The sequence below is a fragment of the Variovorax sp. RA8 genome (assembly GCF_901827175.1).
In the GTDB taxonomy this organism is placed as follows: Bacteria; Pseudomonadota; Gammaproteobacteria; order Burkholderiales; family Burkholderiaceae_C; genus Variovorax.
Map to the genome: position 1 here is coordinate 3,978,655 of NZ_LR594662.1, position 445,030 is coordinate 4,423,684.

General features: G+C 67.4%; 417 protein-coding genes, 3 tRNA genes, 1 other RNA gene and 5 pseudogenes (2 of these 426 running past the window's edge). 174 read left to right on the top strand and 252 right to left on the bottom strand.

Annotated elements, in window-relative coordinates; translation table 11 throughout:
- The 4 genes in view from E5P3_RS18605 to E5P3_RS18620 are tightly spaced (at most 59 nt apart) and all read right to left on the bottom strand, a layout consistent with a single transcriptional unit that may run on beyond the window.
- Positions 1-214, bottom strand: partial view of a hypothetical protein gene (locus E5P3_RS18605; RefSeq protein WP_162587320.1) — the 5' end (the start) only. Its footprint begins 1,772 nt before the window's first position; 214 of the gene's 1,986 nt are visible here — the first part of the coding sequence; it begins with the start codon at positions 212-214; the stop codon falls past the left edge of the window.
- Positions 215-273: 59 nt separating this feature from the next.
- Entirely contained in the window at positions 274-942 is a 669-nt protein-coding gene (locus tag E5P3_RS18610; protein WP_162587321.1) for an ATP-dependent DNA ligase, read from the bottom strand.
- 26 nt (positions 943-968) lie between these two features.
- Positions 969-1,166: an aminoglycoside phosphotransferase gene (locus tag E5P3_RS18615; RefSeq protein WP_162587322.1), complete on the bottom strand. Its 198-nt coding sequence runs from the start codon at positions 1,164-1,166 to the stop codon at positions 969-971.
- 16 nt (positions 1,167-1,182) lie between these two features.
- Positions 1,183-1,383 carry a hypothetical protein gene (locus E5P3_RS18620; protein ID WP_162587323.1) on the bottom strand — a complete coding sequence of 67 codons (201 nt, stop codon included), beginning with the start codon at positions 1,381-1,383 and terminating at the stop codon, positions 1,183-1,185.
- Positions 1,384-1,683: 300 nt separating this feature from the next.
- Between E5P3_RS18620 and E5P3_RS18625 the strand changes: the two genes are divergently transcribed.
- The 6 genes and pseudogenes from E5P3_RS18625 to E5P3_RS18650 all read left to right on the top strand — a co-directional run bounded on the left by E5P3_RS18625 (position 1,684) and on the right by E5P3_RS18650 (position 4,201).
- Positions 1,684-2,031 (top strand): PRC-barrel domain-containing protein, encoded by a 348-nt coding sequence (locus E5P3_RS18625; protein ID WP_162587324.1) that lies wholly within the window; start codon positions 1,684-1,686, stop codon positions 2,029-2,031.
- 150 nt (positions 2,032-2,181) lie between these two features.
- Complete coding sequence (locus tag E5P3_RS18630; RefSeq protein ID WP_162587325.1) at positions 2,182-2,358, top strand: DUF3606 domain-containing protein; 177 nt, start codon at positions 2,182-2,184, stop codon at positions 2,356-2,358.
- A 28-nt stretch (positions 2,359-2,386) separates the two neighbouring features.
- On the top strand, positions 2,387-2,623 hold the full coding sequence (locus E5P3_RS18635) for a hypothetical protein (protein WP_162587326.1): 237 nt from the start codon (positions 2,387-2,389) through the stop codon (positions 2,621-2,623).
- A 112-nt stretch (positions 2,624-2,735) separates the two neighbouring features.
- The gene (locus E5P3_RS18640) at positions 2,736-2,975 is read left to right on the top strand and encodes a hypothetical protein (RefSeq protein WP_162587327.1); all 240 of its coding nucleotides are present in this window, start codon (positions 2,736-2,738) and stop codon (positions 2,973-2,975) included.
- A 58-nt stretch (positions 2,976-3,033) separates the two neighbouring features.
- Positions 3,034-3,207: pseudogene (locus E5P3_RS18645) on the top strand (sugar ABC transporter substrate-binding protein); the annotation flags it as partial.
- A gap of 61 nt (positions 3,208-3,268) precedes the next feature.
- Positions 3,269-4,201 (top strand): carbohydrate kinase family protein, encoded by a 933-nt coding sequence (locus E5P3_RS18650; RefSeq protein ID WP_162587328.1) that lies wholly within the window; start codon positions 3,269-3,271, stop codon positions 4,199-4,201.
- A 28-nt stretch (positions 4,202-4,229) separates the two neighbouring features.
- Here the strand turns inward: E5P3_RS18650 and E5P3_RS18655 are convergent, their stop codons facing one another.
- From E5P3_RS18655 to E5P3_RS18675, 5 genes are all read right to left on the bottom strand, one after another.
- The gene (locus tag E5P3_RS18655; protein ID WP_162587329.1) at positions 4,230-4,574 is read right to left on the bottom strand and encodes a hypothetical protein; all 345 of its coding nucleotides are present in this window, start codon (positions 4,572-4,574) and stop codon (positions 4,230-4,232) included.
- A 143-nt stretch (positions 4,575-4,717) separates the two neighbouring features.
- Complete coding sequence (locus E5P3_RS18660; protein WP_162587330.1) at positions 4,718-6,175, bottom strand: DegQ family serine endoprotease; 1,458 nt, start codon at positions 6,173-6,175, stop codon at positions 4,718-4,720.
- Positions 6,176-6,246: 71 nt separating this feature from the next.
- The gene (locus E5P3_RS18665; RefSeq protein WP_162587331.1) at positions 6,247-7,560 is read right to left on the bottom strand and encodes an ATP-binding protein; all 1,314 of its coding nucleotides are present in this window, start codon (positions 7,558-7,560) and stop codon (positions 6,247-6,249) included.
- Between the two features lie 85 nt (positions 7,561-7,645).
- On the bottom strand, positions 7,646-8,305 hold the full coding sequence (locus E5P3_RS18670) for a response regulator (protein WP_162587332.1): 660 nt from the start codon (positions 8,303-8,305) through the stop codon (positions 7,646-7,648).
- A gap of 49 nt (positions 8,306-8,354) precedes the next feature.
- Positions 8,355-9,125 (bottom strand): IclR family transcriptional regulator domain-containing protein, encoded by a 771-nt coding sequence (locus E5P3_RS18675; RefSeq protein ID WP_162587333.1) that lies wholly within the window; start codon positions 9,123-9,125, stop codon positions 8,355-8,357.
- A gap of 132 nt (positions 9,126-9,257) precedes the next feature.
- On the opposite strand from E5P3_RS18675, the gene pobA reads away from it, so the two are divergent.
- Positions 9,258-10,439: a 4-hydroxybenzoate 3-monooxygenase gene (pobA, locus tag E5P3_RS18680; RefSeq protein WP_162587334.1), complete on the top strand. Its 1,182-nt coding sequence runs from the start codon at positions 9,258-9,260 to the stop codon at positions 10,437-10,439.
- A 3-nt stretch (positions 10,440-10,442) separates the two neighbouring features.
- Here the strand turns inward: pobA and E5P3_RS18685 are convergent, their stop codons facing one another.
- Positions 10,443-12,773, bottom strand: coding sequence for a xanthine dehydrogenase family protein molybdopterin-binding subunit (locus tag E5P3_RS18685; protein ID WP_162587335.1), 2,331 nt, complete (start codon positions 12,771-12,773; stop codon positions 10,443-10,445).
- A 117-nt stretch (positions 12,774-12,890) separates the two neighbouring features.
- Between E5P3_RS18685 and aat the strand changes: the two genes are divergently transcribed.
- The 3 genes from aat to E5P3_RS18700 are packed head-to-tail and all read left to right on the top strand — an operon-like array spanning position 12,891 to position 15,217.
- Positions 12,891-13,643: a leucyl/phenylalanyl-tRNA--protein transferase gene (aat, locus tag E5P3_RS18690; protein WP_162587336.1), complete on the top strand. Its 753-nt coding sequence runs from the start codon at positions 12,891-12,893 to the stop codon at positions 13,641-13,643.
- A complete protein-coding gene (locus E5P3_RS18695) occupies positions 13,640-14,389 on the top strand; it encodes an arginyltransferase (RefSeq protein ID WP_162587337.1) in 750 nt (249 codons plus the stop codon). Before aat ends, E5P3_RS18695 begins: the two co-directional genes overlap by 4 nt.
- A gap of 33 nt (positions 14,390-14,422) precedes the next feature.
- Positions 14,423-15,217, top strand: a complete 795-nt coding sequence (locus tag E5P3_RS18700) for an IclR family transcriptional regulator (protein ID WP_162587338.1) — start codon at positions 14,423-14,425, stop codon at positions 15,215-15,217.
- Positions 15,218-15,259: 42 nt separating this feature from the next.
- On the opposite strand, the gene E5P3_RS18705 is transcribed toward E5P3_RS18700, so the two are convergent.
- From E5P3_RS18705 to E5P3_RS18735, 7 genes are all read right to left on the bottom strand, one after another.
- The gene (locus E5P3_RS18705; protein ID WP_162587339.1) at positions 15,260-16,441 is read right to left on the bottom strand and encodes a serine hydrolase; all 1,182 of its coding nucleotides are present in this window, start codon (positions 16,439-16,441) and stop codon (positions 15,260-15,262) included.
- A gap of 115 nt (positions 16,442-16,556) precedes the next feature.
- Positions 16,557-18,095, bottom strand: coding sequence for a 2-isopropylmalate synthase (locus E5P3_RS18710; RefSeq protein WP_162587340.1), 1,539 nt, complete (start codon positions 18,093-18,095; stop codon positions 16,557-16,559).
- 17 nt (positions 18,096-18,112) lie between these two features.
- Positions 18,113-19,816 (bottom strand): 2-isopropylmalate synthase, encoded by a 1,704-nt coding sequence (leuA, locus tag E5P3_RS18715; protein ID WP_162587341.1) that lies wholly within the window; start codon positions 19,814-19,816, stop codon positions 18,113-18,115.
- 182 nt (positions 19,817-19,998) lie between these two features.
- Positions 19,999-20,823 (bottom strand): CDP-diacylglycerol--serine O-phosphatidyltransferase, encoded by an 825-nt coding sequence (gene pssA / locus E5P3_RS18720; protein ID WP_162587342.1) that lies wholly within the window; start codon positions 20,821-20,823, stop codon positions 19,999-20,001.
- A gap of 91 nt (positions 20,824-20,914) precedes the next feature.
- The gene (gene ilvC / locus E5P3_RS18725) at positions 20,915-21,931 is read right to left on the bottom strand and encodes a ketol-acid reductoisomerase (RefSeq protein ID WP_162587343.1); all 1,017 of its coding nucleotides are present in this window, start codon (positions 21,929-21,931) and stop codon (positions 20,915-20,917) included.
- 44 nt (positions 21,932-21,975) lie between these two features.
- Positions 21,976-22,467 (bottom strand): acetolactate synthase small subunit, encoded by a 492-nt coding sequence (gene ilvN, locus E5P3_RS18730; RefSeq protein WP_068683703.1) that lies wholly within the window; start codon positions 22,465-22,467, stop codon positions 21,976-21,978.
- Between the two features lie 132 nt (positions 22,468-22,599).
- Positions 22,600-24,375, bottom strand: coding sequence for an acetolactate synthase 3 catalytic subunit (locus E5P3_RS18735; protein ID WP_162587344.1), 1,776 nt, complete (start codon positions 24,373-24,375; stop codon positions 22,600-22,602).
- Between the two features lie 281 nt (positions 24,376-24,656).
- Here E5P3_RS18735 and E5P3_RS18740 point away from each other — a divergent pair, with 281 nt between their 5' ends.
- Genes E5P3_RS18740 through E5P3_RS18765 form a run of 6 tightly spaced genes read left to right on the top strand, consistent with a single transcriptional unit; the run spans position 24,657 to position 28,174 of the window.
- The gene (locus E5P3_RS18740; RefSeq protein ID WP_162587345.1) at positions 24,657-25,223 is read left to right on the top strand and encodes an RNA polymerase sigma factor; all 567 of its coding nucleotides are present in this window, start codon (positions 24,657-24,659) and stop codon (positions 25,221-25,223) included.
- Positions 25,220-25,645: a DUF3619 family protein gene (locus tag E5P3_RS18745; RefSeq protein WP_162587346.1), complete on the top strand. Its 426-nt coding sequence runs from the start codon at positions 25,220-25,222 to the stop codon at positions 25,643-25,645. Before E5P3_RS18740 ends, E5P3_RS18745 begins: the two co-directional genes overlap by 4 nt.
- Positions 25,646-25,661: 16 nt before the next feature.
- Positions 25,662-26,489 carry a DUF3106 domain-containing protein gene (locus E5P3_RS18750; protein WP_162587347.1) on the top strand — a complete coding sequence of 276 codons (828 nt, stop codon included), beginning with the start codon at positions 25,662-25,664 and terminating at the stop codon, positions 26,487-26,489.
- 12 nt (positions 26,490-26,501) lie between these two features.
- Positions 26,502-27,071: an RDD family protein gene (locus E5P3_RS18755; protein WP_162587348.1), complete on the top strand. Its 570-nt coding sequence runs from the start codon at positions 26,502-26,504 to the stop codon at positions 27,069-27,071.
- Entirely contained in the window at positions 27,068-27,526 is a 459-nt protein-coding gene (locus E5P3_RS18760; RefSeq protein ID WP_162587349.1) for a diacylglycerol kinase, read from the top strand. The genes E5P3_RS18755 and E5P3_RS18760 overlap by 4 nt, the downstream gene beginning before the upstream one ends.
- Positions 27,527-27,583: 57 nt before the next feature.
- On the top strand, positions 27,584-28,174 hold the full coding sequence (locus E5P3_RS18765) for a TIGR00730 family Rossman fold protein (protein ID WP_162587350.1): 591 nt from the start codon (positions 27,584-27,586) through the stop codon (positions 28,172-28,174).
- Positions 28,175-28,211: 37 nt separating this feature from the next.
- Here E5P3_RS18765 and E5P3_RS18770 read toward each other — a convergent pair whose 3' ends face one another.
- Positions 28,212-28,550: a P-II family nitrogen regulator gene (locus E5P3_RS18770; RefSeq protein WP_162587351.1), complete on the bottom strand. Its 339-nt coding sequence runs from the start codon at positions 28,548-28,550 to the stop codon at positions 28,212-28,214.
- Between the two features lie 233 nt (positions 28,551-28,783).
- Between E5P3_RS18770 and E5P3_RS18775 the strand changes: the two genes are divergently transcribed.
- The 4 genes from E5P3_RS18775 (at position 28,784) to E5P3_RS18790 (ending at position 32,775) form a co-directional block, all read left to right on the top strand.
- Positions 28,784-29,722, top strand: coding sequence for a DMT family transporter (locus E5P3_RS18775; protein ID WP_162587352.1), 939 nt, complete (start codon positions 28,784-28,786; stop codon positions 29,720-29,722).
- 10 nt (positions 29,723-29,732) lie between these two features.
- Positions 29,733-30,881 carry a GNAT family N-acetyltransferase gene (locus tag E5P3_RS18780; protein ID WP_162587353.1) on the top strand — a complete coding sequence of 383 codons (1,149 nt, stop codon included), beginning with the start codon at positions 29,733-29,735 and terminating at the stop codon, positions 30,879-30,881.
- Positions 30,882-30,945: 64 nt separating this feature from the next.
- Positions 30,946-31,719: a glucose 1-dehydrogenase gene (locus E5P3_RS18785; protein ID WP_162587354.1), complete on the top strand. Its 774-nt coding sequence runs from the start codon at positions 30,946-30,948 to the stop codon at positions 31,717-31,719.
- Positions 31,720-31,740: 21 nt separating this feature from the next.
- Positions 31,741-32,775 carry an L-idonate 5-dehydrogenase gene (locus tag E5P3_RS18790; protein ID WP_174263083.1) on the top strand — a complete coding sequence of 345 codons (1,035 nt, stop codon included), beginning with the start codon at positions 31,741-31,743 and terminating at the stop codon, positions 32,773-32,775.
- A 16-nt stretch (positions 32,776-32,791) separates the two neighbouring features.
- Here E5P3_RS18790 and ppa read toward each other — a convergent pair whose 3' ends face one another.
- On the bottom strand, positions 32,792-33,322 hold the full coding sequence (gene ppa, locus E5P3_RS18795; RefSeq protein WP_068683730.1) for an inorganic diphosphatase: 531 nt from the start codon (positions 33,320-33,322) through the stop codon (positions 32,792-32,794).
- Positions 33,323-33,575: 253 nt separating this feature from the next.
- Here ppa and E5P3_RS18800 point away from each other — a divergent pair, with 253 nt between their 5' ends.
- Positions 33,576-36,071, top strand: a complete 2,496-nt coding sequence (locus tag E5P3_RS18800) for a sodium-translocating pyrophosphatase (RefSeq protein WP_162587355.1) — start codon at positions 33,576-33,578, stop codon at positions 36,069-36,071.
- Positions 36,072-36,184: 113 nt separating this feature from the next.
- On the opposite strand, the gene E5P3_RS18805 is transcribed toward E5P3_RS18800, so the two are convergent.
- The 7 genes from E5P3_RS18805 to E5P3_RS18835 form a co-directional block, all read right to left on the bottom strand.
- On the bottom strand, positions 36,185-36,748 hold the full coding sequence (locus E5P3_RS18805; RefSeq protein ID WP_162587356.1) for a hypothetical protein: 564 nt from the start codon (positions 36,746-36,748) through the stop codon (positions 36,185-36,187).
- Positions 36,749-37,016: 268 nt separating this feature from the next.
- A complete protein-coding gene (locus E5P3_RS18810) occupies positions 37,017-37,256 on the bottom strand; it encodes a hypothetical protein (RefSeq protein ID WP_162587357.1) in 240 nt (79 codons plus the stop codon).
- A complete protein-coding gene (locus E5P3_RS18815; protein ID WP_174263084.1) occupies positions 37,243-37,596 on the bottom strand; it encodes a hypothetical protein in 354 nt (117 codons plus the stop codon). Before E5P3_RS18815 ends, E5P3_RS18810 begins: the two co-directional genes overlap by 14 nt.
- A 28-nt stretch (positions 37,597-37,624) precedes the next feature.
- Complete coding sequence (locus tag E5P3_RS18820) at positions 37,625-38,518, bottom strand: DUF6999 family protein (RefSeq protein ID WP_162587359.1); 894 nt, start codon at positions 38,516-38,518, stop codon at positions 37,625-37,627.
- Positions 38,515-40,443, bottom strand: coding sequence for an iron-containing redox enzyme family protein (locus E5P3_RS18825; protein ID WP_162587360.1), 1,929 nt, complete (start codon positions 40,441-40,443; stop codon positions 38,515-38,517). The genes E5P3_RS18820 and E5P3_RS18825 overlap by 4 nt, the downstream gene beginning before the upstream one ends.
- A gap of 3 nt (positions 40,444-40,446) precedes the next feature.
- The gene (locus E5P3_RS18830) at positions 40,447-41,292 is read right to left on the bottom strand and encodes a fatty acid desaturase (protein WP_174263145.1); all 846 of its coding nucleotides are present in this window, start codon (positions 41,290-41,292) and stop codon (positions 40,447-40,449) included.
- Between the two features lie 93 nt (positions 41,293-41,385).
- Positions 41,386-42,960, bottom strand: coding sequence for a phospholipase D family protein (locus tag E5P3_RS18835; RefSeq protein WP_162587361.1), 1,575 nt, complete (start codon positions 42,958-42,960; stop codon positions 41,386-41,388).
- A gap of 117 nt (positions 42,961-43,077) precedes the next feature.
- Between E5P3_RS18835 and E5P3_RS18840 the strand changes: the two genes are divergently transcribed.
- The gene (locus E5P3_RS18840; RefSeq protein ID WP_162587362.1) at positions 43,078-43,632 is read left to right on the top strand and encodes a peroxiredoxin; all 555 of its coding nucleotides are present in this window, start codon (positions 43,078-43,080) and stop codon (positions 43,630-43,632) included.
- Positions 43,633-43,683: 51 nt separating this feature from the next.
- Positions 43,684-45,117, top strand: a complete 1,434-nt coding sequence (locus tag E5P3_RS18845) for an aldehyde dehydrogenase family protein (protein ID WP_162587363.1) — start codon at positions 43,684-43,686, stop codon at positions 45,115-45,117.
- Positions 45,118-45,120: 3 nt separating this feature from the next.
- Here E5P3_RS18845 and E5P3_RS18850 read toward each other — a convergent pair whose 3' ends face one another.
- The 8 genes and pseudogenes from E5P3_RS18850 to E5P3_RS36470 form a co-directional block, all read right to left on the bottom strand.
- Positions 45,121-46,026 (bottom strand): ZIP family metal transporter, encoded by a 906-nt coding sequence (locus tag E5P3_RS18850; protein ID WP_162587364.1) that lies wholly within the window; start codon positions 46,024-46,026, stop codon positions 45,121-45,123.
- Between the two features lie 499 nt (positions 46,027-46,525).
- Positions 46,526-47,458 carry an NAD(P)-dependent oxidoreductase gene (locus tag E5P3_RS18855; RefSeq protein ID WP_162587365.1) on the bottom strand — a complete coding sequence of 311 codons (933 nt, stop codon included), beginning with the start codon at positions 47,456-47,458 and terminating at the stop codon, positions 46,526-46,528.
- 20 nt (positions 47,459-47,478) lie between these two features.
- A complete protein-coding gene (locus tag E5P3_RS18860) occupies positions 47,479-48,288 on the bottom strand; it encodes an alpha/beta fold hydrolase (protein ID WP_162587366.1) in 810 nt (269 codons plus the stop codon).
- Positions 48,289-48,370: 82 nt separating this feature from the next.
- Positions 48,371-49,123 carry a hypothetical protein gene (locus tag E5P3_RS18865; protein ID WP_162587367.1) on the bottom strand — a complete coding sequence of 251 codons (753 nt, stop codon included), beginning with the start codon at positions 49,121-49,123 and terminating at the stop codon, positions 48,371-48,373.
- Complete coding sequence (locus tag E5P3_RS18870; protein WP_162587368.1) at positions 49,124-50,353, bottom strand: CaiB/BaiF CoA transferase family protein; 1,230 nt, start codon at positions 50,351-50,353, stop codon at positions 49,124-49,126.
- A gap of 29 nt (positions 50,354-50,382) precedes the next feature.
- Positions 50,383-51,531 (bottom strand): thiolase family protein, encoded by a 1,149-nt coding sequence (locus tag E5P3_RS18875; RefSeq protein WP_162587369.1) that lies wholly within the window; start codon positions 51,529-51,531, stop codon positions 50,383-50,385.
- Positions 51,528-51,794 carry an OB-fold domain-containing protein gene (locus E5P3_RS18880; protein WP_232073202.1) on the bottom strand — a complete coding sequence of 89 codons (267 nt, stop codon included), beginning with the start codon at positions 51,792-51,794 and terminating at the stop codon, positions 51,528-51,530. The genes E5P3_RS18875 and E5P3_RS18880 overlap by 4 nt, the downstream gene beginning before the upstream one ends.
- A gap of 6 nt (positions 51,795-51,800) precedes the next feature.
- Positions 51,801-51,947, bottom strand: a pseudogene (locus tag E5P3_RS36470) (zinc ribbon domain-containing protein); the annotation flags it as partial.
- A gap of 74 nt (positions 51,948-52,021) precedes the next feature.
- Here E5P3_RS36470 and E5P3_RS18885 point away from each other — a divergent pair.
- Entirely contained in the window at positions 52,022-52,906 is an 885-nt protein-coding gene (locus tag E5P3_RS18885) for an IclR family transcriptional regulator (RefSeq protein ID WP_162587371.1), read from the top strand.
- 44 nt (positions 52,907-52,950) lie between these two features.
- Here the strand turns inward: E5P3_RS18885 and E5P3_RS18890 are convergent, their stop codons facing one another.
- The 41 genes from E5P3_RS18890 to E5P3_RS19090 all read right to left on the bottom strand — a co-directional run bounded on the left by E5P3_RS18890 (position 52,951) and on the right by E5P3_RS19090 (position 98,850).
- Complete coding sequence (locus E5P3_RS18890) at positions 52,951-53,784, bottom strand: IclR family transcriptional regulator (RefSeq protein ID WP_162587372.1); 834 nt, start codon at positions 53,782-53,784, stop codon at positions 52,951-52,953.
- A 50-nt stretch (positions 53,785-53,834) separates the two neighbouring features.
- Complete coding sequence (locus E5P3_RS18895; RefSeq protein ID WP_162587373.1) at positions 53,835-54,596, bottom strand: class II aldolase/adducin family protein; 762 nt, start codon at positions 54,594-54,596, stop codon at positions 53,835-53,837.
- Between the two features lie 95 nt (positions 54,597-54,691).
- Positions 54,692-56,473: a thiamine pyrophosphate-binding protein gene (locus tag E5P3_RS18900; protein WP_162587374.1), complete on the bottom strand. Its 1,782-nt coding sequence runs from the start codon at positions 56,471-56,473 to the stop codon at positions 54,692-54,694.
- Between the two features lie 15 nt (positions 56,474-56,488).
- On the bottom strand, positions 56,489-57,979 hold the full coding sequence (locus tag E5P3_RS18905) for an aldehyde dehydrogenase (protein ID WP_162587375.1): 1,491 nt from the start codon (positions 57,977-57,979) through the stop codon (positions 56,489-56,491).
- A 65-nt stretch (positions 57,980-58,044) separates the two neighbouring features.
- A complete protein-coding gene (locus E5P3_RS18910) occupies positions 58,045-58,950 on the bottom strand; it encodes a Bug family tripartite tricarboxylate transporter substrate binding protein (RefSeq protein ID WP_162587376.1) in 906 nt (301 codons plus the stop codon).
- 98 nt (positions 58,951-59,048) lie between these two features.
- Entirely contained in the window at positions 59,049-59,357 is a 309-nt protein-coding gene (locus tag E5P3_RS18915; protein ID WP_162587377.1) for a non-heme iron oxygenase ferredoxin subunit, read from the bottom strand.
- A 13-nt stretch (positions 59,358-59,370) separates the two neighbouring features.
- Positions 59,371-60,372 (bottom strand): 2Fe-2S iron-sulfur cluster binding domain-containing protein, encoded by a 1,002-nt coding sequence (locus E5P3_RS18920; protein WP_162587378.1) that lies wholly within the window; start codon positions 60,370-60,372, stop codon positions 59,371-59,373.
- Positions 60,372-60,866 (bottom strand): aromatic-ring-hydroxylating dioxygenase subunit beta, encoded by a 495-nt coding sequence (locus tag E5P3_RS18925; RefSeq protein WP_197893973.1) that lies wholly within the window; start codon positions 60,864-60,866, stop codon positions 60,372-60,374. Before E5P3_RS18925 ends, E5P3_RS18920 begins: the two co-directional genes overlap by 1 nt.
- Positions 60,863-62,221, bottom strand: coding sequence for an aromatic ring-hydroxylating oxygenase subunit alpha (locus tag E5P3_RS18930; protein ID WP_162587379.1), 1,359 nt, complete (start codon positions 62,219-62,221; stop codon positions 60,863-60,865). Before E5P3_RS18930 ends, E5P3_RS18925 begins: the two co-directional genes overlap by 4 nt.
- 20 nt (positions 62,222-62,241) lie before the next feature.
- On the bottom strand, positions 62,242-62,991 hold the full coding sequence (locus E5P3_RS18935; RefSeq protein WP_162587380.1) for an enoyl-CoA hydratase/isomerase family protein: 750 nt from the start codon (positions 62,989-62,991) through the stop codon (positions 62,242-62,244).
- Entirely contained in the window at positions 62,988-65,369 is a 2,382-nt protein-coding gene (locus E5P3_RS18940; protein ID WP_162587381.1) for a xanthine dehydrogenase family protein molybdopterin-binding subunit, read from the bottom strand. The genes E5P3_RS18935 and E5P3_RS18940 overlap by 4 nt, the downstream gene beginning before the upstream one ends.
- Entirely contained in the window at positions 65,366-65,875 is a 510-nt protein-coding gene (locus E5P3_RS18945; RefSeq protein ID WP_162587382.1) for a (2Fe-2S)-binding protein, read from the bottom strand. The genes E5P3_RS18940 and E5P3_RS18945 overlap by 4 nt, the downstream gene beginning before the upstream one ends.
- A complete protein-coding gene (locus E5P3_RS18950; RefSeq protein WP_162587383.1) occupies positions 65,872-66,750 on the bottom strand; it encodes an FAD binding domain-containing protein in 879 nt (292 codons plus the stop codon). Before E5P3_RS18950 ends, E5P3_RS18945 begins: the two co-directional genes overlap by 4 nt.
- Positions 66,747-67,376, bottom strand: coding sequence for an SRPBCC family protein (locus tag E5P3_RS18955; protein ID WP_162587384.1), 630 nt, complete (start codon positions 67,374-67,376; stop codon positions 66,747-66,749). Before E5P3_RS18955 ends, E5P3_RS18950 begins: the two co-directional genes overlap by 4 nt.
- Before the next feature lie 476 nt (positions 67,377-67,852).
- On the bottom strand, positions 67,853-68,119 hold the full coding sequence (locus tag E5P3_RS18960; RefSeq protein WP_162587385.1) for a hypothetical protein: 267 nt from the start codon (positions 68,117-68,119) through the stop codon (positions 67,853-67,855).
- A 46-nt stretch (positions 68,120-68,165) separates the two neighbouring features.
- A complete protein-coding gene (locus tag E5P3_RS18965) occupies positions 68,166-68,495 on the bottom strand; it encodes a hypothetical protein (RefSeq protein WP_162587386.1) in 330 nt (109 codons plus the stop codon).
- Positions 68,488-69,642 carry a prolipoprotein diacylglyceryl transferase family protein gene (locus tag E5P3_RS18970; protein WP_162587387.1) on the bottom strand — a complete coding sequence of 385 codons (1,155 nt, stop codon included), beginning with the start codon at positions 69,640-69,642 and terminating at the stop codon, positions 68,488-68,490. The genes E5P3_RS18965 and E5P3_RS18970 overlap by 8 nt, the downstream gene beginning before the upstream one ends.
- 10 nt (positions 69,643-69,652) lie before the next feature.
- On the bottom strand, positions 69,653-71,764 hold the full coding sequence (locus E5P3_RS18975; RefSeq protein ID WP_162587388.1) for an eCIS core domain-containing protein: 2,112 nt from the start codon (positions 71,762-71,764) through the stop codon (positions 69,653-69,655).
- 125 nt (positions 71,765-71,889) lie between these two features.
- Positions 71,890-72,342 (bottom strand): hypothetical protein, encoded by a 453-nt coding sequence (locus E5P3_RS18980; RefSeq protein ID WP_162587389.1) that lies wholly within the window; start codon positions 72,340-72,342, stop codon positions 71,890-71,892.
- A 38-nt stretch (positions 72,343-72,380) separates the two neighbouring features.
- Positions 72,381-74,144, bottom strand: a complete 1,764-nt coding sequence (locus tag E5P3_RS18985) for an eCIS core domain-containing protein (RefSeq protein ID WP_162587390.1) — start codon at positions 74,142-74,144, stop codon at positions 72,381-72,383.
- Between the two features lie 30 nt (positions 74,145-74,174).
- Complete coding sequence (locus E5P3_RS18990) at positions 74,175-76,196, bottom strand: eCIS core domain-containing protein (protein WP_162587391.1); 2,022 nt, start codon at positions 76,194-76,196, stop codon at positions 74,175-74,177.
- Positions 76,197-76,223: 27 nt separating this feature from the next.
- Entirely contained in the window at positions 76,224-77,054 is an 831-nt protein-coding gene (locus E5P3_RS18995; RefSeq protein ID WP_197893974.1) for a hypothetical protein, read from the bottom strand.
- Between the two features lie 11 nt (positions 77,055-77,065).
- Complete coding sequence (locus tag E5P3_RS19000) at positions 77,066-77,839, bottom strand: hypothetical protein (RefSeq protein WP_162587392.1); 774 nt, start codon at positions 77,837-77,839, stop codon at positions 77,066-77,068.
- Between the two features lie 22 nt (positions 77,840-77,861).
- Positions 77,862-80,006 (bottom strand): phage tail protein, encoded by a 2,145-nt coding sequence (locus E5P3_RS19005; RefSeq protein WP_162587393.1) that lies wholly within the window; start codon positions 80,004-80,006, stop codon positions 77,862-77,864.
- A 6-nt stretch (positions 80,007-80,012) separates the two neighbouring features.
- On the bottom strand, positions 80,013-81,002 hold the full coding sequence (locus tag E5P3_RS19010) for a hypothetical protein (protein WP_162587394.1): 990 nt from the start codon (positions 81,000-81,002) through the stop codon (positions 80,013-80,015).
- Positions 81,003-81,006: 4 nt separating this feature from the next.
- Positions 81,007-83,829, bottom strand: a complete 2,823-nt coding sequence (locus E5P3_RS19015) for a hypothetical protein (protein WP_162587395.1) — start codon at positions 83,827-83,829, stop codon at positions 81,007-81,009.
- 2 nt (positions 83,830-83,831) lie between these two features.
- Positions 83,832-85,967, bottom strand: a complete 2,136-nt coding sequence (locus E5P3_RS19020; protein WP_162587396.1) for a putative baseplate assembly protein — start codon at positions 85,965-85,967, stop codon at positions 83,832-83,834.
- Between the two features lie 4 nt (positions 85,968-85,971).
- Positions 85,972-89,442, bottom strand: coding sequence for a putative baseplate assembly protein (locus tag E5P3_RS19025; RefSeq protein WP_197893975.1), 3,471 nt, complete (start codon positions 89,440-89,442; stop codon positions 85,972-85,974).
- A complete protein-coding gene (locus tag E5P3_RS19030) occupies positions 89,439-89,852 on the bottom strand; it encodes a GPW/gp25 family protein (protein ID WP_162587397.1) in 414 nt (137 codons plus the stop codon). Before E5P3_RS19030 ends, E5P3_RS19025 begins: the two co-directional genes overlap by 4 nt.
- Positions 89,853-89,856: 4 nt before the next feature.
- On the bottom strand, positions 89,857-90,138 hold the full coding sequence (locus tag E5P3_RS19035; RefSeq protein WP_162587398.1) for a PAAR domain-containing protein: 282 nt from the start codon (positions 90,136-90,138) through the stop codon (positions 89,857-89,859).
- Positions 90,139-90,153: 15 nt separating this feature from the next.
- A complete protein-coding gene (locus E5P3_RS19040; RefSeq protein ID WP_162587399.1) occupies positions 90,154-90,819 on the bottom strand; it encodes a phage baseplate assembly protein V in 666 nt (221 codons plus the stop codon).
- Between the two features lie 15 nt (positions 90,820-90,834).
- Positions 90,835-92,028, bottom strand: coding sequence for a phage late control D family protein (locus E5P3_RS19045; protein WP_162587400.1), 1,194 nt, complete (start codon positions 92,026-92,028; stop codon positions 90,835-90,837).
- Entirely contained in the window at positions 92,028-92,681 is a 654-nt protein-coding gene (locus E5P3_RS19050) for a CIS tube protein (RefSeq protein ID WP_162587401.1), read from the bottom strand. Before E5P3_RS19050 ends, E5P3_RS19045 begins: the two co-directional genes overlap by 1 nt.
- A 3-nt stretch (positions 92,682-92,684) precedes the next feature.
- On the bottom strand, positions 92,685-93,422 hold the full coding sequence (locus E5P3_RS19055) for a hypothetical protein (RefSeq protein ID WP_162587402.1): 738 nt from the start codon (positions 93,420-93,422) through the stop codon (positions 92,685-92,687).
- Between the two features lie 29 nt (positions 93,423-93,451).
- Positions 93,452-93,670, bottom strand: a complete 219-nt coding sequence (locus tag E5P3_RS36330) for a DUF6760 family protein (protein WP_332107385.1) — start codon at positions 93,668-93,670, stop codon at positions 93,452-93,454.
- Entirely contained in the window at positions 93,613-93,978 is a 366-nt protein-coding gene (locus tag E5P3_RS19065; protein ID WP_162587403.1) for a phage tail assembly protein, read from the bottom strand. Before E5P3_RS19065 ends, E5P3_RS36330 begins: the two co-directional genes overlap by 58 nt.
- 16 nt (positions 93,979-93,994) lie before the next feature.
- Positions 93,995-94,420 (bottom strand): phage tail protein, encoded by a 426-nt coding sequence (locus E5P3_RS19070; protein ID WP_162587404.1) that lies wholly within the window; start codon positions 94,418-94,420, stop codon positions 93,995-93,997.
- A gap of 11 nt (positions 94,421-94,431) precedes the next feature.
- Positions 94,432-95,613 carry a phage tail sheath family protein gene (locus tag E5P3_RS19075; RefSeq protein ID WP_162587405.1) on the bottom strand — a complete coding sequence of 394 codons (1,182 nt, stop codon included), beginning with the start codon at positions 95,611-95,613 and terminating at the stop codon, positions 94,432-94,434.
- 18 nt (positions 95,614-95,631) lie between these two features.
- Complete coding sequence (locus E5P3_RS19080) at positions 95,632-96,462, bottom strand: Pvc16 family protein (protein WP_162587406.1); 831 nt, start codon at positions 96,460-96,462, stop codon at positions 95,632-95,634.
- Positions 96,452-98,578 carry an ATP-binding protein gene (locus E5P3_RS19085; RefSeq protein ID WP_197893976.1) on the bottom strand — a complete coding sequence of 709 codons (2,127 nt, stop codon included), beginning with the start codon at positions 98,576-98,578 and terminating at the stop codon, positions 96,452-96,454. Before E5P3_RS19085 ends, E5P3_RS19080 begins: the two co-directional genes overlap by 11 nt.
- Positions 98,575-98,850: a hypothetical protein gene (locus E5P3_RS19090; RefSeq protein WP_162587407.1), complete on the bottom strand. Its 276-nt coding sequence runs from the start codon at positions 98,848-98,850 to the stop codon at positions 98,575-98,577. The genes E5P3_RS19085 and E5P3_RS19090 overlap by 4 nt, the downstream gene beginning before the upstream one ends.
- A 328-nt stretch (positions 98,851-99,178) precedes the next feature.
- On the opposite strand from E5P3_RS19090, the gene E5P3_RS19095 reads away from it, so the two are divergent.
- From E5P3_RS19095 to E5P3_RS19115, 5 genes are all read left to right on the top strand, one after another.
- Complete coding sequence (locus E5P3_RS19095) at positions 99,179-100,228, top strand: sigma 54-interacting transcriptional regulator (protein ID WP_162587408.1); 1,050 nt, start codon at positions 99,179-99,181, stop codon at positions 100,226-100,228.
- Between the two features lie 269 nt (positions 100,229-100,497).
- The gene (gene moaA / locus E5P3_RS19100; RefSeq protein ID WP_162587409.1) at positions 100,498-101,622 is read left to right on the top strand and encodes a GTP 3',8-cyclase MoaA; all 1,125 of its coding nucleotides are present in this window, start codon (positions 100,498-100,500) and stop codon (positions 101,620-101,622) included.
- Between the two features lie 10 nt (positions 101,623-101,632).
- Positions 101,633-102,283, top strand: coding sequence for a molybdenum cofactor guanylyltransferase MobA (gene mobA, locus E5P3_RS19105; RefSeq protein ID WP_162587410.1), 651 nt, complete (start codon positions 101,633-101,635; stop codon positions 102,281-102,283).
- Positions 102,284-102,358: 75 nt separating this feature from the next.
- A complete protein-coding gene (gene moeA / locus E5P3_RS19110; protein ID WP_162587411.1) occupies positions 102,359-103,672 on the top strand; it encodes a molybdopterin molybdotransferase MoeA in 1,314 nt (437 codons plus the stop codon).
- A gap of 34 nt (positions 103,673-103,706) precedes the next feature.
- Positions 103,707-104,210, top strand: a complete 504-nt coding sequence (locus E5P3_RS19115; protein WP_162587412.1) for a Crp/Fnr family transcriptional regulator — start codon at positions 103,707-103,709, stop codon at positions 104,208-104,210.
- Between the two features lie 3 nt (positions 104,211-104,213).
- On the opposite strand, the gene rnhA is transcribed toward E5P3_RS19115, so the two are convergent.
- Both rnhA and E5P3_RS19125 read right to left on the bottom strand, forming a co-directional pair.
- Positions 104,214-104,663, bottom strand: coding sequence for a ribonuclease HI (gene rnhA, locus E5P3_RS19120; RefSeq protein WP_162587413.1), 450 nt, complete (start codon positions 104,661-104,663; stop codon positions 104,214-104,216).
- Positions 104,660-105,445: a class I SAM-dependent methyltransferase gene (locus E5P3_RS19125; protein ID WP_162589754.1), complete on the bottom strand. Its 786-nt coding sequence runs from the start codon at positions 105,443-105,445 to the stop codon at positions 104,660-104,662. The genes rnhA and E5P3_RS19125 overlap by 4 nt, the downstream gene beginning before the upstream one ends.
- A 19-nt stretch (positions 105,446-105,464) precedes the next feature.
- On the opposite strand from E5P3_RS19125, the gene gloB reads away from it, so the two are divergent.
- Both gloB and E5P3_RS19135 read left to right on the top strand, forming a co-directional pair.
- Positions 105,465-106,262: a hydroxyacylglutathione hydrolase gene (gene gloB / locus E5P3_RS19130; protein ID WP_162587414.1), complete on the top strand. Its 798-nt coding sequence runs from the start codon at positions 105,465-105,467 to the stop codon at positions 106,260-106,262.
- The gene (locus E5P3_RS19135) at positions 106,259-107,869 is read left to right on the top strand and encodes a transglycosylase SLT domain-containing protein (protein WP_162587415.1); all 1,611 of its coding nucleotides are present in this window, start codon (positions 106,259-106,261) and stop codon (positions 107,867-107,869) included. The genes gloB and E5P3_RS19135 overlap by 4 nt, the downstream gene beginning before the upstream one ends.
- 36 nt (positions 107,870-107,905) lie before the next feature.
- On the opposite strand, the gene E5P3_RS19140 is transcribed toward E5P3_RS19135, so the two are convergent.
- The 7 genes from E5P3_RS19140 to dnaX form a co-directional block, all read right to left on the bottom strand.
- Positions 107,906-108,739 (bottom strand): ABC transporter permease, encoded by an 834-nt coding sequence (locus tag E5P3_RS19140; protein WP_162587416.1) that lies wholly within the window; start codon positions 108,737-108,739, stop codon positions 107,906-107,908.
- On the bottom strand, positions 108,739-109,563 hold the full coding sequence (locus E5P3_RS19145; protein ID WP_162587417.1) for an ABC transporter ATP-binding protein: 825 nt from the start codon (positions 109,561-109,563) through the stop codon (positions 108,739-108,741). The genes E5P3_RS19140 and E5P3_RS19145 overlap by 1 nt, the downstream gene beginning before the upstream one ends.
- Before the next feature lie 47 nt (positions 109,564-109,610).
- Complete coding sequence (locus E5P3_RS19150; protein ID WP_162587418.1) at positions 109,611-110,648, bottom strand: ABC transporter substrate-binding protein; 1,038 nt, start codon at positions 110,646-110,648, stop codon at positions 109,611-109,613.
- Between the two features lie 247 nt (positions 110,649-110,895).
- Positions 110,896-111,291, bottom strand: a complete 396-nt coding sequence (locus E5P3_RS19155) for an MAPEG family protein (RefSeq protein ID WP_162589755.1) — start codon at positions 111,289-111,291, stop codon at positions 110,896-110,898.
- 2 nt (positions 111,292-111,293) lie between these two features.
- Positions 111,294-111,884 (bottom strand): recombination mediator RecR, encoded by a 591-nt coding sequence (gene recR, locus E5P3_RS19160; RefSeq protein WP_162575475.1) that lies wholly within the window; start codon positions 111,882-111,884, stop codon positions 111,294-111,296.
- 8 nt (positions 111,885-111,892) lie between these two features.
- Positions 111,893-112,225, bottom strand: coding sequence for a YbaB/EbfC family nucleoid-associated protein (locus E5P3_RS19165; RefSeq protein ID WP_012747441.1), 333 nt, complete (start codon positions 112,223-112,225; stop codon positions 111,893-111,895).
- Positions 112,226-112,262: 37 nt separating this feature from the next.
- Positions 112,263-114,101, bottom strand: a complete 1,839-nt coding sequence (dnaX, locus tag E5P3_RS19170) for a DNA polymerase III subunit gamma/tau (protein ID WP_162587419.1) — start codon at positions 114,099-114,101, stop codon at positions 112,263-112,265.
- Positions 114,102-114,224: 123 nt separating this feature from the next.
- Between dnaX and E5P3_RS19175 the strand changes: the two genes are divergently transcribed.
- Both E5P3_RS19175 and ffs read left to right on the top strand, forming a co-directional pair.
- Positions 114,225-115,343 (top strand): M12 family metallopeptidase, encoded by a 1,119-nt coding sequence (locus E5P3_RS19175; RefSeq protein ID WP_162587420.1) that lies wholly within the window; start codon positions 114,225-114,227, stop codon positions 115,341-115,343.
- A gap of 37 nt (positions 115,344-115,380) precedes the next feature.
- An RNA gene (gene ffs, locus E5P3_RS19180) (signal recognition particle sRNA small type) lies at positions 115,381-115,477 on the top strand.
- 55 nt (positions 115,478-115,532) lie between these two features.
- Here ffs and E5P3_RS19185 read toward each other — a convergent pair.
- The 4 genes and pseudogenes from E5P3_RS19185 to E5P3_RS36335 form a co-directional block, all read right to left on the bottom strand.
- Positions 115,533-115,814, bottom strand: coding sequence for a hypothetical protein (locus E5P3_RS19185; protein ID WP_162587421.1), 282 nt, complete (start codon positions 115,812-115,814; stop codon positions 115,533-115,535).
- An 80-nt stretch (positions 115,815-115,894) separates the two neighbouring features.
- Positions 115,895-117,154: a TIGR03862 family flavoprotein gene (locus E5P3_RS19190; protein ID WP_162587422.1), complete on the bottom strand. Its 1,260-nt coding sequence runs from the start codon at positions 117,152-117,154 to the stop codon at positions 115,895-115,897.
- Positions 117,151-120,345 carry a UvrD-helicase domain-containing protein gene (locus E5P3_RS19195; RefSeq protein ID WP_232073477.1) on the bottom strand — a complete coding sequence of 1,065 codons (3,195 nt, stop codon included), beginning with the start codon at positions 120,343-120,345 and terminating at the stop codon, positions 117,151-117,153. The genes E5P3_RS19190 and E5P3_RS19195 overlap by 4 nt, the downstream gene beginning before the upstream one ends.
- Positions 120,346-120,522: 177 nt before the next feature.
- A pseudogene (locus E5P3_RS36335) lies at positions 120,523-123,066 on the bottom strand (PD-(D/E)XK nuclease family protein); the annotation flags it as partial.
- A 91-nt stretch (positions 123,067-123,157) separates the two neighbouring features.
- Here E5P3_RS36335 and trxA point away from each other — a divergent pair.
- Together trxA and rho are read left to right on the top strand one after the other, a co-directional pair.
- Complete coding sequence (trxA, locus tag E5P3_RS19200; protein ID WP_068686060.1) at positions 123,158-123,490, top strand: thioredoxin TrxA; 333 nt, start codon at positions 123,158-123,160, stop codon at positions 123,488-123,490.
- Positions 123,491-123,678: 188 nt separating this feature from the next.
- Positions 123,679-124,944 carry a transcription termination factor Rho gene (gene rho / locus E5P3_RS19205; RefSeq protein ID WP_068686058.1) on the top strand — a complete coding sequence of 422 codons (1,266 nt, stop codon included), beginning with the start codon at positions 123,679-123,681 and terminating at the stop codon, positions 124,942-124,944.
- Positions 124,945-124,960: 16 nt separating this feature from the next.
- Here rho and E5P3_RS19210 read toward each other — a convergent pair whose 3' ends face one another.
- On the bottom strand, positions 124,961-126,022 hold the full coding sequence (locus tag E5P3_RS19210) for an oxidoreductase (RefSeq protein WP_162587423.1): 1,062 nt from the start codon (positions 126,020-126,022) through the stop codon (positions 124,961-124,963).
- Between the two features lie 146 nt (positions 126,023-126,168).
- Between E5P3_RS19210 and E5P3_RS19215 the strand changes: the two genes are divergently transcribed.
- The 3 genes from E5P3_RS19215 to E5P3_RS19225 all read left to right on the top strand — a co-directional run bounded on the left by E5P3_RS19215 (position 126,169) and on the right by E5P3_RS19225 (position 129,590).
- Positions 126,169-126,438 carry a type B 50S ribosomal protein L31 gene (locus tag E5P3_RS19215; protein ID WP_162587424.1) on the top strand — a complete coding sequence of 90 codons (270 nt, stop codon included), beginning with the start codon at positions 126,169-126,171 and terminating at the stop codon, positions 126,436-126,438.
- A gap of 84 nt (positions 126,439-126,522) precedes the next feature.
- Complete coding sequence (locus E5P3_RS19220) at positions 126,523-128,253, top strand: hypothetical protein (RefSeq protein ID WP_162587425.1); 1,731 nt, start codon at positions 126,523-126,525, stop codon at positions 128,251-128,253.
- Positions 128,253-129,590 carry an MATE family efflux transporter gene (locus E5P3_RS19225; RefSeq protein WP_443083289.1) on the top strand — a complete coding sequence of 446 codons (1,338 nt, stop codon included), beginning with the start codon at positions 128,253-128,255 and terminating at the stop codon, positions 129,588-129,590. Before E5P3_RS19220 ends, E5P3_RS19225 begins: the two co-directional genes overlap by 1 nt.
- On the opposite strand, the gene phoR is transcribed toward E5P3_RS19225, so the two are convergent.
- From phoR to pstS, 7 genes are read right to left on the bottom strand one after another with little or no spacing between them, the layout of a single operon-like run.
- Positions 129,574-130,914, bottom strand: coding sequence for a phosphate regulon sensor histidine kinase PhoR (phoR, locus tag E5P3_RS19230; RefSeq protein ID WP_162587427.1), 1,341 nt, complete (start codon positions 130,912-130,914; stop codon positions 129,574-129,576). The genes E5P3_RS19225 and phoR overlap by 17 nt on opposite strands.
- A 40-nt stretch (positions 130,915-130,954) precedes the next feature.
- Positions 130,955-131,647: a phosphate regulon transcriptional regulator PhoB gene (gene phoB / locus E5P3_RS19235; protein WP_162587428.1), complete on the bottom strand. Its 693-nt coding sequence runs from the start codon at positions 131,645-131,647 to the stop codon at positions 130,955-130,957.
- Between the two features lie 16 nt (positions 131,648-131,663).
- A complete protein-coding gene (gene phoU / locus E5P3_RS19240; RefSeq protein ID WP_162587429.1) occupies positions 131,664-132,365 on the bottom strand; it encodes a phosphate signaling complex protein PhoU in 702 nt (233 codons plus the stop codon).
- A gap of 10 nt (positions 132,366-132,375) precedes the next feature.
- The gene (pstB, locus tag E5P3_RS19245; protein WP_162587430.1) at positions 132,376-133,158 is read right to left on the bottom strand and encodes a phosphate ABC transporter ATP-binding protein PstB; all 783 of its coding nucleotides are present in this window, start codon (positions 133,156-133,158) and stop codon (positions 132,376-132,378) included.
- Positions 133,159-133,163: 5 nt separating this feature from the next.
- The gene (pstA, locus tag E5P3_RS19250; RefSeq protein WP_162587431.1) at positions 133,164-134,048 is read right to left on the bottom strand and encodes a phosphate ABC transporter permease PstA; all 885 of its coding nucleotides are present in this window, start codon (positions 134,046-134,048) and stop codon (positions 133,164-133,166) included.
- Positions 134,045-135,115: a phosphate ABC transporter permease subunit PstC gene (gene pstC, locus E5P3_RS19255; RefSeq protein ID WP_162587432.1), complete on the bottom strand. Its 1,071-nt coding sequence runs from the start codon at positions 135,113-135,115 to the stop codon at positions 134,045-134,047. The genes pstA and pstC overlap by 4 nt, the downstream gene beginning before the upstream one ends.
- Positions 135,116-135,130: 15 nt before the next feature.
- The gene (gene pstS, locus E5P3_RS19260) at positions 135,131-136,168 is read right to left on the bottom strand and encodes a phosphate ABC transporter substrate-binding protein PstS (protein WP_162587433.1); all 1,038 of its coding nucleotides are present in this window, start codon (positions 136,166-136,168) and stop codon (positions 135,131-135,133) included.
- Positions 136,169-136,421: 253 nt separating this feature from the next.
- On the opposite strand from pstS, the gene E5P3_RS19265 reads away from it, so the two are divergent.
- Positions 136,422-137,939 carry a Ppx/GppA phosphatase family protein gene (locus E5P3_RS19265; protein ID WP_162587434.1) on the top strand — a complete coding sequence of 506 codons (1,518 nt, stop codon included), beginning with the start codon at positions 136,422-136,424 and terminating at the stop codon, positions 137,937-137,939.
- Between the two features lie 35 nt (positions 137,940-137,974).
- Here the strand turns inward: E5P3_RS19265 and E5P3_RS19270 are convergent, their stop codons facing one another.
- The 3 genes from E5P3_RS19270 to E5P3_RS19280 all read right to left on the bottom strand — a co-directional run bounded on the left by E5P3_RS19270 (position 137,975) and on the right by E5P3_RS19280 (position 141,564).
- Positions 137,975-138,436, bottom strand: coding sequence for a SixA phosphatase family protein (locus tag E5P3_RS19270; protein WP_162587435.1), 462 nt, complete (start codon positions 138,434-138,436; stop codon positions 137,975-137,977).
- A gap of 7 nt (positions 138,437-138,443) precedes the next feature.
- On the bottom strand, positions 138,444-140,633 hold the full coding sequence (ppk1, locus tag E5P3_RS19275; RefSeq protein WP_162589757.1) for a polyphosphate kinase 1: 2,190 nt from the start codon (positions 140,631-140,633) through the stop codon (positions 138,444-138,446).
- Positions 140,634-140,694: 61 nt separating this feature from the next.
- A complete protein-coding gene (locus tag E5P3_RS19280) occupies positions 140,695-141,564 on the bottom strand; it encodes a GNAT family N-acetyltransferase (protein WP_162587436.1) in 870 nt (289 codons plus the stop codon).
- 142 nt (positions 141,565-141,706) lie between these two features.
- Here E5P3_RS19280 and E5P3_RS19285 point away from each other — a divergent pair, with 142 nt between their 5' ends.
- The 3 genes from E5P3_RS19285 to E5P3_RS19295 all read left to right on the top strand — a co-directional run bounded on the left by E5P3_RS19285 (position 141,707) and on the right by E5P3_RS19295 (position 144,312).
- Positions 141,707-143,389, top strand: coding sequence for an FAD-dependent oxidoreductase (locus tag E5P3_RS19285; RefSeq protein WP_232073206.1), 1,683 nt, complete (start codon positions 141,707-141,709; stop codon positions 143,387-143,389).
- Between the two features lie 99 nt (positions 143,390-143,488).
- Positions 143,489-144,193, top strand: coding sequence for a glutathione binding-like protein (locus E5P3_RS19290; RefSeq protein ID WP_162587438.1), 705 nt, complete (start codon positions 143,489-143,491; stop codon positions 144,191-144,193).
- Between the two features lie 42 nt (positions 144,194-144,235).
- Positions 144,236-144,312: transfer RNA gene (locus E5P3_RS19295), tRNA-Pro, on the top strand.
- A 325-nt stretch (positions 144,313-144,637) separates the two neighbouring features.
- On the opposite strand, the gene E5P3_RS19300 is transcribed toward E5P3_RS19295, so the two are convergent.
- The gene (locus E5P3_RS19300) at positions 144,638-144,838 is read right to left on the bottom strand and encodes a hypothetical protein (protein ID WP_162587439.1); all 201 of its coding nucleotides are present in this window, start codon (positions 144,836-144,838) and stop codon (positions 144,638-144,640) included.
- Positions 144,839-144,964: 126 nt separating this feature from the next.
- On the opposite strand from E5P3_RS19300, the gene E5P3_RS19305 reads away from it, so the two are divergent.
- Positions 144,965-145,041, top strand: a tRNA-Arg gene (locus E5P3_RS19305).
- Between the two features lie 118 nt (positions 145,042-145,159).
- Here E5P3_RS19305 and E5P3_RS19310 read toward each other — a convergent pair.
- The 3 genes from E5P3_RS19310 to E5P3_RS19320 are packed head-to-tail and all read right to left on the bottom strand — an operon-like array spanning position 145,160 to position 148,412.
- Positions 145,160-146,341, bottom strand: a complete 1,182-nt coding sequence (locus E5P3_RS19310) for a CaiB/BaiF CoA transferase family protein (protein ID WP_162587440.1) — start codon at positions 146,339-146,341, stop codon at positions 145,160-145,162.
- A 1-nt stretch (position 146,342) separates the two neighbouring features.
- Positions 146,343-147,509: an acyl-CoA dehydrogenase family protein gene (locus E5P3_RS19315; RefSeq protein WP_162587441.1), complete on the bottom strand. Its 1,167-nt coding sequence runs from the start codon at positions 147,507-147,509 to the stop codon at positions 146,343-146,345.
- Between the two features lie 24 nt (positions 147,510-147,533).
- Positions 147,534-148,412: an FAS1-like dehydratase domain-containing protein gene (locus E5P3_RS19320; protein WP_162587442.1), complete on the bottom strand. Its 879-nt coding sequence runs from the start codon at positions 148,410-148,412 to the stop codon at positions 147,534-147,536.
- A 90-nt stretch (positions 148,413-148,502) separates the two neighbouring features.
- On the opposite strand from E5P3_RS19320, the gene E5P3_RS19325 reads away from it, so the two are divergent.
- The 3 genes from E5P3_RS19325 to E5P3_RS19335 all read left to right on the top strand — a co-directional run bounded on the left by E5P3_RS19325 (position 148,503) and on the right by E5P3_RS19335 (position 151,444).
- Complete coding sequence (locus tag E5P3_RS19325; RefSeq protein WP_162587443.1) at positions 148,503-149,462, top strand: LysR substrate-binding domain-containing protein; 960 nt, start codon at positions 148,503-148,505, stop codon at positions 149,460-149,462.
- 167 nt (positions 149,463-149,629) lie between these two features.
- Complete coding sequence (locus tag E5P3_RS19330; protein WP_162587444.1) at positions 149,630-150,175, top strand: DUF421 domain-containing protein; 546 nt, start codon at positions 149,630-149,632, stop codon at positions 150,173-150,175.
- Positions 150,176-151,444: an MgtC/SapB family protein gene (locus E5P3_RS19335; protein ID WP_232073208.1), complete on the top strand. Its 1,269-nt coding sequence runs from the start codon at positions 150,176-150,178 to the stop codon at positions 151,442-151,444. It abuts the gene before it with no gap.
- A gap of 16 nt (positions 151,445-151,460) precedes the next feature.
- Here the strand turns inward: E5P3_RS19335 and E5P3_RS19340 are convergent, their stop codons facing one another.
- Positions 151,461-151,841, bottom strand: a complete 381-nt coding sequence (locus tag E5P3_RS19340) for a hypothetical protein (protein WP_162587445.1) — start codon at positions 151,839-151,841, stop codon at positions 151,461-151,463.
- Positions 151,838-152,671, bottom strand: a complete 834-nt coding sequence (locus E5P3_RS19345; RefSeq protein ID WP_162587446.1) for a crotonase/enoyl-CoA hydratase family protein — start codon at positions 152,669-152,671, stop codon at positions 151,838-151,840. Before E5P3_RS19345 ends, E5P3_RS19340 begins: the two co-directional genes overlap by 4 nt.
- A 98-nt stretch (positions 152,672-152,769) precedes the next feature.
- Here E5P3_RS19345 and E5P3_RS19350 point away from each other — a divergent pair, with 98 nt between their 5' ends.
- Entirely contained in the window at positions 152,770-153,159 is a 390-nt protein-coding gene (locus tag E5P3_RS19350) for a DUF488 domain-containing protein (RefSeq protein WP_162587447.1), read from the top strand.
- Between the two features lie 6 nt (positions 153,160-153,165).
- Here the strand turns inward: E5P3_RS19350 and E5P3_RS19355 are convergent, their stop codons facing one another.
- Positions 153,166-154,068, bottom strand: a complete 903-nt coding sequence (locus E5P3_RS19355; RefSeq protein WP_162587448.1) for an SDR family oxidoreductase — start codon at positions 154,066-154,068, stop codon at positions 153,166-153,168.
- A gap of 99 nt (positions 154,069-154,167) precedes the next feature.
- Here E5P3_RS19355 and E5P3_RS19360 point away from each other — a divergent pair, with 99 nt between their 5' ends.
- Entirely contained in the window at positions 154,168-155,043 is an 876-nt protein-coding gene (locus E5P3_RS19360; protein ID WP_162587449.1) for a CoA transferase, read from the top strand.
- A gap of 6 nt (positions 155,044-155,049) precedes the next feature.
- On the opposite strand, the gene E5P3_RS19365 is transcribed toward E5P3_RS19360, so the two are convergent.
- Positions 155,050-156,027, bottom strand: a complete 978-nt coding sequence (locus E5P3_RS19365; RefSeq protein WP_162587450.1) for a Bug family tripartite tricarboxylate transporter substrate binding protein — start codon at positions 156,025-156,027, stop codon at positions 155,050-155,052.
- 117 nt (positions 156,028-156,144) lie between these two features.
- Here E5P3_RS19365 and E5P3_RS19370 point away from each other — a divergent pair, with 117 nt between their 5' ends.
- Together E5P3_RS19370 and E5P3_RS19375 are read left to right on the top strand one after the other, a co-directional pair.
- A complete protein-coding gene (locus E5P3_RS19370; protein ID WP_162587451.1) occupies positions 156,145-156,636 on the top strand; it encodes a hypothetical protein in 492 nt (163 codons plus the stop codon).
- On the top strand, positions 156,633-157,979 hold the full coding sequence (locus tag E5P3_RS19375) for a GAF domain-containing protein (RefSeq protein WP_162587452.1): 1,347 nt from the start codon (positions 156,633-156,635) through the stop codon (positions 157,977-157,979). Before E5P3_RS19370 ends, E5P3_RS19375 begins: the two co-directional genes overlap by 4 nt.
- Here the strand turns inward: E5P3_RS19375 and E5P3_RS19380 are convergent.
- Complete coding sequence (locus tag E5P3_RS19380; protein ID WP_162587453.1) at positions 157,976-158,698, bottom strand: hypothetical protein; 723 nt, start codon at positions 158,696-158,698, stop codon at positions 157,976-157,978. The two genes, E5P3_RS19375 and E5P3_RS19380, sit on opposite strands and share 4 nt — an antisense overlap.
- 294 nt (positions 158,699-158,992) lie before the next feature.
- Here E5P3_RS19380 and E5P3_RS19385 point away from each other — a divergent pair, with 294 nt between their 5' ends.
- Positions 158,993-159,439, top strand: coding sequence for a universal stress protein (locus tag E5P3_RS19385; protein WP_162587454.1), 447 nt, complete (start codon positions 158,993-158,995; stop codon positions 159,437-159,439).
- 43 nt (positions 159,440-159,482) lie between these two features.
- On the opposite strand, the gene E5P3_RS19390 is transcribed toward E5P3_RS19385, so the two are convergent.
- Positions 159,483-160,454 carry a hypothetical protein gene (locus E5P3_RS19390; RefSeq protein ID WP_162587455.1) on the bottom strand — a complete coding sequence of 324 codons (972 nt, stop codon included), beginning with the start codon at positions 160,452-160,454 and terminating at the stop codon, positions 159,483-159,485.
- Positions 160,455-160,511: 57 nt separating this feature from the next.
- Positions 160,512-162,845 carry a YgiQ family radical SAM protein gene (locus E5P3_RS19395; protein ID WP_162587456.1) on the bottom strand — a complete coding sequence of 778 codons (2,334 nt, stop codon included), beginning with the start codon at positions 162,843-162,845 and terminating at the stop codon, positions 160,512-160,514.
- Between the two features lie 160 nt (positions 162,846-163,005).
- Between E5P3_RS19395 and E5P3_RS19400 the strand changes: the two genes are divergently transcribed.
- Entirely contained in the window at positions 163,006-163,965 is a 960-nt protein-coding gene (locus E5P3_RS19400) for a bifunctional helix-turn-helix transcriptional regulator/GNAT family N-acetyltransferase (RefSeq protein ID WP_443083254.1), read from the top strand.
- Positions 163,966-164,067: 102 nt separating this feature from the next.
- On the opposite strand, the gene E5P3_RS19405 is transcribed toward E5P3_RS19400, so the two are convergent.
- The 3 genes from E5P3_RS19405 to E5P3_RS19415 all read right to left on the bottom strand — a co-directional run bounded on the left by E5P3_RS19405 (position 164,068) and on the right by E5P3_RS19415 (position 166,705).
- On the bottom strand, positions 164,068-164,850 hold the full coding sequence (locus E5P3_RS19405) for a 3-hydroxybutyrate dehydrogenase (protein ID WP_162587458.1): 783 nt from the start codon (positions 164,848-164,850) through the stop codon (positions 164,068-164,070).
- A 103-nt stretch (positions 164,851-164,953) separates the two neighbouring features.
- On the bottom strand, positions 164,954-166,189 hold the full coding sequence (locus E5P3_RS19410; protein ID WP_162587459.1) for a patatin-like phospholipase family protein: 1,236 nt from the start codon (positions 166,187-166,189) through the stop codon (positions 164,954-164,956).
- A gap of 66 nt (positions 166,190-166,255) precedes the next feature.
- A complete protein-coding gene (locus E5P3_RS19415) occupies positions 166,256-166,705 on the bottom strand; it encodes a CHRD domain-containing protein (protein WP_162587460.1) in 450 nt (149 codons plus the stop codon).
- 107 nt (positions 166,706-166,812) lie between these two features.
- On the opposite strand from E5P3_RS19415, the gene E5P3_RS19420 reads away from it, so the two are divergent.
- On the top strand, positions 166,813-167,364 hold the full coding sequence (locus E5P3_RS19420) for a DUF924 family protein (protein WP_162587461.1): 552 nt from the start codon (positions 166,813-166,815) through the stop codon (positions 167,362-167,364).
- A 15-nt stretch (positions 167,365-167,379) separates the two neighbouring features.
- Here the strand turns inward: E5P3_RS19420 and E5P3_RS19425 are convergent, their stop codons facing one another.
- Positions 167,380-168,267 carry a YihY/virulence factor BrkB family protein gene (locus E5P3_RS19425; RefSeq protein WP_162587462.1) on the bottom strand — a complete coding sequence of 296 codons (888 nt, stop codon included), beginning with the start codon at positions 168,265-168,267 and terminating at the stop codon, positions 167,380-167,382.
- 90 nt (positions 168,268-168,357) lie between these two features.
- On the opposite strand from E5P3_RS19425, the gene E5P3_RS19430 reads away from it, so the two are divergent.
- From E5P3_RS19430 to E5P3_RS19460, 7 genes are all read left to right on the top strand, one after another.
- On the top strand, positions 168,358-168,945 hold the full coding sequence (locus E5P3_RS19430; RefSeq protein WP_162587463.1) for a chromate transporter: 588 nt from the start codon (positions 168,358-168,360) through the stop codon (positions 168,943-168,945).
- A complete protein-coding gene (locus tag E5P3_RS19435) occupies positions 168,942-169,541 on the top strand; it encodes a chromate transporter (protein WP_162587464.1) in 600 nt (199 codons plus the stop codon). The genes E5P3_RS19430 and E5P3_RS19435 overlap by 4 nt, the downstream gene beginning before the upstream one ends.
- A gap of 19 nt (positions 169,542-169,560) precedes the next feature.
- A complete protein-coding gene (locus tag E5P3_RS19440; protein ID WP_162587465.1) occupies positions 169,561-170,529 on the top strand; it encodes an aldo/keto reductase in 969 nt (322 codons plus the stop codon).
- Between the two features lie 95 nt (positions 170,530-170,624).
- Complete coding sequence (locus E5P3_RS19445) at positions 170,625-170,795, top strand: SoxR reducing system RseC family protein (RefSeq protein ID WP_146039330.1); 171 nt, start codon at positions 170,625-170,627, stop codon at positions 170,793-170,795.
- Between the two features lie 144 nt (positions 170,796-170,939).
- Positions 170,940-171,380, top strand: coding sequence for an Hsp20/alpha crystallin family protein (locus E5P3_RS19450; RefSeq protein ID WP_162589759.1), 441 nt, complete (start codon positions 170,940-170,942; stop codon positions 171,378-171,380).
- A gap of 13 nt (positions 171,381-171,393) precedes the next feature.
- Positions 171,394-171,798: an Hsp20/alpha crystallin family protein gene (locus tag E5P3_RS19455; protein ID WP_162587466.1), complete on the top strand. Its 405-nt coding sequence runs from the start codon at positions 171,394-171,396 to the stop codon at positions 171,796-171,798.
- Positions 171,799-171,965: 167 nt separating this feature from the next.
- Entirely contained in the window at positions 171,966-172,229 is a 264-nt protein-coding gene (locus E5P3_RS19460) for a hypothetical protein (RefSeq protein ID WP_162587467.1), read from the top strand.
- Here E5P3_RS19460 and rlmB read toward each other — a convergent pair whose 3' ends face one another.
- Both rlmB and E5P3_RS19470 read right to left on the bottom strand, forming a co-directional pair.
- Positions 172,230-172,979, bottom strand: a complete 750-nt coding sequence (gene rlmB / locus E5P3_RS19465; protein WP_162587468.1) for a 23S rRNA (guanosine(2251)-2'-O)-methyltransferase RlmB — start codon at positions 172,977-172,979, stop codon at positions 172,230-172,232.
- Between the two features lie 36 nt (positions 172,980-173,015).
- Entirely contained in the window at positions 173,016-173,714 is a 699-nt protein-coding gene (locus tag E5P3_RS19470; RefSeq protein ID WP_162587469.1) for an ABC transporter ATP-binding protein, read from the bottom strand.
- Here E5P3_RS19470 and E5P3_RS19475 point away from each other — a divergent pair.
- Entirely contained in the window at positions 173,689-174,387 is a 699-nt protein-coding gene (locus E5P3_RS19475; RefSeq protein ID WP_162587470.1) for an arylesterase, read from the top strand. The genes E5P3_RS19470 and E5P3_RS19475 overlap by 26 nt on opposite strands.
- A gap of 90 nt (positions 174,388-174,477) precedes the next feature.
- On the opposite strand, the gene E5P3_RS19480 is transcribed toward E5P3_RS19475, so the two are convergent.
- Both E5P3_RS19480 and E5P3_RS19485 read right to left on the bottom strand, forming a co-directional pair.
- A complete protein-coding gene (locus E5P3_RS19480) occupies positions 174,478-174,681 on the bottom strand; it encodes a hypothetical protein (protein WP_068685948.1) in 204 nt (67 codons plus the stop codon).
- A gap of 69 nt (positions 174,682-174,750) precedes the next feature.
- The gene (locus E5P3_RS19485; protein WP_162587471.1) at positions 174,751-175,944 is read right to left on the bottom strand and encodes a cystathionine beta-lyase; all 1,194 of its coding nucleotides are present in this window, start codon (positions 175,942-175,944) and stop codon (positions 174,751-174,753) included.
- A 69-nt stretch (positions 175,945-176,013) separates the two neighbouring features.
- On the opposite strand from E5P3_RS19485, the gene E5P3_RS19490 reads away from it, so the two are divergent.
- Complete coding sequence (locus E5P3_RS19490) at positions 176,014-176,457, top strand: VOC family protein (RefSeq protein WP_162587472.1); 444 nt, start codon at positions 176,014-176,016, stop codon at positions 176,455-176,457.
- Positions 176,458-176,470: 13 nt separating this feature from the next.
- Here E5P3_RS19490 and E5P3_RS19495 read toward each other — a convergent pair whose 3' ends face one another.
- The 20 genes from E5P3_RS19495 to E5P3_RS19590 all read right to left on the bottom strand — a co-directional run bounded on the left by E5P3_RS19495 (position 176,471) and on the right by E5P3_RS19590 (position 196,922).
- Entirely contained in the window at positions 176,471-176,995 is a 525-nt protein-coding gene (locus tag E5P3_RS19495) for a phosphoribosyltransferase (protein WP_068685942.1), read from the bottom strand.
- A 32-nt stretch (positions 176,996-177,027) separates the two neighbouring features.
- A complete protein-coding gene (locus E5P3_RS19500) occupies positions 177,028-178,359 on the bottom strand; it encodes an adenylosuccinate synthase (RefSeq protein ID WP_162587473.1) in 1,332 nt (443 codons plus the stop codon).
- 19 nt (positions 178,360-178,378) lie between these two features.
- Positions 178,379-179,530, bottom strand: coding sequence for an ATP phosphoribosyltransferase regulatory subunit (locus E5P3_RS19505; protein ID WP_162587474.1), 1,152 nt, complete (start codon positions 179,528-179,530; stop codon positions 178,379-178,381).
- A gap of 81 nt (positions 179,531-179,611) precedes the next feature.
- Positions 179,612-179,800: a DUF2065 domain-containing protein gene (locus E5P3_RS19510; protein WP_068685938.1), complete on the bottom strand. Its 189-nt coding sequence runs from the start codon at positions 179,798-179,800 to the stop codon at positions 179,612-179,614.
- A gap of 9 nt (positions 179,801-179,809) precedes the next feature.
- Positions 179,810-180,718 (bottom strand): protease modulator HflC, encoded by a 909-nt coding sequence (hflC, locus tag E5P3_RS19515; protein ID WP_162587475.1) that lies wholly within the window; start codon positions 180,716-180,718, stop codon positions 179,810-179,812.
- 13 nt (positions 180,719-180,731) lie between these two features.
- Positions 180,732-182,060 carry an FtsH protease activity modulator HflK gene (hflK, locus tag E5P3_RS19520; protein ID WP_162587476.1) on the bottom strand — a complete coding sequence of 443 codons (1,329 nt, stop codon included), beginning with the start codon at positions 182,058-182,060 and terminating at the stop codon, positions 180,732-180,734.
- A 52-nt stretch (positions 182,061-182,112) separates the two neighbouring features.
- Positions 182,113-183,303 carry a GTPase HflX gene (hflX, locus tag E5P3_RS19525; RefSeq protein ID WP_162587477.1) on the bottom strand — a complete coding sequence of 397 codons (1,191 nt, stop codon included), beginning with the start codon at positions 183,301-183,303 and terminating at the stop codon, positions 182,113-182,115.
- 51 nt (positions 183,304-183,354) lie between these two features.
- Positions 183,355-183,600, bottom strand: a complete 246-nt coding sequence (hfq, locus tag E5P3_RS19530) for an RNA chaperone Hfq (RefSeq protein ID WP_162587478.1) — start codon at positions 183,598-183,600, stop codon at positions 183,355-183,357.
- 190 nt (positions 183,601-183,790) lie between these two features.
- On the bottom strand, positions 183,791-185,134 hold the full coding sequence (gene der, locus E5P3_RS19535; RefSeq protein ID WP_162587479.1) for a ribosome biogenesis GTPase Der: 1,344 nt from the start codon (positions 185,132-185,134) through the stop codon (positions 183,791-183,793).
- A gap of 25 nt (positions 185,135-185,159) precedes the next feature.
- Positions 185,160-186,305, bottom strand: a complete 1,146-nt coding sequence (gene bamB, locus E5P3_RS19540; RefSeq protein ID WP_162587480.1) for an outer membrane protein assembly factor BamB — start codon at positions 186,303-186,305, stop codon at positions 185,160-185,162.
- Positions 186,302-186,991 carry a YfgM family protein gene (locus tag E5P3_RS19545; protein WP_162587481.1) on the bottom strand — a complete coding sequence of 230 codons (690 nt, stop codon included), beginning with the start codon at positions 186,989-186,991 and terminating at the stop codon, positions 186,302-186,304. The genes bamB and E5P3_RS19545 overlap by 4 nt, the downstream gene beginning before the upstream one ends.
- A gap of 6 nt (positions 186,992-186,997) precedes the next feature.
- Positions 186,998-188,308: a histidine--tRNA ligase gene (gene hisS, locus E5P3_RS19550; protein ID WP_162587482.1), complete on the bottom strand. Its 1,311-nt coding sequence runs from the start codon at positions 188,306-188,308 to the stop codon at positions 186,998-187,000.
- Between the two features lie 12 nt (positions 188,309-188,320).
- Positions 188,321-189,607, bottom strand: a complete 1,287-nt coding sequence (gene ispG / locus E5P3_RS19555; protein WP_162587483.1) for a flavodoxin-dependent (E)-4-hydroxy-3-methylbut-2-enyl-diphosphate synthase — start codon at positions 189,605-189,607, stop codon at positions 188,321-188,323.
- On the bottom strand, positions 189,604-190,524 hold the full coding sequence (locus tag E5P3_RS19560; RefSeq protein ID WP_162587484.1) for a helix-turn-helix domain-containing protein: 921 nt from the start codon (positions 190,522-190,524) through the stop codon (positions 189,604-189,606). Before E5P3_RS19560 ends, ispG begins: the two co-directional genes overlap by 4 nt.
- The gene (pilW, locus tag E5P3_RS19565; protein WP_162587485.1) at positions 190,517-191,347 is read right to left on the bottom strand and encodes a type IV pilus biogenesis/stability protein PilW; all 831 of its coding nucleotides are present in this window, start codon (positions 191,345-191,347) and stop codon (positions 190,517-190,519) included. Before pilW ends, E5P3_RS19560 begins: the two co-directional genes overlap by 8 nt.
- Positions 191,348-191,351: 4 nt before the next feature.
- Positions 191,352-192,512, bottom strand: coding sequence for a 23S rRNA (adenine(2503)-C(2))-methyltransferase RlmN (gene rlmN, locus E5P3_RS19570; protein ID WP_162587486.1), 1,161 nt, complete (start codon positions 192,510-192,512; stop codon positions 191,352-191,354).
- 21 nt (positions 192,513-192,533) lie between these two features.
- On the bottom strand, positions 192,534-192,953 hold the full coding sequence (gene ndk / locus E5P3_RS19575) for a nucleoside-diphosphate kinase (protein ID WP_162587487.1): 420 nt from the start codon (positions 192,951-192,953) through the stop codon (positions 192,534-192,536).
- Positions 192,954-193,103: 150 nt separating this feature from the next.
- Positions 193,104-194,822 carry a pseudouridine synthase gene (locus tag E5P3_RS19580; RefSeq protein ID WP_162587488.1) on the bottom strand — a complete coding sequence of 573 codons (1,719 nt, stop codon included), beginning with the start codon at positions 194,820-194,822 and terminating at the stop codon, positions 193,104-193,106.
- Entirely contained in the window at positions 194,819-195,766 is a 948-nt protein-coding gene (gene scpB / locus E5P3_RS19585; RefSeq protein ID WP_162587489.1) for an SMC-Scp complex subunit ScpB, read from the bottom strand. Before scpB ends, E5P3_RS19580 begins: the two co-directional genes overlap by 4 nt.
- Before the next feature lie 130 nt (positions 195,767-195,896).
- Positions 195,897-196,922, bottom strand: coding sequence for an RluA family pseudouridine synthase (locus E5P3_RS19590; RefSeq protein ID WP_232073210.1), 1,026 nt, complete (start codon positions 196,920-196,922; stop codon positions 195,897-195,899).
- 15 nt (positions 196,923-196,937) lie between these two features.
- Between E5P3_RS19590 and E5P3_RS19595 the strand changes: the two genes are divergently transcribed.
- Positions 196,938-197,747 (top strand): outer membrane protein assembly factor BamD, encoded by an 810-nt coding sequence (locus tag E5P3_RS19595; RefSeq protein ID WP_162589761.1) that lies wholly within the window; start codon positions 196,938-196,940, stop codon positions 197,745-197,747.
- Positions 197,748-197,786: 39 nt separating this feature from the next.
- Here the strand turns inward: E5P3_RS19595 and E5P3_RS19600 are convergent, their stop codons facing one another.
- Together E5P3_RS19600 and E5P3_RS19605 are read right to left on the bottom strand one after the other, a co-directional pair.
- Positions 197,787-199,868, bottom strand: coding sequence for an ATP-dependent DNA helicase (locus E5P3_RS19600; RefSeq protein ID WP_162587490.1), 2,082 nt, complete (start codon positions 199,866-199,868; stop codon positions 197,787-197,789).
- Entirely contained in the window at positions 199,868-200,074 is a 207-nt protein-coding gene (locus tag E5P3_RS19605; RefSeq protein WP_162587491.1) for a DUF465 domain-containing protein, read from the bottom strand. Before E5P3_RS19605 ends, E5P3_RS19600 begins: the two co-directional genes overlap by 1 nt.
- 88 nt (positions 200,075-200,162) lie before the next feature.
- On the opposite strand from E5P3_RS19605, the gene E5P3_RS19610 reads away from it, so the two are divergent.
- The gene (locus E5P3_RS19610) at positions 200,163-200,978 is read left to right on the top strand and encodes a PP2C family protein-serine/threonine phosphatase (RefSeq protein ID WP_162587492.1); all 816 of its coding nucleotides are present in this window, start codon (positions 200,163-200,165) and stop codon (positions 200,976-200,978) included.
- 16 nt (positions 200,979-200,994) lie between these two features.
- Here E5P3_RS19610 and E5P3_RS19615 read toward each other — a convergent pair whose 3' ends face one another.
- From E5P3_RS19615 to E5P3_RS19645, 7 genes are all read right to left on the bottom strand, one after another.
- On the bottom strand, positions 200,995-201,639 hold the full coding sequence (locus E5P3_RS19615; RefSeq protein ID WP_162587493.1) for a hypothetical protein: 645 nt from the start codon (positions 201,637-201,639) through the stop codon (positions 200,995-200,997).
- A complete protein-coding gene (gene zapE / locus E5P3_RS19620) occupies positions 201,636-202,733 on the bottom strand; it encodes a cell division protein ZapE (RefSeq protein ID WP_162587494.1) in 1,098 nt (365 codons plus the stop codon). Before zapE ends, E5P3_RS19615 begins: the two co-directional genes overlap by 4 nt.
- Before the next feature lie 4 nt (positions 202,734-202,737).
- Positions 202,738-204,168, bottom strand: a complete 1,431-nt coding sequence (gene lpdA / locus E5P3_RS19625; protein WP_162587495.1) for a dihydrolipoyl dehydrogenase — start codon at positions 204,166-204,168, stop codon at positions 202,738-202,740.
- A gap of 9 nt (positions 204,169-204,177) precedes the next feature.
- Complete coding sequence (gene odhB, locus E5P3_RS19630) at positions 204,178-205,452, bottom strand: 2-oxoglutarate dehydrogenase complex dihydrolipoyllysine-residue succinyltransferase (RefSeq protein WP_162587496.1); 1,275 nt, start codon at positions 205,450-205,452, stop codon at positions 204,178-204,180.
- A gap of 42 nt (positions 205,453-205,494) precedes the next feature.
- Positions 205,495-208,374, bottom strand: coding sequence for a 2-oxoglutarate dehydrogenase E1 component (locus tag E5P3_RS19635; protein WP_162587497.1), 2,880 nt, complete (start codon positions 208,372-208,374; stop codon positions 205,495-205,497).
- Between the two features lie 185 nt (positions 208,375-208,559).
- Positions 208,560-210,476, bottom strand: coding sequence for a propionate--CoA ligase (locus E5P3_RS19640; protein WP_162587498.1), 1,917 nt, complete (start codon positions 210,474-210,476; stop codon positions 208,560-208,562).
- Between the two features lie 347 nt (positions 210,477-210,823).
- Entirely contained in the window at positions 210,824-211,756 is a 933-nt protein-coding gene (locus E5P3_RS19645; protein ID WP_162587499.1) for a LysR family transcriptional regulator, read from the bottom strand.
- A gap of 219 nt (positions 211,757-211,975) precedes the next feature.
- On the opposite strand from E5P3_RS19645, the gene E5P3_RS19650 reads away from it, so the two are divergent.
- The 18 genes from E5P3_RS19650 to E5P3_RS19735 all read left to right on the top strand — a co-directional run bounded on the left by E5P3_RS19650 (position 211,976) and on the right by E5P3_RS19735 (position 237,506).
- Positions 211,976-212,926 (top strand): tripartite tricarboxylate transporter substrate binding protein, encoded by a 951-nt coding sequence (locus E5P3_RS19650; RefSeq protein WP_162587500.1) that lies wholly within the window; start codon positions 211,976-211,978, stop codon positions 212,924-212,926.
- Between the two features lie 20 nt (positions 212,927-212,946).
- Positions 212,947-214,401 carry an aldehyde dehydrogenase family protein gene (locus E5P3_RS19655; RefSeq protein WP_162587501.1) on the top strand — a complete coding sequence of 485 codons (1,455 nt, stop codon included), beginning with the start codon at positions 212,947-212,949 and terminating at the stop codon, positions 214,399-214,401.
- Between the two features lie 34 nt (positions 214,402-214,435).
- Positions 214,436-217,468, top strand: a complete 3,033-nt coding sequence (locus E5P3_RS19660) for a molybdopterin cofactor-binding domain-containing protein (protein WP_232073211.1) — start codon at positions 214,436-214,438, stop codon at positions 217,466-217,468.
- Positions 217,465-218,295 carry an FAD binding domain-containing protein gene (locus tag E5P3_RS19665; RefSeq protein WP_162587503.1) on the top strand — a complete coding sequence of 277 codons (831 nt, stop codon included), beginning with the start codon at positions 217,465-217,467 and terminating at the stop codon, positions 218,293-218,295. The genes E5P3_RS19660 and E5P3_RS19665 overlap by 4 nt, the downstream gene beginning before the upstream one ends.
- Positions 218,292-218,816 (top strand): (2Fe-2S)-binding protein, encoded by a 525-nt coding sequence (locus tag E5P3_RS19670; RefSeq protein WP_162587504.1) that lies wholly within the window; start codon positions 218,292-218,294, stop codon positions 218,814-218,816. The genes E5P3_RS19665 and E5P3_RS19670 overlap by 4 nt, the downstream gene beginning before the upstream one ends.
- A gap of 1 nt (position 218,817) precedes the next feature.
- Positions 218,818-220,395 carry an AMP-binding protein gene (locus tag E5P3_RS19675; RefSeq protein ID WP_162587505.1) on the top strand — a complete coding sequence of 526 codons (1,578 nt, stop codon included), beginning with the start codon at positions 218,818-218,820 and terminating at the stop codon, positions 220,393-220,395.
- Positions 220,396-220,427: 32 nt separating this feature from the next.
- Positions 220,428-221,900, top strand: coding sequence for a UbiD family decarboxylase (locus E5P3_RS19680; RefSeq protein ID WP_162587506.1), 1,473 nt, complete (start codon positions 220,428-220,430; stop codon positions 221,898-221,900).
- Positions 221,897-222,487 (top strand): UbiX family flavin prenyltransferase, encoded by a 591-nt coding sequence (locus E5P3_RS19685; protein ID WP_162587507.1) that lies wholly within the window; start codon positions 221,897-221,899, stop codon positions 222,485-222,487. Before E5P3_RS19680 ends, E5P3_RS19685 begins: the two co-directional genes overlap by 4 nt.
- A 33-nt stretch (positions 222,488-222,520) precedes the next feature.
- Positions 222,521-223,327, top strand: a complete 807-nt coding sequence (locus E5P3_RS19690) for an enoyl-CoA hydratase/isomerase family protein (protein WP_162587508.1) — start codon at positions 222,521-222,523, stop codon at positions 223,325-223,327.
- On the top strand, positions 223,293-225,083 hold the full coding sequence (locus tag E5P3_RS19695) for a GMC family oxidoreductase (protein ID WP_162587509.1): 1,791 nt from the start codon (positions 223,293-223,295) through the stop codon (positions 225,081-225,083). The genes E5P3_RS19690 and E5P3_RS19695 overlap by 35 nt, the downstream gene beginning before the upstream one ends.
- Positions 225,084-225,114: 31 nt before the next feature.
- On the top strand, positions 225,115-226,494 hold the full coding sequence (locus E5P3_RS19700) for an MFS transporter (protein ID WP_162587510.1): 1,380 nt from the start codon (positions 225,115-225,117) through the stop codon (positions 226,492-226,494).
- Positions 226,495-226,532: 38 nt separating this feature from the next.
- A complete protein-coding gene (locus tag E5P3_RS19705) occupies positions 226,533-227,372 on the top strand; it encodes a sterol desaturase family protein (protein WP_162587511.1) in 840 nt (279 codons plus the stop codon).
- A gap of 7 nt (positions 227,373-227,379) precedes the next feature.
- On the top strand, positions 227,380-227,913 hold the full coding sequence (locus tag E5P3_RS19710; protein ID WP_162587512.1) for a TIGR02444 family protein: 534 nt from the start codon (positions 227,380-227,382) through the stop codon (positions 227,911-227,913).
- 149 nt (positions 227,914-228,062) lie between these two features.
- Positions 228,063-229,193 carry a low temperature requirement protein A gene (locus E5P3_RS19715; RefSeq protein WP_162587513.1) on the top strand — a complete coding sequence of 377 codons (1,131 nt, stop codon included), beginning with the start codon at positions 228,063-228,065 and terminating at the stop codon, positions 229,191-229,193.
- Between the two features lie 144 nt (positions 229,194-229,337).
- A complete protein-coding gene (locus E5P3_RS19720) occupies positions 229,338-231,086 on the top strand; it encodes an aminotransferase-like domain-containing protein (RefSeq protein WP_332107386.1) in 1,749 nt (582 codons plus the stop codon).
- Positions 231,087-231,791: 705 nt separating this feature from the next.
- Entirely contained in the window at positions 231,792-232,742 is a 951-nt protein-coding gene (locus tag E5P3_RS19725; protein WP_162587514.1) for a response regulator, read from the top strand.
- A gap of 62 nt (positions 232,743-232,804) precedes the next feature.
- A complete protein-coding gene (locus tag E5P3_RS19730; protein ID WP_162587515.1) occupies positions 232,805-236,875 on the top strand; it encodes a PAS domain S-box protein in 4,071 nt (1,356 codons plus the stop codon).
- A 25-nt stretch (positions 236,876-236,900) separates the two neighbouring features.
- On the top strand, positions 236,901-237,506 hold the full coding sequence (locus E5P3_RS19735; RefSeq protein ID WP_269473982.1) for a response regulator transcription factor: 606 nt from the start codon (positions 236,901-236,903) through the stop codon (positions 237,504-237,506).
- 241 nt (positions 237,507-237,747) lie between these two features.
- On the opposite strand, the gene E5P3_RS19740 is transcribed toward E5P3_RS19735, so the two are convergent.
- Together E5P3_RS19740 and E5P3_RS19745 are read right to left on the bottom strand one after the other, a co-directional pair.
- Positions 237,748-239,970, bottom strand: a complete 2,223-nt coding sequence (locus E5P3_RS19740) for an EAL domain-containing protein (RefSeq protein ID WP_162587517.1) — start codon at positions 239,968-239,970, stop codon at positions 237,748-237,750.
- A gap of 306 nt (positions 239,971-240,276) precedes the next feature.
- Positions 240,277-240,594: a hypothetical protein gene (locus tag E5P3_RS19745; protein WP_162587518.1), complete on the bottom strand. Its 318-nt coding sequence runs from the start codon at positions 240,592-240,594 to the stop codon at positions 240,277-240,279.
- Positions 240,595-240,854: 260 nt separating this feature from the next.
- Between E5P3_RS19745 and E5P3_RS19750 the strand changes: the two genes are divergently transcribed.
- The 3 genes from E5P3_RS19750 (at position 240,855) to E5P3_RS36155 (ending at position 243,667) form a co-directional block, all read left to right on the top strand.
- The gene (locus E5P3_RS19750; protein WP_162587519.1) at positions 240,855-242,168 is read left to right on the top strand and encodes an EAL and HDOD domain-containing protein; all 1,314 of its coding nucleotides are present in this window, start codon (positions 240,855-240,857) and stop codon (positions 242,166-242,168) included.
- A gap of 189 nt (positions 242,169-242,357) precedes the next feature.
- Positions 242,358-243,493 (top strand): IS3 family transposase gene (locus E5P3_RS19755; RefSeq protein ID WP_162584305.1). Its coding sequence is split into 2 segments (ribosomal slippage): positions 242,358-242,610 and positions 242,610-243,493, totalling 1,137 coding nucleotides; the frame shifts between segments, so codons are not numbered across the junction.
- A 51-nt stretch (positions 243,494-243,544) separates the two neighbouring features.
- Positions 243,545-243,667, top strand: coding sequence for a hypothetical protein (locus tag E5P3_RS36155; protein ID WP_269473983.1), 123 nt, complete (start codon positions 243,545-243,547; stop codon positions 243,665-243,667).
- Positions 243,668-243,781: 114 nt separating this feature from the next.
- Here E5P3_RS36155 and E5P3_RS19760 read toward each other — a convergent pair whose 3' ends face one another.
- On the bottom strand, positions 243,782-247,279 hold the full coding sequence (locus tag E5P3_RS19760; protein ID WP_162587520.1) for an indolepyruvate ferredoxin oxidoreductase family protein: 3,498 nt from the start codon (positions 247,277-247,279) through the stop codon (positions 243,782-243,784).
- A gap of 350 nt (positions 247,280-247,629) precedes the next feature.
- Here E5P3_RS19760 and E5P3_RS19765 point away from each other — a divergent pair, with 350 nt between their 5' ends.
- Together E5P3_RS19765 and E5P3_RS19770 are read left to right on the top strand one after the other, a co-directional pair.
- Positions 247,630-248,421 carry a GntR family transcriptional regulator gene (locus E5P3_RS19765; protein WP_162587521.1) on the top strand — a complete coding sequence of 264 codons (792 nt, stop codon included), beginning with the start codon at positions 247,630-247,632 and terminating at the stop codon, positions 248,419-248,421.
- 103 nt (positions 248,422-248,524) lie between these two features.
- Complete coding sequence (locus tag E5P3_RS19770; RefSeq protein ID WP_162587522.1) at positions 248,525-249,307, top strand: AraC family transcriptional regulator; 783 nt, start codon at positions 248,525-248,527, stop codon at positions 249,305-249,307.
- 66 nt (positions 249,308-249,373) lie between these two features.
- On the opposite strand, the gene E5P3_RS19775 is transcribed toward E5P3_RS19770, so the two are convergent.
- The 8 genes from E5P3_RS19775 to E5P3_RS19810 all read right to left on the bottom strand — a co-directional run bounded on the left by E5P3_RS19775 (position 249,374) and on the right by E5P3_RS19810 (position 257,996).
- Positions 249,374-249,733, bottom strand: a complete 360-nt coding sequence (locus E5P3_RS19775) for a hypothetical protein (protein ID WP_162587523.1) — start codon at positions 249,731-249,733, stop codon at positions 249,374-249,376.
- Positions 249,734-250,117: 384 nt separating this feature from the next.
- On the bottom strand, positions 250,118-251,077 hold the full coding sequence (locus E5P3_RS19780) for a helix-turn-helix transcriptional regulator (RefSeq protein ID WP_162587524.1): 960 nt from the start codon (positions 251,075-251,077) through the stop codon (positions 250,118-250,120).
- Positions 251,078-251,259: 182 nt separating this feature from the next.
- Positions 251,260-252,360: an ABC transporter ATP-binding protein gene (locus E5P3_RS19785; RefSeq protein WP_162587525.1), complete on the bottom strand. Its 1,101-nt coding sequence runs from the start codon at positions 252,358-252,360 to the stop codon at positions 251,260-251,262.
- A gap of 4 nt (positions 252,361-252,364) precedes the next feature.
- Positions 252,365-253,363, bottom strand: coding sequence for an ABC transporter ATP-binding protein (locus tag E5P3_RS19790; protein WP_162587526.1), 999 nt, complete (start codon positions 253,361-253,363; stop codon positions 252,365-252,367).
- Positions 253,364-253,368: 5 nt separating this feature from the next.
- On the bottom strand, positions 253,369-254,331 hold the full coding sequence (locus E5P3_RS19795) for an ABC transporter permease (protein WP_162587527.1): 963 nt from the start codon (positions 254,329-254,331) through the stop codon (positions 253,369-253,371).
- Between the two features lie 44 nt (positions 254,332-254,375).
- Positions 254,376-255,353 carry an ABC transporter permease gene (locus E5P3_RS19800; protein ID WP_162587528.1) on the bottom strand — a complete coding sequence of 326 codons (978 nt, stop codon included), beginning with the start codon at positions 255,351-255,353 and terminating at the stop codon, positions 254,376-254,378.
- 19 nt (positions 255,354-255,372) lie between these two features.
- Positions 255,373-256,401, bottom strand: coding sequence for a M14 family metallopeptidase (locus E5P3_RS19805; RefSeq protein ID WP_162587529.1), 1,029 nt, complete (start codon positions 256,399-256,401; stop codon positions 255,373-255,375).
- Positions 256,402-256,418: 17 nt separating this feature from the next.
- Positions 256,419-257,996 (bottom strand): ABC transporter substrate-binding protein, encoded by a 1,578-nt coding sequence (locus E5P3_RS19810; protein WP_162587530.1) that lies wholly within the window; start codon positions 257,994-257,996, stop codon positions 256,419-256,421.
- Between the two features lie 223 nt (positions 257,997-258,219).
- On the opposite strand from E5P3_RS19810, the gene E5P3_RS19815 reads away from it, so the two are divergent.
- A complete protein-coding gene (locus E5P3_RS19815; RefSeq protein ID WP_162587531.1) occupies positions 258,220-259,122 on the top strand; it encodes an AraC family transcriptional regulator in 903 nt (300 codons plus the stop codon).
- Between the two features lie 172 nt (positions 259,123-259,294).
- Here the strand turns inward: E5P3_RS19815 and E5P3_RS19820 are convergent, their stop codons facing one another.
- The 14 genes from E5P3_RS19820 to sctV form a co-directional block, all read right to left on the bottom strand.
- The gene (locus E5P3_RS19820; protein ID WP_162587532.1) at positions 259,295-268,339 is read right to left on the bottom strand and encodes a DUF4781 domain-containing protein; all 9,045 of its coding nucleotides are present in this window, start codon (positions 268,337-268,339) and stop codon (positions 259,295-259,297) included.
- Between the two features lie 329 nt (positions 268,340-268,668).
- A complete protein-coding gene (locus tag E5P3_RS19825; RefSeq protein WP_162587533.1) occupies positions 268,669-269,700 on the bottom strand; it encodes an EscU/YscU/HrcU family type III secretion system export apparatus switch protein in 1,032 nt (343 codons plus the stop codon).
- A 6-nt stretch (positions 269,701-269,706) separates the two neighbouring features.
- Positions 269,707-270,489 (bottom strand): type III secretion system export apparatus subunit SctT, encoded by a 783-nt coding sequence (gene sctT / locus E5P3_RS19830; RefSeq protein WP_162587534.1) that lies wholly within the window; start codon positions 270,487-270,489, stop codon positions 269,707-269,709.
- 2 nt (positions 270,490-270,491) lie between these two features.
- On the bottom strand, positions 270,492-270,995 hold the full coding sequence (locus E5P3_RS19835) for a serine kinase (protein WP_162587535.1): 504 nt from the start codon (positions 270,993-270,995) through the stop codon (positions 270,492-270,494).
- A gap of 2 nt (positions 270,996-270,997) precedes the next feature.
- On the bottom strand, positions 270,998-272,335 hold the full coding sequence (locus tag E5P3_RS19840) for a FliI/YscN family ATPase (protein ID WP_162587536.1): 1,338 nt from the start codon (positions 272,333-272,335) through the stop codon (positions 270,998-271,000).
- A complete protein-coding gene (gene sctL, locus E5P3_RS19845) occupies positions 272,332-272,970 on the bottom strand; it encodes a type III secretion system stator protein SctL (protein ID WP_162587537.1) in 639 nt (212 codons plus the stop codon). The genes E5P3_RS19840 and sctL overlap by 4 nt, the downstream gene beginning before the upstream one ends.
- Positions 272,952-273,647 carry a SctK family type III secretion system sorting platform protein gene (locus tag E5P3_RS19850; protein ID WP_162587538.1) on the bottom strand — a complete coding sequence of 232 codons (696 nt, stop codon included), beginning with the start codon at positions 273,645-273,647 and terminating at the stop codon, positions 272,952-272,954. Before E5P3_RS19850 ends, sctL begins: the two co-directional genes overlap by 19 nt.
- A gap of 12 nt (positions 273,648-273,659) precedes the next feature.
- Positions 273,660-274,442, bottom strand: coding sequence for a type III secretion system inner membrane ring lipoprotein SctJ (gene sctJ, locus E5P3_RS19855; protein ID WP_232073213.1), 783 nt, complete (start codon positions 274,440-274,442; stop codon positions 273,660-273,662).
- 8 nt (positions 274,443-274,450) lie between these two features.
- Entirely contained in the window at positions 274,451-274,876 is a 426-nt protein-coding gene (locus E5P3_RS19860; protein ID WP_162587540.1) for a hypothetical protein, read from the bottom strand.
- Between the two features lie 67 nt (positions 274,877-274,943).
- Complete coding sequence (locus tag E5P3_RS19865; protein ID WP_068672726.1) at positions 274,944-275,150, bottom strand: hypothetical protein; 207 nt, start codon at positions 275,148-275,150, stop codon at positions 274,944-274,946.
- 144 nt (positions 275,151-275,294) lie between these two features.
- Complete coding sequence (locus E5P3_RS19870) at positions 275,295-276,443, bottom strand: FHA domain-containing protein (RefSeq protein WP_162587541.1); 1,149 nt, start codon at positions 276,441-276,443, stop codon at positions 275,295-275,297.
- 5 nt (positions 276,444-276,448) lie between these two features.
- On the bottom strand, positions 276,449-278,302 hold the full coding sequence (sctC, locus tag E5P3_RS19875; RefSeq protein ID WP_162587542.1) for a type III secretion system outer membrane ring subunit SctC: 1,854 nt from the start codon (positions 278,300-278,302) through the stop codon (positions 276,449-276,451).
- 8 nt (positions 278,303-278,310) lie between these two features.
- Positions 278,311-278,577 carry a type III secretion system export apparatus subunit SctS gene (gene sctS, locus E5P3_RS19880; RefSeq protein ID WP_068672733.1) on the bottom strand — a complete coding sequence of 89 codons (267 nt, stop codon included), beginning with the start codon at positions 278,575-278,577 and terminating at the stop codon, positions 278,311-278,313.
- Positions 278,578-278,611: 34 nt separating this feature from the next.
- Positions 278,612-280,684, bottom strand: coding sequence for a type III secretion system export apparatus subunit SctV (gene sctV, locus E5P3_RS19885; protein WP_162587543.1), 2,073 nt, complete (start codon positions 280,682-280,684; stop codon positions 278,612-278,614).
- Positions 280,685-280,981: 297 nt separating this feature from the next.
- Here sctV and sctQ point away from each other — a divergent pair, with 297 nt between their 5' ends.
- The 4 genes from sctQ to E5P3_RS19905 all read left to right on the top strand — a co-directional run bounded on the left by sctQ (position 280,982) and on the right by E5P3_RS19905 (position 284,851).
- Complete coding sequence (sctQ, locus tag E5P3_RS19890; protein WP_162587544.1) at positions 280,982-282,058, top strand: type III secretion system cytoplasmic ring protein SctQ; 1,077 nt, start codon at positions 280,982-280,984, stop codon at positions 282,056-282,058.
- 17 nt (positions 282,059-282,075) lie between these two features.
- Positions 282,076-282,735, top strand: a complete 660-nt coding sequence (gene sctR, locus E5P3_RS19895) for a type III secretion system export apparatus subunit SctR (protein ID WP_068672737.1) — start codon at positions 282,076-282,078, stop codon at positions 282,733-282,735.
- Between the two features lie 395 nt (positions 282,736-283,130).
- Positions 283,131-284,099, top strand: coding sequence for an NADP-dependent oxidoreductase (locus E5P3_RS19900; RefSeq protein ID WP_232073214.1), 969 nt, complete (start codon positions 283,131-283,133; stop codon positions 284,097-284,099).
- A 17-nt stretch (positions 284,100-284,116) separates the two neighbouring features.
- On the top strand, positions 284,117-284,851 hold the full coding sequence (locus E5P3_RS19905; protein ID WP_162587546.1) for an alpha/beta fold hydrolase: 735 nt from the start codon (positions 284,117-284,119) through the stop codon (positions 284,849-284,851).
- Positions 284,852-284,856: 5 nt separating this feature from the next.
- On the opposite strand, the gene E5P3_RS19910 is transcribed toward E5P3_RS19905, so the two are convergent.
- Complete coding sequence (locus tag E5P3_RS19910) at positions 284,857-285,525, bottom strand: TetR/AcrR family transcriptional regulator (RefSeq protein WP_162587547.1); 669 nt, start codon at positions 285,523-285,525, stop codon at positions 284,857-284,859.
- 5 nt (positions 285,526-285,530) lie between these two features.
- Between E5P3_RS19910 and E5P3_RS19915 the strand changes: the two genes are divergently transcribed.
- Positions 285,531-286,751, top strand: a complete 1,221-nt coding sequence (locus tag E5P3_RS19915) for an MFS transporter (RefSeq protein ID WP_162587548.1) — start codon at positions 285,531-285,533, stop codon at positions 286,749-286,751.
- Between the two features lie 36 nt (positions 286,752-286,787).
- On the opposite strand, the gene E5P3_RS19920 is transcribed toward E5P3_RS19915, so the two are convergent.
- From E5P3_RS19920 to E5P3_RS19945, 6 genes are all read right to left on the bottom strand, one after another.
- Positions 286,788-287,504: an FCD domain-containing protein gene (locus E5P3_RS19920; RefSeq protein WP_162587549.1), complete on the bottom strand. Its 717-nt coding sequence runs from the start codon at positions 287,502-287,504 to the stop codon at positions 286,788-286,790.
- Between the two features lie 46 nt (positions 287,505-287,550).
- Complete coding sequence (locus E5P3_RS19925; RefSeq protein ID WP_162587550.1) at positions 287,551-288,540, bottom strand: zinc-dependent alcohol dehydrogenase family protein; 990 nt, start codon at positions 288,538-288,540, stop codon at positions 287,551-287,553.
- 18 nt (positions 288,541-288,558) lie between these two features.
- Positions 288,559-289,137 carry an amino acid synthesis family protein gene (locus E5P3_RS19930; RefSeq protein ID WP_162587551.1) on the bottom strand — a complete coding sequence of 193 codons (579 nt, stop codon included), beginning with the start codon at positions 289,135-289,137 and terminating at the stop codon, positions 288,559-288,561.
- 7 nt (positions 289,138-289,144) lie between these two features.
- Positions 289,145-290,113 (bottom strand): Bug family tripartite tricarboxylate transporter substrate binding protein, encoded by a 969-nt coding sequence (locus E5P3_RS19935; RefSeq protein WP_162587552.1) that lies wholly within the window; start codon positions 290,111-290,113, stop codon positions 289,145-289,147.
- A 63-nt stretch (positions 290,114-290,176) separates the two neighbouring features.
- A complete protein-coding gene (locus tag E5P3_RS19940; RefSeq protein ID WP_068672752.1) occupies positions 290,177-291,040 on the bottom strand; it encodes a fumarylacetoacetate hydrolase family protein in 864 nt (287 codons plus the stop codon).
- A 50-nt stretch (positions 291,041-291,090) separates the two neighbouring features.
- Positions 291,091-291,654: a VOC family protein gene (locus E5P3_RS19945; protein WP_162587553.1), complete on the bottom strand. Its 564-nt coding sequence runs from the start codon at positions 291,652-291,654 to the stop codon at positions 291,091-291,093.
- A gap of 89 nt (positions 291,655-291,743) precedes the next feature.
- On the opposite strand from E5P3_RS19945, the gene E5P3_RS19950 reads away from it, so the two are divergent.
- Positions 291,744-292,325, top strand: a complete 582-nt coding sequence (locus E5P3_RS19950; RefSeq protein ID WP_162587554.1) for an NADPH-dependent FMN reductase — start codon at positions 291,744-291,746, stop codon at positions 292,323-292,325.
- Between the two features lie 205 nt (positions 292,326-292,530).
- Here the strand turns inward: E5P3_RS19950 and E5P3_RS19955 are convergent, their stop codons facing one another.
- Complete coding sequence (locus tag E5P3_RS19955; RefSeq protein WP_162587555.1) at positions 292,531-293,439, bottom strand: LysR family transcriptional regulator; 909 nt, start codon at positions 293,437-293,439, stop codon at positions 292,531-292,533.
- Positions 293,440-293,538: 99 nt separating this feature from the next.
- Here E5P3_RS19955 and E5P3_RS19960 point away from each other — a divergent pair, with 99 nt between their 5' ends.
- Both E5P3_RS19960 and E5P3_RS19965 read left to right on the top strand, forming a co-directional pair.
- A complete protein-coding gene (locus E5P3_RS19960) occupies positions 293,539-294,516 on the top strand; it encodes a Bug family tripartite tricarboxylate transporter substrate binding protein (protein WP_162587556.1) in 978 nt (325 codons plus the stop codon).
- A 7-nt stretch (positions 294,517-294,523) separates the two neighbouring features.
- Entirely contained in the window at positions 294,524-295,999 is a 1,476-nt protein-coding gene (locus tag E5P3_RS19965) for a hypothetical protein (RefSeq protein WP_162587557.1), read from the top strand.
- Between the two features lie 27 nt (positions 296,000-296,026).
- Here E5P3_RS19965 and E5P3_RS19970 read toward each other — a convergent pair whose 3' ends face one another.
- Complete coding sequence (locus E5P3_RS19970) at positions 296,027-296,758, bottom strand: GntR family transcriptional regulator (protein WP_162587558.1); 732 nt, start codon at positions 296,756-296,758, stop codon at positions 296,027-296,029.
- A 250-nt stretch (positions 296,759-297,008) separates the two neighbouring features.
- On the opposite strand from E5P3_RS19970, the gene E5P3_RS19975 reads away from it, so the two are divergent.
- The 11 genes from E5P3_RS19975 to E5P3_RS20025 all read left to right on the top strand — a co-directional run bounded on the left by E5P3_RS19975 (position 297,009) and on the right by E5P3_RS20025 (position 308,535).
- Positions 297,009-298,328, top strand: a complete 1,320-nt coding sequence (locus E5P3_RS19975; protein WP_162587559.1) for an aromatic ring-hydroxylating dioxygenase subunit alpha — start codon at positions 297,009-297,011, stop codon at positions 298,326-298,328.
- Between the two features lie 12 nt (positions 298,329-298,340).
- Positions 298,341-299,780, top strand: a complete 1,440-nt coding sequence (locus E5P3_RS19980) for a glutamine synthetase family protein (protein ID WP_162587560.1) — start codon at positions 298,341-298,343, stop codon at positions 299,778-299,780.
- Between the two features lie 7 nt (positions 299,781-299,787).
- Positions 299,788-300,111 carry a 2Fe-2S iron-sulfur cluster-binding protein gene (locus E5P3_RS19985; protein WP_162587561.1) on the top strand — a complete coding sequence of 108 codons (324 nt, stop codon included), beginning with the start codon at positions 299,788-299,790 and terminating at the stop codon, positions 300,109-300,111.
- Complete coding sequence (locus tag E5P3_RS19990) at positions 300,111-301,352, top strand: NAD(P)/FAD-dependent oxidoreductase (protein ID WP_162587562.1); 1,242 nt, start codon at positions 300,111-300,113, stop codon at positions 301,350-301,352. Before E5P3_RS19985 ends, E5P3_RS19990 begins: the two co-directional genes overlap by 1 nt.
- A 67-nt stretch (positions 301,353-301,419) precedes the next feature.
- Positions 301,420-302,613: an ABC transporter substrate-binding protein gene (locus tag E5P3_RS19995; RefSeq protein ID WP_162587563.1), complete on the top strand. Its 1,194-nt coding sequence runs from the start codon at positions 301,420-301,422 to the stop codon at positions 302,611-302,613.
- 52 nt (positions 302,614-302,665) lie between these two features.
- Positions 302,666-303,526, top strand: coding sequence for a branched-chain amino acid ABC transporter permease (locus E5P3_RS20000; protein ID WP_162587564.1), 861 nt, complete (start codon positions 302,666-302,668; stop codon positions 303,524-303,526).
- Between the two features lie 56 nt (positions 303,527-303,582).
- Positions 303,583-304,551, top strand: coding sequence for a branched-chain amino acid ABC transporter permease (locus tag E5P3_RS20005; RefSeq protein WP_162587565.1), 969 nt, complete (start codon positions 303,583-303,585; stop codon positions 304,549-304,551).
- Positions 304,548-305,327, top strand: a complete 780-nt coding sequence (locus E5P3_RS20010) for an ABC transporter ATP-binding protein (protein ID WP_162587566.1) — start codon at positions 304,548-304,550, stop codon at positions 305,325-305,327. Before E5P3_RS20005 ends, E5P3_RS20010 begins: the two co-directional genes overlap by 4 nt.
- Entirely contained in the window at positions 305,320-306,093 is a 774-nt protein-coding gene (locus E5P3_RS20015; RefSeq protein WP_162587567.1) for an ABC transporter ATP-binding protein, read from the top strand. Before E5P3_RS20010 ends, E5P3_RS20015 begins: the two co-directional genes overlap by 8 nt.
- Positions 306,068-307,819 carry an amidohydrolase gene (locus E5P3_RS20020; protein ID WP_162587568.1) on the top strand — a complete coding sequence of 584 codons (1,752 nt, stop codon included), beginning with the start codon at positions 306,068-306,070 and terminating at the stop codon, positions 307,817-307,819. Before E5P3_RS20015 ends, E5P3_RS20020 begins: the two co-directional genes overlap by 26 nt.
- The gene (locus tag E5P3_RS20025) at positions 307,816-308,535 is read left to right on the top strand and encodes a type 1 glutamine amidotransferase (RefSeq protein ID WP_162587569.1); all 720 of its coding nucleotides are present in this window, start codon (positions 307,816-307,818) and stop codon (positions 308,533-308,535) included. The genes E5P3_RS20020 and E5P3_RS20025 overlap by 4 nt, the downstream gene beginning before the upstream one ends.
- Positions 308,536-308,628: 93 nt before the next feature.
- Here E5P3_RS20025 and leuD read toward each other — a convergent pair whose 3' ends face one another.
- From leuD to E5P3_RS20040, 3 genes are read right to left on the bottom strand one after another with little or no spacing between them, the layout of a single operon-like run.
- Entirely contained in the window at positions 308,629-309,267 is a 639-nt protein-coding gene (gene leuD / locus E5P3_RS20030; RefSeq protein WP_162587570.1) for a 3-isopropylmalate dehydratase small subunit, read from the bottom strand.
- Positions 309,264-310,679, bottom strand: coding sequence for a 3-isopropylmalate dehydratase large subunit (leuC, locus tag E5P3_RS20035; protein WP_162587571.1), 1,416 nt, complete (start codon positions 310,677-310,679; stop codon positions 309,264-309,266). The genes leuD and leuC overlap by 4 nt, the downstream gene beginning before the upstream one ends.
- Positions 310,669-311,652, bottom strand: a complete 984-nt coding sequence (locus E5P3_RS20040; RefSeq protein ID WP_162587572.1) for a tripartite tricarboxylate transporter substrate-binding protein — start codon at positions 311,650-311,652, stop codon at positions 310,669-310,671. The genes leuC and E5P3_RS20040 overlap by 11 nt, the downstream gene beginning before the upstream one ends.
- Before the next feature lie 116 nt (positions 311,653-311,768).
- On the opposite strand from E5P3_RS20040, the gene E5P3_RS20045 reads away from it, so the two are divergent.
- Both E5P3_RS20045 and E5P3_RS20050 read left to right on the top strand, forming a co-directional pair.
- A complete protein-coding gene (locus E5P3_RS20045) occupies positions 311,769-312,524 on the top strand; it encodes a GntR family transcriptional regulator (protein WP_162587573.1) in 756 nt (251 codons plus the stop codon).
- Positions 312,525-312,571: 47 nt separating this feature from the next.
- Complete coding sequence (locus E5P3_RS20050; protein ID WP_162587574.1) at positions 312,572-313,369, top strand: IclR family transcriptional regulator; 798 nt, start codon at positions 312,572-312,574, stop codon at positions 313,367-313,369.
- A gap of 6 nt (positions 313,370-313,375) precedes the next feature.
- Here the strand turns inward: E5P3_RS20050 and E5P3_RS20055 are convergent, their stop codons facing one another.
- Complete coding sequence (locus E5P3_RS20055) at positions 313,376-314,269, bottom strand: LysR family transcriptional regulator (RefSeq protein ID WP_162587575.1); 894 nt, start codon at positions 314,267-314,269, stop codon at positions 313,376-313,378.
- A 103-nt stretch (positions 314,270-314,372) separates the two neighbouring features.
- On the opposite strand from E5P3_RS20055, the gene E5P3_RS20060 reads away from it, so the two are divergent.
- The 12 genes from E5P3_RS20060 (at position 314,373) to E5P3_RS20115 (ending at position 326,309) form a co-directional block, all read left to right on the top strand.
- Entirely contained in the window at positions 314,373-315,386 is a 1,014-nt protein-coding gene (locus E5P3_RS20060; RefSeq protein WP_162587576.1) for a TauD/TfdA family dioxygenase, read from the top strand.
- A 128-nt stretch (positions 315,387-315,514) separates the two neighbouring features.
- The gene (locus E5P3_RS20065) at positions 315,515-316,480 is read left to right on the top strand and encodes a Bug family tripartite tricarboxylate transporter substrate binding protein (protein WP_162587577.1); all 966 of its coding nucleotides are present in this window, start codon (positions 315,515-315,517) and stop codon (positions 316,478-316,480) included.
- Between the two features lie 14 nt (positions 316,481-316,494).
- Positions 316,495-317,664 carry a CaiB/BaiF CoA transferase family protein gene (locus tag E5P3_RS20070; protein WP_162587578.1) on the top strand — a complete coding sequence of 390 codons (1,170 nt, stop codon included), beginning with the start codon at positions 316,495-316,497 and terminating at the stop codon, positions 317,662-317,664.
- Entirely contained in the window at positions 317,661-318,383 is a 723-nt protein-coding gene (locus E5P3_RS20075; RefSeq protein ID WP_162587579.1) for an enoyl-CoA hydratase/isomerase family protein, read from the top strand. The genes E5P3_RS20070 and E5P3_RS20075 overlap by 4 nt, the downstream gene beginning before the upstream one ends.
- A gap of 11 nt (positions 318,384-318,394) precedes the next feature.
- On the top strand, positions 318,395-319,231 hold the full coding sequence (locus E5P3_RS20080; RefSeq protein WP_162587580.1) for a CoA transferase subunit A: 837 nt from the start codon (positions 318,395-318,397) through the stop codon (positions 319,229-319,231).
- Positions 319,224-319,955 (top strand): CoA-transferase subunit beta, encoded by a 732-nt coding sequence (locus tag E5P3_RS20085; protein WP_162587581.1) that lies wholly within the window; start codon positions 319,224-319,226, stop codon positions 319,953-319,955. The genes E5P3_RS20080 and E5P3_RS20085 overlap by 8 nt, the downstream gene beginning before the upstream one ends.
- Positions 319,952-321,451: a class I adenylate-forming enzyme family protein gene (locus E5P3_RS20090; protein ID WP_162587582.1), complete on the top strand. Its 1,500-nt coding sequence runs from the start codon at positions 319,952-319,954 to the stop codon at positions 321,449-321,451. Before E5P3_RS20085 ends, E5P3_RS20090 begins: the two co-directional genes overlap by 4 nt.
- 92 nt (positions 321,452-321,543) lie before the next feature.
- A complete protein-coding gene (locus E5P3_RS20095; RefSeq protein ID WP_162587583.1) occupies positions 321,544-322,260 on the top strand; it encodes a GntR family transcriptional regulator in 717 nt (238 codons plus the stop codon).
- 118 nt (positions 322,261-322,378) lie between these two features.
- Positions 322,379-323,422, top strand: coding sequence for a taurine ABC transporter substrate-binding protein (locus E5P3_RS20100; RefSeq protein ID WP_162587584.1), 1,044 nt, complete (start codon positions 322,379-322,381; stop codon positions 323,420-323,422).
- A 3-nt stretch (positions 323,423-323,425) separates the two neighbouring features.
- Positions 323,426-324,250, top strand: a complete 825-nt coding sequence (locus tag E5P3_RS20105) for an ABC transporter ATP-binding protein (protein ID WP_162587585.1) — start codon at positions 323,426-323,428, stop codon at positions 324,248-324,250.
- Positions 324,247-325,059: an ABC transporter permease gene (locus tag E5P3_RS20110; protein ID WP_162587586.1), complete on the top strand. Its 813-nt coding sequence runs from the start codon at positions 324,247-324,249 to the stop codon at positions 325,057-325,059. Before E5P3_RS20105 ends, E5P3_RS20110 begins: the two co-directional genes overlap by 4 nt.
- Positions 325,060-325,067: 8 nt before the next feature.
- The gene (locus E5P3_RS20115) at positions 325,068-326,309 is read left to right on the top strand and encodes a pyridoxal phosphate-dependent decarboxylase family protein (protein ID WP_162587587.1); all 1,242 of its coding nucleotides are present in this window, start codon (positions 325,068-325,070) and stop codon (positions 326,307-326,309) included.
- 27 nt (positions 326,310-326,336) lie between these two features.
- Here the strand turns inward: E5P3_RS20115 and E5P3_RS20120 are convergent, their stop codons facing one another.
- On the bottom strand, positions 326,337-327,089 hold the full coding sequence (locus E5P3_RS20120; protein ID WP_162587588.1) for an alpha/beta fold hydrolase: 753 nt from the start codon (positions 327,087-327,089) through the stop codon (positions 326,337-326,339).
- 168 nt (positions 327,090-327,257) lie between these two features.
- Here E5P3_RS20120 and E5P3_RS20125 point away from each other — a divergent pair, with 168 nt between their 5' ends.
- Positions 327,258-327,716 carry a DUF6130 family protein gene (locus E5P3_RS20125; protein ID WP_162587589.1) on the top strand — a complete coding sequence of 153 codons (459 nt, stop codon included), beginning with the start codon at positions 327,258-327,260 and terminating at the stop codon, positions 327,714-327,716.
- 121 nt (positions 327,717-327,837) lie between these two features.
- Here E5P3_RS20125 and E5P3_RS20130 read toward each other — a convergent pair whose 3' ends face one another.
- Genes E5P3_RS20130 through E5P3_RS20145 form a run of 4 tightly spaced genes read right to left on the bottom strand, consistent with a single transcriptional unit; the run spans position 327,838 to position 331,949 of the window.
- Positions 327,838-328,488 (bottom strand): DUF2894 domain-containing protein, encoded by a 651-nt coding sequence (locus E5P3_RS20130; RefSeq protein ID WP_232073215.1) that lies wholly within the window; start codon positions 328,486-328,488, stop codon positions 327,838-327,840.
- Positions 328,489-328,510: 22 nt separating this feature from the next.
- Positions 328,511-329,158: an OmpA family protein gene (locus tag E5P3_RS20135; protein WP_162587591.1), complete on the bottom strand. Its 648-nt coding sequence runs from the start codon at positions 329,156-329,158 to the stop codon at positions 328,511-328,513.
- Positions 329,158-331,248 (bottom strand): DUF802 domain-containing protein, encoded by a 2,091-nt coding sequence (locus E5P3_RS20140; RefSeq protein WP_162587592.1) that lies wholly within the window; start codon positions 331,246-331,248, stop codon positions 329,158-329,160. The genes E5P3_RS20135 and E5P3_RS20140 overlap by 1 nt, the downstream gene beginning before the upstream one ends.
- Positions 331,245-331,949, bottom strand: coding sequence for a DUF3348 domain-containing protein (locus tag E5P3_RS20145; RefSeq protein WP_162587593.1), 705 nt, complete (start codon positions 331,947-331,949; stop codon positions 331,245-331,247). The genes E5P3_RS20140 and E5P3_RS20145 overlap by 4 nt, the downstream gene beginning before the upstream one ends.
- Before the next feature lie 179 nt (positions 331,950-332,128).
- Here E5P3_RS20145 and E5P3_RS20150 point away from each other — a divergent pair, with 179 nt between their 5' ends.
- Positions 332,129-332,740, top strand: coding sequence for an aspartyl protease family protein (locus E5P3_RS20150; RefSeq protein WP_162587594.1), 612 nt, complete (start codon positions 332,129-332,131; stop codon positions 332,738-332,740).
- A 2-nt stretch (positions 332,741-332,742) separates the two neighbouring features.
- Here E5P3_RS20150 and E5P3_RS20155 read toward each other — a convergent pair whose 3' ends face one another.
- Positions 332,743-333,774: an isocitrate/isopropylmalate dehydrogenase family protein gene (locus E5P3_RS20155; protein ID WP_162587595.1), complete on the bottom strand. Its 1,032-nt coding sequence runs from the start codon at positions 333,772-333,774 to the stop codon at positions 332,743-332,745.
- A 110-nt stretch (positions 333,775-333,884) separates the two neighbouring features.
- On the opposite strand from E5P3_RS20155, the gene E5P3_RS20160 reads away from it, so the two are divergent.
- Positions 333,885-335,021 (top strand): 3-deoxy-7-phosphoheptulonate synthase, encoded by a 1,137-nt coding sequence (locus tag E5P3_RS20160; protein ID WP_162587596.1) that lies wholly within the window; start codon positions 333,885-333,887, stop codon positions 335,019-335,021.
- Here E5P3_RS20160 and E5P3_RS20165 read toward each other — a convergent pair.
- Both E5P3_RS20165 and E5P3_RS20170 read right to left on the bottom strand, forming a co-directional pair.
- Entirely contained in the window at positions 335,018-335,620 is a 603-nt protein-coding gene (locus E5P3_RS20165) for an isochorismatase family protein (protein ID WP_162587597.1), read from the bottom strand. The genes E5P3_RS20160 and E5P3_RS20165 overlap by 4 nt on opposite strands.
- An 81-nt stretch (positions 335,621-335,701) precedes the next feature.
- On the bottom strand, positions 335,702-336,817 hold the full coding sequence (locus E5P3_RS20170) for a PQQ-dependent sugar dehydrogenase (protein WP_162587598.1): 1,116 nt from the start codon (positions 336,815-336,817) through the stop codon (positions 335,702-335,704).
- 224 nt (positions 336,818-337,041) lie between these two features.
- Here E5P3_RS20170 and E5P3_RS20175 point away from each other — a divergent pair, with 224 nt between their 5' ends.
- On the top strand, positions 337,042-337,599 hold the full coding sequence (locus E5P3_RS20175) for a C40 family peptidase (protein WP_162587599.1): 558 nt from the start codon (positions 337,042-337,044) through the stop codon (positions 337,597-337,599).
- A gap of 69 nt (positions 337,600-337,668) precedes the next feature.
- Here the strand turns inward: E5P3_RS20175 and lpdA (E5P3_RS20180) are convergent, their stop codons facing one another.
- The 3 genes from lpdA (E5P3_RS20180) to aceE are packed head-to-tail and all read right to left on the bottom strand — an operon-like array spanning position 337,669 to position 343,936.
- Positions 337,669-339,492, bottom strand: a complete 1,824-nt coding sequence (gene lpdA / locus E5P3_RS20180) for a dihydrolipoyl dehydrogenase (protein ID WP_162587600.1) — start codon at positions 339,490-339,492, stop codon at positions 337,669-337,671.
- Between the two features lie 10 nt (positions 339,493-339,502).
- Positions 339,503-341,164, bottom strand: a complete 1,662-nt coding sequence (aceF, locus tag E5P3_RS20185) for a dihydrolipoyllysine-residue acetyltransferase (RefSeq protein ID WP_162587601.1) — start codon at positions 341,162-341,164, stop codon at positions 339,503-339,505.
- Between the two features lie 45 nt (positions 341,165-341,209).
- Entirely contained in the window at positions 341,210-343,936 is a 2,727-nt protein-coding gene (aceE, locus tag E5P3_RS20190; protein WP_162587602.1) for a pyruvate dehydrogenase (acetyl-transferring), homodimeric type, read from the bottom strand.
- Between the two features lie 226 nt (positions 343,937-344,162).
- Here aceE and E5P3_RS20195 point away from each other — a divergent pair, with 226 nt between their 5' ends.
- From E5P3_RS20195 to E5P3_RS20215, 5 genes are all read left to right on the top strand, one after another.
- On the top strand, positions 344,163-346,706 hold the full coding sequence (locus E5P3_RS20195) for a PAS domain-containing sensor histidine kinase (RefSeq protein ID WP_162587603.1): 2,544 nt from the start codon (positions 344,163-344,165) through the stop codon (positions 346,704-346,706).
- Entirely contained in the window at positions 346,703-347,332 is a 630-nt protein-coding gene (locus E5P3_RS20200) for a response regulator transcription factor (protein ID WP_068672826.1), read from the top strand. Before E5P3_RS20195 ends, E5P3_RS20200 begins: the two co-directional genes overlap by 4 nt.
- Before the next feature lie 76 nt (positions 347,333-347,408).
- Positions 347,409-348,254 carry a bifunctional methylenetetrahydrofolate dehydrogenase/methenyltetrahydrofolate cyclohydrolase FolD gene (gene folD, locus E5P3_RS20205; protein ID WP_162587604.1) on the top strand — a complete coding sequence of 282 codons (846 nt, stop codon included), beginning with the start codon at positions 347,409-347,411 and terminating at the stop codon, positions 348,252-348,254.
- A 34-nt stretch (positions 348,255-348,288) separates the two neighbouring features.
- Positions 348,289-350,349: a M3 family metallopeptidase gene (locus E5P3_RS20210; RefSeq protein WP_162587605.1), complete on the top strand. Its 2,061-nt coding sequence runs from the start codon at positions 348,289-348,291 to the stop codon at positions 350,347-350,349.
- Between the two features lie 74 nt (positions 350,350-350,423).
- Positions 350,424-351,059 carry a glutaredoxin family protein gene (locus tag E5P3_RS20215; RefSeq protein WP_162587606.1) on the top strand — a complete coding sequence of 212 codons (636 nt, stop codon included), beginning with the start codon at positions 350,424-350,426 and terminating at the stop codon, positions 351,057-351,059.
- Positions 351,060-351,073: 14 nt separating this feature from the next.
- On the opposite strand, the gene rpiA is transcribed toward E5P3_RS20215, so the two are convergent.
- Positions 351,074-351,775, bottom strand: coding sequence for a ribose-5-phosphate isomerase RpiA (rpiA, locus tag E5P3_RS20220; RefSeq protein ID WP_162587607.1), 702 nt, complete (start codon positions 351,773-351,775; stop codon positions 351,074-351,076).
- Between the two features lie 40 nt (positions 351,776-351,815).
- On the opposite strand from rpiA, the gene E5P3_RS20225 reads away from it, so the two are divergent.
- Positions 351,816-352,886: a quinone-dependent dihydroorotate dehydrogenase gene (locus E5P3_RS20225; RefSeq protein ID WP_162587608.1), complete on the top strand. Its 1,071-nt coding sequence runs from the start codon at positions 351,816-351,818 to the stop codon at positions 352,884-352,886.
- 10 nt (positions 352,887-352,896) lie between these two features.
- Here E5P3_RS20225 and E5P3_RS20230 read toward each other — a convergent pair whose 3' ends face one another.
- The 14 genes from E5P3_RS20230 to uvrB form a co-directional block, all read right to left on the bottom strand.
- The gene (locus E5P3_RS20230; protein ID WP_162587609.1) at positions 352,897-353,586 is read right to left on the bottom strand and encodes a phage holin family protein; all 690 of its coding nucleotides are present in this window, start codon (positions 353,584-353,586) and stop codon (positions 352,897-352,899) included.
- Positions 353,587-353,619: 33 nt separating this feature from the next.
- Entirely contained in the window at positions 353,620-353,928 is a 309-nt protein-coding gene (locus E5P3_RS20235) for a glycine zipper domain-containing protein (protein WP_162587610.1), read from the bottom strand.
- A gap of 93 nt (positions 353,929-354,021) precedes the next feature.
- Positions 354,022-355,119: an NAD(P)/FAD-dependent oxidoreductase gene (locus E5P3_RS20240; protein WP_162587611.1), complete on the bottom strand. Its 1,098-nt coding sequence runs from the start codon at positions 355,117-355,119 to the stop codon at positions 354,022-354,024.
- A 26-nt stretch (positions 355,120-355,145) separates the two neighbouring features.
- The gene (locus E5P3_RS20245) at positions 355,146-355,289 is read right to left on the bottom strand and encodes a stereocilin (RefSeq protein WP_162587612.1); all 144 of its coding nucleotides are present in this window, start codon (positions 355,287-355,289) and stop codon (positions 355,146-355,148) included.
- A 115-nt stretch (positions 355,290-355,404) separates the two neighbouring features.
- Positions 355,405-355,479 (bottom strand) — tRNA-Val (locus tag E5P3_RS20250).
- A gap of 76 nt (positions 355,480-355,555) precedes the next feature.
- Positions 355,556-356,275: a DNA polymerase III subunit epsilon gene (gene dnaQ, locus E5P3_RS20255; RefSeq protein WP_162587613.1), complete on the bottom strand. Its 720-nt coding sequence runs from the start codon at positions 356,273-356,275 to the stop codon at positions 355,556-355,558.
- Positions 356,275-356,613: an ISC system 2Fe-2S type ferredoxin gene (gene fdx, locus E5P3_RS20260; protein WP_162587614.1), complete on the bottom strand. Its 339-nt coding sequence runs from the start codon at positions 356,611-356,613 to the stop codon at positions 356,275-356,277. Before fdx ends, dnaQ begins: the two co-directional genes overlap by 1 nt.
- A gap of 7 nt (positions 356,614-356,620) precedes the next feature.
- Complete coding sequence (gene hscA / locus E5P3_RS20265) at positions 356,621-358,477, bottom strand: Fe-S protein assembly chaperone HscA (RefSeq protein ID WP_162587615.1); 1,857 nt, start codon at positions 358,475-358,477, stop codon at positions 356,621-356,623.
- Positions 358,478-358,481: 4 nt separating this feature from the next.
- Positions 358,482-359,000 (bottom strand): Fe-S protein assembly co-chaperone HscB, encoded by a 519-nt coding sequence (hscB, locus tag E5P3_RS20270; protein ID WP_162587616.1) that lies wholly within the window; start codon positions 358,998-359,000, stop codon positions 358,482-358,484.
- A 64-nt stretch (positions 359,001-359,064) separates the two neighbouring features.
- Complete coding sequence (gene iscA, locus E5P3_RS20275; RefSeq protein WP_026346233.1) at positions 359,065-359,388, bottom strand: iron-sulfur cluster assembly protein IscA; 324 nt, start codon at positions 359,386-359,388, stop codon at positions 359,065-359,067.
- Positions 359,389-359,478: 90 nt separating this feature from the next.
- Positions 359,479-359,892, bottom strand: coding sequence for a Fe-S cluster assembly scaffold IscU (gene iscU / locus E5P3_RS20280; RefSeq protein WP_162587617.1), 414 nt, complete (start codon positions 359,890-359,892; stop codon positions 359,479-359,481).
- A gap of 21 nt (positions 359,893-359,913) precedes the next feature.
- On the bottom strand, positions 359,914-361,134 hold the full coding sequence (locus tag E5P3_RS20285) for an IscS subfamily cysteine desulfurase (RefSeq protein ID WP_162587618.1): 1,221 nt from the start codon (positions 361,132-361,134) through the stop codon (positions 359,914-359,916).
- 72 nt (positions 361,135-361,206) lie between these two features.
- A complete protein-coding gene (gene iscR, locus E5P3_RS20290; RefSeq protein WP_068672852.1) occupies positions 361,207-361,743 on the bottom strand; it encodes a Fe-S cluster assembly transcriptional regulator IscR in 537 nt (178 codons plus the stop codon).
- Positions 361,744-361,985: 242 nt separating this feature from the next.
- Positions 361,986-364,094 carry an excinuclease ABC subunit UvrB gene (uvrB, locus tag E5P3_RS20295; RefSeq protein WP_162587619.1) on the bottom strand — a complete coding sequence of 703 codons (2,109 nt, stop codon included), beginning with the start codon at positions 364,092-364,094 and terminating at the stop codon, positions 361,986-361,988.
- A 128-nt stretch (positions 364,095-364,222) separates the two neighbouring features.
- On the opposite strand from uvrB, the gene E5P3_RS20300 reads away from it, so the two are divergent.
- The 4 genes from E5P3_RS20300 (at position 364,223) to E5P3_RS20315 (ending at position 368,208) form a co-directional block, all read left to right on the top strand.
- Positions 364,223-365,419 carry an amino acid aminotransferase gene (locus E5P3_RS20300; RefSeq protein ID WP_162587620.1) on the top strand — a complete coding sequence of 399 codons (1,197 nt, stop codon included), beginning with the start codon at positions 364,223-364,225 and terminating at the stop codon, positions 365,417-365,419.
- Positions 365,420-365,545: 126 nt separating this feature from the next.
- Positions 365,546-366,934, top strand: coding sequence for a polyhydroxyalkanoate depolymerase (locus tag E5P3_RS20305; RefSeq protein ID WP_162587621.1), 1,389 nt, complete (start codon positions 365,546-365,548; stop codon positions 366,932-366,934).
- A 15-nt stretch (positions 366,935-366,949) separates the two neighbouring features.
- Entirely contained in the window at positions 366,950-367,576 is a 627-nt protein-coding gene (locus tag E5P3_RS20310; protein ID WP_162587622.1) for an RnfABCDGE type electron transport complex subunit B, read from the top strand.
- A complete protein-coding gene (locus E5P3_RS20315; RefSeq protein WP_162587623.1) occupies positions 367,573-368,208 on the top strand; it encodes a LysE family translocator in 636 nt (211 codons plus the stop codon). Before E5P3_RS20310 ends, E5P3_RS20315 begins: the two co-directional genes overlap by 4 nt.
- Before the next feature lie 4 nt (positions 368,209-368,212).
- Here E5P3_RS20315 and E5P3_RS20320 read toward each other — a convergent pair whose 3' ends face one another.
- The 5 genes from E5P3_RS20320 to scpA form a co-directional block, all read right to left on the bottom strand.
- Complete coding sequence (locus E5P3_RS20320; protein WP_162587624.1) at positions 368,213-368,701, bottom strand: VOC family protein; 489 nt, start codon at positions 368,699-368,701, stop codon at positions 368,213-368,215.
- A 13-nt stretch (positions 368,702-368,714) separates the two neighbouring features.
- On the bottom strand, positions 368,715-370,763 hold the full coding sequence (locus tag E5P3_RS20325; protein ID WP_162587625.1) for an acetyl-CoA carboxylase biotin carboxylase subunit: 2,049 nt from the start codon (positions 370,761-370,763) through the stop codon (positions 368,715-368,717).
- A gap of 135 nt (positions 370,764-370,898) precedes the next feature.
- Positions 370,899-372,431: an acyl-CoA carboxylase subunit beta gene (locus E5P3_RS20330; RefSeq protein ID WP_162587626.1), complete on the bottom strand. Its 1,533-nt coding sequence runs from the start codon at positions 372,429-372,431 to the stop codon at positions 370,899-370,901.
- A gap of 41 nt (positions 372,432-372,472) precedes the next feature.
- The gene (gene meaB, locus E5P3_RS20335) at positions 372,473-373,516 is read right to left on the bottom strand and encodes a methylmalonyl Co-A mutase-associated GTPase MeaB (RefSeq protein ID WP_162589763.1); all 1,044 of its coding nucleotides are present in this window, start codon (positions 373,514-373,516) and stop codon (positions 372,473-372,475) included.
- A gap of 2 nt (positions 373,517-373,518) precedes the next feature.
- A complete protein-coding gene (gene scpA, locus E5P3_RS20340; RefSeq protein WP_162587627.1) occupies positions 373,519-375,681 on the bottom strand; it encodes a methylmalonyl-CoA mutase in 2,163 nt (720 codons plus the stop codon).
- 116 nt (positions 375,682-375,797) lie between these two features.
- Here scpA and E5P3_RS20345 point away from each other — a divergent pair, with 116 nt between their 5' ends.
- A complete protein-coding gene (locus E5P3_RS20345) occupies positions 375,798-376,445 on the top strand; it encodes a GntR family transcriptional regulator (RefSeq protein WP_162587628.1) in 648 nt (215 codons plus the stop codon).
- Positions 376,446-376,451: 6 nt separating this feature from the next.
- On the opposite strand, the gene E5P3_RS20350 is transcribed toward E5P3_RS20345, so the two are convergent.
- Entirely contained in the window at positions 376,452-377,234 is a 783-nt protein-coding gene (locus E5P3_RS20350; RefSeq protein WP_232073216.1) for an IclR family transcriptional regulator, read from the bottom strand.
- 98 nt (positions 377,235-377,332) lie between these two features.
- On the opposite strand from E5P3_RS20350, the gene E5P3_RS20355 reads away from it, so the two are divergent.
- Positions 377,333-378,325, top strand: coding sequence for a Bug family tripartite tricarboxylate transporter substrate binding protein (locus tag E5P3_RS20355; RefSeq protein ID WP_162587630.1), 993 nt, complete (start codon positions 377,333-377,335; stop codon positions 378,323-378,325).
- 20 nt (positions 378,326-378,345) lie between these two features.
- On the top strand, positions 378,346-379,224 hold the full coding sequence (locus tag E5P3_RS20360; protein WP_162587631.1) for a TauD/TfdA dioxygenase family protein: 879 nt from the start codon (positions 378,346-378,348) through the stop codon (positions 379,222-379,224).
- A gap of 3 nt (positions 379,225-379,227) precedes the next feature.
- Here the strand turns inward: E5P3_RS20360 and dusA are convergent, their stop codons facing one another.
- Positions 379,228-380,211 (bottom strand): tRNA dihydrouridine(20/20a) synthase DusA, encoded by a 984-nt coding sequence (dusA, locus tag E5P3_RS20365; protein ID WP_269473984.1) that lies wholly within the window; start codon positions 380,209-380,211, stop codon positions 379,228-379,230.
- A 338-nt stretch (positions 380,212-380,549) separates the two neighbouring features.
- On the opposite strand from dusA, the gene E5P3_RS20370 reads away from it, so the two are divergent.
- Together E5P3_RS20370 and E5P3_RS20375 are read left to right on the top strand one after the other, a co-directional pair.
- Positions 380,550-384,950, top strand: coding sequence for a DEAD/DEAH box helicase (locus tag E5P3_RS20370; RefSeq protein ID WP_162587632.1), 4,401 nt, complete (start codon positions 380,550-380,552; stop codon positions 384,948-384,950).
- 147 nt (positions 384,951-385,097) lie between these two features.
- On the top strand, positions 385,098-385,556 hold the full coding sequence (locus tag E5P3_RS20375) for a response regulator transcription factor (protein WP_232073219.1): 459 nt from the start codon (positions 385,098-385,100) through the stop codon (positions 385,554-385,556).
- 35 nt (positions 385,557-385,591) lie between these two features.
- Here the strand turns inward: E5P3_RS20375 and E5P3_RS20380 are convergent, their stop codons facing one another.
- Both E5P3_RS20380 and E5P3_RS20385 read right to left on the bottom strand, forming a co-directional pair.
- On the bottom strand, positions 385,592-385,957 hold the full coding sequence (locus E5P3_RS20380) for a hypothetical protein (protein WP_162587634.1): 366 nt from the start codon (positions 385,955-385,957) through the stop codon (positions 385,592-385,594).
- Positions 385,954-386,133: a hypothetical protein gene (locus E5P3_RS20385; RefSeq protein ID WP_162587635.1), complete on the bottom strand. Its 180-nt coding sequence runs from the start codon at positions 386,131-386,133 to the stop codon at positions 385,954-385,956. The genes E5P3_RS20380 and E5P3_RS20385 overlap by 4 nt, the downstream gene beginning before the upstream one ends.
- Positions 386,134-386,518: 385 nt before the next feature.
- Between E5P3_RS20385 and E5P3_RS20390 the strand changes: the two genes are divergently transcribed.
- The 3 genes from E5P3_RS20390 to E5P3_RS20400 all read left to right on the top strand — a co-directional run bounded on the left by E5P3_RS20390 (position 386,519) and on the right by E5P3_RS20400 (position 387,794).
- Positions 386,519-386,719, top strand: coding sequence for a hypothetical protein (locus E5P3_RS20390; RefSeq protein WP_162587636.1), 201 nt, complete (start codon positions 386,519-386,521; stop codon positions 386,717-386,719).
- Positions 386,720-387,014: 295 nt separating this feature from the next.
- Complete coding sequence (locus E5P3_RS20395) at positions 387,015-387,392, top strand: helicase SNF2 (RefSeq protein WP_162587637.1); 378 nt, start codon at positions 387,015-387,017, stop codon at positions 387,390-387,392.
- Positions 387,393-387,491: 99 nt separating this feature from the next.
- A complete protein-coding gene (locus tag E5P3_RS20400) occupies positions 387,492-387,794 on the top strand; it encodes a hypothetical protein (RefSeq protein ID WP_162587638.1) in 303 nt (100 codons plus the stop codon).
- A gap of 42 nt (positions 387,795-387,836) precedes the next feature.
- On the opposite strand, the gene E5P3_RS20405 is transcribed toward E5P3_RS20400, so the two are convergent.
- Positions 387,837-388,061: a hypothetical protein gene (locus E5P3_RS20405; protein ID WP_162587639.1), complete on the bottom strand. Its 225-nt coding sequence runs from the start codon at positions 388,059-388,061 to the stop codon at positions 387,837-387,839.
- Between the two features lie 241 nt (positions 388,062-388,302).
- Between E5P3_RS20405 and E5P3_RS20410 the strand changes: the two genes are divergently transcribed.
- The gene (locus E5P3_RS20410) at positions 388,303-388,710 is read left to right on the top strand and encodes a hypothetical protein (protein WP_068672907.1); all 408 of its coding nucleotides are present in this window, start codon (positions 388,303-388,305) and stop codon (positions 388,708-388,710) included.
- Positions 388,711-388,724: 14 nt separating this feature from the next.
- Here E5P3_RS20410 and ybaL read toward each other — a convergent pair whose 3' ends face one another.
- Together ybaL and phbB are read right to left on the bottom strand one after the other, a co-directional pair.
- Positions 388,725-390,416, bottom strand: a complete 1,692-nt coding sequence (ybaL, locus tag E5P3_RS20415) for a YbaL family putative K(+) efflux transporter (protein WP_162587640.1) — start codon at positions 390,414-390,416, stop codon at positions 388,725-388,727.
- Between the two features lie 136 nt (positions 390,417-390,552).
- Positions 390,553-391,290: an acetoacetyl-CoA reductase gene (gene phbB / locus E5P3_RS20420; RefSeq protein ID WP_162587641.1), complete on the bottom strand. Its 738-nt coding sequence runs from the start codon at positions 391,288-391,290 to the stop codon at positions 390,553-390,555.
- Positions 391,291-391,447: 157 nt separating this feature from the next.
- Here phbB and E5P3_RS20425 point away from each other — a divergent pair, with 157 nt between their 5' ends.
- Positions 391,448-392,323, top strand: coding sequence for an endonuclease/exonuclease/phosphatase family protein (locus E5P3_RS20425; RefSeq protein WP_162587642.1), 876 nt, complete (start codon positions 391,448-391,450; stop codon positions 392,321-392,323).
- Between the two features lie 27 nt (positions 392,324-392,350).
- On the opposite strand, the gene E5P3_RS20430 is transcribed toward E5P3_RS20425, so the two are convergent.
- Both E5P3_RS20430 and phaC read right to left on the bottom strand, forming a co-directional pair.
- Entirely contained in the window at positions 392,351-393,529 is a 1,179-nt protein-coding gene (locus E5P3_RS20430) for an acetyl-CoA C-acetyltransferase (RefSeq protein ID WP_162587643.1), read from the bottom strand.
- Positions 393,530-393,586: 57 nt separating this feature from the next.
- Positions 393,587-395,329: a class I poly(R)-hydroxyalkanoic acid synthase gene (phaC, locus tag E5P3_RS20435; protein ID WP_162587644.1), complete on the bottom strand. Its 1,743-nt coding sequence runs from the start codon at positions 395,327-395,329 to the stop codon at positions 393,587-393,589.
- Positions 395,330-395,433: 104 nt separating this feature from the next.
- On the opposite strand from phaC, the gene E5P3_RS20440 reads away from it, so the two are divergent.
- The gene (locus tag E5P3_RS20440) at positions 395,434-395,727 is read left to right on the top strand and encodes a hypothetical protein (protein ID WP_162587645.1); all 294 of its coding nucleotides are present in this window, start codon (positions 395,434-395,436) and stop codon (positions 395,725-395,727) included.
- Here E5P3_RS20440 and pgeF read toward each other — a convergent pair.
- Positions 395,659-396,414 carry a peptidoglycan editing factor PgeF gene (pgeF, locus tag E5P3_RS20445; protein WP_162587646.1) on the bottom strand — a complete coding sequence of 252 codons (756 nt, stop codon included), beginning with the start codon at positions 396,412-396,414 and terminating at the stop codon, positions 395,659-395,661. The genes E5P3_RS20440 and pgeF overlap by 69 nt on opposite strands.
- 2 nt (positions 396,415-396,416) lie before the next feature.
- Positions 396,417-397,055, bottom strand: a complete 639-nt coding sequence (maiA, locus tag E5P3_RS20450; RefSeq protein ID WP_162589765.1) for a maleylacetoacetate isomerase — start codon at positions 397,053-397,055, stop codon at positions 396,417-396,419.
- 106 nt (positions 397,056-397,161) lie between these two features.
- Between maiA and E5P3_RS20455 the strand changes: the two genes are divergently transcribed.
- From E5P3_RS20455 to E5P3_RS20475, 5 genes are all read left to right on the top strand, one after another.
- Entirely contained in the window at positions 397,162-397,863 is a 702-nt protein-coding gene (locus E5P3_RS20455) for a fumarylacetoacetate hydrolase family protein (RefSeq protein ID WP_162587647.1), read from the top strand.
- Between the two features lie 23 nt (positions 397,864-397,886).
- A complete protein-coding gene (locus tag E5P3_RS20460) occupies positions 397,887-398,438 on the top strand; it encodes an NUDIX hydrolase (protein ID WP_162587648.1) in 552 nt (183 codons plus the stop codon).
- Complete coding sequence (locus E5P3_RS20465; protein WP_162587649.1) at positions 398,435-398,905, top strand: CreA family protein; 471 nt, start codon at positions 398,435-398,437, stop codon at positions 398,903-398,905. Before E5P3_RS20460 ends, E5P3_RS20465 begins: the two co-directional genes overlap by 4 nt.
- Positions 398,906-400,690 (top strand): ABC transporter ATP-binding protein, encoded by a 1,785-nt coding sequence (locus E5P3_RS20470; protein WP_232073220.1) that lies wholly within the window; start codon positions 398,906-398,908, stop codon positions 400,688-400,690.
- A gap of 63 nt (positions 400,691-400,753) precedes the next feature.
- Positions 400,754-401,281: a peptidoglycan DD-metalloendopeptidase family protein gene (locus tag E5P3_RS20475; protein WP_162587650.1), complete on the top strand. Its 528-nt coding sequence runs from the start codon at positions 400,754-400,756 to the stop codon at positions 401,279-401,281.
- 12 nt (positions 401,282-401,293) lie between these two features.
- Here E5P3_RS20475 and E5P3_RS20480 read toward each other — a convergent pair whose 3' ends face one another.
- Positions 401,294-402,913: a phospholipase D family protein gene (locus E5P3_RS20480; protein WP_162587651.1), complete on the bottom strand. Its 1,620-nt coding sequence runs from the start codon at positions 402,911-402,913 to the stop codon at positions 401,294-401,296.
- Positions 402,903-403,340 (bottom strand): DUF1810 domain-containing protein, encoded by a 438-nt coding sequence (locus tag E5P3_RS20485; RefSeq protein WP_162587652.1) that lies wholly within the window; start codon positions 403,338-403,340, stop codon positions 402,903-402,905. The genes E5P3_RS20480 and E5P3_RS20485 overlap by 11 nt, the downstream gene beginning before the upstream one ends.
- Positions 403,341-403,458: 118 nt before the next feature.
- Here E5P3_RS20485 and E5P3_RS20490 point away from each other — a divergent pair, with 118 nt between their 5' ends.
- Positions 403,459-403,734: a hypothetical protein gene (locus tag E5P3_RS20490; RefSeq protein ID WP_162587653.1), complete on the top strand. Its 276-nt coding sequence runs from the start codon at positions 403,459-403,461 to the stop codon at positions 403,732-403,734.
- Positions 403,735-403,858: 124 nt separating this feature from the next.
- On the opposite strand, the gene E5P3_RS20495 is transcribed toward E5P3_RS20490, so the two are convergent.
- On the bottom strand, positions 403,859-404,782 hold the full coding sequence (locus tag E5P3_RS20495) for a LysR family transcriptional regulator (protein ID WP_162587654.1): 924 nt from the start codon (positions 404,780-404,782) through the stop codon (positions 403,859-403,861).
- Positions 404,783-404,871: 89 nt separating this feature from the next.
- On the opposite strand from E5P3_RS20495, the gene E5P3_RS20500 reads away from it, so the two are divergent.
- The 3 genes from E5P3_RS20500 to E5P3_RS20510 are packed head-to-tail and all read left to right on the top strand — an operon-like array spanning position 404,872 to position 408,045.
- Positions 404,872-405,675 (top strand): hydroxypyruvate isomerase family protein, encoded by an 804-nt coding sequence (locus E5P3_RS20500; protein ID WP_162587655.1) that lies wholly within the window; start codon positions 404,872-404,874, stop codon positions 405,673-405,675.
- Complete coding sequence (locus E5P3_RS20505; RefSeq protein WP_162587656.1) at positions 405,669-407,006, top strand: Rieske 2Fe-2S domain-containing protein; 1,338 nt, start codon at positions 405,669-405,671, stop codon at positions 407,004-407,006. The genes E5P3_RS20500 and E5P3_RS20505 overlap by 7 nt, the downstream gene beginning before the upstream one ends.
- Before the next feature lie 31 nt (positions 407,007-407,037).
- On the top strand, positions 407,038-408,045 hold the full coding sequence (locus E5P3_RS20510; protein ID WP_162587657.1) for a Bug family tripartite tricarboxylate transporter substrate binding protein: 1,008 nt from the start codon (positions 407,038-407,040) through the stop codon (positions 408,043-408,045).
- Positions 408,046-408,110: 65 nt separating this feature from the next.
- Here E5P3_RS20510 and E5P3_RS20515 read toward each other — a convergent pair whose 3' ends face one another.
- From E5P3_RS20515 to E5P3_RS36475, 4 genes and pseudogenes are all read right to left on the bottom strand, one after another.
- Positions 408,111-408,476 (bottom strand): hypothetical protein, encoded by a 366-nt coding sequence (locus E5P3_RS20515; protein ID WP_162587658.1) that lies wholly within the window; start codon positions 408,474-408,476, stop codon positions 408,111-408,113.
- 55 nt (positions 408,477-408,531) lie between these two features.
- Positions 408,532-408,699 carry a hypothetical protein gene (locus tag E5P3_RS20520; RefSeq protein WP_162587659.1) on the bottom strand — a complete coding sequence of 56 codons (168 nt, stop codon included), beginning with the start codon at positions 408,697-408,699 and terminating at the stop codon, positions 408,532-408,534.
- Positions 408,696-408,914 (bottom strand): hypothetical protein, encoded by a 219-nt coding sequence (locus E5P3_RS20525; protein WP_232073221.1) that lies wholly within the window; start codon positions 408,912-408,914, stop codon positions 408,696-408,698. Before E5P3_RS20525 ends, E5P3_RS20520 begins: the two co-directional genes overlap by 4 nt.
- A 712-nt stretch (positions 408,915-409,626) precedes the next feature.
- Positions 409,627-409,793 (bottom strand): annotated as a pseudogene (locus tag E5P3_RS36475) (alpha/beta hydrolase); the annotation flags it as partial.
- On the opposite strand from E5P3_RS36475, the gene E5P3_RS20530 reads away from it, so the two are divergent.
- Positions 409,746-409,904 carry a hypothetical protein gene (locus E5P3_RS20530; RefSeq protein WP_162584108.1) on the top strand — a complete coding sequence of 53 codons (159 nt, stop codon included), beginning with the start codon at positions 409,746-409,748 and terminating at the stop codon, positions 409,902-409,904. The pseudogene E5P3_RS36475 and the gene E5P3_RS20530 sit on opposite strands and share 48 nt — an antisense overlap.
- Positions 409,905-409,911: 7 nt before the next feature.
- On the top strand, positions 409,912-410,061 hold the full coding sequence (locus E5P3_RS20535) for a hypothetical protein (RefSeq protein ID WP_162587661.1): 150 nt from the start codon (positions 409,912-409,914) through the stop codon (positions 410,059-410,061).
- On the opposite strand, the gene E5P3_RS20540 is transcribed toward E5P3_RS20535, so the two are convergent.
- Positions 410,043-410,423: a carboxymuconolactone decarboxylase family protein gene (locus E5P3_RS20540; RefSeq protein WP_162587662.1), complete on the bottom strand. Its 381-nt coding sequence runs from the start codon at positions 410,421-410,423 to the stop codon at positions 410,043-410,045. The genes E5P3_RS20535 and E5P3_RS20540 overlap by 19 nt on opposite strands.
- 90 nt (positions 410,424-410,513) lie before the next feature.
- On the opposite strand from E5P3_RS20540, the gene E5P3_RS20545 reads away from it, so the two are divergent.
- A complete protein-coding gene (locus E5P3_RS20545; RefSeq protein WP_162587663.1) occupies positions 410,514-411,440 on the top strand; it encodes a LysR family transcriptional regulator in 927 nt (308 codons plus the stop codon).
- Between the two features lie 78 nt (positions 411,441-411,518).
- Here the strand turns inward: E5P3_RS20545 and E5P3_RS20550 are convergent, their stop codons facing one another.
- The 7 genes from E5P3_RS20550 to E5P3_RS20580 form a co-directional block, all read right to left on the bottom strand.
- Entirely contained in the window at positions 411,519-412,364 is an 846-nt protein-coding gene (locus E5P3_RS20550) for an SDR family NAD(P)-dependent oxidoreductase (protein ID WP_162587664.1), read from the bottom strand.
- Between the two features lie 4 nt (positions 412,365-412,368).
- Complete coding sequence (locus E5P3_RS20555; protein ID WP_232073222.1) at positions 412,369-413,469, bottom strand: branched-chain amino acid ABC transporter permease; 1,101 nt, start codon at positions 413,467-413,469, stop codon at positions 412,369-412,371.
- Entirely contained in the window at positions 413,462-414,334 is an 873-nt protein-coding gene (locus E5P3_RS20560) for a branched-chain amino acid ABC transporter permease (protein WP_162587665.1), read from the bottom strand. Before E5P3_RS20560 ends, E5P3_RS20555 begins: the two co-directional genes overlap by 8 nt.
- A gap of 24 nt (positions 414,335-414,358) precedes the next feature.
- A complete protein-coding gene (locus E5P3_RS20565; RefSeq protein WP_162587666.1) occupies positions 414,359-415,078 on the bottom strand; it encodes an ABC transporter ATP-binding protein in 720 nt (239 codons plus the stop codon).
- Positions 415,075-415,848, bottom strand: coding sequence for an ABC transporter ATP-binding protein (locus E5P3_RS20570; protein WP_162589768.1), 774 nt, complete (start codon positions 415,846-415,848; stop codon positions 415,075-415,077). The genes E5P3_RS20565 and E5P3_RS20570 overlap by 4 nt, the downstream gene beginning before the upstream one ends.
- A gap of 47 nt (positions 415,849-415,895) precedes the next feature.
- Positions 415,896-417,101, bottom strand: coding sequence for an ABC transporter substrate-binding protein (locus E5P3_RS20575; protein ID WP_162587667.1), 1,206 nt, complete (start codon positions 417,099-417,101; stop codon positions 415,896-415,898).
- Positions 417,102-417,226: 125 nt separating this feature from the next.
- Complete coding sequence (locus tag E5P3_RS20580) at positions 417,227-418,078, bottom strand: MarR family winged helix-turn-helix transcriptional regulator (RefSeq protein ID WP_162587668.1); 852 nt, start codon at positions 418,076-418,078, stop codon at positions 417,227-417,229.
- Positions 418,079-418,328: 250 nt separating this feature from the next.
- Here E5P3_RS20580 and E5P3_RS20585 point away from each other — a divergent pair, with 250 nt between their 5' ends.
- The 3 genes from E5P3_RS20585 to E5P3_RS20595 are packed head-to-tail and all read left to right on the top strand — an operon-like array spanning position 418,329 to position 421,175.
- Positions 418,329-419,552, top strand: coding sequence for a Rieske 2Fe-2S domain-containing protein (locus E5P3_RS20585; protein WP_162587669.1), 1,224 nt, complete (start codon positions 418,329-418,331; stop codon positions 419,550-419,552).
- 13 nt (positions 419,553-419,565) lie between these two features.
- Positions 419,566-419,910, top strand: a complete 345-nt coding sequence (locus tag E5P3_RS20590; RefSeq protein ID WP_232073223.1) for a non-heme iron oxygenase ferredoxin subunit — start codon at positions 419,566-419,568, stop codon at positions 419,908-419,910.
- Positions 419,886-421,175 carry an NAD(P)/FAD-dependent oxidoreductase gene (locus E5P3_RS20595; protein ID WP_232073225.1) on the top strand — a complete coding sequence of 430 codons (1,290 nt, stop codon included), beginning with the start codon at positions 419,886-419,888 and terminating at the stop codon, positions 421,173-421,175. The genes E5P3_RS20590 and E5P3_RS20595 overlap by 25 nt, the downstream gene beginning before the upstream one ends.
- A gap of 89 nt (positions 421,176-421,264) precedes the next feature.
- On the opposite strand, the gene E5P3_RS20600 is transcribed toward E5P3_RS20595, so the two are convergent.
- The 3 genes from E5P3_RS20600 to E5P3_RS20610 are packed head-to-tail and all read right to left on the bottom strand — an operon-like array spanning position 421,265 to position 423,589.
- The gene (locus E5P3_RS20600; protein WP_162587672.1) at positions 421,265-422,026 is read right to left on the bottom strand and encodes a nitroreductase; all 762 of its coding nucleotides are present in this window, start codon (positions 422,024-422,026) and stop codon (positions 421,265-421,267) included.
- A gap of 9 nt (positions 422,027-422,035) precedes the next feature.
- Positions 422,036-422,581 carry a 4-hydroxylaminobenzoate lyase gene (locus tag E5P3_RS20605; RefSeq protein ID WP_162587673.1) on the bottom strand — a complete coding sequence of 182 codons (546 nt, stop codon included), beginning with the start codon at positions 422,579-422,581 and terminating at the stop codon, positions 422,036-422,038.
- A gap of 12 nt (positions 422,582-422,593) precedes the next feature.
- Entirely contained in the window at positions 422,594-423,589 is a 996-nt protein-coding gene (locus tag E5P3_RS20610) for a tripartite tricarboxylate transporter substrate-binding protein (RefSeq protein WP_162587674.1), read from the bottom strand.
- A gap of 121 nt (positions 423,590-423,710) precedes the next feature.
- Between E5P3_RS20610 and E5P3_RS20615 the strand changes: the two genes are divergently transcribed.
- The 11 genes and pseudogenes from E5P3_RS20615 (at position 423,711) to E5P3_RS20660 (ending at position 434,926) form a co-directional block, all read left to right on the top strand.
- Positions 423,711-424,718: a LysR substrate-binding domain-containing protein gene (locus E5P3_RS20615; protein ID WP_162587675.1), complete on the top strand. Its 1,008-nt coding sequence runs from the start codon at positions 423,711-423,713 to the stop codon at positions 424,716-424,718.
- Between the two features lie 506 nt (positions 424,719-425,224).
- A complete protein-coding gene (locus E5P3_RS35815; protein ID WP_232073227.1) occupies positions 425,225-425,377 on the top strand; it encodes an ABC transporter permease subunit in 153 nt (50 codons plus the stop codon).
- Positions 425,374-425,784 carry an amino acid ABC transporter permease gene (locus tag E5P3_RS20620; protein WP_232073228.1) on the top strand — a complete coding sequence of 137 codons (411 nt, stop codon included), beginning with the start codon at positions 425,374-425,376 and terminating at the stop codon, positions 425,782-425,784. Before E5P3_RS35815 ends, E5P3_RS20620 begins: the two co-directional genes overlap by 4 nt.
- Positions 425,781-426,410: pseudogene (locus E5P3_RS20625) on the top strand (amino acid ABC transporter ATP-binding protein). The gene E5P3_RS20620 and the pseudogene E5P3_RS20625 overlap by 4 nt, the downstream one beginning before the upstream one ends.
- Positions 426,411-426,766: 356 nt before the next feature.
- The gene (locus E5P3_RS20630) at positions 426,767-427,684 is read left to right on the top strand and encodes an MBL fold metallo-hydrolase (RefSeq protein WP_162587676.1); all 918 of its coding nucleotides are present in this window, start codon (positions 426,767-426,769) and stop codon (positions 427,682-427,684) included.
- 126 nt (positions 427,685-427,810) lie between these two features.
- Positions 427,811-428,290, top strand: a complete 480-nt coding sequence (locus tag E5P3_RS20635; protein WP_162587677.1) for a carboxymuconolactone decarboxylase family protein — start codon at positions 427,811-427,813, stop codon at positions 428,288-428,290.
- Positions 428,291-428,717: 427 nt separating this feature from the next.
- Positions 428,718-428,951 (top strand): hypothetical protein, encoded by a 234-nt coding sequence (locus tag E5P3_RS20640; protein ID WP_162587678.1) that lies wholly within the window; start codon positions 428,718-428,720, stop codon positions 428,949-428,951.
- 42 nt (positions 428,952-428,993) lie between these two features.
- Positions 428,994-429,743, top strand: a complete 750-nt coding sequence (locus E5P3_RS20645) for a gluconate 2-dehydrogenase subunit 3 family protein (RefSeq protein WP_162587679.1) — start codon at positions 428,994-428,996, stop codon at positions 429,741-429,743.
- A gap of 12 nt (positions 429,744-429,755) precedes the next feature.
- Positions 429,756-431,516, top strand: coding sequence for a GMC family oxidoreductase (locus E5P3_RS20650; RefSeq protein WP_162587680.1), 1,761 nt, complete (start codon positions 429,756-429,758; stop codon positions 431,514-431,516).
- 10 nt (positions 431,517-431,526) lie between these two features.
- Complete coding sequence (locus tag E5P3_RS20655; protein ID WP_232073229.1) at positions 431,527-431,883, top strand: c-type cytochrome; 357 nt, start codon at positions 431,527-431,529, stop codon at positions 431,881-431,883.
- A 319-nt stretch (positions 431,884-432,202) separates the two neighbouring features.
- Complete coding sequence (locus E5P3_RS20660; protein ID WP_232073230.1) at positions 432,203-434,926, top strand: ATP-binding protein; 2,724 nt, start codon at positions 432,203-432,205, stop codon at positions 434,924-434,926.
- Here E5P3_RS20660 and E5P3_RS20665 read toward each other — a convergent pair.
- The 7 genes from E5P3_RS20665 to E5P3_RS20695 form a co-directional block, all read right to left on the bottom strand.
- Positions 434,917-437,625 carry an ATP-binding protein gene (locus E5P3_RS20665; RefSeq protein ID WP_162587681.1) on the bottom strand — a complete coding sequence of 903 codons (2,709 nt, stop codon included), beginning with the start codon at positions 437,623-437,625 and terminating at the stop codon, positions 434,917-434,919. The genes E5P3_RS20660 and E5P3_RS20665 overlap by 10 nt on opposite strands.
- Positions 437,618-438,115: a LuxR C-terminal-related transcriptional regulator gene (locus E5P3_RS20670; protein ID WP_162587682.1), complete on the bottom strand. Its 498-nt coding sequence runs from the start codon at positions 438,113-438,115 to the stop codon at positions 437,618-437,620. The genes E5P3_RS20665 and E5P3_RS20670 overlap by 8 nt, the downstream gene beginning before the upstream one ends.
- Complete coding sequence (locus E5P3_RS20675) at positions 438,112-438,741, bottom strand: LuxR C-terminal-related transcriptional regulator (protein WP_162587683.1); 630 nt, start codon at positions 438,739-438,741, stop codon at positions 438,112-438,114. The genes E5P3_RS20670 and E5P3_RS20675 overlap by 4 nt, the downstream gene beginning before the upstream one ends.
- An 83-nt stretch (positions 438,742-438,824) precedes the next feature.
- Positions 438,825-439,073, bottom strand: a complete 249-nt coding sequence (locus E5P3_RS20680) for a hypothetical protein (protein WP_162587684.1) — start codon at positions 439,071-439,073, stop codon at positions 438,825-438,827.
- Positions 439,074-439,110: 37 nt separating this feature from the next.
- Entirely contained in the window at positions 439,111-439,929 is an 819-nt protein-coding gene (locus tag E5P3_RS20685) for an alpha/beta fold hydrolase (protein ID WP_162587685.1), read from the bottom strand.
- Positions 439,930-440,062: 133 nt separating this feature from the next.
- The gene (locus tag E5P3_RS20690; RefSeq protein WP_232073231.1) at positions 440,063-440,407 is read right to left on the bottom strand and encodes a hypothetical protein; all 345 of its coding nucleotides are present in this window, start codon (positions 440,405-440,407) and stop codon (positions 440,063-440,065) included.
- A 162-nt stretch (positions 440,408-440,569) separates the two neighbouring features.
- The gene (locus E5P3_RS20695; protein WP_162587686.1) at positions 440,570-441,121 is read right to left on the bottom strand and encodes a sensor histidine kinase; all 552 of its coding nucleotides are present in this window, start codon (positions 441,119-441,121) and stop codon (positions 440,570-440,572) included.
- Positions 441,122-441,436: 315 nt separating this feature from the next.
- Here E5P3_RS20695 and E5P3_RS20700 point away from each other — a divergent pair, with 315 nt between their 5' ends.
- Both E5P3_RS20700 and E5P3_RS20705 read left to right on the top strand, forming a co-directional pair.
- Positions 441,437-444,307 carry an ATP-binding protein gene (locus E5P3_RS20700; protein WP_162587687.1) on the top strand — a complete coding sequence of 957 codons (2,871 nt, stop codon included), beginning with the start codon at positions 441,437-441,439 and terminating at the stop codon, positions 444,305-444,307.
- Between the two features lie 165 nt (positions 444,308-444,472).
- Positions 444,473-445,030: the 5' portion of a LysR family transcriptional regulator gene (locus tag E5P3_RS20705; protein ID WP_162587688.1), read on the top strand. It continues 486 nt past the right edge of the window; the window shows 558 of its 1,044 coding nt (coding positions 1-558); it begins with the start codon at positions 444,473-444,475; its stop codon lies off the right edge, out of view.

Sequence of the window (445,030 nt, forward strand, 5' to 3'; positions counted from 1 at the left end):
TCGATGCTGGCGGTCCGAATCGGTAGGCGACGCCTTCGTCCTGCCCGAACTTGTACGCCAGGGCACGGTAGGCGCTCGCGATGACCTTGCCCGAGGCGTCGACGATGTCTCCCCCAACCGCGGGCGCCTGGCCCTCGGGCAACTCGGATCCGGGCTTTCCGGCATGGCAAGGTCCAGCGAGCGCGAGAGCGAGCGAGGCGACGAAAAGCTTCATGAACGATGCAGCTTAAAAGAAAAGGCCGACTCCATGATGGGCCGGGCTTGGAAGTCAGCTCAAGAAGCCCCGGCAAGACGAACGGGCAATGAAGGCCGCGCCATCGAACGGGGCGGGCGGCCATCTTCCTTGCGCGGCTTGCGCTTGATCTTCACCCATTCGCTGGTGCGCACGCCGGGCAGGTAGATGCTGGAGCGCCGCTTGGCGATGAACGCCTCGGGGCCCGGGAGATTCGCCGGCTGTTTGACCAGATGCGCCCCACCCTTGTCGGAGTACCTCACCACCAGGATGCCCCAGGGGGGCTCCCCGAACAGCCGCCCGAGCGCTGCCTTGCGCAGCATCAGCGGCTGGGTCGTGATGTCTACCCCTCGATCGACGAGAAGATCGAACACGCAATAGACCACCGGCTTCGCACTCACATACCAACAGCGATGACGGGCGCGCTCGTGCAGCGCCTGGACATCGCTTCGACCCTCGTCGTCCAGGACACACACCTCGCCGTCGGTCACGTAGGGACCGCCAGCCACGCCCGACAAGCTGTCGCCGAGCTCGGGAAACCACTTGGTCGCGTTGGCGCCGTTACGCGTTCTGAGCTGCGCGACGCCATCGCCGAACGCGGCGGTCATCCGCAAGCCGTGGTACTTCAGCTCATAGATCCAGCCGGGCTCGTGCAGGCCGAGCGAGCGCTCCGACAGGAGCATGGGCTTGAAATCTTCGAGACGGACCATGGCTGCGGGCACGAACGCCCCCAGGCTCAGCGACGCGCGCCTTCTCCACGCTCCCCCAGCTTGCCCTCGGCCTGCAGATCCGCGACGGCCATGGCGAAGGCGAGCAGTTCGTCGGACAGCGGCGCCCCGGGCGCCAGGACGCCAACGCGCTCCGCGAGGGCCTGAAAGACCGCACGGGGGGACTCGGGGGCAGAGGGCACGGGGATGTCGAGGTCTTCTGGCATCGCAACTCCTTGTCGGCTACTGGGGCGGCGCGGCCGGCTTCTGCGGCGCCTGCTGGGTGGGCTCGTGCATCACCGGAGAGCGCTCCCTCGATTCGGAGAGCAGGTAGGTCGCCAGCACGGCCAGAACCACCAGGACGGCCACCATGATCACGCCCCAGCGGAAGACACGCTTGTCGTCGCGGTCGTTGCTCTTGGCCTGTGTCTGTCGAATAGCCATGGTCGCGGCTCCCTTGCATCGAATGCGCCAAGGCTACCCATCGCAGTTGCCTGCGCGTCGTCAGACAGGGACGCACAGCCCTGTACCGAAAAGCCAGCATAGGGGCCGGCACAGTCCATGACGCTAGCTTCGCGCCTGCACCTGAACCTCTGCAGAAGGCGTTTGCGGGTGCGTGCCTACAGAACGACGGCTCGCTGCCCGATCAATCGCGGACCGTGCGCGCGGGATACCTCGCATGCTGGGCATTCGAAGATCGGGCCGACATCCCCAGCCGTGTCGGCCGAGGCTTGGAGAACTGGAATGACCACGACGACTTCCACTCACGACGTCATCTCGTCCGATCGCGTCGAAGGAACCACGGTCTACAACACGGCCGGCGAGAAGCTCGGCACCATCGACGATCTCATGATCGACAAGATCTCGGGCCAGGTCCGCTACGCCGTCATGGAATTCGGCGGTTTCCTGGGCATGGGCACAGACCGCTACCCGATCCCCTGGAACATGCTGGACTACGACACCTCGCAGGAGGGTTATGTGGTTCCGCTGGACAAGGCGACACTCGAAGGCGCGCCGAGCTATTCGGGAGACCGCGTGCCCGACTATGACGAGACTTATCGGTCCACAGTGGACAAGTACTACGGGCTTTGATGCGCCACGGCCTGCGTGCGTGCCGCCGGCGCCTCATCTGCGCCGGCCCCCACGTCAGCCCCCTTCCCGCACGGCCTTGCGTCGGCGTCCGTCGTCAGCACTTTTTCACTGCCGGACACTCCAAGCACAGAAACGCACAGGAGACGCAGCATGGCAGACGACTTGAGCAACCGCGGCCCGCAGGATCGGTCGCGCATCGACGTCAGCGAGACGCACGAGCTTCGCTACTGGACGAAGGAGCTGGGCGTCAGCGAGGCGCAGTTGAGGGCGGCGGTCGCCGCGGCAGGCACTTCGGTCGAGGCAGTCCGCCAATACCTCGGGAAGTAGCAGCAAGATTGGCGGGCGTGGAGGAGCCATGTCCAGGAACGTGGTGTTCGTGTATCGGGGCTATCACTTCCTCTGCAGCGCCGAGAAGCAGCGGCCGGGGCAGTTCCGGCCGGTCGTTGTCCGGCAGCTCGGATGGCCCAGCGAGAAGCTGGTGCCGCTCATGAACGATGCCGACCTCTGCCGCACCGAGGCGGAGGCCGTGCGGCATGCGGAGCAGCAGGCCATCCATTGGGCGGACAGTCGGGCCGAAGTGCACGAAATCTGAGGCGACCCGCAGCGGAGTTCGCCCCCTTTGCCCTGCACCACGCGGCAGGCACGCCGCTCGCATGTCTTTGCGTTCGCACAAAATGTTCGCCGCTGGAAGAAAGGAGATGCTCATGCCGATGGAACTGCTCCGGCACATCGCGCAGCAACCGCTGCCCTACACCGTCTACGCCCCGGCCGAGCTCGACAAGCTGCGCGTGCTGCGCGCCGCCGAGCTCGTCAGTGCCTTCATCCCGCCGGCGGAGTCGCTTCCCAGCGGGTGCGAGAGCCACAAGCCCGCGCAGGTGCTGGCCATCACCCCGAAGGGGCAAAAGGCCCTCGAAGGCCAGTTGGAGGACGCCACCGGTCCCTGAGCGCGGTGGGTGGGGCCCATCCCTGGTTGCTTGAATTAGGGAAGTCACTGATCAATCAGTGCATTCAAGTACAGAAATCGGCAAATCACTCACCGCCGCGGCCCTGGCCGCCCATGCCGAGACCGAACTGGTCATTGCCACGGTGAACAACGGGCACATGATCGAGATGAAGAAGCTCACGCCGGCGTTCGAGAAGGCCCACCCCCAGATCAAGCTCAAGTGGGTCACGCTCGCCCGCTTCAAGGCGCTCTATGCCGGGCTGCGTCCGCTCTTCAGCTGGAAGGATGAGTGACATGTTCGTGGTTTGCGGCGAAGCCCTGATGGATGTCTACGTGCTGGGAACGACGCCCACCGGCCTGCACCTGGACGCGCGCATCGGCGGCTCGCCCTTCAACGTGGCCGTGGGCCTCGCGCGGCTGGGTCGCCGCTCGGCGCTGCTCACCGGCCTGTCACGCGATGCGGCGGGGGAGCGGCTGATGCAGGTGCTGGCCGCGGAAGGCGTGGACACCCGCCTGGTACTGCGCAGCGATGCGCCAACCACCCTGAGCGTGGTGAGCGTCGACGCGGCCGGCGTGCCGCACTACGCCTTCTACGGCCACGGCGCGGCGGACCGGGCCATCGACACTGCCAGCCTGCCCGCCCTGCCGCCCGAAGTGCGAGTGCTGCAATTCGGTTCCTACGCGCTGGTGGCGGAGCCGGTCGGCAGCGCACTGCGCGCCCTGGCCGCACGCGAGCGCAACCGCTGCCTGGTGGCCTACGACCCCAACGTTCGGCTCAACGTCGAGCCCGATCTGGCGCGCTGGCGCACGACGGTCGAGGCCATGGCGGCGCTCTCGCACATCGTGAAGGTGAGCGACGAGGACCTGGGGTTGCTCTATCCGGATTCGGCGCCGGCCGAAATGGCCCGGCGCTGGCTGTCACTCGGCGTGCGGCTGGTCGTGCTCACGCGTGGAGCCCGGGGCAGTGAGGCCTGGACGCCGACACGGCACGCTGCCGAGGCTGCGGCCCCGGTCGAGGTGGTGGACACCGTGGGAGCCGGCGACACCTTCCAGGCCGCCCTGCTGACTTGGCTGGACGAGCAAGAGGCCCTCAGCGCCGCCGGCATCGAAGCGCTCGACGCCGCGCAGCTGGCGACGCTGCTGCGCTTCGCCGCCCGCGCATCCGCGATCACCTGTTCGCGCCGCGGTGCCGACATGCCGCGGCGCAACGAGCTGCGGGCCGATTGATCGCCTCGGTGGCGCTCGCCGCAACGCGCTACAGGATCGAGTGATCGGTGGTGAACAAGCAGGAGTCCGCATCCGAGTCCCGCGTACCGCATCCGGCCGTGGGGCCCGTGGCCGGCGGGTCGGCAGCCTCGCCCTCCCCGATGCCCACCGGCGTTGGCGGCATGCCGAAGGGCGCAAGGCCCTGCACCGCGCGCAGGGCCGAAGCGCCCTCGATCAGCGCCTCCGAATAGTCAGGCAGGCCCCGCGTCGAGGAATCCACCGGCCGGTAGACCAGGCACTCGTCCGAGTCGGCTTGAACAGCCTCCATCAGCACCCAATGAAATTCATTGAGTTCGAGTTCGAGAACTGTCAGGGCAAGGTCACGGAGCGCCATGGGGAAACCTCTTGTTGAATGTCGCGAATTGTTACAGTCGGTTGATTATCGGCAAAGGTACTTTTGCACGGTGTCTCCTCCACGTGGTGGATGCCGGGGCGACATAGCGTGAAGGGCGCCGCAGTTGCGGCGCCGCCCTCGCATCAGCCCAGACGGACGGGCACGAAGATCCGCTCGCCGTCGCGCTGGATCAGCAGCGCGACCGACTTGTCGGCCTTGGCCGCCACCTCGCGCACCTGCTCCACCGACTTGGCGGCCGTGCCGTTGATGGCCAGCAGCACGTCGCCGGGCTGCACGCCGGCCAGGGCCGCGGGGCCGCCCGCATCCTCGATCAGCAGGCCGGCTTCCACGCGCGCCTCGCGCTTCTCCTGCGGCTGCAAGGGCCGCAGCGCGAGGCCGAGCTTGCCTTGACCGGCACGGGCCTCGTTCCTGGCCACGGTGCTGGTCTTCTCGCCCGCATCCCCGAGCCGGGCGCTGATCTCGTGGCGCTCGCCCTGGCGCCACACGTCCAGGGTGATGCGGCTGCCGGGCTTCTTCTGGCCGATCAGGGCGGGCAGGTCGCCCGACGCGACGATGGGCTCGCCATCGACCTTGCGGATCACGTCGCCCGAGCGCAGGCCGGCCTCGTCGGCGGGGCCGCCCTTCTCGACGTTCGACACCAGCGCGCCTTCAGGCTTGTCGAGCTTGAAGGAGTCGGCGAAGGCCTGGTTGACCTCCTGCACCGCCACGCCGAGCCGGGCATGGCTGACCTTGCCGGTGGCGACGATCTGGTCCTTGACCTGGATGGCGACGTCGATCGGGATCGCGAAGGACACGCCCTGGTAGCCGCCGCTGCGGCTGTAGATCTGCGAGTTGATCCCCACCACCTCGCCGCGCGCGTTGAGCAGCGGCCCGCCCGAGTTGCCGGGGTTGATGGCCACGTCGGTCTGGAGGAAGGGCACGTAGCTGTCGTCGGGCAGCGAGCGGCCCTTGGCGCTCACCACGCCGGCCGTCACGGTGTTCTCGAAACCGAAGGGCGAGCCGATGGCGAGTACCCATTCGCCCACCTTGAGGTCCTTGGTGCTGCCCAGCTGCAGGGTCGGCAGGTTCCTGGCGTCGATCTTGAGCACGGCGATGTCGGTCTTGGGGTCCGACCCGAGCACCTTGGCGCGGAACTCGCGGCGGTCGGTGAGCTTGACCGTCACCTCGCTGGCATCCTTCACCACGTGCGCGTTGGTCAGGATGATGCCGTCCGCGCTGACGATGAAGCCCGAGCCCTGGCCGCGCACGGGAACTTCGCGCTGCTGGCCGCGCTGGCCGAACTGCCCGCCGAAACGACGGAAGAACTCGAACATCGGGTCGTCCGAATCAATGCCGGCCATGCCCTCCATCGAGGTCTTGGTGGTGCCGGTCACGCTGATGTTGACCACCGCTGGACCGTCGCGCGAGGTGATGGTCGAGAAGTCGGGCATGGTGACCAGGGGCGCCGCGGCGGTTGGCGCCGCGGCGGGCGCGCCCACGGCGCTGGCACTGGTGTAGGCACCCGCGCCGACGGCGCCGATCACCCCGGCGGCCGCCAGCGCGGCGGCAAGGGCGCGGGGCGAGTTCAGACGGACATTCATGGAGATTCCTTTCGAGGTGTCAGTGGAAAACACGATGAAAGGGAATGTCGGTCCGCTCGCTTAGGCTCGCCTTAAACCGTGGAAGGAAAATGCAGCCTTACCCGCAGGCCGCCGAGGCTCTCCGAGCGCCCGATTTCCAGCGCCGCGCCATGCTGGTCGGCGATCGACTTCACGATCGCCAGCCCCAGGCCACTGCCCGGCGCCTGCGATTCACCGGCGCGGTAGAAGCGATCGAGCACGCGCTCGCGCTCCTCGGCCGGCAGGCCCGGCCCGCTGTCTTCCACCACCAGCTCGGCGCCGCCCTCCTGCTGCCCGATGCGGATGTCGACGCGCCCGCCCTCGGGCGTGTACTTGACCGCGTTGTCCAGCAGGTTGCGCAGCAGCGTGCGCAGGGCCTCCGGCCGGCCCTGCACACGCGCCGCGTGCGCGCTGGCGATGCCGATGTCGATGCGCCTCGCCTGGGCAGCGGCGATGGCATCGGAGAGCGCGAGCCGCGCGACCTCCTGCAGCTCCACCGCTTCCGGCGGCGTGCCGGCCGCCGCGCTGGCCTCCTGCCGTGCCAGCGCCAGCATCTGCTCGACCAGCCGGGTCGCCCGGTCGATGCCCGCGGCCAGGCGGTTGACAGCCAGCTCGCGCGTGGCCTCGTCGGGCGCACGCTGCAGGCCCTGCACCTGCAGCTTCAGCGCGGCGAGGGGCGAGCGCAGCTCGTGCGCAGCGTCGGCCACGAAGTGCCTCTGCGCCTCGAAGGCCTGGCGCACGCGGTCGAACAGGAGGTTGAGCTCGTGCACCAGCGGGCGCACCTCCTCCGGCAGGCCGCTCTCGCTCACGGGCGAGAGGTCGTCGGCCTGCCGCGCCGCGACCTGGCCGCGAACGCGCGCGACCGGCGCCAGCGAGCGGCTCACCACCCACCACACGACCAGCATGAGCAGCGGCGCCGCCAGCGCGATCGGCCCGACCGTGCGCAGCGCTAGCGTGCCGGCCATGTGGCGGCGCGCCGCCATGTCCTGCGCCACCTGGATGACCAGCGAGCGGGCCTGCAGCGAGTAGACACGGTAGGTGGTGCCGCGCGCCTTGACGTTCGAGAAGCCCAGGACTGCGCGCTGCGGCAGCGCGGCCTGCGCGGCCGATTCGAAGACGAGCACCCCCTCGGCGGTCCACACCTGCACGACGAACTCGAAGTTCTCCTCGCCGTCGCTGAGTCCGCTGACGGCCGCGCTGGGCGGCAGGCCGGCGCGCAGGGACAGGGCCATCTGCTGCATGTGGTAGTCGAAGATCTGGTCGGCTTCGTTCAGGACCGTGCGGTAGGCGACGAAGGCCTGGGTGCCGGCAGCCAGCACGATGGCTGCGAGCAGAAAGATGAGCAGCCGCGCGCGTAAAGACTTCATGTGGGCCCCCACGCTCGGCACTGCGTGTCCTCGCTGCCCCCCGAGGGGGCGCGCGCTTGCTTGGGGCGGCCCGGCGCTGCCCGCGTCATTCCTTGGGCACCATGTACCCCACCCCCCGCACGTTGCGGATCAGGTCCGCGCCCAGCTTCTTGCGCAGCCCGTGGACGTAGACCTCCACCGCGTTGCTGCTGATCTCGTCCTTCCAGCCGTAGAGCTTTTCCTCGAGCTGGGCGCGCGACAGCACCATGCCGGGCCGGGCGATCAAGGGCTCGAGCACCGCCCACTCGCGCGCCGACAGCACCACCGGCTGGCCGTTGACCGAGACTTCGCGCGTGGTCGGCTGGATGCTCACGCCCATGTGCTCGTAGACCGGCTCGGCCCGGCCGGAGGCGCGCCGCAGCAAGGCGCGGATGCGCGCCAGCAGCTCGTCGAGGTCGTAGGGCTTGAGCACGTAGTCGTCGGCGCCGGCATCCAGGCCTTCGATGCGCTGCTGCACCGAGTCGCGGGCGGTGGCGATCAGCACGGGCATGCGCTGCTTGCGCGCACGCAGCGCGCGCAGCACCTCGAGTCCGTCGCGGCGCGGCACGCCGAGGTCGAGCAGCACCAGGTCGTACTGCTGGGTGCGCAGCGCGGTGTCGGCGGCCTCGCCGTCCTTGACCCAGTCGACCGCGTAGTGCTCGGCCCGCAGCAGGTCCAGCACGGTCTCGCCGATCATCACGTCGTCTTCGAGCAGCAGCAGTCGCATGTTGGGTGGTCCGGCAAAGGCTTGTTCGAGATCGTATCGGCGGCGAAGTTCAGAGCAGCGAGCGCACCTCGCGCGCCGCCTCGAACAGCAGCGGCAGCAGGTCGCGGCGCAGGGTTTCCTCCTGGTGACGGCCGCCGGACAACACGACATTGAGCGCCGCCGCGGTGTGGCCCTGCATGTTGCGCAAGGGCACCGCCAGCGCCTGCACGCCCAGCTCGTGTTCCTCGCTGGCGAAGCAGTAGTCGTCCTTGCGGACCTGGACGATGCGCTGGCGCAGCAGGCGCGCGGTGGTGATGGTGTGCGGCGTGAGGCGCGGCAGCAGGCGGCCCTTGAGCCACTGCGCGAGCTGCGCGGGGCTCATCGCCGCGAGCAGCACGCAGCCGGTGGAGGTCGCGTGCGCGGGCAGGCGCGCGCCCAGGTGCAGGCCGTAGGCGAGCACGCGGGTCGGGGTGCCGTAGGCGCCGCTGCGCGCGACGATGACCACCTCCTCGCCGTCGAGCACCACGGCCGAGAAGGACTCCCCGGTCTGCGCCGCCAGCCGGTTCAGCGTGGGCTGCAGCGCGCGCGGCAATCGCGACGAGGCCAGGTAGCTGCCCGAGAAGCGCAGCACCTTCGGCGCCATCCAGAAGTAGCTGCCATCCGTCTCGAGATAGCCCAGGTGCGCGAGCGTGAGCAGGTGGCGCCGGGCGGCAGCGCGCGTGAGGCCCGCGCGCTCGGCAGCCAGCGTGGCATTGAGGCGCTGGCGCTCGGTGTCGAAGCTCTCGAGCACCGCCATGCCCTTGGCGATGCCCTCGATGAAGTCCGGCTTGGCGATGGTCATGGCGGGTCGGCAGCTTCCAAGTGTTGCGCGATCATCGCGCAAGCGGCCTCATCATCGCACAGAGGATGGTGCCGGGGCGATGCCGGGCGATCGCCCGGTCCTACGCTTCACCCTGACATCCAGGAGACCTCCATGCGTACCCAAGTCGCCATCATCGGGGCCGGCCCTGCCGGCCTGCTGCTCGGCCAACTGCTCTTCAAGGCCGGCATCGACAACGTCATCGTCGAGCGCCAGACCGGCGCCTATGTGCTGGGCCGCATCCGTGCAGGCGTGCTGGAGCAGGTCACGATGGACCTGCTGGCGCGGGCCGGCGTCGACGCCCGCGCCAAGGCGGAGGGGCTGCCGCACGAGGGCATCGAGCTGCTGTTCAAGGGCGCGCGCCACCGCATCGACCTGCACGGCCTGACCGGCGGCAAGCAGGTCACGGTCTACGGCCAGACCGAGGTCACGCACGACCTGATGAACGCGCGCGAGGCCGAGGGCCTGACGACGATCTACAGTGCCTCGCAGGTCAGCCTGCACGGGTTCGACGGCGAGCGGCCGACCGTGCGCTACGAGAAGGACGGCGCCACCCACGAGATCGAATGCGACTTCATCGCCGGCTGCGACGGCTACCACGGCGTGAGCCGCGCCAGCGTGCCGGCCGGTGCCATCCACACCTACGAGAAGGTCTACCCCTTCGGCTGGCTGGGCGTGCTGGCCGACGTGCCGCCCGTGTCGCACGAGCTGATCTACGCCAACACGCAGCGCGGCTTCGCGCTGTGCAGCATGCGCAGCCCCACGCGCAGCCGCTACTACGTGCAGGTGCCGGTGGAGGAGCGCGTGGAGAACTGGAGCGACGACGCCTTCTGGAACGAGTTGCGGCTGCGGCTGGACCCGGAGGCTCGCGAGCGGCTGGTGACCGGCCCCTCGCTCGAAAAGAGCATCGCGCCACTTCGCAGCTTCGTCGCCGAGCCCATGCGCTTCGGGCGACTGTTCCTAGCGGGCGATGCGGCCCACATCGTGCCGCCCACCGGCGCCAAGGGCCTGAACCTGGCCACCGCCGATGTCGGCTTCCTGTCGCGCGCCCTCGAGGTCTTCTATCGCGATCAGAGTGAATCGGCGCTCGACCGCTACTCCGAGCTGTGCCTGCGCCGGATCTGGAAGGCCGAGCGCTTCTCGTGGTGGTTCACCTCGCTCATGCACCGGTTCCCGGATACGGGCGAGTTCGGGCAGAAGATCCAGGAAGCCGAGCTCGACTACCTGGTGCACTCGCGCGCGGCTTCGACCTCGGTGGCAGAGAACTACGTGGGACTGCCGCTCGAGGACTTCTGACGCTCACGGCCCGGGCTGCATCAGCTGCCAGACACGTGCTGGTGTCAGCGGCATGTCGAGGCGCGGCGTGAGCCCGGCCATGCCATTGCGCGCGAAGGCGTCGGCTACCGCATTGACCACCGCAGGCGTGGCGCCGATGGTGCCGAGCTCACCCACGCCCTTCACGCCCAACGGATTGTTCAGGCAGGGCGTGCTCTGGTCCATCTCGGTCTTGAACATTGCGGCCGCAATGTCGGCGCGCGGCACCGCGTAGTCCATCAGGCTCCCGGTCAACGGCTGGCCGGTCTCGGCGTCGTAGACCACGCGCTCGCACAGGGCCTGGCCGATGCCCTGCACCGCGCCGCCCTCGAGCTGGCCGCGCACGATCAGCGGGTTGATCACCCGCCCGACGTCATTGACCGAGGCATAGGCCACGACGCCGATCTCGCCCGTCGGCGGATCGATCTCCACCTCGCAGATATGGCAGCCGTTCGGCCAGGTCGGGCCGGCGACGGCGCTGGTGGAGTCGACGAAGATCTGCCCCTCGGGCTGCCGCCCGGCGAGCGCAAACAAGTCCAGCGCCAGGTCGGTGCCCGCGACCTTGAAGAGACCGGATTCGTACTGCACGTCTTCCGGCGCAACCTCGAGCTCCTGCGCCGCCAGCGCGCGTGCCTTGTCGATGGTGCGCTCGGCCCCCACGCGAACGGCCGAACCGCCGGTGAAGATGGAGCGCGAACCGGCGCTGCCGAAGCCGTTGCCGCGGTCGGTGTCGCCCAGCACGATGCGCACCTTCTCGATCGGGACGCCGAAGGCATCCACCACCAGCTGCGCCAGGGTGGTCGCGATGCCCTGCCCCATGGCGTTGACGGCCGAAAACACCTCGATGACACCGTCGGCCTGCACCGAGACCGTCACCCGCTCCTCGAACACGTTGCCGCCCGTCCATTCCAGGAAGGTCGCGATGCCCAGGCCGCGCAGCCGGCCCCGGCGCTCCGACTCGGCCGCCCGCGCTTCGAAGCCCTGCCAGTCGGCCAGGGCCAGCGCCTGGTCCATGACCGATTCGAAGCGGCCGGTGTCGTAGGTTTGCTGCATCGGGTTGGTGTAGGGCATCTGCGCCGGCTGGATGAAGTTGCGCCGGCGCAGCTCGAGGCGGTCGATGCCGATCTGGCGCGCGGCCTCGTCCATCAGCCGCTCGATGGTGTAGATCGCCTCGGGGCGGCCGGCGCCACGGTAGGCACCTGTCGGCGCGGTGTTGGTGAGCACCGCCAGGAAGTGGAAGTCGATGGTCTGGATGTCGTAGACGCTGGTCTGCACCCACGGTCCGATCAGCAGTTGGATCGCGACCCCGGTGCCGGTGGCATAGGCGCCCACGTTGGCCAGGGTACGGATGCGCAGCGCGAGGATCCTGCCGTTGGCATCGAGCGCGAGCTCGGCCCGGGCCTCGATGTCGCGCCCGTGCGAGGTCGAGAGGAATTCCTCGCTGCGGTCGGCCACCCACTTCACCGGGCGGCGCAGCTGGTGCGCCGCAAAAGCCACCACGATGTCCTCCGGATAGGCGCCGGTCTTCATGCCGAAGCCGCCGCCCACGTCACCCACTACCACACGCACCTGCTCGGCGGGCAGGCCGATGGCGTCGCACACCGAGTTGCGCACGCCCGAGGGCATCTGGGTGCTCATCCGGAGGGTGAGGCGCCCGGAGTCCGGGTCGGCATCGGCCAGTACCGATCGGGGTTCGATGGTGAGCGCGACCACCCGCTGGTTGACGACGTCCAGCGCCACCACGTGATCGGCGCGCGCGAAGGCGGCGCTGGCCGCCTCGGCGCTGCCGTGGCGCATCTCGGCGGCGATGTTGCCGGTGGCTTCGCCCCAGACCAGCGGCGCGCCCTCCGCCGCGGCGGCCTGCGTGTCCACCACCATCGGGAGCGCCTCGTAGTCGATCATCACAGCCTCGCCGGCGTCGCGCGCCTGCGCGGCCGTTTCGGCGATCACGGCGGCCACCGGCTCACCCACGAAGCGCACCGTGTCGATCGCGAGCACATGCCGCGGCGGCGATGCGCAAGCGGCACCGTCGGCGCGCTTGAAGGCGACGGCGCCCGGCATCGGCTTGACGCCGGCCTGCTGCAGATCGGCGCCCGTCAACACGCGCAGGACGCCGGGCATCGCCATCGCCGCGGCGACATCGATGGTCGCCAACCGGGCATGCGGGTGGGGGGAACGCACGAAGTACAGGTGGGTCTGAAGCGGTAGCGTGACGTCGTCGGTGTAGCGTCCGGCGCCGGCCAGGAGGCTCTCATCCTCGAGCCGCCGTACGGCCTGGCCGCTTCCGAAGCGCATTGGATTCGTTTCTGTGGTCACCTGGGTCCTCTTTCCGTTGTGCGCGGGGCCGCGAATCAGGGGACGACTATATGGGCACCGGTGCTTTCGCGCTTTCGACGACATCGCATATTGCCGAAGCCGTGTATACCTCCGACCATGCAACTGCCCTGGCTCGCCCCCGGTGACCCGCTGCCCGATGCCGCCCTGGCGTGGGGCGAATCCGACCCCGTTCCGGGCCTGCTGGCGGCCGGCGGCGGCCTCGATGTCGCCAGCCTGCTGCAGGCCTATGCGCACGGCATCTTTCCCTGGTTCAGCGAAGGCCAGCCAATTCTCTGGTGGAGCCCGGACCCGCGCATGGTGCTGGACGTGGAGCGCTTCAGGCTGCACCGCTCGCTGCGCAGGACGCTGGAGCGCTTCCGCGCCGCGCCGGAGTGCGAGATCAGGATCGACCATGGCTTCGAGACGGTGATCCAGGCCTGCGCGCAGGCCCCGCGTGCCGGCCAGACCGGCACCTGGATCCTGCCCGAGATGGTGCGCGCCTACACGGCGCTGCACCAGGCCGGGCATGCGCACAGCGTCGAGACCTGGATCGACGGCGAGCTCGCCGGCGGGCTGTACTGCGTGGGGATCGGACGCGCCGTGTTCGGCGAATCGATGTTCGCGCGCCGGCCCGACGCCTCCAAGATCGCGCTCGCCGCGCTGGTCTCGTTCTGCCGCCGGCACGGGATCGCGATGATCGACTGCCAGCAGAACACCAGCCACCTGGCCAGCCTGGGCGCCCGGGAAATACCGCGCACGCGCTTTCTCTCACACGTGGCGAGGGCACGTCATCTGCCGGGGCCGCAGTGGCGTTTCGAGCCCGTATACTGGTCCGAACTCCTGCCTGCGCGAACTTCCCTCCCGACGTGACGCACCTCAAGGATCTTCCGCTCCACACGCTGCAGTTCTACGCGACAGCGCCCTATCCGTGCAGCTACCTGCCGGACAGGCAGGCTCGCTCGCAGGTCGCCACGCCCAGCCACCTGATCCACAACGACGCCTACTCGGACCTGGTGCTCAGCGGCTTCCGCCGCAGTGGAATGTTTACCTACCGGCCCCATTGCGACGGTTGCAATGCCTGCGTACCGCTGCGCGTGCTGGCCGACGCCTTCAAGCCCAACCGCAGCCAGCGCCGCGCGCTGGCGCGCCACGCCAACCTGCAAGCGCGCGTGTTGAAGCTCTGCTTCGTACCCGAGCACTACCAGCTCTACCTGCGCTACCAGAACGGCCGTCACGCCGGCGGCGGCATGGATCACGACAGCATCGACCAGTACACGCAGTTCCTGCTGCAGAGCCGGGTCAACTCCAGGCTGGTGGAGTTCCGCGAGACCCGCCCGGACGGCAGCGCGGGCGCGCTGAAGATGGTGTCCATCCTGGACGTGCTGAACGATGGGCTATCGGCGGTCTACACCTTCTACGAGCCCGAGCCTGGCGCCGGCTACGGCAACTACAGCGTGCTGTGGCAGATCGAGCAGGCGCGCAAGCTGGGCCTGGCCCACGTCTACCTCGGCTACTGGATCAAGGGCAGCACCAAGATGAACTACAAGGCGCGGTTCGCGCCGCATGAGATTCTGATCGGCGGCCGCTGGCAAGCGCCGGTCGATTTCACCAAGTAAAATCGCAACCGGTTCCCCCAACCGCGTTGCCCAATGAGAAAACCCCAAACAGATATTCCGGCCACGCCCGTCATCCAGGTGATCGAGCGCATGTTCTCGCTGATCGACGTGCTCGCCTCCCGTGAGGAAGCCATTTCGCTGAAGGAGATCAGCGAGAAGACCGGCCTGCACCCGTCAACCGCCCACCGCATCCTGAACGACCTGGCCGTCGGCCGGTTCGTCGACCGGCCGGAAGCCGGCAGCTACCGGCTCGGCATGCGCCTGCTGGAGCTGGGCAATCTGGTGAAGGGACGGCTGAACGTGCGCGACGCCGCAATGGTGCCGATGCGTGAACTGCACAAGCTGACACAGCAGCCGGTCAACCTCAGCATGCGCCAGGGGGACGAGATCGTCTACATCGAGCGCGCCTACAGCGAGCGCTCGGGCATGCAGGTGGTACGGGCGATCGGCGGGCGGGCGCCGCTGCACCTGACCTCCACCGGCAAGCTCTTCCTGGCGCTGGACGAGCCCCAGCGCGTGCGCAGCTACGCCACGCGCACGGGCCTCGCCGGCCATACGCGCAACAGCATCACCCAGTTGCCTGCCCTGGAACGGGAGCTCTCCAAGGCGCGCCAGTACGGCATCGCCCGCGACAACGAGGAGCTGGAGCTCGGCGTGCGCTGCATGGCAGCCGGCATCTACGACGACCAGGGAAAGCTGGTGGCGGGTTTGTCGATCTCGGCACCCGCCGACCGGCTCGATGACGGCTGGCTACCGAAGCTGCAGGCGACTGCCAACGAGATCTCCAGCGCGCTCGGCTACAACGCCGCTACGCCGCCGGCGGGCTGAGACACCGCCGGGCCGCGCTTCAGCAGGCCGGAGACAGGAGGATCAGCCCGCGACGTGGGCCGTGAGAGAAGGCTGCGGCGTGGCCGCTGCCGGACTGATCAGGTGGTGGTTGGCTTCGACCCAGCGTCGCACGCGCTCGGCATCGCCGATGCGGCCGAGCTTCCCGGCGGAGTCGAGGAACACCATGATCAGCTTGCGACCGGCGATCCGTGCCTGCATCACCAGGCACTGGCCCGCCTCGGAGATGTAGCCGGTCTTCTGCAGGCCGATGTCCCAGTCCGGGCTCTTGACCAGGCGGTTGGTGGTGTTGTACTGGAGCACCCGGTTGCCGACCTCGACCTGGTACTCGGGCGACGTCGAGAGCTGGCGCACCGTGGCGTCGGCATAGGCCGCATTGACGAGCAGCGCCAGGTCCTGCGCGCTCGACTGGTTGCGGCTCGAGAGACCCGTGGGCTCGACGTAGCGCGTGTCCTTCATGCCGAGCATCTTCGCCTTTGCATTCATGACGCTCACGAAGGTCGCCATGCCGCCCGGATAGGTGCGGCCGAGGGCGTGCGCTGCGCGGTTCTCGCTGGACATGAGCGCAAGGTGCAGCATTTCGCCGCGTGGAAGCGTGGTGCCGACGGTCAGCCTCGAGCGGCTCCACTTTTCGGTATCGACGTCGTCCTGCGTGATCGTGATCAGTTCGTCGGAAGGCAGATGGGCTTCGCTGATGAGCAGCCCGGTCATGAGCTTGGTGAGCGATGCAATCGGCAGCACGACGTTGTCGTTCTTGCTGAAGAGCACCTCGCGGGTGTCCTGGTCGATCACCAGCGCCACGCTGGACTTCAGGTCCAGCGCATCCTCGGTGCTGTGCAGGCCGGCAAGCTGGCCGAAGGATTGCCGCGCCGCGACCTCCGGCACACGTACCACCGAGCGCCGCTGCACGGCCACCACCGTCTTGCCGCCGCGCTTGCGAATCGAAGCCACCACGTTGCGTCCGCCGCTCACCACCCGGTCCGCCTGCTCGCCCTTGCTGCTGCGCTTGCTGGAGGCCACGTCGCGCTTGGAGGCCACGCTGCGCTTGCTGTCGTTGGCGACCTGCGCCTTCTTGCCAGCCGGTGCCCTCTTGGCTGCCTCGGCCGCGGGCAACAAAAACGCCGTGGCGCAGAGCACGACGGCGATGAGGCGAAGAGCGGGAAGAAACCGCTGGCTGGAAACTCGGTAGGAACGGGCTTCGGGCATCAAAAAACTCCAGCGGCGATTAACAGGTGTCGCAGTGTATCGAAATCAAAAAAGACACGCAATATCAGTTACTTGCATTCCTTTCTTCATTTGGAACAAAGGATCTGTCAAACAACTAACCTTGTGCGGCCACTCTCTCAGCTTGACTCTGCAACTTGTTGAGAGCACTCAAATAAGCCTTGGCTGAGGCGACCACGATGTCCGGATCGGCACCGACGCCATTGACGACCCGGCCCGCGTTTTGCAGTCGGACCGTGACTTCGCCCTGGCTCTCGGTCGACCCGCTGATGGCATTCACTGAATAGAGCACCATCTCCGCCCCGCTCTTCACGTGGGACTCGATGGCCTTCAGCGATGCATCGACCGGACCGTTGCCATCCGATTCGCTCGTGACTTCCTTGCCAAGCACCGTGAACACGATGCGCGCCTGGGGGCGCTCGCCGGTTTCGCTGTGCTGCGACAAGGATACAAAACTAAACTGCTCCGCAACGTGCGAATGCTCTTCCGCGCTTACAAGTGCAAGGATGTCTTCGTCAAATATTTCGCTTTTTCTGTCGGCGAGTTCCTTGAAGCGGGCGAAGGCGGCGTTGATGTCGACCTCGCTCTCCATCGCCACGCCCAGCTCCTGCAGACGCTGCTTGAAGGCATTGCGGCCGCTGAGCTTGCCCAGGACGATCTTGTTGGCAGTCCAGCCCACGTCTTCCGCGCGCATGATCTCGTAGGTGTCGCGCGCCTTGAGCACCCCGTCCTGGTGGATGCCGGAGGCATGGGCAAAGGCATTCGCGCCCACCACTGCCTTGTTGGGCTGCACCACGAAGCCCGTGGTCTGGCTGACCATGCGGCTTGCCGCCACGATGTGCCGGGTGTCGATGCCCAGCTCCAACCCGAAGTAATCCTTTCGTGTCTTCACCGCCATGACGATTTCCTCGAGCGAGCAGTTGCCGGCGCGCTCGCCAAGGCCATTGATGGTGCATTCCACCTGCCGTGCGCCGCCGATCTTCACGCCGGCCAGCGAGTTGGCCACGGCCATCCCGAGGTCGTTGTGGCAATGTACGGACCAGACCGCCTTGTCGCTGTTCGGGATGCGCTCACGCAGCGTCCTGATGAAGTTGCCGTAGAGCTCGGGGATGGCGTAGCCAACGGTGTCGGGCACGTTGATGGTGGTCGCGCCCTCCTGGATCACGGCCTCGAGGACCCGGCACAGGAAGTCGGGGTCGCTGCGGTAGCCGTCCTCCGGGCTGAACTCGACGTCGCCGACCAGGTTGCGGGCAAAGCGGACCGCAAGCTTGGCCTGCTCGAACACCTCGTCGGGCGTCATGCGTAGCTTCTTCTCCATGTGCAACGGCGAAGTCGCGATGAAGGTGTGGATGCGGCCGCTGGCCGCTCCCTTCAAGGCCTCGGCGGCGCGGGAGATGTCGCGGTCGTTGGCCCGCGACAGCCCGCAGACCGTCGATTCCTTGATCGCACCGGCGATCGCCGCGACGGCTTCGAAATCACCGTTCGAACTGGCCGGGAAGCCCGCCTCGATGACGTCGACCCGCAGGCGCTCGAGCTGGCGCGCGATGCGCAGCTTCTCGTCCTTGGTCATCGAGGCACCCGGCGACTGTTCGCCGTCGCGCAGGGTGGTGTCGAAAATAATGAGCTTGTCGGCCATCGCGGATCTCCTTGGTTTCAGGCGGCTTCAACCACCGATTGTGCGCTGCGCGCGCCCTGCGCTCGCGCCCGCTCGAGGCCCGAAACGATGGCCTTGAGCGAGGCCGAGACGATGTCGGCGTCCTTGCCGACGCCGAACAGCGTGCGGGTCTCGTCGACCCGCAGTTCGAGATAGGCGACGGCTTGCGCATCGGCGCCGGCGCCTATCGCATGCTGGTGGTAGTCCATCACGCGGATCGAATGCCCGGTGGCCTCGGCCAACGCGTGGATGAAGGCGTCGATCGGACCGTTGCCCTGCCCCTCGATGCGGCGAGTCTCGCCGGCCCACGGCAAGTCGGCGCGCAGCACCACCGAAGCGTCGGCGCCCTCGCCCCGCTCCTCGAGCACGCGATGCTGGGGCCCCGCCCCCTCGATGATGCGGTACTCGCGCTCGAACAGCTGCCAGAGGTCCGCCGCCGTGAGCTCCTTGCCGGCGACATCCATCACGCGCTGAACCACCTGGCTGAATTCCATCTGCAGGCGACGCGGCAGCTCGAGCCCGTACTCGCTTTCGAGCAGGTAGGCGATCCCGCCCTTGCCTGACTGGCTGTTGACGCGGATCACCGCCTCGTAACTGCGGCCCACGTCCTTGGGGTCGATCGGGAGATACGGCATCTCCCAGATATCGCCGTCCTTGCGGGCCGCGAAGGCCTTCTTGATCGCGTCCTGGTGCGAGCCGGAGAAGGAGGTGTAGACCAGGTCGCCCGCATAGGGGTGCCGCGGATGCACAGGCAACTGGTTGCAATGCTCCACGGTTGCACGGATCTCGTCGATGTTCGAGAAGTCCAGCCCGGGTGACACCCCCTGCGTGTACAGGTTGAGCGCAACGTTCACCAGGTCGAGGTTGCCGGTGCGCTCGCCATTGCCGAACAGGCAGCCCTCGATGCGCTCGGCGCCCGCCATCAAGGCGAACTCGCCGGCGGCGGTGCCGGTGCCGCGGTCGTTGTGCGGATGCACGCACAGCACGATCGAGTCGCGCCGCGCCAGGTTGCGGTGCATCCACTCGATCATGTCCGCGAAGATGTTCGGCGTGGAGTGCTCGACGGTCGATGGCAGGTTGACGATGCACTTGCGCCGGGGCGTCGGCGCCCACACCTCGGTGACCGCATCCACGACCCGCTTGGAGAAGGCCAGGTCGGTGCCGGAGAACATCTCGGGCGAGTACTGGAAGGTCCACTGCGTGGCCGGCTGCTTCGCGGCCAACTCGTTGAACATGCGCGCGTGCGAGGTGGCCAGCTCGACGATCTGGTGCTCGTCCATTCCAAGCACGACCCGGCGCATCACGGGCGCCACCGCGTTGTAGAGATGCACGATGGCGCGCGGCGCGCCCTGGAGCGACTCGAAGGTGCGTTCGATCAAGTGATCGCGCGCCTGCGTCAGCACCTGGATCGTCACGTCGTCGGGGATGCGGTCTTCCTCGATCAACTTGCGGACGAAGTCGAACTCGATCTGCGAGGCCGAGGGGAAGCCGACCTCGATCTCCTTGAAGCCGATGGCCACCAGGGTCTCGAACATGCGCATCTTGCGGGCGATGTCCATCGGCTCCACCAGCGCCTGGTTACCGTCGCGCAGGTCGGTCGACAGCCAGATCGGCGCCTGGGTCAGCACGGCATCGGGCCAGGTGCGGTCCTTGAGGCCGATGGGCGCAAAGGCGCGGTACTTGCGGTCGGGTTGCTTCAACATCTGGTATTTCTCGCTGTGGTTGGATGGACAACCAGCAACCCCAAAACAAACGGCCCGTTGCTGGTGCGAACGGGCCGTGTGATGGATTCGCTTGCGCGCGCTACCTTCTCCGCCCGTGGGGGATCAGTAGTAGGGCCAGCGAAATCTTGTTCATGGGAGTGGCGAATGTAGCACAGGCCAAATCACTTGTGCAGCCCGCGTTCGTCGGGCTCCTCGGTCGAGGTGCTGATCACGCTCACAGGCTGCCCCTTGGCCTTGCGCCAGCCGTAGACCACGTAGCCACTCAGGCCGTAGGCCACGAACACGCCGAACAGCACCGTCGGCGGATGGATGTTGATCACCGCGATGGCGAGCGCGATCAGCACGATCACGGCGAATGGCACGCTCTTCTTCACCTGGACGTCCTTGAAGCTGTAGAAAGGAACGTTGGTCACCATCGTGAGGCCGGCATAGAGCGTGAAGCCGAAGGTGACCCAGGTGATCTGCTGCCAGGACAGATACAGCACCTCGCCGCCGCGCTTGCCCCATTCGGTCATCAGCCAGATGAATCCCGCCACCAGCGCCGCGGCCGCCGGGGAAGGCAGGCCCTGGAACCAGCGCTTGTCGACCACGCCGGTATTGACGTTGAAGCGCGCCAACCGCAGCGCGGCGCAGGCGCAGTAGACGAAGGCAGCAATCCAGCCCCAGCGCCCCAGGCCCTTGAGCGACCATTCATAGGCGATCAATGCCGGCGCAGCGCCGAAGGACACCATGTCCGACAGCGAGTCCATCTGCTCCCCGAAGGCGCTCTGCGTGTTGGTCATGCGCGCCACGCGGCCATCCAGGCTGTCGAGGATCATGGCCGCGAACACGCCGAGCGCCGCGAGGTCGAAGCGCCCATTCATCGCCATCACGACCGAGTAGAAGCCCCCGAACAGCGCGGCCAGCGTGAACAGGTTCGGCAGGATGTAGATGCCCTTGCGGCGCTTGCGCGGCGCTAGATCTTCGGGAAGCGTGTCGTCATGCATGGATCGGCGCAGTGTAGTGCAGCCGCCCGCGCGGCACTAAAGACAAAGGGCCACCCGCATGGGTGGCCCTTGTGCGCGTCGGGAGGTCCGATCAGTTCCGGGTCTGGTCGACCAGCTTGTTCTTCTTGATCCAGGGCATCATGGCGCGCAGCTTCTCGCCGACCACCTCGATCTGGTGCTCGGCGTTCAGGCGGCGTCGGCTCATCAGCGTGGGCGCGCCGGCTGCGTTCTCGAGCACGAAGCTCTTGGCGTACTCGCCCGTCTGGATGTCCTTCAGGACCTGCTTCATCACCTGCTTGGTTTCCTCGGTCACGATGCGCGGACCCGTCACGTACTCGCCGTACTCGGCGTTGTTCGAGATCGAGTAGTTCATGTTGGCGATACCGCCTTCATAGATCAGGTCGACGATCAGCTTGAGCTCGTGCAGGCACTCGAAGTAGGCCATTTCGGGCGCGTAACCGGCTTCCACCAGCGTCTCGAAGCCGGCCTTGATCAGCTCCACGGTGCCGCCGCACAGCACGGCCTGCTCGCCGAAGAGGTCGGTCTCGGTCTCTTCGCGGAAGTTGGTCTCAATGATGCCGGCCTTGCCGCCGCCGTTGGCGGTCGCATAGGACAGGGCCAGGTCGCGCGCCTTGCCGCTCTTGTCGGCGTGCACCGCGATCAGGTGCGGCACGCCGCCGCCCTGGGTGTACGTGCTGCGTACGGTATGGCCGGGGGCCTTGGGCGCCACCATCCACACGTCGAGATCGGCACGCGGCTGCACGAAGCCGTAGTGCACGTTGAAGCCGTGCGCGAACACCAGCGAGGCGCCTTCCTTGATGTTCGGGGCGACATCGTTCTTGTAGACGTTGGCGATCTGCTCGTCGGGCAGCAGGATCATCACGACGTCAGCCGACTTCACGGCGTCCGCCACTTCGGCGACCTTGAGGCCCGCCTTCTCGACCTTGGGCCAGGAAGCGCCGCCCTTGCGCAGGCCGACGACGACCTTCACGCCGCTGTCGTTGAGGTTCTGCGCGTGCGCATGGCCCTGGCTACCGTAGCCGATGATCGCCACGGTCTTGCCCTTGATCAGGCTCAAATCGGCGTCCTTGTCGTAATAGACCTTCATGGTGCTTGCTCCTTCGTAGATTCGGTGGGTGTGGGTGAGGCTTCTCAAACGCGCAGGATGCGCTCGCCGCGGCCGATGCCGCTGGCGCCGGTGCGGACGGTCTCGAGGATGGCGCCGCGATCGATGGCCTCGAGGAAGGCATCGTTCTTGCCGTGATCGCCGGTCAGCTCGATGGTGTAGCTCTTGTCGGTCACGTCGATGATGCGGCCGCGGAAGATCTCGGCCATGCGCATCATCTCCTCGCGTTCCTTGCCGACCGCGCGCACCTTCACCATCATGAGCTCGCGCTCGGTGTAGGCGCCCTCGGTCAGGTCGACGACCTTGACGACCTCGATCAGGCGGTTGAGATGCTTGGTGATCTGCTCGATCACGTCGTCGGAGCCGGCCGTCACGATGGTCATGCGCGACAGGCTCGCATCCTCGGTGGGCGCGACGGTGAGCGATTCGATGTTGTAGCCGCGGGCGGAAAAGAGGCCCACGACGCGGGAGAGTGCACCGGGCTCGTTCTCGAGCAGCACGGCAATGATGTGTTTCATGTCAACAAGGGACTCCTCTTTTCGCCGCCCTCCCCCGCGCACGGTAATGCGTGGGCTCGACGGACAATAGATTCATCCGCAATAAAAATTAAAGAAGAAGCCGGCCCGCATCGCGGGTCGGCTTATCGTGCGTTACAAATCCTCGGAGCCCAACAGCATTTCGGTGATGCCCATGCCCGCCTTCACCATCGGGAACACGTTCTCGGTGGGGTCGGTGCGGAAATCCATGAACACGGTGCGATCCTTCAGCTTGCGGGCCTCGCGCAGTGCGGGTTCCACGTCCTGAGGCCGTTCGATGAGCATGCCCACGTGGCCGTAGGCCTCGGCCAGCTTCACGAAGTTGGGCAGCGCATCCATATAGCTGTGGCTGTAGCGGCCGGAGTATTCGATCTCCTGCCACTGGCGCACCATGCCCAGGTAGCGGTTGTTCAGGGAGACGATCTTGATCGGCGTGTTGTATTGCAGGCAGGTGGACAGCTCCTGGATGCACATCTGCACCGAGCCCTCGCCCGTGACGCAGAACACCTCCGCCTGGGGCTTCGCCAGCTTGATGCCCATCGCGTAGGGAATCCCCACGCCCATGGTGCCCAGCCCGCCGGAGTTGATCCAGCGGCGCGGCTCGTCGAAGCGGTAGTACTGCGCCGCCCACATCTGGTGCTGTCCGACATCCGAGGTGATGTAGGTGTCGGTGCCCTTGGTCATGTCCCACAGGGTCTCGACCACGTGCTGCGGCTTGATCACGTCCTTGTTGCCACGGTCGTACTTGAGGCAGTCCTTGCTGCGCCAGCCCTCGATGGTGTCCCACCAGCCGGCCAGCGCCGCGCCGTCGGGCCTGACGCTGCTTTCCTTGATCATCGAGATCAGCTCGGTCAGCACTTCCTTCACGTCGCCGACGATCGGGATGTCGACCTTCACCCGCTTCGAGATGCTCGAGGGGTCGATGTCGACGTGGATGATCTTTCGCTCGTTTTGCGCGAAGTGCTTCGGATTGCCGATCACGCGGTCGTCGAAGCGTGCGCCAACGGCCAGCAGCACGTCGCAGTTCTGCATCGCGTTGTTGGCTTCGATGGTGCCGTGCATGCCGAGCATGCCGAGAAACTTGCGGTCGGACGCCGGATAGGCGCCCAGGCCCATCAGCGTGTTCGTGACCGGGTAGCCCAGCATGTCGACCAGGGCGCGCAGCTCGTTGGTCGCGTTGCCGAGCAACACGCCGCCGCCGGTATAGATATAGGGACGCTTGGCCGAGAGCAGCAGGTGCAGCGCCTTGCGGATCTGGCCGCCATGGCCCTTGCGCACCGGGTTGTACGAGCGCATCTCGACCTTCTCGGGATAGCCGCTGTAGCTGACCTTCTTGAAGGACACATCCTTCGGCACGTCCACCACCACCGGCCCCGGACGGCCACTGCGGGCGATGTGGAAGGCCTTCTTCATCGTCATCGCGAGATCCTTGGGATCCTTGACGAGGAAGTTGTGCTTGACGATCGGGCGCGTGATGCCGACGGTGTCGCATTCCTGGAAGGCATCCAGCCCGATGGCTGCCGTCGGGACTTGGCCCGAAATGATCACCATCGGGATGCTGTCCATGTAGGCAGTCGCAATACCGGTAACTGCATTCGTCAGGCCCGGGCCCGAGGTCACGAGTGCCACGCCGACCTCGCCGGTGGCGCGCGCATAGCCGTCGGCGGCATGCACCGCCGCCTGTTCGTGGCGCACCAGCACATGCTGGATGGTGTCCTGCTTGTAGAACGCGTCGTAGATATAGAGAACCGCGCCGCCGGGGTAGCCCCAGACGTACTGGACGCCTTCGGCCTGCAGTGCCTTGACCAGCACTTCGGCGCCCATGAGTTCTTGCGTTTGACTGCCGGTAACGGCTGCCGCGGAAGCGAGTTCCGCCTTTGACATTTCCATGATCAACCTTTGCGTTTTTTCGGGAACGAAAAACCTTGGGTGCTCCTTCGCAAGCTCTTGTGAAGCCGCGTCGAAACTTGAGGCCAAAGCCATGAGCGGACTTGTCGTACCGCCGGACCGTGACCCGTTTGCCTTTTGACTTGCAGCGCGGATTATGACATCGGAAGCCTGCCTGGCACCGCACGCACGGCTGTAACAGGCGCGCAGGCATAATCCGCGGCGACAAAAATCCCCTGTCCCCCGAGACACCCCCCACACGGCGCCTACTGTGCCGGATTCGCTTGGCCACTGAACAAGAACTCTCCGACTTCCTGAAAGGCGTCGAACGGCGCGCTTTCAAACGCACGGTCTACCACGTGCGGGATGAGGAAGCCGCCCTCGACATCGTGCAGGACAGCATGATGAAGCTCGCCGAGCACTATGGGGACAAGCCGCCGAACGAAATCCCGCTGCTTTTCCAGCGCATCCTCTCGAACTGCACCCTGGACTGGTTCCGGCGCCAGAAGACCCGGCGGGCTCTCTTCTCGAACATGAGCGACTTCGAGACCATCGCCGAGGATGGCGAATTCGACCTGCTCGAGCATTTCACGGTCGACTCCGACACCCGGGAAAGCGAGAGCGCCGAGGACAGCACCCGCCGCGCCCAGATTTTTCACCAGATCGAGGAACAAATTGCCGCTTTGCCGGGTCGTCAACGCGAGGCCTTTTTGATGCGTTACTGGGAGGAAATGGACGTCGCCGAGACGGCCGCTGCAATGGGTTGCTCCGAAGGCAGCGTCAAGACCCACTGTTCGCGCGCCGTCCATGCCCTGAGCAAGGCACTCAAGGCCAAGGGAATTTCGCTATGAATACAACGCTTTCGACCTCTGCCGCGACCGAAGAGCAGTTCGGCCGCCAAGTGGCCGCGCGGCTTTCGGCCGGCGCCCAGGATCTGCCGCACGAGATCAGCGAGCGCCTGCGCTCCGCGCGTACGCAGGCCGTGGCGCGCCGCAAGGTGGTGCGCGTGCTGCAAACGGCCCCTGCCGTGGTGCCGAATGGCAGCACCGCGGCGCTTGGCGGTGGCTGGTGGACGCGAATCGGCTCGATCATCCCGCTGATCGCGCTCGTGGCCGGCCTCATCGTCATCACCACCCTGCAGGAGGACAACCGGACCAACGAGCTCGCCGAAGTCGATGCCGCCCTGCTGACCGACGACCTGCCGCCTGCCGCTTATACCGACCCCGGTTTCGCCCAGTTCCTGAAATCCGAGGGCGCCACCGCCCAGCGCTGAATCTTCGTCCCTTCACATGACGCAACGCCCTCGCTCCCAAGCGCCCATCCCGTTGCGCCGGCTGCTGCCGAGCGCGGTCGGAGGCGCGTGCGTGCTGTTGGTGTTCGCGCTCGCGGGCACCGCAGTGGAGTCCGCTGGCGCCCAGGTCCCGATCCGGGGCGCAGGCCCGACGAGCTCCGCGCCTGCGGCGAAGCCGGCGGCCCCATCCAAGCCGTTGTGGCGCGACCTGAGCGCCCGCCAGCAGCGCGCTCTGGAGCCGCTCGCGTTGCAGTGGGACAGCCTGACCGAACCTCACAAGCGCAAATGGCTGGCCCTTTCGCGCAACTACGCCAGGCTGTCGCCGGCCGAGCAGGAAATCCTTCACAGCCGGATGACATCATGGGCCACGCTGAGCAACCAGCAACGCTCGCAGGCTCGCTTCAACTTCGCCGAGGTGAAGCAGGTTCCGGTGGACGAACGCAAAGCCAAGTGGGAGGCCTACCAGGCGCTCAGCGAGGAAGAAAAACGCGAGCTGGCCGCGCGTGCCAAGCCCCGTCCTGGCGCCGCGGCGTCGATCCGGCCGGTGCCGGCCCAGAAGCTGGTCCAGCTGCCCGCCGCGACGGCTGACGCGCAACACACCCCGCGTATCCAGCTGGCGCCGCCGACGCCCGTGTCGCAGCCGTCTCCCGCTCGCCTGCCTGCCGCGGGTCCGCCGGTGACGCGGATGGCAGTCCCGACAGCCGGCCCGCCCATCACCGCAGAGGCACAGGTGCCGGCACCTTCCGCCCCGGCTGCCCCGGCGGATGCCTCGGTCTCCGCCACATCTCCGGTACGCACCAGCGACCAGCCCCCCGCCGCGCCGTGATACAAGCTGCCGATGGCTTCCAGTTCCTCCGACAGCGCCGGTGCCCGCGGCACGGCCTTTCCTGATCCCTCCGCCCCCGCCATTCCCCCCGAGTTGAGCGCACCCGGCCTGTGGCGGCGCATGGCCTGCTGGCTCTACGAGGGGATGCTGCTTTTCGCCGTGGTGTTCGTCGCGGGCTGGCTGTTCAGCACCCTGGGCCAGATGCGCGACGCCATGGATTCGCGCCGGCACCTGCTGCAGGCGTTCCTGTTCGTCGTGTTCGGCGTCTACTTCGTCTGGTTCTGGTCCAAGGGCCAGACGCTGGCCATGAAGACCTGGGGCATCCGCGTGGTCGACCGGCTCGGCCGGCCGGTCACGCAAGGGCGCGCGCTGCTGCGCTATCTGCTCTCCTGGGTCTGGTTCCTGCCTCCGCTGGCCGCAGTCGCGCCCTTCAGGCTCGGCGGCGGCGAGTCCGCGGTGCTGATCTTCGGCTGGGTGATCGTCTGGGCCCTGCTCTCGCGCTTCCACCCCGAACGCCAGTTCTGGCACGACGCCTGGGCCGGCACCCGCCTGATCCCGTCCAAACCCTTGAGCCGACGATGACACGCCGTTCCGCTCCCAGGTCGAATAGCGCCGCAGCGCGTAGCGCGGAGGCTGGTCCAGCAAACACCGTCAACAGCCCCGTCAATCCACAGAAGTCGCGGCGCGGCCTGGACCGCATCTGGCACGCCACCCTCATCTCGCTCGATGGCTTCCGCGCCGCTTGGGGCGAGGCGGCCTTCCGCCAGGAGGTGCTGTGCGCCATCGTGATGGTGCCGGCCGCCTTCTGGGTCGGCCGGACCTGGGTCGAAACCGCATTGCTCGCGGCGGTGGTGATCCTGGTGATGATCGTCGAGCTGCTCAACACCGGAATCGAGGCGGCCATCGACCGCGTGGGCCCGGAATGGCACTCCTTCTCCAAGAACGCCAAGGACGTGGGCAGCGCCGCGGTGCTGCTGTCCATCCTCCTGTGTTGCGGCGTCTGGTTCGCGGCGTTGTGGCACCGCTTCTCCGGCTAGCGCGACGAGTCCCCTCGATGCAAGCCGCGCGTCATTCGATGGCGGCATGATCGGGGGATGACCCCTTCTTTTTCGATTTGCGTGTATTGCGGTTCGCGCCCCGGCGAGCGGCAGGAATTCTCGGCCGCGGCCCGGTCGGTCGGCCGCTGGATCGGCGAACGCGGCGGGCAGCTGGTCTACGGTGGCGGCCGCACTGGCCTGATGGGCGTGGTGGCGGAAGCGACGCGCACCAGCGGCGGACGCGTGGTCGGCATCATCCCAAAGGCCCTGGTCGACAAGGAACTCGCCAACCCCCTGTGCGACGAGCTGCACGTGGTCGACACCATGCATGAGCGCAAGGCCATGATGGGGGAGCGTGCCGATGCCTTCGTCGCCCTGCCGGGCGGCATCGGCACCTTCGAGGAACTGTTCGAGATCTGGACCTGGCGCCAGCTCGGCTATCACGACAAGCCGGTCGGCATCCTCGATGTGGCGGGCTACTACAGCGGCCTGATCGACTTCCTGGCCCACAGCGTGCGAGAGGGCTTCATGGGCGAATGGCAGATGGGACTGATTCGTTCGGGCAATGACGCCGCCGCCCTGCTCGACGCGCTGCTCGAGGAGGCGGGCCGCCACCCGCGCGGAGACAAACTCGCCGAGGTGCTCTGAGCGCCGCCTGGACGGCTGCTTCGGCCCTGAGCGCCGCCTAGACTGCGGCTTCGTCTTCCTCGCCGGTGCGGATGCGCACCACGCGCTCGACGTTGGTCACGAAGATCTTGCCATCGCCGATCTTGCCGGTGCGCGCGGCGGTGACGATGGCATCGACACAACGGTCCAGGTCGGCCTCGTTGACCACCACCTCGACCTTCATCTTCGGCAGGAAGTCGACCACGTATTCGGCGCCGCGGTAGAGCTCGGTATGGCCCTTCTGTCGGCCGAAGCCCTTGACCTCGGTGACGGTGAGCCCGGTGACGCCGACCTCGGCCAGCGCCTCGCGCACGTCGTCGAGCTTGAACGGTTTGACGATGGCGGTGATTTGCTTCATAGGGTCTCTTCTTTCTTTCGGCGATTTCGTTGAACTGGCTGGCGATAGGGTAGCGCCAATCGGCGCCGAGGCGGCGACCGCCTACCCGGATGCCCACGATGCCTTCGTCGTCCTGCATGTAGCGTGCCAGGGTCGCGCGAGTCGAAAAGATTATGTCATTCGCCTCCTGCGCCGAAGGCTTGGGAAGGGCGTCGCGCGCGCACCATCGCGGGGGCTGCTACGCTCGGCAGGCCATGCGCTCTGGTTCCTCCCCCACCGGCCTCTTCTCCTCGTTCCTCCCCTGGCTCCACAACCAAGCCTATGTGCTGCTGGTGTTCACCACGCTGATCTGGGGCGCGAACGCCGTGGCCGCCCGGCTGGCGGTGGGCGAGGTCTCGCCGATGATGCTGACCTTCTCGCGCTGGATCGTCTGCTGCCTGGCGCTGGGCCTGTGCGCGCGCCGGCAGATCGCCCTGCACTGGCGCAGCCTGCTGCCCTCCTGGCGCTTCATCACGGTGATGGGCACGTTGGGCTTCACCGGCTTCAACGCCCTGTTCTATGCCGCGGCGCATCACACGACGGCCATCAACATCGCGATCATCCAAGGCACCATTCCAGTGCTGGTGCTGCTGGGGAGCCTGCTCTTCTTTCGCACCCGCGTGGGCGGACTGCAACTGGTGGGCGTGGCGCTCACGCTCGCCGGCATCGTCGTGGTGGCCTCGGGCGGCCATCCTGCGCTTCTGGCCGAGCTCGGCTTCAACATCGGCGACGTCTGGATGATCGTGGCCAGCATGCTCTACGCCGCCTATGCGCTGGGCCTGCGCCGGCGGCCTGACGTGCCGGCCATCGTCTTCTTCGCGGCGACCGCGGCTGTGGCCTGCCTGGTGTCGGTGCCACTCCTCGTGGCGGAAATCGCCATGGGCGATTTCTTCGTGCCCACGCCCACGGGCTGGGCGCTTGTGCTGTTCGTCGGGCTGCTGCCCTCCTTCGCCTCGCAGGTCACCTTCATCCACGCCGTGGGGCTGATCGGTCCGGCGCGCGCGGGTGTCTTCCTCAATCTGGTGCCGATCTTCGGGCCGCTGCTCGCGGTGCTCGTGCTCGGCGAGCCGCTGTCGCTCTACCATGCGGTAGCGCTGGCCCTGGTGCTGGGCGGCATCTACATCGCCGAGACCAGCGGCCCGCGAGGCCGCTGATGGGAAGCCCTTGACCGACTTCGTCGTCCGCATCCATGGCGCCGTCTCCGAGATCGACGCCGCCGCCTGGGACAGCCTGCTGGCCACGCAGCGCGCGCCCTCCCCCTTCATGCGCCACGCCTACCTGGCAGCCCTGGAGCAGAGCGACAGCGCCTCGCCCGAGAGCGGCTGGGCGCCGCGCTTCCTGACGGTGTGGCGCGGCCGCGAGCTGGCCGCGGCCTGCCCGATGTACCTCAAGGGCCACTCCTACGGCGAATACGTGTTCGACTGGGCCTGGGCCAACGCCTACCAGCAGCACGGGCTGGCGTACTACCCGAAGGCCGTGGTGGCGGTGCCCTTCACCCCGGTGCCGGGAACGCGCCTGCTGGCGCAGGACGACGCCAGCCGCGCCTTGCTGGTGCAGGCGCTGCTTGCCTGGTGCAAGGAGGAAGAACTTTCCTCGCTCCACCTGCTCTTCGGCGCCGACGAGGACATCGAGGCCTGCGCCGATGCCGGCCTGATGCTGCGGCACACCGTCCAGTTCCACTGGAAGAACGCGCAATGGAAGGACTTCGACGCCTTCCTCGCCAGCCTCTCCCACGACAAGCGCAAGAAGATCCGCCAGGAGCGCCGCAAGGTGCACGACGCCGGCGTGCGCTTTCGCTGGTCGCGCGGCGCCGATATCCGCGAAGCCGACTGGGACTTCTTCTACCGTTGCTACGCCCGCACCTACCGCGAGCACGGCAACCCGCCCTATCTGAAGCCCCAATTCTTCGGACGCATGGCCGAGGACATGCCCGAGGCCTGGCTGCTGTTCATCGCGGAGCGCAGCGGCAAGCCCATCGCCAGCAGCCTGATCGCCCTGTCCGCCGATGCCTCGGTCGCCTACGGCCGCTACTGGGGCGCGCTCGAACGCGTGGACTGCCTGCACTTCGAGGCCTGCTACTACCAGCCGCTCGCCTGGTGCATCGAGCACGGCGTGCAGCGCTTCGAGGGCGGCGCGCAGGGCGAGCACAAGATGGCGCGCGCACTCATGCCGGTGAAGACTACCAGCGCCCACTGGCTGGCCCATCCCGCCTTCGCCGACGCGGTGGAGCGCTTTCTCGATCGCGAGGACGAAGGCATCGCGAACTACCTCGACCACCTGGGGGAGCGCAGCCCCTTCCGGCAAGCAGGATAAGCGGCTCGCTCAAGGGCTCAGCTACGCTTGCTGCGTCCGACACCCGTCACTTCCGGAGACAAGCTTGCAACCCGTCCTGCAAAACTTCGACCTCAGTGGGCGCACCGCGCTCATCACCGGCTCCAGCGCCGGCATCGGCTACGCGCTGGCGCGCGGGCTCGCCGGCGCGGGTGCGCGCATCGTCCTCAACGCACGCAACACCGACAAGCTCGAGCAGGCCGCCGCTCGGCTGCGCGATGAAGGCGCCACGGTCTCTACCGCGCCCTTCGACGTGACCTCCGGCGAGGCGGTGAATGCAGCCATCGCCCGCATCGAGGCGGAGATCGGCGCTATCGACATCCTGGTCAACAACGCCGGCATGCAGCGCCGCGCGCCGCTCGACCAGTTCGAGGAAGCGCAGTGGCACGAGCTGATGAAGACCAACCTCGACAGCGTGTTCCTGGTCGGCAAGGCCGTGGCAAAGTACATGATCCTTCGCGGGCGCGGCAAGATCGTCAACGTCTGCTCGGTCCAGAGCGAGCTGGGGCGCCCGGGCATCGCGCCCTACACCGCCAGCAAGGGCGCGGTGAAGATGCTGACCAAGGGCATGGCCATCGACTGGGGCCCGCACGGCATCCAGGTCAACGGCCTTGGCCCGGGCTACTTCAAGACCGAGCTGACCGATGCGCTCGTGAACAACCCCGAGTTCACGTCCTGGCTGGTGGGGCGCACGCCGTCGCGCCGGTGGGGCGATGTGCAAGACCTGGTGGGCGCGGCCGTGTTCCTCACCAGCGATGCCTCCAACTTCGTCAACGGCCACATCCTCTACGTGGACGGCGGCGTGACCGCCACCCTTTAAGCCCGCCCCAAGGAGGCCATCATGGAAGCACTCGTCATCCACGCCCCCGGCGACCTGCGCATCGAGAACGTCCCCACGCCCGAGCTCGGCCCCGGCCAGCTGCGCGTGCGCGTGCGCTGCGGCGGCATCTGCGGCTCCGATCTGCACTACTACCAGCACGGCGGCTTCGGCATCGTGCGAATCAAGGAGCCCATGGTGCTGGGCCACGAGGTAGCCGGCATGATCGAGGCCGTGGGTGCGGGCGCGGGCGGCTTCGCGCCCGGCGAGCGCGTCGCCATCAGCCCGAGCCGACCCTGCGGCCTGTGCCGCTACTGCCAGCAGGGCCTGCAGAACCATTGCCTGGACATGCGCTACTACGGCAGCGCGATGCGCACGCCCCATGTGCAGGGCGCCTTCCGCCAGGAGATCGTGGTGGAGCACTGGCAGGCGCATCGCCTGGCCGAGAGCGTGAGCGACGGTGAAGGCTCGATGGCCGAGCCGCTCTCGGTGGCGCTGCACGCGGTGCGCCGCGCGGGGTCGCTGCTGGGCAAGAGCGTGCTGGTCACGGGCTGCGGCCCGATCGGCGCACTGGCCATCATTGCGGCGCGGCGCGCGGGGGCCACGCACATCGTGGCCACCGATGTCGGTTCGCACACGCTGGGCAAGGCATTGAAGGTGGGCGCCGACGAGGTCGTGAACGTGGCGGAAGAGCCCGAGGGGCTGGCGCGCTTCACGGCCGACAAGGGCCAGTTCGACGTGCTGTTCGAGGCCAGCGGCAATCAGCGCGCACTGGTCGGCGCCTTCGAGGCGCTGCGGCCGCGCGGGATCGTCGTGCAGCTGGGGCTGGGCGGCGAGATGACGCTGCCCATCAACACCATCGTGGCCAAGGAGTTCGACCTGCGCGGTGCCTTCCGCTTCCACGAGGAGTTCGCGGTCGCGGTGGAGCTGCTCAACAAAGGGCTGGTGGACGTGAAGCCGCTGATCTCGGCCACGCTGTCCTACCGCGATTCGGCGCGCGCCTTCGCGCTCGCCGCCGACCGCTCGCAGGCCATGAAGGTGCTGCTCAACTTCGACTGAGGTCGAAGGAGGCGCGTCAACCCTTCTTGTAGTTCGCGATACCGTCCACGATTTCCTTCTTGGCAGCGTCGATCCCTTCCCAGCCCAGCACCTTCACCCACTTGCCCTGCTCCAGGTCCTTGTAGTGCTCGAAGAAGTGCGTGATGGCCTTCAGGCGCATCGGGTTCACGTCCTCGACCTTCTTCCAGTGGCTGTAGATGGGCAGCACCTTGTCGGTGGGCACGGCCAGCACCTTGCCGTCGACGCCGGCCTCGTCTTCCATCATCAGGATGCCGATCGGTCGGCACGGCACCACCACGCCGGGCACCAGCGCCCAGGGTGTGATGACCAGCACGTCGACCGGATCGCCGTCGCCCGAAAGCGTCTGCGGCACGTAGCCGTAGTTGGTCGGGTAGTGCATCGCCGTCGTCATGAAGCGGTCGACGAAGATCGCGCCCGACTCCTTGTCGACCTCGTACTTGATCGGATCGGCGTTCATCGGGATCTCGATGATGACGTTGAACGCTTCGGGGGCATCTTTGCCGGGGGAAACTTGGCCGAGGGACATAGGGCTGTCTTGTAGTGGATAAGTGTTAGAGGGATTCGGACAAACCCGAAGTTTACTTTCCGTGTCACGGGCCGGTCGCACCAAACGAGACTTTTGCCTGTAAATTGCCCCCGTTGGCCAATCGGCCCCGCCTTTCCAGGCATCGGGGCTTCGAGGAAGCAACGCGGCGGAAGCACTGACCCGTACGCGTTGCGCACAGGGGGTTGGTGCTTTCGTCTCCACAAGTCACAACGAACGAATGGAGAAGCAAGGCATGATCGGCAACACCCCTCTCGTCCTCGCCATCGTCTGCGGCCTCGTGGCCGTGGGCTATGGCTTCTGGGCGCGCAGTTGGATACTTTCGAAGGACCCGGGCAACCCCCGAATGCAGGAGATCGCGGCCGCGATCCAGACCGGCGCGGCGGCCTACCTGGCCAAGCAGTACCGCACCATCGCGGTCGTGGGCATCGTGCTCGCGATCCTGATCGGCGTCTTCCTCGACGCCACCACGGCGATCGGCTTCATCATCGGGGCCGTGCTGTCCGGCGCCTGCGGCTTCATCGGCATGAACGTCTCCGTGCGCGCGAACGTGCGCACCGCGCAGGCCGCTACGCAGGGCATTGGCCCGGCGCTCGATGTCGCGTTCCGCGGCGGCGCCATCACCGGCATGCTGGTGGTGGGCCTGGGCCTGCTGGGGGTCACGGTTTTCTTCTGGTTCCTGGCAGGAAACGGGCAGCTGACACCCGACACCAAGCTGGCCACCCTGCTCAATCCGCTGATCGGCTTCGCCTTCGGCTCCTCGCTGATCTCGATCTTCGCGCGGCTGGGCGGCGGCATCTTCACCAAGGGCGCGGACGTCGGCGCCGATCTCGTGGGCAAGGTCGAGGCCGGCATCCCAGAGGACGATCCCCGCAACCCGGCCGTGATCGCCGACAACGTGGGCGACAACGTCGGCGATTGCGCCGGCATGGCGGCCGACCTGTTCGAGACCTACGCGGTGACGCTGATCGCGACCATGGTGCTGGGAGCGCTCATGGTGACGGCGGCGCCGGTCAACGCGGTGCTGTATCCGCTGGCGCTGGGGGCCGTGTCGATCATCGCCTCGATCATCGGCTGCTTCTTCGTGCGCGCCTCGCCGGGCATGGTCAACGTGATGCCGGCGCTCTACAAGGGGCTCGCAGTGGCAGGCATCCTGTCGCTGATCGCCTTCTGGTTCGTGACACAGTGGCTCATTCCCGACAACGCCATCGCGGCCTCGGGCAGCCAGCTCAGGCTCTTCGGCACCTGCTTCGTCGGCCTGGCGCTGACGGCGGCGCTGGTGTGGATCACCGAGTTCTACACCGGCACCCAGTACTCCCCGGTGCGGCATATCGCGCAGGCTTCGACCACGGGCCATGGCACCAACATCATCGCAGGCCTGGGCGTGTCGATGCGTTCCACCGCCTGGCCGGTGATCTGCGTCTGCATCGCAATCATGGCTTCGTACTGGCTGGGTGGCCTCTACGGCATCGCTGTGGCGGCGACGGCCATGCTGAGCATGGCGGGCATCGTGGTGGCGCTCGACGCGTACGGCCCGATCACCGACAACGCCGGGGGCATCGCCGAGATGTCGGAGATGCCGGCCAGCGTGCGCGACATCACCGACCCCCTGGACGCGGTGGGCAACACGACCAAGGCCGTGACCAAGGGCTACGCCATCGGCTCGGCCGGCCTGGCCTCGCTCGTGCTGTTCGCCGACTACACACACAAGCTCGAGACCTACGGCCAGGCCATCAGCTTCAACCTGAGCGAGCCGATGGTGATCGTGGGCCTCTTCATCGGCGGCCTGATCCCCTACCTGTTCGGCGCCATGGCGATGGAAGCCGTCGGCCGCGCGGCCGGCTCGGTCGTGGAGGAAGTGCGCCGGCAGTTCCGCGAGATCCCCGGCATCATGGAAGGCACCGGCAAGCCCGAATACGGCCGCGCGGTGAGCATGCTGACCGGCGCCGCGATCAAGGAGATGATGATCCCCAGCCTGCTGCCGGTGGTGGTGCCGATCCTGGTCGGCCTGCTGCTGGGACCGAAGGCGCTGGGCGGTCTGCTGATGGGCACCATCGTCACCGGCCTGTTCGTCGCGATCTCGATGTGCACCGGCGGCGGCGCCTGGGACAACGCCAAGAAGTACATCGAGGACGGCCACCATGGCGGCAAGGGCTCCGAAGCCCACAAGGCTGCGGTGACCGGCGACACCGTGGGCGACCCCTACAAGGACACGGCCGGCCCGGCGGTGAACCCGCTGATCAAGATCATCAACATCGTGGCGCTGCTCATCGTGCCGCTGGTGGTCAAGTTCCACACCGGCGACGCGGTCGCGGTGACCCCGCCCGCAACCTCGCCTGCCCCGGCGGTTGCCCCGGCTCCCGCGCCGGCACCTGCGGCGGCACCCGCTGCAGCCGGCGACACGGGCGCCTCGATCAGGACCGATGGCGGTGTAGTCAAGTTCTACTTCGCCACCGGCAGCGCCGAGGTGCCCGCGGGCTCCAGCGCCGCGCTGGCAGACATCGTGAAGGCCACGCAAGGCGGCGGGCGCGTGCTGGTGAGCGGCTACCACGACGCCACCGGCGATCCGGAGAAGAACGCCGAGCTCGCCAAGCAACGCGCCACCGCGGTGGGCGCCGCACTCAAGATGGCGGGCGTGCCGGACGACAAGGTCGAGCTCGCCAAGCCGGCGCAGGCACTGGCCGGCGGTCCGCCGGCCGAGGCACGCCGGGTCGAGGTGAAGCTTCAGTAAGTGTGGCGGCGCGTCGGCGGCGACTGGCCGCCGATGCGCTCAGCGCTCAGCGCTCAGAAGGTGTGAATGAATCCGGCGTGTCCGAGCAGACTGCCCAGGCGCGCCCGATCGACTCAGTTCAGGCCGTGGGCCGGCAGTGCCCCTTGCTCGGTGCGCAGCGGCACGCCCTGGAGCGTGTCGAAGTCGGACGGCGACTCCGGCGGACGCGTCTCTTCCATCTCGTGCAGCGAGGCGACCCAGCGGCCGGCCGCGGAGTTGGCCGGCTCGTCATTGGTGAAGACGCCGTCGCGGATATAGAAAGTCTCGCCGGCAGGCCGCTCGGTGTGCAATTCGATGAGGCGCGCAATCGGGAAGGTGTAGGTGACCAGCTTCTCCTTGGTCTTGCGATCCTTGCCGCCGCAATTGAAGAAGCCCTCGGCGGCAATGACGATGCAAGAGCCGTCGACCTCCGCCTCCGTTTCGCCGCCGAGGCGCCACACGGCGGTGGGCAGCCGCACGCGCACCTTGTCGATGACCAGGTCGCGCTGCCGGTTGAGGGCCGTGAGCGGCGGGACCAGCGAACGCAATTGCCGCAGGCGCTCGGCGAAGTTGTCGTCAATGGTGAACTCCACGTGGTGCGTGGCGCCACCCGAGCGCTTGACAACCTGCATGACGACATGACGGGCAGGCCGGCTCATCGCAGACCGCCCTTCCCGTCGTCATGGACGCGCCGCAACCAATAGCAGTAAATGGTTTTAAGCGAATTCATTTATCGACCGTGAATTGGAACTTTAGCATTGATGCAAATATTTGCATCAATTGTTTCCAACTGTAGATCGAATCTGGCGCTTTTGGTAGTCGGTTTACAGAGCCAGTGAATAGCTCAACAACAGCTCGAAAACGTCGCGAGCCGAAGAGGGCTGAGCACACGAAGCGCCCGGCACGGCGTACCCCTTGGGGAGCGACTTACGCCGCTGCCGACTCTGCCTCGTCCAGCGCCTTGCAGGAAGGTGCGCAGACCGTTTGCGACTTGCCCAGGAACTGGCGCGTGCGCATTTGCGAGCGCACGCGGTGCTTGCCGCACAAGAAGCAGGACATGGTCGCGCCGCTGAACGAGGCCGACGCCCGGAAGGGAGACCCGGAGGCCTTGGCCTTGTAGCGCAGGCCATCGGCGACGATGGCGGTCTTGACGTCAGCCTTGGCCATGGGTGGCGTCCGGCTCGGCACGGCGCATGATGCGCTGGATCGCATCCTTGGCCGCCAGCTCAGCGGCGAGCGAGGCGTCCAGGCCGGAGCGGCACAGGCCGGCATGCTGGTAGTTGAGGTTCTCGTACACCTCGGCCGCGGCAGGATAGGCGTCCAGCAGCTTGCCCAGCCCATCGCCGGGAGCGACGTCGCGGAACTCGTCAACCAGGTGCATCACGACCGAGCGGTACTGCTCTGCGCCCACTGGCACGGGGCTGTGCTCGAGCCGCTCGAGGAGCTGGGCCAGCACATGCGTCACCGCCAGGTCGGTCTTGGGCGCCGGGGAGTGGGTAGCGTTCATGCAAGGCATTTGGGGCAACGATACAGGATTACAAGTGCCCGGCCGCGGCGCCGGCCCCCTGCGAGGCGCGGTATTTCACCAGCAGGCTGTGCAGCATCTCGGTCGAAAGGCCATGGATCACCAGCCGGTGCCCTGCCCGCAGCGTCGACAGCGGCACCAGCGGATGCTTGTTGTTCACCAGGATCAGGTGCTCGGGCGCGTCCAGCAGCGTGGCGGCGTAGATGCCGATGGTCTCGTCCAACTGCAGCGAATTGGCGGCGCGCCAGAAGTCGTTGTCGGTCAGCATCAACTGGTACAGCGGCGTGAACAGCTCGATCGCGCTTTGGAGGTCCAGGAAGTTGAGCCGCCCGCGCGGCATGTCCGCCAGCCGCGGCCCGGGCTCGCGGATCATCGAGAAATCGACCTTCTGCGCCTTCCCGAGCTCGAGCCCCCGCGCGCGCAACGCCTCGTTGAGGCGGATCACGAAATTGAAGAGGTTCAGGTCGTGCTTCAAGAACATGTCGTCCTTCAGCGCGTCGAGATCGGCCGGCTCCAGGGGCGAGGTCTCGACCGGCACCGGCGAATTGGCGCCGATGAAGGCCAGCACCTGCGAGCCCAGGTGGAAATGACGCAGGATCAGCCAGTTGGCCTCGGGCGAGACGAAGCGCTTCAAGCCCCAGGCCAGCATGCGGTGCAAGAGCCGCGAATGCGCCCAGTTGCGCGGCACGAAGACCTTGAAGACCTGGAACAGCACGATGGCCGTGCGCGCCAGCGGCCGCAGGAAGGGCAGCAGGTACTGCCGCGAGCCGGAGCTCGAGTCGGCCAGCCAGGCCGCCTTCACCGGATCGGGCAGCGGCGTGCTCTGGTCGAGGTAGAGGGCCAGCCAGGGGCTGGGGTCGCGCGGGTCGTACTCCTGCGTGAGGAAATCGGGGGTGGCCTTCATGGACGTGCCGGCTGCGCCTGCGTGACGTGCTCGAACTGCATCAGGTAGAGAGCCGCCGTGTGGCGCGCGGTGTCGATGATGCGGCGGGCCGCGCCGCCCTCCCCGTCCAGCGCCATCGCCATCTCGACCGCAGCCAGCCAGCGGTTGAGGTGGTTCTCGTCGTTGTGGCCGTGGTATTCGAGGAAGCGCAAGGCCTCGGGCGGCAGCTTCAGGCCGGCCTTGATCAGCGGCAGCAGCGCCGGCACGATGCGCTGCCCGGTGCCCTCGATGATGTAGATCGCGCCCAGCAGGCCGACCGGATTGGGCGTCGCGGCCAGGCCGTGCAGGTAGGCATTGAGTGCCTCCCCGCCGGGGTTGCGGCGCAGCGCGTCGATGTCGTCCACGGCGCCGCCGGCCTTGCGGTAGTCGCTGAACAGGATCATGAAGTCGTCCTGCTCCTCGCTCGCATGCACGCCGATCAGGGAGGCCAGCGACTGGTAGGGCTGGGCCAGGGAAGAGGCGCCTTCGCGCATCCACTTGCTGCCTTCGCGCACCTGGGGGATCCAGTGCTCCATCCAGTTCAGGTAGTTCGGCAGTGCAAAGCGGCGCTCGCGGATCTGCCTTACCAGGGGGGTGCGCCAGACGCGCGAGCGGTAGTCGTGCCAGATGGAGGCCAGCTCGGTGAGCAGCCCGCCAAGCGCCTGGGGTGCGCCGGCCGGATCGTGCGGCGGGGCGATCGCCTGGGCTTCGGGTTCGGCAGCCGCCGGCACCGCGGCGCGTGCCGGCGCGGGCACGGCGGCCGCGTCGGCGGCTTCGACCTCGAACAGCATGTACGCTGCCATGAAGCGCCCAGACTCGGGCACGTAGCAGAAGATCTGTTCCCCAGCCTTCAGGCTGCGGGTCTGCAGGAACTCGGCCAGCATGATCATGATCGAGGCCGCACCGGTGTTGCCCCGCCAGGCCAGGTTGCTGTACCAGCGCTCGCGCGGGATCGCCAGGCCGGCCTTCTGCATCAGGCCGTCGACCACCGGGATGAACTTCTCCGACGAGTAGTGGCACAGGAAATGGTCGACCCGCGACGGATCGACCCAGCCCTCGCGCACCAGCCCCGCGTATTCGTGGATGCCGATGTCGAACAGGTGCGGCAGCAGCCGGATGTCCTGCCGCAGCGACAACGCGCCCGCGGCCTCGGCCTCGCTCCAGGAGGCAAAGTCCAGGTGTCCGCGCGCGCGATCCTCGGTCAGGCCCAATTGCATGCACACGGGGTAGTCGCCCGAGAAGGCGCGCTGGTGGATCCACTTCAGGCGCAGCCGCACACCCGCTGCACCATGGGTCCCGGCCAGCGCCGGCGCGCCGTCCGACAGCAGCAGCGCGCCGGCGCCATCGGACAGCATCCAGCGCAGGAAATGCGAGTCGAAATCGCACTCGTAGCCCCGGGCCGCGAAGCGCGATCGCTTGAAGAGGCGCGAGGGCATTTCGCTCGCCACCGCCAGCGCCGAGCGGTGCGCGCCCATTTCCACGCCCTGGGCGGCGGCCTGGATCGCCGACACGCCGGCGGCGCAGATGCCGTGCACCGACAGCGTCTCCATCGGCGGCGCCGCGAGCTCGCCCTGGATCATGTTGGCGAAGCCCGGCATCAGCGCATCGCCGCCCGAGGAGCCGCTCGCCAGCAGCGAGACGCGCGAAAGCTCGGCCGCACCCTGCTGCAGGCAGTGGCGGATCGCGCCCGCCGCGAGCTGCGCGTTGCTGTACACGGTGCGGCCCTCGGCGTCGATCGCGTAGTAGCGTTCGCGGATGCCGTTCTCGGCCAGGATGCGCCGCTTGATGCGCTGCGACATCCGGTTGAGCGGCGCGATGTAGGCATCCATGCCTTCGTTGGACACCGGTTCGCCGGGCAAGAAGTAGCCGGCGCTTTCGAGATAGACGCGTTGAAATGGAACGGGCATGGATCAGGACTGCGGAAGGGAACCCGGGAGCATCAGTGAACGGCTGCGGAAGCGGGGCCACACCACTCCCAGAACGAACACGCGCGCCATGTAGGGGAGCAGCCCGCGCTCGTTGAGCGCCGGATGGATGCGTGCCCGGTAGCGCTCGCGATGCAGCCGCGCCAGCGCCGACCAGTGCACGCGCGAATGCTCGTGGTGCGCCGTGTGCAGGCCGATGTTGAACAGCAGCGGGTTGACCAGGCCTTCGAAGTTGCGCGCGTAGTCGAGAGAGGCGCCGCCCTTCCCGCCCCGTCGCCCGTCCGCATGGGCGTGCTGCAGGTAGTTGGTAGCCAGCAGCCAATGCAGGCCGTGCAGCTGCGGCACGATGACGAACACCAGCGCGCGGCGCCAATCGAGCGCCAACAGCGCCGCCCAGCTCCCCAGCCACAGCACGTACTGCGCCATGCAGTAGCGCCATGCGCCGGGGCAGTGTCGGCGCAGCGTCGCCAGCCAGGCGATGAACATGGGATAGAGCACGGCCACCGCCTGCAGCGGATGCATCAGGTAGCCCCGGAGATGATTCGTGTCGCCGCCGAAGCGATAGGTGCGCGCCACGTCACGCGGTCCGTGCCGGAAGCGGTGATGGTTGGCCACATGCGCCGGCCAGAACACGAAGGTCGGATGACCCTGCAGCAGCGTCAGCCAAAAATCGGTGAAGCGGTTGGCGCAGCGGCCACGCCACAGGCGCAAGTGCGCGTGGTTGTGATGGATCACGCTGACGCCGAGCGTGAGAAAGAGCATCACGCCATACGCCAGCCAATGGAAGCCGTGTACCCACTGCCAGGCCGAAAGCGCCGGCAGCAGCGCCATGTAGGCCAGGCTCTGCCAGTCGCGCCGATGGCGCAGCCGCGGCAGCCGAAGCCGGCACGCGGGCGTGGATCGGACGATCGTTGCCACGCGCGGCTACAGCAGCATCTCAGGCACGATCGGCGCGATCAGCCTGTTGTAGAAGCGCTGGAAGAAGGTCGCCTCCGGTTCGGAGGTGAGAACGATTTCCTTCTCGCCATCGGTGGTCAGCCATTCGAGCCGGCCAGTGTCCTTGGCCAGACGCAGGCGGTAGGAGTTCTGGACCCGGCTCACGTTGATGACCCTCAGCATCTCGCGTGCCAGCTGCGGGCTGTCGATTAGCATGCCCATTTCGGTGTTCTGCGTGGCCGAGCGCGGATCGAGATTGGCCGAGCCGAGCAGGATTCGCGAGCGATCGATGGCCGCGGTCTTCGCATGCAGCCGGCCCAGCGAGCTGCCAAAGGAGCCGAAGCGCTTGCTCGCCGTGGTGCGTTCCGGGCTCAATTCATAGAGGTCGGCCCCCGCTTTCAGCAGCCGCTCGCGGTAGCGCATGTAGCCCGTGTGCACGAGCGGTTCGTCGTTGGCCGCCAGGGAGTTGGTCAGGAGAACCAGCTTGATCTTGCGCCGGCCCAGTTCCTCGAAGGCAGCCATGCCTTGCTCGCCAGGCACCAAGTAGGGCGAGGTCATCTGCACCTCCTGCTTGGCCTCGAGCAGGCGCTCCCAGATCTTCATCGTCACGCTGGTCGCCAGGGCCTCCTCGGCGGTCATGGTCGTGGGCTTGGTGGGAGGATCGGCCACGGCACGGGCCGTGCCCCACAGCAGGCCCATGCGTCCCTCGTCGAGTTCCTCCGAGATCGGGCCGTAGCCGAGGATGTCGTTGGGCGGCAGGACGACCTTGGGCGCCGGAGCGGCCATGTCGACCCAGGAATCGAACTCGGCGGTGCCGGGCGTCGTGCCGCCCTGGCCGCGCACGACCTCGCCGATGGGCCAGACCTGCTCGCTGTTCCAGTAGGTGTCGAAGATGGCTTCGAGCTGCGGCAGCACCTTGCCGACGACAACCGCATCCATGTCGATGAAGTTCTGCGCCTCGCTCAGCACGAAGTACTCGTCGGCGATGTTGCGCCCGCCGACCACCGCCATCGCGCCGTCCGCGATGAACAACTTGTTGTGCATGCGGTGGTTGAGCCGGTAGATCTCGTGCGGCGAGGCGGCGAAGCGCGAGAGGAAGCCGTCGCGTCCGCAGCAGAACGGGTTGAACAGCCGCACCTCGACGTTTGGCGTCCGCGAAAGCGCCAGCAGCAGGTACTGGCTCTTGGCCGTGTAGAGATCGTCCACCAACACGCGCACCTTGACGCCGCGGGCCGCGGCCTCGCGCAGCGCGCGCATCAGCAGCCGGCCGACGCCGTCGTTCTCGAGCTGGTAGTACTGCACCACCAGGGAGCGTTCGGCGCGCTTGGCGAGCTGGATACGGGCGTCCAGCGAATACACCCCCAGCGGCATCAGGCGGAAGCCGGAATGCTCGCCCGGCGGCGTCGAGGCGGCTACCACCTTGGCCAGCATGGTCGACGGATCGGCCGGCGCTGCGAATGCGGCGGGCCGCTCCCTCGCCGGCGGCAGCGAGCCGCAGGCCCCGAGCCCTGCGGCGAGGGCGCACAGCAACGCCACGCGCAGCAGACGGACCCATGCGTTCATGATCTTTCCCCTCTTTGGAGTTGTTCCGGATACTGCGCCAGGCAGGCTGGTTTAACCTCTGCCACACAACGCACCCGGGTTCTAGAATTTCGCAATGCCTCTTCCCGGAGTTACACCATGACACGACGGATTCTCGCGCGTCTCGCCGCCTTTGGGCTCGCAAGCCTCGGACTTTCACCGGCCCTTGCCGCCCTGGACGTCGGGGATCCGGTGCCCAAGTTCACGGCGACCGCCGCGCTGGGCGGCAAGACCTTCAACTATTCGCTGGCCGATGCGCTGGCCAAGGGCCCGGTGGTGGTGTATTTCTTCCCGGCAGCCGGCACCACCGACTGCAACATCGAGGCGCATGCCTTCGCCGAGGCCATGGACCAGTTCGAGGCGGTGGGCGCCACTGTGATCGGCGTGTCGGCCGACGACATCGAAACGCTGAAGGATTTCTCGGTCAAGCAGTGCCAGAGCAAGTTCCCGGTGGCCGCCGACCGATCGAAGGTCGTGATCGAGGGCTTCGACGCGGTGATGCAGACCCGTCCCGATTTCGCCAACCGGCTGTCCTACGTGGTCGCGCCGAACGGCACGGTCGCCTACTATTACCAGAACCTCAACCCGGACAAGCACGTCGAGCGCATGCTCAACGCGCTCAAGGCGCTTCCCAAGCAGACTGCCAAGCGCTAGCCGCGGGCCACTCCCGGCGGGGGCTGGCCGCCTTCGCGCACAATTTCAGCCATGCAGCTCCATTACATCGCCAACGAAAGCGTCCCCTCCTCCTCGGGCCGCACCCTCCCCGTCCTCGACCCGTCCGACGGCCAGCCCTTCGACGAGCTGCAGCGGGGCAACGCAGCCGACATCGACGCGGCCGTGCGCGCCGCGCGCGACTGCTTCGAGGGCAGTTGGCAAAAGCAGAGCGCGGCCGAGCGCGGCCGGCTGCTCTACAGGCTGTCGCAGAAGATCGCCGAGCACACCGACGAGCTGGCGCTGCTCGAGCAGCGCGACTGCGGCAAGCCCGTCAAGCAGGCGCGCGCCGATGCGCTGGCGCTGGTGCGCTACTTCGAGTTCTATGCCGGCGCCTGCGACAAGCTGCACGGCGAGACCATCCCCTACCAGGAGGGCTACAGCGTCTTCACCTGGCGCGAGCCGCACGGCGTCACCGGCCACGTCATTCCGTGGAACTACCCGATGCAGATCTTCGGCCGCAGCGTCGGCGGCGCGCTGGCCGCAGGCAACGTCTGCGTGGTCAAGCCCTCCGAGGACGCCTGCCTGTCGCTGATCCGCGTTGCGCAGCTGGCGGCGGAGGTCGGCTTCCCGCCCGGCGCGATCAACATCGTGACCGGCTACGGCCATGAAGTGGGCGATGCGCTGGCGCGGCACCCGGGCATCGACCACATCAGCTTCACCGGCAGCCCGAAGGTGGGCACGCTGATCCAGCAGGTGGCGGCCGAGCGACACTGCCCCGTCACGCTGGAGCTGGGCGGCAAGAGCCCGCAGATCATCTTTGCCGACGCCGACCTGGGCGCCGCCATCCCGGTGCTGATCAACGCGATCGTGCAGAATGCCGGGCAGACCTGCTCGGCCGGCTCGCGCGTGCTGGTCGAGCGCGAAATCTACGAGCTGCTGCTGGAGCGCCTGGGCCAGGCCTTCGAGGCGCTGCGCGTCGGCCCTGCGGCCATGGACCTGGACGTCGGCCCGCTGATCCGCCAGACCCAGCAGCAACGCGTCTGGGACTTCCTGTCCGACGCCCAGCATGCCGGCATCCCGATGGTGGCCCAGGGCGTGGTGGTCGACGAGGCACCGCAGACCGGCTTCTACCAGGCGCCCACTTTGCTGCGCGACGTGCCGGTGACGCACCGGCTGGCCCAGGAGGAAGTCTTCGGCCCGGTGCTCGCGGCAATGTCCTTCCGCGACGAAGACGAAGCCGTGGCACAGGCCAATGCCACCGAGTTCGGCCTGGTCGCCGGCATCTGGACGAAGGATGGGGGTCGCCAGTTCCGCATGGCCAAGCGCGTCAAGAGCGGCCAGGTCTTCATCAACAACTACGGCGCCGGCGGCGGCGTGGAGCTGCCTTTCGGCGGCGTCAAGTCCTCGGGCTACGGCCGCGAGAAGGGCTTCGAGGCGCTCTACGGCTTCACCACGCTCAAGACGGTGGCCGTGCGCCACGGCTGAGCATCAGCCCAGCGCGGTATCCAGCAGCATCATCAGCACGAAGCCCACCATCAGCCCGCCCGTCGCAAACGCCTCATGGCCCTTGCGATGGGACTCCGGGATGATCTCGTGGCTGATCACGAAGAGCATCGCCCCGGCCGCGAAGCCCAGGCCCCAGGGCAGCAGCAGCGCCGAGTGGCTGACGATCGCGGCACCGAACACCGCTCCCAGCGGCTCGACCAGGCCGGAGGCCATGCCGATCGCCACCGCGAAGGGCCGGCGATAGCCCGCGGCCAGCAGCGCCGCGGCGACGACCAGGCCCTCGGGCACATCCTGGATCGCGATGCCGGTCGCCAGAGCACTGCCGCGCAGTGCATCCCCACCGGCAAAGCCGACGCCGATCGCCAGGCCTTCCGGCAGGTTGTGCAGCGCGATCGCGAACACGAAGAGCCAGGTGCGCCGCAGCACGCGCGTGTCCCGCCCTTCCACGCCCTTGATGAAGTGCTCGTGCGGCAGCACCCGGTCCAGCACCAGCAGCGCCAGGCCGCCCAGCAGGACCGCGCTGCCCACGATGCCGCCGGCGCCCCAGGCATCCGCGCCCGCAGCGCGCGCCGCGGCGATGCCGGGGATGATCAGGGAGAAGGCGCTGGCTGCCAGCATCACGCCTGCGCCGAAGCCGAACAGCGTGTCCTGCGTGCGGTCCGACAAGCGCTGCGAGAACACGATCGGCAAGGTGCCCAGCGCGGTGGCGAGCGCCGCGATCGAGCCGCCGGTCAGGGCCTGCAGCACCACCGGCCGGGCGGCCGCGTAGTGCCAGAACTGCGCGCCCAGCACCAGGACGCCGGCCAGCACGATGGCAATCCCGAAGGCCTGCCGCAATGGCAAGGAGGGGCGCACGGCGGCGCTGGCGATGGAGGAACTGCGGTTCATGGCTAGATGATATTAATTCTCATCTACGGCGCGGTTCGGGAATTTCAATCCTGCCGATAGAGGCGCGCTGGCGGTGTGTAGGACGTCATTGAACTTTTCAGTTGCTCAATCAACATTTCAGTCAAAGTTCGGTGGGCGGCGGTTGGATGGACGGCCCTTAGGAGCGAGGACAAGGCCCTTGGCATAGCTCAGAGTTGCCGCGCTGAATGGGCGCAGAGTACGAACAACAAGGAACCACGCCATGAAGTCCGAACCCAAAACACTCGGGGTCAAGAAGCCGTGGTCAAGCATCTTGAGACGCTGCTCGCGGCTGCGAGGTCCGGCGAGCTGGACGACGTGGTCATGGCTCACCGGGTCTTCAAGAATGACGGTACGTTCGAGGATCTCATCTTGCGGTACCGAGGAAGCCTCAAGCCGCGCTCGCGGAGCTCGGAGCCGCGGACGATTGACCGCGCAGGACGTGCATGCCATGGCTTTCCATGGTGAATCTTTCGACGTCTCAGCCAGCACGCGCCTTCGAGATAGCGGCGGCAACGTTGGCATACGCTGCGTCGGCGAGCGAGCGATAGAGTTCCACCGTGTGACCGACCCTGTGCGGCGTCAGGATGACGCATGGCGCGGCGCGCAGGCGGCTCTTCTCGGGGAGAGGTTCGACTTCGAAAACATCGATCGCGGCGCCGCCCAAGTGCCCACTTTCAAGTGCATCGCAGAGTGCGTCCTCGTCGACAAGGCCACCCCGCGCGGTGTTGATCAACCAGGCGCCCGCCTTCATGCGCTCGATGGCGCGGCGGTCGATAAGATGCCGGGATGTCGCGTTCAACGTGCTGTGCACAGAGAGCATGTCGGACTCGGAAAGCAATGTGTCAAACGGCACCAGCCGGACTCCTTCCGTTGCCGTCTGCGAAGACGGCGCATGCGCGAGCAACTGCGCTCCCCAGCCCTGCAGACGTTGCGCCACGGAACGCCCGACCCGACCGAACCCGAGCAGCCCCACAGTCTTTCCTTGCAAGCTGCGGGACACTCCGCGTGGCGAACGCGGGTGCCGGATCAGTGTCAGCATGAGAAGCACTGTTGCTTCTGCCAAACCTTCGAAGTTTTCCGGCGTGGCACTGTTGGCGACTGTGATGCCCCTTGCTGCGACTGCATCGACGTCGACCGAGTCGATCCCGATCGTGGGTAGCACGATAGACTTCAGCTGTGGCGCCGCGGCCAGCGTATCGGGGCCAATGCTGTAGCGAGGCGTCGACACGATGACCTCGCAGGCGTTCAGGTGTGCCGCATTCACGCACACCTCCAATGGCCGCCTCGCTGCAACGGCGTCGTCACCGCGCCGAACGAGAGCGCCCTCCGCCTGGAGCCGAGCTGCGAGTTCGTCCAGCGCGTCGCCGATGACCGTGTCGCGCATCACAAGAATGGCCGGGTTTGAATTCATGACTGCGCGCCCTTGTGCTTTCATGAGCGGTTTGCGCTGCTGCTTTCCCCCTCACGCTCGTGCTTGCGCAGGAAGGCGTCGATCAGGTCGATGAAGCTCGCGGGTGTTTCGAAGATTCCGAAGTGCGACGCGCCCTCAACCAAAATGAGTTCGCCTCGTGCGGCTTCCGCGATGCGACGCGTCACCGCGGCAGGCAGACTCGCGTCGGCCGCACATGCGACGGCGAGTGTCGGCACATTGATGACAGAAAGTCCCTCGATCGTCTCCACCGCGGAGATCGCCTGCCAGTTTGCGCTCCAGCTGTACCAGTCCTGCTGGAGCAGCGCCGTTTCGCAGCGCGCGACCAACTGCGCAGGCGCGTGATCGCTGAACCACCTGCGCAGTGTCTCGGGGACCACCTCTGCCATCTTTCCGGCAATACCAGCGTTCCCCCGGGCGCGGATCGTGGTACGTGCATCGTCACGAAACGTCGCCGACGTGGCACAGGCAATGAGTGCGCGCACGGCCTGCGGCCTCTGGATGGCAGCATACTGCGCAACCATGCCGCCCATCGAAACGCCAAGGAACGATGCTGCCCCAATTCCCTGCGCATCTAGGACCTCCCAGATGCAACGCGCATGCTCCGCCAACGTGATGGACGACGTCAGGGGCTCGGATTCACCATGGCCCAGCATGTCTATGGTGATGATGGTTCGCACTGGCGACCACGCCGTCACAAAGGCGTCCCACCAAGAGCGGTCGATGCCGATCGGGTGCAGGAGGACGACGCACGGCCCTGCGCCCGACCTGTCGTAGGCGAGTTGCCCCCGTGAGGTCGAGCAAATCGTCACGTGCGGCGCCCCCAGGATTCAGCCCGGACCTTCGGACCCAGTGCCCTTCGCTGCTCGATCGTGTTGGCTTCCACCTGGTTGCTCACTGGTGATGATTGGAATGCATGACGCTCGTTGATACCCTCGGTGCTGAGCGCAAGAAGGCCATGACAGCCTCAGTCGCCGCTTCGCGGACTTCGAGCGTGGGCGAGAATGCCGGCACTATGGCACCCAGCACCTCGCTCCCCGTTTCCGCGCCGACACGGGCATCGACCACGATGTCGCATTGCGCATGCATTTCTGCCGGATCGACGAACACCTGGTTGCCATCCGGGTTTGTCGACTTGCCCTGCGGGGAAGTGCACAAGACAGTGACGCCCCAATTGCAGAGGCGCCCCGCGAATTCAAGCGACGTGCGGGGACTGGCAAGAATGCCAACCCGCTTTCCTTTCAGCATCGTCGCGGTGACGCGGCGCGGACGCGGTAGCTTCTCGCGCAGTAAACGTTCGGTCTCGCGCAGGTCGTAAAGACGCTCGAGCACAGCGAGGATGCTTGCTTCCGCCAGTCCGGAATGGAAGTGTGGCGGAGTGATGTCGACGACGTGTGCATGCGCGCGGAGCGGTGCCGTGATCGACACGACCTTGCGAGCATCCGGAGGAATGTCCCATCGCTCGCCATGCTCTGTGCCGCAGGTCACGAGAAGATCGCATTCACCATCAGGCGCGTCAAGCAACACGCCGCGAAAGCCTGCCACCTCGTGCAGAAGGCGTTCGACATCGAGCCACCTCCGGGCGCACTTCGTCACCTTGCAGGTAACCGGAGAGGTGACCGCATACGCCTGCGACAACGGTTTCATTTACCCATGTGCCAACTGCAAGGCACCCGACGCCACGATCAAATCCACGTCTCGTTCCGCTTTTCCCAGCCAGGATGCCAGCACTTGGTGGGCGCCTTCGCCGAGCCTCGGCGGATATCGCGGAACCAGCGGCGACTCACCTTGCAGCTTGATCGGGTTTCCGACGACTTCGACGGAGCGCCCGTCGAGGTCCTCGAGTTGCATGACCATGCCGCGGCCTGCTTCGCGCGCATCCGCCAATGCTTCAGGGACCTTCTTGATGAGCGCCACCGGGACGCCCTGACTCTGTAGCGGCTCGATCCAGTCCGCGGCTGGCTTGGTGCGAAATGCGGCTTCAAGGATCGGCCATAGCTCGTTGCGATGAGCCAGGCGGCTGTGCGCATTGCAAAAGCGGGCATCGTCGGCCAGTTCCGCGCACCCAAGCGCGGAGCACATCCCCCGCCACATGCGCTCAGTATTGGCGGTCACGACCAATTCGCGTCCGTCCTCGCCGACGAATGACCGGTAGGTGGGAATCGAGTCATGCTTGGCGCCTTGCGGTTGTGGCGTGATCCCGGCCACCAAGGCATACGTGCTCTGGTAGGAAAGCATCGCTAACTGGCAGTCCAGCATGGAAATGTCGATCGCGCGTCCTTTCCCGGTCCGCTCGCGGTCAGCCAGCGCTGCATTGATCGCGATGGAGGCGTACATGCCCGCCACGATGTCTCCGGCAGGAATGCCGAGTCTCACCGACGGACGGCCGGCCTCCCCCGTCAAGCTCATAACGCCCGATAGTGCCTGAACGATCATGTCGTACGCTGGGTGATCCTTCCACGGGCCGGTCTGCCCGAATCCGCTTATCGAAGCCCAGATCAAGCGAGGGTGGTGCGCTCTCAGCCCCCGGCTATCCAGGCCCATGCGCGCGGCGACACCTGGGCGGTAATTCTCAACCACCACGTCGCAGACCGCGATCATCTCTTTCAGCAGCGCGACACCGTGTGGCGACTTCAAGTCCAATGCAATGCTGCGTTTGCTCCTGTTGATCCCCAGAAAATACGCGCTGTCCCCTTCTACGAAATAAGGTGGAATCGTGCGGCTGGAATCCCCCCCATTGGGTGGCTCGATCTTGACCACTTCGGCGCCCATGTCCGCCAAGACCTGGGTGGCAAACGGACCGGACAGGAAAGTTGTCAGGTCCAAGACCCTGTAGCCGGCCAATGGGGCACCCGGCGTGCCGATAGGGAAAGTCATGGTCTGCCTGTTGCTATGTCAGTGGCTGGCTAGCGCGTCAGGATCGTCACGGCGCACGCGCCATGTTCGAAACCGGAGATGCCGCCTCCCGTGGCGTGGCACAAGCCGATGCGTGCACCTTCGACCTGATGCGCGCCGTTGCGTCCTTGGAGCTGGCGCGAGATTTCGACGATTTGGGCAACCCCGGTTGCCGCGATGGGGTGCCCACGCGCCATCAGGCCGCCCGAAGGGTTGATGACATGCTTGCCGCCCAACTCCGTCTGGCCACTGCGAAGCAAAGCGACCGCCTCGCCGGTCCGGGCGAAGCCGAAGGCCTCGTAGTACATGAGTTCGGCGATTGAGAAGGAGTCGTGGATTTCCGCGACGTCTATGTCTTCGGGTCCGATGCCGGCCGCTTCGTAGGCTTCCGCGGCCGATTTGGTGGACACGTGCGACTTCACCATCGAGATGGGTCCAGGGTCAAAGTGCCCGGAGTGCAGCACGGTCGAGGCGACCTTGATCGGCATCGTGCAGCTCGAACGCTTGACCCAATCCTCAGACGCGATGACCACAGCAGCCGCGCCGTCACCCGTCGGACAGCAGTGCGCCAGCCGCAGCGGGTCGGCCACAATGCGCGAACTTTCCGCTTCTTCGAGCGTGATCGGCGTCGTGAGTTGCGCCAAGGGATTGCGGGCACCATTGGCGCGAGCCTTTACGGCGACGCGCGACAGGTCAGTCCGGCTGATGCCGTGCTCATGGATGTATCGCTGCGCGCGCATCGCATAGACACCGGGCATCGTGAGCCCGTGCGCGGCGTCCCAATCGTCCGGCGACAGGGGCAGCGGGCCGCGCCCGAGCTTGCTGAGCATGTCCACGCCCACCACGAGCGCGACGTCGGCCATTCCCGCTTGGATGCGCGCGATCGCTTCACCGAGGGCTGTGGACCCGCTTGAGCACGCGTTTTCGATGTTGATGATGGGCAGGCCCGTCAGCCCGATCTTGCCGAGGATTTGCTGGCCGGTGAGCATTCCGCCGAGCACGCAAGCGGAGTACGCAACATCGATGTCGTCCTTGCGAAATCCCGACTCGAGGATTGCGGCGCGGGCGGCCGGCCAGGCGAACTCGCGGTGACTCAGTTCGGGGAAGCGACCGAAGGGGACCATGCCGGTCCCGACGACATATGTATTGCGCGTGCTCATTGGCCACCCTCCGCGACGAAGAGGTAGTCGATCTCGGCCGCTGTCGCCTCCGCCGTCGGCGCTTTGCCGGGGACGACGGAGACGACCATGTCGCACCTGGGCGGCGCTTCCGGCGTGAAGCCGGTCAAGTGACCGAACACGCGGACCTTCTCGGGGAAGTCCACGTAGCCACCGTATGTCTCCGCCTTGCCGTGCCGAATGGTCGTAAAACTGTACAAGGTGCCGGCTGCGGAGAGGCGCAGCGGCTCGACGTCCAGCGCCATGCAACCCGGACACACCGTCGTAGGCGGGAACGTGTTGAATCCGCACGAGCGGCACCGCGTACCAAGCAGCCGGACCGCGTCCTCGCGGATTTGCTCCAAGTACGGCAAGACAGTTAGTTGGGTGCGTGGGACGCCATCGGATCGGGCTGACATAGTCGCTGCGCCTATTTTCGTTTAACGGAATTAATATCCACTCAACGAGTATAATGGCGCATTGGAAAGTGGACATGAGCACAATCCCACCCGGCCTGTCCCACGTGACGGGATGGACCCGGCGCGTCTCGGCGCCCGCTCTCCTGAACATGGCCGCCCACATGGAACATTCTTCGAGCGCCGTTCTGCGCGGTGTGCACGTCCTGCTTTGCTTGGCTGAAGCGGGCCGCCCGCTCTCGGTAAAGCAGGTGGCGAACGCGCTGCAGCTGCCGACCAGCACGGCGCATCGCATCCTGGTGCTATTGACGAGCGCGCAGTACGTGACCCAAGATGCGGACGACAGTCGCTATCGAATAGGGCCGGGTTTTCTGCGGCCTGCCAGCACCCTGTTGTTGCTTGGCCCCTTTTACGAAGCTATCGAGCGCGTTCAGCGCGAGCTTGTCGAGCGCAGCGGTGAGTCTGCTTTCTATGGCGCGTACTTATCCGAGACCCGACGTCTGCGTTTCATCGCGTCACTGCAATCGCATCACGCAATCCACTACGTAACTCGTACAGACCTCGACTATTCGCTGCTGCGGGGCGCTTCAGGTTGGGCGGTGGCTTCTGTCCTCCCCGAAACGACCGTGCGGGCCGTTTACCTGCGCGAATGCACCGAAGATCAAGATCAAACGCGCCTGCCGGACTGGGCCAACTTGCTCCGTTCCCTGGCGTCAGTTCGCCGACAAGGCTATGCGGTGAGCGAAAGCCAGCGCGCCGAGGGCGCGCACGCGATCGCCGCCCCAGTCTTCGCCGCCAAATCGAATGTCGTCATCGGCTGCGTCGGCGTGTCGATGCCCGCTGCCCGCTGGCGACCTGAACTTACCGCGAAGCATATCGATTTGGTGCGACTCGCGGCCGCCGACCTGTCAGTTGCGGCGGTGTCCTCATTCTCCGGCACCGATGTGGCGATCTGGAAATGAACTCGTTCCCCGAGAGCGCGAAGAGCTGCTCCGCACGGTTCACTTCACCGCGGATTCGGGCTTGCCGGAGAAGAACGAGGCGCACCCAGTGCAGACGACAACTGCTGGGCAGATTTCTTGGCTGCGGCAGCCAATGGCTCAAGTCTGGTCATGTCGAAGCGCGGCTCGGGAATGACAAACCCCAGCGCACCGTAGATCGAGTTGTTCTGGTCGAATACGGGAGCCATCACACTTACCGCCTCGGGAACGCGTTGTCCCCTCGTAAACCCATAACCCAGTTCGCGAATCGTGCTGAGGGCTAGCTTCAATTCCTCGCGCTTGGGTGGTTCTCTGGAAGGAGACCACTTGGACTCGGCGGCCAGGGCTTCATCCATCTTTTCCTCGGGCAAATGAGCGAGCACCGTTCGACCGCTCGCGCCCCAGACCAGCGAAAGTGGCTTGTGCATATGCCAGCGAAAGCCCAAAGGGTGCGAAGACTCGACGCTTGCGTCGAACATGATCGCGAGTTGCGCCGGCAGGAATTGGGCGAAATGGCAAGTCTCGTCGATTTCCGCCACGGTCTCGACAAGGATCGCGTGGATCACCTTCGAGAGCGACGTATTCGCCTTTACGAGGGAGCCGATGCGGTACAACTCGGTGCCGATGCGATAGCCCCGACGCCCTCCTTCCTGGGCGATCAAGCCTTCGCGGGCCATCAGGTCGAGCAGGCGATAAACGGTGGGAACGGGCAACCCTGCCGAAGTCGCAATGTCCTTCAGAGAAAAAACGTCTCGTTGTTCCGCTGCGAGCCTAAGCAGCAACGCGATGCGCGCAACCGTCCCCGTGTCGCTCGTGGACTGGGCCGCGCCTCCCGACTCCGTTGATGTGCTTCGTCGCATGCGGGAATTATGCCCGGCAGGTGCTGGCGTTCCGCGCCAAAACGCAGTCGTCACTCGTCGTAGCCCGGAGAAACGCGGTCCAACAGCCGGATACATGCGGCCCAGTCCTTGCTGCCTGACTTCGCGGGGTCGATGCCCTCGTATTGGACAGCCGCATACTCGCAGACCTCGGGCTCGATCGTCGTGACGGGCCTACCTCCCGCCAATGCGGCGACCTGTGCGCGACATGCCATCTCGAGGAAGTGATGGTCCACGAACGTCTGAGGAACGCTGTGCCCGCACACGAGCGCGCCGTGGTTGCGCAGGATTGCGTACCTGCAATGGCCCAGGTCCCGCAGGAGCGGTTCGCGTTGCTCCAGGTTGAATTCGAAGCCGCCGAATCTGTGATACGCGACCCGTTTGTAGAACGCCATCGCGTGCTGGCTCAGCATCATCAGCCCTTCCTCCTGCGCGGACACCGCCGTATTCGCGGTCGTGTGCGTGTGGAAGATCACGTTCACATCCGGCCGCGCCGACAGGATACCCGCGTGTATCACGAAGGCGCCGCCGCGGCTAGGCGCACTGTCCTGGAATGGCTGCCCGTCGAAGTCGAACTTCTGCAGCGTCGAGGCCGTGACCTCGTCGAACATGAATGTCGTTGGCTTGACCAGATACTGGTTCGGCGCGTCTGGCACGCGCGCGGACAGGTGGTTGTACGTGAGGTCGTTGACCCCGAAATGCGCGAGCAGCCGGTAGGCGGCCGCGAGTTGCACTCGGACGTTCCACTCGGCCTCGGAGACACGCTGGCGTGTCGTTTTAAGACTTGCGTTCATGATTTTCTTTCGACAGGTGGATGGTCGATCAGCGTCCGATGCCGCGCACGGCGGCTGCGTCGGACTGGATCGTGGCCATGGACGCGCCTTCCGCGTTACTCTTCGCCGCGTGACAGCGGCGGGTTGGCATAGCCTGTGGCGACGTGTGCGTCGATGAAGTAGGGTCGTCCTGCCGCGACAATTGCCAGTGCCCGACGCAGCTCTTCTTCAAGCGCTTGCGAACTCGCGACCGGTTCGCCGGCTTCGACACCCTGGGCACGCGCGAGTGCGCACAGGTCCACTGCGGGGTCGTCGATGCGCTGTCCGATCCACCGGTTCTTCGGCTCGCGTCCACGCGCCTTCGCTACGGCTTCCTGGTGGATCTCGTCGTTGAAGTTCGAACGGTTGTTCGATACCAGGAAGAGCGCAGGAATACGATAGTGGGCCGCGGTCCACAAGGCCGTCGCGCCTTGGATGAAATCGCCGTCGCCCAGCACGCCGATAACGATGCGCCCGCTATCGCGCAAGGCCAGCGCCGCACCCACGGTGAGCCCCGGTCCAGCCGCCAGGCCGCCGCCGCCGTCATGCCCGAGGAAATCGAGCGGGTCCTGAAAGTGATACACGTCGCCGGCCCAGCCGATGGTGACATGGGCCAGCGTGATCTTCTGGCTGCCACGCACCTTGGCGAGCGCCACTTCGACGTCGCGCGGCTGCAACTCCTTCTGCGCACCTACGCTGTATTCGGCGGGCTTGTGCTGGTTGAAGCTGCTGCCGTTCCAACGTTGACCAGGGCGGATTTTCTCCTGGAGGTATGCGAGCAACTGCGACACGAACGTGTCCCCATCGGCCAGGATCGGCACGTCGACCGGTGGCACGCTGAAGTGGTCCATGCTCCAGCCGTTCTGCATGTAGTTCTCGAGCGATACATGAACGACCTGCGACTTGCACGCCGCGGTGTCGCGCGAAATCTGCTGAAGCGTCCCGTTCAGCTCTGGCCACTCGAGGCTCACGAGCACGTCGGCGCTTGCCACCACGGACTTCACATGCGGCGACATCCACTGGATCGGCGCAGATGCATTGAGCGGATGGTCAGTCGGGAAGATCGCGCGTTCGCGGACGGATGTGAGTACGCGCGCGCCGAGCAGTTCGGCCAACTGCACGCGCTTGCCCCAGGCATCCTGCGTGCGATTGCCTCGACCGAACAACAGCACGGGCTGGCGGCTTTCGAGCAACAGCGCGGCAACGCGCTCGACTTGCGCCTGGCTTGCAGCGGGCGGAGGCGGCGCCGCAAATCGCGAGAGCTCGGGGATACGCACGGGCATCGCGAGCTTCTCTTCCTGAAGGCCTGCATCCAGGCACATGTACGTGGGGCCGTGCGGCAGCGTCATGCTCGTCTGCCCGGCGCGGATCATCCCTTCCACGATGGAATCCGCCGAGCGGGGCTCATCGTCCCATTTCGTGAAGTGCCGCAGCAGCGCGCCCTGGTCCTTCGTCGTGTGGATCCAGTCGATCCAGGGCCGACGTTTCTCCACTGCGACGGGCCCCGTGGCACCGAGCACCAGCATGGGCACGCGGTCGCACCAAGCATTGAAAATGCCCATGAGCCCGTGCATCAGTCCGACGTTACTGTGCAGGGCACAGGCCATCATCTTGTCCGTCGCCTTAGCGTAACCATGCGCGATCGAGACTGCGTGATCTTCATTGAGGCACAACAGCATCTGCGGATTGCGGTTGCCCAAATAGTTCACGAGGCTGTCATGCAGCCCCCGGTAACTTGCTCCCGGGTTCAGGGCGATGTACTCGATGCCCAGCCTCTTGAGCATTTCAGCGGCCACATCGCTCGCAAACGCGAGTGGCGGCCGACTCCCTTCCGGGACTTCGATTGCTTCGTGGTTCACGGATAGCGCACCCACTCAAAGGCCGATCGTGAACGGATCACGCGGCTTGCCGCTCGTCTCGATCCACACCGTCTTCGTTTCCTGGTACTCGGAGAGTCCCTCCGGGCCGTTCTCGCGGCCGATGCCGCTCTGCCCATAGCCGCCGAAAGGAGCATAAGGGGCCAGCGTGCGGTACGAATTGATCCACACCGAACCCGCGCGGATGCGGCCGGAAACGCGGTGCGCTCTTTGCACGTTCTGCGTCCAGACGCCCGCCGCGAGTCCGTAGCGCGTATCGTTCGCCAGCTTCACTGCTTCTTCCTCGGTCTCGAACTCGACGACCGCCAGCACGGGGCCGAATACTTCGTCCTGGAAAATTCTCATGGCAGGCGTGACGTTGTCGAGGATTGTCGGTTCGATGAAATACCCGCCGATCTCCGCGGCCCGCGCACCGCAGACCACGCGTGCGCCCTCTTCACGAGCCGTCGTCACCATCGACAGTACCTTGTCGAACTGAGGCTTGGTGGCGGCCGGGCCCATTTCGGTGTCCGCCAGCATAGGGTCGCCAAGCTTGATTGTCTTGACTCGATCGAGGATCCGGTCGATCAACGCCTGTTTGACACCCTTTTGCACAATCAAACGCGAGCCCGCCATGCAAGACTGGCCGGTGGCCGCGAAGATGCCGGAAATGATGCCGTTCGCGGTGAGGGCCAGGTCACAGTCATCGAACACGACCTGAGGCGACTTGCCTCCCAGCTCGAGGCCGACCCGGGTGAGATTCTTCGCGGCGGCCTGCGCAATCATCTTGCCGACGCCGTCCGACCCGGTGAACGCGACCTTGTCGATGCGGGGATCAGAGGACAGCAGCTTGCCGACTTCAGGCCCGCCGGAGAGCACGTTGAACACGCCTCTGGGAAAGCCAGCCTCCTCGACGAGCTCGGCGAAGGCCAAGCTCGATACCGGCGTGTGCTCCGATGGCTTGACGACAAAGGTGCACCCGGCTGCGAGGGCCGGGGCAAGTTTCCAGTTCATGAGAAAGGCAGGCGAATTCCACGGCGTGATCGCCGCCACCACACCCATGGGTTCCTTCCGCGTCATCGCAATGAAGTTGGGCTTGTCGCTCGGCAGGACGCGGCCCTGCTCGGAAATGGCAAGGCCCGCGTAGTAGTGAAACCATTCGGGCATGTAGCGCCATTGGGCCAGCATCTCGCGGTAGAGCTTTCCATTGTCGGTCGACTCGATGCGGGCGAGATCCTCGGCATTCCTCGCAATGAGGTCGGCCAACCGCCGCATGAGACGCGCCCTGTATTGCGCGGTCGTCTCGCGCCACTCGCCTTCGTCGAACGCACGGCGTGCCGCTAGCACTGCGGCCTCGACATCCGCCTGCGTCGCATTGGGAACCCTTGCCCACACGTTGCCCGTGTACGGGTTGGAGCTATCCAGAGTGCCGCGGTCCGACGCGTCGACCCACTGACCATCGATGAACATCTTCATCGCCCGAATTTCGCCAGATTTTCCAAGATTCATGATTTGCTCCTTCGCGACGCGCATTCCCGGCCGCTCGATTGCTTGAGTACTTGTGGATGAGAGAATCAGGCCGGCTCGATGCCGATGCGCTTGAAGAGCGCTTTTGCCTGCGCACGCTCGCGGGCCATCCGCTCACTGGCCTCCTTGCCTGTGAGGACAAGAGACACGTTGTGCCTCTCCTCCACCGAGGTGATGTAGTCCTTCGAGGTGAGCACAGCCCGAAGGTCCGCGCCTACCTTCTCCTTCAAGCTGTCGGGCATCGTCCCTGGGGCCATGAAGCAGTACCAGGCAACCGCTTCCATCGTCGGGTACCCAAGTTCGGCCGTCGCAGGCACGTTCGGCATGAATGGAAAACGCGTCTTCGACACCGCCGCAAGCGGCTTGATGCGCCCACCTTGTAGCAGCGCCAACGCACTGGACGGCGTACAGGCCATGAGCGCGACGCGGCCCGCTGCCACGTCCTGCAATGCCGGCAAGGTGCCGCTGTATGCGATCTGGTTCAGCTTTAGACCCAGCTGCTCCTGCCAACGCTCCCAGATCTGATGGTGTGGGCCGCCGATCCCGTTCGTCGCGTAGTCCACCGAACCCGGATTGGACTTCGCACGTGTGAAGAGCTGCTGAATGGAAGGCGAGTCAGGTGGGCCGACGATGACGTAGGGAGAGGCGCCGACGGAACCCAGGGGCACGATGTCCGTCACCGGGTCGTAAGACAACTTGGCCTTCAGCAAGGGCGCGGAGATCAGTGCGCCATCATCGGCAATCAGAAACGAGTGCCCATCACCCGGCGATTTGGAGAGCATCTCGATGCCTATGGCACCCGAGGCTCCCGCCCGGTTCTCCACGATGACCGACTGCTTCCACATGGCCCCCAGCTCCTTGGCGATCTGCCTGGCCATCAGGTCGGGCACGCCACCAGGCGTGTAGGGCACGATGATTCGCACGCTCTTGGTGGGTTGGAATTGCTGCGCCAAGGCCGACCTCATTAGCAAGGGACTGGCGATCGCGATTGCGAGAGCGCCAGCGGCGCTCCGACGGGTAAGTGGCATGGTGCTGCTCCTGGATGGGTAAGTCATGAATCAAGTGAGACCAAGACGTTTCCGTTCTCGATCCTTATCGGGAACACCCGGATGGATTTGATGCACGGCAGCGCGACGGGCGCCCCGGTGCGGATGTCAAAGCTGCCATGATGCAGCGGGCATTCGATTTCGTAGCCGTCCAGTTCACCGTCGGACAGCGATGTGCTGCCGTGCGAGCAGCGGTCGTCGGTGGCGAAGTATTCGCCTTCGACGCGGTACACGGCGATTTCTTCGCCGCGGACCGAACACCAGCGCGCCTGGCCATCCTGCAAATCGGACGCGGCGCATGCGATCTCGAACATGTTTAGAACCCTCTCATTGAAAGCGGTCAAAGTGCAGCCGCTCCGGCGGCAATGCATGCCCCGTCACCAGCATCTCTTCCAGCGCGGACATCAGCACCGGCGCACCTGCTGCGTAGAAGCGGTATCGAGGAAACTCGGCTCCGAGCCGGAGCTTCAGGAGTTCTGGCAGGAGACAACGTTCGCCGGTCCAGTGCGAGTCTTCGGCCGGGTGAGGCGACGAAATGGCCGCATGTACGCGAAGACGGGTGCCAAACCCAGCAAGCGCCTCGATTTCGCGAATGCATGCCATGTCCTCCGGACGGCGGCCACCGTAGAAGAACTCCACCGAGCGGCCGGCCGCATCTGCGGCGCGTGCGATCGATAGCATCGGGGCGAGCCCCGATCCCCCAGCGACGCAGACAAGATCTTCCCTCTCAGCTTCCCTGAAGAACGCCATGCCATAGGGCCCGTCGAGCTCGAATGGGGCACCGAGTTCCGAATCCACGATTGCTTCGCTGGACTTCCCGCCCGGTACGCGTCGCACGATGAACTCCCAGTCGCCTGAATCGTTCGGCAGGTTGGACATGGAATAGCAGCGGGCGGGAACGCCCGGTGCGCGCACGATTGCGTATTGCCCGGGAAGAAACTCCGCCGGCCCGTCCGAATGGAAGACAAGCATGCACATGTCGTGCGTCACCCAGCGCTTGGCACTCAGGATCGCGTTGAACTTCTGCGGCCTCTGCCCGGCAAGCACTTTCTCGTCTGGCATCACACGGATCACGGCGTCCGAGGTCGCACACGTCTGGCAACCGAGGTACCGACCCTTGCGGCGGTCTCGGTCCGTCCATGCGGGCGCCTCCAGCCAGGCGACCTCCACGGTGCCGCTCAGCAGCTCGAACCGACAGCAACCGCAGCTTCCCGAGTTGCATTCGTACGGAAAGGCAACCCCGGCACGCAGGGCGGCCCGCATCACGCGGTCCCCCAATGACTGCCTGAAGCTCGGCCCGCCATCGATTTCGACGCAAACGGATTTCATCAGAAGCAATAGACGTCGACGACGGCAGGGAAGAAGTCATTCTTCACGACGATCTTCTTCCTGCTGATCTTCCAGGCGCCTTCGTTGCGCAGGGAATATTCGCTGGTGCCGAAGAAAGTGAATTGCTCCTTATGCCTCGGATCGAACACCTGCGTGACCCAAGTTGCGCGCAGCTGCAGCTTCGACTCCGTGGCGACGCCGATTGACGTCACGGAGCCAAGGATGTGTGCGGTGCGACGCATCGGCGACGAGGCGGGCGATTTGCCGGAGCGAATCCGCACTATTCGGTCTTCGAGGCCGGCCCGTGACGCGTAGTAGATGTGAGACAGCTGCGACTGCGGATCGTTCGTCAGCTCGTCCTCGGTGCGCCAAGTCGGCGCCCAGAACTCACAGTCCGTGGTGAACAGCGCGAGCCAGTCGTCCCAGCGATGATCATCCAGGAACATGCCTTCGTTCTGCAGCACTTGGATAGCTGCTTCGTTGAGAGTCGTCACACCTGTTCCTCCTTCGATTGGCCGCTGCCCAAAGCCGGTCGCATCAACTTGACCCACTGGCGGTAGGTCGGGTGGAAGCACGTCTCGTTTTGGATGGCCCAGGGGCCCTCCACGCTGTACTTGGGATTGGCTCCTAGCGCCTTCGCGGATTCGCTCGGGCCGACGATCGTCGCGCCCATGCCGCGCTGATAGCCCTGCATCCAGCCGCCCCGGCCTGAGGCGAAGCCGACCTGGCAGTCCTCGTACACAGTGGTGTCGTCGGGCGTAGCGAAGCCGCTGACGTTGAAGAAATCTTCGAACTGCCGCAGGCGGAACGCACGCACTTCCGGCTCTTCGCCGATGGGCGCCATGCAAAACACGCGCATCTCCGTCCTGTTGTGCGCGAGCGGGCGAAATGTGCGCAGCAGAAGCGATGTCGCATCAGCGATCTGCATGTTGGGGAACACGGTGATGTTGCGCAGTTTCAGCATCCACTGCGCCGGAGTCTCGCCAAGACGGCCGCGCACTTCCTCCAGGCGCGAGTACACGGGCCGCCGCTCCGGCTGCGGCTGGTTCAACCAGACCATCGTGTGGCCGTTCTCGAAGCCGAACATCCCGCCGGTCTGCGTCAGCCGCTTCGACCAGTCGAACATCTTCGCTTCGACATTGCCCGCGTTCTCGTTCTCCCGGCGCTGGACGACTTCCATGAAGCTCGGATGTGTGGACGTGAGGTGGTAGAAGTCCGTCCCGTTGTCCATCTGGAGCTTCCAGTTCGCATTGAACGTGTACGTGATTCGGCCGGGTACGAATTCCATTCCCTGCGGGCTCTGTTCCATCGCGAAGTCCAGGAACGTTCGCAACTCCCCCAGGTACTCCGACAGGGGACCCACGTCGGGCGACAGGCATCCGAAGATCAGCCCCTTGTAGGATTCCATCCGCGCGACCGGGATCAGGTTGTGGTCTTCGCTCTCGAAGCGCGGGGGATAGCAGCCTCCCTGGGCGTCCTTGATATCGATCGACTTGCCGTTGGTTCCGTAGGCCCAGCCGTGGTAGTTGCAAACGACGAACTTCGTGTTGCCGCTCTCCTTGCGGCACAACACCGCACCCTTGTGCCTGCAGATGTTCAGAAAGGCGCCAATGCGGCCCTTTCCGTCCCGCATGACCAGGATTGGGCTCGTTCCGATATAGGTCGTGATGTAGTCGTTGGGCTTGGGGAGCTGGCTCTCGAGCGCGAGAAAACACCATGTCTTCCCGAAGATCTCCTTCTGCTCCAGCTCGAAGATCGCGGGGTCCGCAAAGATGTCCGAGTGGACCTGGAACACGCCGTCTTCTGGACGGTCGTCGACGTATGCCTCGACGGGCTTCAATGGATTCATGTTGGTCTCTGTGAAATTGATCAGCCGTTCTTGTGCTGGTCGGCGCGGATGTCGGACATCGCCCCACTCAGCAGGCTTGCCGCGAGTTCGGCGTTGGTCTGATGGTCCGGCGCACCCGCAGCCCGCAGGTAGCGCTTGACAGTCTTGAGGGCAACCGGGTGCCTCGCGACGAGATGCCTGACGACGGCGTCGACGCGGGCGCCAAGGTTCTCCGCGTCCACAACCTCGCCGGCCAGGCCCGCCGCAACGGCACCGCGGCCGTCGATCGTTGCTGCACCGAGCACCAGGCTTGCCGCTGTCTTGAGATGCATGCTCGGCAAGACGGCAGAGAGCGCCAAGGTAGGCGGAAGATCCTTGTGCATCTCCGGAAGCGAGAACTTCGCGGTCGACGCCACCACCGCGAGGTCGCACGCTGCGATCAAGGCGCACCCCAAGCCGTGCGCGTCGCCTTGCACTTGCGCGACGGACACGACGTCCGCACTGTGCAGTGCTCGATAGAGATCGAGAATCGGGTCCACCAGTCCTCGGCGCGTGGATTCAGGGTGTTGTCCACGGGGGGCTCCAGGTTCGACCGCGCGGCCGGCGCAGAAAGTCTCACCTTCGGCGCAGAGCCTCAGAACTTTCACGTTGGGTGCTGCCCGCGCGAGGTCGACGATCCATTGGCTCGCTGCCACGATGTCATCGAGCCGGAGCGCATTCCCGGTCTCCGGGCGGCACAAGGTCATGCGCGCCTCGCCTGAGGAGATTTCGAAGCGGATTCCGCTGGTCATGATTGCCCTCCTGCGCGCCTTCCGGCGTACGCTTGCGCGTCGCGCAGCTGGCTCCACACCTGCTCGGGAACGAGCGGCGAATGCGTGAACGAGACGCCATATTCCTGGAGCGCGTTCTCCATCGCGCTGATGATCGCAGCCGCTGCCGGGATCGTCCCGCCCTCGCCGGCGCCTTTGACACCCAGTGGGTTCAGCGGCGAGGGAGATTCCAGGTGAATCGCCTGCACGCGCGGCACGTCCGTCGCCATCGGAAGCAGGTACTCGCCGAAGTTGGTTGTGATCGGCTGGCCCTGCTCGTCGTATTGCATCCATTCCAAAGTGGCGTTGCCGATACCGTGGGCGACTGCGCCCTGGATCTGGCCGTCCACGATCATGGGATTGATCAGGTTTCCGCAGTCGTGCGCCATGACGTAGTTGAGGATCCGGATCTGACCGATGTCGACATCCACTTCCAATTCGACAACGGCCGTACCGTTGCAGAATGTGCTTTGGGTAGGCGAGAAATACTGCGTGTCCTCCAGGCCCGCCTTCATGCCTTCAGGCAGCGAGAAGCCGGGCATGCCCTGCGAAAAGCGCGCAAGCTCCGCCAGGCCCATGCTCTTCGCCGGCTCGCCGATGTGCGTGACGCGCGAGTTGCTCAGCTCGAGCAGCTCGGGGTCGCACGACATCAGGAAGGCGGCGAGCTTCAAGATTCGGACTCGAACGTTCTGCGAAGCCAGATAGACGGAATTGCCTGCCGTCACGGTGATGCGGCTCGCGAACGTCCCGATGCCCATCGAGACCGCGCTCGTGTCCGCCGTCACCACATCGATCAGGTCGAGAGGCACACCGAGCTGGTCTGCACAAATCTGTGCAAAGGTCGTCTTGTGGCCCTGGCCCTGCGGCGATGCGCCGGTGAGCACGGAGATTCGGCCGTTCTGCTGGATCCGAACGGTCGCCCCTTCGAATGGCCCGAGGCCAGTGCCTTCGACATAGTTGGCCAATCCGATGCCGATGAATCGGCCCTCGGCGCGTGCCTTTCTCTGGCGCACAGTGAAGCCTGCGTAGTCCGCGCGCTCCAGAGCGGCAGCCTGCGTTTGCGGATAGTCCCCGCTGTCGTACCGCATGGGTTTCCCGTCGCGGTAGATGAAGCCCACCTCGTAGGGCATCTGCTTGGGCTGGATGAAATTGCGCTTCCTGAGTTCAGCCCGATCGATGCCGAGACGATGCGCCCCGCGGTCGAGAATGCGCTCCATGGCAAAGACCGCCTGGGGCCGGCCTGCCCCGCGCACCGGGCTCGTTGGTCCCTTGTTGGTGAACACCACCTGGAGGTCCACCGACATCGCCGGAATGACGTAGGGGCCCGGCGTCGTCGTCACCGAGATCCAAGGCATGATGATTCCCCATGGCAACCACGCGCCGTTGTCGTGCACCATCTCGAGCCGCACCCCGCGGATGCACCCATCGTTCTCGAACGCGACTTCGATGGTCCACCACTGGTCCCGCTCCTGCGTCGCAGTCAGGAAGTGCTCCCGTCGGTCTTCGATCCACTTCACCGGACGCCCGAGAGCACAGGCCGCGACGCACACCATTGCCTCTTCGGGATAGAACATCGCCTTGGGCCCGAAGCCGCCGCCTACGTCAAGCATGATCACGCGCAGCTTTTCGGGGTCCCACGCCAGAAGCTCGATCAGGCTTTTCTTTTCGAGGTGCGGAGCCTGTCCGGACGACCATACCGTGAGTTCACCCGTTGAAGGATGGAGCTCGGCGAGGTAGCCGCGCGTCTCCATCGGGTGCGCGGAGCCGCGGTTCTGCCAGAAGGTCTCCTTCACGCGAACGCACTGTCCCTCGAATGCGGCTGCCACGTCGCCGAAACCCATCGTTACGTGGGCCGCCAGGTTGTCTGGCGCACCCAGGTGCGCCGTCGGTGAACCCGGCTTCAGGGATTCGAGGGCGTTCGATGCCACCGGCAGCTCCTCGTACTCGACGACGATGCGATCACAGGCGTCCTCGGCAAGGTAGCGGTTTTGCGCCACGACGAAAGCCACGGGATCGCCAACCGCGCACACTTCCCCACAAGCTAGTACACGCTGCGCTCGTAGCTGCCGGATCGCGGGATTCGGCACGAGGATGGGCATTGGCTCCCTGGCGGCTGGCGGGAGGTCGGCCTCGGTCCAGACCATGAACACTCCTTCCATCGCACTTGCCTGGCTCGTGTCAATGGCGACGATGCGTGCATGCGCGTGCGGGCTCCTCAGCACTGCCATGTGCAGAACGCCGGGAATCTTCAGGTCGTCGACGAACGAGCCCTTGCCCTGGAGGAGCTTGCTGTCCTCGGTGCGTCGCACCGGGCGCCCGATGTAGGCGTGTTCGGTATTCTCTCTCGCGGCGTGGTTCACTTCGTCTCCTCGCGTGAGACGGCCATGCCAATTTCCCTGTAGCGTTTTGCGGCCAGGAGCGCTGCGTCCACGATCGATTGGTAACCGGTGCAACGACACAGGTTTCCAGTCAATGCGTCCCTGATCTCCGCTTCCGTCGGGTCGGGGTTGTCGCGGATCAACTCAGTGAGCGTGGCCAGCATCCCCGGCGTGCAGAAGCCGCACTGCAGTGCATGGCATTCGTGGAAAGCCTGCTGCAGGATGGACAGGGTGCCGTCAGGGTTGGCGAGGCCCTCGACGGTGGTGATGGCGTGACCGTCCGCCTGCACCGCAAGAGTCAGGCAGGCTCGGGTCGTGCGACCGTCGAACAGGATGGTGCATGCGCCGCACACACCGTGCTCACAGCCGTAGTGCGTTCCGGTGAGGCCCACATCATGGCGAAGCAGGTCGCCCAGCGTGCGCCGCCCCTCCGTGTTGAGTTCGCGAGGCTTGCCGTTGATCTGGCAATGGATCGTGTGCATGCTCATGATGCAGACTCGCCATGCGACATGCGGCTGAAAGCCGTGCGCAGTGCTCTTGCGGCGAGCACGCCCGCAAGATGCTGGCGATAGTCGGACGACACATGCGCGTCCGCCATGGCTTCGACGGCACTCGCGACGGATGCAGCTTGCTCGACCAGCGCCTCGTCGGCGGCTTGACCCACCGCCGCCGTTTCGAGGTCGTGCAGTCGCACGGGCCCCGCCGCCACGCCACAAAGCGCCACGGCCACCCGGGAAACTCTTCGCCGGGCGTCGCAAGTCGCGAGTGCCGCGACGCCGACAATCGCGTAGTCGCCTTGGCGCCGCGCGAATTCAGTGAATGACCAGCCGTGGCCTCGAGGCCACAGGTCGCAATCGATGCGCGTGAGCACTTCGTCGCCTTCGAGGTTTGGGGTCATGTAGCCGAGGGGCCATTCGTCGATAGAAGCCGTGCGCGTGCCCTTCGGTCCCTGCACCTGCAGATTCGCTCCCTGCGCCGCGAGGAAACAGGGTTGCTCAGATGCCGGGTCCAGGTGGCACAAGCTTCCGCCTAGCGTTCCGCGGTTTCGGATTTGCGGATGGCTGACGAACGAGTACGCCTCGGGGATGAGGGGCGCTGAAGCACGTGCCAGCGGCGACCGCTGGATGTCTCGCTGCCGCGCCATCGCGCCGATCTGCAACGACGCCCCAGTCACGTGGATGCCCTGAAGTTCAACGACCGTGTTCAGGTCGATGACGTGCTCTGGTTGTGCGAAGCGGAAATTCATCATGGGTAGGAGCGTTTGCCCTCCGGCCAAGAGCTTCGCGTTCTCGAGCGTGGAGGCGAGATGAATCGCCTCCTCGACGGTACGAGGGGCGTGATATTGGAAATCGCACGGCTTCACGGCGCGGACCCATCGTTCGCGGCTCGAGAGGCACGCCCGAACAGCCTTCCAATCCACGCTTTCAGTGGAGCGACCATCGCCCGGAAGAACAGGGACCCCGCGTTCAAGGATTGATGCGGCGCCACGGCTGGAGCGTGGGATACAACCTCGCCAGTTGCGGGCTCGGCATGCGTAGGCAACGCTTGCTGCAAGTTGGTCGCGAACTGGTTCATCAGCTGGCGCGAGAGCGCCTCAATCATTCCGGCGCCGCGGCCGAATTGCGCAACGCTGCCCGACAGATCGACGATCGACACTACGGTTGCAACGGTGCGCCCGGCGTCGCTGGACAGGTGAACGTCGACCGTTGCACTCGCCCCGCCGCGTCCTTTCTTGTCGGAGCCCTGCGCCTTCACAAGGACGTGTTTCGTTTCGACGTCGTCCTCTGCGATCTGGAATCGGCCCTCGAAGGTGAACGCCATCGGGCCGAGCTTCACGACGAAATGCGCTTTCCACGAGCCGTCTTCGTTCTGCCCCAGCAGTTGGGTTCCCGGGAAACATGGCGCCGCCCGTTCCACGTCAGTGAGCAGGGTCCAAGCCGCATTGATGGGGGCATCGAGCGAAAAGGAAGAGCGGATCGTCAATGACATATCGGTCTCGTCAGCGTGCGGTTCAGTTGGCGCCCACGAGGCGGCCTGCTTGATGCGACTCCGTAGTCGGCGTCTTGTGGTTCATTAATTCTCATTGAATGGAAGTATTTATCGTTGAATGAACTTTATGCGCAACGTGGTCAGGTGGGCACCCGTGCAAACCCTTGCTCACGAGCTGTGCAGCCCTCCAATGCCGCTGACCGATTCGCGCGGCGCGTTGGCTTGTCATTGCTGCTGCCACACCGTCGCACGTCCCTTGGGAGATTCAATGGACGCGAGCTATCACGCCTCCGGAAGTAACCCGGCCGGCATTCCGTCTTGACAGGGAGGGTGCGGCGAGGTGGCAGGCCAGCCATCTGCTGTCGGCCACTTGCAGGCATCCATACCCCGGACGACGCCCAGCTTCAGTTTTTGGAAACAGTGTTTGAAGCAGCGCCTCGGCGTTCGCCTTGCTCTCGACGCGCTGCCGACTTGGCCTAGCTGATCGGATAGCGCATGGGCTTGATGACCCGCTGCCCTTTCTCCCACACCATGACCGCTGCATAGACGCCCGGGAAGATCCTTGCGTCTCGTTCGAGGATTTCGCAGCGCGCCAGGCCCGACAACTTTTCGTTGGCCGCCGCGATCTTGTTGGTGGCGATTCGCACGTCTTCGGCGGCTTTCTTTGTCACCTTCACCTGCAGCGAGCGCTCGCCATCCACCAGTCGCTTGCGCATGTTGACACTGCCGCGGATGCCGAACATGGCATCGGCTGTGCAACAGCCATCCTTTGAGAAGAAGAACGTTCCCTCAGTTGCTCCTGGTTGTGCGCGGCACACCCCGAGTGCGCAGCGTGCCAACCTTAGGATCGGACGAACGGCGCAAAGACAGCCGGCCCCAGGCCGCCGTCAATCGTTGCCGCAGAGGCGGCGCCGGCGTGGCGGGCACCGGCAGCAGCTCGGCCGCCTGCGCGGCCGGCAGCCGCGGCGCGAGCAGGCGAGCGACCTCGCGGTTGCCGAGGGTCTGCTGCAGCCGCAGCACCGTGCGCACGGGAAGCACGCGCCCGGACTGGAGGATGCGCTCCGCCTCCACAAGGGCCGAACCATGCGACGACGGGACGCGTGACGGTGTATCAGGCATGCAGGGCTCCCTTCTCTCGATCAGGCTGCTGCGCGTCGCGCAGGATCAGGTGGAAGACGCCGTGGCCGCCGGGCCGAAGCTCGCAGCACGGCTGCGCACGGGCGAGCTGCGTGATCAGGCCCGCCAGCGCCCGCGCTTCGTCCGGCTTCAGGCGGCGGTCGGCGCGTGACAGCGAATACAGCACGGTCCGCGCCTCGCGCAGCCGGCCCAGCGATTGCGTGGAGATGCCGATGGACTGCGAGGTCCGGCGCACCGACACGGCACCCCCCTGCGATGCTTCCAGGCGCCGGACGATGTCGGCCACCTCGCTGGCATGGCGCGGATGCAGCACCGCATGCTGCGCGCGGCGCGTCCCGGCCAGGACCAGCATCGACACCGCGGCGGCCGCACCCAGCGCGAAGTGCCAGCCCGACCATGGCAACCGCCCCTGCCACTCGCCGAGAAGAGCGCCCGCGACCAGCAGCAGCGAGGTCCACTGCGCTTCGGAGAAGCGGCCCCAATGGGGCCTTGCATCGTCCCCCCGCAATTCCTCGAGCCAGATGCGCGCGACCGAATAGCTGACGACGTAGGTCGAGAGCACGGTGCCCGCCGGCCGCCCTTGCAGGAACTGCCAGGTGCCTACGGCCACGATCGAGATGACGACCAGCGCCTCGAGCACCTGCACCGGGAACAGCCGCACCCCCACGTAGCAGGCAGGAAATCCTTCGGCTGCATGGTCCTCGCCGTAGCGCACGCCCCAGCGATGCGGCCTGCCGTGGCAGCAGCCCACCATCAGGCAGCCGCAGCGTCCGCAGGCGAGGAAGACGCCGAGCCAGAGGGCGTTCAGGTCGAGGTAGGGCAGGACCGGCAGCGCGAGCAGGGACAACAGGAGCGCGGCGCTGGCGAGCACTGCCACCTCGTGGTGGTAGTAGATCAACGCCTCCCGGCCCGTCAGGATCTTGCTCACCATCGCAAGGACAAGAAAAGTGAGGACCCCGGACGCGAGAAGGCCTCCACCCACCCAATGCGAGAGTCCGGCCTCCGAGATCAGCACACCGGCAAGCGCAGTGGCGAGCACGAGCCCCATGGCGCCGCACAACTTGAAACTGTGCAGCCGCCAGCCGCACAGCACGATCGTCGGTCGAAGTGAAGAACTCACTGGCGTCATGAACGGCCCTTCATTTCGGCAGCATCAGCTGGTAGCGAATGATGTTCTCGTCAACGTACTTCTTCTTCTCGGCTTCGGTCGCCGGAATGCGCGTCGCTTCAAAGAACTTGGCGCGGATCGCCTCCCAGCGCGTCGAGTCGCTGCGCTTCAGCTTGGACAACAGCCTGGCGGGACCTTCGACCTGCTGCAAAAAGTTTTCATGGCCGACGATGCGCCTGTCCTTCAAGGGTTGGAGGGCCGCGATGAAGTCCTGCGGGGCGCCTTCCGCAGTCACCGCGGCCAGGACCTGGTCGGTCACCATGAACGAGTTGCCCGGAAAGTCATCGCAATGCTCGGCGAGCCCGCGCTTGACCTGCTCCTCGGTCAGGTCCGGCTCGAAGGGATGCGCGTCGTAGAGATCTTCCGCCGGTGTCTTTCCCTTGCGGGTCTTGACGGCGTTCTCGTAGATCCACGCGCCGCGTGCGAGCGCGCTCGTGTTCTTCCAGACCACCTTCGCGCCGACCGGTGCGTCCTTCCACCGCGAATCGAGACTTCGCTCGTCGAGCCCGAGTTCATGGTTGCCGCTCGTATAGGTGTCCGAATCGAGTCCGGTCGTCTCCTGCGGCCGCAGGCGCAGATTGCTGAACTTCCTGTCGAACTCGGCATCCGTCAGCGTATGGCGCCATGCGTACAACCACGTCAGCTCGGTGAACAGCGCGCAGTCGCACTCCCAGCGGTCCAGGTGTGCGAACAGCTCATCGACCGAGACGTGCGGTTCCTTCGTCGGCGCAAAGGCCCCCTGGTACTTGCGCTTCTCTTCGCCGTAGTCGATGAGGCGCCAGTTCGCCTCGTCGAACTTCCATTCCTGCGGGTTCTTCCCCCTTGGGAACCTGCAGCCCGGCTCCGAGTCCTTCTTGCGGCGCGAAGCATCGAGGACGCGGAGGCCTTCCTGGAACGCCTGGTCCCAGGTTTTCCGAAGGGCTTTGTCGGTCTGGAGATTCGGCGCGGCGGCAGGCTTCTTGGCGCTGCCGCTGCAGCGCTGCAGTTGCAGGCCGGAACGCAGGCGGGGCGGTGATGCCTTGGCTGCTGCGTCCCCCTGGCCCTGGCGTCCGCTCCACAACGCCGTCACGGCACGCACCGCGGCGTTGTCGGCGTCCTTTTCCAGCGCGCTGTCGGCCGGGCCTCTCTTCGCCTGGGGCGGGCCGGCCGCGTGGCCGCGCTGCTGCAGGACATGCGCGAGTTCATGCGCCATCAGTGCATCGCCAACCAGCGTGCCGGGCCGGTACTCGCCGGACCCGAATGCCACATGCGCTCCGAGCGTGAACGCGCGCGCATTGAGCTGCTCCGAGAGCTGCGCCGCCTTTGCATCGGTATGGAGGCGTACGCCGGCGAAGTCCGCGCCGAACGCCGACTCCATGCGCGTGCGCACCGCGCCCGGCAGGGAACGACCACTGCCGAGCTGATCGCGAACCGACACCGGGTCTGCTTCCCGCGCGCCCCCAGGCCGGGCCTTGAAGAACATCCCGCCGAACGCGCCGAGCATGCCGCCACCGGGCATCGCGCTGCCCGGCAGGTCCTCGGGCATGCCCACGATCTCTCCCGTGCGGGCCCACGCGTCCACGCTCCGTGCCACGCGCGCCGTCACGAACGGGATGTAGTCGCGCGCGCTGGCCGCGGAGGCGGCTTCGGGCGCGTACTTGAGGATGGCCCGTTCAAGCTGAGCGGCGCTGCGCTCTTCGTAATAGCCCAGCCAATGATCGATCCAGGGGCAGCCCTGCGAGTCGCGCCCGGTGCCGCTCAGGCCTGCATCCACCGTCGCGCACACATTGGCGCGCAATGCAGCCATGAATTCGCGCTTGCGCATGCGCCCGCCGGTCAGCTCGGCTTGAGCTTCGTCCTTGTCTTCGGCGATCAGGCTCGATGCCGCGCCGCGGGGCGCGGCGGCTGGCGCCGCATCGGCCTCTGCGACGCGCGCCTGCGTGGGTGCCCCCGCCGCCGGCGCTTTCGGTGCCAGTCGCAGCTGCTCCGCTTCTTCCTCGCAGGAAGCGCACTTGCGCCGGATCGAATCCCCGGGCGAGGATGCGGCCGACCACTTCGACGCACGGCGCTCCAGCGCCTTGCCCGACATGACCGCGTGCGCCATGCGATCCGCTTCTCGCTCGAACGCGTCGCCAGCAGGTCCGATCGGTTCCTTGAAGGCAGGCGTGGCGGTGCCGCGACAGGCGTCGCCGCATTTGTGTCGGGGGGTGGAAGCGAACACGGGAGCATTCAATGAACGCGTCGCCCGTAACGCTCGCGGAACGCGTCCAGCTCGTCGAGCGCAAGGTACTCGTCACCGAAGTACCCTCCGAAGCGAGAGGTCAGCTTCAGGTGGCCGCCCTGCTCGGACCATGGCCACTGTTCGTCGACCCAACCTTCGCCGGCGGGGATGCCATGGAATGCAGCGAAGCGCGCGACGCCTCCCGCAGCGCGGGCCGGGGCCGCGTAGACGAACCGCGTCAGGACGTACAAGCGGCTCGCCGCCGAAACACCGAACTCGCCATGCGCCAGGCGCTCTTCCTCGATGTAGCGCACAACCACCCTGCGAAGCGCGGTGTCGTCCAGCATGGCGAGTTGCCGTGCGGCTGTCTCGATGCGGCTCGCCTCCGCGGGATCGAGGTCTTCGAGATCGGCCCAGGCGGGCATCGCTCGCAGCACGTTCAAGGCGTTGTCTTCTGTCATCGACGTCCTCCGATCGTTCGGCAGCACAGCCGGCGGTGTCACGGTGTTCCAACCTGAGTCTGCGGCGTTTTCGCGATGTCATCGTAGTCCACCCTCAGCGTGTGGTCCTGTGCACTCCCGTCCGACCAACCAGCGGGCGCCGAAGTCATCGTCGGCAGCGACAGGGCGGCCGGCACGGTATGACCCCATGGAGGCTCGGTGAGGTTGTAGCCCTCGACGATCGCGACCTTGCCGATGATTTCGACGCGACCCTTGGTATTGGCGTTCTCGCTGGTGGTGCGGAACGTGTCGGATTGGTGGGGGCTGGCCGAAGAGCCGACGTACACCTTGCCATTGCGGGCCTCCCACCCTTCCCAATACTCCAGGCCCGAGTTGTTGGGGACGACCGTACCCGAGGCGTCCTGGACTGCGCCCTGGAACGTGACGTGCTGGATCACCCAGCCGTTCACGCCAGCACCCACCGACCACTGCACCTGGTACTCGGCGCTCCCGCGCTGGTTGAGCGCGGTCGCTGCCTTCTTGACCGCGATCGCCACCGGACTCATCTTCATGCTTCCGCGCGAGCATCGCGACAACTGCAGGCCGGATTTCAGTCCCGGGGCCATCCTGGCGGCACCATTCTTCAAGCCACCCCACAAGGAGGCGACGACGCCGATCGCGGAGCGATCCGCGTCTTGTTCGAGCTGGCTTTCGCTTCCCGCCGGCCCCATCGTCGAACGGGCCTCGGGACCGCCCTGCTGCACCACATGCGCCAGTTCGTGTGCGATCAGTGCATCGCCGGCGACGGTGCCCGGCCTGAACTCGCCGGCGCCGAAGGCAACATGTTGTCCCACCGTGAAAGCGCGCGCGTTGAGGTGGTCCGAGAGCTTCGCCGCGCCAGCGTCCGTATGGAGCCTCACGCCGCCGAAGGTGGTACCGAAGGCTGATTCCATGCGCGAGCGCAGCTGGCCAGGAAGCGCCTGTCCGACGCCCAGTTTCTGGCGCACCGAGATCGGGTCATCGGGGCGCGCGCCACCGGCCCGCGCCTTGAAGAACATCCCTCCGAATGAATCGAGCACCGCCCCTCCCGGTGCCTGGATTGTCGGAATGCCTTCCGGCACTCCCACGATCTCGCCAGTCTTTGCCCAGACCTGCGCACTGCGCCGAACGCGTCGGGCGACGATCTGGATGTAGTCTTGCGCGTCGCGGGCCGCGCGGGACTCGGGGGCGTACCGGTGCAACGCCCGTTCGATCTCGGCGCCGCTGCGCGCACCGTAGTATCCAAACCAATGGTCGATCCAGGGGCACCCTTGCGAGTCCCGGCCGGTACCTGCCAGTGCGGCATCCATATTGGCACAGACGTCGGCGCGCAGCGCTGCAATGAACGCACTCTTGCCCATCTGCCCGGGGCCGGGGGTAGCCTCGTCGGACACAATGCGCGCCGCCGCGCGGGCGGGGGGTGCTGACCCATCGGCCTCATTCGAAGCGCCTTGTCGCGAAGCGGCCTCCGGCACCCTGTCCGATGCCGCCGCGGGAGCCGTGGTTCGGGCTGCTTCCGAAGGCGCGTCGTCCCGCGCCGCCAGGCCACGGCGGAGGGTCGAGTCGTCCGGTCGCTCTGCGGCGGCCCAGCCGCCCGCGCGAGTTGCACACTGCATGTCGCCCGACAACATCGCATCGGCCATGCGATCGGCCTCATGCTCGAAGGCATCGTCGGCCGGCCCCGCAGGCTTCCGGAACGGGGCGCTTCGCCGGGTCGGCACATGGCCGGCTGCGCCGCGCTGCGTGCTCGCGGCCTGGGTGGCGGTGCTGTTCGTTCGGCTCATGATGGCGCGTCGATGGATCGGGGCCTGCCCTTAGAAGGTCAGCTTCCGCAAAGCCGCCGGGAGGATGTCCGGCCCGTGCGACAGCACCTCGGGATGCGCCCGGATGATCGCTTCCAGGCGCGCATTCATGTTCATGATCCGGCTCAGCGCAACGTCCGGAGACAAGCCTGGCGGGACCGCATTGCCCAGCGTCTCAGTCACCCAGCGGTTGTATTCGGGATGATGGCCCCGCATGTTGAAACGATAGGACCTGCCCTTCCAGTCATACCAGCCCCTCAGTTGGCCGTGCTCTGGAAATTCCTTGATCAGGTTCAGATCTGCATCGACATGCGTGCCCGCTGACTCGAACAGCGCCTTGTTCTTGCTCAGATAGCGCGTGGCAATGTGATGGTCCTCCTCGAGGCTCACTCCCGCCTGCTTCCGAGTGCGGGTGACGTGCTTGCTCTCCTGCTCCTGGAGAACTGCCTTTTGCTCGAGTTCCTGGCGTTCCGTGAACTCTTCGAGAACGTGCTTGCGCCGCAGCTCATCGGGGGTCAGCGTCTCGGCTTTCGTTGCCGCGGGACTTGACTTGGGCGCTTCTGCCGCAGGCTTGGCCACGCTGGCCTCCTTGCCCACGTTGGAAGGATGAACCTTCGGCGGCTTCAGATCCGCCACCGTCGCCGGCGAAGTCCGCGTCGAAGTCACCATGCGCGACTCCATGACATTGGGCAGCGGCCCGGGCGCGCCACGGCCCACGCCGGCCGCTGCCTTCTCCCCCGCACCGACCACCGCCGCCTCGCTGAACAAGCCCACCAGCGCCTCGAAGGCTTCGACCGCCTTGTTGACCACGCCCTCGAACGCCTTCAAGGCGCCCTTGACCGCGCCGCGCAGCAGCCCCACCGCCTCGACGAAGATGCCCTTGAGCCAGGTGAACGCCTCGACGGCCTTGCCGGCCACGAACTCGGCGGCCTTGCCGACCAAGCTCGCGCCCTTGGCGATCAGGTTGCCGATCGCCTCGCTGAAGACCAGCAGGAGCACTTGCGCGATCAGGGTGCCGATGACCTCGCCGATGCCCTTGCCCATCTCGTAGAAATCCTTGCCGAGGAAATCGAACAGCGCGTGCGCACCGCCGGCGCCGATGCTGCGCGCCTTCGAAAGCGCCATCTGCATCAGGCCTTCGAGAAAGCCCGAGAACTTCTGCACCGTGCCCTTCGGATCGGTCACGAAGGCTGCCAGCGAGGTGCCCAGCTCGCCCATCAGCTCACCGAGCTTGAGGTTGAGCTGCGCGACCTTCGCCCGCCGCTCGGCGCTGATGGCGATCCCGAGGGGTGACCATTTCGCCAGCCAGTCGAGTCCCGCGACGCCCAGTTTCACCAGGCCCACGACGCCCTTCACGAGGTCGGTGATGGGGCTCACCAGGCCGATCACCAGGCCGACCAGGTAGCCTCCGTAGAACTTGACCGCATTCCAGGGCCGCATGAGCTCGGAGAGATGGCTCTTCGCGGCATCGGCGCGGCCGGACTTGACGTCCGACTTCAGCCCCCCGACGAATCCTTCCAGGACCGCCTTGATGAAAGGCCAGGACCGGTCGCTGGTCGCCTTCCGGCCGACAGTGTCGACGAGGCCGGTGCCCAGGGAGAACTGCTCTTCCTCTTCCGGTGCGCGCTGGATGCGCTGCTGCGCCAGGGCGGGGACCTGCTGCGCGGACGGCTCGCGTGCGTCGCGTTCATGCGCCGAGTCGCGTGCGTCTACTTGCGGGTTGAGCGAAGCCGCGGCCCAGTGCTGCTGCGCGACGTGCCGAAGCTCATGCCTCAGCAGCGCACGGCCCGTCGGCGCCTCAGGGGCGTACCGCCCCGCCGCGAAGGCGATGTCACTGCCGATCGTGTAAGCCGAGGCGTGCAGGGACTTCGCTGCGGCGTTCGCCGGCGGTCCATCGTGCACCCGGACGTGGCCGAAGCCGAAGCCGTAGCGATCGAAGGCTTCCCGTTGGACGTGGGGAGGAAGCGGCTTGCCGCTGCCGCGCACGGCATCGACCGCACGCGCGGCAGGTGTCCGCTTCGCATGGGCGCGCACGTCCTTCTCCGCAAGGCGGCGCCGTCGTCACGCAGGCGGCGCCGCGGGCACGCCATTCGGGCCGGGCGCAGGCACCGGCGGCTCCACCACGATCGGCGGCTCGTTGCACTTCCACCAATACGGCGCCAGCGACAGCAGCATGCGCCGGCAGGTGCAGTTGTCGATCTTCGTGACCACGCCCTTGGCGTCGGTGGTCACCTCGGCCAGCACCACCCACGGATCGGTCGGGCACGGGATGCAGTCCGGAATGCCGCTCGGGCTCAAGAGCCCTTCGAGCTCAGGCGGCTGCGCATGCGAGTCCGGGCAATGATCGAGGACGCAGATCTCATAGCCGTCGCGCCAGCGCGAGTACTCGCAGGCCGTATCGTCGCAGCCGCAGCCGACGGCCTGCACGCGCACGGGGCGCGAAGGCATCTCCTTGTAGCGCACGGCGATGTACCACGGCGTGTTGGCCTCCCGCTCCTGCGGCGTACGGTCGCCGCACAGCGGATCGACGATCTCGTCGCAGGCGTCGATCTCGTCGACTTCCACGCAGCGCGTGCGCACGTCGAAGCAGATCGCGCGCTCGATCACGATCTCGTCGCCGTAGGGACCGAGGATGTAGCCCGGCTGCACGATCACCTTCCACGGCTTCTTCGCATCGGCCACCCGCGTGCCGCAGACCACGCCCCAGCCGTGGAGGTAGCGGTTGATGCGCCGGATCTTGTGGCGGAAATAGTCCTGGCCCAGGGTCAGGTCCTCGGAGGTCACCAGCTGCCGCGCGAAGAAGCGCGGCCGCTCGATCGAGCCCTTGCCGCTCGCCGCATCGGACGCAGCCGTCGATCCGCAGCCACAGGTGCTTTCGGTCACTTTTGCCATGGTCGTTCCCCTCAGTTCCTGCCCGCGCGCCGGTTCTGGGTTTCGTGCACCAGCGAAAGCACGAGTTGCCACAGCACGTCGAGGCTGTAGACGATCGGTCGCACCGAGATGTCGATGTGCGAAAGCTCCACGGTCCCCTCGCCCGTAGGCAGGCGGATGTTGGCCAGCGCGATGCACGCGTCGCCGGGCCGGTCGCAGGGCATGCTCACCCACTCGGCCAGCGCCCGGTAGTTGACGTTGTTGCCCTTGATCAGGTTGGGAATGCTCGGATCGACCGGGATGTCGCGCGCCTTGCCGGGTTCGATGTGCAGCGCGTAGCCCTCGCGGATGGCGCCGGGCGAGCACCGCTCCGGGCCCTCGCAGCCGCCGGACAGCACCGGCTCCGGATCGGTCTTGCACTCGTCGTAGCAGATGACGAGATGGGCCCAGTCGTCGTCGCAGCAGCCGTCGTCGCTTCGGCCGTTCCTGCCGCCCTCGCCGGCCTCCTGCGCCGGCTTCGGCTCGATCGGTATCTTCTTCGAGCGCGATGGCACGACGATCTCGCGGCCGCGCCGGTCGAGCGCCACGCCCGGCAGCACGACCACGCTGTGGTCGTCCTCGCCGACCTGCACGTCCAGGCCGCAGACCACGCCGAAGCCGGAGATCAGCCGGTTGAGCATCCATTGCTTGCGCTTGAAGTAGGCCTGCTCGGACTCGAAATGCCGAACATCGAGCAGCTGCCCATGGAAGTAGCGCGGGCGCGTGAAGCTTCTCACCACGCCTGCTGCCGGATAGTCGTCGTCCATTGCGTTCTCCTCGTTGAAGAAACTACAGCTGCCTGCCCGTTCCCAGCCGGCTGTCGATGCCCAGCCGCGCGCGCGGCTGGCCGTGCAGCCCCAGCGCGGATTCGCCCAGTCCGCCCGGCGCGGGGCCGCTGCCGAGCAGGGTGTCGATGCCCAGCCGGGCCTGCCAGCCGATGCGGATGCCCGCGTCGATGACGCGCAGCTCGTACAGCGTGTGCGCCGGCTTCTCGCGCTCGACGATCGCTCTCACCAAGTCCAGCTTGCCGGCACATGCAAGCTCGCGTGCGTAGAGCCACACGACGAAGCGGTAGGCGACGGCGTCGAAGAGCGGCGTGCCGAAATCCTCCTGTGCGAGCAGCTGGGCGCCGTCCAGCGTCGCGGTGGTGCCCACCACGGCGCCCTGCGGCTCGGCCGATGCCAGCACGGTGTTGAAGCCGAGAATCGAATCGCCGCCGTCGACCCAGGTGCCGGCCTCGCCAGGCTTGCAACTCGTCGAGGACGCCGGCATGGACCACCAGCCCATGGCCTGCAGCGGCTCGTCGATCCACGCGCGCACGCCGGCCTCGGCGCGCAACGCCTCGCGCAGCCCCTCCACCGTGCCGCGCCTCGCATGACGTGCATAGGCGCCCGCGATGGCCTTGCGCTGCGCGTCCTCGCTCGCCGCATCGGGCAGAGAAAGTGCCAGGAAGCTTGCGAGCCAGGGCAGCGCGTCGTCCGGCGCCGCGGCCGGGTCCACCAGCGCTGGCAGGTCCCGGATGCGGGTTTCGAATTCGTCGAAGAAGCTCTCGAAGAGGCTGACGTAACGCAGCAGGAAGTTGCCCTTGTCGGGACTCAGCAGCGAAGGCGCGTTGGCGGCCCAGTTCTTCTCGCGATAGATCGCGGGCAGCTGCGGCAGGTAGCCGGCCTGGTCGAAGTCGAGCCGCGCCTGCGACAGGACAGGCGTCGCCTGGCCATCGTTGGCGAAGCGCGCGCCGATCCACAGCGCTTCCTGGCTTGCGTCGTCGAAGCTCAGGAAGAAGTCCGTCACGTCGTCGCCCACCGCGCGCCAGGGTGCGGCGAAACGGCCATCGGCGGCCGGCGAAGGCGGTGGCGCGTTCGCGGGGCCTGCATGGACGAAGAACTGCACATGCGCATCCACGGGCAGCGCGACGTCGGCGTGCAGGCGGTTCCAGTAATGCGGGATCGTGCCGACCTCGATCGCGCGGCTCCAAAGCCAGCCCTGCGGCCTGAAGCCCCGGTCGATGCGCAGGCGCAGCGGCGCGACACAGCAGCCGGGCGACACCAGCAGGCCGCCCGAACGATCGGAGGCCAGTGCGGCCACCGGTCCTTCATAGCCGGCCGCGTGGCCCGCGAACTCGTAGGCCCCCGTGCCGCCGCGCCGCAGCACCGCGATGCGCCGGCGCGCCGGATCGCCGATGTAGAGAACGCCGTCGGCCACGGCGAACACGGCCGCGCCGTCGATCGTCGTCTCGGCTTCCTCGACCAGCCCCTGCGCGGTGAAGATGCAGATGTGGTGCGTCTCGCCATCCAGCAGGTAAACGAGATCCTGCCCGCCCTGCCGTTCGCAGGCCACCGCGCGTGGATCGCTCACCCGGCCGCTGGCGTGCACCATCTCCCAGAACGCGGGCTCCAGGTCCCCTGCGCTGCTGAACCGGTCGGCACGCCTGGCCGTGGTGTCGACGACGTACAGGTTGCCGTCCTCGTCCAGCGCGATCGAAACCGGCCGCGGGAAGCCGTCGAGGATCTCGACCAGCGCCAGGGTGTCGGTATCGAAGATCTGCACGCGATGGTTGCCGCTGTCCGCCACGTAGAGCGCGCGCCGGTGCCGGGCCACCACCAGCGCCGCCGGCTCGCGCATCTGCGTGGCGTCCGAGCCCTCCGCGCCGATGCAGGGCGCCGCCTCGGCCTGGCCGAAGCAGCCCTCGATGCGGCGAACGAGCGAGTGCGCCGGGTCGGAGAAGTAGATGCTGCCCGTCTCGTCGATGGCGACGCCGCCGGGCGGCTGCACCGATGCGAGCCGCTCCAGCTGCGGCGGCGGCGCACCTTCGAGCCGGGGCACGGGCATGAGGCGCAGCGCGCCGCCCGCATCCAGTTCGAGGCCGGTCCAGGCGAAGCCCGGCCAGGTGCCGTCCTGGTTGAGGTGCCTGTAGGGCCGCGTGTCTTGCGTCATGGCGTCTCAGCCTTCCACGCCGATCCAGTCGACCGTCCAGTTCGCATCGGTCTGCCGGGTCAACTGTTCCTTGAAGTCCGGCGCCGCCTGCGGATTCGGATCCTCGGGGTTCTCCGGGACCCTCGAGAGCAGCGAGTCCGGAACGAGCAGCGAGAAATCGAAGCCGGACTTGCTCGCCGCCAGCAGGATGACGAAGCCATCGAGCATGCGTTTGACGTCCCGGTTGTTCACCCGGAAATTGAATTCCCGGCTCCCCAGCAATTGCGCCGAATAGCACGGCGGTGTGCGAAAGCCCGCTGCCTTGGTGTCGATGCTGGCCGTGATCTGCAGCCCGACCCCCAGCGAGGTCGGTCCGTTGGGCAGCTTCCATTGCAGCTGGGTCGCGTGGTCGCACGCCATGTACGGCTGCTCCGCCGGCTTGGCATTGCGCCGCTGCGCCAGCGAGAGGGGCCGGTCCAGCTTGCAGTTGAGCACCTGCGCGCGCGCCAGGCGCAGATGCAGGCCCTTGACCACCGCGTCGCTCAGCGTCTTGTCGATGGGCAACTGGTCCGGCGGCGCGCCCAGGCGCACCCAGCAGAAGACCGGCGCCTCGCGCAGCCGAATGGCACCCCTCGCAGTGCCGCACACGCCCTCGCGCGTCTCGGCGGCGTTGAGCGTGTGCTCGTCAGGATAGGAGACGGTCAGATCGAAGAACACCGGCCCGCCAAAGTCGTCGCCCGCGACCGGCGGCACGGGCTCGATGACGGTTTCCGTCAGCACGATCTCCCGCCCATCGGCATCGATGGCATAGCCGGGCTGGATGACCACCTGGCGATCGCCCTTGTTGCCGCTGATGGCGAAGCCGGCGCCGATGCCGGGCTGGTGCAGGCTCTGGTTGTGGAGCCAGCGCATCTGGCGGTTGAGCTCCTCGACGCCTTGAAGGTCCGACGCGAACAGGCGCTGGCCGTTGAAGAACTGGTTGCGCTCGACGAAACGGGTTTCACCGATGATCGACATGGTTTCAGTCCTCGGAAGAGTGGCCCTGCGCGCAAGGGTCGTGGGTCTGCTGGCCGGGGCAGCGGGCGTGCGGCGCGAACTCCTGCAGGCAGGCGGTCCAGCGAACCGAGAGCTTCTGCTTCTGCGCGAAGGTCGCGAACGCGCGCGGAAACTCGGTGTTGAAACTGGTGACGAGCGACAGCGTTTCGGGCCGCAAGCGGAAGGTGGTGTTCGCATCCAGCCGCAACAGAGCGACCTGCCCGCTCGCGGGGTCAGTCAGGAGCGGGAGCACGCCGGCCGACACGAAGCGTCCGCTCAGCAGGTCCAGGCCATAGGCCACCGCCTGCGCCGGGCGCTCCAGGCCATCGGTGGTCTTCATGCGAACGAAGGGCTGCAGCTGCGAAGGAAATGTTTGCTGCGCGCCCGGCAGATAGCTGACCGCCGCTGGGCCGACGATGCCGCCGTCGATCCAGTCCTTCTTCACGATGCCGTCGCCGTGCTCGATGCCGGGCAGCGCGAGGGTCAGGACGTTGCCCGCGACCGCCTCGACCATGCCGGGGTTGGCGTTGTCGGCATAGTGGTTCAGCATGCCGACCACGTCGCTCTCGCGAAACACGAGCTCGCCATCCACCTCGACCTGGGTCGGGTCGATGTCGCCGACGGCTGTCAGCGACACCCGATCGCGCCAGTGCACGCAGGCGAGCTGCTGCCCCGGGTTCAGCAGTCCAGGCGATTCGCTGAGCACGGCCAGCGTCCCGCTGGCCGTGACGACCTGGAACACAGGCCGCACGGCCGCAGCACCCGCAGCCGGCAGCAGCACCACGCTGTCGCCGGCCGCAAGGCGCCCTGGCTCCGCGATCGTGACTTGTTCCGGCTGCGCGCCCTGCGCAACCACGGTGACGATGCCCGGAAAGACGCCGACCGCGAGCGTGTCGAGCCGCTTCAGCTCGACGAAAGGCGTCGCCAGCGTCAGCGTGGCGCCCTGTACGTTCGTGACCGCCACCGGCGCGGAGAACTCGTCGTCGATGCGCAGCACCACGAAGGACCCGGGCAGCGCCGCATTCGCGCGGCCGACGACGACCCGCGTCGTCGGCGGCACATCGACGGCGCTGACCGTGGTCGCGCAGCGCCAGTTCGCCGCCACGACATGCTCGCCGACCTGCACGTTGTCGAGGGGCGGCCACAGCTCGAGTTGCTTCTTGTCTTCATCGATGTCCTTCACGAGCGCGATCTGCCCGGGCCGCCCCACGATCGCCACGAAATCGCCTTCGGCGAAGGGACCGACGGACTCCACGCTCAGGGTGCTTCGGCTCGCAGGCTCCAGGCTCTGGACCGTGACCGATGCCTCCGCGGGCACGACGCGTCGGAGCGCGGTGAGCGCCTCGTTCGACAACACGGGCTCGACCTCGATGATGGCGCCGCTGCGGCTCGCCACCTTCGCGACGGTCGCCAGGGGCCGCTTGTTCTCATTGAGCAGGACAAGGACCATGCCGACGCCGACAGCATGGCTCGCGGGCTTCAGTTCGATCGAGGTCTTCAAACCGTCATCGGACACCCTCGCGCTCTTCACCTCCACCGAGGCGCTCGGGCGCGCTGCCATGAGCGTGTCTGCCGTGGTCCAGTTTTCGAACGGATCGCCCACCACGAGCTTGCCTTGCGTGACGCGGTCGACGACGGCAAGCTTGCCGTCCGACATGCGCAACAGGACATCGCCTTTCCTGATTTGCGGCGCGGCAGTGACGGCTGCAAGCACGGCCGGGTCGACGGGCTTCACCTCCGTCACCTTCGACATGCGCGGCAGGTTGCCTACCGCCAGCTCGCTGCCTTGCCGCGCGCCGTCGAGCGCCGCCTCCAGCGTGAGCTTGGACGAATCGCTCTTCAGCACGCGCACCACCTTGTCGGACCGCGGGCGCAGCTGCGCCACCATGTCGCCCTTTCTGAAGGCAGCGGCGGCAGCCACGGTGACCTGCAACCGATCACCGACGCCGCGTGTCGTCTCCGTCACGCGCGAGAAATCGGCCAGGGCTTCGTAGCGCCGACGCGCGATCTCCGTCATCAACAACCGGAAGGTGAACCCGGCCGGGGTGGCATCGGCGACATGCGGGAAGAAGGCCGGCGCAAATTCGGTCTTCGCAAGATTCCACGTCTGGCTCTGGATCGTGGCGATGTAGCAAGGCGTGCGCGTGAAGCCCGCGGCCGATGTGTCGATGTGCGTCTGCACGCCGACCACCCGATCGCGCAAGCCGCCCTTGCCGTCGGGCTCCTGGATGGTCCAGGGCTCCCATGGCGTGTCGCCGCGCACCGTCTCGCCGCGGGCCAGCCGGGGCTTGGCGAGGGGGCGCGCCTGCCGGGGGCGGAATTGCGCATCCAGCACGCCCTCGGCATCGAGCCGCGCCAATGCCACGCCTTCCACGGGCTCGCTCTCGCCCCCGGTCCACGCCAGTTCGAAGTCCGCGTCGAGCAGCAGCGCTTCGTCGGGGATGCAGCCCGGCTCGGACGCCACGCAGCAGGCAGAAGCGCCGGACGAACGCCTGCCGGCCTTGCGCGGCCGCAGCACCAGCCAGGCGGCTTGCGTCGGCATGTCGATGCGGCGCGGCCGCTGCAGCAGCAGCTCGCGCCCGCGGCAGTCGTAGGCCAGGCCGCACGCGACCTCCCACGTCACCGGGTCTTCGTCGATGCGCGTCACGCGAAGGCCGAAGGCGACGCCCTCGGTCGAATGCAGCGCGAGGTTGTGCAGGCGGCGCCTGAGCGCGTCGAAGCGGCGCTGGTCGCGGTCGTCGGCCGCGCGAAGCGTCTGCCCCTGCCAGTAGCGCAGCCGCTCGAACTCGATGCGATGGAGCGTCGACATGGTCATTGCACCTCGATCTCGTGGCTGCCCGCGGCCACCAGCCAGGTGGGTTGCAGGCAGACGTTGCCGCAGCTGGGCTCGCAGCCCTGCGCCACCAGCTCCAGCGACAGCACATGGTCCACGCCGGGCGTTTCGTCGATGACCTGCATCAGCTCGGCGCGGTAGACGTCGCGGCCCAGCGGCCAGCCGGTCTTGTCCGGGCCGCCGGTCAGCGGATGGAAGAAGGCGTCGATCGCGGCGGCCACCGCGGTGGACAGCCGCGCCTTGTCCTTGCCTTCGAACGCACGCAGCCGCGCGCGCACGGCGACTTCGAGGTAGCGCGGCGCGCTGACCACCACGCGCGTGCCGATCATGCGTCGCCGGTCCAGCCGCGCGGCGACCGCCTGGATCAGTCCCGCGCTCGGCGAAGGCCTCGATGCGGGCAGCGAGGGCAGCACGATGACGCTCACCACGCCCGCGGCGCTCACGCAGGGAAGGCCGGGGTAGAGATTGGGCCGCGCGATGGCGCGCGCGACCCGCAGGCCCGGCGTCTCGCGTGCCAGCGCTTCGAAATCTTCCACGGTCACCGCGCGCAGGCGGGCCTCGCGCGACTCGATCGCGCGGCCGATCGCATGGCCCAGCGTCTCGGCAGGCCGCGCGGCTTCCAGTTCGATCGGCGGGCCTGCGGCGATGCGGCCGATCGCACCCGGGTCGGCCAGCAGCACGCGGTTGCGCGGCGTGTCGGCGATGCCGGACACGCCCGCCATCGCCGGGGCCGGCAGGGTCGACTCATAGAAGGCGAAGAGCAGGCAGCCGGCGGGCGCGACGCGGCCGTGCTCTCCGTCGCCGAACCTGAGTTCGCCACGGGTCGGGTCGAGCAGGACCTGCGCGTCCGCGCGCTTCGCCGCGGCCAGGTCGTCGACCCGCATCCACGGCCGCCAGCGCGTGCCCTCGAGGCTGAAGAAGCGCAGCGTGGATTCGACCAGCGGGCTGCGGGCGAGCGTGATCACCTGGCCTGGTTCACCGCTGCCGGCGCCGGCCAGCGAGGCCTGCACGGTCAGCAGACCGGAGGCACCGGCGGTGGGCGCGACATAGCCGAGCACCATGAAGCGCGGCGCATCGGGGTCGTCGTCGACCGAGAGCTCGGAGATCTCCCCGCCCTGCATCTTGAGTTGCAGGCCGGTCGCCTGCCCGGGCGTGAACGGGCCCGAGACGACGGCGCCGCGCGCGAGGGTCCAGGACTGCCAGACCGGCACCGACTGGACCAGCTCGAGGCCGTTGGCCAGCACGCGCGCGGCCCGCGGCGCTTCGTCGAAGGCGCCCTGCACGAAGCGGCAGCGGAGGTAGCAGAGGGACTCGCTCACCGGGCCGAGGGCCGTCGGCTTCATCGGCTGCCGGGGGCGCAGGCGCACCGCGCCGCTGAGCGTGAAGACGCGCGTGCCGTCCTGCGCGTCGAGCGGCAGCCAGCGCGCGGACCCGCCCACGTCGGCGAGGTAGTCCCACGCCACGCGTGCGTCATGGTGGCGCAGCGCGCCGTCTGCGCCCGTCTCGGCCTGGATGCGCCGGCGCTCCTCGAGCCCGGCCAGCGCGCCGTGAATGAAGAAGTAGAGCTGCGTCCACGCGCCCACCGGCAGCGGCCAGTCGAAGCCCAGGTAGAACTCGGCGCCGGGCCGGGGATATTCGCCGAACAGCGCGATCGCCTCGTTGCGCGTCCACGCGGCTGTGAGGTCCTGGAAGCCGCTCGCTTCCCTGCGCTGGATGGCGCGCAAGGCGGCCGGTGCGACGTCGATCGGGCCGGTCGATTTCAGGAGCGCCGCCGCACCATCGAGCCGCGCTCCGGCGAAATCCAGCGACTCGGGGAGCGACACCGGGCCCGCGCCCGCGACGACCCGCAACCCCACCACCACCGTGGCGGGTTGCGGCGGGCTCGGGCGGATGTCCATCAGCTGCAGCAGGCGGTGCTTCTGGCGGTCGGTCAGGCGGTTGAGCTGGAACACGTCCGTCTCGGCGATCCAGGCGAGCAGCTCCATCAGCGTGATGCCGGGGTCGGAGGCGTTGTGGTCCGTCCACTCCGGGGCATACAGCGGAATCAGCGCGCGGCCCTGCTCCACCAGGTCGGACCAGCGGCGATCGTCGAGATTGGGCAACGGGATGGCCATGGTGCTAGCCCTCCGCCTCGTCGAGCCGCAGCAGGATCGGCCCGGCCGCAACCACCTCGTGGTCGCCCACGCGCACCGATTCGCCCCGCGGGACCCCGTCGATCGACAGGGCGAGCTCCTCGATGTAGTCCACGCCCGGCGTGCGCTCCAGCTCGGCGGCGATGTCCGACATGAACACGTCGCGGCCCAGGTCCCATCCGCGCCCGCCCGGGCCGCCGAAGAGCGGGTGCAGGAAGCGTTCGAGCGCAGCGCGCACCGCCTTCTCGACCGTGCCGGCCTGGCTCGGGTCGGCGGGCGCGATGCGCGCCGAGACGCCGACGGCAAGGTAGCTCGGCCCGGTGACATGGATCCGGTGCAGCGCCGCGATGTCCGCCGGCGCGCGCGCCTCGATGAACCTTCGCACCTGGTCGCGCAGGCCGAAGGAGGGATAGGGCCGCGGGTCCTTGCTGTAGGGCACGATCAGCACGGTGATCCAGCCGGGCAACATCTGGCCGGAGGGGCTGCGGCCGGGAATCGCGCGCACGACCTTCACCGCCGGCGAGGCTTCGACGGCGAGCGCCTCGTAGTCGCCCGGCGCCAGCGCGCGGCCGCGGTGGCGCACGGTGCGGGGGCCGCGCTCCAGCACGGCCGAGGCCGGCTCGCCGTCGGCGCCGCCCTCCGCGGCGCGGGGATTGAAGACCTCCTCGATGCCCGTCACCACGCCCAGCAGCTGCGTGATCCTGCGCGCCTCCACATTGCCCTTGGAGCCGCCGCCCACGCTCATCTCTCGCACCAGGATGGCCGCGCCGGCCGGCGGCACCCGGCCGTTCTCGCCATCGCCGAAGACCAGGCGCCCGACGGCGGCGTCGAGGGCATAGTGCCGCTCCGTGGGGCCGGAGAAGAACAGTTGCGCACGGCGCTCCCAGCGCACCCAGGCCTCGATCACCTGCTTCTGCCGGTTGCGCCGCAGCCGCAGCGGACCCAGCGTCACCTCGGCATCCTGGCTCTCGCGCGCGAGCCGCTGCTCCAGCTCGGCCAGCACCGCACCGTCGCCGCCCCAGAGCTCCATCGCCAGGATGCGCCACTCGACGTTGGCGCGGGCGCCGCCGAGCTCGCGCACTTCGATGCGCTCGCCCGCGAGGATGGGCGTCTGCGTCAGCGAGAAGACTTGGCCGGGCGTGCCGCTGCTGGTGCCCACTGGCAGGTCGCGCAGCGTGTGGCGCTCCGAGGCCCAGACGGCGTTGGCGTGCAGGCCGGTGCAGACCGGCTCGCCGGGCGGGCCGTCTTCCTTGAGGCGGGCCCGCATCCAATGGAGCGCGCGGCCGAAGCGGGCCAGCGCGGTGTCGTCGGGCTGCGCCAGCACGCCCACGATGCCGGGCCGGCGCAAGTAGCCGGTCTCGTCCTCCACCGGCGTACGGCGCCACTGCGCGCCCTCGCCCCAATACTCCCACACCAGCGCCGGCCCCGCGACGCTGCCGGGCGCTTCGACGATGTCGAAGAACAGGCCGAGCTGGTCCGCGGGCGGCTTCTTGTCGAAGCCCAGGTACAGCGCGGGCGTGAGGTCGGCGACGCGTTCGAAGGGCGGGAAGGTCGTGCCCGGCCACATCGCTTCCGACGTCCGGTCCTTGTAGGCGAAGTCGTTGTACGCGAACACGCGCTCGGCATGGAAGGGGCCGTACTGCCACGTGTAGCCGATGGCAAGGGCCGCGAGCACCGGTGGCTGCGCGGCCACGTAGGTGAAGGTGCTGTCGGGGCCGGCGGGCGGCGCCGCGTCGGTCTTGAAGGCGATGCTCTTCTTGAAGCCATAGGAGCCGCTCTGCAGGCGCACGCGCACCCAGCGCTCTTCCTTGTCGTTGACCTTGACCGGCTCCATGTCGATCGGCACGGTGAAGTCGATCACCTCGGTGCGGTTCAGGTCGAGCTGCGAGTCGACCAGGTTCGAGACCACCGCGAGCGGAGCCCACAGGCGGCCATTCCAGTATTCCCAGGCCACCTGGTGAGCCAGCGTGTCGGCACCGGAAACGGCCCCCTCGTCCTGCGGCGACAGCGTGCGCGCCAGGTAGAGGCGCACCTTCGCGAGCGGCTTGGTGAAGGCCTCGGCGTTGGTGAAGTAGAAGGTGGAGCCGGGCTGCGTCTGCTGGCCGAGCGGATAGAAGGGCTTGCTCGGGTCCAGGGCCGTGGCGTCGGCGAAGGCCTGGTCGGGTGCGAGGCCTTCGATCGACAGGCTGAGGTTCACCACCGGCCTGGCCGCCGAGGCCTGCTCCCGGGGGCGGAGTGTCTGGGCGGGGCCGGAGAACCGGATGTCGGCGAAAGTGACCTCGTAGTCGTAGGGGCGGCTGAAGTTGACGTTCGGGATTTCGTAGAGGCCGTCCTTGGCCGTGAGCGACGAGCTGTAGGCCGGACGGCTCGGGTCGGCGCGATCGGTGAGCTGCACCAGGGCTCGCTCGACCGGTTGGCCCGCATCGTTGGTGACCTTGCCGTGCAAGCGAGTCGTGGCCGCTTCCGGCACGGCAATGGCGGCGGCATGGAACACGGCGCCGCCCGCCTGTGCCGAAGCCTCGCCCGCCACGGGCTCGGCCACGGCGATCCTTCCGCGCAGCGCGGCGTTCACCGTGCTCGAAACGCGGATCGTGTCGACCTCCGGCAGCGTCTGGTCGGCATCGGGCGGCAGCGGCTCGGTGAGCCTGGCCCGCAGCCAGTAGCCCTCGACCTCGTTGACCTTCGTCCTGGCCGCCGATGCGCAGTCGGCCTCCAGCAGGTAGCTGCCGCTTTGCGTGAGCCCGTCGGTGCTGTCGAGGTCCTCGGCCTGCTGGACGCCGCATTCCTTGCTGCTGGCGACGAAGCCGCGCCAGGTTTCGCCATCCCAGTATTCCCAGACCAGGTCGAGGTGCGAGGCCGCGCCGTGCTGCAGCTCGAACTCGACCGCGAGCTGCACCTTGCCCGACAGCGCGAGCAGCACCGGGTGCGACAGCAGCAGATGGTGCGGCACCGGCTGGCGCAGCCGGGCTGCGAAGGGCTCGACGGGCGCGCCCGTGGCGAAGGCCGCGCTGTGGTCGATGTACTCGTCGCGGCCCGGCCAGAGGCTCACCAGCTGCACGATCCTGCCCGCGGTGACGCCGACCGCGCGCTCGGTCTCGAAGAGGATCTGCTCGCTGCTGCCCGCCGGCGGCGCTGCACCCACCGGCGTGCGGGGCGGCGCCGAGCCGCCGGTGGCCTGCTCGCCGAGCCGGAACACGACCGGCGCGCGCGCCGCCTGGGCGGCGATGAGGCTCAGGCCGGCGGTGTCGAGGAAGGCCAGCTTCAGCTTGTCGGGCACCTGCCCCAGCCGCTGGGCCAGGGCCTCCAGGTAGCGCGCCGCGATCGCCGCCAGGCCGCGGCCGGCCGTCTTGTCCGCGGCCAGCCACTCGGGCGTGTAGCCCGCGCGGCGCGCGAGGATGGCGGCGAGCAGCGCTTGCGCGTCCCGGCGGTCCAGCTCGATGGAGGGCTTCGTGTTCACCGCGCGGATCCTTCCTCGAGGTAGAAGGGATACACGAGGTTGTGGTGCGAGTTGGTCGCGCGCACGCGGTAGCTGACCTCGATCAGCACCTTGCCCTCGCCTCCCGCCGCAGCGCTGGCGCTGACCTTCTCGACGTCGATGCGCGGCTCCCAGTCCACCAGCGACTCGTTCACGCGCTGGCGCAGCGCTTCCATGGTGGCCGGGTTCAGCGGCTCGAACACGAAGGCCCTGAGACCCGCGCCGAAGTCCGGCCGCATGACGCGCTCGCCGCGGTCGGTGCCCATGATGATCAGGATCGCCTGCTCCACGTCCTGCTCGTAGGCCGCGGTGGCGGTGAGCCCGGCGTCGATGCCGACCGGGAAGGCCCAGCCCCGGCCGAGGAAGGGTGCGGAAGATCCGGTTGGGTTCATGCGCCTACCCTCCGATCTCGACCAGCGGCATGCCCATGACGATGGGCGCGCCGCAGCCGCTCATGTCGCCCACGCGGGCCGCGGGCCGCCCGCCGATGAGCACGGTCATGCTGCCCTTGACGAGGGGTGTGGGCGGATGCGGGCCCGCCACCGGCGGCATGGAGCAGGCGTGCATGTCGCCCACTACGGCGGCCGGCATGCCGCCGATCAGCACCGTTGCCACGCCGGGCCCGGTGACAACGCCCGGATGGGCCGTGGGGTCGCCGACTCTGGCTGCGGGGGGCATGGTCCGCTTCCTCCATCAGTTCAGCTTGATCGGCAGGCCCTGCACGCTGCACGGCCCCGACGACTGGATGTTGACCATCGCGCCCTTGATGTCCACCTGCACGCCTTCCAGCGAGATCTGCGTGGCCTTGAGCTCGATCTTCAGCGCCGACTGCACGCTGACCGTCTGCGAGGCGTTGTCCAGCGCGATGGACAGCGTGCCGGCGGTGTTCTCGATCTTGATCGAGAGCGGGTCGATGGTGATCTTCTGCTGCGTGCTGCTGGTGATGGTGATGGACTGCGTCAGGTCGTCGAAGACCACCTCGTGCCCCAGTCCGCCCGCCATGCCGGTCTTGATGACGCGCTTGACCAGGAAATCGCTGGGCAGCGTGAGCGGCGGCCGGTCGGCGGTGCTCCACAGGCCGCCCAGCACGAAGGCCGCACTCGCATCGTTCTGCGCGAAGGCCACCAGCACCTCGTCGTTGATCTGCGGAATCCACACGAAGCCGCGCCCCGACCCGCCTCCCATCGAAGGCATGCGCGCCCAGGGCTCCATGGCCGGGATCGACGGGATGCGCACCTGCACCCGCCCCTCGGAGATGGCGTCGAGGTTGTTGGTGACGATGCCCGGCGCGATGGCGAAGCCTTCGGTCACGGACTCCGGGCCCAGCTGCTCCAGTCGTTCGAACAATGCGTCGTTCATGGTGCCCGGTCCTCCCTAGACAGAAAACTGACCCTGCAGCCGCACCAGCCCGCCGGCGCCCCTGGGTGCGGGAATGGAACCGAACCACACTTCCTTGCGCGCCTGGAAGCTGGTCTTGTAGCCGCCGCCGTCGATGGTGTGGGTGGCCGAGGTGATGCGGTAGAGGCCGCCGAATTGGGCGCCCAGGCCTTCGAGGTTGACCACGCGGCTGGCCTTGATGCGCGGATCGCCGGCGGTGCTGCCAGATCCAGTGAGGCGGTTGTTCAGCTTGGGCAGCAGCTCGCTCAGGATCTTGCGCGGCGCGGTGGCGTAGCTGGCCGGCTTGATCGTCGTGACCTTGCCCGGCGCCAGCAGCTCGCCGAGCTCGCCGCCGGGCGTGATGGAGAGTTTGAACATCGCGCGGTCGTAGTCCCAGTTGAGCGCGATGACGAAGTCCATCTTGATGCTGTCGACCCAGACGCGCGCGGCCACGCCTTCGATCTCGCCGACCGTGGACAGCCGTGGCGTGAAGTCCATCAGCGAGGCGCCCCACTTGAGCGTGAGGCTGGGCGCGTAGTCCTGGATCAGGAACTGGAACTTGAGCACCCGGCCGCGCGGCTCGGCCGTGTGGTCGATGTACATCTGCCAGCCGTTGTCCTTCGCCACCTCGGTGAGGAACTGGAAGTCGTTCACGCCGCTCTGCTTGCGCACCGACATCTGGGCGAACTGCGGAAAGGCGAGGAAGGTGGCCAGGCCGATCAGCGTCGACAGGGTGCCGCCGACCGGATCGAGCTCGGGGATCAGGCCGTTGGTGCCGCTCACCAGCGCCGCCACGGCGGAATCGGGCAGCGGGAAGTTGCCGACCGATGGGATCTTGATGCGGAAGGAGCGGTCCTTGGTGCCGATCTGCAGGCGCTGCAGCAGGTCCTGAGCGGTCAGGCGGATCATCGGGATGCCGCTCGCGGGGAAGGAGGGCTCGACGCCGGTGATCTCGCCCACGAACACTTCCTCGAGCGGCCCGGGCGCATAGCCGATCGACAGGCGGAACGCGTTGTTGACCTGCAGCAGCGGATGGTCGAGCCATTGCAGCGAGGGATTGGCAATGCTCACCTCCACCCGGTCGGCGCCCTCGATCCCGTCGGTGTAGCTGATGCTGACGATGGAGGCGCGCAATGCAGCGGGGATGGCGTTGCCATCGATGCCGAGCGCAAATTCGGGAGCGAGGCGCATCAGACGGTCACCTCCCCACTGGCCAGATCGGTGAAGGGCAGCGCCGGCACGTGCAGGGCCTGGCCCGGCGCGATGCTGCGCGGATCGTCGATGCGGTTGGCGACTGCGATCGGGCGCCACAGCGCTGGATCCTCGTAAAAGCGGAAGGCGATGGCCGTGAGCGTGTCTCCGGGCTGGACCGTGTAGGCCTTGCTGAAGTCCGCCGTCTGGCGGTTGACTTCCTTGGCCTCGCGCTCGGGATCGATGAACTCGCTGAAGCTCACGGTCACGCGCGCCCGCGTGGGACGGCCGTCTTCCAGGAACTTGATGAACTTCTGGTTGGCGCGCGCCAGCACGCAGCGCAACTGCAGGGAGCCCCAGGCCACGCGCACCACGGGCGGGGCATGGAGCTGCGAATCGATCTTGAGCAGGTCGACCACCTTCTTCGTCTCGTCGCGCACGTCGGTGCGCGCATCGGTGGTGTCGAAGAACAGCTCCATCTCCAGCGTGCGCAGGTTGCCGTGCACGAACTGGAGGATGGGCGAGCTCAGCCCCGGGATCGCCTGCGAGGCGTAGTTGTTGTCCTTGTTGAGGCTGTATTCCTCGGGGTTGAACATCACCTCGAACTGCTGTCCGCTGTGCTCGATGGTGATGGTTGCCTTTGCCAGCGCCATGGCTCAGACCCTCCCCATTCGTTCGCGGTACGCGATCAACCGGCGGTCGATCTGCTGTATCACGAGGCCGGTGAGCGCCTCGACGCTGACGGCCGGGGCGGCCGCCGGCGCCCTGCCCTGCTCCCATGGCATGGGCGCCGTCTGCGCCGGCATCCATTCGCTGGCCGGCGCCGCCCCCGCCGGGGCCGGCATGCGTTGCGGGGCGGCCAGCGCCAGGGGCTTCGATGGCGGCACCAGCTCCTGCCGCAGGGCGCGGCGATGCACGCGCGTGACGATCTCTGCCGCCTGCGCGACCACCCGCGAAGCACCCGGCAGCTGCGCGGCCGGATCGAGCCTCGGCGCGGGAGCCCCATTTCGAGAGCCTGCGGCCTCGCGCCCGCGATGGCCCTGCGCGAAGACGGGCGGCGGAAAGCGCAGCGCGGGATAGGCGGGACGCTCGCGTTCGACGGCTGCCACCGGTGGCGGGGCAGTAGCGTCGCCCTGCCGATGCAGCGATGCGCGCGGCGCGTGTACGAGGAGCTCCCGCGTCTGCCGCATCAGCGTCGCCGCCGGCATGCTGACCGGCCGCACCACGCCGAGGTGCGCATGCACCTGCAGGATCGCCCGCCACGAGGTGACGAGCACCTGCGACACCAGGCCGCCGCCGCGCTGCAGCAGCACCATCGCGCCACGCGCATGCCAGGCGTCGCGACGGCCGTGCTGCCGCCGCAACTGCCGTGCCCATCCTTGCCATCTGTTCACGCCGCCTCCTGATCGAAGTTCTGCTGACGCTACGGATTCGCTTCGCTGTTCGCCCGCTCGTTGATCGCCGAGATCTCTTCGACCCAGCGCTGCCGCTGCGCATGCTCGAGCGTCAGCACCTCCTGCGGCGACCAGTGGAAGTGATAGGCGATGAAGGCTACCTCCCTGTACAGCGCGGGCAGGGGGTAGCCTACGATCCCCCCGGGCTGTTCATCTCCAGCGCGAACTCGTGGGCGCACTTCGGGCACTCGGCCTCGATGGTCGCCCGGCCGCTGCGGTTGATGCGGTTGTAGAACTCCTGCAGGTAGGCGAGGTCGGCCGCATACAGCCCCTCGACCACCTTCGGCGTGACCTGCGCCACCGAGCCCAGGCGCGCGATCACGCGCGACAGCAGGATCACCGTGAGGTAGGCCTCGTTGCTCTGCACGCGCGGGTCCTTCAGCGGCAGGATCTCGTCGGCCGCCGTGGCCAGCCGCATCACGCCCTCGCGGTGAAGATCGCCCTCGGCATCCACGTAGCCGAGGGGCAGCGTGAACTCGTATTCGGTCTGGAACATGGCGCTCTCCCTGCCGCTATGCGCGTTCGACGCGCTCGCAGCTGACGGTCAGGCTGTCGAGCGAGACGTCGTTGCCCTTGGCGTTGAAGTCGGGCCCGTCGTACTTGCTGGGCCAGGCACTGAAGAAGTTCCAGCGCACCTTCTCCTGCCCCGCATCGTCCTGCAGGATGATCGAGCCGTTGCGCCGGTCGATGGTGCCGTTGATGGCGGCCAGGTGCCAGTCGTAGAGCTCGCGCGAATCCGTCACGCCCCACTTGAGCGTGATGTCGGGGTAGGAGATCTTTCCGGGCAGCTTGCGCACCGTCGCGGCCTCGCCGCCTTCGCGGTACTCGACCACCTCGATGTTCGAGCCGAAGCCGCTGCATTCGGAGAAGCCGGCCTGCACGATGCCATCGATCTCGACGAGAAATCGAAAGTTTCTGTAGGGGTCCTTTCTGGCCATGACCGTCTCTCCTATTCACCGGTGGTTTGCTGGATGCGGAAGATCACGAACTCGGCAGGCTTGGTGACCGCCACGCCGATCTCGGTGATGACCTGGCCGAGCTCGCGAAGGCTCGGCGGGTTGGTCTCCGCGTCGCACTTCACGTAGAAGGCCTGCTTGGGCGTCTCTCCGAACAGGGCGCCGTCGCGCCACTGGTTGTAGAGAAAGTCGCTCACCGAGCGGATGATTCGCTGCCACAGCGCCGGGTTGTTGGGCTCGAAGACGACGAACTGCGTGCCCTCGTCGATCGACTCCTTGAGAAAATTCATGAAGCGCCGGACGTTGAGGTAGGTGTACTCGCCGTTGCGCTTGCCGCCGAGCGTGCGCGCGCCGTACACCATGGGTGCGCCGCCGAAGGGCCGTATGACGTTGATGCCGTCGGGGTTCAACGCCTTCTGCTTGTCTTTGTCGATGGGGCGCTCCAGGTCGACGATGCCCAGCACCGCCTCGTTGGCCGGCGCCTTGTGCACGCCGCGTGCGGCATCGACGCGCGCCCAGATGCCGGCGACGTGTCCGCTCGGCGGCTGGTCGATGAGCTCGGGCTCCGCCCCGCCCGGCACGTACAGGGGGTTGAAGACCTTCAGCCATGGAAAGTAGATGGCCCCGTAGCTGAACTGGTCGGGGGTGGCCGGCCCGCCTACGGGCATCGGGCCGCCGTAGATGTCGGCCGGCGTGCTGTCCGAGGCCGGCAACTTGACGCCGTCGAGCAGCGCCACACGGTCCTGCATGTTGAAGCAGTGCGTCATGATCTGGACCTTGCGGGCGACCGGCTCGACGCCGGGCGCGGCGACGATCGCGATCTCGTCGAAGGGTTTCAGCTTGTCGAGCGACGGATCCAGATTCGCCATGTCGCCCGCGGCGACGGGCAGCACATAGCAGGCGGTGCCGCCGTTGTTGAAGAAGCCGAACACTGCCAGCGCCAGCGTGCGATTGGCGGTGGTGTAGATGGGCGTGGTGTCCGTCGGCGCGGCGCCCTTGATGAAGTTGGCGAACTCGGTCCAGTTGGTGAACTTCTTCGGCTTGCCGACGTCCGCAGGGTCGAGCCGGTCGGCCACGCCGATGAAGGCCGCCGTGCTGGTGCCGACGCCTGCGATCGGCCTGGCCAATGGTGGGACTTCTTCGACGTACACCCCAGGCGCTTCATAGTTAGGCATCGCTAGTTTCTCCTCGACTCAAGTCAGTTGAACGTCGTAGCCGCCCAGCGCGGGTGCCGGGACGACGATGGCCCGGTCCTGCGTCACTGCACCCGCCGTGACGCGCAGCGTGAAGTTGCCGCCCGGTATGGCCGACAACGAGAACCTGCCTTCGGCATCGGTGAGCGTGCTGCGGCCGCGCTCGACGATGCGCACGCTCGCGTTGGCGACCGGCGTCGTGGCCGCATCCCGCACCGTGCCGCCGATGCGGAAGAAAGGCGCGTCGAGATCGGCGCCGTCCGGCATGCTCTTCAGCTCGATGCCGCTGGTGATGACGCTCGGGTACTGCGCGGTGTCGAAGACCTTCAGCGACACGGTGATCGACACGAGGAGCGATGCCTTGATGCGGTTGCCGATCGCGGCCCAGAACTCCGCGGGGTTGCGCACGCCGTCGGGCTGCACCACCATCATCGGCAGCGGCGGCTTCTGGAGCTGCAGCTGCGGCGTGAGGAAGGCAGGCGGAATGAGGGGCGTGCCGGCGATCAGCTGCAGGACCTGGGCCAGCAGCTGGTGCTCCTGCTTGGGCAGGTCGGCGCCGCCCACAGGCCACGCGGTCACGAGATAGAGGCAACTGGCACGGTAGGCAGGCGGCTCGACGAGGGAATGCCCTCCGACCCGGCGCGTGACGCTTTCGCTGGACCGAAGCTCGAGGTTCTCGCGAACCTCGAACAGAAAGACATTCACCGTCGTCTGATCGATCGCGTAGGGATCGGTGGGCCGGTCGAAGCGGATCGCGGCGTCGCGCAAGGGCGGCGGAAGCCCGGGCTGCTTGAGGAAAGCCTCGAGGCTCTCGGTGACCTCATGAATCATCACGCCCCTCCACAGTCAGTGCTTCGACCTGCTGCAGGTAGGGGCCCAGCTCCGCGCCCGCCACGCGGCGTCCCGATTTCTCGATCTCGCGCCGCGCCGCCCACAGCAGGTGCTCGGTGCGAAGCTCGCCGCCGTCCGCGGCCGCCAGGAAGGCCGCAGCCACCGCGATGTTCTTCACCGCGCCGCCGGGCAGCTTGAACTGCGTGGCCATGAACTCGAGGTCGAGGTCCCTGCTGCGCGGTACCTGCGGCGGCCAGATGGACTGCCACAGGCGGCGCCGGCTCTCCTCGTCGGGAAAGGGAAACTCGACGATGAAGCTGAGCCGCCGCGTGAAGGCGGCGTCGAGGTTCTGGCGCAGGTTGGTCGCCAGCACGCTCAAGCCCTCGTGCTCCTCCATCTTCTGCAGCAGATAGGCGACTTCGATGTTGGCGTAGCGGTCGTGGGCGTCCTGCACCGTGGTCCGCTTGCCGAAGAGGGCATCGCACTCGTCGAAGAACAAGATCGCGTTACCCGCCCTTGCCGCGGAGAAGAGCCTGTCGAGGCTCTTTTCCGTTTCGCCGATGTACTTGCTCACGACCTGCGACAGGTCGATCTTGAAGAGCTCCAGCCCGAGATCGTTCGCGATCACCTCGACCGCCATCGTCTTGCCTGTCCCCGGCGGCCCTGTGAAAAGCGCGCTCAGGCCCTTGCCGAGCGAGAGCTTGCGGTCGAAGCCCCAGTCGCCGTAGACCACGTGCCGCAGGCGCGCCTGCCGGCACACCTCCTTCAGCTGTCCGATCTGGTCGGCGGGAAGCACCAGGTCGCGCCAGCCGTAGCAGGGCTTGATCTTCTGCGCAAGGGTGCCGGGATCGCGTGCGATCTGCAGCCGTGCGGCCTGCGCCAGCATGGAGAGGTCGGCACGCGTGCCGGCCAGTGCCGCCTGCCGGGCCGCATCGCCGGCGGCAGCGCGGATCTGCGCATTGCCGAGCCCATAGCGCGAGGCCAGCTCGTCGATGCCGCGGTCGTCCAGTTCGATGTGGCGCTCGCGCAGCTCGGTGCCCCATTGGGTCCGGCGTTGCGCGAAGGTCGGCGTGGCGATCGCGATCGTCGCCAGGGTCGTGAAATGCGCGCCGCAAGGGCGCTCCCCTGCCGCCACGATGACCTGGGCCGTGTCCTCCAGGCCGGCTTGCAATGCCCTCGCTTCGCCGCTCTTCTCTGGCGCGAGCAGTGCATCGAAGTCGGAGAGATAGAGGACGGCATCGAGCATCCGGGCCTCGCGCAGCAGCGGGTCGAGCGCGGCATCGAAGTCGCTGCCGAGCGCTGTCATCCTGCCGAGGTCCACGGCGAGCAGCGGCCTGCGAAGCCTGGCGGCAAGCCTGGCCGCCGCGCCGTCCTTCGCCGCGCCGGCCGGCCCTTCGAGATAGAAGTGCAACCTTTCGCGGGCATCCAGCGCACGGGCCAGGGCACGGTCGAACGGATCGGTGTCCGAAGCTCGGGGTTCGGTGGGCATCGCCTCCAGCCGCGCGAACGACGCCAGCCGCGCATCGAGGCCGGGCTGTCCCAGCAGGAAGCGCACCACGGACTCCTCGAGCTTCAGATGGTGCGCCAGCAATGGCGGGACCGGGCCACCGCCGTCAGGCACCAGCTGCAGCAGCTTGTGGCGCACGAGCGGTGCGTCGCCGGCCAGCCGCCGGCGGCCGACGATCTTTGCCTCGCGCGATGCGCACAGGAGATTCAGGGCCAGGTCCACGGTGGGTCGCCGGCGCGTCACATCATCCTGCAGGTAAGCGAAGAGCCGCTCGTATCGGAGATCGACCTCCGGCGCGAGCGCGATAAGCAAGAAGTCCAGGTCGATCGCGTCGAGGCCGAAGGCATCCCGCAGCCACGGAAAGCGCGAGCCCGCCGGCATCGACGTGCCATCGGGTTCGCCGCCTGCGAGGGAGGGCTCGCCGGGGCTGCGCCGAATGAGGCGCTGCACGTCGTCCGCCGTGATGTAGAGACCGCGATAGGGTTCCGCCTGCCCGGCCGGGGCGGAGGAGGCTGCGTCGGCCGCGGTGGTGGCCCGCTCCAGCATGCGATCGAGCCGGCCGAGCGCGACCCACAAGCCTTCCAACTGAAAGTCGGGGACGGCGGTCAATGCAAGCTCCTGGATGACGATGTGCGGGCTCGGGCTGGGCGCACGGCTCGATAGACCGTCAGGCCATCGGCGCAGCTCCAGGCTTCGATGCGGCCGCTCGCGAGCAGGCTCTCCAGGGCTGCGGCCACATCGCGGCGCGCGTCGTCGCGGCGCTGGCGCACCAACCACCAATCGCAGATGCCTTCGAGCGAATCGCAGGCATCGGGATGGGCGGTGATATAGCGCAGGATGGTCTGCGCCACTTCCTCGATCGACGATGAACAGGATGCCACGGCCAGCATGCTCCAGTTGAAGGTAGCCGCTAGATGCGCAAAGCGTGCCAGCCAAGCGCAGCGCGCAAGTGCTTGATTTGCCAGTGTTTTGGCGGGCGCCCTCGCCGAGCGGCGAGTGCAAGGCGACACAGGCCTCGCGGCGGATTTCGATGAGCCGCTGCCCGGTTCGCCCTTGCGCGGCCGCGCGATCGAGGGCCCCGTGTCGGCAACGACACGGCGTTGCGGAAACTACACGGCCTCCAATACCCCATTTGGATGATGTTCACGCTCAGCGCGCGTTCCTAGAATCGCCGGTCGATCGACTGGCTCGATCGAAAGGAGCACCAGCATGGACGAAGGCTGTTCTCTCGAACATGCACAGGCCAGGGCCGGCATCGTGGGCGCGTCCCATAGCTTCAAGACGGCCATCTCGCTGATGATGCGCTACACGTCGTGCAATGCGCCGGTGCTCATCGTCGGAGAAAGCGGAACCGGCAAGGAACTCGTCGCCCGCGCCACGCACTACCTGGGCTCGCGTCGTGACAAGCCTTTCATCCCGGTCAATTGCGGCGCACTGCCTGACGCGCTCATCGAAAGCGAGCTGTACGGTCATGCGCGCGGCGCTTTCACCGATGCCAGTCGCGCACGGCGCGGTCTTGTCCGTCAAGCCGACGGAGGGACGCTCTTCCTCGACGAGGTCGAAGCACTCACGCCGCGCGGGCAGGTTACGCTGCTGCGCTTTCTCCAGGACGCTTCATTCAGGCCAGTCGGCGAGGACCAGGTGCAGCACGCCAACGTTCGCGTCATCGCCGCGTCCAACACCGACCTGCGCGAGCTGGTGCAGCGCGGTGACTTCCGTGCCGATCTCTTCTTTCGACTCGATGTCCTTCGCGTCGAACTGCCGCCGCTGCGTGCGCGCCCAGACGACCTCGACTTGCTGGTGCCCCACCTTCTGAAGAAGGCAGCACGCACGACCGGAGGTCCTCCCAGGTCAATGAGCAGGGCAGGGTTCGAGCTTCTGCGTGCGTTCGCGTGGCCGGGCAACGTGCGTGAACTCGAGCACACCCTGCTGAGGGCCTACCTCAGCAGCAGCGGCCTATGCATCGAGGCCGATGCGCTGCTAGCGAGCGCGCCCGCGCTGGCACATGGCGACGCCGCAGCGGCGGGCACGGTCGTTGCCTCGTGCTCGTCCCTGCGCGAAGCGAAGCGCTCGGCGCTCAGGGTCATCGAGCGCCGCTTCGTGGAAGAAGCGCTGGCCATGACCAACGGAAACATCAGCGAGGCGGCGCGGCTGTGCGACATGCAGCGCGCCTCTCTGAGCAAGCTCGCGAAGAAGTACGCGATTCGATGGCCGGTGTGCTCGAATGCCGAGACGACATCCCGCGAGGCAAATCCATGACAGGCCTGACTGGGACTGCATCGACGCGCGGCGTTGCGAGTGCGTCGAAATGCGGTCAGCTCCGACCTCCGTAGGGGCTCCGTTCCAATCCCAGAGAGCAGTGACGCCATTGAGGCTCCCCTGGCGATCACCGTATGGGGCTGGCGTCTGGGTGGACGGCGCGCGCTGCATGTAGCCCAGGGAACGGGCGCGGATGTCCGCTTTCAGCAAGCCTCTATTCAGCCGGAGAGGGGCGCCAAGCCCCGCAATGGGGTAAATTGCCCTTTCCCATGAGCAGCAAGCACATCGTCCCCGTCTCCCAGATCGGCCGCGCGAGCCGCGGCGCGGCGCTGCCGGAGCACGCGGTGGCGGCGACCGGCGTGCTGCTCGACCGGCTCTCGCGTCCGCTTACCGACCTGCGCGTCAGCGTCACCGACCGCTGCAACTTCCGCTGCAGCTACTGCATGCCCAAGGAAGTCTTCGACAAGGACTACCAGTACCTGCCGCACAGCGCGCTCCTGAGCTTCGAGGAAATCACCCGGCTGGCGCGCATCTTCGCCACGCACGGCGTGCGCAAGATCCGGCTCACCGGTGGCGAGCCGCTGCTGCGCAAGAACCTCGAACTGCTCGTCGAACAACTGGCGGCGATCCGCACGCCCGAAGGCAAGCCCCTGGACCTCACGCTGACCACCAACGGCTCCCTGCTCGCCCGCAAGGCCGCGGCGCTCAAGGCCGCCGGGCTGCAGCGCGTCACCGTCAGCCTCGACGGGCTCGACGACACCGTGTTCCGCCGCATGAACGATGTCGACTTCCCGGTGGCCGAGGTGCTCGCCGGCATCGATGCGGCGCACGCCGCCGGCCTCGGTCCGATCAAGGTCAACATGGTCGTCAAGCGCGGCACCAACGAGCAGGAGATCCTGCCGATGGCGCGGCGCTTCCGCGGCACCGGCGTCGTGCTGCGCTTCATCGAATACATGGACGTCGGCGCCACCAACGGCTGGCGCATGGACGAGGTCCTGCCCTCGGCCGAGGTGCTGCAACGCATCGCCGAAGAGTTCCCCCTGGTGCCGCTCGACGCCACCGCCCCCGGCGAGACCGCCCAGCGCTGGGCCTACCGCGACGGCGGCGGCGAGATCGGCGTGATCAGCAGCGTGACCCAGGCCTTCTGCCACGACTGCACCCGCGCGCGCCTGTCGACCGAGGGCAAGCTCTACCTCTGCCTGTTCGCGACCAGCGGACACGATTTGCGGCCGCTGCTGCGCGGCGATGCCGACGATGCGCGGATCGCCTCTGCCATCGGCCACATCTGGCAGGGCCGGGCCGACCGCTACTCCGAGTTGCGCGCGCTGCGCGGCCCCGACACGGAGGCGGCCAGCGGTGCGCGCCGTGTCGAGATGAGCTACATCGGCGGATGAGCACCGCACGATGAGCGCTCCCGCCACCATCGCTGCCGGCGAGATCACCGGCCTCATCCTCGCCGGCGGCCGCGGCTCGCGCATGGGCGGGGTCGACAAGGGCCTGCAGAACTTCGACGGCACGCCGCTCGCGCTGCACGCGCTGATGCGGCTTCAGTCGCAGGTCGGCGAGCTGATGATCAACGCCAACCGCAACATCGCGGCCTACGAATCCTTCGGCGTGCCTGTCTGGCCCGACGGCCTCGCGGACTATGCCGGGCCGCTGGCGGGCTTCCTGACCGGGCTGGAGCGCTGCGAGACGCCCTACCTGCTCACGGTGCCCTGCGACACCCCGCTGTTCCCCCTCGACCTGGCCGCGCGCCTCGGCGAGGCGCTGCTCGCGCACGACGCCGAGATCGCCATGGTCAACGCCCCCGAGGCCGCGGCCGAAGCGGACGGCGCCTCGGCCCTGCGGCCGCAGCCCGTGTTCTGCCTGCTGCGCGCCACCCTGCTCGAAAGCCTGGTGCGCTTCACGCAGGAGGGCGGCCGCAAGATCGACCGCTGGACCGCCCAGCACCGCACGGCGCTGGTCCCTTTCGACCGTCCGGGCGATGCGCCCGACGCCTTCTTCAACGCCAACACGCTGGCCGAGCTGCACGCGCTCGAAAGCCAGCGACGCTGAACTGCTTACTCTCATGAGCCGCACGGCCGCTCCGAAGGCGAATAGCACCGCAGCCCGCAGGGCGGGGGTTTTTCAATGAGCCGCATTGCCGAGATCGCCGCCGAACTGGCCGGCTACGACCCCAAGGCCCTCGGCGTTGACGCGGTGCAGGGCTTCCTGGCCCGGCTCGCGCAATCGGCGGTCGTCACGCAGACCGAGCACATCGCGCTGCGCGACGCGCTCGGCCGTGTGCTGGCCGAGGACATCATCTCGCCCGTGAGCGTGCCGCCGCACGACAACTCGGCCATGGACGGCTTCGCCTTTGACGGCGCCCTGCTGCCGGCCGACGCCGCCAGCGACGCCTCGGTGAGCCTGCGCGTGGTGGGCACCGCGCTCGCCGGCACGGCCTGGCGCGGCACGCTGACGCCGGGCGACGCCGTCAAGATCATGACCGGCGCCGTGATGCCGGTCGGCCTCGACACCGTGGTCCCGCAGGAGTTCTGCTTCGTCGAGGGCGAACAGGTGCGCTTTCCCGCCAAGGCCCTGCGGCGCGGCGACAACCGCCGCCTGGCCGGCGAGGACCTGCAGCAGGGCCAGCCCGCCCTGTTGCGCGGGGAACGCCTGTCGCCCGCCGCGCTGGGCATGGTGGCCAGCCTCGGCTTGGCCGGGGTGCCGGTGCTGCGCCGGCTTCGCGTGGCCTACTTCTCCACCGGCGACGAGATCCTGAGCCTGGGCGAGCTGCCGCGCGAAGGCGCGGTCTACGACAGCAACCGCTACACCGTGTTCGGCCTGCTCACGCGCCTCGGCTGCGAGGTGATCGACCTGGGCCTGGTGCGCGACGACCCCGCCGCGCTGGCCGACACGCTGCGCCGCGCCGCGACCGAGGCCGACGCGATCATCACCAGCGGCGGCGTCAGTGTCGGCGAGGCCGACCACACGCGTGCCGTGATGCAGCAGCAGGGCGACATGGCCTTCTGGCGGGTGGCGATGCGCCCGGGCCGGCCGATGGCGGTGGGCCTCATTCCGAGGCAGCGCGAGGCCGGCGGCACGGCCGTGCTGTTCGGCCTGCCCGGCAACCCGGTCGCGGTGATGGTCACCTTCCTCGCCTTCGTGCGGCCGGCCCTGCTGCGCATGATGGGCTGCCACGAACGGGGCTGCGCGCCGCCGCCGCTGCTGCGGGCGAAGAGCGTGGCCGCAATCCGCAAGAAGCCCGGCCGCACCGAATACCAGCGCGGCCGCGTCGAGCCGCAGCCGGGCTCGCTCCCCGAGGTGCGCATCGCCGGCAACCAGGGCTCGGGCGTGCTCAGCTCGATGGTCGAGGCCAATGGCCTGGTCGTGCTCCACCACGCGCAGGGCAGCGTCGAGCCCGGCGACCAGGTCGACGTGATGATGTTCGAGGGTGTGATCTAGGATTGCGACCCGGAGGGCCGCGCAGGAGACGCGCATGCTCGCAGCCAGAATCGAGTTGATGCAGCAGATGCCGATCTTCGGCGCCATCGACGCCGCGACCATCGAGTTCCTGCTCGAGCCCGCGCCGGTGGTCCAGGTCGCTGCCGGCGACTACTTCTGCCGCGAGGGCGACCTGCCCGACGGCATGTACGTGCTCGAGCGCGGCCGCGTGACCGTGTCGAAGAGCTGGGAAGACCAGCGCCTGCTGCTGCGCCGGCTCGGGCCGGGCGACTGCTTCGGAGAGATGGCGCTCCTGGACCTGTTCCCGCGCAGTGCTTCGATACGCGCCGACGAGGACTGCAGCGCCATCCGGATCACGCCCGACAACCTGCTGCGCCTGTTCGAGCACGATGCCGCGCAGTTCGCGCTGATCCAGATGAACATCGGCCGCGAGATCAGCCGCCGCCTGCGCTACACCGACGAGCTGTTGTTTCGCGCCCGCATGGGCGAAGTGCTGGAGGCGCCGGAACGCCTCGTCACGCGACCGGCCGGACTGTAGAAGCTAGAGCCGCCCGAGCGCCCGCTCCACGCCCTTGTTGGCCAGCATGTCGGCACGTTCGTTGCCCACATCGCCCGAATGCCCCTTGACCCAGCGCCATTCGATCTGGTGCCCGCCTTCGGACACCAGCTTGTCCAGCTCCTTCCACAGCTCCACGTTCTTCACCGGCTGCCTGGTCGAGGTCAGCCAGCCCTTGGCCTTCCAGCCGCGGATCCATTCGGTGATGCCCATGCGCACGTACTGGCTGTCCAGGTAAAGGATCACCTTGCAGGGCCGCTTGAGCGCGCCCAGGCCCTCGATCACCGCCTTGAGCTCCATGCGATTGTTGGTGGTGTTGAGCTCGCCGCCGAAGAGCTCCTTCTCGGTGGCCCCGGACTTGAGCCAGGCTCCCCAGCCTCCGGGGCCCGGGTTACCCTTGCAGGCCCCGTCGGTGTAGATCTGCACTTCGGTCAAGAACCGCTTCCTTGTCGTTGTCGTGATCGGTGATGGGGGTGGTGATGGCCCCGGTGTACCTTGCCGGCGATGGGCACCGGCGCGCTCGCGCGCTGCGCCGCCCGGCGCCAGTCGGCGGACAGCAGCCGCATGCCGCGCACCCGCTTGACGGCGACCAGGAAGTACACGGCGCCGAAGATCGGCCACCAGCGCTCGCCAAGAGTGTCGAACCATCGGCAGCGCTCGAGCCAGGCCTCGCTGCGCACCGCCGGCCGGTAGATGCCGAAGTCCCCCGATTCGACCTCGAAGCTCAGGAGGCGCAGCCAGTCGCGCATGCGCCTGTAGCCGATGAAGTCGCCCGAGTCGGGCAGGAACAGCTCGCCGAAGCCCAGCCGCCGGTACAGGTGCGCACGCCACTGGCGCATGCCCCACAGGCTGGCCGGGTTGAGCCCGCAGATCACCACGCGGCCCTCCGGCACCAGCACGCGCTCGACCTCGCGCAAGGTGCCGTGCGGGTCGTGGCTGAGCTCCAGCGCATGCGGCAGCACCACCAGGTCGAGGCTGTTGGCCGAGAACGGCAGCGCCGTGAAGTCGGTGAACAGCGCCGCGCTATTTGTGGCGACCGCAGGGTCGTCCAGGGCCAGCCAGCGATGCGGCATGCGGTTGGTGCGCAGGCCGTCGACCTCGGCCACGCCGAGCTGCAGCGCGTGGTAGCCGAAGACGTCCGCCACCGCCTGGTCGAAGCGCGACTGCTCCCACGCCAGCAGGTAGCGGCCTGGAGGGGTCTGGAACCACTCGTGCAAACCTATAATTTGACCGCTCATGAAGCTCGTTCCACTGCCCGCCTTCGCCGACAACTACATCTGGATGCTGCAGGATGGGCACAACGCGATCGTGGTCGACCCGGGAGATGCCGCGCCGGTCTTCGATGCGCTCGCTCGCGGCCATCTGCAGTTGGCCGCGATTCTAGTCACGCACCATCATGCCGATCACACCGGCGGTGTCGCGGCCTTGCGCAACGCCACCGGCGCGCCGGTCTTCGGCCCTGCGCGCGAAGCGATTCCCGAGCCCCTGACGCGCCTCGCCCAGGGCGACCATGCCGAGGTCCTGGGCCTTCGCTTCGAGGTGATCGAGGTGCCGGGCCACACGGCCGGCCACATCGCGTACTTCCTGCCGGCCGATGCGGCGAGCACCGCGGCCGGCGCACCGGCCCCGCTCGTCTTCTGCGGCGATACGCTGTTCTCCGGCGGCTGCGGCCGGCTCTTCGAGGGCACGCCCGCGCAGATGCTGGCCTCGCTCGACGCGCTGGCTGCGCTGCCCGGCGAAACCCGCGTGTGCTGCGCCCATGAATACACACTTGCTAACCTTCGCTTCGCACACGCCGTGGAACCCGGCAACGCCGTGCTGACTCAGTACACGGCGCAGTGCGAGGCATTGCGTGCGCGCGGCGAGCCGACGCTGCCCTCGCAGCTTGCCACCGAACGCCAGATCAACCCCTTTCTTCGCAGCCGCGAAGCCGCTGTCCTGCAAGCAGTCCGCGCGCATGCCAGCCTCTCCCCGCACACCGGCGAGGCCGAGGTCTTCGCCGCACTGCGCCAATGGAAAAACGACTTTCGATGAAATTCATCCTTGCTGCCTGCCTTGCCGGCTCGCTGCTGCTCGCGGGCTGCGCGAGCACCACCGGCACGGGTTCCTCTGCCTCGCCCCCCCTCGACACCGCATCCACCGCATCCACCGCGTCGGGACCCGCCGCGGCTCCGGTCTATCCCGGCGGGGCGCTGACTCCCATCACCTCCGGCACCACCCGGTCGCGCTCCGTCGTCACGCTCGCCCCGCCGGCCGACATGTGGGACCGCATCCGCCGCGGCTTCAAGATGCCCGACCTCGACAACGAGCTGGTGCGCGACCGCGAACAGTGGTATGCGAGCCGGCCCGACTACATGCAGCGCATGACCGAGCGCTCGAGCCGCTACATCTTTCATATCGTCGAGGAGCTCGAGCGCCGCGACATGCCCACCGAACTGGCGCTGCTACCCTACATCGAGAGCGCGTTCAACCCGCAGGCGGTCTCCAGCGCCAAGGCCGCCGGCATGTGGCAGTTCATGCCCGCCACGGGCACCGACTTCGACCTCAAGCAGAACGTCTTCCGCGATGACCGCCGCGACGTCATCGCCTCCACGCGCGCGGCGCTCGACTACCTGCAGAAGCTCTACGGCATGTTCGGCGACTGGCACCTCGCGCTGGCCGCGTACAACTGGGGCGAAGGCAGCGTGGGCCGCGCCATCGCCAAGAACCAGCGCGCCGGCCTGCCCACGGGCTACACCGACCTCAACATGCCGGCCGAGACCCGGTACTACGTGCCCAAGTTGCAGGCGGTGAAGAACATCGTCGCCAATCCGGAGCGCTTCAACGCCGACCTGCCGGTCATCGCCAATCACCCCTACTTCCAGACGGTCACGCTCAAGCGCGACCTCGACGTCGCCCTCGCCGCCAAGCTGGCCGACGTGAAGATCGAGGACTTCCGCGCTCTCAATCCCTCCGCCCACAAGCCGGTGCTGCTGGCCGCGGGAACGCCCGAGATCCTGCTGCCCTGGGACAACGCCGCCGTGTTTCAGCGCAATTTCGAGGCCTACGCCCAAGGCCAATACGCGAGCTGGACCGCGTGGACCGTTCCCTCCACGATGACTGTCGCCGACGCCGCCCAGCGCTCGGGCATGAGCGAGGCCGACCTGCGCGCCATCAACAACGTGCCGCCGCGCATGCTGATCAAGGCCGGCTCGACGCTGATCGTGCCGCGCGGCGCACGCGTGCAGGAGGACGTGCAGGCCACCGTCGCCGACACCGGCCACCTGAGCTTCCAGCCCGAGATCGTGACCCGCCGCACCGTGGTCAAGGCGGGGCGCCGCGACAGCGTGGCGAGCATCGCCCGCCGCTACAGGCTCAGCCCTGCCAGCGTCGCCGAATGGAACGACGTCAAGACCAGCCATGTCTTCCAGCGCGGCGGAACGGTGGTGGTCTACCTGCCGGTGCGGGCCGCGAGCGCCGCGCGCGTCGGCCGGGGCGTCGCGGCGCGCAGCCGGCATGACAGCACGGTGGTGGTGACCAGCAAGCGCGGCGGCGGGGTCGTCAAGACCAGCGCCGCCAAGACGCCGGCAGCCCGATCGGGCTCGTCGAGCAAGATCGTGCGCGAGAAGCGCGGCGGCACGCCATCCAAGAAGAAGCGCTAGCCCGGGACGGCGCAGGCACGGCGCTGCAGGAGACCCTCAAAGCTTCTCGGTCTCCCCGCTCCTCGGCTGCCATTTCATGAGCCGCCGCTCGATGAGGCCCACCAGGCCATCGAGCAACAGCGCAAAGGCGGTGAGCACCGCGATGCCGGCGAACACCGTGTTGACGTCGAAGGTGCCTTCGGCCTGCAGGATCAGGTAGCCCACGCCGCGCGCCGAGCCCAGGTATTCGCCCACCACGGCGCCGACGAAGGCCAGCCCCACCGAGGTGTGCAGGCTGGAGAACACCCAGCTGGTCGCGCTCGGCAGGTACACCGTGCGCAGCAGCTGCCGCCGGCTGGCGCCGAGCATGCGCGCATTGGCCAGCACCACCGGGCTCACTTCGCGCACGCCCTGGTAGACGTTGAAGAACACGATGAAGAACACCAGCGTGACCGCCAGCGCCACCTTGCTCCAGATGCCCAGGCCGAACCACAGCGCGAAGATGGGCGCCAGGATCACCCGCGGCATCGAGTTCGCGGCCTTGATGTAGGGGTCGAGGATCAGGCTGGCGGTGGGCGCCAGCGCAAGCCACAGCCCGCAGGCCAGCCCCAGAAGGGTGCCGATGCCGAAGGCCAGCACGGTCTCGAGCAGCGTCACGCCGAGGTGCAGGTAGATGTCGGCGCGGCCGGAAAGGCCGTCGGGAAAGAGCGCGTTCGGCGCGATGGCGATCGGCAGGAACCAGCTCCAGATCCGGCCCGCCACCTTGACCGGCTCGCCGAGGAAGAAGGCCACCTGCGTGTCGCGCGACACCAGATGCCACAGCACCAGCAGCACGACCAGCAGCGCGAGCTGCCAGCCGCGCGCGTTGCCTTCGTTCGGCCGCAGCCTCATCAGGCGGCCTTCTTCAATTGCTGCGCATAGCCCTTGAGCACCTCGTCACGCAGCACGCTCCAGATCTGCATGTGCAGCTCGACGAAGCGCGGGTGCGTGCGCACCTCGGCCACGTCGCGCGGGCGCGCGAGGTCGATGACGAATTCACCGATCGGATGCGTGGCGGGGCCGGCCGAGAGCACCACCACGCGGTCGCTCATCGCGATGGCCTCGTCGAGGTCGTGCGTGATGAAGAGCACCGCTTTTCTCTTGGCAGCCCACAGGTCGAGCACCTCGTTCTCCATCAGCTGCCGCGTCTGCACGTCGAGCGCGCTGAAGGGCTCGTCCATGAGGATGATGTCCGGATCCAGCGCCAGCACCTGGGCCAGCGCGGTGCGCTTGCGCATGCCGCCCGAGAGCTCGTGCGGATAGCGGTCGCCGAAGCCCGCCAGCCCCACGCGCGCCAGCCACTGCTCGGCCAGCGCCCTCGCCTGCGCATCGGGCATGCCGCGGTACTGCAGGCCGAGTATCACGTTGCCCAGCGCACTCCGCCACGGCATCAGCGCCTCGGTCTGGAACATGTAGCCCGCGCGCGTGTTGATGCCCGAAAGCGGCTGGCCGAAGACCTTCACCGTGCCCGAGGACGGCGCGAGCAGGCCGGCGCCGACGTTGAGCAGCGTCGACTTGCCGCAGCCCGTGGGTCCGACCACCGAGACGAACTCGCCCGCGCGCACGCGCAGCGAGGTGCCAGCCACCGCGGTATAGCGCTGGCCGCGCTCGTCCTTCGAGCGAAAGGTGCAGCTGATGTCGAGCAGTTCGAGCGCGTGTTCGGAGTCAGCGGACATGGGCAGAAAAAAAGACCCGGCCGGAGCCGGGTCGCGAAAGCGGCAACTCAGGCTTTGAATCGGTCCTTCGCGCGTCGCGCGAAGTCGTTGGTGTAGGTCTTGGCCAGGTCGATCTTGTCGGCCTTCACGGCCGGGTCGAAGCTGGCGATGGCGGCCAGCGCGGTCTTCGGCCCCTCCGCCGGCACGATGCCGTCGGTCGCGATCGCCTCGCGCACCTTGTCGAAGGAGGCCAGGTAGAGCGCGCGGTCGCCGAGCAGGTAGGTCTCGGGCACAGTCTTGATGATGTCGCCCGGTCCCGCGGTCTGCAGCCACTTGAGGCCGTGCACGATCGCGTTGGCCAGCGCCTGGCAGGTGTTGGGATGCTTCTGGATGAACTCGGCCGGCGCGTACAGGCAGGCCGCCGGCATCGGGCCGCCGAACACCTCCTGCGTGCCCTTCAGGGTGCGCGTGTCGCTGATGATCTTCACGTCGCCCTTCTGTTCGAGCATGGTCATCACCGGGTCGGTGTTGCTGATGGCGTCGATCTGGCCCGAGCGCAATGCCGTCAGCGCGCCGGCCGCCACGCCCACGCCGATGAAGCTCACGTCGCTGGCCTTGAGCCCGCCGCGCGAGAGCACCAGGTTGGCCACCATGTTGGTGGACGAGCCCGGCGCCGACACGCCGATCTTCCTGCCCTTGAGATCGGCAATGCCCTTGTAGCCCGCCATGTTCTTGGTCGACACGCCGATCGCGATCTGCGGCGCGCGGCCCTGCAGCACGAAAGCCTGGAAGACCTGGTTCTTGGCCTGCAGGTTGATGGTGTGTTCGTAGGCGCCCGAGCACACGTCGGCCGAACCGCCCACCACCGCCTGCAGCGCGCGCGCGCCGCCGGCGAAGTCGGAAATCTCGACGTCGAGGCCCTCGGCCTTGAAGTAGCCCAACTGCTCGGAGATGGTGAGCGGCAGGTAATAGAAGGCCGCCTTGCCGCCGACGGCAATGGAGATCTTCGGCTTTTCGAGCTTGGCCTGCGCGCGCACCCACAGCGGCACGGCAATGGATGCGGCACCCAAGGTTGCGGCGATGGTGAAGCTTCGGCGGTGGAGCATGCGGTGTGGCCCTCGGGCTCTCTGGGTTCGTTGTGCGAATCGAGCTTAGGGGCGCGTGCCATCTACCTGCATCGGGAACATCCCGTGCGGGTTTCCACGTAAACATGAAGACCACTTCGCCGCCGGCTCCTTGCCTTCGTGCAAGAGGCGAACGTGAACACCGATGGGTCCCGTGCCGTCAGGTACTCGAAGGGTGCGGCACCCCCAGCCCGTTGCAATTTTTCACCGCCACTTCGTGGCCGTGCTTCTAGAGGCCGGCGATGAAGAGGATCGCGATGTTGAGCGCGAACGCAAGCGCCCAGACCGTGCTGCGCGCGGTGCCGAAGCCACGGATGTAGAGCGCGATGTAGACGATGCGCAGGAGCACGTAGGCCGCGGCCAGCATGTCGAGCCGCGCCTGCGCCGCGCCGAGCTGGTGCGCAATCACCACCGCGCCGATGAAAAAGGGAAGGCCCTCGAAGCTGTTGTTCTGTGCGGCGAGCGCGCGAGCGCGCCAGCCGGCCTGGCGCTCCATCCAGTTTCGCGGCGCCTGGTTGTCGCGCAGCCTGAAGCTGCCGATCTTCGCGATGTAGGCCGCGAGATAGGGCAGGAGCGCCGCGACCAGCACGCACCAGTAGGCCAGCGTCAATGGGGGCAGGCGCATGGTCATCGTCGATCGACCAGCGCGTGCGCGATGGTGCCGAGGTCCACGTACTCGAGCTCGCTGCCGGCCGGCACGCCGCGCGCGAGCCGCGTCACGGTGAGGCCGCGCTGACGCAGCGCCTCGCCGATGACGTGCGCGGTGGCCTCGCCTTCGGCAGTGAAGTTGGTGGCGAGGATGACCTCGCTCACCGTGCCGTCGAGCGCGCGATCGAACAGCTTCGACAGGCCGATGTCCTTGGGGCCGATGCCGTCGAGCGGGCTCAGCTTGCCCATCAGCACGAAGTAGTAGCCGCGGAATGCGCCGGTGCGCTCCAGGGCAGCCTGGTCTGCAGGCGTCTCGACCACGCACAGCTTGGTGGCGTCACGACGCGCGTCGAGGCAGACGCTGCACACCGGCGCCTCGGTGAAGGTGTTGCAGCGCTCGCAATGCCGCACCTGCGCGGCGGCCTCCTGCAAGGAGCGCGCCATCCGCTGCATGGCCTCGCGGTCGTGCTGCAGCAGGTGGAAGGCCATGCGCGAGGCCGACTTGACGCCGACGCCAGGCAGGCGGCGCAAGGCCTCGATCAGGGCATCGAGCGCGCTGGAATCCGCCATGCGGAAACCTAGAAGGGGAGCTTCATGCCAGGCGGCAGGCCAGGCATGCCCGCGGTCAGCTTGCCCATCTTCTGCTCGCTGGTCTCCTCGGCCTTGCGCACCGCGGCGTTGAAGGCGGCGGCCACCAGGTCTTCCAGCATGTCCTTGTCGTCGGCCAGCAGGCTGGGATCGATGGTGATGCGCTTGACGTCGTGCTTGCAGGTCATCACGACCTTCACCAGGCCGGCGCCGGATTCACCCTCGACCTCGATGGTCGCCAGCTCTTCCTGCGCCTTCTTGAGGTTGTCCTGCATCGCCTGCGCCTGCTTCATGAGGCCGGCAAGTTGTCCTTTGTTGAACATCGTTGGTCCTGTCGTCGTTGGATGGATAAAAAATGGATCAGGCAGGCCGCAGCGTACCCGGCACGATCCTGGCGTCCCAGTCGCGCATCATGGACTGCACTTCGGGGTCGTTGCGAATCGCTTCCTCGGCCTCGCGCTGGCGCGCGTCGGCCGCCTGCTTGTTGCGGCGCGCCGGGCTGTCGGTCACGACGCCGATCTCGATGGCGAGCTTCACGCCATGGCCCAGGGTTGCCAGCGCCACCTGCAGTTTGTCACGGCTGCCCGCCTGGTTGAGCGACTCGCGCTCGACGCGCAGCAGCCACTGGTCGACGTCGCGCGCCACGAGCTGCGATTGCAGCGCGAGCTCGCGGGCCAGCGCGTTGATCGCCTCGGCCGCCACCAGCTGAGTGACGGTCGCATACCAGAAGTCGCCCTCCTCGCTGGGTTCGATGGGCGCCGGAGCGCTCTCGCGGGCGAGGTCGCGCGCGCCGGGCGGCGGCTGCACACGCACCTGCATGGCCAGCACGTGGGCAGCCGAGGGGGTCGCTTCGGGCGCAGTTTGGGCGACCGCCGGGCGGCCCTCCTCGCGCACCGGCAGGCGGTGGCCGGGCGGCGCGGCACGCGTTGCGCCGGAAGCGGCAGGGACCGCAGATGCGGCAGATGCGGTGGGTGTTGCCTGAGCCGCCGCGCCAGGCGGGGCTGCCACGACCGCGGGCCGAGGCGCCTGCACGCGCTCCGCCACGGCCGCGGGGGCTTCATTCAGAGTTTTTTTTTCCACGCCGGCCGCAGCCGCGGGCTTGAAGGCCAGCAGGCGCAGAAGCACCATGGTGAGCGCCGCGTACTCGTCGGGCGCCAGGCCTAGTTCGCCGCGGCCGTGGAGGCACAGGCTGTAGAGGAGCTGCGTCTCGTCGGCCGGCATCGCGGCCGCGAGGCGCGCGGTCTCGGCTGTATCGGGGTCGCTCGTATCGCCGGGCTCTGCGCGCGAGGGCACCGCCTGCAACACGGCCATGGCCTGGAGCACGGCCGTCATTTCCTCGAGCGTCGAGGCTGCCGACAAGCCGTCGCGGCGCAGCCCCTCGGCGGTCTCGACCACCGTCTTGCCGTCGCCCTGCGCCAGCGCCTCGATCAGGCGGAACACGTGGCCGCGGTCCACGCTGCCCAGCATCTGGCGCACGCCGCCTTCCGTCAGCTCGCCGTTGCCGAAGGCAATGGCCTGGTCGGTCAGCGACAGCGCATCGCGCATCGAGCCGCGGGCCGCGCGCGCGATCAGCCGCAGCGCATGCGGCTCGGCCGGCACGGTCTCGGTCTGCAGCACACGGGTGAGGTGCTCGAGCACCGTCTCTGGCGCCATCGGGCGCAGGTTGAACTGCAGGCAGCGCGACAGCACCGTCACAGGCACCTTCTGCGGATCGGTGGTGGCTAGCACGAACTTGAGGTATTCCGGCGGTTCCTCGAGCGTCTTCAGCATCGCGTTGAAGGCATGGCCGGTGAGCATGTGCACCTCGTCGATCATGAAGACCTTGAAGCGCCCCTGCACCGGCTTGTAGACCGCCTGCTCCAGCAGGGCCTGGACCTCGTCCACGCCGCGGTTCGAGGCCGCGTCCAGCTCGGTGTAGTCGACGAAGCGGCCCGAATCGATGTCCTTGCAGGCCTGGCAGACGCCGCAGGGCGCGGCGGTGATGCCGCCCTGCCCGTCGGGCCCCTGGCAGTTGAGCGACTTGGCCAGGATGCGCGAAACGGTGGTCTTGCCCACGCCGCGCGTGCCGGTGAAGAGATAGGCATGGTGCAGCCGCTGGGACGTGAGCGCGTTCTCGAGCGCCTGCACCACATGCTCCTGGCCCACCATCTCGCTGAAGGTCCTGGGGCGGTGCTTGCGAGCGAGAACGAGATAGGCCATCGGCGCATTTTAGGTTGCGCCCAAGACGCCGCTCCGATGTCTTCCGACTAGCTATAGGCCTTTTTACTTATAGATTTTCACCATTTCCCTCCTAGCATGGCGTTGGCTTCCGAGGAGACCGACATGCCCACTGCGCACCCCCGAACCGCGCGCGCGCCCGCGGCCGGCAAAGCCAAAGCCCAGCCGGCCGGCGCGCGTCGCTACTGCATGCAGCCCGTGCAGGCGCCGCGGCAATTCGACAACAGCGTCTCCGCCGGCCGCGCCGCCGCCATCCTGGCCGCGAGCAGGAAATGGGTGAACGGCACGCAGCTGAACTACTACTGCTACAAGCGCGGCGACGGCGTGCCGGCTGCCTGGCAGGGCAACAACGCGGATACGGCGGTGGTCGAGGAGGCCTTCGAGGGGTGGGCCAAGCTGGGCATCGGGATCGGCTTCCGCCGCGTCGAGGCGCCCGAGGATGCGATCGTTCGCATCGGCTTCGACCCGCAGGACGGCTCATGGTCCTACGTGGGCCGCGATGTGCTCAGCGTGCGCGACCCGCTGCAGCGGACGATGAATTTCGGCTGGCCGCTCAACACCGACTACGGCCGCGACACCGCGCTCCACGAGATCGGCCACACATTGGGCCTCGAGCACGAGCACCAGAACCCCCACGCCGGCATCACCTGGAACCGGCAGGCGGTGCTCGACTACTTCTCGGGTCCGCCCAACCATTGGCAGGAGCCGCAGATCGAGTGGAACATCCTGCGCAAGATCCCGGCCTCGGAGGTCAAGGGCACGACCTGGGACCCGGACTCGGTGATGGAGTACCACTTCGAGCCCGGGCTCATCGACGCGCCGGCGCAGTACCGGGAAGGGCTGGTACCCAAGGGCGGGCTCTCCTACGCCGACAAGGCCTGGGTGGTGGAGTCCTACCCCGGCGTGCGGGCGCCGGCGCTCGGCTCGCTCAAGGTCGGGTTGTCGCAGCTGCTCAAGATCAAGGCCGGCGAGACCCGCAATTTCGAGTTCGTGCCGCCGCGCACGCGGACCTACAACATCGGTACTTTCGGTACCTCGGACACGGTGCTGGTGCTGTTCGAGGTGACGCCCGCCGGCAATGTGCAGATCGCGGGCAGCGACGACAGCGGCAGCGACCTCAACGCCCGCGTGAGTGTGCGCCTGCAGAAGGGCCGCCACTACCTGGTGGGCATCCGCCTCTACTACGCCGACGCGGCCTTCGAGACATCGCTGATGGCCTGGTGAGCCGGGGGGCTTCGGGCCGTCGCCTACAATCGCAGCTGACGGGCCTCCCCGCATGGTGAAGTGGCCAACCGGGTCAGGTGGGGAACCAAGCAGCCCTAACTGCGTAGCCAGTGCCGGGGGTAAGGCTCGTCAACCTCACATCAAAAAAGCCGCGTCCTGGAACGCGGCTTTTTTCTGGCAGCAATCGCTTCAGGTCGCGGCCTCGGAGCGCTCCAGCTTGGCCAGCAGCGTGTGCGCCAAGGCGACCGTCTTGTGCTCCATGTTGGCGACGTGATAGCAACCCAGCGCCCGCCCCTCGTAGCTGATGGCCGCCACCGGAAAGTGGTGGCCGAGCGCGGTCGCCGCGTCGTGCAGGCATTCCGCGATCGACCGCAGGCCCTGGCGCACGTAGCGCTCGTCGGCGTTGCCGGTGCTCACGCTGTAGTTGAAATACCTGTCTCGGATCTTCTTGATGTCGACGTGCGGATGCATAGATGGTGGGCCCCCTCGGGGCAGCCCGCGATTGTCTGCGTCCTCGCAAACAAATGCACTTCAGCCAGAAGTATGCAATTTCATGATTCGGGATCGCCGCGGCCCAGCCGCCGCAGGACGCCCCGCGCTGCGACCACGCCGCTGGCCATGGAGGCGGTCAGCAGATAGCCGCCGGTCGGCGCCTCCCAGTCGAGCATCTCGCCGGCGCAGAACACGCCCGGCATCGCCGTGCTCATCAGATGGGCGTCGAGCGCCTCGAAGCGCACACCGCCGGCGCTGCTGATCGCCTCGTCGATCGGCCGCGGCGCGACCAGCCGCAGCGGCAGCGCCTTGATGGTCTGGGCCAGCTTCTCGGGCACATGCATCTCCTCGCGCGTGAGCACCTCGTGCAGCACCGCCGTCTTGATGCCGTCGAGGCCGAGCCGGCTTTTCAGGTGGCTGGCCACCGAGCGCGCCCCGCGCGGGTGCAGCACGGCAGCGCGCACCTGCTCGGCGCTGCGGTCCGGCAGCAGGTCGAGCCACAGCGTAGCGCTGCCCTTCGCGGCGATCTCGTCGCGCAGCAGCGAGGACGCCGCATAGACCAGGCTGCCTTCGATGCCGGTCGCGGTCGCGACGAACTCGCCCTTGCGCGCGAAGCGGCGGTCCCGGGCATCGGTGAAGGAGAGCGCCACCGACTTGAAGGGCATGCCGGCGAAGCGCTCGGCGAAGTACGGCGTCCAGCCGATGTCGAAGCCGCAGTTGGCCGGCGCCAGCGGCGCCACCTCCACGCCGTGCGCAGCCAGCCAGGGGACCCAGGCACCGTCGGAGCCCAGCCGCGGCCAGCTGGCGCCGCCCAGCGCCAGCACGGTGGCCTCGGGCCTCAGCGCCAGCTCGCCGGCCGGCGTGGCGAAGCGCAGCTCATCCGGCATCGCGCCCGCATCGGACCAGCCGAGCCAGCGATGGCGCATGTGGAAACTCACGCCGCGCTCGCGCAGCCGATGCATCCAGGCGCGCAACAGCGGTGCTGCCTTCATGTCAGTGGGAAACACGCGGCCCGAGCTGCCGACGAAAGTCTGGATGCCGAGGCCGTGGACCCATTCGCGCAGCGCTTCGGGCCCGAAGGCTTGCAGCAGCGGCTCGATCTGCGATCGGCGCTCGCCGAAGCGGCTGGCAAAGCGCTCCAAGGGCTCCGAATGCGTGAGGTTCAGGCCGCCGCGACCCGCCAGCAGGAACTTGCGCCCGACGGAGGGCATGGCGTCGTAGACATGCACGGCCAGGCCTTGCGCGCTCAGCACCTCGGCGGCCATCAGTCCGGCCGGGCCCCCGCCGACGACGGCGATCTTCACGTCACCGTCGCTCATTCGAGCCCCACCAGTTCGCCCTGCCCCGTGAGGAAGGCCGCGCGCACGGTCTCGCCGGGGCAGGCCTCCTGCACGGCTTCGCGATACCGCCGCATCTGCGCGATCAGCACCGTATCGTGCTCCGGACGTGCGGCCGACTTGTAGTCGAGCACCCACCAGACGCCGCTCGCGCGATGCTGTACCAGCCGATCGATGCGCAGCACCTCGCCGCCGTGCACCAGCGTGACTTCGTTGCCGTGCCAGGCCAGCGCTTCGGCATCCCAGGCCCAGGCGCCCATCCCTTCACGGATGCGCTGCGCCATCGCGGCAGCGATCCCGGCCGTGGCGGAGTCCAGCCCGAACTCGCGGCCGGCGGCGCGCACGTGGGCCGGTTCCGGGGGCGCGCCCGGCTGAGCCCATTCGAGCAGGCGGTGCATCGCCTGGCCCAGGGCCGAGGCGCGCGAGTCGGCGCTCCTCGGCGGGACGCGCGCTGCCATGCGCGCAAGGCCGGGCGGCACCGGCAGCTGGAGCATGCCGAAGACTTCGGGTGCCGGCGACGCGCCGGCCTCCAGCGCGCCGGCGGTGGTCAACGCCGTGTCGATCGGCTCGCAGCGCGCTTCGAGGCGCGCCCACCAGCTGCGGCCGTCGGGCCGCGCGGCGGGCACCGCCGACAGCACCAGCTCGCCGCGCGCGCGGGTGGTCGCCACGTAAAGCGCGTTGATTTCCTCGCGGTGCCGCGCGGCCTGCTCCTCGGCCAGGTCACCGATGGTGCAGGCCGGCGGATTCTTCTCGCTGGCCACGAACACGAAGCGCTCGGGCGCCGCGGCCTGGCCCGGCCACTTGACAAGCACGCCCATGGTCTGCGCGCGCTGCGCGGAGGCGTCGGTGTCCAGCATCAGCACCAAGTCGGCCTCCAGGCCCTTGGCGCCGTGCACGGTCAGCAACTGCACGGCATCGGCCGCAGCGACCGAGGGCGCGCGGATGCCGCCGCGGCGCAGCGCTCGCACGAATCCGTAGGGGGTGGCGAAGCGCGCCCCGTCGAGCTCGAGCGAAGCGGCCATCAGTCCGCGCAGATTGCCGAGCACGCCGGCCCGCAGCGCCGCGGGCGCGGCGGCCGCGAAGCGGCCGAGCACGTCGGCCTCGTGATAAATCGCGCTCAGTGCGTCGTGCGGCGGCCAATCGGCCAGCCAGCGTTGCCATTGCCGCAGCCGCGGCCCGATGCCCGCGAGCGGCGCAGTCAGGTCCGGTGCCCGGAGCAGCTCGAACCAGCTCGCGCCGTGCTCGCGCTTGCGCAGCGCCAGGCTCACCAGGGCATCGTCGTCGAGGCCGAAGAGCGGGGAGCGCAGCGCGCGCGCCAGCGAGAGGTCGTGGTCGGGCGAGACCAGCGCATCGAGCAGCGCCACCATGTCCTGCACCTCGGGCGCGTCGTGCAGCTCGTTCTTTTCGGGCTGCTGGACCGCGATGTGCAGCTTGCGCAGCTCGTCCTGCAGCACGGTGAGCCGGCTGCGGCGGCGCGCCAGCACCATGATGCGGCTGGGCTGGAGGCCCTCCGCGATGCGCCCGGCGATCCAGCGCGCGGCCTGCTCGCATTCCTTCTGCAGCAGCTTTTCCTCGGGCAGCACGCGCGGCGTCGCCAGGCTGTCGCGCCAGAGCAGCATGCCCTCGTCGTCCGTCGCGCGGCCCTCTTCCTTCGGCGCGATCGCATCGCGCGGGATCGGCGGCAGCTTGCGCACCCGGCCCAGCGCGCGCGATTCGGTGGTGTGGTCCCGGAATCCGCTGAACTCGCCGGCGCGCTGCGCATCGCCCATGGCGGCATTGACCAGGCCCACCACCGCCTGCGCGTTGCGATGGGTGTGGTCGCAGTTGAGCAGGTCGCCGTCGAGGCCTTCCTTGACGAACTGCTTGGCCGCGATGAACACCTGCGGCTCGGCGCGCCGGAAGCGGTAGATGCTCTGCTTCGGATCGCCCACGATGAACACGCCCGGCCGCCGCCCGCCCGCACCCGCGTAGCTGCCCAGCCAGCCGTGCAGCGCCTGCCATTGCAGCGGATTGGTGTCCTGGAACTCGTCGATGAGCAGATGCCGCACGCGCGCATCGAGCCGCTCCTGCACCCAGCCCCACAGCTCCGAATTGCCGAGCAGAAGGTGCGCGGCCTGCTCGACGTCGTTCATGTCGACCCAGCCGTGCGTCGCCTTGACCTCGGCGAAGCAACGGATCAACAGGCGGGTCAGCCGCGCCATGCGCTGCTGGTAGAGCCAGGCGGCGTGCTGGGCCTGCGCCTCGCAGTACTGCTGCACATACTGCTGCGCAGCGCGCACGTCCTCCACGCCGGCGAGCTTGTCGCTGAACTTGCGCGGCTCGCCCTTTTGGGTGAGCAGCGCGTCGAGCACACCGGCTACGCGCCCCTTGGCCACGGCGTGCTCCAGCTTCACACCCTTCTGCGAGAAGGTCGGCGCACTGGCGCGGCCCAGCGCGCGCGCCGCGGCGAGCAAGGCGGCGCGGGAGGCCGGATCGTGCAGCAGCCGGTCCTCGGGCGTCTCGGCACCCGCGAAAGCCGGGTAGAGCTCGCCCATGGGGACCACGGCATCGTCGACGGTGCCGTGGGCATCGGCGAGCACGAACTCGACGCGTCGCGTCAGCGCCTCGTCCAGCGCCTTGGCGGTCTGGGACCGGCCGTAGTCCGCGACCAGCGCGCGGTAGTTGGCGGCGGCCTCGGGATCGTCCGCCACGGCCGCGAAGAAGGGGCGCCAGACCCGCACGCGCGCCTCGGCGTCGTCCTCGAGCAACTGGTAGTTGGCCGGCAGCCCCAGGCGCTCGAGCACCGCCACGGGCGCGCTGCGCAGCAGGCCGGCGAACCAGGCGTGGAAGGTGCGAAACTGGACCGGCCGGCCGCCGGCGAGCAGCTCGCGGTAGAGCCCCTGGAGCCGCGGCGCACGGGCCTCGGCGGATGCGCGGTCCATGCCGCGCATCACGAGCTCGGGCACCAGCGCCTCCACGGACTGCGCCGCGAAGGCTTCCAGCCACTGGTCGAGCCGCTCGCGCATCTCGCCGGCGGCCTTCTTGGTGAAGGTAATTGCGAGGATCTCGTGCGGCGCGCAGGCGCCCTCGCCTTCTTCCAGCAGGGCACGCAGGATGCGCGAGACCAGCATCCAGGTTTTGCCCGCGCCCGCGCAGGCCTCCACCGCCACCGAGCGGCGCGGGTCGCAGGCGATGGCGTAGAAGCGCTCGCGCGGGACGGCGGCGCCGTTGTGTTCGTAGGCCGCGGCTTTCGGTGCCGCTGATGGCGCAGCCGCAGCCGCAACCGGGGCCGAGGCAGGTGGCGCAGCGGGCACGGCGGCTGCAGCGGGCGGCGAGGGCTCGTCGTTCCAGAAGTCCTTGCGGCATAACCCGCGTGCGCCGCAGTGCTCGCAGACCTGCCCCTCGCCCAGCGCAGGCAGCGCAGCGCCGCGCCCGATGCGCGCGAGATCGTCCATGACGCCGGCCACCAGGGCGTCGCGCGCGGCGATCACATCGGTCTGCTCGACGGTGCGCGTGCCGGAGGCCTTCTCACCGACGTTGACGTAAGCCGCGCGCAAGCCGTCGTCCGGGAAGAGCGCCGCGTAGAAGGCGAGCTGGGTGTCCTCTGTCGGGTCCTTGACGCGATCGCGGGTCTTGTCGACCGACTCGGTCTTGTAGTCGATCACGAACGCGCGCCCGTCGGCGGTGGCGTCGACGCGGTCCAGCCTGCCGACCAGCTTCACGCTGCCCAGCGACAGTTCCTTCCACGGCTCGGACTCGATGAACACGGCACCTTCGTCCTGCTCGTGCGTGGCGAGCCAGGCGAGGTAGCCGTCGCGCACCGCAGGCCAGGCCGCCGCGAAGGGCAGGAACTCGGCCTGCGAGAGGCCGAACTCGCGCGTGGCCGCCTGCTCGGCCGTTGCCATCAGGGCGAGCCGCGCGTCCAACTCTGCATCGGGCGTCTGCTTCAGCGCCTCATGGAAATGGCCCAGCACCGCGTGCAGCCAGTTGCCGAAATCGCGCTTGTCGACCTCCGCGTCGAGCTCGTCGCTGCTGCGCAGGCCGAGCTGGCGCATCGCGAAGAAGCGATAGGGGCAGCGGCGCAGGTCCTCGTAGGCCGTGGAAGACAGCGTCGCGGGCAGCAGCGCGTCGCCGTGCGGCTGCGGTCGCAGCGTGGGCTGCGCGGCCATCTGGACCGCGATCCGCGGGTCCGCGGCCGCAGCCGCGGCGTGCTCCAGCTGCAGCATCTGCAGCAAGGCGCTCGGGCGCACGGGCTCGCCGCTGGCATCGAAGCCGCGCCACAGCAGGTCGCAGTGTGGCGAGCGCAGGGCAACGCCCCAAGCGGCGCGCTGGGCTGCTTCCAGCGCCTCGCGCGCAGGCAATGCAAGGGCGAGGCGCTGCGCCGGCGTCCAGTCGCCGGGCGGCTCGGGCGATGCGGGCAGGCGCTGGTCGTCGCAGCCCGGCAGCACGACGGCGCCGAAGGCCCGGCCCAGCATCTGGTGCAGCGGCAGCACCACGACCCGCGGCTGTTCCTCGTCGGCGGGCAGGCGCACGCTCGCGGCCTCGAGCACGTCGCGCACCCATGCGCTGAATTCCACGAGGGTGCAGCGGGTGCCGCGGATCTCGGTGTCGGCGTCGAGGTAGAGCGCGGCGATCAGCTCGGCACCGACCACGTCCTCGCGCAGCAGGGGCCACTGGCCGCCGGCCTCGAGCAGCGCGCGCGTGGCTTCGAGCCACTCGCTCAACGGTCTGGCACGGGCCAGGGTCATGCGCAGCGCCTCGATGTCGTTCGTGAAGGCCACCAGGTCCTGGTCGCGCGGGTGTTCGCTGGACGCAACGAAGGAACACCAGCCGCGCCAGTCGCGCATGCCGCGCTCGCGCAGGCGCGCCTCCAGCGCGCGGATGGCGCGGCCATCGAGGGCCGCGGCGCTCTTGAGCCAGTCCAGCACCTGGTCGCTCGAGGCATCGTGGGCGCAGGCGCGCAGGGCGCTCATCAGCGTGGCGGCGGCGCGCGTCGTGGAAAGCTTCCAGCCGGTCTCGTCCTGCGGCTGCACACCGTGGGCGCTCAGCTGGGCGCTGATGCGGCGCGTCAGCGCGCGGTCAGTGGCCACCAGCGCCACGGGAGCGCGGCCCTCGGCGAGGTGGCGCAGCACGCAGGCGGCGGCGCGCTGCGCCTCGTCCTCGGGGTCGTCGCAGGGATGCAGGTCCGCGACGCAGCCAGGCGCGGAGTGCGTCGCCAGCGGCAGGCGCAGCGCGCGTTCGCCGAACAGGGCCGCGAGCTTGTTGGCCAGCGGATCGCTCTGCAGGCCTTCGAGCACGATCATCTGGTCGACGCGGGCCAGCACGCCATCTGCAAGCAACACGTCGGTCGCATAGCCGGAACTGGCGGCCCACGCCAGCGCGATGCCGTTGAGCGCGCTCTCGGTGTCGAACCACTCGGAGCCGCGGCCTGCCATGAGGGCATCGCGCACGCGCCGGGCCCAGCCCTCGCGATCCTCCGGCAGCTCGGCTGCAGCCAACGGCGCGAGCTGCGAGGCGATCTCGACCAGCCGGCCGGCGAGCGCGCTGCGAGCGGCACCGAGGCCGGCGCGGGCGAGCAGCGACTGCGCGGTGAGAAGGTCGCGCGCCATGTCGAAGGCGATGTCGTCGCCGCCCGGCACGAAGCCGCCAATGCTGCGCGCCCAGTTGCGCGTGGTCTCGAAGCGCGGCGCGAAGCCCGGGGCGCCGCAGCCGGCCCACATGGCGCGGGCCACTTGCATCAACTGCGCGTACGGCACCAGCACCACGGTGCGCGCGGGGTGCAGCCCGCGCTCGGCCAGCAGGCGCGAGATGCGGGCGACCAGGCCCTCGGCCGGGTCGCACCAAAGGGCATGCGCGGGGTGGCGCTCGGAAGAGTTCATCGGGGGTTCTAGTAGGGCTTTGGCTATCGGGGCCATAGCGTGCGCGCCGACCACGGCATCACTTGGTTTCTGTCACAATGGCCCGCACTTTAGCTGCACCATCATCCAGCCCAGAAGGACCCATCCCATGGCCAGCGAACTCATCAAACATATCTCCGATTCTTCTTTCGAGGCTGACGTCCTCAAGTCCGGCAAGCCTGTGCTCGTGGACTACTGGGCCGAATGGTGCGGTCCCTGCAAGATGATCGCCCCCATCCTGGACGAAGTCTCCAGCACCTACGAAGGCAAGCTGCAGGTCGCCAAGATGAACGTCGACGAGAACCGCGACATCCCCGCCAAGTTCGGCATTCGCGGGATCCCGACGTTGATGCTGTTCAAGGACGGCCAACTGGCGGCGACCAAAGTCGGCGCGATGAGCAAGGCCCAGCTCACGGCCTTCATCGACCAGCAACTCGCCTGAGCCCCCCCTGGGCTGCCGGCGTGCAAGGCGCTGGCAGCCCTTGTCGTTTTTCCTGTCATAATCTTCGCAGTTCACCGGCCCTTCTTTCTGGCAGCCGGTTCGAGTTCCCCGGTTTGTGAGGCCTCCTCGCCTCTCCTCAAACCTCCCCCCTGGTTCTTTCCGACAGTTTCCCCGCGAGGGGTCGTTCCATGCACTTAAACGAACTCAAGGCACTCCACGTGTCTGAAGTCTTCAAGCAGGCTGAAGCCCTGGAGATCGAGAACACCGGCCGCATGCGCAAGCAGGAGCTGATGTTCGCGATCATCAAGAAGCGGGCCAAGGCCGGCGAGCAGGTCTTCGCCGACGGCGTGCTCGAGATCCTGCCGGACGGCTTCGGCTTCCTGCGCAGCCCGGACACCAGCTTCACCGCCAGCACCGACGACATCTACATCAGTCCCAGCCAGGTGCGGCGCTTCAACCTCCACACCGGCGACCTGATCGAGGGCGAGGTGCGCATCCCCAAGGACGGCGAGCGCTACTTTGCGCTGACCAAGCTGGACAAGGTCAACGGCGGCGCGCCCGAGGCGAACAAGCACAAGGTGATGTTCGAGAATCTCACGCCGCTGTTTCCCAAGGAGCTGATGCGCCTGGAGCGCGACAACTTCAAGGGCGAGGAAAACATCACCGGCCGCATCATCGACATCATCGCGCCCATCGGCAAAGGCCAGCGCGCGCTGCTGGTGGCGCCGCCCAAGAGCGGCAAGACGGTGATGATGCAGCACATGGCGCACGCGATCAGCGCCAACTATCCCGAGGTCCACATGATGGTGCTGCTCGTCGACGAGCGGCCCGAGGAAGTGACGGAGATGCAGCGCACGGTCAAGGGCGAGGTCATCGCCTCGACCTTCGACGAGCCTGCCGCACGCCACGTGCACGTGGCCGAGATGGTGATCGAGCGCGCCAAGCGCCTGGTCGAGCTCAAGAAGGACGTTGTGATCCTGCTGGACTCGATCACCCGCCTCGCCCGCGCGTACAACAACGTCGTGCCCTCCTCGGGCAAGGTGCTGACGGGCGGCGTCGACTCCAACGCGCTGCAGCGCCCCAAGCGCTTTCTTGGCGCGGCGCGCAACGTGGAGGAAGGCGGCTCGCTGACCATCATCGGCACTGCGCTGATCGACACCGGCAGCCGGATGGACGAAGTGATCTTCGAGGAGTTCAAGGGCACCGGCAACTCCGAGATCCACCTGGACCGCCGCCTCTACGAGAAGCGCGTGTTCCCCTCGATCCAGCTCAACCGCAGCGGCACCCGCCGCGAGGAATTGCTGCTGCCCCCCGAAATCCTGCAGAAGACCCGCATCCTGCGCCAGCTCATGTACAACATGGACGAGATCGAGGCGATGGAGCTCATGCTGAAGAACATGAGAGCCACGAAGACCAATGTCGAGTTCTTCGACATGATGCGCAGGGGCGGTTAAGGCTCCCCAAAAGGGATCAGCGGCCCGGAAGTGCGCGGCCTTCGGCAGCGCTTTGGCGGCCGAGGTCCAGGAGTTCCATGAGTTCGACGGCCTGCTCCGGCGGAACGGGGTTCCTGCCCTTGCCGAGGATCGCATCGCGCACCGCAGCGTAGTAGGCCATGTAGTTGCCCGCGAGCGTCGGCACATTCCTCCGCCGGGATTGGCCGTCGTCGGATGGCAAGGTCAGTTCGCCATCCATGTCGTCGGCGCCCCACCCTTCGCCACCCGGCTTTCCACCGGCCCGCAGGGCGTCCTCCTGCGGATCGACGCCGCGCTTGACGTAGCTGCCGCGCGTGCCGTGCACGAGGTAGCGCGCAGCGGCATGGGCCGCCAGCGTGGTCGCGTGCAACACCACCCGCAGCGGCGCATGCGTGCCGCTCTCGTAGCGCAGCACGGCGTGAAAGTAGTCCTCGACGAGCGCCCCGTCCCGCAGGCAGGCGGTGTCGAGCTGCAGCGTATCCGGCCGCCCGTAGAGCTGCACCGTCTGGTCGAGCAGATGCGAGCCGAGGTCCACCCAGAGGCCGGCCCCCGGCACCGGCTGCTCGCGCCAGCGCTCGCGCACCTGGGGGCGGAACCGGTCGAAGTGCGATTCGAAATAGACCGGCCGGCCCAGTTCTCCACTGGAGAGCAGCGCCTTCAGCGTCAGGAAGTCCGAATCGAAGCGGCGGTTCTGGTAGACCGACAGCAGCCGGCCCTGCCGCTGCGCCAGCGCCATGAGTTCCCGCGCCTCGGCCGCATCGAGGGTGAAAGGCTTGTCGACCACCACATGCTTGCCCGCGACCAGCGCGGCCTTGGCCACGGGATGGTGCTGCGCATTGGGCGTCGCCACCACGACCAGGTCGATGTCGGAACGCCCCAGCAGCGCCGCCACGTCGGGCACCACGTCGACGTCGGGCCATTCCTCATGGACCTTGTGCGGCCGCGAACTGGCCACTGCCGCCAGTCGAAGCCCCGGCACGGCCGAGAGCACGGGTGCATGGAACGTCTGGCCGGCGAATCCGAAGCCGACCAGACCGGCACGCAAGGGACGTGAATTCATGGCTGGAAATGGCGCTGGCGCCCAAAAGGACCAGTATGCGATAATCGAGGGCTCCGCGAAAAGTGCAGCCCGGCGCCGTGCCGGCGGAACGCATCTTCAGAAGGCGTTCGAACTTGTGGCTCTCGCATCGACCAAAGGAAAAAATCATGGCTAAAGAAGGCATCCACCCGAACTATCGCGAGGTCCTGTTCGTCGACCTGTCGAACGGCTTCAAGTTCGTCACCCGTTCCTGCGTGAACACCAAGGAAATGGGCAAGACCGACGACGGCCGCGAGCTGCCGCTCTTCAAGCTCGACACCTCGAGCGAGTCGCACCCCTTCTACACCGGCACGCAGAAGTCGGTGGACAACATGGGCGGTCGTGTCGAGAAGTTCCGCAACCGTTTCGGCAAGACCGGCGCTGCTGCCTCCAAGTAAGGCAGGCGCTTCCGAGTCGAGGGCAGCCCGGTTTACCGCGCTGCCCTTTTTCTTTTGTTCCTCCTCTACCCAGACGCCTCCCCGTTGAACCAGCCGACGCCAGCGATCGTTGCCCAGAGCGCCGTGCGCCACCTGCCGCGCATGGCCCTGATCCTGCTGTGCGCGGCCTACCTGATGCCCGGCCTGGTGGGGCGTGGCCCCTGGAAGAGCGCGGACATCGTCTCCTTCGGCTACATGGCCGAGCTGGCGCGCAGCACCGAAGGCCTGGCCCGCTGGCTTGATCCAATGCTGCTGGGCCTCAGGCCCGAGACGCCGGCGTTGATCCCATACTGGATCGGCGCCTGGGCGATCAAGATCGCCCCCGCCTGGGTGCACCCCGACCTCGCGGTCCGCATCGCTTTCGCGCTACTGCTCTGGGGCACCTTCACGGCCACCTGGTACGCGGTGTACTACCTCGCGCGCACCACGCAGGCACAGCCGGTCGCCTTCGCCTTCGGCGGCGAGGCGCGTCCCACCGACTACGCCCGCGCCATCGCCGACGGCGCGCTGCTGGCACTGATCGCCTGCCTGGGCCTGGCCCAGCTGGGGCATGAGACCACCCCGGCTCTGGCCCAGCTCTTCTTCACCTCGCAGCTGTTCTACGGCGTCGTAGCCCTTCCCTACCGGCGCGTCGGCCCGATCGTCGCCCTGGTGGTCGGCGCGGCCGGCATGACGCTGAGCGGGGGCCCCACGGTCGGGCTGGCGCTGGGCATTGGCTGCGTGATCTTCCTCGCCCTCGACCGCCGGCGCGGGGCCAGGGAGGAAGCATCCGACGACGAGCCCACCTATTCAGCCGGCGCCATCGGCACGATCTTCGGCGCAACGCTGCTGGCCGGGCTGCTGGCCGCCTGGCTCGGCCTGCTGCAGTGGAAGATCGAGCTGCCCGGCAGCCAGCCCGGCACCCGCCTCTGGAGCGAGCTGCGCAGCCAGGCCAAGCTTCTACTGTGGTTCACCTGGCCGGCCTGGCCGCTCGCGGTGTGGACCCTCTGGCGCTGGCGCCGGCAGCTGACGGCACGCCACGTCGCGCTACCCCTGTGGTTCGCCCTGGTGCCACTGGCTGCCACCTGGACCACCAGTTTTTCCGAGCGCTCGCTGCTGCTCGCCCTGCCGGCCTTCGCGACCCTGGCGGCCTTCGCCCTGCCGACCTTCAGGCGCAGCGTCGCCGCGCTGATCGACTGGTTCACGCTGCTTTTCTTCAGCGTCTGGGCCATCGTCTTCTGGGTGATCTGGGTCGCGATGCAGACCGGCTTCCCGGCGAAGACGGCTGCCAACGTGGCAAAGCTGGCACCCGGCTTCGTCCCGCACTTCTCCGCCACCGCATTTGTGTTCGCCATTGCTGCCACGCTCGCATGGGCCTGGCTGGTGCGCTGGCGCACCGGCCGCCACCGCGCCGCGCTGTGGAAGACCCTGGTGCTGCCGGCCGGCGGCGCGGCCCTGTGCTGGATGCTGGTGATGACGCTGTGGTTGCCGGTGCTGGACTACGCCCGCAGCTACGCACCGCAGGTGCGCGCCATCACCGAGCGGGTTGGCCAGCCGAGCTGCATGTCCGAGCTGGCGCTGGGCCGGCCCCATATCGCAGCCCTGCGCCACCACGGTCAGTTCAACCTGCAGCCGCTGCTGGGCGGCCCGAGCTGCCCCTGGCTGATCGTGAGCCCGGATGCGATCGGGCGCCTGCACACGCTGGTCAACCTCGAGAGCTGGCGTCTCATCGGCACCCTGCGCCGGCCCACCAGTCCCAGCGACGACCTGCTGCTCTACCAAAGAACCGCGCCTTGATCAGCGAACGGCGAGTCATTGCGCGCCACGCTGCGACGGTTCTGGCCGGCCAATTGGCCGTGATGGCCTTCGGCGTGACCGACACCATCGTCGCCGGCCGCTATGCCGAGGGCGCGCTGGCAGCGCTGTCAGTGGGCTCGGCCATCTTCGTCAGCGTCTACGTCTCGCTGCTGGGAGTGCTGCAGGCGCTGCTGCCGGTCTGGGCCGAACTGCACGGCGCGCAGCGCGCGGCGGAAGTCGGCCGCTCCGTGCGCCAGGCGCTCTACCTGTGCGCCTTCGCGATCGCCCTGGGCATGGCGATCCTGCTCTTCCCCACACCGCTGCTGCGCTGGGCCCAGGTGCCGCAGGCCATGCGCGCCGACGTGGAAGCCTATCTGCAGGTGTTGGCCTTCGCGCTGGCCCCGGCGCTGCTGTTCCGGGTGTTCAGCACGCTCAACCAGAGCCTCGGCCAGCCGCAGCTCGTGACCTGGTTGCAGCTGGCCTCGCTGGCGCCGAAGCTGGCCCTGTCGATCTGGTTCACCTTCGGCGGCGCCGGCCTGCCCGCCATGGGCCTGGTGGGCTGCGCTTGGGCCACGCTGGCGGTCAACTGGACGATGCTCGCCTGCGCGGCCTGGCTGCTGCGCAGCCAGCCCGTCTACCGCGACTACCGCATCTGGCACCGCATCGAGCCGCCCGACTGGCGCCATCTCGGCCAGTTCGCCCGGCTCGGCATCCCCGCCGGCCTCGCCGTGCTGGTGGAGGTCACCTCTTTCACGCTGATGGCGTTGTTCATCGCACGCCTGGGCACCGCCGCCTCGGCGGCCCACCAGATCGCATCGAACCTCACGGCCGTCGCGTACATGGTGCCCCTGTCGATCGCCATCGCGACCAGCGCGCGCGTGAGCTTCTGGCTCGGGGCCGGCGACGCCGCATTGGCGCGGCGCGCCTGTGTCCGCGGCTTCCAGCTGGCCGTTCTGGGCGCCCTCCTGTTTGCCGCCGCCATGGCGCTGCTGCGCTGGCGCCTGGCCGCCGTCTACTCCGCCAATCCCGCGGTGGTGGCGGTGGGCGCCACGCTGCTGCTGGCGACCGCCGCCTACCACCTGGCAGACGCCGTGCAGACGCTGTGCGTCTTCGTGCTGCGCTGCTACCGTGTCACGGTGATGCCGCTGGTGCTGTACTGCACGCTGCTCTGGGGCGTCGGGCTGGGCGGCAGCTACGTGCTGGCCTATCGCGGCATCGGCCCCTGGCCGGCGATGCAGTCGCCGCTGGCCTTCTGGCTCATGAGCGCACTGGCGCTGGCGCTGGCGGCGGCGCTGCTGCTGGAGCTGCTGTGGTCGACGCTCAGGCGACAGCGCTGACGGCAGCAGCCTGTCGCAGGCGCGTGACGGGGAACAGCAGCGCAAAGCGCGAGCCCTTGCCCACCACGCTCTCGATGCGCAGTTCGGCGCCGTGGCGCTGCGCGACGTGCTTCACGATCGCCAGGCCCAGGCCGGTACCGCCGGTCTCCCGCGAGCGGCTGCGATCGATGCGGTAGAAGCGCTCGGTGAGGCGCGGGATGTGCTCGGCCGCGATGCCCGGGCCGCTGTCGCGCACCGCGTACTCGCCACGGCCATCTGGCAGGAGCCGCCAGCTCACCGCCACCTCGCCGCCGCCGGGTGTGTAGCGGATGGCATTGCTCAGCAGGTTGGACATGGCGCTCTGCAGCTCCGTGGCCGCGCCGGCGATCTCGGAGTCGGCTTCCAGCACGAAGCTCAGCTTGTGCCCCTGCGAGCTCAGCCGGTTCGAGAGGCCGCGGCCCTCGTCCTCGCACTGCGCCATCAGCGCCCGCACGCGGGTCCAGCGGTTGGAAGGCGGCGCCGCACCGCCTTCCAGGCGCGACAGCGTCAACAGGTCATTGACCAGCGTCTCCATGCGGTGCGACTGCTGGCCCATGAGCGCCAGGTAGCGCGACCGCTCCTCCGCGTCCAGCGGCAGGTTCTGCAGGGTCTCGACGAAGCCGGCGAGTACCGTGAGCGGGGTGCGGATCTCGTGCGAAACATTGGCGACGAAGTCGCGCCGCATCGCCTCGGCCTGCTCCAGGGAGGTGATGTCGCGCGTCAGCAGCATGCGGCGGTTGCCGGCGTACGGGTGCACCTGCACCGACAGCCGCACCGGATGACCACGATGGGCGTGGAGCTGCGAGGGTGCGTCGATTACCACGTCGCGGCTGTAGTTCCAGGAAGCCAGGTAGGCGACAAAGGCAGGGTCGCGCACCAGGTTCGAGAGATGCTGCAGCAGGTCGCGCTCTGCATCGATGCCGAACTGGCCGGCCGCCGTCTGGTTGCACCACTCGATGCGGCCCTGCTCGTCGAGCAGCACCACACCGTTGGGCGAGGCCTGAATGGCGGCCAGGAACTCCTGCAACCGGTCCTCGGCCTGCCGGGTCTGCTGCTCGCGCGTGCGCAGCAGCTTGCGAATGCGCTCGGCTATCTCACCCCAGACGCCCGGACCGCGCGATGGCAGGCCGCTGGCGTCGTTGCGCAGCACGTACAGCAGCCGTTGGGCTCGCCAGGCATCCAGCCCGAGCCACAGCACCGCGCCCAGCCATGCGCCCAGCCACAGATAGCGAAGCCCAGCCAATACCGCGAGGACGGCGGCCCCGAGGAAGGACGCTGTGATGAAAGTTGCAATACGAAACGGCATGCCCACCCATTGTGCCGCCGGGTGCTCGCCGGCGAGCCATTCACACCGTGACTTGGGCCGTGAGCCTGTAGCCCGCGCCGCGCACGGTCTCGACCATCGGCGCCGCCGCGCCGAGCGACTCGCGCAGGCGCTTGACGTGCACGTCGACCGTGCGCTCCTCGATGTAGACGTGATCGCCCCACACCTTGTCCAGCAGTTGGGCGCGGCTGTGCACGCGCTCGGCGTGTTGCATCAGGTAGCCCAACAGCTTGAACTCGGTCGGCCCTACCTTCAGCGGCATGCCTTGCCAGGTCACGCGGTGCGTCGCGGTGTCGAGGGCCAGCTCGCCGATCTCGACGCGCTCGGTCGCCACCTCGGGCGCGCGGCGCCGTAGCACGGCGCGGATGCGCGCCAGCATCTCCTGCGTGGAGAAGGGCTTGGTGATGTAGTCGTCCGCCCCGGCGTCCAGCCCGGCGACCTTGTCGGGCTCGTCGCCGCGCGCTGTCAGCATGAGTATCGGCATGCTCTTCGTGCGCGGATCCTTGCGCCACTGGCGCGCCAGTTGCAGGCCACTCTGGCCCGGCAGCATCCAGTCGAGCAGAACGAGGTCCGGCAGGTAGGCGTCGATCTCGCGCTGCGCCGCCGCGCCGTCCTCCGCCCAGATCGGCTCGAAGCCGTTGTGGCGCAGGTTGACGGCAATCAGCTCGGCGATCGAGGACTCGTCTTCGACGATCAGGACGCGGGGTTTCTTCATTGATGGAAATGAAAGCCTATTGAAGTGCCGACTCGATCTCTTGCATCGAAGTGTGCCGCACGTCGGCGCCCTTGACGATGTAGATGATGAACTCGGCGATGTTCTTCGCATGATCGCCGATGCGCTCGATGGCCTTGGCCAGGAACAGCAGGTCGAGGCTGGCCGAGATGGTGCGCGGGTCCTCCATCATGTAGGTGACCAGCTTGCGCACGAAGCCGTCGAACTCCTGGTCGATCAGGTCGTCGTCCTTGAGGATCGACAGCGCGGCGGCAGTGTCCAGGCGTGCGAAGGCGTCGAGCGCCTTGCGCAGCAGGCCCGAGGCCAGGTCGGCCGCGACACGCAACTCGGTGGAGGGCAGCGCACGCGCCGCTCCGCTCTCGATGATCGACTTGACCATGCGCGCGATCTTGTTGGCCTCGTCGCCCACGCGCTCGAGGTTGGCGGTCGTCTTCGAGATTGCGATCAGGAGGCGCAGGTCGCGCGCCGTCGGCTGGCGCCGCGCGATGATCGAGGAGAGCTCGCGGTCGATCTCGATCTCCATCGCGTTGACGCGTATCTCGGTCTCGATCACCCGATTGGCGGACTCCGTGTCGAACTGGGCCAATGCATACACGGCCTGGTTGATCTGGGACTCGACCATGCCGCCGAGTTCCATCACGCGCGACGAGACCGTGTTCAACTCGCTGTCGAACTGGCTGGAGAGGTGTTTCTCGGTCATGACGCTCCTTTCAGCCGAAACGGCCGGTGATGTAATCCTCGGTCTCTTTGCGCTTGGGCTTGAAGAACAGCTCTTCGGTAGCGCCGACCTCGATCAGGTCGCCCAGGTACATGTAGGCGGTGTAGTCGCTGCAGCGCGCCGCCTGCTGCATGTTGTGGGTCACGATGACCACTGTGTATTCGTTCTTCAGTTCGGCGATCAATTCCTCGATCTTGGCCGTGGAGATCGGGTCCAGCGCCGAGCAGGGCTCGTCGAGCAGCAGCACCTCGGGCTTGATCGCGATGCCGCGGGCGATGCAAAGTCGCTGCTGCTGGCCGCCGGACAGGCCCGAGCCGCTCTGCTGCAGCTTGTCGCGCACCTCGGTCCAGAGCGCGGCCTTCTTGAGCGCCCACTCGACGCGGTCGTCCATCTCGGAGGCGCTCAGGTTCTCGAACAGCTTCACGCCGAAGGCGATGTTGTCGTAGATCGACATCGGGAATGGCGTGGGCTTCTGGAACACCATGCCGACCTTGGCGCGGATCAGCGCCACGTCCTGCTTGGAAGTCAGCAGGTCCTCGCCGTCCAGCGCGATCACGCCCTCGGCGCGCTGCTCCGGATAGAGCTCGAACATGCGGTTGAAGGTGCGCAGCAGCGTCGACTTTCCGCAGCCCGACGGGCCGATGAAGGCGGTGACCTTGTGCTCAGGGATCTCGAGATTGATGCCCTTGAGCGCGTGGAACTTGCCGTAGTAGAAGTTCAGATCCTTGACCGAGATCTTCGCGCGGGACGGCTGTGCAGCGATTGTGGATGGCATGGTGTTCAGAGTTTGTTGCGCGTCACGACGCGAGCGAGGATGTTGAGGCCGAGCACCGCGACGGTGATGAGGAACACACCGGCCCACGCCAGCTTCTGCCAGTTCTCGTAGGGGCTCATTGCGAACTTGAAGATGGTCACCGGCAGGCTCGCCATCGGCCGGGTGATATCCGAGGTCCAGAATTGATTGCTGAGCGCGGTGAACAGGAGCGGCGCCGTTTCGCCCGCGATGCGCGCCACGGCCAGCAGGATGCCCGTGACCACACCGGCGCGCGCGGCACGCAGCGTGATGCTCAGGATGACCTTCCATTTGGGCGTACCCAGCGCATAGGCCGCTTCGCGCAGCCCGGCCGGAATCAACTGCAGCATGTTCTCGGTGGTGCGGATCACCACGGGAATCACGATCAGTGCCAGCGCCAATGCACCCGCCAGGCCCGAGAAGGATTTGAAATAGGCCACCACCACGGCATACACGAACAGGCCGATCACGATCGACGGCGCCGACAGCAGGATGTCGTTGACGAAGCGGATGATGTTCGACAGCCACCCTCTCGCGTTGTACTCGGCAAGGTAGATGCCGGCCATGATGCCGATCGGTGTTCCCACGAAGGTTGCCAGCAGCACCATCACGACAGAGCCGAAGATCGCATTGGCAATGCCGCCCACCTCGTTCGGCGGGGGCGTCATTTGCGTAAAGGTTGCCAGCGCCAGACCGCCGACGCCCAGGCGCAGCGTTTCCCAAAGGATCCAGAACAGCCAGAAGAGGCCGAAAGCCATCGCCGAAAGCGACAGCGCGAGTGCAATGACGTTGATGCGCTTGCGACTGGCGAACTTCGCCGCGCGCGTCTCGTCGAGCGCCTTGGCGCTCAGCAGGCGTTCGGCAGTGCTCATGACTTCGTTCCTTCGCTCTTCTTGAGTTGCTGCAGCAGCACCTTGGACAGCGACAGCACCACGAAGGTGATGAAGAACAGCACCAGGCCCAGGTACATCAGCGAGGCCTGATGCAAGCCTTCGGCCGCCTCGGCAAACTCGTTGGCCAGTACCGACGTAATGCTGTTTGCCGCCTCGAAGACCGAGAGCGAGTTGAGCTGGTTCGTGTTGCCGATCACGAAGGTCACCGCCATCGTTTCACCCAGGGCGCGACCCAGCCCCAGCATGATCCCGCCGATGACGCCGGCCTTGGTATAAGGCAGCACGACTTTCGACACGACCTCCCAGGTCGTGGCGCCGAGACCATAGGCCGACTCCTTGAGCAGCGGCGGCGTGACCTCGAACACATCGCGCATCACCGAAGCGATGAACGGAATGATCATGATCGCAAGGATGATGCCGGCGGAAAGGATGCCGATGCCCACCGGCGGGCCGGACACCAGCGCGCCGAGGTAGGGCACCCCCGCGAGAAGCTTCTGCAGCGGCTGCTGCACGTAGGTGGACAGGATCGGCCCGAACACCAGCAGGCCCCACATGCCGTAGACGATCGAAGGCACCGCTGCCAGCAGTTCGATCGCGGTGCCGAGCGGCCGCTTCAGCCAGGCAGGCGACATCTCGGTCAGGAACAGCGCGATGCCGAAACTGACAGGCACCGCAATGACGAGGGCGATGATCGACGTCGCGATCGTGCCGTAGATCATCACCAGCCCGCCGTACTCGTTCTGCACCGGATCCCAGACGCTGCTGGTGAGGAAGCCGAGGCCGAACTTGGAGATGGCCGGCCACGCCCCAACCAGCAGTGACAGCAGGATGCCGATCAGCATGGCCAGCGTCAGCAGCGCGGCTCCCTTCGCGGCCAGGCCGAACAGGAGGTCGACGGTGGCGCCGGTGCGCGGCTTCCTGGCAGGAGGCGGGCTGGTGGTTGTGCGTGCGTCCTCGGCCGGCATGTCGAGGGGGTTTGCGGTAGCGGGGAAACTGGATGACACAGGGCGCTCCGTAAGCGGCGCGTGCTCGAGCGGGGTGCTCATGACGCGCCGGCTCGCTTACTTGTAGGCGACGGGCTTGCCCGACGCGTCCTTGACTTCGCCCCAGGCCTTGGCAATGGTGGCCTTCACGGCGTCGGGCATCGGCACATAGTCGAGCTCATCGGCAGTCTTGTCGCCATTCTTGTAGGCCCAGTCGAAGAACTTGAGGGTCGCCGCAGCCTGCGCCGGCTTCTCTTGTGTCTTGTGCATCATGATGAAGGTCGCGCCCGAGATCGGCCAGGCATCCTTGCCGGACTGATTGGTCAGGATCTGATAGAACGACTTGCTCCAGTCCGCATTGGCAGCCGCCGCCTTGAAGGCGCTGTCGTCCGGCGAGACGAAGTTGCCGGCCGCATTCTGCATCTGCGCGTAGACCATCTTGTTCTGCTTCACGTAGGCGTACTCGACGTAGCCGATCGAATTGGGCAGGCGACCGACGAAAGCGGCGACGCCCTCGTTGCCCTTGCCGCCGGCACCGGTCGGCCAGTTCACGGCCGTGCCCTCGCCTGCCTTGGCCTTCCATTCGGCGTTGACCTTGCTCAGGTAGTTCGTGAAGATGAAGGTCGTGCCCGAGCCGTCGGCACGGCGCACCGGCGAAATCGCCGCGTCAGGAAGGTTGAGCGAGGCGTTCAGCGCCTTGATCGCCGGGTCGTTCCATTTGGTGATCTTGCCGAGATAGATGTCGCCGAGCACCTGGCCGTTGAGCTTGAGTTCGCCGGGCTTGACGCCCTGGATGTTGACCACGGGCACCACGCCGCCGATGACGGTCGGGAACTGCATCAGGCCCTTGGCCTGGAGGTCTTCATCCTTGAGGGGCATGTCAGACGCGCCGAAGTCGACCGTCTTGGAATCGATTTGCTTCAAGCCGGCGCCCGAGCCGACCGATTGATAGTTGATCTTGACGCCGGTCGACTTGTTGTAGTCGCCCGCCCACTTCGCATAGAGCGGCGCCGGGAACGTGGCACCGGCACCGGTGACATCTTGCGCAAAGGCAGGAGCGCAGGCGAAGGCCGCGGCAACCAGGCCGGCGGCTGCAAACTTGAACGTCGTTTTCATGGAGCTTCCTTTTCGATATGCCGAAGAACCCTTTTCGGGGCACTGGCAGGAACTCTAGGAAGCTTGTGTGACATCGGTGTGACACCGTTCTCCAGAGGGAAAACCGGGCTCCGTGGTCGCGGATTGTATGACGCTGTCACACAAACGTCATGTGCGATGCCTAGCCTCGGTGGGCCCGCCGTGCGGCCGCAGCCTACGCGGCACAGCACGGCCGTGAGGCTACGATCGGGGCCCTGGCCTTCTCCATCTCAACATGCAAAACGGAACCCGCCTCGCCGCGGTCGATCTCGGCTCGAACAGCTTCAGGCTCGAAATCGGCCGGGTCGACCATGGCCAGATCCACCGCACCGAATACCTGAAGGAGACCGTCCGCCAGGGCAACGGCCTGGACGCGGCCCGCAATCTCACGCCCGAGGCCATGCAGCGCGGCTGGGACGCCCTCGCCCGTTTTGGCGAGCGGCTGGCGGGCTTCAAGCGCTCGCAGGTCCGCGCCGTGGCTACCCAGACCTTGCGCGAAGCCCGCAATCGCGACGAATTCCTGCTGCGCGCGCGCACCATCCTGGGCTTCGGCATCGACGTCATCACCGGCCGCGAGGAGGCTCGCCTCATCTACCAGGGCGTGGCGCACCTGCTGCCCCATACCGATGCCTCGAACCGGGAGCGCCGGCTGGTGGTGGACATCGGCGGCCGCTCGACCGAGATGATCATCGGCACGGGCCTGGAAGCGACCGTGACCGAGTCGTACCGGGTCGGCAGCGTCGCCTGGTCGATGAAGCATTTCCCCGAGGGCCAGTTCACCACCGGCGCCTTCCGGGCCGCGGAGATCGCCGCCAAGGCAGTGCTGGACGAAGCGCTCGGCACCTACGTGCCCGATCGCTGGGACGTGGCCTACGGCGCGTCGGGCACCATCGGCGCGGTCGGCGACGTGCTGGCTGCCGCCGGCGGCGAGCCCGGCCTGATCACGCGCGAGGGGCTGGACTGGCTGGTCGAGCGCCTGCTCAAGGCCGGCAGCGCCGAGCGCCTGCGCATCGAGGGCATGCGGGAAGACCGCAAGGCGGTGATCGGCGGCGGCGTGAGCGTGCTGCGGGCCGTCTTCGACCTGCTCGAGATCGAGGAAATGAGGGTGGCGCAGGGCGCCCTGCGCCACGGCGTGCTGTATGAGCTGCTCGAGCGCGACGAGAGCGTGGCCGACCTGCGCGCCGCCACGGTCGCCCGCCTGGCCAGTCGCTTCGCCGTCGACACCGCCCAGGTGCGACGGGTCGGCGAGACCGCCGCGGCGCTGTTCCTGCAACTGGAGCCGGCCTCGCGCGGCGCCAGCACTACGAGCCGTGCGGGGCGTGCCTTGCGCAAGCTCGGGTGGGCCGCGCAGTTGCACGAGATCGGCACGCACATCTCGCACAGTGACTATCACAAGCACGGCGCCTATATCCTGGACAACACGGACGCGCCGGGCTTCGCGGTCAACGAGATGCATTGGCTCAGCCAACTGGTGCTGGGCCACCGGGGCAAGCTGCGCAAGCTCGAGGGCGCGCTGGACGACGAGACCTTCGTGCCCCAGCTGCTGGCGCTGCGGCTGGCGGTGATCCTGGGCCATGCACGGCGCGATCCCGACCTGGAGGCGCTGCGGCTGGTGCGCGCCGACAGCCGGCTCTTCATCCTGACATGCCGCAGCGGTTGGTCGGAGACCTATCCTCAATCGGCCCACCTGCTGCGCGAGGAAGTGCTGGCCTGGCAGAAGACCCCCTGGCGGGTCCAGCTCGAGGGCTGCTGAAGCGCAAGCGCAGGGCGGCGTGCTCCGCCGCCTGCCTACAGCAGTTCCGGCGACTGCACCGTCACCACCACGGTCTGAACGTCGCCGTCGCGCTCGCGCGTCCGGATCCACCAGACGGCGCCCTTGCGCACCGGGCAGCTGTCCTGCTTCAGCCCGAGCAGCAGCGAGATCGCCTCGCCCAGCGAGGGTTGGTGGCCGACCAGCAGCACCACCGACTTGCCATTGGGCCAGCCGGCCGACGCCAGCAGCGCGTCGGCCGTGGTGTCGGGCGAGAGCTCGCTGCGCAGTTTGTACTTGCGGCCCAGCGCGAGCACCGTCTGCTCGCAGCGCCGCGCCGGGCTGCAGACGATGCGCGTGCCCTCGGGCAACTGTCGGTCCAGCCAGGCCGCCATGCGCTTGGCCTGCTTCTCGCCCCGCGACGTCAACGAGCGCTGCATGTCATCGCAGCCTTCGGTCCAGTCCTCGGCCTCGGCATGGCGCCAGAAGATCAGGTCCATGCAGCCCTCACACGCGCGAGGCGGCCCGGCCGCGGCCTCGCGACGAATAGCGGACCATGAGCGCGGTCTGCGCACCGTGCGCCTGGACGGCACGCGGCGCACCCTCCTCTCCCTGGTGCGTGTCATGGTTCACCCGGCGGTAGGTGCCGTCGGCGCCGAGGTCCCAGGCATCGCGGCCGTCATGCAGGTAGGCCACCAGGCATTCGTCGATCAGGCGTTGGCGCAGCACCGGGTCGGTCACCGGCCAGGCCAGCTCGATGCGCCGCAGCATGTTGCGGTTCATCCAGTCGGCGCTCGACAGGTAGAGCGCCTCGTCCTCGCCCTCCCGGAAATAGAAGACCCGCGAATGCTCGAGAAAGCGGCCGATGACCGAGCGGACGCGGATGTTGTCGGTCAGGCCTGGCACCTGGGCCGGCAGGGTGCAGGCGCCGCGCACGATCAGGTCGATCTTCACGCCCTTGCGGCCGGCGCCGACCAGGGAGGCGATCAAGGCCTCATCGGTCAGCGCATTCATTTTCACGACGATGCGCGTGGGCACGCCCCGCACGGCAGCGACCCCCAGCGCGTCGATGCGGGCAATCAGGTTGCGGTGCAGGTCGAACGGCGCCATCCACATGCGGTTGAGCTTCGGCAGCCGGCTCTGGCTGGCCATGTGTACGAACACGGCCTCCATGTCAGCCGTCAGCAGCGGGTCGGCAGTCAGGTGGCTGATGTCGGTGTAGAGCCTGGCGGTGCGCGGGTTGTAGTTGCCGGTGGAGAGGTGGCCGTAGCGCCGCATCGCCTTGCCCTCGCGCCGCGTCACCAGCAGCATCTTGGCGTGGGTCTTGAGGCCGACCACGCCATAGACCACCTGGGCGCCGATCGACTCGAGCATCTCGGCCCAGTTGATGTTGGCTTCCTCGTCGAAGCGTGCCTTGAGCTCCACCACCACCGTGACTTCCTTGCCTCGGCGGACTGCCTCGCGCAGCAGCTCCATGAGCTCGGAATCGGCGCCGGTGCGGTAGATGGTCTGCTTGATCGCGAGCACCTGCGGGTCCTGCACCGCCTCGCGCAGGAAGGCGAGCACGCCCTCGAAACTCTCGAAAGGCTGGTGGATCAGCGCATCGCCTGCCTGCAGCCGCTCGAAGAAGGACTGACCCGGCGACAGCGAGACCGGATAAGACGCCTGGTAGGGCGCGAAGCGAAGCTGCGGCTCCTCCAGCAGGTCGATCAGCTGCGTGAGCCGCGCCAGGTTGACCGGCCCGTGCACCCGGTAGAGCGCTTCCGGCGGCAGGTCGAACTGCGCGAGCAGGAAGCTCGCGAGCGACTCGGCGCAGCTGGCCGAGACCTCCAGCCGCACGGCCTGCCCGAAGTGGCGGTGCTGCAGCCCCTGGCGCAGCGCGGTGCGCAGGTTCTTGACGTCCTCCTCGTCGACCGCCAGGTCGGAATGGCGCGTGACGCGGAACTGCGAGAAGTCGCCCACCTCGCGCCCCGGGAACATGCCCTGCAGGTGCGCCCGCACGATGCTCGAGAGCGCGACGAACAGCTTCTTGCCGCCGGACACCCGGGCCGGCATCGCAATCATGCGCGGCAGCACCCGCGGCACCTTGACGATGGCGATCGGGTTCTCGCGGCCGAAGGCGTCCTTGCCGCTCAGGCGCACGATGAAGTTGAGCGACTTGTTGGCGACTTGCGGGAAGGGATGGGCGGGATCGAGCCCCACGGGAATCAGCAGCGGCCGGACCTCACGCTCGTAATAGTCGCTCAACCACTTGCGCTGCGCCGCATTGCGCTCGCCATGCGAAATGACATGGATGCCTTCCTTCGCGAAGGTCGGCATCAGCTCGCCGTTGTACAACGCGTACTGCCGGCCCACCAGGGTATGGGCCGCCTCGGACAGTCGAGCGAAGGAATCGACGGTGTAGTTGCCCTTTCGGTCGCCGGCGGTATTGGCTGCCAGGTGCGGCGCCATCCGGACCTCGAAGAACTCGTCGAGATTGGACGAGACGATGCACAGATAGCGCAGCCGCTCGATCAGGGGCACCTCCGGCCGATAGGCCCAGTCGAGCACGCGCTCGTTGAAAGCCAGGATGCTGTGGTCGCGGTCGAGCAGGGTCAGCGATGACCCCACGGTGACAGGCGGGCTGTCGGCGAGGGCAGGTGAAGAAGCGAAATTGTCTGGAACAACGGGCACAGGAATGGTCGCATGCAAGGACATGACAGTGTCGAACGACATCGTGACACTTCCATGACAACTGTGTGACGCTCTTTCCGGGCTGTCAATTGCCCAGGAAATGCTTGCGGTAGCGGGCCGGCAGGTCTTCGATGCGCATCAGCATGGGCAGATCGGCGGTGTTGAAGTCCGGATCCCAGGCCGGCGGGCCGAGCACCTTGGCTCCCAGCCGCAGGTAGCCCTTGATCAGGGCCGGCGGCTCGATGTCCAGGTCGCCGTCGAGGCGGTGAACAGGCAGGGGCAGGCGCGGCTGCACCTGGTACTGGATCGGCGCCATGTGCGTGGCCGAGAGCTGGCGCCAGATGCTGGCGGCGGCGTCGCCGCTGGTCACGCCGTTGAGCCACATCGGGATGCTGGCGCAGCCGATCATGGTATCGAGCTTGTTGCGGTTCATGAAGGCCGCGAGCGCCCCCCACAACGCGAGGATCACGCCGCCCTGGCGGTGGTCGGCATGCACGCAGCTGCGGCCCAGCTCGACCATGCGCTCGCGCAGGTCGCGCAGGCGCGTCAGGTCGAATTCGGTGTCGCTGTAGGTGCTACCCACGCGGCGGGCCTGGGCCGGCGTCAGCACGCGGTAGGTGCCGATCACCTGGCGCGTGGTCTCGTCGCGCACCAGCAGGTGCTCGCAGAAGTCGTCGAACAGGTCGACGTCATGGCCTTCCAGCGTGGTGTTCAGGCGCGCGCCCATCTCACCGGCGAACACGTCATGGCGCAGGCGCTGCGCGGCACGGACGTCGTCCTGGTGGCGCGCCCAGCTCACGCTGATGCCGCTGCGGCCGGCGTCGATCGTCTCGGGAAGGGTGACGGGCACCGCAGGCACGGGAACGGCCGCCGGCGTGCGGCCCTGGGCAGGCCAAAGGGCGGCGCACAATCCCAGTTGCGAGAACGGAAACGTCGGCGTGGGCAGTTCTTTCATGCGGGAACCCTTTCTGCCGACGAAGTCTGTGAGCACGCAATGAAACACGCGTGTCACTCCGATGGCAGTTGCATGACGTGTCACGCCAACCCGGCCTTTGGGGGTTTAATGCCAGGCGATGCGCCCCCAGGAGTTTTTTTCTATGACGGCCGAATCCACCTCCAGCACCATTGAAAGCCGGCGCCACCAGATGTTCCCGACGCTGAGCGTTGCCGATATCGAGCGCGTCCGGCGCTTCGGCACCCTGCGGCGCTACGGGCGCGGCGACTGCCTCTTCCGCGCCGGCGAGCCCGGGCCGGGCATGTTCGTGGTGCTGAAGGGCATCGTGGCGATCACGCAACGCGACGGGCTGGGCCGCGTGGTGCCCATCGAGCGCCAGGGGCCCGGCCAGTTCCTGGCCGAGATCGCACAGCTCTCGGGCCGCCCCGCCCTCGTGGACGGTCATGCCGACGAGGATGTCGAAGCCCTGCTGGTCCCGCCCGAGCACCTGCGCGCACTCATCATCGCGGAAGCCGACCTCGGGGAGCGCCTGGTGCGCGCCATGATCCTGCGCCGTGTTGCGCTGATCGAATCGGGCGCCAGCGGCCCGGTGCTGATCGGGCCGCCGCAATCGGCTCCCTTGCTTCGGCTGCAGAACTTCCTGGGGCGCAACGGCCACCCCTACCATGTGGTCGACGCCACGCAGGACGCCGACGCCCAGGCCCTCCTCGAGCAGTACGGCGAGGCCGAGCTCCTGGTGGTCTGCCCCGACGGCTCGGTCGCCTCCAATCCGAGCGAGAACGCCTTGGCGCTGTGCCTCGGCATGGTCGATTCCGCCGAGCACGACGATTTGTTCGATGTGCTGGTGGTGGGCGCCGGTCCGGCGGGCCTCGCAACTGCCGTCTACGCAGCCTCCGAAGGCTTGCGCGTGATGACCATCGATTGCCGCTCCTTCGGCGGCCAGGCCGGCGCCAGTGCGCGTATCGAGAACTACCTTGGCTTCCCGACCGGCATCTCGGGCGGCGCCCTGGCGGGCCGCGCCTTCGTGCAGGCGCAGAAGTTCGGCGTGGAGATGCTGATTCCGGCGCAGGCGCACTCCATGGACTGCACCGGTGCCGAAACCCGCGGCGAGATCTCGGTCCGGCTCGCCGACGGCCGGCGGCTGCGCGCGAGGACGGTGGTCATCGCCAGCGGCGCCCGCTACCGCCGGCCAGAGGTGCCGCGGCTGGCCGATTTCGAAGGCCGTGGCATCTGGTATTGGGCTTCCGCGCTGGAAGCCAAGCTGTGCGCCAGGCAGGAGGTCGCCCTGGTCGGCGGCGGCAACTCGGCGGGCCAGGCCGCGGTCTTCCTCTCGCAGCATGTGAGCAAGCTCAACCTGCTGGTGCGCGGCCCATCGCTCGCGGCGACCATGTCGCGCTACCTGATCGACCGCATCGCGGCCACGCCCAACATCGAGCTGCACCCCTACACCGAGCTGATCCAGCTGCATGGCGACCCCGGTTCGGGCCTCGACGGCGCCACCTGGCGCGACCGCCAGAGCGGTGCCGAGTACCAGTGCCCGGCCCGCAACATCTTCCTGTTCATCGGCGCCGTGCCGGAGACCGACTGGCTCGAGGGCTGCGGGGTCGCAGTCGACAAGCATGGCTTCGTGCTCACGGGCGACGCGGCGCGCGGCGGCTTTCCGGCCCGCCCTGCCGCCGCGTTGGAAACCAGCGTGCCGGGCGTGTTCGCGGTCGGCGACGTGCGCGCGGGCTCGGTCAAGCGCGTGGGTGGCGCCATCGGCGAAGGCGCCGCGGTGGTTGCGCTGATCCACAAGCACCTGGCACCGAGCGCGGTCGCCGCCTGAATGGCGGCACGGCGGCTGCCGGCTTCCGGGAAGCGCCCTGCATGAAAGACCACCGGCCGCTATGCTGGCCGGCCGTCTTTCATCCGTGGAACCCTTCGCATGTCCCAAGCCCTCATCGACCTCTATTCCTGGCCTACGCCCAACGGCCACAAGATCCACATCATGCTGGAGGAGTGCGGCCTGCCCTACCGCGCGCACCCGGTCAACATCGGCAAGGGCGACCAGTTCGAGCCGGGCTTCCTCAAGATCAGCCCCAATAACAAGATCCCGGCCCTCACCGACCCCGAGGGCCCGGACGGCAAGCCGATCTCGCTCTTCGAGTCCGGCGCCATCCTGGTCTACCTGGCCGGCAAGACCGGCCGCTTCATGCCCGAGAGCGACCGGGGGCGCTACGACGTGCTCCAGTGGCTGATGTTCCAGATGGGCAGCGTCGGCCCGATGCTCGGCCAGGCCCATCACTTCCGGCTCTACGCGCCCGAGAAGATCCCCTACGCGATCGACCGCTACACCAACGAGGCGAAGCGCCTGTACGGCGTCATCGACAAGCAGCTCGCGAACCACGCCTTCATCGCCGGCGACAGCTACACGATCGCCGACATCGCCATCTTCCCCTGGCTGCGCAACTGGGAGGGCCAGGGCATCGCGCTGGCCGACTTCCCGCACCTGAAGAAGTGGTTCGAAGGCATCGCCGCCCGGCCCGCCGTGCAGCGCGGCGTCAAGGTGCTGGCGGACCTGCGCCAGCCCATCACGGGCGACAAGGAACGCGAGATCCTGTTCGGCAAGAAGCAATACGAGCGTCGCTGAGGGCGTGGCGCCGCCCGGCGCAGGCTAGAATCGCAGGCTCGTCGGGGTGTAGCGCAGCCTGGTAGCGCATCTGCTTTGGGAGCAGAGGGTCGAAGGTTCGAATCCTTTCGCCCCGACCATCAAAAAGTGAATGCCGGTAGCGACTTAGCGTCGTTACCGGCATTTTGCTTTCTGGAGATCGGCCCTCCGCTCAGGCCTTTCTTGCGCGCTCGATCGTCCGCGAGCTGCGTGGGGCCCGCCTCGCTGGCTTCCTGGGCCCGAAGAGCCCGGCCGCCGCAGGTGCTGGCGGCTCGAGCACCCGCTCCATGCCGCGAGCGAAGGTCCGGCAGGCCAGATCGAACTCGGCGACCGCCTGGAGATATTCGCGACGCGCAGCTTTCGTGCTCATGGCCGGAAGGTACCTCAATTGACGGATCGCCGTGGACCCACTGGCGCCCCCTCTACTCAACTGGCCGGGAACTGCTCAGGCATCGGCTCCGGCGGCGGCTCCTGCTCGGGCGAGGGCTCCTTCTCGGGCCGCTCGCCGCGACCCAGATCCTCGATCATCTTCTCGCCGACGGGATCCGGGCCATCGAGGGGGATCGATTCCTCGAAGGCGATTTCCGGTTCCTCGTTGGGCGTCGCTCGGGTGGTGTTGGTACTCATATGGAACTCCATCTGGAATTGCACCTTGGCGCCCGACGCGGCATGGATGCCTCGGGCAAACTCCTCAGACCCTGTCGGCCGAAGCCGACGCGGTGCCGGCACACCGTAAAATCGCGCACCTTCCCACTGCCCGTAGCTCAGTTGGATAGAGCATCGGCCTTCTAAGCCGAATGTCGGGGGTTCGATCCCCTCCGGGCAGGCCAATCTCGAGGATCACGCAGTCGGCGCCGGCCGGCCTGCAGCGCCTTGGCGAAGCGCTCCGGCCTGGAGGCCGGCACGAACAGGAAGCTGCGCGCACGCGTAACGGCGGACACGGCCATCTCAGATCGCCCCCGCACTGCGCATCGACACGATCTGCGCCTCGCTGCGGCCCAGTTCGCGCAGGATCGCCTCGCTGTGCTCGCCCACGTCCGGTACCGCCCCCATGCGGTAGTCGAAGCTGCTGTGCACGCCCGGGGGCAGCATGGCCTGCAGCACTCCTGCCGGCGATCCGATGGTGCGAAAGCGCCCGCGGGCCTGGAGCTGAGGGTGTTCCCACAGCTCGCCCACCTCGTTGACCCGCGCATTCGCGATCTGCGCCTCTTCCAGCCGGGCGATGACCTGCTGCGCGCTCAGCGCGCCGAAGGCCTTCTCGATCAGTGCCCTGAGTTCGGCGCGGTTATGACTGCGCTTGGCATTGGCATCGAAGCGCGGATCGGCCGCCAGGTGCGGCTGCTGCAGCACCTTTTCGCAGAAGGACTTCCACTCGCGCTCGTTCTGCAGGCCCAGCATCACGGTCTTGCCGTCCCCCGCCATGAAGGGGCCGTAGGGGAAGATGGTGGCGTGCGAGGCGCCATTGCGAGAGGGCGCGGCCTGCCCCTCGTAGGCGTAGTACATGGGGAAGCCCATCCACTCGCCCATCGCCTCCAGCATCGACACGTCGATGCGCGAGCCTTTGTCGGTCTGCGCGCGCTGCAGCAGCGCCGCCAGGATGCCGGTGTAGGCATACATGCCCGCGGCGATGTCGGCGATGGAATTGCCGGCCTTGCAAGGTTCGTCGGGCGTGCCCGTGACCGACAGGAAGCCGGCCTCGCTCTGCACCAGCAGGTCGTAGGCCTTCTTGTCGCGGTACGGACCGTCGTTGCCGTAGCCCGAGATGTCGCACACGATCAGCCGGGGATGGCGTGCGCTCAGCGCTTCGTAGCCCAGCCCCATGCGCGCGGCGGCGCCGGGCGCGAGGTTCTGCACCAGCACGTCGGCCTTCGCGATCAGGTCCTTCAGGGCAGCAATCGCCTCCGGCTGCTTCAGGTCAAGCGCGAGGCTCTCCTTCGAGCGGTTCACCCACACGAAATGCGAGGCCAGGCCCTGGGTTCGATCGTCATAGGCGCGGGCGAAGTCGCCGACGCCGGGGCGCTCCACCTTGATCACTCGCGCGCCCAGGTCGGCGAGCTGGCGCGTGCAGAACGGGGCGGCGATCGCATGCTCGAGCGATACGACGGTGATGCCGTCGAGGGGCATGGGCATGTCAGAAGCTCCGCGGCAGGCCGAGCACATGCTCGCCGACATGGCTCAGGATCATGTTGGTGGAAATGGGCGCCACCTGGTACAGGCGCGTTTCGCGGAACTTGCGCTCCACGTCATATTCGCAGGCGAAGCCGAAGCCGCCGTGCGTTTGCAGGCAGGCGTTGGCCGCTTCCCAACTGGCCTTGGCGGCCAGGTATTTGGCCATGTTGGCCTCGGTGCCCGCGTTCTGGCGGGCATCGATCTTCTCGCAGGCGCGCCAGCGCATCAGGTTGGCGGCCTCCAGCTCGATAAAGGCCTCGGCCAGCGGAAACTGGATGCCCTGGTTCTGCCCGATGGGGCGGCCGAACACCTTGCGCTCGCCGGCGTAGTCGCGCGCCTTCTCCAGGAACCAATAGCCGTCGCCGATGCATTCGGCCGCAATCAGCGTGCGCTCGGCGTTCAGGCCGTCGAAGATCACCTTCAGGCCCTTGCCTTCGGTGCCCAGCAGCGCGTCCTTGGGCAGCTCGAGGTTGTCGAAGAACAGCTCGTTGGTCTCGTGATTGACCATGTTCGGGATGGGCCGCACCGTGAGGCCCTTGCCAATGGCCTTGTCCAGCTCGATGACGAAGCACGACAGGCCGTCGCTCTTCTTCTGCACCTGCTCCAGCGGCATGGTGCGCGCCAGCAGGATCAGCAGGTCGCTGTGCTGCACACGCGAGATCCAGACCTTCTGGCCGTTGACGACCCAGCGGCCGTCCTTGCGCACGGCGGTGGTCTTGAGCTTGGTGGTGTCGCTGCCGGTGGTGGGCTCGGTCACGCCCATGGACTGCACGCGCAGCTCGCCGGCGGCGATCTTCGGCAGGTAGCGCGCCTTCTGCTGCTCGGTGCCGCTGAACACGATGGTGTTCATCACGTACATCTGGCCGTGGCACGCGCCGGAGTTGCCGCCCGAGCGGTTGATCTCTTCCATGATGACCGAGGCCTGGGCCATCGACAGGCCGGGGCCGCCGAACTCCTGCGGGATCAGCGCAGCGAGCCAGCCGGCCTTGGTCAGCGCGTTGACGAATTCCTCGGGGTAGCCGCGCGCCTCGTCGATCTTGCGGTGGTACTCGGCCGGGAACTGGCGGCACAGGTCGCGCACCGCGTCGCGGATCTCGTGGTGGTTGTTGGAGCTGGTCTTGTCGAGCATGGTCGTGAGGAGATGAAGAGGGTTTCAGCGGATCCTGGCCGTGGCCTGCATGGTGAGCCAGCCTTCGTGGTCGCGCGCCCACAGCTGGATGGTCCTGCCGTCTTCCGACGGCTGGCCGTGCACGCTGAAGGGATGCGGGTCGATAGTGGGTCGCACGGCCTTGAATGAGAAGTCCGTCACCACGGCCTCCGGTGCATGGCGGCGCAGCAGGTCCAACAGCAGCGTGGCGATCAGCGGCCCGTGGACCACCAGGCCGGCATAGCCTTCCTCCGCCGTAGCGTAGGGACGGTCGTAGTGGATGCGGTGGCCGTTGAAGGTGAGCGCGGAGTAGCGGAACAGCAGCACCGGATCGGGCACGATCTCGCGCGACCAGGCCGCTTCGGCCGGCGCTGGCGTGGGCGGCGGGGACGTGTCGCCGGGGCGGGCCGGCGCGCGGTAGACGATGTCTTGCTCCTCGCTGATGCACAGCGTCTCGCCGCGACGGATCTCATGCTGCACCAGCGCGAACACCAGGTCGCCGGTGCGGCCGGCTTTGTGCGTCACCGAAGCGATGCGCGAGACGCGCTGCACCGCATCGCCCACCCGCAGCGGCGCGCGCCACTGCAGACGCCCGCCCGCCCACATCCGTCGTGGCAGCGGCACCGGCGGCAGGAAGCCGCCCAAGCGCGGATGGCCGTCAGCGCCCAGCTCATGCTGCGGCGCACGCGGCAGGAAGTACAGCCAGTGCCACAGCGGCGGCAGCGCGTTGCCGGTCGCATCGTCCTCGCAATCGAGCGCCGCCGCCAGGCCGCGGATGGGCGCGGCGGTGATGCTGTCGTCCAGCGTTTCGCTGCGGCCTTCCCAGGTCCTCAGGTGGGCGAGCACCTCGGGCGTGATACGGGGACTCACGGAATCGTTCTGCATGCCGCTATCGTCCCTGCTCTCACCCGCCAGCACAATGCGCAAGTTCGAGACGGAGCCTTCCAAATTTCAGAAGGCTGCTCTAATCGGCCGATGGACTTCGACCCACTGGACCTCCGTCTTTTCCAGTCGATCGCGCAGCTGTCGAACATCACGCGCGCCGCCGAGGCACAGCATCTGTCCCTGCCGGCGGCAAGCGCGCGCGTACGAGCACTGGAGGAGCACGCCGGCGTTCCCCTGTTCCAGCGCGAGGCGCGCGGCGTGCGGCTGACGCCGGCGGGCGAGGCCTTTCTCCACCACGCGCGCGGCATCCTGGGGCAGACCGAGCAGCTACGGCTGGACATGCGCGAGTACGCCCGCGGCCTGCGCGGCCACGTGCGCATCCATGCCAACACGACGGCGGTGACGGACATCCTGCCGGTCGTGCTGCCCGACTTCCTGCGGACCAACCCCAAAGTGAACGTGGAGCTGCAGGAGCGGCAGAACCCGGAGATCGCGCAGGCCGTGCTGGATGCACGGGCCGATGTGGGTATCGTCTCGATGCGCATGGAGACTCCGGGCCTGCGCGCCATCCACTTCAGCACCGACCGCCTGGTGCTGGTGGTGCCGAAGGGGCACCGGCTGGCCCGCCGCAAGCGCGTCTCACTGGCTGCCACGCTGGACGAATCACACGTGGGCATGCATGCCGGCAGCACGCTGCGCGAGCACCTGTCGCAGGTCACGGCGCTGATGGGCCGCTCGCTGCACTTCCGCGTGGAGCTGGCCAGCTTCGACGCGATGTGCCGGATGGTGGCGGCCGGCGTAGGCATCAGCGTGATCCCCGAAATCAGCGCGCGCCGCAACCTGGCGACGCTGCCCATCGTGCAGGTGGAGCTGTCCGACGACTGGCGCGTGCGCGACCGCTACGTGCTGGTGCGCGCCGGCGAGGCACTGCCTGCCTATGCCGACGCGCTGATCGCCGCGCTGCTGCGCTACGGCGCGAATGCGCGGCAGGCCAACTCACCCGACAGGAGCGGCAATCCCGCTGGCAGGGGGAAGGTCTTTCGGACTTAGCGATCCACCCCGGACTACGGAACTCGCGGCGAACTTCTCCAGCTGAAACGCAAGCGATGGGTGCCGGTGCTGCCTGGTCGAAATCCACCCCGCGAAGGCCTTGCGCCTGCACGCGAACGAGCCGGCTGCCGACCGGCAAGGCGGCTTCGGTATGCATGATCGGCGCCATGTCCGACCTCGCCGCCCTCTTCTCCTTCGACTTCCCCGCATGGGAGATGATGCTCCGGGGCACCATGATCTACTGGGCACTGCTCATCGTCTTCCGCTTCGTGCTCCGACGGGACGTCGGATCGATGGGCATGGCCGATCTGCTGTTCGTGGTGCTGGTGGCCGATGCGGCCAGCAACGCGATGCAGGGCGACTACAAGACCATCAGCGATGGCCTGGTGTTGCTCTCGACCCTGGTCGGCTGGAATTTCCTTCTCGACTGGCTGAGCTATCGGTTCGACATCGTCTCGCGCCTGCTGGAGCCGCCGCCGGAGATCCTCGTGCGGCGCGGCAGGCCGGTGCGCCGGATCCTGCGGCGCCAGAAGATCACGCTCGACGAGCTCGCCGGCAAGCTGCGCGAGCAGGGCGTGGAGCGCATCGAGGATGTCCGCGTGGCGCGGCTCGAGAGCGACGGCCAGCTCAGCGTGTTCAAGTATGGGCAGCGCGACGACGACGCAGCGAAGGCGACGCAACACCGCAGCGCGCGGCCCGGCGACACTCACTGAGTGAACAGCACCACGATCGACCTGCAGGACGCCGCCGTCGGCCTGGCCGTGACCCTGGGGGTCGGCCTCTTGATCGGCATCGAGCGCGAACGCCGCAAGGGGCAAGGCGAGGACCGGGCCGCCGCGGGTTTGCGCACCTTCACCGTCGCGGCGTTGGCCGGGGCGCTGGCGCAACTGCTGCCGATGCCAGGCCTGGTGGTGCTCGGCGCGGGCGTCGTGGCGCTGCTGGCCGCGCTCTCCTACTGGAAGAGCCAATCGCGGGATCCGGGGCTGACGACGGAGCTGGCGCTGTTCGTCACGTACCTGATCGGTGTGCAAACGATGCTGGCACCCGCCCTGGGCGCCGCCTGCGGGGCCGGCCTGGCCCTGCTGCTGGCAGCGCGGCGGCGGCTCCACCGCCTCGCCACCGACTTGCTGAGCGAGCAGGAGCTGCACGACGGCCTGCTGCTCGCCGCCCTCGCACTGATCGTGCTGCCGTTGATCCCGTCACGGCCGATCGCGCTGCTTGGCGGCATCGACCCGCGGCCGCTGGCGGCGATGGTGGTGCTGATCCTCGCGATCCAGGCCGCGGGGCATATGGCGGTGCGTTGGCTGGGCGCGCGCGCCGGCATGCTGGGCTCCGGCTTCGTCTCGGGCTTCATCTCGAGCACGGCGACAGTGGCCTCCTTCGGCAGCAAGGCGAGGGCCCAGCCGGCGCAGGCCGTCGTGCTGGCAGGCGGCGCGGCGCTGTCGGGCGTCGCGACCTGGGTGCAGGCGCTGGTGCTAAGCGCGGCGCTGTCCCCGGCCGCGGCGGCCGCACTGCTGCCGGTGGCGCTGGCCGGCGCCGCCGGGGCGGCAGCCATCGGCGTGCTGCCACTGCTGTCGCGCAGGTCGCAGGCCAGGATCGAGCCGCCTTCCGGTGCACGCAGCGCGCTGCGTCCGCGCGAGGCGCTGGCGGTGGCGGTGGCATTGGCCATCGTCGCCCTGCTGGTGAGCAATGCGCAGATCCGTTTCGGCGATGCCGGCCTGCAGATCAGCGTCGCCCTGGCCGCCCTGGCCGACGCCCATTCGCCGATCGCTTCCATGGCCTCGCTGCATGCGGCCGGCAAGCTGACCGCGGAGCACTTCGTGCGCGGCGCCCTGATCGCCGTCAGCGCCAACACGCTGACCCGCTGCACGGTGGCCGTGATGGCAGGCGGACCGGCTTACGCGCTGCGCGTGGGCGGTGCGTTGGTCCTCAGCCTGGCGCTGGCGTGGACGGCGGCGCTGCTGCTGTCCGGCGCGGGTTGAGCAAGAGTCATGGCTCTCAGGCCCCGAGTGCCGGGGCCCTCGGAAAGCGTTTCATCATGCTGCGCCCCAGGGGGGTTATGGCGGTGACGGTGGCCGGCGGCTGTTCATAGCCATCCATGGTCCGCACGGGTCGGGGGATCATCGCCTTCACATGGCCGGCGAGGGTCAGCACGCGCAAGGCGTCGACGTCGGAGCCGGTGTTGACGGCGATGGGCAGATCGTGCTCTGCCAAACGATGGAGCAGGGAGATGGGCACCTCGCGAGTATGCCGGCTCGCCAATGCGAGGCCGGGCATCCGAATGCAGGAGACGCAAAGATGCCGCGAAGGATGGGGAAAAAAGCACAAACCATTTGCCGGTCTCTTTCGCACCGTTTGCGAGACCTTCGTGTCCTTCAAGGATCCCCGGGTTGCGGCCCGAAGCGCGGCGCGCGCCGCTCGATGTTGGCGCGCACGGCCTCGACCTGGTTGGCGCTGCCGATCAGCGCCTTCTGCTCGACCGACTCGGCCAGCAGCAGGTCGGCCGCGCAGTGCGCCGTCGCCGCGTTCAGCAGCCGCTTGCCGGCGCGGATGGCGTCGGGACTCTTCTGCGCGATCTCATGCGCCATCCGCAGGGCATCGGCCAGCGGGTCGGTCGACACGCGCGTCGCGAAGCCCAGCGCCACCGCCTCCTCGCCGGAGAAGACGCGGCCGGTGAACGTGAGCTCGCGCACCACGTCGGTTCGCGCCAGCTCGCGCATCAGGACCATGCCGCCCATGTCGGGCACCAGGCCCCACTTGATTTCCATGACCGACAGCCGGGTGTCCGGAGCGACCAGCCGGATGTCGGCACCCAGGGCCACCTGCAGCCCGCCGCCGAAGGCCACGCCGTGCACGGCGGCGATCACCGGCACCGGCACCTCGCGCCAGACCATGGCGACCTGCTGCGCCGCGTTGGCGATGCCGTGGGTGCGCACCAGCAGGTCGGACACCGCATGCCGGCCGATGACGCCGCTGCCGGCGCCCTGCTCCATGCGCTCGAAGGACTGCATGTCCAGCCCCGCGCAGAAGGCCTTGCCGCGGCCGGCGAGCACCACGGCGCGCACGCGTGCGTCCTGCCGCAGCTGCTCGCCGGCGTCGATCAGCGCGTCGAACATCGACGGGTCGAGCGCGTTCATCTTGTCGGCGCGCGCCAGCTGCAGCTCCACCACGCCGTCGGGGTGGCGGATCGTTTCGATGCGTTCGTTCATGCCATGTCTCCGGTATTTTTGCGATGCCAGTATCGATGCTCGGCGATGATCGCGCCTGTCGTCCAGCCAGCACCACAGCACCTCCAGGAGCAGACATCATGGCCATCCGCATCGTCCGTCTCGGCAGCGAGCGCGCCCCCGGCGAAGGCTTGCGCATCGGCACCGTGCGCCGCCCGCCGCGCGGCGTGCCGAAGTCCGAGTTCGCCTCGCAGAACTGGTACGACGTCTGGTACCCCAACCTCGCGCCCTCGGTCGAGACCATGAAGGCCGCCCAGGCCGCCGAGACGCCGGCGCAATGGACCGCCTTCGGGCGCAAGTTCAAGGCCGAGATGGCCGAGCCCGACGCCAGCCGCAGCCTGGACCTGCTGGCGGCGCTCTCGCACCAGAGCGCCTTCTCGATCGGCTGCTACTGCGAGGACGAGTCGCATTGCCACCGCTCCTTCCTGCGCGAACTGCTGAAGGCGCGCGGGGCGAAGATCGTGGGCTAGTTTTCCCTATCTTTGCGCCTTGTCCTTCTGGTTCTGCGCCTCGATGCGCTCGCGCGCTTCCTGCCATTGGGCGTCGCTCCACTCGCGCAGCTCGTAGAAGTTGCCGCCGGTGGCCAGGGCGTGGCCGCCGTCCATCATGATGCTCTGGCCTGTAAGCCAGTCGCACTGGCCGGGGGCCATCAGGAAGGCGGCCAGGTTCTGCAGCTCGCTCATCCGGCCGGTGCGCGCCATCGGGTTGCGCAGCTTGCTGCGCGCGCCGGGCTCCTCGCCCGGATTGAGGCGCTTGCTCATGCCTTCGGTCGGGATCTCGCCCGGCCCGACCGCGTTGAGCCGGATGCCGTAGCGCGCCCATTCGGTCGCCAGCGACTTGGTCATCACTTCCACGCCGGCCTTGCTCATGGCCGAGGGCACGACGTAGGGGCCGCCGTTGTCGACCCAGGTCACGATGATGCTCATGACACTGCGGTACGGGTCGCTCGGCTGCCACTGCCCGGCCTTGGCCTCGGCGATCCAGCGCTTGCCCACCGCCTGGGTCACGTAGAAGCTCCCGTGAAAGACGATGTTGGCGACGGCATCGAAAGCACGCGAGGACAGGCTCTCGGTCGGCGCGACGAAGTTGCCGGCCGCGTTGTTGACCAGCCCGGTCAGTCCGCCGCTCTGCCAGAGCGCCTCGACCATCTCCTCCACGCTCTGCGCATTGCGGATGTCGACCCCGAAGGCATCGACCCTGCGGCCGGGGAACTGCGTGCGCCATTGCGCCGCCGTCTCCTCGACGACCGACTGGCGCCGGCCGCAGATCGCGACGTCCGCGCCCAGTCCCAGGAAGCGCTCGGCCATGGCTTTGCCGAGCCCGGTGCCGCCGCCGGTCACGAGAATGCGACGGCCGGCCATGAGATCGCTTTGGTACATGTGGGTCTCCTCGTTGAATGAGCTGTGCAGGCACATCGTAGAGCGAGCCGGGCGAGCCGGTAAGCTCCCAAGGTGACAGCAGCGCCCAAGGACACCTCCATGCCCCCTTCCCCCGACCTCGCTTCCACGCCCCTTTCCGGTGTGCGCGTGCTGAGCCTGGCGCTCAACCTGCCCGGGCCCGCCGCCCTGATGCGCTGCCGCGCCATGGGCGCCAGCTGCCTGAAATTCGAGCCGCCGGCCGGCGACCCGATGGCCCACTACAACCGGGCGGCCTATGCCGCGCTGCACGAAGGCGTGCGCATCGAGACGGGCGACCTGAAGACCGAGGCCGGCCTGGCCCAGCTGCACCGGGCCCTCGGCCAGACCGAGGTGCTGCTGACCTCCTTCCGCCCCTCCGCCCTGGCCAAGCTGGGCCTGGGCTGGGAGGCGCTGCACGCCCGGCATCCCGCGCTCTCGCAGGTGGCGATCGTCGGCGCTCCCGGCGCGCGGGCCGAGGAACCGGGCCACGACCTCACGTACCTCGCAGAAAGCGGCCTGGTCACGGGCACCGAGCTGCCGCCCACCCTCTATGCCGACATGGGCGGCGCGCTGCTGGCGAGCGAGGCGGTGCTCAAGGCCGTGCTCTGCGCGCGCGCACTGCCGGGCACCGGCGTATATCTCGAAGTCGCGCTCAACGCCTCGGCCGACTGGCTCGCACTGCCGCGCAGCTGGGGCCTGACGCTGCCCGCGGGCGCCGTGGGGGGTGCCCATGCGGGCTACCGCGTCTACTCCTGCGCCGACGGCCGGGTGGCGGTGGCCGCGCTGGAACCGCATTTCGCCAAGCGGCTGTGCGAAGCGGCCGGCCTCGGCATCCAGGACATGATGGCGCCGGCCACGCGCGAGGGCCTGGCCGCCTGGCTGCGCACCCGCACGCGCGCCGAGCTCGACACCATAGCCCGCGAGCGCGACGTGCCGCTGCTCACGCTGGAAGGTTGAGCCCGCTCAGAGCTTGATGCCGGCGCCCTTCACCGTGGGCCCGAGCACGCCGACCTGCTCGCGCACGAAACTCTGGAAACGAGCGGTGGTTTCCGGCTTGCCGACGATGCCCAGCTCGACCATCTTCTTCTGCACCTCGGGCATGACCAGAACCTCGTTGCAGGCGGCGTTGAGTCTGGCGACCACGTCGGCCGGCAGCTTCGCCGGCCCGCTCAGGCCGAAGAAGTTCTCCAGCACCATCTTGGGCTGGCCGATCTCCACCACCGTCGGAACCTCCGGCGTGAGTGGCGAGCGCGCCTGGCTCGTTACCGCGATCGGCACGAGCTGGCCGCTCTTGAAGAAGGGCACGAAGGCCGTGAGCACGTCGATGCCGACCGGGATCACGTTGGCGATCAGGTCGGTGGTCATCGGTGCGCCACCGCGGTAGGGCACGTGCACCAGGTTGGCGCCGGTGATCTTGCGAATCAGCTCGCCGTGGACATGGCCGACCGACCCCGGCCCGCCGGAGCCGAAGTCCAGCCGGCCCTCCTTGCGCGCGCGGGCGTCGAGATCGGCAAAGGTCCTGATGCCCGATTCCTTGCTGGCCATCAGCACCAGCGGCGCCGAGCCCAGGTAGGCGATGTGCGTGAAGGCCGCCACCGGATCGTAGGGCTGCTTCTCGAGCGCAAAGGGGCCGAGCGCAATCGGCGTCGTGTTCGAGAGCATGAGCGTGTAGCCATCGGGCGCCGCCCCCGCGACCTGCGTGCCCCCGATGGTGCCGCCTGCGCCGGGTTTGTTGTCCACCACCACCGGCTGGCCCAGCTTCTTGCCGAGCTGCTCGGCCATCACGCGGGCCAGGATGTCACTGGCGCCGCCGGCCGGAAAGGTGACGATGATCTTGATGGGCTTCTCGGGCCACTGGGCGAAGGCCGGCAGCGCCAGCGATGCCGCGCCGGCAGCCAGCCACTGGAGCGCGCCGCGGCGCGTGGGGCGGATGATGGTCATGGGCTCGCCAAAGCAAGAGCGATGCCGGGCAAGGCGCCGTCTGCCCGTCCGCACAGGGGCGACTTTGAATCACAATCCCAATCCCGCGTTTCCCGCAAGCCTGCACCGCTCCCCATCATGATCGCGCAAGCCCCGCTACTGAGCCCCGAGCACATCGCGATGATCGACAAAGGCGTCTCGGCCATCGTGGCCTCGCGCAATGCCGCGAACCGCCCGAGCCTGATGCGGGCCGTCGGCACCGGCATTTCGGCCGATGGTGCGGAAATCACCGTGTACCTGTCACGCAGCCAGTCACGCCAACTGCTGCAGGATGTGGCCGCGACCGGCCAGCTGGCGGTGGTCTTCAGCGAGCCATTGAGCCACCGCACGGTGCAGGTCAAGGCCAGGGCGGCACGACTGCGCGCGGCCGACGACAGCGACCTGCCGTGCCTGCGCCGCTACCTGGCATCGATGGAACGCGAGGTCGGCTGCGTGGGCTTCGACGCCGTCTTCGTGCGCGCCATGCTGGCCTGCAGGCTCGAGGACACGGTGGCGATCCGCTTCGCGCCCTGCCAGGCCTTCGACCAGACGCCCGGCCCGCGCGCCGGCAGCGCGCTGCCGGCTGCATGACCACTGCACCGTCCCTGCCCGCGATCCGCGCCTGCTTCGAAGGCGCCATCCCCGCCATGATGGCGACCTGCGCCGCCGACGGCACGCCCAACGTGGCGTACATCTCGCAGGTCTACTATGTGGACGAGCGCCATGTCGCGCTGTCCTTCCAGTTCTTCAACAAGACGCGCCAGAACATCCTGGCCAATCCGCATGGCGCCGTGCTGGTGATGGATCCGGTCACCGCCGTCTTCTACCGGCTGCAGCTGCGCTACCTGCGCACCGAGACCGAGGGCCCGCTGTTCGAAGGCATGAAGGCGCAGCTGGCGGGCATCGCCTCCTATTCCGGCATGGCCGGCGTGTTCCGCCTGCTGGGCTCCGACGTCTACGAGGTCGATGCCATCGAGCGCCTCGAGGGCGAATGCCTGCCGGCCGCGCCGCGCCCGCCCCTGCTGGCCGGCGTGCGCCGCGCGGCGGAGCGCCTGGCCGCCTGTGGCGCCACCGACGAGCTGCTGCAGGCCGCGCTCGCCGCGCTCAACGACCACCTGGACATCCGCCATGCCATGGTCCTGTTGCTCGATGCGGGCACGCAGCGCCTGTACACGGTGGCTAGCTGCGGCTACGCGACCTCCGGCGTCGGCTCCGAGATCGAGATGGGCCACGGCGTCATCGGCATGGCCGCACGCGAACGCACGCCGGTGCGCATCAGCCACATGACGAGTGCAGCCGCCTACAGCCACGCGGTGCGCATCAGCCTGCGCGAAAGCCAGCCCGGCGTGGCACTGGAGACGGAGATTCCCTTCCCTGGCCTGGCCGAGCCGCACAGCCAACTGGCGGTCCCGATCCTGTCCACCGGCCGCCTGCTGGGCGTGCTGTTCGTCGAGAGTCCCCAGGACATGCGCTTCGGCTTCGAGGACGAGGACGCGCTGGTCGCCATCGCCGGGCACCTCGGCGCGGCGCTGGACCTGCTGCGCGTCTCGGCCGAGCCTGCGCCGCCCGAGGAGCCGGCCGAAGCCGACATGCCCTCGGCGAGCGGCACGCCCCTGGCGGTTCGCCACTACCTCGCCAACAACAGCGTCTTCGTCGGCGACAGCTACCTCATCAAGGGCGTCGCCGGCGCCATCCTGGGCAAGCTGTTGCGCGAGCACGCGCAACTCGGCCGCAGCGAGTTCACCAACCGCGAACTGCGGCTGGACCCGGCCCTGCGCCTGCCCGACCTCTCGGACAACCTGGAGGCGCGCCTGGTGCTGCTGCAGCGCCGCCTGGCCGAGAACTGCCCGCACATACGCATCGAGAAAACGGGCCGCGGGCGCTTCCGCCTTCGCCTCGACCGGCCGATCGCGCTCGACGAGATCGCAGCCTAAGCGTCAGGCGCCAGGCCAAGGCTCGCGGCGAGCTTGGCCCACTCCCGCTCGCCAAGGTGCGGGCGCACCACTTCGAGCGCGGCCTCGAAGGCAGGCGCAGGGGCATGCGCGCGCATGTCGGCCATCATCGCAGCGCGCTCGGCCGGGTTCATGAAGGGCACCAGCCAGCGCAGCGTGAACATCATCTCTTCTGGCGGGATCGAGGCGACCAGCGCGTTGTGGATCTCGATCAGTTCGGCATCGGTGTAGCGCGCCCACAGCACCGCGTTGTGTGCCGTCTCCTCGACATGCATGTGCTCGAAGTTGTGGGCGATGAAAAGCGACAGTGCGCGATAGAGCGCCAGCGTGCCGGCGGCACGGGCATCCGTGTCGCAGTGCAGGAGGGCGGTGGCCTGGTCGGCCAGCACGACGATCTCCTCCTCGTGGCCTGCATGCTCGTGTGCGATCTGGCTGCTGGCGCCCGGCGCGCGGGCTTCGATCGCCTCGTGGACGAACTCGTTCTCGTGCCGCAGGTGCGAGCGGCAGAAGTCGAGCAGTTGCAGCACGCGCTGCGTGATCTGTGCCAGCTCGAGCGCATCCTCGCAGTCCGCGCGCCCGAGGCCGAGCAGGGTGTCGGCCATCAGCGCGCGCAGCGCCTTGTGGATGCCGGCGTAGAGGTCGACACGGGGTGCGGCGGCCGCCTGGGCCACCTGGCGCATTTCGCGCTGATCGATGTTCATGGGGGACTTTCCTCAGTGGGGCAGCCGCTGCACCGTGCACCGGCCTGCTGGAGAAGAAGTCTAGGAATCGCGACCCTGGCGCGCCGCTAAGAATTGCTTATGCAATCCCTCACGGAATCTTAAATTTCGCGTGCCGCGCGGCAGTCCCACCATCCCGGCCGCCAGGAACAGTGGCAAGGCACGGGGCTGCACCCTAGGCAAGCCCGCCTAGAAGCGCCCCGGCGTCTTGCTGGGCGCCTGCCGGCTCGCTACCCTGGAGGCCGGGGGCGGGATGCTCCCGCCCGGGAGAGCGCCATGTATGAACGCATACTCGTCGCCACCGATGGTTCCGAGCTCTCGGAACTTGCCGTGACCGCCTCGATCGACCTCGCCCTGCTGATGAACGCGGAGCTGGTCGCCGTCAAGGTGGTCCACCACTACCCTACCGGCTACTTCGAAGGCTCACTGCTGGTAAGCCAGATGGAGGTCCAGCGCATGCAGGAACAGGCCGATGCCGAGGCCCAGCGCGTGGTCGACGCGGTCAAGGCCACGGCCGACGCCCGGGGCGTGAAGGGCACCCGCGCCGTGGTCATGAAATCGGAGCTGATCTCCGAGGCCATCATCGAAGCCGCGCGCGTCCACAAGAGCGACCTGATCGTGATGGCCTCGCATGGCCGCCGCGGCATCAAGCGGCTGCTGATGGGCAGCGAGACGCTGCATGTGCTGACGCATTCGCACACGCCGGTGCTAGTGCTGCGCTAGACAGCATGGTCGCCGCCCCTCGGATAGGCGGCGACCATGATGTCTAGGGTTTGCCGGCATCACGCCGCCGGTCGCTGCGCTTGTGCTCGAGGTAGGTCGCGAGATCGATCTCGTGCAGTTGCGCGGGGTACTGCTCGATCTGCTCGAACCAGCGATGCAGCCGCTTTTCGGCGCGCTCCGGCGGCGGTGTGCCGAGGCCGGCCAGGTAGGCATCCAGCGTGAGGAAGTAGCGCATTGAGTTGCGCTCCACCAGCCCGCGCAGGCCGCGGATGTAGTCGGGCTCGCCGGTCGGCGTCTTGCCGATCACGGTGAAGCCCCTCTTGTGACTGCCGAAGGTTGCGAGGTAGGCCATGGTCGCCAGCCGCGCAACCATGTGGTGGTCGTAGGCGTAGCCGAAATGCAGGAAGGTCTGGCGCTCGCCGAGCGGCACGGCCTCCAGCGTCACCCGGTAGTTGCTGGTGCCCAGCGGACCGCTCTCGGCCGACAGCCTGACCTCCAGGTAGTCGCGCGAGCTGCTCGCAACGCGATGCACGAAGGACAGCTCGAAGGCCTGCTCCACCGGTTTGTCGTAGCGTGGCACCACGCTGAGCGTGAGGGTCTCGCCCTCTGGCTGCCGGCTCACTGGAGTACCTTCGCCTTCGGCTGCGGTGCTGTTCGCCTTCGGAGCGGCCGTGCGGCTCACGCGGCAGCGGCGGTTGTTGATGTGCAGCAGCAGCATCTCGCACCACTGCGTGCCATCGGCGAGCGCGACGCGCACCTGTTCCAGCGAGTGGTCGACCACCGCATAGACATCGCCCTGGAGCCCGCTATCCGTCTCGGCCGAGTCCAGGTGCACCGGCCGGCGCAACGGGCTGCTGGCGAGCTGGCCGGCCAGCTTGCGGTGCTGCTCGCGCAGGGCCACGGCCGAGCCGGGGTCCGGCGGGGCGGCCTCGGCGCCGAGCGCGCAGGCCGCGAGCAACAGGCCCAGGCCCATGCGAGCCGCGAGGCGCAGGCAATGGGCTGGGTGCGGGTTCATGCACCACACCATACAGCCAGCGCCCAAACGCCGCCCGAACGATCCCGGCGGACGCGCTCAGCGGCCCTTGCGCGCCGGCTTGGCGCGGCCGCCGCCGGTCTCGCGCGGCGGCAGGCCGGTGTGCTGCGTGAGGATGCGGCCCTTGGCAGGCTGGACCGGCTGCAAGGCCACCGGCGTCGAGTTCTTGCGCCGCGCGCTCTGGTAGCTGCCGTCGGTCAGAGGCTGGTAGGTCGGGATCAGGTGGTGCTTGCCGTTGCCGATCAGGTCGGCACGGCCCATCTTCTTGAGGGCTTCGCGCAGCAGCGGCCAGTTGTTGGCGTCGTGGTAGCGCAGGAAGGCCTTGTGCAGGCGGCGGCGCTTGTCGCCGCGCACGATGTCGACCGTCTCGCTCTCGCGTGTGATCTTGCGCAGCGGGTTCTTGTTGGTGTGGTACATCGCCGTGGCGGTAGCCATGGGCGAAGGGTAGAAGGTCTGGACCTGGTCGGCGCGGAAGCCGTTCCTCTTGAGCCAGAGCGCGAGGTTCATCATGTCCTCGTCACTGGTGCCTGGATGGGCGGCGATGAAGTACGGGATCAAGTACTGCTTCTTGCCCGCTTCCGCGCTGAACTTCTCGAACATCTGCTTGAAGCGGTCGTAGCTGCCGATGCCGGGCTTCATCATCTTGGTGAGCGGACCCTGCTCGGTGTGCTCGGGCGCGATCTTGAGGTAGCCGCCCACGTGGTGCTGCACCAGTTCCTTCACGTACTCGGGCGACTGCACCGCCAGGTCGTACCGCAGGCCGGAGCCGATCAGGATCTTCTTGATGCCCTTCAGGGCACGCGCACGCCGGTAGATCTTGATCAGCGGATCGTGGCTGGTGTTGAGGTTCGGGCAGATGCCGGGGTACACGCAGCTGGGCTTGCGGCACGCGGCCTCGATCTCCGGGCTCTTGCAGCCGATGCGGTACATGTTGGCGGTGGGGCCGCCGAGGTCCGAGATGGTGCCGGTGAAGCCCTTGACGCCGTCGCGGATGGCCTCGACCTCCTTGATGATCGAGTCCTCCGAGCGGCTCTGGATGATGCGGCCCTCGTGCTCGGTGATGGAGCAGAAGGTGCAGCCGCCGAAGCAGCCGCGCATGATGTTCACGCTGAAGCGGATCATCTCCCAGGCCGGGATCTTGGTGGCGCCATCGTGGCTGCCGTGCTCGTCGGCGTAGCGCGGGTGCGGGCTGCGCGCATAGGGCAGGTCGAACACGTGGTCCATCTCGGCGGTGGTGAGCGGGATGGGCGGCGGGTTGATCCAGACGTCGCGCGCGATTGCGCCCTCGCCGTGGGCCTGCACCAGGGCCCTGGCATTGCCGGGGTTGGTCTCCAGGTGGAGCACGCGGTTGGCGTGGGCATAGAGCACGGGGTCGGCACGCACCTGCTCGTACGAAGGCAGGCGGATCACCGAGCGCTCGCGCGGCGGGACCTTGACGCGCCCCTCGGGCTTTGCTCCCTCCCCCTCTGCCTTGCGCAAGCCGGGGTTGGGGATGAAATGGAGCGGCTTCGCCTCGGCCGTCGCAGCAACCGCCTGCGCTTCTTCTTCCTTCGCGCAAGTCGCTCCATTCGCCTTGGCCTGCTCCGACACCATCAGGTATGGGTTCACATGCGCCTCGACCCGCCCCGGCAAGTCCACGCTGGTCGAGTCGATCTCGAACCAGCCTGCGGGCGTCTCCCGCCGCACGAAGGCCGTGCCGCGCACGTCGGTGATCTGCTGCACGGGCTCGCGCGCCGCGAGGCGGTGCGCGATCTCGACGATGGCGCGCTCTGCATTGCCGTACAGCAGCAGGTCGCACTTGGCGTCGACCACGATCGAGCGGCGGACCTTGTCCTGCCAGTAGTCGTAATGGGCGATGCGGCGCAGCGAGCCCTCGATGCCGCCGAGCACGATCGGCACGTCGTTCCAGGCTTCCTTGCATCGCTGCGAATACACGATGGCTGCCCGGTCGGGCCGCCGGCCGCCGACATCGCCGGGCGTGTAGGCGTCATCGCTGCGGATTTTCCGGTCCGCCGTGTAGCGGTTGATCATCGAGTCCATGTTGCCGGCGGTCACGCCGAAGAACAGGTTCGGCTTGCCCAGCGCCTTGAAGGGATCGGCGCTGTGCCAGTCGGGCTGCGCGATGATGCCCACGCGAAAGCCCTGCGCCTCCAGCATCCGGCCGATGACCGCCATGCCGAAGCTGGGATGGTCGACATAGGCGTCGCCGGTGACGATCACGATGTCGCAGCTGTCCCAACCCAGCGCCTCCATCTCGGCGCGCGAAGTGGGCAGGAACCTGGCCGTGCCGAAACGGGCTGCCCAGTACTTGCGGTAGCTGGTCAGCGGCTTGGCGGCGCGCGCGAAAAAGGAGACGTCGACGGGGGCGTTCATGTGGGAGGAAGCGGCAGGCAGGCCGCGGTGGCCCGGTTTCGGGCAACCCGTGATTTTACGGGCTCGGGCTTGCCGTGCCCACCGAAAGGCCATGTCGCGCGAGCGGAGGGCATGCCGCAGTTACTTGCCTGAGTCAATCAATCGATTGACAATGGCATTCATGTCCGCCGAATCCCCCGCCTTGCCAGACGTCGCCGCCGTCAAGGCCGTGCGCCAGTTCAACCGCTTCTACACCCGCCGCATCGGCGCGCTCGACCCCTACCTGGGCAGCGACATGTCGCTCACCGACGTGCGGGTGCTCTACGAGCTGGCGCACTGCGAGCAGGCCGTGGCCAGCGAGATCGCGAAGGACCTGGGCCTGGACGGCGGCTACCTCAGCCGCATCCTGCGCCGCTTCGAGGGCGCCGGCTGGCTCGCGCGCGAGACGCATCCACGCGATGCGCGCCAGAGCCTGCTGCGCCTGACCGAGGCGGGCCACGCCGCCTTCGCCCCGCTGCAGCAGAAATCGCGTGACGAGGCCCATGCCCTGCTCGCTTCGCTTACGGCGCCACAGCAGCGCCGGTTGATCGATGCGATGCACACGGTGCAGGCGCTGATCGAGCCCGAAGCCAGCGCGCCAGCCAAGCCGCGCACCGCGGTGCTGCGCGACCCGCAGCCGGGCGATATCGGCTGGGTGGTGCAGCAGCACGGCGAGCTCTACGCCCGCGAGTACGGCTGGAACAGCGAGTTCGAGGCGCTGGTGGCCGAGATTGCCGGCGAGTTCCTGCGCAAGTTCCAGCCCGAATGGGAGCATTGCTGGATCGCCGAGCTCGACGGCGAGCGCGTGGGCGCCGTGTTCCTGGTGCGCAAGTCAGCCACCGTGGCACAGCTGCGCCTCTTGATCCTGACGCCGCAGGCGCGCGGGCTGGGCCTGGGCGCGCGGCTGACCGACGAATGCATTGCCTTCGCGCGCCGCAAGGGCTACAGGAAGATGGTGCTGTGGACCAACAGCTGCCTGCTGGCCGCGCGCCACATCTACGCGATGCGCGGTTTCGAGCTGGTCAAGTCCGAGCCCTACGAGGGCTTCGGCCAGCAACTGGTGGGCGAAACCTGGGAACTCAGGCTCACTCGCCAAAATTGATACACATTGATACGCGCCCGATAGGCCCGCGCGGCACGTCACCGCAGCGCAAAGGGCCGGTCCCCCCAAGAACACAGACACGAGCACTGAGCGCTCGCCCGCCTACTGCATGAACCAGCCATGGCTCACCACCAGGGATTGCCCGGTGAGCGCATTGGTCGGGAAGGCGGCAAACAGCAGCGCCACGCGCGCGACGTCGTCCGTGGTGGTGAACTCGCCGTCCACCGTCTCCTTGAGCATCACGTTCTTGATCACCTGCTCCTCGGTGATGCCCAGGGTCCTGGCCTGCTCCGGGATCTGCTTCTCGACCAGTGGCGTACGCACGAAGCCGGGGCAGATCACGTTGGCGCGCACGCCATGCTTCGCGCCCTCCTTCGCCACCGTCTTGGCCAGCCCGATCAGGCCGTGCTTGGCCGTGACATAGGGCGCCTTCAGCAGCGAGGCCTCCTTGGAGCGCACCGAGCCCATGTAGATCACGCTGCCGCCGCGGCCCTGCGCGTACATGTGCCTGAGGCAGGCCTTGGTGGTGAGGAAGGCGCCGTCGAGATGGATGGCCAGCATCTTCTTCCAGTCGGCAAAGCTGAACTCCTCGACCGGGTGCACGATCTGGATGCCGGCATTGCTGATCAGAATGTCGATGCCGCCGAAGGCCTTGGCGGCTTCCTCGACGGCCGCGTCGACCTGCTCTTCGCTGGTGACGTCGACGCCGACGCCGATGGCCTGCGCGCCGCTTTCCTCGAGCTCGGCGGCGGTGGCGTCGGCCGCCTGCTTGTTGAGATCGGCGATCACGACCTTGGCGCCTTCCTGCGCGAACAGGAGGGCGATTTCCTTGCCGATGCCGCTGGCCGAACCGGTGATGAAGGCGACCTTGTCCTTGAGTTGCATGGGATGTCCTTGGGGTGAAGGTTGGAAGGATGATGACGCGTGCAAGCCGCGTGCCGGTGACAGAGCCTGGCGCAGAAGTCTTTGGCCAGCCTGACCAGCCGCGTCAGCGCACCGCGGCCGCGGCTGCGGCGGCCGGGGCGGCCGGTATCTTCATCGGATGGCGAACGCGTCGTTGCTGGGGTTCGGCGAGGTCGAAGGTGGTGACGCCGTTGGCCTGCGCGGCGGCGCGCAGCCAATCCGGGTGCTCCAGCGTGTTGCAGATGTCGCGCATGCCGGCTTCCCAGTGCTCGTCGACCGAGGCGCGCGAGAACTCGTAGTCCTTGGAGTCGAGCTCGTAGGGCTTGTCACGGTAGATCAGGTGCACGATCTCGATCGGCTGGTGCGTGAGCTGCGCGCACACCGCGGCAACGCTGGGATCCTTGCGCAGCGCGGCCGGCAGCTTGGCGATCAGGTCGGCCACCGCCTGCTGCAGGTTCATGTTCGAGGCCAGCGCGTCGGTGTTCATGCGAGTGCGGCTCGAGTAGGTGATGTCCTTCTGCCGCTCCAGGGTCTCGGCCAGGGTGCGCGGCATGGCGCCCCGGGCGCTGAACAGGTCCACCTGCAGCACCATGAGCGACTCCGTGCGCGGATGGGTGTCGAGCACGTACTGCAGCGGCGTGTTGGAGACGATGCCGCCGTCCCAGTAGTCCTCCCCGTCGATGTGCACCGGCTCGAAGCCGGGCGGCAGGGCGCCGCTGGCCATGATGTGCTCGGGGCCGATGCGCTGCCGGGTGTTGTCGAAGTAGACCGAATTGCCGCTGCGCACATTGACCGCGCCCACGCTCAAGCGGATGTCGCAGTCGTTGATGCGATCGAAGTCCACCAGGCGCTCGAGCGTGGACTTCAGGGGCGAGGTGTCGTAGTAGCTCAGCACCGGTGCCGCGCCGCCGAGCAACAGCGTCGGGTCGCGCCGCGGCGTGAAGAAGCCCGGCACGCCGAACATCGCCGTCGAATTGGCACTCCACCGGTTGAAGAGCGCGCGGTCGCTCCACCCCGGCGGCAGCCGTTGCGCCGGGCCCGAGGAAACGAGGTCCCAGAACTCGCGCAGGCGCGCCACGCGCAGGTCGGGCGGGTTGCCGGCGATCAGGGCGGCGTTGATTGCGCCGATCGAAACACCGGCCACCCAGTCCAGCGCCTTGTGCTTTTCGTACACGCCGGCATAGACGCCGGCCTGGTAGGCGCCGAGGGCGCCGCCGCCCTGCAGCACAAGCGCCTTCTTGGCGGCCGTGATGTCGACGCGGGGGATGGAGCGACGGGAGGCGGAACCGTTGGTTTTCTTGCTGGGCGTGATGGTGCGCATGGGCGGATTGGACACCACGCGCCGCCCCCGAAGTTCCTGCCAACGGACATCCGAAGCGCCGGCGGTCTACATCTTGGGCAGCAGTTGCCCCCGGATCTCGCCGTTCGGATTGGCCGCCGTATGGATGTTGGCGTACCACCGGCCGGCCATCAGGTCGGCGGCCTGGGCCGGGGTGAGCGTGGCCTGGCCCTCGATGGGACTTGCGGGATTCGCGAAGGGCAACACCACGCCCGCGTTCGCGCCGGCTGAAGCGGGGCCATGGAAATGGGCCGCTGTGGCCGGACCGCTCAGTCCGGTGTAGACGATCTTGTACTTGAGGACATTGGTGTCCTTGTTGAGCCAGGCCTCGGCCAGGCCGCTGCCGCGCGTCATGTTGGGCGGCACCTGGCTGGCCGCGTTCATGCTGCCGCTGAAGCTCGCCGTGTTGGACCTGGACATCATGCCGCAGCCCGCGAGAGCGGCGGTGGCCACGCCGGTCACGAGGGCGGCGCGCAAGAAGGTGGCAGTTCGGTTCATGAGCGGATCTCCATAGTTGCGGGAGCAAACAGCATATGCAGCGCGGGATGCCGCGCGTGTCGGCCACGAGCCCGTTCTGAGCGACGGCCGATGGCATCATCGGACGCATGACGACAGCTCCCCTGCCCTGCGCGCACGAGGTCGCCGCCTTCTGGCGCGACGCCGGTCCTTCCCACTGGTTCGCGAAGGACGAGGCCTTCGATGCCGAGTTCAAGACGCGCTTCGAAGCCGCGCATCACGCCGCCGCCACCGGCGCCCTCGATGCCTGGGCCAGCGAGGCCGAAGGCGCACTGGCGCTGCTGGTGTTGCTGGACCAGTTCCCGCGCAACGCCTGGCGCGGCAGCGCCCACATGTTCGCCACCGACGGCAAGGCGCGCGCGATTGCGCGCGCAGCCATCGAAGCCGGGCACGACCGGCAGGTCGACGATGTGCTGCGGCCCTTCTTCTACCTGCCGTTCATGCATTCGGAATCGCTGGCCGACCAGGAGCGATCGGTCGCGCTGAATGCTGCGCTGGATGCCGACACCCAGCGCTTCGCGGTGCTGCATCGCGACATCATCGCGCGCTTCGGACGCTTCCCGCACCGCAATCCGATGCTCGGGCGCGAGACCACGCCGCAGGAGCAGGCCTTCCTCGACCAGGGTGGCTTCGCGGGTTAGAGGGCCGTTGGCCGATCAGCGCGTCGGGGTGGGCGGCGCATCGGGCCGCTCGACGTGGCGCAGCGACCCGAACTTGTGCGCGTACACCCAGGTGAACTCAGCCCCGAGCAGAAAAATCTGCGCCGAGTAGTAGACCCAGACCAGCACCACCACCAGCGACCCCGCGGCGCCGTAGCCCGAGGCCACGCTGCTCTTGCCGATGTACAGGCCGATCAGGTACTTGCCGATGGTGAACAGCAGCGCCGTGACCGCCGCGCCCACCCATACGTCGCGCCACTGCACACGCACGCGAGGCATGATCTTGTAGATCATGGCGAAACCCACGGTGATCATGACGAAGCTGAAGCAGAAGTCGACTGCCTGCCCCAGCAAGGCCCAGCGTCCGAAGACGGGCGCCCACCACTTGCCCAACGCCGCCAGCGCAGCGCTCGCCACCAGCGACACCATCAGCAGGAAGCCCAGGCCCATGATCATGCTGAAGGACAGCAGCCGCACGCGCAGCAGGTTCAGCCAGCCGCTGCCGTCGCCTCGCGCCGGCGCGCGCCAGATGCGATCGAGCGCGTCCTGCAGTTCGCCGAACACGGTGGTCGCGCCGACCACCAGCAGCACGATGCCGATCACGGTCGCGACGATGCCCTCCTTCGGCTTGTTGACGGATTCGAGCATGCCCTGCACCGCCCGCGCGCCCTGCTCCCCCATCAGACCGGAGAGCTGGACCATGATCTCGCCACGCGCGGCCTCCTGGCCGAAGACCAGGCCCGCCACGGAAATCACGATCAGGAGCAGGGGCGCCACGGAGAACACCGTGTAGTAGGCCAGGGCAGCGCCCATGCTCGGTGCGTAGTCGGCCTTCCACGAAAGGACTGCCTGCTTGAAAAGGTCGAAGAGCGTACGCGCCTGCATGTCCGCGAGTGTCGCAGCATGCGCGCGCGAGCGCGCGCCGGCGCGTTTCTGAGGCGCGGCCGGACCGCGCTGCGACCATAATCGCGTGCGATGCATCCGGCCCCTCCCCTCGCGGCGCAATCCGACCGCCCGCGTCCCAGTTCCGTCCGCGACCTGTTTGTTTCCTTCACCTGGCTGGCGCTGCAGGGCTTCGGCGGCGTGCTCGCCATCGTGCAGCGCGAGATGGTCGAGAAGAAGCGCTGGCTGACGGCCGGCGAGTTCCTCGAGGACTGGGCGGTGGCCCAGGTGCTGCCCGGCCCGAACGTGATCAATCTCGCCCTGATGATCGGCGACCGCCATTTCGGACTGCGCGGCGCGATCGCCGCCGTGGCCGGCATGCTGACCGTGCCGCTCGGCGTGATCCTGGCGCTGGCGCTGCTGTACGCGCACTACGCCGGGAACCCGCAGGTTGCCGGCGCACTGCGCGGCATGGGGGCGGTGGCCGGCGGGCTCATCGCGGCCACCGGCATCAAGTTGATCCCCGCACTGCGACGCCATCCGCTGGGCTTCGGCGTCTGCCTGGCCATCGTGGCACTGGTCTTCGGCGCGATCGCCCTCGTGCGCATTCCGCTGGGCTGGGTGCTGCTGGTCGTCGGCGGCGCTGCGTGCGTGTGGACCTGGAGAAGAATAAAAACATGACCATCGTGTTGCACTGGCACGACTGGCTTGGCTTGTTCGGCCAATACCTGATGCTGTCGATGCTGTCGATCAGCGGTGCCATCACGACCGTGCCCGACATGCACCGCTACCTGGTCGACCGACACGGCTGGCTGACGGACGCGCAGTTCAGCTCTTCGGTCGCGATCGCGCAGGCGGCACCCGGCCCCAACGTGCTCTTCGTCGCGCTGATGGGATGGAACGTCGGCATCAACGCGGGTGGCGGCATCGGCGCCGGCCCGCAGGCGTGGGCGCTGGGCCTGCTCGGCCTGGCCGTCACCATGGTCGGCATCATGCTGCCGAGCACTACCCTGACCTATGTCGCGACACGCTGGGGCCATCGCAACCGCGAGCGGCGCGAGGTGCGCGCCTTCAAGCAAGGCATGGCGCCCGTGGTCGTGGGCCTGCTGGTCGCCACCGGCTGGGTGCTGGCGGCCGGTAACCATGCCGGCAACGTGCCTGCCTGGCACCTCTGGCTGCTGTCCGGCGTGGTGACCTTTATCGTCTGGCGCACCCGCATCCACCTGCTGTGGCTGCTGGGCGCCGGTGCCCTGCTGGGCGCCTTCGGCTTCGTCTGACCTTCCCGGGAAAGCATTCATGCAACTTCGCCCCCTCGGCCGTTCCGGCCTCCAGGTCTCGCCGCTGGCCTTCGGCGGCAACGTCTTCGGCTGGACGGTGGACGAGAAGCTCTCGTTCCGCCTGCTCGACGCCTGGCTCGATGCCGGCTTCAACTTCGTGGATACCGCCGACGTCTACTCCAGCTGGGTGCCCGGCCACAGCGGCGGCGAGTCGGAGACGATCATCGGCAGATGGCTGCGGCAAAGCGGCAAGCGCAACCAGTTGGTGCTGGCGACCAAGGTCGGCAAGCCCATGGGCGAGGAGAAGAAGGGCCTGTCGCCGGCCTACATCCGCCAGGCCGTGGACGCCTCGCTCAGGCGCCTACAGACCGACCACATCGACCTCTACCAGTCGCACGATGACGACGCCGACACGCCGCTGGCCGACACGCTCGGCGCCTTCGCCGAGCTGATCAAGGCCGGCAAGGTGCGCGCCATCGGCGCCTCGAACTACAGCGCGCCGCGGCTGGCCGAGGCGCTGGACGTGGCCGAGCGCCAGGGGCTGCCGCGCTACGAGAGCCTGCAGCCGCTCTACAACCTGTACGACCGCGCGGTGTTCGAGGAGGCGCTGGAGCCGCTGTGCCTCGAGCGCGGCGTGGGCGTGATCAACTTCTATGCGCTGGCGGCAGGCTTCCTGACGGGCAAGTACCGCAGCGAAGCCGACGCCGCCAAGAGCGCGCGCGGCGCCAGCACGACGAAGAAGTACCTGAACCCGCGCGGCCTGCGCATCCTGGCGGCGCTCGACGAGGTGGCCAGGCCGCGCGGCGCGACGCCCGGACAGGTGGCGATCGCCTGGCAGATCGCGCGCCGCTCCATCACTGCGCCGATCGCCAGCGCCACATCGATTCCGCAGCTGCAGGAACTCGCAGCCGCTGCGCGGATGTCGCTCGACGCCGAGGCGATCGCGCTGCTCGATCGAGCCAGCGCCGAGGCCGTGCAGCCACGGTAGGTAGGTGCGCGCCGACACGCGTTGGCGGCTGTTGCCCTTGCATCGCGTGCACCGCAGGCCGAGACTGTTTCAATCTCAATTCCGGGAAACAAGACATGTCTTTCGCGCTCTACATGATCGGCTTCCTGCTCTTCCTGGCCGGCCTGGCCTGGGGTGCCTCCGTCATGGGCGTTCCGACGCTCTACATTGGCATCGGCGCCCTCATCCTGCTGGGCATTGGCATCTTCAGTGCTGTCGGGCGTACGCGCAGCAAGGATCCTTCATAGCGCTTCGTACCCGGCGCCGACAGCGCGCCAGGCGTGCGCAGGCGGCCTCTTGAAAACCGTGGCATCCGCTCCTACCTCCTCCCCCGGAAGCGCCGGAGGCGTCTCCGACGCTCCGTCTGGTTCAACCGTATGGAGGTTTTCGCCATGTATCGATCCCTGTTTCCGCGCGACCTGTTCGCCGAGATGGATCGCCTGCAACGCGAAATGCAGCAGGCCTTCGATCTCTCTCCAAGCATCCGGGGCCTGGGCCGCGGCGGGTTCCCCGCCCTGAACGTCGGCGGCACGCCGCAGACGATCGAGATCTACGCCTTCGCCCCCGGCCTCGATCCGGCCAAGATCGACATCCAGCTCGACCGTGGCCTGCTGACCGTGTCCGGCGAGCGCCCGTCGGCGCTGCCGTCGTCGGAGGACTCGAAGTCCACCGTGCACATCAACGAGCGTTTCGCGGGCAGCTTCCGGCGCATGCTGACCCTGCCCGACGATGCCGACCCGGAAGCGATCAAGGCCGACTATCGCGACGGCGTCCTGCACGTCACCGTGCAGCGGCGTGCGTCCGCACAGCCACGCCGCATCACGATCCAATGAAAGGAGCAGCGACATGAACGACGTTGACACTGTCCGCCCGAACACTCCCTCCACCATCACCCGCAAGGACAGGCCGGGTTACGGCGAAGCGGCGCTGACGCCGCCCGTCGATGTGGTGGAGGACGCCACCGGCATCACGCTGTATGCCGACCTTCCCGGCGTTTCGAAGGAGAAGCTCCATCTGCAGGTGGAGTCCGATACGCTCACCATCGATGCAGAATCGGACCTGAGCGTGCCGAAGGACCTGCAGTCGAGCCACACGGAAGTCGGCCTTGCGCGCTTTCGCCGCGTCTTCACCTTGAGCAAGGAACTCGACACCGAGAAGGTTTCCGCCGAGCTGGCACGGGGTGTGCTGACCCTGCGCATCCCCAAGGTGGCCCAGGCGCAGCCCCGGCGCATCGAGATCGCGGTGAACTGACCGGCGCCCGGTTTGCCCCTTCGGGCCGCACGGCCGCCCGAAGGGGTCCCCGTCCAAGGCGTTAAGCTGTTGCACGGACCGAAGCGGCCCGTGCGGGTTCTGCATGAGCCGGGGCAGGTGGCCGTGATCCGTGTCCAGAGAGAAAAACCGAGCGAGGAATGTAGGCAATGAACGATGACGGCGAGGTCAAGCGCTTCGTTTACGAGGCGTGGGAGGTCCGCGTGTGCCTGAACGCGGTGGCTGTCGAAGGGCAAGCCTCCGGCCACGCGGATCTGTGGCGCGATGGAGAGCACAAGTGCCGCGTTGCCTTGAGCGGCCATTTCGAGGACGCCGCACGCGCCTCCGATGCGCTGGAGCGCAAGGCCAAGGCCTGGGTGGACGACTGGAAGGCACGCGATCACTCGGGCGAGACGGGCTTCGCCAGCCTCTGATCAGCCGGTGCTGCGTTGCCGCATAGCCTCATAGAGGCACACCCCGCTCGCCACGGAGACGTTGAGACTTTCCACCGCCCCGGCCATCGGAATGCGCACCAGTTCATCGCAGGTCTTGCGGGTGAGCTGGCGCATGCCCTCGCCCTCGGCGCCCAGCACCAGCGCGAGGGGCCGCCGGAGATCGCTCTGGTAGAGCGTTCCGGGCGCATCGTCGCTGGTGCCCACGCACCAGATGTTGCGCTCCTTCAGCTCGTTCAGCGTGCGTGCCAGGTTGGTCACCATGAAGTAGGGCACGGTCTCCGCGGCACCGCTCGCGACCTTGGCCACGGTGGCGTTGATGCCCGCCGCATGGTCCTTGGGCGCGACCACCGCATGCACGCCGGCGCCGTCGGCCACGCGCAGGCAGGCGCCCAGGTTGTGCGGATCGGTGACGCCGTCGAGCACCAGCAGCAGCGGCATCGTGCCGGCGGCCTCGAGGTCTTCGAGCAGTTCATCGAGCGAACGCGTCTGGGCGATCGGCTGCACCCGCGCCGCGACGCCCTGGTGGCCATGACTGCCGCTGAGCTTGGCGAGGCGCAGTCCGTCGGCCTCGATCAGGCGCACGCCGGCCTCCTGCGCGCGGGTGACGAACTGGCGCATGCGGGCATCGCGCCGGCTGGCGTCGAACAGCACCTCGATCACCGATTGCGGCGCGGTCTTGATGCGCACGCCCACGGCATGGAAGCCGAAGATCACTTTGGGGGAAGACATGGCGGGATTATCGAGCCCGCCCCGCGAGCGCCTTTTTCAAACGCCCTGGTCGTCGAAACCCACGCGGCCGGCCTCGATGGTGATGCGCCGCTCGCACCGGGCGGCAATGCCGCGGTCGTGCGTCACCAGCACGAGCGTGGTGCCCAGTTCGCGGTTGAGGTCGAACATCAGCCGCATCACCTGCTCGCCGGTGGCGAAGTCCAGGCTGCCGGTGGGCTCGTCGGCCAGCAGCAGCGCGGGCTGGACGACGAAGGCGCGGGCCAGCGCCACCCGCTGCTGCTCGCCGCCGGAGAGCACCTTGGGATAGTGGTTGAGACGCTGGCCGAGGCCGACGCGGCCCAGCATCTCGGTCGCGGTCTTGCGCGCATCGCGGCGGTCGGCCAGCTCGAGCGGCAGCATCACGTTCTCGAGGGCACTGAGATTGCCCAGCAGCTGGAAGCTCTGGAACACGAAGCCGACCTTGCGCGCCCGGAGCGCGGCACGCTCGTCTTCGTCGATGGCGAACAAGTCCTCGCCGGCCAGCTTGACGGTGCCCCGCGTCGGCGTGTCCAGCCCGGCAACGATGGACAGCAACGTGCTCTTGCCCGAGCCCGAGGCGCCGACAATGGCGGCGGTCTCGCGCTCTCCCAACGTGAAGTCGATGTCCTGCAGAATATCCAGCGTGCCGGCGGAGTCGGTGACCGACTTGAAGACATGTTCGACGGCGACAATGGCTGCGGGAGGGATCGAGGACATTGAAAAGGGTTTGCGCGTGGTGAATCGACGTCACTTTATCTTGAGCGGCACCGTGGCCGGATTCGCGGGGTATTGGCCCTTGGCCCAGGCCCAGGTCGCCGCCTCCCGCAAGCCGTTGATCCTGGTCGTCGGCGACTCGCTGTCCGCCGAGTACGGCCTCAAGCGCGGCGAGGGCTGGGTGCCGCTGCTCGAGAGGCGGCTGGCCGAGCAGAAGATCGCGGCCACGGTCGTCAACGCCAGCATCAGCGGCGACACCACGGCCGGCGGCCGGGCGCGATTGGCGGGCCTGCTGTCACAGCACAAGCCGACGCACGTGGTGCTCGAGCTGGGCGGCAACGACGCGCTGCGGGGGCTGTCGCTCGCGGGCACCGAGGACAACCTCACGCAGATGACCAAGGCCGCACAGGCGGCCGGTGCCGAGGTGCTGATCGTCGGCATCCAGGTCCCGCCGAACTACGGCAGCGACTACACGCGGCGCTTCGAAGCGATCTTCGCCAAGGTGGCCAGCAGCACCAAGGCGGCGCTGGTGCCCTTCCTGCTCAAGGGCGTGGCCGACGGCCCCGAGGCGGCGACGCTGTTCCAGCCCGACCGCATCCATCCCACGGCCGCTGCCCAGCCGCGCATGCTGGACAACGTATGGCCGGCGTTGCGCAAGCTCCTTGCGTCCAGGTAAGCAAGGGCAAGGCGCAAAAAAAGCCGCTGCAGGCCTCGCCTGCGGCGGCTTTTTTCCACTGATCGGGGTACCGAACCGTGTCGGAGCGGCTCAGCCGTCCTTGGTCGGCAGATCCGGCACGGTAGGCGGATCGCGTTCCAGCGAGGCGACGTCGGTCTCGGGGTCGCCCGGCGCGAGGCCTTCGCTGCTGGGGTTCAGCTTGCGAGCGGCTTTCTCACGCGCTTTTTCTTCCTTCTTCTTCTTCTTGGCCAACTCCTTCTGACGCTTCTCGTAGCCGTAGTTCGGTGTTGCCACGTGTACTCCTTCCTGAAAGGCAGTCCCGGTGACTGCGCGTTCCCCACTGTACGCGATAACCGGGCCGGTTCAGAGGGCCGCGAGGGCCTGCTCCAGATCGGCGCGCAGGTCCTCGGCGTCCTCCAGTCCCACCGAGAAGCGCACCAGCGTGCCCTTGTGCGGCCAGTGCGAAACGCCCGTGTCGCGCATCAGGCCGATGTCGTAGGGCACGACCAGGCTGATCGGTCCGCCCCAGGAATAGCCGAGCCGGAACAGCTTCAGGCTGTCGCAGAAGCGGTCGACCTGCGCGGCGCTGTAGCGGTCATCGAACACCACCGAGAACAGGCCGGCCGCCAGGTCGGTGGCGCCGCACAGCCGCAGCCAGTGGGCATGTCCCGGCGAGCCTTCGAGCGCGGGATGCAGCACTTGCGCGATCTCGGCGCGATCGGCCAGCCAGCGGGCCAGCTCGCGTGCGCTGCGGTCGTGTGCCTCGTAGCGCAGCGCGATGCTGGGCAGCGAGCGCAGCAGCGTTTCCACATCGCCGACGCCGATGCCGAAGCCCATGCGCATGTGGCTGAGCTTGAGGGCGCGGTGCAGCCGATCGTCGCGGGTGACGACGCTGCCCATCAGCACGTCGCCGCCGCCGCTCGGGTACTTGGTGAGCGCATGGATCGAGATGTCGACGCCCTGCCCGCTGCCGTTGAAGTCGAAGGGAGCGAAGGCAAGGCCTGCGCCCCAGGTGTTGTCCAGGGCCGTGAGCACGCCGCGGGCGCGGCAGGCCGCCGCCAGCGCCGGCAGGTCCGGAAACTCCATCGTGACCGAGCCGGCCGCCTCCATCCACACGAGGCGGGTGCGCTCCGAGAGCTTGGCCGCGAGATCGGCCGGGTTCATCGGGTCGTAGAGCCGGTGCGTGATGCCGAAATTGGCCAGCTCGCCGTTGCACAGCGCCTTGTTCGGCCCGTAGGCGTTGTCGGGGAGCAGCACCTCATCGCCGGTCTTCAGGAAGGCGAATGCCACCAGCGCGATTGCCGCCAGGCCGCTGGGTACCAACAGGCATTCTGTGCCGCCTTCCAGCGTGGCCAGCCGCTCCTCGAGGGTGAAGGTGGTGGGCGTGCCGTGCAGGCCGTAGGTGTAGCCGGCCTTGGTCTTCCAGTCGCGGGCGCGCATGGCCGCGACATCGGCGAAGAACACGGTCGACGCCTTGTAGACGCCGGGCTGCGGCGCGGCGAAATTCGCGGGGGGCTGGTAGGGATGGTGGATCAGTTCGGTGATGGGCTTGGGCATGCCGCCATGCTAGTCGACGCCTGCCCGCTGGCGCCCGACAATGGCGCCTGCTGCTGACAGGAGGCCCCGATGGCAATCCATGAACTCTTCGCCTACCTCTGCGTGAACGACAGCGCCAAGGCCATCGCCTGGTACGGCGAGGTCTTCGGCGCGACCGAAAAATTCAGGCTGACCGAGCCCAGCGGCCGCATCGGCCATGCCGAGCTCGACTTCGGCGACACCACGCTGATGCTGTGCGACGAATTTCCCGAGTACGGCATCCGCGGCCCCCGGAGCACCGGCGCGACCTCGGTGACGATCCACCTGCATGTGGACGACGCCGACGCGGTGGTCGAGCGCGCGCTGAAAGCCGGCGCGGAGCTCGACATCGCGGTGCAAGATCAGTTCTACGGCGAGCGCTCAGGGTCCTTTCGAGACCCCTTCGGTCACCGCTGGAATATCGGCCACAGCATCGAGCAGCTGTCGACCGAGGAGATGCAGCGGCGCTATACCGAGCTGCTGAAGCAGCAGTAAGGCGTTGGCGTCTTCAGACCGACCACTTCTCGATCAGCTTCTCCGCACCGAGCGAGTCGTAGCCCTCGAAGGGCTGGTGGATCCAGGGATTGGTCGGCAAGTACTCGACCGAGTAATCGGGCGTGAAGGTCGACAGCGCCTTGGTCCAGATGACGGCGCTGCGCAGCTCGCTGATCGGCGCGTAGTTGCTCTTGAGCATCTCCACCACCGCATGCAGCGTGTGGCCGGAGTCGGCCAGGTCGTCCACCAGCAGCACGCGGCCGGCGATTTCGCCCTTGGGGGTGGTGATGTAGCGCGCGATGTCCAGGTGGCCCTGGACCGTCCCGGCATCCGCCCGGTAGGAGCTGGTCGACATGATGGCCAGCGGCTTGTCGAAGATGCGCGACAGCACGTCGCCCGGCCGCATGCCGCCGCGCGCCAGGCACAGGATGGTGTCGAACTGCCAGCCCGACTGGTGCACCTTGATCGCGAGCTTCTCGATCAGGTTGTGGTACTCGTCGTAGCTCACGTAAAGGTGTTTGCCGTCTTCAGTCAGCATGGGAAGCCATCTCCTCGGGGTGGGTCGTTCGTTCAATCTGCCAGGTAGGGGTGCCGCATCATGATCGTGTGATCGCGGTCCGGGCTGGTCGACACCATGTGGATCGGCACGCCGGTGACCTGCTCGATGCGCTGCAGATAGAGCCGCGCGTTGATCGGCAGCTTGTCGTATTGGGTGACGCCTACGGTGCTCTCGCTCCAGCCCTCGAGCTTCTCGTAGACCGGGGTGCAGCGCTCGATCTCGTCGGCGCCCAGCGGCAGGATGTCGGTGTACTCGCCGTCCAGCTCGTAACCGGTGCACAGCTGCAGCTCCTTCAGGCCGTCCAGCACGTCCAGCTTGGTGATGCACAGGCCGGAGAGCCCGTTGACCTGCGCCGAGCGCTTGAGGAGCGCGGCGTCGAACCAGCCGCAGCGGCGGCTGCGGCCGGTGGTCACGCCCTTCTCGGCACCGACCGTGCTCAGGTGCCAGCCGACGGTGCCGGGCTTGTCCCATTCGAGCTCGGTCGGGAAGGGCCCGCCGCCGACACGCGTGCAGTAGGCCTTGGTGATGCCAAGGATGTAGTGCAGCAGGCCCGGACCGACACCCGCGCCGGCCGCGGCGTTGCCGGCCACGCAGTTGCTGGAGGTCACGTAGGGGTAGGTGCCGTGGTCCACGTCCAGCAGCGTTCCCTGCGCGCCCTCGAACAGCAGGTTGGCGCCCGCGCGATGAGCGTCGTTGAGCTCGCGCGAGACGTCGGCCATCATGGGCTTGAGCAGTTCCGCGTGGCGCATCGCCTCGTCGTAGACGGCATCGAACTCGATCGCCGACGCACCGAGCACCTGGGTGAGCACGTGGTTGTGCAGCTCGAGCAGCACGCGCAGCTTGGCGGCGAAGCGCTCCGGGTGCTTCAGGTCCTGCACACGCAGGGCACGGCGCGCGATCTTGTCCTCATAGGCCGGGCCGATGCCGCGGCCGGTGGTACCGATCTTCTCGACGCCGCCCTTCTCGCGGTAGGCTTCGCGCGCGATGTCCAGCGCGGCATGGACAGGCAGGATCAGCGGGCAGGCCTCGCTGATGCGCAGGCGCGAGCGCACCTCGACACCGGCCTTCTCCAACCCTTCGATCTCCTCGAAGAGCTTGGCCGCCGACAGCACCACGCCGTTGCCGATGTAGCACTTGACCCCGGGCCGCATGATGCCGCTGGGGATCAGGTGCAGCGCGGTCTTCACGCCGTTGATGACCAGCGTGTGGCCCGCGTTGTGACCGCCCTGGAAGCGCACGACCCCCTGTGCGCTCTCGGTCAGCCAGTCGACCAGTTTGCCCTTGCCCTCGTCGCCCCATTGGGTGCCGACGACGACCACGTTTCGCCCGGTGGTAACGCTCATGATGCTTCGCTTTTCAGATTCAGATGGCTTGGACTTTCCACTGCTCGCCCTGGACGATCAGCTCGCGGTCGCAGTGGAATTCGTCGATCTCGCTCTCGTGCCCCGGCAGGACGCAGACCACGGTCTCGCCCTGGCTGCGCAGCGCGGCGATGGTCTCGCCGAGTCCCGGGGCGTCGCTCCAGGGCGCGCGGATCGCGGCCCGCAGGGGCCGCACGGGCAGCACGCCCACGAGCTCGCGCACGTCGAGGCTGAAGCCGACGGCCGGGCGATTGCGGCCGAACACCGCGCCCACCTCGTCGTAGCGGCCGCCGCGTACCAGCGCGTCGCTGGCGCCCTCGGTGTAGATGCCGAAGCGCATGCCGCTGTAATAGGCATAGCCGCGCAGGTCGGCCAGGTCGAAGCTCACGCGCGCGCCGTCGAGCCGCTGCGCCAGTTGCTTCAGGTCGGCGAGCGCCTGGCGCATGCCGGCCGTGTCGGGCAAGACCCTGGCCGCTTCGTCGAGCACCGCGGCGTCGCCATAGAGATGCACCAGCGCGAGCAGGCCCTCGCGCGAGGCTGCGGGAAAGCCCACGGTGCACTCGCGCAGGCCGCTGGCGTCCTTCGCGGCCAGGGCGGTATGGACGCGCGCAATGACCTCCGCGTCGACCGGCACGCCGGCGAGCAGGGTACGCACGATGCGCGCGTCGGCCAAGTCGACGATGACGGGATTCCTAACGCCGGCCGCCCGCAGGCAGTCGAGCGCAAGACGCAGCACCTCGGTGTCGGCCTCGAGCCCGCCATGGCCGTAGATCTCGGCGCCGAACTGGAGCGGCTCGCGGGTCGCGTGCGGGCGGTCGGGCCGGGTGTGCACCACCGGGCCGCAATAGCAGAGGCGGGCCACGCCGCGACGGTTGAGCAGGTGGGCATCGATGCGCGCGACCTGGGGCGTGGTGTCGGCGCGCAGCCCCATGCTGCGCCCGGACAGCTGGTCGACCAGCTTGAAGGTCTGCAGGCCCAGCGCCTCTCCGGTGCCGGACAGAAGGGACTCCAGATGCTCGATGAGCGGCGGCATCACCAGCTCGTAGCCGTAGCCACGTGCAGTGTCGAGCAGTTGGCGTCGAAGTTCTTCGATGTGACGCGCCTCGGAGGGCAGCACATCGGCAATGTGATCCGGGAGGACCCAGGCGGACATGGGGAGCGGGGGCGTGGTTAAAACCGGATTCTACCGGGCCACCGGGGCCCATTCGCCGCGGGAAACCGGGCCACGCCTTCTTCAGGCCAGGACCCAGAGCAGGAAGAGCCCCAGCAGGATGCTGCACAGGCCGAAGAAGCGCAGCTGCCCATCCCGCAGCTGCATGAGCTGGCCGAAGCCGCGCCGCCAGCCGCCGGGCGACACGAAGGGCAGGAGGCCCTCGATCACCAGCACGAGTGCCAGCGCGCTCCAGAAGGTCTCTGCGCTCACGCCCGAACGCTACGGCTGGCGCCGCCCCGCCGCCGCCGCCGCGCCACCCGAGCTCTGCATCGCACGGAAGAAGTCCGACGAGGGGTCCAGGACCATGACATCGCTCTTCTTGTTGAAGCTCTGCTTGTAGGCATCGAGGCTGCGGTAGAACTGCGCAAACTGCGGATCGCGGCCGAAGGCCTCGGCATAGGCCGACGCGGCGCGGGCGTCGCCCTCGCCCTTGATCTTCTGGGCGTCGCGGTAGGCATTGGCGACGATGACCTCGCGCTGCCGGTCGGCATCGGCGCGGATCTTCTCGCCTTCGGCGAAGCCGGTGGAGCGCAGCTCGTTGGCCACGCGCTTGCGCTCGGCCTCCATGCGGCGGTAGACCGATTCGGTGATCGCCTCCACATAGTCGACGCGCGTGACGCGCACATCGATGATGTCAATGCCCCAGGGCTTGGCGCCCTTCACGACCGCCAGCATCTCCCGCTGCACGTCGTTCATGAGGGCCTCTCGGCGCGTCGAGATCAGCTCGCGCACGGTGCGCTTGTTGACGTTCTCCTGGAAGGCGTTGCGCACCACGCGGTTGAGCTGCACCGCGCCCGCGTTCTCGTCGAGGCCGACGTTGCGGATGTATTCCGAAGGGTTGGTGATGCGCCAGCGCACGTACCAGTCGACCACCACGCGTTGCTTCTCGGCCGTGAGCATGGGCTCGGGATCGAGGCTGGGCAGCGTCAGCAGGCGCTTGTCGATGTACGACACGTTCTGGAAAGGCGGCGGCAGCTTGAAGTTCAAGCCCGGCTCGGTAATCACCTCCTTGATCTGGCCCAGGGCATAGACCACGCCGAACTGGCGCTGGTCGACCACGAAGAGCGTGGAGCTCAGGAGCGCCAGCGCCACGAGGACCGACGATACGATGAAGCCTAGTCTGTTCATGCTGTGTTGCTCCTCAGCGCACGTCGCGGTCGCGCGAGCGGCCGTCGCGTGCACGCGCGTCGTTGGGCGGGACGACGGGGATCACCGACGACTGGGGCGGCGCGGTGCCGGCCACGTTCGGGTTGGCGCCATCGGCGGGCGCGCCGGCCCCGGTCTGGCCGGACATCTGCATCAGCTTGTCGATCGGCAGGTACAGCAGGTTCGAGCCCTGCTTGGAATCGACCAGCACCTTGGTGGTGTTGGTGTAGATCTGCTGCATGGCATCGGTGTACATGCGGTCGCGCGTGACCTGCGGCGCCCGCTGGTACTCGGCCAGCACCGAGCTGAAGCGCTGCGCGTCGCCCTGAGCCTGTGCGACGATCCGCGCCTTGTAGGCCTCCGACTCCTCTTTCAGGCGCGAGGCGGTACCGGTGGCGCGCGGCACCACGTCGTTGGCATAGGCCTGGGCCTCGTTCTTGGCCCGCTCGCGCTCCTGGCCGGCCTTGAGCACGTCGTCGAAGGCCGCCTGCACCTGCTCCGGCGGACGAAGCCCGCCCTGCTGCAGGTTGATGCCGACCACCTCGATGCCGACCTTGTAGCGGTCCAGGATGTTCTGCATCAGCGTGCGAACGCGCGGGGCGATCTGGTCCCGTTCCTCGGCCAGTGCCGCGTCCATCTTCATCTTGCCGACCACCTCGCGCACCGCGGTCTCGGCAACCTGCACCACGGTATCGGTCGGCGCCTTGCTCTCGTAGAGGTAGGCCCGGGCGTCGCTCAGGCGGTACTGCACGGCGAACTTGATCTCGACGATGTTCTCGTCTTCGGTCAGCATGGCCGACTCGCGCAAGCCGGTCGAGCGCACGATCGAGTCGCGGCCGACGTCGATCGAGCGGATCTGCGTCACGACCACGATCTCGTGGCGCTGGATCGGGTATGGCAGGCGCCAGTTGAAGCCCGCGCCCACGGTCGTCTTGTAGCGGCCGAACTGCGTGATCACGGCCTGCTGGCCTTCGTTGACAATGAAGAAGCCGGTGCCCAGCCAGATCAGCACGGCCACTGCCGCCACCAGGCCCAGGCCGACGCCTGCATTCTTCATGTCGGGCTTGAGGCCGTTGCCGCCATTGCCCCCGTTCGGGCGGCCGCCGTTGCCGCGCCCGCCGCCGAACAGGCCACCGAGCTTGCGGTTGAAGTCGCGCCAGAGCTCGTCGAGGTCAGGCGGGCCCTGGTTCGGCCCCTGGCCGCGCGGACGGTTGTTGTTGCCGGAAGATCCGGAGTCGTCATCGGGACGGTTGGCATTGGGACGATCCCCGTTCGAGGACGGCTCGTCGCCGCGGCCCCAACGCCCGTCATTCAGGTTGAACATGCCCTGAAATCGTCTCCACACTGGCTTTGCATTCATTCGATCTCTTCTCTGGTCAGTGAGGGGATTGTGCCAATCCGCCGGCGGCACCGTGCAATTCGGTGTCCGGCTCTGGGGTCATGGCATCGCTCACCGAAGGCAAACGCCGCCCGAGCTCGGCCCGCAGCGCTGCCACGCCCTCGCCGGTATGGGCGCTCAGGAAGATGCGCGGCACCTGCACGCCGTCGACTTCGATCTCGTCGGCGAGCGACAGCGGGCGCTGTGTATCGTCGAGCGCATCGAGCTTGTTGAAGACCAGGAGCTGCGGCACGGTGTCGGCGCCGATTTCCCTCAGCACCGACTGCACCTCGGCCATCTGCTCCGGATGGTGCGGATTGGAGGCATCCACCACGTGCAGCAGCAGGTCGGCGTCGACCGCCTCCTGCAGGGTGGCCTTGAAGGCGTCGATCAGCCCGTGCGGCAGCTCGCGGATGAAGCCCACGGTGTCGGAAATCGACACCTTGCGGCGTGCATCGCCAAGGTACAGATGCCGCGTGGTGGTGTCGAGCGTGGCGAACAGCTGGTCGGCCGCATAGGCGCGCGCCTTCACCAGCGCATTGAACAGCGAGGACTTGCCGGCGTTGGTGTAGCCGACCAGCGAGATGTTGAAAGTGTCGCGCCGCTCGCGCTGGCGCCGCTGGGTGCCGCGCTGGCGCTGCACCTTGGCGAGCCGTTCGCGGGTGCGCCGGATGGCGTCGCCGATCATGCGGCGGTCGAGCTCGATCTGGGTCTCGCCCGGACCGCCGCGCGCGCCGATGCCGCCGCGCTGGCGCTCCAGGTGAGACCAGCGCCGCACCAGGTGCGTGCTGAGGTATTGCAGCCGCGCCAGCTCGACCTGCAGCTTGCCTTCATGGGAGCGCGCGCGCTGAGCGAAGATCTCGAGGATCAGGAAGGTGCGGTCGTACACGGCGACGCCGAGCTGACGCTCGAGGTTGCGTTGCTGCGCCGGGCTCAGTGCCTGATCGAAGATCACCTCGCTGGCGCCGTGCAGCTCGGCCAGTTCGCGGATCTGCTCGGCCTTGCCGCTGCCGACGAACAGGGCTGCATCGGGCGCGCGGCGCTTGGCGACCAGGCGCGCCACCGGCGTAAGGCCCGCGGTCTGCGCGAGCAGTCCGAGTTCCTCGAGTTCGCCGTCGAAATGGGGCAGCCCGAAATCGACGCCGACGAGGACGACGGCACCGTCTTTCCGGGAATTCAGTTCAGACAAGCGGAATCAATTGGAAAAAGCGCGGCGGGCGAGCCGCCGCGCTCCGTGCACTCAGGCAGCAGCGTCGTCGTTCTCGGGTGCCGAGAAGTTGACCGCCCGACCCGGCACGATGGTAGAGATGGCATGCTTGTAGACCATCTGGGTCACCGTATTGCGAAGCAACACGACGTACTGATCGAAAGACTCGATCTGCCCTTGCAGCTTGATGCCGTTGACCAAATAGATCGAAACCGGCACGTGCTCTCGACGCAAGGTATTCAGAAAGGGGTCTTGTAGGAGTTGCCCTTTATTGCTCACGATATTCTCCGTGTTCAAGAGTAGTTGTTGGAACGGTCACCTTAACACAGCACTTCCGCACTGCAGCACGAAACCCGAATGGCCCCCAAAAAATAACGGCACTGAAAAGCCGGAACTTCGCGCCCCCGCGCTGCTCGCGCGCCCCAGGCTCGCCCCGAACTGCGGCACGTGCTGCGCCAACCGCTGGCACTCAGCCTTCCTTGTCGGCATAGGGATTGTGCGAAGTCTTGAACTCGATGCGCAGCGGCGTGCCTACCAGGTCGAACTCCTTGCGGAAGCGTCCCTCCAGGAAGCGCCGGTAGGCCTCGGTGACGTGCTCCAGCGAATTGCCATGGATGACGATCACCGGCGGGTTCATGCCCCCCTGGTGGGCATAGCGCATCTTGGGGCGGAACATGCCGGACTTCTTGGGCGTCTGGAACTGCACGGCCTCGAGCAGCAGGCGCGTGAGCACCGGTGTCGACATCTTGCGGGTCGCGGACTTATGCGCCTGGGCGATGGCTTGCCACAGCGGGCCCAGTCCCTGGCGCCGGGTGGCCGAGATGAAGTGCAGGGAGGCGAACTTCAGGAAGGCCAGCCGGGTCTCGATCTGGCGCTGGATCTGCTCGCGCTGGTAGCTGTCGACCGCGTCCCACTTGTTGATCGCGATCACCACCGCGCGGCCGCTCTCCAGGATGTAGCCGGCGATGTGCGCGTCCTGGTCGGTGACGCCCTGGGTGGCGTCGATCAGGAGCAGCACCACGTTGGCAGACTCGATGGCCTGCAGGGTCTTGACCACCGAGAACTTCTCGATGGCCTCGAAGACCTTGCCCTTGCGCCTGAGGCCTGCAGTATCGATGAGTTCGAAGCGTTGTCCGTTGCGCTCGAAGGGCACGGAGATCGCGTCGCGCGTGGTGCCGGGCAGGTCGAAGGCGACCAGCCGCTCCTCGCCGAGCCAGGTGTTGATGAGGGTGGACTTGCCGGCGTTGGGCCGGCCAGCGACGGCCAGCTTGATCGGCTTGTTGACGTCTTCTTCCTCGCCCTCGTCGTCCGGCTCGGGCAGCGCCAGCGGGTCGAGCGCGAGCTCGACCAGGCCGCGGATGCCCTGCCCGTGCGCGGCCGAGACGCCGTGCACCTCGCCGAAGCCCAGCTCGTAGAACTCGGCGAGCCGCGCGTTGTCCTTCATGCCTTCGGCCTTGTTGGCCGCCAGCACGCAGGGCTTGCCGAGGCGGCGCAGCTCGTTGGCGATGTCGTGGTCCTGCGCCGAGACCCCCTCGCGCGCATCGACCACGAAGATCACCACGTCGGCCTCGGCCACCGCCTGCCGCGTCTGCTTGGCCATCTCCTTGAAGATGCCGCTGCCTGCGTCGGGCTCGAAGCCGCCGGTGTCGATGACGATGAACTCGTACCGGCCCTGGCGGCCGTTGCCGTAGTGGCGATCGCGCGTGAGGCCGGCGAAGTCGGCGACGATGGCGTCGCGCGTCTGGGTCAGGCGGTTGAACAGCGTCGATTTGCCGACGTTGGGGCGCCCGACCAATGCAATGACGGGTTTCATGGTCGAGCGCTCGCCGTTCTACGCTCTACTCAGGCCGATAGCCGAAGATGCCGCCGTTGCGGGTCACGACCACGACCGTGTTGCCCGAGAGCACGGGCGCTGCGGCGATGGGCGAGCCGTCGGGCGTGAGGCGGTTGAGCAGCGCGCCGTCCTCGCGCGAGATCACATGCACGAAGCCCGCGCCGTCGCCGATGATCAGCGAGCGCCCGACCGCAAGCGGCGCGGTCAGCGTGCGGTACTTGAAGCGCTCGACCTGCCAGGCGCGCTCGCCGTCGTCGCGGCGCCAGGCCACCACATTGCCGTTGTCCTCGGTGCCGTAGACGAAGCGGTCGTCGCCGGAAACGCCATCGGCCCCGCTGGCCGTCTTGCTCCAGAGCAAGGTGCCACGCAGGGTGTCGACGCAGCCGACGCTGGCGTAGTAGGCCCGCGCGCAGACGGAGTCGCCGACGCGGCTCACGCTGCCGGTCAGGTCGACCAGGCGCTCGACGTCGTTGGTGCCGCGCGGTGCGGCGATGGGCGCTTCCCAGCGCGACGTGCCGTTGGCCGGGTTGATGCCGACCAGCCGCCCGCCGACGCCGGCCACCAGCGTGTCGTTGACGGCGATCAGCACACCCGAGCGCTTCAGCACCAGGTTCTCGGCAGTGCGCTGCTGTGACCACAGCCGGCGACCGCTCTGTCCGTCCCAGGCGCTGGTGGTGCGATCCGCGGTCTGCACGAAGACGCGGCGTCCGGCCACCAGCGGCGCGGTGTACGACTGGGCCGAAAGCTGCTGCCGCCACAGCACCTTTCCGCCTTGCAGGGCGACCAGTTCGTTGCCGGTGGTGATGACCGCCACGAGCGAACCATCGCTTCCCACGCCGGCAGCCAGCGGAGTGCCCACGTTGGCGCGCCAGGATTCCTGGCCCGAGCGGGCGTCGATCATGACCACGGTGCCGTCGCTGGAAGCGACCGCCACCATGTCGCCGCTCACGTCGGTGGTGAGCGGGAACTCGACCTTCGGAATGCGGATGCTCCAGGCCTGTCGCACGCCGAGCAGCGCCGGGTTGGGCGGCAGCTCGGCCGGCTTGGGCTTGGGTGTGCCCGAGCAGGCGGCGAGCGCGACGACGACGAGCGCGGCGGCCCCGGCGCGCAGGAGGGAGGCGGGAAGCATCGAACGCTGGCTGAAATTCATGGTGTGTTCTTGGCGGGAGATGCGGTGCCGGCCGGAGCCAAGCTCTTGGGGTCGACACCGACCGCGTTGAGCTTGATCTCGACAAGTCGGCGGTACTCGTTGCCCGGGTCGAAGGCGGCCCAGGCCTTGCGGTATTCCGCCTTGGCCTCCTCGCGCTTGCCCTGGGTCATGTAGATGTCGCCCCTGCGGTCGGCCGCGAGGGCCTCGAATTCCTTGGGCATGCCGGCCGAGAGCTGCTTGAGCGCCTCGTCGTAGGACTTGGCCTCGAGCAGCTCGCCGGCCAGGCGCAGCCGGGCCACCGCCTGATAGCCGGCGTCGGTGCCGTGCTCCGCCACCCAGGCCAGCGCCGTGCGCGAGGCCTCCGCATTGCCCTTCTCGTACAGCACGCGGGCTGCCAGCAGGCCGCCCTGCTGGGCATAGGCCGTACCGGCGAACTTGCTCTTCATGTCGGCGAGAGCGCGCTCGACGCGGGCCGTGTCGCCAGCCTGCGCGCCACGCTCGAGCTCGTCGTAGAGCGCCGAGGCGCGTGCCGCCTGCTCGCGCTGCCAGTACTGCCAGCCCGTCCAGGCCAGGAAGGCGCCGGCCGCCAGCACCACGACCCAGGTGATCAGCGTGCCGTAGGTGTTCCAGAAATGCTTGAGCTGATCGAGCTGTTCCTGTTCTTCGAGATCGAGATGGGTGGCCATGTGCGGTCAGTTCTTGGGAGCCGGGGATTGTAGGGTGGCGGCCCAGGCAGCCGGATCGGACAGCGGGCGTGCGGTCTGGGCGCCGGTGCCGTCGCGCAGCGCCTTCACCGTGAGCTCGCCGCGCGCCAGTTCGTCGGCGCCGAAGATCAGTGCGTAGGCCGCACCGCTGCTGTCGGCCTTCTTGAACTGGGACTTGAAGCTGCCCAGGCCATCGGCGGTCGCGGCGTGCATCTGAACCCGCACGCCGGCCTCGCGCAGCTGCTGCAGCGTGCGCAGCGCGACCGGCATTGCAGTCGCATCCGGCACCACTGCATAGGCATCCGGCGCGGGCGCGGGGATCGCGGCGCCCTGCTCCTTCAGCAGCTCGAGCACGCGCTCCACGCCGATCGCCCAGCCCACCGCGGGCGCAGGCTTGCCGCCGAGCTGCTCGAACAGGCCGTCGTAGCGCCCGCCGGCGCACACCGTGCCCTGCGAGCCGAGCCGGTCGGTCACGAACTCGAAGACGCTCAGGTTGTAGTAGTCGAGGCCGCGCACCAGACGCGGGTTGACGGTGTAGGCGATTCCGTTGGCGTCGAGGATGGCCTTCAGGCCGTCGAAGTGCGCCAGCGACTCTGCGCCCAGGAAGTCGATCAGCTTGGGCGCCGCCTCCACCAGTGCCTTCATCGCCGGATTCTTGGTGTCGAGGATGCGCAGCGGATTGCTGTGCAGGCGGCGCCGGGCGTCCTCGTCGAGCTGGTCGGCATGCGCCTCGAAGTGCGCGATCAGTTGAGCGCGGTGCTGCGCGCGCTCGGCCGGCTGGCCGAGGCTGTTGATCTCCAGCCGCACGTCGTCCAGGCCGATGGCCTTCCACAACGCGTTGGCCAGCAGGACCAGCTCGGCATCGACGTCCGGCCCGGCGAAGCCCAGCGCCTCGACATCGATCTGGTGGAACTGGCGGAAGCGCCCGCGCTGCGGCTTCTCGCGCCGGAACATCGGGCCGATGGCCCACAGGCGCTTGCCGCCGTCGTAGAGCATGTTGTGCTCGATGGCGGCGCGCACGATGCCGGCGGTGTTCTCCGGGCGCAGCGTCAGGTGGTCGTTGTCGCCGTACTTGTCCGAACGGTCGTGGAAGGAATACATCTCCTTCTCGACGATGTCCGTCACCTCGCCGATCCCGCGCACGAACAGCGCCGTGTGCTCCAGGATCGGGGTGCGGATGTTGCGGTAGGCGAAGCGCGACATCAGCTCGCGCACGACGCCCTCGAGCCATTCCCAGCGCGCCGATTCCGGCGGCAAGGTGTCGTTCATGCCTTTGACGGCATTCAATTTGTCAGCCATGGATGTGGGCGCTCAGGCGGGTTGCGCGGTCGCGCCGCCAAAGCGTTTCTCGACGTAGTTTTCGACCAGTTGATGGAACTCGGCGGCGATGTTCTCGCCGCGCAGCGTGAGCGCCTTCTCGCCATCGATGAAGACCGGCGCGGCCGGCGCCTCGCCGGTGCCGGGCAGGCTGATGCCGATATCGGCATGCTTGCTCTCGCCGGGGCCGTTGACGATGCAGCCCATCACGGCCACCTTCATCGTCTCGACCCCCGGATATTTGGTACGCCAGAGCGGCATCTGCATGCGCAGGTAGTCGTCGATCTCCTTGGCCAGCACCTGGAAGGTGGTGCTGGTGGTGCGCCCGCAGCCGGGGCAGGCGGTGACGCTGGGCACGAACACGCGAAGGCCCAGGGCCTGCAGGATTTCGTTGGCGATCACCACCTCCTGCGTGCGCGATTCGCCCGGCTGGGGCGTCAGCGAAACGCGGATGGTGTCGCCGATGCCTTCCTGCAGCAGGATCGACAAGGCGGTCGCCGAGGCCACCGTGCCCTTGGTGCCCATGCCAGCCTCGGTCAGGCCCAGGTGCAGCGCGTATTCGCAGCGCCTGGCCAGCTCCCGATAGACCGAGATCAGGTCCTGCACGCCGCTCACCTTGCAGCTGAGGATGATCTGGCGGCCGTCCATGCCCATCGATTCGGCGAGCTGCGCCGAACCGATGGCCGAGCTGACCAGCGCCTCGTACATCACCTGCCTGGCATCCCAAGGCTCGGCGCGGCGGCTGTTGACGTCCATCAGTTCGGCCAGGAGCTCCTGGTCGAGGCTGCCCCAATTGACGCCGATGCGCACTGGCTTGTTCCAGCGCATGGCGGCATCGATCATCTGGCCGAACTGGCGGTCGCGCTTGTCGCCCTTGCCGACGTTGCCGGGGTTGATGCGGTATTTGCTGAGTGCCTCCGCACAGGCCGGGAAGTCGGTCAGCAAGCGGTGGCCGTTGTAGTGGAAGTCGCCGATCAGCGGCACGTCGACGCCCATGCGGTCGAGCTGCTCGCGAATGTAGGGCACCTGCGCCGCGGCCTCGGGCGTGTTGACGGTGATGCGCACCATCTCCGAGCCGGCCTGCGCCAGTTCCTTGACCTGGATCGCGGTGCCGATTGCGTCCACGGTATCGGTGTTGGTCATCGACTGCACCCGCACCGGCGCGTCGCCGCCCACGGTGACGGTGCGCGGGCCCCACACCACGCTGGCCTGGCGCGAACGGCGCGGGCGCGGCGCGGCCGACTCGATGGGCAGGCAGGTTTGCGCAGTTACATCGTTCATGGCTTCACCTCGAAACGAGCCACCCCGCCGCCGCGCGTCACCGGCTTCAGGTCGAAAGCCTTGCCGCGCACCTGCACGTCCACGGCCGAGGCGCGGCCTACGACCACCGACAGGGGCAAGGTGCCGTTGAGCCCGACAGTTTCACCCGCCTGCACCGTGCGCCGCAGCAGGGACTTGCCGCCGCCGTCGTTCACCGTAACCCAGGAGTCCTCTCGCGCGACGAAGACGATCAGCTCTGTCGCACTGGCCGCCGATGCCGCCGGGGCCTGGACCGCCGGGGCTGCCGCGCTGGCCGGCACCCCGGCGGGGGCCGTGGCAGCGGCCAGCGGCGCGGGCTGAACCGACTCGACAACGGTGCCGCCAGCCTGCGGCCCTGCAGGCGCTTGGGCCGCGGGCGCGGACGGCTCGTTGCTGTCGGCCCGGCCACTGATCTGCGAGATCGCCTCGCCGACGCGGTCGAAAATCGATTGCGGCAGCCAGAACAGCACTGCCGCGCCGACCAGCAGCAGCCCGACGACCGTCAGCAGCGGGCGCGACGGCAGGCCGCTCGAGCTGCTGCCGGCGCGCACCTGTGACGGCAGGGCCTTGCTCATGGTGCGATCGGCTTCTGCCAGGCCCGCTGGCTGCGCGCCGGGCAGTTTGGCCAGCACTGGCGCGGGGTCGATGCGCAGGGCGCGGCAGACGCTGGCAGCGAGCGCACGCGCGAACACCGGATCGGGCAAGGCCTCGATGTCGTCGGACTCCAGCGCGGCCAGCTTCTGCGGCGTTACCTTTAGCGCGGCGGCCACCATGTCGAGGTGCAGGCCATGCGCCTCGCGCGCCTGGCGCAGCATGTCGCCGGCCGACATGTGCGTGTTGTCGCCTGTCATCAGGGGTACCGCAGCCGAGGCCCCGAATTCGCTCGCCTTCTCAATCATTGAAGTTTCCGCGCTCATAGGCCACGGCCTCGCGCGATTGGGGGAAGCGCCGCTGCAGCTGTCCGGCAAGCTGAGTGACTGCGTCGCGATTGTTGAGTCGGCGCTCGATCTTGATGCCCAGCCACAGCGTCTCGGCGCTGGCCGCGGGACCGTTGTTGATGCGGCGGATGTAGAACTGCGCGCGTGACCAGTCCTCGCGCTGCGCCAGCAGCGAAGCCAGGTTGTAGCCGATCACCGGGTTGCCGGCATCGAGCTCGTAGGCCTGCGTCAGGCTGCGTTCGGCCTCGGGGCGCTGGCCGGCGCGCAGCTGGCACACGCCCTGCGTCATCAGCGTCTTGGCGCGATCGCCGTAGTTGGAGATGGCCAGGGCCGCCGCGAACTGCTGCTGTGCGTCGGCGAAGCGGTTCTGCTGGCACAGCAGCCAGCCATAGTTGTGCAGCGTGTTGGGATCCCGCGGGTTCAGCGCGATCGCGCGCCTAAAGCTGTCCTCGGCCAGGCCGGCGTCGTCCAGGCGCATATAGACCAGGCCCCGCAGGTTGTAGGCGTCGGCAAAGTTGGGATCGGCGGCCAGCGCCTGCTTGATCTCGTCCAGAGCCACCGTGGGCTGCCCGTGCTCGAAGTAGCCGATGGCCAGTTCGAGGCGCAGGCGGGCGCGCTTGCGGGCGTTGCCCTCGTCCGAGTCGGTGACGATGCCGCCCGCATTGCCCGCCGTGCTGGGCACGCCGGCGTCCTTGGTGGCGCACCCGGCGAGCAGGAACGCCGCCGCAAGGCCGATGAGCACTTGCATCATCCGCTGCCGCGCGGTCGAAGGGGCCTTGATCATTGCTTCATTGCTCCTGGGCGGTGGAAGGGGCGGGCTTCTTGCGCGCCGGGTGCAGCACCACGGTGCGCCGCTGCGCCATGCGCTCGGCGGCGTTGGTGCGGTCCTTCACGTCGCCGGCCAGCTGGCCGCAGGCCGCGTCGATGTCGTCGCCGCGGGTCTTGCGCACCGTGGTCACGATGCCGGCTTCGCTCAAAAGCCTGGCGAAGGCGAGCACGCGCGGCTGCGGCGAGCGCAGCAGGCCGGAGGCTGGGAAGGGGTTGAAAGGGATCAGGTTGAACTTGCAGGAGATGCCCTGCGAACGCACCAGTTCGACCAGTTGGCGCGCATGCTCGGGCTGGTCGTTAACGCCGTCGAGCATGCAGTACTCGAAGGTGATGAAGTCGCGCGGCGCATGCGCGAGGTAGCGCTGGCACGCCTCCAGCAGCTCGACCAGCGGGTATTTGCGGTTGAGCGGCACCAGGTCGTCGCGCAGCGCATCATTGGGCGCGTGCAGCGACACCGCCAGCGCCACCGGGCAATCGGCGCCGAGCCGGTCGATCATGGGCACCACGCCGGAGGTCGACACCGTCACCCGACGGCGCGAAAGGCCGTAGGCGTTGTCGTCGAGCATGGTGCGCAAGGCCGGCACCAGGGCCGCGTAGTTCTGCAGCGGCTCGCCCATACCCATCATCACGACGTTGGAGATGACGCGCTCGTCCTTGTCGCGGCCGCGTTTCAGGTGCTTGCGCAGGAAGTGCTCGGCAAACCACAGCTGGGCCACGATCTCGCCGGTGCTCAGGTTGCGGCTGAAGCCCTGGTGGCCAGTGGAGCAGAAGCGGCAGCCCACCGCGCAGCCGGCCTGGGACGAAACGCATAGCGTGCCGCGATCGTCCTCGGGGATGAAGACGGCCTCGACGGCGTTGCCGTCTCCGACATCGAACAGCCACTTGATGGTGCCGTCGGCCGATTCCTGCTGTGTGATGACCGGCAGGGCCTCCACGTGCGCGCTGCCCGCGAGCTTCTCGCGCAGCGACTTGGCGAGGTCGGTCATCTGCGCGAAGTCGCTCGCGCCGCGCTGGTGGATCCAGCGGAACAGCTGGGTGGCGCGGAAGCGCTTCTCGCCGAGCCTTTCGCAGAACGCGGCCAGCCCCTCGAGATCGAAGTCGAGCAGGTTGGCCGTGGTCATTGCGCGGGGGACGGCTCCGCCTCAGCGGGCCTTGAGCTCGGGGAAGAAGAAGGCGATCTCGACCTTCGCGGTTTCGGCGGCGTCCGAGCCGTGGACGGCGTTGGCATCGATGCTGTCCGCAAAGTCGGCGCGGATGGTGCCGGGCGCAGCCTTCTTCGGATCGGTGGCGCCCATCAGGTCGCGGTTCTTGGAGATGGCGTCCTCGCCCTCGAGTGCCTGGACGAACACGGGACCGGAGATCATGAAGCTGACCAGATCCTTGAAGAAGGGGCGCTCCTTGTGCACGGCGTAGAACTGCTCGGCGTCGGCCTGCGACAGTTGCACCAGCTTGGCGGCCACGATCTTGAGGCCGGCGGCCTCGAAGCGGGAGACGATCTTGCCGATGACGTTCTTCGCCACGGCGTCGGGCTTGATGATGGAGAGGGTGCGTTCGATGGCCATTGAAGTGCTTTCCTGAGTGCTTGGATTTCGATGAGTTCCGTCAAGCCGCAGCGACAGGCTGCGCTCCCTTGACAAAGCCTCTGATTTTAACCGGCACGGCAATCACCGCCCGTGACGGGCGGATGAATGAACTCCGGCCGAACGCGCGATTCAGCGGCCGCGGCGCCGTCCGCCGCCCTGGCCGCCCGGCCCGCCGAAATTGCCGCCCGAGGGTCCTCCACCGCCGCCGCGGCGCGGACCGGCGCGCTGCTCCTTGCGCTGGCGCGAGAAGCTGTCGGCACCGATGTAGCCCAGCGAGGTCTTCATCGGATCGGGCTGGCTGCTGCCGCCACCGCCGCCCGGTGCCCGGTCGTCACGCTTGCCGCCCTGGCGGTTGCGGCGCGCCTGTCCTCCTTGCCCTTGCGGCGGGCCCCCGTTGCCGCCACGGCCGCGGGCGTTGGGGCCGCTGGTCAGCGGATTCGGGATCGGCGGCTCGCGGCCCTCGGCCTGCGCACCGCCACCACCGCCGTTCCGGTTGCCGCGACGCTTGCGATTGCGATTGTTGCGTCCACTGCCTTCCTGGCCGCCGCCTTTCGAGCCGGCGGGGCCCCGGGCGGGCCGCTCTGCCCCCGCGGCCTGGAACAGCGCGCGGATGTCGCGCTCGTCCAGTTCCATCCAGGCGCCGCGCTTCAGCCCGCGCGGCAACACCATGGCGCCGTAGCGGATGCGGATCAGGCGGCTGACTGCGTGCCCCACCGATTCGAAGAGGCGGCGCACCTCGCGGTTGCGGCCCTCGGAGATGGTGACGCGGTACCAGCAGTTCGAGCCTTCGCCACCGCCGTCCTCGATGGTGCCGAAATGCGCCATGCCGTCGTCGAGGCGCACGCCTTCGAGCAGGCGCTGCTTCTCGTCGTTGCTCAGCGCGCCCAGCACCCGGACCGCGTACTCGCGCTCCAGGCCGAAGCGCGGATGCATCAGTTGGTTGGCCAGCTCGCCGGAGCTGGTGAAGAGCAGCAAGCCCTCGGTGTTGAGATCGAGGCGCCCGACCGACTGCCACTTGCCTTGCGGCAGGCGCGGCAGCTTGCGAAACACGGTGGGGCGGTTCTGCGGATCGTCGTGCGTGACGACCTCGCCGACGGGCTTGTGATAGGCGATCACGCGCGCCGGAGGCGGCGCGATACGGTAGCGGATCGGTTTGCCGTTGAGCTTGACCTGGTCGCCGAACTGGATGCGCTGGCCAATGTGGGCCGGCTCGTTGTTGACCGAGATGCGCCCCTGGAGGATGAGCTGTTCCATCTCGAGCCGCGAGCCCAGGCCAGCCTGCGCCAGCACCTTGTGCAGCTTCGGCGAGTCGGCCTCGGGCAGCAGCACACGCTTGAGCGGAGGCACCTCGGGGCTGTCCTCGTCGGCGTCGAACTGCCCCGAGACTACGTCGACGAAGCGGATCGGCTCGGGCGGCGGCGCGTTGCGCTGCTCGCGCTCCGCGGCGCGGCGGGCGCGATCCAGGTCGTCTTCCTCCTCGTCCGGCTCCTCGTCCTCTTCTTCCTCTTCATTGTCCTCATCCCGGGGCGGGTCCGCCATCGGCGCCTGGGGTTCGGCCGCGGGAGATTCCTCGACCGGTGTGTCCTGCGTGTCCTGCGTGTCCTGCCTGGCCTGCGCGTCCAGCGCGACCGGCACGCCCGGCGTCTCCGCAGCCTCGGTCTCCGCGTCCGGGGCCTGCTCAGCCGGCTTGCGGCGGCGCGGCCGGCGCTTGCGCGGCGCCTCTGCGGCCGCTTCGCCCGCCGGTTCGGTGCTGTTTTCGGCCGGCTGCGCGGGAGACGCCGCCAGTTGTTCCTCGGACATGGGTCCGGGCGGCAGCATCGCTGCGTCTTCAGGATCAGATGGGCTCATGGTCGGGTTCCGGAACGAACGGCGGGGGTGTCTTCCTCATCGGCATCGGCATCGGCATCGGCATCGGCATCGGCGTCGGCATCGGCGTCCGCGTCGGAGCCGGGGTCGGAAGAGGACTGGAGCTGGGGCTCGAGCTCGGGACCAGCGGGGGTGGCCTGCAGGGCATCGTCCGGCGCGGGTTGGGGAGCTGCTCCGGACTCGGACGCCGGCTGCATCTCGGCCTCTGCCGCTGGCGCCGTCTCGGGCAACAAGGCCTGCTCGACAGCACCTTCGACATGCGCCGCGACCTCGGTCTGCGCCTCGCCTTGAATCTGCTCGGCACCGGCCCCGCTCTCCGTGCCGGCGGCGACCTCGGCCGCGGGCTCGTCGATCGGCAGGCCGGGTTGCCGATCGGCGGCCTGGGCCAGGGCCTCGGCCAGCCCGGCCTGCTGGGCCGGCGTCTCGATCACCGGGAGTTGGTCGAGCGATTCCAGGCCGAGGTCGTCGAGGAACTGGCGCGTGGTCGCGTAGAGCGCCGGACGGCCCACGGTTTCGCGGTGGCCGATGACCTCGACCCAGTTGCGGTCTTCGAGCTGCTTCAGGATCAGCGAGTTGATGGTGACGCCGCGGATGTCTTCCATGTCGCCGCGCGTGACCGGCTGGCGGTAGGCGATGATGGCCAGGGTCTCGAGCGCGGCGCGCGTGTAGCGCGGCGGTTTCTCCGGGTGCAGGCGATCGAGGTGGTCGCGCAGCTCGGGACGGCTCTGGAAGCGCCAGCCGTTGGCCACGCTCACGAGCTCCAGGCCGCGCTGCGACCAGTCTTCCTGCAGTTCGTGCAACAGCGACTTGATCGTGTCGGCGCCCAGTTCGTCATCGAACAGCACGCGCAGTTCGCGCACCGGCAAGGGCTGGGTCGAACAGATCAAGGCGGTTTCGAGAATGCGCTTGGCATCCGCCGTATTCATGGTTCGCGGTATCCGGGAAAAGGCGCCTTGCAGACGCTTGTTTTTCAGAAGGATGGAAGAAGGCGCTGCCGGCACTCGGGCGATTGACAGCGAAGCCGGCATCGGAGGGCCGGCGCGGCCCCGGGGGCCGTCAGGCGCGATTGTAATCCAGCCCCCAGGCCTGCATAGCCTGTACCAGATCGGGAGGCGGCGCGGACAGGAACTCCATCGGCGCGCCGGTAACCGGATGCGCGAAAGCGAGCCTGAAGGCATGCAGGGCCTGCCGCGCCAGCCCTGCCGCGGCGGTGCCGCCATAAAGCGTGTCACCCACCAGCGGATGGCCGATGGAGGCCATGTGCACGCGAATCTGATGCGTGCGCCCCGTCTCCAGCGTGCAGCGCACGGTGCAGCCCTGATCATTGCTGTCCAGGGCCTCGATCAGCGTGCGCGCGGGCTTCCCGGAGTGACGCTCGAGATCGACCACGGCCATGCGCAGCCGGTTGCGCGGGTCGCGCCCGATCGCCGCATCCACATGGCGCGCGGCAGCGCCCTGCCAGCTGCGGTGTGCGAGCGCAAGGTACTGGCGCTGGACCTCGCGGGCCGCGATCAGCGCCACCAGCGCATCCATCGCCGCGCGGCTGCGGGCGACCACCATCAAGCCGCTGGTGTCACGGTCCAGCCGATGCACGATACCCGCGCGCGGCAGCAGCGCAGCCCGCGGATCCAGCGCCAGCAGGCCGTTGAGCAGCGTGCCGCTCCAATGGCCCGGCGCGGGGTGGACCACGAGGCCCGCTGGCTTGTCGATGATGCGCAGGTGCTCGTCTTCGTGCAGCACCGTGATCGGCATGTGCTCCGGCTTGAAGGCCTGGCTCTGCGGCGTGGGCCGCAGCTCGATGCTGCCGATCTCGCCGGCGTGGACCGTAGCGGCAGCCTTGGTCGCGACCCGATGCTGGATCGAAACCGCGCCGGCCTCGATCAGCTGCTGCAGATAGCTGCGCGAGAACTCGGGCACCAGCATTGCCAGCGCGCGGTCGAGGCGCTGCCCGTGCTGCGCCTCGTGGATAAGAAAGCTGCGGGTCTCGCTGGGCTCGGTCGGCTCGGCGCCCTCTTCGTGCTCGGCCCCGTCCGGAGGCTCGCCCAGAGGGTCGGCCGATATAATTGAAGGCACTGTTTTCACGAAAGCCCTGAAGTGATGCGTCGCGCCAAATTATCGGTTGTCCCCGCCTGGCTGGCCTTGTGCTCGGCCGCATGGCTGGTGGCCGGCTGCTCGTCGACCCCGTCCGACAGGACCGCGAACTGGAGTCCCAACCGCATCTACTCCGAAGCCAAGGAAGAAGCGGACTCCGGCGCCTACGACAAGGCGGTGCCCCTGTTCGAGAAGCTGGAAGGCCGCGCCGCCGGCACGCCGCTCGCCCAGCAGGCGCAACTGGACAAGGCCTTTGCCCAATACAAATCCGGCGAGAAGCCGGCCGCCATCGCGACTCTCGACCGCTTCATGAAGCTGCATCCGGCCAGCCCGGCGATGGACTACGCGATCTACCTCAAGGGCGTGATCAACTTCAACGACGACCTCGGCATGTTCGGCTGGCTGACGCGCCAGGACCTGTCGGAGCGTGACCAGAAAGCCGCCAAGGAATCCTTCGAGGCCTTCAAGGAACTCATCACCCGCTTCCCGGATTCGCGCTACACGCCGGATGCGCGCCAGCGCATGAACTACATCGTCAACTCGCTGGCCCAGTACGAGGTGCACGTGGCGCGCTACTACTACACGCGCGGTGCCTACCTGGCGGCGATCAACCGCGCGCAGCTCGCGCTGGCGGATTACCGCGAAGTGCCGGCGCTCGAAGAGGCGCTCTACATCATGGTCCAGTCGTACGACGCGCTCGGCATGGCGGACTTGCGCGACGACGCGAAACGCGTGCTGACCACCAACTATCCCAAGAGCGAGTACCTGTCGCGCGGCTTCCGCGGCAAGGACGACCCGTGGTGGAAGCTCTGGTAGCGAAGCGAGAAAAAGGCCCGATCCGGGCCTTTTTCTTTTTCAGGGCGTGACGAGCTCGCGCAGCGCTGCCTCGAAGGCGGCCTCGTCTTCCAGCCGCCGCATCGGCGGCAAGGCGGACAGCAGCCGGCGCCCGTAGCCCATTGCCACGAGCCGGGTGTCGCAGATCGCCAGCACGCCACGATCCGTCTCGCGCCGGATCAGCCGGCCAGCGCCCTGCTTGAGTGCCACCGCCGCCTCCGGAAGCGAATAGTCGCCGAAGGCGCTGCGGCCCTGCGATTCGAGGCGCTGCGAGCGCGCCTCGACCAACGGATCGTTGGGCGGCGGGAAGGGCAGTTTGTCGATGACCACCAGCTGCAGGGCGTCGCCGGGTGCGTCGAAGCCCTCCCAGAACGAGGCCGACGCCACCAGCACGCAGCCGGCTCGGCCGTGCGAGGCACCCTCGCGGAAGCGCTCCATCAGCACCCGCTTGGGCAGCTCGCCCTGCACCAGCACCTCGGGCCTGCGCGCGGCATCCATGGGCTCGAAGTGCTGGCGGATGGCGTCGCCGATGGTGCGCAGGGCGCGCAGCGTGGTCGTCAGCACCAGCGTGCGCCCGCCCAGCACGGCTGCCCCCTGCGCGGCGAGCCGTGCCACCTGCGCGCTGTGCGCCGGATCGCTGGGCTTCGGAAATGCACGCGGGACGTAGAGCGCCGCCTGACGCGCGTAGTCGAAGGGGCTCTGCACGCGAAGAACTTCAGCGTCCTCGAGGCCGCAGGGCTCGGTGAACCAGCGCAGCTTCGGATCGTCGCCCAACGTGGCCGAGGTGAACACCCAGGCGCGTCCCTGCTCCTGCGCGTCGCCCTGTCCGGTCTTGAGGACCCGCGTGCGCACCGCTTCGGCAATGTCCAGCGGCGACTCGACCAGTCTGAGCTGCGTGCCCACGTCCACCCAGCGCACCGACTCCGGCGCGCAGGGCTTGGCGAAGCGCGCTGCGCGTTCGGCCAGCTGCTCGGCGCGCTCGTGCAGCCGCACGAAATCGGGCGAGAGCTCACTCACCGTGTCCAGGCCGCGGGCCGCTTCCGCGAAGGCGTGCTTCAACGCATCGAGCGCGCCCTGCCACGCTTCGGCCGGCACCCCTTCCGGCGCCGAGCCTGCCCAGCGCAGCTTGGCCCCCGGCCATTGTTTGCCGGCGGCCAAACGCAGTTCCCTGGCAGCGTGCTCGGTCGCTGCGACGAGTTGCTGCCAGTCGACCAGGCCACGCGCTTGCTGCAAGCCGGCCGCGAGCATGTCGCGCGCGAAGTCCAGCGCCTGCCCGCTGCCCAACTGCGCACCAAGAAACTGCACACCGGTCTCGTTGAGCTGGTGGGCCTCGTCGAACACCACCACACGGACCGTCGGCAGCAATTCGGCCATGCCCGACTCGCGCACCGCCAGGTCGGCGAAAAACAGGTGATGGTTGATCACCACCACATCGGCCGCCATGGCCTCGCGCCGGGCGAGGTTGACGTGGCAGGGCTTGAACTGCGGGCATTGGGCGCCGAGGCAGTTGTCGCGGGTGGAGGTGACCAGCGGGATCAGCGGCGAGCGCTCATCCAGCCCCGGCAGCTCGGCCAGGTCGCCGGTGCGGGTGGCCTTGGACCACTGCTCGATCTTCGCCAGCGTGCGGAGGCTGCCGCGCTCGGGCAGGCTCGCGTCGTGGCGGGCCTGGTCGAGCCGGTGCAGGCACAGGTAGCTGGCGCGGCCCTTGAGCAGGGCCGTGCGCAACGGCAGGCCCAGCGCTTCGACCAGCCGCGGCAGATCACGGCCGAAGAGCTGGTCCTGCAGGGCCTTGGTGGCCGTCGACAGCAGCACGCGCTCGCCGCTCAGCAGGGCCGGTACCAGGTAGGAGAAGGTCTTGCCGACGCCGGTGCCTGCCTCCACCACCAGCACGCCTCCCTCGTCGATGGCACGGGCCACGGCCAGCGCCATCTGGGTCTGGCCTTCGCGTTCGCGGAACTGCTCGGCCGCCTGCGAGAGCACGCCGTGCTGGGCGAAGGCGGCCTCGACTTCGGCCGCCAAGTGGCCGGCCTCCCGCGGCGCGTGGGCAGGCTCGACGGACGCCGCGTCCGCCTCGAAATCTTCTGGCCAATCGACGATCGACATCAGGCTGGCTCTTGTGGGTCGAGCAGGCGCTCCAGCCGCGCGATGCAGTCCCGCAGGAACAGGCGCTTCTTCTTCAGCCGGCGCAGCAGCAGGTCGTCGCGCGGCTCGATGGTCTCGGCGAGCCGGTCGATGGCGGCATCCAGGTCGGCATGCTCCATGCGCAATTCGATCAGCTGACGAGAGAAGGAGTGGAGATTGGAGTCCAAGGGATGATGCGAAGACGTGACGGAGTGCTTTCCGGCTTCGCTCGGGTTGACTCGATAATGTACGTCCTCGTTCCCACTTGCCAGACCCATGCAGGACTCCGCCAGCGCAGCCACGCCCCAGACTCGAGGCTTTCGGCTCGCCGCCGCCACCGGCCTCCACAAGGGCGACCGCCCGTACCAGCAGGACCAGGTCCTGGTGATGAACCACCCGCGGGCGGCGGGCTGCGTGCTCGGCGTGGTCGCCGACGGCATGGGAGGCCGCAGCGGCGGACGCAAGGCCTCGGACCAGGTGCTGATGACGGCGCGCCAGCTGTTCGCCCGCTACAAGCCCGGACACGACGAGGCGGTGCATGTGCTGCGGCAGCTGCTCGAGGAAGCCAACACGGTCATCAAGCTGACCGCCCTTTCCAGCGAGCAGGAGCCGCACAGCACCGTGGCCGCCTTCCTGATGAACCCCGAGGGCGACTGCGCCTGGATCCATGCAGGAGACTCGCGCATCTACCACTTCCGGCGCGGCCAGCTGGTCAAGCGCACCAAGGACCACTCCTATGTGCAGGTGCTGGTGGACCGCGGCGAGATCAGCGAGGCGGAGGCCAACATCCACCCGCAAAGCAACATCCTGCTCGGCTGCCTGGGCATGAAGTCCACGCCGCCACCGGTCGACATCCACCTCGTTCCCAAGCTGGAGCCCGACGATCTGCTGCTGGCCTGCAGCGACGGCCTCTGGCACTACTTCAAGCCGGAGGAGATGGGCCGCGTGCTGGCCGAGCAATCGCCGCGCGCCGCTGCGGAGCTGCTGGTGGCCGAGGCGCGAAAGCGGGCACGCGGAACCGGCGACAACATTTCGCTGGCCATCCTCAAGCTCGAAGCCCTCCCCGACCCGCAAGACGCGGAAGAGGACTGATCTTCCGCACCCGGGTTCAGGGCGGCGCGGGCAGCGGCGCCGCGCGCGGCTTGGTGTTCTCGGCGTTGCGCCGCTCGCGATCGCGGCGATGCTGCTCCGCCCGTTCGAGCCTGCGCTCGTGGGCTTCGCGATTGGCGGGGGCTTCGGCACGCCGACTTGCGGCCTTGGCCTGCTCCTCGGCTTGGGCCCGCTGCTTCTGTTCGAACTGCCGCTGCTTCTCAGCCGCCTCGGAGGCGATGCGGGCGCGATCCTGGGCATGGTCCGCGGCGCGCTGTTCGCGCTCCTGCTGCGACTTCAGGGACTTTTCCTGCTCCGCCGCCGTGTCCTGGGCGCGGGGGCTCGCCTTCTTCTCCTCGAGCCGATCGAGCGCGGCCGCGCCGCGCCGCTTGCGCTCGATGTCATTCATCGCCGCCTCCTGGCGCTTGATGTTCTCGGTGGCCTCGCGGCGGCGGCGGCGGCTGTCGTCCAGGCAGCTCTGGACAGCGAACTTCTGGTAGCAGGCCGCCTGCTCGGTGGCGAAGCGCTCCTCGACCACCTTGCGCTCTTGATCCAGGCGCGCGCGCTCGGCCGCGAAGTCGGCCTGGCCGCTGGTGGCGGTGGTCTGCGCCCACAGCGGCACGGCGCCGAGGAAGATCATCAGGGGAAAGAGCAGCTTCTTCATGTGAGGCGGGTGTCCACGATGCGTCGCTCCTGCGCAAGGAACTCGGTCGACTGCATCTCGTTGAGCCTCGAGACGGTACGCGGGAATTCGTGGGCCAGCGGCCCTTCGGTGTACAAGGCCTCGGGGGGAACCTCGGCCGACATGATGAGTTTCACGCGCCGATCGTAGAACACGTCGATCAGCCATGTGAAACGACGTGCTTCAGAGGCCATGCGCACCGGCATGTGAGGCACGTCGGACAGCAGCACAGTGTGGAACTGGCTGGCGATCTCGAGGTAGTCGTTCTGCGAGCGGGGGCCACCGCACAGGGTCTTGAAATCGAACCAGACCACGCCGCCAGCCTTGCGCCGCGCATGGATCTCGCGCGCCTCGATGTGCAGCACCGGGTTCTCGTCGGCGCTCTCGGCCAGGCGCTCGAAGGCGTGGCGCATCTCCTTGTCGGCCGCCGCGCCGTTGGGTGTGAGATAGAGCTTGACCTGCTCCAGAGTGCGGCGGCGGTAGTCGGTGCCGTTGTCGACGTTGACCACTTCGAGACGCTGGTTGAGCAACTCGATCGCCGGCAGGATGCGGTCGCGGTGCAGGCCGCCCGGATAGAGATCGTCGGGCCTGAAGTTCGAGGTGGTCACGAAGCCCACGTCGTTGTCGAACAACGCCGCCAGCAGCCGGTGCAGGATCATCGCGTCGGTGATGTCCGCGACATGGAACTCGTCGAAGCAGATCAGCTTGTAGCGCTTGGCGATACGGCGCCCGAGCTCTTCCAGCGGGTTGACCGTGCCCTGCAGCTCGGCCAGCTCGCGGTGCACCTCGCGCATGAACTCGTGGAAGTGCAGCCGCGTCTTGCGCCGCAGCGGCACCGCGTTGAAGAAGCAGTCCATCAGGAAGCTCTTGCCACGCCCCACCCCGCCGTACATGTAGACGCCGCGCGGGATCTCGGGCCGGTTGATGAGCTTCTTGAAGGCGTTGGAGCGCTGCGACTTGTACGCCGCCCACTCGCTGGCGCAGCGCTCGAGCGCCTCCACGGCGCGCAGCTGCGCGGGGTCGCTCTGGTACCCCCGCGCAACCAGCTCCGCTTCGTAGGCCTGTTTGACGCTCAAGGGGTCAGAAATTCAGCGTGCGCTTGTCCACCGCGAGCGCCGCTTCCTTCGTCGCTTCCGAGAGCGAGGGATGCGCATGGCAGATGCGCGCGATGTCCTCGGCGCTGGCCTTGAACTCCATCGCCACCACGGCCTCGGAGATCAGCTCGCTGGCCATCGGCCCGACGATGTGCACGCCGAGGATCTCGTCCGTCGCCGCATCGGCCAGGAACTTGACCATGCCCGTCGTGTCGCCGAGCGCGCGGGCGCGCCCGTTGGCCAGGAAGGGGAAGGTGCCGGCCTTGTAGGCGCGGCCCTCGGCCTTGAGCTGCTGCTCCGTCTGGCCGACCCAGGCGATCTCGGGCGAGGTGTAGATCACCCATGGGATGGTGTTGAAGTTCACGTGGCCGTGCTGGCCGGCGATGCGCTCGGCCACCGCCACGCCTTCTTCTTCCGCCTTGTGCGCGAGCATCGGGCCGCGCACCACGTCGCCGATGGCCCACACATTGGGCAGGCTGGTCCGGCACTCTTCGTCGACCACGATCGCGCCACGCTCGTCGAGCTTCAGGCCCACCGCCTCGGGGTTGAGGCCGATGGTGTTGGGCACGCGGCCGATCGAGACGATCAGCTTGTCGACCTCGAGCGTCTGCGCCTCGCCCTTGGCATTGGTCCAGGCGATCGTCACGCCCTTCTTGCCGGACTTGACTTCGCCCACCTTCACGCCGAGCTCGATCTTCAAGCCCTGCTTGACGAAGGCCTTGTGCGCCTCCTTGGCGATCTGCTCGTCCACCGCGCCCAGGAAGGTAGGCAGCGCTTCGAGCACCGTGACCTCCGAACCCAGCCGGCGCCAGACCGAACCCATCTCGAGCCCGATCACGCCGGAGCCGATCAGCCCCAGCTTTTTCGGCACGGCGGGGATGCGCAGCGCGCCGTCGTTCGAGAGGATGTTCTCCTCGTCGAAGTCGGCCCCAGGCAGCGCGCGCGGGTTGGAGCCGGTCGCCACGATGATGTGCTTGCCTTCGATGGACTCCTCGGCCGCGCCGGTCACCGTCAGCTCGTAGCCCGCGCCGGACGCCTTCGCGAAGGCGCCTCGGCCATGGAAGAAGGTGATCTTGTTCTTCTTGAACAGGTAGGTGATGCCGTCGTTGTTCTGCTTCACCACAGCGTCCTTGCGGCCCAGCATCTTGTCGATGTCGAGGCCCAGGCCTTCGACCTTGATGCCGTGGTCGGCGAAGTGCTTGCCGGCATGCTCGAAATGCTCGGAGGACTGCAGCAGCGCCTTCGAGGGAATGCAGCCGATGTTGGTGCAGGTACCGCCCAGGGCGGGGCCGCCCTTGGCGTTCTTCCACTCGTCGATGCAGGCGACGTTGAAGCCGAGCTGCGCCGCGCGGATGGCCGCGACGTAGCCGCCGGGGCCGCCACCAATGACGATGACGTCGAATTGCTTGTTGGACATCCGTGCTCCTTAGATGTCGAACAGCAGGCGAGCGGGGTCTTCGAGCGCCTCCTTCATGGCGACCAGGCCCAGCACGGCCTCGCGGCCGTCGATGATGCGGTGGTCATAGGACATCGCGAGGTAGTTCATCGGCCGGACCACGACCTGCCCGTTCTCGACCACGGCACGGTCCTTGGTCGCGTGCACGCCCAGGATGGCCGACTGCGGCGGGTTGATGATCGGCGTCGACAGCATCGAGCCGAACACGCCACCGTTGGAGATGGAGAAGGTGCCGCCGGTCATCTCTTCGATGCCCAGCTTGCCGTCCTTGGCCTTCTGGCCGTACTCGGCGATCTTCTTCTCGATGTCCGCGAAGCTCATCTGGTCGGCATTGCGCAGGATCGGCACCACCAGGCCGCGCGGCGAACCCACCGCGATGCCGATGTCGAAGTAGCCGTGGTAGACGATGTCGTTGCCGTCCACGGAGGCGTTGATCACCGGGTACTTCTTGAGCGCATGCACCGCCGCCTTCACGAAGAAGCTCATGAAGCCGATCTTGACGCCGTGCTCCTTCTCGAACTTCTCCTGGTAGCGCTTGCGCATCTCCATGACGGGCGCCATGTTGACCTCGTTGAAGGTGGTCAGGATGGCGTTGGTGGACTGCGACTGCAGCAGGCGCTCGGCGATGCGGGCGCGCAGGCGGCTCATCGGCACGCGCTCTTCCGGGCGCTCGCCGAGATCCGGTGCGGCGGCCGGCGAGGCGACCTGCGGCAGCGCCGCCTTGGGTGCGCCCGTGGGAATCGCAACCGGCGCGGCGACCTTGGCGGTGGCGCCGCCCGCGACCGCGGCCAGCACGTCGCCCTTGGTGACACGGCCGTCCTTGCCGGTGCCGCTCACGTCGCCGGTCGTCAGCTTGTTGTCGGCCAGCAGCTTGGCGGCGGCCGGCATCGCAACGTCGGATTTCGAGCCGCCCGCGGCGGTGGGTGCGGCCGCGGCGGGTGCCGGCGCAGGGGCGGCGGCAGGCGCCGCCGGTGCCGCGGCGGGCGCAGCCGCGCCGGCCTTGGCGTCGGTGTCGATCTTCGCGATCACCTGCTCTGCAACGACCGTCGCGCCGTCGCCGGCGACGATCTCGGCGAGCACGCCGGCGGAAGGTGCCGGCACCTCCAGCACGACCTTGTCGGTCTCGATCTCGATCAGGATTTCATCGACGGCGACCGCTTCGCCGGGCTTCTTCTTCCATTGCAGCATCGTGGCCTCGGCCACGGACTCGGACAACTGGGGGACTTTGACTTCAACGATGGACATTTTGGGATTCGCTTCGCTTCGTGTTTCTTGAGTGAGGTTGTCTTACTTGGTCAGCACGAAGCCCTTGAGCTTGGCGAAGGCGCCGTCGACCAGCGCCTTCTGCTGCTCCTGGTGCAGGTGGGAGTAGCCGACCGCAGGCGACGCCGAGGCGGCACGGCCCGAGTAGCCGAGCTTCTGGCCTTCCTGCAGGTTCTCGTGGATGTTGTGCTGCACGAAGAACCAGGCGCCCTGGTTCTGCGGCTCGTCCTGGCACCACACCACGTCGACGAGATTCGGATACTTCTTGAGTTCGGCGCCGAAGACCTTGTGCGGGAAGGGATAGAGCTGCTCGACGCGGATGATCGCCACGTCGTCGCTGCCCTTCTCCTCCCGCTTCTTCGCCAGGTCGTAGTAGACCTTGCCCGAGCAGGCGATCACGCGCTTGACCTTGTCGGCCTTCAGGTCCTTGTTGTCGGGAATGACGGTCTGGAAGCTGCCCTTGGTGAACTCCGACAGCGGCGAGGTCGCGTCCTTGTTCCGCAGCAGCGACTTGGGCGTCATGATGATCAGCGGCTTGCGCAGGCTGCGCACCATCTGGCGGCGCAGCACGTGGAAGATCTGGCTCGCGGTGGTGGGCTGCACGACCTGGATGTTGGTGTCGGCCGACAGCTGCATGAAGCGCTCCAGGCGCGCCGAGCTGTGCTCGGGGCCCTGGCCTTCGTATCCGTGCGGCAGCATCAGGGTGATGCCGTTGACGCGGCCCCACTTCACTTCGCCCGAGGCGATGAACTGGTCGATCACGACCTGCGCGCCGTTGGCGAAGTCGCCGAACTGCGCCTCCCAGATCACCAGCGTGTTGGGGTCGTTCGACGCATAGCCGTATTCGAAGGCCAGCACCGCCTCTTCCGACAGGATGGAGTCGATGACGACGAAGGGCGCCTGGTTGTCGGCCACGTTCTGCAGGGGCACATAGGTGCCTTCGTCGAACTTCTCGCGGTTCTGGTCGTGCAGCACGGCATGCCGGTGGGTAAAGGTGCCGCGGCCGCTGTCCTCGCCCGAGAGGCGCACCGGATAGCCGCTGGCCACCAGCGAGGCGAAGGCCATGTGCTCGCCCATGCCCCAATCGACATTGATCTCACCGCGGCCCATGGCAGCACGGTCGTCCAGCACCTTCTTGACCAGCGGGTGCACGGTGAACTTCTCGGGCGCCTTGGTGATGCGCTCGGCCAGGCGCTTCCACTCCGCCAGCGGAATGGCGGTGTCGCCGGCATCGGTCCACTTCTTGTTCAGGAAGGGGCTCCAGTCGACGGCGTACTTGCTCTTGAAGTTGGTGAGCACCGGGTTGGTGGTGTTCTTGCCGGCGTCGAACGCCGCGCGCTGCGCCTTCACCAGGTCGTCGCCGAGCGTGTCACCCAGGCCCTGGGCGGCGAGCCGGTCAGCGTAGAGCCTGCGCGTGCCGGGGTGGGCGGCGATCTTCTTGTACATCAGCGGCTGGGTCAGCGAGGGCGTGTCCTGCTCGTTGTGGCCCAGCTTGCGGAAGCAGACGATGTCGACCACCACGTCCTTCTGGAACTCCATGCGGAAATCCAGGGCCAGCTGGGTGGCCAGCACCACGGCCTCGGGGTCGTCGCCGTTCACGTGCAGCACCGGGGAATCGATCATCTTGACGACGTCGGTGCAGTACAGCGTCGAGCGGCTGTCGCGCGGGTCGCTGGTGGTGAAGCCGATCTGGTTGTTGATCACGATGTGCACCGTGCCGCCAGTGGAGTAGCCGCGGGTCTCGGCCAGCGCCAGCGTTTCCATCACCACGCCCTGCCCCGCGAAGGCGGCGTCGCCATGCACGATCACCGGCAGCACCTGCTTGCCCAGCGGATCGGCACGGCGATCCATGCGGGCGCGCACCGAGCCCTCGACCACCGGGTTCACGATCTCGAGGTGCGACGGATTGAAGGCCAGGCTCAGGTGCACCGGGCCGCCGGGCGTCGAGACGTCGGAGCTGAAGCCCTGGTGGTACTTGACGTCGCCGCTGGGCAGGTCCTCGGGCGCCGTGTGGTCGAACTCGGCGAACAGGTCGGCCGGCATCTTGCCCAGTGAATTGACCAGCACGTTGAGGCGGCCGCGGTGGGCCATGCCGATCACGATCTCCTGCACGCCCTTGATGCCGGCCTGGCTGATCAGCTCGTCCATCGAGACGATGAAGCTCTCGCCCCCTTCCAGCGAGAAGCGCTTCTGGCCGACGTACTTGGTGTGGAGGAAGCGCTCCAGGCCTTCGGCGGCCGTCAGGCGCTCGAGGACGCGCTTCTTCTCCTCGGTGCTCAGCTTGGGGTTGGTCCGCGCGCTTTCGAGCCGCTGCTGCCACCAGCGCTTCTGCGCCTGGTCGGTCATGTACATGTACTCGGCGCCGATCGTGCCGCAGTAGGTCTCGCGCAACGCGTTGAGCAGGTCGCGCAGCGACATCGTGTCCTTGCCGAAGAAGGTGTTGCTCGTGTTGAACACCGTCTCCAGGTCGGCATCGGTGAAGCCGTAGAACGAAGGCTCGAGCTCGGGGATCGCCGGGCGCTCGGCGCGCTTGAGCGGATCGAGGTCGGCCCAGCGCGCGCCGACGTTGCGGTAGGCGGCGATCAGCTGCTGGACTGCCGTGCGCTGGCGGCCGAGCTCGGAATCGGCCCCGCTGGCCTGCACCACCTTGGTCGTGCCCTGCTTGGCGCGCTCGGCGAAGGCGTTGATGACCGGCTGGTGCGGGACGTCGCGTGTGGTACTGCCGTCGGTGGCCGGCACGTTCTGCAGCGCATCGAAGTAGGAGCGCCAGTTGTCGGGCACGCTGCCGGGGTTGGCGAGGTAGTTCTCGTACATCTCTTCGACATAGGGGGCATTGCCGCCGAAGAGGTAGGTGTTGCCTTGGTAGGCGTGGTAGACGGACGCGGAGGACGTCGAATCGCTCATATTGCGCTGACCTTCGCTTCCCTGGGGGAAGCATTAGCTGGTTTGAGAAACCTTCCGCGACACGGCTGAACCGGTTGGCGGATGCGACTGTGGCTGGGGAAGGGCCGGAGTACCTTGGCATTGTGCCATGGCAGCTATGTGACGCCAGAAAGCGCCTGTGCAAGCCCTTCCGCGCGCGGGGCCGCCTACCCCTTGGGAGAGAGGGTCTGCCTCACCTGCTGGAGGGCGCCCGGATCCTCGATGGTGGTCAGGTCGCCGGGATCGCGTCCCTCGCAGACCGCCTGGATCGCCCGGCGCAGCAGCTTGCCGCTGCGCGTCTTGGGCAGCGCGCCCACGAAATGCACGCGCGCCGGCCGCGCCAGCGCGCCGAGCTGATCGCCCACCTGCTTCATGACCTCCCCTTCCAGCGCCAGGGCCGCCTGGGCGTCGCCGAGCACGGCGCCGTCCTTCGGCACCACGAAGGCCATGGCCACCTGTCCCTTGAGCGCATCGGCCACGCCGACCACCGCGACCTCGGCGACCTTGGCATGGCCCGAAATGCTCTCCTCGATCTCCCGCGTGCCCAGGCGGTGGCCGGCGACGTTGATCACGTCGTCGGTGCGGCCGAGGATGTAGTAGTAGCCCTCCTCGTCGCGAATGCCCCAGTCGAAGGTGGAGTACACCAGCTTGCCCGGCACGCTCTTCCAGTAGGTGTTGACGAAGCGCTCGTCGTCCCGCCATACGGTCTGCATGAAGCCCGGCGGCGTCGGGCCCTCGATCACGACCACGCCCTTCTCGTTGGCGCCCTTCAGCTCCTCGCCGGTGGTCTCGTGCAGGATCCTGACCTTGTAGCCGTACATCGGCACGCCCGGGCTGCCGAACTTGCTGGGCGTGCGCTCCACGCCATTGGCCACCGTGAGGATGGGCCAGCCCGACTCGGTCTGCCAGTAGTTGTCGATGATGGGCACCCCCAGGCCCTCGCTGATCCAACGCGCCGTCGGTTCGTCGAGCGGTTCGCCTGCCAGGAACAGCGCGCGCAAGCTCGACAGGTCGTACTTCTTGAGCAACGACGGGTCCTGCTTCTTGAGTACGCGTACGGCGGTCGGCGCACTGAACATCACGGTGACCTTGTACTTCTCGACCAGTTGCCACCAGATGCCGCCGTCGGGCTGCCGGTCCAGCCCCTGCGTGGGCAGGCCCTCGTACATGATCGTCGCCATGCCTGCGATCAGCGGCCCGTAGACGATGTAGCTGTGCCCCACCACCCAGCCGATGTCGCTCGTCGAGAAGTAGGTCTCGCCGGCACGGCCGTCGAAGATGTGCTTCATGCTCGCCGCCAGCGCCACCGCATAGCCGCCCGTGTCGCGCTGCACGCCCTTGGGCCGGCCGGTGGTGCCGCTGGTGTAGATGGTGTAGCTGATGTCGGTGGCGTCCAGCCAGGTGCAGGGCACCTGCGCGTCGCGGTGCTTCTCGATCAGCCGGGCTGCCGGATGGTCGCGCCCTTCGGTCAGCGTCATCGGCGCGAGTCCTCGGTCGAACAGCAGCACTGCATCCGGCTTGTGCCCGGAGAGCCGGATCGCCTCGTCCAGCAGCGGCTTGTACGCGATCACCTTGCCGCCGCGCGATCCCGCGTCGGCGCTCACGACGACCTTGGGCGTCGCATCCTCGATGCGCGACGCCAGCGACGAACTCGCGAAGCCGCCGAACACCACGCAGTGGATCGCGCCCAGCCGTGCACAGGCCAGCATGGTGAAGGCGGCCTCGGGAATCATCGGCATGTAGATCAGCACGCGGTCGCCCTTGCCGACACCGAGTTCCATCAGCGAAGCCGCGACGCGCTGCACTTCGGCATGCAGTTCCCTGAAGCTGTAGCTCCGCTCCGTACCCGTCTCGGTCGAAACCGCGATCAGCGCCGGCTGGTCACCGCGAGTGGCGAGATGGCGATCGACCGCGTTGTGGCAGAGATTGGTGGTGCCGCCCGCGAACCAGTGCACGAAGGGAGCCCGGCTCGCCTCGAGGACTTGGCGGGGAGGCGTTTTCCAGTCGATCAGTTCAGCCTGGTCGGCCCAGAACGCTTCTGGCTGGTCGATGGAACGGCGATAGAACTCTGCATAGCTTGTCATGGACTTTGTCTCCCGCATGGGCAGGGCTCTCACGAACTGAATTCATAATTATGAGCGCGTGGCTTGCTTGAAGCTGACAGATGGCGGTGTCGTGGTGGTGCGTGCTAAGGACGGCCGTCCACCACCCGGCGGTGCAGGTGCAGCGAGGATCCAACCGCTGCTTTCGGGCCCCTTTGCCGTCGGCTGATCGCTGCCGCCGCACTTGCGCACTTTCCAGGCAAGTTTCCCGACCGCGCTTGTGGGGTCGTCGATAAGCACCCATGGGAAGAGATCGGTGCGCCGCACACTTTCTGCCCTCCTAGGCTCTCGCGCGGACCCACCCGCCCGCAGTTCACAACGCGAGTCGCCTACCCCGAGCCACGGTCTGCACCAGAACCGGCGTGGTCGCCTTCGCCGAGCCCGCGCACGTGGCGCACGAGCGTGGCGATGAAAGCTGCTGCCGCCGGGCTCGGCGGCCGGCGCGGATGGGTCACGCAAACGATCTGGCGCGACAGGCGAGGCGAAGTCACCGTGGTGCCGTGCAATGCCTCGTGCTCGAGCTGGCGCCTGACGGCCACACGCGGCAGCACGGTGCAGAAATCGCTTTCGTGGACCAGCTTGAGAATCGCGCTGATCGAGTCGATTTCCACGTTGGGCGACAGGGTCACGTCTTCGGCTTGGCTGAAGCTTTCGATGATGCCGCGCAAGCCATGCTGCCGCGTCGGCAGGACGAGTCGCAGGTGGGCCAGTTCCGCGAAGGCCATCACGTGAGGCAGCGGTGCATGCTTCGGTCCAGCGATCACCAGCATGTCTTCCTCTGCGATCGCCTCGGTGTTGAGTGCCAGCGGGCGGCGCGGCTTGTTGACGATCGCGGCGTCGAGTTGGCCCACCGCGACGGCATCCGCGAGCGTGCCGCTGAAGCCGTCGGTTAACGAGAGATCGACCTTCGGATGCAGCGCGGAAAACTCCAGCAGTGCATCGACGAGCACACCCTGCGCGACGGTCGCGATCATGCCGACGCGCACCAGGCCTGCAAGCTCGCCGGAGGTTTGCATGACCTGTTCGCGCGCATGGGCAAAATCACCGAGAACGGGAAGGAACAGGCGATACATGCGCCGCCCTTCGCTCGTGGGCTCCATGCCCTGCGGGCTGCGCACGAAGAGTTGCTTGCCGATCTCTTCCTCGAGTTTGGCGATCTGCATGCTGAGCGCGGGCTGCACGATGTTGAGCCGGCGCGCGGCACGGGTGACGGAGCGCTCTTCAAAGAGCACCACGAAATACTGGACCTGTCGAAATTCCATCGTGCACCTGCCTGCTGTCTAGGCAATCACTATAAATGATGCCGTACATCAATTCATATTAATTGACCTGATGACGCTGGATTTCTAGACTTTCCCCAGACCCGGACATCCACGCGCCGGGCATCGGAGACAAGTCGAATGCCCTTCCTGCCCACGTCAGCTTGGCTGGCCATCACATCAGTTCACCGTCCGGGCCGCCGGGTCGCCTTTGCGATCGGCATGACAGCCGCCCTCTGCATCGTTGGCACGGGCAGTGCGCAAGCAGGACCGGACACCTACCCTTCCAAGCCGGTGCGCATCGTGGTGCCGTACCCGACTGGCGGCTTCAACGACACGCTGGCCCGGCTCGCGGCGGCCAAGCTGTCGGTCGCGTGGAAGCAGCCCGTCATCGTCGACAACAAGCCCGGGGCCGGCACCGCGATCGGCACGCAGGCTGCGGCAACGTCGCCGGCCGATGGCTACACGTTGCTGGTGGTGCAGTTTCCGTTTGCCGCGAACCCGTGGCTCTACAAGTCCTTGCCCTACGACTCCGAAAAGGCGTTTGCGCCGGTGGTGCTGGCCGGGCTGTCGCCGATGCTGCTGGTGGCCCACGCCGGCGGTCCGTTGCACTCGCTCAAGGATGTGCTCGCGGCTGCCAAGGCCAAGCCCGGCGGCCTCAACTACGGCTCCTCGGGCGCGGGTTCGTCCAACCACCTCGCGATGGCGTTGTTCGAAAGCCTGTCGGGCACACGCATGACCCAGGTGCCGTACAAGGGCAGCACGCCGCTGCTCACCGACCTGGCCGGCGGCCAGGTCGACCTGGCGGTGGACCTGGTGCCCCATGCCCTGCCCTTCATCCAGACCGGCAAGGTTCGACCACTGGCGATCGCTGCCGCCAAGCGCTCGCCGCTCATGCCCGACGTTCCGACAGCCGCCGAAGCCGGCCTGCCCGGCTACGAGGCGAGTTCGTGGCACGGCTTCGTGACGCCCGCCGGCACGCCGCAGCCCGTGATCGACAAGCTCAACCGCGACCTCAACACCGTGTTCGCGATGGACGACGTCAAGAAGGTGTTTGCGCAGCAGGGCGTGGCGCCCGCAGGCGGCACGCCGGCCCAGTTCCGCACCTTCATCGACGGTCAGATGAAGCTGTGGAAGAAGGTGGTGCAGGACGCGCGCATCACCGCCGAATGACCGAACGCCACTTGAATGACATGAACCAGCTTCAAGCGCTGAACCTCGTCGGCGGCGAATGGCTGCCCGCACATTCCGGCAGCGTGGGCACGCGTCACAACCCGGCCGACGGCACTGCACTCGGGCAATTCGCGGCGTCCAGCCGCACCGATGCTGATGCGGCCATCGCAGCCGCGCGCCGCGCTTTCGACCAGCCCTCTTGGACACAGAACCCGCGCCTGCGGCAGATGGTCATGTTGCGTTGGGCCGATCGGCTTGAGGTACGCGCCGAGGAACTCGCACGCCTTCTGACGCTGGAGAACGGCAAGGTGATCGGCCAATCGCGCGGCGAGATCGCAGCTGCGGTATCGGAGATCCGCTACTACGCCGGCCTGACCCGCTACATGCCCGGCCACGTGTTCGAAGTCGAATCCGGCGCCTTCTCCACGCTGCTGAAAGAGCCGGCCGGCGTGGCCGGCATCATCGTGCCGTGGAATGCACCCGCAGTGCTGCTGATCCGCTCGCTCACCCCCGCGCTCGCGGCCGGTTGCACCGTCGTCGTCAAGCCGGCGCCGCAGACGGCGCTGATCACCGCTGCGCTGATCGCGGAACTGCACGCTGCGGGTGGCCTGCCCGCCGGGGTGGTAAACCTGCTGAGCGAAGAAGGCCACGAGGTTGCATCACGTCTGGTCGAATCGCCCGACGTCGACGTCATCAGCTTCACCGGTTCCAACGCGACCGGCCAACGCATCATGACCGCGGCCGCGCCGACGATGAAGAAGCTCTCGCTCGAGCTCGGCGGCAAGTCGGCCTGCCTCGTCTTCGAAGATGCCGACGTGGTCGCCGTGGCGCCCGCGCTGGCAGCGGCCGCCACCATCATCAGCGGTCAGCAGTGCACCGCTGCACGAAGGGTGCTGGTGCACGCGAAGCACTACGACGCCATGAAGCGCGCGCTCACCGCCGCGCTGCAGGGGCTGCGCGTCGGGCCCGGCCTTTCGGACGGCGCGCAGATCGGGCCGATGATCGACAACGCCACGGCCGACAGCGTCGGCACGCGCATCGACGAAGCGATGGAAGCCGCCGACGAGGTGCTGGTGCGTGGCGGCCGCGCCAAGGGCGCGCTGGCCGCTGGCGCCTTCCTCACGCCCACGCTGGTCGCGCACCGCGACACCAGCGCCTTCTTCGTCCAGGAGGAGATCTTCGGCCCGCTGCTGGTGATCGAGCGCTTCGAAGACGAGGCCGAGGCCGTGGCTCGCGCCAACCATTCGGAGTTCGGCCTTTCTGCCAGCGTCTGGACGCGTGACGGCGCGAGGGCGATGCGCGTCGCTCGCGCGCTGCGCAACGGCACGGTCTGGATCAACGATCACAACAAGCTCTTCGCCGAAGCGGAAACCGGCGGCTACCGGCGCAGCGGCCTGGGCCGGCTGCACGGCTACGACGCGCTGATCGACTTCCAGGAAATCAAGCACATCTACCAACAGGTCGGAACGGTCTGAACGACCTTCCTGCCGGAAGGAAATCCCAATGCTCATGAGCGTGTCCCCCGCCACCGACGCCACCGTGCGTCCCCATCTCGGCCGACCGGCCCAGCGCGTGGAAGACCGCGCGCTGTTGACCGGCCGCGGACGCTATGGCGACGATGCGCCCGTGCGCGCCGACACGCTGCACGCGGCCGTGCTGCGTTCCCCGCATGCGCACGCCAGGCTGCTCGCGGTGCGCACGGCCCGCGCCGAAGCCCTGCCCGGCGTCCGCGCGGTGCTCACGGGGGCCGACGTGCAGCGTTGGTCGAAACCCTTCATCGTCGGCGTCAAGGCGCCGATGGATTTGTGGGCGCTGGCGGTCGACAAGGTGCGCTATGTCGGCGAGCCGCTCGCCGTCGTAGTGGCCGAGAGCCGCTACCTGGCGGAGGACGCGCTGGAACTGATCGAGGCCGAGTACGAGACATTGCCCGTCGTGGTCGACATCGAATCGGCCGCGGCGGACGGCGCGCCCGTGTTGCACGAGCGCGTGGGCAGCAACGTGGTGAGCGACCGAAGCTTCTGCTATGGCGACCCCGACGCCGCCTTTGCAGCCGCGCCGCACCGCGTCGCGCTCACGGTGAATTTCCCGCGCAATTCCTGCACGCCGATCGAGACGGCCGTGGTCATCGCCGAGTTCGTTTCGGAGCAGGACGGCTACGACATCCAGTCCAACTTCATGGGCCCGTTCTCGCTGCACACCGTGATGGCGATGGCGCTCAAGGTGCCGGGCAACCGGCTGCGGCACCGCACCTTCGCCGACTCGGGCGGCAGCTTCGGCGTCAAGCAGGCAGTGATGGCGCCGGCAGTGCTGATGTGCCTGGCCGCGCGCAAGGCCGGCGCACCGGTGAAATGGGTCGAAGACCGGCTCGAACACCTCACCGCCGCGACATCCGCCACTGGCCGGCTGTGCCACGCCGAAGCGGCAGTCGAGGCCGATGGCCGCATCGTCGCGCTGTCGCTCGACCAGTTCGACGACTGCGGCGGCTACCTGCGCGCGCCGGAACCGGCCACCTTCTACCGCATGCACGGCTGCCTGACGGGCGCCTATGCCATCGAGCACCTGCGCGTGCGCAACCGCGTGGTGCTAACCAACAAGACGCCGACCGGCCTGGTGCGCGGCTTCGGCGGGCCGCAGGTGTACTACGCACTCGAACGGCTGGTGCAGCGCGTCTCGGTCGAACTAGGGCTCGACCCGCTCGACGTGTACCGACGCAACTTCATTGCTGCCGATGCATTCCCCTATCGCGCAGCGGCCGGCGCGTTGCTCGATTCCGGCGACTACCAGGCCGCACTCGCCCTGGCGGTGCGCGACGGCGGCATCGCCGAGCTGCGGCAGCGGCAAGACGCGGCGCGGGCCGAAGGCCGGCTCTATGGCATCGGCTTCGCGGCGATCGTCGAGCCCTCCATCTCCAACATGGGCTACATCACGACCGCCCTGCCGCGCGAGCAACGCGCCAAGGCAGGCCCGAAGAACGGCGGCATCGCCACGGCCACGGTCGGTATCGATCCGCTCGGCGGGCTCAACGTCGTGGTGGCGTCGTCGCCCGCGGGCCAGGGCCATCGCACGGTGTGCGCGCAGGTCGCGGCCGATGTGTTCGGCGTCGATCCGTCGGACGTTTCGGTCAACGTCGAATTCGACACGCAGAAAGACGCGTGGTCGGTGGCCGCCGGCAACTATTCGAGCCGCTTCGCCGGCGCGGTGGCAGGCGCGCTGCACCTGGCCTGCACGCGGCTGCGCGACAAGCTCGCGGGCATCGCCGCGGCATCGCTGGGCTGCGCTGCATCGGACGTGGTCTTCGCTGGCGGCAAGGTGTACGCCGGCGCAGCGCCCGAGCGCAGCCTGCCCTTCACCCGCTTCGCTGCCAGCCCGCACTGGGCGCCCGGCTTGCTGCCGGCGGGCACCGATCCCGGCCTGCGTGAAACCGCCTTCTGGACCCCGCCGCAACTCACCGCACCCGACGACGACGACCGCGTCAACACCTCGGCCGCATACGGATTCGCGTTCGACGTGTGCGCGGTGGAAGTCGACCACAACACCGGCCGCGTGCGCATCGACCGCTACGTCACCACGCACGACGCCGGCACACTGCTCAACCCGGCCTTGGCCGACGGGCAGATCCGCGGCGCATTCGCCCAAGGCCTGGGCGCGGCGCTGATGGAAGAGTTTCGCTACGGCGCCGACGGCAGTTTCCAGTCCGGCACCTTCGCAGACTACCTGGTGCCCACCACCTGCGAGGTGCCCGACCCGGTGATCCTGCACATGGAAACACCGAGCCCCTTCACGCCGTTGGGCGCGAAGGGACTGGGCGAAGGCAACAACATGAGCACGCCGGTGTGCATCGCCAATGCCGTGGCCGACGCGCTAGGCCGCGCCGACATCGTGCTACCGCTGACACCGTCACGCGTGATGGACCTGATCGGTATCGACGACCCCGCGCCGTCGCGCGGCAGTGCGGCTGCGGCAATGCCATCGACCGGCAAGGCCGTGGCTGCCGGCCAATCCGCTCCCGGCGGCAAGGGCGCCAAGGGGGGCAAGGCACTCTCGGCGCAGGGCGAGATCCTGCTGCCCGCCACGCCGGAGGCGGTGTTCGCCGTGCTGCTCGATCCGGTTGCGCTGGCGCGTGTGATTCCCGGCTGCAATGCGCTGGATTCGATCGGCCCCAACCGCTACCGCGCCGACGTGACGGTGGGCATCGGCATGATCAAGGCACGCTACGCGGCCGAGGTGGCGCTCAGCGAGATCGAGCCGCCGCGCCGGCTTCGCCTCGCGGGCTCGGGCCTGTCGAGCGTGGGCGCGGCCAAGGGCAGCGGCCTGGTGTCGCTGGAGCCCAGCAACGGCGGCACGCTGCTGCGCTATGACTACGAGGCCGAGGTCTCGGGCAAGGTCGCGGCAGTCGGCGGGCGCATGCTGGAAGGCGCGGCCAAGATCGTGCTCAAGCAGCTCTTCGAACAGCTCGGCCGGCAGGCCGGGGGCCAAGCCGCCGCGACGACACCGCCCTCCTGGTGGCGGCGCCTTTTGCAACTTTTCGGAGGCGCGCAATGAAGCCCGCGGCCTTCGACTACGTGCGCGCCGAAACGGCCGACGAGGCCGTGCAGCAATTGCGCTCGCTGGGCACCGATGCGCGCATCCTGGCCGGCGGCCAGTCGCTGATGGCGGTGCTCAACATGCGCCTCGCGCAACCGAGCGCGCTGATCGACATCTCGCGCACCGCCGACCTGACCTACGTGCGCGCCGAGCGCGGCATGCTCGCTGTGGGCGCGGCCGCGACGCAAGGCAGCGTCGAGTGGCGCAAGACACTCGCGCAGGAAGTGCCGCTGCTGGCGCAGGCCTTCCCGCTGATCTCGCATTTCCAGATCCGCAACCGCGGCACGGTCTGCGGGTCGGTCGCGCATGCCGACCCCAGCGCCGAGATTCCGCTGGTGCTGCTGGCGCTCGGCGGCGAGGTGGTGCTGCGCAACGCGTCGAAGCGCCGCACGCTGCCCGCGCCCGATTTCTTCCAGGGCATGTTGATGACGGCGCGCGCGCCCGACGAGCTGCTCGAAGAGGTGCGCTTTCCGCTCGCGGCCGCCGGCCAGCGCAGCGCATTCACGGAGTTCTCGGCCCGGCACGGCGACTTCGCCATCGTGTCGGTGGCTGCGGTGGCCGACGCAAGCGGCGTGCGCCTCGCGGTGGGCGGCGTGGCCGACCGGCCGCGCCTCGCGCAGTGGCCAGCCGCCCTGCGCGGCGCCGAGCTCGAAGGTGTCCTGAACGACTTCGCCTGGGAACTGGAAGCGCAGGAAGACGCGCACGCCAGCGCCACCTTCCGCCGTCACCTGGTTCGCCGCCTCGGCGCACAGGTGCTTCGCCAAGTCATGGAGAACCCGGCATGAAAACGATCGACCGCGACACCCTGCACACGGTGCGCCTGCACCTCAACGGCACCGCACGCAGTGCGCCCTGCACGCCGCGCATGCTGCTGTCGGACTTCCTGCGCGACGGCCTCGGCGCCACCGGCACGCACGTCGGCTGCGAGCACGGCGTGTGCGGCGCATGCACGGTGCAAATCGACGGCGTGGCGAGCCGTTCGTGCATGACCCTGGCGGTGCAGGCCGAAGGCCGTGACATCGCCACCGTCGAAGGCCTGTGCGACCCCGACGGCCCGATGTCGGACCTGCAGGAAGCCTTCAAGCGCCACCACGCGTTGCAGTGCGGCTTCTGCACCGCCGGCATCCTGATGTCCTGCGACGACTACCTGCGGCGCCGCCCCGACCCCAACGAGGCCGACGTGCGCGACATGCTCTCCGGCCACCTCTGTCGCTGCACCGGCTACACGCCCATCGTCCAGGCGGTGCTGGAAACAGCGGCGCTGCGCCGGGCGCATCCCCCGGCCGACGCCCTCACGGAAGACTGACATGCTCGACCTCGGAACAACTTTTCTTCAAAGCGTGGAGCGCAGCCCGCACGCGCTCGCCCTGGTGGACGACGGCGTGCGGCTGACCTACGTGCAGTGGCACGACCAGGTCGCGCGTGTCGCGGCCGGCCTTTCAGCGCTCGGCCTCGGCCGCGGCGACCGCCTGCTGTCCGTGCTGCAGAACCGCCACGAAGCGGCCACCCTGCACTGGGCCTGCCAGTTCCTTGGCGTGGTTGTGGTGCCGCTCAACTGGCGCGCCAAGCCTGAAGAGGTGGACTACTGCATCGCCGATGCGGACGTGAAGGCGGTGTTCTTCGAAGGCGCCAGCGCGGACGCCGTGCTGTACAGCAGCGGCGCGCGCACCCTGCTGCGCATTGCGGTGGGCCTGCCCGACAACGACGACGCAACCTCGACCTGGGCCGAACTGCTGAGCGCCGAGCCCACCGCACTCGAGTCCGCCGCCGACGCCGACGACGTGTCGCTGATGCTCTACACCTCCGGCACCACCGGCAAGCCCAAGGGCGTGCCGCGCCGGCACCGGCAAGAGCGCGCCGCCGCGCTGGCACACGTCGCACAAAACCTCTACCGCCGCGGCGAACGCACGCTCGGTGTGATGCCGCTCTATCACACGATGGGCGTGCGCTCGCTGCTGGCGATGGCGCTGGTCGACGGCACCTTCGTGTGCATGCCGCGCTTCGACACGCAGGGCGCGCTGGCGCTGATCGAACGCGAGCGCGTCACCTGCCTCTACCTGGTGCCGACGCTCTATCACGACCTGCTCACGCAGCGCCAGCGTAGCACCGGCGTCGAAGGGCCCGGCGCCGACATCGCATCGGTCACCAAGCTCGGCTTTGCCGGCGCGCCCATGCACGACGCGTTGCTGCAGCGCCTGTCGCGCGCCTTCGAGCCCGAGCTCTTCGTCAACCACTACGGCTCGTCGGAGGTCTACACCGTCTCGGTCGACCAGGACGCGATGAAGAAACCCGGCAGCGCCGGCCGCGCGGGACTCAACACGCGACTGCGCATCGTGCGGCTCGATGCGAGAAGCGCCGAAGAGCGCGTGGCACCGAACGAGGAAGGCCAGATCATCGCGGACCTGCGCGGCGACGAAGCCTTCGAGGGCTACTGGAAGCGCCCCGACGCCAATGCCAAGTCGCTGCGCAACGGCTGGTATTACACGGGCGACATCGGCTACTTCGACGACGACGGCGACCTCTACGTCACCGGCCGCGTCGACGACATGATCATCAGCGGCGGCGAGAACATCTCGCCGGTTGACATCGAGTCCGTGATCTCGCTGTGCCCCGGCGTCGGCGAGGTGGCGGTGGCCGGCCTGACCGACGAGCGTTGGGGCCAGCGCGTGGTGGCCTTTGTCACGCGCAGCAGCGGGCAGGACGCGCTCGACGCGCAGACGCTCGATGCCCACTGCCGCAGCTCGGACCTCCCCAACTTCAAGCGGCCGCGCGAGTACGTCTTCGTGGCCGAGATCCCAAAGTCGCCGGTCGGAAAGATCCTGCGCCGCAAGCTGGTGGCAGGGGAATACGACGCCCCAGGCACCCCCGACACCCCGACGAACTGAAGCATCGCCATAGCCTCACGGCAAGAACCGTCATGAACTCTCGCATCCCCTCTCCCGTCAACACCGGGCCCTTCACCGACTTGCGCCGCTGGCTCGCGCACCTGAGCGAGACCGGCCGTATGGCCGTGATCCGCGAAGGCGTGCCGCTCGAGCACACGCTGGCCGCCATCGCCAAGCGACTCGACGGCCAGCGGGCCGCGTACTTCCCGAAGCCCGGGGGCCACGAGGTGCCGGTGGTGTCAGGGTTCATGTCGCGCCGTGCCTGGATCGCCGAAGCCATGGGCGTGCCCGAGGCCGAACTGCTGCAGCGCTTTCGTGATGCGGCTGACCAGCCGCTGCCCTGGCGCGAAGTGCCGACGGACGAAGCACCGTGCCAGCAGGTAGTACACCGCGACCGCGACGTGCGCGATGTGCTGCCGGTGCCGACGCACAGCGAGCACGACAACGGCCCGTATATCACGGCCGGACTGGTCATCGCGCGCAACCCCTCGACCGGCATACAGAACGTGTCGATCAACCGCATCCAGGTGCATTCGAAGGAGCGCATGGCGATCCTCATGCTGCCGCGGCACCTTTGGGCTTTCTACAACGAGGCCGAAGCGCGCAACGAGGCGCTCGACGTGGCGGTGGTGATCGGCATCGACCCGCTCACGCTGCTGGCCTCCCAGGCCATCGCGCCGATCGATTCCGACGAACTTGAAATTGCCGGCGCGCTGCACGGCGCACCCCTGAAGGTGGTCAAGTGCCTGACGAGCGAAGTGCGGGTGCCGGCCGACAGCGAGATCGTGATCGAGGGCCGCATCCTGCCCGGCGTTCGCGAGGCCGAGGGCCCCTTCGGCGAGTTCCCGCGGTACTACAGCGCGCGTGAGCACCGCGAGGTGATCCAGGTCGAGGCCGTCACGCACCGGCGCAACCCGATCTACCACACCATCGTGCCGGCCGAGATGGAGCACCTGCTGCTGGGCTCGATCCCGCGCGAGGCCACGCTGCTCGCGCATCTGCAGCGCAGCTTTCCCAACGTGCTGGACGTGCACCTCGCCGTCGGCGGCGTCGGCCGCTACCACCTCTACATCAAGATCCGCAAGACGCACGAGGGCCAGCCCAAAAACGTGATCTGCGCGGCGTTCGGCGCGCACTACGACCTCAAGCAGGTGATCGTGGTCGACGACGACGTGCAGGTGCATGACCCGCTGCAGGTCGAATGGGCCGTCGCGACGCGCTTCCAGGCCGACCGCGACCTCGTCGTCATCGCCGGTGCGCAGGGTTCGGTGCTCGACCCGTCGACGACCGTGGGCCAGGACTTCACCGACGGCGCGCCGCCAGCGCATCTGCAGGGCCTGAGCGCCAAGATGGGACTGGACGCGACGCGGCCCGTGGTCTACCACGAGCACGTCTTCACCAAGGTGCGCGTGCCGGGGGAAGAGGACATCGACCTCCATGCGGCCATCGACAGCACCCGGCGCATCGACTTCCTCGCCGCTGCGACGCCCGGTGCAGCGCCATGACGAAGCGCCTCATCATCGCGATCACCGGCGCGAGCGGCACCGTCTACGGCGTGCGCCTGCTGCAGTTGCTGCGCGCCATGCCCGATTGGGAGACGCACCTGATGATGTCCGCCTCCGGCGCGCTCACCGCATCGCAGGAGTTCGACATGAAGCGCGCCGACATCGAGGCGCTCGCCGACGTCGTGCACAACGTCAAGGACATCGGCGCGGCCGTCTCCAGCGGGTCTTTTCGCACGGCCGGCATGGTGATCGCGCCCTGCTCGATGAAGACACTGGCCGGCGTGGCGCATGGAATCGCAGACAACCTCATCACCCGCGCCGCCGACGTGGTGTTGAAGGAGCGCCGACGGCTGGTGGTGATGGCGCGCGAGACGCCCCTGAACCTTTCGCACCTGCGCAACATGACGGCCGTCACCGAGATGGGCGGCATCGTCTTTCCGCCAGTGCCGGCCTTCTATGCAAGGCCGAACTCCATCGACGACCTCGTCGACCACACCGTGGGCCGCGTACTCGACCTGTTCGACATCGATCACAACGATCTCGTCAAGCGATGGGAAGGCCTGCAGCGGCCTGCCTACGCCGCCTGACCCAGCCATCCATTTCGTCACCGAGGAAAAATCATGACTTCGCTCACCCACCCCGCCCAGACCCTGCTCGACAAGCTCGACGGTTTTCGCGTCGAGATCGACCCGGCCCGCGAACGCGCCGACGTCGTGCTGCAGCGACCGCCCTACAACATCATCTCGATGCCGCAGCGCGACCAGCTGCGCCTGGTGTTCGAGTCACTTGACGAGAACCCCGCGGTGCGAGTGATCGTGCTGCGCGCCGAGGGCGAGCACTTCTCCAGCGGCGGCGACATCAAGGGCTTCCTCGAGGCCTCGCCCGAGCATGTGTCGAAGCTGGCCTGGAACATCGCCGCGGCCGCACGCTGCAGCAAGCCGGTGATCGCGGCCAACCGCGGCTACTGCTTCGGCGTCGGCTTCGAGATTTCGCTGGCCTGCGACTTCCGCATCGTCTCAGAGACTACGCGCTATGCGCTGCCCGAGCAGAAGCTGGGCCAGATCCCCGGCTCCGGCGGATCGGCGCGGCTGCAGAAGATGGTCGGCATCACGCGCACCAAGGACATCGTGATGCGCTCGCGCCGCATCACGGGCAAGCAGGCCTACGAATGGGGCGTGGCCACCGAGTGCGTGCCCGACGCCGAGCTGGAAGCCGCCACCGACCGCCTGGTGGACGAACTGCGCGGCTTCTCGCCGCTCGCGCAGCGCACCGCCAAGAAGCTGTTGAACGACACCGACGACGCGACCCTGACAGTGGCGATCGAACTGGAGGGCCACAGCTACAGCCGCCTGCGCAGTTCGGACGATTTCCGCGAAGGCGTCGAAGCTTTCCATGGCAAACGCGATCCGAAGTTCCGCGGCAGCTGAGCCTGTGGCGCACAGCATCTCGGCGGCCGCGGTCGCCTCGGACGCGGCTTCGTCGGCGGGGCGGTTCGACTACGTGATCGTCGGCGGCGGATCGGCGGGCTGCGTGCTCGCGAATCGGCTTTCGGCCGATCCCGCGGTGCGCGTCGCCCTCATCGAAGCCGGGCCGGATACGCCGCCCGGCGCCGTGCCCGAGGCGATCCTCGACAGCTATCCAATGCCGGTGTTCCACGGCGACAAATGGATCTGGCCGGCGCTGCGCGCGCGTGCGACCGCCGACGCCGCACCGCGCGTCTACGAGCAGGGCCGCGTGATGGGCGGCAGCTCCAGCATCAACGTGCAGTCGGCCAATCGCGGCCTGCCGCGCGACTACGACGACTGGGCCGCGTCCGGCGCGCATGGCTGGGCATGGGACGACGTGCTGCCGTACTTCCGCAAGCTTGAGCGTGACCTGAACTTTCCGGGCGGTGTGTTGCATGGTGCCGACGGCCCGATCCCGATCCGGCGCATCTTGCCGCAGGACTGGCCAGCATTCGGCCGCGCGTTTGCAAAAGGCATGAGCGCCACCGGCCTGCCTGTGCTGCAAGACCAGAACGCGGAATTCGGTGACGGTTACTTCGCCAGTGCGTTTTCCAACGAGGACGACCGCCGCGCCACCACCGCCACCGCCTACCTCGACACGGCCACGCGCCGGCGCCCCAACCTGTCCATCCATGCGGGCCTGCAGGTGGAGCGGCTGGCGTTCGAAGGCGTGCGCGCGTGCGGCGTCGTCGCGATGGACCGCACGAACGGCGCACGCCTGAAGTTCGACGCGGGAGAAGTGGTGCTGAGCGCCGGGGCCCTGCAGTCGCCGGCGCTGCTGCTGCGCGCCGGCATCGGCGATGCGGAGTCGCTGGCCTGGCTCGGCATCGGCTGCATTCGCCATCTGCGCGGGGTCGGCCGCAACCTGCAGGACCACCCTGCGCTGACCTTCTGCCATTTCCTGGAAGCGCCCATGCGCATGCCGCTCGCGCGGCGCAGGGCCAGCATGGTGGCAGCGCGGCTTTCGTCCGGGGTCGATCCAGCCGAACCGTCGGACCTTTACCTGTCGAGCGCAACGCGCGCGGCATGGCACGCGCTCGGCAACCGCCTGGGGCTGTTCTTCCTGTGGTGCAACCGGCCGCATTCGCGCGGACGCCTGCAGTTGCAATCGCCGGACCCGTTCGCCGCCCCGCTGGCCGACCTGAACCTGCTGGAAGATCCGCGGGACATGGAGCGCCTGGCCGTTGGCGTGCGGCTGCTGGCGCAAATCGTTGCGGCCTCCGGCCTCGGTGACAGCGCAGATGGTGCGGCGCGCGACTTCTTTCCGGCCGCGTTCTCGGCGCGAGTGAAGGCGCTGAGCCGGGTCGGCCGCGCCAACGCGTGGGCCACGTCTCTGCTCGGCATGTTCCTCGACATTCCCGCGCCGCTGCGTCGTGCATTGGTCGAGCGCTTCTTCACCAAGGGCCTGAGCGTGCAGGCATTGCTGGCCGATGAAGCCGCCCTGCACGGCTTCATCCGCGAGAACGTGTTCGGCGTATGGCACGCCAGCGGCACCTGTCGGATGGGACCGGCCGGGGACGCACAGGCCGTGACTGACAACGCCGGCCGCGTCCATGGCACGGCCGGGCTTCGCGTGGTCGATGCATCCCTGATGCCGCGTCTACCGTCGGCCAACACCAACATTCCCACCATCATGCTCGCCGAAAAGATTGCGGACGCGATGACCCACAGGCATTAGACCTATTCAACGCAACTCACGGAGACAAACTATGACCGAAGCCATCCTGACCGCCACCGGTGCGCCGGCGAAACCCAGCAATCGCCAAGTGCTCACCGCCGTCGTCGCATCGTGCCTGGGCTGGGCATTGGATCTGTTCGACCTGTTCATGCTGCTGTACGTTGCCCCTGTGATCGGCAGGCTTTTCTTTCCGTCCGACCACGCCATGCTGTCGCTCGCGGCGGTCTATGCGTCATTTGCCGTCACGCTGTTGATGCGGCCATTGGGCTCGGCGCTGTTCGGTTCCTACGCCGATCGCAAGGGCCGCAAGGGCGCCATGATCATCGCGGTGGTGGGCGTCGGCGTTGCCACGGCCGCCTTCGGCCTGCTGCCCACAGTGGCCCAGGCCGGCGTCCTCGCTCCCATCCTTTTCCTGATCCTTCGATTGGTGCAGGGCGTGTTCGTCGGGGGCGTGGTCGCGTCGACGCACACCATCGGCACCGAGTCGGTGGCGCTCAAGTATCGCGGTGCAGTGTCGGGCCTGATCGGCGGCGGCGGTGCCGGCCTCGGCGCGCTGATGGCGTCGCTGACCTACCTGGCGATGTCCGCGATCTTTCCGGGCGAGAGCTTCGACGTGTGGGGTTGGCGTTGCATGTTCTTCACCGGCATCATCAGCTCGGTGCTCGGCCTGTTCATCTTCAACAGCCTGGAAGAGTCACCGCTGTGGAAGCAACTCGCCGCCGACAAGGCCGCGCGCGCCGCCGAGGCACGCCGCAATGCACCCGTGGAGATCGCGACGTCTCCGCTGCGCACGATCTTCTCGCCCCCCTACCGCAACATCTTGCTGGTGAACTTGCTGATCACGGTCGGCGGCGGCAGCGCCTACTACCTGACCTCGGGGTACCTCCCGACGTTCCTGAAGGTCGTGACCAAGGCGCCGAACAACTCGGCCGCCGCAATCCTCATGCTGGGCAGCCTCGCGGTGGTGATCGTATCCATCGCGGTGGGCCATCTGAGCAGCCTGATCGGCCGCAAACGCACCTTCCTGCTGGTCGGCGTCATCCAGCTGATCGCCATGCCCGCGCTGTACTTGATGCTGCCCCATGCGCCAACCCTCACGATGACCGGCGTCTACGTCGTGCTCCTGAGTGCGCTGGGCTGCATGGGCTTCGCGCCGATCCTGATCTTCCTGAACGAACGCTTTCCGACGTCAGTGCGCGCGACCGGCACCGGCCTGTCCTGGAACATCGGCTTTGCGCTCGGCGGAATGATGCCGACCGCGGTCTCGCTGGTAGCGCAATCACCCGCCGAGCTGCCGGTCACGCTTGCTGCATTCGTGGCCTTCATCTCGGCCGTGTTCCTCATCGGCGCGGCGATCGTGCCGGAAACCACGAGCCGCCTGTCCGAAATCCGCCCGCAGGGCGCAGCCTGACAGCGCCCACCGTCACACATTCCTTAGGAACTCTCTGAATGAATCGCGAACAAGACATTGAACGCCGCTCGCATGCGTACCGCAAGGAATACCGGGAGGCCACGCCTGCCTGGTATCGGGGCGAATTGCATCTGGGCTTTACGCTGGTTTTCACCGTGGGCGTGATCGTCTGGTGCGCCAGCCAGATTGCCGGCGCGACCTGGCAGCAATGGGTGGGGGTCGTGCTGCCGATGTTGGTCTTCGGGAACTGGGCTGAATGGGCCGGCCATCGCTTCCTGCTGCACAACCCGAAGAGCTGGATCAAGCCGGCGTACCGGCGCCATGTCGCGACGCATCACCAGTTCTTCTCGCACAAGACGCTCGACTACCACGGCCATCAGGACTGGCGTGCCCTGCTGTTTCCGCCGTTCGCGCCAATATTGTTTGTGCTGGCCGCACTGCCCATCGCGCTGCTGCTCGGCACGGCCTGGACGCCGAATGCCGGCTACATCGCGATGCTCACGATGGCCGCCTATTTCCTGATGTATGAGGGATTGCACACGCTGTCGCACATCGAGCATCCGTTGCTCGACAAGCTGCCCCTCGTCAACACCGTTCGCCGCATGCACGTGCTGCACCACAACCCCGACTTCATGCACACGCGAAACTTCAATCTCACGTTTCCTTTGTGCGACGCGCTGTTCGGCACCAGCGACTTGAACAAGGGCGTTCTGGGCACGCTGTTCAACGGCATGTCGGATGCGGCACGCCGGCCCGAGGACCAGGCAAAGGTCGATGCGCAACGCCAGCAGCGCGCGCCGAAGACCACCGAAGACTTCGCGGAGCAGCCTTCTTCGGTTCGGGTGGATTCGCCCTCGCTGTCGTCACGCAACGGCTGATCGCTCGATGAGCCGGCGTGCCGAGCCTGGTCCGTCGTACGACTCACTGGTCGCCTACGCCTTCGAGACTTACGGCCGTGCGGGCGTGGCGGGTTCGTGCGTCCTGCTGCAGGACAGGCTCGGGGTGGATGTGGTCGTGCTCCTGTACGCGATGTATCTGGCACGCCGTTGCCATGTCATCCTTGATGACGAGGCACTGCAGGCGTCGGACGCTCGCGTGGTGAATTGGCGCCGGGAAGTGATCGCGCCACTGCGCTCGCTCCGACGCCGGATCGGGAGCGTCCCAGGGGTCTCGCAAACCGTGTTGTCGCCGACCCGGCAGCGCATCAAGGAGGCCGAGCTCAGCGCCGAAGTGGCCGCATTCGCGCTTCTTTTCCGGGAGGAGGATGGCGACCTGGGACAAGGTGACCGTGCCACGGCCGCACCACTGGTTTCGCGCGTTGCACGTTTTTATGGGTCGCAAAGCGGCAATGTGATGACGCTCCGCGATGCCAACGTCAAGGAGGCGATCACGCGCTTGACTGCCGAGCTGAGGGCCTGAACCCAATCAGGGCCGGGAGAACCACGGCGGGCCGACTCAGAGCCCACGTTGAGGAGCGCTGGTTCCGCCGGTCAGGATCATTCATCGCCCAGACCCTTGCTGCGTCGTGAAAACACTGCCCGCGCGGCGCGCAGGCCTATGATGGGCCTGTGAAGGACCTTCGATATTTCGACCCTCACCGGCGCGCGACGTGGCTGGAGCTGTTCTTTGACCTGATCTTCGTTGTCGCCCTGCGCGACGCCGGCGAGATCCTGAGCGAAGCGCATGGAGGCCACATCGGGGCGCAGCAGTTCCTGCACTTCGTGCTGGTGTTCCTGCCGCTGTGGTGGATCTGGGTGGGCCACACGATCTACGCCAATCGCTTCGACACCGACAGCCGCCAGCACCGGCTGTCCACCCTGCTGATCATGTTCCTGCTGATCGTGATCTCGGCGCAGATCTCGGCCGGCGCCCAGGCACACTACGCGCTGGCCGTAGCCTGCTACTGCGGGGCGCGGCTGATCATCGCGGTGATGTACTTCGTCTCCAGGAGCAAGCACCACGACCGGGGTGGCTTCGCGTCGACGGTGGGCGCCGTGTTCGCCGTCGGCGCCGCGATCAGCCTTTCCTCGGTCCTGTTGGAGCCACCGTGGAGCTACCTGGTCTTCTATGCCGGGATCGTGTTCGACATGGCGGCGCTGGTGCTGCTCAGCCGGAGACTGCACGTCGTGCCGGCACACGCGGCACACCTGGTCGAACGAGTCGGCCTGCTGACCATCATCATGCTGGGCGAATCGGTGATCAGCATCTCCGCGGCGCTGGCGGACATCGCCTGGAACCGATCCAACGCCATCGCCGCAGTCAGCGGATTCGTCATGGTGTCGGCCATTTGGTGGATCTACTACGACAGCTTCCACCTGCTGGAACAGCGCAAGTTGGCGACCGGGCACTCGATCCTCTATTCGCACTTCTTCCTGTTCATCGGCCTGGCGCTCCTGGCCTCACTGATCCGGCATGCGATCCTGGACGACCTCGACCCGGGCGACTTCCGTCAGCTGGCCGCGGTCGGTACGGTGCTGTTCTTCCTGGGCAAGCAGTACGGCTACTACATGGAGGTGCCCGAGCTGCGGCCTTACCTGCTGACCAACACCGCGGCCGTGTTCGCCCTGACGGCACTCGTGCTGATGTTGCCGCTCGGGCTCGGCGCCATGCTGGTGGGCATCACGGCGACCATGATCTGCTACGTGCTGCTCAACCTGCGCTACCGCCACCTGGTGCGCGCCAGGCAGGAGGCGGCCTGAGCCGCTGCTGCGCAGCTTGAAGGAGGAGAAGCAGACTTGGGCTGACCGTATTTGTGCTGATTTCGTACAGGTGCACAGCATTGCTGCAGCGGGCCCTCAAGCGTCCTGAGTCCCGGCGAAGCGTAGCCGAAGGCCGTGGGGAACTTGTTTTGGAACCGCAAGCAGTCATTCATCGCGGGCGACAAGGCACGCTTCGATCTGCTTGTCGCCCATGATGGACTTGCCGGTAGCACGGCTCATCGTTGTACGAATCCGACCCGCGAGGTCCATGGTCATGGCCGAGCGAGAAGCGCGGCAGGGCCGGTTCTCGCTAGGGGCGCAGCTGAACGGGGGCCTCCCTTTGCGAACTATGGTCACCGGCATCGCAGGTCGTGCGCCAAAATCGTCTGGCGCCTTCTGCACATGGAGCAACCCGGTTGGGTGACTCCCGCTTCAGGTGCAGTCATGAAGCTATACGAACGCTGTGCGAACGAAATTGCCGAACTGATCCGCACCCGCATGCTGCGGCCCGGCGACCGCCTGCCGTCGGTGCGAGCCGCGATCGCCGCGCGCGGCCTCAGCCGCAGCACTGTCTTCGAGGCTTACTGCCTGCTCGAAACGCGCGGCCTGATTGAGGCGCGCCCCCGCTCCGGCTATTACGTGAAGACAGGCCTCGCGCACACTAAGCTGCAGGCGCCGGCGGATTCGAGGTCCGATGGAAGAGCCAGGAACGTGGACATCGGCCAGCTCGTCTTCGAACTGCTCGGTCCGATGGCGCGCCACGAATTCGCTCCGCTTGGCTCGGCCTTCATCAGCCCGTCGCTGTGCCCGCTCACGCGATTGGCGCGGCACCTCTGGACCGAGATGCGCGACCTCGATCCTTGGCGCCTGATCGAGGACCTGGCGACCGGCAATGAGGCGCTGCGCCGCCAAATCGGGCTGCGGTACGCCACGAACGGCATCGCCGTCGAGTCCACCGAGGTGGTGCTGACCAATGGCGGTTTGGAAGGAATGAACCTGAGCCTGCAGGCGGTCACGCAGCCCGGGGACGTGGTCGTGGTGGAGTCGCCCACCTTCTATGCGGCGTTGCAGTCGATTGAGCGCCTGCATCTGCGCTCGCTTGAAGTTGCGACCTCGCCGTCCCTGGGAATCGACATCGACGCGCTGGCCGCGGTGCTGGAACGCCAGCGCGTCGCGGCCTGCTGGCTCATGACCAGCTTCCAGAACCCCCTTGGCAGTTCGATGCCCGAGGATCGCAAGAAGGCGCTGGTCGCTCTCCTCGCGAAGCATGCGATTCCACTGATCGAGGACGACGCCTATGCCGAGCTCTTTTTCGGCGCGAAGAGGCCGCTGCCGGCCAAGGCCTTCGACACCGAAGGTCTGGTAATGAACTGCGGCTCCTTCTCGAAGTGTCTGGCGCCCGGCTACCGCGTCGGCTGGGTGGCAGGCGGACGCTTTGCAGCGAAGATCGAGCAGATGCGTCTTATGTACACGCTCTCGCCGGCCATCCCTGCGCAGGCCGCCATTGCAGCGTACCTTGACCAGGGCGGCTACGACCGGCACCTGCGGCGCATGCGCAAGGCGCTCGCTGGCTATCTGGCCGTGGCCGTTGAGACCGTGGAGATGTACTTCCCCGCCGGCACGCGCATGGCGGTGCCGGAAGGCGGCTATTTCTTATGGGTCGAATTGCCCAAGGCCGTCGACGCGATCGAACTGCACACGCTCGCGAGAGAACGCGGCATCAGCCTGTCGCCGGGGCCGCTGTTTTCCGCCGCCCGGCGCTTTGGAAACTGCGTGCGGCTGAACTACGGCCATGGCGGTGACCCGCGCTTTGTGCCCGCACTGAAGACCGTCGGCGAACTCGCGACGCAGTGCGCGGCGAGTCGTCACGCGCTGGCCAGCGCACGGCAATAGGGCAGACACTTTCCTCTCCGACTGGCGCCATCCGGCGTAGGCAGCCTGCCCAATCTTTGCGGCTCGGAAACTTGTCTGCCCGTGGGGCTTTGCCTTCAATAGGTTCGAAGCTTCGTCGTCTCGACCGATCGTGGACAGCACGGCGCGATGCCGGTGTCAACGCTCGTGTGCGGCGACATTCTTGCGGGCAGTGGGTGAACGTTGTCAGCTCTTCAGCTTGGTTGAGGTCGATCGACCTCAGCGATCTGGCCCGTTCAATTGCGGCCGATCTGAACCTGTTCTGTTGATCCTTGCCAGCCGAGAATATGCCCAGGTTCGAACCCGCTTCCTTTGAGGTCCGAGATTGAGAAGTTCCTTGAAGAAGACGGCTCAAACACCGCCATTCGACAGCTGCGTCAATGCCCCGCCCTCGACCCGCAGCGCGAAAGCGCGCGGAAACCCTCAAGACCCCGAGCTCCGACAGCACCACGCCTGCGCTCTGGTCGCCTGCGACCGACTGTTCCCTCTCGGGGCTTGTTCATTGAAGCCCTGGTCATTCGCCCGTTCAGATTGCTCTCTTCACCAGAAAGATGGAGATTCCCAGATGTATGCAACGCCATTGATGAAGATCGAGGCGCTTCGCTCGACAGCAAACGCTCGACGCCGCGCAGACGGATATCCTCAACTTGCCAATCTGCCACTGCAACCGAGCCTGAAGAGGATGTCATGAGCAGTGTTCCGGTAACACTCCACCCAGGCGAATTGCTCGCCCGGGCGATCGACGTGATCGAAGTGGCGTCGCACCATATTTTCAGTGAACAGGCACCGGTGAGCTTTCGATCTCCGACGGACCTGATGGCGCTGAGCCCGGACGAACAGGATCAGATCCGACGTACCGAAGACTTGAGCTTCCAGTCCCGTCCGGCGATCTCCGCGGTCAATTTCTGCCTGCGCTCTGCGATCTCCTTGCTTGCCGTGGCGCATTCCCTGACCGAACCATCGCACGAAATGTCGCCGTGCGATCGGGAGCGGGCCTGGAAGCAACTCGCCGTCCACACCAAGCTTGCGGGCCGCGCGGCCTATCGGGCCTCGCTCATTCTTTGCGACCCGAGTGCCGGTACCGTGCGAGGCGAATCCATCATCACCCCGCCGCCGAACGCCATTCAGGCCAGCCTGCCCTTGGAGCCAGGCAGCGGCACAGGAGAAAAGGTCCGCATCCTCGTGGTCGACGATGACAGCGTCATTGCGCTGCTGCTGCAGCGAACGCTGGCCCGGCTTGGTTACGAAGTGGCCGGTGTCGCCTCGACGCGCGACCAAGCCGTAGAGATGGCGCAACGCACGCAGCCCGACCTCGTGCTCATGGACATCAATCTTGGCCCCGGAGGCGATGGAATCCAGGCCGCCGAAGCCATCGTGCATCAGCGGCGCACGCCTGTAATCTTCCTGACCGCCTATTCCGAGGACCCAGTCCTGGGACGCGCTCGCGGAAGCGGCGCATATGGCTACTTGCTGAAGCCTTTTTCCGAGCGCGGCCTGCACGTGACCATTCAGATGGCACTCGAGCGCTACCGCAGCGAAAGCCTCCTGGCGGACAGCGAAAGGCGTCTGAAGCATGCCCTCGATGCCATCCGCGAGCCCATGGCCCCGGAGGGGCCCCATACGCAGGCACTGGCCTGATGGACTCGGCATCGGCGTGCGCGGCACAGCCAGTGCCGAACCCCGTGGCACTTACAGGCCAGATGTTGGCATCCGACCCGCAGTTCGCAACGCTGCTCACCGACGTGATCAACGCACTTCCGGCGAACGTCGTAGTCCTCGACCGGGAAGCGAACATCGTGTCGGCTAACCACCGCTGGCGCGAATTCGCGCGCAGCGAAGGGCTGGCGAGCGGGTCTGACGGGATCGGCCTCAACTACCTGGAAGTCTGTGATCAGGCGGTGGGTGACGATGCCAATTCCGCGCACGAGGCCGCGGCGGGCGTGCGCTCCGTGCTCAGCGGTAACGCCCGGAACTTTGCGCTCGATTATCCGTGCCATTCTCCCACCGAGCGGCGCTGGTTCCAGATGACGGTGGCTGCGCTCGGCACAGGCGGGCCGCACGGTGTCGATGGCGTGATCATCATGCACAGCGACATCAGCAAATTTATGCGCGCGGACGAGGTGCTGGCCGAGACCAAGGAGCGCTTGCGCTTCCTCTACGACCTCACCGAGGCGACACGCGGGCTGACCGACCCGACGCAGATCATGGCCACGACCTGCCGGATGCTTGGCAAACAGCTGCGTGCACACTGCGCGTACGCAGAAATGCACGAAGACGGCGACCGCTTCGACATCGTTCATGACCACGTGGCAAGCTGTGCGGGCGCGCAAGCCAACCACCTCCTGTCAAGCTTCGGCGTACAAACGGCTGCCGAATTGCATGGCGCCCGTTCGCTGGTGCTTCGCAACACCGCCCTCGAACTGCCATCGGCCGAGGGTAGGGAGATGTTTGCCTCGATGGGCATCGAGGCGATCATCTGCTGCCCGCTGACCAAGCAGGGCCGCTTGCTGGCAATGATCGCCGCCCATCAGGCGTGGCCCCGAGACTGGACCACGGGCGAGATCCTCACTTTGCAGGAAGCCGCCGAGCGCTCATGGGCCGCCGTCGACAGACTCAGCGCCGAGCAGCGGCTGCGAGAGAGCGAATCGCTGCTGCGCATCGCAGGCCATACGGCCCACCTCGGAGGCTGGGCGGTGGAACTGCCCAGCGGGCGGGTCGCCTGGTCCGATGGCGTCTGCGAGATCCTGGAGGTGCCCGCCAACACCGTGCCCAGCCTTGAAGAGGCCTTTGCGCGGTGGGCACCGCAGTCGGTCGGGGTGATCAAGGCGGCGTTCGACGCCTGCGCGCAGGACGGCGTGCCGTTCGACGTCGAACTCGAAATGCGCACGGCCGCCGGACGCGCCATCTGGGCGCGTTGCACCGGAGAAGCGCAACGCAACCTTGCCGGCCGGACCACGCGCGTGCACGGCGCGCTGCAGGACGTCACGCTGCAGAAGCGCGCCGAATCGGAACGCGCGCGCTTGGCGGCGATCCTTGAGTCGACCACCGACTTGGTCAGCATCAGCGGCGCCGACGGGCGTCTGCTGTATCTCAACTTGGCCGGCCGCAAGGCGCTCGAGGTGGAACCGTCGGAAAACCTGGCCGATATCTCCGCCTGGGACTTCGTGTCGCGTCCCGGCGGCGAGCTTGCTGAGGGCGTGCTCACCGCCATGCGCGAGGGCACCTGGAGCGGCGAGACCGTCCTGACGACCCGCAACGGCAAGGAGATCCCCGTGTCGCAGGTCCTCATCGCACATAAGGGGGGCGATGGCCAAGTCACCTCGGTGTCTGGGGTCATGCGCGACATCAGCGAGCGCAAGAGGACCGAACTCGAGATCGCGAGCAGCCACCAGGAGCTGCAGCGCCAGCGCATGGAGTTGCGCATCCTATTCGACCTGATGCCCGCGATGATCTGGTTCAAGGACACGCAGGACGTCATCGTGCGCCTAAACCGTCGCGCCGCAGAGGCCGTCGGCCAGACCGTAGACGCGATCGAAGGCCGCCCCGCGGAGGAGATTTATCGCGACGCCGCGCTGATGCGCGCCGACGACCTCGAGGTGATCCGCTCCGGCCAGCCCAAGCTCGGTGTGCTCATGAAAAGCCACAGGCCCGATGGCGAAGTCATCTGGGTCCAGACCGACAAGGTCCCATACAGCAACACAGCCAAAGAGGTCATCGGCATTGTGGTGATGTCCCAGGACATCACCGAACGCAAGCGAGACCAGGACCGGCTCAGCGAAATGAACCTGGAGCTGGAGGCGCGCGTGCGCTCGCGAACCGCGGAGCTCGAACTGGCGCGCGACGGTGCCGAACAGGCCAGCCGCGCCAAGTCTGCCTTCCTCGCCGCCATGAGCCATGAAATACGCACGCCGATGAACGGGGTCATCGGAATGATCGACCTGCTTCACCGCAGCAGCCTGATGGGCGAACAGATCGAGATTGTGGACCTGATCCGCGACTCCGGCTTCTCGCTGCTGGGCATCATCGAGAACATCCTCGACTTCTCCAAGATCGAGGCTGGCAAGCTGACGCTGGAGGCGCAGCCACTGCCTTTAGGCGACTTGGTGGAGAACGTCTGCGCCATGCTCGACCACAAGGCGACCAAGGGCGGCGTTCACCTCACGGTGCATATCGATCCAGACATTCCCTCCCAGCTCGTGGGCGACGAAACGCGGTTGCGGCAGGTGCTTGTCAATCTGGTCGAAAACGCGATCAAGTTCACCAGCGGCCGCGCCGGCGCGGGGCAGGTATCGGTGCGCGCCGTGCTCGTGGCGAAAGAGAAGGACGGGGTAACGGTCGACCTCGTCGTGACCGACAACGGCATCGGCATGGACGAAGCGACCGTTGCCCAGCTGTTCACGCCATTCTCGCAGGCCGATGTCTCGACCACGCGCCGCTTCGGCGGCACTGGGCTGGGCCTGGCCATCTCCAGCATGCTGGTGGAGTCGATGGGCGGGAAGATCTCGGTCGCCAGCTCGCTGGGCCTGGGATCCCGCTTTACGGCGCGGCTTAGATTGCCCACGCCAGCGAACGAGCCACTAGAGACCGACGACTTCTGGTCGGTGGCAAGGGGCCTGCGCTGCCGCATCGTCGGCCAGGTGCAACCGCTCGCATGCGACATCGTCGACACCCTTCGCCATGCGGGCGCGGTGGTCGACTCCTTTCCTGACCTGGACAGCCTCGCAGGGGCTGAGTGGGCACCCGGCGAGCAGTTGCTATTGATCCTGCCCGACCAGCCGGCAGACGATCCGGCCCTGCTGCGTGCACTGGTGCCGCCGCATCACAACAGCAAGGTCCGCTTTATGGTGTTCGGTTGGGGTGAACGCCGTCGACCGCGCATCGAAGCGGCCGACCTGCTGCGCATCGACGCCAGTGCCCTACCGCGTCGCACCCTGTTCAAGGCGCTCGGCCTGGCCTGCGGCCGACTGCGGGCAAGCCCCCAGGCCGACGAGCCGCCCCCCCCCAAGACACCTCCTCACTCGGGCGCAGGCGAGCCATCGGCATCGACCACAAGCCGCGTGCTGATCGCCGAAGACAACGACACCAACCGCAAGGTGATCCTGCGGCAACTGGCATTGATCGGCTTCTCCGCAGACATAGCTGCCGATGGGCGGCAGGCCCTTGCGCTTTGGCGCAGCGGCTCCTATTCGCTCGTGCTCACCGACCTGCACATGCCCGTGATGGACGGCTATGCGCTCACTGCAGCAATCCGCCGCGAAGAACCTGCCGGTGGCCACACTCCGATCATCGCGCTGACCGCCAACGCCGTGGGCGACGAGGAACTGCGCTGCCTCTCGGCCGGCATGGACGCCTACTTGAGCAAGCCGGTGCGTCTGGAGGATCTCAAGGCAGCCCTCGATGCGGCAATCGCCCTCCCCGCCCTCGAAGCACCGGCGGACTTGCGCGTCCTCACGGACTTGATCGGCGACGACCCGCTCGGCGTGGCAGAGGTGCTCGGCGCCTTTCGTGCGTCCGGCGCGCAGGCCCGCGAAGCCATGTGGCGCGGATGGCAAAACGATGACCTGCGCTCGGTCGCCGACAGTGCCCACAAATTGAAGTCTTCCGCGCGCGCCATCGGTGCGATGCGCCTGGGCAAGGTGTGCTCGGAGCTCGAGCAGCAAGCGCAGACGGAGCATCCGGTCGGCCTCGACACGCTGATGAAGCGCTTCGACCACGAGATGAACCTCCTTCAACACTTCCTCGATGCCCGCCAGGCCGATGCCGGAAGATAGCCCACCAGTGCTCTCGCCGCCTGCGATGGTTCTCGCCGTCGACGATGACGATTTCATGCGAGACCTGCTGCAGCGCACGTTCACGACCGCCAAGCTCGGTTTCAAGACCTTCGTCTCGGCACAGGACCTGCTTGCACATGCCGACCTGCAGTCGCCGGCCGTGCTGCTTCTCGATGTTCGCATGCCCGAGGTGTCGGGATTGAAACTGCAGACCTTGCTGCGCGAGCGCGGCGTGCTGCTGCCGATCATGTTTCTCGCAGGAAGTTCGGACATCGCAATGGCGGTGACGGCGATGCGCAACGGCGCCGTCGACTTCGTCGAGAAGCCCTTCGACGCAGCGGATCTTGTGGCGCGCTTGCGTCGCGCATTCGCTGTCCATGTATCCACTCCCGCGCGGCCGGGAAGATCCGCCACCTCGGCGCACGCGGGGCGGCTGGCGGCGCTGACGGCGCGCGAGCACGAGGTGTACGACCGGATGGTGCTCGGCATGACCAGCAAGGAGATTGCCGAGGAATTGGGCGGGAGCTTCCGCACCATCGAGATTCATCGAAGCCGTGTGTTGGTGAAGATGGGTGCATCCAACGTAGCAAACCTGGTCCGTCGGAGCTTGATTGCCGTCGAAGGCCAATGAGGCCGCGCGCGCCAGCCTTAGGCGCCTCTGGGCTATCTCGCTGCATGACGCAACACCTGCGGGCGCCGCTTCATTGGTTCGACTGTCTGGCCGCTAGAAGCCGAGCCAGCCCGTCCTATTTTTTCCATCAGCCAACGGTTCGATGAGCGGGCGTCGACCTTCCCGGTGAGGGTTTGCTCCACCCGCATGGGAGGTGCCCACCCCTGCGGGATGTCCACTTTGGTTCGCTCACCCACGAAGCTCAGGAACAGGTTCTCAGCTCATGCACGCTTTGAGTCGGCGCACGGGCAACAGCGTTCGGGAAGTCGTCGAGCAACCCATCAATAGGCTCGGGTTGATGGACAAGAAAGCCTTGCGCATAGTCGACGCCCATCCGCTTGAGCTGCGACATCACCGCCGGACTTTCCACGAACTCTGCAATCGTCTTCATTCCTACGACCTTAGCGACGTCAACGAAACAGCGCACAGCCGCTTCATTGAGCGCATCAGTGAGCATTTCGCGCACGAACTGACCATCGATCTTGAGAAAATCTACCGACAACTTCTTCAAGAATCCAAACGAGGCCGTGCCAGAGCCGAAGTCATCGAGCGCGACTCGGACACCCCGACTTCGAAGCGCGACGATGAAGGCCGCGGCTTGCACAAGGTTCGAAACGCCCGAGGTTTCCGTGATCTCGAGACACAACTTCGAGCAAAGGGCCGAACCGGCCTCGTCGAGCTTCCCGCATGCCCAGACGTGAAAAGCGGGATCTCCTACCGAGTGGCCGGACAGATTGACGCTGAGCATGTCGATGCGCGCCTGGTTGGAGGCGCTGCGCAGCCAATGGAGTGTTCGAAGCAGCACCCAACGGTCAATTCGCGACGAGAGGTTGTAGCGCTCTGCCGCAGGAAGAAATGCGCCAGGCGGCACCAATGCACCATCGCGTGCGACCATTCTCAAGAGAACCTCTGCATGCACTGCGTTCGCAGGGCGGTTGAGGGGTACGATGCGTTGCGCGAACAGTTGGAATCTGTTCTCGTCCAGCGCTTGTTCAATCTGCATGGCCCACCTGAGCCCTTCTTCCCGCGCTTGCACCGCCAGGTCCGTTTCCCCCCAGAGGTGCACCCGGTTGCGCCCTGCCTCCTTGGCAGCGAAGCAGGCGGCGTCGGCGGCTTGTAACAGCACGGCCTCCGATCGCCAGTGGTCATCGATTCTCACCACGCCGATGCTCGCACCGACTCGAAACTTCAGTTCGCCATGAGCGAACCTGAAATCTTCCATGTGATCGCAGATTTCCTGCGCCAGGCGCCTTGCGTCATCGAGGGCGCAGTCTACGAGGATGACTGCAAATTCGTCGCCACCCAGCCTTGACACCGTGTCACCGCCTCGGACCGTCGCGGTGAGCAGTCTTGCGAACTGCTTCAGGAGCCGATCGCCCGCAGCATGGCCGCACGCATCATTGAGCCGCTTGAACTGGTCAAGATCGATGTACATCAAGGCGTGCCGAACTCGCGTGGTGCGGGTCGTATGGAGCGCGCGCCCCAACTGCGTATCGAATTCAGACCGGTTGGCGAGTCCGGTCAGCATGTCATGCGTGGCCCGATAGGCAATCTGCGCATACGAACGGCGCTGTTCGGTGACGTCGCGAAAGACACATACTTCGCCCAACACACTGCCGTCTTCTTTGAGGATGGGAGTCACGGACTTTTCGATTCCGTACCTCCGTCCGCCACGCGAGACGAGCAGATCGTAGCTGCCCGACTGGCTTGCGACCACGGAGGCATCAGCGATGACGCATAGGACTTCCGACAGTCCTCTGCCCTGGGCCTCGCTGGTCGACCACCCCGTCAAACGTTCAGCGACAGGATTGAGGAGACTGACGTTGCCCTCGGCATCGGTCGTCACAATTCCATCCGCCACCGATTGCAGCGTGACGCGAAGCAGCTCGTGTTGCTCGGACAGGCGGCTCACAAGTCTCAACGTCTCCCGAATCGCGTAACGGCCCTGCAGCGCGTGGGCTACGGTGCGCGAAAGGCATCGAAGCGTTTCGCGCTGCTTTTCGCTCAGGCGACGGGGCTTCCTGTCCATGACGCATAGCGTCCCGACGCATATTCCATCGTTCAGGAGGACGGGCGCGCCGGCATAGAAACGGATATCGGGCGAACCCACAACCAGGGGATTGTCGGCAAACCGGCTGTCCTGCATTGCATCGGGAACTTCGAACAGGTCGCTACCGAGGACGGCGTGGTCGCAAAACGCAAACTCGCGCGGCGTTTCGGCGGTGCCCGGAAGTCCGACATTGGCCTTGAACCATTGCCGGTCACGGTCGATCAGGCTGATTAGCGAGATAGGCGCGCCACAGATTTCCGCTGCCGTTCGCACGATGGCGTCGAACTCGGGCTCTGGCTCGCTGTCGAGAACTCTTAACGCGTTAAGCGCTGCAAGAGATGCCTCCTCATTCTTGCGCTTCGGCGCGGCTTTCATCTGATAGGGCCCCGCCAAGGCTCGATGCCCTGCACACCTCCCGGCAAGGGGCGGTCATCATCAAATGTGATCCTGGACGTGGGTATCAATCCAGTCACCTTCACCCTCGTTGAGCGCGTATTCCATTGCATGACCTGCGTCGTCCTTATATGCGTGCGAACCCGAGTTGCCCCGGAGGCCGGCGATCGGCCGTCGACGGTGCCTTGCGCGGCACCGTCCACTCTCGAACACGCCGATGATGGCGTGATCGGAAGATAAGCTGTCCGCGTGCCGGAGCCCATACGCGCGTACACGTACGTTGCGCGACTACATCACAACGCCGCGCTGATCGAAGGCAGAAAATTGCATCTGCTCATGGCGCGGCGGGCTTGAAAACAACTGCAAGGCGTAGGTCAGAAAGATTCGATGCGCAACGTCTGAGCACGCCTGCCATGCATTCCGTTGCGCAATGACATACCTATGTGCATCGCGAAGTCGCGGTGCGATACTGGCCGCGGCGTCGGTGTTGGCGCCGGCCGAGAATTGACCCATCTGTGAAGGCGCGGCCGCTGCCAGTGAGCGCTCGATCTCGGCCTGCCAAGCCGCCGCCATTGGCGCCGCCAGATGAAGCATGTGGGAAGCCATTTGTGCAGCTTCGCGTCAGCGCCTGGCCCTCTTTGCAGCCTTGATCCAGCGTCATTCGGGGACCGGGTGCGGGCTGCACAGGGTCAGCTTGGACTTATTCGGGCGGTCCAGTTTGCGCAAGGAGGGCAGCCGTTGGATTGGCCCGATCGAATCAGCGCGAACTGACCCTGTTCGGTGCAGCCGGAGTGCGAACAATTGGAAGCGCCAGAGCCGAACAACCGGAATGCGGGAGATCGAACTGGTTCTTCATACCAAAGACCATGCGATTCAATTTTTTCCGGCGCACGAACGAGGTCCCGGCCTGTGCTGTCGAGGCAAACGAGTCTGCCGAAGGCGAGGCAATGCACGTCGAGGCAGGCGGCTTCGTGACCTACGACCTCCTGCTGGACGCCCAGAAGCGTGTCAAAGGCTTCAAGTTGGCATGGCGCATGGCACTACCCCACGTCCAGCCGAACGCTGTCGAGAGCCTGCGGGCGCTCCTCTCCTGCGTCGCGACGAACCTCAATCCGCCCAAGACCGGGTGGCGCCTTGGCAGGCTTGTCCTCTTCTTCGACATGACGGTCGACGGGCTGTTCCTGAATGAGTTGCAGGCCGTGCCACCGGAGAACGTCGTCCTGTGCATGGGGCTCGACGACCTGATGAATGCGGACATCCGGTCGACGCTGCTGCACCTTCGCACGCAGGGGTATGGCTTCATGTTATGCGGCGCCGAGGTGCTGCCTGAAGACGTTGAGCTGTGCTCCATCATCAGCTACGTGGACGTGGGGGACGGCCATCCCGAACTCGTCACGAACATCCGACGCGAGCAGCCGCTGGGGACGCCGGTCATTCAGCCGATCGCCACGCACATGACGACTTGGCAGGACTTCGACAATTGTGCTGCGCGCCGCCTGGATGTCTTCGTGCAGGGCAAGGAGGCGATCGTCCCCACAATGGAAGCGGAGGCAATCTTGCAGCCGGAATCCATGCTGATCGTCCGCCTGATGCAGACGATCCGACGCAATGAAGACTTGCGCACCATCGAAGCCGCCCTCAAGCATGACGCCGCGCTGACCTACCGCCTGCTGCGTCACATCAATTCGCCCGGCATCGGAATCGGCGTCCAAATCCAGTCGCTGCGCCACGCGGTGGCCATGTTCGGCTATTCGCCGCTGTTCCGATGGCTCTCGGTGCTGCTGGCCACGAGCAACAAGGGCAGCGCGGCGTTCATGACGAAGAAAGCGATTGTCCGCGGCCGATTTGTCGAGCTCATGGGCCAGGGGATAGTGCCACAGGAGGAGGCCGACAACCTGTTCGTCGCCGGCATGTTTTCACTCATCGATCGGCTGCTCGGCGTCTCCCTGGAAGAGGTGCTGGACAAGGTCCAGCTTTCCGAATCGGTTCAGCTCGCGATACTGAAGCGCGAGGGCGTGTATGGGCCCTTCATCGCATTGGCTGAATCCTGCGAGGTCGACGGCAGCGAGGCGTCGCATTTGTCCGAGTCGCTCTTCATGAGCGCAGAGAAGGTGAACGCGGCGCACCTTTCGGCGTTGGCATGGGCCCAGGACGTGGCCCCTGTGGAATCAGCCTGCTAATGGCCAACTGGTTTTTGACCTGCTCGGATCCATGAGGCGCGCCGCGTGGCCGGGCAATGCCTGTACCTGGCCTGCAATACGTTGATGAAACTGACCCTTGGCGGAGTGCCCGATCGGGCTTGCGCTGCCCCCGGAAATTCGTAGAGCTTAGGTCTAGAGTCCGATCAACCCGAAATGGAGATCGGACCGATGAAGAAGCGATACACCGAGGAACAGATCATTGGCTTCCTGCGTGAGGCCGATGCGGGCATGCCGGTCAAGGAGCTGTGCAGGAAGCATGGCTTCAGCGAGCCGAGCTACTACGCCTGGAAGGCTAAGTTCGGTGGCATGAACGTCTCGGACGCGCAGCGCCTGAAGTCGCTGGAGGCAGAGAACACTAAGCTGAAGAAGCTGCTGGCCAACTCGATGCTCGAGATCGACGCCATGCGCGAGGTGCTCAAGGGAAAGTGAAGGCCGTGGCGGCGCGGCGCGAGGTCGTGCGGCAGTTTCGGGGTCTGGGCCTGAGCGAACGCCGGGCCCTCAGGCTGGTGGGCATGAGTGCCAGCACGCTGCGCTACGAACCCCGCGACGACGGCAATGCGGCCTTGCGCGAGCGCCTGAAGGAGCTCGCGGGGCAGCACCGCCGCCACGGCTACCGCATGCTGCACAGCCGGCTGCAAATCGACGGTTGGGCCATCAACGTGAAGCGCACCTACCGGATCTATCGCGAAGAGGGCTTGATGGTGCGAAAGCGGCGGCGCAAGAAGCTGCCGGTGCCAGAGCGCCAGCCACTGGTACGCCCGACACAACCCAACGAGGTGTGGAGCATGGACTTTGTGTTTGATGAGCTGGCCAATGGCCGGCGGGTAAAGACGCTGACGGTGGTGGACGACTGTTCCAAGGAGTCGGTGCAGATCGTTGCCGACACATCGATCCCCGCGCTGTACGTGACGCGCGTGCTAGACCAGGCCAAGGCCGAGCGGGGCTTGCCCAAGGTGATCCGCACCGACAACGGCCCGGAGTTCGCCGGACGCACGATGCAGACCTGGGCGGCGAAGAACGGCGTGGAGCTGCGCTTCATCCAGCCCGGCAAGCCGGTGCAGAACGCCTACATCGAGAGCTTCAACAGCCGCTTCCGCGACGAGTGCCTGTCGCAGCACTGGTTTGCCAGCTTGAGCCACATGCGCAGCGTCATCGACAACTGGCGCGAGGACTACAACCATCGCCGGCCGCACAGTACCCTGGGGTACGTGCCGCCGGCCGTGTTCGCCGCGCGTTGCTGCCAGCTCGCTGGCAGCAACGCGCAAACAGTCGCATCAACTACGATGCAAACCCCTGGACTCTAGATCGAAGTGCTACGAATGCCGGGGGCAGCGCAGGCTCACATTGATGTTCCCATGCTCATACCAGTGACGCTTCGGCCCGAATTGACCTTCTACGGCCTGGTCGCCCTGCACGCCAAGGAGGCCCTGCGCGACTGCCAGTGCGAAGGTCGGCCGTACTCTCCCATCGCGCAATGAGCACCGCCGGGAGTCGAGGTCGCAGTAGTCGCGACGCCGGAGTACCTGCGGCGCCATCCCGCGCCTTGCCGTCGGGACGAACTAGGGCCTGGGCGTATCGCTGCGGTCACATCTCTAGGCGGCCTTCTTCATCGAAATGACCCGGCGCTGCAGCGCGTCGAGGAGGTTTTTCTCCTGTTCGCGTGCTGCTTCGATTCCGCGCGCTCGAACATGGCCATATCCGCGGATTCCCTCAGGAAGTTCCGCAAGTTCGACCGCCGTCTCATAGTGACCGCCATCACGAGTTGAAGCGATGACCATGAGAGCTTGGTCGATATTGGATTTGTACTGCGCAATTAAAGTCCGCTCCCTTCGGCGCTCTTCCGTGTGACCAAAGACATCGAAAGGCGTGCCTCGCAGAAATCGCAGCTTTGCCAGAAGGCGGAATGCCGGGATAACCCATGGCCCGAACTCGCGCTTCTTGGGCTCTCCGGTCGCCGGATCGCGCTTCGCGAGCAGTGGCGGCGCCAGGTTGAAGACCAACTTGAAGTCGCCTTCGAACTTGCGCTCAACACTCTGCAGGAAGCCTGTCTCGGTATACAGGCGAGCAACTTCGTACTCGTCCTTGATGGCCATCAGCTTGAAGTAGTACTTGGTCACAGCGCGCGCCAGCTCGGTTCGCCCGGGAAAGTTGCTGCGCTCGATGGTTCGCACATGCTGGACAAACTCAGCATACTGCGTGGCATAGGCTTCGTTCTGATACTGCTTCAGGAAACGCTTGCGCCACTCAATAGCTTCATCCAAGTCGTCGATGACATCGGGCGACAGGCTTTTTCCCTGCGCCTCGCGGATGGACGACAGCGTGCGCTCGACCGTGTTCGGGTCCACGACTGTCCGACGCCCCCACCGGAACGCGTCGCGGTTCATTTGTTGCTGCGCGCCGTTGAGTTCGATGGCCGTTTCAATAGCCTCTGCAGCGACTGGTATCAACCCCCGCTGGTAAGCGAAGCCCAACATGAACATGTTGGCCGCAATGGTGTCGCCCAGCAGCGCGGTCGCAATACGCCCCGCCTCCACAAAATCGGCGCTCTCTGGCCCGACCGCGTCCACGATGTTTCGCTGCAGGCTCCCCCGCGGATACTGCATATCGGCCTTGCGCGAGAACTCCCCCGGCATCGTTTCCTGGGTGTTGACGACCATGCGCGTGCGCCCCTTGCGTGTCGCGGCGAGAGTCTTTGAGTTCCCCGCAACAATCATGTCGCAGCCGAGCACCAGATTCGCGCCTCCGGCCGCGATGCGAATGGTCTTTATTGCGTCAGGCGAAGAGCCGAACCTCAGGTGGCTCCACACCGAGCCGCCTTTCTGGGCGAGGCCTGCCATGTCCAGGATGCCGCAGCCCAAGCCCTGCAGGTGAGCAGCCATCCCCAGGATGGCGCCGATGGTGACGACGCCGGTACCGCCCATGCCCGTGACGAGAACGCTGTAGACGCCCTCTTCGAGAGAAGGCAGTACTGGCTCCGGAAGCGCAACGAAGAGACCGCCGGTGTCGCCCACGCGCTCAGGCTTGCGCAACGTGCCTCCTAGCACCGTGACAAAGCTGGGACAGAAGCCCTTGACGCACGAGTAGTCCTTGTTGCACGACGATTGGTCGATCGTCCGTTTGCGGCCAAGCTCCGTCTCGAGCGGCTGCACCGAAACGCAGTTGGACTTGAGCCCGCAGTCGCCACACCCCTCACAAACCAGATCGTTGATGAGCAGACGCTTTGCCGGATCCGGAAACGTCCCGCGCTTGCGACGGCGGCGCTTCTCTGCGGCGCAGGTCTGGTCGTAGATGAGCGCTGTGGTTCCTTCAATCTCCCGCAGCTCCTCCTGGACGACGTTGATGTCGTCCCGGTGGTGGACAGTCAAACCCTGTGGCCAGATGATGCCTGCAGGATACTTGTCGGGCTCGTCACTGACCACCACGATGCGTTTCACGCCCTCGGCATGGACTTGGTGCGCAATCGTCGGAACGTCCAGATGGCCGTCGTGCCGCTGGCCGCCCGTCATCGCCACCGCGTCGTTGAACAGAATCTTGTAGGTGATGTTGGTCTTCGCTGCAACCGCCGCACGAATGGCCAGCAGACCAGAGTGGAAGTACGTTCCGTCGCCGATGTTTTGGAACATGTGCTTGCGCTTGGAGAACGGAGCCTCGCCAACCCACGACATGCCTTCCGCCCCCATCTGCGTGTATCCAGTTGTTGAGCGGTCCATGGCCTGTGCCATCCAGCTGCAACCGATGCCTGCGTAGCCCTTGCTACCCTCCGGAAGCACCGTCGAAGAGTTGTGAGGGCACCCGCTGCAGAAGTAGAAGCTGCGGGAAAGAATGTCGATGACGCCCTTTGGCGCGCGCATGGCGCGAATGTCCTCGAGGCGTCGGCGCAGGGCATCGATCCCGCTTCCATGAAGCGCCAGGAGGCGCTCCCCGATGGCGATAGCAATTTGATTCGAGTCGAGCGCCATCTCTGACTGGAACAGGCTCTTTCCGTCCTCGTCCAGCTTCCCGACGATGGCTGGCGTGCCAACCTTTCCGTACAGCTGCTCCTTGAGCTGGGTCTCTAGCAGGCTTCGCTTCTCCTCCACGACCATGACCTTCTGGAGGCCCTCCGCGAAGCGCGCAGCGCCCGTCGGCTCCAAGGGCCAGGTCATTCCTACCTTGTAGATTCGGAGCCCGAGTTCCCCGGCCTGCTCCTCCGTGATATCCAGGTCGTTCAAGGCCTGCAGTACATCGAGGTAGCTCTTCCCGTGCGTGATGATGCCCAGCCTCGCCGTGGCGCCGTCCACGACCGTCCGGTCAATGGCGTTGACCCTGGCGAACGCCTTCACCGCTTCGAGCTTGTGTCGATGCAGCCTGGCCTCCTGAGCGTGTGGGGAGTCGGGCTGCCGAAGGTTCAATCCATCTGCCGGCGTTTCCACGTTGTCAGGCAACATGATGCGAACGCGGTCGACGTCGACGTCAATGGATGCGGTGGCTTCTACGGTGTCCTTGACACATTTCATGCCGACCCAGCAGCCGCTGTAACGCGACAGTGCCCAGCCGACAAGGCCGAAGTCGAGGATTTCCTGAACGCCGGCGGGACTCAAGACGGGAATCATCGCGTCCACCATCGCAAACTCGCTTTGATGGCAGGTCGTAGACGATTCGCAGGTGTGGTCATCGCCCATCAGAACCAGAACGCCACCGTTCTTGGATGAACCCGCCAGGTTGCCATGTCGGAACGCGTCCCCGGTGCGATCGACGCCAGGCCCCTTGCCGTACCACATCGCGAATACGCCGTCGTACTTTCCCGCGCCGGAAGCCTCGGCTTGCTGCGAGCCCCACACAGCTGTGGCTGCCAGGTCTTCATTGACACCCGGCACGAAGACGACGTTGTGGGCGGTAAGCGCCTTCGACGCCTTGTTGAGCTGCTCATCGAAGGTACCTAGCGGCGAACCGCGGTAGCCCGTGATGTACCCGGCCGTCTTCAGTCCCTGGGCCAGGTCCCGCTGCTGCTGGGTCAGCGGCAACCGCACGAGAGCTTGGGTGCCGGAGATGAAGACCCTGCCATGGTCGAGTGCGTACTTGTCGTCGAGGCTAGCTTGGTGAAGGTTCATTCGAAAGGTCCAGGTTGGAAGCTGCACCGGCGCGACGGACAAGTGCGGCGGGGCGCACAGATCCCCAGCGCGCTCCGCCGACGGTGGCTGGGCGCGCGCGAGACGGCTACTGACCTTGAACGCCGCACGCGGCATTGGTAGGGGAAACCTCGCATTTGAAGTAGGTCGTTCAAAGTTCTATAACTCTATGTCGATACAAGTGTCGGCACTTATCATCCGAGCTCATCAATGCTCAACCAACGTCATCGAAATCCCTGGTATGCGGGTCCACCGCACAAGAGGCGAGACCCACGGGGCTGGCTCACGAAGCGGACGCTGAGCGCGGCGCAGGTCTTTAACGACGGCGACCTATGAAGGCGCCGACAATCCAGCGAGGCCGGGCTGCGAGGGTCCCGACCGTCAGAGATGAAAGCAACGTACAGCGGCTATACCTCGAGCTGCGCGACCGGGCGATGCGGTACGACTTCAGGCCTGGCTCACGTATCAATGAGAAGCAACTGGGTGAACAGTTCGGCGTTGCGCGGGCCACCCTCCGCGAAGCTCTCAATCGGCTTGCCGCGGAAGGCCTGCTGGAGTTCGTTCTGAACAAGGGTTTTTTTCGCAAGGCAATCAGCGTCGACGAAGTTTTTGACCTCTATCAGGTTCGCATCGCTTTGGAGCGCCGGGCTGTCCTGCTGGCGATTCAGCGCGCATCGGACTGCGACATCGCCTCGGTGAAAGATTTCTGGGTGGGTGTGATGAAGCAGTCCGACAAACTGACCACAGGAGACTTGGTTCTTGCAGATGAAGATTTTCACCGCAGGCTCGTCTCCCTCTCCCAGAACAAGGAACTCATGTCCTTTATGGATATCGTCACACGTCGAATCCATATCGCACGTCACGTTGATATTGAGCAGCTGTCGTCATGGAATCTCACTTCGTTTGACGCTCACATGAACATCATCGACTTCGTCGCGCAGCGAAAGACGGAGGAAGCCCTGAGGACCCTCACCGACCACATCGACATGAGCCTAAAAAGGGCCATTGAAATCACGAAGGAAATGGTTGCCCGCTTCTTCCTGGTCGAAGCATCCGCATCGCTTCAAGCCGCAGATCAATCATCCATTGCGCAGATCGACTTGCTGGAGCAGAGCTCGGCGTAGTCGCGGCCGGGGTTGCACTCTTCGGGAGATTTCGATGTCAGATCCTCTACGCATCATCCATGGACGGTTCGGAAGGGCCGTGCTCGTGCGCTTGGACCATTCCATGGTTCTCCATGCGCACAGAGAATGTCATGTCGTGTTCAAGATAGGCGGGGCAGACATTCTGTTTGGAGTTGGTACCAAGGAGTACCCGGTCACCGCTCAAAGTGCGCTCATGATTAATGCGTGGGAACCCCACTACTATCACTATCGAGAGACAGAGGCCAAGACCATCCTTCTTGCGTTCTATCTCAACCCACAATGGTTGAAAGAAGTCGACCGCCGGTTCGCAGGAAGTACCCATCCCAAGTTCTTTGAGCGCCCGGTGGAAGTCCTGAGTCCGCGCTTAGCCCGTGGCCGAGACGATGTCTTGGACGCTCTCGCGCAGCACGAGCCACCAAACGTACATGACATGGAGAGCCTCATAGCGTCCATCTTCTCGGAGATCCTGACGCTATCTCCACCCCGAACCGTGCTCCAGCTTGCTGGCACGCGGGGCGAGCTCGAGTATGACGCACGCATTCGCAAGATCGTCGAACGTATGCTGGGTGACTATGACTTACTCAGCAGTCCTGAGGACATGGCCTCCTCGGCCGGATTGTCTCGCGCGCAATTCTTTAGGCTTTTCAAGAAGTCGACCGGCCTCCCGCCTACGCTGTTTCTGAGCATGCTGAAGATGGAGGCCGGCTTGCGCAAGGTTGCTCAGCGTGACATTTCCCTGCAGGATATCGCGTTCGACCTGGGGTTCGACACGGCTGGGAACTTCACGCGCTTCTTTGTCGGGATGCAGGGGTTTGCTCCCAGCAAATACCGCAAAATGCTCGAGGTGGTTGAAGACGACCTGTGATTGCTTGCCTAATCGCGAGAGGCACCCAGACGCTCAGCCCCTGAGCGTCGGCACTCGATCGCAGCGCTACTTCCATTCCACAAGTATCTCGCGGTACGCCTCCGTGCCCACGTTCTTCGCCTTGTGCTTTGCCGGGACCTTTACTCCCTTTCCGATCTCCGACATCACCTCAATGGTGCCGTCTTGAACCTTGAGCTCGAAGATGCCGTTCGTGGGGACTGGGAACAGGCCTACGTCGTTCCCATGTTCGTCATAGATTTGAAGAGGAGCTCCTTGAACGGCAAACCACATATACGAGTGATCATGGGTGTGAACAGGTGTCTCTTCCCCGGCGGGCAATACAAAGTCCCACACAATGATTTTGTCATTCTCGAAGAGTTTCCTGCTTCCAACGCCGGCCTCTTGAGTCGCTTCGATGGTCTCCATAATTTGTCTCTCTAAGTTATAGGCTAATAGCCAGTTTTCAGTACAGCGCCGGGGCGCCTCCGTCTCGGAATCGCGTATCGGCGCAATATGGTGGCAAAGCGCATACCGCGAACCCGAGCTCTAATCTTGAAGCACGTGGCCTGGGAAGGCTTATCGAAGCCCCTCACCACTTATCTCACTGCCTCGCAACTTATCACTGTGTCTCATGACATGCACCGCCTGGCACAGAAGGTCCGTGCTGTGTAGCCATCGGCAAGGGCCTTCTCCTTCTTGTCTTGTTTCGACCCCGGGCTTGGTAGGACAGACTGGTGACACTTCCGCCTGCCCTCTGTCCGCCAGAGCAGCGGCTCAGCTCGAGCATCAACCGCCGGAGCTCTGTCAATACTAGAGCGCCGACAGCTGGCTGACCCCGCCGAACCCACCCTCCCCGTGCTGCGATTGCGTCGCCGCCTTCACCAGCTGCACCCGGTTGCGAGCCGCGAAGCGGCGCCGCAGCTGGCGCATGTGGTAATCCACCGTGTGCGATGACAGCTGCAGCCGGTATGCGATCTCCTTGTCGCTGCGCCCCTGCAGCAGCTGCTCGAGGATGTACCGCTGCGTCGGCGACATGCCCGACATCTCGGCGCGCGCCGTCGGCGGCGCGGCCGGCACCCGCGCGTGGCGCGACAGGTACTCGTGCACGCTCAGGCCCAGCACCAGCGACTGGCCCACCACGCCCTCGGTGATCCAGCTGCGGCTGGGCGCGCTCGAGGTCAGGCTGATTACCGTGTGCTCGTTCACGTGCGTGGGCGAAGCCAGGCGGAAGAACAGGCCGCTGCGGATGCCGCTGGCATGCAGGTCGTCCAGGAAGCGTCGGCGCCGCTCGCTCGGGTCCGGGCCGGTGAGCGAGGCTTCCAGCTGGCTCACGTCCCACAGCAGCGGCAGGCTGGATGCCGGCGCCTCATGATGCCGCGCATCCACCTCGTAGTGACGCTGCGCAAAGTAGCGCCGTATCCAGTGCGCATTGCCATAGCTGGTGAAGAAGCTCAGCGGCCAGGACTGGCCGCGCACATAGGCGACCATGCCGTAGCCCATCCACTCGAAGCCGATCGCGTGCAGCATGCCGCGCACCAGGCGCGCCCGGGCATCGATGGTGCCGGCCTCCACCAGGTCGCGCACGACGCCCGGCAGTTCGGCATGGCGGCCGAGGGTCTCGGGCCGGCACAACTGCTCCTCGGCATAGAGCTGCGGTGGCGGTCCGCCAGGCACGCTGCCCTCGCCGGCCGAAGGCGCCGCTGCGCCGGCCCTCGCAGCACCAGCCATCGACGAAGCCGCGGCGCGTTGCAGCAGGGATGACAGCATCATGGCGCGCACCTGCCCACGGGCGTATTCATCATGGTTGTGGATTCGCTGAAAGGCGCAGGCGCGCCATGGCAAACATTCATGATCATTCGGCCCCTCGCGGGCGTCCAGTGAAATTGATGAGCCAGATCGATGCGCTGCAGGCATCAGTGGGTGGCCACGCCAAGGCCACCTGCGTCCGCAAGTTAGCAAAGGCCGATGGCGGCGCCTTGTAGATTCTTAACTCCGCGTGAATCATCCTTGTAGGACACCACCCCGTCAGCCGCCTGTGTGTCGATCCGATGACAGGCCGCCCAGCGATCGACCCCCACCGGGGCCAGCACCGGCGCCTCCTCGGCGCACCGCGGCAGCGCCTGCGGGCAACGCGGGTGAAAGTGGCAGCCGCGCGGCGGATTCATCGGCGAGGGGATCTCCCCGCGGATCGCGACGAAGCGCTTGCGGCGCACCTCCAGCTTCGGCGCCTCGGCCAGCAGACCCTGCGTGTAGGGATGGAGCGGCGCCTCGAAGAGGGCCTCGGCCGGCGCCGACTCCACCACCCGCCCGAGGTACATCACCAGCACGCGGTCGCTGATGTGCCGCACCACGCCCAGGTCGTGGCTGATGAAGAGGTAGGTGAGCCGGAGCTCCTCGCGCAGCTGCATGAAGAGGTTGATCACCTGCGCCTGGATGGAAACGTCGAGCGCGGCCACGGCCTCGTCGCAGATCAGCATCCGCGGCCGCACCGCAAGTGCGCGCGCGATACCGATGCGCGCGCGCTGCCCGCCCGAGAACTGATGCGGATAGCGGCGCATCAGTTGCGGGTCCAGCCCGACCCGGCGCAGCAGGCCGGCCACCAGCTCCTCCTGCCCGCCGGCATCGACAAGCCCGTGCGCCAGCGGCGCCTCCCCCACGATCTGCTGCACCCGCAGGCGAGGGTTGAGGCTGGCGTAAGGGTCCTGGAAGACCATCTGGATGCCCAGCATGTGGCGCCGGTAGTCGGCGCGCGGCAGCCGCTGCTCCAGCGCCGCGGTGTTCTCGCCTTGCCACCAGCGCTCCCCTTCGCTGAGGCCGTGCAGCCCTGCTGCCATTCGCCCCAGCGTCGACTTGCCGCAGCCCGATTCGCCGACCAGGCCCACCACCTCGCCGCTTTTTACGGCGAGCGAGACGCGATCGACCGCATGCACGGTCGGCGCTGCCGCCGGTGCGCCCAGCAGGCGCGCAAGCCGGGCCGCGGCATCGGCTTTCTTCACGAAGCGCTTGGACGTCGCGCGCAGTTCCAGCAAGGGTGTCGAGGTCGAGGTCTGCATGGATTCAAGCCGTCGTCGCGGCGCTAGCGGAATGAGGATGGAAGCAGCGCAGCTGCCGCTCCGGCAGGCGCACCAGCGGCGGTGCCGCGCGGCAGGCCGCATCGGCACGCGCACAACGGGCCTGGAAGGCGCAGCCCGGCGGCAGCGCGAGCAGCGAAGGCGTCATGCCCGGGATCTGCGCCAGCGGCCGACCGCGCGGATTGCGCGAAGGCGCGCTGGCGATCAGGCCGCGGGTGTAGGGGTGGCGCGGCCGCTCCAGCACCTCCGCCACGGCGCCCTGCTCGACGATGCGCCCGGCATACATCACCGACACCGTGTCGGCCAGGCCCGCAACCACCGAGAGGTCGTGCGTGATCCAGATCAGCGCGGTGCCCGACTCGCGGCACAACGCCTGCATCTCCGCGAGGATCTGGCCCTGGATGGTCACGTCCAGCGCCGTGGTCGGCTCGTCCGCGATGATCAGGTCAGGCTCGTTGAGCAGCGCAATCGCGATCGCCACCCGCTGCCGCATGCCGCCGGAGAACTGGTGCGGGTAGGCCAGCAGCCGCTCGTGCGGCGAGGCGATGCCCACCTTGGCCAGCGCCGCGGCCGCGCGCTCGCGCGCCGCCTTTGCAGTCACGCGGTGATGCGCGCGTACCGCCTCGATCATCTGCGTGTCGATGCGCAGCACCGGATTGAGCGTCATCATCGGATCCTGGAAGATCATCGCGACGCGGTTGCCGCGCACCGCCTGCAGCGCGCGCGGCGAAAGCTGCAGCAGGTCCAGCACCTCGCCGTCGCGCTGCGTCAGCAGCGCCTTGCCGCCGGTCACGCGGCCCGGTGCGTCGACCAGGCCCAGCATCGAGTAGCCCGTCATCGACTTGCCGCAGCCGGACTCGCCCACCAAGCCCATCACCTGGCCCCGGTGCACCGTGAACGAGACCTCGTCGACCGCGGTCGCGATGCCGGCGCGGGTGAAGAAACGGGTCTGCAGCCCTTCGACGATCAGCGTGGGAGTCGTCATGGTGCTCACTGCCTCGAAAGCCGCGGGTTCAACACATCGCGCAGCTGGTCGGCCACCAGGTTGATGGCGAGAATGGTCGCCAGCAGCAGCAGGCCCGGATAGACCGACATCCAGTACTGCCCTGCCAGCAGCGACTGCTGGCCATTGGCGATCATCAGGCCCAGCGAGGGCTCGGTGATCGGCACGCCGATGCCCAGGAAAGACAGCGTGGCCTCCAGCGCGATCGCATTGGCCACCTGCAGCGCCGCCACCACGATCACCGGTGGCAGGCAATTGGGAAGCAGGTGCCGAAACACCACGCGCGCGCCCGAGAGCCCCAGGCCCTGCGCGGCCTCGATGTATTCCTTCTTGCGCTCGACCAGCGCGGCGGCGCGCACGGTGCGCGCGTAGTAGGCCCACTGCACCGCCACCAGCGCCAGCGCGACATTGCCGACGCCCGGCTGCAGCACCGTGATCAGCACCAGCGCCAGCAGGATGGCCGGGAAGGACAGCTGGATGTCCACCACCCGCATCAGAAAGGCATCGAGCCGCCCGCCCGCATAGGCCGCCACCAGGCCCAGCGTGCTGCCCAGCGACAGCGCGGCCACGGTTGCGACGATGCCGATGGCCAGGGAGATGCGCAGGCCGTAGAGCATGGCGGAGAGCATGTCGCGCCCCTGCTCGTCGGTACCCAGCAGGAAGAGCCGGCCGGCCTCGGCTGCGTGCGATCCCGGCGGCAGGCGCGCATCGAGGATGTCGAGCTGCGCCAGGTCGTAGGGATTCTGCGATGCCAGCACCGGCGCCAGCAGCGCGGCGAGCGCCAGCAGGAGCAGCAGCGCGGCGCCGACGACGGCGATCTTCGACCCGGCGTACTGCCGCAGAAAGAGGCGCAGCGGCGATTCGACCGGTGGCGCCTCGGCAGTGGGTTTCAAGACCGGCAAGGCGGGCACCTCGGTGCCCTCGCCGAGGGCGGCGAACTGTGTACTCATGGTGATGGATCGTTGTTGTCGTGGAAAGCAGTGCCTGCAGCGATTCAGGCTCCGGCATCGCCCAGCCGCACGCGCGGGTCGAGCGCCGAATAGGCGATGTCCACCAGCAGGTTGAGCAGCGTGAACATCGCCACCACCACCAGCAGGTAGGCCACCACCACCGGCCGATCGAGCAGGCCGATCGATTCGATGATCAGCTTGCCGGCACCGGGCCAGGCGAAGATGGTTTCGGTGACGGCAGCGAAGGCGACCAGCGCGCCGAACTCCAGTGCCACCACCGTGACGATGGGCACCATGATGTTCTTCAGCACATGCACCCCCACCACCCGCGCCGGCGACAGGCCTTTGGCACGCGCGAACTTCACGTAGTCCTGCGTCAGCGCCTCGCGCGTGCCGGCCCGCGTGAGCCGCGTGACCAGCGCCAGCTTGAAGAGCGCGAGGTTGAGCGCCGGCAGCAGCAGGTGCTTCCAGCCCTCGAGGCTGAAGAGCGACAGCTGCAGACCGAGCAGCTCCTGGGTCGGCCCGCGGCCGCCGGCCGGCAGCCAGCCGAGCTGCACCGAGAACACCATGATCAGCATCAGCCCCACCCAGAAGGTCGGCAGCGAGAAGCCGAGGATGGAGCCGGTCATGATCGCCTTGCCGGCGAAGGACTCGGGCCGCAGCCCGGCCCACAAGCCCAGCGGCAGCCCGATGCCCATGGCAATCGCCATCGCGACCACGGCCAGCTCCAGCGTCGCGGGCAGGCGCTCGAACACCAACGCAACCGCCGGCACACCATGGACGAAGGACTGCCCCAGGTCGCCCTGCAGCGCGCGCCACAGGAATTGCGCGTACTGCAGCGGCAGGGAGCGGTCCAGGCCCATGGCATGCGCGAGGCGCGTGCGCTCGGCCTGGTCGGCATCCATGCTGATCAGGATGTCGGCCGGGTTGCCGATCAGGTAGACGCTGGCGAAGACCAGCAGGGACATGGCAAAGAGCACGAGCAGGCTCTGCCCGAGGCGTCGTATCACGAAGGCGAGCATGGGTAAGGCCGGCGGTGGTTCAGGAAGCTGCGAGGCGCACGCGCCGCATCAGGTAGCCCAGGCAGTCCTGGCGGATGGCGCGCAGGTCGCGCGTGAGCATGGCAGCGATGGCAGGCTGCGCCAGGCGAACCCGCCGCTCGCTGTGCTGGAAGAGCCCGGCGATCGGCCGGCCGTCGAGGCCGAAGGCCCGCAGCGGCTCGACCGCCAGCTGCGGCGCGGTGGTGGCGATGACATGGCCGGCCTCGAGCGCGCGGAAGTTGAGCGACTCGATCTCGGGCAAGAGGCGGATGTCGGCCTCGTTGTCGCCGTGATCGTCGCAGGCCAGGGACAGCGACTCGGCCACCTTCAGCACCGCGAAGGCCTCGAAGATATCGAGCGATTCGCCCTCCCCGGGCGCGTCGCCGGACTCGAAGAGCGCGGGCCCCGCGCGCAGACACTTGTCGATCAGCGCCGCTGCGCGGAACACGCCCTGTGCGCTGCCGATCTCGCCGCACTCGCAGCTGATGGTCGGCGAGAAGGCCGCGAAGGCCGCACCCAGCGAAGGCTGCGATTCGATCAACACGGCCAGCGGCGAGAACAGGCGTGCGAGCACCAGGTGCTGCCGCTGCGTGCCGCTCAGGCAGCTGTACAGCGGGTTGCGGCCGGAGTTGTTGTGCAAATCCAGCGTGGCGAAGACGGCGCGCTGCCGCATGACCTCCACCACCGCCGCCGCCATGTGCTCGTACGGCGTGCGCGGAGGCGCAGTCGACCAGATGCGGTTGAAATCGGGCTGGTCCTCCAGCCGACGTACGCCGGCGCCCGCCGCGTCCACATTGCCCACGAAAACCGAGAGCCCGCGGGGCAGCCGGCGCGCGCCGTAGCTGGCCAGCACCGACTGCAGCGCCAGCAGGCCGACGTCCTCGTTGCCGTGCAGCAGGATCGAAACGAACAAGCGCTCCGGCGCATCGCCGGGCAGGTGGATCAGCGTGGGCCCCGGCAGCACGCGATGCAGTTCGCGCGCCGCGGCGGTCATGAAGCCGGGAGGCAGGTGGTCGAGCTGCTGCAGCATGTTCGTGCGCCCTCCCGTCAATCCGGCCGGACCTGGTGGGCCAGCGTGAACTCGTCCACCCGCGGCACGAAGGCGATGCCCTTGCGGCCGGCCCAGGTCGCGACCTGGTGGTAGAGCGGGATGATGGCGAAGTCCTTCGCCAGCGCCTGCTCGGCCGCGTCCTGCAGCAGTTGCTCGCGCTTGCGGTCGTCCACCGTGCGCAGCGCCTCGGTCAGCAGCGCATCGAACTGCGGACTGGCGTAACTGCTCCAGTTGGTGGCGCCCATGCCCTTCTCCTTGTCGGGCGTTCCCAGCAGGCCGCGCATCGCGCCCGAGGGCTCGCCGCCGCCCACGCCCCAGCCGAGCAGGCCGAAGCCCAGCTCCTTCTTCGATGCCCGCCCCACGTAAGTCGCCATCGGCGAGACCTGCACCTTGGTCGCGATGCCGCCGCGCGTGAGCATCTGGCCGATGGCCTGCACCACCTGCTCGTCGTTGATGTAGCGGTCGTTGGGCCCGAAGAGCGTGAGGCCGAAGCCTTCGGGATAGCCCGCGTCGGCCAGCAGCCTGCGCGCGCCGGCCAGGTCGACGGCCTCGGGCTTCAGCTTCGGATTGAAGCCGAACATGCCGGGCGCGGCGATGTTGGCGGTGGGCACGGCCAGTCGGTCCAGCACGCGCTCGGCCAGCAGCTTGCGGTCGATCAGCTTGGAGATGGCCTGTCGCACCCGTGCATCCTTCAGCGGATTCTTCGCCAGCGGCCGGCCCTCCTTGTCGGTGACGAAGGGCGAGCTGTCGCGATGGTCGGTGTAGAGGAACATCACGCGGCTCGAGACCTTGTCGAACACGCTCAGGTCCTTGTTCTGCCGGAACTGCGAGACCAGGTTGGCCTGCACGTTCTCCACCAACTGCACGTCGCCCGACAGCAGCGCCGACATGCGCGCCGCATCGGCCGGCAGCATGCGCAGCGTGAGCGCAGCCCAGGCCGGCTTCGCGCCCCAGTAGTCGTCGAAGCGCGCGAACTGCACCGAGGCGCCCGGGCTGAACTTCACGATCCGGAACGGGCCGGTGCCCGCATCCACTTTCACCTGGTTGAAGTCGTCGGTGTTCGCCTTCTCGGCCGCCTTCTTCGAGACGATGAAGATGCGCGTCAGGTCGTTCGGCAAGAGCGGCGCGGGCGCGGCGGTGGTGAGCTGCACGGTCAGCCGGTCGATCGCCTTCTTGCCCGTGATGTTGCGTGTGTAGGTGGCGAAGGAGCTCGGACTGTTGGCGATCGCCGCCGGGCGGTCGAGCGAGAACAGCACGTCCTCTGCGCTCAGGCTGCTGCCGTCGTGGAACTTGACGCCGTCGCGCAGCTTGAACTCCCAGGTCCGGTCGTCGACCACGCGCCACGAAGCGGCGAGCGCAGGCACCAGGCGCGTGTCGGGGTCCAGCGCCACCAGCGTCTCGTAGGCGTGGCTCACCACCGCGCTGACGGCGTCGTTGTTGTAGAAGTGCGGGTCCACCGTGCCGGGACTGCTGGCGAGCCCGATGCGCAGTTCCTGCGCGGGCAGCGCGCAGGCGGCGAGCGCCATCGATGCCGCGCACAGCCAGTCGCGCAGGCGGCCTTGTCTCCATCTCATGGTTCTTCTCCGGTTCGAAAACATTGGTTTGCACGAGCGCATCCGCCACGCCTGCGAAGCGTGGTGAGGATGGCGATCGCCCTTCACAGAATCGCCGGGCACTGGCATGCTCACGCCCTTCGATTCGGCGAATCGACTGCGCCGCAATCGATGACCGCGAAATTACCAAGCGGCGAATTTTTCGCCTTGTATATTCTTAAGGTCCGCCGGACCTGGGCCTTCGATGGAACTCCTCGACTCCTGTTACTGGCGAGACGCTGAACTCGCGGGGCTTCAATTCACTGCCAACCGCTTCATGCAGCGCGAGATCCGGCCGCACCGTCACGTGGGCTTCACGCTCGCGGTGTGCGACACGGAGTTGCAGGTGCGCACGCCCGGAGGCGCGATGGTGGTGCCGCCCGGCACGCTGCTGCGCATCGCGCCGCATGTATGGCATTCGGTGCAGGCCAGCAGCACGCCCTGGCGCGAAGACGCGATGTACTGCAGCTTCGCGGTCGCGCGCTGCGTGAGCCCGGCCGATGCCGGCGGCGCCCAGGTGCAGCAGGTCGAAGGCGACGCGGCGGTCGCCGTCTTCCCGCAGCCGTCGACGGCGCGCGATTTCCTCGAATGCCATCGCCTGCTGCAGGAGGCCGCGCGCAGCCGCAACGAAGAAGCCGGCGCAATCGGCCGCGCGCTCATGCGCGAGCGCCTCGCGCAATGGATGCCGCTGCAGGCCGTCGATGCGCCAAGGGCGCAGCAGGGCTCCACACTCGTCATCGACAGCGGCGACGAACGCGTGAACCGGCTCTACGGCCTGATCGCCTCGGGCTTCCACCAACGCCTCACGCTCGATGGCCTGGCCGAGACGGTGGGCTGGCATCCGGTGCACCTGCAGCGCCGCTTCAAGAGCGCCTGGGGCTTCACCCCACACGAGCTGCTGGTGGGCCACCGCATCGAGTACGCGCGTGACCTCATCGCCGGCGGTGCACGCGTCACCTATGCGGCGCACGCTGCCGGCTTCAGCGACCAGAGCCATCTGCACAAGACCTTCCTGAGCACCTACGCGGTGGTGCCGGGCGAGTACCGGCGCCTGTCGGCGCTCGATGCGCTGCAGCCACCATCGGCGCGCAACGGCATCGTGGAGTGAAGCGCCGCGAATAGTCCGCGCTCACCCGCCCACGTACGCCGCGAGGTGCTTGCCGGCAAGGGTGGCGCGGTCGGCGACGAGGTCGGCCGGGGCCGGACCTGCGCTGCGGCGCTGGATGCTCAGCCCGAATGACGGGCGAGCGCGGCAGGCCCGCCAAAGCCACGGCGTCGCCTCACGGCAGGCTCCCGACCCGGATGCGCGTGCCGTCGTTGAGCGTGTCCGGATCGTCCAGCCGCACCGGGTCCACATAGCCGTCCATCAGCGAGCGCCGGTACTGCGGATTGAGGTTGAAGAGCTGAGCCAGCGCCTCGTCGTAGCCCATGCCGTCGCGCTGGCCCTTGGCCTCGGCCATGCGGCTGAAGCTGGAGCGCTCGCGCACCTGGCCGTCGACGGTCCAGTACTCGGGGCGCGGCGGCTGCTGCGGGTCGGGCTGTTGCTTCGGCGGATCCTGCGGCTGCGGAGGATTCGGATTGGGCGTCGTGGTGTGGCCGGCCGTTGGCGTGGGTGTCGGCGTGGGTGTCGGCGTGGGACTCGCCGATGCCGTCGCGCTGGGTGACGGCGTCGCGCTGGCGCTGGCAGTCGGGCTGGTGCTCGGGCTCGGACTCGCCGGCCCGCTCGTCTGCCGAACCCCCGGCGTGATCCCCGCAGCCGCCGCCTTCTCCTTCTCGTGCAGCGACCACTCTTCCGCCAGCACGCGCCCGCCGACCGCGACGCCCAAGAGCACCAGCGGCGGCCAGCCGCGGCGGATCCAGCCGTCGGAGATCTTCGTCGGCGTGACCTTGGCCTCGCCCAGCGGCGCGTTCACGTAGTTGGTCCAGCGCGTGTTGTAGACCCGCGGGCCCATCTTGCGGTTGGAGGCATATTCGTCGAGGTAGTCCTTCTGCGTGCCGCGGAAGATGCCCACGTCCGACAGCACCTTGAGGATCTGCGGTGCGGCCAGGTCCCACTGCCCGGCCTTGGCGTAGATCAGGCCCTGCATCCCGTCCGCGATGGTCAGCGCGATGGTGCCGCTGGAGTCGCCCCACGACGAGTACTGCGGCAGCCGCTGCACGAAGGAAGGCTTGACCATCGGCTTGCCGTCGGCGTCCACGCCCGCATGCTTGACCGCGTTCGGATTGCCCAGGCCCTTGAGGAAGCGCACGAACCACGCGTTCTTGTCGGTGGCCTTGTAGACCGGCACCGGCTTGCCGTTCTTGCCTAGCGGAATCGCGGTCGGGTCCGGCGTGGTGCCCGCGGCCGGCGGAGTCTCGCCCCGCTCCTTGATGTCCAGGCCGCTGCGGGCTTTCCCGATGGTCGCGTAGCGCCCGGCCACGGTGGCGCCCAGGCCGGTGGCGTTGCCGATGGCGTAGTGCAGGCTGCCCTCGTTGCCGATCCACTGCCGCGCGCCGTCGAGGGTCGTGATGTTCCAGGTCCACTGCTGCGCGGCGCCGTCGAAGAAGGGGTTGAGGTACAGGCGCGTGCCGGCCGAATGGCTGAGGCCGAAGCTCAGCACCCGCGCGCCGAACAGGGCCCGGCCCAGCGGCGAATTCGGCGAAGTCAGCGTGCCGGGGCTGCCGTCGAGCACATCCTTCGAGCGCTGGTCCGCGGGGTTGGCGCGCAGCGTCTCTGCCGCCATCGCGACGCTCTGGCGGTCGGCCTTGGGAATGCCGCGCACCGCGCCGCGCGCGCCGGTGGTGTGGCGCTGCACCGTGTCGAGCGGGATGCCCTCCAGCACTTTCAGCGCAGCGTTGACGTCGCCCTGGCGCGTACTCAGCGTGTCGACGGCCTCGCGGTAGCGCGCGCGATCGGCACCGGGCACATTGCGCAGCACGCGCCCGCGCAGCGCGCCGGCGTACTGCGTGCCGCGCCCCACTTCGGGCGCGGTGGCCAGCAGCGCCCGGTCGTCGACGGTAGCCTTGCCCGCCTCGAGCCGCGAGAGCGCCTGCGCGTACTGCGTGCGCAAGGCCGGCGGCACCCGGTTGACCCATCCGCGCTTGCCGATCAGCGGCCGGGCGGCACGTTCGGCCGCGCCCCGTTCCAGCGTCGCCAGCGCGGCGGCATCGGCCGGATCGCGCGCCAGCGTCTCCAGCGCCTGGCGGTAATCGGCGCGGCCCTGGATGCCGCGGCGCGCCGCATGCCAGCTGACGAGCTGGGCCTTGAGCTGGAACAGCGCGGCCTGCTGTTTCTCCGGATCGGCGATGTTCGCGATCTGCGCGAAGGCGTTGTCGTCCTTGGGGTTCAGGTGCTTCTGCAGCCGGATCTTGGCGGTCTGGCGCGCGCCCGCGACGCCGCCGCGGTAGAGGAAGGCATCGAAGGCATAGCGCAGGAACACGTTGCGCGCGCCGATGTAGCTGCCGAGCCCGGCGCCGGCCATGCTCCAGCCCATCGAGCCGCCGCCCCAGCGCACGGTGGCGTAGAAGGCCGCGCCGGTGCCCACGATGTAGGCGGTCGACTTGGCGAAGAGCTTGGCCTTGTCTCTGCCGCTGTAGACCTTGTCGTTGGCCGCCATCGCGCTGTGCGGATCGACGAACTGCTCGCCCGGCTTCGGCGCGTGCACGGCATTGCGGTTGGCGATGCTGACGGGGTTGACCGAGCCGTCGGGCCGCACCGCGACGATGCCGTCGACCTGGTCGTTGCGGAAGCTGCCGCTGGCCACCACCTCGGCCATGGCAGTCTTCGGGCCGATCAGGCGTACCACGCCGGCCTGCGCGCTGCCGCTCGCCTGCGCTTGCGCCGCGGCCGCCGCGCGGGCGGCCTCGAAGCTCGAGTAGACATGCTGGCGGTCGAGCAGCGCAAAGGTCTTGTCGGGCGCACCCTGGTTGAGGCCGTTGGCATCCTTCGCGAGCACATAGCGGCCGCCCACGAAGTCCGGCGCGCCGATGAAGGTCGGCGCCTGGCCGCGCGCCCATTGCACGAAGCGGCGGCGCAGCGGGATGTCGCGTGCCGCATGGCCGTCGGGCGAGCCGGCCGAGGCGAGGTACTGGGTCTGCTCGATGTCGGCGTGCGTGGGCAAGGCGGTGCCGGCTTCCAGCTCCGCCATCGTCGCGGGGCCGGCGTAGGCCGGCCGCTTGTCGGTGAAGCTCGGGCTGCCTTCGAGCAGGAGGTCGATGTCGGGGCCGTTGTAGGCCAGGCCGGTCGACTGGCCCGACTGGTGAGGGGTGGTGCCGTGGCGGGTCGTGGGCTGCGCTGCGGCGGGCTTCGCTGCGGCGGGTTGTGCCGTGGCATGCGTCTGCGGCGCTGGCTGCGCGGGCGGTTGTGCCGTGGCAGGCGTCGCTGCGGCAGGCCGCGCTGTCGCGGTTGCGGTGGCCGGGGCGGGTGCGCCGGCACGCCATGCGGCGGCGCGCGTGTTGGGGATGGCGATCGGGAACAGCTCGCCGGCGGCATTCACATGCACCGCGCCCATGATGTCGTCGGCCGCCGCGCGCCCCTGCCTCATCAGCGCGCCGCGGCTGCCCTGCAGCGCGATGCGGTGCACCCAGGCACCGCCCATCGCCTCGGCCGCGACGCTGGCCTCGGCGAAGCTCGCAAAGGTGTTGCTGCGCCGGGCCCTGACGCCGGCGCCGCCATAGAGGGTCTCGCCCGGGTCCAGCTTCGACACCGCGAACAGCTCGGGCGCGCCGGCCGCCGGCTCCTCCACCAGGCGCGCCCGCACCGCGGCCTCGCCCGCCGAGGGCTGCAGGCCGCGCAGCGTCGAGCCCGGCTGGCTGGCGCGCTCGTGGTAGGCCATCAGCCGCTGGATGCGCTGCGCGATCGCCACCCAGCTGCGGTTGCGGCCCAGGGTGGTCGGCGGCATCGGCACGCCGTTCGCATCGAAGCCGGGCGTGGAGCCCGCGGGCGTGCCGGTGGTGGCCGGCTGCACCGGCGGTGTCGCGGCCGGCGCTGCGGGTTGCCCGCCCTGCCCTGTGGTGCCGGTGCCGGCGGGGTTGTTGGCCGGAGCCTGCGGCTGGACCGGCGTGGTGTTCGATCCTGCGCCCGCACCCGAGGCCGGCGTCTGCGCCGCCGCGGCCGGCGGCAGGGGTTGCTGGCCTTGGCCGTGGCCGCCGCTGCCCGCCGGACTGTTGTTGGCGGAGGCCTGGGGGTTGAGCTGCCGCACCACCGCAATGCGGTGCGGCGAGCGCGTGAAGGGTGCGTTCGCGACATCCCCCTCCCCGCCCGCCGCCAGCGCCAGCTGCTGCTGTTGCGGCTCGCGCGCCGCGTTGCGTGCCGATCCCGCGGCAGTGCCGGGCGCGCCAGGCTCCGGTCCATCGCCGGAGGGACGGCGCAGCACCAACGGGATCACCGGGGCCAGATCGGCATCGGGCGATGCCTCGGCGGCCACGGGCGGGGGGCCGTCCGGATGCAGAGGCGTCACGTTGTCCGGCACAGGCTCAGGGGCGGCGACCGGCGTGGCCGGTGCTTCGCGGAAGGGCAGCAGCGCCGCATCGTTGCCGCCGCCCGCCTGCCCTTCGTCGAAGGCGTCGGCACCGCTGCCGCGCCGGCTGTCCAGTGCCACCACGTTGGAAGGCTCCGCCTCCGGCGCGTTCGTCGTGCGGCCTGCCGTCGTGAAGCCGGCCTGCGTGGCCTCGTGCACCTGCGGCTTGATCGCGTCGTGGACCCGCAGGTAACCCTTGGCGAACACCGGCGAGGCGAAGCCGCTGGCATTCATCGCCAGCATCGCGAACTGGCTGCTGCGCTCGCCGGGCGCCAGCTGGTCCCAGTTGTCGTGCAGGTAGCGCGCGCCCTCCTCGAAGGCGTAGGCGCTGCCCGCATCCAGCGGGCCCACCTTCTTCAGCACGCCCACCGGCAGCTTCGCGAACGGCCGCGCCATTGCCGAGGCCGGCTGGCCCCAGGCCTGCGCGCTTTGCGTGTAGCGCTCGAAGTCGGCGAAATGCTTGCCGGCCAGCGCCGCGTTGCCGCTCTCCTTGCCGGCTTCCTTGAGCGCGGCCTGCAGCGCATTGCGCGCACGCATGGCCTGCATCGTCGCGCGGGTGGAGGCGCCGACCACCGGCACGGCCGCGACCGACAGGCCCAGGTTCAGCCAGTCCAGCCGCGCCTGCGTGCTGGTGAAGGGATTGATGTCCTGCCCATGGCTGCCCTGCTTGTAGAGGCTCTGGGCCGAGGTCACGGCGCCGTAGCCGGCCGCCAGCAGCGTGAGCGAGCCCGCGGCCAGCATCACGCCGGGCGCCGACAGCGTGCCGAAGGAGCCCACCGTGAGCACCACTCCCGCCACCAGCCCCACGCCGCCCACCACCCAGTCAATGTGCGAGGTGCGCCTGAAGGTTTCCCAGCCGGTCTCGGTGCGCGCGTCGCCGGTGTAGAGCTTGACGTTGCCGCGGTCGTCGAGCGTGAAGTTGCCGTCGCTCGGCATTGCGAGCTTCACGCCTTCCACCGGCAGGCTGTTGTTGGCGCGGTAGTCGTCCAGGCTGTCGTAGGTCCAGGCCTGCTCGTCGACGAACTCCATCTCCTTGCCGCGCGGATCGTCCTTGTTCTCGACCTTGAAGACGGCGGTCTTGACGACGCCGCCCTTCTCCGTGGCGTACACCACCGGCAGCACCGTCACCTTCGCATGCTCGCCGCCGTCCTGGATGATCTGGTCGACGATCTTGTCGCGCATCTCCTTCTGCTCCTTGCCCAGGCCGCCGTAGAGGTCCTGGGTGCGACGCAGCCGTTCGTTGGTGGCGGGCGCGTCGGGGTCGAGCTCGGTGGTGGGCTGCCAGCCCAGCGCGTTGGCCACCGTGTTGGCCAACTGGGTGCGGTTCTCCATTTCCGTGGGATCGCCGCCGTACTGCACGAAGTGGCTGTTGATGATGGACTGCGCCATGCGCGCCGGGTCCTTGTCGAAGAGCTTGTAGAGCGCGCGCGGGTCGTCGTGCTGCTCGGGGCTCAGGTTCTCGGCGATGTACTGGTACTCGCGCGCCGCGGCCTCCTGGTTGGCGCCGGCAGCCAGCATGCGGTCGGCGAAGCCGCTCTTCGTCCTGGCCTGCTCCAGCGCCTCCGCCGTGTCGCTGCCGCTGTCCGACAGGCCCGGATGCGCCCTCTTCCAGTCGTCGTGCGCCTTCTGCGCCGCATCGAGCTCGCGCGCGGCCACCTGCTTGTAGTGCTGGTTGCGGGTGGTGTACCAGTCATTGCGCGCGGTCTCGGCCTTCGCATGCATCTCGTCGGCGTACTCACGCGGCGGCTTGGCGTAGCTCGCGTTGGGGCGGCCGGCGCGCTCGTTGGCCTCGTAGAGCTGGCGCGTGCGGTTGGCTTCCTGCCACAGCATCACGGCATCCACCGCCTTCTGCTCGGCCAGTGCGATGTCGCGCTCGGCCTTGGCGTCGTCGCGCGCCTGGGTCAGCTGGGTCTTGTCGCCGCTGCCGGCATCGAGGGCGCTCTGGGCATCGGCCAGCTTGTCGTTGGCGTCGACGACCTTCTGGTCCACCGCCTTCTTGCGCGGGCCCAGGTCGTCGGTGAAGTTCAGCGTGGGCACCGGCTTGCCGTCGGGTCCGACCAGGGGCGGCGCGTCCTTCGCCGGCGGCGCGTCGGCGGCCATCTGCTTGCGCTCGGCGAGCACCTGGTCGCGCGCTTCCTGCGCCGCGATCAGGCGGCCGCCGCCCACGCTCTTGTCGGTGTTGGTGGCGTTCCAGAGTTCGGCGGTGGCCGGGTTCATCTTGTACGTGCCCTTCTGGACCACGTAGTTGGTGAACATGTCGCTCTGGCGGCCGAGCACCTCGGAGTTTTCCTTGAAGGTGACGGTGTAGCCGCCGCCGCAGGGGTTGTAGCGGACCTCCACGTCCTCCGGCGAGAGGCCCCTGGGCAGGCCGTCGGCCTTCACCCCGCCGTCCTTGCCCGGCACGATGTTCCAGGTCGGGTCGTAGTTGTCGGGGTAGATGTCGGTGGTGACCGTGTCGCCGTAGTTGCCGTTGTTGCGCGTCTCGGAGAAGGCGCTCAGCTGCGGCTTCGCGAAGGACGCAGTCGCATACGCATAGGGCGCGCCCAGGCTGGCCTGCTTGGCATGCTCGAGCTCGAGCCGGGTCTCGTAGTCGCGCACATCCAGGTCGAGCTGGTCGTATTTGTTCTGCGCCGTGTCGCGCTCGGCCTGGCTGGCCTTGCTGTCGGGCGCAGTGAGCCGCGTGACCTCGTCCTCCTGGTCCTTCAGCGCCTTGCGTGCTGCCGGCAGCTTGTTGTCGGCGATGTCCGCCTCTTCCTCGGCGGTGAGCGCAGGCTTGGCCTCGTCGGCCCCGCGCTGGGCGTCGCGCGCCTTGGTCTTCAGGTCCGCCAGGTGCTTGGGGTCGACCGCCTTGCCGGCCGCCTGGTCGTACTGCGCCTGGCGCCAGTCCTGCATGGCCTTGAGCGCATCGGCATCCTTCTGCGCGTCGGTCTGGTTCTGCAGGGCCACGCCCATCTGCTCGGCCGTGGCCGAGGGCGCCCACACGCCCTGCACGCCGGGCGGCGGCGTGGGCTTGCCGAGATTCGCCTGCGTGGTCGCCACCGTGTTGTTGGCGTCGTTCAGGCGCTTGCTGATCCCGTCGGCGTCGCCGGTGAAGCGCGCCGGGTCGAGCGTCGGCCCCTGCCCTTGGCTGCCGATCAGGTCGTTCTGCACTTCCTCCAGCGTGCTGGCCGCGGTGTCGGCCTTCGCGTTGGCGGCATCGACCTTCTGCTGCGCCTCCCACAGCCGGGCCGTGACCGGGTTCATCTCGGTCTTGCTCTCCTCGCCGTTGATGTCGAAGACGTAGTACCACTTGCCGTCGATCTCCTTGACCTGCTTGGCCATCTCGCTGCCGGGCGTGACCTCGAAGGTCCAGTCGTAGCCCTCGGGCAGCTCGGTGGTCTCGTAGTCGTCCTGCAGGAAGCCGCCGTGGTGCTTGACCTTGTAGGGCTGGGGCTGCTTCGCCTTCTCGGCCTCGTAGGCGGCCTTTGCATCGCGCAGCTCGGCGGCGCTGTCGCTGCGCTCCAGCTCCGCCCGGGCGTCGTCGCGCACTGCGTGCACGATGTCGCGCGCGTCGATGGCCAGGTCCAGCGCGTCCTGCGCAGCGGCCAGCTTCTTCGGGTCGTTGCCGGCCTTGGCGAGTTCGTAGGCCTTCGAAGCCTCGCTCACCTCGAGGTCGGCCACCTGCGCGTTGTAGTCGGCGTTCACCGAGCCGACGAAACTTTGCGTCTTGTTCGGGTCCTTCGGGTCGGGCGCGGTGCCGCCGTAGGTGCGCACCAGGCCGTCCAGCCGGTCGTTGGCCTCGTTGGAGAGCTGGCGCAGACGCGTGGCCTCGTCCTTGGCGTTCTGCTGGGCGGTGATGATGGTGTCATTGCCGCCGGCCTCCTTGCCGAAACTCTTGGAATAGGCCTCGGCCTTGTCGGCGGCGGCATCGGCGTCCTTCGCGGCCTGGCGGCCGTCGGCCACCTGCTTCTCGCCGTCCTTCTGCACGGTGTACTGCTCGCTGCGCAGTTGCCGCATCGCGGGGCTCTCGGCCTTGACGGCGTCCTTCGCCTGGTCGAGGTACTTGTCGATGCTGGAGGGATCGATCTCCTTGCCCTTCTCCACCGCATCGCGCAGCTTGGCGGCCTGGGCCGCGATCGCCTTGTTCGGGTCCTCGCCCTGGGCCTGGGCCTGCACGGCCGCCTCGCGCATGTCCTGCGCGGCGGCGGCCTGCCATTCGTCCACCGCCCCGTTGAGCTTGGCGAGGTCCTCCGCCTTGGGATCCTCGCCGCGGGCCTGCGCGGCGAACACCGGCTTGGCGGCCTTCTCCGCCTTGTCGAGCAGGGCCTGGGTCTGCGGGTCGGCAGGCCGTTCGGCAGCAGGCGCGGCACCGGGCGGCGCGTCGTAGAGGGCCACGGTCTTCTTCGCGGCATCGACCTCGCTCTGTGCCGCGCGCGTGCCCTCGGAGGGATCGTTCTGCGGCCGGCGCTGGCGCACGTCGTCCAGCTTGGAGTCGGCCAGCGTCTTCTCCTTGTCGCGCAGGCTGGCGGTGGCCTCTTTCTTGAGTGCGTCGGTTTCGTCCTTGCTGGACTGGGTGCGCAGCTTCTCGGCGTCGGCCTGGTCGTTCTTGTCCTTGCTCTTGGCCGCCTTGGCCTCGGCCGCCTCCGCAGCCTTGCGCGCCTCGTCGGCCTTCTTGCGCGCCTCTTCCGCGAGGCGCCGCGCTTCCTCGGCGCGGCGCTTGGCCTCCTCGGCGGCGCGGCGCGCTGCCTCCTCTGCGCGTCGTCGCGCTTCCTCGGCGGCGCGCAATGCGGCCGCGTTATCGATCGCGGCCTGGCCTGAGAGGTGGGAAGAACTGGCGGGTGCAACCATGGTGGTGTCTGGTGTTGTTCAGTTTTTTGAAGGAAGGGGCCTTGCGGTAGGGGTGCGGAGGCAGACGGCGCCGAGGTGCACGCAACCCTCGCACACCCACAAGCCCGGCATGCGGTGCGGGTCGGGCAATCCCCTCTGCGGCGCCGAGGAGCGCAGCCTTTCGCGGATCAGGGCTCGCGACTGTTTGAGCGAAGCGAGTTTGAGCGAGACCCCGCGAAAGGCGAGCACCGCAGGGAAGCCCCGAAGGGGCCGCCGCAGTGGGGTCGACCGGCCCGCACCGCATGCCGGGCGTGCATCCAACGACGGACCCAATCGGCTGCTACAGACCACTATTCAACCCCTTGCGCCCACCGCAGCAGCTTCGCCACCGGCGCGAACAGCGATCGCGGAATGGCCTGGTCCACCGGCACCTCGGCATAAAGACGCTCAGCCAGCTGCGGCTCGAATTCCATCGGCACCAGCCCCTCGCCCGCATGCCGCCGGATCTGCGCGGCGACATCGCCCTCGCCGCGCGCAATCACCCGCGGCAGGTCCTTCTCGCCCAGGTACTGCAGCGCCACCGCGGTGCGCGCCGAATGGATCACCGCCGAGGCCGTGCGCACCCGATCGCCCAGGCTCGCATACACCGCCTCGAAATGGGCCGAGCGCCGCCGCGACTGGTTGAGCGGGTCGCCCTCGACCTCCTTGTATTCCTGCCGCAGCTCCTCGATGGACATGCGCTGCTGCTTCATGAATTCGTAGTGCTCGTGCGCGTAGTCCACCATCGCCATCAGCGCATAGATCACCACCGCCCACCCGAACGCCACCAGCACCATGTGGGCCGCGGCGCGCATGATGGTGCCGGGAAAGGCATAGCCCAGCTTCAGCGCGCTGTCGACGAAGCCGCGCACCACGATGACCATCAGCGCCGCGAGCAGGATCGTCTTCACACTCATCTTCAGCAGGTTGATCAGGTTGCGCGTCGAGAAGATGCGCTTGGCGCCCTCGGCGGGGTTCATGCGGTTGACGTCGGGCTTGATCCGCTCCCACGCCGCCACCCCGCCCACCTGGAACAGCGAGCCCGCGATGCCCGCCACCGCGGCGATCGCCATGATGGGCAGCGTGCCCCACAGCAGCGCCTCGCCGGTGTGCAGCAGCAGCTCGGCGAAGCGGTCGTCGGGCCGCGTCAGCAGCGCGGCGCTGGTGGCATGCAGCCACAGCTCACGCAGAAGGCTGTAGAGCGTCTCGCCGCCCAGCCACACCGACACCAGCACCACCGCGAACACGGTGGTGGAAGCGACGTCGGAACTGAACACCACCTCGCCGCGCTTGCGCGCATCGCGCAGGCGCTTGGGGGTGGGCTTCTGGTCTTTCTCGGCCATCGTTGGCTACAGAGTTGCCCTCAAGAAGTCGAGCACCCCGTTCTCCGGCCGCAGGAACTCCTGCAGCGACTCGTACACGAAGAAGACGAAGAGCAGCATCATCAGATGCGCCAGCAGGCTCTTGAGCGGCTGCGAGAACACGAAGACGTTGAGCTGCGGCGCCACACGGCTGATCAGGCCCATGCCCAGCTCGACCAGCAGCAGCACGAAGATCACCGGCGCGGCGAGCTTCACGATCCACAGGAACAGCGTGTCGCCCTGCCGGATCGCGAACTGCTCCAGCACCGCGCCCACGTTGGGGAAGAAGGAGCCCACCGGCCACAACCGGTACGAGTCGACGATCACCCCCAGCATCGCAAGCAGCCCCCCGGCCGCGACGAAGAGCGTGATCACCAGCCAGCCCAGGAACTCGCCCGTGGGCCCGTTCTCGTGTCCGGCCACCGGGTCGAAGAAGGAGGCGTTGGCCGAGCCGGTCTGGAAGTCGATCAGGTCGCCCACGCTCTGGATCGCCCAGATGAAGATGCCGAAGCCCAGGCCCAGCAGCAGGCCGATCAGCGCCTCCTTGCCGGCGATCAGCACCCAGGTGCCGATGCCCACCTCAGGCATGGCCCCGGCGGCCGGCGACATGAAGATCGCGAGCATCAGCAAGAGGCCGTTGCGCACGATGCCGGTCATCATCCCGCCCGACAGGAAGGGCACGACCGCGAAGATCGCGAACAGCCGCGGCAACGTCAGCACCACGGACGAGAAGAACCTCTCGATGTTGGCGAGCTCGAGGGCGCTTTCCATGGCTACACGGTTCTCCGCGCGGCCCAGGCCTGCGAGGCCGCTTCCTCGGCCGCTTCGTCCTGGCGTGTCTCCTGCAAGGCCAGACGCTCGGCGCGGGCGCGTTGCTGCATCTGCCGGGCCTTCTCCAGCTCGCCGCTGGCGTCGCGCAACGCCTGGCGGCTGCGGGCCAGCACCTCTTCGCGCTGCGCATGGAACTCGCCCGCCTGCACGGCCTGCTGTTGGGCCTGCGCGATCTGCGCATCGAGCGCGCCGCTCCAGGCGCCGGCATGGCGCAGCTGCGCGACATTGCATTGCCCGCCGGCCAGCGCGCCGACCATGGCCTGCCAGTGCGCGGCCTTGCCCTGCACCTGCTGTTCGCACCAGGCCTCGGCCTGCAGAAGCTGTGCGCGGCTTTGCTCGGCCGCCACGCGGTCGCGCGCGACCACGCCCAGGGCGGCAGTCTTCTGGCGCTCGCGAACATCGATCAACAGCTTCCAGTCGATGCTGTTGGCGTTGCTGCTGCTCATGCTCAGGCCTCCTCCTGGAAGCGCTGCAACGCGGCCAGGCAGGCCTCGTAGTCCTGCTGCGCGTCGGGTGGCTGCGCAAGAAAATTCAGCATCGCCGGGCGGGCCCGGATGGCTGCGTCGGCCAGCGCATCGCTGCCCGCCTTGTACTCGCCGATCTGCACCAGCAGCTCCATCTCCTGGTACTTGGCCAGCAGGCCGCGGAAATGCGCCGCGGCCTCGCGGTGCGCGCGCGAAGTCACCAGCGGCATCACGCGGCTGATGCTGGCCAGCACGTCGATGGCCGGGTAGCGGTTGGCCGCGGCGAGCTTGCGCGAGAGCACGATGTGGCCGTCGAGGATGGAGCGAACCTCTTCGGCGATGGGGTCGTTCTCCTCGTCGCCCTCGGTCAGCACCGAGTAGACGGCGGTGATGGAGCCCGTGCGGCCGTGCCCTGCACGCTCCAGCAACTGCGGCAGCATCGAGAAGATCGAGGGCGGGTAGCTGCGCCGCGTCGGCGGCTCGCCGCTGGCCAGGCCGATCTCGCGCTGAGCGCGCGCAAAGCGCGTGAGCGAATCCACCAGCAGCAGCACCTTCTTGCCCTGGTCGCGGAAATGCTCGGCGATGGTGGTAGCCACGTAGGCCGACTTGATGCGCTCCATCGGCGGCCGGTCGGAGGTGGAGACCACCATCACCGTCTTCGCCAGGCCCTCGGGGCCCAGGCTGTGCGCGATGAACTCCTGCACCTCGCGCCCGCGCTCGCCGATCAGCGCGATCACGTTGACCTCGGCGCTGGAGCCGCGCGCCAGCATGCCGAGCAAGGTGCTCTTGCCCACGCCGGGCGGCGAGAACACGCCGATGCGCTGGCCTTCGCCCACCGTCAGCAGCGCATCGACGGCGCGGATGCCGGTGGGCAGCGGCGCCTCGATCATGCGGCGCGCCAGCGGGCTCACGGGCTCGCGGTGCACCGGCAGCTGCGCGCGCGTGGCAAGCGGGCCGCGCGCGTCGATGGGCTGGCCCAATGCGTCGAGCACCCGGCCCAGCAGCGCATCGCCCACCGGGCAGACATGGCCGCGGCCGGTGGGCAGCACCTCGGTCAGCGCCGAGATGCCGGTGATGGGGCCGAGCGGCGTGAGGATGGCGGTGTTGCCGCGAAAGCCCACCACCTCGGCCAGCAGCGGCGGCTCGCCCGGCGTGACCAGTTCGCACAGCTCGCCCACGTGGGCCTGGATGCCCGAGGCGTCGATCAGCATGCCCACCGCCTTGCTCACGCGGCCGCGCATCGACACCGGCGTGATGCGGCCGAAGGCCTGCTCGAGGTCGGCGACGATGTCGAGGGCGCCGGTAGCCGGAGCCTGGCTCATGGCGCGCTTTCTTTGGCGGGCAGCAAGCCGCCGCGCTCCACCGCGCGACGGAAGGCCTCCAACTGGGCCTCGACGCCGATCTCCAGCACGCCCGAGGCGGTCTGCACCACGCAGGCGCCGTGCTGCAACGAGGGGTCGGGCGCGACGCTCAGGCTCATGGTCCATTGCGATTCGTGGCGCAGCCGGGCCAGCACTTCGCGCAGGGTCGCCTCCTGGGCCGGCGCGACGCGCACGGTGACGAAAGGCTCGCTGCGAATGAGCGTGTCGACGCGCAGCAGCGCGGCCTCGAACAGTGCGGCCGGGTCGGCGCCGGCGATGAACTGCCCCACCGCCTTGACCACGATCTGCGCCATCGACGTGCGCAGCGCCTGCATCTGGCGCTCCGCCGCCAGGGCTTCGGACACCAGCTGCGTCGCGTACTCGGCCTTGGCCTGTTGCAGGCCCTGTTCGTAGCCCTGGCGGCGGCTGGCCTCCGCCTCCTGCTGCGCCTGCTGCGAGATGCGCCGCGCCTCGCGCCGCGCGGTCTCGACCACGGCCGAGGCATCGAGCAAGGCCGCGTACTCGTGTTCCTTGAGCACCTTGCGCTCGCTCAGGAGCTGCAGGTTCTCGGTGGTGATCAGAAAAGCCAGTCCCATTGCGGCAGTCTTTCGGGAACGATGCAGGAGAGCATCAGCTCGTGAAGTTGGCGGGCCTGGCGCGGCTCCAATTGCGGCAGCGCAAGGGAAGAGACGCGCCGCGGCAGCTTGTGCTGCAGGCGGCGCAGCACCGCCTCGCCCTCGGGCGCGAAAGCGCCCAGCAGCAGGCGGTGGCCACGTTCCAGCACGATGCGACCGGCGGCGATGGGGCGCTGCTCCAGCGCTGAATGGTTCATGCGCAGCTCGCTGAGCCGAGGCACGCGGTCGAGCACGAAGTCAACCGCGTCGGCATCCAGGCGGCAGGCTTGGCGGCGCAGTTGCCGGCCCGCACCGGCGCGCAGGCGGAACAGCGGCAGGTGGGCGCAGAAGCCGAGGTAGGCGGCGAGCCGGCGCAGCGCGCGCGCATCGAGCAGCGCCAGGCGCTTGAGGCGCGAATCGAAGTTGTAGTCCGCCGAGGGCGGCGGCGCCTGGTCGCGCCGCAGCAAATCGGCCAGCACCGCGCGGCCGCCCTCCCCCAGCCGCGCCGGCACGCGGTGCTGCGCCGGCCAGTGGGCCGGCAGCCAGCTGGGATGCAGGTCGTGCTCGGGATGCAGGTTGAAGCGCATCACCAGACGCACCAGGTCCATCGGGCCGGGGGCGGCCTGGGGCGGGCTGGGTGCGGTGGCGGACATGTGCATGCGACGGCCCCCTCAGCGCCTGAAGACCTGGCTGCGCGACCAGCTGCGCCAATCCAGACCTTGGCGGCGCAGAAGGCCGGGAAGCACCACGAGGCACACGGCCGCCGCGAACAGCAGGCCCAGCAGCAGCATCGCCGTCTGCGTGGAGAACAGGCCGAGCACCTGCGGCTGCGCAGCGGCGTTGGTCGCCGGCGTCGCCGCGGACCGGCGCGCCTCGAAGAGCGAGAGCGAGACCTGGTCGTGCGTCAGCCCTTCGATGCTGTGCGCCACCATGTCCTTCACCGCCGGCGCGAGCAGGCGCAGGTCCACATCGGGCCGGTGCTTGATGAAGACCGCGGCCGACGAGGGCCGGATCTTCTCGGACAACGGATCGTTGGCCGGGATGACCACGTGCACGCGCGCCGCCACCACGCCATCGACATTGCGCAGGGTCTGCGACAGCTCCTGCGAGACGGCGTAGATGTAGCGCATGCGCTCCTCGGAGGGCGTAGACACCAGGCCCTGCTTCTGGAACACCTCGCCCATGGTGGTGTAGCGCTCGGCCGGCAGGCCCTGCGTGCGCAGCACGTCGAGCGCCTGGCCCAGGCGACTTTGCTCGACTTCGACCTGCCAGCTCGTGCCTTCGAGCTTGCTCTTGGCGGCGTCGATGCCCTCGCCCGACAGGGCGGCCACGATCTCGTTGGCCTCCTGCTCGTTGAGGTTGGAGTACAGCGGGACCTTGCAGCCGGCGAGCGCCAAGAGCAGCAGCAAGGCGGCCAGCCAGCGGATGCGGGCGATGAAGGCGACGGGGTTCACCGGCCGCCTCATTGCTGGTTCTTCAGCAGCGTGCCGAACAGGCTGGTCGCGGCGCTGGCCAGCCCGGTGGAGATGTGCATCTTGGCGAACATCATGTGTGCCTCCATCGCGTGGTCGGTCATCACGAACATGGTCTTGATCGGGTCCGACAGGTCGATGGACTCGAGCATGCTGTGGCGCATCTCCTCGTAGGAGCGCACATTGCCCGAGAACTGCGCGGCCAGCGACCTGGCTGCATCGCCGATGGCGCTGGGCCCGGACAGGGCCGGCGGCGGGGCCTGCACGCCCTGCATCATGTTGGCGAACATGCGGGTGTCGCCCGGATCGAAGCGGGAGCCGCTCGTGTTCTGTTGCTGTTGCTGCTGCGCCGCGCCGGGCCCGGCGACTTCGGGCGGCGGCGCGCTCGCGGCGGCCGACGCGATGGGATCGGTCATGGTTCAGCTCCTGGTGAAAAGGGAAATGCCTGCACGAGGCCTTGCGGCCTCGTGCAGGTCCGGACCATCAGGACGACTTCGCCGACTGGCGGATGTCGTTGCCGGTGGACTTGGCCACTTCGCCGCCGGCGGCGCTGGCACCGTTCACCGTGTGGGCGGTGGAGGCCGCACCCTGGATGCTGGTCGATGCCGCCATGCTGGCGGACATGAGGCGCGCGTTGTCGGCCGCGGCCTGGTTCATTTGCTGGATCGAGTTGTCGACAGAGCCTGCCATTTCATTTCTCCTGGTTGATGGGGAATCACTGGGGTATGAAAGCCCCGTCCGGGTAGGACGAAGCCATTCCACGCGGCGCGCAGGGTCGCTGTCGCCGCATGAAATCGGGGCGCGGGTACCGGGTGCGTGGGTGGGCGCATCTCGTCACCTCGCAGGTTTTCCGTTGTTGGGCACGCCGCCGCTCAGGACCAGCCCGTCGGCGTCGATGCGCTTGAGCTCGGCGCCGGAGCGCAGCACGGAGCCCTCGTAGTAGCGGTTGCCGTTGGACAGCTGGATGTGGCGCAGGCCATTGCCGTCCTCGGTGATGCTCACCATGCGCGCGGGGAGCACGCTCTGCCAGCCTTGCCACTGCGCGCGCAGGTCGGCGTCCTTGTTGTCGGGCTGCGGCTTCTCGCGGTATTGCACCTTGTCGGAGACCAGCACGGCGGGATGCAGGTCCTCGCTCAGGCGCCGGATCTTCTGGCGCACCGCGGCATCCTCCACGGTGCCGCTCAGCACCAGCCGGCCCTGGCCCGTGTAGGTGACCGCCACCCCGGGGTCGCCCACGTAGCGCCGCGCCTGCTCGACCATGTCCTCGGCCGAATGCACGTTGACGGCGACCTTGCCGCCGAAAGGCGCCACCGCGCGCTGCAGCGTCTCGCGGCGCTGCTTCGATTCGACGTAGCCCTTGACGTTGAACTGCCCGCCCGGCGCGGCGACGACCTCGACCTCCGGGAAGGGCACGAGCGCCTTCTCCACTTCCGCCAGGTTCACGCGGCCTACCCCGTCCGCGGACGCGCCGCGCTCGTTGTCCACCCACAGGGCCGCGAGGCCGAGCACGGCCAGGAGCGCCACGACGCCGCCGGCCCAGTCGCCCACGCGCGGCCCGCGGCGCTGCGGCGCCAGCGCGGCCGCCTGCGCTGCGGCCGCGGCATCGGGCGCGGCGGCGAACATGCGGTCTTCCTGCACGGCGGCCGGGTAGCTGCGGTCGAGCTGGAAGTCGATCTGGCCCACGCTCACGATGTCGCCGGCCACCACGCTGCGGCGCGGCTGCTGCATCTCCTCGCCGTTGAGCCTGGCCGAGGCGGTGCCCAGGCGCTGCATCGACACCACCAGCTCGCCGACGGTGAAGACGAGGTGGCGCGGCAGCACGTCGCCGCCGGGCAGCATCACCTCGCACTCGCCGCCCGAGCCCAGCACGTTGATGCCGGGCTTCAGCGCAATGGTGCGGCCCTTGACCGCGCCGCTCAGGAAGCGCAGGCACCAGCCGGCATTGGGGGCCGGCGCGGGGTCGAAGGCGGGGTCTTCGCGCATCGCCTTCACGCTCCGGGCGCTGCCGTCGTCGGCGTCGGCATTGGCGTCGCCATCGACACGGGCGTGGCCTTTGGCGCCGGCATGGGCGCGGGCGTGGAGATGGGCCCCAGCGGCAGCACCGGCGCCGACGCCGCGGAGCCCGGCACCACCAGGCGCGGGGTCAGCAGGTAGAAGCGCTCCATGTTGACCTGCTTCTTGTCGCTGTACTTGAAGAGGTTCCCGACGCCCGGAATGTCCTTGAGCACCGGCACGCCGGTGGTCGCGTTGGTGCGCTCCTCCGACGAATAGCCGGCGATCAGCAGGCTCGCGCCCTCGTCCACCAGCGCCTGGGTGTTGACGGTGCGGCGCCGCACGATCGGGATCCGGTCCACGGCCTGGCTGCTGAGGTCGCCGTCCACGATGTCGATGGACATCATCACGCCGCGGCTGCTCTTCTCCTCGATGATCAGCGGCGTCACGCGCACCGCGGTCCCCGCGGTAATGCTGAAGAGCCCCGCGTCCTGGAAGCCGTCGACGCGCACGTAGAACTCGCTCAGGTTCTCGAGCACGGCCTCGGTGTTGTCCAGCGTCATCACCTTGGGCCGTGCGACGAAGTTGGCGTCGCCGTTGCTGGCCAGCGCCGTGACGCGGGCCAGCAGGTAGTTGCGCGCGCTGTTGCCGATGGCGGCAGTCAGCATGCCGCCCAGCGGCGTCACCGGCTGGCCGCTGGCATTGAAGCCGCCGACCTGGCCGGCTTCGGAGGTCGCGCTGTCCCAGGTCAACGGGCCGCGGTCGCCGCGCCCGGTCTGGAAGTCGCCATGGCGGCCGTGCAGGCGCCAGTCGATGCCCAGGCTGCTCAGGGTGTCGGAGCTGATGTCCATGATCGTCACTTCGATCTCGATCAGCCGCGGGCGCACGTCCATCGATTCGATGAGGCGCTGGTACTGGCCCATGCGCTCGGGCGTGTCGCGCACCAGCACCGCGTTCATGCGGGTGTCGGCCTGGAACTGGGGCAGTTCGTTGCCGAAGGCGGCCGGCATGCCCGCGCCGCCTGCGTCCGCGCTTACCGGCCCCACGCCCGGCATCTCGATCTTGGGCGCGTTGATCGACTCGCCGCTGCGCAGCTTGATCTGCCGATTGGGCCCCACCGAGAAAGGCGCGCTGGGCCCGCGGCCGGCGCTGCTGCCGGGCGCGTTGCCGTTGCGGCCGTACAGGCTGCGCAGCACGTTGGCCACGCCCGGGATGACGGTCTCCTTGCCCGAGCGGTTGATCCTGAAGTCGGCGGCCCAGGCGTACTTCAGCGGGAACAGCCGGATCTCGGCGCCGTCGGCCAGCGCGCTGCGCTGGTCGGCGAGCTTGACCGCCTGGCGCACCATCTCGACGTAGCGCTTGGGCCCCGTCACATGCACGCTGGCATCGCTCTCGCTGATCGACAGCGGATAGCGCTCGTCGGAGATGCGCAGGCGCACCAGGGTCTCGGCAATGCGGCTGGCGTTTTCGGGCGCAATCGGCAGCACGTCGCTGCGCGAGTCGGCCGCCAGGTCGATGTAGAGGAAGGCCCCGTCGTAGTACCAGGTCAGCCCGTTGACCGCACACACGCTGTTGAGGATGTGCTGCGCCGGCCCCGAGAACTTGCCGCTGATCACGCCGCTTACCTTCTGATCGATCACCGCCGTGATGTTCTGCGAGGAGGCGAGCTCGCGCAGGAAGTCCGCCATCGGCTTCTCGTTGGCGACGATCTGGAAGGGCCGGTTGTTGTTCCAGCGCAGTTCGGCCGCCGAAACGGGTTGTGCGGCAGCGAGCAGCAGCGTGGCCAGGCCCAGCAGCAGCCAGGCCTGTTGCCCGGCTTTGCGGGCCTTGTGTAGGGGCATGACGACCATGGCCCAGCTCACGGCAATGAAGTGAGCGTGTGGAAGGCACGCTCGGCGAAGCGCATCACGTCGCGGCCCAGCCAGCCGGCCGTGGCGATGATGGCGACCATCACCGCGATCATCCGGATCGACTGGCCGATGCTCTGGTCCTGCACCTGCGTCACCGCCTGCAGCACCGCCACGACCAGCGCGGTGACGGTGGCCACCACCACCACCGGCAGCGAGATCCAGAGCACGAGCAGCAGGCCCTCGCGGGTGATGTCCAGGATGTTCTGCGGTGTCATGGGTTCGCTCGGTGCGCAGGAGGCGGTTCATCGATCAATGGGCTTGCGGATTGGTGACCCAGCCCACCGGCTGCAGGGCCACGTCTTCGTCGACTTCCTGGTAGGACAGCACCGGAAGCGTCGGCGCCACCGGCTCGATCAGGGTCTTGACGTAGCGGCGCACGTCGGACGACGCGATGGCCACCACGCGGTTGGCAGTCGAGCCGAGGATGCGGCGCACCTGCTCGCGGATGTCCTGCGTCACGGCCGGGCTCAGCAGCAGCAGGTTGCCGCGCGGCGAGCGCTCGACCGCGTTCTGCACGCGCTCGAGCAGGCTGGACTCGAAGAGGATCGCCTCGAGCTGGCGGCTCGATCCCACGTAGCGGCTGGTGATGTAGCGGCCGAGGTGGATGCGCACCAGCTCGGTCAGAGCGATCGAGTCCTGCTCCTTGGGCGCCCAGATTGCGAGGCATTCGAAGATGGCGTGCAGGTTGCGGATCGGGATGCCCTCCTGCAGCAGCCGGCGCAGCACCTCGGCGATGCGCTGCGGCGAGGCCACGCGCGCCACCTCGGCCGCAAGCTCGGGCGCATCGCGCTGCACCGAATGCAGCAGGCGTTGCACTTCCTGCAGGCCGATCAGCTCGCGCACGTTGCGGCGCACGGCGTGGTCGACGTGCAGGGCCACCACCTCCTGCGCCTCCCAGGTCCGGAGGCCGGGCTGCGCGCCTTGCACCCACACCACGCGCGCGAAGGGGCCGAAGGGTTCGGCCACCTGCGCGCCTGCGGGCGGCGTGGTGGCCTCGGCCGGATCGAGCAACTGCCAGCCCGGCTGCAGCAAACCTTCGGACACCACCACGTCATGCACCAGCACCTGGTAGCCGTGCTCGGGCAGGCCGGCCGCATAAGCCAGCTGCAGGCGCGGGAACACCGGGCCCAGGTCGGACTCGACGGCGGTCTTGACGCCGGCGAGCTCCTGGTCGAGCGCATGGCGGTCGACCGCGCCGCGCAGCGTGTCGGACAGCCGCACCGCCAGCGGCGAGGCGATCGCATGGCCGCTCTCGCCCTCTTCCTCGTCGATGGCTTCGCGGTGCGAGATCCAGCCCGGCGTGCGCCGCCGTGCGCGCACGCTGCGCATCGCGAAGCCCAGGCCGATGATCAGGGCCGCCAGCAGGCCAAACACCCACTTGGGGAACCCAGGCACCACCAGGAAGCTGGCGACCGCGATGCCCGCGATGACGAGGGCGCGCGGATGTGCCATCAGCTGCTCGCCGATCTGGCTGGCGAGCTGCGCGTCGCGGCGCTCGCCGCTGCCCACGCGGGTGATCACGATGCCGGCGGCGATCGAGACCAGCAGCGACGGGATCTGCGAGACCATGCCGTCGCCCACCGTGAGAATGGCGTAGCGCTGCAGCGCGCCGGAAAGCGTCATCTCGTGCATCAGCGTGCCGATGGCGATGCCCGCGAGGATGTTGACCAGCGCGATGACGATGCTCGCGATGGCGTCGCCCTTGACGAACTTCATCGCGCCATCCATCGCGCCGTGCAGCTGGCATTCCTGCTCCAGCACCTGGCGCCGCTTCTGCGCCTGCGCCGAGGAGAGCACGCCGGCGCGCACGTCGGCGTCGATGCTCATCTGCTTGCCCGGCATCGCGTCCAGCGCGAAGCGCGCCGCCACCTCGGCCACCCGCTCCGAGCCCTTGGCGATCACGATGAACTGGACGATGGCGATGATGAGGAAGACCACGCCGCCGACCACCACGTTGTTGCCGACGATCAGCTTGCCGAAGGTGTCGATGATGTGGCCGGCATTGGCCTGCAGCAGGATCAGCTTGGTGGAGGCGATGTTGAGCGCCAGCCGGAACAGCGTGGTGAAGAGCAGCAGCGAGGGAAAGGTGGAGAGCGACAGCGCCGAGGGCACGTACATCGCCACGATCAGCAGCACCAGGCTGATCGCCAGGTTGCTCGCGATCAGCAGGTCCAGGAGCGGCGTCGGCAGCGGCAGCACGAAGAGCGCCACCACCACCACCAGCAGGCCCGCGAGCAGCAGATCGTTGTAGCGGCCTGCGTTCGCGAACAGGTCGCGCAGGCTGCCGCGGTACGGCTGCAAGGATCGGGCGGGGCTCGCCATGGTTGTTGCTGTTTGGTTTTGCTGGCCTTGCGATCCGGCGCAAACGCGCCGGCCTCGAACGTGAAAAAGATCACGTCGCGGCGGACTCTAAGTGGCACCCTCTGTTTACGGCAACCACGAGTTCTCGTAGGAACCCGCACCCGTGTCGCATCCGCAGCACTACGGATTTGCGTACTACCTGCCCCGGGTTGCTTTCGCTAAGCTGCGCCGCGATGCGACAGCGGCCCCGCTGCCCGCGCGGAATGTGGACAGTGACAGGACCCAGCGATTTGCAGCGACTCTTCAACGAAAGCACGCATGCCCGCGCAGGCCGCTGAGCCGGTGACCGAGCTCGGCGAGGCGCGCGCGCTGCCACGGGCCGAGCCCGCGAACGTGCGTGCGCTCAACCGCCTGTACGGCGCGGCGCCGCCGCGCGAGCTGGTGGCGCGCGATGTGCGCTATCGCCTCTCGTGGCGGCACGACACGGGGGCGGTGCCCATGGTGCGCGAATGCTTTCGGTTCAGGCTCGGAGCGCATGTGGGCCACCTGGGCCTGGATGCGCCGAGCCTGCAGTGCCTGCTGGGTGAACGCCGCCTGGAGCTGCTGCCGCGCGAGCTGCGCTACATCCTGCTGGCCGAGGCGTTGCATCCGGTGGCCGACGCGCTGGAGAAGGCGCTGCGCCTGCACTTCGAATGGCAGCCGCCGGAGGGGCCCGACGCCGTTGCGCCGCCCTGCGATGCGGAACGCGCGGCCTTCTTCGTGGCCACGGCGGTCGAGGGCGGCGCAGCCTTGCGCGGCTTCATCCAGTTCGACGACGGCGCGACGCTCGATGCCTTGGTGCCGACCGATGCCAAGCGCCACGCGGTACGTGCAAGCATCGTCTTCGATGCGCTGCGGCTGCCCGTTCATTTCGCGATCGGCAGCACGCCGATCCAGTTGCGCGAGATCAACAGCATCCGCGCCGGCGACATCGTCGGCATCGAGCAATGGAGCTCCTCGGGCGGCGCGATCGTGGTCACGGCCGCGCTCGGCGGGCCCGGGGGCCGGCAGCTCACGGCCTTTGCCGAGGGCGCGCGCATCACCGTTCAGCAAACCAGAGACAGCGCCATGAAGACAGACACCCCCGCCCCCACCGCCGACGCCAGCGTCAACCTGCCGATCGATCGGCTCGATGCGCTGGAGGTCACGCTGCGCTTCGAAGTCGGCGAGCTGTCGTTGTCGCTCGGCGAGTTGAAGAGCATCCGCGCCGGCCACGTGTTCGAGCTCGGCCAACCGCTCAATCGCAGTCCGGTGCGCATCCTGGCGCACGGCAACGTGCTGGGCAAGGGCTACCTGGTTGCGGTGGGCGACCGGCTGGGGGTGCGCGTGTCGGAGTTCGCGCCCGGCGAAGTCTGAGCGGGCCGGCGGCGAAGATGCAGGGCGGACTCCCCGAACCCCTCACGCTGGTCGCGCTGATCGTCGCCTTCGGCGTCGCGCCCTTCGTGGCGCTGATGGTGACCAGCTACACCAAGCTGGTGATCGTCTTCGGCCTGCTGCGCACCGCGCTGGGCCTGCAGCAGACGCCGCCGAACATGGTGCTGAACGGCATCGCGATCATCCTGTCGGTCTACATCATGGCGCCGGTGGGCATGGACGTGGGCGACGCGCTGCGCCATCGAAACTTCGGCGCCAAGGGCGAAGGGCTCAACGACATCGTGGCGGTGATCGATGCAGCCAAGGCACCGCTCAAGGAGTTCTTGCAGAAGCACACGCACGAGCGCGAGCGGCAGTTCTTCCTGAAGTCCGCGTCCAACATCTGGCCGCAGGCCCGCGCCGAGCAGCTGCGTGCCGACGACTTCATGGTGCTGGTGCCGAGCTTCACCCTGAGCGAGCTGACGCGGGCCTTCCAGATCGGCTTCATCATCTACCTGGTGTTCGTGGTGGTGGACCTGATCGTGGCGACCGTGCTGCTGGCACTGGGGATGTCGATGATTGCGCCTACGACCATTTCATTGCCGTTCAAGCTGCTGTTGTTCGTGATGCTGGATGGGTGGACGCGGCTGGTGCATGGGTTGGTGTTGTCGTACCGGTGAGCGGCACATCTGCGAACACCTGAACGCCGCTTCGACATCGACTGCATTGCACGCTGACGTGCCAAGCCCGTAGCTTCGAAGCCCATGAGTCCTGCCCGATCTGTTCGAACAGGACGGACTCGAGATCGACACGACCAGCGAGTGCCGTGAAAAGTGAGGCGACTATGGCGATGCTGTAGTGCGCTTTCAAGAGGCAGTCGATCACGGCTTGTGCAATCAACTTCTTGCCTTCGTGAAGCGTGACGCAGGCATCGACCACCCGCCGCTTCTCACCGCGGACCGGGTCGCCTCGTGCCTCACTCCCGAGGAGTCCCAGCCGCCATCCCAGATACGATACAGCTCTGTTTCGTTTGCGATACAGTGTCGTATCTATTCAACCAAAAGGCCGTGAGCGGATGACCGATTCTCGACAACCACTGATGACCGCCGTGCAGCTGCGCGAATGGGGCGGTCCGCTCGAACTCGCACGCATTCCGTGCCCTCAACCGCTGCCCACCGAGGTCCTTGTGCGGGTGGAAGCCGCCGGCGTGAACCCGGTGGATGTGTTCACCACCCAGGGGCGGGCGTACAACCGGGCCCTGCATCTTCCGCACGTGCCCGGCTGGGACGTTTCCGGCATGGTCGAAGCGGTGGGCTATGGTGTCACGCGCTTCAGGAAGGGCGATGCCGTCTTTGGCATGCCCTGGTTCCCACGCCAGGGCGGCGGGTACGCGCAGTACGTCACCGCGCCTGCGCGGCATTTCGCGCACAAGCCGGCAGAGCTCACGCACGCCGAAGCTGCAGCACTACCGCTGGCGGGGCTGACGGCCTGGCAGATGCTGGTGGAGGTCGCTCAAGTACGGGCTGGAATGCGGGTGTTGGTCAGCGGCGGCGCCGGGGGAGTGGGCCACCTCGTTGTGCAGTTGGCGAAGGCACTTGGCGCGTCAGTGACGGCCACGGCACGGTCCGAGAAACACGAATTCCTGCGGCAGCTGGGAGCGGAACGGGTGGTGGACTACACAGCCGCACCGGTGCCGGACCAGGTTTCGGGCATGGACATCGTGATCGAACTGGTCGGGGGCGACACCTGCATGGCGATGCTCCGCACGCTGCGGCCTGGCGGGCTGCTGGTCAGCGCCCAGGCCGCCTGGGCGCCCGGCTTGCAGGAAGCAGCGCAGGCAGCGGGCGTTCGCGCCAGCTGGTACCTGGTCGAACCGAGCGGCAGCGCTCTCGAAGCCCTCGCCAAGCTGGTGCGCGAAGGGCGGTTGAAGCCGCGCGTCGACGCTGTGCTGCCGCTGGCCCAAGCGGCCGAAGCACATACGCGCGTCGCCGCACGCGACACGAACGGCAAGCTGGTGCTGGTGCCGCCAGCCCGCAGCGAATGAGCGCAAAGGAGACGCCCATGGGATCCCCCATTGTTCTCGTCCACGGAGCTTGGCACGGCGGCTGGTGCTGGGACAAAGTCCGCCCGCTCCTGGAGGCGGCCGGCCACCGCGTCCTTACACCCACCCTCAGCGGGCTGGCGGACGGCGAGCACCTGCGCTGTCCCGTCCCCAGCTTGGCCACCCACGTGGCCGACATCGTCGACCTGGTGGAGGCTGAGAGGCTTCGTGACGTGGTCGTGGTTGGCCACTCTTATGGCGGCATGGTCATCACGGGCGTCGCCGATGCGCTGCGTGACCGCATACGCCACCTCGTGTACCTGGATGCCGCGGTGCCAGCCGACGGCCAGACGTTTGCGTCTTTCGTGCCCGGCATCGCGCAAGAGGACGTGCTTAGGCGGGAGGCGGCGTTCCGCTCCATGGCGCCAGACGGCAGCTGGCTCCCGCCCGTCCCGCCCGGCATGGTGGGCGTGAGCGATCCCGCGGACGTCGAATGGTTGAAGCGGCGCATGCGTCCCCACCCGCTGCGCACGTGGCTGGATCCCATTGCCCTGCCCAATGGCGGCCATTCAGGACTCCCAAAGACGTACGTGATGGCAGCGAACCCGCCCACGACTGCGATGGGCTACCCGCGCGTGGCCGAGATCGCGCGTCGCGGTGGCGAATGGAGCTGCCGCGAGATCGACTGCGGTCACGACATGATGGTGGTGGATCCGGAGCAGACGGCAACCTTCATCGCAGAGGCGGCCGAATGAAGGTGCTACTGCTTGTGCGGCAGGGCCGCGTCCATGGCCGCTTGGGCCGCACGCTGCAGCGCCTTGGCCGGTCCGTTCTTGCCCAGGGCTTCGCTTCCGGCGAAAGCGCCGTCGATCATGAGGACCAGTTGGTCCGCCAGCAGGGCAGCGTCTTCGGCGCCCGCCGCCATGCACAAGGCCAGGAGGCGTCGGCGCAGCTTTTGCTTGTTCCGCGCGACCTTGTCGCGAACGGCATGCGCCGGATCGGGAAACTCCGCCGCAGCGTTCAGGAACGCGCAGCCACGGGACGCCTCACCGCCGATGTAGCGGGAAATCCATTTGATTTGCCCGAGGAGCTCCTCGCGCGGATGTCCCATGTGCCGCTCAGCCGTCGCTTCCCACTGCGCCCAGAACTCCTCGTCCCGCGAGTCCAGAACGGCCAGAACGAGGTCGTCCTTGGTCGGGAACCAACGATAGAGCGTCGTCTTGGCCACGCCGGAGGCGGCGACCACCGTGTCGACGCCAACCGCGCGAAAGCCCTCGCGGTAGAAAAGATCACGGGCTGTCGCGAACACCTTCTCGCGGGCGGAGTGTTCTCCCTGCGCAGGGGCACGCTTTGCTTTGGTGGAGGCACTTGCAGGCACGGGGCATTCCTGAATGTAGTGCGCATGATACAGGTCGGTAGCGAAGGACATCGGCCATGACAACGACGGACACCGGCGCCGGCGCAGGGCTGGCTTCCACGCGTCGCGCACTGCTGTTCGGCAACTTCGTCATCGGCGCGGGCCTGCAGGTCGTCGCAGGCACCCTGCAAGACTTGTCGCGCTCACTGGGCGTGAGCGTTGCCACGGCGGGGCAGCTCATCTCCATTGCGGCGGTCGTGGTGTGCGTCGCCGCACCGTTCGCGGCGTGGTTCGGCCGCGGGCGGGACATGCGGCGTTTGCTCGCTTTGGCCTTGCTGTGGTACGGCATCGGCCACGCCGCGTGTGCTGCCGCCACCGGCCACCTGGGGCTAGGCGTCGCGCGCGCGTTGTCCATGCTCGCGGCCGCCTTCTTCACGCCGCAAGCCGCGGCCGCCATGGTGGTCATGAGCCCGCCGCGCGAACGCGCCTCGGCCATTGCCTTCATCTTCATCGGCTGGTCTGCGTCGGCTGTGATCGGCGCGCCGGTCAGCAGTTTCGTGGGCGAGGTGCTGGGCTGGCGCCATGCGTTCGGGTTGATCGCAGGCCTGGCGCTGTTGGCGGCAGCCGTGCTCTGGCGGAGCATGCCTTCAGGCGTGAAAACGCCACCCGTGTCCGCCGCTGCATGGAAGGCAGCGCTGCGCGATCCGGCGCTGATGGCCGTCGTACTGGTCACGGCGCTGCAGGGCGCAGGCCAGTTCACTGTCCTCTCGTACTTCCTGCCGTTCTGCAAGCAGGTGCTGCAGGCCACCGCGGCACAAGTCAGTCTGGCCTATTTGTGGTTTGGAGCACTGGGAGTCACTGGAAACGTGCTGCTGGTGCGGCTGGTGGGCCGCATGGGCCCGGGGCGTAGCGTCAACGTGGTGCTGTGCGCGATTGCGGCGAGCCTCGCGTGCTGGCCGCTGGTCACTACGATGCCGGCGCTGCTGGTGGTGATCGTCCCATGGGCGCTGGCGTGCTTCGCGAGCAACTCCGCCCAGCAGGCCCGTCTGGGCCACCTGGCCCCGCAACTGACGCCGGCGCTGATGGCCATGAACACGTCGGCGATCTACCTGGGTCAGGCGCTGGGGGCGGCGGGCGGCGGCGCTCTGCTGGCATCCAACGGCATGGGTGCGCTCAGTTGGGCTGGCCTCGCATGGATGCTGGCCGCTCTGGCACTCAGCTTGTGGGCCGCGCGTCGAATAAAGGTACACGGACTTCGCTACGCGACGACTGGAGGGCCGCAGGCCGTCGACCGCTAGGCCGTCATTGGCGTCCTGATCTGACCGTCTTCATCGTCACGCGGCGACTGCGCGGCGCAGGGCGGCTTCGACGTTGCGCTGCGTGCCGAGGATGTGCTCGCCGAGCAGTGCGCAAGCCGTATCGGCATCACGACGCAGCGTGGCCTCCATGATCTTGCGGTGCTCGCTCGACTTGCGCCGGCCGACTTGCCGGTGGCGCGCCGAGAAGCGCCGGTAGCGCTCGGCCTGGTCGAACAGGCTCGCGCTCCATAGCCGCTGGCGTTCGGAAGCGCAGGCAGCAATCAGTGCCGCATGGAAATTCCGATGCAGCTCACTCCACTCCTCGTCCAGGATGACCGGTCCATCGCTCAGGCGAGATTCGATCTTCTCGAGCCGGTGGAAGGCGGCGACGATCGCGCCTTCCCAGCTGTCGTCGCCCCGTTCGATGGCACTGCGCAGCGCCTCCACATCGAGCATCAGCCGCATGTGCGTGATGTCGGCCAGGTCCTCGGCGGAGAGCGGCGCAACGCGAAAGCCCCTGCGCTCATCCGCCTTGACCAGGCCTTCCTGTGCGAGACGGCTTAGCGCTTCGCGCAGCGGGCTGCTGGAGAACCCGTAGTGCCCCTGCAGGTCGTCCAGCTTCAGCTTGCTCCCCGCCTCGAACAAGCCAGTCAGGACGTCGCGCCGCAGGCGTCTGAAAGCCTGCTCAGCAAGAGGGGTCGATGGCTCGGAAGCGACCGCGATGAGTGAGTTCATATGATCAATTTTATGCATGATCACTCGAAGCTTGCAAAGAGCCGATGACGACTCGCAGGTGCAATCAAGGCATCAGCACGATCTTTCCCGGCATGCCACCGCTGTCGAGCAACTCGTGCACACGGCGCGCCTCCGACAGCGCAAAGGTCGCGACCTTCGGCGCGCGAATGCGGCCTTCAGCCATCAGGGCGATGGCGGACTCCATCAAGCCCCGGCGCTGGCTCGCATCCGCATCGATGGCGTGGATGGAGAAGGTGCGCACAGCGAGGCTCCTGCCCAGCAGCCTGCGAAGTTCCTCGAACACGTCGCCGGCAGGCGGACCGTTGACGATGTTGTAAGAGACCAGCATGCCGCAGGGTGCCAAGGCGCGCAGGCAGGCGATGAAGAGCTCACCGCCCAGGTGATCGAAGGCCAGGTCGACGCCACGACCGTCCGTCAGCTGCATCACTTTCTCGGTCAGGCCATGTGGATCGCTCTCGATGACCTCGTGCGCGCCGTTGGCCAACGCGAAGTTTCTCTTCTCCGGGGTCGAGGCGGTTCCGATCACACGCAGTCCGCGGTCGCGGGCGACCTGTACCAGCGCCGTCGCCACACCACCGGCCGCACCGGGCACCAGGATGGAGGTCGCCGGCAAATTGCCGTTGCTCGACAGCATCGCCAACGCGAGCTGGAAGTTTCCGAGGCTGACGGCATCCTCGAAGCGGATCGAGTCGGGAAGGACGAAAGGTGCGGCCTGCGGCACGCAGATGGCCTCCGCATAGCAGCCGCCACGCTGCGCCAGTTCACGCGCGCTCACGAGCACCCGCTGCCCCACCCGCAAAGAAGTCACTCCGGGGCCGATCGCGTCGACGACACCGGCCATCTCGTTGCCGGGGGTCGCCGGCATCGGCGGCATCCATTTGTAGGTGCCGTTGCGGATCAGCACATCGGGCCCGCCGGCGCCGATCGCCATGGCCTTGACCCGCACCTCGCCTGCGCGTGGTTGCGGCAATGGCAGCTCGACGAGTTGCAGGACTTCGGGCCCGCCGGGCGCCTGGAGTTGAATGGCCTTCATGATGTTCGACCAGCCTGCCTAGCGCTGCCCGTCATGGACGGACACCTGGTCCTTCGTCAGCCCGCCGAGGCGCGCATGCACGCGGCCGCCGGTGCCCATCACCAGCGCGAAGAGGATCTCGTTGGGCCGGGGCGCGTCCTGGATGCCGATTTCCATCGAGTTGTAGTGACTGCGCACGTAGGCCGCGTGGACGTAGTGCAGCGGCACCATGATCCGGTAGCCCGTCGCCGCCACCGCCTTGGACGACGGGACGATCGCCTTCGGCTCGCCAAGCGCCTCGCGCATGGCCCAGCCGCCGGCCTCGTGCCAGACGGCACCGTGCTCCAGCTCTCCGTTCACGCCGACGATCGCGGCCTTGCTGTAGACCTCGACCTTGTCGCGCCCGAGCGTCTCGATCAGCTCGGTCGCCAGCAGTGTTCCCAGGGAGCGCAGGTCGACCATGAAGGGAATCAGGTCGGGTTCATAGCGCCCCGCATAGGGGTTGCGGATGACCGCGCAGGCCGCGGCAAGCTTCAGGGGCGTCTCGACCGGCGGCCCACCCTCGTGGTAGATGGTTTCGATGGCAAGACTGCGCTTGCGGATTTCGATCAGGGACATGAAAACCTCATTGCCTTGGTATGTGTGCATCGTTCACGACGGCCGTCCAGCGCTTCAGCTCGGCGCTCACCATCGTGGTCATTTCTTCCGGCGTGCTGCCGCGCGCTTCGCCGCCCATATCCTCCAGGCGTGCACGGACGGCGGCCACCTGCAGGGCCTTGAGTGTCTCCGAACGCAGTCGCTCGACAATCGGGCGCGGCGTGCCGGCCGGCGCCATGAAGCCCGCCCATGAACTCACGTCGTAGCCTGCCACGCCCTGCTCCGCGACCGTCGGCACCTCGGGCATCGCGCTCCAGCGCTGCGCGCCGGTGGTGGCCAGCGCTCTCAGCTTGCCCGCCTTGATGTTGGGCATCACCGCCGTCGGCGGCGCGACGATCAAGGGGATCTCGCCGCCGAGCAGCGCCGTGACCGAGGCAGCATCGCCGCGATAGGGAACATGAAGCAGCTCGGCCTTCGCGCTCTTGACCAGGAGCTCCCCCGCCAGGTGGTGCGTGGAGCCGATGCCGGCCGAGCCGTACGAGACGCCGCGTGCATCGGCACGCGCGGCAGCGAGCAGCTCCGCGAGGCTGCGGTAGGGTGAATCGGCACGCACCACCAGCAGGAACGGAAAGAAGGTGACCGTGGAGATCATCTGGAAGTCCGACACGGTCTGGTAGTTGAGCTTGCTGTAGAGCGCCCCCGCCACCGCGTGCCCGCCGGTGGCCAGGAGCAGCGTGTACCCGTCGGGCCGGGCGCGCGCCACCGTGGTCGCCGCGATCGTTCCGCCCGCGCCGGTCTGGGCCTCGACCACGAAGGGCTGGCCCAGGCCCTTGGCCATCTCCGCGCTGACCACGCGCGCGATCGTGTCGGCATTGCCGCCTGCGGCGAAGCCCTGGTAGATCTTGATCGGCTTGTCCGGGTAGTCCTGGGCCAAAGCCATGATGGGTGCCGCGCAGGCCAGGGTCAGGCCTGCGGCAACGAAATGTCTGCGCCGCATTGTGCTTGTCTCCGATTTGTTCTGGGATGGAGGCCGCATTCTTCAGCGGCCCTGCTGAAAGCCTCAGTCCTGCTGGACGATGGGGTTGCGAAGGATGCCGATGCCCTCGATCTCCACCTCGCACACGTCACCGGGCTTCATGAAGCGTTGCGGCTTCCTGCTCCAGCCGACGCCTGCAGGCGTACCGGTCGCGATCACGTCGCCGGGCGTGAGCGTGAAGATCGTCGAGGCATAGTTGATGAGCTTCGGAATGCTGAAAATCATGTGCCCCGTGTGGCTCGACTGCACGACCTCGCCGTTGAGCCGCGTCTCGAGCTTGAGTTGACGGCCGGGCTCGATCTCGTCAGCGGTCACCATCCAGGGGCCGAAGCCGCCGGTCGATTCGAAGTTCTTGCCTGAGGCGATCTGCTTGGCGTGGAACTGCCACTCGCGCACGCTGCCGTCGTTGTAGCAGGCGTACCCCGCCACATGGTCGTAGGCGTCCGCCTCGGCGATGTTGCGCCCGCCCTTGCCGATGATCACGGCGAGCTCGCCTTCCCAGTCGAGCGATTCCGATACGTGCGGGCGCACGATCGGCTCGTTGTGCGCGCACTGGGAGCGCCAGACGCGCAGAAAGATCGGGGGCTGCTCCGACAGTTCGCGCTGCATGCCCGCCGCCAGCACTTCCTGGTGATGGTCCATGTAGTTGCGCACCGCGCAGACGATCTTCTCGGAACGGGGAATCACGGGCAGAAAGCGGATGTCGGCCAGTTTGGCGGCGACCGGCAGGCCTTCGACATGCTGCGCCGCTTGCGTGTACTCGCCCGAGGCGATGTAGTCGGCCAGGCATGCGTGCTGGGGGCGCGCGGCGCCGAGGTCGACGACGCCGTCACCGACGACGGCGCCCCAGGTTTCGCGGCCTTGGTGGACAAATGACAAAAGCTTCATGAGAACTCCAGTTGGGATGGGTGGGTGGTGAAGAAGGCCTGCCGCGAATGTCAGGCAGCGGATGCGGTGGGCGCAGGCGCCTGCGCCTCGAACCGCGCTTGCCACTGCGCGAGCGGCATGAAGGTGGGGTCCCGGCGGCAGGCTTCCTCGGTCTCGCGCATCAGCGTCTCGTCGTCCTTGGAGAGATCCAGCGGATCGCCATGAGGCTGCGCGACGTAGAAGGGCGTGTCGACATAGATCTCCACCGTGTTGCCTTCAGGGTCGAGCATGTAGACGGACAGCGCATTGCCGTGGTTGAGGCCGCGAATCTCGGTGGCGCCCCGCTCGGCCGCACGCGCCGAGATCTCGCGCAGGTGCTGGATGCCCGGCACCACGAAGGAGATCTGCATCACGGTGCTGAATTTGGCTTCCACCGGCCGGCCCGAGGCGAGCACCAGCTGGTGATGCTGGTCCGCGCTGGCGCTCATGAAGACCAGCTTGTTCCGGAAAGTCCGCCCCTCGCCCCGATCGGTGACGGTGAGGTCGAAGGTCTCGGTGTAGAAGGCCACCATCCGTTCCAGGTCGGTGACGAAGATCCCGAAGTGCGAAGGCGTGGGCCGGTTGACCTTAAGCATGGTGTCTCCTGCAGTTGCGCTGTTGCTCTCGTCCGTGCATTTTCAGTATTTTATGCATAAACTCCAATATCTGTAAAACATTGATTGCCATGCACCAACAAGCCTCGACCACCCGCACCCGTCTGCTCGGCATCTCCGGCAGCATCCGAAGCCAATCGAACTGCACCGCGGTGCTTCGCAGCCTCCAGGCGCTGCTGCCGGATTCGACATCCATCGAGCTCTTCCCGCTGAATGAGATCCCGCTCTACAACGCCGATCTGGACGGGGCCGCGCCGCCTGCAGCCGTCGCCGAGCTGAAGCAGGCGATCTCGCAGGCCGACGGGCTGGTTGTCTGTTCGCCCGAATACAACTACGGCATGCCGGGCGTGCTGAAGAATGCGATCGACTGGGCTTCACGTCCCGCGTTCGCCTCGCCGCTGAAGGGCAAGCCGGTGCTGGTCATGACGGCCTCGCCCGGCACCGCCGGCGGCGTGCGCGCGCAGGTGCAGATCCGGGATGCTTTCGCAGCCACCCTGGCGAGGCCGGTGGTCCGTCAGCACGTGGCGATCGCGAACGTCGCCGCACAAATCAGCGACGGCCGCCTCGTCCACCAGCCGACGCTGGACTTCGTGAAGCTTGCGCTCGACGATCTTTTGGCCGAGATCGCGCTGCTCGGCGGCACCGGCAGCTGATCCAGCGCACGCGTTCGTGGTTTCCCGACACGCCGACTACTGGGCTCCGCCCTGGCGGCATGGATGTGCAAGCGGCAGTTCGGCGGCAAATCCGCGGTGCTGCATCGACCTCGCGGGGCCCGCACTACGACGGGCTGAGCGGAGCGTGCCCAGTCGATCGATCTCGCCGGGTGAGGGAGCGTCCCCCGGCTTTGCGCCGAAGCCCCTACTGCAACGAGAGACTGACGGCGCGATGCAGCTGGGCGAGCGCCGCCGGGTCGACCATCGAACGCTTGCGTGCGACCCAGTAAGTCGACCATCGCGTGCCCGGCGATATCAGCGGCCTGACCGCGTAGATATCGCGGTCGAGGTACTCGCCCGCATGGCGCGGCAGCACCGCCGCGCCGAGACCCTGCCGAACGAGTGCAAGCGCAGTCGAATAGAGCTGCACCTCGTAGCCAACCGTCAAGTGGCGTTGCCGCGCCAGCTGATCCAGCAGGAGAGCACGCCACTGCCCGCCGTTTCGCCCCACGAGAATGAGCTCGGTGCCCTCCAGGTCCTGCCATCGAACGCCCCTTGCGCGTGGCGGCATCTTTCCGGCAAGCGGATGGTCCAGGGCGCAGACGACGCACAGGGTGTCGCAGATCAAGAGCTCGGACTTGAATTCACCCGACTGCTTCAGCGAGGCGTCGGTCGAGCCGATCACCACGTCGGCTTCGCCTGACACGAGCAGATCGGTCAGCAGCATGGCCGGGCGGTCGATGACTTCGACGCGCAGGGGCAATGCCTCGTCGTGCAGCCGCCGCAGCGCACTGGGAATGAAGGTGGCCGCCGAAAGCGAGCCGGCGCCCAGGCGGATCACCGCCGAGGCCGTGTGCCGGCCCGCCTTCACGTCCTCCACCGCACGGGCCACCTCGCGCAGCGCCTGGTGGCCCGCGCGCTGCAGGTGCTCGCCCGCTTCCGTCAGGCGTGCCGTGCGGCCCCGCACCACCAGTCTTGTGCCGAGTTCGGCCTCCAGTTCCCGCACCAGGATGCTGATGGCCGACTGGGTGACGAACAGCCGCTCGGCCGTCCTCGTGAAGCTGGCGGTTTGCCCGATGAGCTCGAGGGCTTGCAGTTGTCGCAGCGTTGGCATGAGGCGAACTCATTCATGGATATGTATTCTTAATTTTACTTATGCGGCCCGCCGCAGCACCATCTCACGCATCGTCACAGACCGAGCGAGCACCGCACCATGGATCCATCCCGCAGAAAAATTCTCGTCTCGACCGCGGCGGCACTCGCGCTCTCCTCCAGGGCATGGGCGCAGCCGGCCTACCCGTCGAAGCCAATCCGCATCGTGGTCGGCTTCCCGGCCGGCGGGGCACTCGACGTCGCGACGCGCGCCCTGACGCAAGCGCTGGCCGTCGGGGCACTGCACCCCATCGTCGTGGACAACAAGGTGGGCGCAGGCGGAACGATTGCCTTGACCGAGGTAGCGCGTGCCGCGCCCGACGGCTACACGCTCGGCCTGGGAACGACGTCCAACCTGGTCATCGCCCCCTACCTGTACCCGCGGCTTGCCTACAAGGCCGAGGCCGATCTCGTTTCGCTGGGCGAATTCGCACAGGGCCAGAGCCTCGTCTATGCGAGCACGAACTCCGGCCTGCGGACGTTGAGCGCAGCCATCGCGGCAATGCGCAATGATCCCGGCAAGCTCTCCTATGCCTCGCCGGGCACCGGAACGACCGCGCACCTGTCCTTCGAGATGTTCAAGGCGCGCGACAAGCTGTTCATCGTGCACGTGCCTTATCGCGGCACTCCCCAGGCGATGAACGCGGTGGCGAGCGGGGAAGTCGAACTGGGCGTGGACGCCATCGGTCCGGTGCTCCCGCTCATCCGGGCCGGCCGCGTCGTGCCGCTGGCCCAGAGCGGCGAGCGGCGCTCGGACTTCCTGCGCGACGTTCCTACCCTGAAGGAGCTCGGATTTCCCGAGATCGTCGGGACCAACGGTCTGGGCCTGGTGGCACCGGCCGCACTGGGCGAGCCGGTGCGCGCGCTGATCCAGGCCGAACTGCAAAAGGCCGTCGACCAGCAGGAGTTCCTCGCGCACATGAACAACCTCGGCCTGCAGGCGGCCTTTCGTACCGGCTCCGAGGTTCGCGATGGCATGAAGGCGCAGCAAGCCTTCTGGGCACGCGCCGTGCGGCACTCGGGCGCCACCAACGATTGAGCCAGCGATGATCTACTTCGGCGACATCCACAATCACAATGCCCACGGCTACGGCAAAGGCACCATCGAGCGCAGCATCGATATCGCGCGCGAGCATCTGGACTTCTTCGCCTTCACCGGCCACTCGAGCTGGCACGACCTCACCGCCATCGAGAACGGCCGCGAGCGGCACTTCATCGACGGATTCCGCCGGCTGAAGGAGACCTGGCCGCGCGTGCAGGAACGCATCGCGCAGGCCAATGCGCCGGGTCGCTTCGTGTCCTTCCTCGGCTTCGAGTGGCACTCGAACATGTACGGCGACCAGTGCGTGATCTTTCCCCGCGACCACCGGCCCATCAAGTACACCTCGAGCCTGCAGGGCCTGCGTGAGTTCTGCCTCGACGAGCGCGCGCTCATGATTCCGCATCACCTGGGCTATCCCCGGGGGCGGCGAGGCGTCAACTGGGACGTCTTCGATCCGGCCTGTACGCCAGTGGTCGAGATCTTCTCCTTCCACGGCTTGTCCGAGCACGATCGCGGGCCGCACCCGATGGTGCGCGGCTCCCCTGGCGGGCGGCAGACGCAGAACACCGTGCGCGCTGCGCTCAACGCCGGCTTGCGATTCGGCTTCGTCGCCTCGACGGACAACCATGCGGGCTTCCCGGGTGCCTGGGGTGAGGGCCTGCTGGCCGTGCACGCCGATGCGCTGTCGCGTGAGCACGTGCTGGACGCGGTGCGGTCGCGCTGCACCTATGCCTTGACCGGCGACCGCATTCGCCTGGACTGCAGTCTCAACGGCGCGCCGATGGGTGCGACGGTCGCTCCAGCGCGGGAGTACCGGCTGCAGGCCGACATCGAAGCGGCGGACGAGATCGATGTCGTCGAACTCGTGGTCGACGGCGAAGTCCTCGAGCGCTTCTGGCCGCGCAAGCCGGCGCACAACGCCGCGCTGGAAAGCGGCGAACCGCTGTTGGTGCGGTACGAATGGGGATGGGGGCCCTGGGGGGAACTCAGCCTCGACAGAATCGCCGATTGGCAGCAGCAGATCGGCGTTCACGGGGGACGCCTGCTGCGCATCGACAAGTGCCTGGGGGGAGGTCCCTACGACGAGGACCGCAGGCACCGCATCGCCCAGGACGGCGACTGCGTCGACATCCGCTCCTACACCTCGCGCCGCAACGCCTTCGCCGACGTCGCGACGCATGCCGTCGTCATGCAGATCCAGGGCGATGCGGCCACCGAGTTGACGATCGAAACGCAGCGCCCTGCCAGGCTCTCCCATCGTGTGCGCCTGCAAGAACTGCTGTCGGGCTCTGCCAACTTCCACGTGGGCGCCTACGGCACCGAAAGCTTCCAGTTCCACCGGGCCGTCGTGCCTTCGGACTACCGGATGGCGATCGACCTCGCGATCCCGGCGAGCGCATTGGCAAGCTACGCCTACCTGCGGGTCCAGCAGCTCAACGGGCAGCTCGCCTGGGCCAGCCCCTTCTTCGTCGCCGGCTGACCCGCGCGACGCGCGAGCCAAGGGTGCTCAACTCCTTGCCTTGCTGACCAGGCGCAGGCCCGGCATGAGTTCGGCGGCGAGTTCCGGACGCTCCAGCGCGTAGTCGAGGTTCATGCGGGCGATTTCGACATGCTCTTCTCCCAGGGCCTGCGCGCGCGAGCCTTGCCCCCGCTCGATGGCTTGCACCAGTGCATGGTGCGTGCGGTGCGCCTGCTTCATCCATTGGTGCCCTTCTTCCATGGATGACTGCATGGGCAGCATCGCGCTGGGGGAAGCAAAGGGCTGCCGATCGAGCATCTCCATCACGCGCTGCAATGCGACGTTGCGGCAGCCCTGCATGATGAGCCTGTGAAAGCGGTCGTTCATCTCGACATACGCCGTGTAGTCGTCCAGGTCCATCTCGGCCTTGTTCACTGCCTTGTCGCCTGCCTCCAGGCATTCGTGCAACTCGCGCAGCAGCTGGCGTGATGCGCCGTCTTCGGCCAGGAGGCGTGCCGCGAAGCCTTCGACCACGCCGCGCACGCGAATCGCGTCGGCGATCTCCTGCGAGGTGAAGCGCCGCATCTGGTAGCCGCCGCCCGGCGACTGCTCGATCAATCCCTCGTGCTCGAGGCTGGCGAGGGCCAGCCTCACCGGCGTGCGCGATGCGCCCAGTTTTTCGGCCAAGGGGATCTCCGCGAGCCTCTCCCCGGGCACGAATTCGCCCTTCAGGATCAGGTCGCGAAGCTGCACCAGCACGCGGGATTGTTGGGAGTCCATGGATTTGGGCAAGAGAAACGAGGCCTTCATTGTACGAAGAAGACCTTCCATGCACGCAGTTGTTTTCCATTGAGCCTGACATTGCATGCATAAGCTGATGACGCGGCCCGATGCGCGCCATTTTGAAGCGTAGGCATAGGTGAAAACCCGTGTTTTGCCCCCTTAAATGCCCCCAGACGATTGACTCGCAGCCCATCCACCAAACACAATGCATCCCATTGCATGCAACACCGAACTTACTGGAGCACCCATGATCAGCGCCGAACAGAACGACTTCATGACCCGCGTCGGCCGCGGCACGCCCGCGGGCCAGCTGCTGCGCCGCTATTGGCAGCCGGTGGCCCTGGCCGATGAACTGGCCGGCCCACGTCCGCTCAAGCCGGTGCAGCTGATGGGCCAGCATTTCGTGCTGTTCCGCGATGAGACCGGCCGCGTCGGCCTGCTCGATCGCGACTGCCCGCACCGCGGCGCCGACCTGGCCTTCGGGCGCCTGGAGAATGGTGGTATCCGCTGCGCCTTCCACGGCTGGCTGTTCGACGCCCAGGGCCAATGCCTGGAGACACCGGCCGAGCCGGCCGGCAGCAAGCTGTGCACCCGCATCCGGCAGGCTGCCTACCCGGTGGTGGAGAAAAGCGGTGTGGTGTTCGCCTACATCGGCGAGGGCGAACCGCCCGCCTTCCCGGAGTTCGACTGCTTCGTCGCGCCCGACACCCACACGTTCGCCTTCAAAGGCCTGTTCGAATGCAACTGGCTGCAGGCGTTGGAAGTCGGCATCGATCCCGCCCATGCCTCGTACCTGCATCGCTTCTTCGAGGACGCCGACACGTCCGAGAGCTACGGCAAGCAGTTCCGCGGGGCGTCCGCCGACTCGAGCATGCCGATCACCCAGGTGCTGCGCGAATACGACCGACCCGACATCAGCGTGGAGCCCACCGACTACGGCATGCGCCTTACCGCGCTGCGCAAGCTGAGCGAATCGAGCACCCATGTGCGCGTGACCAACCTCGTGTTCCCGCAGGCTTTCGTGATCCCGATGAGCGCGGAGATGACCATCTCGCAATGGCATGTGCCGGTGGACGACACGCACTGCTACTGGTATGCGATCTTCACCAGCTTCACCGGCCCGGTCGACAAGCAGCAGATGCGCGAGCAGCGGCTCAAGCTGTACGAACTGCCCGACTACACCTCGCGCAAGAACAAGAGCAACAACTACGGCTTCAGCGTCGAGGAGCAGCTGAGCGAAACCTACACCGGCATGGGCGACGACATCAACGTGCACGACCAGTGGGCGGTGGAGTCGCAGGGCCCGATCCAGGACCGCACGCGCGAGCACCTGGGCTCGACCGACAAAGGCATCATCAGCTACCGCCGCATGCTGGTGCGCGCCATCGAGAGCACGCAGGCCGGCGAACCCGCACCGATGCTGATCGACGCGCAGCAGGCCGCCGCGCTGACCGGGCCGCCCTCGATCGACGGCATTGGCGAGGGCGACACCGACGCCTACTGGCAGGCCGCCGACCGCGAGCGCCGCATGAAGTCGGCCTGGGCCCGCGCCCGTCTCGGCGCCTGAGGCGGGATGGCCATGACACGATTCGTAGACCGCTTCGGCCTCTGGAGCGACGACCAATTGAAGCAGGCGCACGAGCTGGTCCGCCGCATCGACGCCGGCGAGTTCGATGTCGTGCGCTTCGCGTGGCCCGACCAGCACGGGCTGCTGCGCGGCAAGACCCTGGTCGCGAGCGAGGCCCGCGCGGCGCTGTGGGAAGGCGTGAACCTGACCTCCACCCTGTTGGCCAAGGACACCTCGCACAAGACGGTATTCCCGGTTTTCGCGGCGGGCGGCGGCTTCGACATCGAGGGCTTCCAGGGCGGAGCGGACTTCACCATCGTCGCCGATCCGTCCACTTTCAAGGTGCTGCCCTGGACGCCGCGCACCGCCTGGGTGCTGTGCGACGCCTACATGGGCGACGGCAGGCCATGCCCCTATGCGACGCGGCAAATCCTGCAGCGGGCCCTGCGGCAGCTCGACGCCATGGGGCTGGACTTCATCGCCGGGCTCGAGGTGGAGTTCCATGTCTTCAAGCTGGACGACGAGCGCATGGGCCTGGCCGATTCGGGCCAGCCCGGCGAGCCGCCGCGCGTTTCGTTGCTGTCCCATGGGCACCAGTACCTGACCGAGCTGCGCTACGACCGCGTCGATTCGGTGATGGAGCTGCTGCGCTCGCAGCTGATCGCGCTCGGCCTGCCGCTGCGCTCGCTGGAGATCGAGTTCGGCCCGAGCCAGTTCGAGCTCACCTTCGGCCCCACGGCCGGCCTGCTGCCGGCCGACACGATGGTGCTGCTGCGCAGCGCGATCAAGCAGATCTGCCAGCGCCAGGGCTACCACGCCACCTTCATGTGCCGCCCGCGCATCCCCCACGTGATGTCCTCCGGCTGGCACCTGCACCAGTCGCTGCGCCGCAAGAGCGACGGCGTCAATGCCTTCATGCCGGAAGCGGCCGGCCAGGACCTGAGCGATCTGGGACTGCACTACCTGGGCGGCCTCAAGGAGCACGCCTGCGGTGCCGCGGCGCTGGCGAGCCCGACGATCAACGGCTACCGCCGCTACCGTCCCTTCTCGCTCGCACCCGACCGGGCGATCTGGGCACGCGACAACCGCGGCGCGATGCTGCGCGTGCTCGGTGGACCGGGCCAGAGCGCGACGCGCATCGAGAACCGCGTCGGCGAGCCGACGGCCAATCCCTATCTGTATCTTGCGTCGCAACTGTTCTCCGGCCTGGACGGAATGCGCAGGAAGACCGATCCCGGACCGTCCGCTGACGCGCCCTACGAGACACCCGCCGAGCAATTGCCCCGTTCGCTCGACGAAGCGCTGGCCTGCCTGCGCGACGACGCGATGCTGAACGAACAGATGGGCAAGTCCTTCATCGACTATCTCTGCCATATCAAACAAGCGGAGATCGCCCGCTTCAACCTCGAGGTCAGCGAGTGGGAACACCGCGAGTACTTCGACATGTTCTAGGCCAGTCATGCCCACGATCAACTACATCCTCAAGGACGGCGCGATCCGCAGCGTCGACGCCGAGGCGGGCTCCAGCGTCATGGAGAACGCCATCCGCGCCAACGTCCGGGGCATCGACGCCGAGTGCGGCGGCTCCTGCTCCTGCGCGACATGCCATGTCTACGTCGACGAGGCCTTCGTCGACCGCTTCCCGGCCCCGGATGAGATGGAAAACGAGCTGCTGGACGGCGTTGCATCCGAGCGCCTGCCCACCAGCCGCTTGAGCTGCCAGCTCTCGATGACACCCGCGCTGGATGGCCTGACCGTGCGAGTGCCGGAAACGCAAAGCTGATGTCGGCCGCCCCTGCCCTCGTGATCGTCGGCGCCTCCTACGCGGGCGTGCAGATCGCCGCCACCGCACGCGAACTCGGCTTCGCGGAGCGGATCGTGATCGTCGGAGACGAGATGCACGCGCCCTACCAGCGTCCGCCCCTCTCCAAGGGTCTCCTGACCGGCAAGACCAGCGTCGACAAGCTCGCCCTGCGCGGCCCGGACTTCTATGCGACCCAGGACATCGAGCTCCTGCTCGGCCGCCGTGCGCAGGCCCTGGACATCGCTGCGCGCAAGGTGACGCTGGACGACGGGGCGACGCTCGGCTACGGTTGGCTGGCCCTGGCCACCGGCGCGCGCTGCAGGCCGTTGCCGCTTCCAGGCGCGAAGGCGCAAGGCGTCTTCGACCTGCGCACGCTGGACGACGCGCTGCGGATCGCGGGCGCGGCAGACCAAGCGCAGCGCGCCTGCGTGATCGGCGGCGGCTTCATCGGCCTCGAAGTGGCCTCCGCGCTGTGCTCGCGAGGTGTTTCGGTCACGGTGATCGAGGCGCAGCCGCATCTTCTGACGCGCACCTTCCCGCCGACGATGTCGGCCTATGTGGAAAGCGCGCACCGCGGCCGCGGCATCGAGCTCCTCACCGGCCGTGGCGTGCGCGCGCTCCACGGCAGCCAGGGGCGCGTCGAAGCGGTCGAGATCGACGACGGCAGCCGCATCGAGTGCGATCTGGTCGTGCTCGGCATCGGCGTGGTACCGAATGCGGAACTCGCGCAGCAGGCCGGCATCGCGACCGACAACGGCATCGTGGTCGATGCATTGGGGCGCAGCGCCGCACCGCACGTGCTGGCAGCGGGAGACGTCGCCAACATGGCGCTCGCACCGGTGCCCGGCGGCCCGGCCCGGATGCGTCTCGAGTCCGTCCAGGCGGCCAACGACGGCGCGAAGGCCGTGGCCTCGCTGCTCGTCGGCCGGCCCCAGCCGTGCACGGCCGTGCCCTGGTTCTGGAGCGACCAGTTCGACCTGAAGTTCCAGATGGCCGGCCTGCCGATGCATGGGGACGAAGCCGTGCTGCGCGGCACCACGAGTGCCGATCGGTTCAGCGTGTTCTATCTGCGCGGCGGCACGCTGGTCGCTGCTCATTCGGTCAACAGGCCCGCCGAGCACATGCTGAGCCGCAAGCTGATTGCCGCGGGCGCGCGATTCACCGCCGCACAGCTCGCCGACGAATCCTTCGACCTCAAGGCGGCCCCTGTCCCGTCCTGAGCTTCCTGCTGCATCCACTCCCTCCCGCCGGCCAGCCGGCTCCCCTGAACTCAACGGAGCTTCCACGATGATGAACAAGAAAAATGTGCTCGCCACCCTGGCGCTGAGCTGCATCGGCGCCCTGGGCCTGGCAGGCCATGCCAGCGCGGCCGACGAGCCGCTTCGCATCGGCCTGATCGCGACCTACTCCGGTCCCTACGCCGACTACGGCCGCCAGTTCGATGCCGGCATCGCGCTCTACCTCAAGGAACACGAGGGCAAGATCGCGGGCCGCAAGGTCGAGATCGTCAAGAAGGACACCGGGGGTCCGGCACCCGACGCAGCCAAGCGCATTGCCCAGGAGCTGGTCGTCCGCGACAAGGCCAACATCCTCACTGGCCTGGACTTCAGCCCGAATGCCTATGCCGTGGGGGCGATCGCCACCCAGGCCAAGATCCCGACGCTCGTGATGAACGCGGCCTCCTCGGCGATCACCACCAGTTCCCCCTACGTCGCGCGCCTTTCCTTCACGGTGCAGCAGGTCACCGAGCCGATGGCCAAGTACATGCTCAAGCAGGGCGTGAAGGATGCGTACACCGTGGTCGCCGACTACGCTTCCGGCGTCGACGCAGAGACCGCCTTCAAGAAGGCCTTCACCGCAGGCGGCGGCAAGATCTCCGGGGAGGTCCGCACACCGATGAACAACCCTGACTTCTCGGCTTACGTGCAGCGCATCAAGGACGCCAAGCCGCAGGCGGTGTTCTTCTTCTTCCCTTCGGGCGTGATGCCGCCGGCGTTCCTCAAGGTGTGGAAGGAGCGCGGCATGGAAGACGCCGGCATCAAGCTCTTCGCCACCGGGGAGGCGACCGACGACAGCTACCTCGACGCCACCGGCGACGTTGCGATGGGCCTCGTCACGAGCCATCACTATTCCTATGCGCACAACTCGCCGAAGAACCAGAAGTTCGTCAAGGCCTTCGCGGCCGAGTTCGGCGCCAAGCTGCGCCCCAGCTACTTCGCTGTCACGGCTTACGACGCGATGGAGGCCATCAGCCTCGCGCTGGCGAAGACCAAGGGCGACGTCTCCGGCGACAAGGTCATGGAAGCGCTCAAGGGCATCAGGTTCGAGAGCCCGCGGGGCCCGGTGGAGATCGACCCCGGCACGCGCGACATCGTGCAGACGGTCTACATCCGCAAGACCGGGCGCGTCAACGGCGAGCTCGTGAACGTCGAGTTCGACAAGTTCGAGCGCGTGAAGGACCCTGCCAAGGAAGGCAAGTAATCGAAGCCGGGGCCAGCGGGCCAACGAGCTGCACCGAAGCAATGGGCAATCCATGGGAATCGTGATCTTCGACGGGGTGGCCTACGGCATGCTCCTCTTCCTCATCGGCGTCGGCCTTTCCATCACGATGGGACTGATGAACTTCGTCAATCTCGCGCACGGCACCTTCGCGATGGTGGGCGGCTACGCCGCCAGCGTCCTGATGAGCCGCTTCGGCGTGGGATTCTTCCCCTCGCTGGCGGTCGCCTTCCTCGCGGCGGCCCTGGTCGGGGCGGTGCTGGAGTTCGCCTTCTACAGGCGGCTGTACCGCGCGCATCCGCTCGACCAGGTGCTGCTGTCGATCGGCATCGTGTTCGTCTCGGTGGCCACCTTCACCTACTTCTTCGGCCCGACCCTGCAGGCCTTCGAGCTCCCGGCGGTGCTGGACGGCCGGGTCTCGCTCCTCGGCCTGGAGGTGGGCCGCTACCGGCTGTTCCTCATCCTGTGCGGCACGCTGGTGCTCGCAGCCCTGCTGCTGGTGCTGGGCGGCACGCGCTACGGCGCGATGGTGCGCGCCGCGGTGGACAACCAGCGCGTTGCCGGCGGCACCGGCATCCACGTTCAGCGGCTGTTCTTCCTGACCTTCTCGCTCGGCTGCGGGCTGGCGGGCCTCGGCGGCGCCCTGAGCCTCGGCATGCTGGGCCTGGAGCCGTCCTTTCCGCTCAAGTACCTGGTGTATTTCCTGATCGTGGTCTGCGTCGGCGGCGCCGGCACCATCACCGGTCCCTTCGTCGCCGCGCTGCTGGTCGGCGTGGTGGACGTCGCGGGCAAGTACTACCTGCCGCAGGCAGGCGCATTCCTCATCTACGTCGTCATGATCATCATGCTGCTGCTGCGGCCGAACGGCATCATCCCGCGCAAGGGGGTCGCATGAGAGGCACGGCCGCTCCGAAGCCGGACAGCACCGCAGCCGGAGGCGAAGTTACTCCGGTGAAAGCCATCTCCCTCTCCCTCTCGGGCCGGCAGCTGCGCATCGCGGAGATCGTCTTCTGGCTGGCCCTGGCCGCCAGCTTCTTCCTGCTGCCGGACAAGCTCACGCTGATGAGCCAGGTCCTGATCTTCGGATTGTTCGCGGTGGCACTCGACCTGGCCCTCGGCTACGCGGGCATCCTCACGGTCGGCCACGCGGCCTTCTTCGGCGCCGGTGCCTACACCGCCGGCTTGCTGGCCAGGCATGGCTGGGGCGAGCCCTTCTCCGGACTGCTCCTGGCCCTGCTCGTGTGCGTGGCGCTCGGGTACGTGCTGAGCTACCTGGTGGTCCGTGGCGCCGATCTCACGCGGCTCATGATCACCCTCGGCGTCTGCGTGCTGCTGGCAGAACTGGCCAACCGGCTCTCCTCCATCACCGGCGGCACCGACGGGCTGCAGGGCATGGTGGTCTCGCCGGTGCTGGGCCTGTTCGAGTTCGACCTCTTCGGCAGGACCGCCTTTGCCTATGCCTACGGCGTGGTGCTGGCCGTCTTCCTGGTGGTGCGGCGCATCACCCGCTCCCCGTTCGGACTGGCGCTGCGCGGCATCCATGACAGCCGCAAGCGCATGCTGGCCATCGGCTCGCCGGTCGAGTCGCGGCTGCGCCTCGCGTACGCGCTGTCCGCCGGCGTCGCGGGCATCGCGGGCGCGTTGCTGGCGCAGACCACGCAGTTCGTCGGCATCGAGTCGATTGGCTTCAACCGCTCGGCCGAAGTGCTGATCATCCTGGTGCTGGGTGGCACCGGCCGCCTCTACGGGGGGCTGGTCGGCGCGATCGTCTACATGCTGGTGCATGACGCGTTCGCCGACCTGAACCCCCAGTACTGGATGTTCTGGCTGGGCATCTTCCTCATCGCTGTCGTGATGCTCGGCCGCGGCGGGATCATGGGCGCGCTGTCGCGCCTGGTGAAGACAGGGAGGCCCTCGTGAGCGGCGCGACGACACTGCGCACGCACGCCCTCGGGATCTCCTTCGGAGCCTTCCGGGCCGTGAGCGATGTCAATCTCGTGCTGGAGCCGGGGGCCCGCCAGGCGCTCATCGGCCCGAACGGGGCAGGCAAGACCACGCTCATCAACCTGCTCACGGGTGTCTTCAAGCCGACCGTCGGCAGCATCCACCTGGGCGAGCACGAACTCACGGCACTGCCGGCCGACAAGCGCGCGCGCCTCGGGCTGGCGCGCACCTTCCAGATCAACACGCTTTTCCCCAGCCTCACCCCGCTGCTGTCGGTCGTGCTCGCCATCAGCGAGCGCGATGGCCTGGGGGCCGTCTGGTGGCGGCCGCTCGGGCGCCACAAGGCGGTGTACGACGAAGCGCACGCGCTGCTCGGCCGGCTGAAGCTGGATGCGGTCGCCGACATGCCGGTGGCCGAGCTGGCCTACGGCAAGCAGCGGCTGCTGGAAATCGCGCTCGCCATGGCGGCCCGGCCGCGCATCCTCCTGCTCGACGAGCCTGCGGCGGGCGTCCCGCAGGACGAGAGCGGCGAGCTCTTCGAAGCCATCGCCGAGCTGCCCCAGGACATCAGCATCCTCTTCATCGAGCACGACATGGACCTCGTCTTCCGCTTCTCGCGCCGCATCTCCGTGCTCGTAGCGGGCCAGATCCTGACCGAAGGCACGCCCGCCGAGATCAGCTCGGACGCGCGTGTACGCGAGGTCTATCTCGGGCACTCGCGCGCCCCGCATGCCGGAGCCGCCCATGTCTGAGATGCTCGCGTTCGACGAGGTGGTCGCCGGCTACGGGAGCGCGGTGGTGCTGCACGGCCTGAGCTTCTCGCTGGCGCAGGGCCAGAGCCTCGCCGTCCTGGGCCGCAACGGGGTCGGCAAGACCACGCTGCTGGAAACGCTGATGGGCAACACGCGCGTGATGCGCGGAGCCGTGCGCTGGTGCGGCGAGGATCTGAGCCGCTGGCCTTCCTTCCGCCGCGTGCGCGCCGGCCTGGGCTGGGTGCCGCAGGAGCGCGAGGTCTTCCCGTCGCTCACGGTCGAGGAAAACCTCACCGTGGTGGCCCGGCCCGGCCCCTGGCACCTTCGGCGCGTGTACGAGTTCTTTCCGCGCCTGCACGAACGCCGTGGCAACTACGGCAACCAGCTCTCCGGCGGCGAGCAGCAGATGCTGGCCATCGGCCGCGCACTGATGACCAACCCGAAGCTGTTGCTGCTCGATGAGCCGATGGAGGGCCTGGCGCCCATCATCGTCGAGGAGCTTGCCCGATCGATTCGCCGGCTCTGCGAAAGCGAGGGGCTGCCCTCGATCGTGGTCGAGCAGCACCCGGTGCTCGCACTCGAGATGACGCACCAGGCCATCGTGCTGGAGCGCGGCACCGTGGTGCACGCCGGCTCGAGCGCGGCGCTGGCCGGGAACGCCCGCCTGCTCGAAGGCTTTCTCGGCGTCGGCGCCACTGAAGAACAGATCCACAACAACACAGGAGCTTCCAATGATTCCAATGACTTCACCGGTCGCCTCGCGTAGCGCGCGCGAACCAGCGACGGGCCGAAGGCGGCTCTTCCGGGCACTGGCGGCCTTGTCGGCAGCGGCCACGCTGGCCGCCTGCGCCAACATGGCCGCGACCCCTGCCGACACCGTGTACCTCGGCGGCAAGGTGATCACTGCGGACAAGCGCTTCTCCATCGCCCAGGCCGTCGCCGTCAAGGACGGGAAGTTCGTCGCCGTGGGGTCTTCCGACGAGATTCGGAAGTACGTCGGGTCCGGCACGCGCGTGGTCGACCTGCAGGGCAGGACGGTCATCCCCGGCCTCATGGACAGCCACAGTCACATGATCGGCGCGGGAACCGCGGAGACCACCGCGCAGGTCATCAAGGCCAAGACCGTGGCCGACGCCCAGGCCATCATTGCCGACTTCATCAAGGCGAAGAAGATCCCTGCCGGCGAATGGGTGCAGACCAGCCGCTGGCACCCGCCCTCGCAATTGCGCGAGCAGCGCTACCTGACCCGCCAGGAGCTGGACGCGGTCGCACCGGACCACCCGGTCTTTGTGCAGACCGTGGGGCATTTCGCAATGGCGAACACCAAGGCCTTGCAGCTGGCCGGGATCTCGCGCACGACGAAGGATCCGGTGGGAGGAAAGATCTTCCGCGACGCGAACGGCGAAGCGACGGGGGTGCTCGAGGAGACGGCCATCGACCTGGTGGCTGACAAGGTCCCGAAGCCGACCTTCGACCAGCTGCTCACCCAGCTCACGGCCGCGCAACGGATCTACAACCAGTCGGGCATCACCAGCACCGTGGACGCGGCGCTCACTGAAGAGCAGATGAGGGCCTATTTCACGCTCGCGCAACGCGGCCAATCCTCGGTTCGCACAGGTGTCATGTGGATCAGCCGCGCCTCCACCGCGGCCGAGTTCGAGCAGATGCTCAAGCAGGCCAAGTACAAGGACAACAGCGGGAACGACTGGGTTCGCACCGCCGGGATCAAGATCGTCGCGGACGGAGGCATGACGCTGAAATCGGCGCGCGTGCGCGAGGCGTATGCCGACGACGCGCACAACCACGGCACGCTGGCGCTCGACCCCGAGGCCTACAAGCAGAGCGTCGCGCTGGCCAACCAGTACGGGTGGCGGGTCGGCACCCATGCCGTCGGCGATGCGGCGGTGGACCTCGTGCTGGATGCCTATGCAGGTGCCGACAAGCAGAAGTCGCTCATGGGCCGTCGCTTCATCGTGATCCACGGCAGCCTCATGACCAAGGAGCAGATCGTTCGCGCCAAGCAGCTGGGCGTGCGGGTCGACGCCCAGAACATCTTCATGTGGGACAAGGCCGCCACGGTCGAGCGATACATGGGCCCCGTGCTGGCCAACCGCGCGGTGCCCAGCCGCTGGCTGCTGGACACGCTCGGTGTCGAGGGCACTGCGGCCGGCACCGACAACCAGGTCAATATCCTCAATCCCTTCGTCGGCCTGTACGTCATGGTGACGCGCAAGGACCCCAGGGGCAAGGTCTACGGCGCCGACCAGGGACTCACGCGCGAGGAGGCGCTGCGCCTGTACACGAACGCCGGGCCCTACTACACCTTCGAGGAAAAGAAGAAGGGTTCGATCGAGGTGGGCAAGTTCGCGGACATGGTCGTGCTCTCGGCGGACTACCTGTCGGTCCCCGACGCACAGATCAAGGACATCAAGCCCTTGCAGACGATCGTCGACGGCAAGGTCGTCTACGACGCCAGCGCGCGGTCCCAATGAGGACACGCCGCCCGATCGCGGTCTTCCAGCACACCGAGGTGGGCGCGCCGGGCGCGGCCGTGCCCATCCTCGAATCCCTCGGCTGCCAGGTCGAGCTGATCAGGATCGTGGACGGCGATGCCGTTGCGCAGGACGCATCGCGCTTCGGAGGGTTGGTGTTCATGGGAGGCTACATGGGCGCACGCGATCCACTTCCGTGGATCGCCGCCGAACTCTCGCTGATCCGCGATGCCGACCGGCGTGGCATCCCGGTGGCGGGACACTGCCTGGGCAGCCAGATCATCGCCTTGGCCCTGGGCGGCGACGTGCGGACGCTCGAGAGGCCGGAGATCGGCTGGTGCGAGATCACGGCCGAGGCCTCGCCCGCCGCAAGCGAATGGTGGGGCGACCATGCGGGCCAGGTGCTGCCGACCTTCCAGTGGCATGCCGATACCTTCCAGCCGCCCGAAGGCGCCGTGGCGCTGGCAACGGGCGCGCATTGCCGCAACCAGGCCTTCGTCCTCAAGGACATGCACCTGCTGATCCAATCCCACCTGGAAATGACCCCGGCCCTGGTTCACCTGGCCGTGGAGCGCAACGGTCACCAGATGCTGCGGCAGAACGCACTTGCGAACCCGGCCACGAGCGACTATCGCGACGTTCTTCGGGACCTGCCCCGCCGGACGCAGCAGATGCACGTCCTGCTCCAGCGCCTGTACTCGCGCTGGCTTGCGTGACAAGAAGCCGGGCGAAACCTTGCCGTTCGCCCGAGGAAGGGTTCCAGGGTGCGCGCCTGCGGGTTGAAGTTGCCTCCATATTCACGGCCATGCCTATTGGACGACCCCCGGCCATTCCCACGGTCGCCTGGCCTTGGCGGATTGCTGGTAAACGCTGATTTGGTCGGCTCGCCTGAGCGTGACCGCGACCTCGTCTTCGCCGCGCAAGAGCATGGTTTGCCGGAAGGACGGGAGTGCAAAACGATACTCGCGCCCGTCAGGCGCGACCAGCGCCGATCGCTCGACGTCGAGCAGAAAATCCGCGCCGCTTGCGGCGAGCGTACCCAGGTGTTGCACGGTCTCGAGGTTGAGCACGAGCGGAAGCATGTGGTTTCGAAAGCAGTTGTCCTGGAAGATCTGGCCAAAGCTCGGCGCGATGACGCAGCGGATGCCGAACGCCTTCAGCATCGTCGCAGCGGTTTCTCTGGAACTCCCGCATGCGAAATTGGGCCCTGCCAGCAGGAATCTCGCTTGTCTGAACGGGGCTTGGTTCAGCACGAAATCCGGCTGCTCCGCGCCGGTGCCGTCATAGCGCCACGGCCCGAAGAGTCGCTGTGCAAGCTCGGCATCGCTGCGAATCCCGGCCGGTTGCTTGCCATCCGGGGCGCGCACCAGAGGCGCGATGATGTCGGTGTTGATGTTCGGCGACAGCATGGCTGCGGCCGGGCCGCGCAGTTCGACCAATGCGCTCATCGCAAACTCTCCGACAGCAACTTGCGCGGGTCCGCGATGGCGCCGACGCAGGCGGAGGCTGCCGCAAGCGCGGGGCCCGCGATGTGCGTGCGGCTGCCCGGCCCCTGACGGCCGGCGAAGTTGCGGTTCGCGGTGGAAACGGCCCGCTCGCCGGGGGCGATGACGTCGCCATTGGCGCCCAGGCACATGGAGCAGCCCGGCGTGCGCCAGTCGAAGCCTGCATCGATGAAAACCCGGTGCAGCCCTTCGGCCTCGGCATCGCGCCTGACCTGCTCCGAGCCCGGTACGACCCAAGCCTGAACATGCGCCGCGACGTGCCGGCCGCGGAGCACGGCGGCGGCGTCGCGAAGATCCGGCAGGCGGCTGTTGGTGCAGGAGCCGATGAAGACACGGTCGATCGGCAGGCCCTCGATCGCTTGCCCGGGCCGCAGGCCCATGTAGTGCAGCGACGCTTCCATGGACGCGCGGCGTCCGGCATCCGTTTCGCAGGCAGGGTCGGGCACGCAGCCATCGATGGGCAGCACCATGTCGAGGCTGTTGCCCCACGTCACCTGGGGCGAGAGCTCGCTTGCGTCGATTGCAACCTCCCTGTCGAAGCGCGCGCCGGCGTCCGTGGGCAGGGTCCGCCAGTCCGCGACCGCGGCATCCCACATTGCGCCGCGAGGCGCATGGGGGCGGCCTGCGAGCCATTCGCAGGTGGTGTCATCGGGCGCGATCATGCCGAAGCGCGCACCCCACTCGACGGACATGTTGCACAGCGTGAAGCGCGCCTCCATCGACAGCCCGCGAATGGCGCCGCCCGAGTACTCGACAGCGAAGCCATTGCCGGCGTCCACGCCCAGCGTCGCGATCAGATGAAGGATGAGGTCCTTGCCACCCACGCCGTCCGGCAATGTGCCATCGATGCTCACGCGCTGCGTGCGCGGCTTTCGCTGCACGGAGGTCTGGGTCGCGAGGATGTGCACCAGCTCGCCCTGGCCCACCCCCCACGCAAGTGCCCCAAGCGCTCCGTGCGTGCAGGTGTGGCTGTCGCCGATCGCAACGGTCAGCCCCGGCAAGGCGATGCCGAGTTCAGGCGTGATCACGTGCACGATGCCATGTCCGACGCTTCCGATGTCGAACAGGCGGATGCCGAACTTCCGCGTGGCCGCGCGCAACGCCACAACGTGGGGATTGTTCGACTGTCGAGGATCCGGATCGCGTGGATCGGAGGAAACCGAATGATCGGCAGTGGCGAAGGTGAGCTCAGGATTGCGCACCGCCAGGTCGCGCTGGGCGAGGCGGGTGAACGCGTTGCCGTTGAAGTCGGGCACGACGTGACGGTCGACGTGCAGCAGCGCAAAGCCCTCGCCGAGATCGGCGACCACATGGCGTTGCCAGACCTTGTCGAACAGGGTGGCTTCAGTTGACACGGGCGCCGGACTCCTTCACGGCCCGCTTCCAGTGCTCGACATCGCGCCGAATCACCTGCGCGAACTCCGGGGCCGACGATGCGACCACGGCCATCGCCTGCTGAGCGAGTTGCTGGCGAATCTCGGGCAACGCGAGCACCTTCACGACGTCGGCGTTGATCTGGTCGAGCAGGTCGGGTGCCATGCGGCCGGGGGCGATCAGGCCGAACACGCTGTCGTAGCCGGTACCCTTGACGGTCTCCTCGAGCACCGGGAATTCCGGATAGAGCTTGTTGCGCTGAACATCCGTGAGGCCGAGCACCTTGAGCTTGCCTGCCTTCACGTGCGGCAGCGCCGATTCAAGCACCACGAAGCCGACGGGAATCCGCCCCGGCAGCAGTTCGCGATAGGCCGCGTTGCTGCCGGAGAAGGGCACATGGACCATATCGAAGCCCCTGCGCACTTTCAGGAGCTCCCCGGTGATATGGCCTCCGGTGCCGACACCCAGCGACGCATACGACAGCGCGCCCGGGCTCGCCTTCGCCTGGGCGATGAGGCCTTCGAGGTCGTGCGCCGGGAAAGATGGATGCGCGACCAGCGCGCCCGTGATATTGCCGATCTGGGTCAACGGCGAGATGTCCTTGAAGGTGTCGTATGGCAGGTCGTTGCGCAGGCTCGGGTTGATCGTCAACGCGCTGATCGCCACGCCGAGCGTGTAGCCGTCGGGCGGAGACTGGACCACCGCCTGTGTCCCGATGATCGTGCCCCCGCCGGGCTTGTTGTCCACCACCACCGGCTGGTTCCAGAGCTGCGAGAGCTTCAGCGCGATCGGGCGGACGATCGCATCGGTGGCACCGCCGGCCAGCAACGGCGAGATCAGGCGCACGGCGCGAGTGGGCCGGAACGCGGGCGCCTGCTCGCCTTGCGCCAGGGATGGGGTTTGCCAGGCGGCGGAAGCGGCCGCGGTGGCCAGGAGCAACGCGCGCCTGGTCATGCGCCCGTTCGACCGTGGTCGCGCCGAGGCAGGTGAATCGTGTTCGTGCATCTGTCTACTCCGTTGGTCTCAATTGTATTGATGTTAATACAAATGACGCTGATAGCATCCGTCACATGCAGCCTGCCGATTCCATCCCCGGAGCGCCGCTCCACTTCCAGATATCGACACTCATCAAGGACGGCATCGCCAGCGGCCGCTATCACCCTGGCGATCAGTTGCCGACCGAGGAGGCGCTCGGCGCGGCACACGGCGTTTCACGGGTGACCGTGAGGCGGGCTCTCAAGTCCCTGGAGCTGCAGGGGCTCATCGAGCGAAAGGCGGGCCGCGGCACCTTCGTCTCGGCAAAGGCCTCGGTGCTGAACCTTCCAGCCCCCATCGGGCCCTACCTCGAAAGGGTGGCCGAGCGCCGCGCGCTGAGCAGACCCGTGGTGAAGGAGTTCGACTTCGTGGCGGCCCCACCCGATGTGCGCAGCGGGTTGCAGCTTCCCGATGGTGCCGTGACGTTGCGAGTGGTTCGGCTGCGCCTCGTTGGACGCCTGCCCATCGTGCACACCACGCTGTACCTGCCCGAGGCGCTCGGGCGCCGGTACAAGCGCAGCGACTTCGGCCAGTCGGCGCTGTCGGAGCTGCTCGCCCGCGAAGGGCATGTCTATTCGAAGATCGACATGGTCACGCGCGCCCGGCTTGCCACGCCGCTCATCGCCCGGCTGCTGCACGTCGAGGTAGGTGCCGCGCTCGTCGATGTGCATCGGATCGGCTACGACGCAACGGGCCGGCCGATCGAGTACCAGCAACTGCAGGGGCCTCCGGATCGATTCGAGACGCACGTGGTTCTCATGCAACCGCACACGGACGCGGGCGGTACGTGAGCCGTCGCGGATCGCAACTGGCGGAATCGCCCTAGACTGAACCCCGCATGAACAACACCTTGCTCAAGGGCCTTGCCGTCCTCGAACTTCTTTCGCGCAGCCGCCAGGCGCTCGGGTTGACGCAGATCGGCAAGGAACTGCAGATGTCGAAGAGCAATGTGCATCGACTGATGCAAGCGCTCGTGGAAACGCGCTTCGTGCTGCGTGACGAGGAAACCGGCGCCTACACGCCTTCGATCAAGCTCTGGGAGCTCGGGTCCGCGGTACTCGGCAAGCTGGACCTGCGCCGCCATGCGGAGCGCCAGATGGAAAGCCTGATGGAGTTCGCCGGCGAGAGTGTGCACCTGTCGGTGCTCGATGGCATGGAAGTGGTGTACGTCCACAAGGTCGACAGCGAACGTCCGGTACGCGCCTACACGCAGATCGGTGGCCGTGTGCCCGCCTATTGCGTCGCAACCGGCAAGGTACAGCTCGCGTTCGCGCGCGAACACGTGCTCGAATCCGCGTGCGCGGCCCTCAAGCGCCACACCGACGCCACGATCACCGACCGCGACGAATTCCTCAAGGACATGCGCAAGGTCCGTCAGCGCGGCTATGCCGTCAACCGCGGGGAGTGGCGCGAAGGCGTCCATGGCATCGCGGCGCCCATCATGGATGCACGCGGTTTCGTGATCGCCGCGGTGGGCATCTCAGGGCCGGCTGAGCGATTTCGCAAGGCGGTGGTGCCGGGTTGGGCCGATGCGGTGATCGCGACCGCGGCAGACATCTCCGACGCGCTCGCCGGCGAGCGTTCGCCCGCCGCGTTGAACCGGCTGCGCTTCGGAAGCACCCACGCGCCCCCGTGAGCCATGTCAAGCGGCGGCGTGCCGCCCACGGCGCACCGCCGTGACCGCCTCGGTCACGGCCGAGACGAACGCCGTCGGTCTTTGCGCGAAGGCCAACAGCGTGAGCTCCACGCCCGGCATCGCGGGGTTCGCACTCAGGACCTCCAGCTTGCCCAGGGCCACCTCGGTGCCGTAGTAGTCGCAAGGCAGCAGTCCCACGCCCTCCCCCTGCGATACCAGGCGCGCGATGACTTCCATGCTGTTGCAGGTGATCGCCGGCTGGAAACGCACGCCGCCGGCCTTGAACCACGCCTTCATCGCCGCGTGGTGGAAGGACTCCTGCGAAAAGGCGATGACCGGATAGGCTGCCAGGTCCGCCGGCGTGATTGCGCCGCGCGCTGCGCCGAGCGAGGGGCTCGCCATCCACGCGAAGCGTTCCTCGCCGACCGGCTCGCATCGCAACTCGTCGTCATCCGGACGGCCCGCGATGATCGCCACGTCGAGCTCGGCGCCGCGCAGCTTCTGCGCGAGCACCTTGGAAAGCGCCACCTCCACCTGCAGTTGCAGCGCCGGATGCCGGGTGCGCAGTTCACGTACCAGCGCCGGCAGCCAGGTGCCTGCCACTACGCCAACGACGCCGAGCCGCAAGGTGCCGGTGAGCGACGCGCGATCCGAAATGCGCTCCCGCAGCTGTTCCAGTGCGCCCACCACCTGCCGCGACATGGCGAACAGCTCGCGGCCCTTGGCCGTCAGCTGCGCCCTGTGCGTGCTGCGGTCGAACAGCGCGACGCCGAAATAGTGCTCGAGGTCTTTCACCCGCGCGGAGACCGTGGACTGCGTGGTGTGCAGCGCCTCGGCCGCCGCCGCGAAGCTGCCCTTCTCCACGACCTGAAGGAAGGTTTCGAGTTGCTTGACGTTCATCGCCGGCAGCGATGGAGAGCCATCGCCCGAATTCGTTGGCAAGTCTAGCGGAGGCCTCCTAGACTGGCTCGCATCGATTCAACACATGCATCCAGGAGACTTCATGCAAGCCACAGGCAACATCCTCAGCGAAGCAGAGCACAGCCCCGCCGCCATCATTCCGCGCACGCGGCTGGCGGGCGGCGTCGTGTGGGACGCCGCAAGCCTGAAGCCGACAGACGGCATCGTGACGCTCGAAGCCGATGCCCTGCGCGAACTCGAGGGTGTGGTGGCCTTGCTCCGAGACAATCCCTTGCCCGTCGAAATGCTGGAGCCCGACGCCTTCCGCATCGATGCGTGCCGCCGCATGATGGCGCGCGTGCGCCAGACGCTGGAGACCGGTGTCGGCTTCGTGATCATCGACAAGTTGCCCATGGACGTGCTCTCCAAGGAGGATGCCAAGGCCATCTACTGGATCTTGTCGCAGCTCGTGTCGCGCCCCGTCGCGCAGAGCTGGGACGGCAAGATGATCTACGACGTGCGCGACCTCGGAAGGCCTCCGGGCAATGGCGTGCGGCCCGACGTGACCAATGCCGAGCAGAACTTCCACACCGACAACAGCTACAACCTCTGCGCGCCCGACTACGTCGCCCTGCTGTGCCTGCGCCCGGCCAAGGAAGGCGGCATCAGCAGCATCGTCAGCTTCCACACGGTCTACAACGAGATGCTCGCGAGGCACCCGAAGCTGATCGATCGGCTGTTCGCGCCCTATCTCTTCGACCGCAACCGTGAGCATGCGCCGGAGGCCCCGCCGGTCATCAGCCACCCCCTGATGCAGATGACGGATGGACGCCTGACGAGCCGGCTCTCGCACCGCCACGTCGTCAACGGCTACAGGATGGCCGGCATCGAGCTCGACGGGCTGGGCGAGGACGCCCTCGAAGCCCTCGAAGCCACGATGAACCAGCCGCACCTGATCCGCGAGTTCTTCTTCGAGCCGGGCCAGATCCAGATCGTCGACAACCGTCGCCTGGGCCATCGCCGCACCGGCTACACCGACTTTGCCGAGGACGACCGCAAGCGCCACCTCGTGCGCCTGTGGCTGCGCTCGCGCGGCCGCCGCTTCTACAACGGCTGAGACGGTCTCGGAGGCGCCATCGCCTCGTTCGCCTCGTTCCGGAATACGGAACGTTTGACCCGTGGCTGTGAACGGTGGGACATTCATCGGGCCGCACCCGCGATGAATTCCTTCCCACTGGAGACAACATGCAGCGACGCAACTTCCTCTGCGCGACACTCGCCGCGCTGGCCACCACCCGTACTGCACTCGCACAGTCCTGGCCGGCCAAGTCGATCAGGATGATCGTTCCCTACCCGCCGGGCGGCGCCAACGACATCACGGCGCGCATCTACGGGCAGCACCTCGGCTCGGCGCTCGGCCAGCCGATCGTGATCGACAACCGGGCCGGGGCGGGCGGGGAGATCGGGGCCGAGGCAGCGGCCAAGTCCGTTGGCGACGGCTACACGCTGCTCTTCGCCGCGATCGGCACCCTGACCATCCATGCGGTCGCGGCGACGAGCAAGCCTTACGACCTCGGCACCGACCTGATGCCCGTGTCCATGGGCGCGGGGGTACCCCTGGCCCTCGCCGTGCGCGCATCGCTGCCGGTGAAAAGCGTCAAGGAATTCCTCGACTACGCACGGGCGCAGAAGCAACCCCTGACCTATGGCTCCGCAGGCAATGGATCGACGCAGCACATGACTGGCGAGTACTTCAAGCAGGCCGCCGGCGTCGATCTCCTGCACGTTCCCTACAAGGGCAGCGGCCCGGCCATGACGGATCTGCTGGGCGGGCAGATCGACGTGGTCTTCGAAACGCTGCCCGCGCTCAGCGCGCACTACGCCAACCCGAAGATCAAGATCCTCGCCGTCACCAGTGCGGCCCGCAGCAGCATGCTGCCCGAGCTGATGACCTTGCGCGAGGCCGGCGTGGCGGACTTCGATGTCACCACCTACTATGGCCTGCTCGCGCCCAAGGGCACGCCGAAGGCCATCGTCGGCCAGTTGTCCGCCGCCATGCGGGAAGTCGCAACCAAGCCCGAGTTGCTGGCGGCGATGAACAAGGCCGGCGCCGATGTCATCACGACCACGCCCGAGCGCATGGACGCGATGGTCAAGGGCGAGATCGAGAAATGGGGCCGCGTCCAGAAGACGGCCCAGATCAAACTTTGAAGAAGGAAGCACTCATGGCATCTGCCCCTCTCCCGCTGTCCGGCGTGCGCGTCATCGAGGTCTGCAACGTGGCCGCCGGCCCCTATTGCGGGATGCTGCTCGCCGACATGGGCGCCGACGTCGTGAAGGTCGAGAATCCGGACGGAGGCGACACGCTGCGCAGCTGGCCCCCGATCAACAACGGCTTCAGCGAGAACTTCGCGTCCCTCAATCGCAACAAGCGATCGGTGACGCTCAACCTGAAGGAGCCGGCCGATGTGATGCTGTTGCGCCGACTCGCGCAGGATGCGCAGGTGCTGATCGAGAACAACCGCCCCGGCGTGATGGAGCGCCTCGGCGTGGGCTACGAGAGCCTGAGCGCGCTCAACCCGGCACTCGTCTACTGCTCGATCTCGGCCTATGGCCAGAGCGGCCCGCGCTCGCAGGAAGGCGGTTTCGACCTGACCATCCAGGCCATGAGCGGCATCATGAGCGTGACCGGAGAGCCGGACCGCCCGCCGGTGAAGTGCGGCGTGCCGCTCGCGGATTTCTCCGCCGGCCTCTACGCCGCGTTCGGCATCGTGTCGGCGCTGCGGCATGCCGAAGCGACGGGCGAGGGAACGCACCTCGACGTGCCCATGCTCGGCGCCACGCTGGGGATCGCCGCGTTGCAGACCTCGGAGTACTTCGGCAGCGGGCGCGACCCGGTCCAGCTCGGCTCCGCGCACCCGCGCAATGCGCCGTACCGGGTGTTCCACTGCAAGGACGGCTACTTCGGCATGGCCGCGGGCAACAACGCGCTGTGGAAGTCAGTGTGCGACGTGATCGGGCGCGAGGACCTGCTGGCCGACGAGCGCTTCGCCTCCCCCACCCTGCGCGCCCGGCACCAGGATGCGCTCCTGGTCATCCTCGAGGAAGAGTTCGCCTCCGCGGACACGGCCACCTGGCTCGCGCGCTTTCGCGACGCGGGCGTGCCTTGCGCGCCGATCAACCGCTATTCGCAGGTGCTTGCCGATCCCCAGGTGGAGCACATGGACTGGGTGCAGCCGCTGGAACTGCCCAACGGCATGCGCACGCGCACCTTTGCGTCGCCGATGCGCTTTCGGGGCGAGAACCTCCCGGTCACGCGCCGCCCGCCGGGCCTGGGGGAGCACAACGACGAGGTGCTGGGCGCGTTGCGCGCGGCCGCGGAGTCCGGACCATGACGGACGCGGTGGCCTTGCAGCGCGACGGCGAGGTCTGGACCTTGACGCTCGCGCGCCCGGAGAAGCGCAACGCGCTCTCGTCGCAGCTCGTCGAGGAGTTGATCGACCTCGTGCAACGCGCGCCTGCGGAGGGCGCGAAGGTGCTCGTGCTGCGCGGCGAAGGCAGGAACTTCAGCGCCGGCTTCGATTTTTCCGAAGTGGAACAACAGACCGAAGGCGATCTCCTGCTGCGTTTCGTGCGCGTTGAGATGCTGCTTCAGGCGGTCGCCTCCTCGCCCTGCCTGACCGTGGCACTCGCGCACGGGCGCACCTTCGGCGCCGGCGTGGACCTCGTGGCTGCATGCCGGCAGCGCCATGCCACCGCTGACACCAGCTTCCGCATGCCGGGACTGAAGTTCGGCCTCGTCCTTGGGACACGCCGCTTCGGCGAGATCGTCGGGCGCGAGCACGCAGCGTCGTTGCAGGAAGAAGCCGCGACTTTCGACGCGCCGCGCGCGGTGCAACTCGGCTTCCTGCATGGAATCGCGGAGCAGGCGGACTGGCCTGCGGTCGTGGAGCAGGCCCGCACCAAGGCGTCGGCGCTGCCGGCGTGGAGCCGCAATGCACTGTACGAAGTGTTGTCGACGCGCGAAGCGGACAACGACCTGGCCTGGCTCGTGCGTTCCGCCGCGCGGCCGGGATTGAAACAGCGGATCGCGGACTACCTCCGCTCCAACTAGAAGGAAAGAACATGGGCAGTGGATTCGGCGCTTCCGGCAAGCAGCTGGGATTGAAGGAACTGGTGGCGAAGGTGCCCGACGGCGCCTCGCTTGCGCTTGGCGGCAGCTTCCTGCACCGCGGGCCGTTCGCGTTCGTCCGCGAACTCATCAGGCAGGGCAAGACGGACCTGGAAATCATCAAGCAGTCGCCCGGCTATGACATCGACATCCTCTGCCGCGCCGGCGCCGTGAAGAAGGTGCGTGCGGGCATCGTGGCAATGGAAGGCAATTTCGGCCTGGCACCGTACTACCGCCGCGCCATCGAGACCGGCGCAGCAAGGCTCGAGGAGCATGCCTGTGCCAGCCTCACCGCAGGCCTGCGCGCTGCGGCCTTCGGCATTCCCTTCCAGCCCTGCGGCGGACTGCACGGCAGCGACATCCCTGCGCTGAACGGCTGGAAGTGCCTGGAAGACCCGTACGGCGCAGGGGGGCCCGTATGGGTGGTCCCGGCGATCCGTCCGGACTTCGCGGTGCTCCACGCGAGCGAGGTCGATGCGCAGGGCAACGTGCGCGTGGCCGGCACGCACCACTGGGACCGCATCATGAGCCGCGCTGCCGGCAGCGTGCTGGTGGTCGCCGAGAAGCTGGTCGACACCGCCGTCTTCACGGGCCAGCCGGAAGCGACCCTGGTACCGCACTTCATGGTCGAGGCCTTTGCCGTCGTGCCGCACGGCGCCTGGCCGGGCTCCTGCTGGCCGTCGTACGAGATCGACTATCCGGCGGTGGAGGCCTACCTGCCGCCAGGCGAGGACGTGCTCGCCGCGCACATGGCGAAGGCGCCCGAAGCGATGGAGGCAAGCCATGTCTGAATGGTCCGGCTTCTCCTTCATCGTCACGAATCTCGCGCGCTTCATCCGCCCCGACGAGATCACCTTCAGCGGTGTCAACTCGACCATGCCGATGCTGGCGTGCCTGCTCGCCAGGCGCGCCTACGACTTCGACTTCACCTACATCAACGTGGCCGGCGGCGTGGACCCGGTGCCCTCCAAGATTCCTCTGTCGAGCTCGGATCCCGTGCTGGCCGAGCAGTCCGCCTCCATCTTCGCGAACGAGGACTTCTACGACCTCTGCACCCGCGGCCGCATGGACCTCACCTTCCTGGGCGCCGCGCAGATCGACGGCGAGGGGTGTGCCAACAACTCCGTCATCGGCGACTGGCACCGGCCCAAGGTGCGGCTGCCGGGCGGCGGCGGGGGCGCCGTCATGCTCCCGACGGCGAAGCGCTCCTGCACCTGGCGCACCGAACATTCGAAGCGCACGCTGGTGGAGAAGCTCGACTTCCGCACCTCCTGGGGCGGGTTCCATGGCGTCGTGACGCCGATCGCCGTCTTCTTGAAGCGGGATGGGCGCCTCGCGCTGCAGTCTTGGCATCCCGAGGCCAGCCTGCAGGAAGTGCGGGAGCGCACCGGATTCGACTTCGACGCCACGGGTGCAGCTCCCGCCGCGCCGCCCACGCAGCGCGAGAGCGAAGCCTTGGCATCGCTGGACCCGGCAGGGCAGTTCGAACGCGATGCGGCGGTGAAGCTGCGATGAGCGAAGCGGCTGCAGCGCACCTGCTGGAGGTCTTCCAGGCAGGCTGGATCGATCCCTCCCGCGCATCGTCGCTCGCGCTGCAGGACGAGCGTCGCAGCTACACGTATGCCGAGCTCCACGAGGCGGTCGGCCGCTGCGCCGGCTGGCTGCACGGCGCCGGCGTACGCCATGGCGACCGGGTCGCGCTCGCCATGGGCCGCTCGGCCGAGCTCGCGATCTGCATCCTGGGAGTCATGGCGGCGGGCGCCTGCCCCTGTCCGCTGGAGCCGAGGCTGGGCGAGGAAGAAGCAAGGCGGCGTACCCAGGTCGCTGGCATTCGCTGGATCGTCGCGGATGCGGCGAACGCCGGCGAGGGCGAGGTCGCCGGCATTCCAACCGAGCACCGCCTCGCTTTCGAAGCGGTGCCGCGCAGCGCACCCTTCTGGACCCGCGATCTCGCGCCGGAAAGCGACGGCTTCCTGCTCTTCACCTCGGGCAGCAGCGGCAAGCCGAAAGGCGTGCTGCAGAACCACCGCGGCATGCTGACCAACGCGCTGGGCGTGATCCGCCACACCGGGCTGACGCCTGCCGACAGGCTGCTGCACATCATGCCGATGCACCACACGAACGGCGTGAACAACCAGTTGCTGGCACCGCTCGCGGCCGGCAGCGCCATCGTGCTGGCTCCCCGCTTCAAGGCGGAGCAGATGCCCGAGCTGATGGCCGCCGCGCAGCCGACGATCTTGACCGGCGTCCCGACGATGTTCGCGCGGATGCTGCCGCTGGACTTCCCGCCATCATCGCTCGCCTCGCTGCGCATGATGCGCTGTGGGTCCGCGCCGATCACGGAAGAACTGCACCGGCGCATCGAGGACAAGTTCGGCCTGCCGCTGGTGATTTCGTACGGCTTGTCCGAGGCGACCTGCACGTCGACGATGAATCCGCCAGAACGACGCAAGATCGGCTCCGTGGGCACGCCGCTTCAGGGCCAGTCGGCCTTCCTGCGCGGCGCGGACGGCGAACGGGTCGGCAAGCCCGGCGTGGATGGAGAGATCTGCATTTCCGGGCCGAGCCTCATGACGGGCTATCTCGTGGACGGCGGGAATGGCGTTGCGCAGTCGCCGGGTGGGGAGCTGCGCACCGGCGACCTGGGGCGCTTCGACGAAGACGGCTACCTGTTCATCACCGGACGTTTGAAGGACGTCATCATCCGCGGAGGCGAGAACCTCTCGCCCCACCTGATCGAGGAAGCGATTGCCGCAGTGCCCGGGGTGGCGGCCTGCTGTGTCGTGGGGACGGCCCACGCGGACCTGGGCGAAGTTCCCGTCGCGGTCATCGTGCGGCAGCACAGTCCCGAAGGTGCGCAGCTGGAAGGCGAAACGATCCGGCGCGCGGTGGCCGCGCGCCTGTCGCCGATCCACCAGCCGGCCGCGACGCACTTCGTCGAATCGCTGCCCGAGAACGGAACAGGCAAGGTCGACCGCCGCCGGGTGAAGGAGAACGTGGCCGCCCTGTGACCGGTGGGCCGAGAGGGCGCACCTTCCTTCTTGGCGAGGCCGGCGGAGCTGCTGAGAGTATATTCAGGCGCCCCGGCCGCCCCTGTTTCACCATGCCCAAGCTGCACACCACGTCCCGCCGCCCGCCTTCCCGCTCGGCACGGCCCGCACGCAGCGAAGGCGCAGACACGCGCGGCGACACGCTGGCGGACCAGGCATACCAGAAGCTGCGCCATGCACTGATGACCGGCGCCCTCCTGCCCGAGCAGGTGTTGACCGTGCGCGGCATGGCCGAGGATTTCGGAGTCAGCCTGACGCCCGTGCGCGAGGCGGTGCAGCGACTGGTCGTCGAACAGGGCCTCGAAGTGGTCAATGGGCGCATCATCCGCGTGCCGCGCCTGGGCATCGAGACCTACCGTGAGATCCTCAAGATCCGCATGGAACTCGAATGCCTCGCAGCCAAGGAGGCTGCGCCCCGCATCACGAACGAGGAGATCGAGCGGTTGGACGGCGTGATGCAGGCGCATCTCGCGGCGATCCAGGCGGGCGATGCGCACGAGACCTTGGTCCGGAACACGGATTTCCATCTTTCAATATATCGAGCTTCGGGCCAATCCATCCTGGTGCGGATCATCGAGGGGCTGTGGCTTCGTGTGGGGCCCACGCTCAACCTCCTGTTCCCTCAGTACTGCGGGAGCCTTACCGGCCACGAGACGCACCTGGTGGCCATGGACGCGCTGCGCCGCCGCGACGGCGACGCGCTCGGGCAGGCGATGCGCGACGACCTGACGCACGGCTCCCGATACCTGATCCGGCTGCTCAAACCTTGAGATTTGGCTCCTTGCGGGTTTTGGAGTATCTTGAATATATTCAAGCGCTCTAAACTCTTGGGCGTGCCGGCCGCAAGGCGGCTCCGCTCCCCTCCGCCATCCAGGAAAGGCCGTCCGAATGAAGCTCAACCTCTCTCGCCGCGAGTTCCACCTCACGGCCGCCCACATGTTGCTCGCATCGTCCGCGGGCAGCGCCCTCTTCGGTGCCACAACACCCGCGTTCGCCCAGTCGCGCTCGGTCAAGCTCGGCACATTCGGGGCCATCGACGCGCAGAACTACATCCGCGCGAAGAACATGTCGGCCAAGACATTCGGCGCAGGCGTCAGCAGCGATTTCGTGACCGTGCGCGCGGGCTCCGAGGTGATCTCGGCCATGGCCGGCGGTAGCCTGGACATGTGCAACATCGGCTCCAGCCCGATGATGGTGGGCTATGCGAACGGCTTGAAGGCTTCGATGGTGTACGTCTACAAGAACATCGTCGACAGCGAGTGCCTGGTGGTGCAGGGCGGCTCCGGCATCACGAGCGTGGCCGACCTCAAGGGCAAGAAGATCGGCCTGCCCTTCAACACCTCGGTGCATTTCGCGGCAGTGGCTGCGCTCAAGTTCGCGGGGCTGGGCCTCGGCGACGTGCAGCTCATCAACATGCGCGCCGACCAGATCGCCTCCGCCTGGCAGCGCCGCGAGATCGACGCGAGCTACATCTGGGTGCCCGTGCTGCCGCGCCTGACGCAGGACGGCGGCAAGATCATCTTCAAGACCGGCGATCTGAACCAGAAGAACCTGCTGATCTTCGACGGCCTGCTGGTGCGCGACGAGTTCAAGCAGAAGTCGCCGGACCTTGTGCTCGCCTTCCTCAAGGACTACGAGCAGATCGCGCGCAGCTTCAAGCAGGACCCGAAGGACGCGGTCGAGACCATGACCAGGTTCCTCAACGTCGACGAGGCCACTGTCATGCGCTCGCTCAACACCTTCTATCCCGTACCTGCCAGCGAGCAGCTCAGCAGCCGCTGGATGGGCAAACCGGGCGAGAAGGACACCGGCGTGCAGAAGACGCTGCAGACGCAGGCGCAATTCCTGCTCGAGTCCGGCCAGATCTCGGCGATGCCCAAGGACGTGGGCGGGCTCGTCGATTCGAGCTTCGTCGCCAAGATGGCCGGCTGACGAATGGCGAAGGCAGACCCCGACAAACGCTCTCCCAAGGTCCGCTTCGAACAGGTCAGCAAGCGCTTCGGCACGGGGGCCGATGCCGTGCAAGCTCTGGAGCCGATCTCGCTGGACATCGACGAAGGCGAATTCACCTGCCTGCTGGGGCCTTCGGGCTGCGGCAAGAGCACGCTGCTCAACATCCTGGCCGGCTTCGAGCAGCCGACCACCGGCCAGGCGCTGATGGACGCCCTGCCCGTGCGCGGACCCGATCCGCGGCGCGGCGTGGTGTTCCAGCAAGGCGCGCTCTTCACCTGGATGAGCGTGCGCGACAACGTGGCCTTCGGCCCCCTGGCCACCGGCAAGACGGGGGACGAAGCGGCGCGCATCGCCGCGCGGTACCTCGAGATGGTCGGGCTCACCGGCTTTGCCAAGCGCTACCCATACGAACTCTCCGGCGGCATGCAGCAGCGAGTGGGCATCGCCCGCGCGCTGGCGAACGACCCGGAGATCTTGCTGATGGACGAGCCCTTCGCCGCGCTCGATGCGCAGACGCGCGAACTGCTGCAGGAAGAAATCCGGCGCATCTGGCATGAGACCCGCAAGACCGTGCTGTGGATCACGCACAGCATCGACGAGGCGCTGTTCCTCGCCACGCACATCGTGGTGATGTCGGCGCGACCTGGCCGCATCAAGGCGAGCTTCCGCCCGCCGTTCGCGCAAAGCGCCGATCCGGCGGTGGTTGCGAGCCCGGAATTCGCGCGCATGAAGGCCGAGATCTTTGGCCTGCTGCGCGAGGAGGCCCTGACCGCCCAGCAGCAGGAAAGCAAGGAGCACACGCGATGAGCACCGCGGCATCCCCAGGGGCGCGCAAGGGCCGCTCGCGCTGGATCAATCTCGGCTCCTTCGCTGCGCTGCTGCTGCTGTGGTTTCTCATCACCGCGCCGCTGGTGGAGGGCAAGCCCCTCGTGGCGCCGTTGTTCCTGCCGTCGCCGGTCTCGGTCTGGCAGAGCTTCCTGCAGCTCATGCAGAACGGCTACCAGGGCAAGACGCTTGCGCACCACGTGGGCATCAGCCTCTTCCGGTTCGGGCTGGCCTTCGGGCTCACGGTGCTGGTCGCCGTGCCGCTGGGCCTGTGGATGGGCATGAACGAGACGGTCAAGGCCGTGCTGGACCCGCCGATCGAGATCTCGCGGCCCATGCCCAAGCTCGCGCTGCTGCCGCTGCTGATCATCTGGTTCGGCATCGGCGAGGTCGCGAAGATCGTGATCATCGTGCTGGCACTGTTCCCGATCCTCTCGATCAGCGCGATGCAGGCGGTGCGCGGCGTGGGCGTGCGCAAGGTCCAGGCCGCGATGGCGCTCGGCGCCTCGCGCAGCATGATCTTCCGCCGCGTGATCTTTCCCGCGAGCCTTCCCGGCATCTTCACCAGCATCCGCGTGAGCATCGGCATCGGCGTGACGATGCTGGTGGGCGCCGAGATGATCGCCACCAACGCGGGCATCGCCTACATGGCTATGTCGGCGTCGGATTTCCTGCTCACCAACGTCGTGATCGTCGGCGCCCTGATCATGGCCGTGCTGGGCTATGCGCTCGACCTGCTGGCGCGCGCGCTCGAGAACAAGGTCGTCCACTGGGGCGGCCGCGAAGGATGACGACAAGCATGCACACCCGACTCCCCGACCACGGCATCGCCTGGGACGAACTCAGGCGCCAGATGGAAGAGGCCGCCCGCCATGACGCCGACTGGCGCAACGGCCGCCTGCCGATGTTCATTCACTACGCCGGCGACGACGTGCTCGAGGTCGCCAAGAAGGCCTACCTGATGTTCTTCTCGGAGAACGGCCTGGGCCCGCGCGCCTTCGCCAGCCTCGACAAGTTCGAAAGAGAGGTCGTGGCCATGGGCCTTGGGCTGCTGCGCGGCGGGCCCGATGCCCGCGGTGCCATGACCACCGGCGGCACCGAGAGCATCTTCCTGGCGGTGAAATGCGCGCGCGACCGCGCTCTGGCAGCCCGCCCCGGCATGGGAAAGCCGCAGATCCTGATGCCTCGCAGCGCGCACCCGGCCTTCGACAAGGCCGCGCACTTCCTCGGGCTGGAGCCGGTGCGCACGCCCTTGGGCGAAGACTTCCGCGCCGACCTGGGCGCGATGCGCGCGGCGTTGACGCCCGACACCGCGATGGTCGTCGGCTCGGCGCCCGCCTTCCCGCACGGCGTGGTGGATCCCATTCCCGAGCTTGCCGCACTCGCGAGGGAACACGGCACCTGGATGCACGTGGACGCCTGCGTGGGCGGCTATTTCGCGCCGTTCGCGCGGGAACTCGGCGCCGACATCCCGGACTTCGATTTCGCGGTGGACGGCGTCACCTCGATCTCAGCCGACCTTCACAAGTACGGCTACACCGCCAAGGGCGCCTCCACGCTCTTCTTTGCCGACCCTGCTTCATTCGCGTTGATGGGCTACGCCTTCGACAACTGGCCGCGTGGCCAGTACTTCACGCACACCTTGGTGGGCACACGTGCCGGCGGCGCGATCGCTGCCGCCTGGGCCGTCATGAACTACCTGGGCAGGGACGGCTACCTGCGCGTCGCGCAGCGCGTGCTGAACACCAGGCGCGCCATGCAGGCAGGACTGGACGCACTGGGCCTGCCCACCATCGGCCGGCCGGAGCTGTCGATCTTCGCCTTCGGTTCGCCGCAGCGCGACATGGGCGCGATCGGCAGCGCAATGAGCGCGCGCGGATGGACCGTGGGCTACGTGAACGATCCACCCGGCATTCATCACATGCTCAACCTCACGCACGAACCGGTCGTGGGCCAGTATCTTTCGGACATGGCCGAGGTGCTGGCGGACCCCGCGACACAGGCCCGAGGCAGCTCCGGCGTGGTACCCGCACAGTATTGAGGCAGCCCGGCGGGGCGATCCGACGGGTCAGGTGAAGGAAGCGATCCAGTCCCAGACCCGCTCGGGGGCCTCGACCATCACGTTGTGGCCATGCGGCCCGAGGTCCGTGGCATCGGGATCGAGCGTACGGGTCTGCTCCAGCGTCACCAGCGCGTCATCGCGACCGCGGCCGAGGTGGACCGCGCAGCGAGCCAGGGCCGTCAATTCGGTCAGCGGCGGCTTGCCTACGCCATTGGCTCGAGGATCCATCGCGAGGCCCCATCCCTCGGTCTCGCGACGGACTCCCCGGGCGATGACAGGCGCCGCTGCGTCGGCGATACCGACAAGACCGGAGACCTTCAGGTATCGGTCCCATGCCTCTTCTTGCGTGGAAAAGCGCTTCGCGGGCTGGGATGCCAACGTCTCCATGCGGCGGACCTCATCGTCGCTCCACGCAACCTTGATGCCGGCGCCGAAGACGCGATGCGGCGCGACACCGAACCAGCCCGTGGCCAGGGCCAGCGCGATCACGCCGCCCAGCGAGTGGCCCACAACCACGAGCCGGCCTGCGGGATCGACATGCGGCAGCACGGCACACCCCACGGATGCGGCGTACTGCCCGATGGCATAGGAGTCCTGTCGATCGGATTGGCCGTGCCCGGGCAGGTCCAGGACCACCCAGCGGCCGGCCCAGCGAGCGTCGGCCGATGCGCACATGGGCGACCACACGGCCCCCGTCGCGCCCAGTCCGTGCAGCATGAGGAGCAGGTCCGGGCCCTGGCCGCCTTGTTCCATGTACATGTCCACCGCCTCCATCGCGTTCTCGATGGGGCGAGATTAACCGAGCGGTCCGGCCGAAGAAACGTACTGTGTCGGCTGCGTCCCGCAGATACAGAGGCGTACGCCATTTGCGCCGGACGGCCGGTGCGCCTCCGAAAATTCGGCATCGTCAACCAACACGGGAACATCATGAGGCTGCCACACATCGCCATTGCCACCTGGTTCGCAGCGCTTGCCATCACGTCGGCGCATGCTACGGACGCCGGCCGTCCCGCGGCAGTCATTCCGCTCGAGTCGGAACCGCCGCCCAGGCTGCTCGTGTACCCGGCGTTGGCAGAGCCCCTGGCACGAGGGGTCGTGATCGTCCAGCATCGGACCGAGAACATGCGGATCATTCCGATCTTCGGCAAGAGCGCTGCCGACGTATCGCCCCGGGTCGGCCACCTCCACGTGACCGTCGACGATCGGCCCGGCACCTGGGCTCACACCAGCAACGATCCCATCATCGTGGTCGGCCTGGAGCCGGGCATGCACAAGATGCTGATCGAACTGGCCGACCCCAACCACAAGATCGTCGCCAGTGAAACCATCGCGGTGACGGTTCCGGCGCGGCAGGCCACGAGTTCGCACACGCATCCGCACCATTGAAGGAGCGGGCGCCGACGTGCTGCCGAACGGTCAGAGCCCGGCGCACCCGCTGGTGCGCCTGGGCGAAGTGATGCCCGCAAGCCGGAACGACGCATCGATGCGGAATCGGGCGATCGACCGTTCAGGCGGTCTTGTTGCGGGCGGCCTTCCTCCGGCCCTCGGTCCGCGCAGCCTCCGCGGCGGCCGGCGAGGCACTGGCGGCGTTCGCCCGGTCGAGCCACAGCAGGGCATCGACATGCGACATGAACCGGTGGAGATACTCCGGCGACAACTCGCGCATCAAGGTGAGTGCGCGGTGCACGAGCTGGTGCGAATTGAGCGGGCCGGCGTTCTCCGGCACCGCCGCCAGCGACTGCGTGAGCCGCCGGTCGGCACTGAGCCGGGACCAGGTGCTCCTGAAGTAGCCGAGCGTCTTCAGCTCGCCAGGTGCTGCAGAGAGGCCGGGCGCGGGCTCTTCCCCTTGGGACGCCGCGTGCCGGGCGATGTGGTCGAGCAGACCCGCAAGCGGTCCCGGATCAGGTGGGTCTTGCTGCTTCGCGGTAGCCGCGGGAACCGGCGCGCCCCGCCTCTTCTCGACGTCCTCGCCATACGCCGCCAGCAACTGCACAAGCTTGTCGTCCAGGATGCGCCGCGCATCGCCGTGGTGGGCGGCCGCGCGCCGGGCCAGCGCCTCGATGAAGCGGAAGCGCACGGGATCGAGCCGGTGATCGCCGCGCTCGCGCCAGGCATCGAGGGTCGCGCCAGGGTCGATGGGCGAAGCCTCGGACGCCACGCCGCTTCCCGATGTCCCGCCGCTAGTCACGGGGCTTCGCGTTTGCGCCGGGCTGCCGGGGGGTCGGCGCCATTTCCACGCGCCGGTTCCTGGACCGCCCTTGCGCATCGGCGTTCGACGCCACGGCCTGCTCCGAACCGAAGGCTGCGGCAAAGACCGAGGCCGATGGAATGCCCTCCTCGATCAGCGCCCGGGTCACGGTCAAGGCCCGCTGGGCGGAGAGCTCCCAGTTGTCGGCGAAGCGGCGGTTGCCGTCGCGCAACTGCCGGTCGTCCGTGAAGCCGCTCACCATCAGGACTTCGTCGCGGGCCTGGAGATAAGTGGCCAGGGGTGTGCTGAGGCTCTTCAGCAGCTGCCGGCCCTCGGGCTGCAGTTCCGCGGAGCTGGAGTCGAACAGCACGCTGCCGCTGATGCCGATGCGCCCGTTGCTCAGCGTCACCCGGCCGGCCGCCAGCGGGACCGCCAGGGCCTTTTCGAGAGCCTGCAGGCGCTGTGCCTGCGCCTCGCGCTTCTTGATCTCGGCCTGGAGCTGGGTCGAGAGTTCCAGCTGCATGCCGATGGCAAACACGAGGATCAGCACGAAGGCGCCCAGCAACGCCGACATCAGGTCGCCGAAGACCGCCCAGACCGGCACGCTCGGCTCCAGGCCGGCGTCGAGCTCCTCGCGCATCACGCTTCGCTGCCCACGGCTGCCCGGCTGGCGGCGAGCTGATGCAGGTCCTCGACGATCTGCTTCTGCGACATGATGCTCAGATCGATGACCTCCCTCGCCTGCGCCACGTAGTAGGCCAGTTGCTCGTCGCTGCGCGCGATGGACTTGCCGAGCGTGCCCTCGATGCGCTGGAGGTGGGCCACCAGCTTGTCGTTCGACTGGCTGAAGAGCTGCACGGCCAGCCCGAAGGCTTCGCCCAGGCTCGCCACCTCGACGGCGCTGCCGGTGAGCTGGGCCGCAACCTCGGCCATCTTCCCGGCTTCCGACTCGACCCGCTCGGTGAAGCGGGTGCCGACGCGGTCCAGCAGGTCCGCCGATGCGCCGACCAGCGCGTCGATGGCCGAGCGCTGCTCGGCGGAGGCATGGTTCACCGCGTCGAGCAGGGTCGCCAGCGTTTCCAGGATGCGGCCGCGTTCCTCCAGCATCGCGTTGTCGCGCGCCATGCCTTCGGAAAGCTTCTGGCGCAGCTCGCCGATGACCTCGGCCGCGGCGCGCGGGGCTTCCGAGGCGGCTTGCACGAGCTGCGAGATCTCGGCGATCGTGCGGCTCGCCTGTGCTTCGGTCCGCTCGGAGATGTCGCGGGCGGTCTCGGCCAGGGTCGCGCAGATCGCCTGCTGCTGGCCCTCGGCGCGAGCGCCTGCCTGCTGCCATTCCTGCTGCAGCGACACGGCCATGGCCTGTAGTGCCTCCGTCCAGGCTGCCAGGCGTTGCTCGTCGCGCGAGGCCACCTCCGCCTGCAGCGCCACATGCGCCTGGTCCACCGTGCGCAGCAACGAAGCCGAGTGTTGTTCGAAGGTCGCCGCGGCCGCCGACAGGGCCTGGTGCGTGTCGCCCGACAGCCGCTCGCTGGCGCGCTCGTGCTGCGCGAGCGCATCGCGCCAGCTCGCCGACACGCTGTCGACCGTGGTCTCGAGACGGTCGGAGACGCCCTCCACCAAGGAGGCCGAACGCTGCTCGAAGGTCTGGGCGAACTGGTCGAACGTGCCGCGCAGATCCTGGGACAGCGCCTCGCTGTCGCGGCGATGCCCGGCGAGTGCCTCCTGCCAGAGCTCGGCCATCGTGGTGGTGGAAGTTTCGAGGCGGGTCGACAGGCCGTCCAGCTGCCGCTGCACGCTGTGCTCGATGGTGCCGTGCAGCGCGGCCGCCTCGCGCGCGATCGAGGCCATGGCGGCTTCGACGACGGGTTGGAAGGTGGCGCCGGCCACGCGGGCGCTTTCGGTGAGGCTTTCGTTCAGCGACCGGCCGACGGCCGAAGCGAGTTCGGCATACGCCGCCTCGGCCTTGCCGTGGAAGCTGTCCTGGCTGGAGATCAGGCGCTCGCTCAAGGCCTGGCTCTGCCGTTCCATCATCGTCATCATGGCCTGCAGCCGGTCGACCAGTTCGGGCATGCCCTGGACCTGTTGCTGCAGCAGCTTGAAGGACTCCTCGCGCTGATGGGCCCGCGACCAGGGGCGCAAGGAGGTCGCGATCCTCGTGTCGAGCATCTGTCCGGCCTGCAGGCGCTCGCGCCGGTACAAGGCGGAGGCAAGGCCCAGCATTGCGGACGCGGCCACGCCCGCCACCGAGGTGCCGAAGGCCAGCCCCAGTCCCTTCACCGGAGCGGACAGGGAGGAGCGGATGGCCTGCAGGTCGGTCGCGCCCTCCAGCGCTGCGCCGGTGCCGTTCAGCGTGACGACCATGCCCAGGAAGGTGCCCAGCATGCCCAGCAGCACCAGCAGCCCGGCGAGGTACGGCGTCAGGGCCGGGCCGGGCAGGCCGACGCGCTCGCCCTCGATGCGCAGGCGCACCGCGTTGCGCAGGGAAGGATGCAACTGCTCGAGCCATTGGCCCAGGCTTGGAGGCGCATCGGGCAGGTCCGCCACGGCCCGTTCCAGGGTGGAGGTGGCCTGGTGGAAGCGGTGCAGCTCCAGCGCGCCCATGAGGTAGAACGCGCCGACGAGCACGGTGATCGCCAGCGCCAGCGGACTCGAGCCGATGTACCCGGCGCCGACCCAGCAAACGGCGGCCAGCCCCACGAAGAAAACGAAGTAATGAAGTGATCTGTTCATGAGCTCTTGCGAAGGGTTTCGAGCAGCCCTTCGACCGGTTCCAATCGAATATCCAGTTCGGCGAGCAGCACGACTCGCATGTCCTTGCGGAACACGTCCTGCCACGCCACCTGCGGCGCTCCGTCCTCGGGCTCGCCCGGCACCGCCTGGTGCGCCTGGCGCAAACGCCTGAAATGCTTTTCCAGCAGTCCTGGCACGGTCGAGAGCAGTCTGTACTCCTGCGCGCTCAGGGCCTGCTCCATCACGGCGTCCACGGCCGCGAGCTGCGCCATGGCCGGCGACCGGGCCGCCAGGCTCGCCCGCAGGCGCTCGCGCAAGGGGCCGATGGCCATCTCCATCGTCTGCTGCCTGGCGAGGTAGCGCCTGCGGTAAGGCGAGAAGTCGGCAGCGGTGTCCGGGTGCTCCTTCTCGGCGGCCAGGGCGCTGTCGTCGTCGGCAATGGCCTTCGCCAGCACGCCCCGCAGGCGAATGCATTCGTCTTCCTCGCTGCTGCCCCGAGTGACGCGCGCGCTCGCCGGCACCGCTGGCGGACTCGCGTTCAACGCCCCGGAGAGCGAGATGGCATCGGTCCAGCCGAGCCAGTGGCTCAGCCGATCCGCGAAGGCATGCCTGGGCTCGGGAACATCGATGTCGGTCAATCGAGCGAGCAAGCGAATGAGCGCCGAGCCGGTAAAACCTGTGCGCCTTGACACTTGCACCATACCGCCGGTGAAAAACCGGGCAGTCTACACCGGCCGCCCCGCCGGGCCGGACCGGGAGGCGCCGCAGGGCGCCATCGGTCGGCTCCGCCAGGCCGTTCGGCCGGCGTCGGATTTGGATGACACCGCGCCGGCCGCGCCAAGCGCATTGTCGAGTCCCCGTTCATTCGCGAGGTGATGCCATGCCGAAGCACCCTGGATCCGGACAAGCGCTGCGCCGCATCGGCGCACACCTGGCGTTGACGCTCGGCGTCGTGGCCGTGCTGCCAGCCGCGGCGGAGCCCATCTTCAAGTGCGGGAAGGCCTATACCAACGTGCCGGCCGATGCCGGGCCGGCGAAGGCACGCTCCCGCGACTGCGTGCTGGTCGAAACCAGCGGCCAGCCCAAGGGAAAAAACGAGAACATCTCGCTCGACGGATCGAGGCAGATCACCGTGCCCATCGGCCAGGACGGCCGCTTCTGGATCCGTGGCTCGGTCAACGGCTTCCCGGTCCAGTTCGCGATCGACCGCGCCGCGACACTCAACACCGGCGTCGCCGTGAGCGAGGACTTCGCCGCCCGGGCGAACCTGATCGGCGGTACCCCGGCCTATATCCAGACCGCCGGGGCCGGCACGGACGCGCGCCGCATCGAACGCGTGCCCCTGACCTTCGGGCCCTTCCGGGTGCCGCAGGCAACCGTGGTGGTCGGCCAGCTCGGCGGCAAGTCGACCGACGCCGTGCTTGGTCCGGAACTGCTCTCGCTCTTCGACGTGACGGCCAACGACCGCGAGCTGACAATCGTCGGCAAGTAGGGTCAGCCGCCGGCGATCCGGCTCACCAGCGCCTTGGTGAAGGCCGCGGTCCCGGCGCTGCCGCCCAGGTCGCCGGTGCGCACCTTGTCGATGTTCAGGGTTTCGTCGATGGCCTTGCGCAGGCGCGTCGCCAGGTCCGGTAGCCGGCAGTGGTCGAGCATCAATGCGGCTGCCAGCAGCAGCGCCGTCGGATTTGCGATGCCCTTGCCGGCGATGTCCGGTGCGGAGCCGTGCACGGCCTCGAAGATGGCCGTTTGAGCGCCGATGTTGGCGCCGGGCGCCATGCCCAGGCCGCCCACCAGCCCCGCGACCAGGTCGGACAGGATGTCGCCGAAGAGGTTGGTCGTGACCAGCATGTCGAACTGCCATGGATTGAGCACCAGCTTCATCGCGCAGGCGTCGATGATGACCGTGTCGAGCTCGAATTTGCCCTTGTACTTGCGCTCGTACAGGTCGAGGCCGGTCTCCAGGAAGATGCCGGTCAGCGCCTTCATGATGTTGGCCTTGTGCACGATGGTGACCTTCTTGCGGCCGGTCGCGACGGCGGTTTCGAAGGCGAACTCCAGCAGGCGGCGGCTGCCCTGGCGCGTGTTGATGCCGGTGGCCATCGCCACCGCGTGGGGATCGCCGTCGATGGGCACGTAGTGCTCATGGCCGATGTACAGGCCCTCGAGGTTCTCTCGGACGACCACGAGGTCGATGTTGTCGAAGCGACCGCCGGGGATGATGGTGCGGGCCGGGCGCAGGTTGGCGTAAAGCTCGAACTCCTCGCGCAGGCGCACGTTGGAAGAGCGGTAGCCGCCGCCGGACGGCGTCTCCAACGGCCCCTTCAGCGCGAGGCGGGTGCGGCGGATGCTGTCCAGCGTGGCCGCTGGCAGCGGGTCGCCCGCCTGCTGCACGCCGGCGAGCCCGGCAATCTGGCGATCCCACTCGAAAGGCGCCTTCAGGGCGTCGAGGGCGGCGAGCGTGGCATCGACGATCTCGGGGCCGATGCCGTCCCCGGCGATCAGGGTTGCAGGAATGACATCGGACATGGGGGGACTCCAGAAAGTGGGAACGCGGTCGACGAGAGCGCCGCGAACGGCAGGATTATGAGCGGACAATCCAGGCCTCCTTTACCTTCGAGCGAGCCGCCGCCAGCGCCATGACCCGACTTGACGACCCCCTCCACGACGCCGAGATCGGCTCCCGCGACAGCACGCTCGATACGACTCGCATCGACGACGTGCGCATCGGTGCCGTGCGCCCCTTGATCACGCCTGCGCTGCTGCAGGAGCGCGTGCCGGTGCGCGACGACACGCTCGCCCTCGTGGAGGCCAGCCGCGCCGCGATCGCCGACGTGCTGCACGGCCGCGACGACCGGCTCGTGGTGGTTGTCGGGCCCTGCTCGATCCACGACCACGAGCAGGCGCTCGAATACGGGCACCGGCTGAAGGCCGTGGCCGACGAGCTGCACGACGACCTGCTGATCGTGATGCGAACCTACTTCGAGAAGCCGCGCACCACGGTGGGCTGGAAGGGCTACATCAACGACCCGCACCTGGACGGCAGCTTCGCGATCAACGAAGGGCTCGAGCGCGCGCGGCGCCTGCTGCTGGCGCTGACGACGATGGGCCTGCCGACCGGCACGGAGTTCCTCGACCTGCTGAGCCCGCAGTTCATCGCCGACCTGATCGCCTGGGGCGCCATCGGCGCCCGGACCACGGAGAGCCAGAGCCACCGCCAGCTGGCCTCGGGGCTGAGCTGCCCGGTGGGCTTCAAGAACGGCACCGACGGCAGCATCAAGGTCGCGGCCGACGCGATCCTCGCCGCGCGGGCGCCGCACGCCTTCATGGGCATGACGAAGATGGGCATGGCCGCCATCTTCGAGACCCGCGGCAACGATGACTGCCACGTCATCCTGCGCGGCGGCAAGACGCCCAACTACGCAGCCGCCGACGTGGCCGCGACCTGCGAGGCGCTGCGCGCGCTCGGCCTGCGCGAGCAGGTGATGATCGACGTCTCGCACGGCAACAGCAGCAAGCAGCACCGGCGCCAGATCGACGTCGCCGACGAGGTGGCCGGGCAGATCGCGGGCGGCGAACATCGCATCGCCGGCGTGATGATCGAAAGCCACCTGGAGGAAGGCCGGCAGGACCTGGTGCCCGGCGTGCCGCTGAAGCATGGGGTGTCGGTCACCGACGCGTGCATCGGCTTCTCGCAGACGGTGCCGGTGCTGCGGGGGCTCGCCGCGGCGGTGCGGTCGCGGCGGCAGGTTCGGGCTCGGGATCGGCAGAGCTAGCGAACCAGCGCCAGCACGTCCTTGAAGCGCGGGTGCTCGGCGGTGCGCACCCACTCGAAGCCGACCATCTCGGTGGTCACCAGCTCGGCACCTGCGCCGGCCAGGCGATCGAAGGCCGCATCGCGGTTGCGCTCGGTGCGGGAGCCGCAGGCGTCGGTCACGACCCACACTTCGAACTCGTCCTCGAGCAAGTCCAGCGCGGTCTGGAGCAGGCATACATGGGCCTCGCATCCGGCGATCACGACCGTGTTGCGCTCCTCGGCGGGCTGCTGCGCCTTCTGCAGATGCTTGGGCAGGCTGCGTGCATTGCCCTGGGGCGCCTTGGCTGGTGCGCGCAACCAGTCGGCCAGGCCTTCTTCCACGGCGCTGAAATGCATCTTGGGCAAGGTGCGCTGGCACAGGGCACGCAGCTCGGGCACGTTCTCGCCCAGCTTCGACGGGTTCTCCTCGGTGCCGAAGACCGGGACCTCCAGGAGGCGCGCCATGCGGCCCAGCCGCACTGCATTCGCGAGCACGGCCTGCGCTTCAAAGATGGCGGGCATCAGGCGCTGCTGGTAGTCGACCAGGACCAGTTGGGATTGCGAAGCGTCGAGCAGCATGGGAAGCGGATCTTTCGGGGAAGCGGCAGATGGGATCGGAAAGCCCAGACCGTACCACCGAACCAGCCGGCCCGAAGGGGTTCAGTCGGGCAGCAGGCGGATGAGCTTGCCGTCGGATTGATCGGTCAGCACATAGAGCAGGCCATCCGGCCCCTGCTTGACGTCCCGGATGCGGGCCCGGCCCTCCAGCAGGCGGTGCTCCGCCACGACCTTGCCGTCGCGCAGCTCGATGCGATCGAGGTAGCCGAACTTGAGCGAGCCCACGAACAAGTTGCCCTTCCAGGCCCCGCCATAACGGTCGCTGGTCAGGAAGGCCATGCCCGAAGGCGCGATCGAAGGCACCCAGTAGTGCAGCGGCTGCTCCATGCCTTCCTTGCGGGTGATGCCCTCCCCGATCTTGCCGCCGCCGTAGTTCTCGCCGTAGGTGATCACCGGCCAGCCATAGTTGCGTCCGGGCGCGGGGATGTTGATCTCGTCGCCGCCCTGCGGGCCGTGCTCGTGCATCCACAGCTTGCCGTCCGGCGCCAGTGTCGCGCCCTGCCCGTTGCGGTGTCCGTAGCTCCAGATCTCGGGCAATGCGCCGGGGCGGCGGACGAAGGGGTTGTCCGCGGGCGCCGTGCCATCCTTGGAAATGCGCACCAGCTTGCCCAGGTGGTTGTCGAGCGCCTGGGCGTCTTCCTTGCGGCTGAAGCGATCGCCCAGGGTCAGGAACAGGGTGCCGTCCTTCGCCTCGACGATGCGGCAGCCGAAATGAGCGCGGCTGGCGACCTTGGGGCGCTGGCTGAAGATGATGCGCAGATCGTCGAGGCGGTTGCCGTCCGCCGAGAGCTGCGCCCGCGCCAGTGCCGTGCCGTTCGCGGAACCGCCTGCTTCGGGCTCGGAGAAGCAAAAGTAAAGGGTGCGGTTCTTTTCGAAGTCCGAATCCGCCAGCACGTCCAGCAAGCCGCCCTGCCCGCCGGCCGCCACGGGCGGCACCCCCGCCAGCGGCGCGCCCAGCCTTCCGTCGGCTTCCACGACCCGCATGCGGCCGGCTTTTTCGGTCACCAGGAAGCGACCGGCCGGAAGAAAGGTCACGCCCCAGGGGTTTTCAAGGCCGGAAGCGACCAACTCCGGCCGCGGCGCCGCGGCGGCAGTGCCGGAGACGGCAGCCAGGACGCCAGCAGCCAGCAGCGTGGTCCGCAACAACGATGAGTGCATGAGAACCCTTTCAGTTGGGTACTAGAAAAAATTCGTACAACCGCAGTTCATCAATTCAAAACTTTTGGATTACAGGCTTGTAAAAACTTATCCGTCATAACTTGAACTTTACAATTCACCGAAATTCAGTTCTTCCAAATCCCATTTGCGACAATGGGTTACATGCATAATCGCGACTTCGCATGAAATTGACACGGCTTTTTGTCATCCATATCCTACGCGCCATGCGATTTTTCCTACTGCCCGCCTGCCTCATGATTGCCTTTGCGGCACATGCCCTGCCGCAACAGGACCCACAGGAAGATCTGGACGCCATGGTGACCGACAAGGGCGTCATCAGCCAGTTCCACCAGGTCCGGCAGACCGTGGTGGCCCGCACTTCCGACCTCGTCGTGACGGCCATCGGATTCCTTGGCGTCCCTTACCGGCGCGGCGGCAACACGGCGGAGACGGGCTTCGACTGCAGCGGCTTCGTCCGCGCCATGTACAACCAGACGGTGGGCCACCTGCTGCCGCGCCGCGCCGAAGAACAGGCCGCCGCCACGCAGAAGATCGACCGCAGCGACCTGAAGCCAGGCGACCTGGTGTTCTTCAACACCATGCGCCGCGCCTTCAGCCACGTGGGGATCTATGTCGGCGACGGCAAGTTCATCCACGCGCCCCGGACCGGCGCCGAAGTGCGGGTCGAGAGCATGAACGGCAGCTACTGGCAACGCCGCTTCAACGGCGCCCGGCGCGTGCTGTCCACGCAGGACGAGGTCAAGACCGGCAGCGGCGACTGAGCGCCTCGGGCGTTCATAAAAAAACCCGCCCATGGCGGGTTTTTTTATTGCTCCGGTCGCGCGCGCGGCCTAGCTGCTGCGCTTGACCGGCGGCAGGTCGGTGCAGCTGCCATGCGCGGCTTCCGCCGCCAGGCCGATGCTTTCGCCCAGCGTCGGGTGCGGATGGATGGTCTTGCCGATGTCGATGGCATCGGCGCCCATCTCGATCGCCAGGGCAATCTCCCCGATCATGTCGCCGGCATGGGTGCCGACGATGCCGCCGCCGACGATGCGATGCGATTCCGCGTCGAACAGCAGCTTGGTGAAGCCCTCGTCGCGACCGTTGGCGATCGCGCGGCCCGAAGCCGTCCATGGGAACAGGCCCTTCTCGATCTTCACGCCTTCGGCCTTGGCCTGGTCCTCGGTGAGGCCGACCCAGGCCACCTCGGGGTCGGTGTAGGCCACGCTCGGGATCACGCGGGCATTGAAGCCCGCGCTCGCGAGTTCCTTGTCGCCCTTCTGCTCGCCGGCGATCACCTCGGCCGCCACATGCGCCTCGTGCACCGCCTTGTGCTCCAGCATGGGCTGGCCCACGATGTCGCCGACGGCGAAGATGTGCGGCACGTTGGTGCGCATCTGGATGTCGACCGGGATGAAGCCGCGCTCACTGACGGCCACGCCGGCCTTCTCGGCGCCGATCTTCCTGCCGTTGGGGCTGCGGCCCACGGCCTGGAGCACGAGGTCGTAGAGCTGCGGCTCCTTCGGCGCCTGCTCGCCTTCGAACATCACGCGGATGCCGTCCTTGGTCGCCTCGGCGCCGACCGTCTTGGTCTTGAGCATGATGTTGTCGAAGCGCGGCGCATTGAGCTTCTGCCAGACCTTGACCAGGTCGCGGTCGGCGCCGGTCATCAGCCCGTCCAGCATCTCGACCACGTCGAGCCGAGCGCCCAGCGTGGAGTAGACCGAGCCCATTTCCAGGCCGATGATCCCGCCGCCCAGGATCAGCATGCGCTTGGGCTCGAAGCCCAGTTCCAGCGCGCCGGTGGAGTCGACGATCCGCGGGTCCTTCGGCATGAAGGGCAGGTGCACAGCCTGCGAGCCGGCCGCGATGATGCAGTGGCGGAACTTGACGGTCTTCGCGCTACCGGTCGCGTCCTTGCCGTCGCCGGAGGTTTCCTGCACCTTGACGTGGTACGGATCGACGAACTCGCCGATGCCGCGCACGGTGGTCACCTTGCGCATCTTGGCCATCGCGGCGAGGCCGCCGGTGAGCTTGCCGACCACCTTGTTCTTGCGTGCCAGCAGCTTGGCGCGGTCGATGACCGGCTCGTTGTAGGCAACGCCGAAGTCGGCGAAATGCTTGACCTCGTCGATGACCGCCGCGACGTGCAGCAGCGCTTTCGAAGGAATGCATCCGACGTTGAGGCAGACGCCGCCCAACGTCGCGTAGCGCTCGACCAGCACCACCTTGAGCCCGAGGTCGGCCGCGCGGAAGGCGGCCGAATAGCCCCCGGGGCCGGCGCCGAGCACCAGCAGGTCGCATTCGAGGTCGACCGCGCCGGTGTAGCTGCCGGCAGGTGCCGGGGCCGGCGCGGGCGCTGCGGGCTTGGGCGCCGATGCGGCCGGCGCAGGCGCAGGCGAAGCGGACGCAGGTGCCGGCGCGGCAGCGCCGGCCTCGGCCGCATCCACCGTCAGCACGACCGAGCCTTCGCTTACCTTGTCGCCCACCTTCACTGCCACCGACTTGACGACGCCGGCATGTGAGGACGGGATCTCCATCGAGGCCTTGTCGGACTCGACAGTGACCAGCGACTGCTCGACCTTGATGGTGTCGCCCGCCTTGACGAGCACCTCGATGACCGCGACCTCCGCGAAATCGCCGATGTCCGGAACCTTGACTTGCACTTCGCTCATGGTCGGCACCTCAGAGAAGGACACGGCGGAAGTCCGCGAGGACCTGACCGAGGTAGGCGTTGAAGCGCGCGGCGGAGGCGCCATCGATCACGCGGTGGTCGTAGGACAGCGACAGCGGCAGGGTCAGCCGCGGCACGAACTGCTTGCCGTCCCACACAGGCTTCATCGCGCTCTTGGACAGGCCCAGGATCGCGACCTCCGGCGCATTGATGATCGGCGTGAAATGCGTGCCGCCGATGCCGCCCAGCGAGCTGATGGAGAAGCAGCCGCCCGTCATGTCGGCCGCGCCCAGCTTGCCGTCGCGCGCCTTCTTGGCGAGCTCGCCCATTTCCTGGCTGATCTGCAGCACGCCCTTCTTGTCGGCGTCCTTGAGCACCGGGACGACCAGCCCGTTGGGCGTGTCGGCGGCAAAGCCGATGTTGAAATACTGCTTGTAGACGAGCTGGTCGCCGTCGAGGCTGGTGTTGAACTCGGGGAACTTCTTCAGCGCCGAGACCACGGCCTTGATCACGAAGGCCAGCATGGTCACCTTGACGCCGGACTTCTCGTTCTCCTTATTGGTCGAGACGCGGAAGGCCTCGAGCTCGGTGATGTCCGCCTCGTCGTTGTTGGTGACGTGCGGGATCATGACCCAGTTGCGGTGCAGGTTGGCGCCGCTGAGCTTCTTGATGCGCGACAGGTCCTTGCGCTCGACCTGGCCGAACTTGGTGAAGTCGACCTTGGGCCAGGGCAGCAGGCCCAGCGCCTCGCCGCCGCCCGCCGGCGCCTTGGAGCCTGCGGCCTTGGTGCTGGCCGCGCCGCTCATCACCGCACGGGTGAAGTTCTGCACGTCCTCCTGCGTGATGCGGCCCTTGAGGCCGCTGCCCTTGACCTCCTCGAGCGGCACGCCGAGCTCGCGGGCGAACTTGCGCACCGAAGGGGACGCATGGGGAAGCTTGCCGCTGGGCGCCACGGTCGGGTCGTGCGCGGGGGCAGTTGCCGGGGCGGGTGAAGAGGCCTGTGCCGCGGAAGCTGCCGCGGCCGGAGCGCTGGCCGGTGGTGGCGCCGATACCGGCGCAGGCGCCGCGGGCGCGGTGCCGCCCGCGGAACCTTCGAGGATCGCGACCAGGTCACCCACATTGACCTTGTCGCCGACCTTGACCTTGAGCTCCTTCAGCACGCCGGCTGCCGACGAGGGGATCTCCATCGAGGCCTTGTCCGACTCGACCGTGATGAGCGACTGCTCTTCCTTGATCGTGTCGCCGGGTTTCACCAGCACCTCGATGACGGCGACGTCCTTGAAGTCGCCGATGTCGGGCACCTTGACCTCCACCGGCCCCGCCGCCGCGGGAGCGGGCGCCGCAGCTGCGGCAGCCGCCGGTGCGGCGGCGGCAGGCGCCGGTGCCGCTGCAGCCGGCGCGGGGGCCGCCGCCGGCGCGGGGGCAGCCGCGGCGCCCTCGCCTTCCAGCACCAGCACGACCGAGCCTTCTTTGACCTTGCTGCCGACGCCGACCTTGAGTTCCCTGACCACGCCGGCCGTGCTCGACGGAATCTCCATCGAGGCCTTGTCCGACTCCACCGTGATGAGCGACTGCTCGGGCTTCACCGTGTCGCCGACCTTCACCAGCACTTCGATCACCGCGACTTCGTCGAAATCGCCGATGTCCGGCACCTTCACTTCCACTGTTGCCATGTCGTGTCTCCCGCCCTAGAGGCGCAGATGGTTGTTGCTTGTTGTTTACGCGTAGAGCGGGTTGATCTTGTCGGCGTTGATGCCGTACTTCTTGATCGCTTCCGCCACCTTGGCGGCAGGGACCGCGCCGTCGTCGGCGAGCGCCTTGAGCGAGGCCACGACGATGTAATGGCGGTTGACCTCGAAGTGCTCGCGCAGCTTGTTGCGGAAGTCGCTGCGGCCGAAGCCGTCAGTGCCCAGCACGCGATAGCTGCGATCCTTCGGGATGAAGGGTCGGATCTGCTCGGCGTAGGCCTTCATGTAATCGGTCGACGCGACGACCGGGCCGGTGGTCTTGGACAGCTGCTCGGTCGCGAAGGGCACGCGCGGCGTCTCGGTCGGGTGCAGCAGGTTCCAGCGGTCGGCGTCCTGGCCGTCGCGGGTGAGCTCGTTGAAGCTCGGGCAGCTCCACACCGAGGCGGCCACGCCCCAGTCCTGCGCCAGCAATTCCTGCGCGGCGATGCTCTCGCGCAGGATGGTGCCGCTGCCGAGCAGTTGCACGGCCGGCGCTTCCTTGCCCTTGGCAGCCTTGACCGCCGGCGCCTGCTTGCACAGGTACATGCCCTTGATGATCTGCTCCTCGGTGCCGGGCTGCAGGCCGGGCATCGCGTAGTTCTCGTTGAGCAGCGTCAGGTAGTAGTAGACGTTGTCCTGCTTCTCCACCATGCGCCTCAGGCCGTGGTGCAGGATCACGCCGACCTCGTGGGCGAAGGTCGGGTCGTAGCTCACGCAATTCGGAATCGTGTTGGCGAGGATGTGGCTGTGGCCGTCCTCGTGCTGCAGGCCCTCGCCGTTGAGCGTGGTGCGCCCCGAGGTGCCGCCCAGCAGGAAGCCGCGCGCCTGCATGTCGCCTGCGGCCCAGGCCAGGTCGCCGATGCGCTGGAAGCCGAACATCGAGTAGTACACGTAGAAGGGCACCATGATGCGGTTGTTGGTGCTGTACGAGGTGGCCGCCGCGATCCAGCTCGACATGCCGCCCGCCTCGTTGATGCCTTCCTGCAGGATCTGGCCCGCCTTGTCCTCCTTGTAGTACATGACCTGGTCCTTGTCGACCGGGGTGTACTGCTGGCCATCGGGGTTGTAGATGCCGACCTGGCGGAACAGGCCTTCCATGCCGAAGGTGCGCGCCTCGTCGACCAGGATCGGCACCACGCGCGGGCCCAGCGCCTTGTCGCGCAGCAGCTGCGTGAGGAAGCGCACGTAGGCCTGGGTCGTGGAGATCTCGCGGCCCTCGGCCGTGGGCTCCAGCACCGCCTTGAAGGTGTCCAGCGAAGGCACGGAGAAGCTCTCGTCGGCCTTGGTGCGGCGATGCGGCAGGTAGCCGCCCAGCGCCTTGCGGCGCTCGTGCAGGTACTTCATTTCCGGGGTGTCGTCGGCCGGCTTGTAGAAAGGCAGGTCGCCGATCTGGCTGTCGGGAATCGGGATGTTGAAGCGGTCGCGGAAAGCCTTGATGTCCTCGTCGCCGAGCTTCTTGGTCTGGTGGACCGTGTTCTTGCCCTCGCCGATCTTGCCCATGCCGAAGCCCTTGACGGTCTTGATCAGCAGCACGGTCGGCTGGCCGGTATGCTTGACGGCCGCCGCGAAGGCCGCATAGACCTTCTGCGAATCGTGCCCGCCGCGGCGCAGGTTCCAGATCTCGTCGTCGCTCATCTTGGCGACCATCTCCAGCGTGCGCGGATCGCGGCCGAAGAAGTGCTTGCGCACGTAGGCGCCGTCGTTGGCCTTGAACGACTGGTAGTCGCCGTCGTTCGTCTCCATCATGATCTTGCGCAGCGCGCCGTCCTTGTCGCGCGCCAGCAGCGGGTCCCAGCTGCTGCCCCAGATCAGCTTGATCACGTTCCAGCCCGAACCGCGGAACTCGCCTTCCAGTTCCTGGATGATCTTTCCGTTGCCGCGCACCGGGCCGTCCAGGCGCTGCAGGTTGCAGTTGATGACGAAGATCAGGTTGTCGAGGCGCTCGCGCGCCGCCAGGCTGATGGCACCCAGCGACTCGACCTCGTCCATCTCGCCGTCGCCGCAGAACACCCATACCTTGCGGTTCTCGGTATTCGCGATGCCGCGCGCATGCAGGTACTTGAGGAAGCGCGCCTGGTAGATCGCCATCAGCGGGCCGAGGCCCATCGAGACGGTGGGGAACTGCCAGAACTCGGGCATCAGCTTCGGATGGGGGTAGCTCGACAGGCCCTTGCCGTCGACCTCCTGCCGGAAGTTGAGCAACTGCTCCTCGGTCAAGCGGCCTTCGAGGTAGGCGCGCGCATAGATGCCGGGCGAGACATGACCCTGGATGTACAGGCAGTCCCCGCCGTGGTTTTCGCTCTCGGCATGCCAGAAGTGGTTGAAGCCGGCGCCGAACATGTTGGCCAGCGAGGCGAAGGAGCCGATGTGGCCGCCCAGGTCGCCACCCTCGGGCGGGTGGTGGCGGTTGGCCTTTACCACCATGGCCATCGCGTTCCAGCGCATATAGGCGCGCAGGCGCTCCTCGACCTCGAGGTTGCCCGGGCAGCGCTCCTCCTGGTCCGGTTCGATGGTGTTGACGTAGGCGGTGTTGGCGGAAAACGGCTTGTCGATGCTGCTCTGGCGCGCGTGTTCCAGCAGCTGCTCGAGCAGGAAGTGCGCGCGATCGGGCCCCTCGCTTTCGATCACGGCGGACAAAGCGTCCATCCACTCGCGGGTTTCCTGGGCATCAGTGTCGTTCGCAGCGGAACCGAACCGGTTCTCGGGAATTGCCGACATGCTTGTCTCCTTTTTGGGGGGTGTGGCTGGGTAATTTAGTGCCGGATCCGGCAGCGCGCGGGAGTTTCTCACATAAATATCGCAATTTCAAATAGTGCGTGTCGTTTTCTTATAGTGAAATTCATGGGGTTTCATAGATGGAGAAGTGAATCTCCCGGCCCCTTTACAAGCCATGTCACTGGCCCCCCGCCCTTCCCCCGGAAGGGCCTTCCCCTACACTCGCGCGATGCCCTTCTCCTCCCCGATCGCGGTGGCGCGCAGCGCCGTCAAGGCGTCGCCGCTGTCCTGGTGGCGGCGCTGGTGGCGCCGCCAGACGCCGGTGCTGCAGGACGCGGTGGCGATGCTGGCTCCGCTGGCGGCGGTGCTGCTGTTCCTGGCCGCGATCGTCGCGGCCTTCTGGTACCTCCGCGCGGAGGAGCTGGAGCGAGAGCAGGAGTCGGTGAAGCGCGATGTCGAGTACGCCCAGCAGCGCGTGCGCCTGCGCCTCCTGGAGCGGCAGGAACAGCTGATGCGGCTTGCGCGCGACGCCTCCAACCGCGAGATCGACGCGACCGAGTTCGCGAGCCGGGCGGAGTCGCTGGTCAGCCAGTTTCCCGAGCTGCAGGCGATCAGCTGGATCGACGACCGGCGCCGCTTCAAGGCCGGCTACGCCGCGCCCAGCATCCACCCGGCCCAGCAGCACGCCGTGGGCGACGTGCTGCGGCCGGGCGACATCGAAAGCAACTACGCCCTGGCGCGCGAGCTGCGCCAGCCTGTGTTCTCGCAGCCGGTGGCGGGCGGCGATCCGACGGCGATGCTGCAGCTGCACATTCCCTTCTTCGACCAGGGCCTGTTCGCGGGCGAGGTGCTGGGCGAGTTCTCGATCGACGGAATCCTGCGCTACGGCATGCCCTCGGAAGTGTCGGCGCGCTATGCGGTGTCGCTGCTCGACGCCAAGGGCGGGCTGATCGCCGGCAACACGGTGGCCAGCCCACGGGAGGCCGAGGCCCGCCTGCTGCCCTGGACCGAGCAGACCAACGAGTACGAGGTGCCGGTGTCGCCGGTGGGCAATGCGCTGGTGCTGCGGGCGCAGGCCTACCGCACCTCGCAGGGCGTGGTCGGCAACGGGCTGTTCTGGCTGGTCGGCGCGCTCAGCGTGCTCACGAGCTGGATGCTGATCGGCACCTGGCGCCACACGCGGCGGCGGCTGCAGGCCCAGCAGGCGCTGGTGGCCGAGACCAACTTCCGGCGCGCCATGGAAAACTCCATGCTCACCGGCATGCGCGTGCTCGACCTCGAGGGCCGCATCACCTACGTCAACGCCGCCTTCTGCGCGATGACCGGCTGGGACGAAAGCGAGCTGGTCGGCCAGACGCCGCCGTTCCCCTATTGGCTGGAATCCGACCGCGAAATCATGAACGAGCGGCTCGAGGAAGAGCTGCACGGCCGCGCCCTGCCCGGCGGCTTCCAGGTGCGCGTCAAGCGCAAGAACGGTACCGTCTTCAACGCCCGCCTCTACGTGTCGCCCTTGATCGACGCGCGCGGCCACCAGACCGGCTGGATGACCTCGATGACCGACATCACCGAGCCGACCCGCATCCGCGAGCAGCTCTCGGCCTCCTACGAGCGCTTCACCACCGTGCTCGAAGCGCTGGACGCCTCGGTGTCGGTGGCGCCGCTCGGCAGCGAGGAACTGCTGTTCGCCAACAAGCTGTACCGGCTCTGGTTCGGCTCCGACACCGTGGGCCACCTGGGCATGGTGGCGCAGGCCGGCGTACCGGCCTCGCACGCACACGACGATGCGCTCGACGACGTCGACCCCTTCGCCGGCCTGCCGATCGACCAGTTGACCGCGGCGCAGCCGGCCAACAACGAGATCTTCGTGCCCGAGCTGGGCAAGTGGCTGGAGGTGCGCTCGCGCTACCTGACCTGGGTCGACGGCCGCCTGGCACAACTGGTGATCGCGACTGACATCACGCCGCGCCGCATGGCCGAGGACCTGTCGGCTGCGCAGGCGGACCGCGCGCAGGCCGCCAGCCGCCTCATCACGATGGGCGAGATGGCCTCCAGCGTGGCCCACGAGCTCAACCAGCCGCTGACCGCGATCACCAACTACTGCAACGGGATGATGTCGCGCATCCGCGGCCAGCAGATCGATTCGGATGCCCTGCTGGCGGCGCTGGACAAGACCGCCAAGCAGGCGCAGCGGGCCGGCCAGATCATCCAGCGCATCCGCTCCTTTGTGAAGCGCAGCGAGCCCAACCGCACGCCGGCCGAGGTGTCGACCATGGTGAGCGAGGCTGTCGAGCTCGCCGGCATCGAGCTCAGGCGCCGCAACGTGCGCCTCAACCACTATGTGGCGGCGCGCCTGCCGGTGGTGCGGGTCGATCCGATCCTGATCGAGCAGGTGATGGTGAACCTGCTGAAGAACGCGGCCGAGTCCATCGACCTGGCCGAACGGCCGCTGGCGCGCCGCAGCGTCGAGCTGCGCGTGCTGCCCAAGGTGATCGACGGTCAGAACGCCATCGAGTTCTCGGTGCAGGACACCGGCATGGGCCTCGCACCGGAAGTGATGGACCGGCTCTACGAGGCCTTCTTCTCCACCAAGCCCGAGGGCATGGGCATCGGGCTCAACCTCTGCCGCACCATCGTCGAGTCGCACCGCGGCCGGATGCGGGCGGAGAACATCTACAATGGCCCGGACGTGGTCGGATGCCGTTTTTCCTTCTGGATTCCGGTGTTGGACGCTATTGATTCCGTAGCAAGCAACGAGGCGAAAGTACCCGCATGAGTTTGATTCCGAAGAAGGGCACGGTCTATGTCGTCGACGACGACGAAGCAGTCCGCGATTCGTTGCAATGGCTGCTCGAAGGCAAGGACTACCGCGTTCGCTGCTTCGATTCGGCCGAGTCTTTCCTCTCGCGCTACGATCCGCGCGAGGTCGCTTGCCTGATCGTCGACATCCGCATGGCCGGCATGTCGGGCATCGAGCTGCAGGATCGCCTGATCGAGCGGCGCTCGCCGCTCCCCATCGTCGTCATCACCGGCCATGGCGACGTGCCGATGGCGGTCGACAGCATGAAGAAGGGCGCGATGGACTTCATCCAGAAGCCCTTCAACGACGAGGCCCTGGTGGCGCTGGTCGAACGCATGCTCGAACACGCGCGCGGCGCCTTCGCGCAACACCAGCAGTCGGCCAGCCGCGACGCACTGCTGTCCAAGCTGACCGGCCGCGAAGCCCAGGTGCTGGAGCGCATCGTGGCCGGCCGGCTCAACAAGCAGATCGCCGACGACCTGGGCATCAGCATCAAGACCGTCGAAGCGCACCGCGCCAACATCATGGAAAAGCTCAACGCCAACACGGTGGCCGACCTGCTCAAGATCGCCTTGGGCCAGGCCGCACCGGCCAAAGCCTGACGGCCATCGTGGCCATAGCCACAATCAAATCCGACGCCTGCGCAAGCGGGCGTTTTTACTTGGAGAATCGAAAACGATGACAGCCCAACTGATCGACGGCAATGCCCTCGCGGCCCGCACCCGGGCCGATGTCTCGCGCCGCGTGCAGGCGCTCAAGGCACGCGGCATCACGCCCGGGCTGGCCGTGATCCTGGTGGGCGAGGACCCGGCCAGCCAGGTCTATGTGCGCCACAAGGTCAAGGACAGCGAGGAAGCCGGCCTGCATTCCGTGCTGGAGCGCCATCCGGCCACGCTGTCCGAGGCCGAGCTGGTGGCGCGCATCGACGCGCTCAACAAGGACCCGGCCATCCACGGCATCCTGGTGCAGCTGCCCCTGCCAAAGCACATCGATGCGGCCCGCGTCATCGAATCGATCTCCCCCGCCAAGGACGTGGACGGCTTCCACGTCGCCAGCGCCGGAGCGCTGGTGACGGGCCAACCGGGCTTCTGGCCGTGCACGCCCTACGGCTGCATGAAGATGCTGGAGTCCATCGGCTACGAGCTGCGAGGCAAGCATGCAGTGGTGATCGGCCGCAGCAACATCGTGGGCAAGCCGATGGCCCTGATGCTGCTTGCCAAGAGTGCCACCGTGACCATTTGCCACAGCGCGACGCAGGACCTTGGCGTTTTCACGCGTCAGGCCGACGTAGTGGTCGCCGCGGTCGGCAAGCGCAATGTGCTGACGGCGGACATGGTCAAGCCGGGCGCCGTGATCATCGACGTGGGCATGAACCGCAATGACGAAGGCAAGCTTTGCGGCGATGTCGACTTCGCGGCCGTGCGCGAAGTGGCGGGCTGGATCACGCCGGTGCCGGGCGGCGTGGGCCCGATGACCCGCGCGATGCTGCTCGTCAACACCCTGGAAGCGGCCGAGCGCACTTGAACTCCCACGAACCGACCGCCAACTGCCTGAGACCATGACCAATCCGCTCCTCGACTTTCACGATCTCCCTCTGTTCGATCAGATCAGGCCCAAGCACGTCGCCCCCGCAGTCGACGTGCTGCTGGCCGACGCCGAGGCGGCCTTGCAGGAGGTCACGGCGCCCGGGTTCCCGTCCGACTGGAACGCGATCGCCAAGGTGCTGGACGTCGCTTCGGAGCGCTTCAGCCGGGCCTGGGGCGCGGTCGGTCATCTCAACGCCGTCGCCGATACGCCCGAGCTGCGCGCAGCCTACAACGAGGCCATGCCGCGCGTCACCGCCTTCTGGACGCGCCTGGGCTCGGACGAGCGGCTCTATGCCAAGTACAAGGCCATCGACCCTGCGACGCTGAACTCGGAGCAGCGCCAGGCGCACCGCAACGCGGTGCGCAACTTCGTGCTCGGCGGCGCCGAACTGCAGGGCGAGGCCAAGCAGCGCTTCGCCGAGATCCAGGAACGCCAGGCCGAGCTGAGCCAGAAGTTCAGCGAGAACGCGCTGGATGCCACCGACGCCTTCGCCTACTACGCACAGCTCGGCGAGCTCGAGGGACTGCCCGAGGACGTGATCAGCGCTGCGCGCAGCGCGGCCGAGGCCGAAGGCAAGCAGGGCTACAAGCTGACGCTGAAGATGCCCTCCTATTTGCCGGTCATGCAGTTCGCCAGGAGCAGCGCACTGCGCGAGAAGCTCTACCGCGCCTACGTCACACGGGCCAGCGAGTTCGGCGACCCGGCGCTCGACAATACCGAGCTGATCCGCGAAATCCTCGCGCTGCGCCAGGAAGAGGCGAAGCTCCTGGGCTACCCCAACTTCGGCGAGCTGTCGATCGTGCCGAAGATGGCGGAGACGGCCGACCAGGTCATCAAGTTCCTGCGCGACCTCGCCACCAAGGCCCGGCCTTTCGGCGAGCGCGACCTGGCCGACCTGCGGGTCTTCGCCTCGCAGCACCTTTCCATCGACGATCCCCAGCCGTGGGACTGGAGCTACATCGGCGAGAAGCTCAAGGAAGCGCGCTACGCCTTCAGCGAACAAGAGGTCAAGCAGTACTTCCCGGCACCGAAGGTGATGGCCGGCTTGTTCAAGATCGTCGAGACCTTGTTCGAGGTCTCGATCCGCCGCGACAGTGCGCCGGTGTGGCATCCCAGCGTCGAGTTCTACCGCATCGAGCGCCAAACCTCGGAAGGTCGCCAGACGGTCGGCCAGTTCTACCTCGATCCCTCCGCCCGCGCCGCCAAGCGCGGCGGCGCGTGGATGGACGATGTACGCGCCCGCTGGCTTCGCCCCGACACCGGCACGCTGCAGACGCCGGTGGCGCAGCTGGTCTGCAACTTTGCCGACGGCGTCGACGGCAAGCCGCCGCTGCTCACGCACGACGACGTGACCACGCTCTTCCACGAGTTCGGCCACGGACTGCACCACATGCTCACGCAGGTGAACGAGCGCGACGTCTCCGGCATCAGCGGTGTGGAATGGGATGCCGTCGAGCTCCCCAGCCAGTTCATGGAGAACTTCTGCTGGGAGTGGGAGGTGCTCGCGCACATGACCGCGCACGTCGACACCGGCGAGCCGCTGCCGCGCGCGCTGTTCGACAAGATGATCGCGGCCAAGAACTTCCAGAGCGGGCTTCAGACGCTGCGCCAGATCGAGTTCTCGCTCTTTGACATGCTGCTGCATACCGAGCATGACGCCGCCACCTCCCAGCCGGGCGGCGTGATGGCCCTGCTCGGAAAGGTGCGCGCCGAGGTCGCGGTGATGCCCTCGCCACCGTTCAGCCGCACGCCCAACACCTTCAGCCACATCTTCTCGGGCGGCTACGCGGCCGGCTACTACAGCTACAAGTGGGCCGAGGTGCTGAGCGCCGACGCGTATGCGGCTTTCGAGGAAACCGTTGGCGCCAATGGCCAGCCAAGCATCGAGACCGGCCGGCGCTACCGCGAGGCCATCCTCGAGGCCGGCGGCAGTCGCACCGCGATGGAGTCCTTCAAGGCCTTCCGCGGCCGCGAACCCCAGCTCGACGCGTTGCTGCGCCACCAGGGGATGACGGCGGCCCAGCCGGCCTGATCTGGCCCTCCGCCTCGCCTGCCGCCCGGCCTGAGATACTCCGCCACGTCGGATCACGAAAGCCAAAGCCACCCATGAAGCTTCACCCACGTCTCGCGGGCTCCGCTCTCCTGCTGCTCCTTGCCGCCGGTTCTGCGCTGGCGCAACCCGTCTATCGCCATGTCGACAAGACCGGCAAGGTCACCTTCTCCGATCAGCCGCCGGCGGCCGATGCCCAGGCCGGGGCGCCGCGAGGCAGCGGCGCGGGCGGTGCCGGCCCGGCCCTTCCCTACGAACTGCGACAGGTCGCACAGCGCTACCCTGTCACGATCTACACCGGCGAGGAATGCAGCCCCTGTGCAGCAGGGCGCTCACTGCTGGTGACGCGCGGCATTCCTTTCGAGGAACGCACCGTCAAGGCCAACGAGGACGTCGAAGCGCTGCAGCGCCTGAGCGGCCAGGCCTCGCTGCCGCTCCTCACCATCGGCTCGCAGCAGCTCAAGGGCTTCTCGGATGCCCAGTGGTCGCAATACCTCGACGCGGCCGGCTACCCCAAGAGCGCCCAGTTGCCGGCGGGCTACCGCAATCCGCCGGCCCAGCCGTTGGTCGCCGTGCAGGCGGCGCCCGCCGCACCTGCGACGCCTGTTGCCGCACCGGCCCCGGCGCCGGTGCCAGCGCCCGCCGCCCCCAGCGGGCCAACGCCAAGCAACCCGGCGGGCATCAAGTTCTGATTTCCGGCACCTTCTCAGTCGAAGCGCAGCGTCTGCACGCCGGACGCCGTGCCTAGGAGGCAGACATTGGCGCGCTGGTGCGCAAAGACGCCGACGGTCACCACGCCGGGCCATTGATTCACTTCCGACTCGAAACCCAGCGGGTCGGTGATCCGCAGGCCCGTCACGTCGATGATGTGCTGGCCGTTGTCGGTGACGAGGGCCACGCCATCCTTCTCGCGCACCCGGGCCACGCCGCCGAGGCGGGCGAACTGGCGTATCACGCGCCGCGCCGCCATCGGGATCACCTCCACGGGCAGCGGGAAGGCGCCAAGGGTGTTCACGCGCTTGGAGGCATCGGCGATGCAGATGAAGCGCCGGGACTGAGCTGCGACGATCTTCTCGCGCGTCAGCGCCGCCCCGCCACCCTTGATCATGTAACCGCGCCCGTCGATCTCGTCGGCGCCGTCGATGTAGACGGCGAGCTCCTCGACCTCGTTGCAGTCGAACACCGGAATGCCCAGCGCCTGGAGCCGTTCGGTCGATGCCACCGAGCTCGACACCGCGCCACGGATGTCGTCCTTGATGGTGGCCAGCGCCTCGATGAACTTGTTGACGGTCGAGCCGGTGCCGACGCCGACGATGTCTCCTCTACCCACGTGGGCGAGTGCGGCGCGGCCGACCTGCGCCTTCTGCTCATCCTGGGACGGCGCCGGAGCGGAAGCGGGGGAATTCATCGGGGACAATCCTTGGGCTGACGAAGCCTGCAATTATCTGATGTCCCTGCTGCTGCCCTCCTCGCTTTACACGCTGGCCCGACCTTTCCTCTTCGGTTTCGACCCCGAGCACGCTCATGAGCTGACACTCGATGCGCTGGCGCGCACACAGCACACGCCGCTCGCCTGTGCCTACGCAGCACCCCGGGTGGACGACCGGCTGACGCTGGCCGGTCTGCGTTTTCCGAACCGAGTCGGGCTGGCTGCCGGACTGGACAAGAACGCCTGCTGCATCGACGCCTTTGCTGCCATGGGTTTCGGCTTCGTCGAGGTCGGCACCGTCACGCCGAAGGCCCAGCCGGGAAATCCCAAACCCCGCATGTTCAGGCTGCCGCAGCGCGACGCCCTCATCAACCGGCTGGGCTTCAACAACGAAGGCCTGGACGCCTTCGTCGCCAACGTGCAGCGCGCGCGATTTCGGCGCAAGGAGGGCGGCAAGGCGCCGATGCTGCTCGGACTCAACATCGGCAAGAACGCCGCAACACCCATCGAGCGGGCAGTGGACGACTACCTGGTCTGCCTGGACGGCGTGTACCCTCATGCCGACTACGTGACGATCAACATCTCCAGCCCCAACACGGCCAATCTGCGCTCGCTGCAGAGCGACGAGGCGCTCGATGCGCTGCTCGGCGCCGTGGCCGACAAGCGCGAGGCGCTGGCGCAGCGCCACGGCAAGCGGGTGCCGCTGTTCGTGAAGATCGCGCCTGACCTGGATGAAGCGCAGGTCCAGGTGATTGCCGCCACGCTGCGCCGCCACGGCATGGATGGCGTGATCGCCACCAACACCACGCTGGCACGCGAGGCTGTTGCCGGCCTGCCGCATGCGGACGAGGCCGGTGGCCTTTCGGGCGCGCCGGTGCGGCAGGCGAGCAACCGGGTGATCGCCCAGCTGCGATCAGCCCTGGGCGTCGATTTTCCGATCATCGGGGTCGGCGGGGTGCTCAGCGGGGCCGATGCCGAGGCCAAGATCGCGGCCGGTGCCGACCTCGTACAGATCTACACCGGCCTGATCTACAAGGGGCCTGCGCTGGTGCGCGAGGCAGCCCAGGCACTGCGCCGCAGCAGCCGCTGAGCGGCAGCGCTCAGCGCATTCGCCACAGCACGGGAACGATCACGGCGGCCCAGCGCAGCAGGCGGCGCGGGCCGATCACCACGGCAGCAGCAGCCGCCGCCGCCCCGGTCGCGACCGGGTGCTCGCGCGCAATCCGCAGCGCGGCAGCGCTGGCAGACTCGTCGGCAGGCGCCGCCTCGGCGGCCTTTGGCGCTGCGCTCTCGAGGGTCGCGATTCGCTCGCGCTGGCGCGCAATGCGTGCCAGCAGCTCGTCGCGGGTGAGAGGCCGCGGCTCGCGCGCCGGCTTCTCATCCTCGTCGCCCCCATGAAAATGCGCCTGCACCCATTCCCAGTCGCGTTCGAATTCGCGGCGCGCCGGTTCGAAGGCGGTCGATGCTCGCCGCAGCGTGTTCAACAGCGCCAGGACGGCTAGCAGCCACGCCGCAATCCACACTCCCGCCACCGCCCAGGCAGCGGGGACGCGGTTCGGCGTATCCCAGAAATGCACGACGATCGCGACCGACAGCAGCGCCACCGTCACGGTCGTGAGCCCGATCACCGCGACCACCAGGGCCACCAGCAGCCGCAGTCGCTGTCGCTCCTCGTCCCACGCCAGCTTCAGCAGCTTTGCACGATCCTCGGCCGCCAGGGCACCCTCGCCGGCGGCGATGCGCAGCCGGCGCAAACGCCTGTCCAGCCCGAGCAGGGACAGCAGTCTCATGCGTGTCCCCCGCACGCGCCGGACTGCTCGCGCTCAGCGGCGGCCAAGCAGCAGTCCCACCAGCACGCCCACCGCCAAGGCGGCGCCGGCGATCTGCCAGGGTTCGTCGTGCGCGTATGCATTGGCCGTGCTGGCCGCCTCGCGCGCCTTCTTGGCCGCAAGCTTGCTCTTCTCGGCGGCGAGTTCACGCGCGATCGCCAGCTTGCTATCGATGCGCTGGCGCAGCGCCTTGATGTGCGGCAAGGTGTCGAGTTCCTTGCTGGAGAGCACGCCGCGGACGTCGCTGGCAATGTCTTCCGCAACGGCATTCGCTGCCGCTTCGAGGTTGGAGGATGCAGTCATTGAAATCTTCCCTCTGTGATTCCCGCCGGCACCGCGCCGGCGACTTCACGCCGGACGGCGGCGTGGCATCCCATGGTACATGCCCCCATGCGCCTAGGGCAGCAAAGCCGCCACATGGCGTCCGATCGAGAGGCTGCTGGTGAGCCCCGGCGACTCGATGCCGAAGAGGTTGACCAATCCCGCGACGCCGTGCGCCGCGGGCCCTTCGATCAGGAAATCGCGGGCCGGCTCGCCCGGGCCGGAGATCTTGGGCCGGATGCCGGCATAGCCCGGGACGAGCGCCCCATCGGCCAGGGCCGGCCAGTACTTGCGCACCTCGGCATAGAAGCCCTCGCCGCGCCTGGGATCGACCACCAGATCGCCAGGAGAGTCGACCCACTCGACATCCGGGCCGAACTTGGCCTGGCCGCCGAGGTCGAGGGTCAGATGCACGCCCAGCCCGGCAGCTTCGGGCACGGGGTAGATCAGGCGGCTGAAGGGTGCACGACCGGCCAGTGTGAAGTAGTTGCCCTTGGCGAAATGGGCCACCGGGACGGTGCTCGCGGGCAGCCCCTCGAAGCGCCGCGCGAGCGCCGGTGCACCCAGGCCGGCAGCATTGACGACGCTGCGGCAGCGCAGCGCAGTGCCGTCCTCCGCGACGAGGACGATGGCGCCCTCGCCGCATCGCGCACGGGCCACCGGCGATTTGAGCGCCAACATGCCGCCGGCACTCTCCAGATCGCCTTGCAAGCTCAGCATCAACGCATGGCTGTCGACGATGCCCGTGCTCGGCGAATGGAGCGCGGCGACGCACTCCAGTTGCGGCTCCATCGCACACGCCTGCTCGCGCGTCAGCATGACCAGGTCGTGAACACCATTGGCGGCGGCCTTGGCGGCGATCAGTCTCAGCGCCGGGACCTGCGCCGGCATGGTGGCCACGATCAGCTTGCCGCAGCGGCGATGCGGCAGCTCCCGCTGCGCCAGGTACTCATAGAGCATTTGCTTGCCCTCGACGCACAGGCGCGCCTTGAGGGAACCCTCGGGGTAGTAGATGCCGGCGTGGATCACCTCGCTGTTGCGTGAACTTGTACCGGTACCGATGGCGCCCTCGGCTTCCAGCACGATGACCTCGCGGCCGGCGAGGGCGAGCGCCCGGGCGACCGCCAAGCCAACCACACCGGCGCCAATGACGGCGCAATCGAATTCGTCCATGCCGCGAGCTTAGCCGGCCCCGGCACTCACTTCGGCTGGATTGAGAAAGGCTTCTCCGGATCGGCCGGCTCGGGTGGCGTGCCGGGGCCCTCGTCGGGCTCGACCGGCAGCTCCGGCACATCGGGCGGGTCCGAGGTGGTGGGCGACGGGAGATCGGGGCTGGTGGCCATGGCATTTCTCCTTTCAGCGCCGTTCTACGAAGACTCGAAGCGCGAGGCAAGCGGCGCGAGACCGCAGTGTGCGTCGGTACCGGCCAACAAGCCAGCAGAAAGGAAAAAATGAATTTGGTGGGCGGTGGAGGCTTCGAACCTCCGACCCCAGCAGTGTGAATGCTGTGCTCTACCCCTGAGCTAACCGCCCCTCCCGATACGACGACGGCGATTTGCGCGTGGCACCGGGTGGATTCTTTCAGCGCCGCTTGGCGCGAAGCCTGCGATTATGCCACAGCATTTTCGGCCGCTTGCCGAAAAATCGTCCGGCCGTTGCTGGCCTTGTCGAGCTGCAGCAGGAGCTCCTCGTGCGCCGCGAGCTCGTGATCGGCAGCCGTCAGCACCGGCAGGATGAAGCTGCGCAGGTCGACCACCACGACCGTGCCCTGCACCGGCTCGTTGGCCGCGACGTCGATGAGCAGCGCGTCCTGGCCACGCGTCAGGTTGATGTAGACGTCGGCCAGCAGCTGCGCATCCAGCTTGGCGCCGTGGAAGGTCCGGTTCGAGCGATCGACGCCGAAGCGGTCGCACAGCGCGTCGAGCGAATTGCGTTTGCCGGGGTAGACCGCCTTCGCCAGCGCCAGCGTGTCGGTCACATCGCCGACGAAGCTGCGCAATGTGGGCAGCCCGGCGAGCTCGAACTCCTTGTTGAGGAAGCCGACGTCGAAGGCCGCGTTGTGGATGATCAGTTCGGCATCGCGCAGGTACTCGACGATGTCGTTCGCCAGCGTCGCGAATTTGGGCTTGTCGCGCAGGAAATCGGTCGTCAGTCCGTGCACCTTGAGCGCGTCTTCATGGCTCTCCCGCTCCGGATTGAAGTAGATGTGCAGGTCGTTGCCGGTGAGCTTGCGGTTGAACAGCTCCACGCACCCCAGTTCGATGATGCGGTCGCCGTTCTCGGCCGAAAGGCCCGTGGTTTCGGTGTCGAGAACGATTTGGCGCGTCATCAGTGGTTTTCTTTGGCGTGATTGATCGAGTACTTGGGAATCTCGACCGTGAGGTCGGACTGGGCGAGTATTGCCTGGCAGCTGAGCCGCGATTGCGGCTCCAGGCCCCAGGCGCGATCGAGCAGGTCTTCCTCGCCCTCCTCCGCGTCGTTGAGCGATTCGAAACCCTTGCGCACGATCACGTGGCAGGTGGTGCAGGCGCAGCTCATCTCGCAGGCGTGCTCGATGTTGATGTGATTCTCGAGCAGCGCCTCGCAGATGGAGGTGCCGGCAGGCGCTTTGATCTCGGCGCCCTCGGGGCAGTACTCGGCGTGGGGAAGGATCTTGATCGTGGGCATGAGGCTTCTAGAGGGATTCGATCTGCCGGCCGGCGAGCGCGCGCGCAATGCCCGCGTTCATGCGCTCCGCGGCGAAGGCTTCGGTGCCGTCGGCCAGGGCCTGGGTCGCGGCCTCGATGGCGGCGGCATCGCCAGCCGAGCGCGCGGCGCGCAATGCCTTCATCAACGCGTCGATGGCCTCGCGGCTCTCGGCGTCGAGCAGATCGCCGTCGGCATCGAGTGCGCTCTGCGTGGCCAGCAGCATGCGGTCGGCGTCCACGCGCGCCTCGACCAGCGCGCGCGCCTGCATGTCCTGCTGCGCAGTGGAGAAGCTGTCCTGCAGCATGGTGGCGATCTGGTCGTCGGACAAGCCATAGGAAGGCTTGACGGTCACGCTCGCCTCCACGCCGCTGCCCTGCTCCTTGGCACTGACGCTGAGCAGGCCATCGGCATCGACGGTGAAGGTGACGCGGATGCGCGCGGCCCCCGCGGTCATCGGCGGGATGCCGCGCAGCTCGAAGCGGGCGAGGCTGCGGCAGTCTGCGACGAGATCGCGCTCGCCCTGCACCACGTGCAGCGCCAGCGCGGTCTGGCCGTCCTGGTAGGTCGTGAAATCCTGCGCCATCGCGGTCGGGATGGTCTGGTTGCGCGGAACGATGCGCTCGACCAGTCCGCCCATGGTCTCGATGCCGAGCGACAGCGGGATCACGTCGAGCAGGAGCAGATCGTCCGTGCCCCCATTGCCGGCCAGCTGGTTCGCCTGGATCGCGGCGCCCAGTGCGACGACCTCGTCGGGGTTCAGGTTGGTCAGGGGCTCGCGGCCGAAGAAGTCGGCCACGGCGCGCCTGATCTGCGGCATGCGGGTCGCGCCGCCGACCAGCACGATGCCCTGCAGGTCGGCCGGTTGCAGACGGGCGTCGCGCAGCGCCTTGCGCACCGCGGCGATGGTGCGCGCGGTCAGGCCTGCGGTCGCGGCTTCGAACTGCGCGCGCGAGACCTCCCGCTGCAGCCCGCCGCCAGCCAGCGCGGCCGAGAAGGTGGCCGTGTCCGCGGCAGACAGCGCCTCCTTCGTGGCGCGCGCCGCCACGAGCAGCGCGGCCTTGTCCGCATCGCCTCGGACCTCGAACCCGGTCTGCGCCAGCGCGAAATCCGCCAGCGCGTGGTCGTAGTCGTCCCCGCCCAGCGCCGAGTCGCCGCCAGTGGCAATGACCTCGAACACGCCTTGCGTCAGGCGCAGGATCGAGATGTCGAAAGTGCCGCCACCGAGATCGTAGACCGCATAGACGCCCTCGCTCGCGTTGTCCAGGCCGTAGGCAATAGCAGCCGCGGTCGGCTCGCTGATCAGCCGCAGCAGGTTGATGCCGGCGAGCTGGGCCGCGTCCTTGGTGGCTTGGCGCTGGCCTTCATCGAAATAGGCCGGTACCGTGATCACGGCCCCGTAGAGCTCGTCGTCGAAGCTGTCCTCGGCGCGGTAGCGCAGGGTCGCGAGGATCTCGGCACTCACCTCGACCGGCGACTTGGAACCGGCCGCCGTCTGCACCTGGACCATGCCTGCATCGCCGGCCAGCCGGTACGCCATGGCATCGCGGTTGGCAACGTCCTGCACACCGCGCCCCATCAGGCGCTTCACTGAGGTGATGACGTTGGACGGATCGGCCGCGCGCGCGGCCAGCGCCTCGAAGCCGATCTGGCGGCGGTCTTTGTCGAGGTAACGCACGGCCGAGGGGAGCAGGACGCGTCCCTCGGCGTCGGGCAGGCACTCGGCCACACCGTTGCGCACGGCAGCCACGAGCGAGTGAGTGGTCCCGAGGTCGATACCGACCGCGATGCGCCGCTGGTGCGGATCGGGCGCTTGGCCGGGTTCTGAAATCTGCAGCAATGCCATGGCGCTATTGTCCCCACGCTTCGAACTTGGCCTCGATGTCCTCGGCAAAGCGCTCGATGAACATGAGGGCTCTCACCTGCTTCGCGGCCTCGGCGTGATCTCCTTTTTCGTCGATCAGCCAGTCCAGCGAAGACAGCGCGCGGGCGCGTCCGGCATCGACCTCCGCGCGCAGCTTGTCGAAGGCGGCGGCGTCCCGCGCCTCGTCGAGCTCCTCGCGCCATTCCATCTGCTGCATGAGGAAATCGGGCGGCATCGCCGTGTTCTTCTCGGCATCGATGGGATGGCCATTCAGCGCGCACAGGTAGCTCGCCCGCTTGATCGGGTCCTTCAGGCGCTGGTAGGCCTCGTTGATGCGTACCGACCACTGCATGGCCACGCGCTGCGCCGCGGCGCCCTGGGCTGCGAAGCGGTCGGGGTGCGCCTCGCGCTGCAGCTCCTTCCAGCGCGCGTCGAGCATGGCGCGGTCCTGCGCAAAGCTCGCCGGGACGGCGAAGAGCTCGAAATCGGTGTCGTTCAGGTTCATGGCGTCAAAAAGCCGCCAGCCCATGACCGGGTGGTGGCGGCTTGGACGGGAAGCCGGTGGAAAGTCAGATACGGAAGCTTTCGCCGCAGCCGCAGCGGTCGCGCTCGTTCGGGTTGTTGAACTTGAAACCCTCGTTCAGCCCCTCGCGCACGAAGTCCAGCTGCGTGCCGTCGATGTAGGCGAGGCTCTTGGGGTCGACCAGCACTTTCACGCCATGGTCCTCGAAGACCACGTCCTCGGGCGCCAGCTCGTCCACGTACTCGAGCTTGTAGGCCAGGCCCGAGCAGCCCGTTGTCTTGACGCCCAGCCGCACGCCCACCCCCTTGCCTCGCTTGCCGAGGTAGCGGGTGACGTGGCGTGCGGCAGCTTCGGTCAGGGTCACTGCCATGTCAGCCCTCCCCGCCGGGCCGCCCCAACGGAGGCCCGCGCCCCCTCGGGAGGCAGCGAATACACAGTGAAGATGGCGTGGGGATTCATATCAGTGAGCGGCTTCCGTCGTCGCGACGGCAGTGCCGCGCTTGGCCTTGTAGTCGTTGACGGCGGCCTTGATGGCGTCTTCCGCCAGGATCGAGCAATGAATCTTGACCGGGGGCAGCGCCAGTTCCTCGGCGATCTGCGCGTTCTTGAGCGCGGCCGCCTCGTCGAGCGTCTTGCCCTTGACCCACTCGGTCACCAGCGAGGAGGAAGCGATCGCCGAGCCGCAGCCGTAGGTCTTGAAGCGCGCGTCTTCGATGACGCCCGTCTCGGGGTTGACCTTGATCTGCAGCTTCATGACGTCACCGCACGCCGGTGCGCCGACCATGCCCGTGCCCACCGAATCGTCGCCCTTTTCGAAGGAGCCGACGTTGCGGGGATTTTCATAGTGGTCAATGACCTTGGATGAATATGCCATGGGATACCTCTCAGTCTTTGTTCAATGTGCCGACCACTGGATCGTGCTGATGTCGATGCCGTCCTGGAACATTTCCCACAGCGGGCTCAGTTCGCGGAGCTTGGCAACGTTGTGCTTGATGGTCGAGATCGCGTAGTCGATCTCTTCCTCGGTGGTGAAGCGGCCGATGGTCATGCGCAGGCTGCTGTGCGCAAGCTCGTCGCTGCGGCCGAGCGCGCGCAACACATAGCTGGGCTCCAGGCTGGCCGAGGTGCAGGCCGAGCCGCTGGACACCGCGAGGCCCTTGATGCCCATGATCAGCGACTCGCCCTCGACATAGTTGAAGCTCATGTTGAGGTTGTGCGGGACGCGGTGCTCGAGGTCGCCGTTGATGAAGACCTGCTCGACGTCCTTCAGGCCGTCGAGCAGGCGCTGCTGCAGCGCACGCGCCTTGGCGATGTCCTGCTTCATCTCGAGCTTTGCGATGCGGAAGGCCTCGCCCATCCCGACGATCTGGTGGGTGGGCAGTGTGCCCGAGCGCATGCCGCGCTCGTGGCCGCCGCCGTGCATCTGGGCTTCCAGCCGAACGCGCGGCTTGCGGCGCACGTACAGGGCGCCGATACCCTTGGGGCCGTAGGTCTTGTGCGAAGCCAGGCTCATGAGGTCGATCGGGAGCGTCTTGACGTCGATCTCGACCTTGCCGGTGGCCTGCGCCGCGTCGACGTGGAAGATCACGCCCTTCTCGCGGCAGATCGTGCCCAGCGCCACGACGTCCTGGATCACGCCGATCTCGTTGTTCACGAACATCACGCTCGCCAGGATGGTGTCGGGGCGGATCGCAGCCTTGAAAGCGTCCAGGTCGAGCAGGCCGTTTTCCTGCACGTCCATATAGGTCACCTCGAAGCCCTGGCGCTCGAGCTCGCGCGTGGTGTCGAGCACCGCCTTGTGCTCGGTCTTGACCGTGATCAGGTGCTTGCCCTTGCCCTTGTAGAAATGGGCTGCGCCCTTGAGCGCCAGGTTGTTCGACTCGGTGGCGCCCGAAGTCCAGACGATCTCGCGCGGATCAGCGCCGATCAGGTCGGCCACCTCGGTACGCGCTTTCTCCACCGCCTCTTCCGCTTCCCAGCCCCAGGCGTGGCTGCGTGATGCCGGATTGCCGAAGTGCTCGCGCAACCAGGGAATCATCGCGTCGACCACGCGCGGGTCGACCGGCGTCGTGGCGCCGTAGTCAAGATAGATCGGGAAATGGGGAGTGACATCCATGGCTGGCTCGGGCTGGCGTGGGGTTGACGTTCTCTGGGATTCTTCGACGCGGCGCCGTGCGGCGCCGCCGGATCAGGACTTGGCGAAGGCGTTGCCGAGGGCAAACACCGAATTGGGTGCGTTGACCCGAATCGGCTTCACCACCGGCTGGCTTGAGATCGCCCGCTTGACGGCCGGCTTGTTCTCGATCTGCACGCCCTTGGCAATCTGGTCGTCCACCAGCTTTTGCAGCGTGACGGAATCCAGGAATTCGACCATGCGCTGGTTCAGCGAAGCCCAGAGCTCGTGGGTCATGCAACGGCCGGCCTCGCCCAGGCAGTTTTCCTTGCCGCCGCATTGCGTAGCGTCGATGGGCTCATCGACGGAAACAATGATGTCGGCCACGGTGATTTCCGATGCCTTGCGGCCCAGCGAATAACCGCCGCCGGGACCACGGGTCGACTCAACCAGTTCGTGCCGACGAAGCTTGCCGAAGAGCTGCTCGAGGTACGACAGGGAGATCTGCTGCCGCTGGCTGATTGCGGCCAGCGTGACCGGACCGGTGTTCTGGCGCAACGCCAGGTCGATCATGGCTGTGACCGCAAAACGGCCTTTGGTTGTGAGACGCATCGCAAGCTCCTTTGAGTGCTTACCGTTGAAAAGACACCTTGGCGTTGTGGGCTTTGGTGACGCCGTCTCCGCCCTTCCCGGCCCACTTCCGCTGGTGATCCCATCGGTAGGAGCCGGTCCTTCATCGCGAAGTTCTTTTTGCCTGACTATTTCGCTCAAGTATAGCAGAAGGCCCTCCAGTCTGCTCGGGTAAACCCGATTGCAGGCCGTGAGGGCCGCTGGCGGTGCACGGCTTCCGGCGCTCAGGGCGCAATATTGTCCTTGCCGGGGGCGCCGAAGGCCTGCTCCCGCAACTGCGCCAACTGATCGCGCACGCGCGCCGCCTTTTCGAATTCGAGGTTGCGCGCATGCTCGAGCATCAGCTTTTCCAGCCGTTTGATCTCCCGGGCCATGTCCTTCTCCGACATGTCCTCGACCTTGGCGCGCTCGAGCTCGCGCTTGGCGGCTTCTTTCCCGGCTTTCTCGCTGTACACACCGTCGATCAGGTCGCGCACCTGCTTGACGATGCTGCGCGGCGTGATGCCATGGGCCTGGTTGTAGGCGATCTGCCGCGCCCGGCGCCGCTCGGTCTCCCCGATGGCCTTCTTCATCGACTCGGTCATGCGGTCGGCATACAGGATGGCCTTGCCGTTCATGTTGCGGGCAGCGCGGCCGATCGTCTGGATCAGCGAGCGTTCGGCGCGCAGAAAGCCTTCCTTGTCGGCATCGAGGATGGCGACCAGCGAAACCTCGGGAATGTCCAGGCCTTCGCGCAGCAGGTTGATGCCGACCAGGACGTCGAAGGTGCCGAGCCGCAGGTCGCGCAGGATCTCCACCCGCTCGACCGTATCGATATCGCTGTGCAGGTAACGCACCTTGACGCCGTTGTCGCCGAGGTAGTCGGTCAGCTGCTCGGCCATGCGTTTGGTCAGGGTGGTGATCAGCACGCGCTCGTTCTTGTCGACGCGCAGCCGGATCTCCTGCAGCACGTCGTCCACCTGGTGGGTGGCCGGGCGGACCTCCACCTCCGGGTCGATCAGGCCAGTCGGCCGCACCAGCTGCTCGACCACGTTGCCGGCATGGTCCATCTCGTACTGCGCCGGCGTGGCGGACACGAAGATGCACTGCCGCATGCGGGTCTCGAACTCCTCGAACTTGAGCGGGCGGTTGTCCAGCGCCGAGGGCAGGCGAAAGCCATACTCGACCAGCGTGGTCTTGCGGGCCCGGTCGCCGTTGTACATGGCGCCCAGCTGGCCGATCATCTGATGACTCTCGTCGAGGAACATGAGCGCGTCCTTCGGCAGGTAGTCGGTCAGCGTGGCTGGCGGCTCGCCCGGTGCCGCTCCAGAGAGATGGCGCGTGTAGTTCTCGATGCCCTTGCAGTGGCCGATCTCGGCCAGCATTTCGAGATCGAACCGGGTGCGCTGCTCGAGCCGCTGGGCCTCGACCAGCTTGCCCGCGCCCACCAGTTCCTTGAGCCGCTGGTCGAGCTCGATCTTGATGGTTTCGACGGCGGTCAGCACTTTGTCGCGCGGCGTCACGTAGTGGCTGGACGGATAGACGGTGAAGCGCGGGATCTTCTGCCGGATGCGCCCGGTCAGCGGGTCGAAGAGCTGCAGCGTCTCGATCTCGTCGTCGAAGAGCTCGATGCGGATTGCCAGCTCGCTGTGCTCGGCCGGGAACACGTCGATGGTGTCGCCACGCACCCGGAACGTGCCACGCGCGAAGTCCTGCTCGTTGCGTGTGTACTGCATGCGGATCAGTCGCGAGATCACGTCGCGCTGGCCGATCTTGTCGCCCGTGCGCATGATGAAGCGCATCTGGGTGTAGTCCTCGGGCGTGCCGATGCCGTAGATCGCGCTCACGGTGGCGACGATCACCGTGTCTCGGCGCTCCAGCACGCTCTTGGTGGCCGACAGGCGCATCTGCTCGATGTGCTCGTTGATCGAGCTGTCCTTCTCGATGAACAGGTCGCGTTGCGGCACGTAGGCCTCGGGCTGGTAGTAGTCGTAGTAGCTCACGAAGTACTCGACGGCGTTCTTCGGGAAGAACTCGCGAAACTCGCTGTAGAGCTGCGCCGCCAGCGTCTTGTTGGGCGCGAACACGATCGCCGGGCGGCCGAGCCGGGCGATCACGTTGGCCATGGTGAAGGTCTTGCCCGAGCCGGTCACCCCCAGCAGGGTCTGGTAGACCTCGCCGTCGCGCACGCCTTCGACCAGGCCGTTGATCGCGCCGGGCTGATCGCCAGCCGGCGGATAAGGCTGATAGAGCTCGAAGGGCGAATCCGGGAAATGGATGAATTCGCCCGGCTTGACGGGGCCGACGGGCTCGGCCTCGGGCCGATCCGGAATGACTTCGGTGATTTCAGGCATGGCGTCCAGGGGAGGTGCGGCTCGGCCGGTAAAATTCAAGCGAACTCGTGAGGCTAACCGACCCGCGAGCCATGGCGCAAACCCGGATGCAGCCGGGCGCGAATCGCATCACCAAAGGACTTTCTTCCATGTCAATGTTCACCGCCGTCGAAATGGCGCCGCGCGACCCGATCCTGGGCCTCAACGAGCAATTCGCCGCCGACAGCAATCCCAACAAGGTCAACCTCGGCGTCGGCGTTTATTACGACGACAACGGCAAGCTCCCCCTGCTGCGCTGCGTGCAGGCGGTCGAGGAGGACATGATCAAGGCCCCCAAGGCGCGAGGCTACCTGCCCATCGACGGCATTGCCGCCTACGACGAAGCGGTGAAGGGCTTGGTCTTCGGCGCCGATAGCGAACCCGTGAAGGCCGGCCGCGTCGCCACCATCCAGGGGATCGGCGGCACCGGCGGCCTGAAGGTCGGCGCCGATTTCCTCAAGAAGCTCAATCCCAAGGCGAAGGTGCTGATCAGCAACCCGAGCTGGGAGAACCACCGCGCCCTCTTCACGAACGCCGGCTTCGTCGTCGAGGAGTACCCGTACTACGACGCCGCCAAGCGCGGCATCGACTTCGACGGCATGCTGGGCGCGCTGAACGCCGCGCCGGCCGGAACCATCGTCGTGCTGCACGCCTGCTGCCACAACCCGACGGGCTACGACATCCGCGCCGACCAGTGGGACCAGGTGGTTGCCGCCGTCCAGGAGAAGAAGCTGGTCGCCTTCCTCGACATGGCCTACCAGGGCTTCGGCTACGGCATCCAGGAAGACGGTGCGGCGATCGGCAAGTTCGTCGCCGCGGGCCTGAACTTCCTCGTTTCGACCTCCTTCTCCAAGAGCTTCAGCCTCTACGGCGAGCGCGTGGGTGCCCTATCCGTCCTCTGCGAGAGCAAGGAGGAAGCCAGCCGCGTGCTGAGCCAACTCAAGATCGCGATCCGCACCAACTACAGCAACCCGCCCACGCATGGCGGCGCCGTGGTTGCTGCCGTGCTGGGCACGCCCGAGCTGCGCACCCTTTGGGAGAAGGAGCTCGGCGAGATGCGCGACCGCATCAAGCTGATGCGCCACAAGCTTGTCGACGGCCTGGCCGCCGCTGGCGTGAAGCAGGACATGCACTTCATCACCGACCAGATCGGCATGTTCAGCTATTCCGGCCTGAGCAAGGACCAGATGGTGCGCCTGCGCCAGGAGTTCGGCGTGTACGGCACCGACACCGGCCGGATGTGCGTGGCCGCCCTTAACAGCAAGAACATCGACTACGTCTGCCAGAGCATCGCGAAGGTGCTGTGACGCTACCCGGTTGACATTCCCCGGGGTGCCAATCCGCGCCCCGTTTTGGGCAATGTTCCCTAGCACAATCCTGCACATCCAGGGATGCAGCTGATATATTGCATTGCAACATCAGTTCACATTCCCATGCTCTACCACCTCTACGAAGCGCAACGCTCCCTCATGGAGCCTTTTGCCGATTTCGCGCAAGCTGCTTCCAAGCTCTACGCGCAAGGCGGCGTTTTCGGCCAGACCCCCTTGGCGCAGCGCATGGCGGCAGGCTACGACCTGCTCTATCGACTGGGTAAAGACTACGAGAAGCCGGAATTCGGCATCAAGACGGTGAATGTCGACAACGACGACGTCGTTATTCAGGAAGTGGTCGAGATCGAGAAGCCCTTCTGTCAGCTGCGCCGCTTCAAGCGCTTCACCGACGATCCCAAGACCCTGCAGACACTCAAGGCGCAGCCCGTCGTGCTGATCGTGGCGCCATTGTCGGGGCACTACGCCACGCTGCTGCGAGACACGGTCCGCACGATGCTTCAGGACCACAAGGTCTACATCACCGATTGGGTCAACGCCCGCCTCGTGCCGCTTTCCGAGGGCGAGTTCCATCTGGACGACTACATCAACTACATCGAGGAATTCATCCGCCACTTGCAGGCCGAGTACGGCAACTGCCATGTGATCAGCGTCTGCCAGCCCACCGTTCCGGTGCTGGCGGCCGTATCGCTGATAGCCAGCCGCGGCGAGAAGGTGCCGCTGTCGCTGACGATGATGGGCGGCCCCATCGATGCACGGAAGTCGCCGACCGCCGTCAACAACCTGGCGATGAACAAGAGCTACGAGTGGTTCGAAAACAACGTGATCTACCGCGTACCCGAGGGCTTCCCGGGTGCCGGCCGGCGGGTGTATCCGGGCTTCCTGCAGCACACGGGCTTCGTCGCGATGAATCCGGACCGTCACGCAAGCAGCCACTACGACTACTTCAAGGACCTGATCAAGGGCGATGACGCCAGTGCCGAGGCGCACCGCAAGTTCTACGACGAGTACAACGCCGTGCTCGACATGGATGCCGACTACTACCTGGACACCATCCGCACCGTGTTCCAGGAGTTCGACCTTGTCAACGGCACGTGGGAGGTGAAGAGCCCCGATGGCACGCGAGAGCTCGTGCGTCCGCAGGACATCCATTCGACCGGTGTGCTCACGGTCGAAGGCGAGCTGGACGACATCTCCGGCGCCGGGCAGACGCGCGCCGCGCACGACCTGTGCACCGGCGTCCCGCCGGAGCACCAACGGCACTACGAGGTCAAGGGCGCGGGCCACTACGGCATCTTCAGCGGGCGCCGCTGGCGCGACAAGGTGTACCCGGAGGTGAAAGCCTTCATCGCCGCCTACGACAAGCCACAGAAGCGCGCCGGGCGGCCCACTGTGTCGGCGGAAGACACGATCAAGGCCGCCGCCGCGGCCAAGAAACCCGCCGTCGCGCGCCGGTCCGCGCCGGCGCGCCGCGCACGCGGCGCTGCGCGGTAGCGCGAGGATCCGCCAGTGAACGCGCTGGCCCGGCGCATCCTGGACGCGCTGCCGCAGACGCAGTGCACGCGCTGCGGCTATGCCGATTGCGCGGGCTACGCCGAGGCGATCGCAGCCGACGAGGCCGGCATCGATCAATGCCCGCCGGGCGGCGCGGAGGGGGTGGCACGCTTGTCGCGCCTGACCGGCCAGCCGGTGCGCCCCATCGACCCGCAGTTCGGCACCGAAGGCGTCCGCATGATGGCGGTGATCGACGAGGCCTGGTGCATCGGTTGCACGCTGTGCCTCGATGCCTGCCCGACCGACGCGATCCTGGGCATCCACAAGCGCATGCACACCGTGATCGAGGCCCACTGCACCGGCTGCGAGCTCTGCCTCCCCGTCTGCCCGGTGGACTGCATCTCGCTCGAAGTGGCCACGCCTGGAAAGAGCGGCTGGCAGGCCTGGTCGCAGGCGCAGGCCGACGAAGCGCGCAGCCGCTACGAGGCGCATCGCCGCCGCCACGGCAAGGACGAGGAGCCGTCCACGGCCGCGCCGCCCGAGGCCGCTGCGCCCGATCGCAAACGCGCGATTATCGAAGCGGCGCTGGCGCGCGCGCGTGCCGCCGCCGCATCCCGCACCGATCCGAACGGACGCCCATGACGCTCGACACCCTGCTCCTCTACATGGTCGCCTCCGTTGCGCTGGCGATCACGCCCGGCCCGACCATGCTGCTGGCGATGTCCAACGGCATCGCCGGCGGCATGCGCGCCGCGGTCTGGGGCATCGTGGGCGCATCGCTGGGGGCTGCCATCCTGATCGCCGTGGTGGCGCTGGGGTTGGGCTCGCTGCTCGCGGCCTCGGAGTGGCTGTTCAACGCCATCCGGGTGGCGGGCGTCGCCTACCTGGTCTGGCTCGGCGTCAAGATGTGGCGCAGCCAGCCGATCGACATTCATGCGGCGCTCGCCGCATCGCCCGCCGATGTCCTGGGCAGCCGCACCGCTTTCCTGCGCAGCCTCACGGTGGCACTGTCGAACCCGAAGACCCTGCTCTTCTTCGCCGCCTTCCTGCCGCAGTTCGTCGACACCGCCGGTTCGCAAGGGCCGCAATATGCGGTGCTCGGCGTCATCTTCATCGGCATCGACACCTGCGTCATGCTGGGGTACGCCGCCGCCGGCACGCAGGCCGTGCGCTGGCTCTCGCGACGCAGCCTGCGCCTGCTCAACCGCGGCTGCGCGGCGGGCATGTGGCTGCTGGCCGCGACGCTGGCCGTCTGGCGGCGCCCCGGCGCCTGAAGGGTCAGCCTGCGGCCAGCGCCGCAAAGGCCGCCACGACTTCCGGTGGCGCCTGCACCAGTTCGATCAGCACTCCTTCGCCCGCGACCGGGAACTCCTCGTTGCCCTTGGGATGCAGGAAGCAGATGTCGAAGCCGGCGGCGCCCTTTCGGATCCCGCCCGGCGCGAAGCGCACGCCCTGGGCCGTGAGCCAGCCGACCGCGGCGGGCAGATCGTCGATCCACAGGCCCACGTGATTGAGCGGCGTGGCGTGCACAGCCGGCTTCTTGTCGGGATGCAGCGGCTGCATCAGGTCGACCTCGACCTTGAAGGGGCCGCTGCCGATCGCGCAGATGTCCTCGTCGACGTTCTCGCGCTCGCTGCTGAAGCTGCCGGTGATTTCCAGTCCCAGCATCTCGACCCACAGCGTCCGCAGCCGCGTCTTGTCCGGCCCGCCGATGGCGACCTGCTGGATGCCCAGCACCTTGAAGGGGCGCCCTTGCGACGTGTTCATTCGACGGTCTCCTTCACGCGAATTCCAGGATCACCTGGTCCACCGCGAGCGACTCGCCCTTGGCGGCCGAGATGCTGCCGACCACGCCGTCCTGCGAGGCGAAGAGCACGTTCTCCATCTTCATCGCCTCGATCACCGCGAGCTTTTCGCCGGCCTGCACCTGCTGCCCCGGCTGCACGGAGATTTCGACCAGGAGCCCCGGCATCGGCGACATCAGGAACTTGCTGAGGTCCGGCGGTGCCTTGTAGGGCATGAGCTTGAGCAGCCTCGAGCCCCGCGGCGACAGCACCATCGCCTCGATCTGCTTGCCGTTGTGCGCGATGCGCAAGGCCAACGGGTTCTTGCCGACACCGCGCTCGACCTGTGCGGTGAAGCCCCGGCCGTTGACGCTGCCCTCGACCCGGATGCTGCCCAGCGCCGCCTGGCTTTCTATCTTGTAGCTGTTCGCGCCCACCATCACCGCGCTTGAGCCCGAGGTACCCTGGTAGTCGGTGACTGTCACGGGCTGATGCACATGCTCGCCCTTGGCGTCGAGGACGACCACCACGAACTGCTCGCCCACCTTCACCCCATGGCCCTCCAGCTGGCCGCTGATGCGCGACGCCCGCCCGCGGTAGCGCCGATGCATGTAGGCCGCGAGCGCAACCAGGAAGTCCGGGTCGTCGTGCGGCACATCCTCGGCTCGGAAGCCCTTGCCATAGTGCTCGGCGATGAAGCCCGTATTGAACGCCCCACTCACGAACTTGGGATGCGCAAGCAGCGCGGCCTGGAAGGGGATGTTGCTGCTGATGCCGCGGATCACGAAGCCGTTGAGCGCCTCGCGCATCAGAGCGGTGGCGTGGGCGCGGTCGCGACCGTGGACGATCAGCTTGGCGATCATCGAGTCGTAGAACATCGGTATCTCGCCGCCATCGTAGACGCCGGTGTCGACGCGCACGCCGTACAAGTGCTCTGTGTCCGCGGAGAACATCGTCTCCTTCGGCGGCTGGAACCGCACCAGGCGCCCGGTCGACGGCAGGAAGTTCCGGAACGGGTCCTCCGCGTTGATGCGGCACTCGATGGCCCAGCCCTCGCGCTTCACGTCCTTCTGCGCGAGCGGCAGCTTCTCGCCGGCGGCAACGCGGATCATGAGCTCGACCAGGTCCAGGCCCGTGATCGCTTCCGTCACCGGATGCTCCACCTGCAGCCGGGTGTTCATCTCGAGGAAGTAGAAGCTCTGGTCCTTGCCGACCACGAACTCCACCGTGCCTGCGCTCTGGTAGTTCACCGCCTTGGCGAGCGCCACCGCCTGCTCGCCCATGGCCTTGCGCGTGGCTTCGCTGATGAAGGGCGATGGCGCCTCCTCGATCACCTTCTGGTGGCGGCGCTGGATCGAACATTCGCGCTCGTTCAGGTAGATCACGTTGCCGTGCGAATCGCCCAGCACCTGGATCTCGATGTGGCGCGGCTCCTCGACGAACTTCTCGATGAACACGCGGTCGTCGCCGAAGCTGTTGCGCGCTTCGTTGCGGCACGAGGTGAAGCCGTCGAACGCGTCCTTGTCGTTGAAGGCCACGCGCAGGCCCTTGCCGCCGCCACCGGCCGACGCCTTGATCATCACCGGATAGCCCACATCCCGCGCGATCTCGACCGCGCGCTCCGCCGTCTCGATGGCGTCGTTCCAGCCGGGGATGGTGTTGACCTTGGCCTCGTTCGCGAGCTTCTTCGAGGCGATCTTGTCGCCCATGGCGGCAATCGAGTAGTGCTTGGGGCCGATGAAGACGATGCCCTCCTCCTCGACCTTCTTCGCAAAGCCCTCGTTCTCGGACAGGAAGCCATAGCCGGGATGGACCGCCTCGGCCCCGGTCTTCTTGCACGCCGCGATGATGCGATCGGCTTGCAGGTAGCTCTCGCGACTGGGCGAGGCGCCGATGTGCACGGCCTCGTCGGCCAGCTCGACGTGGCGCGCGTCCTTGTCGGCGTCGGAATAGACGGCCACGGTCAGGATGCCCATCTTCCTCGCGGTCTTGATGACTCGGCAGGCGATTTCTCCGCGGTTGGCGATCAGGATCTTCTTAAACATAGTCACCTCGCGGAGAAATCGCCTTCGCGTGCTTCGCACGCATGCAATTTGGCTTCGCCGAAACAGCCGCTGCGCGGCTGTTTTCGCCGCGGTTCGCAATCAGGATTTTCATGAGCATGTCGTGGTCTCCCGTTCTCAGAGCGGAATGTTCCCGTGCTTGCGCCACGGGTTGTCGAGCTTCTTCTCGCGCAGCATGACCAGGCTGCGGCAGATGCGCTTGCGCGTCTCGCTGGGCAGGATCACGTCGTCGATGTAGCCGCGCGTGCCGGCCACATAGGGGTTTGCGAAGCGGGCCTTGTACTCGGCCTCGCGCGCGGCCAGCTTTTCAGGGTCGTTCTTGTCTTCGCGGAAGATGATCTCTACCGCGCCCTTGGCGCCCATCACCGCGATCTCGGCACGCGGCCAGGCCAGGTTGACGTCGCCGCGCAGGTGCTTGGAGGACATCACGTCATAGGCACCGCCATAAGCCTTGCGCGTGATGACCGTGATCTTGGGCACGGTGCACTCGGCATACGCGTAGAGCAGCTTGGCGCCATGCTTGATGATGCCGCCGTATTCCTGGCTGGTGCCGGGCATGAAGCCGGGCACGTCGACGAAAGTGACGACCGGGATGTTGAATGCATCGCAGAAGCGCACGAAGCGCGCCGCCTTGATCGAGGACTTGATGTCCAGGCAGCCGGCCAGCACCAGCGGCTGGTTGGCGACGATGCCCACGCTCTGTCCGTCCATGCGTGCGAACCCGATCACGATGTTCTTCGCATAGTCGGGCTGCAGTTCGAAGAACTCGCCGTCGTCGACCACCTTCGCAATCGCCTCCTTCATGTCATAGGGCTTGTTCGGGTTGTCGGGCACCAGGGTGTCGAGCGACAGGTCGGCGCGATCGGCCGGATCGCCGCTGGGCCGCACGGGCGGCTTCTCGCGGTTGTTGAGCGGCAGGTAGTTGTAGAGGCGGCGCAGCATCATCAGCGCCTCCACGTCGTTCGAAAAGGCCATGTCGGCCACGCCGCTCTTGGTGGTGTGCGTGGTGGCACCGCCCAGTTCCTCGGCCGTGACGTCCTCGTGCGTCACCGTCTTCACCACCTCCGGCCCGGTGACGAACATATAGGAGCTGTCGCGCACCATGAAGATGAAATCGGTCATGGCCGGCGAGTACACGGCGCCGCCGGCGCATGGCCCCATGATCATGCTGATCTGCGGCACCACGCCGGAAGCCATCACATTGCGCTGGAACACCTCGGCGTAACCGCCGAGCGAGGCCACGCCTTCCTGGATGCGCGCGCCACCGGAATCGTTGAGGCCGATGACCGGCGCGCCCACCTTCATCGCCTGGTCCATCACCTTGCAGATCTTCTCGGCATGGGCTTCGCTGAGCGCGCCGCCGAAGACGGTGAAGTCCTGGCTGAAGACGAACACCAGCCGGCCGTTGATCATGCCGTAGCCGGTGACAACACCGTCGCCCGGAATCTTCGTTTCGGCCATGCCGAAGTCGCTGGACCGGTGCTCGACAAACATGTCCCATTCCTCGAAGGTGTTGTCGTCGAGCAGCAGCTCGACGCGCTCGCGCGCCGTCAGCTTGCCCTTGGCGTGCTGCGCGTCGATGCGCTTCTGGCCGCCGCCCAGCCGCGCCTGGGCGCGCCGTTTTTCGAGTTGCTCGAGGATCTCTTTCATGGTCCAGTTCCGGAAGTGGTGTTGATGTGTTCTTCGAGTGGTTAGGCCGAACCCGCCTGCGCCGCGAGCAGGTTGCGTGCCGCGGTCGAGGCGGGCAGTGTGCCCGCCGCCACCTGGGCCAGCGTCTGCGGCAGCAGCTCGCGCACTTTCGGGTGCTGGCGGAAGGCCTGCTTGAGACCCGCGTCGATGCGCTCCCACATCCACGCAAGCGCCTGTTTCTCACGCCGCGCGGCGAGCTTCCCGGTGGCGGTCTGCAAGGTCTTGAACTGCAATACGGTGTCCCAGAAGGCGTCGACGCCGGTGCCCAGCAATGCGCTGGATTGAATCACCTTGGGCTGCCACTGGCGCAGCGCCGCGTCGGCGCCGTGCACGACGTGCGCATGCACCGGATTGCCGTGATGGCCGAAGAGCCGCAGCGCGGAGGTGATCTGGGCCTGCGCGCGCGTCGCCGCGTCGGGGTCGATGTCGGCCTTGTTGATGACCACCAGGTCCGCCAGCTCCATCACGCCCTTCTTGATCGCCTGCAGGTCGTCGCCGGCATTGGGCAGCTGCAGCAGCACGAACATGTCGGTCATGCCCGAAACCGCGGTCTCGCTCTGGCCGACGCCGACGGTCTCCACGATCACGATGTCGTAGCCGGCGGCCTCGCATACCAGCATGGCCTCGCGCGTCTTCTCGGCCACGCCGCCCAGCGTGCCGCTCGACGGGCTGGGGCGAATGTAGGCACGCTCGTGCACCGAGAGCCTTTCCATGCGCGTCTTGTCGCCGAGGATGGAGCCGCCGGAGACGGTGGACGACGGGTCGATGGTGAGGACCGCCACTCGATGGCCACGATCGATCAGGTACAGGCCCAGGGTCTCGATGAAGGTGGACTTGCCGACGCCGGGTACGCCCGAGATGCCGAGGCGAAAGGATTTTCCGGTGCGCGGCAGCAGCGCCGTCAACAGTTCATCGGCTTGCGCGCGATGATCGGCCCGCGTGGATTCGAGCAGCGTGATGGCCTTCGCGATGGCGCGGCGCTGTCCAGGGCCTTCGGCCTCGGCCAGCGCTTCGGCCGTCACCAGGCTTCGAGCCGCGGCACGCATGCTCAAGCCGCGACCGCCGCGCGAATCTGCTCCAGCACGTCCTTCGCACTGGCGGGAATCGGCGTCCCCGGCCCGTAGATGCCCTTCACGCCGGCCTCGTACAGGAACTCGTAGTCCTGCCGCGGAATCACCCCGCCCACGAAGACGATGATGTCGTCGGCGCCCTGCTTCTTCAGCTCCTCGATGATGGCCGGCACCAGCGTCTTGTGCCCCGCGGCCAGGGTACTGACGCCCACCGCGTGCACGTCGTTCTCGATCGCCTGGCGCGCACATTCCTCGGGAGTCTGGAACAGTGGGCCCATGTCGACATCGAAGCCCAGGTCGGCGAAGGCCGTGGCGACGACCTTGGCGCCGCGATCGTGACCGTCCTGGCCCAGCTTGGAAATCATCACGCGCGGGCGCCGGCCCTGTTCCTCGGCGAAGCCGGCGATCTCCTTCTGCAGCGCCTCCCACCCTTCGGCCGAGTCGTAGGCGGCGGCATAGACGCCCGTCACCTTCTGCGTGTCGGCGCGATGGCGGCCGTAGACCTTCTCCAGCGCATCGCTGATTTCACCCACCGTCGCGCGCAGGCGCACGGCCTCGACGCTCAGGGCCAGCAGATTGCCCTCGCCGCTCTCGGCGGCCGCGGTCATCGCGTCGAGCGCAGCTTGCACCTTGGTGCCGTCGCGCTTCTCGCGCACGGCCTTGAGCCGCGCGATCTGGCTGTCGCGCACCTTGACGTTGTCGATCTGCAGAATGTCGTGCGTGTCCTCGCTCTGCAGCTTGTACTTGTTGACGCCCACGATCACGTCCTGCCCCGAATCGATGCGCGCTTGCTTGTCGGCCGCGGCCGCCTCGATCTTGAGCTTGGCCCAGCCGCTGTCCACGGCCTTGGTCATGCCTCCCATGGCCTCGACCTCCTCGATGATGGCCCAGGCCGCGTCTGCCATGTCCTGGGTGAGTTTTTCCATCATGTAGCTGCCGGCCCAGGGGTCGATCACGTTCGTGATGTGGGTCTCTTCCTGGATGATGAGCTGCGTGTTGCGCGCGATGCGCGCGCTGAACTCGGTGGGCAGCGCGATCGCCTCGTCCAGCGCGTTGGTGTGCAGGCTCTGGGTGCCGCCGAAGACCGCGGCCATGGCTTCGATGGTGGTGCGCACCACGTTGTTGTACGGGTCCTGCTCGGTGAGGCTCCAGCCCGAGGTCTGGCAGTGGGTGCGCAGCATCAGGCTCTTGGGATTCTTGGGGTTGAACTCCTTCATGATGCGGCACCAGAGCAGGCGCGCCGCGCGCATCTTGGCGACCTCCAGGTAGAAGTTCATGCCGATCGCCCAGAAGAAGCTCAGCCGTCCGGCGAAGCCGTCGACGTCCAGCCCCTTGGCCAGCGCCGTCTTCACGTACTCCTTGCCATCCGCGAGCGTGAAGGCGAGCTCCAGCGCCTGGTTCGCGCCGGCCTCCTGCATGTGGTAGCCGCTGATGGAGATCGAGTTGAACTTCGGCATCTTCTCCGCGGTGTACGCAATGATGTCGCCGATGATCCGCATCGAGGGCTCGGGCGGGAAGATGTAGGTGTTGCGGACCATGAACTCCTTGAGGATGTCGTTCTGGATGGTCCCCGAGAGCTGGTCCTGCGCCACGCCCTGCTCCTCGGCCGCGACGATGTAGCCGGCCAGCACGGGCAGCACCGCGCCGTTCATCGTCATGGAGACGCTGACCTTGTCCAGCGGGATCTGGTCGAACAGGATCTTCATGTCCTCCACGCTGTCGATGGCCACGCCGGCCTTCCCGACATCGCCGGTCACGCGCGGATGGTCGCTGTCGTAGCCGCGGTGCGTCGCCAGGTCGAAGGCCACGCTCACGCCCTGCCCGCCGGCGGCCAGGGCCTTGCGATAGAAGGCGTTCGATTCCTCGGCGGTGGAGAAGCCAGCGTACTGCCTGATGGTCCAGGGGCGCACTGCGTACATGGTGGCTTGCGGGCCGCGCAGGTAGGGCTCGAAGCCGGGCAGCGTGTCCGTGTACTTCAGCCCCTTGAGATCGGCCGCGGTGTAGAGCGGCTTGACCCTGATGCCGTCGGGCGTGATCCAGTTCAGCGCCTGCACGTCGCCACCCGGGGCGGATTTGGCAGCAGCCTTGGCCCAGGCTTCGAGAGTCGCGGTTTGGAAGATCGGTTCGGGTTTGCTGCTCATGGCGCCGGCTTTGCGAGTGGAGGGAGGTGTCCGCGCAGGCGCGTGACGATTGGGTGCGAGTCTAACTCATCTGTAATTATTAATTCAAACGCCTGGCGTTGCGGTACATTTCGCGCATGTCCGCCCTCACCCTGACCCCGCGTGCCCTCTACGAAGAGGTGGCGGAGCTGCTGCGCCAACGCATCTTCAACCGCGAGCTGGAGCCGGGCGGCTGGATCGACGAGCTCAAGCTGGCGGAGGAATACGGCATCAGCCGCACGCCGCTGCGCGAGGCGCTCAAGGTGCTGGCGGCCGAGGGTTTGGTGACGATGAAGGTGCGGCGCGGCGCCTACGTGACCGAGGTGTCGGAAAAGGACCTGTCAGACGTCTATCACCTGCTCAGTCTGCTCGAGAGCGACGCGGTCGGCGTGGTTGCCGAGCGGGCCTCCAGCGCGCAGCTGGCCGAGCTGGAGACCCTGCATGCCGAGCTCGAAGCCGCCGCGGCGCCGGGCAAGGTGGACCGGGCCCACTTCTTCGCCATCAACGAACGATTCCACATGCGCATCCTTGCGATGGCCGACAACCGCTGGCGCGACCAGATGGTCGCCGACCTGCGAAAGGTGATGAAACTCAACCGCCACAACTCGCTGCTCAAGGCCGGCCGCATTGCGGAGTCGCTCGCGGAGCACCGGGCGATCATGGCCGCGATCAAGGCGCGCGACGGGGCCGGCGCCATGGCGCGCATGCAGGAGCACTTCCGCAGCGGCCTGGAAGCAGCGAACTGAACCCGCTCAGTCAGCGGGCGACGCCGTGCCGATATCGGCATTGATCCGCTGCAGGGTCTCCTGCAGTTTCGGCGCGATGCGCGCCACCATCGTCTCGCGCGGCAGCAGGTAGGCCGGCCCGCCGCAGCTGCAGGCGTAGCGCTCGCCGCGTGGTCCGCGCAGCGAGAAGCCCAGCGCATGGATGTGCGGGTGCCACTCGCCGAAGGAGCTGCAATAGCCCAGCCGCGCATGCTCCTCGAGTCCCGCCATGATGCGCGGCTCCAGCGCGGCCCAGTTCTCGCCGCTGGCAAGCCGGATCTGGTCCAGCAACTCGGCCTGCTCGCCCGACGGCAGGGCCGCGAGGTAGGCCCGCCCCGCAGCGGAGGTGGCGATGGTCATGCGTGAGCCGACGTCGATGCGCGAGCTGATCATGGCCGAGCGCGGACGCAGCGAATCGATGATCAGCATGTCCAGGTCGTCTCGCACGCCCATGTGCACACTGGCGCCGGCGAACTCGGCCAGCGCCAGCAGGTGCGGCCGGGCGACCCCGCGCAGATCGAAATGCCGGAGGTAGCGGTTGCTCATGTCCAGCAGTGCGGGGCCGAGGCTGAAGCGCTCGCTGTCAGGCGCCTGCCGCAGATAGCCGCTCGCGACGAGCGTCGCGGCCAGGCGAGAGACCGTCGGCTTCGGAATGCCGGTCGCATCGGCCAGCTCGCGGTTGCTCAACGGGCCGGCTGCGTCGCCGACCACCTTCAGCACGGCCAAGCCCCGCGCCAGCGCGCTGACTTCGGCCCCTCCTTGCTCAGCCATGGAATCCCGCATTTTAAAACAATGTTTCATATTTTCGTTGACTTGTGGGCTTGGGTCGATATTATTTCGAAACAATGTTCCATTAAAACGCAATTATGATGAGGCAACACCCGTTTACCACCAGCCGTCGCCAGGTCTTGCTTGCCGGCGCCACGATCGCAGTTGCCGGCCTGGGCAGCAGCTTCGCGGCCGCGGCCCAGGAGTTTCCCAAAGGCCCCGTCAAGATCATCATCCCGTTCGCGCCGGGCGGGCCGACCGACACGGTGGGCCGGCTCATCGCGCAGAAGCTGCAGGAAATCTGGGGCCAGCCGGTGATCATCGACTACAAGCCCGGCGCGGGGACCGCCATCGGCGTGGACTTCGTCGCCAAGGCACCACCCGACGGGCTGACCTTCGGCATGGTGAACTCCTCCTTCGCCGTGAACCCGTCGCTGCGCAAGAACCTGCCGTACGACACGGTGAAGGATCTCGCAGCCATCACGCAGATCGCGAACCTGCAGCTGGCGATGGTCGCCAAGCCCGACGCCCCCTTCAACACCGTGCCGGAGCTGATCGCCTATGCCAGGAAGAATCCCGGCAAGCTCACCTACGGCACGCCGGGTGCCGGCAGCACCACCCACCTGGGCGCCGAGCTCCTGAAACGCGAGGCCGGCTTCGACATGCTCCACTCGCCCTTCAAGGGCAGCGCGCCGGCGCACACCGAGCTGATGGGCGGGCGCATCGACATCGTGGTCGATCCCTTCCTGTCGATCCTGCCCTACGTCAAGGCCGGCCGGATGAAGATGATTGCCACCCTCGGCGACAAGCGCGTGGCGGGCTTCAACTACCCGACGGTGGCCGAGACGCTCCCCGGCTTCAACGTCAACGCGCTGCTGGGATTCGTTGCGCCGCACGGAACGCCCAAGGCCGTCATCCAGAAGATCCAGGCCGACACGGAGAAGGTGCTGCGCACCCCCGAGATCCGCAAGCGCATCGAGGAACAGGGCATGGAGGTGGTCGCCTCCAGGCCCGAGCAGTTCGAGGCCTTCGTCCAATCCGAGATGACGCGCTGGGCCCGCGTGATCAACGAAGCCGGCATCCAGGCCGAATAACCCCGCTCCCGAGACCTCCCATGTCCCTCCGACTCAAGCCACTGCATCCCCTGTTCGTTGCCGAAGCCAGCGGTATCGACATCGCGCGCCCGCTGTCCGACACCGAAGTTCGCCAGATCAACGGCGCGATGAATGAATACGCCGTGCTGGTGTGGCGCGGCCAGCCCCTGACGGGCCAGCAGCAGATCGACTTCGCCAAGTCCTTCGGCCCGCTGGACCTGGGCCTCAAGAAGGTCTTCAAGCGCAATGAAAGGCTGGAGGACGAGCGCCTGATCGACATCTCCAACGTCGATGCCGAGGGCAACGTGGCGCGGCGCGACTCGCCCAAGAACCTCTCGAACTTCGCCAACCAGCTCTGGCACAGTGACAGCTCCTTCCAGGACCCGCGCGCCGCCTACTCGATGCTGCACGCCGTGGTACTGCCGAGCTGGGGCGGCAATACCGAGTTCGCCGACCTGCGCGCCGCCTACGACGCCCTGCCCGATCGCACCAAGGCCGAGGTCCAGGATCTGCGCGCCGAGCACTACGCGCTGCACACGCGCATCCTGCTGGGCGACGAGGCGTACACCGACGAGCAGAAGAAGGCGATCCCGCCCGCGGTCTGGCCGCTGGTCCAGACGCACCCGGGCTCGGGGCGCAAGCTGCTCTTCGTCGGCGTGCATGCGCGGCAGATCATCGGCTGGCCCACGGCCGAGTCGCGCATGTACCTGCAGGACCTGCTGGAGCACGCGACCCAGCGCGAGTTCGTCTACCGCCATGAATGGCAGGTCGGCGACCTGGTGATGTGGGACAACCGCAGCACCCTGCACCGCGGCCGGCGCTACGACATCGCCGAGCGGCGCGAGCTGCGCCGCACCACCATCGAGGATGTGCCCGAGGCACGGCTCATGGCGGCCTGAGGCTCAGGCGGCGGCTGCCGCCGGCTCGTGCGCGATCGCCATCACCTCGTGCGGCGGCAGTGCCTTGAGCCGGTGGTCGCTCCAGACCTGGCGCCAGCGGCGGGCACCCGGCAGGCCGTTGCGAAGCCCCAGCATGTGGCGCGCGATGTTCGACCAGGGCGTGCCGTGCTCGGCTGCCTCGCGGGCCATGTAGTCGCACATCCTGCGCTCCACCTCCTCGCGCGTGAGTGCAAAGGACGGCTGCCGGTAGAAGACTTCGTCCCATTGCGCCAGCCACCACGGGTTGTGGTACGCCTCGCGCCCGATCATCACGCCGTCGAGCAGCCGCAGATGCGCCTGCATCTGCGCGTTGTCGTTGAAGCCGCCGTTGATCGAGATGGCGAGCTCGGGAAAGTCGTGCTTGAGCCGATGCACCAGCTCGTAGCGCAGCGGCGGCACCTCGCGGTTCTGCTTGGGCGACAGACCCTTCAGCCAGGCATTGCGCGCATGGACGATGAAGGTGCGGCAACCAGCCTCGCTCACCATGCCGACGAAATCGCGCACGAATTCATAGGACTCGGTCTTGTCGATGCCGATGCGGTGCTTGACCGTGACCGGCACGCCCACCGCGTCGACCATGGCCTTCACGCAATCGGCCACGAGCTGCGGCTCGTTCATCAGGCAGGCCCCGAAGGCGCCGCGCTGCACGCGCTCGCTCGGGCATCCGCAGTTGAGATTGATCTCGTCGTAGCCCCAGTCCTCGCCGAGCTTCGCGCAATGCGCCAGCTCGGTCGCCTCGCTGCCGCCCAATTGGAGCGCGACCGGATGCTCCTCGGCGTCGAAGCGCAGATGGCGCGGCACGTCGCCATGCACCAGCGCCCCGGTCGTCACCATCTCGGTGTAGAGCAAGGCGCGGCGGGTCAGCAGCCGATGGAAGTAACGGCAGTGGCGGTCCGTCCAATCCATCATGGGCGCGACCGAGATGATCTTTTCCTTGTCGTTCAGCAAACCAGCATCACCGTCGAGCTTTGGCAGCCTATAGTTTCTCACGCAGGTCCGGCGGACAAAAAAAAGAGCTCGCCGAAGCGAGCTCAATGATTGCCTTTGCAGCAATCCCCCAGAGAAACCATGGACGTAGTTTGCGCCGAATTCGCCAAGAAGCGCGTGAAGAAATAGACGGATCGCTGCGCAGAAGCTGATGCTTTATGACGGCGATGCCAGATCGCGTGTTTTTTGCGCAGCCGGCCCTCTGAACCACGGCCGCAACCATGCCCGTCGTGCCGCTTGACGCCCGCGCTGCAGGCCCAATATCCCAGGGATCGCAGACGTCGCCCCAGCCGCGTAACATGCCTTGGCAGCGGCCGCCGTGCGGTCGCCTTCACCGCTCACTACCCGTGCCCTTCGCCGAATTCCACCCTGCCGTCAGCGGCTGGTTCAGCCGCAGCTTTCCCGCGCCCACCGAGGCACAGAAGGCCGCCTGGCCTGCCATTCGCGCCCGGCGCCATACGCTGGTCGCGGCCCCGACCGGCTCGGGCAAGACGCTGACTGCCTTCCTCGCCGCCCTGGACGGGTTGGTGCGCCAGGGCCTCGCGCCCGGCGGCCTGCCGGACGAGACCACGGTGGTGTACGTCTCGCCGCTCAAGGCGTTGTCCAACGACATACGCCTGAACCTCGAGGCGCCGCTGGCGGGCATCCGCGCCGAACTGGCGGCACTGGGCTTGCCGGACGTGGAGATCCGCAGCGCCGTGCGCACCGGCGACACGCCTTCCAGGGAACGCCAGCAGAGCCTGCGCCAGCCGCCGCACATCCTCGTGACCACGCCCGAGTCGCTCTACGTGCTGCTCGGCTCGGCCTCGGGCCGGGGCATGCTGTCCACGGTGCGGACGGTGATCGTCGACGAGATCCACGCCATCGCTGCGGGCAAGCGGGGCAGCCATCTGTCGCTCTCGCTGGAGCGGCTGCAGTCGCTGTGCGGACGGCCCCTCACGCGCATCGGCTTGTCGGCCACGCAGAAGCCGGTCGACGAGGTCGCGCGCTTCCTGGTCGGCGCGGGCCACGTGCATGATGGCGTCGCCGACTGCGAGATCGTCGACATCGGCTACGCCAAGGAACGCGACCTCGCCCTCGAGCTGCCGCCGCAGCCGCTGGGCGCGGTGATGACCCACGAGCAATGGGACCAGGTGTACGCACGCGTGGCCGAACTGGTGCTGCTGCATCGGACCACGCTGGTCTTCGTCAACACCCGTCGCATGGCCGAGCGCGCCGCCCGCCATCTCGGCGAGCGCCTGGGCAAGGAAGCGGTGGCCGCGCACCACGGAAGCCTCGCCAAGGAGGCGCGGCTCGATGCCGAGCAGCGCCTCAAGCGCGGCGAGCTCCAGGTGCTGGTGGCGACCGCCTCGCTGGAGCTCGGCCTGGACATCGGCGACGTGGACCTCGTGTGCCAACTGGGCTCGCCGCGCTCCATCGCCACCTTCCTGCAGCGCGCCGGCCGCTCGGGCCACGCGGTGGGCGGCACGCCCAAGGCGCGTCTCTTCCCGCAGTCGCGCGACGAGCTGGTCGAGTGCGCGGCCCTGCTGGACTGCATCCGCCGCGGCGAGCTCGACGCCCTGCGCATGCCGCAGGCCCCGCTGGACGTGCTCGCGCAGCAGATCGTGGCCGAGACCGCCAGCCGCGAATGGGACGAGGACGCGCTGTTCGCCCTGGTGCGCCGCGCCTGGCCCTATGCGCAACTCGCACGCGAGCAGTACGACGCGGTGGTACGCATGCTGGCCGAGGGCTTCGCCACCCGCAACGGCCCGCGCGCCGGCTACGTGCACAAGGACGCGGTGCACCACCGGCTGCGCGAGCGCCGCGGCGCCCGGCTCACGGCCTTGACCTCGGGCGGCACCATCCCCGAGACCGGCGACTACAGCGTGCTGCTGGAGCCGCAGGCGCATCAGATCGGCACGGTGAACGAGGACTTTGCGGTCGAGAGCCTGGCCGGCGACGTGTTCCAGCTCGGCAACACCAGCTACCGCATCCTGCGCATCGAGCCGGGCCGCGTGCGCGTGGAGGACGCCCAGGGCGCAGCGCCCAACATCCCCTTCTGGCTCGGCGAGGCGCCGGGGCGCAGCGATGAGCTGTCCTTCGGCGTCTCACGGCTGCGCGAGGAGCTCGGCGACCACATCGCCGCACATGGCACCGACAGTGCCGTGCGATGGCTGCAGGCTGCCATCGCGCTGTCCGAAGATGCTGCTCGCCAGCTCGTCGACCACCTGGCGCGCACGCTCGCCGTGCTGGGCGTGCTGCCGACCCAGCGGCAGATCGTCTTCGAGCGCTTCTTCGACGAATCGGGGGGCATGCAGCTGGTCATCCATTCGCCCTTCGGCAGCCGACTCAACCGCGCCTGGGGCCTGGCACTGCGCAAGCGCTTCTGTCGCAAATTCAATTTCGAGCTCCAGGCCGCGGCGACCGAGGACGCGATCGTGCTGTCGCTGTCGACCAGCCACAGCTTCGCGCTCGACGAGGTGGCGCGCTACCTCCATTCGGCCACCGCGTTGGACGTGCTGGTGCAGGCCCTGCTGGACGCGCCGCTCTTCGGCGTGCGCTGGCGCTGGAACGCGACCACCGCGCTGGCGCTGCCGCGCTTCGCCGGCGGCCGCAAGGTGCCTCCGCAGCTGCAGCGCATGAAGTCCGAGGACCTGCTGGCCAACGTGTTCCCCGATCAGGTGGCCTGCGCCGAGAACCTGGCCGGCGCGCGCGAGATCCCCGACCATCCGCTGGTCGCGCAGACGCTGGACGACTGCCTGCACGATGCGATGGACGCCGAAGGCTGGCTGGGCCTGCTGCGCCGCATGGAGGCGGGCGAGGTACAGGTGGCTGCACGCGACCTGCCCGCCCCTTCCCCGCTCGCGGCCGAAGTGCTGAACGCGCGACCCTATGCCTTCCTCGACGACGCGCCATTGGAAGAGCGGCGCACGCAGGCCGTGCAGAGCCGGCGGTACGGCGACCCGGAGCGCGCGGACGATCTTGGTCGCCTCGACGCAGACGCGATCGAGAGCGTGCGGGAGGAGGCCTGGCCGCGCCCGCGCCATGCGGACGAGATGCACGAAGCGCTCAACGGCCTGGCCGCGCTCACCGATGAAGAGGTTGCGCGCAATGCCGCGTGGAAGCCCTGGCTCGCGATGCTGGCCGATGCCGGTCGCGCGACCCGCCTCCTGCCGGCGGGCACGGACGCGGGCCTGTGGGTGGCGGCCGAGCGCCTCTCGCTCGCGCACGTGCTCTATCCCTGCGCCACCCTGCAGCCCGCCATCGAAGCGCCGGCCGAGTACGCGCAAGGTCCGTCGACGCGCGACGAAGCACTGCGCGAATTGCTGCAATCTCGCCTGGGCGGCCTCGGGCCGGTGTCCACGCGCTTGCTGGCGCGACAGCTTCAGTTGCCCGAGGCCGATCTCGAGACAGCGTTGCTCGGCCTGCAGAGTGAAGGCCTGCTGTTGCAGGGGCGCTTCACGCCCGGCGCCGCGGAGCCCGAATGGTGCGAGCGCCATCTGCTGGCCCGCATCCACCGCTACACCCTCAAGCGACTGCGGCGCGAGATCGAGCCGGTCGAACCGCGCGACTTCGCGCGATTTCTCTTCGAGTGGCAGCATGTAAGCGCCGCCTCCAGGGTCAGCGGCCCCGAGGCGCTGGCCGGCGTGCTGACCCAGCTCGAAGGCTACGAGGCGCCGGCCGCGCTGTGGGAGGCCGAGCTGCTGCCGGCCCGCGTCAACGATTACGCGAGCGCCTGGCTCGACGACCTCTGCACCGCAGGCCGCGTGATGTGGACGCGCCTGCGCCCCAGCGCGCCCGAGAGCCGGACCGGCCGCGCCGGCACCTCGTTGCGCGCCACCCCGATCTTGCTGCTGCCGCGCCGCAGCGCCCCACTGTGGACGCAGCTCGCCCCGTTGCCCGCCGACGATGCTGCGCTGGGCTCGCGCGCGCAGCGCGTGGCGGCCTGGCTGGGCGAGCACGGCGCGTCCTTTTTCGACGAGATCGCGGACGGCGCCCGCCTGCTGGGCACAGAGGTCGAGGATGCACTGTCCGAGCTGGTGGCGCGCGGCCGCGTGCGCTGCGACAGCTATGCGGGCCTGCGGGCCCTGCTGGTTCCCGCCTCGAAGCGCTCGGCTTCCCATTCGTCCCAGCGGCGCCGGCGCCCCGCCCTGTTCGGCATCGAGGACGCCGGGCGCTGGTCGCTGGTGCGTCCGTCCTCGGCGGCAGGCGAAAACGCGGCTTCCGGCGCCACCGAGCAGGTCGCCCGGGTGCTGCTGCGGCGCTACGGCGTGATGTGCTGGCACCTGATCGAGCGCGAGGCTGCGTGGCTTCCGCCCTGGCGCGAGCTGGTGCGCACCTACCGGCGGCTGGAGGCTCGCGGTGAGATCCGCGGCGGCCGCTTCATCGCCGGGCTGTCGGGCGAGCAGTTCGCGCTGCCGGAGGCCATCGGGCTGATGCGCAACGTGCGCCGGCAACCACCGGATGCGAGCCTGGTCTGCCTCTCGGCGGCCGATCCTGCCAATCTGCTGGGGAGCGTGCTGCCGGGCAACCGGGTACCGCGCGTGCCGGGCTCGCGTGTGCTCTATCAGGGTGGCGTGCCGATCGCGACCAGCATTGCGGGCGAGATCCGGATCCTTGCGCCGCTCGAGCCGGCGCTGGAGAAGGAGGCGCGCAAGGCGTTGACGCTGGATCCGGCCTGGCGCTCGATGTCCCTGGCCGCCCAGGCCGCCCTGGGCTGAGGAGGCGGTCCAGGTTCTCCACGTGGTGCCCCGCTGTCGGCCCGGCGGGCAAAAAGGCGGCGACAGCAAATCGCGGCCTGCTCCTACAATCAAGCCTTCGAGACGCGCGAATGCTCCTGCCCCTTGGCAGATATGGAGGATTCTTCGATGACCAGCGGCGCAGCATGTTCAACCGATGCATGTTGCAGTTTGCGCGTGCTGGTGGTGGAAGACGATCCCGAGGTTCTGGACGCGACCCTCGAAGCACTCGAGTTGCTCGGCCACTGGGCCACAGGCGTGCGCAGTGCCGAAGGCGCGATCGATCGCTTCCTCGAAGGTGCCTTCGACGTGCTGATGGCCGATGTCGGATTGCCCGGACTCTCGGGCCTGGAACTGGCGGACAAGCTCCAGACCCGCTGCGGATTGCCGATCATCTTCGCGACCGCGAGCCAGGCGCCCGAGAGGCCGATCACCGGCACGGTCTGGCTGTGCAAGCCCTTCAGCATCGAGCAGCTCGGCGATGCCTTGCGCCAAGCCGCTCGCCTTCGTCCTGGCCCTGCATCCCCTTCGATCCTCCCGTCAGCGTCCGCCTCGCTGTCGTCCTCCGGCGCCCTTCTGGCACGCTGAAGCGCGCTGCCCCCTGTTCGGGGCTGGCGGGCGACTCAGCCCCGCTGGCAACTCGCGTAGACCAGCGCCAGATAGTCGGCGTGCTTGCGAAGGCCCTCGAGCTGCTGCAGCGTGTTGCCCTGGATCGGATCCTTGGGGTCGAGGCGCAGCTCGCCGTCGGGCAGGAGGATGAAGTGGGTCTTGCCGGCCGAGGTTCCGCTCGGGTCCTGGGCGCTGACATAGCCGCAGGCCGTGCCCGTCTTCTTGTTGTAGAAGACGCCCGAGAGGCTTGCCGTGCCGGGCTCGGGCAGCCTGCTCTTCACGCGGGACTCCACCTGCCATACCGGCCAGTAGACCCACCAGCCGGCGAGGCAGGCAGCGAAGATGGAGACGCTGACAAGCAGGCAGACGAAGACTCTCATGGCGTGTCCTTGTCATCGGGTTGCACGAACTGCATCGCGAACCGGCCCAAGGGGGTCAGTTCCGTCACCGTCGCCGTCCCCTTGCGGCCGGCCGCCGTCGAGAACGATGCCTTGACCCAGCCGCCATCCTTCAGGATGCGCAGCGCCTCGATGTCCTCCATCGAAGTGAAGACCATCGGAAGCGGTCCTCCTGCCACGCGCTGGAGCACCCTATAGGAGGACAACGGTGTCTCCGCAGGCCGGCATGAAAAGCGGGTTGGGGTTCGTCTCGGGACGTGAATGCATGTAGCCAATTGTAATTACATGTAGTACTTACAGGCTACTGATCTCGTGCTTCATTTCACAAAACGGTGCGGGCAGAACCCTTCAAGGTGCGCGCGGGGCGACATCCTGCGCTGCTGACCACGAGCCTTGCAGCAGTCCAAAACATGAAGAAGTTGGGGATGCGGCCTGCGTTTGTCCGCCCCTCCCGACGCCATGGGCTGCCGCTTTGTGTAGTCTTTTGAATCGCAAGCTCGCGAGCGTCGCCCAGGCCTCGCCTGTTGCCGAATGGAGGCAGACATGTACGACTCGTTGACGCCTATCGACACATCGTTCGACCGATGGACACAGCTGTCCGACGCCTTCAAGCAGCACCTCTCGCGCATGAAGGAAGGTGACGAGGAGGCGCGTGCCGAAGCCATCCGCCTCGCGCGCGAACTCGACGCACTCACCCGCCTGATCACACGCGAGCTGAACACTGGGTCACAGACCAGCGTCTGAACCCGCCTGCTCCCTCTTCTTCTGCGAGCAACGACCTCCGCCCCTTCGAAGCGAGCGGCGCAACGCTGCTTCGGAGGCTGCGCGATCCTGTCCGATTGTTTCCGCGAGGAAAACGCCGTGATTCCCAATGCCTAGGGTTTTTACTTAGTTTTGGGCGCAAACTTCATCCCACGGAGCAGGCATCCCACTGCTCTGAGTGAACAGGGTACCGAGCGAGGTGGCCGTTCCCTTCCAGGACGACGACCCCACCCAAGACCGGTTCGAAATCAATCCAAAGTCATTGCAAGGAACTGAAATGAAGACCTCGAAGATCATCGCCGCAGCCGCTCTTTCGCTTCTCGCCGCAGCCGGCGCTCAAGCCGAAACCTACGAAGGCGTGCACGCGCCGGTGTCGGCAAACAGCCGCGCCGATGTGAGGACCCAGGCCGTTGTCGCCGCGCACAGCGAGAACCCGTACGCCGAAGGCGTTTCGTCGCGCGTCGCGCCCTCCCTGACCGCCTCTGCCGACCGCGCCATCGTGCGCACTGAGGCCGTGGCCGCCGCGCGCAGTGCCAACCCCTACGCCGAGGGCTATGGGCAAGGCGTCACGCCGGTGTTGGCCAGTACCGTCGATCGCGCGACGGTGCGCGCCGAGGCTCGCGCCGCCGCTCGCGGCCAGCAACTCGCGCTGTAAGCGTCACGCGCACCGCGCGACAAGCCGGGGCCATGCGACATGCATGGCCCCGGCTTTTTTTTCTTCTGCAGCGACGCGGCGCCTGGATCGAGAATGGGAATGCTCCGAGCCCCGGAGCGCGGCACAATCTCGTTCAGCATGACGCAGCAACTGCCCCACCCTGACGACCTGAGCGACGCGGAACTCGCGGAACAGGCACACGCCTGGCGGCGCCTGGCGCTTCGCGGCGACCGCAATGCGCGGGCGCCCGCACACGCCTACGAGACCGCGCTGCGAGAGCGCGTGCGCGCCTCGATGGCCGCAGAACTGATCGCCAACGCCTCCGCCGCCGCACCCGAACCCAAGCGCCCGTGGTGGCGCCGCTTGTGGCCCCTGTCGACGGACGCCCGCGTCACCTCCTGAAGGCGCCAACGCCGCATCGCCCACAGGACGGCTGCCGGCATCTCACTTCAATTTGCGCGGACCGTTGTTGCCGAACAACTTTCGCATGGCCGCCACGCCTGCCACCAGGGCGTTGGCGTAGCTCGCCTGAGGATCGCTCGCGGCCTCGAGCGGCAGGTAGGGAAGCGCATCCTCCATGGCGTAGTCGGTGCCTTCCATCAATACCCAGTAGAACTCCCCTTCTTCGAGTTCGTGCACGGTCAGCGCGATATTTCGCAATTGCGACATGGGCTTAGCAGGGGTTGTCCAAGTGAGCCTTTTGATCCTATGCACCGGCCTCTGTCGAGGCTAGCCACAATTTCACGTTTTGTCGCGAATGTGACTAAAAGTTATCAGCTTGGCGTTTGCTAGAGCGCGGATGCAGTCGAAGGTGTTCGGCCAGCACCCAAGGGCTTTTCCTACAGCATGCGGATGCGGCCAGGCCTAAGCTGACCTTCCCTTAAGAAACGTAACGTGATGAGGAGGCATCGTGAAGCACTTCGTCCTCGACTCTCACATGTGCGCAGCCTTCGGGGGCGCGTTCTACCCGACCGGCCATTCGGTCGTGATGTTCCCAAAGGCCGAAGATGCCAATCGGGTCGGGCACCAGTTGATCGACCGGGGCTTCAGCGGCGACGAGGTCTACCTGATTCCGCCCCAGACGATGCTGTCCCAGATCTCACCGACGGTAAGGGACGATGCCGACACGCCCCTGCCCTCCGCCGGCACCGACGGCGCGACCGTCAGGGTCTACACCAAGCTGGCCCGCGAAGGCCACACGGGCCTGCTGGTCAAGACCGAGAACCGGGCCGCGGCCGAACGCCTGATGGAGGTGGTCCGCACCGTGCCCTACTCGGTGGCCGAGCGCTACTGCCGCCTGGTGATCGAAGATCTCTGAAACAGCCTCGCCGGTCAGGCCGGCCTGGCCCGGCTGAGGACGGCCCGCGCCATGGATTGCGCGAGCTCCTGCTCACCCAGGAAGACGGTGGCCTCGACCTCCTGGGTCAGCAGGCGCGCCTCATCCTCGTTGTGGCTGCGGATCACGGTCTGGATCGCAGGATTGAGCGTGCGCGAGGTCTCGATCATTTGTCGGACATTGATGGCATCGGCGGTCGCAACCACCAGCACCCGCGCCCGCGCAATATGCGCCTGGATCAGCACTGCCGGATCCGCCGCATCGCCCCACACTGCCGCCCGGCCCTCGGCGCGCAGTTTCTCGACCAGCTCGCGGTTCTGCTCCACCACGACGAAGGGAAGATCGTGGGCCGCCAGTTCCGCCGCGATGCGCCGGCCCACGCGGCCGTAGCCGACCAGCACCGCTTGACGCGAAAGGTATTTCGCTTCGGTGCTCATCGGCAGCTCGGCCAGCGGGTCGTCGCGCTCGGCGAGCCCACGAGCGAGGCGCGAGTGCGCGTGCAGCCACTTCTGCAGCGGCCCGATGAGGCCGAACCACAGCGGATTGGTCGCGATGGAGATCAGCGCGCCCGCCAGCAGCAGGCTTTGGCCCTCTTGCGGGAGCAAGCCCAGCGAGACCCCCAGCGCCGCCAGAATGAAGGAGAACTCGCCGATCTGCGCCAGGCTCGCGCTCACTGTCAGGGCCGTGCCCAGCGGGTAACGAAGGAGCAGCACCAGGGCACAGGCAGCGACCGACTTGCCCACCACGATCACCAGCACCACGGCCAGCACCTGCAGCGGGCGCTCGATCAGCACCGCCGGATCGAACAGCATGCCGACGGAGACGAAGAACAGCACCGCGAAGGCATCGCGCAGCGGCAGCGATTCCTGCGCCGCCCGATGGCTGAACTCGGACTCGCGCATCACCATGCCGGCGAAGAAGGCGCCGAGCGCGAAGGACACACCGAACAGCGCCGCCGAGGCGAAGGCGATGCTCACCGCCGCGGCCACCACGCACAGCGTGAACAGCTCGCGCGAGCCGGTGCGCGTGATCTGCCACAGAAGCCAGGGAAAGACCCGCCGCCCCACCACCAGCATCAGGAACACGAAGCCGCCCACCTGCAACAGCGTCAGTCCCAGCGTTTGCCAGAGCGGCGCCGCGTCCGCTGGCGCGGCGCCGCTGCCCAGCGCAGCACCCAGCGGCGGCAGCAGCACAAGCACCAGCACCATCGCGAGGTCTTCCACGACCAGCCAGCCCACGGCGATGCGGCCGGTGAAGGAATCGAGCAGCCCCAGGCTTTCGAGGGCCCGCAGCAGCACCACCGTGCTCGCCACCGACAGCGCCAGCCCGAAGACCAGCGCGCCCCCCAGGCTCCAGCCCCACCAGCTCGCCAGCGCCCCGCCCAGCAGCGTGGCCACCACCATCTGCACCAGCGCGCCGGGCAGCGCGATCTTGCGCACCGCGAGCAGGTCATCGAGCGAGAAATGCAGGCCGACCCCGAACATCAGCAGCATCACGCCGATCTCAGCCAGCTGCGCGGCGATGCCCGCGTCGGCCACGAAGCCGGGGGTGAAGGGGCCGATGATCACGCCCGCGATCAGATAGCCCACCAGCGCCGGCAAGCGCAGCCGTGCCGCCAGGAAGCCCAGGATCAGGGCCAGCCCCAGGCCGGCCGCGACGGTGTTGATCAGGGAAACGCTATGGGGCATCGCCTGCATTGTGCAAGAGCGAGGCCCGCGCCCCGTCAATGCCCCGCCGTGACGTAGCCGACGGTAAGGAGCACGTGCGACCGCCCCAGAAAAAAACCCGCCGGGGCGGGTCTCTTCGAGGGCGTCGGGGCGCGCCTCAGTGCATGTGCAGGCCGCCGTTGACGGAGAAGTCGGCCCCGGTCGAGTAGCCGCCCTCGTCGGTCGCGAGCCAGGCGATGATGGAGGCGATCTCGCTGGGTTCACCCAGCCGCTTGACGGGAATGGTGGCCACGATCTTGTCGAGCACCTCCTGGCGGATGGCGCGGACCATGTCGGTGCCGATGTAGCCCGGGCTCACCGTGTTCACCGTTACGCCCTTGGCCGCCAACTCCTGCGCCAGCGCCATCGTGAACCCGTGCATGCCGGCCTTGGCGGCCGAGTAGTTGGTCTGGCCGGCCTGGCCCTTGGCGCCGTTGACCGAGCTGATGTTGATGATGCGGCCCCAGCCCTTCTCGACCATGTCGCCCACCACCTGCTTGGTGACATTGAACATGCTGTTGAGGTTGGTCTCGATCACCGCGCTCCAGTCCTCGGGCGTCATCTTCAGGAACAAGCGGTCGCGCGTGATGCCGGCGTTGTTGACCAGCACGTCGATGCTGCCATGCTCGGCCTTGGCCTTGGTGAAAGCTTCCACGGTCGACTGCCAATCGCCAACGTTGCCGACCGAGGCATGGAACTCGTAGCCCAGCGCCTTCTGCTCCGCCAACCATTTGGCATGGTCGCGCGTGGGGCCGCAGCCGGCGATCACCGTGAAGCCATCCTTGTGAAGACGCTGGCAAATGGCCGTACCAATGCCCCCCATGCCGCCGGTGACGTATGCAACTTTCTTGCTCATGATTTTTCCCTCGATGTTGACGCGCCTGAACAGGCGCGGTTCACTGTAGCCAAGTTTCCCACGGGCTCCGGGTCAGGAAAACACTGACCCCTCAATGCAACGGGGTGTCACAGCCGCGCCCGGATGCCGCGGTCCCTATCGGAAAAGGCAGGCTGCCATGAAACTCGTAACCTGGAACACCCAGTGGTGCCGCGGGCTCGACGGCGAGGTGAGTCCCAAACGCATCGTCGAAGGCGCGCGCGCGATGGCCGACTTCGATGTGCTTTGCCTGCAGGAAATCGCTTCTGGCTACGAGCGCATGCCGGGTGCCCCCGGCGACCAGCCGGCCGAGCTGGGCGCGCTGCTGCCGGGCTTCCGGCTCTTCTTCGGCGCCGCGGTCGAGGAATTCGACGGCGAGGGCCGCCGGCAGCGCTTCGGCAACCTGATCGCCACCCGACTGCCGGTGTCCCTGGTCCGGCACCATCCCCTGCCCTGGCCGCCCGACCCGACCGTGAGCAGCATGCCGCGCATGTGTACGGTCGTGACCCTGGCCAGCCCCGAACTGGGCACCGTGCGCGTGATGACCACGCACCTCGAGTATTACTCGTCCGTGCAGCGCCTGGCCCAGGCACAGGCTTTGCGCGCCCTGCATATCGAAGCCTGCCAGCAGGCCGCAGCGCCGCCTGCCGCCGCGTTCGACGACTCGCCTTTCCAGCCCAAGCCCCACACCCAGCACGCCATCCTCTGCGGCGACTTCAACATGGAGGCCAGCGACCCGGCCCATGCCGAGATCCAGGCGCCGTTCACCGCACCCGCCCTGCCGGCCGGCGGAGTGCCCGACAGGCGCCTCCAGGACGCCTGGCCGCTTGCACATCCCGAGCGGCCCCACGACCCCACCTTCAAGCTGTTCGACGACACCTATGGCAAGGACCCCGCCGCTTTCGACTTCGTGTTCGTCAGCGACACCCTGGCACCCCGCGTGCGGCGCATGGAGGTCGATCTGCAGACACGCGCCTCCGACCACCAGCCTGTGCTGATCGAACTCGGCGACTGAGCGCCCTTGACGAACAGCAGGACGTTCTCAGCGCTCGATGGTGAGCGCAACCCCCATGCCGCCGCCGATGCACAGCGAGGCAATGCCCTTCTTCGCGTTCTGGCGCTGCATCTCGTGCAGCAGCGTCACCAGGATGCGGCAGCCGGAGGCACCGATCGGATGACCGATGGCGATGGCGCCGCCATTCACGTTGACCTTGTTGATGTCCCAGCCCATCTCGCGATTGACGGCGCAGGCCTGCGCGGCAAAAGCCTCGTTGATCTCGAGCACGTCGAGGTCCTGCGGCTTCCAGCCGGCGCGCTGCAGCGCCTTCTGCGAGGCAGGCACCGGACCCATGCCCATGAAGGCCGGGTCGAGGCCGGTGCTGGCGTAGCTGGCGATGCGGCCCAGGGGCTTGAGCCCCAGCGCGGCTGCCTTCTTGGCGGTCATCACCAGCACGGCGGCGGCGCCGTCGTTGAGGCCCGAGGCATTGCCCGCCGTCACACCGCCGGCCTTGTCGAAGGCAGGGCGCAGCCCGGCCAGGCCTTCGGCGTTTGTCTTGCGATTGATGAACTCGTCCTGGGCGAAGACGACCGGGTCGCCCTTCCTTTGCGGGATGTTGACGGCGACGATCTCGTCCTTGAACTTGCCGGCGTCCTGCGCGGCCGCGGCCTTGGTCTGGCTGGCGAGCGCGAGCTCGTCCTGCGCGGCGCGGCTGATGTCGTACTTCTTGGCCACGTTCTCGGCCGTGATGCCCATGTGGTACTGGTTGTACACGTCCCACAGGCCGTCGACGATCATCGAATCGACCAGCTTCCAGTCGCCCATGCGCTGGCCATTGCGCGAGTTCGGCAGCACGTGCGGCGCGAGGCTCATGCTCTCCTGCCCGCCGGCCACAACGATTTCGCTGTCGCCGGTGGCCACGGCCTGCGCCGCCAGCATCACCGCCTTCAAGCCCGAGCCGCACACCGCGTTGATGGTGAGCGCAGGCGTTTCCTTGGTGATGCCGCTCTTCAGCAGCGCCTGGCGCGCCGGGTTCTGCCCGCTCCCCGCGGTGAGCACCTGGCCCATGATGACCTCGCCGATCTGGTCGGGCCCGACCTTGGCGCGCTCGAGCACTTCCCTGATCACGATCGAGCCGAGCTCCGTGGCCGCGATGTTGGCCAGCGATCCGCCGAATTTGCCCACGGCCGTGCGTGCGGCCGAAACGATGACGATGTCTTCCATGATGTGTGCTCTCCGAGGCTGCGATTGAAAAAAGGAAAGTGGGAACGAACAACGAAGTCAGGCTCGCGCCCTGACGTAGCGGCCCGGCGCGGGCTCGATCGCCTTGTAGGCGTTGCCCTTGCCGTAGGACTTGGGCGCAGGGATCTGCTTGCCCGAGTGGGTTTTGAGCCAGTTGGACCAGTCGGTCCACCAGCTGCCGGGATGCTCGGTGGCACCGGCCAGCCATTCGGCCTGGGTCTTCGGCAGCTTGCCGTCGGCACGAATCCAGTGGCTGCGCTTCTTCTTGACCGGGGGGTTGATCACGCCGGCGATGTGGCCCGAGGCGCCCATGACGAAGCGCTTCTTGCCCTTGAGCAGCTGCGTCGACGCATAGGCGCCGCCGATGGGCACGATGTGGTCCTCGCGCGAGCCGTAGATGTAGACCGGGGCATCGATGCGGCCCAGGTCGACCTGCTCGCCGGCCACGGTCAGCGCGCCGGGCTCGGCCAGCTTGTTCTCGTGGTACGTGTTGCGCAGGTACCAGCAATACCAGGGCCCGGGCAGGTTGGTGGCGTCGCTGTTCCAGTAGAGCAGGTCGAAGGGCGGCGGGGTCTCGCCCTTCAGGTAGTTGCCGACCACGTAGTTCCACACCAGGTCGTTGGGCCGCAGGAAGCTGAAGGTGGAGGCCAGCTCGCTGCCGGCCAGCAGGCCGCCCGAGGCCATCTGCATCTCGCGGAAGCGCACGAAGGCCTCGTCGATGAAGATGTCGAGGATGCCGGTGTCGGTGAAGTCGAGCAGCGTGGTGAGCAGCGTGACCGAGGACGCGGGCTGCTCGCCGCGCGCTGCCAGCACCGCCAGCGCGGTCGACAGGATGGTCCCGCCGACGCAGAAGCCCAGCGTATCGATCTGCCCGCCCTTCTTGTCCTGGCCGCTGATCTCGCGAGTGACTTGGATCGCTTTGATGGCGGCGTTCTCGATGTAGTCGTCCCAGGTGGTGTTGCCCATCGAGGCATCGGGATTGCGCCAGCTCACCACGAACACGCGATGGCCCTGCTCCACCGCATAGCGGATCAGCGAATTCTCGGGCTGCAGGTCGAGGATGTAGAACTTGTTGATGCAGGGCGGCACCAGCAGCAACGGCCGCTCGTAGACCTTGGCCGTGAGCGGCTTGTACTCGAGCAACTGGAACAGCTCGTTCTCGAACACCACCGCGCCCTCGGTGGTGCCGACGTTGCGGCCGACCTCGAAGGCGCTCTCGTCGGTCATGCTAAGGTGGCCCTGCTGCACGTCCTTCAGAAGGTTCTGGATGCCCTTTGCGATGCTTTCGCCCTGCGTTTCGAGCGCCCTCTTCTGGGCCTCGGCGTTGAACGCGAGGTAATTGCTGGGTGCCGAGGCCGCCACCCACTGCTCGACCGCGAAGCGCAGGCGGGCGCGGGTCTTGGCGTCGGCCTCGACGGCTTCGGCCATGCCGAGCAGCGTGCGCGTGTTGAGGAGGTAGACCGCTGCCGAGAAGGCCGCCACCGGATTGCTGCCCCAGGCCTCGGCAGCGAAGCGCCGGTCGCCGCGGGCGCGTGCCGCCATGTCCTGGCGCCACAGCTCGGTGGCCTCCTCGACGTACTGCTTCTGCAGCTCCTGGAGCTTGGGGGCGGAGAAGGCGAACCGGGGCATTTCCGAGGACTTCCACGACTCCCAGGGCGTCCCGGCCTGGGGTCCTTTGCCGAGCGACTGGAAGGACTCGAGGGCCTTCTCCCAACCCTGCGCCAGCGCCTGCTGGAACGGCGCGAAAGTGGACTCGGCCGCGGCCTGTTGTTCTTGTTTCATGTCGTCTCCTGGTTCCTCACCTTGTCGTATCGGCTTTTGAGTATGCTGCATCCGGCAGGGCCCGGAAAGCAAAAGCCCGCCATACCTTCCTGAAAACCTCTCCTATGCACCTCGTCGTCATCGCCTGGCTGTATGTCGCCCTGATGATGGCCGTGGCCGAAGCCACCAACACCAACGGCACGGTGCTCGGTGCGGTCTTTACCTTTCTACTCTATGGCTTGGCGCCGGTGGCACTGGTGGTTTACCTGATGGGCACACCGGCGCGTCGCAGGACGATCCGCGCACGCGAGGCGGCCGAGCGCGAGGCCGCCATGCAGGCGGCTGCGACCTCAGTCGCGCCAGATGCAGGCGGCGAAACGACCGCTGATGCGGTCTCGCCGGTGCGAGAAAAAACGTAACGGGTTGTTTACCGTGCACCACGGGGCGCTGCCGTCGTTGCCGTAGAGCTGCGTGACGCCCGCCCCGTTCAGGCGTTGGCGAGCGAGGCCCGCGAGGTCCGCCAGCCACTTGCCGGACGCGGCGGCGGGCTTGAAGCACCGCGGGGCCTGCGGCGCGGCCACCGCGAAGGCGGTGCGGACTTCATCGCCGACTTCGAAGGCCTCGGGCCCGATGCAGGGGCCGAGCCAGGCCATGAGCTCGCCCGGCCCGGCTTCGGCTGCAAAGGTGCCGACGGCCTCCTCCAGCACGCCTGCCGCCAGGCCGCGCCAGCCGGCATGCGCGGCGGCCACGCGGCGGCCGCGGCCGTCGGTGAAGAGCACGGGCAGGCAGTCGGCAACCATGATGGTGCAGGCGATGCCAGCGGCGGTGGCGGTGCAGGCATCGGCTGCGCTGCCGTCCGGCGTCCGGGCATCCAGCGCCAGCAGCTGGGTCCCATGCACCTGCTGCAGGAAGACCGGGCGCGCGCCGAGGGCATCGCGCAGCCGCGCGCGGTTGACGGCCACGTCGGCCGGCGTGTCGCCCACGTGGTCGCCGAGGTTGAGGCTCCGATACGCGCCCCCGGACACACCGCCTTCGCGCGTGGTGCACAGCGCGTGCACGCCGGGCGGCGCGGGCCAGTCGGGCACCAGCGCCTCGCCGGGCACCATGCTCAGGGCTCCGCGTCGGGGCAGCGCGAGGGCTGGGCGCGCTGGAAGGCATCGAGCTGCATGCAGGCCTCGAACGCCGCCATGGTGCGCGGCAGCCCGCTGAAGTCGCAGTCGAAGCGCTGGCCGTTGAAAACCTGCGGCACCAGGCAGCAATCGGCCAGCGTGGGCGTGTCGCCCCAGCAATAGAGGCTTGCCGGGCGCTGCGCCAGCTGGCGCTCGAAGGCCAGCATGCCCTCGCGCACCCAGTGGCGGTACCAGGTGTTCTTGGCGTCGTCGCCGATCTTGAGCTCGCGCACCAGGTACTTGAGCACGCGCAGGTTGTTCAGCGGATGGATCTCGCAGGCGATCGACTGCGCCAGGGCCCGCACATGCGCCCGGCCCACGGGGTCGTGCGGCAGCAGTGCGGGCTCGGGATGGATCTCGTCCAGGTATTCGATGATCGCCATCGACTGCGTGAAGCGCTCGCCGTCGTCCTTCAGCAGCGGCACCAGCATGTCGGGCGAGATGGCCGAGAAAGGCCCCGTCTTGTGCTCGCCGCGGGCGATGTGCACCGGGAGGTAGTCGTAGTCCAGGCCCTTGAGATTGAGCGCGATGCGGACCCGGAACGAAGCAGAGGAGCGGAAGTAGGTGTAGAGCTTCATCATGGCCCAGAGCATAGCGCCGGTGCTCCCGGCGTGACCCACAGCCGGGCGACGGCTTCCGCCCTCTGGCAAACTGCCGCTTTCGCTTGAAAGGACTTTTTCCGCCATGGCTTCCGAATACGTCTTCACTCCGCCGGCGACGGTGTCCCTGCCGGTGGTCGGCCAGGCTGCCCGCTTCCCCGTGCACCGCATCTACTGCGTCGGCCGCAACTACGAAGAGCACGCCAAGGAAATGGGCTTTACCGGCCGTGAGCCGCCCTTCTTCTTCATGAAGCCGGCCGATGCCGTGGTCGTCGTCGATGCGGACACGACCGGCACCATGGCCTATCCCACGTTGACCAAGAACCTGCACCACGAGATCGAGCTGGTGGCGGCCATCGGCACGGGCGGCAAGAACATCAAGGCGGCCGATGCGATGAAGCACATCTTCGGCTATGCCGTGGGCCTGGACATGACGCGCCGCGACCTGCAGGGCGACATGAAGAAGCAGGGCCGCCCCTGGGACATCGGCAAGAGCTTCGAGCAGAGCGCGCCCACCGGGCCGATCGTGCCGGCGGCCCGGGCCGGCGACATCGAGCACGCCGAGATCTCCCTTCAGGTCAACGGCCAGGACCGCCAGCGCAGCAACGTGAGCAAGCTGATCTGGAACATGGCCGAGACCATCGAGCACCTCTCTGCCGCCTGGGAGCTGCAGCCCGGCGACCTGATCTTCACCGGCACCCCCGAGGGCGTGGCGGCGGTGGTGGCCGGCGACACCCTGGTCGGCCAGGTCGCGGGCCTGCCCACGCTCACCGTCAAGGTGGTCTGAAACACGCCGCCGGTCCACACCCGATGCTCCTGCGCGTCCCTATCAAGCACTGCAAGAACTGCGGCACGGCGGTGGTGTACCGCATCCCCGACGACGGCGACACGCGCGAGCGCGCCATCTGTCCGGCCTGCCACACGGTGCACTACGAGAACCCGCTCAACGTGGTGGGCACCATCCCCGTGCTGGGCGATCGCGTGCTGCTGTGCAAGCGCAACATCGAGCCGCGCTGGGGCAAGTGGACGCTGCCGGCCGGCTTCATGGAGCTCAACGAGACAACCGCCCAGGGCGCGGCGCGCGAGACCGACGAGGAGGCCGGCGCGGAATACGAGATGGAAGGCCTGTTCGCGGTGATGAGCGTGGTGCGGGTGGGCCAGGTGCACCTGTTCTACCGGGCTCGCCTTCTCAGCGACAAGTTCGACCCCGGGCACGAGACGATCGAGGCCCGCCTCTTCACCGAGGAAGAGATCCCCTGGGACGAGATCGCCTTCCGCACCGTGCGCGAAGCACTCACCCGCTACTTCGAGGACCGCCGGCGCGGCAGCTTCGACCGCGTCCATCAGTTGGACATCGTATGAAGCTCCTTCGCGCATCGCTGTGCTGCGCCCTGCTGCTGGCTGCACAGGCGCAGGCCGAGCAGGTCGGCGAGGTCGACACCGCCTTCAAGCTGATCGGCCCCGATCACAAGATCGTGGTCGAGGCTTACGACGACCCTAAGGTCAGCGGCGTGACCTGCTATGTCTCGCGCGCCAAGACCGGCGGCATCTCTGGTGCCTTCGGCCTGGCCGAAGACAAGTCCGAGGCCTCGATCGCCTGCCGCCAGGTCGGGCCCGTGCGCGTGACCCAGCCGCTGCCCAAGCGCGAGGAGGTATACAGCGAGCGACTCTCCATTCTCTTCAAGCGCCTGCGCGTGGTGCGCATGGTCGATGGCCCGCGCAACACGCTGGTCTACCTGACCTACTCCGATCGCCTGGTCGAAGGCTCGCCGAAGAACAGCATCACCGCGGTGCCGATCGATCGTGCGATGCCGATCCCGCTGAAGTAGGTGAGCGCGCCCCTCTCACCGACTCGGGCGATCGGCGAGCTCTACGGCGCCCTCTGGCGCCATGCAGAAGGCGCGCGCGGCCAGTTGCTCGGCGCCACCGGGCTGCTCACCAGCTCGCAGCTGCTGCGACTCACCTTGCCCTGGCTGGCCGGCCAGGCCATCAATGCGCTGCAGACCGGCGACATCGCCGGCTCCGGCCGCTGGATCGCCGCGCTGGCGGGCATCTACGTGCTGTCCTGGGTAATCCACGGCCCGGGACGCATCCTCGAACGCAACGTGGGGCTGCGCGTGCGCGAGGCGGTGGCCGATGCGCTCTATGCGCGCATCGCTGCGGCGCCGCTGGACTGGCACGACGGCCACCACTCGGGCGAACTGCAGCACCGCGTGCACCAGGCGAGCCGCGCGCTGTCGGACTTCGCGCAGAACCAGTTCATCTACCTCACCAACATCGTCAATTTCATCGGCCCGCTGGTGGCGCTCACCCTGCTGTCGCGCACGAGCGGCGCAGTGGCGATCACCGGCTATGTGGTGATCGGCATCGTGATCGTGCGCTTCGACCGCGCGCTGATGCACTACGCCCGCCTGGAGAACGACGCCGACCGGCGCTACGTCTCGGCCCTGCTCGACTTCCTGTCGAACGCCTCGACCGTGATCGGCCTGCGGCTCTCGGCCGCCTCGCGCCGGCTGCTGCACGCGCGCATGGCTGCAGTGTCGAAACCGCTCAGGCGCACGGTGGTCCTCAACGAGGGCAAGTGGTTCTCCGTCGACCTGATGGGCCTGGCGCTCACCTGGGGCCTGGTCGTGGTCTACGTGTGGCAGTCGCGCACGCCGGGGCAGGCCGTGATGCTGGGCAGCGTGTTCATGATCTACCAGTACGCGCAGCAGGCCGCGGGCGTAGTGACCTCGATGGCGGCCAACTTCAGCTTCTTCGCGCGCATGCACACCGACTACGGCAGCGCGGCGCCGATCTGGGTCGCGCCCGCGCGCATCGACGACCCGGCGCAGGAGCACATCGAACGCGATGCGGCCTGGCGCGCCCTGCAGGTCGACGGCCTGGTCTGGAACTACAAGCCGCGCGGCACGCCGGGCACCGGCGAGCACGTGCCGAGCGGGCTGCACGGCGTGGCGCTCGCGCTCGGCCGCGGCCAGCGCATCGCGCTGGTGGGCCCCAGCGGCGGCGGCAAGAGCACGCTGCTGCGCGTGCTGGCTGGCCTCTACGCGCCCGCAGCCGGCACGCTCGCCATCGACGGCGTCCCGACGCCCTGGCCGCGCTTGCGCGCCATCGCGACCCTGATCCCGCAGGAGATCGAGGTCTTCGAGGCCAGCGTCCGGGAGAACCTCGGCTTCGGCCAGCCCGTGGACGACGAAGCGATCCGCGACGCATTGCATGCCAGCACCTTCGACGAGGTGCTCGCCGCCACGCATGGCGACCTCGACACCCTGCTGTCCGAACGCGGCTTCAATCTCTCGGGCGGCCAGCGGCAGCGCTTGTGCCTGGCGCGCGGCGTGCTCGCGGCACAGGGCAGCTCGCTGCTGTTGCTCGATGAGCCGACCAGCGCGCTCGACGCCTCGACCGAGCGCCGCGTGCTGGAGCGCATCGGCGCGGCCTTTCCCGACGCCTGCCTGGTCGCGTCCATCCATCGCCTGAGCCTGCTGGAACGCTTCGACACCGTGGTGCTGATGGAAGCGGGCCGCATCGTCGATGCGGGTCCACGCGCCGCTGTGCTGGCCCGCCAGCCCTCGCTGCGGGCCCATGCGCCGCCGTCCCACGGCCTCCAGCCTTAAAAAACGCCACGGTCCTACGCGCCGACGGGAACCAGCGCGCCAGAATGCGTTCGAAAAAACGCCATGCAATCCAACACCCATGTTCTCCGCGCCGGCCTCGTGGCCGCAGCGGTCGCCAGCCTGGTCGCGTGCAGCACGACGCCCCTGCCGCCCCTGCCGCCCCAGCGCCCGCTTCCCTCGCCCCCCGGCGCCACCGTCAAGCCGCCGCCACCGCCGGCACCGCCCGCGTTCCTGCGGCCCGCGGCCGGACCCACGCTGTCGCGCTTCGACGGGAAGACGAACAAGGGCGTGGACATCGCGGGCAGCCTGGGCGACCCGATCCTCGCCGCGGCCGATGGCCGCGTCGTCTATGTCGGCGGCGAGCTGCGCGGCTACGGCAACATGGTGATCGTGAAGCACAACGACACCTTCCTCAGCGCCTACGCACACGCGCAGCAGATCCTGGTCAAGGAGAAGGACGTCGTGCGCCAGGGCCAGAAGATCGCCGAGATGGGGAGCAGTGGCGCCGACCGCGTCAAGCTGCACTTCGAGCTGCGCAAGCAGGGCGTCGCGGTCGACCCCGAGCCCTACCTCAACGGCCAGCTGCGCTGAACGCAGCAACCGCTACAGCAAGCTCTCGGGTACCAGCGGCGCAAGCAACTCCAGCTTCAGGCGCGAGGCGAAATCGGTCTCTGGCTCCTCGTGCTGCACGACATCGGGGCCGCCGTCGTCCGACGGGCTCATCCATTCGATGCCGCCCCTCGGCCCCAATCGCACGCGGTAGGCCGCATCCATGGTGATGAAGCCGATCAGGCTGGTGAGCTGCGCCGCAATCTGCGGGCTGTGGATGAACAGGCCCAGCTCCGTGTTGTGCAGGTCCGAGCGCGGATCGAAGTTGAGCGAGCCGATGAACACCACCTTGCCGTCGACCACCGCAGCCTTGCCGTGCAGTCGCCCGCTGGCCGAGCCGAAAATGCCGAAGCGCCGCGTCCGCTCGACGCGCTTGGGGCTGAGCTCGTAGAGCTCCACGCCGAGGCGCACCAGCTCGGGCCGGTAGCGGCGGTAGCCCAGGTGCACCAGCGACTCGTCAGTGGCGGCCAGCGAGTTGGTCACCAGCGTGAAGCGCACGCCGCGTTGCCGCAGCCGGCGCACGGATTCCATGCCCCCGCGCCCCGGGATCAGGTAGGGCGTGGTGATCAACGCCTCGCGCTCGGCCGCGCGCACGTAGCGCCGGACGTTGAAGAGCACGCCCTCGGGCGCATCCGCCGCTACGCGCGGGCGCTCCTCGGGCGGGCCCAGCGCCTTGTGCGGCGTGTCGGCGTAGGCCTCGGCCCGCGCCCAGACCAGTGACAGCGTGCCTGCCTCCATGTCCTCGGCGAGCGCCTGGTAGCCCAGCAGGTCGCGCTCGATCGGCGTCTGCGGGGCCCACATCGCGGCGTCCCAGGTCATCTCCTCGAAGCGCTGCCGCCGCTGCGAAGGCGTGCCCTCCGCCTGCGCGATCGACTCGATCGGATATGCGAAAGGGCTGTTCCAGTACGTGTCGAACAGCGAGGACAGCCGCGGCACCACCGCGCCCGTCACCAGCGTGTCGATGTCGATGAAGTTGGCTCCGGCATCGCGCATGAAGTATTCGTTGGCGATGTTGCGCCCGCCCACCACCGCCATCGCGTTGTCGGCGACGAAGAGTTTGTTGTGCATGCGGCGATGAATGCGGTCGATGTCGAGCAGCGAGGCGGCCAGCCGCGTGGACAGTCGCCCGCGCCCGGCCGGGAACGGATTGAAGAGCCGCACCTCCACGTTCGGATAGGCCGCCAGGCTCGCCAGCAGCGTGTCGGCGCCGGCGGTGTAGAGGTCGTCGATCAGCACGCGCACGCGCACGCCGCGCTCGGCCGCGTCGCGCAGCGTGCGCAGCAGGTAGCGGCCGGTTTCGTCGTTCTGCACCAGGTAGTACTGCACGTCGATGCTGCGCTGCGCGCGCCGCGCCAGCTCGAGGCGCGCGTGCATCGAAAAGGCCGGCAACGGCAGCAGCCGGAAGCCGCTTTGCTGCGCATCCGGCGCACCGGCCACGGCGAGCCGGCCGAGCGCCGTGTTCGCGGTGTCGGTGATCGCATAGGAGGGCGGGCGCTCCACCCCCTTCGGCAGGCCCGCGCAGCCGGCCAGCAGCACGGCGAGCGCCAAGGCAACGAGCCAGACGACTCCGCTGCCCCAGGCGCTGCCAGGATGCTTCGCGCCTTCAGCCCCCATCGCCGCCTTCGATCCGGACCAGCGTCTCGCCATCGCGCCGGCTGCCGAAGTACTTGTCCAGGCAGTCGCGAAACACCGGCTCCGACGGATCGGCCGCATCGAACAGGGTCATGGACGACCAGAACTTCAGGTCGTCCGGCGCGCCGAATATCTCGTGGATATCGCGGCCCTCGACCGCGAGCACCAGCGCGCTGCATTCGCGCAGCCGCGGCCCGAGCAGCGAGTGCGCCAGGTAGGCGCGCGCCTCGGCCAGCGAGACAATCGCATAGCGCTGCGCCATCGCGCTGCGGCCCAGGCCCGCCAACTGCGGGAACACGAACCACATCCAGTGGCTGAGCTTGCGGCCGCCGCGCAGTTCGCGGCGCACTGCGTCGATCACGGGCGCCTGCGCATCGACGAAGCGCTGCAATTCGAAAGCATCGTTCATGAACGGGACTCTGTAGGTGGCGTCTTTCTCCAGCTGGCGAAGTATGCCGCGCCACGCCGAGCGCGTGGAACCGTCAAATCTCCAGCACTAAAAAAGAGAGGCTCCCCAGAGAACGACAATGAACTGCGAAGCGATCCACTGCGCCGACACCAAGACCGTCCGATTTGCCATTTACCCCGACGGACTCGACGGACCCCGCATCATGGCCCATGTCTCCGAGGCCGCCCTGCGCGACCTGTGCGAAGACCAGGACCCGGACTCCGACCTGACCCTCACCTGCGAAGCCCATTTCTCCTGCATCGAGGCCAAGGCGCTGGAGCGCTATCGGGCTGCACCCTCCGTGCCCATCCTGCTGGGGCCTGCCGACCTCAGGGCCTGCGCCCTGCTGCACTGATCGGCTGCCTGAAGGCGCACGGCCGCTCACAGCCCCGAGGTAGAGCTTGAGCTCGGCGTTCTTGACGCCTCCGCATATGTGAGCCAGTCCGGCGATCTGCCGCCCCGAGGTCCAGGCACCGGCCTCAGCCGCGCACCGGCGGTACGGGGAGCGCGGGCATCGCCTCGCGCAGGAAGTCCCTGAAGCTGGCCGCCGCCGGCGACAACGGCTGGTCACGCTTGCAGAACAGCGACAGGTGCCTGTGCACCACCGGCCCGACGAGAGGCCGGGCCACCAGGCCGAAGGGCTCGATCAGCGGCAACGAGCGGCCGGGCTGCGCCGTGATGCCGTGCCCCCACTGCACCATGCCCAGCGCCGTGGTGATGAACGACACCTCGTGCGCCGGGTTCAGTGCGAGCGTGGCCGAGTGCTTGAAGAGATCGGCCTGCAGCCGCTTGGTGAAGTCGGGCGTGAGGCTGACGAAAGGCGCTTGCAGCACCTGCGCCCAGGTCACGCGGCTGCGGGCGGCCAGAGGGTGGTCGGGCCGGCAGATCAGCCACATGCGGTCGCGCAGCAGGCTTTGCTGCACCAGCTCCGGCGGCGCCTGGCGCTGCGGCGCAATGCCCAGGTCGGCCTCGCCGCTCATCACGCGCGCCAGCGCCTGCTGGTTGAGCGAGTCCAGCACGTACACGGCAATGGCCGGAAACTTCTGCCGGTAGCGCAGGACCAGTTCGGGCAAGGTGGTGGCCGCGTAGAGCGGCGTGCAGGCGATGCGCACGGTGCCGCGCTTCTTCTGCTCCAGGTCCTGCGTGCTTTCGAGCGCGCTGGCGAGGTCGTCCAGCACCTTGCGTGCCAGCGGATAGAACTCGCTGCCTGCCAGCGACAGCGCGGTCGCACGCGTGGTGCGGTCGAACAGGCGCACCTCGATGCCGCGCTCCAGATCCTTGATGAGCAGGCTCAGCGCCGACGGCGTGAGATGCAACCGGCGCGCGGCGGCGGCGAAGCCACCTGCATCGGCGATGGCGACGAAGGCGCGGAGCTGCCGCAGCGTGACGTTGGCCGGATTCATCAGAAAAACTCAAAGGCCGCTAAATATTGCTGGTTTGTCTCAACGGTCACGCGAATCTACCATCGGCCTCGCAAGGAGGCTCTCCCACGATGCTGCGATTCGATCCCAATCTTCGATGGCTGTTCACCGAAGTTCCCATGCTGGAGCGCTACGAGGCCGCGGCGGCGGCCGGCTTCCGTGGCGTCGAGGTGGCCTTTCCCTATGAATACCCGGCCAAAGAGATTGCCGCGCGGCTCGAGTTCAACGGGCTCGAACTTGTGCAGATCCTCTCACCCTTCGACTGGGACGCGGGCGAGCGCGGCCTCGCCGCGTTGCCGGGGCGCGAGCAGGACTTCAAGGCCAGCATCCGCACGGCCATCGACTACGCGGGACAGGTGGGCGGCCCGCTGATCCACGTGATGCCCGGGAAGATCGGGCCGCAATTCGAACGTGCCCAGTGCATGGACCTCTTCCTGGAGAACATCGGCTGGGCGGCGGACGCAGCCCGCGCGGCCGGGCTCACGCTGATCCTCGAGCCTTGCTGCCGCGCGCGCTTTCCCGACTTCCTGTACCACCGCATCGACGAAGGCGTGGCGGTCGTGAAGACATTGGGCCGCGAGAACGTCAAGCTGTGCTTCGACACCTTCCACATCCAGATGGAGGAAGGCGCCATCGCCGACCGGCTGCGTGCCGCCTGGCCGCACATCGGCCATATCCAGGTCGGCAATGTGCCGGGTCGTCACGAGCCCGGCACGGGAGAGATCCATTTCCCCTACCTGTTCGGCTTGATCGAGGAACTGGGCTGGCAGGGATGGATCGGCTGCGAGTACACCCCTTCCGGCCCCACGCTGGACACCCTGGGCTGGGGCGCCCCCTATGGCCTGGGCGCACGCTCGGAGGCAACGACATGCTGAGCACTGCCGACAACGAACTGCTCACCCGCACGGGCGCCGCCACGCCGATGGGGCAGTACTTCCGCCGCTTCTGGCAACCCGTGGCGCTCTCGCGCGAGCTGCCTGAGCGCGACGGCGTGCCGCTGCGCGTGAACATCATGGGCGAGAAGCTGGTCGCATTCCGCGACAGCCACGGCGCAGTGGGCCTGGTGGACTCACGCTGCCCGCACCGCGGCGCCGACCTCTACTTCGGCCGCAACGAGGACTGCGCCATCCGCTGCGTGTTCCACGGCTGGAAGTTCGACCTGCAGGGCCGCCCCGTCGAGCTGCCGAATGTGCCGCCGGGCGCGGCCTACCACGACACGCTGCGGCTCAAGGCCTATCCGACGCGCGAGTACGGGGACGTGGTCTGGGCCTACATGGGGCCTGACCCCTGGAGCCGCGCGCTGCCGGAAGTGCCCCGGCTGGAGTTCGGCGCCCTGCCCGCCGCCCACCGCTTCGTCACGAAGAAGCTGCAGGAGTGCAACTGGGCCCAGTCCATCGAAGGCGCGCTGGACACCTCGCACTTCTCCTTTCTGCACATGCCGGCCCCTGGCGTGCCGTCGAACGCGAACCCTGACGCGCCGGCCGACGAGAAGCGCCTGCGCTGGATCCGCGAGGACCCGTTGCCGCGCTTCTCCATCCTCGAGCACGAGGTCGGCTTCGTGGTCGGTGGTGCCCGCCGCGCCGACGATGGTGTGCGCTACTGGCGCACCGCGCAGTTCGCGCTGCCGGCGCACAGCACCACGCCCTCGACGCTGCCGGGCGAGACCCATTTCGGCTACACCTGGGTGCCCATCGACGACGAGAACTGCTGGATCTACACCTACGCCTGGAACCCCGAGCGTCCGTTGTCCGAAGATGAACTGCGCAAGTTCAAGGCAGGCCATGGCGTCATCGCCGAGGTCGATGACGACTTCATCCCGGTCCGCAACCGGGCCAACGAGTACCTGATCGACCGCCACCACCAGAAGCACATCAGCTTTACCGGCGTGCGCGGCGTGGCCGAGCAGGACGCGATGATCCAGGACAGCCAAGGCCGCATCGCCGACCGGACGCAGGAGCACCTGTCGGCTTCCGATGCGGCGGTGGTGCGCTTCCGGCGCGCGGTGCTGGGCGGTGCCAAGGCGCTGGCCGCCGGCACGGAGCCGCAGGCGCCGCTGAAGCACGCGGCCTACCGCCTGCGCTCGGGCAGCTGGTTCGCGTCGGAAGGCGTGTCCTTCGAACAGGTCATGCTGGAGCGCTTCGGCGATCCCGTCGGCCGTGTCGCGTCCGCCGCCGAGACCTCGACGGCCACGACTCTCACCGGGTGAAGCGAGCCCACGACAGCAAGGAGACAAGCCCATGATTCCCAAGCCCCTCCGGCAGGCGCGCAGCCGAGCGCTCAGCTGGCACCGCACCCTGGCGCTAGCCGCCTGCGCGCTCTTCGGTGCGGCCGGCGCCCATGCGCAGGCCTACCCGAGCAAGCCCGTCAAGCTCATCATTCCCTACGCTGTCGGCGGCTCTACCGACCAGACGGGGCGCCTGCTGGCGCGCTCGCTGTCGGAGCGGCTCGGCCAGGCCATCGTTGTGGAGAACCGTGCCGGTGCCGGCGGCGCGGTGGGCCACGAGTTCGTCGCCAAGGCGCCGGCCGACGGCTACACCCTGCTCTTCAGCGCGGCAGGGCCGCTCACGGTGACACCGCACACCTACGCCAAGCTCAGCTACGAGCCCATCAAGGGCTTCGAGCCGATCACGCTCGTCGCCACGCAACCGCTGCTGCTGGTGCTCAATCCGGCCATGAAGGCCGGCAGTGTGGCGGACCTGGTGCAGGAGGCCAAGGCCAAGCCCGGCAAGCTCACCTACGGTTCTTTCGGCAACGGCAGCGCGGCACACCTCGCCGGTGAGTACTTCAAGACGCTGACCGGCGTGGACATGGTGCATGTGCCCTACAAGGGCAGCGGACCCGCGCTGGTCGACCTGGTCGCGGGTCAGATCGACTTGATGTTCGACGTGTTCAGCACCGCAGCGCCGTTGGTCAAGGGCGGCAAGCTGAAGGCGATCGCGATCACCTCCAGTGACCGCTCGCCGCAGTTCCCGCAGGTGCCCACCATGCAGCAGGCGGGCGTCGCAGACTTCGAGGCCGGCACCTGGTTCGGCGTGCTCGCGCCGGCCGGCACGCCGGCACCCGTGATCGAGAGCCTGTCGAAGGCCATCAACGCATCGCTCGAAGAAAAGGAGCTGCGCGACACGCTGGCGTCGCAGGGCGCCACGGTGCGCGGCGGCACGCCCGAGCAGTTCAACCGCTTCTTCCTGGCCGAGTACGAGAAGTGGGGAAAGATCGTGAAGTCGGCGGGCGTGACGGCGGAGTGACGCTCCATCTGGGGTGCCCACTCGGCCCGGGCCGAAGGCCGGCTGACGCGCCGGAGACAGTCGGGCTAGGAGGCTCCTTCGCGCCTTCGTCCGTGCCCGATCTTCCTGAGGCGTCCAACCACCTCCGCGAGCTTCAAGGGCGGCAGCTCGATCGTGGGAACGTCGGCAGCCCTCAGCGGACGCACGACCTGGAAGCCCCAGACGAGCGGCTCGGTCTTCCCGCCTTGTGCGGGCGTATAGGCCCGGCCTTCACTGTCGACCGTGATCTCCACGTCCTGGATGTATTGTGTCGAGCCGTCGGCAAGATCGACGTAGGGCTCGAGCAGCACTTCGGGCCCGCTGTCGAGCAGCTTGCTCACAACCCGGTGACCGTTGCAGACAATGATGTCGGCCGCCTGCAGAGCCTGAAACAAGGTAGTCCTGAAACTCATGGACGCATTGTCCCTCCTCAACGGGTCGGGGAGCGCACCGCGTCCGGCGTCGTGCCTACTCGGCGTCGTTACGGCCTGGCTTCACGAACCCTGCAGCGTTCTCGCCTTTCCCAGGCTCCGCCTCGTCTTCGAGGGCATCTTCCTCTTCGGGAACATCCCGGCGCGCGTCTGGATCCGGCACCAGCACCGGCTTGTTCTGGGGCGGCTTGACGTACTCGGTCATGGTGCTCTCCTTCCAGAAGATGCGCGAGTCGGCATGAGCTGGGCTGCAAGGTCCATCCACTCCTTGTGGAGGACATCGATCTGGCCGAGCTTTCGCTCCATGGCCTCCACGTCCAGGGGTTCACCCGCCATGACAGCGTCCATCATGTCGCGGTGCTCATCTGAAGCACGCTTCCAGGCGTCGAAGCACTCTCGGACCTTGTCTGGTGTCGGCATCATGTTTCTCCTGCCCAGCTGTGGGTGTCGGCGATGGGATGAACTCCAAAATGGTCTCCATCAAGCTATCGCGCGGGGGGCCCCCAGGTCTGTAGGAGCCGACCGCGTGAAGTGCCGCGCCATGCAAATACCGCATGGTCGGTGGCACCATCGACCTCGAGAATCTCGCAAACGACGCGGCTACGCTCATTAACTTCCTGCTTAAGACCTCCGGCGGAAGGAGCGTGCATATCTACGGCACATCTTCGCGGGCAGCTCCCCGACAGCGCGGAGCAGATTGCGGCGTTTTTCTTTTCGCAGACTTTCCTTGCAGCTCGTCCTGGGACAGTGGAACTGTTCCGTGGAACGCAGCGCTCCACTGCACAAGCCAGGCGACGTGCGCTCATGATGCAAGCCGCACCGCCTGTGATCGACTTCGCTGACATCACGGCGCCTACGCTACTGCTGGCCGGAGGTGCCGACCGTCTAATTCCGCCAGCCGAAACCTTCGACCTCGCTCGGCGAATCGTACACACTCACCAGCAAGAGCTATCCGACCTGCCGCATGTCGGAGCAATTGAGGATCCCGAGCGAGTAGCTCATGCGATCAGGAACTTCCTTCTGCCGTCTGAATTTACGTGAGTATGCAGAAATTCAATGTCGCCCGGCCACTTGACTGCTCAACACGTTTCCGCAGCTAGCTGCAACGTCGGTATCGTGCCAGCTGCATCGGGACCAGGCTGCGCTCACCCACTGCACCTTCGCGCGGACCATATCCCGGGTATTCGGCCAGGATCACGCGCAGGCCCAGGTGGGGTCAGTGCTGCGGCATATGTCGCTGAGATGCCCCGGATGCCCCGCATTGCCGTGGAACACGATCGTCGTGCCGCGCGACGTGCCTGGCTGCTGTTCCCGTACCTGCAGATGATCGGCCCGGCGGCAGCGCAGGCGCTCAAGCAGCGCGTGGCGGCGGAATTGAAGACCACCTTTGCCACCCACTACGCGCAATGAAGTCGCGGTGATCGACGCGCTGGTGAAGGTGCGCGACACCGTCGAGGCCAAGCAATCGCTCATCACTGTGAGCAAAGACAAACTGCCCTGGCGAAGTCACCATGACAAGTACCAAGCATATGAACTGGAAGACTTGCCTCATTCGGTGGCCTCGTGAGAGAAGATTTCCTTGGCCGCAAAGAGGCCGTTGAGCGCTGCAGGAAAGCCGGCATAAACGGCCATCTGCATGATGACTTCGACAATTTCCTGCCGAGAACAGCCGACGTTGCGGGCACCGTGGATATGGACCTTGAGTTGCGGCGAAGCGTTCCCCATCGCTGTGAGCGCCGCCACGACGGCGAGCTCGCGAGTCTTGAGATCGAGCCCCGGCCTCGAATAGATGTCGCCGAAGGGAAACTCGATGATCAGGCGGGCAAAGTCAGGGGCGATGTCCTTCAGGCTCTCGATCACCGCTTCGCCAGCATGACCATCGACCTCCTTGAGCTTTGCCCAGCCGCGCGCATACCGTTCTTCATTCATAAAAGCAGTTGCCTTTCCATTTGTCTACGCCGTCACTCTACGGTTGGAGCGAAAGCCCATCCAATACCTTTTCCGTGATACCTTTTTGGTATGGATGAATTGGTCGACCTGCGGCAGTTTCGGTACTTTCTCGCTGTCAGCGAGGAATCCAATTTCGGGCGGGCGGCGGTGCGTCTGCATATCTCGCAACCACCGCTGAGCCGACAGATCCGTCAGTTGGAAGAACGGCTCGGCGTTGAGCTGTTCGTGCGGACCGGGACAGGCGTCACGCTGACAAAGGCAGGCGCGGCATTCTTGCCGGAGGTCAAGCGGACGCTGGCTCAGGCGGACAAGGCGGTTGCGGCCGCAAAGGCGGCGCGAGGCACCGAGAGCGGCCGGTTCGTTGTCGGCTACACCACCGTGTTCGATCGAAGTGCCATTCCCGATGTGTTCGAACCCTTGCATGAGGGCTTCCCCAGCTGGCGGATTGCCACCAGGGGCAAGCATTCGATCAGCCTCGTGCGCGAGATCAAGAATGGATCGATGGATGTTGCGTTCATTGGCTTGCACACCGAGGCCAAGGGTCTACGGGTCGAGACGCTGCTCGAGGAGCCGCTCGTGGTCGCGTTGCCTGCCAGTCATCGGCTTGCTCGCAAGCGCAGGATCGGATTCGACGACCTTCGCGAGGAGTCGATTTTCCGCTTCGAGCGCCGGCTCAATCCGGGCTTCTACGACCACTGCCAGGCGTTCTTCGAACGGATCGACTTCAGGCCCCGCGCCATTCCAGAGCCGGATGATCACCATATCCTGCTCGGGCTCATCGCGGAAGGACGAGGCATCGCGTTCATCTCGGCGTCGCTGCAGCATGTCAAGCGGCAAGGCGTTGTCTTTCGACCGCTCAAGGAAGAAGCAAGGAAGCTGTCGAGCGGCATCGCCGTCGCCTATTCCGAGAGCAACCCATCAGCAGTCCTGGCCCATTTCCTCGAGCTCGTGAGGCGCGAGGTGCGGCAAACAGAAGATCGATTGACTCCGAACTGAGCGCACAACCTGACGGTCCTGACGCACCCCGGCCTGGATGCCGTTTTCGAAGCGCGCAGCCTGGTCGGCCTGCGCTGTTCAGGCGCGAGCGGGTTTTGCCGGCATGCGCCCATCGATATCGGTGAAGCCGTACTCCTCTGCCAGTTCGGCCACCAGGTGGAGCTGACCCGTTTTTTCCATGATCCGCGAATCCGCGGCCAACCCCGCGACGGCGCGACCCGCGAACTCCGGCGATTCGCCGTTTTCCATGATGCGCTGGGCCAGCGCTGGCGGCATGCGCTCGGGCTGCGCCAGGAACTTCTCGCTCTTGATGAAGCCGGGCCAGATCACCACCGCGGCGACGTTGAATGGCTTCAAGTCGTGGGCCATATCCTTGGCCATCTTGTCGACGCCCGCCTTCTGCACACCGAAGGGCACGTTGAACGTGTAGCGGACAGCGCCGCCCGAGGAGGTGTTGACGATCAATCCTTGTCTGCGCGCCACCATCCTGGGCGCCGCACAGCGACTGGCAACGTAGTGAGATCGCAAGCCGACGCGCAGCAGGGTTTCCCAGATCTCGTCGTCGAGTTCCCAGAACGGGACGTTGACCGGCATCCGTGCGGGGGCGGCAAAGACGTTGTTGACCAGCACGTCGATCCTGCCGTCCTGCTCGTCGTGCACGCGCTCGAAAACCCGCTTCACGCTGTGGTCGTCGGCATGGTCGCAAAGTACGGGAATGCACGTCCCGCCGCGCCGAGCGATCTCGCCCGCGGTCTCCTGCAGAGAGCCGGGCCACTGCGAAGTGCCGGGGTCGAGCGTGCGTCCCGTGGCGTACACCAGTGCGCCCGCCTCGCCGAGCGCGACGGCCACGCCCTTGCCCACGCCGCGCGAGGCACCGGTGACGACGGCAACCTTGCCTTCGAGCGGCCTGTTCCGAATCTGCATGACTTCATTTCTCCTTGACGGCGATCCGATTCATCTCCGCTGCGCACCTCGGCGACCCCACGTCGGCCTTCGCGTGCGCCGACCGGGCCATGCCCAGCGCTGCGCGGTTGCGCCACTTGCCGATCAGCGGAAGCACGAAGACGGCCGCGAGCATCACGGCGCCGTAGAGCACGCCGGTGAACTCCTGTGACACCTTCTCGGCCACGTCTGGAACGAACGACAGGAAGGTCGCCGCAATCAGGGCGCCGAGGCCCGACGTCGGGCCGGCCAGCGCCACGCCCACCAGCAGGCTCAGCGAAAGAAAAACCGTGAAGCTGTCCGGCGAGACGAAGTTGGTGAGCTGGGTGTTCAGGGCACCCGCGGCGCCGACCGTGGCCGCACTGACCGCGAATGCGGTGGCGCGCCACTTCCTGACGTTGACGCCGACCGCCATCGCAGCGGTCGGATGGTCGCGCAGCGTGAGCCACGCAAGGCCCGCCGGCCCTGCCAGCAATCGGCGCAGCACGGCATAGATCAGCGCGGCCCAGGCCGCCGTCCACAGCAGGTTCCACGCATCTGCCTTCAGGATGCCGAACGGCGCACCGGCCGGATCCAGGCTCAGGCCGCTGACACCGCCGGTCCAGGACTCGAACAGCGGGTGCTTCAGGAGTTGCGGCAGCGCAATGGCGAGCGCGAAGGTAGCGAGCGCCAGGTACGGCCCCGCGAGCCGCGTGGCCGGCAGTCCGAAGAGATACCCCGCCAGCCCGCAAATCAGCATGGCAGCCGGCACGGTGGCGTAGCCGGGCAGCCAGTGGTGAGAGACCAGGACGCCCGCTGCGTAAGCACCCACCGCGAAGAAGGCCCCATGGCCCAGCGAGATCTGTCCGCTCGCGCCGATCAGCAGTTGGAGCCCGCGAACCGCCAGCGCGAGGATCAACACGCTCGACAGCCTGAACGCCCAGTAGCCCGGAACCAGCAAGGCCACCGCGACGGCGGCGGCCGCCAGCAGCACCGTTGCCGGCATGCCGCGAAGGTGCCACCACTGCCCTGCGGCCCGCTGTCCGGGTCGCTCGGCCGTCGCCTCGCCGGACCGGCCGCCGGCTTTCTTGACCGTGGCTTCAGACACGTTGGATCGCCTTTCCGCCAAGCAGGCCCTGGGGCCGAACGACGAGGACCGCGAACATCAGTACCAGCGCGATCGTGAGCTTCAGTTCATTTCCCGTGACGTAGGCGCCGAGCAGGTTCTCTCCGATGCCGAGCACCAAGCCGCCGAGGATGGCGCCCGGCGGGCTGTCGACACCGCCGACCACCGCCGCGGCAAAGCCGTAGATCATGATGCCGCTCATCATGTGCGGCCCAAGAAAGACGACCGGCGCGGCCAACAGGCCGGCGATGGCGCCGATGGCACCCGCCACGCCCCAGCCGATCATGAGCACGCGGCTGACATTGACGCCCGAGAGCGAGCTCGACAGCGGGTTGAGCGCCGCAGCGCGCATCGCGAGCCCGAGCCGGGTGAACCGGAAGAACGCACTCATGGTCAGCAGCACCGCCAGCGTGACAGCGACGGTGCCGAGCGCATGGCCAGAAAGCAGACCCTGTCCGTAGCGGCCCCAGGCGTCGAAGGGACTCGCGACGCTGTGGCTCTCGTGGCCGAACACCTGGCCCGCCGCACTCTGGATGATGATCATCAGCGCGACGAACACCGTGACGATCGACAGCAGCGGCGCGTCGTGGAGCGGCCGCAGTGCGCATCGCTCGACCAGCACGCCCGCAATGAAGCCGAAGGCGATGGACGCGAGCGCTGCAGCCCAGTACGGCAGGCCCGCTTCGATCAGCGACCAGGCAACGTAGGTGGAGAACATCGCCATCTCGCCTTGCGCAAAATTCACGTGGTGCGTGGCGCGATAGATCATGACCAGGGCGAGCGCCAGCATGGCGTAGATGCACCCGTTCACGAAACCCGCGACCACCTGTTGGGTCAACTCCGTCATCTGCTCTGTCCTTCCGCTTGTCGCCTAGATTCCGAGGTAGACCTTCTTGACCCGCGGATCGCTTCGAAGCGATGCTGCGGTGCCGCTGATCGCAACCCGGCCCGCCTCCAGCACGTAGGCGTGGTGGGCCAGATCGAGTGCGAGGCGCGCGTTCTGCTCGACGATGAGGATGCTCAGCGCGGCGTCCTGGTTGATTTGCGCAAGCACGTCGAAGATCTGCCGCACCACCATCGGCGCAAGACCGAACGACGGTTCGTCGAGCATCAGAAGCCTCGGCCGCAGCATGAGTGCCCGCGCGATCGCAACCATCTGCTGCTCGCCGCCGCTGAGCAGCCCCGCCGGCTTGCCGCGGTAGTCCGCCAGCCGCGGAAAGAGCGCGTACATGCGATCCAGGTCCTCGCGCACACCCGCGCCGCGCTTGCGCGTCATTGCGCCGACCAGCAGGTTCTGCTCCACCGTCAGCTGGGCGAAGGTGCCGCGGCCGTCCGGCACATGCGCCACGCCGAGTCGCGCGATCGCGTCGCTCGGCAACCCCTGGATCGGCTGGCCGTCGAGCAGGATCGTCCCTTGGGTTCTTACCAGCACATTGCTGATCGAACGCAGAACCGTGGTCTTGCCGGCGCCGTTCGCACCAAGGAGCGCCGTGATACCACCCCGCGCCACCTCGATATCGACCGACTGAAGTACGGCCGTGGCCTGGTAGGTCGCATGCAGGCCCCTCACCTGCAGCATCTGCGCGCTCATGGCTCGCCTCCGAGGTAGGCCCGGACCACGTCCGGATTGGCCGCCACCTCTTCGGGCCTGCCCTCGGCGATCTTGTGGCCGAATTCGAGCACCACCACCTGATCGGACACCCGCATCACGAGGTTCATGTGGTGTTCGATCAGCAGCACCGAGATACCCATCCGGTCGCGGATCTCGAGGATCCACTGCAGCAGTTCCTCGACCTCCTCGTGGTTCAGCCCGGCGGCCGGCTCATCGAGCAGCAGCATGCGAGGCCGCATCGCGAGTGCGCGCGCGAGTTCGACACGCTTGCGCGTTCCGAACGACAGCTGCGACACCGGTGTGTGGGCAACCTCCTGCAGGCGCGCGAACGCGAGCAGTTCGTCGACGCAGCCGTCGACCTCGCGGCGGTCTTCCCTGCCCCTGCGGTTGCGCAGGAGCGCCGAAAAGTGCCGTCCCCCGAAATGCAGGAAGCAGCCCGTCTCCACGTTCTTGCGCACCGACTGCCGGTCGAACAGCGCCACGTTCTGGAAGGTGCGCGCGATGCCCAGCCGGGCCACCTCGTACGCGCACGCCGACCGCAGGTTGCGCTCGTCGAATGTGATCGTGCCTTCGTCCGGCTCGTAGAGCCGGCTCAGGCAGTTGAACAGCGTGGTCTTCCCCGCGCCATTCGGTCCAATGATGCCGCAGATGACGCCGTGCCCTACCGAGAACGAGACGCTCGCCAGTGCGCGGATGCCGCCGAACCGCAGGCCCAGGTTGTCCACGCGAAGGAGCGGCGCACCCTGCATCCCGTCTTTCTCGTTCACGATCGGTGCCCCTGGGAGATCGAGATACATCAGGCCACCGGCATCCAGCGAGTCCCGTCGAAGCGCTGCAGGCGCAGCTGCTGCACGGCGCGGTAGTCGACTGGCGACGTGTTGACCGTGAACCCCGGAATCAGCGCCGGCAGCGCCACGTTCTTGAGCGAGGTGGCTTCCTTCAGGATGCGCTCGGAGCTCAGGTCGTCCCCGCAGCGTCGCAGCACCTCGGTCATGAGAAAGCCCATGCTGTAGCCGACCAGGTTCAACTGCTCCGTCGTGTCACCCTCGGGGTAGTATTTCTTCATGAAGGCGAGCCACTCGCGATAGGCTGCATCGTTCGCCCATTCGGGATCGCCGGCCGACTTGCTTGGCGTGGCCGAGACCAGACCGACGCACTTGTCCAACCCCGCCACGCGCAGCACCGTCGCGATGAAGTTGCTCGTGATCGGGATGATGTGCAGCGGCTTCCACGGAAGATCGCCGATCTTGCGGATTGCCTGGATCGTGAACTTCGGGCTCGTGATGTTCATGAACACATCGGCCTGCGTGCCCGCCAGGCTGATGATCTGCGAGTCGATGGTCGGTGCAGTCACTTCGTAGCCGGCCGCGGCCACCACTTGCACCTTGCTGCCGACTTCCTGCAGCCGTCGCTTGAACGCGCTCAGGTACTCCTTGCCGAAGTCGTCGTTCTGATAGAGCACCGCGACCTTCGCAACCGGGTTCGTCTTGCCGACGTAGTCGGCATAGGCCGACGCCTCGGTGGAGAAGGTCGGCAGGCCCGGCAGCGTCCATGGATAGTTCTTCGGATCTGCGAACCGGTCGCTGCCGGCATAGACGAAGAGTTGAGGAATCTTCTTGCCGTTGAGGTACTTCTGTACCGCTGCGTTCTGCGCCGTTCCCATGCTCGCGAACATCGCATTGATTTCTTCGCGCTCGACAAGGTTGCGAGTCTGCTCGACGGCCTTGGCGGGGTTGTAAGCATCATCCACTGACAGCAACGTCACGCGCCGCCCATTGACGCCGCCGTTGTCGTTGAGCATCTTGAAATAGCGCGCCTGCACCTTGCCGACGGCGCTCAGCGCAGAGAGCGGCCCGCTATAGGGCATCGTCTGCCCCAGCTTGATCTCGCCGCGGAAATCCGGCTGTGTTTGCGACAGCGCCTGGTCGACGCGGAAGGCCAATGGCGCCAGCGATGCCTGCAGCAAACGGCGGCGGGAGATGGAAAGCGTAGGGACATTCATCGGGGTTCCAGTTCACTGAGACAGCCGCTTCGGCACGCTGGCAAGAGGCAAATTGCCCAACTTTGCTGCCCAATGATTATCTTCCTGGAAAGATAAGTGTCACTAGCATTAACCCTGGGCCGAGCTCACATGGCTGCGATGAGCCGTCGAAGTGCTTCGTCCATATGCCGCAGCTCCGCGCGCCCGACACCACTGGTCTTGACGATGCGCTCCAACGATTGCGCGATGCGCGTCATGGCGGCGTCGGCCACTGCCTGGCCTCGCCGGGTGAGCTTCACCAGCTCCGACCGGCGGTCGTCGGCCGCCGCGGCGCGTTCGATCAACTTTTGCCCGCGCAGGCTGTCCAGTCGCTTGGTGATCGCGCCCGAGGTGACGAGCAGTTCCTTGTAGAGATCGGTCGGCCGCATCGCGCCACCGGTCCCATGGCGGCGCAGCGCAAGCAGCACGTGAAGGTCGCCGACGCTGGTGCCCGCCTGCTTGGCTACCTCCTGCACGCGCCGGTCGTGCAGGTAGTGCGCATGCTCGATGCGCAGGAAGAAGCCCGCGAGCCAGAAGTCGATGTCGGGGCGTTCCTGCGCCCAGGCCTGGGAGATGGCATCGAGACGTTTCGGCTGCAGCTGGCTGACCTTGGTGCGCGGGGCGCTCTCGCCGATCGGCCTGCGCGCCGCCGGGGCAGCGTCGGCCGCCCCCGCCGCGCCGCCCGGGTCCGCGCCGGCCCACTCGAGCAACGCGGCCACGGCGCTGTCGAAGGTCAGTCCCGCCCCGCCACCCTCTGCATCGCCGGGTCCGAGCTTGGTCTGCCGGTACTTTCCATCGCCGATGAACACGCGGCCGTACCAGGCACCGCCGCGGCTGCCCCTGTAGTACCCGATGTGGGTGCGCGGCGAGTGGATATGCCAGTACGGCTTGGCGCGCGGCGGCAGCGCGATGCGCGCCTCGGGCGAGGAGAGATCGATCGACGAGGGAGTGACGGACATGTTCTTCCAGTGATTTATCCAACGCAATTCTACCCAACTTACCCAATCATGCGGGGCTCGACAAGGGAAGCCGCAAGCGATCGCCGGCCGACACGATCCCGTCCATTCCACCCAATTTATCCAACTTCTCTCATGGTGTGTGGCGCTCTCTGCGCCTAGTAAAAACCCTTTGCGCGCTTGACACTTTATCTTCTTGGGAAGACATTTGCGTCAGTTTCCATCCAACCGGCCAATCTGAACAGGTGCAGTCATGACAACCAAGGAAGACAACGAACTCCTCACCCGCGTCGAAGGCGAAGCCCCCATGGGCCGGATGCTGCGGCAGCTCTACTGGGTGCCGGCGATGCTCTCTGCGCGGCTCGAGGCCGGCGGCGCGCCGGTGCGCGTGCAGCTCTTCGGCAACCGCTACGTCGCCTACCGGACGCACGACGGCCGGGTCGGCTTCCTGAACGAAGCCTGCCCCCACCGCGGCGTCTCCCTCGCGCTGGCTCGCAACGAGGACAACGCGCTGCGCTGCATCTTCCATGGCTGGAAGATCTGCGTCTCGGGCGAAGTGCTCGAGGTGCCGAACGAGGCCTCGAATCCGGAATGCTTCCGCAAGACGGTGAAGGTCAGGCACTATCCCGCGGTCGAAGGTGCCGGCCTCGTCTGGGTCTGGCTGGGCGAGGGCGAAGCGCCGGCGGCGCCCAACTTCGAATGGATGGACCTGCCGCCGGACCAGGCCTATTCATGCGGCCTGGAGCTCAACTCCAACTGGCTCCAGGGCGTGGAGGCCACGATCGACTCGTCTCACATCGCGTTGCTGCACCAGAGCCATCTTGCGCATTCGACGATGGACATGGCCGCCGCGCGCGTCAACAACGCGGTGCGCTACAAGTTCGAGGACACGCCCTACGGCTACCGCGCCGCCGCGCTGCGCGAGGCCACCGACGGCCAATGCGTGGCACGCGTGACTGAGTTCGTCATGCCCTACTACGGCTTGATTCCACCGATCAACACGGGCGACGACCAGGACCGCACCGTCATCATCGCAGTGCCGGTCGACGACACGCACCTGATCCAGTGGTACATCTACTACAACACCCGCCGGCCCACCGATTCGATGAAGCGGGCCCAGCGCGCGAACACCTGGCCGATGGCTGGCGGCGTCTGCCACGATCCCGATCGCGCCTGGGGCCAAAACCGCATGCTGATGCAGAACGGCAACCACACGGGCTTCACCGAGATCGTCGTGGAGGATTTCGTGACGCAGGTCAGCATGGGCCCCATCGTCGATCGTTCCGCCGAGTATCTCTGCTCGGCCGACCAGGCGATCATCCGGCTGCGCCGCCACCTCGTGCAGGCCGTCAGGAAGTTCATCGCCAACGAGATGCCGTCGAGCGCCCAGCCCGAGGCGCGCGACTACTCGCGGATCACTGCCACCGGCGGCCGGTTGAAGTCCATCGAGGACGACTGGCGCCACCTGCCCCGCTGAGCGGATGAACACCATGGAAAACAGAGACTCGACGCAGTGGGTGCGCGCATGCGCAGCCGCCGACGTGCAGCCGGGGCAACCAAAGGGCGTCAAGCTTGCGGGCATTCCAATCGCGCTCTATCGCCTGGACGACGGGGTCCATGCCACGCACGATGTCTGCACGCATGCCTACGCGCTCCTGTCCGAAGGCTACATCGAGGGCGACGCGGTCGAGTGCCCGCTGCACGGCGCGCTCTTCGATATCCGCAGCGGCAAATGCCTGGCCGTGGCGACGGCCGACCTCGCGACCTACGCGGTGCGCGAGGACGGTGGCGTGCTGATGGTGGAGGTGCCATGCGCCGACGCGGAGCCGCAGTGACGATGGTTCTGCCCTCCTCGTCCAGCCGCACGGCCGCCGGTGCCGCCCGGCGCGTGGTGATCGTCGGCGGCGGCCAAGCCGCGGGCGCAGCGCTCAAGACGCTGCGGCAGCTCGGCCACGCGGGTCCCATCGTGCTCGTCACCGACGAGGCGCATGCGCCCTACGAACGGCCGCCGCTGTCGAAGGAATACCTCTGCGGGGCGGAGCAGGCCTTGCGTTGGGTCGCACCGGGGACCCTTGCGAACGAGCAACTCGTCGTCAACCGCACGGCCGTGGCCGGCGATGCCGCCAGGAAGACGATCACGTGCAGCGACGGCTCGACCATCGCCTACGACCTGCTGCTCCTCGCTACCGGTGGATCGCCCCGCCGACTGGCCGTCCCCGGCAGCGAGCTCGGCCTGGTGCATGTCCTGCGCAACGCCAGCGACGCAATCGCGCTGCGGCGATCGATCGAGCGATGCGCTCGGCAACAGCGAAGGCTCTTGATCGTGGGCGGCAGCTGGATCGGTCTCGAAGTGGCGGCCATCGCACGGGAGGCCGGCGTCGAGGTCACGCTGGTCGAGCAAGGAGAGCGGCTGTGCGGCCGCACGCTGCCCGCCGCTGCTGCGCACTGGCTCCATGAACTGCATGCGTTGCGCGGCGTGGACCTGCGGATGCAGACCGCCGTCCTGCGCCTCGAAGGCGACGGCGAGGTAGGAAACGCCCGTCTCTCGGACGGGACCGGGCTGGCGATCGGCGCGGTCGTCGCAGGTATCGGCATCACCCCGAACGTTGCGCTCGCACAGCAGATGGGTCTTCGCATCGGATCGGGCATCGTGGTCGATGCACACGGCCGGACCTCGGCGCCGGACATCTACGCCGCCGGCGACGTCACCGAGCAAGCCTGCGCGTGGCACATGGCGCCGGTTCGCATTGAAACCTGGGACAACGCCAACCGCCAGGGCGAAGCCGCCGCAAGACACATCGCAGGCCTGGAATGCGCCGCGCCCGAATGCGCCGCACCGCCATGGTTCTGGTCGGACCAGTACGGCGCGAACCTGCAGGTGCTCGGTGCCCCCACTTGCGGCGATGCGGTGCTCACCGGCACGGGCGGCAAGGACGCGCGGCTCTCCGTGCACCTGCGCGGCGAGACGGTGGTCGGGGCCGTCGGCATCAACGAGTCGCGCGAGATGCGGCGCCTGCGCAAGCTGTGGTCGGCGGAGGGTCCGTTGCGGCGACCCGATCTCGCCAGAGCCGGCTTCGAGCTGCATCAGCTGCAGATCTGATCGGAGGCTCGGCATGCCATCTCGACCACCGCCGATGTTCGTGGCCGATGAGAACTGCGGCCCGCTCGTGCTTGCGCCTCGAGACGACCTCAGGCGCCGCTGCGCGTCGACGGCAAGGCGTGAGAGTGTCGAGGCGGTGCCGCCGCCGGGCAGGGGGCATCGAATCCCGCCAGGTGCACGAACTCCTCCACGCCCTGTCGCGGCATGCCCATCCGGTTCACTTCCGCTTCCGGGTCGCCGAAACCCATGGCCATGCCGCAGACGGTGATCACCTCCGGCGGCATCCGCAGGTGCGGCGCGATGACCGCATGGAAAGGCGCCAGCGAAACCTGCGGACAGGTGTCGATGCCGCGGGCCTTGGCCGCGATCATCACGCTCTGGATGTACAGGCCGAGGTCGAGCCAGCTGTGGGGGTTCAGCCGCGCATCGATGCCGAAGACGAGGCCCACGGGCGCGCCGAAGAAGCTGTAGTTGCGCTCGGTTTGCGCCGCGCGCGCCGGCGCGTCCGTCCGGTCGATGCCAAGGGTGCGGTAATAGCGCAGCGCAAAGTCCGCCTGGCGGGCGCCCAGCGCGCTCGGCAGCGGGTCGGGAAAATGGGTCGCAGGCGAGAAGTCGCCCCGCCTGAAGGCCGCCACGAGCTCTTCGCTCAGTGTCTTCAGCGGCGCGCCCGTCAGCGCATGAACGCACCAGGGCTGGGTGTTGGAATTGCTTGGCGCGGCGGTGGCCACGCTCAGGATGTCGAGCACTGTGTCGCGCGGCACCGGATCGGGACGGTAGGCGCGCACCGACCGGCGCGCGCGCAGGACTGCGTCCACCTCGCGCCACGCTTCGGTCTGCAGCTGCGGCTTCATGTCGCCACCTCAGGCCTGCGGCGGCGCATGGTAGGCGATGCGCCCTGCGGGCAGGAAGAACAGCGCGATGACGGCGCCTCCCTTGGCTTCCGGGTAGTGGTGGCTCCCGGGGCCGGGCGCGGTCCAGCCCGCTTCACACCAGCCGTTGGGGCCCCGGAGCGCGGCGCCCGGCTGCAGGGGCACCACCAGGTTGAACTCCCCGTAGGGATGCGCGTGGTATTGCCCACGGTAGCTGCCCTCGGGGTTGCCCTGGGTATTGCCGGTGCTGTCCATGTAGACCGCCGTGATGCTGAAATGCCGCGTGCGTTCCGATGGTTCGGCGATGCGGCTGCGGCGGTAGATCGGGCCGTCCAGCGCCACGTTGGCGGCCCAGCCGTCCTGCACGCCTTGGCTTACCAGCCGCGCGAGCGTCTGGTAGAGCTCGCTCGCGGGGCCGTACGTCCGGTTCAGCCAGCGCTCGGTCTCGGTGCCGGCCGTCATGTCCTGCACTTCTTCGAGAAAGGGAATGCTGCGTTCGATGAGCGCTTCGCGTTCGGCGTTGGATTCGGTTGGCATCGGGGTCTCCTTTCATTCCTCGAAGCGGAAACCCGAGGCACGCACCATCGGCCCCCAGGCTTCCCGTTCGCGTTGGATCAGCGCCGCGTACTCGCGCGGCGTCAGTGTGCCGGCCTCCAGGCCGACCTGTTCGAAGGCCGCGAGCATCGCGGCGTCCTTGCCGGCCGAGACGATGGACGCATGGAGCGAATTCACGGCGGCTTCGGGCGTGCCCGGCGGCGCGAAGATGCCGTAGGTCTCGGCGCCCCGGATGCCGGCGAAGCCCTGCTCCAGGAAGGTGGGCACGCCAGGCATGAAGCGCGAGCGCTTCTCGCCCGCGACTGCGAGGATGCGAATCCGTCCCTGCTGCATGTACGGGAGAAAGTCGGCCACGAAGCCCAGGTACGTGGGGATCTGCCCGCCAATGAGGTCCTGCAACGCCGGGGCGGATCCGCGATAGCCGACGTGCTGCAGCTTGAGGCCGCCCGCTTCCGACAGCTGGTAGCCGAGGAAATGAGCCACCGAGCCCGCGGCCGGCGAGGCATAGGTGGCGTTGCCGGGCGAGCTCCGCACCCACGCCACGTAGTCCTGCAGATTCCTGACCGAGGCCGGCACGGCGCTGCTCACGCCCAGCGCACAGGTGGCGGTCACCACGGGCGACACCGGCACGAAGTCGGTCACGGGGTCGTACATGAGACGCGTGTATACATGCGGATAGATCGTCATCGCCGAAGTCTGGGTGCACAGCAGCGCGCTCGTATCGGGCCGCTCGCGCTTGAGCATGCTGCTCGCGATGCGGCCGGCGGCGCCAACGCGGTTGTCGACGATGTAAGAGCGGCCCTGCCTGCGCAAGGCTTCGGCCAGCTGCCGGGCAGTGGTGTCGAGCGTGCCACCGGCAGGGTAGCCGACCAGCAGCTTGCCCGGCGTTCCGCCGCCCTGCGCCGTCGCCGAGAGCAGCCAGCCGGCGGCAGGAGCGGCGAGCGCCATGCGCGTGAATGCGCGGCGGGAGAGTCGTGGTGAAGAGTTCATTTGCTTGCCTCGTTGACACCGTTGGTAGGGGTGGAGCGAATGATGGTCTTGCCGCGAATTGAATGGAACTGATGAGTTTGCAAGGACAAAATGCATACCCTGCAACTCACGGAACCGCGCGATGAGCATCGGTCGCATCGATCTCAACCTGCTGAAGGTGTTCGACGCGGTCTACGAAGACCGCAACCTGATGCTCGCGGGCCGACGGCTCAACCTGAGCCAGTCGGCCGTGAGCCATGCGCTGACGCGGCTGCGGGAGCTCGTGGGTGACGAGCTGTTCCTGCGCACTGGCAAGGGCATGGCACCCACCGGGCGCGCCATGGCCATGGCGCCCGCGCTGCGCGATTCGCTGCGGCGCATCGAAGCCACGCTGGGCGTCGAGCCCTTCTCTGCCGGCCAGTCGTCGCGCCGCTTTGTGATCGCTGCCAACGACCATGTCACCGCGGTCATCGTGGCACCGCTCGCGCGCGCGCTGCAGAAGGCGGCGCCCGGCGTGGACCTGGTCATCCGGCCTTCGACGCGGCTGGATCTGGCCGAGCAAATCGACCTTGGCCGCATCGACCTCGCGATCGGCATCTTCTCGCAGGTTCCGGTCCGACTGAACACGCGCACGGTCATGTCGCAGGGCGAGGCCATCCTGATGAGAAAGGGCCATCCGGCCTCGCGCCGCAAGCTGCAGGTGAAGGACCTGGCGCGCTATCCGCTGGTGACCATTTCAGTGGGCGGCCAGGAGGAAGGCGCGGTCGACGGATTCATTTTGGAGCGTGGCCTTGCGCGCCAGTCCGAGATGTTCGACCGTCACGCGCTGGAAGAGGCGCTGCGCGACACCGGGCTGCCGCCGCGGCTGCGCGTGACCGTGCCGCATTCGCTGGCGATTCCGGCGCTGCTGCACGGCAGCGACATGCTGTCGATCGCACCGGCCTCCCTCGCGCAGGCCCTCGCGCGCGGCAGCGGTCACAGCGAACTCCTGTTGCGCCAGCCTCCCTACCGCACCGGACGATCGGTGTTGCGGGCCGTCTGGCACCGACGCAACGACCACGACGCCGCGCACACATGGCTGCGCGAGAGGGTGGCAGAGGCGGCCGTGGCTGCCGGCGGAGTCGAGGAGGCAGGCAGCGAAGGCGCCTGACCCGCGCGCCGCGGCCGTAGCGGTGAGCCCGGCTTCAGCGTGCATGGCGAAGTCCAAGACGGCGCGGATGCGGGCCTTGCTCAGGCAGCGAAGGCGCGCGGCGGGCCGTCGGACGCGCGAAGTATCAGCTCCGGATTCCAGAGCTCCTGAAACTCTTCGGCGAAGCACCGCCTATCTGAGCGTGCCTAACCTCCAATTGTGTGCAGCCTGCGCACCCACGGCCCGCTCACATCAAACGTCTACCGTCCCAAGCTATCGCCCGCGATGTACACACTGGATGACTACAACATAGCCAAGATCGAACTCGATGCGCTAAATCAGCGTTGGGAGAATTACTCAGGCAACAACCCAACCAAGTACAGGGCTGACATCGCGGCAGCCGGTGATAAGGTTCGAGCAATCGAAAGCGCACTGAAGTCAGCAGGTATTCTCCAGCGCACGCCCCAAGAAGAACTGGAACACAAACTCGATTCGGCATATCCGAACGCGCAGAGTTCTGCGGCTGCGTGCTGGGGCTGCTCGTGGCACTGGCGCGGATTTCTCCGTTTCGGCCGTTGCGCTGGTTCGCCTTTTCGTATGTGTCGACCTTTCGTGGCACACCGCTGCTGATACAGATCCTGCTGATCTACTTCGGCCCCTGCCGAGCTACGGCATCGTGATCTCTCCGATTCCCTCTGCGCTGCTTGCGGTGAGCCTGTTCGCCGCGGCCTACCTCAGCGAAAACTTCCGCTCCGGAATCATGGCCGTGGAAAAAGGCCAGTGGGAGGCTGCGTGGGCCATGGGCATGGGCTACTGGAAGGCGCCGTTTCGCATCGTGCTGCCGCAGGCCTTCCGCATCGCCCTGCTCCCGGTGGGCAGCCGGCTCATCGGGCTCATGAAAGACACGTCCCTCGCATCGACCGTCACGGTGGTGGAGCTCACCCGCGTGGCCGAGCAGTTGGGCGCCACGACCTTTCGCTACATGGAGATGTTCCTTATCGTCGGAGCCATCTACTGGTTCATCAACCAGGTGCTCACCATCTTGCAGACCTGGCTCGAAAGCCACCTCTCGAAGCGCTACACATGAACACATCCTCCACTCACATCACTGCCCCGGTGCAGGTGCAAGGCCTGGCCAAGAGCTTCGGCGCGAACCACGTGCTTCGCAGATTGATCTCACGGTGGCACGCGGCGAGGTCGTAGTCATCATGGGGCCCTCGGGTTCTGGCAAGACCACGCTGATCCGCTCGCTCAACTTTCTGGAGATGCCCGACCGCGGCACCATCCGCATGTGTGGCATCGAGATTGCCGATGCGGGCACGAAGCCTTCGGGCGACACCCGTCGCAAGATGCGCGAGATCCGCAAGAAGACCGCGATGGTGTTCCAGTCGTTCAACCTGTTCGGACACATGACGGCGGTGGAGAACGTGATCGAGGGGATGGTGTCGGTGCAAGGCATCCGCAAAGCCTCGGCGCGGCCGCGCGGCCGACCCCGAGCTGCGTGGCGAGGTGCTCAAGGTGATGCGCGACCTTGCAGAGAAGGGCATGACGATGTTGGTTGTGACACACGAGACGCGGTTCGCGAGGGATGTCGCGGACCGCATCGTCTTCATGGAGGGCGGCGTGATCGTGGAAGACGCCTCTCCCGATCATTTCTTCGGACCGTCCGCAAGCCAGCGCTCGAGAGATTTTCTTGGCTTGATCGAAGACTGATTGCCACGCGCAGCAGGGCTGGCAGGGCCCCGCTGCGAAGGACATTCTCAAATGCCCTCGGCCTGCGCGCGTTGACTTTTCCACAGCCAACGCCGCTTCTCCCGAGCTTTCCTTGCACCAGGCGACCAAGGCTGTCACCACCCATCAACGCTTCATGTGTTTGGTGCGTATCAGGCACCACTGTGCGTCCGTTTGCGAGCCTACCGGCGCCTCCTCTGGCTCTCTACGATCAACGGCATGCGGCCTTCTGCCGTGATCCGGGCCCGACAACGCTTCGGTGTTGAACGGCAAACGTTCTGCCAGCCACCTGGCAGGTTAGGCCCGCGCAACCGGGCCGCCCTTTTGGAGATTCCGCCATGTCCCCCACAGATGACACCTTGCAACCCACGAGCGAGAAACCCAAAGATCCAGTGCCCTCCCGTTACGCGCTGCGCATCGGCGATATCGACGCGCTGGTGGTCAGCGACGGCGTGCTGCCGTTGCCCACCTCGACCATGGCCACCAACGCCGACCCGGCAGATCTGGCGAGCTGGCTGGATCAGATGTTCATGCCGCCCGACAAGTACGACTGGCCGCTGAACGTGATGGTGGCCCGCAGCGGCGACCAGAACATCCTCATCGACGCCGGCCTGGGCGGCCAGTTCCCGGGCTTCCCGCGCGCCGGGCAGTTCCCCCAGCGTCTGGCCGCGGCCGGCATCGAACTCGAGTCCGTCACCGACGTGATCTTCACCCACATGCACATGGACCACGTGGGCGGGCTGCTCGTTCCCGGCATCAAGGAACGCCTGCGCCCCGACGTGCGCATCCACGTGGCCAAGGCCGAGGTGGATTTCTGGATCTCGCCCGATTTCTCCCAGACAGTGATGCCCAAGCCGGTGCCGGAGGTGCTCCGCTCGACTGCCAAGAGCTTCTACAACGAATACCGCGATCGCATCCAGACATTCGAGGAGCGCCGCGAGGTGGCGCCGGGCGTGGTGGTCCGCCGTACCGGCGGCCACACACCAGGGCACAGCGTGGTCGACCTGGTGTCGGGCGGTGAGCGCCTGACGTTCGCCGGCGACGCCATGTTCCCCGTCGCGTTCGACCACCCTGACTGGCAGAACGGCTTCGAGCACGACCCGGAGAAAGCGGCCGAAGTTCGCATCGGCCTCCTGCGCGAACTGGCGCAGACCCGCGGGCTGCTGGTGGCCGCTCACCTGCCCTTCCCTTCCCTTGGCCGGGTGGCGATCGACGGTGACATCTTTCGCTGGGTTCCGATCATCTGGGACTACTGAGCGCGGCCTGCGGCGCGCAAGCAGGCTGCCGGCCTGTCGCGCCGCATCGTCGATGCCCAGGATTTTTCTTCTCTCTCGCGCTCTTCGCGAACGGGTACCTCAGCCGCACTGAGGGCGGAGCCACACATGACTCATCGCCTCAACTACATCAAGCAATCGCCCGAGCTCTTCAAGAAGCTGATCGAGTTCAGCACGCTCGTGGACAACGGCACCATCGAGCAGACCGTTCGGGACCTCGTCGCTATCCGCGCCTCGCAGATCAACGGCTGCGCGTTCTGCCTCGACATGCACATCAAGGAAGCAAAGATCCACGGCGAGCGCGAACTGCGCATTCACCATCTGGCTGCATGGCGTGAATCGACGCTGTTCGTTCCCCGCGAGCGCGCGGCCCTGGCTTGGACCGAAGTGCTGACCAAGCTGCCCGAGCAAGGCGTGCCCGACGACATCTACGAGCGCGTGCGCACACAGCTGTCGGAAAAAGAACTCTCGGACCTGACCTTCAGCGTCATGGCCATCAATGCATGGAACCGCGTGAACGTCGCGTTCCAGACTGTGCCGGGGTCATCCGACAAGGCCTTCGGCCTGGACAAGGCAAACCTCTCCTGAGTTCTTTTCGCAGGCGTCGCCGCCTCTGGCGGTGCCGCTTGCTCTTCCTGCGCGATACACCCTTCGCGCCGAAGACCGATGGCGTCTCGGGAGCACAACCTCCTTCGCCCTCGATGGCTGCGCCTCGCAGATCATTCCCTTTTTTTCCCCTTCGACTTCCTTCTCGCCACATCGTGGTGGCGCAGCCGTGTGTCTTGGAACAGCGCGCTTTCGTTCGCACTGAAGCGGTGTTACGCCGCCATTGATGCCACTGGCTCACTGCGGCGTTTCGCTCGACAGGGCTACCGCATCGAGCTGTCGAAACCTAGATTTGAGTGCAACAGATGCAGAACGTGCGAACCGGTTTCCCTCATCGCACGCTATGCCTGTCCATCCGCCTTCAACGCTTTTTGCGCTCGATGGTTCCCTCAAATTTCTGGAGCAGTTGATGACGAAAAGAATCCTCCTCGCGGCGCTGCTGGCCGGCCTCACCACATCGATATCGATCTGTGCGATCCAGGCAGCCGGTGCTATCGCGCTTGCGCCGGCGACGGCCGAGGCCCGGGTCGCCAGCACATTCCTCTCGCTCGATCTGTCGTATCCGGCGCCCCAGGAGCCTTTGGACCGCACGCCGATCACGCCGACAGAGACGGTAGGCGCCGCGCCCTATGAGCCCTTCTGATCGATGCGTCTGCACGAACTCTGCCCCACGAAGAAAGTCCCCATGTCCCTGATTGACCAAGAGTCCCCCGCGCGACGCCTCTTTCTGCGCCAGATCGGCGGCGCTTCCAGCGTTGCAGCGCTGGCGGCACCCGCACTGCTGAGCGGCCTCGGCAGCCCGCTCGCTTCGGCGCAGGGCAGTGCAGCGCAGTCGACCGATACTGCTCGCTCCACTGGCTACCTGTCGATGGGCCCTCAGGAAGCCGCCTGCGTCGAGGCCCTCGTCAACGTGATGTGCCCGGCCGATGCGATGACACCGAATGGCGTCGACTGCGGCTTGCATCTGTACATCGATCACCAGTTGGCCGGCGGCTGGGGGCGTGGCGACCAGCTCTATCGACAAGGCCCTTGGCGCCCCGGCAAGCCGCAGCATGGCTACCAGTCGCCCCTTACACCCGAGCTGCACTTCAAGGCCGGCCTCGCGGTGCTGCGCCGCGAGACTCTGCAACGCACAGGCAAAGCCATCGAGCAACTCGAAGCCCGCAGCCTCGACGCCCTGCTGCAGGATGTGGCTGCCGGCCGGATGGACGACGAACACTATGGACTCGGTGCGTGGTTCAACGACTTTTTCTATCCGCTGTTCGTGCAGGCCTGCTTTGCTGATCCGATGTACGGCGGCAACCGCAACAAGGCCTTTTGGCGCGCAGTTGGCTTCCCCGGTCTGCCCGCTTTTCACGGGCGGAACGTGGTCCAGTACCGCGGCCTGCCCTTCCCTGGCGCGGCCAAGCCGCAGTCGATCGATGACTTCAGCTGAAGGTCTGTTCCCATGACTCAAAAACTCCCCAAACGCGCCGTCGTCTTCGTCGGCGGCGGCCTCACCGCCGGCCTGGCGGCGCGGCAGATGATGAATTCCGGCGTCGACGTGCTGGTGCTCGAGCGCGGTGGCGATCTCGCCGGCAGTGCGGCCGCCACGCTGCCCAACCAGCGTGACGAACTGCGCTGGGGCGTGCGCAACAGCCTGGTGCAGAACTGGGCCAACGAGACCTACACATTGCGTCATTCAATCAACGAGAGCGCGCTGCCGGTGCGCCGCATGGAAGCCTTCCTCCCCGGCGAAGGCATGGGCGGCGCTGCCAATCACTGGAACGGACAGACCTGGCGCTGGGCCGAGTACGACCCGGCCCTGCGCACCCGGCTCGAATCGCGCTACGGCAAGGCGGCGATCCCGCGCGAGATGACGGTGCAGGACTGGGGCGTCAGCTACGCGGAGATGGAGCCGTACCACGATCTGTTCGAGCAGCTCTTCGGCATCGCGGGGCAGGCCGGCAATGTCGGCGGGCGGCTGATCGAAGGCGGCAACCCCTTCGAGGCCCCCCGAAAACGCGACTTTCCGCAACCCCCGCTCGAGATTCTCGAGTCGGGCCGCATCTTCAAGACGGCCGCGCAAAGCCTTGGCTACAAACCGTTCCCGTTGCCCGCGGCCAACTCGCCGCGCGCCTACACCAACCCCGATGGCGCAAGTCTCGCGCCGTGCCAGTACTGCGGTCATTGCGAGCGCTTCATCTGCGAGGCCAATGCAAAGGCCAGCCCGGCAGTGCTGCTGTATCCGCTGCTGCAGAGGCAACGCAATTTCGAGATCCGTCTTCACTCGCAGGTGACCGGCCTCGTCTACGACAAGCACGCCCGGCGCGTGACCGCCGTGCAGTTCATCGACCTGCAGACCGCGCAAACGTATGAGCAGCCGGCCGATGTTGTCGTGCTGTCCGGCTTCACCATGACCAACACCAAGCTTCTGCTCACGAGCGGCATCGGGCGCCCCTATGACCCGAAGACGGGCAAGGGTGTGGTCGGCAAGAACTTCTGCTACCAGGTGATGTCGTCGGTACCGGTGTTCTTCAAGGACCGCTTCATCAATCCGTTCATGGCGTCGGGCGCCTCGCAGATGGTGGTGGACGAGTTCAACGGCGACAACTTCGACCACGCAGGGCTCGGCTTCTTCGGCGGCGGCTACATCTACTCGAACGTGACGAACGGCCGCCCTATCAATTCCCGGCTCCACCCGGCCGGAACGCCCCGCTGGGGATCGGCGTGGAAGCAAGCCAACGCCGACTGGTATGCGCACGCCTTCAACGTCGCGGTGCACGGCAGCAACTACCCGCACAGCCAGAACTACCTCGACCTCGATCCGACGTACCGCGACGCCTACGGTTTGCCACTGCTGCGCATGACCTTCAACTTTCACGAGAACGACCACCGGATGAGCGAGTACGTCACGAACAAAGCCGCCGGGATTGCGCGCGCCATGGGTGCCACCGCAGTCGGTGCACCGCAACCACGGCAAGGCGACTTTGATACGCGCCAATACCAGACAACGCACACCACGGGTGGAACGATCATGGGCGCCGACCCCACAACGAGCGTGGTGTCGCCGCGGCTTCAGCACTGGGATGCGCAGAACCTCTTCGTGGTTGGCGCCTCTGTCTACACACACAACGCGGGATACAACCCCACGGGTCCCCTCGCGGCATTGGCGCTGCGCCTGGGCGATGACCTGGTGCGCTATGCAAAGCAGCCGCGCATGCTTTGAGGAGACTGGAATGCGAACACTCCTGCTCACCGCCTGCGCCGCAGCTTTCATGAACCTGGCGCATGGCCAAGCGGCCGTGCAGCCGCCCAAGACATGGACGACATGTGCGGCATGCCATACAGCGCAAGGCGCTGCCGCCATCGGGCCGCCACTGGCCGGCGTGGTGGGCCGAAAGGCCGGCTCGTCGCCGGGGTTCGGCTACAGCCGAGCCATGAAGAACGCACAGATCACCTGGGACGACAAATCCTTGGCGGCCTTTCTCAGCGATCCGCAGCAAGCCGTGCCGGGCAACCGGATGCCTTTTGCGGGCGTCCCCGATGCCGGCGAGGTCGCGGAACTCGTCAGGTATTTGAAGACGCTGCGATAGCGGACGACTGCCCGGCGGCCGATGCCTTGCACGCCGGGCACACCTTCGGTCGGCTGCCACAGCGCCTCGATCGGCGAGATGGCGCGGGCCTGCGCGGTGCCAGAGCCGAATCCAAGCGGCCGCTACGGGCCGCATGACCCTATGGCCCATGGGCAGCAGGGCCTAGCCCGATGCCGTGCAGCCTCCGGCTACGATCAAACGGATACTTGAGTCTCTGCCCATGGAAACCGTCGACCCAATCCGCCTTCCCAGTCAACCGCCTTGCGACGCGCACGCCAAGCCGGCGACGACGTGAGGCCGCCCGTACCCCATCATTCAAATGAAGCCCGAGGAGTCACCTGACCTGGCGTCGGCAGAAGTCCGGTGGTACTTCGGCGTTTTCGTTCTCTGGGAAGCACAGCGCCGACTTGAGCGCGCCGGCGAGGCCGTGCGGCTGGGGCCGCGCTCTTTCGATCTGCTGTTGCAATTGATCAAGCGCGCCGGCGAGTTCGTGAGCAAGGACATCCTGCTCGCAGCGGTCTGGGCGGGCGTGGTGGTCGAAGAAGCCAGCGTGCGTGTCCACATTTCCACGCTCCGCAAGACGCTCGGGGAACCGGGCGAGAGCGACGAATGCAAGGAGTGGATCTCCAACTTTCCGCTGCGCGGCTACCGCTTCAATGGGCGTGTCCGGCGCGAGACGACCGGCATCTGGACCAAGCCCGTGGCGTCACTGCCCGATCCTGGTTTCACGCCGCTGCCGGTTCGGCTGACCGAGCTTGTCGGTCGCGAAGCCGATGTGGCGGGCGTTCTCGAATCGCTCGAAACCCACCGGCTGGTCACGATTGCAGGCACGGGCGGCATCGGCAAGACCCGGCTCGCGATCCACGTGGCGCAGAACCATCAGAAGCGACACGGCACGGAGATCGCCTTCACCGATCTGTCGTCGCTGATTTCCCAGGATCACGTGCTCGGCACGTTGGCACGCGCTGTGGGGGTGCCCGCCGACCTGCCGAACATCGTCGGAGCCATCACTCAGCGGCTGGCGGGGCGCGCCGTGCTGCTGTTGATTGACAACTGCGAGCACGTGGTGGATTCCCTGGCGCCGCCGGTCGACGGCCTGCTTTCCGTGCTCCCCGGCTTGCGCATCCTCGCGACCAGCCGTGAGGCGCTTCGCGTGGCGGGCGAGTATGTCTTCCGATTGCCCGCGCTTGCGATTCCGCACGTCGAGCAGATCTCGCTTACGCAGGCGCTGCACTGGCCATCCGTCGAATTGCTTGTGGAACGGGCCAAGGCTGCGGGTGCGGGTGCGTTCGACGAGTCGCATGGCCCTCTGCTGGCCCAGATCACCAGGCAGGTCGACGGCATTCCCTTGGCGATCGAACTGGTGGCCGCGCGCCTGGGCGTCCAACCGGTTGCCGATCTGGCGCGCAGGCTGGACGACCACATGCGCCTCTATGCCTACAGCCGCGCCGCGCTCGCACGGCACCGAACGCTCGCCGCGGCGCTGGACTGGAGCATCGCGTTGCTGAGCGATACGGAACTGCGGCTCTTTCGCTGGTTGTCGGTGTTCCGCGGCCGGTTCGATGTCGAATCCGCGCTCGGCGTGAGTGCCGGCGGCATGGACACCGAGGTGGCATTCGACGCTCTGATCTCGCTGGTCAACAAGTCGCTGGTCTTCTTCGACAGCAGCGACGCTGTTGCGCCCTACCGGCTGCTGGACACGACGCGAAGCTATGCCGCCGCGCTTCTCGCGCAGAGCGACGAACGACCCGCATTGCTGCGGCGCCATGCGATGCTCATGCGCGATCTCATGAAGGCCGCGGCGGCGGAACTCTCGGACCTGACCGAGCAGGCCTGGGCTGATCGATACGCGCACCGCCTGGACGACGTGCGCTTTGCACTCGAAGTCTGCCTCACGCAGCAACCCGACGCGAAGATGGCCGCCTCGCTGGTCACGGCTTCCGCACCCTTGTGGTTTCACCTGGCCCAGGTCGTGGAATACCGCGACCGCGTCTCCGCAGCGCTAGCGCTGGTCGATCGGCAACCCACGCGCGACACGGAAACGGCGACCTGGCTGAACACGGCACTGGTCAGCGCCCTGCTCCACACCGGCAGGTCCTCGCCCGAGCTTGGGGCCGCCGCGGACCAGGCCCTGGCCGGCGCGCTTGCCGTCAAGATCCCCGTGCTGGAACTGCAAGCGCGCTGGGGCCGGTGCACGCACGACATGTTCCGCGGCGAGTATTCGGCGGCCTTGGATCAGGCGCACACGCTGATGGCGGCCGCACAATCCTGGTCTGATCCCGCCGCGCTCAATCTCGCTCACCGCGTGATGGCGATGGCCAACCACTTTTGCGGCCACTTCGGTGTGGCAAGAATGCACAGCGAAGCCTCCGTGCGCGTGGGCGGCGGCCTGGGCCATGCCCGGGCCAACATGGTGGGAGTGAACGCCATCGTTGCGGCAAAAGCCATGCTGAGCCGAACGCTGTGGGTGCAGGGGGAAACGGCCAGGGCCCTCGAAGAGGCCAGCGACGCGGTGGACCGCGCGCAAGCGGCCGGAAAGTCCGTCTCTTTGTGCTCCGCGCTGTATGGTGCCTGCCCGGTCGCCCTGTGGGCCGGCGAACTCGAGCTTGCCGCCCAATGGATTCACTTGATGACGGACGAAGCACAGCGTAAGGGCCTGGTGGGCTGGCTGCGCTATGCCGAGTGGTTCTCACAGGGGCTGCAGTTGGGCATCGCGCCGGACCGGGACCTTTACGTACGCGAGGTGGCCGACCAGCTCGCGACCTATGACGCCCCTCACCGGGAAATGCTCGCGACCTTCTGCGTCGACTGGGTCGACGACGAGATGATCGAGCGCGTCTCGCGCGGAGACAGTCCCTGGGTCGCCGCCGAGGTCTGGCGCGCCGCCGGATGGCGCGCGGCGCAAAGCGCTGCACTTGACGAGGCCGAGGTCTTCTACCTCCGGGCCATCGAAACCGCCAAGCGACAGGGTGCCGTCGCCTGGGAACAGCGCGCCACATTGGCACGTACCTGCCCGCCAGGCGCCCGGCCGGTTCAACGCTGACCCGTTCTGGCGCGAAACTCTTCCAGCGTCTGCGCTGCACGCAGTTCCCAGGCGAATGCGCCTTGCGAGCGTGCGAGGGCATGGGCCTGCAAATAAAGTGCCTGGGCTTGCGCGGCATCGCCCAGCAGTTCCTTGCGCCGCCCGGCGGCACGGTAGACCTCGGGAGCGCTCCACTGGCCTTCGCCCTGCATCGCGCGAGCCACCAGGTGATCGTCCACCCACCGGTCGCAGAACGTGACCATCATTTCCCTGCGGGGCTCATCCATGACCAAAACCTTTGCCGCGACGGCATCGATGTGCGCGCTGGCGTCGTCGACCTCACCGAGCTTCATGGCGTCGTCGTAGCAAAGGGCCCAGTCATGCCAGTAGGCAAAGCCCTTGGAACGGGTCTGCTGCAACATCGTGTCGACCCAGGCGCGCGCTGCCGGTTGTTCGCCGGCCCATATGGCCATCGGACAGATCCAGAAGAGCGCAACGCACAGCGACAGTGCGTGCCCTAGTGCCTCCGCCTCCTGCATGCACCGGACGGCAGTGGTCATGGCGAGACGGCTCTCGCCCTGGATCCACAGGGTCCTGGCAAGAATGGCCACGGCGGTGGTGCGTGCGTCGGGCTGGAACGCGTTGACATGGTTGCGCCGGATCGCCTCGTCCACATCCGCCGCCGCTTCGGCGTGCATCCTGGCCTGGGCGAACACGCCGCAGAAGTGACTGGCGAGCGCCAGCATCCGGTGCGACAGGTTGCGCGTCACGGCGTTGGTCGAGTGGCTCGCGAATTCGCTCAGGATCTCGGCATGCCGCAACGCTGGTGGGTACGCGCCGCGCGTGACGTTCAGTGCGCAAAGGCCCCACCGAGCCTGGAATTCGAGCGTCTTCATCTTGAATTCCAGTGCGCAATCCAGCGCCCGCTCGCACGCCTGTGTCATCTCCGGCACCGTGCCGCCGGTATGCCACAGCGCGTTGTAGAGCGCGATCTCCAGCCGCCCGGCCGTCAGGCGGTCGGGTACCTTCAGCGAATCGACGTGGTCCAACGCCGCCCGTACACGATCCCGGTATTCGCTGACCTCGGACAGGCGAAACCACAGCGGCGCCGATGCGACAGTGAGCGCACCCGCGATCGTCATGTCGTCGTGGTGGCCGATACAAGCGTCCAGCGCCGCGCGAACGTCGTCCAGGGAGCCGCGGTAGCGCTGCGTCCAGGCATCTGCGTCCAGCGACGCGAGCTCCGCGGTGGCAATGCCCATGAGGTCCAGCATGAAAAGGGCATGGCTTTTCGACACCGCGTCTTTCTCGCCCGCCCGCACCAGCAGCGCGTGCGCATAGCTGCGGGTGGTATCGAGCAGGCGGTAGGGCGAGTCCGCGGCCTGATCGGTGTCGTAGACGACGAGCGACTTGCTGGCCAAGCTCAGCAACGCATCGGACGCCACGTCTGGGTCCAGCGCACTTGCTGCCACGCTCAGCGCCGCCGCGGCGCCGAAGTAAGCGCGGAACACCGACAACCTGCGGAACAGAAGCAGCTCGGCATCGCCCAGCAGGCCGATGCTCCAGTCCAGCGTCGCAGCCAGTGTGCGTTGTCTTGCCAGCGCAGCCCGCCTGGCCGTCGAATGCAGGCGCATGTGATCGTCGAGTCTGAATGCCAGCTCGCTCACGGGTTGTGCACCCAGGCGGGCCGCGACCAACTCAATCGCCAGCGGGATGCCGTCCACCTGCTGGCAGATCCTGGTCAGCGGACCGCTGCTTGCGTCATCGAATCCGCGGGCCCCCGCGGCCTCGGCCCTCTCGACGAGCAACTGAACCGCCGGCGAGCGCAACGCATGCTCCAGGGAATCGGGCTGGGACTGCTGGACCGCCAGGGGCATCAAGCGAAAGACATGTTCGCCCCCCACGCGAAGCACCTCGCGGCTGGTGGCAAGGACCCGCAACCCGGGCAACGCGGCCAGGAATCTACCCAGGAGCGGCGACAGCCTCTCGATGACATGTTCGCAGTTGTCCACGAGCAGCAACATCGCCCGGTCTTCGAGGCGTTGGACCATGGCTTCTTCGATGTCCGACACACCGCCTCGCACGCCGATGGCGCGCGCCATGGTCGTCAGCACGTGGTCCTGTGAGGTCAGCGGCGCGAGATCGACGAAACAGACCTGAGCGTGCGGCGGCCTTTCCGGATAGCGCGCGGCCACGCAGACGGCAACGCTGGTCTTGCCCACGCCGCCGGGTCCGGCGACCGTGACCAGCCTGCTCGCCGCGAGCATGCCGAGCAGGCGCTCGATCTCTGCCTCGCGCCCCACGAGCCTGGAGAAGCGAGCGGGCAACCCGGCCGGCGCATCCCCCAGCGACGCATGGGCTACTTGCGTCACGGCAGCGGACGGCACGAACTCGCAGTGCACCCGCCCCAGGAAGCGATAACCGCGCAATGGGATGTTGGCGATCCATTCCAGGCACCCGTCCTGAGCACCGGGCCGACCCAAGGCCTTGCGCAGGATCGACATATGGACTCGAACGCTCGCCTCCTCGACCACCGTGTCAGGCCAGACCGCCGCGAGCAGCTCGTCCTTGCTGATTACTTCGCCAGCGCGACCCACGAGTGCGACCAGCAGGCCGAGGGCACGCGACCCGAGCCGCACCGGCTGCCCTTCGCGCTCGAGCCTTGGCTCGGCTTCCGACAGTGCGAAGGCACCGAAGCGCCACCGGCGACTCTCAGACACGGACCAGCCCGCGCTGCGTCGCCTTCACGGCCACCTGCACCCTCGAGCCGACATGCAGCTTCTCGCAGATCCTGGAGACGTGTGCCTTGACGGTGGTGGCGGAGATGTCCAGCTTACGGGCGATGCGCTTGTTGCAATCGCCGTTCACGGCCGGATCCGCGTCCTGGCGCACATAGCCGTGCGCCCCACTGGCGATCGCCTGCATGACCTGCCCTTCCTTGTCCCGCCGCGTCACGACGATGACGCGCGGCGCACGCAAGCCGCCGGCCACGCCCGACGGGTCCGATGCCGATGCCGAGGCCGATGCCGAAGCAAGCAGGCTCAGTGCGCAGGCGTGGTCGGCCACGACCACGTCCACGACGCCCTCGTCGGGCCTGCTCCCCGACTGCACATGCAACCCCGGTTCCTGGTCGATGAGCGCGACGAGACCGGCCATGACGAGCGGATCGCCATGGCACACACGCACAGACAGATCGATGGAGCCGATCATGGCGATGCCTCCAGCAGCAGTCCCCGGCGAAAGGCTTCGCCGATCGCGGCAATCCGTGTCGGCTTCTGGAGCTTGCGCAGGATCGCCTTCACATGGGTCTTGACGGTGCCTTCGCCGATGCTCAGGCGCCGGCCGATGTCCTTGTTGGCCAGGCCCTGCGCCATAAGCTGGAGCACTTCGAATTCACCGGCGGTCGGCGCGGCGGACGAGAAGTTGTCCAGCAACTGGTCGGCCACCGGGCAGGACAGGTACCTGCGTCCCCCTGCAACGCAGCGCACCGCGTCCGAGAGTTCCTCGACCGAGCAATCATGCAGAAGGTAGCCGCGCACGCCAGCGTCCACGGCGCGGCGAATCTGCCATCCGGTGCTCTGGTCCGTGACCACGAGGAAAGACCTCGGCCCGGAGCCGCCCGGGCCGGGCGGGACATTCGTTGCCCTGTGAACGCCGGTTGCGTAGTCCGTGACGAGCACGTCGACGGCGTCGTCGCCGCCATCGACGTCGGGGAGGCCTGATTGAACGACGAAGTCGGCACGGGAGCGCAGCAGCGATGCGATGCCGGCGGCCACGTAAGGGTCGCGGTGCGCGACTGCCACATGGATCGGCCTGGCCTGGGTCGGCGCGGTCATGGGCTTCAAGTCCTTCTGGAAGTCATGGGTGGAAGTTTGTGCAGTTGGCAGTCGCGTCGCCAGTTAAACCGTGTCAAGCCTTGTTAAGGGTCCGGATGCGCCAGGGACTGCACGACGGCGTCCCGGGTGACCGGGGCCTGCGGATGCAGCGCGCCCCGGCAGCGCCCGAGCGCGCCGCAGAGCAAGGCGACGGCACTCCCGGCCGTTGGCTGCTGCGACTCGGAGGCGGCGATCACCGCACCTGCGCCGACCGCGACCGTCACGATCGCGGCGCTGGCAACGTTCTTGAGCCACTCCAACCAGACGCGACGAGGAGGCAGCGAGACCTTCATGGGCACACAAGCGCCAGGACACGAGCGACGCGCAGCCTCAGGGCTGTGCCGTAGAGACCGCGTCTGCGGCTTCGGCGATCAGCCGGGTCACAAGCTTCGGCCGCGAGATCATGACCACGTGGGAAGCGCCCTTGACCACGACCGTCTTCATCGACTTCGCACGCTCGGCCATGAAGGCCTGCGCGGCAGCCGGAATGTTCTTGTCTCGGTCGCCGTAGATGAACCAGGAGGGCACGTTCTTCCACGCGGCAGCAGGCGACGCTTCGCCCAGGGCGCCCTCTGTGATGGGACGTTGCGACACGGCCATCAACCGGGCAAGCGCCGGTGACACGTCTTCGGCGAATTGCTTGCTGAACTTGTCCTGCTGGATGTAGAGGTCCTTGGCGCCGTCCGGCAGGAGCACCGGCGCAGCCAGCGCCGAGCCGAGCGTGCTGCCGGGAAACTTGCCCGACAACTCGGCCGCCGATTCGCCCACCTCGGGGGCGAATGCAGCCACGAAGACCAGGGCCTGGACATTGGGCTTTCCCATCGCCGCGGCGGAAATCACCAATCCGCCATACGAATGTCCGACCAGCACGACCGGCCCGGGGATCGACCCCACGAGGGCTGCCACGTAGTCCGCGTCGGACTTCACGCCGCGAAGCGGATTGGCGACCGCGACAACGGAAAAGCTGCGCGCACGAAGGTCGCGTGCCACGTCGTTCCAGCTGGCCGATTCGGCGAAGGCGCCGTGGACCAGCACGACAGTGGGCTTTGCCGGGGCGCCCGATGTGGCCGCGCTTGCAGGTGCCGACAGGTGCAGCGTCAGGATGCCGATGGCTGTAAACGCGCTTGCGAGCTTGGAAAAATTCTTCATGCTGATGTCCTTTGATGAATGGATGGCCTGACTTGAAAAAATGCTCACCCCTTGCGGGATGCATCGCGAGCGACAGGTCCAGGCGTTGGCCTTCGTTCGTTCTGAAAATCGGGCGGCAGTAGTGGGCGGCGGCTCAACACGCGCCGGAAAAGTGGCTTCTGTGCGCATGGGCGCTGGCGCACGCCGGCACCAGGCTGGCATGGCGGGCGGCGCCTGCGGAGCAGATGTCATGTACAGGCGGTGTCGCACGGATGGCCACGGTCGCAAATCGCAGTTCCGCGTGCGCCGCCTCACCGGCGGCGACCGCGCAGGCGGCCACGATGGCCAGCAGCGAGATGCTCATGTATCCCGCGCTCCAGACCCGGTCGATCGCGCCTCGCGGCGCGGCGTCGGCGGCCGCCTGCAGGGCCTGCGCTCGCGCCCTGAGCGTGCGGCGTGTCGCGCCCGATGGCGCGAAGGAATGAATGTGCTGCGTCATGGTGACTCCTCAAGGGCGTGCTGGCCCTGGCCTCAGGACGGCTGGGCTCCGGTTCGCGAACATCGCGGCACGGCTCGAATGCTAGGTTTCGCATCTCGGTTGCGGTAGGCATGCCGCAGGTACTGCCGTGTTGCATGCCCGGCATCAATGTGCGGCGCACCGTCAGGCGCGTCGATGAAGAGGAAGCCACACGTTGAACTCGGCGCCGCGTCCGGGTCCCGCAGAGGTTGCCTTCACGAACCCGCCGTGAACGACCGCAAGACCGTGGACCAGCGCCAGGCCGATGCCCAGCCCACCGCGCGAGGCGCCGTCCCCGGTGCCGGCCTGGCTGAAGAGACCGAAGACATGCGGCAGGAACTCGCGCGCGATGCCGCAGCCGCTGTCCGCCACCGCGAGACGGGCGAAGCCATCCTCGGAAGAAAGGCGTACCTCAACCTCCGCGCCGACGGGCGAGAACTTGGCGTTGTCCAGCAGGTTACCCACGACCTGCTCCAGCCGCACCGGGTCGGCATGGCAGATCAACGGATCGGCCGTCTGCATCTGTGCGCGCAAGCGCCCCGATGACCAGCGCGCACCAAAGGCGGCGACAAGGTCCAGCGCGAGTGCGCCGAAGTCGACCTCCGCGCGGCGCAGCGCCAGCTTGCCCGTTCGCAGGCGCGAGAAATCGAGCAAATCGTCGATGAGCCGCGTCTGGCTTTCGATGGCGCGCTGCATCGCCTGGGCGATGCGCTGCAGTTGCGAGGGCCGACGGCGGTGATTGCTGCCCAGGCAAAGCGCACATCGCGATCCCTGTCACAAACCCCCGGGCCTGGCCGTCTTGCATATCGAAGGGGCTCGTCCCTGCCGGCAGCCAGTTCCTCCCGCATCGTGGGCCCGAACGGCTGCGGCCTTCATCTTCTTGGCTGGATCATCGAATGAAGAAATCTGCGCTCGAGGCATTTCCCATCTCGGGCTGGCGGGTCGCCGCCGTCCCACGCCGCGCGGGCCTGTCCGCAGCGCAGGCATTGCGAGGGCTCGCGAGTGGGTGACATGTACGACATCACGGCGCGCTCCACGCCAGGGGAGGCGCATGCCGGCGAGGCGCTGGGATCGGGCGAGATCCGCTGGCGCTTTGGCGCATTCATCCTCTGGGAGGCCCAGCGCCGGCTCGAAAGGCTCGGGCAGAGCGTTCGCCTGGGCTCCCGCTCGTTCGAGCTGCTGCTGCAATTGCTCAGGTGCGTGGGCGAGGTCGTGGGCAAGGAAGAGCTGCTCGCCACCGTCTGGGCCGGGGTGGTGGTCGAGGAGTCCAGTGTGCGGGTCCACATCTCCGCGCTTCGCAAGGCTTTGGGCGAGCCGCAAGACGGGGACAACTGCAAGGAATGGATTTCCAACATTCCCCTGCGCGGCTACCGGTTCAACGGCACGGTTTTTCGCGAACAGGTCGGCATGCCGACCGAGGATCGACCGCGCGCGGCGGCCCTGCCCGCGTTGTCTTTCGCGAAGCTGCCGGAGCGCCTCACCCGGCTGGTGGGCCGCGACGCCGACATGGAGCGCGTGCTGGCGGCACTCGCAACGCGCCGGCTGGTCACCCTCGTCGGCACCGGCGGCATCGGGAAGACCCGTGTCGCCATCCATGCGACCGAATGCCACGCGGAGCGCACGGCCATGCAGCTGGCATTCATCGACCTTTCGTCGCTGGTCTCGCAGGCCCATCTGGCGAGTACGGTGGCCCGCGCGCTCGGCGCACCGCCGGACACCCCCGACACGACCCGGGCCATCCTGCAGCGCCTGGAAGACCGCGACGTGCTCCTGCTCATCGACAACTGCGAGCACATGCTCGACGCGCTGGCGCTTCTTGTCACCGAACTGCTCGGCGCCCTGCCCGGCTTGCGCATCCTCGCAACCAGCCGGGAGGCCATTCGCATCGAGGGAGAACACGTCGAGCGGCTGTCGCCGCTCGCGGTGCCCGGCGCACAGTGTGTCGACCTGGTCGAAGCCATGGCGTCGCCGGCGGTCGAACTGCTGGTCGAGCGTGCGAAGGCCGTGGGTGCCCGCGCGTTCGAGGATTCCGACGGACGGTTGCTCGCCGCAGTCGCCCGCCAGGTCGATGGCATCCCGCTGGCCATCGAACTGGTGGCGGCACGCCTGGGCGTCCAGCCGATCGGCGACCTTGCCTTCCGGTTGAATGACCACATGCGGTTGTACTCCGCGGGCAGTCGGGCCGTTCTGCACCGGCACAGCACGCTCGCGGCCGCGCTGGATTGGAGCATCGCACTGCTCGACGACGCGGAACTGCGGCTCTTTCGGCGGCTCTCGGTCTTCCGGGGGCGCTTCGATGTCGAGTCGGCGCTGAGCGTCACCCGGGCTGACATGGATTCCGAAGTGGCGTTCGATGCACTGATCTCTCTGGCAAACAAATCGCTGGTGTCGTTCGACAACAGCGACGGCATCGCGCCCTACCGGCTGCTCGACACGACGCGCAGCTACGCCGCCGCACTGCTCGCGCAGACCGATGAAGGCCCGGCGTTGCGGCGGCGCCATGCGCTCTTCATGCGCGAGCTGATGAGCGCCGCGACGTCGGATTCGGGTGAACTCACCGTGCAGGCCTGGAACGCGCGTTACGCGCACCGGCTGGACGACGTGCGCAGTGCGCTGGACGCCTGTCTGGCGCAGCAGGACGACTGGGAAACCGGCGCCGCGCTCACCATCGCTTCGGCGCCCTTGTGGTTTCACGTCTCGCAGGTCGAGGAGTACTGCGACCGGGTCATCGCCGCGCTCGCATGCCTCGCGCAACCGCCGGATGCGGGCACAGAGACAGAGGCATGGCTGCAAATCGCCTTGGGCAATGCGCTGTGGCACACCCGCGGACCGGTCCCCGAAATGAGCGCAGCCTACGATCGGGCGCTTGCCCTGGCCATGTCGGTCCGATCGGTCGTGCTGGAGCTCCAGGCCCGCTGGGGTATCTGCGTGCTGCATGCGATTCGCGGCGAATACGCGGCCGCGCTGCACCACTCGCAGGTGCTGTTCGAATTCGCGCAATCGACCCCCGATCCCGCCGCACTCAACCTGGCACATCGCATGACCGCGCTGGCGAGTCACTTCTGCGGCAACTTTTCTGCGGCCAGTGCCGGCGCCGAGGCGGCGATCGTTGTGGGCGGCACCGTGCGCCAGACACCCGTCAATCTGTTCCAGGTCGATGCCGCCGTCGCATCGAACGCCTTTCTGGCTCGCACGCTCTGGCTCCAGGGCGATGCGGCGAAGGCCATGGCCACCGCCACCCACGCGGTGGCTCTTGCCGAGGCCGGAGGCAATGCGCTGTCGCTGTGCTTCGCGCTGTTCGGCACATGCCCGGTCGCCCTGTGGTCGGGCGAGCTGGAACTGGCGCGCAAGTGGGTGCGCATGCTGCTGGACGAGGCCCAGCGCAGAGGTCTGGTGTACTGGCACCAGTGGGCGCATTGCTATGCACTGGGCCTGCAGGCGCTCACCGCGCACGACCCCCACCGGCATATACGCCAGGTCGCGCAGCAACTCGACGAGTTTGACGCGCCACGCAAGGAAATGCTCGTGACCTTCTGCGCTGACTGGATCGACGACGAGACCATCGCGCGCGCCGGCGCCGGGCACGGTCAATGGAGCGCAGCCGAGACCTGGCGCGCTGCGGGCCGGCGCTGCGAGCAGCGCGGCCTCGACGATGAAGCCGAGGTGTTCTACCTGCGTGCCATCGACACCGCCAGGCAGCAAGGCGCGCTGGGATGGGAATTTCGTGCGGCGATCAGCACCGCCCGGCTGTGGGATCGCCGAGGCAAGAGGAAGGATGCCCTCGAACTGCTGGACGAGAGCTGCGCGCGCGCGGTGCCGCAAGGCGAGCATCCCGGCCTTGCGCAAGCCCGCGCACTGCGCAGCGCACTTTCCCGGACCTGACAGACTTTGCGCCGCATCGGGCTCACGGGGACAGTGCCTGAAGGCCGGGCATAACAAACATTGACAGGGCTTAACTGGCCCCGTCACGGCTTTGCGCGCAGAGTGACCGCTTCGCTTTCATGGGGGGATCAGGACACCCGATCCCTCGAACCGAGAAGCCGACTCATGACAACTTCTGCCCTTCCTTCGCCCTCTTCCATCCCCCTCGCGCCACGCGCAGACCCGCTGGCCTCCAGCTTCGCCACCAGCTATGCCGGGGTGGTTGCCTTCATTGCCGTTGTCACGGAAGGCAGCTTTGCACGGGCCGCGGATCGACTGGGCATCGGCCGCTCCGCCGTGAGCCGCAGCGTCCAGAAGCTGGAAGACCAGCTGAACGTCCGGCTCTTCCTGCGCACCACGCGAAGCACCACGCTCACGCGCGAAGGCGACCTCTTCTACGCCAATTGCCACACCGGCGTCGACCGGATCGTCCAGGCGGTCGAAGAAATGCGGGACCTGCGGCAAGGCCCGCCCCGCGGGCACCTGCGCATCAACGCCGCAGTCGGGTTCGGCCGCCGGGTCGTCGCGCCGCTGCTGGGCGAGTTTCGCGCAACCTACCCCGAGGTCACCATCGACCTGTTGCTGAACGACAAGCCGACCGACTTCACCTCCGACCGGGTGGACATCGCGTTTCGCAACGGCCGCATGGAAGACGCCCAGATCATCGCCAAGCAGATCATCCCC

Excerpts from the sequence above, each read along its gene's own strand:
- E5P3_RS19495 (WP_068685942.1), bottom strand. The coding sequence starts at position 176,995 with ATGCTGACTGAAGACGGCAAACACCTTTACGTGAGCTACGACGAGTAC.
- E5P3_RS18770 (WP_162587351.1), bottom strand. The coding sequence starts at position 28,550 with ATGAAGCAAATCACCGCCATCGTCAAACCGTTCAAGCTCGACGACGTG.
- E5P3_RS19795 (WP_162587527.1), bottom strand. The coding sequence starts at position 254,331 with ATGAGTACACAGTTCGCCGCCCTCGGCGAGGGCACCGAGGTGCCCGCC.
- E5P3_RS19155 (WP_162589755.1), bottom strand. The coding sequence starts at position 111,291 with ATGCGCCTGCCCCCATTGACGCTGGCCTACTGGTGCGTGCTGGTCGCG.
- E5P3_RS19800 (WP_162587528.1), bottom strand. The coding sequence starts at position 255,353 with ATGCTCGCCTTCGTGATACGACGCCTCGGGCAGAGCCTGCTCGTGCTC.
- E5P3_RS19685 (WP_162587507.1), top strand. The coding sequence starts at position 221,897 with ATGACGAAGCGCCTCATCATCGCGATCACCGGCGCGAGCGGCACCGTC.
- meaB (WP_162589763.1), bottom strand. The coding sequence starts at position 373,516 with ATGCGTGCCGCGGCTCGAAGCCTGGTGACGGCCGAAGCGCTGGCCGAG.
- E5P3_RS18760 (WP_162587349.1), top strand. The coding sequence starts at position 27,068 with ATGACACGCCGTTCCGCTCCCAGGTCGAATAGCGCCGCAGCGCGTAGC.
- E5P3_RS18890 (WP_162587372.1), bottom strand. The coding sequence starts at position 53,784 with ATGCGACGAAGCACATCAACGGAGTCGGGAGGCGCGGCCCAGTCCACG.
- E5P3_RS19770 (WP_162587522.1), top strand. The coding sequence starts at position 248,525 with ATGGTTCTCCATGCGCACAGAGAATGTCATGTCGTGTTCAAGATAGGC.
- E5P3_RS18920 (WP_162587378.1), bottom strand. The coding sequence starts at position 60,372 with ATGAAATCCGTTTGCGTCGAAATCGATGGCGGGCCGAGCTTCAGGCAG.
- E5P3_RS19650 (WP_162587500.1), top strand. The coding sequence starts at position 211,976 with ATGACAGCCGCCCTCTGCATCGTTGGCACGGGCAGTGCGCAAGCAGGA.
- E5P3_RS20485 (WP_162587652.1), bottom strand. The coding sequence starts at position 403,340 with ATGAACGATGCTTTCGAATTGCAGCGCTTCGTCGATGCGCAGGCGCCC.
- E5P3_RS19960 (WP_162587556.1), top strand. The coding sequence starts at position 293,539 with ATGGATCCATCCCGCAGAAAAATTCTCGTCTCGACCGCGGCGGCACTC.
- E5P3_RS20520 (WP_162587659.1), bottom strand. The coding sequence starts at position 408,699 with ATGACCGAGTACGTCAAGCCGCCCCAGAACAAGCCGGTGCTGGTGCCG.
- scpB (WP_162587489.1), bottom strand. The coding sequence starts at position 195,766 with ATGAATACGGCGGATGCCAAGCGCATTCTCGAAACCGCCTTGATCTGT.
- E5P3_RS19700 (WP_162587510.1), top strand. The coding sequence starts at position 225,115 with ATGACCGAAGCCATCCTGACCGCCACCGGTGCGCCGGCGAAACCCAGC.
- dnaQ (WP_162587613.1), bottom strand. The coding sequence starts at position 356,275 with ATGACGCGCCAAATCGTTCTCGACACCGAAACCACGGGCCTTTCGGCC.
- E5P3_RS20320 (WP_162587624.1), bottom strand. The coding sequence starts at position 368,701 with ATGAACACGTCGCAAGGGCGCCCCTTCAAGGTGCTGGGCATCCAGCAG.
- E5P3_RS19995 (WP_162587563.1), top strand. The coding sequence starts at position 301,420 with ATGATGAACAAGAAAAATGTGCTCGCCACCCTGGCGCTGAGCTGCATC.
- E5P3_RS18710 (WP_162587340.1), bottom strand. The coding sequence starts at position 18,095 with ATGGCCGACAAGCTCATTATTTTCGACACCACCCTGCGCGACGGCGAA.
- E5P3_RS20150 (WP_162587594.1), top strand. The coding sequence starts at position 332,129 with ATGCCGAAGCACCCTGGATCCGGACAAGCGCTGCGCCGCATCGGCGCA.
- E5P3_RS19660 (WP_232073211.1), top strand. The coding sequence starts at position 214,436 with ATGAGCGTGTCCCCCGCCACCGACGCCACCGTGCGTCCCCATCTCGGC.
- E5P3_RS19740 (WP_162587517.1), bottom strand. The coding sequence starts at position 239,970 with ATGAAAGCCGCGCCGAAGCGCAAGAATGAGGAGGCATCTCTTGCAGCG.
- E5P3_RS19600 (WP_162587490.1), bottom strand. The coding sequence starts at position 199,868 with ATGTCGATCGTCGATTGGCCAGAAGATTTCGAGGCGGACGCGGCGTCC.
- E5P3_RS20100 (WP_162587584.1), top strand. The coding sequence starts at position 322,379 with ATGAAGCTCAACCTCTCTCGCCGCGAGTTCCACCTCACGGCCGCCCAC.
- E5P3_RS18805 (WP_162587356.1), bottom strand. The coding sequence starts at position 36,748 with ATGAGCCGGCCTGCCCGTCATGTCGTCATGCAGGTTGTCAAGCGCTCG.
- E5P3_RS18735 (WP_162587344.1), bottom strand. The coding sequence starts at position 24,375 with ATGGAAATGTCAAAGGCGGAACTCGCTTCCGCGGCAGCCGTTACCGGC.
- fdx (WP_162587614.1), bottom strand. The coding sequence starts at position 356,613 with ATGCCCACGATCAAGATCCTTCCCCACGCCGAGTACTGCCCCGAGGGC.
- lpdA (WP_162587600.1), bottom strand. The coding sequence starts at position 339,492 with ATGAGCGAAGTGCAAGTCAAGGTTCCGGACATCGGCGATTTCGCGGAG.
- E5P3_RS19290 (WP_162587438.1), top strand. The coding sequence starts at position 143,489 with ATGTCCCAAGCCCTCATCGACCTCTATTCCTGGCCTACGCCCAACGGC.
- ybaL (WP_162587640.1), bottom strand. The coding sequence starts at position 390,416 with ATGCCCCATAGCGTTTCCCTGATCAACACCGTCGCGGCCGGCCTGGGG.
- E5P3_RS18650 (WP_162587328.1), top strand. The coding sequence starts at position 3,269 with ATGTTCGTGGTTTGCGGCGAAGCCCTGATGGATGTCTACGTGCTGGGA.
- E5P3_RS20690 (WP_232073231.1), bottom strand. The coding sequence starts at position 440,407 with ATGACGCAGCACATTCATTCCTTCGCGCCATCGGGCGCGACACGCCGC.
- E5P3_RS19730 (WP_162587515.1), top strand. The coding sequence starts at position 232,805 with ATGTTGGCATCCGACCCGCAGTTCGCAACGCTGCTCACCGACGTGATC.
- E5P3_RS18665 (WP_162587331.1), bottom strand. The coding sequence starts at position 7,560 with ATGAAGTCTTTACGCGCGCGGCTGCTCATCTTTCTGCTCGCAGCCATC.
- recR (WP_162575475.1), bottom strand. The coding sequence starts at position 111,884 with ATGGCGGATTCCAGCGCGCTCGATGCCCTGATCGAGGCCTTGCGCCGC.
- phbB (WP_162587641.1), bottom strand. The coding sequence starts at position 391,290 with ATGAGCAAGAAAGTTGCATACGTCACCGGCGGCATGGGGGGCATTGGT.
- E5P3_RS18985 (WP_162587390.1), bottom strand. The coding sequence starts at position 74,144 with ATGAGCCGAACGAACAGCACCGCCACCCAGGCCGCGAGCACGCAGCGC.
- E5P3_RS18845 (WP_162587363.1), top strand. The coding sequence starts at position 43,684 with ATGCAGCTCCATTACATCGCCAACGAAAGCGTCCCCTCCTCCTCGGGC.
- E5P3_RS20565 (WP_162587666.1), bottom strand. The coding sequence starts at position 415,078 with ATGAGCGCGCAGATGCTGCAGGTGAGGGGCCTGCATGCGACCTACCAG.
- E5P3_RS19965 (WP_162587557.1), top strand. The coding sequence starts at position 294,524 with ATGATCTACTTCGGCGACATCCACAATCACAATGCCCACGGCTACGGC.
- E5P3_RS19580 (WP_162587488.1), bottom strand. The coding sequence starts at position 194,822 with ATGAGCCCATCTGATCCTGAAGACGCAGCGATGCTGCCGCCCGGACCC.
- E5P3_RS18995 (WP_197893974.1), bottom strand. The coding sequence starts at position 77,054 with ATGGCAAAAGTGACCGAAAGCACCTGTGGCTGCGGATCGACGGCTGCG.
- E5P3_RS18800 (WP_162587355.1), top strand. The coding sequence starts at position 33,576 with ATGATCGGCAACACCCCTCTCGTCCTCGCCATCGTCTGCGGCCTCGTG.
- pstS (WP_162587433.1), bottom strand. The coding sequence starts at position 136,168 with ATGAAAACGACGTTCAAGTTTGCAGCCGCCGGCCTGGTTGCCGCGGCC.
- E5P3_RS20195 (WP_162587603.1), top strand. The coding sequence starts at position 344,163 with ATGCCCTTCTCCTCCCCGATCGCGGTGGCGCGCAGCGCCGTCAAGGCG.
- E5P3_RS20060 (WP_162587576.1), top strand. The coding sequence starts at position 314,373 with ATGCAAGCCACAGGCAACATCCTCAGCGAAGCAGAGCACAGCCCCGCC.
- E5P3_RS19850 (WP_162587538.1), bottom strand. The coding sequence starts at position 273,647 with ATGCACATGTCCGCCACCGCACCCAGCCCGCCCCAGGCCGCCCCCGGC.
- rlmB (WP_162587468.1), bottom strand. The coding sequence starts at position 172,979 with ATGTCTTCCCCCAAAGTGATCTTCGGCTTCCATGCCGTGGGCGTGCGC.
- pstC (WP_162587432.1), bottom strand. The coding sequence starts at position 135,115 with ATGAGCACCCCGCTCGAGCACGCGCCGCTTACGGAGCGCCCTGTGTCA.
- E5P3_RS18655 (WP_162587329.1), bottom strand. The coding sequence starts at position 4,574 with ATGGCGCTCCGTGACCTTGCCCTGACAGTTCTCGAACTCGAACTCAAT.
- E5P3_RS19665 (WP_162587503.1), top strand. The coding sequence starts at position 217,465 with ATGAAGCCCGCGGCCTTCGACTACGTGCGCGCCGAAACGGCCGACGAG.
- lpdA (WP_162587495.1), bottom strand. The coding sequence starts at position 204,168 with ATGTCCAACAAGCAATTCGACGTCATCGTCATTGGTGGCGGCCCCGGC.
- E5P3_RS20590 (WP_232073223.1), top strand. The coding sequence starts at position 419,566 with ATGGAAAACAGAGACTCGACGCAGTGGGTGCGCGCATGCGCAGCCGCC.
- sctL (WP_162587537.1), bottom strand. The coding sequence starts at position 272,970 with ATGGGACTGGCTTTTCTGATCACCACCGAGAACCTGCAGCTCCTGAGC.
- E5P3_RS20080 (WP_162587580.1), top strand. The coding sequence starts at position 318,395 with ATGGGCAGTGGATTCGGCGCTTCCGGCAAGCAGCTGGGATTGAAGGAA.
- E5P3_RS19265 (WP_162587434.1), top strand. The coding sequence starts at position 136,422 with ATGCAAAACGGAACCCGCCTCGCCGCGGTCGATCTCGGCTCGAACAGC.
- E5P3_RS18625 (WP_162587324.1), top strand. The coding sequence starts at position 1,684 with ATGACCACGACGACTTCCACTCACGACGTCATCTCGTCCGATCGCGTC.
- ppa (WP_068683730.1), bottom strand. The coding sequence starts at position 33,322 with ATGTCCCTCGGCCAAGTTTCCCCCGGCAAAGATGCCCCCGAAGCGTTC.
- E5P3_RS20645 (WP_162587679.1), top strand. The coding sequence starts at position 428,994 with ATGTCCCTGATTGACCAAGAGTCCCCCGCGCGACGCCTCTTTCTGCGC.
- E5P3_RS20670 (WP_162587682.1), bottom strand. The coding sequence starts at position 438,115 with ATGATCGGCTCCATCGATCTGTCTGTGCGTGTGTGCCATGGCGATCCG.
- E5P3_RS18620 (WP_162587323.1), bottom strand. The coding sequence starts at position 1,383 with ATGGCTATTCGACAGACACAGGCCAAGAGCAACGACCGCGACGACAAG.
- E5P3_RS18855 (WP_162587365.1), bottom strand. The coding sequence starts at position 47,458 with ATGAATTCAAACCCGGCCATTCTTGTGATGCGCGACACGGTCATCGGC.
- E5P3_RS19280 (WP_162587436.1), bottom strand. The coding sequence starts at position 141,564 with ATGAAAGAACTGCCCACGCCGACGTTTCCGTTCTCGCAACTGGGATTG.
- E5P3_RS19545 (WP_162587481.1), bottom strand. The coding sequence starts at position 186,991 with ATGGCCACCCATCTCGATCTCGAAGAACAGGAACAGCTCGATCAGCTC.
- E5P3_RS19705 (WP_162587511.1), top strand. The coding sequence starts at position 226,533 with ATGAATCGCGAACAAGACATTGAACGCCGCTCGCATGCGTACCGCAAG.
- E5P3_RS20595 (WP_232073225.1), top strand. The coding sequence starts at position 419,886 with ATGCGCCGACGCGGAGCCGCAGTGACGATGGTTCTGCCCTCCTCGTCC.
- E5P3_RS19390 (WP_162587455.1), bottom strand. The coding sequence starts at position 160,454 with ATGAACCCGCACCCAGCCCATTGCCTGCGCCTCGCGGCTCGCATGGGC.
- E5P3_RS20430 (WP_162587643.1), bottom strand. The coding sequence starts at position 393,529 with ATGGAAGACATCGTCATCGTTTCGGCCGCACGCACGGCCGTGGGCAAA.
- E5P3_RS20425 (WP_162587642.1), top strand. The coding sequence starts at position 391,448 with ATGAAACTCGTAACCTGGAACACCCAGTGGTGCCGCGGGCTCGACGGC.
- phoU (WP_162587429.1), bottom strand. The coding sequence starts at position 132,365 with ATGACCGAGAAACACCTCTCCAGCCAGTTCGACAGCGAGTTGAACACG.
- E5P3_RS19675 (WP_162587505.1), top strand. The coding sequence starts at position 218,818 with ATGCTCGACCTCGGAACAACTTTTCTTCAAAGCGTGGAGCGCAGCCCG.
- E5P3_RS19975 (WP_162587559.1), top strand. The coding sequence starts at position 297,009 with ATGATCAGCGCCGAACAGAACGACTTCATGACCCGCGTCGGCCGCGGC.
- bamB (WP_162587480.1), bottom strand. The coding sequence starts at position 186,305 with ATGAATTTCAGCCAGCGTTCGATGCTTCCCGCCTCCCTCCTGCGCGCC.
- E5P3_RS19375 (WP_162587452.1), top strand. The coding sequence starts at position 156,633 with ATGACCACTGCACCGTCCCTGCCCGCGATCCGCGCCTGCTTCGAAGGC.
- sctS (WP_068672733.1), bottom strand. The coding sequence starts at position 278,577 with ATGACACCGCAGAACATCCTGGACATCACCCGCGAGGGCCTGCTGCTC.
- E5P3_RS19300 (WP_162587439.1), bottom strand. The coding sequence starts at position 144,838 with ATGAGTACCAACACCACCCGAGCGACGCCCAACGAGGAACCGGAAATC.
- E5P3_RS19450 (WP_162589759.1), top strand. The coding sequence starts at position 170,940 with ATGTATCGATCCCTGTTTCCGCGCGACCTGTTCGCCGAGATGGATCGC.
- E5P3_RS20200 (WP_068672826.1), top strand. The coding sequence starts at position 346,703 with ATGAGTTTGATTCCGAAGAAGGGCACGGTCTATGTCGTCGACGACGAC.
- E5P3_RS19760 (WP_162587520.1), bottom strand. The coding sequence starts at position 247,279 with ATGAACCTTCACCAAGCTAGCCTCGACGACAAGTACGCACTCGACCAT.
- E5P3_RS19045 (WP_162587400.1), bottom strand. The coding sequence starts at position 92,028 with ATGCGCCTCGCTCCCGAATTTGCGCTCGGCATCGATGGCAACGCCATC.
- E5P3_RS19710 (WP_162587512.1), top strand. The coding sequence starts at position 227,380 with ATGAGCCGGCGTGCCGAGCCTGGTCCGTCGTACGACTCACTGGTCGCC.
- E5P3_RS19000 (WP_162587392.1), bottom strand. The coding sequence starts at position 77,839 with ATGGACGACGACTATCCGGCAGCAGGCGTGGTGAGAAGCTTCACGCGC.
- E5P3_RS19140 (WP_162587416.1), bottom strand. The coding sequence starts at position 108,739 with ATGAGGCTGCGGCCGAACGAAGGCAACGCGCGCGGCTGGCAGCTCGCG.
- E5P3_RS20380 (WP_162587634.1), bottom strand. The coding sequence starts at position 385,957 with ATGAGAGTCTTCGTCTGCCTGCTTGTCAGCGTCTCCATCTTCGCTGCC.
- E5P3_RS19680 (WP_162587506.1), top strand. The coding sequence starts at position 220,428 with ATGAACTCTCGCATCCCCTCTCCCGTCAACACCGGGCCCTTCACCGAC.
- E5P3_RS20530 (WP_162584108.1), top strand. The coding sequence starts at position 409,746 with ATGCCCCGCATTGCCGTGGAACACGATCGTCGTGCCGCGCGACGTGCC.
- hflC (WP_162587475.1), bottom strand. The coding sequence starts at position 180,718 with ATGAACAGACTAGGCTTCATCGTATCGTCGGTCCTCGTGGCGCTGGCG.
- E5P3_RS20355 (WP_162587630.1), top strand. The coding sequence starts at position 377,333 with ATGAGGCAACACCCGTTTACCACCAGCCGTCGCCAGGTCTTGCTTGCC.
- E5P3_RS19785 (WP_162587525.1), bottom strand. The coding sequence starts at position 252,360 with ATGCAGACCTCGACCTCGACACCCTTGCTGGAACTGCGCGCGACGTCC.
- E5P3_RS19150 (WP_162587418.1), bottom strand. The coding sequence starts at position 110,648 with ATGCTCCACCGCCGAAGCTTCACCATCGCCGCAACCTTGGGTGCCGCA.
- E5P3_RS19070 (WP_162587404.1), bottom strand. The coding sequence starts at position 94,420 with ATGGCCAGAAAGGACCCCTACAGAAACTTTCGATTTCTCGTCGAGATC.
- pgeF (WP_162587646.1), bottom strand. The coding sequence starts at position 396,414 with ATGGTGCCCGGCGAGGCGCTGGTGCCCGACTGGCCCGCGCCGCCCGGC.
- E5P3_RS20110 (WP_162587586.1), top strand. The coding sequence starts at position 324,247 with ATGAGCACCGCGGCATCCCCAGGGGCGCGCAAGGGCCGCTCGCGCTGG.
- E5P3_RS20685 (WP_162587685.1), bottom strand. The coding sequence starts at position 439,929 with ATGAAGAATTTTTCCAAGCTCGCAAGCGCGTTTACAGCCATCGGCATC.
- sctC (WP_162587542.1), bottom strand. The coding sequence starts at position 278,302 with ATGGTCGTCATGCCCCTACACAAGGCCCGCAAAGCCGGGCAACAGGCC.
- E5P3_RS18850 (WP_162587364.1), bottom strand. The coding sequence starts at position 46,026 with ATGAACCGCAGTTCCTCCATCGCCAGCGCCGCCGTGCGCCCCTCCTTG.
- E5P3_RS19190 (WP_162587422.1), bottom strand. The coding sequence starts at position 117,154 with ATGAGCGACGGTGACGTGAAGATCGCCGTCGTCGGCGGGGGCCCGGCC.
- E5P3_RS18610 (WP_162587321.1), bottom strand. The coding sequence starts at position 942 with ATGGTCCGTCTCGAAGATTTCAAGCCCATGCTCCTGTCGGAGCGCTCG.
- E5P3_RS20460 (WP_162587648.1), top strand. The coding sequence starts at position 397,887 with ATGCTCCTGCGCGTCCCTATCAAGCACTGCAAGAACTGCGGCACGGCG.
- E5P3_RS19485 (WP_162587471.1), bottom strand. The coding sequence starts at position 175,944 with ATGCCCAAGCCCATCACCGAACTGATCCACCATCCCTACCAGCCCCCC.
- iscR (WP_068672852.1), bottom strand. The coding sequence starts at position 361,743 with ATGCGTCTCACAACCAAAGGCCGTTTTGCGGTCACAGCCATGATCGAC.
- E5P3_RS19470 (WP_162587469.1), bottom strand. The coding sequence starts at position 173,714 with ATGTCCTCGATCCCTCCCGCAGCCATTGTCGCCGTCGAACATGTCTTC.
- E5P3_RS20570 (WP_162589768.1), bottom strand. The coding sequence starts at position 415,848 with ATGCAGGGTGCGCCGCTCCTTCGCGTGGACAACCTGGGCCTGCGGTTC.
- aat (WP_162587336.1), top strand. The coding sequence starts at position 12,891 with ATGCAACTGCCCTGGCTCGCCCCCGGTGACCCGCTGCCCGATGCCGCC.
- E5P3_RS20155 (WP_162587595.1), bottom strand. The coding sequence starts at position 333,774 with ATGTCCGATGTCATTCCTGCAACCCTGATCGCCGGGGACGGCATCGGC.
- E5P3_RS19210 (WP_162587423.1), bottom strand. The coding sequence starts at position 126,022 with ATGAATTCACGTCCCTTGCGTGCCGGTCTGGTCGGCTTCGGATTCGCC.
- E5P3_RS19310 (WP_162587440.1), bottom strand. The coding sequence starts at position 146,341 with ATGCCCATGCCCCTCGACGGCATCACCGTCGTATCGCTCGAGCATGCG.
- E5P3_RS18660 (WP_162587330.1), bottom strand. The coding sequence starts at position 6,175 with ATGAATGTCCGTCTGAACTCGCCCCGCGCCCTTGCCGCCGCGCTGGCG.
- E5P3_RS20395 (WP_162587637.1), top strand. The coding sequence starts at position 387,015 with ATGAAGACCTCGAAGATCATCGCCGCAGCCGCTCTTTCGCTTCTCGCC.
- E5P3_RS18700 (WP_162587338.1), top strand. The coding sequence starts at position 14,423 with ATGAGAAAACCCCAAACAGATATTCCGGCCACGCCCGTCATCCAGGTG.
- E5P3_RS19940 (WP_068672752.1), bottom strand. The coding sequence starts at position 291,040 with ATGAAGCTTTTGTCATTTGTCCACCAAGGCCGCGAAACCTGGGGCGCC.
- E5P3_RS19765 (WP_162587521.1), top strand. The coding sequence starts at position 247,630 with ATGAAGGCGCCGACAATCCAGCGAGGCCGGGCTGCGAGGGTCCCGACC.
- E5P3_RS19865 (WP_068672726.1), bottom strand. The coding sequence starts at position 275,150 with ATGGCAGGCTCTGTCGACAACTCGATCCAGCAAATGAACCAGGCCGCG.
- E5P3_RS19775 (WP_162587523.1), bottom strand. The coding sequence starts at position 249,733 with ATGGAGACCATCGAAGCGACTCAAGAGGCCGGCGTTGGAAGCAGGAAA.
- E5P3_RS19725 (WP_162587514.1), top strand. The coding sequence starts at position 231,792 with ATGAGCAGTGTTCCGGTAACACTCCACCCAGGCGAATTGCTCGCCCGG.
- E5P3_RS20550 (WP_162587664.1), bottom strand. The coding sequence starts at position 412,364 with ATGCAGATTCGGAACAGGCCGCTCGAAGGCAAGGTTGCCGTCGTCACC.
- E5P3_RS20045 (WP_162587573.1), top strand. The coding sequence starts at position 311,769 with ATGCAGCCTGCCGATTCCATCCCCGGAGCGCCGCTCCACTTCCAGATA.
- pstA (WP_162587431.1), bottom strand. The coding sequence starts at position 134,048 with ATGAGCACTGCCGAACGCCTGCTGAGCGCCAAGGCGCTCGACGAGACG.
- E5P3_RS20610 (WP_162587674.1), bottom strand. The coding sequence starts at position 423,589 with ATGAACTCTTCACCACGACTCTCCCGCCGCGCATTCACGCGCATGGCG.
- E5P3_RS19325 (WP_162587443.1), top strand. The coding sequence starts at position 148,503 with ATGGACTTCGACCCACTGGACCTCCGTCTTTTCCAGTCGATCGCGCAG.
- E5P3_RS19005 (WP_162587393.1), bottom strand. The coding sequence starts at position 80,006 with ATGACGCAAGACACGCGGCCCTACAGGCACCTCAACCAGGACGGCACC.
- E5P3_RS19695 (WP_162587509.1), top strand. The coding sequence starts at position 223,293 with ATGGCAAACGCGATCCGAAGTTCCGCGGCAGCTGAGCCTGTGGCGCAC.
- rpiA (WP_162587607.1), bottom strand. The coding sequence starts at position 351,775 with ATGAATTCCCCCGCTTCCGCTCCGGCGCCGTCCCAGGATGAGCAGAAG.
- E5P3_RS19115 (WP_162587412.1), top strand. The coding sequence starts at position 103,707 with ATGCTCGCAGCCAGAATCGAGTTGATGCAGCAGATGCCGATCTTCGGC.
- mobA (WP_162587410.1), top strand. The coding sequence starts at position 101,633 with ATGAGCGCTCCCGCCACCATCGCTGCCGGCGAGATCACCGGCCTCATC.
- E5P3_RS19750 (WP_162587519.1), top strand. The coding sequence starts at position 240,855 with ATGCGATTCAATTTTTTCCGGCGCACGAACGAGGTCCCGGCCTGTGCT.
- E5P3_RS20020 (WP_162587568.1), top strand. The coding sequence starts at position 306,068 with ATGACTTCACCGGTCGCCTCGCGTAGCGCGCGCGAACCAGCGACGGGC.
- E5P3_RS19900 (WP_232073214.1), top strand. The coding sequence starts at position 283,131 with ATGACCGATTCTCGACAACCACTGATGACCGCCGTGCAGCTGCGCGAA.
- E5P3_RS19135 (WP_162587415.1), top strand. The coding sequence starts at position 106,259 with ATGAAATTCATCCTTGCTGCCTGCCTTGCCGGCTCGCTGCTGCTCGCG.
- E5P3_RS19635 (WP_162587497.1), bottom strand. The coding sequence starts at position 208,374 with ATGAGCGATTCGACGTCCTCCGCGTCCGTCTACCACGCCTACCAAGGC.
- E5P3_RS20490 (WP_162587653.1), top strand. The coding sequence starts at position 403,459 with ATGAACTGCGAAGCGATCCACTGCGCCGACACCAAGACCGTCCGATTT.
- E5P3_RS18870 (WP_162587368.1), bottom strand. The coding sequence starts at position 50,353 with ATGACTTTCCCTATCGGCACGCCGGGTGCCCCATTGGCCGGCTACAGG.
- sctT (WP_162587534.1), bottom strand. The coding sequence starts at position 270,489 with ATGGAAAGCGCCCTCGAGCTCGCCAACATCGAGAGGTTCTTCTCGTCC.
- E5P3_RS20225 (WP_162587608.1), top strand. The coding sequence starts at position 351,816 with ATGTCCCTGCTGCTGCCCTCCTCGCTTTACACGCTGGCCCGACCTTTC.
- maiA (WP_162589765.1), bottom strand. The coding sequence starts at position 397,055 with ATGAAGCTCTACACCTACTTCCGCTCCTCTGCTTCGTTCCGGGTCCGC.
- E5P3_RS19405 (WP_162587458.1), bottom strand. The coding sequence starts at position 164,850 with ATGCAACTCAAGGACAAGGTCGCCTTCATCACCGGTTCGGCCAGCGGC.
- E5P3_RS19990 (WP_162587562.1), top strand. The coding sequence starts at position 300,111 with ATGTCGGCCGCCCCTGCCCTCGTGATCGTCGGCGCCTCCTACGCGGGC.
- moeA (WP_162587411.1), top strand. The coding sequence starts at position 102,359 with ATGAGCCGCATTGCCGAGATCGCCGCCGAACTGGCCGGCTACGACCCC.
- E5P3_RS20405 (WP_162587639.1), bottom strand. The coding sequence starts at position 388,061 with ATGTCGCAATTGCGAAATATCGCGCTGACCGTGCACGAACTCGAAGAA.
- E5P3_RS20700 (WP_162587687.1), top strand. The coding sequence starts at position 441,437 with ATGTACGACATCACGGCGCGCTCCACGCCAGGGGAGGCGCATGCCGGC.
- E5P3_RS20085 (WP_162587581.1), top strand. The coding sequence starts at position 319,224 with ATGTCTGAATGGTCCGGCTTCTCCTTCATCGTCACGAATCTCGCGCGC.
- E5P3_RS19020 (WP_162587396.1), bottom strand. The coding sequence starts at position 85,967 with ATGGCCATCCCGTTGCCCAATCTCGACGATCGCCGCTGGTCCGACCTG.
- E5P3_RS19925 (WP_162587550.1), bottom strand. The coding sequence starts at position 288,540 with ATGAAGGCCATTCAACTCCAGGCGCCCGGCGGGCCCGAAGTCCTGCAA.
- pssA (WP_162587342.1), bottom strand. The coding sequence starts at position 20,823 with ATGCATGACGACACGCTTCCCGAAGATCTAGCGCCGCGCAAGCGCCGC.
- E5P3_RS19040 (WP_162587399.1), bottom strand. The coding sequence starts at position 90,819 with ATGAACGACGCATTGTTCGAACGACTGGAGCAGCTGGGCCCGGAGTCC.
- E5P3_RS19065 (WP_162587403.1), bottom strand. The coding sequence starts at position 93,978 with ATGTTCCAGACCGAATACGAGTTCACGCTGCCCCTCGGCTACGTGGAT.
- E5P3_RS20040 (WP_162587572.1), bottom strand. The coding sequence starts at position 311,652 with ATGACCAGGCGCGCGTTGCTCCTGGCCACCGCGGCCGCTTCCGCCGCC.
- E5P3_RS20230 (WP_162587609.1), bottom strand. The coding sequence starts at position 353,586 with ATGAGACTGCTGTCCCTGCTCGGGCTGGACAGGCGTTTGCGCCGGCTG.
- E5P3_RS19370 (WP_162587451.1), top strand. The coding sequence starts at position 156,145 with ATGATCGCGCAAGCCCCGCTACTGAGCCCCGAGCACATCGCGATGATC.
- E5P3_RS20165 (WP_162587597.1), bottom strand. The coding sequence starts at position 335,620 with ATGCTGCTCGACGCTTCGCAATCCCAACTGGTCCTGGTCGACTACCAG.
- dnaX (WP_162587419.1), bottom strand. The coding sequence starts at position 114,101 with ATGGCCTATCTCGTTCTCGCTCGCAAGCACCGCCCCAGGACCTTCAGC.
- E5P3_RS18960 (WP_162587385.1), bottom strand. The coding sequence starts at position 68,119 with ATGTTCGGCATCCGCGGCAGTGTCAACATGCGCAAGCGACTGGTGGAT.
- E5P3_RS18930 (WP_162587379.1), bottom strand. The coding sequence starts at position 62,221 with ATGAATCCATTGAAGCCCGTCGAGGCATACGTCGACGACCGTCCAGAA.
- E5P3_RS20215 (WP_162587606.1), top strand. The coding sequence starts at position 350,424 with ATGAAGCTTCACCCACGTCTCGCGGGCTCCGCTCTCCTGCTGCTCCTT.
- E5P3_RS19395 (WP_162587456.1), bottom strand. The coding sequence starts at position 162,845 with ATGAACGCCCCCGTCGACGTCTCCTTTTTCGCGCGCGCCGCCAAGCCG.
- rlmN (WP_162587486.1), bottom strand. The coding sequence starts at position 192,512 with ATGACCACGGCCAACCTGCTCGACTTCGATCTCGAGGGGCTGGCCGCG.
- E5P3_RS20390 (WP_162587636.1), top strand. The coding sequence starts at position 386,519 with ATGTACGACTCGTTGACGCCTATCGACACATCGTTCGACCGATGGACA.
- E5P3_RS20525 (WP_232073221.1), bottom strand. The coding sequence starts at position 408,914 with ATGCCGACACCAGACAAGGTCCGAGAGTGCTTCGACGCCTGGAAGCGT.
- hisS (WP_162587482.1), bottom strand. The coding sequence starts at position 188,308 with ATGGCTGACAAATTGAATGCCGTCAAAGGCATGAACGACACCTTGCCG.
- E5P3_RS20125 (WP_162587589.1), top strand. The coding sequence starts at position 327,258 with ATGAGGCTGCCACACATCGCCATTGCCACCTGGTTCGCAGCGCTTGCC.
- E5P3_RS19315 (WP_162587441.1), bottom strand. The coding sequence starts at position 147,509 with ATGCTCGACAAGACCAGCTCCAACAACCACCACGAGATCCGCGACGCG.
- E5P3_RS19320 (WP_162587442.1), bottom strand. The coding sequence starts at position 148,412 with ATGCAGAACGATTCCGTGAGTCCCCGTATCACGCCCGAGGTGCTCGCC.
- E5P3_RS18790 (WP_174263083.1), top strand. The coding sequence starts at position 31,741 with ATGGAAGCACTCGTCATCCACGCCCCCGGCGACCTGCGCATCGAGAAC.
- E5P3_RS20510 (WP_162587657.1), top strand. The coding sequence starts at position 407,038 with ATGATTCCCAAGCCCCTCCGGCAGGCGCGCAGCCGAGCGCTCAGCTGG.
- E5P3_RS20580 (WP_162587668.1), bottom strand. The coding sequence starts at position 418,078 with ATGTCCGTCACTCCCTCGTCGATCGATCTCTCCTCGCCCGAGGCGCGC.
- E5P3_RS20050 (WP_162587574.1), top strand. The coding sequence starts at position 312,572 with ATGAACAACACCTTGCTCAAGGGCCTTGCCGTCCTCGAACTTCTTTCG.
- E5P3_RS19095 (WP_162587408.1), top strand. The coding sequence starts at position 99,179 with ATGGACGAAGGCTGTTCTCTCGAACATGCACAGGCCAGGGCCGGCATC.
- moaA (WP_162587409.1), top strand. The coding sequence starts at position 100,498 with ATGAGCAGCAAGCACATCGTCCCCGTCTCCCAGATCGGCCGCGCGAGC.
- sctR (WP_068672737.1), top strand. The coding sequence starts at position 282,076 with ATGCAGGGCGGACTCCCCGAACCCCTCACGCTGGTCGCGCTGATCGTC.
- E5P3_RS18880 (WP_232073202.1), bottom strand. The coding sequence starts at position 51,794 with ATGGCGCTGGACGTCGAGCCGCTGCGCCTCTCCGCAGCCGGCACCTTG.
- uvrB (WP_162587619.1), bottom strand. The coding sequence starts at position 364,094 with ATGCCTGAAATCACCGAAGTCATTCCGGATCGGCCCGAGGCCGAGCCC.
- E5P3_RS20135 (WP_162587591.1), bottom strand. The coding sequence starts at position 329,158 with ATGCGCGAGGAGCTCGACGCCGGCCTGGAGCCGAGCGTGCCGGTCTGG.
- E5P3_RS19330 (WP_162587444.1), top strand. The coding sequence starts at position 149,630 with ATGTCCGACCTCGCCGCCCTCTTCTCCTTCGACTTCCCCGCATGGGAG.
- E5P3_RS19860 (WP_162587540.1), bottom strand. The coding sequence starts at position 274,876 with ATGACCGATCCCATCGCGTCGGCCGCCGCGAGCGCGCCGCCGCCCGAA.
- E5P3_RS20655 (WP_232073229.1), top strand. The coding sequence starts at position 431,527 with ATGCGAACACTCCTGCTCACCGCCTGCGCCGCAGCTTTCATGAACCTG.
- E5P3_RS19815 (WP_162587531.1), top strand. The coding sequence starts at position 258,220 with ATGGAACTCCTCGACTCCTGTTACTGGCGAGACGCTGAACTCGCGGGG.
- E5P3_RS19455 (WP_162587466.1), top strand. The coding sequence starts at position 171,394 with ATGAACGACGTTGACACTGTCCGCCCGAACACTCCCTCCACCATCACC.
- E5P3_RS19475 (WP_162587470.1), top strand. The coding sequence starts at position 173,689 with ATGGCTGCGGGAGGGATCGAGGACATTGAAAAGGGTTTGCGCGTGGTG.
- E5P3_RS20015 (WP_162587567.1), top strand. The coding sequence starts at position 305,320 with ATGTCTGAGATGCTCGCGTTCGACGAGGTGGTCGCCGGCTACGGGAGC.
- E5P3_RS20170 (WP_162587598.1), bottom strand. The coding sequence starts at position 336,817 with ATGCACTCATCGTTGTTGCGGACCACGCTGCTGGCTGCTGGCGTCCTG.
- E5P3_RS19645 (WP_162587499.1), bottom strand. The coding sequence starts at position 211,756 with ATGGAATTTCGACAGGTCCAGTATTTCGTGGTGCTCTTTGAAGAGCGC.
- E5P3_RS20075 (WP_162587579.1), top strand. The coding sequence starts at position 317,661 with ATGACGGACGCGGTGGCCTTGCAGCGCGACGGCGAGGTCTGGACCTTG.
- E5P3_RS19915 (WP_162587548.1), top strand. The coding sequence starts at position 285,531 with ATGACAACGACGGACACCGGCGCCGGCGCAGGGCTGGCTTCCACGCGT.
- pilW (WP_162587485.1), bottom strand. The coding sequence starts at position 191,347 with ATGATCAAGGCCCCTTCGACCGCGCGGCAGCGGATGATGCAAGTGCTC.
- E5P3_RS19075 (WP_162587405.1), bottom strand. The coding sequence starts at position 95,613 with ATGCCTAACTATGAAGCGCCTGGGGTGTACGTCGAAGAAGTCCCACCA.
- E5P3_RS19610 (WP_162587492.1), top strand. The coding sequence starts at position 200,163 with ATGCAGGACTCCGCCAGCGCAGCCACGCCCCAGACTCGAGGCTTTCGG.
- E5P3_RS19840 (WP_162587536.1), bottom strand. The coding sequence starts at position 272,335 with ATGAGCCAGGCTCCGGCTACCGGCGCCCTCGACATCGTCGCCGACCTC.
- E5P3_RS19820 (WP_162587532.1), bottom strand. The coding sequence starts at position 268,339 with ATGGTTGCACCCGCCAGTTCTTCCCACCTCTCAGGCCAGGCCGCGATC.
- E5P3_RS20285 (WP_162587618.1), bottom strand. The coding sequence starts at position 361,134 with ATGGATGTCACTCCCCATTTCCCGATCTATCTTGACTACGGCGCCACG.
- E5P3_RS18875 (WP_162587369.1), bottom strand. The coding sequence starts at position 51,531 with ATGAGCACGCGCAATACATATGTCGTCGGGACCGGCATGGTCCCCTTC.
- E5P3_RS19080 (WP_162587406.1), bottom strand. The coding sequence starts at position 96,462 with ATGATTCATGAGGTCACCGAGAGCCTCGAGGCTTTCCTCAAGCAGCCC.
- der (WP_162587479.1), bottom strand. The coding sequence starts at position 185,134 with ATGAAACCCGTCATTGCATTGGTCGGGCGCCCCAACGTCGGCAAATCG.
- E5P3_RS18825 (WP_162587360.1), bottom strand. The coding sequence starts at position 40,443 with ATGCCCGTTCCATTTCAACGCGTCTATCTCGAAAGCGCCGGCTACTTC.
- E5P3_RS19270 (WP_162587435.1), bottom strand. The coding sequence starts at position 138,436 with ATGGACCTGATCTTCTGGCGCCATGCCGAGGCCGAGGACTGGACCGAA.
- phoB (WP_162587428.1), bottom strand. The coding sequence starts at position 131,647 with ATGAAGAAACCCCGCGTCCTGATCGTCGAAGACGAGTCCTCGATCGCC.
- E5P3_RS18635 (WP_162587326.1), top strand. The coding sequence starts at position 2,387 with ATGTCCAGGAACGTGGTGTTCGTGTATCGGGGCTATCACTTCCTCTGC.
- E5P3_RS20000 (WP_162587564.1), top strand. The coding sequence starts at position 302,666 with ATGGGAATCGTGATCTTCGACGGGGTGGCCTACGGCATGCTCCTCTTC.
- hscB (WP_162587616.1), bottom strand. The coding sequence starts at position 359,000 with ATGAACCTGAACGACACCGATTTCGAGCTCTTCGCCGTCCCGGCGAGC.
- E5P3_RS20650 (WP_162587680.1), top strand. The coding sequence starts at position 429,756 with ATGACTCAAAAACTCCCCAAACGCGCCGTCGTCTTCGTCGGCGGCGGC.
- E5P3_RS20600 (WP_162587672.1), bottom strand. The coding sequence starts at position 422,026 with ATGAAGCCGCAGCTGCAGACCGAAGCGTGGCGCGAGGTGGACGCAGTC.
- E5P3_RS20680 (WP_162587684.1), bottom strand. The coding sequence starts at position 439,073 with ATGAAGGTCTCGCTGCCTCCTCGTCGCGTCTGGTTGGAGTGGCTCAAG.
- E5P3_RS19805 (WP_162587529.1), bottom strand. The coding sequence starts at position 256,401 with ATGCTGCAGCAGCTCGACCACCTGCCTCCCGGCTTCATGACCGCCGCG.
- E5P3_RS19735 (WP_269473982.1), top strand. The coding sequence starts at position 236,901 with ATGGTTCTCGCCGTCGACGATGACGATTTCATGCGAGACCTGCTGCAG.
- E5P3_RS20245 (WP_162587612.1), bottom strand. The coding sequence starts at position 355,289 with ATGGCCACCAGCCCCGATCTCCCGTCGCCCACCACCTCGGACCCGCCC.
- E5P3_RS19445 (WP_146039330.1), top strand. The coding sequence starts at position 170,625 with ATGTCTTTCGCGCTCTACATGATCGGCTTCCTGCTCTTCCTGGCCGGC.
- ilvN (WP_068683703.1), bottom strand. The coding sequence starts at position 22,467 with ATGAAACACATCATTGCCGTGCTGCTCGAGAACGAGCCCGGTGCACTC.
- E5P3_RS20515 (WP_162587658.1), bottom strand. The coding sequence starts at position 408,476 with ATGAGTTTCAGGACTACCTTGTTTCAGGCTCTGCAGGCGGCCGACATC.
- E5P3_RS19985 (WP_162587561.1), top strand. The coding sequence starts at position 299,788 with ATGCCCACGATCAACTACATCCTCAAGGACGGCGCGATCCGCAGCGTC.
- hflK (WP_162587476.1), bottom strand. The coding sequence starts at position 182,060 with ATGTTCAACCTGAATGACGGGCGTTGGGGCCGCGGCGACGAGCCGTCC.
- E5P3_RS18945 (WP_162587382.1), bottom strand. The coding sequence starts at position 65,875 with ATGAGCATGCACACGATCCATTGCCAGATCAACGGCAAGCCTCGCGAA.
- E5P3_RS20055 (WP_162587575.1), bottom strand. The coding sequence starts at position 314,269 with ATGAACGTCAAGCAACTCGAAACCTTCCTTCAGGTCGTGGAGAAGGGC.
- E5P3_RS20065 (WP_162587577.1), top strand. The coding sequence starts at position 315,515 with ATGCAGCGACGCAACTTCCTCTGCGCGACACTCGCCGCGCTGGCCACC.
- E5P3_RS20385 (WP_162587635.1), bottom strand. The coding sequence starts at position 386,133 with ATGGTCTTCACTTCGATGGAGGACATCGAGGCGCTGCGCATCCTGAAG.
- E5P3_RS20495 (WP_162587654.1), bottom strand. The coding sequence starts at position 404,782 with ATGAATCCGGCCAACGTCACGCTGCGGCAGCTCCGCGCCTTCGTCGCC.
- E5P3_RS20500 (WP_162587655.1), top strand. The coding sequence starts at position 404,872 with ATGCTGCGATTCGATCCCAATCTTCGATGGCTGTTCACCGAAGTTCCC.
- E5P3_RS19050 (WP_162587401.1), bottom strand. The coding sequence starts at position 92,681 with ATGGCGCTGGCAAAGGCAACCATCACCATCGAGCACAGCGGACAGCAG.
- E5P3_RS20475 (WP_162587650.1), top strand. The coding sequence starts at position 400,754 with ATGCAATCCAACACCCATGTTCTCCGCGCCGGCCTCGTGGCCGCAGCG.
- phaC (WP_162587644.1), bottom strand. The coding sequence starts at position 395,329 with ATGAAACAAGAACAACAGGCCGCGGCCGAGTCCACTTTCGCGCCGTTC.
- E5P3_RS19500 (WP_162587473.1), bottom strand. The coding sequence starts at position 178,359 with ATGAGCGTTACCACCGGGCGAAACGTGGTCGTCGTCGGCACCCAATGG.
- E5P3_RS19030 (WP_162587397.1), bottom strand. The coding sequence starts at position 89,852 with ATGAACCCAACCGGATCTTCCGCACCCTTCCTCGGCCGGGGCTGGGCC.
- E5P3_RS18765 (WP_162587350.1), top strand. The coding sequence starts at position 27,584 with ATGACCCCTTCTTTTTCGATTTGCGTGTATTGCGGTTCGCGCCCCGGC.
- E5P3_RS18885 (WP_162587371.1), top strand. The coding sequence starts at position 52,022 with ATGAGCACAATCCCACCCGGCCTGTCCCACGTGACGGGATGGACCCGG.
- E5P3_RS20210 (WP_162587605.1), top strand. The coding sequence starts at position 348,289 with ATGACCAATCCGCTCCTCGACTTTCACGATCTCCCTCTGTTCGATCAG.
- E5P3_RS20240 (WP_162587611.1), bottom strand. The coding sequence starts at position 355,119 with ATGGACGAATTCGATTGCGCCGTCATTGGCGCCGGTGTGGTTGGCTTG.
- E5P3_RS20370 (WP_162587632.1), top strand. The coding sequence starts at position 380,550 with ATGCCTTGGCAGCGGCCGCCGTGCGGTCGCCTTCACCGCTCACTACCC.
- E5P3_RS18865 (WP_162587367.1), bottom strand. The coding sequence starts at position 49,123 with ATGAAACCGTTGTCGCAGGCGTATGCGGTCACCTCTCCGGTTACCTGC.
- E5P3_RS18755 (WP_162587348.1), top strand. The coding sequence starts at position 26,502 with ATGGCTTCCAGTTCCTCCGACAGCGCCGGTGCCCGCGGCACGGCCTTT.
- E5P3_RS19415 (WP_162587460.1), bottom strand. The coding sequence starts at position 166,705 with ATGAACCGAACTGCCACCTTCTTGCGCGCCGCCCTCGTGACCGGCGTG.
- pstB (WP_162587430.1), bottom strand. The coding sequence starts at position 133,158 with ATGCCATCCACAATCGCTGCACAGCCGTCCCGCGCGAAGATCTCGGTC.
- E5P3_RS20315 (WP_162587623.1), top strand. The coding sequence starts at position 367,573 with ATGACGCTCGACACCCTGCTCCTCTACATGGTCGCCTCCGTTGCGCTG.
- E5P3_RS19430 (WP_162587463.1), top strand. The coding sequence starts at position 168,358 with ATGCATCCGGCCCCTCCCCTCGCGGCGCAATCCGACCGCCCGCGTCCC.
- E5P3_RS18615 (WP_162587322.1), bottom strand. The coding sequence starts at position 1,166 with ATGCCAGAAGACCTCGACATCCCCGTGCCCTCTGCCCCCGAGTCCCCC.
- leuD (WP_162587570.1), bottom strand. The coding sequence starts at position 309,267 with ATGAGCGCATTGGTCGAACTGCGCGGCCCGGCCGCAGCCATGCTGTCG.
- E5P3_RS20480 (WP_162587651.1), bottom strand. The coding sequence starts at position 402,913 with ATGGGGGCTGAAGGCGCGAAGCATCCTGGCAGCGCCTGGGGCAGCGGA.
- ilvC (WP_162587343.1), bottom strand. The coding sequence starts at position 21,931 with ATGAAGGTCTATTACGACAAGGACGCCGATTTGAGCCTGATCAAGGGC.
- E5P3_RS18670 (WP_162587332.1), bottom strand. The coding sequence starts at position 8,305 with ATGCGACTGCTGCTGCTCGAAGACGACGTGATGATCGGCGAGACCGTG.
- E5P3_RS20235 (WP_162587610.1), bottom strand. The coding sequence starts at position 353,928 with ATGACTGCATCCTCCAACCTCGAAGCGGCAGCGAATGCCGTTGCGGAA.
- E5P3_RS19420 (WP_162587461.1), top strand. The coding sequence starts at position 166,813 with ATGACGACAGCTCCCCTGCCCTGCGCGCACGAGGTCGCCGCCTTCTGG.
- ispG (WP_162587483.1), bottom strand. The coding sequence starts at position 189,607 with ATGAACGATGTAACTGCGCAAACCTGCCTGCCCATCGAGTCGGCCGCG.
- trxA (WP_068686060.1), top strand. The coding sequence starts at position 123,158 with ATGGCCAGCGAACTCATCAAACATATCTCCGATTCTTCTTTCGAGGCT.
- E5P3_RS20360 (WP_162587631.1), top strand. The coding sequence starts at position 378,346 with ATGTCCCTCCGACTCAAGCCACTGCATCCCCTGTTCGTTGCCGAAGCC.
- E5P3_RS20175 (WP_162587599.1), top strand. The coding sequence starts at position 337,042 with ATGCGATTTTTCCTACTGCCCGCCTGCCTCATGATTGCCTTTGCGGCA.
- E5P3_RS19970 (WP_162587558.1), bottom strand. The coding sequence starts at position 296,758 with ATGGACTCCCAACAATCCCGCGTGCTGGTGCAGCTTCGCGACCTGATC.
- E5P3_RS19505 (WP_162587474.1), bottom strand. The coding sequence starts at position 179,530 with ATGTCCGCCTGGGTCCTCCCGGATCACATTGCCGATGTGCTGCCCTCC.
- rho (WP_068686058.1), top strand. The coding sequence starts at position 123,679 with ATGCACTTAAACGAACTCAAGGCACTCCACGTGTCTGAAGTCTTCAAG.
- E5P3_RS18905 (WP_162587375.1), bottom strand. The coding sequence starts at position 57,979 with ATGAATCTTGGAAAATCTGGCGAAATTCGGGCGATGAAGATGTTCATC.
- E5P3_RS20675 (WP_162587683.1), bottom strand. The coding sequence starts at position 438,741 with ATGACCGCGCCGACCCAGGCCAGGCCGATCCATGTGGCAGTCGCGCAC.
- iscA (WP_026346233.1), bottom strand. The coding sequence starts at position 359,388 with ATGGCAGTGACCCTGACCGAAGCTGCCGCACGCCACGTCACCCGCTAC.
- E5P3_RS18840 (WP_162587362.1), top strand. The coding sequence starts at position 43,078 with ATGACACGACGGATTCTCGCGCGTCTCGCCGCCTTTGGGCTCGCAAGC.
- E5P3_RS19185 (WP_162587421.1), bottom strand. The coding sequence starts at position 115,814 with ATGCATCCGCACGTCGACATCAAGAAGATCCGAGACAGGTATTTCAAC.
- E5P3_RS19930 (WP_162587551.1), bottom strand. The coding sequence starts at position 289,137 with ATGTCCCTGATCGAAATCCGCAAGCGCAGTCTTGCCATCGAAACCATC.
- E5P3_RS19425 (WP_162587462.1), bottom strand. The coding sequence starts at position 168,267 with ATGCAGGCGCGTACGCTCTTCGACCTTTTCAAGCAGGCAGTCCTTTCG.
- scpA (WP_162587627.1), bottom strand. The coding sequence starts at position 375,681 with ATGAGCAGCAAACCCGAACCGATCTTCCAAACCGCGACTCTCGAAGCC.
- E5P3_RS19035 (WP_162587398.1), bottom strand. The coding sequence starts at position 90,138 with ATGCCCCCCGCAGCCAGAGTCGGCGACCCCACGGCCCATCCGGGCGTT.
- E5P3_RS18775 (WP_162587352.1), top strand. The coding sequence starts at position 28,784 with ATGCGCTCTGGTTCCTCCCCCACCGGCCTCTTCTCCTCGTTCCTCCCC.
- E5P3_RS19365 (WP_162587450.1), bottom strand. The coding sequence starts at position 156,027 with ATGACCATCATCCGCCCCACGCGCCGCGGCGCGCTCCAGTGGCTGGCT.
- E5P3_RS19945 (WP_162587553.1), bottom strand. The coding sequence starts at position 291,654 with ATGCTTAAGGTCAACCGGCCCACGCCTTCGCACTTCGGGATCTTCGTC.
- E5P3_RS19175 (WP_162587420.1), top strand. The coding sequence starts at position 114,225 with ATGCCCACTGCGCACCCCCGAACCGCGCGCGCGCCCGCGGCCGGCAAA.
- E5P3_RS20375 (WP_232073219.1), top strand. The coding sequence starts at position 385,098 with ATGACCAGCGGCGCAGCATGTTCAACCGATGCATGTTGCAGTTTGCGC.
- E5P3_RS20465 (WP_162587649.1), top strand. The coding sequence starts at position 398,435 with ATGAAGCTCCTTCGCGCATCGCTGTGCTGCGCCCTGCTGCTGGCTGCA.
- E5P3_RS19360 (WP_162587449.1), top strand. The coding sequence starts at position 154,168 with ATGCCCCCTTCCCCCGACCTCGCTTCCACGCCCCTTTCCGGTGTGCGC.
- E5P3_RS20505 (WP_162587656.1), top strand. The coding sequence starts at position 405,669 with ATGCTGAGCACTGCCGACAACGAACTGCTCACCCGCACGGGCGCCGCC.
- sctV (WP_162587543.1), bottom strand. The coding sequence starts at position 280,684 with ATGGCGAGCCCCGCCCGATCCTTGCAGCCGTACCGCGGCAGCCTGCGC.
- E5P3_RS18835 (WP_162587361.1), bottom strand. The coding sequence starts at position 42,960 with ATGAACGCATGGGTCCGTCTGCTGCGCGTGGCGTTGCTGTGCGCCCTC.
- E5P3_RS19690 (WP_162587508.1), top strand. The coding sequence starts at position 222,521 with ATGACTTCGCTCACCCACCCCGCCCAGACCCTGCTCGACAAGCTCGAC.
- E5P3_RS20560 (WP_162587665.1), bottom strand. The coding sequence starts at position 414,334 with ATGACGGAGTTGACCCAACAGGTGGTCGCGGGTTTCGTGAACGGGTGC.
- E5P3_RS19670 (WP_162587504.1), top strand. The coding sequence starts at position 218,292 with ATGAAAACGATCGACCGCGACACCCTGCACACGGTGCGCCTGCACCTC.
- E5P3_RS20330 (WP_162587626.1), bottom strand. The coding sequence starts at position 372,431 with ATGAAAGAGATCCTCGAGCAACTCGAAAAACGGCGCGCCCAGGCGCGG.
- E5P3_RS19980 (WP_162587560.1), top strand. The coding sequence starts at position 298,341 with ATGACACGATTCGTAGACCGCTTCGGCCTCTGGAGCGACGACCAATTG.
- E5P3_RS20455 (WP_162587647.1), top strand. The coding sequence starts at position 397,162 with ATGGCTTCCGAATACGTCTTCACTCCGCCGGCGACGGTGTCCCTGCCG.
- folD (WP_162587604.1), top strand. The coding sequence starts at position 347,409 with ATGACAGCCCAACTGATCGACGGCAATGCCCTCGCGGCCCGCACCCGG.
- E5P3_RS20605 (WP_162587673.1), bottom strand. The coding sequence starts at position 422,581 with ATGCCAACCGAATCCAACGCCGAACGCGAAGCGCTCATCGAACGCAGC.
- E5P3_RS18935 (WP_162587380.1), bottom strand. The coding sequence starts at position 62,991 with ATGACCAGCGGAATCCGCTTCGAAATCTCCTCAGGCGAGGCGCGCATG.
- E5P3_RS19640 (WP_162587498.1), bottom strand. The coding sequence starts at position 210,476 with ATGACAAGCTATGCAGAGTTCTATCGCCGTTCCATCGACCAGCCAGAA.
- E5P3_RS20615 (WP_162587675.1), top strand. The coding sequence starts at position 423,711 with ATGAGCATCGGTCGCATCGATCTCAACCTGCTGAAGGTGTTCGACGCG.
- E5P3_RS18895 (WP_162587373.1), bottom strand. The coding sequence starts at position 54,596 with ATGAACGCAAGTCTTAAAACGACACGCCAGCGTGTCTCCGAGGCCGAG.
- E5P3_RS20305 (WP_162587621.1), top strand. The coding sequence starts at position 365,546 with ATGCTCTACCACCTCTACGAAGCGCAACGCTCCCTCATGGAGCCTTTT.
- E5P3_RS20140 (WP_162587592.1), bottom strand. The coding sequence starts at position 331,248 with ATGAACAGATCACTTCATTACTTCGTTTTCTTCGTGGGGCTGGCCGCC.
- E5P3_RS20070 (WP_162587578.1), top strand. The coding sequence starts at position 316,495 with ATGGCATCTGCCCCTCTCCCGCTGTCCGGCGTGCGCGTCATCGAGGTC.
- E5P3_RS20300 (WP_162587620.1), top strand. The coding sequence starts at position 364,223 with ATGTCAATGTTCACCGCCGTCGAAATGGCGCCGCGCGACCCGATCCTG.
- E5P3_RS19385 (WP_162587454.1), top strand. The coding sequence starts at position 158,993 with ATGTATGAACGCATACTCGTCGCCACCGATGGTTCCGAGCTCTCGGAA.
- E5P3_RS18745 (WP_162587346.1), top strand. The coding sequence starts at position 25,220 with ATGAATACAACGCTTTCGACCTCTGCCGCGACCGAAGAGCAGTTCGGC.
- E5P3_RS20095 (WP_162587583.1), top strand. The coding sequence starts at position 321,544 with ATGCCCAAGCTGCACACCACGTCCCGCCGCCCGCCTTCCCGCTCGGCA.
- E5P3_RS20160 (WP_162587596.1), top strand. The coding sequence starts at position 333,885 with ATGACCCGACTTGACGACCCCCTCCACGACGCCGAGATCGGCTCCCGC.
- E5P3_RS19490 (WP_162587472.1), top strand. The coding sequence starts at position 176,014 with ATGGCAATCCATGAACTCTTCGCCTACCTCTGCGTGAACGACAGCGCC.
- E5P3_RS20345 (WP_162587628.1), top strand. The coding sequence starts at position 375,798 with ATGTCCGCCCTCACCCTGACCCCGCGTGCCCTCTACGAAGAGGTGGCG.
- E5P3_RS18675 (WP_162587333.1), bottom strand. The coding sequence starts at position 9,125 with ATGACCATCGCCAAGCCGGACTTCATCGAGGGCATCGCCAAGGGCATG.
- E5P3_RS19950 (WP_162587554.1), top strand. The coding sequence starts at position 291,744 with ATGCACCAACAAGCCTCGACCACCCGCACCCGTCTGCTCGGCATCTCC.
- E5P3_RS19165 (WP_012747441.1), bottom strand. The coding sequence starts at position 112,225 with ATGTTCAACAAAGGACAACTTGCCGGCCTCATGAAGCAGGCGCAGGCG.
- leuA (WP_162587341.1), bottom strand. The coding sequence starts at position 19,816 with ATGTTGAAGCAACCCGACCGCAAGTACCGCGCCTTTGCGCCCATCGGC.
- E5P3_RS18810 (WP_162587357.1), bottom strand. The coding sequence starts at position 37,256 with ATGGCCAAGGCTGACGTCAAGACCGCCATCGTCGCCGATGGCCTGCGC.
- E5P3_RS19350 (WP_162587447.1), top strand. The coding sequence starts at position 152,770 with ATGGCCATCCGCATCGTCCGTCTCGGCAGCGAGCGCGCCCCCGGCGAA.
- E5P3_RS18970 (WP_162587387.1), bottom strand. The coding sequence starts at position 69,642 with ATGACGCCAGTGAGTTCTTCACTTCGACCGACGATCGTGCTGTGCGGC.
- E5P3_RS19810 (WP_162587530.1), bottom strand. The coding sequence starts at position 257,996 with ATGAGATGGAGACAAGGCCGCCTGCGCGACTGGCTGTGCGCGGCATCG.
- E5P3_RS19935 (WP_162587552.1), bottom strand. The coding sequence starts at position 290,113 with ATGCGGCGCAGACATTTCGTTGCCGCAGGCCTGACCCTGGCCTGCGCG.
- E5P3_RS20660 (WP_232073230.1), top strand. The coding sequence starts at position 432,203 with ATGAAGCCCGAGGAGTCACCTGACCTGGCGTCGGCAGAAGTCCGGTGG.
- E5P3_RS18830 (WP_174263145.1), bottom strand. The coding sequence starts at position 41,292 with ATGGCGCTGCTGCCGGCGCTTTCGGCCTGGCAGTGGGTACACGGCTTC.
- E5P3_RS19460 (WP_162587467.1), top strand. The coding sequence starts at position 171,966 with ATGAACGATGACGGCGAGGTCAAGCGCTTCGTTTACGAGGCGTGGGAG.
- iscU (WP_162587617.1), bottom strand. The coding sequence starts at position 359,892 with ATGGCATATTCATCCAAGGTCATTGACCACTATGAAAATCCCCGCAAC.
- E5P3_RS19745 (WP_162587518.1), bottom strand. The coding sequence starts at position 240,594 with ATGGCTTCCCACATGCTTCATCTGGCGGCGCCAATGGCGGCGGCTTGG.
- E5P3_RS19440 (WP_162587465.1), top strand. The coding sequence starts at position 169,561 with ATGCAACTTCGCCCCCTCGGCCGTTCCGGCCTCCAGGTCTCGCCGCTG.
- E5P3_RS18820 (WP_162587359.1), bottom strand. The coding sequence starts at position 38,518 with ATGAAGGCCACCCCCGATTTCCTCACGCAGGAGTACGACCCGCGCGAC.
- E5P3_RS20350 (WP_232073216.1), bottom strand. The coding sequence starts at position 377,234 with ATGGCTGAGCAAGGAGGGGCCGAAGTCAGCGCGCTGGCGCGGGGCTTG.
- E5P3_RS19870 (WP_162587541.1), bottom strand. The coding sequence starts at position 276,443 with ATGCGCGAAGACCCCGCCTTCGACCCCGCGCCGGCCCCCAATGCCGGC.
- E5P3_RS19355 (WP_162587448.1), bottom strand. The coding sequence starts at position 154,068 with ATGTACCAAAGCGATCTCATGGCCGGCCGTCGCATTCTCGTGACCGGC.
- E5P3_RS20120 (WP_162587588.1), bottom strand. The coding sequence starts at position 327,089 with ATGTACATGGAACAAGGCGGCCAGGGCCCGGACCTGCTCCTCATGCTG.
- E5P3_RS20635 (WP_162587677.1), top strand. The coding sequence starts at position 427,811 with ATGACTCATCGCCTCAACTACATCAAGCAATCGCCCGAGCTCTTCAAG.
- E5P3_RS20090 (WP_162587582.1), top strand. The coding sequence starts at position 319,952 with ATGAGCGAAGCGGCTGCAGCGCACCTGCTGGAGGTCTTCCAGGCAGGC.
- E5P3_RS20630 (WP_162587676.1), top strand. The coding sequence starts at position 426,767 with ATGTCCCCCACAGATGACACCTTGCAACCCACGAGCGAGAAACCCAAA.
- E5P3_RS19780 (WP_162587524.1), bottom strand. The coding sequence starts at position 251,077 with ATGATGCTGTCATCCCTGCTGCAACGCGCCGCGGCTTCGTCGATGGCT.
- E5P3_RS19435 (WP_162587464.1), top strand. The coding sequence starts at position 168,942 with ATGACCATCGTGTTGCACTGGCACGACTGGCTTGGCTTGTTCGGCCAA.
- E5P3_RS19145 (WP_162587417.1), bottom strand. The coding sequence starts at position 109,563 with ATGTCCGCTGACTCCGAACACGCGCTCGAACTGCTCGACATCAGCTGC.
- E5P3_RS19015 (WP_162587395.1), bottom strand. The coding sequence starts at position 83,829 with ATGTCGACGCTCCATCGCATCGAGTTCGAGCGGCTGCGCTACTGGCAG.
- E5P3_RS19790 (WP_162587526.1), bottom strand. The coding sequence starts at position 253,363 with ATGACGACTCCCACGCTGATCGTCGAAGGGCTGCAGACCCGTTTCTTC.
- E5P3_RS18965 (WP_162587386.1), bottom strand. The coding sequence starts at position 68,495 with ATGCCTGATACACCGTCACGCGTCCCGTCGTCGCATGGTTCGGCCCTT.
- E5P3_RS19285 (WP_232073206.1), top strand. The coding sequence starts at position 141,707 with ATGACGGCCGAATCCACCTCCAGCACCATTGAAAGCCGGCGCCACCAG.
- E5P3_RS20145 (WP_162587593.1), bottom strand. The coding sequence starts at position 331,949 with ATGGTGCAAGTGTCAAGGCGCACAGGTTTTACCGGCTCGGCGCTCATT.
- sctQ (WP_162587544.1), top strand. The coding sequence starts at position 280,982 with ATGCCCGCGCAGGCCGCTGAGCCGGTGACCGAGCTCGGCGAGGCGCGC.
- E5P3_RS20115 (WP_162587587.1), top strand. The coding sequence starts at position 325,068 with ATGCACACCCGACTCCCCGACCACGGCATCGCCTGGGACGAACTCAGG.
- odhB (WP_162587496.1), bottom strand. The coding sequence starts at position 205,452 with ATGTCCATCGTTGAAGTCAAAGTCCCCCAGTTGTCCGAGTCCGTGGCC.
- E5P3_RS18750 (WP_162587347.1), top strand. The coding sequence starts at position 25,662 with ATGACGCAACGCCCTCGCTCCCAAGCGCCCATCCCGTTGCGCCGGCTG.
- E5P3_RS18955 (WP_162587384.1), bottom strand. The coding sequence starts at position 67,376 with ATGTCATTGACGATCCGCTCTTCCTTTTCGCTCGATGCCCCCATCAAT.
- E5P3_RS20575 (WP_162587667.1), bottom strand. The coding sequence starts at position 417,101 with ATGAATGTCCCTACGCTTTCCATCTCCCGCCGCCGTTTGCTGCAGGCA.
- E5P3_RS18975 (WP_162587388.1), bottom strand. The coding sequence starts at position 71,764 with ATGGCGCACGCGGTCATGTCGGGCAAGGCGCTGGAGCGCCGTGCGTCG.
- hscA (WP_162587615.1), bottom strand. The coding sequence starts at position 358,477 with ATGGCATTGCTGCAGATTTCAGAACCCGGCCAAGCGCCCGATCCGCAC.
- E5P3_RS19010 (WP_162587394.1), bottom strand. The coding sequence starts at position 81,002 with ATGTCGATCATCGGTGAAACCCGTTTCGTCGAGCGCAACCAGTTCTTC.
- E5P3_RS20545 (WP_162587663.1), top strand. The coding sequence starts at position 410,514 with ATGGATGAATTGGTCGACCTGCGGCAGTTTCGGTACTTTCTCGCTGTC.
- E5P3_RS19560 (WP_162587484.1), bottom strand. The coding sequence starts at position 190,524 with ATGATTGAGAAGGCGAGCGAATTCGGGGCCTCGGCTGCGGTACCCCTG.
- aceF (WP_162587601.1), bottom strand. The coding sequence starts at position 341,164 with ATGGCAACAGTGGAAGTGAAGGTGCCGGACATCGGCGATTTCGACGAA.
- E5P3_RS19345 (WP_162587446.1), bottom strand. The coding sequence starts at position 152,671 with ATGAACGAACGCATCGAAACGATCCGCCACCCCGACGGCGTGGTGGAG.
- E5P3_RS19410 (WP_162587459.1), bottom strand. The coding sequence starts at position 166,189 with ATGCGCACCATCACGCCCAGCAAGAAAACCAACGGTTCCGCCTCCCGT.
- E5P3_RS20540 (WP_162587662.1), bottom strand. The coding sequence starts at position 410,423 with ATGAATGAAGAACGGTATGCGCGCGGCTGGGCAAAGCTCAAGGAGGTC.
- E5P3_RS18705 (WP_162587339.1), bottom strand. The coding sequence starts at position 16,441 with ATGCCCGAAGCCCGTTCCTACCGAGTTTCCAGCCAGCGGTTTCTTCCC.
- E5P3_RS19955 (WP_162587555.1), bottom strand. The coding sequence starts at position 293,439 with ATGCCAACGCTGCGACAACTGCAAGCCCTCGAGCTCATCGGGCAAACC.
- pobA (WP_162587334.1), top strand. The coding sequence starts at position 9,258 with ATGCGTACCCAAGTCGCCATCATCGGGGCCGGCCCTGCCGGCCTGCTG.
- E5P3_RS18640 (WP_162587327.1), top strand. The coding sequence starts at position 2,736 with ATGCCGATGGAACTGCTCCGGCACATCGCGCAGCAACCGCTGCCCTAC.
- E5P3_RS19655 (WP_162587501.1), top strand. The coding sequence starts at position 212,947 with ATGAACCAGCTTCAAGCGCTGAACCTCGTCGGCGGCGAATGGCTGCCC.
- E5P3_RS19595 (WP_162589761.1), top strand. The coding sequence starts at position 196,938 with ATGCGTCGCGCCAAATTATCGGTTGTCCCCGCCTGGCTGGCCTTGTGC.
- E5P3_RS19380 (WP_162587453.1), bottom strand. The coding sequence starts at position 158,698 with ATGAACATCGATCAGCGCGAAATGCGCCAGGTGGCCCAGGCGGCCGCC.
- gloB (WP_162587414.1), top strand. The coding sequence starts at position 105,465 with ATGAAGCTCGTTCCACTGCCCGCCTTCGCCGACAACTACATCTGGATG.
- aceE (WP_162587602.1), bottom strand. The coding sequence starts at position 343,936 with ATGTCGGCAATTCCCGAGAACCGGTTCGGTTCCGCTGCGAACGACACT.
- phoR (WP_162587427.1), bottom strand. The coding sequence starts at position 130,914 with ATGCCGTTTCGTATTGCAACTTTCATCACAGCGTCCTTCCTCGGGGCC.
- E5P3_RS19910 (WP_162587547.1), bottom strand. The coding sequence starts at position 285,525 with ATGTCCTTCGCTACCGACCTGTATCATGCGCACTACATTCAGGAATGC.
- E5P3_RS19920 (WP_162587549.1), bottom strand. The coding sequence starts at position 287,504 with ATGCATAAAATTGATCATATGAACTCACTCATCGCGGTCGCTTCCGAG.
- E5P3_RS20640 (WP_162587678.1), top strand. The coding sequence starts at position 428,718 with ATGACGAAAAGAATCCTCCTCGCGGCGCTGCTGGCCGGCCTCACCACA.
- E5P3_RS19215 (WP_162587424.1), top strand. The coding sequence starts at position 126,169 with ATGGCTAAAGAAGGCATCCACCCGAACTATCGCGAGGTCCTGTTCGTC.
- E5P3_RS18815 (WP_174263084.1), bottom strand. The coding sequence starts at position 37,596 with ATGAACGCTACCCACTCCCCGGCGCCCAAGACCGACCTGGCGGTGACG.
- E5P3_RS18630 (WP_162587325.1), top strand. The coding sequence starts at position 2,182 with ATGGCAGACGACTTGAGCAACCGCGGCCCGCAGGATCGGTCGCGCATC.
- E5P3_RS19400 (WP_443083254.1), top strand. The coding sequence starts at position 163,006 with ATGTCCGCCGAATCCCCCGCCTTGCCAGACGTCGCCGCCGTCAAGGCC.
- E5P3_RS20585 (WP_162587669.1), top strand. The coding sequence starts at position 418,329 with ATGACAACCAAGGAAGACAACGAACTCCTCACCCGCGTCGAAGGCGAA.
- E5P3_RS20025 (WP_162587569.1), top strand. The coding sequence starts at position 307,816 with ATGAGGACACGCCGCCCGATCGCGGTCTTCCAGCACACCGAGGTGGGC.
- E5P3_RS20325 (WP_162587625.1), bottom strand. The coding sequence starts at position 370,763 with ATGTTTAAGAAGATCCTGATCGCCAACCGCGGAGAAATCGCCTGCCGA.
- E5P3_RS20695 (WP_162587686.1), bottom strand. The coding sequence starts at position 441,121 with ATGCAGCGCGCCATCGAAAGCCAGACGCGGCTCATCGACGATTTGCTC.
- E5P3_RS20105 (WP_162587585.1), top strand. The coding sequence starts at position 323,426 with ATGGCGAAGGCAGACCCCGACAAACGCTCTCCCAAGGTCCGCTTCGAA.
- ndk (WP_162587487.1), bottom strand. The coding sequence starts at position 192,953 with ATGGCCATCGAACGCACCCTCTCCATCATCAAGCCCGACGCCGTGGCG.
- E5P3_RS18980 (WP_162587389.1), bottom strand. The coding sequence starts at position 72,342 with ATGACAGAAGACAACGCCTTGAACGTGCTGCGAGCGATGCCCGCCTGG.
- E5P3_RS19825 (WP_162587533.1), bottom strand. The coding sequence starts at position 269,700 with ATGGCCGAGAAAGACCAGAAGCCCACCCCCAAGCGCCTGCGCGATGCG.
- E5P3_RS18915 (WP_162587377.1), bottom strand. The coding sequence starts at position 59,357 with ATGTTCGAGATCGCATGCGCCGCGTCCGATTTGCAGGATGGCCAGGCG.
- E5P3_RS19905 (WP_162587546.1), top strand. The coding sequence starts at position 284,117 with ATGGGATCCCCCATTGTTCTCGTCCACGGAGCTTGGCACGGCGGCTGG.
- E5P3_RS20440 (WP_162587645.1), top strand. The coding sequence starts at position 395,434 with ATGCACCTCGTCGTCATCGCCTGGCTGTATGTCGCCCTGATGATGGCC.
- E5P3_RS20400 (WP_162587638.1), top strand. The coding sequence starts at position 387,492 with ATGCTCCGAGCCCCGGAGCGCGGCACAATCTCGTTCAGCATGACGCAG.
- ppk1 (WP_162589757.1), bottom strand. The coding sequence starts at position 140,633 with ATGTCCTTGCATGCGACCATTCCTGTGCCCGTTGTTCCAGACAATTTC.
- E5P3_RS36155 (WP_269473983.1), top strand. The coding sequence starts at position 243,545 with ATGCTCATACCAGTGACGCTTCGGCCCGAATTGACCTTCTACGGCCTG.
- E5P3_RS19615 (WP_162587493.1), bottom strand. The coding sequence starts at position 201,639 with ATGAAGAAGCTGCTCTTTCCCCTGATGATCTTCCTCGGCGCCGTGCCG.
- E5P3_RS19835 (WP_162587535.1), bottom strand. The coding sequence starts at position 270,995 with ATGAGCAGCAGCAACGCCAACAGCATCGACTGGAAGCTGTTGATCGAT.